The organism is Streptomyces sp. YKOK-I1 (assembly GCF_054660435.1).
Window position 1 is genome coordinate 7,051,151 of sequence record NZ_BAAGDR010000001.1, and the last position, 461,373, is coordinate 7,512,523.

General features: G+C 71.5%; 378 protein-coding genes, 6 tRNA genes, 3 rRNA genes, 6 pseudogenes and 1 riboswitch (2 of these 394 only partly in view). Of the genes and pseudogenes, 270 read left to right on the forward strand and 123 right to left on the reverse strand.

The genetic code is table 11. The features are described from left to right. The 3 genes and pseudogenes from ACYQ8Q_RS31540 to ACYQ8Q_RS31550 all read left to right on the forward strand — a co-directional run. Positions 1-768: pseudogene (locus ACYQ8Q_RS31540) on the forward strand (ABC transporter ATP-binding protein); its annotated part reaches 400 nt to the left of the window's first position; the annotation flags it as partial. A gap of 850 nt (positions 769-1,618) precedes the next feature. Next, entirely contained in the window at positions 1,619-3,010 is a 1,392-nt protein-coding gene (locus ACYQ8Q_RS31545) for a M1 family metallopeptidase (protein WP_460069695.1), read from the forward strand. Positions 3,011-3,066: 56 nt separating this feature from the next. Continuing rightward, positions 3,067-3,723 carry a trimeric intracellular cation channel family protein gene (locus ACYQ8Q_RS31550; protein WP_460069697.1) on the forward strand — a complete coding sequence of 219 codons (657 nt, stop codon included), beginning with the start codon at positions 3,067-3,069 and terminating at the stop codon, positions 3,721-3,723. Here ACYQ8Q_RS31550 and ACYQ8Q_RS31555 read toward each other — a convergent pair. Beyond that, positions 3,632-4,870, reverse strand: coding sequence for an alpha/beta hydrolase (locus tag ACYQ8Q_RS31555; protein ID WP_460069699.1), 1,239 nt, complete (start codon positions 4,868-4,870; stop codon positions 3,632-3,634). The genes ACYQ8Q_RS31550 and ACYQ8Q_RS31555 overlap by 92 nt on opposite strands. Before the next feature lie 125 nt (positions 4,871-4,995). Here ACYQ8Q_RS31555 and ACYQ8Q_RS31560 point away from each other — a divergent pair, with 125 nt between their 5' ends. Then, on the forward strand, positions 4,996-5,835 hold the full coding sequence (locus ACYQ8Q_RS31560) for a thioesterase family protein (RefSeq protein ID WP_460069701.1): 840 nt from the start codon (positions 4,996-4,998) through the stop codon (positions 5,833-5,835). 152 nt (positions 5,836-5,987) lie between these two features. Here ACYQ8Q_RS31560 and ACYQ8Q_RS31565 read toward each other — a convergent pair whose 3' ends face one another. Beyond that, complete coding sequence (locus tag ACYQ8Q_RS31565; RefSeq protein WP_460069702.1) at positions 5,988-6,365, reverse strand: DUF6281 family protein; 378 nt, start codon at positions 6,363-6,365, stop codon at positions 5,988-5,990. An 86-nt stretch (positions 6,366-6,451) separates the two neighbouring features. Beyond that, positions 6,452-7,039, reverse strand: coding sequence for a TIGR03086 family metal-binding protein (locus ACYQ8Q_RS31570; protein ID WP_460069704.1), 588 nt, complete (start codon positions 7,037-7,039; stop codon positions 6,452-6,454). Between the two features lie 59 nt (positions 7,040-7,098). Between ACYQ8Q_RS31570 and ACYQ8Q_RS31575 the strand changes: the two genes are divergently transcribed. Together ACYQ8Q_RS31575 and ACYQ8Q_RS31580 are read left to right on the forward strand one after the other, a co-directional pair. Further along, complete coding sequence (locus ACYQ8Q_RS31575) at positions 7,099-8,106, forward strand: helix-turn-helix transcriptional regulator (RefSeq protein WP_460069706.1); 1,008 nt, start codon at positions 7,099-7,101, stop codon at positions 8,104-8,106. A 116-nt stretch (positions 8,107-8,222) separates the two neighbouring features. After that, positions 8,223-8,591, forward strand: a complete 369-nt coding sequence (locus tag ACYQ8Q_RS31580) for a hypothetical protein (protein WP_460069708.1) — start codon at positions 8,223-8,225, stop codon at positions 8,589-8,591. A gap of 60 nt (positions 8,592-8,651) precedes the next feature. On the opposite strand, the gene ACYQ8Q_RS31585 is transcribed toward ACYQ8Q_RS31580, so the two are convergent. Next, a complete protein-coding gene (locus ACYQ8Q_RS31585; protein ID WP_460069710.1) occupies positions 8,652-9,278 on the reverse strand; it encodes a TetR family transcriptional regulator in 627 nt (208 codons plus the stop codon). Between the two features lie 157 nt (positions 9,279-9,435). Between ACYQ8Q_RS31585 and ACYQ8Q_RS31590 the strand changes: the two genes are divergently transcribed. From ACYQ8Q_RS31590 to ACYQ8Q_RS31605, 4 genes are all read left to right on the forward strand, one after another. After that, a complete protein-coding gene (locus ACYQ8Q_RS31590; RefSeq protein WP_460069712.1) occupies positions 9,436-9,600 on the forward strand; it encodes a hypothetical protein in 165 nt (54 codons plus the stop codon). Positions 9,601-9,630: 30 nt separating this feature from the next. Then, positions 9,631-9,909: a DUF4190 domain-containing protein gene (locus ACYQ8Q_RS31595; RefSeq protein ID WP_460069714.1), complete on the forward strand. Its 279-nt coding sequence runs from the start codon at positions 9,631-9,633 to the stop codon at positions 9,907-9,909. Positions 9,910-9,978: 69 nt separating this feature from the next. Continuing rightward, positions 9,979-11,148 (forward strand): cysteine desulfurase family protein, encoded by a 1,170-nt coding sequence (locus ACYQ8Q_RS31600; protein ID WP_460069716.1) that lies wholly within the window; start codon positions 9,979-9,981, stop codon positions 11,146-11,148. A gap of 184 nt (positions 11,149-11,332) precedes the next feature. Next, positions 11,333-12,511 (forward strand): FG-GAP repeat domain-containing protein, encoded by a 1,179-nt coding sequence (locus ACYQ8Q_RS31605; RefSeq protein ID WP_460069718.1) that lies wholly within the window; start codon positions 11,333-11,335, stop codon positions 12,509-12,511. A 103-nt stretch (positions 12,512-12,614) separates the two neighbouring features. Here ACYQ8Q_RS31605 and ACYQ8Q_RS31610 read toward each other — a convergent pair whose 3' ends face one another. Together ACYQ8Q_RS31610 and ACYQ8Q_RS31615 are read right to left on the reverse strand one after the other, a co-directional pair. Further along, complete coding sequence (locus ACYQ8Q_RS31610) at positions 12,615-14,195, reverse strand: multicopper oxidase family protein (protein WP_460069721.1); 1,581 nt, start codon at positions 14,193-14,195, stop codon at positions 12,615-12,617. Between the two features lie 225 nt (positions 14,196-14,420). Continuing rightward, positions 14,421-15,080, reverse strand: a complete 660-nt coding sequence (locus ACYQ8Q_RS31615; RefSeq protein WP_460069723.1) for an N-acetylmuramoyl-L-alanine amidase — start codon at positions 15,078-15,080, stop codon at positions 14,421-14,423. An 82-nt stretch (positions 15,081-15,162) separates the two neighbouring features. Between ACYQ8Q_RS31615 and mnmA the strand changes: the two genes are divergently transcribed. Beyond that, positions 15,163-16,293 (forward strand): tRNA 2-thiouridine(34) synthase MnmA, encoded by a 1,131-nt coding sequence (gene mnmA, locus ACYQ8Q_RS31620; protein WP_460069726.1) that lies wholly within the window; start codon positions 15,163-15,165, stop codon positions 16,291-16,293. 18 nt (positions 16,294-16,311) lie between these two features. Here mnmA and ACYQ8Q_RS31625 read toward each other — a convergent pair whose 3' ends face one another. Together ACYQ8Q_RS31625 and ACYQ8Q_RS31630 are read right to left on the reverse strand one after the other, a co-directional pair. Continuing rightward, entirely contained in the window at positions 16,312-17,091 is a 780-nt protein-coding gene (locus tag ACYQ8Q_RS31625; protein WP_460069729.1) for an alpha/beta fold hydrolase, read from the reverse strand. Positions 17,092-17,129: 38 nt separating this feature from the next. Further along, entirely contained in the window at positions 17,130-17,453 is a 324-nt protein-coding gene (locus ACYQ8Q_RS31630; RefSeq protein WP_460069732.1) for a DUF427 domain-containing protein, read from the reverse strand. Between the two features lie 50 nt (positions 17,454-17,503). On the opposite strand from ACYQ8Q_RS31630, the gene ACYQ8Q_RS31635 reads away from it, so the two are divergent. From ACYQ8Q_RS31635 to ACYQ8Q_RS31705, 15 genes are all read left to right on the forward strand, one after another. After that, the gene (locus ACYQ8Q_RS31635) at positions 17,504-18,043 is read left to right on the forward strand and encodes an LOG family protein (RefSeq protein ID WP_460069734.1); all 540 of its coding nucleotides are present in this window, start codon (positions 17,504-17,506) and stop codon (positions 18,041-18,043) included. Positions 18,044-18,060: 17 nt separating this feature from the next. Then, positions 18,061-18,759: an SDR family oxidoreductase gene (locus ACYQ8Q_RS31640; protein ID WP_460069737.1), complete on the forward strand. Its 699-nt coding sequence runs from the start codon at positions 18,061-18,063 to the stop codon at positions 18,757-18,759. 20 nt (positions 18,760-18,779) lie between these two features. Beyond that, positions 18,780-19,781, forward strand: a complete 1,002-nt coding sequence (locus ACYQ8Q_RS31645) for a methionine synthase (RefSeq protein ID WP_460069740.1) — start codon at positions 18,780-18,782, stop codon at positions 19,779-19,781. A gap of 15 nt (positions 19,782-19,796) precedes the next feature. Next, positions 19,797-22,001, forward strand: coding sequence for an NAD-dependent DNA ligase LigA (ligA, locus tag ACYQ8Q_RS31650; RefSeq protein ID WP_460069742.1), 2,205 nt, complete (start codon positions 19,797-19,799; stop codon positions 21,999-22,001). A 1,035-nt stretch (positions 22,002-23,036) separates the two neighbouring features. Beyond that, a complete protein-coding gene (locus tag ACYQ8Q_RS31655) occupies positions 23,037-25,133 on the forward strand; it encodes a putative bifunctional diguanylate cyclase/phosphodiesterase (protein ID WP_460073574.1) in 2,097 nt (698 codons plus the stop codon). Positions 25,134-25,230: 97 nt separating this feature from the next. Continuing rightward, positions 25,231-25,527 carry an Asp-tRNA(Asn)/Glu-tRNA(Gln) amidotransferase subunit GatC gene (gatC, locus tag ACYQ8Q_RS31660; RefSeq protein ID WP_018531282.1) on the forward strand — a complete coding sequence of 99 codons (297 nt, stop codon included), beginning with the start codon at positions 25,231-25,233 and terminating at the stop codon, positions 25,525-25,527. Positions 25,528-25,532: 5 nt separating this feature from the next. Beyond that, the gene (gene gatA / locus ACYQ8Q_RS31665) at positions 25,533-27,035 is read left to right on the forward strand and encodes an Asp-tRNA(Asn)/Glu-tRNA(Gln) amidotransferase subunit GatA (protein ID WP_460069745.1); all 1,503 of its coding nucleotides are present in this window, start codon (positions 25,533-25,535) and stop codon (positions 27,033-27,035) included. After that, a complete protein-coding gene (locus tag ACYQ8Q_RS31670) occupies positions 27,032-27,271 on the forward strand; it encodes a hypothetical protein (RefSeq protein ID WP_067008367.1) in 240 nt (79 codons plus the stop codon). The genes gatA and ACYQ8Q_RS31670 overlap by 4 nt, the downstream gene beginning before the upstream one ends. A gap of 15 nt (positions 27,272-27,286) precedes the next feature. Continuing rightward, a complete protein-coding gene (gene gatB / locus ACYQ8Q_RS31675) occupies positions 27,287-28,801 on the forward strand; it encodes an Asp-tRNA(Asn)/Glu-tRNA(Gln) amidotransferase subunit GatB (RefSeq protein ID WP_460069747.1) in 1,515 nt (504 codons plus the stop codon). A gap of 85 nt (positions 28,802-28,886) precedes the next feature. Continuing rightward, positions 28,887-29,528 carry a hypothetical protein gene (locus ACYQ8Q_RS31680; protein WP_460069749.1) on the forward strand — a complete coding sequence of 214 codons (642 nt, stop codon included), beginning with the start codon at positions 28,887-28,889 and terminating at the stop codon, positions 29,526-29,528. 176 nt (positions 29,529-29,704) lie between these two features. Continuing rightward, positions 29,705-31,933, forward strand: coding sequence for an MMPL family transporter (locus ACYQ8Q_RS31685; protein WP_460069750.1), 2,229 nt, complete (start codon positions 29,705-29,707; stop codon positions 31,931-31,933). Continuing rightward, on the forward strand, positions 31,911-32,486 hold the full coding sequence (locus ACYQ8Q_RS31690) for a GNAT family N-acetyltransferase (RefSeq protein ID WP_460069752.1): 576 nt from the start codon (positions 31,911-31,913) through the stop codon (positions 32,484-32,486). The genes ACYQ8Q_RS31685 and ACYQ8Q_RS31690 overlap by 23 nt, the downstream gene beginning before the upstream one ends. Positions 32,487-32,522: 36 nt before the next feature. Further along, complete coding sequence (locus ACYQ8Q_RS31695; RefSeq protein WP_460069754.1) at positions 32,523-33,113, forward strand: hypothetical protein; 591 nt, start codon at positions 32,523-32,525, stop codon at positions 33,111-33,113. Between the two features lie 199 nt (positions 33,114-33,312). Continuing rightward, entirely contained in the window at positions 33,313-33,540 is a 228-nt protein-coding gene (locus ACYQ8Q_RS31700) for a hypothetical protein (protein WP_460069756.1), read from the forward strand. Positions 33,541-33,662: 122 nt separating this feature from the next. Continuing rightward, positions 33,663-36,650 carry a helix-turn-helix transcriptional regulator gene (locus ACYQ8Q_RS31705; RefSeq protein ID WP_460073576.1) on the forward strand — a complete coding sequence of 996 codons (2,988 nt, stop codon included), beginning with the start codon at positions 33,663-33,665 and terminating at the stop codon, positions 36,648-36,650. 35 nt (positions 36,651-36,685) lie between these two features. Here ACYQ8Q_RS31705 and ACYQ8Q_RS31710 read toward each other — a convergent pair whose 3' ends face one another. Together ACYQ8Q_RS31710 and ACYQ8Q_RS31715 are read right to left on the reverse strand one after the other, a co-directional pair. Beyond that, on the reverse strand, positions 36,686-37,846 hold the full coding sequence (locus ACYQ8Q_RS31710; protein WP_460069757.1) for a PQQ-dependent sugar dehydrogenase: 1,161 nt from the start codon (positions 37,844-37,846) through the stop codon (positions 36,686-36,688). Positions 37,847-37,970: 124 nt separating this feature from the next. Then, positions 37,971-38,969, reverse strand: a complete 999-nt coding sequence (locus ACYQ8Q_RS31715) for an aldo/keto reductase (protein ID WP_460069759.1) — start codon at positions 38,967-38,969, stop codon at positions 37,971-37,973. A gap of 75 nt (positions 38,970-39,044) precedes the next feature. Between ACYQ8Q_RS31715 and ACYQ8Q_RS31720 the strand changes: the two genes are divergently transcribed. The 6 genes from ACYQ8Q_RS31720 to serA all read left to right on the forward strand — a co-directional run bounded on the left by ACYQ8Q_RS31720 (position 39,045) and on the right by serA (position 49,027). Next, a complete protein-coding gene (locus ACYQ8Q_RS31720) occupies positions 39,045-40,019 on the forward strand; it encodes a 2-hydroxyacid dehydrogenase (protein ID WP_460069761.1) in 975 nt (324 codons plus the stop codon). A 368-nt stretch (positions 40,020-40,387) separates the two neighbouring features. Continuing rightward, entirely contained in the window at positions 40,388-43,453 is a 3,066-nt protein-coding gene (locus ACYQ8Q_RS31725) for a putative bifunctional diguanylate cyclase/phosphodiesterase (RefSeq protein ID WP_460069763.1), read from the forward strand. Between the two features lie 232 nt (positions 43,454-43,685). Further along, positions 43,686-45,530, forward strand: a complete 1,845-nt coding sequence (locus tag ACYQ8Q_RS31730; protein ID WP_460069764.1) for an acetolactate synthase large subunit — start codon at positions 43,686-43,688, stop codon at positions 45,528-45,530. Positions 45,531-45,562: 32 nt separating this feature from the next. Beyond that, positions 45,563-46,087, forward strand: a complete 525-nt coding sequence (gene ilvN, locus ACYQ8Q_RS31735) for an acetolactate synthase small subunit (RefSeq protein ID WP_055635625.1) — start codon at positions 45,563-45,565, stop codon at positions 46,085-46,087. 118 nt (positions 46,088-46,205) lie between these two features. Next, complete coding sequence (gene ilvC / locus ACYQ8Q_RS31740; RefSeq protein ID WP_460069766.1) at positions 46,206-47,204, forward strand: ketol-acid reductoisomerase; 999 nt, start codon at positions 46,206-46,208, stop codon at positions 47,202-47,204. A 233-nt stretch (positions 47,205-47,437) separates the two neighbouring features. Then, positions 47,438-49,027: a phosphoglycerate dehydrogenase gene (gene serA, locus ACYQ8Q_RS31745; RefSeq protein ID WP_460069768.1), complete on the forward strand. Its 1,590-nt coding sequence runs from the start codon at positions 47,438-47,440 to the stop codon at positions 49,025-49,027. Positions 49,028-49,093: 66 nt separating this feature from the next. On the opposite strand, the gene ACYQ8Q_RS31750 is transcribed toward serA, so the two are convergent. Further along, complete coding sequence (locus tag ACYQ8Q_RS31750) at positions 49,094-50,602, reverse strand: MFS transporter (protein ID WP_460069770.1); 1,509 nt, start codon at positions 50,600-50,602, stop codon at positions 49,094-49,096. A 102-nt stretch (positions 50,603-50,704) separates the two neighbouring features. Between ACYQ8Q_RS31750 and ACYQ8Q_RS31755 the strand changes: the two genes are divergently transcribed. Further along, positions 50,705-51,277: a TetR/AcrR family transcriptional regulator gene (locus tag ACYQ8Q_RS31755; RefSeq protein WP_460069772.1), complete on the forward strand. Its 573-nt coding sequence runs from the start codon at positions 50,705-50,707 to the stop codon at positions 51,275-51,277. Here ACYQ8Q_RS31755 and ACYQ8Q_RS31760 read toward each other — a convergent pair. The 5 genes from ACYQ8Q_RS31760 to ACYQ8Q_RS31780 form a co-directional block, all read right to left on the reverse strand. After that, entirely contained in the window at positions 51,231-51,935 is a 705-nt protein-coding gene (locus tag ACYQ8Q_RS31760; protein ID WP_460069774.1) for an ATP-binding cassette domain-containing protein, read from the reverse strand. The genes ACYQ8Q_RS31755 and ACYQ8Q_RS31760 overlap by 47 nt on opposite strands. Further along, positions 51,932-52,855: an ABC transporter ATP-binding protein gene (locus ACYQ8Q_RS31765; RefSeq protein WP_460069776.1), complete on the reverse strand. Its 924-nt coding sequence runs from the start codon at positions 52,853-52,855 to the stop codon at positions 51,932-51,934. The genes ACYQ8Q_RS31760 and ACYQ8Q_RS31765 overlap by 4 nt, the downstream gene beginning before the upstream one ends. Beyond that, complete coding sequence (locus ACYQ8Q_RS31770; RefSeq protein WP_460069778.1) at positions 52,845-54,587, reverse strand: ABC transporter permease subunit; 1,743 nt, start codon at positions 54,585-54,587, stop codon at positions 52,845-52,847. The genes ACYQ8Q_RS31765 and ACYQ8Q_RS31770 overlap by 11 nt, the downstream gene beginning before the upstream one ends. Further along, complete coding sequence (locus ACYQ8Q_RS31775; RefSeq protein WP_460069780.1) at positions 54,584-56,077, reverse strand: ABC transporter substrate-binding protein; 1,494 nt, start codon at positions 56,075-56,077, stop codon at positions 54,584-54,586. The genes ACYQ8Q_RS31770 and ACYQ8Q_RS31775 overlap by 4 nt, the downstream gene beginning before the upstream one ends. Before the next feature lie 109 nt (positions 56,078-56,186). Then, entirely contained in the window at positions 56,187-57,419 is a 1,233-nt protein-coding gene (locus ACYQ8Q_RS31780; protein ID WP_460069782.1) for a PucR family transcriptional regulator, read from the reverse strand. Positions 57,420-57,600: 181 nt separating this feature from the next. Between ACYQ8Q_RS31780 and ACYQ8Q_RS31785 the strand changes: the two genes are divergently transcribed. From ACYQ8Q_RS31785 to ACYQ8Q_RS31795, 3 genes are all read left to right on the forward strand, one after another. Continuing rightward, positions 57,601-58,527, forward strand: a complete 927-nt coding sequence (locus ACYQ8Q_RS31785; RefSeq protein ID WP_460069784.1) for a proline dehydrogenase family protein — start codon at positions 57,601-57,603, stop codon at positions 58,525-58,527. A 252-nt stretch (positions 58,528-58,779) separates the two neighbouring features. Further along, positions 58,780-60,411, forward strand: a complete 1,632-nt coding sequence (gene pruA, locus ACYQ8Q_RS31790) for an L-glutamate gamma-semialdehyde dehydrogenase (protein WP_460069786.1) — start codon at positions 58,780-58,782, stop codon at positions 60,409-60,411. Between the two features lie 17 nt (positions 60,412-60,428). Next, positions 60,429-61,274 (forward strand): alpha/beta fold hydrolase, encoded by an 846-nt coding sequence (locus ACYQ8Q_RS31795; RefSeq protein ID WP_460069787.1) that lies wholly within the window; start codon positions 60,429-60,431, stop codon positions 61,272-61,274. Here the strand turns inward: ACYQ8Q_RS31795 and ACYQ8Q_RS31800 are convergent. After that, on the reverse strand, positions 61,271-61,477 hold the full coding sequence (locus ACYQ8Q_RS31800; RefSeq protein WP_460069789.1) for a DUF5988 family protein: 207 nt from the start codon (positions 61,475-61,477) through the stop codon (positions 61,271-61,273). The genes ACYQ8Q_RS31795 and ACYQ8Q_RS31800 overlap by 4 nt on opposite strands. Positions 61,478-61,787: 310 nt before the next feature. Here ACYQ8Q_RS31800 and ACYQ8Q_RS31805 point away from each other — a divergent pair, with 310 nt between their 5' ends. Next, entirely contained in the window at positions 61,788-61,922 is a 135-nt protein-coding gene (locus ACYQ8Q_RS31805) for a hypothetical protein (RefSeq protein WP_099053954.1), read from the forward strand. Between the two features lie 63 nt (positions 61,923-61,985). Here ACYQ8Q_RS31805 and ACYQ8Q_RS31810 read toward each other — a convergent pair whose 3' ends face one another. Then, positions 61,986-63,554, reverse strand: coding sequence for a purple acid phosphatase family protein (locus ACYQ8Q_RS31810; protein WP_460069790.1), 1,569 nt, complete (start codon positions 63,552-63,554; stop codon positions 61,986-61,988). A gap of 143 nt (positions 63,555-63,697) precedes the next feature. Between ACYQ8Q_RS31810 and ACYQ8Q_RS31815 the strand changes: the two genes are divergently transcribed. The 7 genes from ACYQ8Q_RS31815 to cimA all read left to right on the forward strand — a co-directional run bounded on the left by ACYQ8Q_RS31815 (position 63,698) and on the right by cimA (position 72,232). Next, a complete protein-coding gene (locus ACYQ8Q_RS31815) occupies positions 63,698-64,741 on the forward strand; it encodes a 3-isopropylmalate dehydrogenase (RefSeq protein WP_460069792.1) in 1,044 nt (347 codons plus the stop codon). 248 nt (positions 64,742-64,989) lie between these two features. After that, complete coding sequence (locus ACYQ8Q_RS31820; protein ID WP_460069794.1) at positions 64,990-66,078, forward strand: branched-chain amino acid aminotransferase; 1,089 nt, start codon at positions 64,990-64,992, stop codon at positions 66,076-66,078. Positions 66,079-66,239: 161 nt separating this feature from the next. After that, on the forward strand, positions 66,240-66,971 hold the full coding sequence (gene ureA / locus ACYQ8Q_RS31825; RefSeq protein WP_460069796.1) for an urease subunit gamma: 732 nt from the start codon (positions 66,240-66,242) through the stop codon (positions 66,969-66,971). Further along, complete coding sequence (locus ACYQ8Q_RS31830) at positions 66,968-68,680, forward strand: urease subunit alpha (protein WP_460069797.1); 1,713 nt, start codon at positions 66,968-66,970, stop codon at positions 68,678-68,680. Before ureA ends, ACYQ8Q_RS31830 begins: the two co-directional genes overlap by 4 nt. 9 nt (positions 68,681-68,689) lie before the next feature. Then, the gene (locus tag ACYQ8Q_RS31835) at positions 68,690-69,739 is read left to right on the forward strand and encodes an agmatine deiminase family protein (RefSeq protein WP_460069799.1); all 1,050 of its coding nucleotides are present in this window, start codon (positions 68,690-68,692) and stop codon (positions 69,737-69,739) included. Then, a complete protein-coding gene (locus ACYQ8Q_RS31840; RefSeq protein WP_460069800.1) occupies positions 69,736-70,335 on the forward strand; it encodes a TetR/AcrR family transcriptional regulator in 600 nt (199 codons plus the stop codon). Before ACYQ8Q_RS31835 ends, ACYQ8Q_RS31840 begins: the two co-directional genes overlap by 4 nt. A gap of 283 nt (positions 70,336-70,618) precedes the next feature. Then, positions 70,619-72,232: a citramalate synthase gene (gene cimA / locus ACYQ8Q_RS31845; RefSeq protein WP_460069802.1), complete on the forward strand. Its 1,614-nt coding sequence runs from the start codon at positions 70,619-70,621 to the stop codon at positions 72,230-72,232. 15 nt (positions 72,233-72,247) lie between these two features. Here the strand turns inward: cimA and ACYQ8Q_RS31850 are convergent, their stop codons facing one another. Continuing rightward, on the reverse strand, positions 72,248-72,853 hold the full coding sequence (locus ACYQ8Q_RS31850) for a GOLPH3/VPS74 family protein (RefSeq protein ID WP_460069804.1): 606 nt from the start codon (positions 72,851-72,853) through the stop codon (positions 72,248-72,250). 171 nt (positions 72,854-73,024) lie between these two features. Between ACYQ8Q_RS31850 and ACYQ8Q_RS31855 the strand changes: the two genes are divergently transcribed. The 3 genes and pseudogenes from ACYQ8Q_RS31855 to ACYQ8Q_RS31865 all read left to right on the forward strand — a co-directional run bounded on the left by ACYQ8Q_RS31855 (position 73,025) and on the right by ACYQ8Q_RS31865 (position 75,081). After that, positions 73,025-73,255, forward strand: coding sequence for a hypothetical protein (locus ACYQ8Q_RS31855; protein ID WP_460069806.1), 231 nt, complete (start codon positions 73,025-73,027; stop codon positions 73,253-73,255). After that, positions 73,210-73,693, forward strand: a pseudogene (locus tag ACYQ8Q_RS31860) (glycosyl hydrolase); the annotation flags it as partial. The gene ACYQ8Q_RS31855 and the pseudogene ACYQ8Q_RS31860, both read left to right, overlap by 46 nt. A 32-nt stretch (positions 73,694-73,725) precedes the next feature. Continuing rightward, positions 73,726-75,081, forward strand: a complete 1,356-nt coding sequence (locus ACYQ8Q_RS31865; RefSeq protein WP_460069808.1) for a hypothetical protein — start codon at positions 73,726-73,728, stop codon at positions 75,079-75,081. A gap of 107 nt (positions 75,082-75,188) precedes the next feature. On the opposite strand, the gene ACYQ8Q_RS31870 is transcribed toward ACYQ8Q_RS31865, so the two are convergent. The 3 genes from ACYQ8Q_RS31870 to ACYQ8Q_RS31880 all read right to left on the reverse strand — a co-directional run bounded on the left by ACYQ8Q_RS31870 (position 75,189) and on the right by ACYQ8Q_RS31880 (position 77,518). Then, complete coding sequence (locus ACYQ8Q_RS31870; protein ID WP_460069810.1) at positions 75,189-75,971, reverse strand: S1 family peptidase; 783 nt, start codon at positions 75,969-75,971, stop codon at positions 75,189-75,191. A gap of 202 nt (positions 75,972-76,173) precedes the next feature. Further along, positions 76,174-76,812 carry a hypothetical protein gene (locus ACYQ8Q_RS31875; protein ID WP_460069812.1) on the reverse strand — a complete coding sequence of 213 codons (639 nt, stop codon included), beginning with the start codon at positions 76,810-76,812 and terminating at the stop codon, positions 76,174-76,176. Between the two features lie 103 nt (positions 76,813-76,915). Beyond that, positions 76,916-77,518 (reverse strand): YceI family protein, encoded by a 603-nt coding sequence (locus ACYQ8Q_RS31880; protein WP_460069813.1) that lies wholly within the window; start codon positions 77,516-77,518, stop codon positions 76,916-76,918. 326 nt (positions 77,519-77,844) lie between these two features. Here ACYQ8Q_RS31880 and ACYQ8Q_RS31885 point away from each other — a divergent pair, with 326 nt between their 5' ends. The 3 genes from ACYQ8Q_RS31885 (at position 77,845) to ACYQ8Q_RS31895 (ending at position 80,276) form a co-directional block, all read left to right on the forward strand. Continuing rightward, positions 77,845-79,449 carry an acyl-CoA carboxylase subunit beta gene (locus tag ACYQ8Q_RS31885; protein WP_460069815.1) on the forward strand — a complete coding sequence of 535 codons (1,605 nt, stop codon included), beginning with the start codon at positions 77,845-77,847 and terminating at the stop codon, positions 79,447-79,449. A gap of 57 nt (positions 79,450-79,506) precedes the next feature. After that, positions 79,507-79,701: an acyl-CoA carboxylase subunit epsilon gene (locus ACYQ8Q_RS31890; protein WP_460069817.1), complete on the forward strand. Its 195-nt coding sequence runs from the start codon at positions 79,507-79,509 to the stop codon at positions 79,699-79,701. Between the two features lie 71 nt (positions 79,702-79,772). Further along, a complete protein-coding gene (locus ACYQ8Q_RS31895; RefSeq protein WP_460069818.1) occupies positions 79,773-80,276 on the forward strand; it encodes a hypothetical protein in 504 nt (167 codons plus the stop codon). Positions 80,277-80,342: 66 nt separating this feature from the next. Here the strand turns inward: ACYQ8Q_RS31895 and ACYQ8Q_RS31900 are convergent, their stop codons facing one another. From ACYQ8Q_RS31900 to ACYQ8Q_RS31935, 8 genes are all read right to left on the reverse strand, one after another. After that, positions 80,343-80,924, reverse strand: coding sequence for a GTP-binding protein (locus ACYQ8Q_RS31900; protein ID WP_055633955.1), 582 nt, complete (start codon positions 80,922-80,924; stop codon positions 80,343-80,345). Next, positions 80,905-81,492, reverse strand: coding sequence for a DUF742 domain-containing protein (locus tag ACYQ8Q_RS31905; RefSeq protein WP_055633954.1), 588 nt, complete (start codon positions 81,490-81,492; stop codon positions 80,905-80,907). Before ACYQ8Q_RS31905 ends, ACYQ8Q_RS31900 begins: the two co-directional genes overlap by 20 nt. A 96-nt stretch (positions 81,493-81,588) precedes the next feature. After that, the gene (locus ACYQ8Q_RS31910) at positions 81,589-82,002 is read right to left on the reverse strand and encodes a roadblock/LC7 domain-containing protein (RefSeq protein WP_356035147.1); all 414 of its coding nucleotides are present in this window, start codon (positions 82,000-82,002) and stop codon (positions 81,589-81,591) included. 10 nt (positions 82,003-82,012) lie between these two features. Next, a complete protein-coding gene (locus ACYQ8Q_RS31915; protein ID WP_460069821.1) occupies positions 82,013-85,294 on the reverse strand; it encodes a sensor histidine kinase in 3,282 nt (1,093 codons plus the stop codon). Between the two features lie 375 nt (positions 85,295-85,669). After that, a complete protein-coding gene (locus ACYQ8Q_RS31920; protein WP_054239771.1) occupies positions 85,670-86,245 on the reverse strand; it encodes a GTP-binding protein in 576 nt (191 codons plus the stop codon). Next, complete coding sequence (locus ACYQ8Q_RS31925; RefSeq protein ID WP_055633953.1) at positions 86,226-86,624, reverse strand: DUF742 domain-containing protein; 399 nt, start codon at positions 86,622-86,624, stop codon at positions 86,226-86,228. Before ACYQ8Q_RS31925 ends, ACYQ8Q_RS31920 begins: the two co-directional genes overlap by 20 nt. A gap of 112 nt (positions 86,625-86,736) precedes the next feature. Next, a complete protein-coding gene (locus ACYQ8Q_RS31930) occupies positions 86,737-87,150 on the reverse strand; it encodes a roadblock/LC7 domain-containing protein (RefSeq protein ID WP_003973453.1) in 414 nt (137 codons plus the stop codon). Between the two features lie 9 nt (positions 87,151-87,159). Then, the gene (locus ACYQ8Q_RS31935; RefSeq protein ID WP_460069825.1) at positions 87,160-90,855 is read right to left on the reverse strand and encodes a nitrate- and nitrite sensing domain-containing protein; all 3,696 of its coding nucleotides are present in this window, start codon (positions 90,853-90,855) and stop codon (positions 87,160-87,162) included. A gap of 569 nt (positions 90,856-91,424) precedes the next feature. On the opposite strand from ACYQ8Q_RS31935, the gene ACYQ8Q_RS31940 reads away from it, so the two are divergent. The 3 genes from ACYQ8Q_RS31940 to gltX all read left to right on the forward strand — a co-directional run bounded on the left by ACYQ8Q_RS31940 (position 91,425) and on the right by gltX (position 94,067). Beyond that, positions 91,425-91,613 carry a hypothetical protein gene (locus ACYQ8Q_RS31940; protein ID WP_162252503.1) on the forward strand — a complete coding sequence of 63 codons (189 nt, stop codon included), beginning with the start codon at positions 91,425-91,427 and terminating at the stop codon, positions 91,611-91,613. Between the two features lie 191 nt (positions 91,614-91,804). Continuing rightward, positions 91,805-92,590 (forward strand): fumarylacetoacetate hydrolase family protein, encoded by a 786-nt coding sequence (locus tag ACYQ8Q_RS31945; protein WP_460069826.1) that lies wholly within the window; start codon positions 91,805-91,807, stop codon positions 92,588-92,590. Beyond that, positions 92,583-94,067 (forward strand): glutamate--tRNA ligase, encoded by a 1,485-nt coding sequence (gene gltX / locus ACYQ8Q_RS31950; protein ID WP_460069828.1) that lies wholly within the window; start codon positions 92,583-92,585, stop codon positions 94,065-94,067. The genes ACYQ8Q_RS31945 and gltX overlap by 8 nt, the downstream gene beginning before the upstream one ends. A gap of 64 nt (positions 94,068-94,131) precedes the next feature. On the opposite strand, the gene ACYQ8Q_RS31955 is transcribed toward gltX, so the two are convergent. Next, positions 94,132-94,416, reverse strand: coding sequence for a hypothetical protein (locus ACYQ8Q_RS31955; protein WP_460069830.1), 285 nt, complete (start codon positions 94,414-94,416; stop codon positions 94,132-94,134). A gap of 25 nt (positions 94,417-94,441) precedes the next feature. Between ACYQ8Q_RS31955 and ACYQ8Q_RS31960 the strand changes: the two genes are divergently transcribed. The 6 genes from ACYQ8Q_RS31960 (at position 94,442) to ACYQ8Q_RS31985 (ending at position 95,737) form a co-directional block, all read left to right on the forward strand. After that, the gene (locus ACYQ8Q_RS31960; protein WP_460069832.1) at positions 94,442-95,176 is read left to right on the forward strand and encodes an HAD family hydrolase; all 735 of its coding nucleotides are present in this window, start codon (positions 94,442-94,444) and stop codon (positions 95,174-95,176) included. A gap of 91 nt (positions 95,177-95,267) precedes the next feature. After that, positions 95,268-95,339, forward strand: a tRNA-Gln gene (locus ACYQ8Q_RS31965). 21 nt (positions 95,340-95,360) lie between these two features. Next, positions 95,361-95,433, forward strand: a tRNA-Glu gene (locus tag ACYQ8Q_RS31970). Positions 95,434-95,472: 39 nt separating this feature from the next. After that, positions 95,473-95,545: transfer RNA gene (locus ACYQ8Q_RS31975), tRNA-Glu, on the forward strand. A gap of 19 nt (positions 95,546-95,564) precedes the next feature. Then, positions 95,565-95,636 (forward strand) — tRNA-Gln (locus ACYQ8Q_RS31980). A 28-nt stretch (positions 95,637-95,664) separates the two neighbouring features. Beyond that, positions 95,665-95,737: transfer RNA gene (locus ACYQ8Q_RS31985), tRNA-Glu, on the forward strand. A gap of 60 nt (positions 95,738-95,797) precedes the next feature. Here ACYQ8Q_RS31985 and ACYQ8Q_RS31990 read toward each other — a convergent pair. After that, positions 95,798-96,442: a MerR family transcriptional regulator gene (locus tag ACYQ8Q_RS31990; RefSeq protein ID WP_460069833.1), complete on the reverse strand. Its 645-nt coding sequence runs from the start codon at positions 96,440-96,442 to the stop codon at positions 95,798-95,800. Between the two features lie 38 nt (positions 96,443-96,480). On the opposite strand from ACYQ8Q_RS31990, the gene ACYQ8Q_RS31995 reads away from it, so the two are divergent. Then, positions 96,481-96,975 carry a DUF4188 domain-containing protein gene (locus ACYQ8Q_RS31995; RefSeq protein ID WP_460069834.1) on the forward strand — a complete coding sequence of 165 codons (495 nt, stop codon included), beginning with the start codon at positions 96,481-96,483 and terminating at the stop codon, positions 96,973-96,975. A gap of 130 nt (positions 96,976-97,105) precedes the next feature. Here ACYQ8Q_RS31995 and ndgR read toward each other — a convergent pair whose 3' ends face one another. Further along, entirely contained in the window at positions 97,106-97,822 is a 717-nt protein-coding gene (gene ndgR, locus ACYQ8Q_RS32000) for an IclR family transcriptional regulator NdgR (protein ID WP_055634332.1), read from the reverse strand. A 190-nt stretch (positions 97,823-98,012) separates the two neighbouring features. Here ndgR and leuC point away from each other — a divergent pair, with 190 nt between their 5' ends. The 4 genes from leuC to ACYQ8Q_RS32020 all read left to right on the forward strand — a co-directional run bounded on the left by leuC (position 98,013) and on the right by ACYQ8Q_RS32020 (position 101,334). After that, the gene (gene leuC / locus ACYQ8Q_RS32005; RefSeq protein WP_460069836.1) at positions 98,013-99,440 is read left to right on the forward strand and encodes a 3-isopropylmalate dehydratase large subunit; all 1,428 of its coding nucleotides are present in this window, start codon (positions 98,013-98,015) and stop codon (positions 99,438-99,440) included. Positions 99,441-99,446: 6 nt separating this feature from the next. Beyond that, positions 99,447-100,040: a 3-isopropylmalate dehydratase small subunit gene (gene leuD / locus ACYQ8Q_RS32010; protein ID WP_460069838.1), complete on the forward strand. Its 594-nt coding sequence runs from the start codon at positions 99,447-99,449 to the stop codon at positions 100,038-100,040. 266 nt (positions 100,041-100,306) lie between these two features. Further along, entirely contained in the window at positions 100,307-100,537 is a 231-nt protein-coding gene (locus tag ACYQ8Q_RS32015) for an SCO5555 family protein (protein WP_460069839.1), read from the forward strand. Between the two features lie 137 nt (positions 100,538-100,674). Further along, on the forward strand, positions 100,675-101,334 hold the full coding sequence (locus ACYQ8Q_RS32020; protein WP_460069841.1) for an HU family DNA-binding protein: 660 nt from the start codon (positions 100,675-100,677) through the stop codon (positions 101,332-101,334). Between the two features lie 102 nt (positions 101,335-101,436). On the opposite strand, the gene ACYQ8Q_RS32025 is transcribed toward ACYQ8Q_RS32020, so the two are convergent. Next, positions 101,437-101,640, reverse strand: coding sequence for a hypothetical protein (locus ACYQ8Q_RS32025; RefSeq protein ID WP_062641780.1), 204 nt, complete (start codon positions 101,638-101,640; stop codon positions 101,437-101,439). 9 nt (positions 101,641-101,649) lie between these two features. After that, positions 101,650-102,288 (reverse strand): 2-phospho-L-lactate guanylyltransferase, encoded by a 639-nt coding sequence (gene cofC / locus ACYQ8Q_RS32030; protein WP_460069844.1) that lies wholly within the window; start codon positions 102,286-102,288, stop codon positions 101,650-101,652. 193 nt (positions 102,289-102,481) lie between these two features. Between cofC and ACYQ8Q_RS32035 the strand changes: the two genes are divergently transcribed. Genes ACYQ8Q_RS32035 through ACYQ8Q_RS32045 form a run of 3 tightly spaced genes read left to right on the forward strand, consistent with a single transcriptional unit; the run spans position 102,482 to position 105,506 of the window. Beyond that, complete coding sequence (locus tag ACYQ8Q_RS32035) at positions 102,482-103,282, forward strand: lysophospholipid acyltransferase family protein (RefSeq protein ID WP_460069846.1); 801 nt, start codon at positions 102,482-102,484, stop codon at positions 103,280-103,282. Further along, positions 103,279-104,289: an NAD(P)H-dependent glycerol-3-phosphate dehydrogenase gene (locus tag ACYQ8Q_RS32040; RefSeq protein WP_460069847.1), complete on the forward strand. Its 1,011-nt coding sequence runs from the start codon at positions 103,279-103,281 to the stop codon at positions 104,287-104,289. The genes ACYQ8Q_RS32035 and ACYQ8Q_RS32040 overlap by 4 nt, the downstream gene beginning before the upstream one ends. A 59-nt stretch (positions 104,290-104,348) precedes the next feature. Beyond that, positions 104,349-105,506: a D-alanine--D-alanine ligase family protein gene (locus tag ACYQ8Q_RS32045; protein ID WP_067257365.1), complete on the forward strand. Its 1,158-nt coding sequence runs from the start codon at positions 104,349-104,351 to the stop codon at positions 105,504-105,506. A gap of 3 nt (positions 105,507-105,509) precedes the next feature. Here the strand turns inward: ACYQ8Q_RS32045 and ACYQ8Q_RS32050 are convergent, their stop codons facing one another. Beyond that, the gene (locus ACYQ8Q_RS32050) at positions 105,510-106,010 is read right to left on the reverse strand and encodes a DUF3515 domain-containing protein (protein WP_460069849.1); all 501 of its coding nucleotides are present in this window, start codon (positions 106,008-106,010) and stop codon (positions 105,510-105,512) included. A gap of 20 nt (positions 106,011-106,030) precedes the next feature. Continuing rightward, positions 106,031-106,264, reverse strand: a complete 234-nt coding sequence (locus ACYQ8Q_RS32055) for an Lrp/AsnC family transcriptional regulator (protein ID WP_030793842.1) — start codon at positions 106,262-106,264, stop codon at positions 106,031-106,033. 242 nt (positions 106,265-106,506) lie between these two features. On the opposite strand from ACYQ8Q_RS32055, the gene ACYQ8Q_RS32060 reads away from it, so the two are divergent. Continuing rightward, positions 106,507-107,472 (forward strand): thiamine-phosphate kinase, encoded by a 966-nt coding sequence (locus ACYQ8Q_RS32060; protein ID WP_460069851.1) that lies wholly within the window; start codon positions 106,507-106,509, stop codon positions 107,470-107,472. Then, positions 107,469-108,272, forward strand: coding sequence for a bifunctional hydroxymethylpyrimidine kinase/phosphomethylpyrimidine kinase (gene thiD / locus ACYQ8Q_RS32065; RefSeq protein WP_460069852.1), 804 nt, complete (start codon positions 107,469-107,471; stop codon positions 108,270-108,272). Before ACYQ8Q_RS32060 ends, thiD begins: the two co-directional genes overlap by 4 nt. Here the strand turns inward: thiD and ACYQ8Q_RS32070 are convergent. From ACYQ8Q_RS32070 to rpmB, 3 genes are all read right to left on the reverse strand, one after another. Further along, positions 108,247-109,452, reverse strand: a complete 1,206-nt coding sequence (locus tag ACYQ8Q_RS32070; protein WP_460069855.1) for an FAD-dependent monooxygenase — start codon at positions 109,450-109,452, stop codon at positions 108,247-108,249. The two genes, thiD and ACYQ8Q_RS32070, sit on opposite strands and share 26 nt — an antisense overlap. A gap of 35 nt (positions 109,453-109,487) precedes the next feature. After that, a complete protein-coding gene (locus ACYQ8Q_RS32075; RefSeq protein WP_460069858.1) occupies positions 109,488-112,490 on the reverse strand; it encodes an ATP-binding protein in 3,003 nt (1,000 codons plus the stop codon). Positions 112,491-112,602: 112 nt separating this feature from the next. After that, on the reverse strand, positions 112,603-112,788 hold the full coding sequence (rpmB, locus tag ACYQ8Q_RS32080) for a 50S ribosomal protein L28 (RefSeq protein ID WP_003993230.1): 186 nt from the start codon (positions 112,786-112,788) through the stop codon (positions 112,603-112,605). 209 nt (positions 112,789-112,997) lie between these two features. Here rpmB and ACYQ8Q_RS32085 point away from each other — a divergent pair, with 209 nt between their 5' ends. After that, on the forward strand, positions 112,998-114,704 hold the full coding sequence (locus ACYQ8Q_RS32085) for a DAK2 domain-containing protein (RefSeq protein WP_460069860.1): 1,707 nt from the start codon (positions 112,998-113,000) through the stop codon (positions 114,702-114,704). A 3-nt stretch (positions 114,705-114,707) separates the two neighbouring features. Here ACYQ8Q_RS32085 and ACYQ8Q_RS32090 read toward each other — a convergent pair whose 3' ends face one another. Together ACYQ8Q_RS32090 and ACYQ8Q_RS32095 are read right to left on the reverse strand one after the other, a co-directional pair. Further along, the gene (locus tag ACYQ8Q_RS32090; protein WP_460069862.1) at positions 114,708-117,692 is read right to left on the reverse strand and encodes a tetratricopeptide repeat protein; all 2,985 of its coding nucleotides are present in this window, start codon (positions 117,690-117,692) and stop codon (positions 114,708-114,710) included. After that, on the reverse strand, positions 117,685-119,532 hold the full coding sequence (locus ACYQ8Q_RS32095; protein WP_460069864.1) for an HSP90 family protein: 1,848 nt from the start codon (positions 119,530-119,532) through the stop codon (positions 117,685-117,687). The genes ACYQ8Q_RS32090 and ACYQ8Q_RS32095 overlap by 8 nt, the downstream gene beginning before the upstream one ends. A 167-nt stretch (positions 119,533-119,699) precedes the next feature. Between ACYQ8Q_RS32095 and recG the strand changes: the two genes are divergently transcribed. The 8 genes from recG to mutM all read left to right on the forward strand — a co-directional run bounded on the left by recG (position 119,700) and on the right by mutM (position 126,998). Beyond that, positions 119,700-121,901 carry an ATP-dependent DNA helicase RecG gene (gene recG / locus ACYQ8Q_RS32100; protein WP_460069866.1) on the forward strand — a complete coding sequence of 734 codons (2,202 nt, stop codon included), beginning with the start codon at positions 119,700-119,702 and terminating at the stop codon, positions 121,899-121,901. Positions 121,902-122,026: 125 nt separating this feature from the next. Continuing rightward, the gene (gene rsmD, locus ACYQ8Q_RS32105) at positions 122,027-122,611 is read left to right on the forward strand and encodes a 16S rRNA (guanine(966)-N(2))-methyltransferase RsmD (RefSeq protein ID WP_460069868.1); all 585 of its coding nucleotides are present in this window, start codon (positions 122,027-122,029) and stop codon (positions 122,609-122,611) included. Positions 122,612-122,637: 26 nt separating this feature from the next. Further along, entirely contained in the window at positions 122,638-123,117 is a 480-nt protein-coding gene (gene coaD / locus ACYQ8Q_RS32110) for a pantetheine-phosphate adenylyltransferase (protein ID WP_055632099.1), read from the forward strand. A 58-nt stretch (positions 123,118-123,175) separates the two neighbouring features. Next, positions 123,176-124,249: an ATP synthase F0 subunit B gene (locus ACYQ8Q_RS32115; RefSeq protein ID WP_460069870.1), complete on the forward strand. Its 1,074-nt coding sequence runs from the start codon at positions 123,176-123,178 to the stop codon at positions 124,247-124,249. A gap of 131 nt (positions 124,250-124,380) precedes the next feature. Beyond that, positions 124,381-125,031 (forward strand): YceD family protein, encoded by a 651-nt coding sequence (locus ACYQ8Q_RS32120; protein ID WP_460069872.1) that lies wholly within the window; start codon positions 124,381-124,383, stop codon positions 125,029-125,031. A gap of 2 nt (positions 125,032-125,033) precedes the next feature. After that, positions 125,034-125,207: a 50S ribosomal protein L32 gene (gene rpmF, locus ACYQ8Q_RS32125; protein ID WP_003951102.1), complete on the forward strand. Its 174-nt coding sequence runs from the start codon at positions 125,034-125,036 to the stop codon at positions 125,205-125,207. A gap of 7 nt (positions 125,208-125,214) precedes the next feature. Next, the gene (gene rnc / locus ACYQ8Q_RS32130) at positions 125,215-126,066 is read left to right on the forward strand and encodes a ribonuclease III (protein WP_460069874.1); all 852 of its coding nucleotides are present in this window, start codon (positions 125,215-125,217) and stop codon (positions 126,064-126,066) included. 71 nt (positions 126,067-126,137) lie between these two features. Beyond that, entirely contained in the window at positions 126,138-126,998 is an 861-nt protein-coding gene (gene mutM, locus ACYQ8Q_RS32135) for a bifunctional DNA-formamidopyrimidine glycosylase/DNA-(apurinic or apyrimidinic site) lyase (protein WP_460069876.1), read from the forward strand. On the opposite strand, the gene ACYQ8Q_RS32140 is transcribed toward mutM, so the two are convergent. Beyond that, complete coding sequence (locus tag ACYQ8Q_RS32140) at positions 126,971-127,372, reverse strand: winged helix-turn-helix transcriptional regulator (RefSeq protein WP_460069878.1); 402 nt, start codon at positions 127,370-127,372, stop codon at positions 126,971-126,973. The two genes, mutM and ACYQ8Q_RS32140, sit on opposite strands and share 28 nt — an antisense overlap. 125 nt (positions 127,373-127,497) lie before the next feature. Here ACYQ8Q_RS32140 and ACYQ8Q_RS32145 point away from each other — a divergent pair, with 125 nt between their 5' ends. Beyond that, positions 127,498-128,085, forward strand: a complete 588-nt coding sequence (locus tag ACYQ8Q_RS32145) for a flavodoxin family protein (RefSeq protein WP_460073577.1) — start codon at positions 127,498-127,500, stop codon at positions 128,083-128,085. A gap of 24 nt (positions 128,086-128,109) precedes the next feature. On the opposite strand, the gene ACYQ8Q_RS32150 is transcribed toward ACYQ8Q_RS32145, so the two are convergent. Further along, positions 128,110-129,213: a CAP domain-containing protein gene (locus ACYQ8Q_RS32150; RefSeq protein ID WP_460069880.1), complete on the reverse strand. Its 1,104-nt coding sequence runs from the start codon at positions 129,211-129,213 to the stop codon at positions 128,110-128,112. 166 nt (positions 129,214-129,379) lie between these two features. Here ACYQ8Q_RS32150 and ACYQ8Q_RS32155 point away from each other — a divergent pair, with 166 nt between their 5' ends. From ACYQ8Q_RS32155 to ACYQ8Q_RS32170, 4 genes are all read left to right on the forward strand, one after another. Next, positions 129,380-129,661, forward strand: a complete 282-nt coding sequence (locus ACYQ8Q_RS32155) for an acylphosphatase (protein WP_460069882.1) — start codon at positions 129,380-129,382, stop codon at positions 129,659-129,661. 378 nt (positions 129,662-130,039) lie between these two features. Continuing rightward, the gene (locus ACYQ8Q_RS32160; RefSeq protein ID WP_460069885.1) at positions 130,040-130,243 is read left to right on the forward strand and encodes a hypothetical protein; all 204 of its coding nucleotides are present in this window, start codon (positions 130,040-130,042) and stop codon (positions 130,241-130,243) included. Positions 130,244-130,511: 268 nt separating this feature from the next. Then, positions 130,512-134,120, forward strand: a complete 3,609-nt coding sequence (gene smc / locus ACYQ8Q_RS32165) for a chromosome segregation protein SMC (protein ID WP_460069887.1) — start codon at positions 130,512-130,514, stop codon at positions 134,118-134,120. 156 nt (positions 134,121-134,276) lie between these two features. Then, positions 134,277-135,692 carry a sugar porter family MFS transporter gene (locus ACYQ8Q_RS32170; protein WP_460069888.1) on the forward strand — a complete coding sequence of 472 codons (1,416 nt, stop codon included), beginning with the start codon at positions 134,277-134,279 and terminating at the stop codon, positions 135,690-135,692. Positions 135,693-136,447: 755 nt separating this feature from the next. Here ACYQ8Q_RS32170 and ACYQ8Q_RS32175 read toward each other — a convergent pair. Further along, positions 136,448-137,419: an LLM class flavin-dependent oxidoreductase gene (locus tag ACYQ8Q_RS32175; RefSeq protein ID WP_460069890.1), complete on the reverse strand. Its 972-nt coding sequence runs from the start codon at positions 137,417-137,419 to the stop codon at positions 136,448-136,450. Between the two features lie 294 nt (positions 137,420-137,713). On the opposite strand from ACYQ8Q_RS32175, the gene ftsY reads away from it, so the two are divergent. After that, positions 137,714-138,928 (forward strand): signal recognition particle-docking protein FtsY, encoded by a 1,215-nt coding sequence (ftsY, locus tag ACYQ8Q_RS32180; RefSeq protein ID WP_460069893.1) that lies wholly within the window; start codon positions 137,714-137,716, stop codon positions 138,926-138,928. Positions 138,929-139,060: 132 nt separating this feature from the next. Here ftsY and ACYQ8Q_RS32185 read toward each other — a convergent pair whose 3' ends face one another. Beyond that, positions 139,061-139,717, reverse strand: a complete 657-nt coding sequence (locus ACYQ8Q_RS32185; RefSeq protein WP_460069894.1) for a bifunctional DNA primase/polymerase — start codon at positions 139,715-139,717, stop codon at positions 139,061-139,063. 447 nt (positions 139,718-140,164) lie between these two features. Here ACYQ8Q_RS32185 and nsdA point away from each other — a divergent pair, with 447 nt between their 5' ends. From nsdA to ftsH, 6 genes are all read left to right on the forward strand, one after another. Continuing rightward, on the forward strand, positions 140,165-141,649 hold the full coding sequence (gene nsdA / locus ACYQ8Q_RS32190; RefSeq protein ID WP_460069896.1) for a transcriptional repressor NsdA: 1,485 nt from the start codon (positions 140,165-140,167) through the stop codon (positions 141,647-141,649). Between the two features lie 334 nt (positions 141,650-141,983). After that, on the forward strand, positions 141,984-143,318 hold the full coding sequence (locus ACYQ8Q_RS32195) for an ammonium transporter (protein ID WP_460069899.1): 1,335 nt from the start codon (positions 141,984-141,986) through the stop codon (positions 143,316-143,318). Beyond that, complete coding sequence (locus ACYQ8Q_RS32200; protein WP_003997576.1) at positions 143,315-143,653, forward strand: P-II family nitrogen regulator; 339 nt, start codon at positions 143,315-143,317, stop codon at positions 143,651-143,653. Before ACYQ8Q_RS32195 ends, ACYQ8Q_RS32200 begins: the two co-directional genes overlap by 4 nt. A gap of 26 nt (positions 143,654-143,679) precedes the next feature. Beyond that, the gene (locus tag ACYQ8Q_RS32205; RefSeq protein ID WP_460069901.1) at positions 143,680-146,133 is read left to right on the forward strand and encodes a [protein-PII] uridylyltransferase; all 2,454 of its coding nucleotides are present in this window, start codon (positions 143,680-143,682) and stop codon (positions 146,131-146,133) included. Between the two features lie 112 nt (positions 146,134-146,245). Continuing rightward, entirely contained in the window at positions 146,246-147,796 is a 1,551-nt protein-coding gene (gene ffh / locus ACYQ8Q_RS32210) for a signal recognition particle protein (RefSeq protein ID WP_460069903.1), read from the forward strand. 113 nt (positions 147,797-147,909) lie between these two features. Then, entirely contained in the window at positions 147,910-149,853 is a 1,944-nt protein-coding gene (ftsH, locus tag ACYQ8Q_RS32215) for an ATP-dependent zinc metalloprotease FtsH (protein WP_460069905.1), read from the forward strand. 15 nt (positions 149,854-149,868) lie between these two features. Here the strand turns inward: ftsH and ACYQ8Q_RS32220 are convergent, their stop codons facing one another. Next, on the reverse strand, positions 149,869-150,744 hold the full coding sequence (locus tag ACYQ8Q_RS32220) for an SAM-dependent methyltransferase (protein ID WP_460069907.1): 876 nt from the start codon (positions 150,742-150,744) through the stop codon (positions 149,869-149,871). Between the two features lie 199 nt (positions 150,745-150,943). Between ACYQ8Q_RS32220 and proS the strand changes: the two genes are divergently transcribed. The 18 genes from proS to ACYQ8Q_RS32310 all read left to right on the forward strand — a co-directional run bounded on the left by proS (position 150,944) and on the right by ACYQ8Q_RS32310 (position 165,681). Continuing rightward, positions 150,944-152,359 (forward strand): proline--tRNA ligase, encoded by a 1,416-nt coding sequence (gene proS / locus ACYQ8Q_RS32225; RefSeq protein WP_460069909.1) that lies wholly within the window; start codon positions 150,944-150,946, stop codon positions 152,357-152,359. 260 nt (positions 152,360-152,619) lie between these two features. Next, entirely contained in the window at positions 152,620-153,219 is a 600-nt protein-coding gene (locus ACYQ8Q_RS32230; protein WP_067257435.1) for a hypothetical protein, read from the forward strand. A gap of 298 nt (positions 153,220-153,517) precedes the next feature. Then, positions 153,518-153,937: a 30S ribosomal protein S16 gene (gene rpsP / locus ACYQ8Q_RS32235; RefSeq protein ID WP_460069911.1), complete on the forward strand. Its 420-nt coding sequence runs from the start codon at positions 153,518-153,520 to the stop codon at positions 153,935-153,937. 2 nt (positions 153,938-153,939) lie between these two features. Further along, entirely contained in the window at positions 153,940-154,179 is a 240-nt protein-coding gene (locus ACYQ8Q_RS32240; protein WP_003973401.1) for an RNA-binding protein, read from the forward strand. Positions 154,180-154,260: 81 nt separating this feature from the next. Next, positions 154,261-154,803 (forward strand): ribosome maturation factor RimM, encoded by a 543-nt coding sequence (rimM, locus tag ACYQ8Q_RS32245; protein ID WP_460069914.1) that lies wholly within the window; start codon positions 154,261-154,263, stop codon positions 154,801-154,803. Then, positions 154,803-155,636: a tRNA (guanosine(37)-N1)-methyltransferase TrmD gene (trmD, locus tag ACYQ8Q_RS32250; protein ID WP_460069917.1), complete on the forward strand. Its 834-nt coding sequence runs from the start codon at positions 154,803-154,805 to the stop codon at positions 155,634-155,636. Before rimM ends, trmD begins: the two co-directional genes overlap by 1 nt. A gap of 133 nt (positions 155,637-155,769) precedes the next feature. Then, complete coding sequence (gene rplS / locus ACYQ8Q_RS32255; protein WP_020128707.1) at positions 155,770-156,120, forward strand: 50S ribosomal protein L19; 351 nt, start codon at positions 155,770-155,772, stop codon at positions 156,118-156,120. A gap of 79 nt (positions 156,121-156,199) precedes the next feature. Then, positions 156,200-156,931 carry a signal peptidase I gene (gene lepB / locus ACYQ8Q_RS32260; protein ID WP_460069919.1) on the forward strand — a complete coding sequence of 244 codons (732 nt, stop codon included), beginning with the start codon at positions 156,200-156,202 and terminating at the stop codon, positions 156,929-156,931. Continuing rightward, complete coding sequence (gene lepB / locus ACYQ8Q_RS32265; RefSeq protein WP_460069921.1) at positions 156,924-158,021, forward strand: signal peptidase I; 1,098 nt, start codon at positions 156,924-156,926, stop codon at positions 158,019-158,021. Before lepB (ACYQ8Q_RS32260) ends, lepB (ACYQ8Q_RS32265) begins: the two co-directional genes overlap by 8 nt. Next, positions 157,909-158,886: a signal peptidase I gene (lepB, locus tag ACYQ8Q_RS32270; protein WP_460069923.1), complete on the forward strand. Its 978-nt coding sequence runs from the start codon at positions 157,909-157,911 to the stop codon at positions 158,884-158,886. The genes lepB (ACYQ8Q_RS32265) and lepB (ACYQ8Q_RS32270) overlap by 113 nt, the downstream gene beginning before the upstream one ends. Before the next feature lie 101 nt (positions 158,887-158,987). Next, positions 158,988-159,770, forward strand: coding sequence for a signal peptidase I (gene lepB / locus ACYQ8Q_RS32275; RefSeq protein WP_460069925.1), 783 nt, complete (start codon positions 158,988-158,990; stop codon positions 159,768-159,770). After that, positions 159,760-160,284, forward strand: coding sequence for an NUDIX hydrolase (locus ACYQ8Q_RS32280; RefSeq protein WP_460069926.1), 525 nt, complete (start codon positions 159,760-159,762; stop codon positions 160,282-160,284). The genes lepB (ACYQ8Q_RS32275) and ACYQ8Q_RS32280 overlap by 11 nt, the downstream gene beginning before the upstream one ends. 56 nt (positions 160,285-160,340) lie before the next feature. Beyond that, on the forward strand, positions 160,341-160,649 hold the full coding sequence (locus ACYQ8Q_RS32285) for a DUF2469 domain-containing protein (protein WP_005311352.1): 309 nt from the start codon (positions 160,341-160,343) through the stop codon (positions 160,647-160,649). 76 nt (positions 160,650-160,725) lie between these two features. Further along, entirely contained in the window at positions 160,726-161,118 is a 393-nt protein-coding gene (locus tag ACYQ8Q_RS32290; RefSeq protein WP_460069929.1) for a YraN family protein, read from the forward strand. 1 nt (position 161,119) lies between these two features. After that, positions 161,120-162,745: a YifB family Mg chelatase-like AAA ATPase gene (locus ACYQ8Q_RS32295; RefSeq protein WP_460069931.1), complete on the forward strand. Its 1,626-nt coding sequence runs from the start codon at positions 161,120-161,122 to the stop codon at positions 162,743-162,745. Further along, positions 162,742-163,902: a DNA-processing protein DprA gene (gene dprA, locus ACYQ8Q_RS32300; protein WP_460069932.1), complete on the forward strand. Its 1,161-nt coding sequence runs from the start codon at positions 162,742-162,744 to the stop codon at positions 163,900-163,902. The genes ACYQ8Q_RS32295 and dprA overlap by 4 nt, the downstream gene beginning before the upstream one ends. A gap of 284 nt (positions 163,903-164,186) precedes the next feature. Then, positions 164,187-165,029: an RNA polymerase sigma factor WhiG gene (gene whiG, locus ACYQ8Q_RS32305; RefSeq protein ID WP_460069933.1), complete on the forward strand. Its 843-nt coding sequence runs from the start codon at positions 164,187-164,189 to the stop codon at positions 165,027-165,029. 94 nt (positions 165,030-165,123) lie between these two features. Then, positions 165,124-165,681, forward strand: a complete 558-nt coding sequence (locus ACYQ8Q_RS32310; protein WP_460073579.1) for a TetR/AcrR family transcriptional regulator — start codon at positions 165,124-165,126, stop codon at positions 165,679-165,681. On the opposite strand, the pseudogene ACYQ8Q_RS32315 reads toward ACYQ8Q_RS32310, so the two are convergent. Continuing rightward, positions 165,675-166,223, reverse strand: a pseudogene (locus tag ACYQ8Q_RS32315) (M23 family metallopeptidase); the annotation flags it as partial. The gene ACYQ8Q_RS32310 and the pseudogene ACYQ8Q_RS32315 sit on opposite strands and share 7 nt — an antisense overlap. A 281-nt stretch (positions 166,224-166,504) precedes the next feature. Between ACYQ8Q_RS32315 and rpsB the strand changes: the two are divergent. From rpsB to ACYQ8Q_RS32345, 6 genes are all read left to right on the forward strand, one after another. After that, positions 166,505-167,410, forward strand: a complete 906-nt coding sequence (rpsB, locus tag ACYQ8Q_RS32320) for a 30S ribosomal protein S2 (RefSeq protein ID WP_460069935.1) — start codon at positions 166,505-166,507, stop codon at positions 167,408-167,410. A gap of 167 nt (positions 167,411-167,577) precedes the next feature. Beyond that, positions 167,578-168,414, forward strand: coding sequence for a translation elongation factor Ts (gene tsf / locus ACYQ8Q_RS32325; protein ID WP_460069937.1), 837 nt, complete (start codon positions 167,578-167,580; stop codon positions 168,412-168,414). Between the two features lie 192 nt (positions 168,415-168,606). After that, on the forward strand, positions 168,607-169,365 hold the full coding sequence (gene pyrH / locus ACYQ8Q_RS32330) for a UMP kinase (protein ID WP_460069940.1): 759 nt from the start codon (positions 168,607-168,609) through the stop codon (positions 169,363-169,365). 175 nt (positions 169,366-169,540) lie between these two features. Continuing rightward, positions 169,541-170,098, forward strand: a complete 558-nt coding sequence (gene frr, locus ACYQ8Q_RS32335) for a ribosome recycling factor (RefSeq protein ID WP_055633754.1) — start codon at positions 169,541-169,543, stop codon at positions 170,096-170,098. Next, positions 170,098-171,306 carry a phosphatidate cytidylyltransferase gene (locus ACYQ8Q_RS32340; RefSeq protein ID WP_460069943.1) on the forward strand — a complete coding sequence of 403 codons (1,209 nt, stop codon included), beginning with the start codon at positions 170,098-170,100 and terminating at the stop codon, positions 171,304-171,306. Before frr ends, ACYQ8Q_RS32340 begins: the two co-directional genes overlap by 1 nt. A 173-nt stretch (positions 171,307-171,479) precedes the next feature. Next, a complete protein-coding gene (locus tag ACYQ8Q_RS32345; protein WP_460069945.1) occupies positions 171,480-171,929 on the forward strand; it encodes an SRPBCC family protein in 450 nt (149 codons plus the stop codon). Positions 171,930-172,047: 118 nt separating this feature from the next. Here the strand turns inward: ACYQ8Q_RS32345 and ACYQ8Q_RS32350 are convergent, their stop codons facing one another. Beyond that, complete coding sequence (locus ACYQ8Q_RS32350) at positions 172,048-172,257, reverse strand: hypothetical protein (protein WP_460069947.1); 210 nt, start codon at positions 172,255-172,257, stop codon at positions 172,048-172,050. Between the two features lie 342 nt (positions 172,258-172,599). On the opposite strand from ACYQ8Q_RS32350, the gene rlmN reads away from it, so the two are divergent. The 4 genes from rlmN to ACYQ8Q_RS32370 all read left to right on the forward strand — a co-directional run bounded on the left by rlmN (position 172,600) and on the right by ACYQ8Q_RS32370 (position 177,684). Then, on the forward strand, positions 172,600-173,706 hold the full coding sequence (gene rlmN / locus ACYQ8Q_RS32355; protein WP_460069950.1) for a dual-specificity RNA methyltransferase RlmN: 1,107 nt from the start codon (positions 172,600-172,602) through the stop codon (positions 173,704-173,706). Positions 173,707-173,933: 227 nt separating this feature from the next. Beyond that, on the forward strand, positions 173,934-175,013 hold the full coding sequence (locus ACYQ8Q_RS32360) for a thiamine ABC transporter substrate-binding protein (protein ID WP_460069953.1): 1,080 nt from the start codon (positions 173,934-173,936) through the stop codon (positions 175,011-175,013). A 44-nt stretch (positions 175,014-175,057) separates the two neighbouring features. Further along, a complete protein-coding gene (locus tag ACYQ8Q_RS32365) occupies positions 175,058-176,659 on the forward strand; it encodes an ABC transporter permease (protein ID WP_460073581.1) in 1,602 nt (533 codons plus the stop codon). Next, the gene (locus ACYQ8Q_RS32370) at positions 176,659-177,684 is read left to right on the forward strand and encodes an ABC transporter ATP-binding protein (protein ID WP_460069955.1); all 1,026 of its coding nucleotides are present in this window, start codon (positions 176,659-176,661) and stop codon (positions 177,682-177,684) included. The genes ACYQ8Q_RS32365 and ACYQ8Q_RS32370 overlap by 1 nt, the downstream gene beginning before the upstream one ends. A 77-nt stretch (positions 177,685-177,761) precedes the next feature. Here the strand turns inward: ACYQ8Q_RS32370 and ACYQ8Q_RS32375 are convergent, their stop codons facing one another. From ACYQ8Q_RS32375 to ACYQ8Q_RS32405, 7 genes and pseudogenes are all read right to left on the reverse strand, one after another. After that, the gene (locus ACYQ8Q_RS32375; protein WP_460069957.1) at positions 177,762-178,472 is read right to left on the reverse strand and encodes an LAETG motif-containing sortase-dependent surface protein; all 711 of its coding nucleotides are present in this window, start codon (positions 178,470-178,472) and stop codon (positions 177,762-177,764) included. Positions 178,473-178,635: 163 nt separating this feature from the next. Next, positions 178,636-179,763, reverse strand: coding sequence for an LOG family protein (locus tag ACYQ8Q_RS32380; protein ID WP_460069959.1), 1,128 nt, complete (start codon positions 179,761-179,763; stop codon positions 178,636-178,638). A 35-nt stretch (positions 179,764-179,798) separates the two neighbouring features. After that, positions 179,799-180,218, reverse strand: a complete 420-nt coding sequence (locus tag ACYQ8Q_RS32385; protein ID WP_460069960.1) for a VOC family protein — start codon at positions 180,216-180,218, stop codon at positions 179,799-179,801. 127 nt (positions 180,219-180,345) lie between these two features. Then, complete coding sequence (locus ACYQ8Q_RS32390) at positions 180,346-181,614, reverse strand: hypothetical protein (protein WP_460069961.1); 1,269 nt, start codon at positions 181,612-181,614, stop codon at positions 180,346-180,348. A 239-nt stretch (positions 181,615-181,853) separates the two neighbouring features. Then, positions 181,854-182,561: pseudogene (locus tag ACYQ8Q_RS32395) on the reverse strand (ABC transporter ATP-binding protein); the annotation flags it as partial. 203 nt (positions 182,562-182,764) lie between these two features. After that, positions 182,765-184,147, reverse strand: coding sequence for an aspartate aminotransferase family protein (locus tag ACYQ8Q_RS32400; RefSeq protein WP_460069963.1), 1,383 nt, complete (start codon positions 184,145-184,147; stop codon positions 182,765-182,767). After that, positions 184,132-184,656 (reverse strand): Lrp/AsnC family transcriptional regulator, encoded by a 525-nt coding sequence (locus ACYQ8Q_RS32405; protein ID WP_460069965.1) that lies wholly within the window; start codon positions 184,654-184,656, stop codon positions 184,132-184,134. Before ACYQ8Q_RS32405 ends, ACYQ8Q_RS32400 begins: the two co-directional genes overlap by 16 nt. A 166-nt stretch (positions 184,657-184,822) precedes the next feature. On the opposite strand from ACYQ8Q_RS32405, the gene ACYQ8Q_RS32410 reads away from it, so the two are divergent. Together ACYQ8Q_RS32410 and ACYQ8Q_RS32415 are read left to right on the forward strand one after the other, a co-directional pair. Further along, entirely contained in the window at positions 184,823-186,262 is a 1,440-nt protein-coding gene (locus ACYQ8Q_RS32410; RefSeq protein ID WP_460069967.1) for a gamma-aminobutyraldehyde dehydrogenase, read from the forward strand. Between the two features lie 111 nt (positions 186,263-186,373). Then, positions 186,374-187,555, forward strand: a complete 1,182-nt coding sequence (locus tag ACYQ8Q_RS32415; protein WP_460069968.1) for a polyamine ABC transporter substrate-binding protein — start codon at positions 186,374-186,376, stop codon at positions 187,553-187,555. Positions 187,556-187,848: 293 nt separating this feature from the next. Here ACYQ8Q_RS32415 and ACYQ8Q_RS32420 read toward each other — a convergent pair whose 3' ends face one another. Beyond that, on the reverse strand, positions 187,849-188,613 hold the full coding sequence (locus ACYQ8Q_RS32420; RefSeq protein ID WP_460069970.1) for an IclR family transcriptional regulator: 765 nt from the start codon (positions 188,611-188,613) through the stop codon (positions 187,849-187,851). A gap of 126 nt (positions 188,614-188,739) precedes the next feature. On the opposite strand from ACYQ8Q_RS32420, the gene ACYQ8Q_RS32425 reads away from it, so the two are divergent. The 5 genes from ACYQ8Q_RS32425 (at position 188,740) to ACYQ8Q_RS32445 (ending at position 192,920) form a co-directional block, all read left to right on the forward strand. Beyond that, positions 188,740-189,225, forward strand: a complete 486-nt coding sequence (locus ACYQ8Q_RS32425) for a hypothetical protein (protein ID WP_460069972.1) — start codon at positions 188,740-188,742, stop codon at positions 189,223-189,225. 247 nt (positions 189,226-189,472) lie between these two features. Beyond that, positions 189,473-190,924: an amino acid permease gene (locus ACYQ8Q_RS32430; protein ID WP_460069974.1), complete on the forward strand. Its 1,452-nt coding sequence runs from the start codon at positions 189,473-189,475 to the stop codon at positions 190,922-190,924. After that, positions 190,921-191,598, forward strand: coding sequence for an HAD hydrolase-like protein (locus ACYQ8Q_RS32435; RefSeq protein WP_460069976.1), 678 nt, complete (start codon positions 190,921-190,923; stop codon positions 191,596-191,598). The genes ACYQ8Q_RS32430 and ACYQ8Q_RS32435 overlap by 4 nt, the downstream gene beginning before the upstream one ends. Continuing rightward, positions 191,595-192,389: a cyclase family protein gene (locus tag ACYQ8Q_RS32440; RefSeq protein ID WP_460069978.1), complete on the forward strand. Its 795-nt coding sequence runs from the start codon at positions 191,595-191,597 to the stop codon at positions 192,387-192,389. Before ACYQ8Q_RS32435 ends, ACYQ8Q_RS32440 begins: the two co-directional genes overlap by 4 nt. A 90-nt stretch (positions 192,390-192,479) precedes the next feature. Further along, positions 192,480-192,920, forward strand: a complete 441-nt coding sequence (locus ACYQ8Q_RS32445) for an Lrp/AsnC family transcriptional regulator (protein WP_460069980.1) — start codon at positions 192,480-192,482, stop codon at positions 192,918-192,920. Here ACYQ8Q_RS32445 and ACYQ8Q_RS32450 read toward each other — a convergent pair. Genes ACYQ8Q_RS32450 through ACYQ8Q_RS32460 form a run of 3 tightly spaced genes read right to left on the reverse strand, consistent with a single transcriptional unit; the run spans position 192,901 to position 196,773 of the window. After that, positions 192,901-194,280, reverse strand: a complete 1,380-nt coding sequence (locus tag ACYQ8Q_RS32450; protein ID WP_460069981.1) for an aspartate ammonia-lyase — start codon at positions 194,278-194,280, stop codon at positions 192,901-192,903. The two genes, ACYQ8Q_RS32445 and ACYQ8Q_RS32450, sit on opposite strands and share 20 nt — an antisense overlap. Beyond that, positions 194,277-195,701, reverse strand: coding sequence for an aldehyde dehydrogenase family protein (locus ACYQ8Q_RS32455; RefSeq protein ID WP_460069983.1), 1,425 nt, complete (start codon positions 195,699-195,701; stop codon positions 194,277-194,279). Before ACYQ8Q_RS32455 ends, ACYQ8Q_RS32450 begins: the two co-directional genes overlap by 4 nt. Beyond that, complete coding sequence (locus ACYQ8Q_RS32460; protein ID WP_460069984.1) at positions 195,694-196,773, reverse strand: homoserine dehydrogenase; 1,080 nt, start codon at positions 196,771-196,773, stop codon at positions 195,694-195,696. The genes ACYQ8Q_RS32455 and ACYQ8Q_RS32460 overlap by 8 nt, the downstream gene beginning before the upstream one ends. A gap of 260 nt (positions 196,774-197,033) precedes the next feature. Here ACYQ8Q_RS32460 and ACYQ8Q_RS32465 point away from each other — a divergent pair, with 260 nt between their 5' ends. Further along, positions 197,034-197,771 (forward strand): IclR family transcriptional regulator domain-containing protein, encoded by a 738-nt coding sequence (locus ACYQ8Q_RS32465; RefSeq protein ID WP_460069986.1) that lies wholly within the window; start codon positions 197,034-197,036, stop codon positions 197,769-197,771. Positions 197,772-197,822: 51 nt separating this feature from the next. On the opposite strand, the gene ACYQ8Q_RS32470 is transcribed toward ACYQ8Q_RS32465, so the two are convergent. Both ACYQ8Q_RS32470 and ACYQ8Q_RS32475 read right to left on the reverse strand, forming a co-directional pair. Then, positions 197,823-198,383: a YceI family protein gene (locus tag ACYQ8Q_RS32470; RefSeq protein ID WP_460069987.1), complete on the reverse strand. Its 561-nt coding sequence runs from the start codon at positions 198,381-198,383 to the stop codon at positions 197,823-197,825. 11 nt (positions 198,384-198,394) lie between these two features. Beyond that, entirely contained in the window at positions 198,395-199,474 is a 1,080-nt protein-coding gene (locus ACYQ8Q_RS32475; RefSeq protein ID WP_460069989.1) for a substrate-binding domain-containing protein, read from the reverse strand. A 135-nt stretch (positions 199,475-199,609) separates the two neighbouring features. On the opposite strand from ACYQ8Q_RS32475, the gene ACYQ8Q_RS32480 reads away from it, so the two are divergent. The 7 genes from ACYQ8Q_RS32480 to ACYQ8Q_RS32510 all read left to right on the forward strand — a co-directional run bounded on the left by ACYQ8Q_RS32480 (position 199,610) and on the right by ACYQ8Q_RS32510 (position 204,220). Beyond that, positions 199,610-199,981 (forward strand): sortase-dependent protein, encoded by a 372-nt coding sequence (locus tag ACYQ8Q_RS32480; protein WP_460069991.1) that lies wholly within the window; start codon positions 199,610-199,612, stop codon positions 199,979-199,981. Continuing rightward, positions 199,978-200,622 (forward strand): class F sortase, encoded by a 645-nt coding sequence (locus tag ACYQ8Q_RS32485; RefSeq protein ID WP_460069993.1) that lies wholly within the window; start codon positions 199,978-199,980, stop codon positions 200,620-200,622. The genes ACYQ8Q_RS32480 and ACYQ8Q_RS32485 overlap by 4 nt, the downstream gene beginning before the upstream one ends. Next, positions 200,619-201,125, forward strand: a complete 507-nt coding sequence (locus ACYQ8Q_RS32490) for an RNA polymerase sigma factor (RefSeq protein WP_460069996.1) — start codon at positions 200,619-200,621, stop codon at positions 201,123-201,125. Before ACYQ8Q_RS32485 ends, ACYQ8Q_RS32490 begins: the two co-directional genes overlap by 4 nt. Continuing rightward, entirely contained in the window at positions 201,109-201,618 is a 510-nt protein-coding gene (locus ACYQ8Q_RS32495) for a hypothetical protein (RefSeq protein ID WP_460069999.1), read from the forward strand. Before ACYQ8Q_RS32490 ends, ACYQ8Q_RS32495 begins: the two co-directional genes overlap by 17 nt. Positions 201,619-201,695: 77 nt before the next feature. Further along, the gene (locus ACYQ8Q_RS32500) at positions 201,696-202,655 is read left to right on the forward strand and encodes a hypothetical protein (protein ID WP_460070001.1); all 960 of its coding nucleotides are present in this window, start codon (positions 201,696-201,698) and stop codon (positions 202,653-202,655) included. Between the two features lie 31 nt (positions 202,656-202,686). Continuing rightward, the gene (locus ACYQ8Q_RS32505; protein WP_460070003.1) at positions 202,687-203,349 is read left to right on the forward strand and encodes a hypothetical protein; all 663 of its coding nucleotides are present in this window, start codon (positions 202,687-202,689) and stop codon (positions 203,347-203,349) included. Beyond that, positions 203,321-204,220 carry an inositol monophosphatase family protein gene (locus ACYQ8Q_RS32510; protein WP_460070005.1) on the forward strand — a complete coding sequence of 300 codons (900 nt, stop codon included), beginning with the start codon at positions 203,321-203,323 and terminating at the stop codon, positions 204,218-204,220. The genes ACYQ8Q_RS32505 and ACYQ8Q_RS32510 overlap by 29 nt, the downstream gene beginning before the upstream one ends. 287 nt (positions 204,221-204,507) lie before the next feature. Here the strand turns inward: ACYQ8Q_RS32510 and ACYQ8Q_RS32515 are convergent, their stop codons facing one another. Further along, a complete protein-coding gene (locus tag ACYQ8Q_RS32515; RefSeq protein WP_460070007.1) occupies positions 204,508-205,758 on the reverse strand; it encodes an ArsB/NhaD family transporter in 1,251 nt (416 codons plus the stop codon). A 92-nt stretch (positions 205,759-205,850) separates the two neighbouring features. Between ACYQ8Q_RS32515 and ACYQ8Q_RS32520 the strand changes: the two genes are divergently transcribed. Both ACYQ8Q_RS32520 and ACYQ8Q_RS32525 read left to right on the forward strand, forming a co-directional pair. Beyond that, positions 205,851-211,655, forward strand: a complete 5,805-nt coding sequence (locus ACYQ8Q_RS32520) for a WD40 domain-containing protein (protein WP_460070009.1) — start codon at positions 205,851-205,853, stop codon at positions 211,653-211,655. A gap of 196 nt (positions 211,656-211,851) precedes the next feature. After that, on the forward strand, positions 211,852-213,579 hold the full coding sequence (locus ACYQ8Q_RS32525; protein ID WP_460070011.1) for an RNA polymerase sigma factor: 1,728 nt from the start codon (positions 211,852-211,854) through the stop codon (positions 213,577-213,579). Here the strand turns inward: ACYQ8Q_RS32525 and ACYQ8Q_RS32530 are convergent. Then, positions 213,562-214,278, reverse strand: a complete 717-nt coding sequence (locus ACYQ8Q_RS32530; RefSeq protein WP_460070012.1) for a glycerophosphodiester phosphodiesterase — start codon at positions 214,276-214,278, stop codon at positions 213,562-213,564. The genes ACYQ8Q_RS32525 and ACYQ8Q_RS32530 overlap by 18 nt on opposite strands. 33 nt (positions 214,279-214,311) lie before the next feature. After that, positions 214,312-215,470 (reverse strand): annotated as a pseudogene (locus tag ACYQ8Q_RS32535) (adenosine deaminase). 612 nt (positions 215,471-216,082) lie between these two features. Between ACYQ8Q_RS32535 and ACYQ8Q_RS32540 the strand changes: the two are divergent. Then, positions 216,083-216,925, forward strand: a complete 843-nt coding sequence (locus ACYQ8Q_RS32540; protein WP_460070014.1) for a DUF4190 domain-containing protein — start codon at positions 216,083-216,085, stop codon at positions 216,923-216,925. A 231-nt stretch (positions 216,926-217,156) separates the two neighbouring features. Here the strand turns inward: ACYQ8Q_RS32540 and ACYQ8Q_RS32545 are convergent, their stop codons facing one another. Then, entirely contained in the window at positions 217,157-217,714 is a 558-nt protein-coding gene (locus tag ACYQ8Q_RS32545) for an NADAR family protein (RefSeq protein WP_460070015.1), read from the reverse strand. 211 nt (positions 217,715-217,925) lie between these two features. On the opposite strand from ACYQ8Q_RS32545, the gene ACYQ8Q_RS32550 reads away from it, so the two are divergent. The 7 genes from ACYQ8Q_RS32550 (at position 217,926) to ACYQ8Q_RS32580 (ending at position 225,659) form a co-directional block, all read left to right on the forward strand. After that, positions 217,926-219,479 carry a gamma-aminobutyraldehyde dehydrogenase gene (locus ACYQ8Q_RS32550; protein WP_460070018.1) on the forward strand — a complete coding sequence of 518 codons (1,554 nt, stop codon included), beginning with the start codon at positions 217,926-217,928 and terminating at the stop codon, positions 219,477-219,479. Positions 219,480-219,531: 52 nt separating this feature from the next. Continuing rightward, complete coding sequence (locus ACYQ8Q_RS32555) at positions 219,532-220,767, forward strand: ABC transporter substrate-binding protein (RefSeq protein WP_460070020.1); 1,236 nt, start codon at positions 219,532-219,534, stop codon at positions 220,765-220,767. 5 nt (positions 220,768-220,772) lie between these two features. Beyond that, positions 220,773-221,918: an ABC transporter ATP-binding protein gene (locus ACYQ8Q_RS32560; RefSeq protein WP_460070022.1), complete on the forward strand. Its 1,146-nt coding sequence runs from the start codon at positions 220,773-220,775 to the stop codon at positions 221,916-221,918. Between the two features lies 1 nt (position 221,919). Next, on the forward strand, positions 221,920-222,867 hold the full coding sequence (locus ACYQ8Q_RS32565; RefSeq protein WP_460070024.1) for an ABC transporter permease: 948 nt from the start codon (positions 221,920-221,922) through the stop codon (positions 222,865-222,867). Beyond that, the gene (locus tag ACYQ8Q_RS32570; protein WP_460070026.1) at positions 222,868-223,668 is read left to right on the forward strand and encodes an ABC transporter permease; all 801 of its coding nucleotides are present in this window, start codon (positions 222,868-222,870) and stop codon (positions 223,666-223,668) included. A gap of 12 nt (positions 223,669-223,680) precedes the next feature. Continuing rightward, complete coding sequence (locus ACYQ8Q_RS32575) at positions 223,681-225,099, forward strand: NAD(P)/FAD-dependent oxidoreductase (protein ID WP_460070028.1); 1,419 nt, start codon at positions 223,681-223,683, stop codon at positions 225,097-225,099. Positions 225,100-225,221: 122 nt separating this feature from the next. Further along, positions 225,222-225,659: a bifunctional DNA primase/polymerase gene (locus ACYQ8Q_RS32580; RefSeq protein WP_460070031.1), complete on the forward strand. Its 438-nt coding sequence runs from the start codon at positions 225,222-225,224 to the stop codon at positions 225,657-225,659. 98 nt (positions 225,660-225,757) lie between these two features. Here the strand turns inward: ACYQ8Q_RS32580 and ACYQ8Q_RS32585 are convergent, their stop codons facing one another. Together ACYQ8Q_RS32585 and ACYQ8Q_RS32590 are read right to left on the reverse strand one after the other, a co-directional pair. After that, positions 225,758-227,374 carry a PucR family transcriptional regulator gene (locus tag ACYQ8Q_RS32585; RefSeq protein WP_460070032.1) on the reverse strand — a complete coding sequence of 539 codons (1,617 nt, stop codon included), beginning with the start codon at positions 227,372-227,374 and terminating at the stop codon, positions 225,758-225,760. Between the two features lie 93 nt (positions 227,375-227,467). Continuing rightward, on the reverse strand, positions 227,468-229,807 hold the full coding sequence (locus ACYQ8Q_RS32590; protein ID WP_460070034.1) for a type IV secretory system conjugative DNA transfer family protein: 2,340 nt from the start codon (positions 229,805-229,807) through the stop codon (positions 227,468-227,470). A 240-nt stretch (positions 229,808-230,047) separates the two neighbouring features. Here ACYQ8Q_RS32590 and gabT point away from each other — a divergent pair, with 240 nt between their 5' ends. From gabT to ACYQ8Q_RS32605, 3 genes are all read left to right on the forward strand, one after another. Continuing rightward, on the forward strand, positions 230,048-231,382 hold the full coding sequence (gene gabT, locus ACYQ8Q_RS32595; RefSeq protein WP_460070036.1) for a 4-aminobutyrate--2-oxoglutarate transaminase: 1,335 nt from the start codon (positions 230,048-230,050) through the stop codon (positions 231,380-231,382). Between the two features lie 396 nt (positions 231,383-231,778). Next, positions 231,779-232,495, forward strand: a complete 717-nt coding sequence (locus ACYQ8Q_RS32600) for a phosphatase PAP2 family protein (RefSeq protein ID WP_460070038.1) — start codon at positions 231,779-231,781, stop codon at positions 232,493-232,495. A gap of 127 nt (positions 232,496-232,622) precedes the next feature. Beyond that, the gene (locus tag ACYQ8Q_RS32605; protein ID WP_460070040.1) at positions 232,623-234,068 is read left to right on the forward strand and encodes an aldehyde dehydrogenase family protein; all 1,446 of its coding nucleotides are present in this window, start codon (positions 232,623-232,625) and stop codon (positions 234,066-234,068) included. Positions 234,069-234,150: 82 nt separating this feature from the next. Here the strand turns inward: ACYQ8Q_RS32605 and ACYQ8Q_RS32610 are convergent, their stop codons facing one another. Further along, positions 234,151-237,006 carry a glycoside hydrolase family 3 C-terminal domain-containing protein gene (locus ACYQ8Q_RS32610; protein WP_460070041.1) on the reverse strand — a complete coding sequence of 952 codons (2,856 nt, stop codon included), beginning with the start codon at positions 237,004-237,006 and terminating at the stop codon, positions 234,151-234,153. Positions 237,007-237,333: 327 nt separating this feature from the next. Here ACYQ8Q_RS32610 and ACYQ8Q_RS32615 point away from each other — a divergent pair, with 327 nt between their 5' ends. The 7 genes from ACYQ8Q_RS32615 to ACYQ8Q_RS32645 all read left to right on the forward strand — a co-directional run bounded on the left by ACYQ8Q_RS32615 (position 237,334) and on the right by ACYQ8Q_RS32645 (position 248,285). Next, a complete protein-coding gene (locus ACYQ8Q_RS32615) occupies positions 237,334-239,028 on the forward strand; it encodes an extracellular solute-binding protein (protein WP_460070043.1) in 1,695 nt (564 codons plus the stop codon). Positions 239,029-239,055: 27 nt separating this feature from the next. Next, a complete protein-coding gene (locus ACYQ8Q_RS32620) occupies positions 239,056-240,105 on the forward strand; it encodes an ABC transporter permease (protein ID WP_460070045.1) in 1,050 nt (349 codons plus the stop codon). Beyond that, positions 240,102-241,025: a carbohydrate ABC transporter permease gene (locus ACYQ8Q_RS32625; RefSeq protein WP_460070047.1), complete on the forward strand. Its 924-nt coding sequence runs from the start codon at positions 240,102-240,104 to the stop codon at positions 241,023-241,025. The genes ACYQ8Q_RS32620 and ACYQ8Q_RS32625 overlap by 4 nt, the downstream gene beginning before the upstream one ends. Positions 241,026-241,187: 162 nt before the next feature. Then, positions 241,188-243,371, forward strand: coding sequence for a 1,4-beta-glucanase (locus tag ACYQ8Q_RS32630; protein WP_460070049.1), 2,184 nt, complete (start codon positions 241,188-241,190; stop codon positions 243,369-243,371). Beyond that, on the forward strand, positions 243,371-245,350 hold the full coding sequence (locus ACYQ8Q_RS32635; RefSeq protein WP_460070051.1) for a beta-galactosidase: 1,980 nt from the start codon (positions 243,371-243,373) through the stop codon (positions 245,348-245,350). The genes ACYQ8Q_RS32630 and ACYQ8Q_RS32635 overlap by 1 nt, the downstream gene beginning before the upstream one ends. Then, entirely contained in the window at positions 245,347-247,536 is a 2,190-nt protein-coding gene (locus ACYQ8Q_RS32640; RefSeq protein ID WP_460070053.1) for a glycosyl hydrolase family 95 catalytic domain-containing protein, read from the forward strand. Before ACYQ8Q_RS32635 ends, ACYQ8Q_RS32640 begins: the two co-directional genes overlap by 4 nt. Positions 247,537-247,571: 35 nt before the next feature. Continuing rightward, positions 247,572-248,285: a glycoside hydrolase family 12 protein gene (locus tag ACYQ8Q_RS32645; RefSeq protein WP_460070055.1), complete on the forward strand. Its 714-nt coding sequence runs from the start codon at positions 247,572-247,574 to the stop codon at positions 248,283-248,285. Between the two features lie 34 nt (positions 248,286-248,319). Here ACYQ8Q_RS32645 and ACYQ8Q_RS32650 read toward each other — a convergent pair whose 3' ends face one another. From ACYQ8Q_RS32650 to ACYQ8Q_RS32660, 3 genes are all read right to left on the reverse strand, one after another. Then, entirely contained in the window at positions 248,320-249,501 is a 1,182-nt protein-coding gene (locus ACYQ8Q_RS32650; RefSeq protein WP_460070057.1) for a sulfotransferase family protein, read from the reverse strand. A gap of 123 nt (positions 249,502-249,624) precedes the next feature. After that, entirely contained in the window at positions 249,625-251,673 is a 2,049-nt protein-coding gene (locus ACYQ8Q_RS32655; RefSeq protein WP_460070059.1) for a glycoside hydrolase family 31 protein, read from the reverse strand. A gap of 92 nt (positions 251,674-251,765) precedes the next feature. Further along, positions 251,766-252,779, reverse strand: a complete 1,014-nt coding sequence (locus ACYQ8Q_RS32660; RefSeq protein WP_460070061.1) for a LacI family DNA-binding transcriptional regulator — start codon at positions 252,777-252,779, stop codon at positions 251,766-251,768. A 221-nt stretch (positions 252,780-253,000) separates the two neighbouring features. On the opposite strand from ACYQ8Q_RS32660, the gene ACYQ8Q_RS32665 reads away from it, so the two are divergent. The 8 genes from ACYQ8Q_RS32665 (at position 253,001) to ACYQ8Q_RS32700 (ending at position 263,473) form a co-directional block, all read left to right on the forward strand. Continuing rightward, a complete protein-coding gene (locus ACYQ8Q_RS32665; RefSeq protein ID WP_460070063.1) occupies positions 253,001-253,810 on the forward strand; it encodes a GH12 family glycosyl hydrolase domain-containing protein in 810 nt (269 codons plus the stop codon). A 122-nt stretch (positions 253,811-253,932) separates the two neighbouring features. Continuing rightward, on the forward strand, positions 253,933-255,870 hold the full coding sequence (locus ACYQ8Q_RS32670) for an acyl-CoA dehydrogenase family protein (RefSeq protein ID WP_460070065.1): 1,938 nt from the start codon (positions 253,933-253,935) through the stop codon (positions 255,868-255,870). A gap of 331 nt (positions 255,871-256,201) precedes the next feature. Continuing rightward, positions 256,202-257,455 carry a 1-deoxy-D-xylulose-5-phosphate reductoisomerase gene (dxr, locus tag ACYQ8Q_RS32675; RefSeq protein ID WP_460070067.1) on the forward strand — a complete coding sequence of 418 codons (1,254 nt, stop codon included), beginning with the start codon at positions 256,202-256,204 and terminating at the stop codon, positions 257,453-257,455. Beyond that, positions 257,452-258,756, forward strand: coding sequence for a M50 family metallopeptidase (locus ACYQ8Q_RS32680; protein ID WP_460070070.1), 1,305 nt, complete (start codon positions 257,452-257,454; stop codon positions 258,754-258,756). Before dxr ends, ACYQ8Q_RS32680 begins: the two co-directional genes overlap by 4 nt. Positions 258,757-258,926: 170 nt before the next feature. Then, complete coding sequence (gene ispG / locus ACYQ8Q_RS32685) at positions 258,927-260,084, forward strand: flavodoxin-dependent (E)-4-hydroxy-3-methylbut-2-enyl-diphosphate synthase (RefSeq protein ID WP_330348219.1); 1,158 nt, start codon at positions 258,927-258,929, stop codon at positions 260,082-260,084. 208 nt (positions 260,085-260,292) lie between these two features. Then, a complete protein-coding gene (locus tag ACYQ8Q_RS32690; RefSeq protein ID WP_460070072.1) occupies positions 260,293-261,141 on the forward strand; it encodes a GNAT family N-acetyltransferase in 849 nt (282 codons plus the stop codon). A 21-nt stretch (positions 261,142-261,162) separates the two neighbouring features. Then, entirely contained in the window at positions 261,163-261,696 is a 534-nt protein-coding gene (locus tag ACYQ8Q_RS32695; protein ID WP_460070074.1) for a GNAT family N-acetyltransferase, read from the forward strand. Positions 261,697-261,769: 73 nt separating this feature from the next. After that, the gene (locus ACYQ8Q_RS32700) at positions 261,770-263,473 is read left to right on the forward strand and encodes a proline--tRNA ligase (RefSeq protein ID WP_460070076.1); all 1,704 of its coding nucleotides are present in this window, start codon (positions 261,770-261,772) and stop codon (positions 263,471-263,473) included. 40 nt (positions 263,474-263,513) lie between these two features. On the opposite strand, the gene ACYQ8Q_RS32705 is transcribed toward ACYQ8Q_RS32700, so the two are convergent. Beyond that, a complete protein-coding gene (locus ACYQ8Q_RS32705) occupies positions 263,514-263,924 on the reverse strand; it encodes a hypothetical protein (RefSeq protein WP_460070078.1) in 411 nt (136 codons plus the stop codon). A 45-nt stretch (positions 263,925-263,969) separates the two neighbouring features. Here ACYQ8Q_RS32705 and ACYQ8Q_RS32710 point away from each other — a divergent pair, with 45 nt between their 5' ends. Genes ACYQ8Q_RS32710 through ACYQ8Q_RS32725 form a run of 4 tightly spaced genes read left to right on the forward strand, consistent with a single transcriptional unit; the run spans position 263,970 to position 267,049 of the window. Continuing rightward, a complete protein-coding gene (locus tag ACYQ8Q_RS32710; RefSeq protein WP_460070080.1) occupies positions 263,970-264,986 on the forward strand; it encodes an FAD:protein FMN transferase in 1,017 nt (338 codons plus the stop codon). Next, the gene (locus ACYQ8Q_RS32715) at positions 264,983-265,564 is read left to right on the forward strand and encodes a ferric reductase-like transmembrane domain-containing protein (RefSeq protein ID WP_460070082.1); all 582 of its coding nucleotides are present in this window, start codon (positions 264,983-264,985) and stop codon (positions 265,562-265,564) included. The genes ACYQ8Q_RS32710 and ACYQ8Q_RS32715 overlap by 4 nt, the downstream gene beginning before the upstream one ends. Next, positions 265,561-266,778: an NADH-ubiquinone oxidoreductase-F iron-sulfur binding region domain-containing protein gene (locus ACYQ8Q_RS32720; protein WP_460070084.1), complete on the forward strand. Its 1,218-nt coding sequence runs from the start codon at positions 265,561-265,563 to the stop codon at positions 266,776-266,778. Before ACYQ8Q_RS32715 ends, ACYQ8Q_RS32720 begins: the two co-directional genes overlap by 4 nt. Position 266,779: 1 nt before the next feature. Continuing rightward, the gene (locus ACYQ8Q_RS32725; RefSeq protein ID WP_460070086.1) at positions 266,780-267,049 is read left to right on the forward strand and encodes a ferredoxin; all 270 of its coding nucleotides are present in this window, start codon (positions 266,780-266,782) and stop codon (positions 267,047-267,049) included. 7 nt (positions 267,050-267,056) lie between these two features. Here the strand turns inward: ACYQ8Q_RS32725 and ACYQ8Q_RS32730 are convergent, their stop codons facing one another. Continuing rightward, the gene (locus ACYQ8Q_RS32730) at positions 267,057-267,287 is read right to left on the reverse strand and encodes a hypothetical protein (RefSeq protein ID WP_460070087.1); all 231 of its coding nucleotides are present in this window, start codon (positions 267,285-267,287) and stop codon (positions 267,057-267,059) included. A gap of 149 nt (positions 267,288-267,436) precedes the next feature. Next, the gene (locus ACYQ8Q_RS32735; RefSeq protein WP_460070089.1) at positions 267,437-267,859 is read right to left on the reverse strand and encodes a helix-turn-helix domain-containing protein; all 423 of its coding nucleotides are present in this window, start codon (positions 267,857-267,859) and stop codon (positions 267,437-267,439) included. Between the two features lie 281 nt (positions 267,860-268,140). Between ACYQ8Q_RS32735 and ACYQ8Q_RS32740 the strand changes: the two genes are divergently transcribed. From ACYQ8Q_RS32740 to ACYQ8Q_RS32750, 3 genes are all read left to right on the forward strand, one after another. Continuing rightward, complete coding sequence (locus ACYQ8Q_RS32740; RefSeq protein ID WP_460070090.1) at positions 268,141-268,731, forward strand: RNA polymerase sigma factor; 591 nt, start codon at positions 268,141-268,143, stop codon at positions 268,729-268,731. An 896-nt stretch (positions 268,732-269,627) separates the two neighbouring features. Continuing rightward, positions 269,628-270,266, forward strand: coding sequence for a BN159_2729 family protein (locus tag ACYQ8Q_RS32745; RefSeq protein WP_460070092.1), 639 nt, complete (start codon positions 269,628-269,630; stop codon positions 270,264-270,266). Further along, complete coding sequence (locus ACYQ8Q_RS32750) at positions 270,267-270,731, forward strand: hypothetical protein (protein WP_460070093.1); 465 nt, start codon at positions 270,267-270,269, stop codon at positions 270,729-270,731. It abuts the gene before it with no gap. 140 nt (positions 270,732-270,871) lie between these two features. Here ACYQ8Q_RS32750 and ACYQ8Q_RS32755 read toward each other — a convergent pair whose 3' ends face one another. From ACYQ8Q_RS32755 to ACYQ8Q_RS32765, 3 genes are read right to left on the reverse strand one after another with little or no spacing between them, the layout of a single operon-like run. Further along, positions 270,872-271,777, reverse strand: coding sequence for an aminoglycoside phosphotransferase family protein (locus tag ACYQ8Q_RS32755; protein WP_460070095.1), 906 nt, complete (start codon positions 271,775-271,777; stop codon positions 270,872-270,874). A 29-nt stretch (positions 271,778-271,806) separates the two neighbouring features. Continuing rightward, complete coding sequence (locus ACYQ8Q_RS32760; RefSeq protein ID WP_460070097.1) at positions 271,807-272,289, reverse strand: ferritin-like domain-containing protein; 483 nt, start codon at positions 272,287-272,289, stop codon at positions 271,807-271,809. Next, a complete protein-coding gene (locus ACYQ8Q_RS32765; RefSeq protein WP_460070099.1) occupies positions 272,286-272,894 on the reverse strand; it encodes a hypothetical protein in 609 nt (202 codons plus the stop codon). The genes ACYQ8Q_RS32760 and ACYQ8Q_RS32765 overlap by 4 nt, the downstream gene beginning before the upstream one ends. A 214-nt stretch (positions 272,895-273,108) precedes the next feature. Here ACYQ8Q_RS32765 and rimP point away from each other — a divergent pair, with 214 nt between their 5' ends. From rimP to ACYQ8Q_RS32810, 9 genes are all read left to right on the forward strand, one after another. Next, a complete protein-coding gene (gene rimP / locus ACYQ8Q_RS32770) occupies positions 273,109-273,621 on the forward strand; it encodes a ribosome maturation factor RimP (RefSeq protein WP_460070101.1) in 513 nt (170 codons plus the stop codon). A 2-nt stretch (positions 273,622-273,623) separates the two neighbouring features. Then, entirely contained in the window at positions 273,624-274,610 is a 987-nt protein-coding gene (gene nusA / locus ACYQ8Q_RS32775) for a transcription termination factor NusA (RefSeq protein WP_460070103.1), read from the forward strand. Between the two features lie 146 nt (positions 274,611-274,756). Continuing rightward, entirely contained in the window at positions 274,757-275,053 is a 297-nt protein-coding gene (locus tag ACYQ8Q_RS32780; protein WP_460070105.1) for a YlxR family protein, read from the forward strand. A 149-nt stretch (positions 275,054-275,202) separates the two neighbouring features. Further along, positions 275,203-278,286 carry a translation initiation factor IF-2 gene (gene infB, locus ACYQ8Q_RS32785; RefSeq protein WP_460070107.1) on the forward strand — a complete coding sequence of 1,028 codons (3,084 nt, stop codon included), beginning with the start codon at positions 275,203-275,205 and terminating at the stop codon, positions 278,284-278,286. A 219-nt stretch (positions 278,287-278,505) separates the two neighbouring features. Then, positions 278,506-278,802: a DUF503 domain-containing protein gene (locus tag ACYQ8Q_RS32790; RefSeq protein ID WP_460073583.1), complete on the forward strand. Its 297-nt coding sequence runs from the start codon at positions 278,506-278,508 to the stop codon at positions 278,800-278,802. A 59-nt stretch (positions 278,803-278,861) separates the two neighbouring features. Beyond that, positions 278,862-279,311, forward strand: coding sequence for a 30S ribosome-binding factor RbfA (gene rbfA / locus ACYQ8Q_RS32795; RefSeq protein ID WP_059203119.1), 450 nt, complete (start codon positions 278,862-278,864; stop codon positions 279,309-279,311). After that, a complete protein-coding gene (gene truB / locus ACYQ8Q_RS32800; RefSeq protein ID WP_460070110.1) occupies positions 279,308-280,213 on the forward strand; it encodes a tRNA pseudouridine(55) synthase TruB in 906 nt (301 codons plus the stop codon). Before rbfA ends, truB begins: the two co-directional genes overlap by 4 nt. 260 nt (positions 280,214-280,473) lie before the next feature. Then, complete coding sequence (locus tag ACYQ8Q_RS32805; RefSeq protein WP_460070112.1) at positions 280,474-284,604, forward strand: trypsin-like peptidase domain-containing protein; 4,131 nt, start codon at positions 280,474-280,476, stop codon at positions 284,602-284,604. Between the two features lie 131 nt (positions 284,605-284,735). After that, positions 284,736-285,680: a bifunctional riboflavin kinase/FAD synthetase gene (locus tag ACYQ8Q_RS32810; RefSeq protein ID WP_460070114.1), complete on the forward strand. Its 945-nt coding sequence runs from the start codon at positions 284,736-284,738 to the stop codon at positions 285,678-285,680. 66 nt (positions 285,681-285,746) lie between these two features. Here ACYQ8Q_RS32810 and ACYQ8Q_RS32815 read toward each other — a convergent pair whose 3' ends face one another. The 3 genes from ACYQ8Q_RS32815 to eccE all read right to left on the reverse strand — a co-directional run bounded on the left by ACYQ8Q_RS32815 (position 285,747) and on the right by eccE (position 291,281). Next, positions 285,747-289,028: an SCO5717 family growth-regulating ATPase gene (locus ACYQ8Q_RS32815; RefSeq protein ID WP_460070116.1), complete on the reverse strand. Its 3,282-nt coding sequence runs from the start codon at positions 289,026-289,028 to the stop codon at positions 285,747-285,749. Positions 289,029-289,329: 301 nt separating this feature from the next. Then, the gene (locus tag ACYQ8Q_RS32820) at positions 289,330-290,106 is read right to left on the reverse strand and encodes a hypothetical protein (protein WP_460070118.1); all 777 of its coding nucleotides are present in this window, start codon (positions 290,104-290,106) and stop codon (positions 289,330-289,332) included. Positions 290,107-290,108: 2 nt separating this feature from the next. Then, positions 290,109-291,281, reverse strand: a complete 1,173-nt coding sequence (gene eccE / locus ACYQ8Q_RS32825; protein WP_460070120.1) for a type VII secretion protein EccE — start codon at positions 291,279-291,281, stop codon at positions 290,109-290,111. A 379-nt stretch (positions 291,282-291,660) separates the two neighbouring features. Here eccE and eccB point away from each other — a divergent pair, with 379 nt between their 5' ends. Together eccB and mycP are read left to right on the forward strand one after the other, a co-directional pair. Continuing rightward, positions 291,661-293,184, forward strand: a complete 1,524-nt coding sequence (eccB, locus tag ACYQ8Q_RS32830; RefSeq protein ID WP_460070122.1) for a type VII secretion protein EccB — start codon at positions 291,661-291,663, stop codon at positions 293,182-293,184. Positions 293,185-293,209: 25 nt separating this feature from the next. Beyond that, positions 293,210-294,493 (forward strand): type VII secretion-associated serine protease mycosin, encoded by a 1,284-nt coding sequence (mycP, locus tag ACYQ8Q_RS32835; RefSeq protein WP_460070124.1) that lies wholly within the window; start codon positions 293,210-293,212, stop codon positions 294,491-294,493. A 6-nt stretch (positions 294,494-294,499) separates the two neighbouring features. Here the strand turns inward: mycP and ACYQ8Q_RS32840 are convergent, their stop codons facing one another. The 4 genes from ACYQ8Q_RS32840 to ACYQ8Q_RS32855 all read right to left on the reverse strand — a co-directional run bounded on the left by ACYQ8Q_RS32840 (position 294,500) and on the right by ACYQ8Q_RS32855 (position 298,531). Continuing rightward, complete coding sequence (locus tag ACYQ8Q_RS32840; RefSeq protein ID WP_460070125.1) at positions 294,500-295,012, reverse strand: hypothetical protein; 513 nt, start codon at positions 295,010-295,012, stop codon at positions 294,500-294,502. Positions 295,013-295,084: 72 nt separating this feature from the next. Beyond that, on the reverse strand, positions 295,085-295,768 hold the full coding sequence (locus tag ACYQ8Q_RS32845) for a hypothetical protein (RefSeq protein ID WP_460070127.1): 684 nt from the start codon (positions 295,766-295,768) through the stop codon (positions 295,085-295,087). Positions 295,769-295,771: 3 nt separating this feature from the next. Further along, positions 295,772-298,075: a hypothetical protein gene (locus ACYQ8Q_RS32850; RefSeq protein WP_460070129.1), complete on the reverse strand. Its 2,304-nt coding sequence runs from the start codon at positions 298,073-298,075 to the stop codon at positions 295,772-295,774. A 3-nt stretch (positions 298,076-298,078) separates the two neighbouring features. Next, positions 298,079-298,531, reverse strand: coding sequence for a hypothetical protein (locus ACYQ8Q_RS32855; protein WP_460070131.1), 453 nt, complete (start codon positions 298,529-298,531; stop codon positions 298,079-298,081). Positions 298,532-298,883: 352 nt separating this feature from the next. Here ACYQ8Q_RS32855 and ACYQ8Q_RS32860 point away from each other — a divergent pair, with 352 nt between their 5' ends. The 5 genes from ACYQ8Q_RS32860 to ACYQ8Q_RS32880 all read left to right on the forward strand — a co-directional run bounded on the left by ACYQ8Q_RS32860 (position 298,884) and on the right by ACYQ8Q_RS32880 (position 303,158). Beyond that, positions 298,884-299,333 (forward strand): hypothetical protein, encoded by a 450-nt coding sequence (locus ACYQ8Q_RS32860; RefSeq protein WP_460070133.1) that lies wholly within the window; start codon positions 298,884-298,886, stop codon positions 299,331-299,333. A gap of 2 nt (positions 299,334-299,335) precedes the next feature. Beyond that, the gene (locus ACYQ8Q_RS32865; protein ID WP_460070135.1) at positions 299,336-301,084 is read left to right on the forward strand and encodes a hypothetical protein; all 1,749 of its coding nucleotides are present in this window, start codon (positions 299,336-299,338) and stop codon (positions 301,082-301,084) included. Positions 301,085-301,174: 90 nt separating this feature from the next. Further along, positions 301,175-302,389: a S8 family serine peptidase gene (locus ACYQ8Q_RS32870; protein WP_460073585.1), complete on the forward strand. Its 1,215-nt coding sequence runs from the start codon at positions 301,175-301,177 to the stop codon at positions 302,387-302,389. A gap of 47 nt (positions 302,390-302,436) precedes the next feature. Beyond that, positions 302,437-302,784, forward strand: coding sequence for a WXG100 family type VII secretion target (locus ACYQ8Q_RS32875; protein ID WP_399102432.1), 348 nt, complete (start codon positions 302,437-302,439; stop codon positions 302,782-302,784). Positions 302,785-302,858: 74 nt separating this feature from the next. After that, positions 302,859-303,158, forward strand: a complete 300-nt coding sequence (locus tag ACYQ8Q_RS32880; RefSeq protein ID WP_460070137.1) for a WXG100 family type VII secretion target — start codon at positions 302,859-302,861, stop codon at positions 303,156-303,158. Positions 303,159-303,281: 123 nt separating this feature from the next. On the opposite strand, the gene eccCa is transcribed toward ACYQ8Q_RS32880, so the two are convergent. Then, the gene (gene eccCa, locus ACYQ8Q_RS32885) at positions 303,282-307,253 is read right to left on the reverse strand and encodes a type VII secretion protein EccCa (RefSeq protein WP_460070139.1); all 3,972 of its coding nucleotides are present in this window, start codon (positions 307,251-307,253) and stop codon (positions 303,282-303,284) included. A 384-nt stretch (positions 307,254-307,637) separates the two neighbouring features. Between eccCa and eccD the strand changes: the two genes are divergently transcribed. Then, positions 307,638-309,080 carry a type VII secretion integral membrane protein EccD gene (eccD, locus tag ACYQ8Q_RS32890; protein WP_460073587.1) on the forward strand — a complete coding sequence of 481 codons (1,443 nt, stop codon included), beginning with the start codon at positions 307,638-307,640 and terminating at the stop codon, positions 309,078-309,080. Between the two features lie 73 nt (positions 309,081-309,153). Here the strand turns inward: eccD and ACYQ8Q_RS32895 are convergent, their stop codons facing one another. Then, a complete protein-coding gene (locus ACYQ8Q_RS32895; RefSeq protein WP_460070141.1) occupies positions 309,154-309,447 on the reverse strand; it encodes a DUF397 domain-containing protein in 294 nt (97 codons plus the stop codon). 284 nt (positions 309,448-309,731) lie between these two features. On the opposite strand from ACYQ8Q_RS32895, the gene rpsO reads away from it, so the two are divergent. From rpsO to ACYQ8Q_RS32920, 5 genes are all read left to right on the forward strand, one after another. Further along, a complete protein-coding gene (rpsO, locus tag ACYQ8Q_RS32900; protein WP_016432306.1) occupies positions 309,732-310,019 on the forward strand; it encodes a 30S ribosomal protein S15 in 288 nt (95 codons plus the stop codon). Between the two features lie 352 nt (positions 310,020-310,371). Further along, positions 310,372-312,594, forward strand: a complete 2,223-nt coding sequence (locus ACYQ8Q_RS32905; protein WP_460070143.1) for a polyribonucleotide nucleotidyltransferase — start codon at positions 310,372-310,374, stop codon at positions 312,592-312,594. Then, complete coding sequence (locus tag ACYQ8Q_RS32910; RefSeq protein ID WP_460070145.1) at positions 312,591-313,970, forward strand: M16 family metallopeptidase; 1,380 nt, start codon at positions 312,591-312,593, stop codon at positions 313,968-313,970. Before ACYQ8Q_RS32905 ends, ACYQ8Q_RS32910 begins: the two co-directional genes overlap by 4 nt. A gap of 26 nt (positions 313,971-313,996) precedes the next feature. Next, positions 313,997-314,749 carry a 4-hydroxy-tetrahydrodipicolinate reductase gene (dapB, locus tag ACYQ8Q_RS32915; protein WP_460070147.1) on the forward strand — a complete coding sequence of 251 codons (753 nt, stop codon included), beginning with the start codon at positions 313,997-313,999 and terminating at the stop codon, positions 314,747-314,749. Positions 314,750-314,763: 14 nt separating this feature from the next. Beyond that, on the forward strand, positions 314,764-315,219 hold the full coding sequence (locus ACYQ8Q_RS32920; RefSeq protein WP_460070149.1) for a hypothetical protein: 456 nt from the start codon (positions 314,764-314,766) through the stop codon (positions 315,217-315,219). Between the two features lie 83 nt (positions 315,220-315,302). Here the strand turns inward: ACYQ8Q_RS32920 and ACYQ8Q_RS32925 are convergent, their stop codons facing one another. Beyond that, complete coding sequence (locus ACYQ8Q_RS32925; RefSeq protein ID WP_460070151.1) at positions 315,303-315,857, reverse strand: hypothetical protein; 555 nt, start codon at positions 315,855-315,857, stop codon at positions 315,303-315,305. Positions 315,858-316,133: 276 nt separating this feature from the next. Between ACYQ8Q_RS32925 and thyX the strand changes: the two genes are divergently transcribed. The 8 genes from thyX (at position 316,134) to ACYQ8Q_RS32965 (ending at position 326,376) form a co-directional block, all read left to right on the forward strand. Continuing rightward, positions 316,134-316,874, forward strand: a complete 741-nt coding sequence (gene thyX, locus ACYQ8Q_RS32930) for an FAD-dependent thymidylate synthase (RefSeq protein ID WP_460070152.1) — start codon at positions 316,134-316,136, stop codon at positions 316,872-316,874. Positions 316,875-317,086: 212 nt separating this feature from the next. Then, a complete protein-coding gene (gene dapA, locus ACYQ8Q_RS32935; protein ID WP_460070154.1) occupies positions 317,087-317,986 on the forward strand; it encodes a 4-hydroxy-tetrahydrodipicolinate synthase in 900 nt (299 codons plus the stop codon). A gap of 128 nt (positions 317,987-318,114) precedes the next feature. Next, entirely contained in the window at positions 318,115-319,800 is a 1,686-nt protein-coding gene (locus tag ACYQ8Q_RS32940) for a ribonuclease J (protein ID WP_460070156.1), read from the forward strand. Between the two features lie 529 nt (positions 319,801-320,329). After that, positions 320,330-321,855: ribosomal RNA gene (locus tag ACYQ8Q_RS32945) — 16S ribosomal RNA — on the forward strand. A gap of 270 nt (positions 321,856-322,125) precedes the next feature. After that, a 23S ribosomal RNA gene (locus ACYQ8Q_RS32950) occupies positions 322,126-325,247 on the forward strand. A gap of 88 nt (positions 325,248-325,335) precedes the next feature. Further along, positions 325,336-325,452 (forward strand): 5S ribosomal RNA (gene rrf / locus ACYQ8Q_RS32955). The 16S, 23S and 5S rRNA genes sit together here, the layout of an rRNA operon. 114 nt (positions 325,453-325,566) lie before the next feature. Then, positions 325,567-326,229 carry a DegT/DnrJ/EryC1/StrS family aminotransferase gene (locus ACYQ8Q_RS32960; RefSeq protein ID WP_460073589.1) on the forward strand — a complete coding sequence of 221 codons (663 nt, stop codon included), beginning with the start codon at positions 325,567-325,569 and terminating at the stop codon, positions 326,227-326,229. A 74-nt stretch (positions 326,230-326,303) separates the two neighbouring features. Then, positions 326,304-326,376: transfer RNA gene (locus tag ACYQ8Q_RS32965), tRNA-Thr, on the forward strand. 37 nt (positions 326,377-326,413) lie between these two features. Here ACYQ8Q_RS32965 and ACYQ8Q_RS32970 read toward each other — a convergent pair. Next, on the reverse strand, positions 326,414-329,152 hold the full coding sequence (locus ACYQ8Q_RS32970) for a SpoIIE family protein phosphatase (RefSeq protein WP_460070158.1): 2,739 nt from the start codon (positions 329,150-329,152) through the stop codon (positions 326,414-326,416). Between the two features lie 387 nt (positions 329,153-329,539). Between ACYQ8Q_RS32970 and ACYQ8Q_RS32975 the strand changes: the two genes are divergently transcribed. From ACYQ8Q_RS32975 to ACYQ8Q_RS33020, 10 genes are all read left to right on the forward strand, one after another. Next, positions 329,540-334,984, forward strand: coding sequence for a HAMP domain-containing protein (locus tag ACYQ8Q_RS32975; RefSeq protein WP_460070160.1), 5,445 nt, complete (start codon positions 329,540-329,542; stop codon positions 334,982-334,984). A gap of 262 nt (positions 334,985-335,246) precedes the next feature. Continuing rightward, a complete protein-coding gene (locus tag ACYQ8Q_RS32980; RefSeq protein ID WP_358989883.1) occupies positions 335,247-335,930 on the forward strand; it encodes a response regulator in 684 nt (227 codons plus the stop codon). A gap of 203 nt (positions 335,931-336,133) precedes the next feature. Continuing rightward, entirely contained in the window at positions 336,134-338,848 is a 2,715-nt protein-coding gene (locus ACYQ8Q_RS32985) for a DNA translocase FtsK (RefSeq protein ID WP_460070163.1), read from the forward strand. A gap of 256 nt (positions 338,849-339,104) precedes the next feature. Continuing rightward, a complete protein-coding gene (locus ACYQ8Q_RS32990; RefSeq protein ID WP_460070165.1) occupies positions 339,105-339,944 on the forward strand; it encodes a helix-turn-helix domain-containing protein in 840 nt (279 codons plus the stop codon). 92 nt (positions 339,945-340,036) lie between these two features. Continuing rightward, complete coding sequence (rimO, locus tag ACYQ8Q_RS32995; RefSeq protein ID WP_460070167.1) at positions 340,037-341,533, forward strand: 30S ribosomal protein S12 methylthiotransferase RimO; 1,497 nt, start codon at positions 340,037-340,039, stop codon at positions 341,531-341,533. After that, complete coding sequence (pgsA, locus tag ACYQ8Q_RS33000) at positions 341,530-342,360, forward strand: CDP-diacylglycerol--glycerol-3-phosphate 3-phosphatidyltransferase (protein ID WP_460070169.1); 831 nt, start codon at positions 341,530-341,532, stop codon at positions 342,358-342,360. The genes rimO and pgsA overlap by 4 nt, the downstream gene beginning before the upstream one ends. Beyond that, positions 342,357-342,902, forward strand: coding sequence for a CinA family protein (locus ACYQ8Q_RS33005; RefSeq protein WP_460070171.1), 546 nt, complete (start codon positions 342,357-342,359; stop codon positions 342,900-342,902). The genes pgsA and ACYQ8Q_RS33005 overlap by 4 nt, the downstream gene beginning before the upstream one ends. A 109-nt stretch (positions 342,903-343,011) precedes the next feature. Beyond that, complete coding sequence (locus ACYQ8Q_RS33010) at positions 343,012-343,392, forward strand: helix-turn-helix domain-containing protein (protein ID WP_015657463.1); 381 nt, start codon at positions 343,012-343,014, stop codon at positions 343,390-343,392. 176 nt (positions 343,393-343,568) lie between these two features. Next, positions 343,569-344,039: a Dps family protein gene (locus tag ACYQ8Q_RS33015; protein ID WP_460073591.1), complete on the forward strand. Its 471-nt coding sequence runs from the start codon at positions 343,569-343,571 to the stop codon at positions 344,037-344,039. A 17-nt stretch (positions 344,040-344,056) separates the two neighbouring features. Further along, on the forward strand, positions 344,057-344,332 hold the full coding sequence (locus ACYQ8Q_RS33020; RefSeq protein WP_460070174.1) for a hypothetical protein: 276 nt from the start codon (positions 344,057-344,059) through the stop codon (positions 344,330-344,332). An 11-nt stretch (positions 344,333-344,343) separates the two neighbouring features. On the opposite strand, the gene ACYQ8Q_RS33025 is transcribed toward ACYQ8Q_RS33020, so the two are convergent. The 3 genes from ACYQ8Q_RS33025 to ACYQ8Q_RS33035 all read right to left on the reverse strand — a co-directional run bounded on the left by ACYQ8Q_RS33025 (position 344,344) and on the right by ACYQ8Q_RS33035 (position 351,031). Continuing rightward, positions 344,344-345,108 carry an SDR family NAD(P)-dependent oxidoreductase gene (locus tag ACYQ8Q_RS33025; protein ID WP_460070176.1) on the reverse strand — a complete coding sequence of 255 codons (765 nt, stop codon included), beginning with the start codon at positions 345,106-345,108 and terminating at the stop codon, positions 344,344-344,346. A gap of 88 nt (positions 345,109-345,196) precedes the next feature. Next, positions 345,197-346,042 (reverse strand): DNA-formamidopyrimidine glycosylase family protein, encoded by an 846-nt coding sequence (locus tag ACYQ8Q_RS33030; protein ID WP_460070178.1) that lies wholly within the window; start codon positions 346,040-346,042, stop codon positions 345,197-345,199. Positions 346,043-346,081: 39 nt separating this feature from the next. Further along, a complete protein-coding gene (locus ACYQ8Q_RS33035; protein ID WP_460070180.1) occupies positions 346,082-351,031 on the reverse strand; it encodes an ATP-dependent helicase in 4,950 nt (1,649 codons plus the stop codon). A gap of 92 nt (positions 351,032-351,123) precedes the next feature. Between ACYQ8Q_RS33035 and ACYQ8Q_RS33040 the strand changes: the two genes are divergently transcribed. From ACYQ8Q_RS33040 to ACYQ8Q_RS33050, 3 genes are read left to right on the forward strand one after another with little or no spacing between them, the layout of a single operon-like run. Next, positions 351,124-352,098, forward strand: a complete 975-nt coding sequence (locus tag ACYQ8Q_RS33040; protein WP_460070182.1) for an AraC family transcriptional regulator — start codon at positions 351,124-351,126, stop codon at positions 352,096-352,098. Then, positions 351,987-352,724 carry an AzlC family ABC transporter permease gene (locus ACYQ8Q_RS33045; protein WP_460070184.1) on the forward strand — a complete coding sequence of 246 codons (738 nt, stop codon included), beginning with the start codon at positions 351,987-351,989 and terminating at the stop codon, positions 352,722-352,724. The genes ACYQ8Q_RS33040 and ACYQ8Q_RS33045 overlap by 112 nt, the downstream gene beginning before the upstream one ends. Next, positions 352,724-353,032 carry an AzlD domain-containing protein gene (locus ACYQ8Q_RS33050; RefSeq protein WP_460070186.1) on the forward strand — a complete coding sequence of 103 codons (309 nt, stop codon included), beginning with the start codon at positions 352,724-352,726 and terminating at the stop codon, positions 353,030-353,032. Before ACYQ8Q_RS33045 ends, ACYQ8Q_RS33050 begins: the two co-directional genes overlap by 1 nt. A gap of 17 nt (positions 353,033-353,049) precedes the next feature. Here ACYQ8Q_RS33050 and ACYQ8Q_RS33055 read toward each other — a convergent pair whose 3' ends face one another. Then, positions 353,050-353,994, reverse strand: a complete 945-nt coding sequence (locus ACYQ8Q_RS33055) for a hypothetical protein (RefSeq protein WP_460070187.1) — start codon at positions 353,992-353,994, stop codon at positions 353,050-353,052. Positions 353,995-354,073: 79 nt separating this feature from the next. Here ACYQ8Q_RS33055 and ACYQ8Q_RS33060 point away from each other — a divergent pair, with 79 nt between their 5' ends. The 6 genes from ACYQ8Q_RS33060 to ACYQ8Q_RS33085 all read left to right on the forward strand — a co-directional run bounded on the left by ACYQ8Q_RS33060 (position 354,074) and on the right by ACYQ8Q_RS33085 (position 360,732). Beyond that, entirely contained in the window at positions 354,074-354,268 is a 195-nt protein-coding gene (locus ACYQ8Q_RS33060; protein ID WP_460070189.1) for a DUF3046 domain-containing protein, read from the forward strand. Positions 354,269-354,328: 60 nt separating this feature from the next. Next, on the forward strand, positions 354,329-355,585 hold the full coding sequence (locus tag ACYQ8Q_RS33065; RefSeq protein ID WP_460070191.1) for an AI-2E family transporter: 1,257 nt from the start codon (positions 354,329-354,331) through the stop codon (positions 355,583-355,585). A gap of 249 nt (positions 355,586-355,834) precedes the next feature. After that, complete coding sequence (gene recA, locus ACYQ8Q_RS33070; protein WP_460070193.1) at positions 355,835-356,962, forward strand: recombinase RecA; 1,128 nt, start codon at positions 355,835-355,837, stop codon at positions 356,960-356,962. A 3-nt stretch (positions 356,963-356,965) separates the two neighbouring features. Then, entirely contained in the window at positions 356,966-357,766 is an 801-nt protein-coding gene (recX, locus tag ACYQ8Q_RS33075; RefSeq protein WP_460070195.1) for a recombination regulator RecX, read from the forward strand. A 96-nt stretch (positions 357,767-357,862) separates the two neighbouring features. Beyond that, a complete protein-coding gene (locus ACYQ8Q_RS33080) occupies positions 357,863-358,201 on the forward strand; it encodes a hypothetical protein (protein WP_460070196.1) in 339 nt (112 codons plus the stop codon). Next, positions 358,198-360,732 carry an FtsX-like permease family protein gene (locus ACYQ8Q_RS33085; protein WP_460070198.1) on the forward strand — a complete coding sequence of 845 codons (2,535 nt, stop codon included), beginning with the start codon at positions 358,198-358,200 and terminating at the stop codon, positions 360,730-360,732. Before ACYQ8Q_RS33080 ends, ACYQ8Q_RS33085 begins: the two co-directional genes overlap by 4 nt. A 52-nt stretch (positions 360,733-360,784) precedes the next feature. On the opposite strand, the gene ACYQ8Q_RS33090 is transcribed toward ACYQ8Q_RS33085, so the two are convergent. The 8 genes from ACYQ8Q_RS33090 to ACYQ8Q_RS33125 all read right to left on the reverse strand — a co-directional run bounded on the left by ACYQ8Q_RS33090 (position 360,785) and on the right by ACYQ8Q_RS33125 (position 367,158). Beyond that, positions 360,785-361,180, reverse strand: a complete 396-nt coding sequence (locus tag ACYQ8Q_RS33090; protein ID WP_460070200.1) for a rhodanese-like domain-containing protein — start codon at positions 361,178-361,180, stop codon at positions 360,785-360,787. Further along, on the reverse strand, positions 361,177-361,728 hold the full coding sequence (locus tag ACYQ8Q_RS33095) for a cupin domain-containing protein (RefSeq protein WP_460070202.1): 552 nt from the start codon (positions 361,726-361,728) through the stop codon (positions 361,177-361,179). Before ACYQ8Q_RS33095 ends, ACYQ8Q_RS33090 begins: the two co-directional genes overlap by 4 nt. 95 nt (positions 361,729-361,823) lie before the next feature. Then, positions 361,824-361,910 carry a putative leader peptide gene (locus ACYQ8Q_RS33100; protein WP_460073592.1) on the reverse strand — a complete coding sequence of 29 codons (87 nt, stop codon included), beginning with the start codon at positions 361,908-361,910 and terminating at the stop codon, positions 361,824-361,826. Between the two features lie 90 nt (positions 361,911-362,000). Next, entirely contained in the window at positions 362,001-363,614 is a 1,614-nt protein-coding gene (locus tag ACYQ8Q_RS33105; RefSeq protein WP_460073594.1) for an FAD-dependent monooxygenase, read from the reverse strand. Between the two features lie 176 nt (positions 363,615-363,790). Further along, on the reverse strand, positions 363,791-364,702 hold the full coding sequence (locus tag ACYQ8Q_RS33110; protein ID WP_460070204.1) for an amino acid ABC transporter permease: 912 nt from the start codon (positions 364,700-364,702) through the stop codon (positions 363,791-363,793). Further along, positions 364,699-365,364 carry an amino acid ABC transporter permease gene (locus ACYQ8Q_RS33115; RefSeq protein ID WP_460070205.1) on the reverse strand — a complete coding sequence of 222 codons (666 nt, stop codon included), beginning with the start codon at positions 365,362-365,364 and terminating at the stop codon, positions 364,699-364,701. The genes ACYQ8Q_RS33110 and ACYQ8Q_RS33115 overlap by 4 nt, the downstream gene beginning before the upstream one ends. Before the next feature lie 105 nt (positions 365,365-365,469). Beyond that, the gene (locus tag ACYQ8Q_RS33120; RefSeq protein WP_460070207.1) at positions 365,470-366,324 is read right to left on the reverse strand and encodes a glutamate ABC transporter substrate-binding protein; all 855 of its coding nucleotides are present in this window, start codon (positions 366,322-366,324) and stop codon (positions 365,470-365,472) included. A gap of 54 nt (positions 366,325-366,378) precedes the next feature. Beyond that, on the reverse strand, positions 366,379-367,158 hold the full coding sequence (locus tag ACYQ8Q_RS33125; protein WP_460070209.1) for an amino acid ABC transporter ATP-binding protein: 780 nt from the start codon (positions 367,156-367,158) through the stop codon (positions 366,379-366,381). A gap of 287 nt (positions 367,159-367,445) precedes the next feature. On the opposite strand from ACYQ8Q_RS33125, the gene ACYQ8Q_RS33130 reads away from it, so the two are divergent. Continuing rightward, on the forward strand, positions 367,446-368,132 hold the full coding sequence (locus ACYQ8Q_RS33130) for a response regulator transcription factor (protein WP_460073596.1): 687 nt from the start codon (positions 367,446-367,448) through the stop codon (positions 368,130-368,132). 9 nt (positions 368,133-368,141) lie between these two features. Beyond that, entirely contained in the window at positions 368,142-369,554 is a 1,413-nt protein-coding gene (locus tag ACYQ8Q_RS33135) for a sensor histidine kinase (protein WP_460070211.1), read from the forward strand. Between the two features lie 30 nt (positions 369,555-369,584). Here ACYQ8Q_RS33135 and ACYQ8Q_RS33140 read toward each other — a convergent pair whose 3' ends face one another. Beyond that, on the reverse strand, positions 369,585-370,583 hold the full coding sequence (locus ACYQ8Q_RS33140) for a TAXI family TRAP transporter solute-binding subunit (protein WP_460070213.1): 999 nt from the start codon (positions 370,581-370,583) through the stop codon (positions 369,585-369,587). 120 nt (positions 370,584-370,703) lie between these two features. Here ACYQ8Q_RS33140 and ACYQ8Q_RS33145 point away from each other — a divergent pair, with 120 nt between their 5' ends. Beyond that, on the forward strand, positions 370,704-371,114 hold the full coding sequence (locus ACYQ8Q_RS33145; protein ID WP_460070215.1) for a pyrophosphohydrolase domain-containing protein: 411 nt from the start codon (positions 370,704-370,706) through the stop codon (positions 371,112-371,114). A 22-nt stretch (positions 371,115-371,136) separates the two neighbouring features. Here ACYQ8Q_RS33145 and ACYQ8Q_RS33150 read toward each other — a convergent pair whose 3' ends face one another. The 3 genes from ACYQ8Q_RS33150 to ACYQ8Q_RS33160 all read right to left on the reverse strand — a co-directional run bounded on the left by ACYQ8Q_RS33150 (position 371,137) and on the right by ACYQ8Q_RS33160 (position 374,492). After that, complete coding sequence (locus ACYQ8Q_RS33150) at positions 371,137-372,534, reverse strand: hypothetical protein (RefSeq protein ID WP_460070216.1); 1,398 nt, start codon at positions 372,532-372,534, stop codon at positions 371,137-371,139. A 241-nt stretch (positions 372,535-372,775) separates the two neighbouring features. After that, the gene (locus tag ACYQ8Q_RS33155; protein ID WP_460070218.1) at positions 372,776-374,002 is read right to left on the reverse strand and encodes a cation:proton antiporter; all 1,227 of its coding nucleotides are present in this window, start codon (positions 374,000-374,002) and stop codon (positions 372,776-372,778) included. Between the two features lie 4 nt (positions 374,003-374,006). Continuing rightward, complete coding sequence (locus ACYQ8Q_RS33160) at positions 374,007-374,492, reverse strand: cation:proton antiporter regulatory subunit (protein WP_460070219.1); 486 nt, start codon at positions 374,490-374,492, stop codon at positions 374,007-374,009. Positions 374,493-374,675: 183 nt separating this feature from the next. Between ACYQ8Q_RS33160 and ACYQ8Q_RS33165 the strand changes: the two genes are divergently transcribed. Both ACYQ8Q_RS33165 and ACYQ8Q_RS33170 read left to right on the forward strand, forming a co-directional pair. Beyond that, entirely contained in the window at positions 374,676-375,845 is a 1,170-nt protein-coding gene (locus tag ACYQ8Q_RS33165) for a sensor histidine kinase (protein WP_460070221.1), read from the forward strand. Next, entirely contained in the window at positions 375,842-376,561 is a 720-nt protein-coding gene (locus ACYQ8Q_RS33170) for a response regulator (protein ID WP_460070223.1), read from the forward strand. Before ACYQ8Q_RS33165 ends, ACYQ8Q_RS33170 begins: the two co-directional genes overlap by 4 nt. A gap of 15 nt (positions 376,562-376,576) precedes the next feature. Here ACYQ8Q_RS33170 and ACYQ8Q_RS33175 read toward each other — a convergent pair whose 3' ends face one another. After that, positions 376,577-379,498 carry a SpoIIE family protein phosphatase gene (locus ACYQ8Q_RS33175; protein WP_460070224.1) on the reverse strand — a complete coding sequence of 974 codons (2,922 nt, stop codon included), beginning with the start codon at positions 379,496-379,498 and terminating at the stop codon, positions 376,577-376,579. Positions 379,499-379,761: 263 nt separating this feature from the next. Between ACYQ8Q_RS33175 and ACYQ8Q_RS33180 the strand changes: the two genes are divergently transcribed. The 5 genes from ACYQ8Q_RS33180 (at position 379,762) to ACYQ8Q_RS33200 (ending at position 383,946) form a co-directional block, all read left to right on the forward strand. Further along, positions 379,762-380,544, forward strand: coding sequence for a PP2C family protein-serine/threonine phosphatase (locus ACYQ8Q_RS33180; protein ID WP_460070225.1), 783 nt, complete (start codon positions 379,762-379,764; stop codon positions 380,542-380,544). A gap of 30 nt (positions 380,545-380,574) precedes the next feature. Then, complete coding sequence (locus tag ACYQ8Q_RS33185) at positions 380,575-380,955, forward strand: VOC family protein (RefSeq protein WP_460070227.1); 381 nt, start codon at positions 380,575-380,577, stop codon at positions 380,953-380,955. Further along, a complete protein-coding gene (locus tag ACYQ8Q_RS33190) occupies positions 380,952-381,212 on the forward strand; it encodes a hypothetical protein (RefSeq protein WP_460070229.1) in 261 nt (86 codons plus the stop codon). Before ACYQ8Q_RS33185 ends, ACYQ8Q_RS33190 begins: the two co-directional genes overlap by 4 nt. A 54-nt stretch (positions 381,213-381,266) precedes the next feature. Then, complete coding sequence (miaB, locus tag ACYQ8Q_RS33195) at positions 381,267-382,796, forward strand: tRNA (N6-isopentenyl adenosine(37)-C2)-methylthiotransferase MiaB (RefSeq protein ID WP_460070231.1); 1,530 nt, start codon at positions 381,267-381,269, stop codon at positions 382,794-382,796. 433 nt (positions 382,797-383,229) lie between these two features. Continuing rightward, the gene (locus ACYQ8Q_RS33200) at positions 383,230-383,946 is read left to right on the forward strand and encodes a class III extradiol dioxygenase subunit B-like domain-containing protein (RefSeq protein WP_460070233.1); all 717 of its coding nucleotides are present in this window, start codon (positions 383,230-383,232) and stop codon (positions 383,944-383,946) included. A gap of 10 nt (positions 383,947-383,956) precedes the next feature. On the opposite strand, the gene ACYQ8Q_RS33205 is transcribed toward ACYQ8Q_RS33200, so the two are convergent. Continuing rightward, on the reverse strand, positions 383,957-384,229 hold the full coding sequence (locus ACYQ8Q_RS33205) for an antitoxin (RefSeq protein ID WP_460070235.1): 273 nt from the start codon (positions 384,227-384,229) through the stop codon (positions 383,957-383,959). Between the two features lie 151 nt (positions 384,230-384,380). Here ACYQ8Q_RS33205 and miaA point away from each other — a divergent pair, with 151 nt between their 5' ends. From miaA to hflX, 6 genes are all read left to right on the forward strand, one after another. Then, positions 384,381-385,319: a tRNA (adenosine(37)-N6)-dimethylallyltransferase MiaA gene (gene miaA / locus ACYQ8Q_RS33210; RefSeq protein ID WP_460070237.1), complete on the forward strand. Its 939-nt coding sequence runs from the start codon at positions 384,381-384,383 to the stop codon at positions 385,317-385,319. Between the two features lie 108 nt (positions 385,320-385,427). Beyond that, positions 385,428-385,949: a hypothetical protein gene (locus ACYQ8Q_RS33215; protein WP_460073598.1), complete on the forward strand. Its 522-nt coding sequence runs from the start codon at positions 385,428-385,430 to the stop codon at positions 385,947-385,949. Between the two features lie 53 nt (positions 385,950-386,002). Further along, on the forward strand, positions 386,003-386,872 hold the full coding sequence (gene dapF, locus ACYQ8Q_RS33220) for a diaminopimelate epimerase (protein WP_460070239.1): 870 nt from the start codon (positions 386,003-386,005) through the stop codon (positions 386,870-386,872). A 298-nt stretch (positions 386,873-387,170) separates the two neighbouring features. Next, positions 387,171-389,354 (forward strand): RelA/SpoT family protein, encoded by a 2,184-nt coding sequence (locus tag ACYQ8Q_RS33225; RefSeq protein WP_460070241.1) that lies wholly within the window; start codon positions 387,171-387,173, stop codon positions 389,352-389,354. A gap of 135 nt (positions 389,355-389,489) precedes the next feature. Next, positions 389,490-391,070 (forward strand): M1 family metallopeptidase, encoded by a 1,581-nt coding sequence (locus ACYQ8Q_RS33230; RefSeq protein WP_460070243.1) that lies wholly within the window; start codon positions 389,490-389,492, stop codon positions 391,068-391,070. Positions 391,071-391,252: 182 nt separating this feature from the next. Continuing rightward, a complete protein-coding gene (gene hflX / locus ACYQ8Q_RS33235) occupies positions 391,253-392,746 on the forward strand; it encodes a GTPase HflX (RefSeq protein ID WP_460070244.1) in 1,494 nt (497 codons plus the stop codon). A gap of 92 nt (positions 392,747-392,838) precedes the next feature. Here hflX and ACYQ8Q_RS33240 read toward each other — a convergent pair whose 3' ends face one another. Beyond that, on the reverse strand, positions 392,839-394,059 hold the full coding sequence (locus tag ACYQ8Q_RS33240; RefSeq protein WP_460070246.1) for a trypsin-like serine peptidase: 1,221 nt from the start codon (positions 394,057-394,059) through the stop codon (positions 392,839-392,841). 404 nt (positions 394,060-394,463) lie between these two features. Between ACYQ8Q_RS33240 and ACYQ8Q_RS33245 the strand changes: the two genes are divergently transcribed. The 4 genes and pseudogenes from ACYQ8Q_RS33245 (at position 394,464) to ACYQ8Q_RS33260 (ending at position 401,216) form a co-directional block, all read left to right on the forward strand. After that, the gene (locus ACYQ8Q_RS33245) at positions 394,464-396,023 is read left to right on the forward strand and encodes a diaminobutyrate--2-oxoglutarate transaminase family protein (RefSeq protein WP_460073600.1); all 1,560 of its coding nucleotides are present in this window, start codon (positions 394,464-394,466) and stop codon (positions 396,021-396,023) included. Positions 396,024-396,385: 362 nt separating this feature from the next. Then, entirely contained in the window at positions 396,386-398,305 is a 1,920-nt protein-coding gene (locus tag ACYQ8Q_RS33250) for an IucA/IucC family protein (RefSeq protein ID WP_460070248.1), read from the forward strand. A 126-nt stretch (positions 398,306-398,431) separates the two neighbouring features. Then, a pseudogene (locus ACYQ8Q_RS33255) lies at positions 398,432-398,995 on the forward strand (GNAT family N-acetyltransferase); the annotation flags it as partial. 238 nt (positions 398,996-399,233) lie between these two features. Then, entirely contained in the window at positions 399,234-401,216 is a 1,983-nt protein-coding gene (locus tag ACYQ8Q_RS33260; RefSeq protein ID WP_460070250.1) for an ATP-dependent DNA helicase, read from the forward strand. Between the two features lie 84 nt (positions 401,217-401,300). Here the strand turns inward: ACYQ8Q_RS33260 and lexA are convergent, their stop codons facing one another. Further along, the gene (gene lexA, locus ACYQ8Q_RS33265; RefSeq protein WP_055635752.1) at positions 401,301-402,080 is read right to left on the reverse strand and encodes a transcriptional repressor LexA; all 780 of its coding nucleotides are present in this window, start codon (positions 402,078-402,080) and stop codon (positions 401,301-401,303) included. Positions 402,081-402,665: 585 nt separating this feature from the next. Between lexA and nrdR the strand changes: the two genes are divergently transcribed. Both nrdR and ACYQ8Q_RS33275 read left to right on the forward strand, forming a co-directional pair. Then, positions 402,666-403,235, forward strand: coding sequence for a transcriptional regulator NrdR (gene nrdR, locus ACYQ8Q_RS33270; RefSeq protein WP_460070252.1), 570 nt, complete (start codon positions 402,666-402,668; stop codon positions 403,233-403,235). A 164-nt stretch (positions 403,236-403,399) separates the two neighbouring features. Beyond that, positions 403,400-406,303 carry a vitamin B12-dependent ribonucleotide reductase gene (locus tag ACYQ8Q_RS33275; RefSeq protein ID WP_460070254.1) on the forward strand — a complete coding sequence of 968 codons (2,904 nt, stop codon included), beginning with the start codon at positions 403,400-403,402 and terminating at the stop codon, positions 406,301-406,303. A gap of 89 nt (positions 406,304-406,392) precedes the next feature. On the opposite strand, the gene ACYQ8Q_RS33280 is transcribed toward ACYQ8Q_RS33275, so the two are convergent. After that, positions 406,393-406,923 carry a TerD family protein gene (locus ACYQ8Q_RS33280; RefSeq protein ID WP_460070257.1) on the reverse strand — a complete coding sequence of 177 codons (531 nt, stop codon included), beginning with the start codon at positions 406,921-406,923 and terminating at the stop codon, positions 406,393-406,395. Between the two features lie 153 nt (positions 406,924-407,076). Between ACYQ8Q_RS33280 and ACYQ8Q_RS33285 the strand changes: the two genes are divergently transcribed. From ACYQ8Q_RS33285 to ACYQ8Q_RS33295, 3 genes are all read left to right on the forward strand, one after another. Then, positions 407,077-407,682: a YdbC family protein gene (locus ACYQ8Q_RS33285; protein WP_059202291.1), complete on the forward strand. Its 606-nt coding sequence runs from the start codon at positions 407,077-407,079 to the stop codon at positions 407,680-407,682. Positions 407,683-407,812: 130 nt separating this feature from the next. Then, on the forward strand, positions 407,813-408,472 hold the full coding sequence (locus ACYQ8Q_RS33290) for a histidine phosphatase family protein (RefSeq protein WP_460070259.1): 660 nt from the start codon (positions 407,813-407,815) through the stop codon (positions 408,470-408,472). Between the two features lie 12 nt (positions 408,473-408,484). After that, positions 408,485-409,390: an ADP-ribosylglycohydrolase family protein gene (locus tag ACYQ8Q_RS33295; RefSeq protein WP_460070261.1), complete on the forward strand. Its 906-nt coding sequence runs from the start codon at positions 408,485-408,487 to the stop codon at positions 409,388-409,390. A 303-nt stretch (positions 409,391-409,693) separates the two neighbouring features. Here ACYQ8Q_RS33295 and ACYQ8Q_RS33300 read toward each other — a convergent pair whose 3' ends face one another. Then, positions 409,694-411,241, reverse strand: a complete 1,548-nt coding sequence (locus ACYQ8Q_RS33300; protein ID WP_460070263.1) for an MFS transporter — start codon at positions 411,239-411,241, stop codon at positions 409,694-409,696. A gap of 189 nt (positions 411,242-411,430) precedes the next feature. Between ACYQ8Q_RS33300 and ACYQ8Q_RS33305 the strand changes: the two genes are divergently transcribed. The 3 genes from ACYQ8Q_RS33305 (at position 411,431) to ACYQ8Q_RS33315 (ending at position 413,544) form a co-directional block, all read left to right on the forward strand. Continuing rightward, positions 411,431-412,054: a TetR/AcrR family transcriptional regulator gene (locus ACYQ8Q_RS33305; protein WP_460070264.1), complete on the forward strand. Its 624-nt coding sequence runs from the start codon at positions 411,431-411,433 to the stop codon at positions 412,052-412,054. 93 nt (positions 412,055-412,147) lie between these two features. Further along, positions 412,148-412,849 (forward strand): ribonuclease HII, encoded by a 702-nt coding sequence (locus ACYQ8Q_RS33310; protein ID WP_460070265.1) that lies wholly within the window; start codon positions 412,148-412,150, stop codon positions 412,847-412,849. Positions 412,850-412,917: 68 nt separating this feature from the next. Further along, a complete protein-coding gene (locus ACYQ8Q_RS33315) occupies positions 412,918-413,544 on the forward strand; it encodes a hypothetical protein (protein WP_460070267.1) in 627 nt (208 codons plus the stop codon). 500 nt (positions 413,545-414,044) lie between these two features. Here the strand turns inward: ACYQ8Q_RS33315 and ACYQ8Q_RS33320 are convergent, their stop codons facing one another. Beyond that, a complete protein-coding gene (locus tag ACYQ8Q_RS33320; RefSeq protein WP_460070269.1) occupies positions 414,045-414,665 on the reverse strand; it encodes a hypothetical protein in 621 nt (206 codons plus the stop codon). A gap of 257 nt (positions 414,666-414,922) precedes the next feature. Further along, on the reverse strand, positions 414,923-417,088 hold the full coding sequence (locus tag ACYQ8Q_RS33325; RefSeq protein WP_460070271.1) for a RecQ family ATP-dependent DNA helicase: 2,166 nt from the start codon (positions 417,086-417,088) through the stop codon (positions 414,923-414,925). 131 nt (positions 417,089-417,219) lie between these two features. Between ACYQ8Q_RS33325 and ACYQ8Q_RS33330 the strand changes: the two genes are divergently transcribed. The 7 genes from ACYQ8Q_RS33330 to ACYQ8Q_RS33360 all read left to right on the forward strand — a co-directional run bounded on the left by ACYQ8Q_RS33330 (position 417,220) and on the right by ACYQ8Q_RS33360 (position 428,358). Beyond that, complete coding sequence (locus tag ACYQ8Q_RS33330; protein WP_460070273.1) at positions 417,220-418,857, forward strand: DUF4192 domain-containing protein; 1,638 nt, start codon at positions 417,220-417,222, stop codon at positions 418,855-418,857. A gap of 405 nt (positions 418,858-419,262) precedes the next feature. Further along, the gene (locus ACYQ8Q_RS33335; RefSeq protein WP_460073601.1) at positions 419,263-421,188 is read left to right on the forward strand and encodes a glycogen debranching N-terminal domain-containing protein; all 1,926 of its coding nucleotides are present in this window, start codon (positions 419,263-419,265) and stop codon (positions 421,186-421,188) included. 131 nt (positions 421,189-421,319) lie between these two features. Next, on the forward strand, positions 421,320-422,078 hold the full coding sequence (locus ACYQ8Q_RS33340; protein ID WP_460070276.1) for an NUDIX hydrolase: 759 nt from the start codon (positions 421,320-421,322) through the stop codon (positions 422,076-422,078). A 143-nt stretch (positions 422,079-422,221) separates the two neighbouring features. Beyond that, the gene (locus ACYQ8Q_RS33345) at positions 422,222-424,264 is read left to right on the forward strand and encodes an ABC transporter ATP-binding protein (RefSeq protein ID WP_460070278.1); all 2,043 of its coding nucleotides are present in this window, start codon (positions 422,222-422,224) and stop codon (positions 424,262-424,264) included. A 163-nt stretch (positions 424,265-424,427) separates the two neighbouring features. After that, positions 424,428-425,315 carry a FadR/GntR family transcriptional regulator gene (locus tag ACYQ8Q_RS33350; protein ID WP_460070280.1) on the forward strand — a complete coding sequence of 296 codons (888 nt, stop codon included), beginning with the start codon at positions 424,428-424,430 and terminating at the stop codon, positions 425,313-425,315. A gap of 435 nt (positions 425,316-425,750) precedes the next feature. After that, entirely contained in the window at positions 425,751-427,301 is a 1,551-nt protein-coding gene (locus tag ACYQ8Q_RS33355) for an RNA polymerase sigma factor (RefSeq protein ID WP_460070282.1), read from the forward strand. Between the two features lie 175 nt (positions 427,302-427,476). After that, positions 427,477-428,358 (forward strand): serine protease, encoded by an 882-nt coding sequence (locus ACYQ8Q_RS33360; protein ID WP_460070284.1) that lies wholly within the window; start codon positions 427,477-427,479, stop codon positions 428,356-428,358. A 164-nt stretch (positions 428,359-428,522) separates the two neighbouring features. Here ACYQ8Q_RS33360 and ACYQ8Q_RS33365 read toward each other — a convergent pair whose 3' ends face one another. Next, positions 428,523-428,753: a DUF7455 domain-containing protein gene (locus tag ACYQ8Q_RS33365; protein ID WP_067247462.1), complete on the reverse strand. Its 231-nt coding sequence runs from the start codon at positions 428,751-428,753 to the stop codon at positions 428,523-428,525. Between the two features lie 445 nt (positions 428,754-429,198). On the opposite strand from ACYQ8Q_RS33365, the gene ACYQ8Q_RS33370 reads away from it, so the two are divergent. The 6 genes from ACYQ8Q_RS33370 to ACYQ8Q_RS33395 all read left to right on the forward strand — a co-directional run bounded on the left by ACYQ8Q_RS33370 (position 429,199) and on the right by ACYQ8Q_RS33395 (position 436,184). Then, positions 429,199-431,322, forward strand: a complete 2,124-nt coding sequence (locus tag ACYQ8Q_RS33370; RefSeq protein WP_460070286.1) for a DNA gyrase/topoisomerase IV subunit B — start codon at positions 429,199-429,201, stop codon at positions 431,320-431,322. Between the two features lie 268 nt (positions 431,323-431,590). After that, on the forward strand, positions 431,591-432,115 hold the full coding sequence (locus ACYQ8Q_RS33375; RefSeq protein ID WP_460070288.1) for a DUF1453 domain-containing protein: 525 nt from the start codon (positions 431,591-431,593) through the stop codon (positions 432,113-432,115). Beyond that, positions 432,112-433,263, forward strand: coding sequence for a sensor histidine kinase (locus ACYQ8Q_RS33380; RefSeq protein ID WP_460070290.1), 1,152 nt, complete (start codon positions 432,112-432,114; stop codon positions 433,261-433,263). The genes ACYQ8Q_RS33375 and ACYQ8Q_RS33380 overlap by 4 nt, the downstream gene beginning before the upstream one ends. Beyond that, positions 433,260-433,952, forward strand: coding sequence for a response regulator transcription factor (locus ACYQ8Q_RS33385; RefSeq protein WP_460070292.1), 693 nt, complete (start codon positions 433,260-433,262; stop codon positions 433,950-433,952). Before ACYQ8Q_RS33380 ends, ACYQ8Q_RS33385 begins: the two co-directional genes overlap by 4 nt. A gap of 79 nt (positions 433,953-434,031) precedes the next feature. Beyond that, positions 434,032-434,595, forward strand: coding sequence for a DUF485 domain-containing protein (locus ACYQ8Q_RS33390; RefSeq protein WP_460070294.1), 564 nt, complete (start codon positions 434,032-434,034; stop codon positions 434,593-434,595). After that, entirely contained in the window at positions 434,592-436,184 is a 1,593-nt protein-coding gene (locus ACYQ8Q_RS33395) for a solute symporter family protein (RefSeq protein WP_460070295.1), read from the forward strand. Before ACYQ8Q_RS33390 ends, ACYQ8Q_RS33395 begins: the two co-directional genes overlap by 4 nt. Before the next feature lie 96 nt (positions 436,185-436,280). On the opposite strand, the gene ACYQ8Q_RS33400 is transcribed toward ACYQ8Q_RS33395, so the two are convergent. After that, complete coding sequence (locus ACYQ8Q_RS33400) at positions 436,281-436,973, reverse strand: response regulator (protein WP_460070297.1); 693 nt, start codon at positions 436,971-436,973, stop codon at positions 436,281-436,283. A gap of 161 nt (positions 436,974-437,134) precedes the next feature. On the opposite strand from ACYQ8Q_RS33400, the gene ACYQ8Q_RS33405 reads away from it, so the two are divergent. The 3 genes from ACYQ8Q_RS33405 to ACYQ8Q_RS33415 all read left to right on the forward strand — a co-directional run bounded on the left by ACYQ8Q_RS33405 (position 437,135) and on the right by ACYQ8Q_RS33415 (position 439,937). After that, the gene (locus tag ACYQ8Q_RS33405; protein WP_460070299.1) at positions 437,135-437,950 is read left to right on the forward strand and encodes an ABC transporter ATP-binding protein; all 816 of its coding nucleotides are present in this window, start codon (positions 437,135-437,137) and stop codon (positions 437,948-437,950) included. Beyond that, positions 437,940-438,803, forward strand: a complete 864-nt coding sequence (locus tag ACYQ8Q_RS33410; RefSeq protein ID WP_460070301.1) for an ABC transporter permease — start codon at positions 437,940-437,942, stop codon at positions 438,801-438,803. Before ACYQ8Q_RS33405 ends, ACYQ8Q_RS33410 begins: the two co-directional genes overlap by 11 nt. 78 nt (positions 438,804-438,881) lie before the next feature. Continuing rightward, positions 438,882-439,937, forward strand: coding sequence for an ABC transporter substrate-binding protein (locus ACYQ8Q_RS33415; RefSeq protein ID WP_460070303.1), 1,056 nt, complete (start codon positions 438,882-438,884; stop codon positions 439,935-439,937). Positions 439,938-439,959: 22 nt separating this feature from the next. Here ACYQ8Q_RS33415 and ACYQ8Q_RS33420 read toward each other — a convergent pair whose 3' ends face one another. The 4 genes from ACYQ8Q_RS33420 to ACYQ8Q_RS33435 all read right to left on the reverse strand — a co-directional run bounded on the left by ACYQ8Q_RS33420 (position 439,960) and on the right by ACYQ8Q_RS33435 (position 444,796). After that, positions 439,960-440,640 carry a response regulator gene (locus ACYQ8Q_RS33420; protein WP_460070304.1) on the reverse strand — a complete coding sequence of 227 codons (681 nt, stop codon included), beginning with the start codon at positions 440,638-440,640 and terminating at the stop codon, positions 439,960-439,962. Next, a complete protein-coding gene (locus ACYQ8Q_RS33425; RefSeq protein WP_460070306.1) occupies positions 440,637-442,307 on the reverse strand; it encodes a sensor histidine kinase in 1,671 nt (556 codons plus the stop codon). The genes ACYQ8Q_RS33420 and ACYQ8Q_RS33425 overlap by 4 nt, the downstream gene beginning before the upstream one ends. A gap of 140 nt (positions 442,308-442,447) precedes the next feature. Further along, positions 442,448-443,389: a sucrase ferredoxin gene (locus ACYQ8Q_RS33430; RefSeq protein WP_460070309.1), complete on the reverse strand. Its 942-nt coding sequence runs from the start codon at positions 443,387-443,389 to the stop codon at positions 442,448-442,450. 153 nt (positions 443,390-443,542) lie between these two features. Beyond that, entirely contained in the window at positions 443,543-444,796 is a 1,254-nt protein-coding gene (locus ACYQ8Q_RS33435) for a citrate/2-methylcitrate synthase (RefSeq protein WP_460070312.1), read from the reverse strand. A gap of 100 nt (positions 444,797-444,896) precedes the next feature. On the opposite strand from ACYQ8Q_RS33435, the gene ACYQ8Q_RS33440 reads away from it, so the two are divergent. Continuing rightward, positions 444,897-446,060: a citrate synthase/methylcitrate synthase gene (locus tag ACYQ8Q_RS33440; protein ID WP_460070314.1), complete on the forward strand. Its 1,164-nt coding sequence runs from the start codon at positions 444,897-444,899 to the stop codon at positions 446,058-446,060. 184 nt (positions 446,061-446,244) lie between these two features. On the opposite strand, the gene ACYQ8Q_RS33445 is transcribed toward ACYQ8Q_RS33440, so the two are convergent. Together ACYQ8Q_RS33445 and ACYQ8Q_RS33450 are read right to left on the reverse strand one after the other, a co-directional pair. Then, positions 446,245-446,484, reverse strand: a complete 240-nt coding sequence (locus ACYQ8Q_RS33445; RefSeq protein ID WP_358989726.1) for a hypothetical protein — start codon at positions 446,482-446,484, stop codon at positions 446,245-446,247. A gap of 212 nt (positions 446,485-446,696) precedes the next feature. Next, on the reverse strand, positions 446,697-447,254 hold the full coding sequence (locus ACYQ8Q_RS33450; RefSeq protein WP_460070318.1) for a DUF6082 family protein: 558 nt from the start codon (positions 447,252-447,254) through the stop codon (positions 446,697-446,699). Positions 447,255-447,575: 321 nt separating this feature from the next. Between ACYQ8Q_RS33450 and ACYQ8Q_RS33455 the strand changes: the two genes are divergently transcribed. Next, positions 447,576-448,640, forward strand: coding sequence for a CobW family GTP-binding protein (locus ACYQ8Q_RS33455; protein WP_460070321.1), 1,065 nt, complete (start codon positions 447,576-447,578; stop codon positions 448,638-448,640). Here ACYQ8Q_RS33455 and ACYQ8Q_RS33460 read toward each other — a convergent pair. Then, positions 448,637-451,093: a DNA gyrase/topoisomerase IV subunit A gene (locus ACYQ8Q_RS33460; protein WP_460070323.1), complete on the reverse strand. Its 2,457-nt coding sequence runs from the start codon at positions 451,091-451,093 to the stop codon at positions 448,637-448,639. The two genes, ACYQ8Q_RS33455 and ACYQ8Q_RS33460, sit on opposite strands and share 4 nt — an antisense overlap. A 268-nt stretch (positions 451,094-451,361) precedes the next feature. Here ACYQ8Q_RS33460 and ACYQ8Q_RS33465 point away from each other — a divergent pair, with 268 nt between their 5' ends. From ACYQ8Q_RS33465 to ACYQ8Q_RS33480, 4 genes are all read left to right on the forward strand, one after another. After that, entirely contained in the window at positions 451,362-452,711 is a 1,350-nt protein-coding gene (locus ACYQ8Q_RS33465) for a M16 family metallopeptidase (RefSeq protein ID WP_460070325.1), read from the forward strand. Further along, positions 452,708-454,096: a M16 family metallopeptidase gene (locus ACYQ8Q_RS33470; RefSeq protein ID WP_460070327.1), complete on the forward strand. Its 1,389-nt coding sequence runs from the start codon at positions 452,708-452,710 to the stop codon at positions 454,094-454,096. Before ACYQ8Q_RS33465 ends, ACYQ8Q_RS33470 begins: the two co-directional genes overlap by 4 nt. Positions 454,097-454,322: 226 nt before the next feature. Further along, positions 454,323-454,485: riboswitch (cyclic di-AMP (ydaO/yuaA leader) on the forward strand. A gap of 14 nt (positions 454,486-454,499) precedes the next feature. Beyond that, positions 454,500-455,243, forward strand: coding sequence for a M23 family metallopeptidase (locus ACYQ8Q_RS33475; protein ID WP_460070329.1), 744 nt, complete (start codon positions 454,500-454,502; stop codon positions 455,241-455,243). Positions 455,244-455,443: 200 nt separating this feature from the next. Then, entirely contained in the window at positions 455,444-456,139 is a 696-nt protein-coding gene (locus ACYQ8Q_RS33480) for a GntR family transcriptional regulator (protein WP_460070331.1), read from the forward strand. Between the two features lie 248 nt (positions 456,140-456,387). Here ACYQ8Q_RS33480 and ACYQ8Q_RS33485 read toward each other — a convergent pair whose 3' ends face one another. Next, complete coding sequence (locus tag ACYQ8Q_RS33485; protein ID WP_460070333.1) at positions 456,388-456,669, reverse strand: HPr family phosphocarrier protein; 282 nt, start codon at positions 456,667-456,669, stop codon at positions 456,388-456,390. A 193-nt stretch (positions 456,670-456,862) separates the two neighbouring features. Here ACYQ8Q_RS33485 and ACYQ8Q_RS33490 point away from each other — a divergent pair, with 193 nt between their 5' ends. The 3 genes from ACYQ8Q_RS33490 to ACYQ8Q_RS33500 form a co-directional block, all read left to right on the forward strand. Continuing rightward, positions 456,863-459,709, forward strand: coding sequence for a bifunctional acetate--CoA ligase family protein/GNAT family N-acetyltransferase (locus ACYQ8Q_RS33490; protein ID WP_460070335.1), 2,847 nt, complete (start codon positions 456,863-456,865; stop codon positions 459,707-459,709). 223 nt (positions 459,710-459,932) lie between these two features. Next, positions 459,933-460,529, forward strand: a complete 597-nt coding sequence (locus ACYQ8Q_RS33495; protein WP_460070337.1) for a DUF5998 family protein — start codon at positions 459,933-459,935, stop codon at positions 460,527-460,529. After that, a protein-coding gene (locus ACYQ8Q_RS33500) for an alkaline phosphatase family protein (RefSeq protein WP_460070339.1) crosses the window boundary here: on the forward strand, positions 460,529-461,373 show its 5' portion. 346 nt of this gene lie beyond the right edge of the window; 845 of the gene's 1,191 nt are visible here — the first part of the coding sequence; its start codon is at positions 460,529-460,531; its stop codon lies off the right edge, out of view. The genes ACYQ8Q_RS33495 and ACYQ8Q_RS33500 overlap by 1 nt, the downstream gene beginning before the upstream one ends.

The following is a 461,373-nucleotide window of genomic DNA, read 5'->3' on the forward strand; positions in this document are numbered from 1 at the left end:
TCATCGGCGCGCCCTTCAAGCTGCAGGGCGTCACGCCCGAGGGCGGCATCAAGAAGGAGGTCCAGCGGCTGCTGTCGGTGGTCGGTCTCAACCCCGAGCACTACAACCGCTACCCGCACGAGTTCTCCGGCGGTCAGCGCCAGCGCATCGGCATCGCGCGGGCGCTCGCGCTGAACCCGAAGCTGGTCGTCGCCGACGAGCCGGTGTCCGCGCTGGACGTCTCGATCCAGGCGCAGGTGGTGAACCTGCTGGACGACCTCCAGCAGGAGCTGGGCCTGACGTACGTGATCATCGCGCACGACCTCTCGGTCGTCCGGCACGTCTCGGACCGGATCGCGGTGATGTACCTCGGCAAGATCGTGGAGCTGGCCGACCGTGACCTGCTCTACAAGACGCCGATGCACCCGTACACCAAGGCGCTGATGTCGGCGGTGCCGATCCCGGACCCGAGGCGCAAGAACGCCAAGAGCGAGCGGATCCTGCTCAAGGGCGATGTGCCCTCGCCGATCTCGCCGCCGAGCGGCTGCCGCTTCCACACCCGGTGCTGGAAGGCGACGCAGATCTGCAAGACCACCGAGCCGCCGCTGCTGGAGCTGCGTCCCGGTCAGCAGGTCGCCTGCCACCACCCGGAGAACTTCGCCGACCAGGCACCGCAGGACACGGTCCTGCTGACGGTCGCGAAGGAGGCGGCGGAGCTGGTGGCCGACGAGGTACTCGCCGAGTCGGCGGAGACGTCGGCGGCGGTGGCGGCGGAGGTGGCGGCAGAGGCGGCCACGGAGGAGCCCACGTCGCCGAAGGAGACCTCCAAGGCCACCGAGGCTCCCGAAGCTGCTGAGATCGCCACGGGCACCACGGCCCCCGGAACTCCCGAGGTTGCTGAGCCCGCCGAGGCTGCCGAGCTCTCCAAGGCCACCGAGGTCCCGGGGGCCCCTGAGGTTGGCGAGGCCCCCGAGCTCTCCACGGCCACCAAGGCCCCTGAGATCCCCCGGATCCCCGAGGGCATCGAGCCCGCCGAGACGGCTGAGAGCGCTGAGACCGTCGTGACCGCAGAGACGGCAGAGACCGTCGAGACGGCAGAGACCGTCGAGACGGCTGAGACCGTCGAGACGGCTGAGACGGCTGAGATCTCCGAGGCGGCAGAAGCGGCAGAGACCGCCGAGGCGGCTGAGACTACCGAGACGGCAGAGACCGCTGAGGCGGCTGAGACTACCGAGACGGCAGAGATCGCTGAGGCCGCTGAGACGGCAGAGACCGTCGAGGTGGCTGAGGCCGACCAGGCCGGTGAAGGTAGCGAGGACGTCGAGACTCAGGAGACCTCCGAGGTCCCTGCGGCTTCCGAGGCCCCTGAGGCTCCTGCGGCCCCGGACGCCTCCGTGGCCGGCGAGACTCCGGAGGCATCCGCGGCCGGCGAGACTCCGGAGGCATCCGCGGCCGGCGAGACCCCGGAGGCTTCCGCGCCTTCTGCGGGACCCGCTGCGCCGCAGGTTTCCAAGTCCAAGGGCCAGGAGTCAACCGGCAAGTAGCGCATGACGAGTTGGCAAAGTCATGTACATGCCTGAACGGGAGAGGTCAGAGTCGTCCGTGTCCGACTTATCGGCACACGCTCGAAGGGACGACCATGGCACTCTCCCGTTCGGCACGTTTAGGGGCCCTCGCGACCGCGGCGGCCTCTTTTCTCGTCATCGCGGCCTCCGCCGCCCCCACCCCGGGCGCCGACGGCATCGGCGACAGCTACTTCCCGCAGCTCGGCAACGGCGGTTTCGACGCCCGCCACTACGACCTCTCCCTCGCCTACGACCCCGACACCGACCGCCTCGACGGCCGTACGACGATCACCGCCCGCGCCACGCAGAACCTCTCCTCCTTCGACCTGGATCTCCAGCAGCTGGAGGTCACCCGGGTCGAGGTGAACGGCAGACGGGCCCAGTTCACCCGCGACGGCGACGAGATCCGCGTCACCCCGCGCGGCCCGCTCCGCAAGGGCGGCACCTTCGAGGTCACCGTCACCTACGGCGGCGTCCCCGAACCCCTCGGCGGGCCCATCGTGTTCGGCTCGGACTACGGCTGGATGAAGACCGACGACGGTGTGTTCGTCGCCTGTGAGCCCAACGCCGCCTCCACCTGGTTCCCGTCCAGCGACCACCCCTCCGACAAGGCCACCTACGACATCCGGATCAAGGCGCCCAAGGGCCTGACCGCCGTCTCCAACGGCCGGCTGGTCTCGACGTACGACAAGGGCGCCTCGACGTACACCCACTGGCGCGAGACCCGGCCGATGGCGACCTATCTCGCGACCGCCACGATCGGGAAGTTCGACGTGAAGACCGGGACCACCCCCGGCGGCACGCCGATCTACGTCGCCATCGACCCGGTGCTGGCCAACAGCAACAACGTCGACGTGTACGCCGTGACGGCCGCCGCCACCGACTACTGGTCGCAGGTCTTCGGGCCGTACCCGTTCGAGGAGACCGGCGCGATCGTGGACGACATGCCGCAGGCCGGGTTCTCCCTGGAGGTGCAGTCCAAGCCGGTGTACTCGGCGGTGCGCAGTGAGTCGACGATCGTGCACGAGCTGGCCCACCAGTGGTTCGGCGACTCGGTGTCGGTCGCGCACTGGAAGGACATCTGGCTGAACGAGGGCTTCGCCACCTACGCCCAGTGGCTGTGGGCCGAGCACCAGGGCACCCGCTCGGCGCACGACTCCTTCCTCGCCGGCTACAACGCCCGCCCCGCCGAGTCCGCCTTCTGGCAGATCACCGTCGGCGACCCGCAGCGCGACACGATGTTCGCCTCCGCCGTCTACCAGCGCGGCGCGATGACCCTCCAGGTCCTGCGCGAGCGGATCGGCGACACCGCGTTCTTCGAGCTGCTCCCGGCCTGGACGAAGCTGCACCGGTACGGCAACGCGGACACCGGCGATTTCGTCCGCCTCGCCGAGAAGATCTCCGGGCAGCAGGTGGACGACCTCTTCCAGACCTGGTTGTTCAGCACAGGGAAACCGACCCTGTGACGCCGTATTGCCTGGCTTTGTAAGGTGCACCCCGACTTACAGGTGACAATGTAAGGGTGTTCCAGCAAATCTTCAGCCCCTCCGTCCAGCACACGCTCGATCTGGTCGGCATCTTCGTGTTCGCCATCTCGGGCGCGCTGCTGGCCGTACGCAAGAACTTCGACGTGTTCGGCATCGCCGTGCTCGCCGAGGCCACCGCGCTGGGCGGAGGGCTGATCCGGGACGTGATCATCGGCGCGCTGCCCCCGGCCGCCTTCACCGACCTGGGGTACTTCCTCACCCCGCTGTTCGCCGCCCTGCTGGTGATCTTCCTCCACCCGCAGGTGGAGCGGATCCAGTCGGCCGTGAACGTCTTCGACGCGGCGGGCCTCGGCCTGTTCTGCGTCACCGGCACGACGAAGGCGTACGACTACGGCCTCGGCCTGACCGCGTCCGCCGCCCTCGGCCTCACCACGGCCGTCGGCGGCGGTGTGCTGCGGGACGTGCTGGCCAACGAGGTGCCGTCGCTGCTGCGCTGGGACCGCGACCTGTACGCGGTCCCGGCGATGGTCGGCGCCACCCTGGTGGTGATCTGCATCCGCTACGACACCCTCACCCCGCTGGCCAGCGGTTTCGCGTCGGCTACCGCTTTCGTCCTGAGGCTGCTCGCGATGCGGTTCCACTGGCGAGCGCCTCGCGCGTGGAACCGCCGGTCGACGGTACGGGAGGAGTAGTCGCCGTGTCCCCGGTGCCCCGCTCGGACTGCCGGGCGGTGATCCGGTGCTGGTCGAGCTGCGTGCTCAGCCAGCGGAACGCCGGCACCACCTGCGGCCGCCACAGCGCCATGGTGTGCCCGCCCGCGCTCTTCGGGATGTAGACCACGTGCACGGCCGTCGGGGCCTTCGCCTCCTTCTGGAGCGCGAGCGCGGCCTCGTAGCCGTCGCCCGGCTGGCCGGAGAGGTAGAGCGCCACGGCCGGCGGGGCGGCCGCGCGGGCGAGCATCAGATAGGGGTTGGTGGCCCGGCGCAGGGCCGGGTCCTGGGCGGCCAGGGAGTCCCGCTCACCGATCGGGTCGTTGTAGCCGGACAGGCTCACCGCCGCCCGGTAGCGGTCGGGGTGGGCGACGGCCAGTTTGATCGCGCAGTGCGCCCCGGCCGAGTACCCGGCGACCGCCCAGCCCTTGGGCGCGGGCTGGGCCCGGAAGTTGTCCATGACCATCCGCGGCACGTCGATGCTCAGCCAGGTGTCGGCGTTCACCGTGCCGGGCACGTTGGCGCAGCCGGTGTCCACGCCGGGCAGCAGGGTGGTGCGCGGCGCCACCAGAATGAACGGCGCGACCTTGCCCCGGCGCATCAGCGGTTCCAGCTGGGCGGTGGCGCGCAGTGAGCCGAACCAGGACTTCGGCGAGCCGGGATAGCCCGGCAACAGCTCGACCACCGGGAACCGGCGGTGGGCGTAGGCGGCCTCGTGGTACTGCGGGGGCAGCCAGACGTAGACCTCGGCGTCGACCCCGGAGACCCGGCCCCGGAGCTGGGTGACCCGGACCCCGCCGCCCGTCTGCTCGAAGTGCTGACGGACTCTCGGCAGCCGGCTCAGCGTCACGCCACCGGTGCCGTCGGCGCCGAGATCGGCGGCCTGCTGGACGTGGTCGCTCGTGCCGAGGAGGTCGCCCCAGCTGTCGTAGAGGTTGTTGGCGTTGTTGACCAGGACGAAGACCAGCGCCACGGCCGTCCCCTGGGCGAACATCAGCATCAGCACCCGGGCCGCGCCCCGCAGGACCCTCGGACCCCTGAGCCGCGACCACAGGGCGAGCGGCAGGGCGACAGCGACGACCGACAGCGCGACGAGGGTGCAGAGGAACGTACTTCCGGTGAGGCTCATGTCTCCCTAGAGGGAGAGCCGGGCGGTGGGGTTGACGGAGGAGTGCGGACACTTACCGAGAAATTGCCCATGTCTCACCCAAGGCAAAGCTACTGCTTAGTAATCAACTGTTGTAGCGTTCAGCCATGCCAGAAGCAGCCAACGCGACCCTGAGCGAGTTCGACCGCGACACCGCGCTCACCCGGCGCGCCCCGGGCGTCTACGACATCGACCTCTCCGCCGGCTGGACGATCATCAACGCCGTCAACGGCGGCTATCTGCTCGCCGTCCTCGGCCGTGCCCTCGCGGACGCCCTGCCGCACCGCGACCCGTTCACCATCTCGGCCCACTATCTGACCGCCTCCCAGCCGGGCCCGGCGGTCGTCCGCACGGAGGTGGTCCGCACCGGCCGCACCCTGTCGACCGGCCAGGCCTCGCTCCTGCAGTACGACGAGAACGGCGCCGAGATCGAGCGGATCCGCGTCCTCGCCTCCTACGGCGACCTGGACGCGCTGCCGGACGACGTCCGTACGACGGCGACGCCCCCCGTGTTCCCGCCGCTCGACCAGTGCTTCGGCCCCGAGGACGGACCGGCCCCCGTGGACGGCAGCTCCGCGATCACCGAGCGTCTGATGCTCAAGCTCGACCCCTCCACCCTGGGGTGGGCCCTCGGCGCGCCCTCCGGCAAGGGCGAGATGCGGGCCTGGTTCGGCCTCAAGGACGGCCGCGACCCGGACCCGCTCTCCCTCCTCCTCGCCGTCGACGCCCTCCCGCCGACCGCCTTCGAGATCGGTCTGAGCGGCTGGGTCCCCACGGTCGAACTCACCGTCCACGTCCGCAGCCGCCCCGCCCCCGGCCCCCTGCGCGTCTCCATCACCACCCGCAACCTCGCGGGCGGTTTCCTGGAGGAGGACGCGGAGGTCTGGGACAGCGCCGACCGCCTGGTGGCCCAGTCCCGCCAACTGGCCCGCGCCAGACTGACCTGACACCCGGCCCGCATCGACCTGACGGCCGGCCCGTATCGACCGACGGCCGGACTTGCCGGACGGCTGTGCGGGCCGTACGGGCCTGGTGACCGGTCAAGCGCTGCGGTCCGGCCGGTGGTGTGGGGGAGGGGCGGTGTGCGTGGCTGACGGACTCAGTCGGCGGTGATCAGCTCGCGTACCTCGGCGGGCAGCTCGCCGGCCGGGCGGACGGCGACGAGTCGTGTCTCCTGCGGGGTGTTCCCGACCGCGACGGCCAGCTCGGGGGAGACTCCGGCCACCTGGTACGCCGTCACCTCCTCCGCCGGCGGGGTCCCGTCCGCGCCGCCGGTGTCGTCGCACGCCGGGAGGGTGGCGGGGCCGAGTTCTCGGCCGATCGTGAACCTCGCGTGCGCGACATCCCCGTACGTCCGGCCCTCGTAGCGGATCCGGTAGGCGCAGGACGCCTCCGCCTCGCCGCCGCCACTCCCCGCGCACGCCACAGCCGCCACGACCGTCGCCGCCACCAGCACCGGCCACCCCGTCCACCTCATCGACGCCCCCTCCCGGCACTGACCCGTACAGGACTACGACGCCGCATCCGTCGGGTTCGTTCGAGCGGTTCCGCGGCGCCGGAACCCTAGGCGAGCGGCTTGCGGCCCAGCCAGGCCGCCAGGCGGGTGTAGGCGTCCGCTCCCTCGGGGGCCGGGTGGGCCGAGCTGAAGGGGGTGCGGCTGTCGCGTTCGGGGTCGGGCAGGTTGCGGTGACCGGCGGCGAGGGCGAACTCGGCGAGGTCCGGGTCGAGGGCGACGGGGTGACCGAGGGACTCGCCCAGGTCCCAGGTGTGGGTCACGATCTCCATCACGTATCCGGAGAGGGCCGCATCCCCGGGGACCTCGCCCCACGGCACCCGCACCGGCGCCGCCATCCGTTCCTCGCTCTCCCAGGCCTTGACGGCCCGGGTCCTGACCTCGTCGTAGGCCTCCGCCCAGCCGTCGTCCGCGACGCCCTCGACGAAGGCCGGTTCGGCGAGCCCGTCGCCGCCCTCGCCGACGATCGCGATCCGCCGGGTGCCGCCGACGATGTGGCTCAGCAGCGTTCGTACGTCGAACTCGGCACAGGGGGTCGGACCGGCGAGCTGTTCGGGGCGCACGGTCCGGATGAGCGCGGCGGCCTGCTCGGTCGCACGGGTGTAGACGGGACGGGGATCGGTGGTGTTCGTGTTCATGCGGCAGATGCTGGACCCATAACCTGACAGTTTCCGTCAACATTTGAGATCCTGGTGCGGTGAAGTCCGACCGTCTCCTGTCGATCCTGCTGCTCCTGCAGACCCGCGGCCGGGTCCCCGCCCCCGAACTCGCCGAACGCCTCGAAGTGTCCGTGCGCACGATCTACCGGGACATCGAGGCCCTGTCCGCCTCCGGCGTCCCCGTCTACGCCGAACGCGGGCGGCACGGCGGCATCGAACTGCTCCCCGGCTTCCGTACGGACGTCACCGGTCTGACCGCCGACGAGTCCCGGGCCCTGTTCATCCTGGCCGCGCAGGGCGCGCACGCCGCCCTCGGCCTGGACGCGGCCCTCGGCTCCGCGCTGCGCAAGGTGATGGCCGCGCTGCCCGCCCCGCACCGCCCCGCCGCCGAGGTGACCAGCCGCCGGATCCTGGTCGACGCCACCCGCTGGAAGGGCGGCCCCCAGCCGGCCGTCGACCTCGGCACCCTTCAGGACGCCGTCTTCACCGACCGGCGGCTGCGGCTGCGCTACCGCCACAGCGGCGACCCCGGGCCCACCACCCACACCGTCGACCCCTACGGCCTCGTCGCCAAGGCGGGCGTCTGGTACCTCGTCGCCGACCGGCGCGGAAAGCCGCAGCTGTTCCGTGCCGACCGGGTGCGTTCGGCGACCGTGCTGGACGACCCCGTACGACGGCGGCCGGGCGTCGAACTCGCCGACGCCTGGGAGGTGCTGCGCCGCCAGGTGGAGGAGCGCCCCGCCGGAGTCGACGTCACCGTCCGGGTCCGGCGCGACCGGCTCGACATGTTCCTGCGGATGAACGCCCCGGCAGTCGTCGAACTCCCCGAGGAAGAGAGCCACGGGGGAGACCGGGTGACCGTGCGGCTGTCGTACCCCTCCGTCCCCGCGGCCCGCCAACTCCTCGCGTTCTCCGACCGGGTGGAGGTCCTCACCCCGCGGGAGGTACGCGAGGAACTGCGTGCGGCGGCGGCTTCTGTCACGGAGCTGTACCAGCCCACTGATGGGTCACCGCAGGCGAACTCGCAGGTCAGCGCGATTTCTTGAGGCACGCTTTACCTCGTTGACAGGCAGCGGACAGAGCGGGCCCAAGGAAGCCTCAGCCGCCGTTGGTTGAGTGCCCGCATCTCAGGACTCCCTCATCGTGCTTGGAGCTGTCTCTCATGAAGCGTGTGCGTCTCGTTCCGGCGGTGGCCCTGTTGGCGCTCTCGCCCCTCGTCCTGGTCGCCTGCGGTTCCGGCGACTCCTCGTCCTCCAGCGGCAGTTCCGGCCAGAGCCAGAACTGCCAGGCCCCGTCCGGCATGCCGACCGGGGCCGCTCCGAGCGGCGCTCCCTCCGGCGCTCCCTCCGGCGCCCCGTCCGGCGCCGCCTCCGGGCAGCCGACGGGCACGCCCACCGGTGTCCCCTCCGGCATGCCGAGCGGCGCGCCCGGCGGCGGCCAGGGCGGCCCCGGCGGTGGTCAGGGCGGCGGCTGCGGCGGCCCCGGCGGCCAGCAGGGCGGCCAGGGGCAGCAGGCACAGCAGCAGGGCTGACGTACGACAGCGGCGGCGCACCCGGGACGGGGGTGCGCCGCTTTCGTCTGTCCGCGGCGCTCAGTCGTGCCAGTGGTGGCGGCCGATGCTGATGAGCCGCATCTGACGGGTCGCCCGCGCCGCGACCCGCTCCCGTTCCTCCGGCGCCGTCTCCAGCGCCTCCAGGAACAGCGAGGCCGTGATGAGCATCTGGTCGACGTACAGGTGCGACAGCATCAGCAGGTCGTCGTCGTTCCAGCCCTCCGCCTCGGGGTCCTTGGCCAGCTCGTCCCGCACCTCCTCGGCGAACCGGCCCAGTTGCTCCCGGATCGCCTCGCGCACCGGCTGGACCCCGCCGTGCCGCTCCCGGGCGAGGAAGCGGACATGCGCGGAGTGCGCGGTCACATACCCCTCTATCAGCTCCACGGCGCGGGTGATGCGCTCGTCGCTCGTCTCGGCGGCGGTCACCGTGGTCCGGATCATCGGGTGCAGGCTGCCCAGGGCCTCCTCGACCAGGGCGACGCCGAGATCGGCGGTGGAGCGGAAGTGCCGGTAGAACGCGGTCGGGGCGACCCCGACGGCGCGGGTCACCTCGCGCAGACCCAGGCTGCTCAGGCTCTGCTCCTCCAGCAGGGCGAGCGCGGCGTCCAGGAGCGCCTGCCGGGTCTTCTGCTTCTGGGCCTGCCGGATGCCGAGGGTGTGACTCATGTCATCCAGTTAACAACTGTTCTCCGGAATTGAAAAGCCGTACGGCACGCTAGACTCAAAAGTCAGTGAACAACTGTAACCACAACTGTTCACCGAAAAGTTCACCGAACTCTTCACCGAACTCTTCACCCGGACTTCACGGAGGGGATCCGATCCCATGCTGTTCCTCGTGGCCGCCCTGCTGCTGCTCGGTGTCGTCATGGGCACCGTGGCCCACGCGCCGCTCGACTTCTCGCTCGCCCTCGCCGCCGTGATCGCGGTCTGGCTCGGTGTGTTCGCACTGCGCGAGCGGCACGCCCGCCGTCGCACCCCGACCCACTGACCGGCACCGTCCGACAGGAGCTGAACCGACATGCATCTCACCGCACCGGCCACCGGCCGCACCACCCGTGGCACCGGCGTCCGTGACGCCGACGGCATGGCCGTGGCGTCCTTCATCCTCGGTCTGCTGGGCCTGCTGGTCCTGAACCTCTTCCTCGGCCCCCTCGCCGTCGTCCTCGCCTCGGTGGCCTTGATCCGCGGCACCGGCCGCCCCGGCCGGGCCTGGCTGGGCCTCGCGCTCGGCGTCGCCGACCTGCTGGTCCTGCTCGCGTTCATGCAGGCGGACGCGTCGGTGTCCTGGGGCTTCTAGCGCCGGCCGCACCCGCGGCCGACCTGGACACGAGGTCCGTCCACGGCGCCCCGTAGAATCGTGGCCACCATGGCATACCTCGACCACGCCGCGACCACCCCGATGCTCCCGGAGGCGGTCGAGGCACTCAGCGTGCACCTGAGCATCACCGGCAATGCCTCCTCCCTCCACGCATCCGGCCGTCGGGCGAGACGGACGGTCGAGGAGGCCCGCGAGACCCTCGCGGAGGCGCTCGGCGCCCGCCCCAGCGAGGTCGTGTTCACCTCCGGCGGCACCGAGGCCGACAACCTCGCCGTCAAGGGCCTGTACTGGTCCCGCCGCGACGCCGACCCGGCCCGCACCCGGGTGCTGGCCAGCCCCGTCGAGCACCACGCGGTCCTCGACGCCGTGCACTGGCTCGGCGAACACGAGGGCGCCCGGATCGAGTACCTCCCCGTCGACGCGTACGGCCGGGTCCACCCCGACGCCCTGCGCGAGGCGATCGCCCGCGACCCCGACGACGTCGCCCTCGCCACCGTCATGTGGGCGAACAACGAGATCGGTACGGTCATGCCGGTCCGTGAACTCGCCGATGTGGCAGCGGAGTTCGGTGTGCCGCTGCACGCCGACGCCGTCCAGGCCTTCGGCCAGGTCCCGGTCGACTTCGCCGCCTCCGGGCTCGCCGCGATGACCGTCTCCGGCCACAAGATCGGCGGCCCGTACGGCATCGGCGCCCTGCTCCTCGGCCGTGAGTACACCCCCGTCCCCGTCCTGCACGGCGGCGGCCAGGAGCGGCATGTGCGCTCCGGCACGCTCGACGTCCCGGCCGTCGCCTCCTTCGCCGTCGCCGGCCGTCTCGCCGCCGAACAGCGGGAGTGGTTCGCCCGGGAGATCGGCGCCCTGCGCGACTCCCTGGTCGCCGCGGTCCGTACGGCCGTCCCGGACGCGATCCTCGGCGGCGACCCGGCGCCGGACGGCCGGCTGCCGGCCAACGCGCACTTCACCTTCCCGGGCTGCGAGGGCGACTCCCTGCTCCTGCTGCTCGACGCCCAGGGCATCGAGTGCTCCACCGGCTCCGCCTGCACGGCCGGTGTCGCCCAGCCCAGCCATGTCCTGCTCGCCACCGGCACCGACCCCGATCTGGCCCGCGGCACCCTGCGGTTCTCCCTCGGGCACACCAGCACCGAGGCCGACGTGGAGGCGCTCGTCAAGGTCATCGGGCCGGTGGTGGAGCGGGCCCGGGCGGCGGGGCTGACGTAACCCGTCCCGCGCGACCTGACCCGCACGACCCGTCCCGTACGCGTTTAGTGTCGACACTCGGCGTGAATCTGGGCAGGGGCTAGCGGTCACCTGTCAATATCGTGACTAGGTGTCGACAGTGGGCGACTATTCGGCTACCTTCCGGTGCAGGTTCCCCCCGCTGCTGTCGACAGAAGGCCGTCCCATGACCGTCGCGTCATCGCACGAACGCCGCGTCTCCCCACGCAGAGCCCCGCTCGCCGTGGCCGCACTGCTCCTGGTGGCCGCCCTGCCCGTGGCCCCGGCGGCCGCCGCCGTCGGCACGGGAAGCGTGACGTCCGCCTGCGCGGGCGCTCTCTCGTACGCGCCGCTCGACACCGCCGGCACGGCCGCCGCGCAGACCCGGCACGTCGTCACCGCCGACCTGGACGGCGACGGCGTCCAGGACGTGGTCGGCACCAACCTCGACGCCGACTCGGTGACGGTGCTGCTCGGCGCCGGTGACGGGTCCTTCGCCGAGAGCACCACCTACCCCGTCGGCACCCGCCCCTACCAGACCGTGGTCGCCGACTTCGACGGCGACGGCCACCCCGACCTCGCGACCACCGACTTCGGCGGCGCCCAGGTCAGCGTGGCGCTCAACGCCGGTGACGGGACCTTCGGCACCGCCGCGGCGATCGACGTCGGCACCTCCCCGCGGGCCCTGGCCACCGGGGACCTCGACGGCGACGGCCGGCCCGATCTCGTGGTCGCCGAACAGGGGCCGAGCACGGTGCGCGTGCTGCTCGGCCGGGGCGACGGAACCTTCGAGGACCTGGGGCAGACCGCCACGGGCAGCCAGCCGCACGGGGTGGTCGTCGGCGACTTCGACGGCGACGGCGCGCCGGACGTGGCCACCGCGAGCGTGGGGAGCGCCGGGGTGAGCGTGCTGCTCGGCACCGGCACGGGGACGCTCGGCGCCGCGACCTCGTACGCCGCCACCTCCCGTCTCTACTCCCTGGCCGAGGGCGACTTCGACGGGAACGGCACCCTCGACCTGGCCACCGTGAGCAACGGGGCGAACGCGCTGGACGTGCTCTCGGGCAACGGTGACGGCACCTTCGGTACGGCCACCACCTACACCACCTCCGGACTGCCGGTCGCGGTCGGCGCCGCCGATCTGGACGGCGACGGCCGCACGGACGTCATGGTCTCCTCCCTGAAGGGCAACTCCGTCGCCCTCTTCCAGGGCGGGGCGAACGGCTCGCTCACGGCGCTCGCCGATCTGTCCGCCCCCGGCGCCTACGACGCCGCGGCGGCCGACCTGGACGGCGACGGCGTCCGCGACCTCGTGGTCGCGAACAGCAGCGCCGGACAGGTGGATGTGTTCAAAGGGACCTGCTAGCCACCGCCACCACCATGAACCTGGCCCAGGTGCGCTGGGTCAGGGGCTGCCGCCGGCACTTCCACTGCCGGCGGCAGCCTGCTTGAGGGGCAGGGCCGAGTGCCTAGCTCTCCGTGACCATGAGGGCCGCCATCATGCCCTCGTCCTCGTGCTGGAGCAGATGGCAATGGAGCATGTACATGTACGTGTCGTCGGTGAAGTCGGTGAACTTCATCGCGATCTTGATGGAGCCGCCGCCGACCACCTCGTAGGTGTCGAACCAGCCGAGATCGACTCCCGTGGGCTCCTCGCCGTTGATCTCGATCAGCTGGAACGGCACGTCGTGCAGATGGAAGGAGTGCTCCAGCTGCGTGCTGTTCTTGATCGTCCAGATCTCCTCGGCGTCCAGCGTGGTGCTGATCATCGCCATCGAGGACATGCTGGTGCCCGCCGAGCCGTTGATCAGCATGGTCGCGCCGCTCTGGCCGAGGGTGATCGTCCGCGCGGTGAAGTCGCTGGTGTCGTACCGGGTGATCGTGTTGAGCGTGCTCGGCAGGTCGTCGGGCGTGTCCGAGGCCTCCGGGGTCACCGTGAGGAAGTCGTACGTGCCGCTTCCGCCGCGGATCCAGCCGGTCGTGACCACGGCCTGGAGCGTGACGGCGTCCTCCAGGTCGAGCACGAACTCGGCGCGGGCGCCGGCCACCAGCCGGATCGTGGTCACCTCGGTGGCCTCGGTGAGGTAGCCCTGGTCGGTGGCGATCTGGGTGAGCGTCCCGCCGTCGCTGCGCTGGACGGTCATGATGTCGGCGGGGGAGGCGTTCAGGACCCGGAAACGCGTTCGGGTCTTGGTGGCCGTGAAACCGAGGGTGGTCGAGTCGACGTTGGTGCCGTTGCACAGCACCGGATAGCTGAGGTTGGAGGCCAGATAGCCGGTGAGGTTGTACTTGATGTCGCCGCTGGTGTCGACGGCCAGACACTGCAGGATGATCGGGATGTCGTCGACGCCGTACTCGCTCGGCAGCGCGGCCGAGACGTCCGAGTCGTCCTCGACGATGATCATCCCGGCCAGTCCGTGGACGACCTGCTCGGCCGTGGTGCCCAGGGCGTGCGGGTGGTACCAGAGGGTCTTGGCCTCGTCGAGGACCTCGAAGGTGGGCGACCAGGTCTCGCCGTCGGCGAAGGCGTTCTGCGGGCCGCCGTCCATCTTGGGCGGGATGTGGGCGCCGTGGAAGTGGACGGTGGTGTCGTCGCCCAGGCTGTTGGTGATGTTCAGCAGGACGGTGTCGCCCTTGGTCCACTTCATGGTGGGGCCGAGGTACGACCCGTTGTAGCCGGCCGTGGTGCTGGTGACGCCGCTGATCACCTCGCTGGTGCCGGTCTTCGCGGTCAGCGTGTAGGTCGTGGCGCCGTCGGTGGTGGTGGTCTCCAGCAGGTCCGGGATGTTCAGCGTGCCGGTGGCCTCCGTGGCCGCGGAAGCCTTGTTGCTGTTGCCGCCGGTCAGCAGCGAGAAGCCGATCCCCGCCGCGCCGACCGCGCCGAAGCCGACGCCCGCCATCCCGCTGAGGAACTTCCGCCGGTGCAGGCCCTTGCCGCCCCGGCCCTTCGTCTCCTTCGTGTGCTCGCCCTTGGCGGCCCGGCCGCTCCTCGCGTGGGCACCCGTGCTCTGCTCGCCCGCTCCGGAAGCGGGGTCTGTGGTGTGGGTCATGGCCGTGGAGCTTTGGGCTAAGGCCTATGTGAAGACTGAGCCCAAGTTAGGAGTCAGCCCTGATCCCTGTGCAGCCTTAACAATCCGATTGGATCTTCAACTCACCTGAAAAAAAGCCAAGTTGGCGTGCCGCAGGTCAGGATCGCGGTGCGGGACACAACGGGCGGTCCGCCCTCACGAATCGCTCACGATTCTGGAAACTTGTGAGCTGCGTCACGCCGGAGGTCAGCTGGCAGCGGTTCGCGCCGTTTTGACGAGCTTCAGGTACCGGTCCCAGTCCCAGTGCTCACCGGGGTCGGTGTGGTCCGTCCCCGGGACCTCCACATGCCCGATGATGTGCTCCCGGTCGACGGGGATGCCGTACCGCGCGCAGATCCGGGCGGTCAGCTGCGCGGACGCCTCGTACATCGCGTCGGTGAAGTCCTCCGGCCGGTCCACGAACCCTTCGTGCTCGATGCCGACACTGCGCTCGTTGTACGCGCGGTTGCCCGCGTGGTACGCCACGTCCAGCTCGCGGATCATCTGGGTGACGCTGCCGTCCTGGCCGACGATGTAGTGCGCCGCCGCCCGGTGCCCCGGGTCCTCGAACGCCTGCACCGCGCTGGCCAGATCACCCTGCGTGACATGAACGACCACCATGTCGACGCCGTAGTCGTCCGGCCGGTCCGCCCAGCGGAAGTTCGCCTCCGAGGCCGCCACCCAGCGCGCGCCCCCGAAATCCACCGCGCCCTCCACCCGCGGCTTGTGCACCCCCGGCAGCCGCCAGTACAGCTCCGTCAGCTCCTCACGCGCCAGCACCGCCGACCCCACGGCGGCCACCGCACCGCCGATCAGCAGCGCCCGCCGCCCGATCCGCCGGTCGCTGTCGCTCCCTCTCGCCCCCATCGCCCGCCCTTTCTCGCCCTTCGTGATCGTCAACGGATATGCGCGAGCTGTGGTTCCCCGCTCCCCGTACCCTGGAGGGGTTATGACTGAGACCTCGCAGCGCCCCCGCCCCCTCCGCGTACTCGCCGCCATGTCCGGCGGGGTCGACTCCGCCGTCGCCGCCGCCCGCGCCGCGGAAGCCGGCCACGACGTCACCGGCGTCCATCTCGCGCTCTCGGCGAACCCGCAGTCCTTCCGCACGGGCGCGCGCGGCTGCTGCACCATCGAGGACTCCCGCGACGCCCGCCGCGCCGCCGACGTCATCGGCATCCCCTTCTACGTCTGGGACCTCGCCGACCGCTTCCGCGAGGACGTCGTCGAGGACTTCGTCGCCGAGTACGAGGCCGGCCGCACCCCCAACCCCTGTCTGCGCTGCAACGAGAAGATCAAGTTCGCCGCCCTGCTCGACAAGGCGCTCGCGCTCGGCTTCGACGCGGTCTGCACCGGCCACTACGCGCAGATCGTCACGCGGCCCGACGGCTCCCGCGAACTGCACCGCGCCTCCGACATGGCGAAGGACCAGTCGTACGTCCTCGGCGTCCTGGACGAGAAGCAGCTCGCCCACGCGCTGTTCCCGCTCGGCGACACCCTCACCACCAAGGACGAGATCCGCGCCGAGGCCGAGCGCCGGGGCCTCGCGGTCGCCAAGAAGCCCGACTCCCACGACATCTGCTTCATCGCCGACGGCGACACCCAGGGCTTCCTCGCGAACCGCCTCGGCCGGGCCGAGGGCGACATCGTCGACGAGTCGGGCGCGAAGATCGGCACCCACGAGGGCGCGTACGGCTTCACCATCGGCCAGCGCAAGGGACTGCGCATCGGCACCCCGGCCCCCGACGGCAAGCCCCGCTACGTCCTCGACATCTCCCCGGTGAACAACACCGTGACGGTCGGCCCGGCCGCCGCCCTGGACGTCACCGCGCTGACGGCGATCAAGCCCCGCTGGTGCGGGGCCGCCCCCACCGGCCCCGGCACCTACACCGCCCAGCTGCGCGCCCACGGCGGCGAGACCGAGGTGACGGCGGAGTCCGTGGACGGCGAGCTGCGGGTGACGTTCGCCGAGCCGGTCCGCGGGGTGGCCCCCGGCCAGGCGATCGTCCTGTACGACGGCACGCGCGTGGTGGGCTCGGCGACGATCGCGACGACGGTGCGGGCGACGGCCGGGGTGGTCTGACCGGCCCAGCGCGCGCCCCTACGCGCCGAAGAACTCCTCCAGCACGGGCGCGAGGACGTTCGGATCGACCATGTGGGTCTGGTCCTCCAGCAGGCGGTACGTCCCCTGCGGCGCCGCCTGCGCCACCGCGCGCGTGGCCTCACGCATCCACGCGGGGCTGTCCCCGCCCGCCACCGCGAGCACCGGTACGCCGAGGGCGGCCAGCCGTTCCCGGGGGACCCGGCCGCCGCCCATGACCGCGTCGTCGTAGGCGAGGGTCGGCGCGATCGCCTCCATGCCGGCCCACATCGGCGACTGGCGGGCCCGCTGGATCATCTCCTCGGCCAGCCCCGTCAGCCGCAGGAACAGCTCCACGGCGTCCCCGCGCCGCCCCCGCGCCAGCGCCTCGGTGAGCCGCGCGGTGTACTCGGCGCGTCCGCGCAGCGCCTCCTCGTCGACCGCGTACGGCGTCTCGTAGACGGCCACCCGTCGCACCGGCAGCCCGCTCGCCGCCGCCCGGAGCACCAGCGCCCCGCCCGAGGAGATGCCGTACAGCGAGGCCTCCCCACCCGCCACGTCGATCAGCGCGGCCAGGTCCTCCACCTCGCGTTCCACCGCGAACGGCGCCGTGTCGCCGCTGTCGCCACGGCCCCGCCGGTCGTACGTCAGGACCGTGCAGCGGCGCGCCAGCAGCCCGCCCAGGGGCGCCACGGTGCCGCCCGTGGACATCGCCCCGCTCACCAGGATGACCGCGGGACCCTGTCCGGCCCGGGCGTACGCGAGTTCGGTGCCGTCGCGCGAAATGGTCTTCTTGTCCATGTCAGAGCAGACTGCCGCACGACGGGGCGGTCATCGGCCTACGACACCTCCACTTCGTAGAAGCACAGGTGGTTCCTGATCTCGGCGACGTCGGGCTTCGGGTCGGGGTACGCCCACACGAGGTCGGGCGCGCCGGGCAGCGACCAGTACGACGCCGTGCCCTTGAAGGGGCAGTAGGTGTGGGTCTCGGACGGCGTCAGCAGGTCCATGCGCACATCGGCGTCGGGGATGTAGAACCGCACCGGACAGCCCGTCTCGCGCAGGGCGAGGGCCCGGTCGGTCTCGGCGAGCACCCGGCCGTCGTGGACGACCCTGATGTGCCGGGTGTCCTGTTCGATCGTGATCGTGTGTCCTCGGGTCATGCCGGAAAAGCGCTCGCGGGCCCCCGGTTCTTCCCGCGTACGGTGACCCCATGCGTATCTGTGTCTTCCTCTCCGCCGCCGATCTCGACGACCGTTACACCCGACCCGCGCGCGAGTTCGCGGAACTGCTGGGCAAGGGCGGGCACACGCTCGTGTGGGGCGGGTCCGACTCGGGCCTGATGAAGGTCGTCGCCGACGGGGTGCAGGAGAGCGGCGGACGGCTGTGCGGGGTGTCGGTGACCTTCCTCGCCGCCAAGGCCCGGCCGGGCGCCGACGAGATGGTGATCGCGAAGGACCTCGCCGAGCGCAAGAGGCTGCTGCTGGAGAAGGCCGACGCGGTCGTGGTGCTGGTCGGCGGCACGGGCACCCTGGACGAGGCCACCGAGATCCTGGAGCTGAAGAAGCACGGCCACACCGACAAGCCGGTGGTGCTGCTGAACACCGCGGGCTTCTACGACGGGCTCGAGCAGCAGTTCCGGCGGATGGAGGACGAGGGCTTCCTGCCGCGTCCGCTCGCCGACCTGGTGTTCTTCGCGCAGGAGCCGACCGGGGCGCTCGCCTACCTGGAGGAGAGGGAGGGCAACTCCTGACGACGCGTGATGCGAGCATGGCGGGCATGGCTACTCATGTGATCACCGGAGCGGGCTCCGGCATCGGCGCGGCCGTCGCCCGCCGGCTGCACGCGCGCGGGGACGACCTCGTGCTCCACGCGCGCGACGCGGGCCGCGCCAAGGAACTCGCCGCGCGGTTCCCCGGCGCCCGGACCCTCGTCGGTGACCTCGCCGACCCCGACAGGCTGAGCTGGGCCTTCTCCCACCAGTCGCTCCCGGACCGGGTCGACTCGCTGCTGCACATCGCCGGCGTCGTCGACCTGGGCCCGGTCGGCGAGCTGACCCCCAAGGCCTGGCGCCACCAGCTCGACGTCAACCTGATCGCCCCCGCCGAGCTGACCCGCCACTTCCTGCCCCAACTGCGCGCCGCACGCGGGCACGTGCTGTTCGTGAACTCCGGCGCCGGCCTCAGGGCGAGCGCCGAATGGTCCGCGTACGCCGCCTCCAAGCACGGCCTGAAGGCCCTCGCCGACTCGCTGCGGGGCGAGGAGCACGGCAACGGCGTCCGCGTCACCTCCGTCTACCCCGGGCGCACCGCCAGCCCCATGCAGGCCAAGGTCCACCAGCAGGAGGGCAAGGAGTACGACCCCGCCGAGTGGATCGACCCCGAGTCGGTGGCCACGACGATCCTGATGGCGCTCGACCTGCCGAGGGACGCCGAGGTCAACGACCTGACGGTACGGCCGGGCCGCTGACCTTCCGTAGGCTTCCCCACGTGAACGCAACTTCGCCCTACGGCCCCGCCACCGGCGTCGGCTCGCTCCCCGGCGGCGACGCCCGGGAGGCGGCCAGGACCGCCACCGGCTCCTTCGAGGACTTCCCCTTCCTGCCCGAACTCCCGGCCCGCGGTCCCGGCGCCGACATGATCGGCCGGACGGCGGGGATGCTCGTCGAGCTGTACGCGCGCGTGGAACCCAGCGGCTGGCGGCTCGGCGACCATCCGGGCCGCGACACCAAGCGGGCCCGCTCCTGGCTCGGCGAGGACCTCGACGCCCTCGAGGAGTTCACCCAGGACTACGAGGGCCCGCTGAAGGTGCAGGCCGTGGGCCCCTGGACGCTCGCCGCCGCGCTGGAGCTGAGGAACGGCGAGGCCGCCCTCTCCGACCCGGGCGCCTGCCGCGACCTGGCCGCCTCCCTGGCGGAGGGGCTGCGGCTGCACCTCGCCGAACTGCGGCGGCGCATCCCCGGCGCCCGCCTCGTCCTCCAGCTCGACGAACCGTCCCTCACCTCCGTCCTGACCGGCCGGGTGCGCACCGCCAGCGGCTACCGCACCCACCGCGCCGTCGACCGCCAGCTCGTGGAGGCCACCCTCCGGGACGTGGCCGGGGTGCACGGGGACGGCCCCGTCGTGGTCCACTCCTGCGCCCCGGACGTGCCCTTCGCCCTGCTGCGCCGGGCCGGGGTCGCCGGGATCTCCTTCGACTTCTCGCTGCTCACCGAGCGTGACGAGGAGGCGATCGGGGAGGCGGTGGAGGGCGGCACCCGGCTCTTCGCCGGTGTCGTGCCCGGCACGGACGCCGCATTGTCAGACCCGGCTAGTAGCGTCATGGGTGTACGGACGCTGTGGCGCAGGCTGGGGCTGCAACCGGGGCTTCTCACGGAGGCGGTCACGCTCACACCGGCCTGCGGACTCGCGGGGGCCTCTCCCGCGTACGCCCGCCGGGCCCTCGCCCACTGCGTCCGGGCGGCGAGATCCCTCGCGGACAACCCAGAGTAACGGGAGGACCACACGGTGGCCGGCGACAAGCAAGCGGAGACGACGGTGCCCGCCGAGGCACGGGAGCAGCACGCGCAGCTCGCTGAGCAGATCGAGGAGCACCGCTTCCGGTACTACGTGAAGGACGCTCCCGTCATCAGCGACGCGGAGTTCGACCGCCTGCTGCGCGCGCTGGAGGCGCTGGAGCAGGAGTACGCCGAGCTGCGCACGCCCGACTCGCCGACCCAGAAGGTCGCGGGGGCGTACGAGACGGACTTCACCGCCGTCCAGCACCGGGAGCGCATGCTCTCCCTGGACAACGCCTTCGACGACCTGGAGCTGGCCGCCTGGGCCGAGCGCGTCCACAAGGACGTCGGAGCCTCCGCGTACCACTTCCTGTGCGAGCTCAAGGTCGACGGCCTCGCCGTCAACCTCACGTATGAGAACGGCCGCCTCACGCGCGCGGCGACCCGCGGCGACGGCCGCACCGGCGAGGACATCACGCCCAACGTGCGCACCATCGCGGAGATCCCCGACCGGCTGGCGGGCGACGGCGTGCCCACGCTCGTGGAGATCCGAGGCGAGGTCTACTTCCCGATGGAGGGCTTCGAGGAGCTCAACACCCGGCTGGTCGCGGCCGGGGACAAGCCCTTCGCCAACCCGCGCAACGCGGCGGCCGGTTCACTGCGCCAGAAGGACCCGCGCGTCACCGCCACCCGCCCGCTGCACATGGTGGTCCACGGCATCGGCGCCCTGGAGGGCTACGAGGGCATGGACCGCCTCTCCGAGGCCTACGACCTCCTCAAGGGCTGGGGCCTGCCCACCTCCACCCACAACCGGGTCGTCGGCGACCTGGACGGCGTACGGCAGTTCATCGCGTACTACGGCGAGAACCGCCACTCCGTGGAGCACGAGATCGACGGGGTCGTCGTCAAGCTCGACGAGATCCGGCTCCAGGGCAGGCTCGGCTCCACGGCCCGCGCCCCGCGCTGGGCCATCGCGTACAAGTACGCGCCGGAGGAGGTCAACACCAAGCTGGTCAACATCCGCGTGGGCGTGGGCCGTACGGGCCGGGTGACGCCGTACGCGCAGGTCGAGCCGGTGACGGTGGCGGGCTCCGAGGTCGAGTTCGCGACCCTGCACAACCAGGAGGTCGTCAAGGCCAAGGGCGTCCTCATCGGTGACACCGTGGTGCTGCGCAAGGCCGGTGACGTCATCCCCGAGATCCTCGGCCCCGTCGCCGACCTGCGGGACGGCACCGAGCGGGAGTTCGTGATGCCGGCCGAGTGCCCGGAGTGCGGTACGCCGCTCAGGCCGATGAAGGAGGGCGACATCGACCTGCGCTGCCCCAACGCCCGCACCTGCCCGGCCCAGTTGCGCGAGCGGCTGTTCTACCTCGCGGGACGCAAGGCGCTCGACATCGAGCAGTTCGGGTACGTGGCGGCGGCCGCCCTCACCAAGCCGCTGGAGCCCGCCGACCCGCCGCTGCTCGACGAGGGCGACCTCTTCGACCTCACCATCGAGCAGCTGCTGCCCATCAAGGCGTACGTCCTCGACCAGGACAGCGGGCTGCCCAAGCGCGACCCGAAGACCGGCGAGGAGAAGATCGCCACCGTCTTCGCCAACCAGCTGGGCGAGGCCCGGAAGAACGCGTTGTCGATGCTGGAGAACATCGCCGCCGCCAAGGACCGCCCGCTCGCCCGCGTCCTCACCGGACTGTCGATCCGTCATGTGGGCCCGGTCGCGGCCGAGGCGCTCGCGCGCGAGTTCCGCTCCATCGACCGCATCGAGCAGGCCAGCGAGGAGGAGCTGGCGGCCACCGACGGCGTGGGCGCGATCATCGCGGCCTCGCTCAAGGAGTGGTTCGCCGAGGACTGGCACCAGGAGATCATCCGCAAGTGGAAGGCCGCCGGGGTCCGCATGGAGGAGGAGGGCTCCGGCGAGGACGAGGGACCCCGCCCCCTCGAAGGCCTCACCGTCGTCGTCACCGGCACGCTCGAACACTTCACCCGCGACGGCGCCAAGGACGCGCTGCAGAGCCGGGGCGCGAAGGTCACCGGTTCGGTCTCCAAGAAGACCTCGTTCGTCGTCGTGGGCGACAACCCCGGGTCCAAGTACGACAAGGCGATGCAGCTGAAGGTGCCCGTGCTGGACGAGGACGGCTTCACCGTCCTGCTCGGACAGGGCCCGGACGCGGCCGCCGAAGTCGCCCTCGCGGCTCCGGAGTCGGCCGAGGAGTAGCCCGAACCGGCGGTTGAAGGCCACCCGATCGGCGCATACCAGATGCATACGGGTGGCCGGGGCGCATTCGGGCAACCGTCGAAGACCGCTGCCCGTGGACGCCTTCCGCGGCCTACTGTTGAGATGTGCGCCTGCCGTGCCCAGCTGCGGTCGGGGCATCTCCTCGCTCCTGAAGGGCGGGGGGACGGGTTTTCCAACGCGGCGCCGCCCATGGGCTGTCGGGCAGCGGGCCGCGTGGCGTGGGCACCGCCGGTTGTGAGAGGGACGGGAATGGAACCGACCGAGAGCGCCGCCCCGGACTCCCGGCTGCGCCGGCTCCGGGGCGTCGGCGTCAGGTGGGGGAGCCGCTGGGCGGGGCGCTCCGGGCGGCATCCGGGCGCTCAGGCACAGCCCCCGCGCACCGCTCCCGACCTTCGCGCCCCCACGGGACCTCCCGCCGAGCCCTCCTCCGCCCTGCCGTCGACGCCACCGCCCGGACCCGCGGCCAGCCCGCCACCACCCACCGCGCCCCCCGGACCCGCCCCCGCGCCCGGTCCTGCCGCCGCGCCTGGCCTGTCCGCCGAGCCGCCCGGTTCTGCTGCCGTGCCTGGCCTGTCCGCCGGGCTGCCTGGTTCTGCTGCCGTGCCTGGACATTCCGCCGTGCAGTCCGGACCCGTCGCCGCGCCCGGACTCTCCGCCGGGCCGCCGGGACTCGCCGCCGCGCCCGGTTCTGCCGCCGTGCCTGGACATTTCGCCGGGCCGTCGGGATCCGCGGCTGTGCCTGGACATTTCGCCGGGTCGCCGGGATCCCTGGCCGTGCCTGGACATTCCGCTGGGCCGTCGGGATCCGCGGCCGTGCCTGGACTCTCCGCCGGGCCGCCCGGTTCTGCCGCCGCGCCCGGACCCGCCGGGCCGACCGGACCCGCCGGGCGGCTCCGGCGCTCGGCGTTGCCCGGATCCGCCCTCCCGACCCGGCCCTCGGTGCCGCCCGGCGCGGCCCGCCTGATCGGGTCCCCGGGTCCGGCCGGGGCCTCCGTCTTCTCCGGGACGTCCGCCCTGCCCGGCACCTCGGCGCTGTCCGCGAGCTCGGGACTGCCCGGTGCCGAACCCGACCGGCAGCTGTCCTGGCCCGCGCTGCCCGCCGCCGTCGTCGGCGCGGCCGCCTTCGCCCTCGGCGCCGGCTTCTACCGTGCCTTCACCGGCAACCACGCCCTCTTCCCGTCCGGTACGGCCGGCTGGGCGCTGGCCCTGCTGACCGGCGTCATCGTCGGCCACCTCGTCATGCTCGGGCGGGCCCGCTGGTGGGGCGGCACCGGCTCCGGCGCCGCCCTCACCCTCGCCGTGCTGCTGCTGTACGGCTGGGTCCCCGCCGGTCTGGTCAGCCTCACCGTCGTCGTCCTGGTCGGCATAGCCAGGCGCCACCGCTGGCGGCAGGGCGTCCTGCACGGCGCGGTGGACATCCTCGGCATAGGCGCGGGCGCCCTGCTGCTGGCCGCCTGCGGACGGGTGCCGTCCGTGGAACACCCCTGGTACCCGGACGGCTGGACCGTCTACACCGGCCCCCAGGTGGCCCTGGTGGCCGTCGCCTATCTCTCCGTCACCCGCGTCCTGCTCTGGTACCTGCACGCCCCCCGCTCCGGCGGACTGCCCACGGTCGCCCGCACCGCCCTCGTCAGACAGAGCCTGGTCGCAGTGGCGCTGCTCGGCATCGCGCCCCTGGTCTGCGTGGTCGCCATTGCCAAACCGATCCTGCTGCCCCTGTTCGCGATCCCGCTCGTCGCCCTCGACTCCACGCTCTGGATGGCCCGGGCCCGCGCCGAGGAGCAGTTGCGCGACCCGCTGACCGGACTGCCCAACCGGCAGTGGCTGCTGGAACGCATCTGGACCGCCCTGGACGACGCCGAACGCATCGGCGCCCGGTCCGCCCTGATGCTGATCGACCTCGACCGCTTCCGTTCGGTCAACGACACCCTCGGGCATCTCGCCGGTGACCGGCTCCTCCTCCAGACGGCCGACCGGCTTCGGGTGGCCCTTCCGCGCGGGGCGGAGGTGGCACGGCTCGGCGGGGACGAGTTCGCCGTCCTGCTCCCGGTCGCCGACTCCACGACCTCCGCCTCCCGGGTCGCCCGCGCGCTGGTCGCCGCCCTCAGCTCGCCGCTCGACCTCGACGGGCTCACCCTCGTCCTGGAGGCCAGCGCGGGCGTCGCCGTCTTCCCCGACCACGCCCTCGACGCGGAGGGCATGCTGCGCCGGGCCGACGTGGCGATGTACCAGGCCAAGCGGGACCGTACGGGCGTCGAGGTGTACGAGTCCAAGCGGGACTCCAACACCCCCGACCGGCTCGGGCTGCTGGGCGATCTGCGGCGGGCGCTGGACGCGCACGAGGTGCAGCTGCACTACCAGCCGAAGGTCCGCTTCGACGGGCAGGTGGCCGGTCTTGAGGCGCTGGTGCGGTGGGTGCATCCGGAGCGGGGGAAGGTGCCGCCGGACGAGTTCATAGCGATCGCCGAGTCCTCCGGGCTGATGCCGCACCTCACGGAGTACGTGCTGGAGACGGCGCTCGGTCAGGTCGCCCGGTGGCGGGCGCAGGGGCTGTTCGTGCCGGTCGCGGTGAACGTCTCGCCGCGTGACGTCCACACGCCCGGGTTCGCCGGGTCCGTCGCCGCGCGGCTGGCCCGGCACGGAGTGCCCGCGGGAGCGCTCCAACTGGAGATAACGGAGCACGTCCTGCTGGAGGACCCGCAGCGGGCGGCGGACACGCTGAACGGGCTGACCGGGCACGGCGTGAAGATGTCCCTGGACGACTTCGGGACCGGGTACTCCTCGCTGGTGCATCTACGGCGGCTGCCGGTCAGCGAGCTGAAGATCGACCGCTCCTTCGTGGCGCGGCTGGCGGTGGACGCCGAGGACGCGGAGATCGTGCGCTGCACGGTCGACCTCGCGCATTCCCTGGGGCTGCTGGTGGTCGCGGAGGGCGTCGAGGACGACGAGACCTGGGAACGGCTGCGGGATCTGGGCTGTGACGCGGTGCAGGGGTGGCTGGTGGCCGCGGCGATGCCTCCCGAGGAGACGACGGCGTGGCTGCGGGCGCGGGGGTCCCGTGGGTGGCAGCGACCGGCGGCGGCGCTCCCGGCGGCCGCCACCGACGACTAGCCCACCCGCCGCGTAGGCAAACCGTTTCACGGCCACGGGCCGCCGCCCCCTAGGATTGGCCCCACATCACATTTCACTCACCCCAGAGGAACGCTGCATGCCTGGCATCACGCGCGAGGAGGTCGCCCACCTCGCCCGGCTGGCGCGTCTGGAGCTGAAGCCCGAAGAGCTCGACCACTTCGCGGGACAGCTGGACGACATCATCGGCGCGGTCGCCCGCGTCAGCGAGGTCGCCGACCAAGACGTACCGCCGACCTCGCACCCGCTCCCGCTGACCAACGTCATGCGGGCGGACGAGGTCCGTCCGTCGCTCACCCCCGAGCAGGCGCTCTCCGGCGCCCCGGCCCAGGAGCAGCAGCGTTTCAAGGTGCCGCAGATCCTGGGGGAGGACTAATCGCCATGACGGACAACGTCACCATCATCAAGCTCACCGCCGCCGAGACGGCCGCGAAGATCGCCTCCGGCGAGCTCACCGCCGTCCAGGTCGCCGAGGCCCACCTGGCCCGCATCGAGGCCGTCGACGAGAAGGTCCACGCCTTCCTGTACGTCGACCGCGAGGGCGCCCTCGCCCAGGCCCGTGCCGTGGACGAGAAGCGGGAGCGCGGGGAGAAGCTCGGCCCGCTGGCCGGCGTCCCGCTCGCGCTCAAGGACATCTTCACCACCGAGGGCGTCCCCACGACCGTGGGTTCGAAGATCCTCGAGGGGTGGATCCCGCCGTACGACGCGACCCTCACCAAGAAGCTGAAGGCCGCCGACGTCGTCATCCTCGGCAAGACCAACATGGACGAGTTCGCCATGGGGTCCTCCACCGAGAACAGCGCCTACGGGCCGACCGGCAACCCCTGGGACCTCACCAGGATCCCCGGTGGCTCCGGCGGCGGCTCCTCCGCCGCGCTCGCCTCCTTCCAGGCGCCCCTCGCCATCGGCACCGACACCGGCGGCTCCATCCGCCAGCCGGCCGCCGTCACCGGCACGGTCGGCGTGAAGCCGACGTACGGAGCCGTCTCGCGCTACGGCATGGTGGCCTTCTCCTCCTCCCTCGACCAGGGCGGGCCCTGCGCCCGTACGGTCCTGGACGCGGCGCTGCTGCACGAGGTGATCGCCGGGCACGACCCGCTCGACTCCACCTCGATCGACACCCCGGTCCCGCCGGTCGTCGAGGCCGCCCGCAACGGCAGCGTCGAGGGCATGCGCGTCGGCGTCGTCAAGCAGTTCCGCGGCGAGGGCTACCAGGCCGGGGTCATCCAGCGGTTCGACGAGTCCGTCGCGCTGCTGAAGGACCTGGGCGCCGAGATCGTCGAGCTGGACTGCCCGTCCTTCGACCTCGCCCTGTCGGCGTACTACCTCATCGCGCCGTCCGAGTGCTCCAGCAACCTCGCCCGCTTCGACGGGCTGCGCTACGGGCTCCGTACGGGCGACGACGGCACCCACTCGGCCGAGGAGGTCACCTCCCTCACCCGGGCGGAGGGCTTCGGGCCCGAGGTCAAGCGCCGGATCATGCTCGGCACGTACGCGCTCAGCTCCGGCTACTACGACGCGTACTACGGCTCCGCCCAGAAGGTCCGCACGCTCATCACGCGCGACTTCGAGAAGGCCTTCGAGCAGGTCGACGTGATCGTCTCGCCGACCACGCCCACCACCGCCTTCCCGATCGGCGAGCGCGCCGACGACCCGATGGCGATGTACCTGGCCGACCTGTGCACCATCCCGACCAACCTCGCGGGCAACGCGGCCATGTCGCTGCCGTGCGGTCTCGCCCCGGAGGACAACCTCCCGGTCGGTCTCCAGATCATCGCCCCGGCGCTGAAGGACGACCGGCTGTACAAGGTCGGCGCCGCCGTCGAGGCCGCCTTCGTGGAAAAGTGGGGTCACCCGCTCCTCGAGGAGGCTCCGTCGCTGTGAGTGCACTGAACAAGGCCAAGGGCTTCAAGAAGTCCAAGTCCGGTACGTACCTGTCGATGGCCGGCACGGCCTTCGGCGCGATCGGCGTGGCCAAGCAGATCAAGAAGGCCCGCGCCGAGCACGACACGCTGCGGCTCATCGACGCGACCGTCTCCGCGGTCGCGATCGTCACCGGTCTCGCCATCCTGTACCGCGAGCTGAAGCGGCTGGGCGACGACGACGTCCTGCTGGGCTGAGAGGGAAGTTTCACCGTGACCACCACGACCGACCTGGTGTCGTACGAGGACGCGCTGGCGTCGTACGACCCCGTCATGGGCCTCGAGGTCCATGTCGAACTCGGCACCAAGACCAAGATGTTCTGCGGCTGCTCGACCGAGCTCGGTCAGGACGCCAACACGCAGACCTGCCCCATCTGCCTCGGCCTGCCCGGCTCGCTCCCGGTCGTCAACGCGACCGGCGTCGAGTCCGCGATCAGGATCGGTCTCGCGCTGAACTGCGAGATCGCCGAGTGGTGCCGCTTCGCCCGGAAGAACTACTTCTATCCGGACATGCCGAAGAACTTCCAGACCTCCCAGTACGACGAGCCGATCGCCTTCAACGGCTACCTCGACGTCCAGCTGGAGGACGGCGAGGTCTTCCGCGTGGAGATCGAGCGCGCCCACATGGAGGAGGACACCGGCAAGTCGACCCACGTGGGCGGCGCGACCGGCCGGATCCACGGCGCCTCGCACTCGCTGCTCGACTACAACCGCGCCGGCATCCCGCTGATCGAGATCGTCACCAAGCCGATCGTCGGCGCCGGCGAGCGTGCCCCCGAGGTGGCCCGGGCCTACGTCCGTGAGCTGCGCGAGGTCATCAAGGCGCTCGGCGTGTCGGAAGCCCGCATGGAGATGGGGCAGATGCGCTGTGACGTGAACCTCTCGCTGATGCCCAAGGGCAGCGAGAAGTTCGGCACGCGCTCCGAGACGAAGAACGTGAACTCGCTGCGGTCCGTGGAGCGCGCGGCCCGCTTCGAGATCCGGCGGCACGCGGCCGTCCTCGACGGCGGCGGGACGATCATCCAGGAGACCCGCCACTTCCACGAGGACACCGGGTCGACGACCTCGGGCCGGGTGAAGGAGGAGGCCGAGGACTACCGGTACTTCCCCGAGCCGGACCTGGTGCCGGTGGCCCCCTCGCGCGAGTGGGTCGAGGAGATCCGGGCGGCCCTCCCCGAACTGCCGCTGGTCCGCCGTACCCGGCTGCTCGCCGAGTGGGGCATCTCCGCCACCGACATGCAGGCGATCCTCAACGCCGGCGCCCTGGACAAGATCGTCGCCACGATCGACGCCGGTGCCGACGCGGCCTCCGCCCGCAAGTGGTGGATGGGCGAGCTGGCGCGCAGCGCCAACGAGTCGGGCACGTCCCTGGACGAGCTGGCCATCACGCCGGAGCAGGTCGCCCGGGTCACCGAGCTGGTCTCCAAGGGCGACCTGAACGACAAGCTGGCCCGGCAGGTCATCGAGGGCGTCCTCGCGGGCGAGGGCACCCCGGACGAGGTCGTCGACCAGCGCGGGCTGAAGGTCGTCTCCGACGAGGGCGCGCTGACCACCGCCGTCGAGGAGGCCATCGCCGGCAACCCGGGCATCGCCGACAAGATCCGCGGTGGCAAGGTGGCCGCGGCCGGTGCCCTGGTCGGCGCCGTGATGAAGGCCACGCGCGGGCAGGCCGACGCGGCCCGCGTCAAGGAGCTGATCCTGGAGAAGCTGGGGGTCAGCGAGGGCTGACCTCGGGTAACCGGGAGAGGGGGTGCGTCCGCTCAGGGCGCACCCCCTCTCCCGCTCTCAGCCTGAAGCGCTACGCTCGCGCGCCATGAGTGCACGAACCGACTCAGAGCCACAGGGCGACATAGACGCCGCCGATGCCAAGGACGACGCGGGTGACGCGGACGTCACGGGTGACATGGACAAGACGACCGGCTCCGACGATCCCGATCAGGCGACCGACGCCGACGCCGACGCCGACGCCGACGATCCCGATCAGGCGACCGACGCCGACGCCGACGCCGACGCCGACGATCCCGATCAGGCGACCGACGCCGACGCCGACGCCGACGCCGACGATCCCGATCAGGCGACCGACGCCGACGCCGACGATTCCGATCAGGCGACCGACGCCGGTGCAGACGCCCTCGACGCCGACTCCGACGACCTCGGCGCCGACGACACCGACGAGGACGACTCCGACGAGGACTACGACTACGACTACGAGGACGCCCGGCGGGCCCGCTGGACGGCGACCGCGACCGGGGCCCTGCTCACCCTCGCCGGCCTCGCCGCGTCCCTGATGCGCCTCGGCGGCACCGCCCCGGCCTTCGTCCCGGCCGCCTACGCCCTGGGCGCGGTCGTCTGCGCCGTCGCGGGCCTCCTGGGCGCCCGGGGCCGTACGCGGCGCGCCCTGTGGCTGCTGATCGCCGGGGTGATCATGATGGCGTTCGGCGACCAGGCCGACTGACGTGCCCTGACACCGCCGTCGTTATTGTCCTGTGATCTGCCTCCCACTCTTGTGAAAAGACACACGAACGCATCAAAGGATCTTCACCGCCTGCAAGAGTGGCCTCGCATTGCTCATACGTTCTTTGCGGGCTGTTTCCCGGTCAAAGATCCACAATTCACCCCGGGAGCACGTCAGTGGCAGCCCTCGCACGTTGGTGTGTACGCAACCGCCTCGTCACGGTGGTGCTCTGGCTTCTCGCTCTCGTCGGCACGGCCACCGCCGCCGTCGCCACCGGCTCCGCCTACTCCAACGACTACGAGGTCCCCGGCACCGAGTCCGGCCGCGCCACGCAACTGCTCGCCGAGGGGTTCCCCACCCTGGGCGGCGACAGCGACACCGTCGTCTGGCACACCTCCTCGGGCACCGTCCGCGCCGCCGACGTCGAACAGACCATGACCCGCGCGCTGGACAGGATCGCCGACCTGCCCGGGGTCGCCTCCGTGGCCGGACCCTACGGCGAGCAGGGCGCCGCGCAGATCAGCAAGGACGGGCACACGGCGTACGCCACCGTCACCTTCGCCGACCGCGCCGAGGACATCGGCGCGTCCGAGGCACAGGCCGTCGTCAAGGCCGCCAAGGCCGCCGAGAGCGACGGACTCCAGGTCGAGCTGGGCGGCAGTGCGATCGCCCTCACCGAGTCCTCCGGCGGACACCTCGCCGAGATCGTCGGCGTCGCCGTGGCCGCCGTCGTGCTGTTCCTCGCCTTCGGCTCGCTCGCCGCCTCCCTGCTGCCCATAGCCACCGCCCTGGTCGGCGTCGGCACCGCCTACGCCGGCATCCAGCTCCTCGGGCACGCCATGACCGTCGCCGACTTCGCACCGATGCTCGGCATGCTGGTCGGCCTCGGCGTCGGCATCGACTACGCGCTGTTCATCGTGACCCGCCACCGGCGCGGCCTGAAACGGGGCCTCACGGTCGGCGAGGCCGCCACCAACGCCGTCGCGACGACCGGACGTGCGGTCGTCTTCGCGGGCGCCACGGTCTGCATAGCCCTGCTGGGGATGCTGATCCTGCGCCTGAACTTCCTCAACGGCGTCGCGATAGCCGCCTCCCTGACCGTCGTCCTCACGGTCGCCGCCTCCGTGACCCTGCTGCCCGCCCTGCTGGCCTGGATCGGCCCGCGGGCCCTCAGCCGCCGCGAACGCCGCCGGCTCGCCGAACACGGACCCGAGCCGGAGCTGCCCACCGGGTTCGCCGCCCGCTGGTCGGCGTTCGTCGAGCGCCACCCCAAGCTCCTCGGCTCGCTCGCGGTCGTCGTCATCGCCGTCCTCGCCCTGCCGACCTTCTCCCTGCGCCTCGGCACCTCCGACCAGGGCAACGGCCCCAAGACCTCCACCACCCGCCAGGCCTACGACCTCCTCGCCGACGGTTTCGGCGCCGGGGTGAACGGCCCGCTGACCCTGGTGACCCGCGTCGACGGCGCCGAGGACAGACTCGCCCTCGACAACCTCGACACCGCCCTGCGCGCCACCGAAGGCGTGGCCTCGGTGACCCCGGTGACGTTCGACTCCGGCGGACACCTCGCGTATCTCACCGTCGTACCGGAGTCCTCCCCGCAGTCCAGGAACACCAGCGAGCTGGTCGACCGGCTGCGCGAGGAGGTGCTGCCCCGGGGCGAGGCCGGGACCTCCCTCGACGTCCAGGTGGGCGGGGTCACGGCGGGCTACGACGACTTCGCCGGGGTCATCGTCGGCAAACTGCCGCTCTTCGTCGGCGTCGTGATCAGCCTCGGCTGTCTGCTGCTCCTGCTCGCCTTCCGGTCCGTCGGCATCCCGCTCAAGGCCGCCGTGATGAACGTCGCCGCCGTCGCCGCCGCCTTCGGGGTGGTCGTCGCGATCTTCCAGTGGGGCTGGGGCAGCGAGCTGCTCGGCCTCGGCCGGGCCGGGCCGATCGAGCCCTTCCTCCCGGTCATCATGGTGTCGGTCCTCTTCGGCCTCTCCATGGACTACCAGGTGTTCCTGGTCAGCCGGATGTACGAGGAGTGGCTGGAGACCGGCGACAACCGGCGGGCCGTACGGGTCGGCCTCGCCGAGACCAGCCGCGTGATCAACTCGGCGGCGGTCATCATGATCTCGGTGTTCCTCGCGTTCGTCCTCAGCGGCGACCGGGTGATCGCCATGTTCGGCATCGCGCTCGCCGCCGCCGTCGCCCTGGACGCCTTCGTCCTGCGCACCCTGCTGGTGCCCGCGCTGATGCATCTGCTCGGCGGCGCCAACTGGTGGCTGCCGCGCCGGCTCGACCGCTGCCTGCCCCGCATCAGCATCGAACCGCCCGAGTGCCGGGCCGCCCATGAGAGGCTCACCGAGGTGGTCGAGGCGCTGGAGAGGGAGCGGGAGCCGGATGTACGCGATATCGCTGGGTGACGACGGAGCCGAACTGCGGCCGCTGGAACCCTGGCACGCCGAGGAGTTCCTCGCGCACCTGGAGCGCGGCCGCGCGTTCATCAACGAGTACGTCCCCTTCGGCTCGCAGGCCACCGACGCCGCCGGTGCGCGCGAGGTGCTCCAGCGGTACGCCGACCTGCGCGCCGCCGACACCGGATCCCTGCACGGACTCTGGCTGGAGGGGAAGCTCGTCGGCGGGGTGCTGTTCCTGAACTTCGACGCGGAGAGCGGGAACTGCGAGGTCGGCTGCTGGCTGGAGCCCGCAGGCACCGGGCGCGGCCTGGTCACCCGGGCCATGCGGACACTGATCGACTTCGCCGTCGGGCGGCGCGGGATCCAGCGCGTCGAGTGGGTCGCCTCGGCCGGCAACACCAAGAGCCTGGACGTGGCCCGGCGGCTCGGGTTCACCCGCGACGGAGTCCGCCGTGAGGCCTACCCCTATCGTGGGGTGCGGCACGACCTCGAAGTGTGGTCCGTGCTGGCCCGGGAGTGGCGCGCGGCACATGCGCCCGCCGCTCACAACGATCATTAAGGGACCTCTCAGAGAGCGTCCGTACGGTGCGAGGTTATGGGAACCAAGACTGTTGACGAGGCCGCCGACGAGCAGACGGCGGACCTCACCAAGACCGACACGTCCGACGACGTGACCGAGACCGGCACGGACGGCACGGACGACAACGAGGTCCTCGAGGACGGCCTCGACGCCGACCCGGACGCCGACCTGGACGCCGACCTGGACCTGGACGACGCCGTCGCCAAGGAGAGCGCCCCCGGCGTCGGCCAGGGCGCGGGCGCCGTCGTCGCCGCCGTGCTCGGCTTCGTGTCGCTCAGCGGCAGCTGGATCGGCACGATCGCGGGCGCCCGCCAGACTCTGGTCGGCCAGCTCCAGACCTCGTCGAGCGCGACCGTCGCCAAGCAGATCCAGGCCGTCTACGGCGACGCCTGGCAGACCACCGCCCTGTGGGCCGGTCTGTTCGCGCTGACCGCCCTGGTCGTCGGTGTCGTCGTGCTGGCGCGCCCCGCGTTCGGCAACGCCGGCCCGCAGGCCCCCTGGATCAAGTCGGTCTCCTGGGCCGGCGTGGTGCTCGGTGTGGTCGGCCTCCTGCTGGCCGTCCTCAAGTACACCGACGCCCTCCTCGGCCTGCCGTCCGCGAGCTGAGTCCCGCGCACGTCACGAGGGGCCTCAGGGCCGCCGTAAGCACCTTACGGCGGCCCTGAGGCCCCTCACGCATGTCTAAGGCCCCCGCCCACGGCCGAAGATGCGGCACTCTCCCGATGTGACGGACCCCCCTCGGCGACGAGGGTTGAGGCAGCGCGGCAGGCACTGCGCCGGCCCGCCGTCCCGAGGGGGAACCACCATGTTCGAGTACGAGATCCAGCAGGCCCGTGCCGCCGAGCTGCTGCGCCGGGCCGCGCACGAGCGGCTGGCCCGCGAGGCCGTCCGCGGCCGTCGCGCCGCCCGCCGCGCGGCCGCCGAGCGCACCGGGCGTGCGGCCCGTGCCGCCCGGGACGGCCGCAAGGGCGAAGCCGACGGCGGCTCCCCTGCCGACCGGCCCCGCGTACCCCGGTCCGCCCGCCCGGCATGACCGCCGGGGCCCGGCCGGAGGGCGGCCGCACAGGGGTCGGCCGCCCTCCGGCACCGGGGAGCACACCGGCGACGACAGGCCCCGTGCCGATAACGAGTGGGCCGGTGTCGTACCCGCGTGCGATGCTCGCCCCCGTGGAGACCAGGTCCGTCAGTCCCGTCTTCGTCGGCCGCCGCGACGAGCTAGACCTCCTGAACGACGCGCTGACCCGCGCCGCCGCGGGAGAGCCGCAGGCGTTCCTGATCGGCGGCGAGGCCGGAGTCGGCAAGACCCGCCTCGTCGAGGAGTACACGGCCGTGGCCGCCCGCCGGGGCGCCGTCGTCGCGCTCGGCGGCTGTGTGGAGATCGGCGCCGACGGACTGCCCTTCGCCCCCTTCTCCACCGCCCTGCGCGCCCTGCGCCGCGAGCTGCCGGACGAACTGACCGCCGCGGCGGCCGGGCAGGAGACGGAACTCGCCCGGCTGCTGCCCGAGATGGGGGAGACCCGGCCGGGCCGGCACGACGAGGAGGGCATGGCCCGCCTGTTCGAGCTCACGGCCCGCCTCCTGGAACGCGTCACCGCCGACCGCACGGTCGTCCTCGCCCTGGAGGACCTGCACTGGGCCGACGCCTCCACCCGCCACCTGCTCTCCTACCTGCTGCGCACCCTGCGCACCGGCCGCCTCGTCGTCCTCGCCACCTACCGCGCCGACGACATCCACCGCCGCCACCCGCTGCGCCCCCTGCTCGCCGAACTCGACCGGCTGCGCACCCTCCGCCGCCTCGAACTCGGCCGTCTCACCCGGGAGGAGACGGGCCGTCAGATCGCCGGCATCCTCGCCCAGGAACCCGACCCGGCCCAGGTCGACGACATCTTCGAACGCTCCGACGGCAACGCCTTCTTCGTCGAGGAACTCGCCGTCGCCGCCCACGAGGGCTGCTGCACCGGCCTCACCGACTCCCTGCGCGATCTGCTCCTGGTCCGGGTCGAGGCGCTGCCCGAGACCGCCCAGCTCGTCACCCGGATCGTCGCCGAGGGCGGCTCCACCGTCGAGTACCGGCTGCTGGAGGCCGTCGCCCGGCTCGGTGAGGACGAGCTGATCACGGCGCTGCGGGCCGTCGTGGACGCCAACCTCCTGCTCGCCACCCCCGACGGCGACGGCTACCGCTTCCGCCACTCCCTCGTCCGCGAGGCCGTCGGCGACGATCTGCTCCCCGGCGAGCGCTCCCGCCTCAACCGCCGCTACGCCGAGGCCCTCGAAGCCCGTCCGGAGCTCGTCCCCGCCGAAGAGCGCGTGATGCGACTGGCCAGCTACTGGTACCACGCCCATGAACCGGCCAAGGCCCTGCCCGCCGTCCTGGCCGCCTCCGTCGAGGCCCGCTCCCGCAGCGCCTACAGCGAGCAACTGCGGCTCCTGGAAAGGGCGATGGAGCTGTGGGACACCGCCCCCGAGGACGTACGGTCCCGGCTGCGCCCCGTGGACTACACCGAGGCCTACCCTCCCTGCGGCTGCGACCCCGCCACCACCCCGCTGCGCTACCTCGACCTCATGGCCGAGGCCGCCGTCGCCGGCCGCTTCTGCGGGGAGCGCGAACGCGCCTTCAAGATCACCAAGCGGGCGCTGCGGCTCCTCGCCGACGACAGCGACCCGTTGCGCTCGGCCTGGTTCTGGGTCCAGCGCTCTCGGCTGGTGCGCTCCCTGGGCCGGGGCAGCGGCCGCGAGGAACTGGCCCACGCCCAGGACCTGGTCCGCGGACTGCCGCCCAGCGAGGTGCACGCCCAGGTCCTCACCCGCGCCGCCAACTGGTCCATGATCCACTCGCCCGGCCCGGAGGCGTACGACGACGCCGAGCGCGCGGTCGCGTACGCCAGGATGGTCGGCGCCCGCGAGACCGAGCTCGACGCCCGCCAGGTCCTCGGCACCCTCATGGTCGGCGCCGGTGACATCGAGGCCGGGCTGGCCGAGATGTACGAGGTGAAGGAGCGGGCCCTGGCCGAGGACATCACGTCCGTCGCGCTCAGCGTCTACATCAACCTCCCCTCCGAGCTGGAGGCGGTCGGCCGCTCCCGGGACGCCGTGACGCTGCTGGAGGAGGGCGTCGCCTTCGCCGGACGGCACGGGCTCAACGACACCAAGGCCTGGGTGTGCGGAAACCTCGCCGAGTCCCTGTTCTCCCTGGGCCGTTGGGAGGAGTCGGAGGCCGCCTCCGCCGCGGTCGCCGACCGGGCCGGGCAGGGCGTGGCCGCGCAGGGCATCCATGCCACCCGCCACGCGGAACTCTCCCTGGCCCGAGGTGACTTCGCCGAGGCCCAACGCCAACTCGCCGCCGCCCAAGGTTTCTTCGGCGCCCATGAGCGCGCCGCCCAGCACCACCTCCCGCTCACCCGGATCGCCGTCGCCCTGGCCGTCGCCGAAGGCCGCCCCGCCGACGCCCGCGCCCACCTCGAACGCGCGCTGGAGCCCGGCTTCCCGCCCGGCGCCCAGCGCTATGTCTGGCCCCTGCTGATCACCGCCGCCGAGGCCGGCCCCGACCTCCTGGACACCCTCCGCAAGGCCGCCAGGTCGGTCGCGACGCCCGCCCCGGTCTGGCAGGCGCACGCGAGCTGGCTCCGCGCCGAACTGCGGCGCACCGAGGGCCGCACCGACCCGGACGACTGGTCCGAGGTGGTCACCGCCTTCGAGCGGCTGGAACGCCCCTACGACCTCGCCCGCACCCGGCACCGCCTCGCCGAGGCGCTGCTGACGGCGGGCGACGAGGACCGCGACCGTGCGACCGAGCTCCTGCGCCTCGCCCACGCCGTCGCCGGCCACCTCGGCGCCCGCCCGCTCACCGACACCGTGACGTCCCTGGCCCAGCGGGCCCGCATCCCCGTCACCCCGCACACCTCCACCGACCCGGCCGACGCCCTCGGCCTCACCAGCCGTGAACGCGACGTCCTGCGTCTGGTCTGCGCCGGCCGCACCAACCGCCAGATCGCCGCCGAGCTCTTCATCTCCCCGAAGACGGCCAGCGTCCACGTCTCCAACATCCTCGCCAAGCTGGGCGTCTCGGGCCGCGGAGAGGCGGCCGCCCTGGCTCACCGGCTGGGGGTGTTCCCACCGGAGCCGGGAGAGCGCGCGCTCGCCTGAGGCCGAGGCCCGGCGGGCCGCCCCCCGGCTCACCGTCAGCTCACTTTCAGCTCCAGGATCCGGTCGTCGCCCTTCTTCGGGTCGCCACGGCCGTCCGTGTTGCTGGTGGTGACCCAGAGCTTGTCGCCGCCCGCCGAGACCACCGTGCGCAGCCGGCCGTACTCGCCCTGGAGGAAGGACTGGGGGGCGGCCGAGGCCTCGGTGCCCCTGAGGGGGATGCGCCACAGGCGCTGCCCCTTGAGACCGGCCATCCAGATCGAGCCCTCGGCGTAGGCGATGCCGCTCGGGGAGGCGTCGTCGGTGTGCCACTCGGCTATCGGGTTCACGTACGCGCTGTCGTCCGACTCGCCCTCGGCCGCCGGCCAGCCGTAGTCGCCGCCCGGCTTGATCGCGTTCAGCTCGTCCCAGGTGTCCTGGCCGAACTCCGAGGCGAACAGCCGCTGTGCGGAGTCCCAGGCCAGCCCCTGCACGTTCCGGTGGCCGTACGAGTACACCGCGGAGTCGGGGAAGGGGTTGCCGGGAGCGGGTTCGCCCTCGGGGGTCAGCCGCAGGATCTTGCCGCCCAGGGACTTCTTGTCCTGGGACAGCCCCCGGTCGCCGCTCTCGCCCGTGCCGGCGTACAGCATCCCGTCGGGACCGAAGGCGATCCGGCCGCCGTTGTGGATCATGCCCTTCGGGATGCCCTTGAACACCGTGTCCGGCGCGCCCAGCTGGTCACCGGCGGGCCGCTCCGGGTCGTAGATCATGCGGACGATCCGGTTGTCCGAGACGGAGGTCAGGTACGCGTAGACCATGTGGTCCGAGGCGTAGTCGGGGGAGAGGGCGAGGCCGAGCAGTCCGCCCTCGCCGGCCGCGGAGACCCCCGGGACCTCGCCGACCTCGGTCTTCCGGCCGCTCGACTCGTCCACGTGGGTGATCGTGCCCTCGTCGCGCGAGGCCACCAGGAGTCCGCCCTCGGGGAGCGGGGCCAGGCCCCACGGCGAGTTCAGGCCCTCGGCGACCGTGCGCACCACCTCGACCGTGCCCTTCGCGGGCGGGGTCGCCCCGGCGCTCGGGGAGGACGAGCCCCGGACCGCCGTACGGCTCGCGGACGCGCTCGGTCCGGCCCCGGACGACCCTCCGTCGCCCGAGGAGCAGCCGGCCGCGAACAGCAGCGCCCCCGCGGCCAGCCCGGCCGTCACCCCTCGACGTCGCACGATCGCGCTCCCTTCGACACGGCGGTCCCGCGGCAGCCTCCACCTGTCCTACGCGGGAACCGCCCCACAGGTTCCCCATCCCCGCCGGCCCCACCCGAAAGCGGCACCGGAAACCGCGCGGCACTCACTCCCACGATCCCTGGGCGGCGGGCAGCTCCGCCACCTCGGCCAGGTCCCCGGGCGTCAGCCGCAGTCCGGCCGCACCGGCGTTCTCCACCACCCACCGCTCCTGCTTGGCCCCCGGCACCGGCACCACGTGCCGCCCCTGCGCCAGCACCCACGCCAGCGCCACCTGCGCCGCCGTCACCCCCTCCCCGTGCCGCGCGGCCACCCGGCGCAGACCGGCGACCACGGACTGGTTGGCGGCCATCATCTCGGCGGTGAACCGAGGGTGGCGGGCCCGCATGTCGTCCGGTTCGAAGCCCTCGCCCGGGGTCAGCGTGCCGGTGAGGAAACCATTCCCCAGAGGCATCGCCGCCAGAAAACCCACCCCGCGCTCCGCGCACCACGGCAGCAGCGCGTCCAGGGCCTCCGGCGACCACACCGACAGCTCCGCCTCCACCGCGCTCACCGGGAACACCTGCTGCAGCCGCCGCAGTTGCCCGATCGTCGCGTCATGCAGCCGCCCGCCGGAGCGCCGGCCGCCCCGCGCTCCCACCGCGCACAGCCCCAACGCCCGCACCTTGCCCGCCCCGACGAGCTCCGCCATCGCGCCCCAGGTCTCCTCGACCGGGACCTCGGGGTCGGCGCGGTGGAGCTGGTAGAGGTCGATGACCTCCGTCTGGAGCCGCCGCAGCGACGCGTCGCAGGCCCGTCTCACGTACGCGGGACGGCCGTTGGCCACGATGTGCTGCTCGCCCACGAGCAGACCGACCTTCGTCGACACGAACGCGTCCTCGCGTCGCTCCTTCAACACCCGCCCCAGCAAAAGCTCGTTGGTGAACGGGCCGTACATGTCGGCCGTGTCCAGCAGCGTCGAGCCCAGGTCCAGCGCCCGGTGCACCGCCCTCACCGACTCCTCGCCCCGCCGCCGGGACCCGCTGTATCCCCAGCTCATCGGCATGCACCCGAGTCCGACGGCCCCCACCGAGAGCGCCCCCGCACCGATCGTCCTGCGCTCCACCTGCCCGCGACCCTCCCTCTCCCGACCCCCCAACCTAACCTCTGCACGCGCGCGTACCTGAATTAGCCTCCTGGCATGAGCATCGACCCACCCCGTGACGTATGGCTTCCCATCCCCCCGGAGGAGATCGAGGGTCTCCCCGAAGGGTTCGACTACCTCTTCTGGGACGGGGGAGAGGACGGCGATCAGCCGTATCCCGGGGACCCCGCCGACTGCGTGGTGTACGTCGTGCCGTACATGAAGGCGCAGCGGGTGCGGGTGGCGCCGCTGGCCGAGATGCGGCGGGTGCGGGTCGTGCAGACGCTCACCGCGGGGGTGGACGACATCACCGCACGGCTGGCGGACCTGCCGTCCGGTGTACGGCTCTGCAACGCGCGCGGGGTGCACGAGGCCAGCACCGCCGAACTGGCGCTCGCACTGACGCTCGCCGCGCTGCGGGGGATCCCGCAGTTCGTGCGGGCCCAGGAGCGGGGGCACTGGGAGGGCGGCTTCCATCCGGCGCTCGCCGACAAGAACGTGCTGGTCGTCGGGTACGGGGCCATCGGCGCCGCCATCGAGGACCGGCTCGTTCCGTTCGAGGTGGCGCGCGTGGCGCGCGTCGCGCGCTCCCAGCGCGCGACGGCGCGCGGTCCTGTGCACCCCTTCACCGAACTGCCCGCCCTTCTGCCCGACGCGGACGTGGTCATCCTCTCCACCCCGCTCACCGAGACCACCCGCGGCCTGGTCGACACCGGGTTCCTGGCCCGGATGAAGGACGGCGCGCTGCTGGTCAACGTGGCCCGCGGCCCGGTCGTCGACACCGAGGCGCTGCTCGCCGAACTGGAGACCGGACGCCTCACCGCGGCCCTGGACGTCACCGACCCCGAACCCCTGCCCCCCGCGCACCCCTTGTGGCGCGCGCCCGGTGTGCTGATCAGCCCCCACGTCGGCGGCCCCACCTCCGCCTTCCTGCCCCGCGCCAGGCGGCTGCTGGTGGACCAGTTGGGACGGTTCGTGAACCAGGAGCCCTTGCGCCACGTGATCCTGACGACGGGTGCGGCATCCGTGTAGTCCGGTTCCGGCACCCTCCGCAGTCCCCCGGGCGCGGTCCGTACGCATATGCCGATGATCGTCACGGAGCGTAGAGAACCTATGTCCCTGAGTGACGAGACTGGTGTATCGTCCCGACTGGGGCTGCGCCGCGACCTTTCGGCGCCTGGGACGGACATTTCAGACTTGTGAGGGGGGCGACGGGCGATGCACGGCCTATGGACGAACGATCCGACGCGGCGAAGCCGCCGGCGGCGGCCCTGGCGCACGGCCGCGAGCAGACACGGTCACGACACTCACCCCGGCCATCACCACCACCGGCACGGCGGCCGCAGGAAGCAGGCGCACCGGGACCCGAGGGACCCGGCGCCGCGGACGTGGGGGACCCGGTGAGCACCCCGACGACCTCCACGACCCTCCTCGACGGAGTCGACCCGGCCCCGCGCGACCGGTCCCCGGCCAAGCGGCCGCCGACCGGGCGCCCGTCCTTCGGCGCCGGCCCGAACCTGGTGCACCAACTGGTGCTGGCCCTCGTCTGCGCGGGATACGCCGTCGGTTCCGCGCTCGGCTGGGGCTCCGACGAACTCGCCCTGATCATGGGCGACTTCGGACTGACCGCCGCGGCGGGCACCGCCGCCGTCTCCTGCTTCCTCTACGCGCGCATCCGCCGCGTCCGCTTTCGACCCGCCTGGCTGCTCTTCGCCCTCTCCTCGGCCATGGCCGCCCTCGGCAATCTCGTCTGGGGGTGGTACGAGGTCGTCCTCGGACGTCCGGTGCCCAGCCCCAGCTACGCCGACCTGTTCTTCCTGTGCTTCGCGCCCCCCGCGATCGTGGGGCTGCTGGTCCTGGCGGCCCGGCCCGTCACCAAGGCCGGCTGGGTCTGCCTGGTGCTCGACGCCTGGCTGATCGCCGGCTCGCTGCTCACGCTCTCCTGGAGCCTCGCCCTCGCGCAGGCCGCGAAGTTCGACGGACCGAGCGTGGCGCACGCGGCGCTGTCGCTGGCGTACCCGCTGCTCGACATCGCCCTGGTGAGCATGGTCCTCGTCCTGCACTTCAGAAGGGCCTACGTGAACCGCACGGCGGTCAACACGGCCGTCGGCGCGCTCGCGCTGACCGTGATGTGCGACGCCCTGTTCACCTCGCCGCTCATGCACAACAACTACCACTCGGGCCAGCTGCTCGACGCGGGCTGGTTCGCGGGCTCCCTGCTCCTGGCGTACGCCCCCTGGGCCGCCTCCCGGCAGCAGGGGGCCGCCGACGAGGGACACACACGCGTGGTCCACGAGCACGTACCGGGACACCGCCCCGGCGGGCACCCGCACGCGGCCCCGCACCCCTCCGCCCCCACCCCGCCGCAGGCGCCTCCGCAGACGCCCTCGCAGGCACCCCCGCAGGGCGGCGACCACGGCCGCTACCCGGCCACCCGGCCCATCACGGGCTCCCTCGCCGCCCTCACCCCGTACCTCGCCGCCGCCGTCTGCACCCTGGGGATCCTCTACAACGTCCTCAACGGCCGCAGCGTCGACCGCGTGGTGCTGCTGACCGGCGGTGCGGTCGTGCTCGCCCTCGTGGTGCGCCAGGGGATCATGCTGCTGGACAACATCACCCTCACCCAGGAACTGGCGCAGAAGGAGAACCACTTCCGCTCCCTGGTGCAGGGCTCCAGCGACGTCATCATGATCGCCGCCCCCAGCGGCATCCTGCGGTACGTCTCCCCGGCCGCCGCCGGGGTCTACGGACGGCCCGCCGAAGCCCTGGTGGGCACCGAGCTGGCCGACCTCATCCACCCCGAGGACCTGGGCTGCGTGGTGCACGAGGTGCGCCGCTTCCTCGCCGCCAGTCCCCAGGACGAGCCCACCACCCGCATCGAGTGCCGCTTCCGCTCCGGCGACGGCGGAGGCTGGCTCAACGTCGAGTCCACGGTCAACCGCCACCACGGCGGCCTGATCTTCAACAGCCGGGACGTCACCGAACGGGTGCGCCTGCAGGCCCAGCTCCAGCACAACGCCGAGCACGACCCGCTCACCGACCTGCCCAACCGCGCCCTGTTCACCCGGCGCGTCCAGCAGGCCCTGTCCGGCCGCCGCAGCTCCGACCGGGGCGCCGCCCTGCGCAACACCGCCGTCCTCTTCATCGACCTCGACGGCTTCAAGGCGGTCAACGACACCATCGGGCACCAGGCCGGGGACGCGCTCCTCGTCCAGGCCGCCCGCCGGCTCCAGGACGCCGTCCGCAAGGGCGACACCGCGTCCCGGCTGGGCGGCGACGAGTTCGCCGCGCTGATCGTCGGCGACACCACCCGCGACCGGGCCGCACGGGAGCGGCACATCCTGGAGCTCGCCGACCGCCTCAGGATCACCCTCTCCCAGCCCTATCTGATCGATGGCAACGACGTCAGGGTCGCCGCCTCCATCGGCGTCGCCTTCGCCGAACCGGGCCTCGGCGCGGGCGAGATCCTGCGCAACGCCGACCTCGCGATGTACCGCGCCAAGGCGGGCGGCAAGGGCCGGGTCGAGCTGTACAAGCCGCAGATGCAGCAGGACGTCGTACGCAAGGCGGAACTCGCCACGCGCCTGCGGGCCGCACTGCACGACGGCGAGTTCGCCCTGCTGCACCAGCCCGTGGTCCGGCTGGACGACGGCCGGATCTCGTCCGTCGCCGCCCAGGCGCGCTGGCGTTCCTCCCAAGGGGTGCTGTTCACCCCCGCCGAGTTCCTGCGGGTCGCGGAGGACAGCGACCGGACCGCCGAACTGGGCCGCTGGATCCTGGAGGAGGCCGTCGAACAGGCCGCCGACCGGACCGCGAGCGGCCTCACCGTCCCGGTGGGCGTCCGCATGAGCGCCCGCCGGCTGCTGGACCGGTCGATGCCGCTGGGCTCCGTGGAGGCCCTGCTCACCCGGCACGGACTGCCCTCCGGCTCCCTGCTGATCGAACTGGCGGACCTGGACCCCAAGGTGTCCCTGGACGAGCTGGAGCGCCGCCTGGGGGCGCTGCGCCGCCTCGGCGTCCGGATCGCCCTCGACGGCTTCGGCGGCGGCTACGGCGCCCTCACCGCGCTGCGCCGGCTCCCCGTCGACGTGCTCAAGCTCGACCGCTCGCTGGTCGAGGGGGTCGTCGAGTCCGCGCGACTGCACAAGATCACCAGCGGGCTGCTGCGGATCGCCTGCGACCTGGGGCTGCAGTCCGTGGCCGACGGTGTGGACCTGCCCGAGCAGGTCGTGGCCCTGCGCGCGATGGGCTGCACCCACGGCCAGGGCATGGCGTTCTCCGGGCCGCTCGACGAGTACCGGCTGCGCCGGGCGCTCGCCGGCGGCCGCTACTCGGTGCCGCACGGTCCCGTGGAACCCGCGTTCGCGGGCGGCGCCCCAGGGGTGTACACCAGTGGGGTAACCGCCGTCCTGGGGAGCGGAAGTGGACTGCGCTCACATACTGAGACTCCTGTCCCACCCACTTGACAGTCGGTGCGCGCCAGGGGGAGGGTCAATGCCATGCGCACCCGAATTCTCGTACTTGGAAAGCGCGTCGGCTGAAGCTGGTGACGCCCGGAAAACCCCGGACTCCCAGCGACCCACACCCGGCGCGCTCCCCTCGCTTGCCTTACGGCACGAGGGGTTTTTTGTTGCACAAAACACGCAGTGAACCCGTAGAACCCGCAGTAAAACCCTCAGCATCGAGAAGAGAATGCCGATGACCGAGCAGGCCCCCGGGGCTCATCCGCAGCCCCGGCCCCGATCCGGAGGACACTCCGCCACCGTCGAGCACGTCACGGGCGCGCAGTCCCTCATCCGCTCCCTCGAGGAGGTCGGCGCCGAGACGGTATTCGGCATTCCCGGCGGTGCGATCCTTCCCGCCTACGACCCGATGATGGACTCCACCCGGGTCCGCCACGTCCTGGTCCGCCACGAGCAGGGCGCCGGCCACGCGGCCACCGGTTACGCGCAGGCCACCGGCAAGGTCGGCGTCTGCATGGCCACCTCCGGCCCCGGCGCGACCAACCTGGTCACCCCGATCGCCGACGCGCACATGGACTCGGTGCCGCTCGTGGCGATCACCGGGCAGGTCGCGTCGAAGGCGATCGGCACGGACGCCTTCCAGGAGGCGGACATCGTCGGCATCACCATGCCGATCACCAAGCACAACTTCCTGGTCACCAAGGCCGAGGACATCCCGCGGGTGATCGCGCAGGCCTTCCACATCGCCTCCACCGGCCGCCCCGGCCCGGTCCTGGTCGACATCGCCAAGGACGCCCTGCAGGCGAAGACCACCTTCTCCTGGCCGCCCACCATGGACCTGCCCGGCTACCGCCCGGTGACCAAGCCGCACGCCAAGCAGATCCGTGAGGCCGCCAAGCTGATCACCGCCGCCAAGCGGCCGATCCTGTACGTCGGCGGCGGTGTGATCAAGGCCGGCGCCACCGCCGAGCTGAAGGTCCTCGCCGAGCTGACCGGCGTGCCCGTCACCACCACGCTGATGGCGCTGGGCGCGTTCCCCGACAGCCACCCGCAGCACCTGGGCATGCCCGGCATGCACGGCTCCGTCGCCGCGGTCACCGGTCTGCAGAAGGCCGACCTGATCGTCGCCCTCGGCGCCCGCTTCGACGACCGCGTCACCGGCAAGCTCGACAGCTTCGCGCCGTACGCCAAGATCGTCCACGCGGACATCGACCCGGCCGAGATCGGCAAGAACCGCGCCGCCGACGTCCCGATCGTGGGCGACGCCCGCGAGGTCATCGCCGATCTGATCCAGGCGGTGCAGAAGGAGCACTCCGAGGGTCAGCAGGGCGACTACACCGCGTGGTGGAAGGACCTCAGCCGCTGGCGCGAGACCTACCCGCTCGGCTACGACCAGCCCGCCGACGGCTCGCTCTCCCCGCAGCAGGTCATCGAGCGCATCGGCCGGCTCGCCCCCGAGGGCACGATCTTCGCCGCGGGCGTCGGCCAGCACCAGATGTGGGCCGCCCACTTCATCCAGTACGACAAGCCCGCCACCTGGCTGAACTCCGGCGGTGCGGGAACCATGGGCTACGCGGTCCCGGCCGCGATGGGCGCCAAGGCCGGAGCGCCGGCGAAGACCGTCTGGGCGATCGACGGCGACGGCTGCTTCCAGATGACCAACCAGGAACTCACCACCTGCGCCCTGAACAACATCCCGATCAAGGTCGCCATCATCAACAACGGCGCCCTCGGGATGGTCCGCCAGTGGCAGACCCTGTTCTACAACCAGCGGTACTCCAACACCGTGCTGCACTCCGGCCCGAACGACGTCAACCCGGACGCCCGCGGCACCCGGGTCCCCGACTTCGTGAAGCTGTCGGAGGCCATGGGCTGCCACGCGATCCGCTGCGAGTCGCCGGACGAGCTGGACAAGGTCATCGAGGAGGCGAACTCGATCAACGACCGCCCGGTCGTCATCGACTTCATCGTCCACGAGGACGCGATGGTCTGGCCGATGGTCGCCGCCGGCACCTCCAACGACGAGATCATGGCCGCCCGGGACGTCCGCCCCGACTTCGGCGACAACGAAGACGACTGAGCAGCTAAGACGCAGAGAGAGACGCAACGAACATGTCCAAGCACACGCTCTCCGTCCTCGTGGAGAACAAGCCGGGCATCCTGGCCCGGATCGCCGCCCTGTTCTCCCGCCGAGGCTTCAACATCGACTCGCTCGCCGTCGGTGTCACCGAGCACGCCGACATCTCCCGCATCACCATCGTGGTGAGCGTCGAGGCACTGCCGCTGGAACAGGTCACCAAGCAGCTCAACAAGCTCGTCGAGGTGCTGAAGATCGTCGAGCTGGAGCCGGCCCAGGCCGTCCACCGCGAACTCGTTCTGGTGAAGGTCCGCGCCGACAACGAGACGCGCTCCCAGATCGTCGAGATCGTCCAGCTGTTCCGCGCCAAGACCGTGGACGTCTCCCCGGAGGCCGTGACCATCGAGGCCACCGGCAGCAGCGACAAGCTGTCCGCCATGCTCAAGATGCTGGAGCCGTACGGCATCAAGGAACTGGTCCAGTCCGGCACGATCGCGATCGGCCGCGGCGCCCGTTCCATCACGGACCGCTCGCTGCGCGCTCTCGACCGATCCGCGTAAGGCTGGATTCGGGCGGTCGGGTGACCCCGGCCGCCCGTATACCGAGACCCCGAGACTTCCCTTCCGCCCGCCGTCATACGGTGGGACGCAACACCTGCACCCAAGGAGAGAACCCAAAGTGGCCGAGCTGTTCTACGACGCCGACGCCGACCTGTCCATCATCCAGGGCCGCAAGGTCGCGGTCATCGGGTACGGCAGCCAGGGCCACGCCCACGCGCTGTCGCTCCGTGACTCGGGTGTCGACGTCCGCGTCGGTCTGCACGAGGGCTCCAAGTCCAAGGCCAAGGCCGAGGAGCAGGGCCTGCGCGTGGTGACCCCCGCCGAGGCCGCCGCCGAGGCCGACGTCATCATGATCCTCATCCCGGACCCGATCCAGGCCCAGGTCTACGAGGAGTCCATCGCCCCGAACCTGAACGACGGCGACGCGCTGTTCTTCGCGCACGGCTTCAACGTCCGCTTCGGCTTCATCAAGGCCCCGGCCGGCGTCGACGTCGCCCTGGTCGCCCCGAAGGGCCCGGGCCACCTGGTCCGCCGCCAGTACGAGGAGGGTCGCGGCGTCCCCGCGATCGCCGCTGTCGAGCAGGACGCCACGGGTGGCGCCTTCGCGCTCGCCCTGTCGTACGCCAAGGCCATCGGGGGCACCCGCGCCGGTGTCATCAAGACCACCTTCACCGAGGAGACCGAGACCGACCTGTTCGGTGAGCAGGCCGTCCTCTGCGGTGGCACCGCGGCCCTGGTCAAGGCGGGCTTCGAGACCCTGGTCGAGGCCGGCTACCAGCCGGAGATCGCCTACTTCGAGTGCCTGCACGAGCTGAAGCTGATCGTGGACCTCATGTACGAGGGCGGCCTGGAGAAGATGCGCTGGAGCGTCTCCGAGACCGCCGAGTGGGGCGACTACATCACCGGCCCGCGCATCATCACCGACGCCACCAAGGCCGAGATGAAGCAGGTCCTCGCCGAGATCCAGGACGGCACCTTCGCCCAGAACTGGATGGACGAGTACCACGGCGGTCTGAAGAAGTACAACGAGTACAAGACGGCCGACTCCGAGCACCTGCTGGAGACGACCGGCAAGCAGCTCCGCAAGCTGATGAGCTGGGTGAACGAGGAGGCGTAAGCCTCACGCGAGAGGGCCGGGGCACTCCGCTCCGGCCCTCTTGGCCATCCCGTCCAACCCCGGACGGGTGATCCTTCCGCGGAGGCGTGAGGCGACCTCCGTCGCAGCACTACACTGCTGCCTATATACGCGTTCAGGCCCACAGCGTCGTGCGTCTTCCACGCGGCTAGCCCCTCCTCCGCCTGCGGCCGTCGGGACGGCCGTCCGCATGCTTTGGACTTGTGAGGACTCACGTGAGCTCGAAACCCGTCGTACTCATCGCTGAAGAGCTGTCGCCCGCGACCGTGGACGCACTTGGCCCGGACTTCGAGATCCGGCACTGCAACGGAGCGGACCGAGCCGAGCTGCTCCCCGCCATCGCCGACGTCGACGCGATCCTGATCCGCTCGGCCACCAAGGTCGACGCCGAGGCGATCGCCGCCGCCGGCAAGCTGAAGGTCGTCGCCCGCGCCGGTGTCGGCCTGGACAACGTCGACGTCTCCGCCGCCACCAAGGCCGGCGTGATGGTCGTCAACGCCCCCACCTCCAACATCGTGACCGCCGCCGAACTGGCCTGCGGTCTCCTCCTCGCCACCGCCCGCCACATCCCGCAGGCCAACGCCGCGCTGAAGAACGGCGAGTGGAAGCGCAGCAAGTACACCGGCGTGGAGCTGGCCGAGAAGACCCTCGGCGTGGTCGGCCTCGGCCGGATCGGCGCGCTCGTCGCCCAGCGGATGTCCGCCTTCGGCATGAAGGTCGTCGCGTACGACCCCTACATCCAGCCCGCCCGCGCCGCCCAGATGGGCGTGAAGGTGCTGTCGCTGGACGAGCTGCTGGAGGTCTCCGACTTCATCACCGTCCACCTGCCGAAGACCCCCGAGACGGTCGGTCTGATCGGCGACGAGGCGCTGCGCAAGGTCAGGCCGACCGTGCGGATCGTCAACGCCGCGCGCGGTGGGATCGTCGACGAGCAGGCGCTGTACTCCGCCCTCAAGGAGGGCCGGGTCGCCGGTGCCGGTCTCGACGTGTACGCGAAGGAGCCCTGCACGGACTCCCCGCTGTTCGAGTTCGACCAGGTCGTCTCCACCCCGCACCTCGGCGCCTCCACCGACGAGGCCCAGGAGAAGGCCGGTATCGCCGTCGCCCGCTCGGTGCGTCTCGCCCTCGCCGGTGAGCTCGTGCCGGACGCGGTGAACGTCCAGGGCGGGGTCATCGCCGAGGACGTCAAGCCGGGTCTGCCGCTCGCCGAGCGCCTCGGCCGGATCTTCACCGCGCTCGCCGGTGAGGTCGCGGCCCGCCTCGACGTCGAGGTCTACGGCGAGATCACCCAGCACGATGTGAAGGTGCTGGAGCTGTCCGCCCTCAAGGGTGTCTTCGAGGACGTCGTCGACGAGACGGTCTCCTATGTCAACGCCCCGCTGTTCGCCCAGGAGCGCGGTGTCGAGGTGCGCCTCACCACCAGCTCCGAGTCGGCCGACCACCGCAACGTGGTGACGGTGCGCGGCACGCTCGCGGACGGCGACGAGGTGTCGGTCTCCGGCACGCTGGCCGGCCCGAAGCACCTCCAGAAGATCGTCGCGGTCGGCGACTACGACGTCGACCTGGCCCTCGCCGACCACATGGTCGTCCTCAAGTACGAGGACCGTCCCGGTGTCGTCGGCACCGTCGGCCGGATCTTCGGCGAGGCGGGCATCAACATCGCCGGTATGCAGGTCGCCCGTGCGGCGGCGGGCGGCGAGGCGCTGGCCGTTCTGACGGTCGACGACACGGTGCCCGCCGGGGTGCTGACCGAGGTCGCCACGGAGATCGGTGCGACGTCGGCTCGTGCGGTGAACCTGGCCTGACCTTTTTGTCCTCGAACGCCGGACGGGCTGAAGATGCCCGTCCGGCGTTCGCATGTGCCCGTTGCCTCACTTCACGCGGATCCTCCGCAGGCTCACCGTCGCCGCCACCGCCGCCCCCGCCAGCAGCACCGCCCCGGCGATCGCCGCGCCCTGCATCCCGCTGGTGAACGCCTCCCGCGCCGCCGCGGCCAGTCCGGGGACCCGGTCGGCGACCGCCAGCGCACCGCCCAGGGTCTCCCGGGCCGGGGCGGGCGCCGAGGACGGGATCTCGTGGCGGTAGATCGCCGTGCCGATGGAGCCGAGGACCGCCATACCGAGGGCGCCGCCGAACTCGGCGCCCGTCTCCAGCAGGGAGGAGGCGGAGCCGGCCCGCTCGGCCGGGGCCGCGCCCATCGCCAGATCCGTCATCTGGGAGATGACCATGACGATCCCGGAGGCGAGGACCCCGCAGGCGGTCAGCACGAGCCACATCGAGTCGGTCCCGGCGAGGGCGAGCAGGGCGTAGCCGGCCGCGGCGACCGCGAAGCCCGCCGTGACGACGTAGGCCCGGTTGACGCCCTGCTGGACCAGGGCGGTCGCCAGCGGGGCGGCCATCCCGATCGGCACCGACGGCAGCAGCGCCCACAGGGCCGCCTCCAGCGCGCTCTTGCCGAGTACCGACTGCAGGTACTGCGTGGTGAAGAAGGCCGAGCCCATCATCCCGAACGAGGAGACGAGGTTCAGGACCACCGCGGGGCCGAAGCCGGGGCCGCGGAACAGGGCGGGGGAGATCATCGGGTCGGCGGTGGTGCGCTGGCGGTGGACGAAGAGGGCGGCGAAGAGCAGGCCGACGGTGATCGCGACGACGTACGGCGCGTGCCAGCCCTCGGAGGGGATCTCCTTCAGGCCGTAGACGACGGGGAGCACGGCGGCCATCGACAGCGGGACGCTCGGCCAGTCGAAGCGGCCGGGGCGCGGGTCCTTCGACTCGGGCAGCAGGGCCGGGCCGAGGAGCAGCAGCAGGGCCATCGCGGGCAGGTTGACCAGGAAGACCGAGCCCCACCAGAAGTACTCGACGAGGATCCCGCTCATCACCGAGCCGAGCGCCACACCGGCCGTCATGACCCCCGACCACAGGCCGATCGCCTTCGCGCGCTGCGCCGGATCGGTGAACATCGTGCGGATCAGGGCCATCGTCGACGGCATCAGAGTCGCTCCGCCGACGCCGAGGAGCGCACGGGCGGCGATCAGGGTCTCGGCGCTGTCGGCGTAGGCCGCGAGCAGGGAGGCCGCGCCGAAGGCGGTGGCGCCGGCGAGCAGGAGCCTGCGGCGGCCGATGCGGTCGCCGAGCGAGCCCATCGTCATCAGCAGGCCGGCCAGGACGAACGCGTAGATGTCGAAGATCCACAGCTGCTGGGTGCCGCTCGGCTCCAGGTCCGCGTTGATCGCCGGGATCGCGAAGTACAGGACCGAGACGTCCATCGAGACCAGCAGCAGCGGAAGCATCAGCACGCCGAGCGCGGTCCATTCACGGCGGCCGGCGCGCCGGCCGGCCGGGCTCACGGTGGTGCACGTCGAGTTCGCGGGGTTCGTCATGCCCAGAACTATACGAGCGTCTTAAACGCTTGTCTAGAACGAGCGTATGGGACGGCCGTATGGAACGGTCGTTTAGGACGGCTGTGTAATACGCTGGCCCGCATGGGACACCGTGAGGATCTGCTCGAAGGCGCCAAGCGCTGCCTGCTGGCGAAGGGGTTCGCGCGCACCACCGCGCGGGACATCGTGAAGGAGTCGGGGACCAACCTCGCCTCGATCGGCTACCACTACGGCTCCAAGGACGCGCTGCTCGCGCAGGCCTACATCGCCCTGGTGGACGAGATGTCCTTCGACGGCGGCGGGGGGCTCGTCGGTGCGCCCGGCTCGCTGGAGCGGTTCCGCGAGGTGTGGTCGCACATCGTCGACAGCATGCGCGAGTCCGGCGCGATGTGGCGGCTCGGCGTGGAGATCATGGCGATGGGCGACCAACTGCCGGAGGTCCGCGACCAGTTGTCCCGCGCCCAGCGCGAGGGCGGCCGAGGCCTGGTCTCGCTGATGACGGGCGTGCCGGAGGAGGAGGTGTCCGACGAGAGGGCGGACACCCTCGGTCGTTTCTATATGACCCTGATGTCGGGCCTGATCTCGCAGTGGACCTTCGACCCGAGGACCGCGCCCGACGGCGACGTGCTCACCGAGGGGCTGCGGCAGATCGTCGAGGGCGCCACTCGGACGTGACCCGCCCCTCCCGCAGCTCCACCACCCGGTCCGCGAAGTGCCGTACGACGTCCCGGTCGTGGCAGATGAAGAGGTAGCCGAGTCCCAGCTCGTCCCGGAGGTCGGCCAGCAGGTTCAGCACGCCCGCCCGGACCGACGGGTCGAGCGCCGACACCGGTTCGTCCAGCACCAGCAGGCGCGGCTCACCCGCCAACGCCCGGGCGATGCCGACGCGTTGGCACTGGCCGCCGGAGAGTTCGTGCGGCCGGCGGTCGCCGTACGACGGGTCCAGGCCGACCCGCTCGAGAAGCGCGGCCACCTGCCCGGACGTCGGCCGTAGGCCCCGCAGGCGCAGCGGTTCCGCCACCGCGTCCCGGATCCGGTGCCGGGGGCTGAGGGAACCGTACGGGTCCTGGAAGACCGGCTGCATCCGTGGCCGCAGCGGACGCAGTTCGCGCGCGGTCAGGGTCGTCAACTCGCGTCCCTCGAAACGGACTTCGCCCCCGTCCGGGCGGCGCAGTTGCAGTACCGCGAGCGCGGTCGAGGACTTGCCGCAGCCCGAGGGGCCGTTCAGCGCGAGGATCTCGCCCGGCGCGAGGGCGAAGGAGACACGGTCGACGGCGGTGCACGCGCCGTAGCGGACGACGAGGTCACGGACCTCCAGCAGCGGCTCGCTCATCTCGACTCCCTGGCCGGATCGGGGTGGTGGCAGGCGACCGGGCGGCCGTCCAGCTCCCGTTCGGGCGGCTCCTCGCGACGGCACACCTCGGCGGCCAGGGGGCAGCGCGGCGCGAACGCGCAGCCCGGTGGCAGCGCGCCCGGTACGGGAGGCGCCCCGGGCAGCGCGAACAGCCGACGGGGGCCGTCCGGCCGGGGCAGGGACGCCAGCAGGCCCGCCGTGTACGGCGACCGGGGCCGCGTCGGCACCTCCCGCGCCGGGCCCGCCTCCACCACGCGGCCCGCGTACATCACCAGCATCCGGTGCGCGTGCCGCCGTACCGCGTCCATGTCGTGGGTGACCAGCACCAGTGCGGTGCCCCGTGACTCCCGCTGCGCGGTGAGGAGGGCGAGCACCCGCTCGCGGCGGTCGGCGTCCAGGGCGGTGGTCGGTTCGTCGGCGACCAGGACATCGGGCTCGTTGACGGTGGCCATCGCGATCACCGCCCGCTGCCGCATCCCGCCGGAGAGTTCGTGCGGGTAGGAACGGACCGTGCCGGGGATGCCGACGCGGTCCAGCGCCGCTGCCGCGAGGCCCCGGGCCTCCCGCCGGCCCACGCGCCGCACCGACCGTACGGCGGCGACGAGTTGGTCGCCCACCCGGTGGACGGGGGACAGCGCGGAGAGCGCGTCCTGGGGGACCAGCGCGATCCGGCGGCCCCGTGCGCCGGAGAGGTCCGGGCGGACCGTGCCGGACACCGTCGCCTCCCTCGGCAGCATGCCGAGCAGCGCCCGCGCGGTCAGGCTCTTGCCCGCGCCCGACTCGCCCACCAGCGCGCACACTTCGCCCGCCCGCACCTCGAAGGACACCCCTCGCACCACCTCCGCCCCGGCGAAGGCGACCCGCAGATCCCGCACCGACAGCACCACCTCAGGCCCCAACTCCGCTCACCGTCCCTGTCCTTGTACTTGTCCTTGTTTTTGTCCGCGTCCTCGGCCGTTGCGCGTACGACGCACCCGACACCGCCAGCCCGGCCAGCAGGGCGAGGGCGGTCGCCGGGGCCAGGGCCGCCCACGGGGCGCGTTCCACATAGGCGCGGGACTCGTCCAGGAGCAGCCCCCACTCCGGCGCCGGGGGCCGGGCGCCGAGACCGAGGAAGCCCAGCGAGGCCAGCGCCAGCGCGATGCCGGGCAGCCGGAGCAGCGCGTGCCGGGCCACCGGGGCCGCGACCGAGGGCAGGACGTGCCGGGTCAGGATCCACCACGGGGGTGCGCCGATGGCCCGCTGGGCGGTCAGGTACGCCGACGCCCGCACCTCCTGCACCAGCGCGGCCGCGTGTGCGGCGAGCGGGGGCCAGGAGACCAGGGCGACCGCGAGCGCGGCACCGCCCGTGCCGGGGCCGGCCGCCGCCGCGACCAGGATGCCGACGATCACCGGGGGCAGCGCGTTGGCGATGTCCGCCGCGCCCGCCGCGACCGCGGGCAGGAAGCCCAGCGCCAGCGACACGGCCAGGCTGAGCAGACACACGGCCGCCGCCGTGCCGACGGTGGCCGCGGCGCCGTGTCCGAGGCGGGCCAGCACGTCCCGGCCGAGACCGTCGGTGCCGAGGGGGTGCGCCCAGGACGGCGGGGCCAGCCGGGCGGCGGTGCGCACGGTGTACGGGTCGCGCGACAGCCCCCAGCCGATCGCCGTCAGCAGCACGGCCGCGAGGACGCCCGGGACCGCCGGGTGGGTGCGCACCGGCCGGGGCGCGGGGAGCGCGAGGGACGCGTCCCGCAGCGCCGGGCCCAGCAGCCGACGCCGGACCAGCGCCGCCGCCGCGCCCGTGACCAGGCCGAGCAGCAGCAGGGCCAGCACCGCGCCCTGGAGCAGGGGCAGGTCCTGCGACTTCGCCGCGCCCAGGGCCGTACGCCCGATCCCGGGCACGGCGAACACGGTCTCCACGGCGACCGCGCCCCCGGTGAGTCCCACGGCGACCATCCCGAACTGCGGTACCAGCGGAGGCAGTACGCGCCGGAGCGCGGCGGCACGGATGCGCGCGCGGCTCACCCCCGCGCCCCGCCACAGCTCCACCCACCGCTCGTCCAGTACGGCGGGCAGCGCGTCCGCGACCAGTCGGCCGAGCAGCCCGCCGGCCGGGACGCCCAGCGCGACGGCGGGCAGCACCAGATGTTCCGGCCCGGCCCACCCGGACGTCGGCAGCCACCGCAGCCACACCCCGCACACCAGCAGCCCCGCCGTGGCCAGCAGGAATTCCGGTACGGCGGCCAGTACGGCGGCGCCCGCCCCGGCCGAGGCCCGCCCCCGCACCAGCACGGGCGTGACGAGGGCGACGGTCAGCAGCAGCGCGACGGCGAGGGCCGCGCCCATCAGCGCGAGCGACACCCGGAGCCCGGCGAGCACGGCGGGCAGCACCTCGGTGCCCGACACCCAGGAGGCGCCGAGGTCGCCCCGCCCGAGGCCGACGGCCCACCTCCCCAGGAGGGCGAGGGGTCCCGCGTCGAGGCCGAGGTCGCGGCGGACGGCGTCCAGGGCCTCCCGGGTCGGTTCCTGCTCGGCGGAGCGGGCGCGCAGCACGGTCAGCGCGGGGTCGCGGCCGGAGAGCCAGGGCAGCAGGCCCACGGCGGCGAGGACCGCGAGGAGACCGGCCGAGCGGGTCGCGGCGGCCCTCACTCGACGTGGGTGGCGGCCGTGACCAGTTCCCGCTCGCGCGGGTCGTGCGCGGCGCCGACCACCCCGGGCGCGTCGCCCTGGATCACCCGCTCGTGCAGCAGCGGTACGGCGGCGTCGGCGGCGAGGACGGCGGCCTCGGCGGCGATCACGGCCCGGCGGCGGGCGTCGCCGGTGGGCGTCGTGCCCGCCTTCCGCAGGGCCGCGTCCACGGAACGGTCGCTGAACCGGGAGAGGTTGAAGGAGCCGTCCGAGGCGAAGTCGCTGTAGAGATAGGCGGCCGGGTCGCCGGAGTCCAGCACGGTGGCCCGGGAGAGCAGGAACGCGTCGAAGGCGCCGGACAGCGCGTCCGCCTCGATGGCTGCGTACTCGCGCACCTCCAGCCTGACCGTGAACCCGGCCTTCTGGAGCTGCTGTTGGAGGGCCGCGGCGACCTCCGGGAGTTCGGCGCGGTCGGTGAAGGTGCCGAGGGTGATCGAGCGGCCGGCCGGGTTCGCGGCCTTCGCGCGGGTCACGGGCTCGCGCAGATCGGCAGCCCAGGGCAGCGCGGGCCCGAGCAGCCCCTCGGCGAGGTCCGCGCGCCCCTCGTACACCCCCTTCACGATCGACGCGGCGTCCACGGCCTCCCGGGCGGCGGCGCGCAGGCCGGGGTCGGCGAAGGCGCCCTTCGCGGTGTTCAGGTACAGGGTGTTGGTGCGGGGCATCGGCACCTCGGTGACGAGGTCCGCGTCGAGCAGGGCGGCCTGCGAGACGGGGACCGCCTCGACGATGTCGGCCTCGCCGCTGCGCAGTGCCGCCGCGCGGGCGGTGCCGTCCGGCACGAACCTGACGTCGATCCCGGGGGCCTCGGCCCGGTCGCCCCAGTAGGCGTCGTAGCGGTCGAGGGTGGCGGAGGAGGTGCCGTTCACCTCGGTCAGTTCGAAGGGGCCGGTGCCGGCGCCGACCGGGTTCACCGTCTTCCCGTCGTACGCCCGCGCCGCGAGGATCGACAGCTGCGGCGAGCTGAGCCGCTGCGGGACCAGGGGGTCCTCGGCGGCGGTGGTGACGGTGACCGTGCGGGCGTCCTCGGCCTTCGCCGTGAGGTCGACGCCGTCCAGGATGCGGGGCTTGGGGGCGGCGGTCGCGGCCCGGGTGAGCGAGCGGACCACGGCGTCGGCGTCCAGCGCGGTCCCGTCGTGGAAGGTCACGCCGTCGCGTATCGCGAAGGTCCAGGTGCGGCCGTCCTGCCGCCAGGAGGTGGCGAGCGCGGGCTCGGCGTCACCCTCGGCGTCCAGTTTCACGAGGGTCTCGGCGGTGGACCAGCGCGAGAGCTTGAAGGCGTCGTCGGACAGCGGCGACAGCCCGGAACGCGGTGGCTGCATCATCGCGACCCGTACGCGGCTGCCGTCGGCGCCCGCCGACGCGGTGCCGTCGCCGGTGAAACAGCCGGTGAGCAGGGTGGAGGCGGCGGTGAGAGCGGTGAGGGGGAGCAGACGGCGGGCGGGCAGGCGCACGGGGCCCTCCGGGTAAAGGGGTGGTCAAGGACGAGTGCGCCGACCTTAGCATGATGATAATCGTTTTCAATAGCTGGTTCGCCGCGCTGGTTCGCCGCGCTGGTTCGCCTCAGGGCAGCCGAGTCGCCTTCAGGGTCATGTGCAGCAGCAGCCGGTCCTCCCCGTCGGCCAGGTCCAGGCCGGTCAGCTGTTCCACGCGGGACAGCCGGTAGTACAGGGTCTGGCGGTGGATGCCGAGCCGGGCCGCGGTGCGGCCCGCCTGGCCCGCGCAGTCGAGGAAGACCTCGGCGGTGCGGGCGAGTTCCTGGTGGGCGGGGGTGAGCAGGGGGCGTACGGCGGGATCGTGGGCGGTGTCCCCGGGCAGCGAGGTCAGCAACCGGTACGGCCCGATCGCCGCCCACCGCGCCACCGGCCCGAGCCGTGCCTCGCCCAGCGCGGCCCGCGCGGCCCCCACCGCCTCCCCCCACGCCCCGCCCAGCTCCCCGAGCCCCACCCGCCCCACCGCGACCCCCGCCACCACCCTGCCGCCGGAGTCTCCGCCGTCTCCGCCGTCTTTGCCGGTCCCGCCGCCCCGGCCCCCCTTGTCCCCCGCCCGTTCCAGCAGACGGGTCGCCACCGTCATGGCCGGGGTCAGCACGTCCGGGGTGCGCAGGCGTACCAGGACTGCCAGCGCGTGGGCCGTCGGGCCCCAGGGGGCCGTACAGAGGGCGGTGGCGCCCGGGAGGGTGCGCAGGGACGGGGCGTCGTCGGGGGAGGCGGCCGGCCAGGGGGCCACGCAGACCAGGGTGTGCGGGACGTCCGCGCGGGGGCCGAGCGCGGTGCGGAGTTCCGCCAGCGCCGCGTCGCGCGGCCAGCCGGGTTCCGCCGTCAGGACCGCCCGCAGCTCGCGGCTGAGGTCGGCGCCGTGCTGGGCCTCGTCCGCGAGCAGCGCCCCGATCCGCACGGTCACCTCCATCGCCGCCGCCAGCTGCCCCTGCGAGGGCCCGGGATCGTCGGCGAGGAGCCAGACGTAACCGAGGGCGACCCCCCGGTGCCGTACGGGAAGACAGATCCGGCCCCGGTGCACGCCCGCCTCCGGGGTCGGCGGGATCCGGACCGGGCCGGTGGCGCGGGTGATGCCGAAGCCCTCGAACCAGGTGCGCACGGCCGCCGTCGACCGCCGGGTCAGGATCGAGCGGGCCCGCACCGGGTCCAGCGCGGACGCGTCGAGCTCGTCCTCGCTGTCGTACGCGCCGAACGCGATCAGCTCGAAGTCCCGGTTCTCCAGGGTCGCGGGGACGCCCAGCAGCTCCGAGATCTCATCGACCAGGTCCTGGTAGTCACCTTGGTATTCGGCGGTCACCTGGGCATTCTCCCTCAGTCCCGCAGGCCTTCATCCATCTGTCTGAGATCCGCGGCACGGATGCGTGACAGCTGTCGATGGCCCACGATCGGAGGGATCCTTAACTTTCACGGTGGTTCTCCGTGCCGTTCCCGGATCGTCGGGTATCGGCCTCGTATGGGTTGGTATGTGGAGGTGCCCCGTGCTGGGTCCCGTGATTCTCGCCGCGTCGCGCAGCGACCGGATGCGACGCCTGATCTCGGCGGCCCCGGTGACCAGGCAGGTCGTCGACCGCTTCATTCCGGGGGAGACCGTCGACGACATCGTGCCGGTCGTCGAGGAGCTCACCGCCCAGGGTCTGGAGCTGACGATGGACGTCGTCGGCGAGGACATCACCACGCCCGAACAGGCCGCCGCCGCCCGTGACGCCTACCTCGCCCTGGTCGACCGCCTCCACGCGCTCGACCTCGGCGAGCGGGTCGAGATGTCGGTGAAGCTGTCGATGTTCGGCCAGGCACTGCCCGGTGGACATGAGCTGGCGCTCGCCAACGTCCGCCCGGTCGTCGAGGCCGCCGCCGCCCTCGGCACCACCGTCACCCTCGACGCCGAGGACCACACCACCCTCGACTCGATGTTCGCGATCCACGACGAGCTGCGGAAGGACTTCCCGCAGACCGGCTGTGTGATCCAGGCGTACCTGTTCCGCACCGAGGCCGACGCCCGCCGCCTCGCCGCGAACGGCAGCCGGGTGCGGCTGGTCAAGGGCGCCTACAAGGAGCCCGCCGAGGTCGCGTACCAGCAGAAGCACGAGATCGACAAGGCGTACGTCCGGATCCTGCGGACGCTGATGGACGGGGCGGGCTACCCGATGGTCGGGTCCCACGACCCGCGGCTGATCTCCATCGCGCAGGAGCTGGCCCGCAAGGCCGGCCGCAAGCCCGACGAGTACGAGTTCCAGATGCTGTACGGCATCCGCGGCGACGAGCACCTGCGGCTCTCCGCCGAGGGCCACCGCATGCGCGTCTACACCGCCTACGGCACCGACTGGTACGGCTACTTCATGCGCCGCCTCGCGGAGAAGCCCGCGAACCTGCGCTTTTTCGTCCGCTCGATGATCAGCAAGGGGTGATGCGCTGGATGAGCCACGGCTGTCGGTCCCCGAGGCCCTTCGGAGGGCAACAGCCGCAGCCCTGTGGCCGGCTGAGCCGGACCCAGATCCGTGGAAAGGAGTTACGGATCCCGTGACTCCGCCCCCGAAGGGGCTTCTCACGGCTCGCTACAGCGAGTCCGTGACGGTCAAGCCCTGACCGCTGCTCACCATACGCAACCGCCTCAGCTCCCTCGGGCTGAAGCCAGGGAATCACTCGGAAGAGGTAACCCCATGGACGCTGTGACCCAGGTCCCCGCCCCCGTCAACGAGCCGGTGCGCGGCTACGCCCCCGGTTCGCCCGAGCGGGCCCGGCTGGAGGCCAGGCTCAAGGAACTGGCCGACAACCCCCTCGACCTCACCTGCACCATCGGCGGCGAGCGGCGGATGGGTGGCGGTGACGCGTTCGACGTGGTCCAGCCGCACAACCACCGGGCCGTGATCGGCACCTACCGCAACGCCACGCAGGCGGACGCGCGGGACGCCGTCGACGCGGCCCTCGCCGCCGCGCCCGCCTGGCGCGCGATGTCCTTCGACGACCGCGCCGCGATCATCCTGCGCGCCGCCGAACTGCTCGCCGGCCCCTGGCGCGAGACCATCGCCGCCTCCACCATGCTCGGCCAGTCCAAGACCGTGCAGCAGGCCGAGATCGACACCCCCTGCGAGCTGGTCGACTTCTGGCGCTTCAACGTCCACTACGCCCGTCAGATCCTCGCCGAGCAGCCCCCGGCCAACTCCCCGGGCGTGTGGAACCGTCTCGACCACCGCCCGCTGGAGGGCTTCGTCTACGCGATCACGCCGTTCAACTTCAGCGCGATCGCGGGCAACCTGCCCACCGCCCCCGCCCTCATGGGCAACGTCGTCGTCTGGAAGCCCTCGCCCACCCAGACCCACGCCGCCGTGCTGCTCATGCGGCTGCTGGAGGAGGCCGGTCTGCCCAAGGGCGTCATCAACCTCGTCACCGGCGACGGCATCGCCGTCTCCGAGGTCGCCCTCGCCCACCGCGACCTGGCCGGCATCCACTTCACCGGCTCGACGAAGACCTTCCAGTACCTGTGGAAGACGGTCGGCGCCAACATCGAGAAGTACCGCTCCTACCCGCGTCTGGTCGGCGAGACCGGCGGCAAGGACTTCGTCGTCGCCCACCCGAGCGCCGACCGCGCGGTCCTCAAGACCGCCCTCACCCGGGGCGCCTTCGAGTACCAGGGCCAGAAGTGCTCCGCGACCTCCCGCGCCTACCTCCCGGCCTCGATCTGGAACTCCGGCTTCAAGGAGGAGTTCGCCGCCGAGGTCGACCAGCTCACCATGGGTGACGTCACCGACCTGTCGCACTTCCTCGGCGCCGTCATCGACGAGCGCGCCTTCGCCAAGAACAAGGCCGCCATCGACCGCGCCCAGGCCGACCCGACCTGCACGGTCGTCGCCGGCGGCAGCTACGACGACTCGGTCGGGTACTTCGTCCGCCCGACCGTCGTCGAGTGCACCGACCCCGAGAACGAGGTGTTCACCACCGAGTACTTCGGCCCGTTCCTCGCCGTGCACGTCTACGAGGACGACCGGTACGACGAGATGCTCACCCAGATGGAGTCGGTGTCCGACTACGCCCTGACCGGCTCGGTGATCTCCGGCGACCGCGCGGCGACCGCGTACACCATGGAGAAGCTGCGCTACGCGGCCGGCAACTTCTACGTCAACGACAAGTCGACCGGCGCTGTCGTCGGCCAGCAGCCCTTCGGCGGGGGCCGGGCCTCCGGCACCGACGACAAGGCCGGCGCCCCGCAGAACCTCACCCGCTGGACGCTGACCCGCGCCATCAAGGAGACCTTGGTCGCCCCGACCGACTACACCTACCCGCACATGGGCTGACCCCGCACAATGCGGGGATGGCCCTGTACACCGACGACGGAGTACGACTGTGGGCGAGCGCGTCCGGCCGGGGCGCGCCGCTCGTTCTGTGTCACGGCGGACCCGGGCTGTGGGACATGTTCGAGGACGTGGCCGCGCTGCTCGACGACACCGCCACGGTGATCCGCTGGGACCAGCGCGGCTGCGGCCGCTCGCAGCGGTGCGACGGACCGTGGACCACCTCCCGGTTCGTCGCCGACCTGGACGCCGTACGGCGTCACTTCGGTCTCGGCCGCACCGCCCTGCTCGGCCACTCCTGGGGTGCCCAGCTCGCCCTGGCCTACACGCTCGCCCACCCGGAACGGGTGAGCGCGCTGGTGTACGTCAGCGGTACGGGTATCGGCCCCGACGCCGACTGGCACCCGGCCTACCGCGAGAACCTCCTCGCCCGTCTCGGCGAGACGCCCGGACGCCTCGCCCGCTGGCGGGAACTGACGGACCGTACGGCGCTCACGGCGGCCGAGGCGCGGGAGCGTGCCGTTCTGCTGTGGTCCGCCGAGTTCGAGGACCGCGACCGCGCCCGGCACCTTGCCGACCGCATGGCCGACCCGTGGTTCGGGGTCAACGGCGACTGCAACCAGGCCCTCAACCAGGAGCGGCGCCTGACCTGGGGCACCCCGGCCCTGCGCGCCGCCTGCGCGGCCCTCGACGTGCCGGTGCTGATCGTCGACGGCGCCGGGGACATCCGGCCCCGGTCGGCGGTGGACTCCCTGGAGCGGGCGCTGCCGCGGGTGCGGCGGGTGACCCTCCCGGACGCGGGCCACCAGCCGTGGACCGAGGACCCGCAGGGCTTTCGGACGGCCGTGGTGTCGGCGCTGCCCTAGCCCGGCATCTCCGTCCGCTCCCACCACTCGTAGACGGGCAGTGTGCCCTCCGGTGTGTCCGCCCGGCGGGCGGTGGGCCGGAAGTGTTCGTAGCCGTTGCGGAGCTCGATCTTCAGGTCCGCTCCGGGGGTCGTGACCGGGACGATCCGTTCGGGCAGATCGTCCGGACCGCCCTGGAGAACTGCCTTGGCCGTGTCGCTCATGACCTCACCGTTCCCGCTGTCCCGACCCGCTCTCGCGCCCCCGCCCAGGATCAGCCGTCTGGGCGATCACCGCAGGTCAGACAGGTGTGACCCGATCCGCCGTCTCAGATAGTAGGAAGTCCGAGTAATTGTGCAGACAGCCGCGCGCTCCTCGCTTAACTTTGTAGGAGCCGAACGTCTCGCTCGATCAAGCGAAGGGCGGTCGCGAGCCGGGCCCCGCGCAGGCAACCCCTGTGGCCCGTGGCTCCCCGCCTCGGCGTCTCGTACCCCCTTCCGCACTCCCTGGGTCCTTCGAAGGAGTCGATTCCCCATGGCCGAGACGACCGTCCGCCGCCGAGTCCGCCACACCTCGCGTACGAGCGAGTCCGACCGCAAGCAGGCCGCCGCCGCCCTCCAGCGCGCCCTCGACCGCCGCGACAACGGCGGCGAGACCGGCCACCTGTAGGCCCGGCGGCACAGTCCGGGAGCCGCACCCGCACGGGGCGCGGCGCGGGTCCTGAACGGGACTTCAGGCCCCGCGCCGCACCTCGAACCGGTCGATGCGCCGGCCGTCCTCCGCCAGCGCCGACACCGTCAGCCGCGCCGAGGGCCCACCCGTCGCCTCCACCGACAGGAACGAGAAGCCCCGGTAACGCACCCGCGACCACTCCACGGTCTCCGCCGCGTTCTCGCGCGAGCGCGTCCAGTGGAAGGTGTCCACCGCGTCGCGGTCGCGGACATGCCCTTCGTAGCTCTCCGGCGCGTCCGCCGGGAAGCCGTACAGATCACGGCCGCCGCCGCCCGCCGTGACGTACACCGTCCCGTCCCGCGTCGGGTCCGTGGACCCGCCGACCGGGACCGTACGGCCCACCCGTCCGCCCTTCAGGGCGTCCGTCCGCTCGTAGACGTGGTTGTGCCCGTTGACCACCAGATCCACCTGGTAGCGGTCGAACAGCGGCAGCCACTCCGCGCGCACCCCGCCGTCCGAGGCGTGCGCCGAGGTCGAGTAGGCGCAGTGGTGGAAGAAGACGACGACGAAGTCGACGGCCGACGACGTCCGCAGGGCGGCCAGCGTCCGCTTCAGCCAGGCCGTCTGCCGGCCCTGGGTGTACCCCTGGTTCGCGGGGATCTCGTACGACACGTCGTTCGCGTCCAGCGCCACCACGCCCACGTTGCCGTACGTGAACGTGTAGACGCCCGGGGCGGTGCGCGGGTCGAAGCCGGTGTCCGGGAGGGAGAAACGGGCGAGCTGGCCGCCGTAGCCGTCGGGGGAGTACCAGGCCTCCATGTCGTGGTTGCCGGTCGTCACCATCCACGGCACCGACCGCGCCACCGGCTCGCTCTGCCTCAGGAACGCGTCCCAGGCCGTCGGGTCGTAGCCGTCCGTCTTCTCGCCCCGGCCGGTCCCGTCGGCGTAGCAGACGTCGCCCGCGTGCAGATGGAAGGCGGGGGCCGCCTTCAGCAGCAGCCGGTCGATCGCGGCCGCCGAGCGGCCCACGCCCTGGTCGCCGAACGCGGTGAACACGAACCGCCCGGCGCCCGCCGGTGCCGTACGGAACGAGGCGACCGTGGCGCGGTGCTCCGCGCCGGCCGGGTCGAAGCCGTCGTGGCCGACGCCGTAGTAGTACGTCGTCCCGGGCAGCAGATCGTCCACCGAGGCGTGCACGTAGTACTGGTCGAGCGCCCTGCGCACGCCCTCCACGCCCGGCGTGTGCAGCGCGCGCACCTCGGCCCGGACCTTGCCGCCGAGGTCGTCGGGGCGGGTGCCGATCCGGACGTACGGCTCGCGCACGGCGGCCGGGACCTGCCAGGAGATCCGCATCCCGGTGCGCGGGTCCGCGCCGAAGGACAGGTGGCGGCCGAACGGGACGGCCGAGGAGCGCCCCGTGGAGCCCGGCGCGGAGGGGGTGGGGGCCGCCGACGCCTTCGGGCCGGGGGAGTCGCCCCCGCAGCCGGTCAGCAGCCCGCCCGCCGCCACCGCGCCCGCCGACACCAGGGTGCGGCGCCGGGTGAGCTTCGTACGCAGATACTCGTACTGCTCCGCCATACTCATCCCGCGGGCGAGCCGGGGCGGAATGCCGACGTCCGGTGTCTCCATGCCGGAGAGGTTTCCCGGTCGGTCCGACGGGCGTCCTGCGTACGGGTGAACGCCGGTCGACCGGAGCACGCCGTCCTCCTCTTGAGTGTCCGTATGGCGGACCGAGGCGTGTCATTCCATGGGACAAGGAGTACGGTGCCGACATGTCTCGCAGCATCAATCTCGCAGTGATTCCCGGTGACGGCATCGGCCAGGAGGTCGTGGCCGAAGGTCTGAAGGTCCTCTCCGCCGTCCTTCCGCAGGATGTGAAGCTGGAGACCAAGGAGTACGACTTCGGCGCCAAGCGCTACCACGACACCGGTGAGACCCTCACCGACGCCGACCTCGACGCGCTCAAGCAGCACGACGCGATCCTGCTCGGCGCGATCGGCGACCCGTCGGTCCCCTCCGGCGTCCTGGAGCGCGGCTTCCTGCTCAAGCTCCGCTTCGCCTTCGACCACCACGTCAACCTGCGGCCCTCGAAGCTGCTGCCCGGCGTCGACACCCCCCTCAAGGGCGAGCCGGCCATCGACTTCGTCGTGGTCCGCGAGGGCACCGAAGGTCCGTACACCGGCAACGGCGGCACCATCCGCAAGGGCACCGAGCACGAGGTCGCCACCGAGGTCTCGGTGAACACCGCCTTCGGCGTCGAGCGTGTCGTGCGCGACGCCTTCGCCCGCGCCCAGGCCCGCCCGCGCAAGAAGCTCACCCTCGTCCACAAGAACAACGTGCTGACCTTCGCCGGTCACCTGTGGACGAACATCTTCACCAAGGTCGCCGCGGAGTTCCCCGAGGTCAGCACCGACTACATCCACGTCGACGCGGCCACGATCTACCTGGTCACCGACCCGGGCCGGTTCGACGTCATCGTCACCGACAACCTCTTCGGCGACATCATCACCGACCTCGCCGCGGCCGTCTCCGGCGGCATCGGCGTCGCGGCCTCCGGCAACATCAACCCCGCGGGCACGTTCCCGTCGATGTTCGAGCCCGTCCACGGCTCGGCCCCCGACATCGCCGGCCAGGGCAAGGCCGACCCCACCGCCACGGTCCTGTCCGTCGCCCTCCTGCTGCGCCACCTCGGCTACGAGACCGAGGCCGCGCGCATCGAGGAGGCCGTCTCCGCCGACCTCGCGGAGCGCACCGGCAAGCCCGCCCGCAGCACGTCCGAGATCGGCGACGCGCTGTCCGTACGAGTAGCCGGCTGACCCCGCCGCCACTCGAGATCTTTCGAAGCCGCCGGGTCGCATCCGCACCCGGCGGCTTCCGCCTGTCCCCGCCGGGTGAAACCATCAGCCCCGGGTCGCATTCACGCCGTTTTCTTCCCGCCGCCCCGCTTGCGATAATCGAACGCGGAGCCGCGGAATGAGGCAATGCTCGGACGTCCTACTACTGGCCACCGGCCGTACGGACGTGAGCGCGGCCCGTCACTACAACCGGTGAAGGACAACCACTCATGACGACGCCCACGATCGAGCTCAAGCCCTCCGCCAGCCCCACCGCCGCCGCCGAGCGTGAGGCGGTCCTGGCGAACCCCGGGTTCGGCCGCCACTTCACCGACCACATGGTGACGATCAAGTGGACCGAGGGCCGCGGCTGGCACGACGGCCAGCTCGTCCCGTACGCGCCGATCCCGCTCGACCCGGCGACCAACGTCCTGCACTACGCCCAGGAGATCTTCGAGGGCCTCAAGGCCTACCGCCGCCCCGACGGCTCCGTCGCCACCTTCCGCCCGGACCAGAACGCCAGGCGTTTCCAGCGCTCCGCCCGCCGCCTCGCCATGCCCGAGCTGCCGGTCGAGACCTTCATCGAGGCCTGTGACGTCCTGGTCGCCCAGGACAAGGACTGGGTGCCCGCGCACGGCGGCGAGGAGTCCCTCTACCTGCGCCCCTTCATGATCGCGACCGAGGTCGGACTGGGGGTGAAGCCGGCCAACGAGTACCTGTTCCTGGTCATCGCCTCCCCGGCCGGCGCCTACTTCCCGGGCGGCGTGAAGCCCGTCTCCATCTGGGTCTCCGAGGACCACGTCCGCGCCGTCCCCGGCGGCATGGGCGACGCCAAGACCGGCGGCAACTACGCCGCCTCCCTGCTCGCCCAGGCCGAGGCCGCCGCACAGGGCTGCGCCCAGGTCTGCTACCTCGACGCGGTCGAGCGCAAGTGGGTCGAGGAGCTCGGCGGCATGAACCTCTACTTCGTCTACGGCAACAAGATCATCACGCCGTCGCTGACCGGGTCCATCCTGGAGGGCGTCACCCGTGACTCCCTGCTCACCGTCGCCCGCGACCTCGGCTACGAGGCCGAGGAGGGCCGGGTCTCCGTCGAGCAGTGGCAGCGCGACTCGGAGAACGGCACCCTGACCGAGGTCTTCGCCTGCGGCACCGCCGCCGTGATCACCCCGGTCGGCACGGTCAAGCGCACCGGCGCCGAGTGGCAGCAGTCGGGCGGCGAGCCCGGCGAGGTCACCGTGAAGCTCCGCCAGGCCCTGCTGGACATCCAGCGCGGCACGGCCGAGGACCGGCACGGCTGGATGCACCCGCTGGGCTGAGCCACCGCCCCCTTCCCAGGGCCGCTCCCGATTCCGGGGGCGGCCCTGCCGCGTCTTTGGGGATCCCCTCGTATTGAGCATCACTCAAACAAGTCGCACCACGGTCTTACGATCTTCATGGCAGTCCACTTAGAGTGGCGCTCGAACCATCGGAGGTCAACGTGAGACTCACCCCCACGGAACGCGACCGCCTGCTGCTCTTCGGCGCCGCCGAACTGGCCCGCGCCCGCCGCGCCCGGGGCCTCAGGCTGAACGTCCCCGAGGCCACCGCGCTCGTCGCGGACACCGTCTGCGAGGCGGCCCGGGACGGGCTGCGGCTGGCCGAGGCGATCGAGCGCGCCCGCTCGGTGCTCGGCCCGGACGATGTGCTGCCGGGCGTGGCGGACATCGTCACCGAGGTGCACGTCGAGGCCGTCTTCGACGACGGCTCACGCCTCGCCGTGGTCTCCGACCCGATCGGCTCGAGCGGCCCGATCGGCCCGCTCGGCGGCGGCCTCGGCGAGAGCGCCCCCGGCGCCCTGCTGCCGGGCCCCGGGCACGACGAGCCCGAGGCGGCGGTCCGGCTGACGGTGACCAACACCGCCACCGTGCCCGTCTCCGTCACCTCCCACTTCCACTTCTTCGAGGCCAACCCGCGGCTCGACTTCGACCGGCCGGCCGCCTACGGCATGCGCCTGGCCGTGCCCGCGGGCTCGTCGGTGCGGTTCGGGCCGGGGGACTCGCTGGAGGTCGGCCTCCTGCCGATCGGCGGCGCCCGCGTCGCCATCGGCTTCGCCGGTCTCGTCGACGGACCCCTGGACGCGCCCGGCGCCCGCGAGGAGGCGCTGCGCCGCGCCGCCGCCTGCGGCTACCTCGGCGCACCGGCCGCCTCCGACGAGGGGGACGCGCGATGAGCCGCCCCGGAGGCCACCCCGCCGAGGCCCGCCGGCTCACCCCGTACGAGTACGCCGCCACCCACGGCCCCCGCGCAGGCGACCGGGTCCGCCTGGGCGACTCGGGACTCGTCGTCCGGGTGGAGTCCGACTCCCAGCGCCCCGGCGACGAGTTCCTGGCCGGCTTCGGCAAGACCGCCCGTGACGGACTGCATCTGAAGGCCGCCGCCGTCCGCGACACCTGTGACGTCGTGATCAGCAACGTCGTGGTGATCGACGCCGTCCTCGGCGTCCGCAAGGTGTCCATCGGCATCCGGGAGGGCCGGATCCACGCCATCGGGCGGGCCGGGAACCCCGACACCCTCGACGGGGTCGACGTCGTCGTCGGCACCGGGACCTCCCTCGTCTCCGGCGAGGGGCTGATCGCCACCGCCGGGGCCGTCGACACCCATGTCCATCTGCTGTCGCCGCGGATCATGGAGGCCTCGCTGGCCTCCGGCGTGACCACCGTCATCGGGCAGGAGTTCGGGCCGGTGTGGGGCGTCGGCGTCAACTCGCCCTGGGCGCTGCGGCACGCGTTCGCCGCGTTCGACGCCTGGCCGGTCAACATCGGCTTCCTGGGCCGGGGTTCGTCCTCCCACCCGGCGCCCCTGGTGGAGGCGCTGGCCGAGGGCGGCGCGTCCGGCTTCAAGGTGCACGAGGACATGGGCGCCCACACCAGGGCGCTGGACACGGCCCTGCGGGTGGCCGAGGAGCACGACGTCCAGGTCGCCCTGCACAGCGACGGCCTGAACGAGTGCCTCTCCGTCGAGGACACCCTCAGCGTGCTGGAGGGCCGGACCGTCCACGCCTTCCACATCGAGGGCTGCGGCGGCGGACACGTCCCCAACGTGCTGAAGATGGCGGGCGTCCCGAACGTCATCGGCTCCTCGACCAATCCCACGCTGCCCTTCGGCCGGGACGCCGTCGCCGAGCACTACGGCATGATCGTCTCCGTCCACGACCTCAAGACCGACCTGCCCGGCGACGCGGCCATGGCCCGCGACCGCATCCGCGCCGGGACCATGGGCGCCGAGGACGTCCTGCACGACCTGGGCGCGATCGGCATCACCTCCTCCGACGCCCAGGGCATGGGCCGGGCGGGGGAGACGGTCCGCCGGACCTTCGCCATGGCCGGGAAGATGAAGGCCGAGTCCGGCGCCCCGGACGACGGGCACGACAACGAGCGCGTCCTGCGCTACCTCGCCAAGCTGACCATCAACCCGGCCCTCGCCCACGGTCTCGCGCACGAGGTCGGCTCGATCGAGGTCGGCAAGCTCGCCGACATCGTGCTGTGGCGCCCCGAGTACTTCGGCGCCAAGCCGCAGCTCGTCCTCAAGGCCGGCTTCCCGGCGTACGGCGTGACGGGCGACCCGAACGCGGCCACCGACGACTGCGAACCCCTCGTCCTCGGACCGCAGTTCGGAGCGTACGGCGCCACGCCCGCCGACCTCTCCGTGGCCTTCGTCGCGCAGGCCGCCCTGGACCAGGGCCACGACCGGATGCCGACCCGCCGCCGCAGGGTCGCCGTCCGCGGCACCCGCGGGATCGGCCCGGCCGACCTGCGCCTCAACTCCCGTACCGGAGTGGTGGACGTCGATCAGCGCACCGGGCTGGTCACGCTCGACGGAGAGCCGATCCACTCGGAGCCCGCCGACTCCGTGTCCCTCAACCGCCTCTACTTCCTCTGAGGACCACCGATGACCACGCCCGCCGCCGACGGCTTCCGCATGCCCGCCGAGTGGACCCCGCACGAACGCACCTGGATGGCCTGGCCGGGCCCCAACGACACCTTCGCCGACGACGGGGAACTCGCCGCCGCCCGCGCCACCTGGGCACGGGTCGCCCGCACCGTCCGCCGCTTCGAACCGGTCACGGTGGTGTGCGGACCGGGACAGTCGGCCGAGGCCGCCGCGCTCCTCGGCCCCGAGGTGGACCTCGTCGAACGCGACCTCGACGACGCCTGGATGCGCGACATCGGCCCCACCTTCCTCATCGACGGGCGCGGCGGACTCGCCGCCGTCGACTGGACGTTCAACGGCTGGGGCGCCCAGCACTGGGCCCGCTGGGAGCACGACGCGAAGATCGCCGCGCACGTCGCCGACCTCGCGGGGGCGCGGACGTACGCCTCGCGGCTGGTCAACGAGGGCGGCGCGATCCATGTCGACGGTGAGGGAACGGTCCTGCTGACGGAGACCGTCCAGCTCGGCCCGGAACGCAACCCCGGCTGGAGTCGCGAGGAGGTCGAGGCCGAGGTCCACGCCCTGCTCGGCACCCGCAAGGCGATCTGGCTGCCGCGCGGGCTGACCGGCGACTACCCCCCGCACGGCTACGGCACCCTCGGCCACGTCGACATCGTCGCCGCCTTCGCGGCGCCCGGCGTGGTCGTGGCGCACCGCCAGCCCGACCCGGCCCACCCCGACCACGAGGTCACCGAGGAGGTCATCGGCATCCTCCGCGCCGCGACCGACGCCCGGGGCCGCCGACTGGAGGTGGTCGACGTCCCCGCCCCCACCGTCCTGGAGGCCGACGGCCACTGGGCCGACTACTCCTACATCAACCACTACCTCTGCAACGGCGGAGTCGTCCTCTGCGCCTTCGACGACCCCCGCGACGCCCTCGCCGCCGACATCTTCCGCCGCCTCTTCCCCGACCGCGCGGTCACCCTGGTCGACGCCCGTACGATCTTCGCGGGCGGTGGGGGCATCCACTGCATCACCCAGCAACAGCCGAAGGCAGCCGACGTATGAGCGCATCCCGCCGTACCCCCGCGCCGCCGCGGGAGGGGATCCTCGCCGCGGCCATGGCGATGATCGCCGACCTCGGCCTGGAGAGGCTCACCATGGCCGGGCTCGGGCGGGAGGTGGGGATGAGCAGCGGTCATCTGCTCTACTACTTCCACTCCAAGGACGAGTTGCTGCTGCGGACGCTGGAGTGGAGCGAGGGGCGGCTCGGGGCCGAGCGGGCGCGGCTGCTGACCGCCGACGCGAGCGTCCGGGAGCGGCTCGACGCCTATGTCGACCTCTACGTCCCCGACGGGCACCGCGATCCGCACTGGACGCTCTGGCTGGAGGTCTGGAACCGCTCGCAGAACGCCGACGACACCGCCCGCGACCGGCAGGCCGCCATCGAGGGCGCCTGGCACCGCGACCTGGTGGCCCTGCTCGCGGAAGGGGTGTCGCGCGGCGAGTTCCGCCCCGTCGACCCCGACCGGTACGCGGCCCGGCTGCGGGCGCTGCTGGACGGCTTCTCCATCCATGTGGCGATCGGACTGCGCGGCACCGACCGGGACCAGGTGCTTGGGCACGTCCAGGAGTTCCTCGATACGTCCCTGCTCGCATCCTGAGACACCCGGCTCACGCCGGGGCGGCTTGTGCCACACTGCCCCCGTGCTCTCGTTCGCCACGATTATTGGCAGCAGGCGCGCCGGTCCGCAGTGACCGCCACGTACGACCAGGTACGGGCGGCCACCGTCGTCCTCGACCCGCGCGCAGACCTCTCGCACCCGCGAGAGGTTTTTCGCTTTTCTGGCCCACCCACAGCCGGGAGCGAGCGCACGAGGGACCATGGGGACGGTGGAGCCGGTCATTCCGGTAAGACCGAAGATCCACAACAGGAGCCTTGAGACCATGACCGAGACGGCAACCAGCGAGCTCGACGACTCGTTCCACGTCTTCGACACCACCCTGCGCGACGGCGCCCAGCGGGAGGGCATCAACCTCACCGTCGCCGACAAGCTCGCGATCGCACGGCACCTGGACGACTTCGGCGTCGGCTTCATCGAGGGCGGCTGGCCCGGCGCCAACCCCCGTGACACCGAGTTCTTCGCCCGCGCCCAGCAGGAGATCGACTTCAAGCACGCCCAGCTGGTCGCCTTCGGCGCGACCCGCCGCGCGGGCGCCAAGGCCGCCGAGGACCCGCAGGTCAAGGCACTCCTGGACGCCGGGGCCCCGGTCGTCACCCTCGTCGCCAAGTCCCACGACCGGCACGTCGAGCTGGCCCTGCGCACCACCCTGGACGAGAACCTGGAGATGGTCCGCGACACCGTCTCCTTCCTCAAGGGCCAGGGCCGCCGCGTCTTCGTCGACTGCGAACACTTCTTCGACGGCTACCGCGCCAACCCCGAGTACGCCAAGGCCGTCGTCCGCGCCGCCTCCGAGGCCGGCGCCGACGTCGTCATCCTCTGCGACACCAACGGCGGCATGCTCCCCGCCCAGGTCCAGGCGGTCGTCTCGACGGTCCTCGCCGACACCGGCGCCCGCCTCGGCATCCACGCCCAGGACGACACCGGCTGCGCGGTCGCCAACACCCTCGCCGCCGTGGACGCCGGCGCCACCCACGTCCAGTGCACGGCGAACGGCTACGGCGAGCGCGTCGGCAACGCCAACCTCTTCCCGGTCGTCGCCGCGCTGGAGCTGAAGTACGGCAAGAAGGTCCTCCCCGAGGGCCGGCTGCGCGAGATGACCCGGATCTCGCACGCCATCGCCGAGGTCGTCAACCTCACCCCCTCCACCCACCAGCCCTACGTGGGTGTCTCCGCCTTCGCCCACAAGGCCGGACTGCACGCCTCCGCCATCAAGGTCGACCCGGACCTCTACCAGCACATCGACCCCGAGCTGGTCGGCAACACCATGCGCATGCTGGTCTCCGACATGGCCGGCCGCGCCTCGGTCGAGCTCAAGGGCAAGGAACTCGGCGTCGACCTCGGCGGCGACCGCGAGCTGGTCGGCCGGGTCGTCGAGCGGGTCAAGGAGCGCGAGCTCAGGGGCTACACGTACGAGGCCGCCGACGCCTCCTTCGAGCTGCTGCTGCGCACCGAGGTCCAGGGCGGCAAGCCGCTGCGCTACTTCGAGGTGGAGTCCTGGCGGGCGATCGTCGAGGACCGCCCCGACGGCACCCACGCCAACGAGGCCACCGTCAAGCTGTGGGCCAAGGGCGAGCGGATCGTCGCCACCGCCGAGGGCAACGGCCCGGTGAACGCCCTCGACCGGGCCCTGCGGGTCGCGCTGGAGAAGATCTACCCCCAGCTCGCCAAGCTGGACCTGGTCGACTACAAGGTCCGCATCCTCGAAGGCGTCCACGGCACGGAGTCCACCACCCGTGTCCTGATCTCCACGACCGACGGGACGGGCGAGTGGTCCACGGTGGGCGTCGCGGAGAACGTCATCGCGGCCTCCTGGCAGGCCCTGGAGGACGCCTACACGTACGGCCTGCTGAAGGCGGGAGTCCAGCCGGCCGAGTGACGGGCGTGACCGGCGTCAGAACCCCCGCCACACGTTGTCGAAGGCCGCGTCCTCGACGCGCCGCCGCTGCCGTACGGCCTCCAGCTCCGTCAGCGCGCCGTTGACCGCCGCGAGCACGGTCACCAGCGCCTCGTCGGCCGGGACCGGCGGCTCGTCCGCCGCTCCCTCCGGGATGCCCAGGGCGGCGGCGAGCGAGGCGAGGACGGGCTCGTGCGAGGTCCAGCGCTCCCTCGCGCGGGTCCGGTCCGGCGCCTGGGCGGCGACCTCGCGGCCGTTCCTCGCCGCCAGCAGCCGGTACCGGGGCCGGCCGGCCAGCTCCTCGGTCTCCAGCTCGTTGGCGTAGGTCTGGGCGAGCCCGTCCCCCCGGCGCCACAGCCAGTCCTCGACGGACTCGTGCGGCGGCTGCCGGACGAGGGCCGCACCGGCCTCGGCCAGCAGCCGGTCGTCCGTGGCCGGCGGCAGCCCGGGCACGATGCGGTCGTCGTCCAGCGTGACCGCCTCGGCGGCGAGCAGGTCGGCCAGCTCGGCCCCCGCGAGGGCCAGGGAGAGGTCGCCCCGCTCGACGGGCCGGGCGGACGGGACGTCGAGGGAGACGATCAACAGATCGCGCGCAGTGGTCATGGCGGACTCCAGGTCGGTTGCCCCCATGATCCCCCCGTCCCTGTCCCGGGGCGAGAAGTCCTCTTGACGTGCCTGCGGCCGTTAGTTAACTCACGGCATGATCTAAGTGCTGAGTGAAGCGTCCCGAGTGAACCGAAGAGCCGAGTGAACCGAAGAGCCGAGGGAAGGTCCATGCCGAGAACCGCCCTGCTCGTCTCCACCGCGCTGTTCGCCGGGCTGCTGTCCCCGACCGCCGTCCGCGCCGCCGCCGATCCCGCCCCGACCCCCGTCGACCGCTTCGAGGGCGAGGTCCCCTTCGCGTCCCAGCCCGCCGAGGGCATCTTCACCTGGGGCAGCGACGCCGACGACCCGCCCGCGCGGGTGCCTCGCTCACCTACTCCAAGGACGCCTCCGCACCCCTGACCGGCTACGACGTAGATGTGGTCGTCGTCGGCGAGACCCCCTACGCCGAGGGCGTGGCCGACGTCCTCTACGGTCGCCGTCCCTTCACCGGCTGGCTCCCGGTGACCTGGCCCCGCTCGCAGGCCCAGCTCCCGATCAACGTCGGTGACGGTGTACGACCCGCAGTACCCGTACGGCTGGGGTCTGACGACCCTGACGAAGACCCCCGGGGGCGGACTGGCCGCCCTGAACCGGCTCGCGGACACGGCGGGGCGGGCGCACACCGCACGGGCGGGCCGCGACGCCGTCGACCAGGCCCGCCGGATCGTCCCGTCGCGCATCGCCGACCGGATCACGGCCGCTTCCGCGAAACCCTTCGCCGAGGCCGACCATCTGCTGCTGACCGGACGGTACGCGCAGGCGGTGCGCAAGCTGATCGAGGCCTATCGCGCCGGGTGACCTGTTTGGGATGCTTCGGGTAGTTTCGAGATATGAAGGGTGTCGTACGGCCCCGAAGCCTTCCCGTGCTGCTGGCGGCGCTGGCCCTGGCGCTCCTGACCGTGCTCGCACCGCGCGCGGCGGCGGAGACCAGCGTGTCGCGGATCGCCGACGCCCTGCGCGAGAACCCCGTCTACGTCGACCCGGCCGCGTCCGCCCAGCTCTCCGCGGCGGACGCGGCCGCCCTGCGGCGGCAGATCGAGGACGCGGACAAACCCCTGTTCGTCACCGTCCTCCCGGCCGGCTACCCGACCGCCCGGCTCTTCACCGACCTGCGCACGGCCACCGGCGTCACCGGCCTGTACGCGATCCGCCTCGGCGACCGCTTCGACGCCCGCGCCGACTCGGCCGTCCTGTCCCGCACGGCCGTGGGGAACCTGGTGAGCAGCGTCCAGGACGAGCCCGACGCGGCCACCCAGCTCGGCGACTTCACCGACCGGGCCCTGCCGGCCATGCGCGGCTCGGCGCCCGCGAGCTGGGGCTCCTCCGGCGGCGGGGGCGGGATCTCCACGGCCGGGCTGGTCACCGCCGGGGTGGTCCTCGTCGCGGGCGGCGCGGGCGCCTACACCCTGGTCCGGCGCAACCGCCGCCGGCACGAGGAGGAGCGACGGGCGGCGCTGGAGAGGCTGCGGGTGGTGGTCGACGAGGACATCACCGCCTTCGGCGAGGAACTGGACCGCCTGGACTTCCACCCGGCCGAGCCGGGTGCCGACGACGCGATGCGCGCCGACTACGAACGCGCGCTGGACGCCTACGACCGGGCGAAGTCGGCGATGGCCGCGGCGAACAGACCGGAGGACGTGCGCCCTGTCACCCAGGCCCTGGAGGACGGCCGCTTCTGCCTCGCCCAGCTCGCGGCCCGGCGGGAGCGTCGGCCCCTGCCGGAGCGCCGCCCGCCCTGCTTCTTCGACCCCCGCCACGGTCCCTCCACCACGGACGCGGCCTGGACGCCGCCGGGCGGGGCCCCACGCGAGGTCCCGGTCTGCGCGGCGGACGCCACCCGGCTGGCCGACGGCCGCGATCCGGTGATCCGCGAGGTGGACAGCGACTACGGACGCCGCCCCTACTGGGAGGCCGGTCCCGCCTACGGCCCCTGGGCCGGCGGTTACTTCGGCGGCGGCCTGCTGCCCGGCCTCCTCGTCGGCACCTTGCTCGGCGGTCTGATGGCCACCCCGTCGTACGCGAACGACTACGGCTCGGGCTACGGCGACTTCGGCGGGGGCTACGACGGCGGCGACGTCTCCGGCGCCGACTTCGACCCGGGCGACTTCGGCGGCGGCTTCGGAGGCGGGGACTTCGGCGGGGGCGGCGACTTCGGGGGAGGCGGCGACTTCGGCGGAGGTTTCTGAGAAGGGGGAGGGGGCGCGGCCGAAGGCAGCGCCCCCAGGGGCGCGGGGAACTGCGCGACCAGCCCCCACGCACCCGCACCCGAACCACGGCTCCCTGAGCGGAAGCGTCAGAGCGAGGCCGCCGCCGAGGCGATGGCCGAGGCGAACGTGGACACCTCGGAGTAGACGCCGGGGGCGTTGGGCTGGGCGCAGCCGATGCCCCAGCTCACGATGCCGACCTGGATCCACTCGTTCGCGGAGTCCCGGCGGAACATGGGACCGCCGGAGTCACCCTGACAGGTGTCGACACCGCCGGAGGCATAGCCGGCACAGATCTCGTCGCTCGCCACCAGCCCGCTGTAGCCGCTGTACGTCCGGCAGGTCGCGTCGCTGATGAACGGCACCGTGGCCTTGAGCAGGTAGCGCTGCTGGGCCCCGCCCTGGACGGCGGCGCCCCAGCCGGCGACGGTGAAGGTGCCGGTGTTGTACTGCGTGGTCGTGGCGATCTTCAGCGTCGGCAGGTTGATGGGCTGCGCGAGCTTGATCAGCGCCCAGTCCTTGCCGTTGCCGTTGTAGCCGGGGGCCCGGTAGACGTACGTCGACCGCACCTGGACCCGGCCGGTGGTGGACTGGAGGTCCACGACGCCGGCGGTGGCGGTGATGCTCGTGTTGGCGCCGGTGCCGCTGACGCAGTGGGCGGCGGTCAGCACGATCTGCTGGGTGTAGAGCGCGCCGCCGCAGCCCATCGAGAGCCGGACCATGAACGGGAACTCGCCCTGTGCGGCACGGGTTCCGCCGATGACGGGGGAGGGGGCGGCCTGCGCGGCCGACACGGGCTGCAGGCTCGCGACGGCGAGCGCGGTGGCGCCGACGGCCGCGAGTCTCTTGAGTGCGGTGAGGAGCTTCTTCATGGTGCTGCCTCCGTGGGGGGTCGATTTATGACGTGGTCATGTCATGCGACAAGGCAAAGAAACGCCCATGCGCTGGCATGGTCAGGTCAAATCCATCCCGAGGATTATGTGAATCCGCTGTGCCCCCGCACAAGGGCTGCGATTCGGCCACGGTCCCGCACCGCGGCCGCCGGTGCGATGCGGGATCTGGTCGGTCCTGGGCTCAGTCCTGGGCCGCCGACTTGGCGTAGTCCAGGAGCTGTTCGAAGTCGATCGCTCCCGGGTCGCCGTGGGTGTTCTCCGGGACGTGCATGTGCCCGCACACCCCCTGGAACGCGTTCCAGCGCCGGAAGCTCATCCGCTGGCCGCCCCCGTTCCCGGAGGACCTCGGGTACGGCGGCCACAGGGACGGGCCGCGCAGCGGTACGTCGTGGTGGATGTGCATCCACGCCAGGTACCGGGCCACGCCGCGCAGCGCCCACTCGGGGGCCTGGGGCCAGTAGATGTGCCCCGGTTCGCCCGTCCCCCACTTGGTGTGGCGCTCGGGGTCGCAGGTGCCGACGAGTTCCACCTGGCAGACGTTCAGGGTGTTCGTCTCCACCCCGCCGCGCAGATTGACCAGCGCGCGCGAGGAGATGTCGATGTCGAAGTGCTGGTACCACCGCAGCCGCTTGGCGCCGAAGTCCGGCACGGCGGTGAGGTTCGGCGCGCTCGCGCCGCCCTGGTAGTCGGGCAGCGAACGGCCCTCGGTGGTGTGCAGAACGACGGCGTTGACCTCCATCCGGTCACCGCCGAACTCGCTCTGGTACCAGTGGTCGCGGTGGGCGCCCGGGTAGTGCTGGGGTCCGGTCCTGGTGCTCATGACCGCGACTGTGGCACGGCTCACAGGTGGCGGCCGGGAGCATTCCGCTTCCGGCCGCCATCTGCTGCTTTCTGAGGTTTTCTGTCCTGCCCCGGCTCTCGGATCAGGCGTTCTTGATCGCCGAGATGTCGAAGTTCAGCTTGATCCTGTCCGAGACCAGAACGCCCCCGGTCTCCAGCGCGGCGTTCCAGGTCAGGCCCCACTCGGAGCGCAGGATCTCCGCCTTGCCCTCGAAGCCGACGCGCTCGTTGCCGAACGGGTCCTTGGCGGAGCCGTTGAACTCCAGGTCTATGGTGATCGGCTTGGTCACGCCGAGGATGCTCAGATCGCCGGTGATCCGGTAGTCGTCGCCGCCCAGCGCCTCGGCGGAGGTGGAGCGGAAGGTCATGGCCGGGAACTCGTCGGTCTTGAAGAAGTCCGCGCTCTTCAGGTGGCCGTCACGGTCGGCGGAGCCGGTGTCGATGCTCTCCATCTTCACGTCGATGGAGGCGGAGGACTGCGACGGGTCGGCGCCGTCCAGGTGCAGGGACCCGGTGAAGTCGTTGAACTTGCCCTTGACGTTCGTGACCATCGCGTGCCGGGCGACGAAGCCGATCGTGGAGTGTGCCGGGTCGATCGAGTAGTCGCCGGTGAGCGCGGCGAGGTCCGGCGTCACCGTGGCGTCGGCGGTGGTCTCGCCGGTGTCCTTGCGGCCGAAGATGCCCATGACGTGCCTCCTGTGGGGACGAGAAGATCGTTTCTGTTGAATCTTCAACGACGTTAACGCGGGCAACCGTAGACCTATTCCGGCGCGCACCCCGTCAGGCTCGCCGCGTCACTCCGACGGCGGATGCCCCACGGCGTGCCGCACGCCCGGATGTGAACGGTGTCTCATCCGCGGCCTTTGTGTGACCTCTACAAGCCACAAGCCTCCTGAGCAGTCAGAACGCCTGCACGCCCCCATGGTTCTGTTCAGTGCTACCAGGAAAACGCTCCGAGGACTGTACGGAGTCGACGTCTCGCTTTCCTTGGCGGGCTTCGTAAGGTCGCTACATGACCGTATTGGAAGAGACGACGGGCGAACCGGACGCGGTGCCCTCGGAGCCCACCGACGCTCGCGGGCGGGTGGCCGAGCTGCACGGGATCCGTGCGCAGGCCCTGGCCGGTCCGAGCGAGAAGGCGACCCAGGCGCAGCACGCCAAGGGCAAGCTGACCGCGCGGGAGCGGATCGAGCTGCTCGTGGACCCGGGTTCCTTCCAGGAGGTCGAGCAGCTGCGCCGGCACCGGGCGAGCGGTTTCGGTCTGGAGACGAAGAAGCCGTACACGGACGGTGTGATCACCGGCTGGGGCACGGTGGAGGGCCGTACGGTCTTCGTCTACGCCCATGACTTCCGTATCTTCGGCGGCGCCCTGGGCGAGGCCCACGCCATGAAGATCCACAAGATCATGGACATGGCCATCGCGGCCGGTGCGCCGCTGGTGTCGCTCAACGACGGCGCCGGCGCCCGGATCCAGGAGGGCGTCTCCGCGCTCGCCGGCTACGGCGGCATCTTCCAGCGCAACACCAAAGCGTCGGGTGTCATCCCGCAGATCTCGGTGATGCTCGGTCCCTGCGCGGGCGGCGCGGCCTACAGCCCCGCCCTGACCGACTTCGTGTTCATGGTCCGCGAGACCTCGCAGATGTTCATCACCGGCCCGGACGTCGTCAAGGCGGTCACCGGCGAGGAGATCACCCAGAACGGCCTCGGCGGCGCGGACGTGCACGCCGAGACCTCCGGCGTATGCCACTTCGCCTACGACGACGAGGAGACCTGCATCGCGGAGGTCCGCTACCTCCTGTCGCTGCTGCCGCAGAACAACCGCGAGAACCCCCCGCGCGTCGCCACCGGCGACCCGGCGGACCGACGCGGCGACGCACTGCTCGACCTGGTCCCGGCCGACGGCAACCGGCCCTACGACATGACCAAGGTCATCGAGGAGATCGTCGACGACGGCGAGTACCTCGAGGTCCACGAGCGCTGGGCCCGCAACATCATCTGCGCCCTGGCCCGCCTCGACGGCCAGGTCGTCGGCATCGTCGCCAACCAGCCCCAGTCCCTGGCCGGCGTGCTGGACATCGAGGCCTCCGAGAAGGCCGCCCGCTTCGTGCAGATGTGCGACGCGTTCAACATCCCGATCCTCACCCTTCTGGACGTCCCCGGCTTCCTCCCGGGCGTCGACCAGGAGCACGGTGGAATCATCCGCCACGGCGCGAAGCTGCTGTACGCCTACTGCAACGCGACCGTGCCCCGGATCTCGCTCATCCTGCGCAAGGCCTACGGCGGGGCGTACATCGTCATGGACAGCCAGTCCATCGGCGCCGACCTCACCTACGCCTGGCCGACCAACGAGATCGCCGTGATGGGCGCCGAGGGCGCCGCCAACGTCATCTTCCGGCGTCAGATCGCGGAGGCCGAGGACCCCGAGGCCATGCGGGCCCGCATGGTCAAGGAGTACAAGTCCGAGCTGATGCACCCCTACTACGCGGCCGAGCGCGGCCTGGTCGACGACGTCATCGACCCCGCCGAGACCCGCGAGATCCTCATCAAGTCGCTCGCGATGCTCCAGTCCAAGCACGCCGACCTGCCGTCGCGCAAGCACGGCAACCCCCCGCAGTAACCCGGCGGACTCTCGCCGATACCCCTGCGGAAACCTCTCTCACGGAGACTGACACCCATGAACACTCCCGACATCCGCGTCGAGAAGGGCCATGCCGAGCCCGAGGAGGTCGCCGCCATCACGGCGATCCTGCTGGCCCGTGCCGCCGCCCGCACCTCCGAGCCCGCCCAGGCCCACCGCCCCCGCCGCAAGGCCGGCTGGCGCCGTCTGGAGCGCGAGAACGGCTTCCGCGCCCCGCACAGCTGGCGCTGAGTCCCCGGACACAGCAAGAAGGGCCCCTCTCCCAGAGAGGGGCCCTTCGGCATACCGGAAAGGGGAGACGGATGGGATTGCCGACGGCACTCGTGGACGAGGTGGCGCGGATCGACGCCCTGCTGGAGCCGATCGCGAACCGGCCGGTGGACACCACCGACCCCGGCTGGGAGAGGCGGATGCGTGAGGGCCCACGACCGCTGGACGAGGTGGGCGTCCGCGCGGAGGCCGAGGCCGCGCTGCGCGAGCTGCTCGCCCGTTACGAGCACGGCGACGACGAGGACCGCGCCGCCGTACGTGCCCTGCTGGAGAGCCGCTCCTCGTTCCGCTGGGCCACGCACCTGCCGTACGCGCACACGGCCGAGGGGTTCCGGCAGGAACTGCTGCATCTGTCCGCCCGGGACCAGGGCCACGACACCCGCGACGAACTGCTCACCCTGCACGACCTGTGCGCCCAGGCCCGGCAGGCCGGCGTCGACATCCGCCCGCTGCTGCTGGAGGTCGCCGCGCTCTCCAGCACCGAGGACAAGTACGGCATGGGCTCCCTGCGGACACTCCTCGGAGCCGCCGGCTGATGCGACGAAACGGCCCCTGTGCCCTCGCGAGGAGGGCACAGGGGCCGTTTCGTGTCGGAGATCTACCTACCGCAGGCGGGCCATCAGCGCGTGCTCCACGAGCGTGATGAGCGCCGACTTGGCGTCCGAGCGGTGGCGGGCGTCCGTCGTGATGATCGGGGCGTCCGGACCGATCTGGAGCGCCTCGCGCACCTCTTCGGGGTTGTACGGCTGGTTGCCGTCGAAGCCGTTGAGGGCGATCACGAACGGCAGGCCGCTGTTCTCGAAGTAGTCGACGGCGGGGAAGCAGTCGGCGAGGCGGCGGGTGTCCACGAGGACGATGGCGCCGATGGCGCCGCGGACCAGGTCGTCCCACATGAACCAGAAGCGGTCCTGGCCGGGGGTGCCGAACAGGTAGAGGATCAGGTCCTGGTCCAGGGTGATGCGTCCGAAGTCCATGGCCACCGTGGTGGTGGTCTTGTCCCCGGTGTGGGTGAGGTCGTCGATGCCCGCCGACGCGGACGTCATGACGGCCTCGGTACGCAGCGGGTTGATCTCCGAGACGGCCCCGACGAACGTGGTCTTGCCCACGCCGAAGCCACCCGCCACCACGATCTTCGCCGAGGTGGTGGAGCGGGAAGGACCGCCGCTAGAGCTTGCGAAGTCCACTGAGCACCCTTTCGAGCAGTGTCACGTCTGGCTGGCCGCCGGCGCTCTCGTCGCCGCCGGGCTGATGGATGGCGACCAGTCCCGCCTCCGCCAAGTCGGCGACGAGGATCCTGGCCACGCCGAGAGGGATGGTCAGGAGGGCCGAGATCTCGGCCACCGACTTGATCTCACGGCACAGATTGCAGATCCGCTGATGCTCGGGCAGCTGGCCCTGCATCTGGTGCGGCTGCGCAGTGGTGTGCACCAGCGCCTCGATGGCGAGCTGGTACCGCGGGCGCGTCCGGCCGCCGGTCATGGCGTACGGACGCACCAGGGGGTTGTTCGACGCCCCGGCGGGCGCCGGCTCGGGGGTGCGGCGCTGCGGCTGCACGGGCTGGATGCGCGGGGCCTGCGGCTGGTCGTACGGCGACGGCCCGGGGCCCTGCGGGCTCTGGGGTGCGTACGGCCGTTGCTGGCTCGGTGCGGAGGGGAAGTTGTAACGGTTCGGGTTGTGGGAACCGTCGCCCGGGCCCTGGGGAGGACCGTACGACCAATTACCCGTATTCGAACCGCCTGGGGGTGTTGCCACTTTCTCTCCTCCTCCGACTGTGCCGGGCACCCATCACTATGGAGCCGCGTCCCGAAACCCTACGGCCTCGGGACGCCAAAACGCACCGTCCTACTGTTAGTTGAGCAGGCTGCCTTGGAGCTCCGCACGAAGATCGGGCGTCAGAACCGTGCCGGCACGGTCCACCAGAAGAGCCATTTCGTACCCGATGAGGCCGATGTCCGCCTCCGGGTGCGCGAGGACCGCGAGCGAGGAACCGTCGGAAATGGACATGAGGAAGAGGAATCCCCGTTCCATCTCCACAACCGTCTGGTTCACGCTGCCGCCCTCGAAGATCCGGGAGGCGCCTGCCGTCAGGGACGTCAGACCGGAGGCGACGGCCGCGAGCTGGTCGGCACGGTCGCGGGGGAAGCCTTCGGACATCGCCAGAAGGAGTCCGTCGGCGGAGACCACCACCGTGTGGGACACCCCCGGGGTGTTGTCCACGAAGTTGGTGATCACCCAGTTCAGGTTCTGTGCCGCCTGGCTCATCGGGCTCACACTAACGCTCCTGGTTGTAGGTGCTGTCAGGACCGAAGCCCTGGCCGTTCGTTTCACTGCCTGCGTTGCGTCCGCGCTGGACGCCCCGACGCAGGTTGCTCAACCTGCCTCGGACGTCCTCCGGGGCGCGGGAGACCTGTGGGCCTCCCTGAGGGGTGCTCTCGGCGGTGCCCTCGACCAGGTTGGCCTTGGGTACCCGCCGCGGCAGACCGGACGAGGTGACCCCGCCTGCCTTGGGCTTCCGGAGCTGTGAGGCCTGCTGCCAGCGCGCGTCGTTCGCCGAACGCCAGGCGCTGTCGCCGTTGCTCTCCGAAGTGGGGGCCGGCGCTTCCGCGGTCACGGGCCGTGCGGCGCCGTTCGAACCGTTCGCCGCGGTGGATCCGCGGCGGGGAAGTCCGGCGTCGGTCAGCTCGTGGACGGCGGAGGGGGCCGGTCCCGGACGGTCGAAGCCTACGCGGTCCTGCTCACCCGCGTCAGCGGCCTGCGTGGATTCCGCTTCCGGAGCGTACTGGTCCGGGTAGCCGTTCTGGTAACCGGACTGCTGCGGCCAGTCGTCCTGGTAGGACTTCTCCTCGTACGCCGGCTGGGCCGGTTCCGCATACGCGGGGTCCGGGTAACCGCCGTTGGGCGAGAAGCCGTTGCTCTGCGGCACACCGTTCGGGGCCGAGAAGGACTCGCCCTGCGGCATCCCGTCGTTCGGCGCGAAGTACTGCTCGTCGTACGCAGGCCGCTGCTGCTCCTCGTACGGCGCCTGCTGCGGCTCCTCGTACGCCGTACGGCCGCTCTGGCCGTTCGCGCCCTCGTACGCCCCCTGCTGGTCCACGAACGCCGTCTGGCTGCTGTCGTAGCCCGTCGGGGCCGCGTCGAAGCCGTTGTCGTACGCGGGCTGCTGCGGCGTGCCGTCGAAGCCCTCCGCGAAGGCGGGGATCTCCTGGGTCTGCTGCGGGTGACCGGCCTGGGACTCCAGGGCCGCCTTGCGCTCCTCGCGCATCAGCGAACGGCCCACCGGGTCCAGGTCGCGCAGGTCGTCGGGGACCTCGTAGCGGCTGTCGTCGAAGCCGAGCTCGGCGGCCGTGCGCATCGGCAGGCCGGTGTTGAAGTCCTCGCCCGGGAGCTGCGGCTGGTGGTGCTGCTCCGGGATGATCTGCGAGACGGTGAACTCGTCGCGCTCGGGCTGCTCGCCGCCGCCACCGTGGGTGATGGCGTCCGGGAGCATGACCAGCGAGGTGGTGCCGGCCTGCTCGCCCGAGGGGCGCAGCTGGACCCGGATGCCGTGCCGGTCGGACAGCCGGCCGACCACGAAGAGGCCCATGCGCTGGGAGATCGCGGCGTCCACGGTCGGCGGGTTGGCCAGCTTGTGGTTGATGTCCGCGAAGTCCTCGGCGGTCAGGCCGATGCCCTTGTCGTGGATCTCGATCATCACGCGGCCGTCGGGGAGACGGGTCGCGGTCACGCGGACCTTGGTCTGCGGGGAGGAGAACGTCGTCGCGTTCTCCAGGAGCTCGGCGAGCAGGTGCACGAGGTCGGTCACGGCACGGCCGTGGATCTCGGCCTCCGGGACGCCGGAGAGCTCGATGCGCTCGTACTGCTCCACCTCGGAGGAGGCGGCGCGCAGCACGTCGACCAGCGGGACCGGCTGGTCCCAGCGGCGGCCGGGCTCCTCGCCGGCGAGGACCAGGAGGTTCTCGCCGTTGCGGCGCATACGGGTCGCGAGGTGGTCCAGGCGGAAGAGGTTCTCCAGCTGGTCCGGGTCGGCCTCGTTGTTCTCCAGGTCGGTGATCAGGGTCAGCTGGCCCTCGATCAGCGACTGGTTGCGGCGCGAGAGGTTGGTGAAGATCGCGTTGATGTTGCCCCGCAGCAGGGCCTGCTCGGCGGCGAGCCGGACGGCCTCGCGGTGGACCTGGTCGAAGGCGCGGGCGACTTCGCCGATCTCGTCGCGGGTGTTGATCGGGATGGGCTGGACGCGGGTGTCGACCCGGCCGGGGTCGGTGCGCGAGAGCTGGTCGACCAGCATCGGCAGCCGCTGCTCGGCGATGCCGAAGGCGGCGTTGCGCAGCTGGCGCATCGAGGTGCTCATCTGCCGGGCCATGAGCGAGGCGATGATGAACGCGGCCAGCAGGGCGATGATGACGATCGAGGCGTTGATGATCGCGTCGCGCTGGGCGTCGGAGGCGATCTGGCCGGCCTCGTCCACCGCGCGGTTGATCATCTCGGTCTCGAGCTGGTCGTACCCCTCGAACTTCAGGGTCGCGGCGGCCATCCAGGACTTGGCGGTGACGCCCTGGGCGGCGAGCTGGGCGGTGGTCAGCTGACCGCTGCCGATCAGCTTGATCATGTCGGTCATCGACGGCGGCGCGGTGAAGGTCTGGCCCGCGGCCTCCGCCTTCGCCTTGGCGTCGGCAGCCGCCTTCTCGCCCTCGGACTGCTTCTCCTTCATGACCTCCTGGAGCCGTACGGAGTCCTGGGGGGTACCGCCGGAGACGAACTCCTGCATGGCGATGCCCTCGAGGTAGGCGTACGAGGTGAAGGCGGTGAGCTGCTGCCGGTAGACCTTCTCGTCGGGGCTGGGCCGGACCAGGAGGTGCATGCCGATCGCGCGCTGCAGGGATTCGGCACCCTTGCCGAGGGCGAGGGCGTACACCGAACGGCCGTACGCCGTGATGTTGCCGGTGCCGAGGCCGAGTTCGTTGGAGAACTCCACGAGCAGGTGCTCGACGGCGACGTAGCCCTCTTCGGTCTGAACCGGGTCCATCTTCTTGGTGAAGGCGGCCGCGCGGATCTTCGTCAGCGTCGGCTCGGCCTCCTCCACCAGGTTCAGCCGGCGCTTGAGGCCCTCCTTGTCGGGCATCCCGACGGTCTCCTGGTGGAAGGCAGCCGCCTTCGCGTCTGTGACCGCGCGGGCCTGCTTGACGACGGCGGAGTCCGTCTTGTTCTCCAGCAGGGGCTCGGCGGAGACGTCGCGCTCGTTGAGGAGGGCCTGGGCGTACTGGCCGGCGGCGGCCACGATCTTCGCCACCTTCTCCGCGTCCCGCGCCTCCTGCCAGGTGTCGATCGAGCCCTTCACCTGGAAGCCGCCCATGACCAGGCCGACCAGCACGGGTATGAGCAGGATCGCGTTCAGCCTCGTCGGCACCCGCCAGTTGCGCGGGGACAGACGACCACCGCTCTTCGGGGGGGCGGCCGTCGGCTCCGAGCCGGGCACAGGGGCGGGCGCCGCTCCGCGCGGCGGCGGCGTGAAGTTGCCCCGGGCCGCAGGCTCGGGACTTTTCTTGCTTCGCCTCACTCGACCAACAACCTCTCGGCGGTCGGCACCTTCCGTGCCGCAGTGTCTCAGAGCCCGGTCAGCCATCGACCATCAGTACGTCATTGACTATTGGGCAGTTCAGGCATTCCAGCACGACGTCCTGCGCGATTCCAAACATGGGGAAGCGCCGGTTCGAAGTGATGTAAGCCCCACGTAAAACGGTCAAAAAGAGCGAGCCCCGTCAAAAGACGGGGCCTTCGTGCGCACAGCGAGACCAAGTGACCGCGACGCGTGTCGATACCACCCGATTCCTCTGCCGAAACGTTATGAACACCGGAGCCGGCCGTGTCAAAGGCCACAGCCGGCTCCGAAGCGTCTACGACAAGTGCCGTAGAGGCACTGGGAACTTGAAAGTTACCGCAGACGCGCCATGAGCGCGTGCTCGACCAGCGTGATGAGCGCCGACTTGGCGTCCGAGCGGTGGCGGGCGTCCGTCGTGATGATCGGGGTGTCCGGGCCGATCTGGAGCGCCTCGCGCACCTCTTCGGGCTGGTAGGGCTGGCTCCCGTCGAAGCCGTTGAGGGCGACGACGAAGGGCAGGCCGCTGTTCTCGAAGTAGTCGACGGCGGGGAAGCAGTCGGCGAGGCGGCGGGTGTCCACGAGGACGATGGCGCCGATGGCGCCGCGGACCAGGTCGTCCCACATGAACCAGAAGCGGTCCTGGCCGGGGGTGCCGAACAGGTAGAGGATCAGGTCCTGGTCCAGGGTGATGCGTCCGAAGTCCATGGCCACCGTGGTGGTGGTCTTGTCCCCGGTGTGGGTGAGGTCGTCGATGCCCGCCGACGCGGACGTCATGACGGCCTCGGTACGCAGCGGGTTGATCTCGGAGACCGCTCCCACGAACGTGGTCTTGCCCACGCCGAAGCCACCCGCCACCACGATCTTCGCGGAAGTGGTGGCCCGGCCCCCGTCAGAGCTTGCGAAGTCCACTGAGCACCCTTTCGAGCAGCGTCACGTCCGGAGCGCCGCCGTTGTTCTCGTCGCCGCCCGGCTGGTGGATGGCCACCAGACCGGCCTCGGCGAGGTCCGCCACCAGGATCCGCGCCACGCCGAGCGGCATGGCCAGCAGCGCCGAGACCTCGGCGACCGACTTCACCTCACGGCAGAGGTGGCAGATGCGCTGGTGCTCCGGAAGCAGCCCCATGAGCGCTGCCGGGTCGGCCGTGGTGCTGATCAGCGCCTCGATGGCGAGCTGGTAGCGCGGCCGGGTCCGGCCACCGGTCATCGCATAAGGACGCACCAGCGGCTGGTCGCCCTCATCCCCGTACGGCTCCGCGTACGGATCATGATGGGCGGGGGGCGGGGTCATGGATCCTCCGGGCGGGACAGCATTCTCGGTCAGTCGTGCCGTCCGTCGAGGCCGGTGGGGGGATTGTGTCGGCCGGACGGTGATTTCGTGAGGTGGGTGGTGCCGGGGCAGGTCAGTGGAGCAGACTGCCCTGGAGCTCGGCGCGCAGGTCTGGGGTGAGGACCGCGCCCGCGCGGTCGACCAGCAGCGCCATCTCGTAGCCGACGAGGCCGATGTCGCACTCGGGGTGGGCGAGCACGGCCAGGGACGAGCCGTCCGAGACGGACATGAGGAAGAGGAATCCCCGCTCCATCTCGACGACCGTCTGGGCCACGTTGCCGCCCTCGAAGATCCGGGAGGCGCCGGCCGTGAGCGAGGTGAGCCCCGACGCGACCGCCGCCAGCTGGTCGGCACGGTCGCGCGGGAAGCCCTCGGACATCGCGAGCAGGAGCCCGTCGGCGGACACCACGACGGTGTGGGACACCCCGGGGGTGTTGTCCACGAAGTTGGTGATCAACCAGTTCAGATTCTGTGCCGCCTGGCTCATCTGACTCAACTAGCGCTCCTGCGGGTGAGTGGGGCTCGGGAAACTGCCGGTCTGACCGTTGCCGGCCTGACGACCCTGCGCGATGCCCCGGCGAAGATTGGTCAGCCGTCCGCGTACGTCGTCAGGCGCACGCGAGACCTGCGGACCGGTTTGGTGCTGTTGCTGCTGTGCGGTGCCCGGGACCAGGTTGGCCCGGGGCACCCGGCGCGGCAGACCGGAGGTGGTGACCCCGCCCGCGGCGGGCTGCCGGACGCGCTCGGCCTGCCGGACGAGTTCGTCGTTCGGCGAGGTGCGCCACGAGGAGGTCGAGGGGCCGCCGGCCGCGGGCCGCTGGGGTGCGGCCGGCGCCTGCGGCTGCTGCTGAGGTGCCTGCGGCGCGGGAGCCTGACCCTGACCGCCCCCCTGCGGACCGCCGTGGAACCAGTTGGTCTCCAGCGTGTCGTACAGCGGGGTGCGTCCGTCGCCCGGACCCGGGGCCGGCGGCAGCGCCTCCGGCTCGGGACGGTGGGCGGGACGCGGCGGAACCTGCGGCCGCGGCGCGCCGTAGCCGTTGGTTCCGTTGATCTGGGGGCGTTCGAACTGTCCCGTGGACGTCATGTCCTGGCGGCCGGGCAGCGCGTGCTGGCCCGTGCTGGAGCTGTCGTAGCCCGGTGCGGCGAACTGGCCGGTGGAGCCGTTGTCGTACGCCTGCGGAGCGAACTGGTTCGGGTTCACCGGGGCGTTCTGCCCGCCCGGTGCGCCGAAGACGTCGGAGCGGGTGAACCCGTTCTCGTCGCGGTCGGCGGTGCCCGGGCGCTGGAACTGGCCCGTGTCCTGGGGACCGGCGGGGCCGACGGCGGGGAACTGGCTCGTGCTCTGCAGACCGCCCGCACCGCGGCCGAAGTCGGCCGGGCCCTGGCGGTCGTCGATGCGCGGCATGCGCGAGGTCTGCGCGACGTCCGGCTCCTCGTGGCCGCGCGGGGCGTCCAGCGGGGTGCGCGGCACCGGCGGCTGGGCGTTCTCGTCGCCCCAGCTGGTCACGCGCGGCTGCGGGTTGCCGCCGGGCAGTTCGGCGCGCGGGCCGCCGCGCGGCGGGAGCTGCGGCTGACGGCCGCGCGGCTCGGGGTTGTTCTTGCGCTGCGGGGGACGCCCGCCGCCGAAGAAGTCCTGGTTCTGGCCGTTCGCACCGGAGTTCTGCAGACCCTGCGGCGCACCCGGCGCCTGACCGCCGAAGCCGGCGCCCGCACCGGCCGGGGCCGGACGGTCCTGCTGGGGCGGGACGGGGGACTGCGGTCCGCGCGGGGGCTGGCCGCCGGGACGGCCACCGCCGTCACGGCCGGGCAGCGCGGCCCGGGGACCCTGGCCGGCGGCGAGGCGGCCGCCCCCGCCGGGAGCGGAGCCGGGACCGGCGCCGAGGGCGCCGCCCCCGCCCGGGGCGCCGGCGCCGAGCGGACCACCCTGCGGGCCGCCGTTCTGGCGACGCGCGGCGGCCGCGCCCGCGGCGGCCTGCGCGGCGGCGGGACCGCCGGCGGCGCCGCCCTGGCCGGGCTTGGGCTGGGGCTTCTTGCCGCCCTGGGCGACGTCCACGGGCAGCATGACCAGCGCGGTCGTACCACCGGAGTCGGACGGGCGCAGCTGGATGCGGATGCCGTGCCGCTGGGACAGACGACCGACCACGAAGAGGCCCATGCGGCGGGAGACGGAGACGTCCACGGTGGGCGGCGAGGCGAGCCGCTCGTTGATCGCGGCGAGGTCCTCGGGGGACAGACCGATGCCGGTGTCGTGGATCTCGATCAGGACGCGGCCGTCGGGCAGCGCGTGACCGGTGACCTTGACCTTGGTCTGGGGCGAGGAGAACGAGGTGGCGTTCTCGAGCAGCTCGGCGAGGAGGTGCACGAGGTCGTTGACGACCCGGCCGGCCACTTCGGTGGACGGCACGGAGGCCAGTTCGATGCGCTCGTACTGCTCCACCTCGGAGGCGGCGGCGCGCAGGACGTCGACCAGCGGGACCGGGCGGGTCCAGCGGCGGCCGGGCTCTTCACCCGCGAGGACCAGGAGGTTCTCACCGTTACGGCGCATGCGGGTGGCGAGGTGGTCGAGCTTGAAGAGCGAGGAGAGCTGGTCCGGGTCGGCCTCGCGGGACTCCAGTTCGGAGATGAGCGAGAGCTGACGCTGGATGAGGCCCTGGGAGCGGCGCGAGAGGTTGGTGAACATCGCGTTGACGTTGCCCCGCAGAAGGGCCTGCTCGGCGGCGAGGCGGACCGCCTCGCGGTGCACGTCGTCGAAGGCCGCGGCCACCTGGCCGATCTCGTCCCGGGAGTGCACACCGACCGACTCCACGGACGTGTCGACGTCCTGCGGGTCGGACTCGGAGAGCTGCTTGACCAGCTCGGGCAGCCGGTCCTGGGCGACCTTGGTGGCGGTCTCCTGGAGGCGGCGCAGCGAGCGGATCATGGACCGGGCGACGACGAAGGCGCCGACCAGCGACACACCGAGGACGAGGAGGATCAGGGCACCGTTGATGATGGCGTCGCGCTCGGACTCGGCGCGCAGCTCACGGGCCTTCTGTTCCATGTCCTCGAGCAGGGTGTGCTCGATGTTGTTCATCTGGCGGACCTTGGTCGACGCGTCGTCGATCCAGTCCTGGTACGACCGCTGGTCCTGCGAGGTCAGACCGGAGGAGGAGGCGAACGCACGCGAGGCGTAGGTGTCGGACTCCTCGATGACCGGGTTGCCCTGCTCGATCGGCTTCAGCAGCTCCTCGGCGCCGTCGTCGCCGTAGATGCTGCGGAAACTCGCGAGTTCGGAGGCCTCGTTGTCGAAGGCGGCGCTGGCGTACTGCCGCTCGTTGTTGGAGAGCTGGCCGTACGTCGTGTTGTTCGCCGGCAGCGCGGCCGCGAGGACGGCGCGCTGGACCGAGGCGTACTCCTTGGCGTTGGAGAAGGCGGCCAGCGCACGGGTGCGCTGGATCATCTCCGGGTTGCTGGTGGCCTGGGCCATGTCCTGCGAGAGGTCGAGCAGGCTCGTGATGAGCTGGTGGTAGGCGTCGACCGTCTGGGAGGCGTTGCCCTTCTCCGCGTACGCCGTGGAGCGGATCTTCTGGATGTTCGCCAGGTCGGAGAGCAGACCGATGAGGCTGTCGCGGACGCCCTGGAGGTTGCCGTCCTTGGAGGCGGTGTTGATCTCCTCGGAGGCGTCCTGGAAGGCGGTCACGGCCCGGTCCGTCTTGGTCCGGTAGCCCTTGATGCCGAAGTCGGTCGCCTTGGTGCCGTGCGACATCGGGCCGGCCGAGCGGTCGCGCTCCTCCTGGAGGGCGACGGCGAGCTCGGTCGCCTGCTTGGTCATGTCCGTCAGCAGCCGCATGTTGTCGAGCTGCTGGATGTCGTCCATGGACTGGTTGATACGCAGCGCGCCCAGTGTGGTGGCCGCGACCACCGGGAGGGTCAGCAGCGCCACGAGTCGCGTGGAGATGCGCCAGTTGCGCAGGGCCACGCGGGAGCCGGGCCCGGTGGGGCCGGTCGGCTGCTTGATCGTCGGAGTCGGTGGAAGGGGGCTCGGCGACGCGGACGCGCCGGGGCGCCCGGAGCGCTCACCACCGTCGCCGGACGGGTTCGGGCCCGGGTTCTGGGCGTGCTGGAGCGAGGAGCTGCCATTACTGGGGGCAGTCCCGCCGTGCGGCTCCGGCTCGGCCGAAGCACTGCCATCCCTCTTGAAACGTCCCTGCACTAGCGTCGCAACCTCTGGACCAGGCGCCCTTCCGGATGAACGGAAGGACGGTGTCGGCGTATTGAAGGACGCCCTGAATTACGTCCCTCGAATGGTCGTGAGTGACCGGCGCTGGCTCCCCCTTCCAACCGCCACTACGGCGCTGTCGCGCCCCGGTGCGCCGGTTCGATCCAGCGGCGGTCCGTGAGATTCCAGCACAGTGCCGGATCTCCAACAAGGTGTGTTGGCCGGGCTGTGACATGCGTGACAACACGTGAGGGGAACGTTACGGGACGTAGAAAAGGTTCCCGTATAAAGCGGGCATAAGGGCCCGAAACATAAAGGTGGGGTGGGTGTCCCAGTCGCCATGATCAGGAGCGGAATGAGTGCTTCAGGGGGTCAATGTCCGTTTCCGAGCGATCGATTGGCGGCGCGGTTTGACCGCTTTGATCATCGATTCGTGAGCAAACTCACATGGTGATCATGCTGCCTTCACGAGTTCCCCGGGAATCGCGTGTTTAGCCTGACGCTTTACAGGGATGGCATGTCCGACAACCCGGCACCACGAGCAGACAGGGTCACGTACAACAGTGAAGACGACGACGATGTTCCACAAGATCGCCAACCCGCGACGCACGACGCTGGCGCACCTCGCGGGCGCCGACGAACTGCAGCTCCCGGTCCAGCCGGAGCACGCCGTCGACCTGCCGGCCCAGACTGCCAACCCCAAGCGCACCATCCTCATGGAGGCCCCGGTCGCGGCCTCCGTCGCGGAGTAGATCTGCCGTAGAGATCCACGAGATCTTCACGATCTCCGCGGAGTGATACGCGCACCGGCCGCCGAATGCTCAAGGCGGCCGCACACGGATGTCAAGGGCGTCCCCGGCCGGGGGCGCCCTTCCGCGTTAGCCTGGAGCGTCACACTCCAGCCAGCTCAGTCTCCGTCTTCAGGCAAGGGGCCAACCAACCCGTGCGCATCGCCAGGTTCTCCATCGACGGCAACGTCGCCTTCGGCGCGGTCGAGGGCGACAAGCCGGACGAGCTCGTCCTCGACATCATCAAGGGCATCCCGTTCACGGAATTCGAGCTCTCCGGCACCAAGGTGCCGCTGAGCAAGGTCCGGTTGCTCCCGCCCGTCCTGCCCAACAAGGTGGTGGCCTTCGGCCGCAACTACGCCGAGCACGCGCGCGAACTGGGCAACGAGGTGCCGGACGTCCCGTTCGCCTTCTTCAAGCCGTCCACCTCGGTGATCGGCCCCGGCGACGACATCCAGTACCCGCCGTTCTCCGAGGAACTGCACCACGAGGCCGAGCTCGCGGTCGTCATCGGCCGCATGTGCCGCGAGGTCCCGCGCGAGCGCGTGGCGGACGTGATCTTCGGCTACACCTGCGCCAACGACGTCACCGCACGGGACGTCCAGCGGCGCGAGAAGCAGTGGGCGCGGGCCAAGGGCTTCGACACCTCCTGCCCGCTCGGCCCCTGGGTGGAGACGGGCCTGGACCTCGCCACCGCGTCCGACCTCACGATCCAGCTCACGGTCGACGGGCAGCAGCGCCAGCTCGGCCGCACCAGCGAGATGATCCACTCCATCGAGGATCTGATCGTCAACATCACCGAGGCCATGACGCTGCTCCCCGGCGACGTGATCCTCACGGGCACCCCGGCAGGGGTCGGCCCCCTGGCTGTCGGCGACGAGGTCGCCGTCACCATCGAAGGCATCGGCACTCTCACCAACAAGGTTGTCAAGCGTGGCTAGCGCACCCGGCTCACCCGTCCGCGTACGTTTCTGTCCTTCCCCCACCGGTAACCCCCATGTGGGCCTGGTCCGCACCGCCCTGTTCAACTGGGCGTTCGCCAAGCACCACCAGGGCACGCTGGTCTTCCGCATCGAGGACACCGACGCGGCCCGCGACTCCGAGGAGTCCTACGACCAGCTGCTTGACTCGCTGCGCTGGCTGGGCTTCGACTGGGACGAGGGCCCCGAGATCGGCGGCCCGCACGCGCCGTACCGCCAGTCGCAGCGCATGGACCTCTACGCCGACGTCGCCCGCAAGCTGCTGGACGCCGGCCACGCCTACCGCTGCTACTGCTCCCAGGAGGAGCTGGACACCCGCCGCGAGGCCGCCCGCGCCGCCGGGAAGCCCTCCGGCTACGACGGCCACTGCCGCGACCTCACCGAGGCGCAGGTCGCGGAGTACGAGGCCCAGGGCCGCGCCCCGATCGTCCGCTTCCGGATGCCCGACGAGACGATCACCTTCACGGACCTGGTCCGCGGCGAGCTGACCTTCACCGCGGAGAACGTGCCCGACTACGGCATCGTCCGCGCGAACGGCGCCCCGCTCTACACGCTCGTCAACCCGGTCGACGACGCCCTGATGGAGATCACCCACGTCCTGCGCGGCGAGGACCTGCTCTCCTCCACCCCGCGCCAGATCGCCCTGTACAAGGCGCTGATCGAGCTGGGCATCGCCAAGGAGACCCCCTCCTTCGGCCACCTCCCCTATGTCATGGGCGAGGGCAACAAGAAGCTCTCCAAGCGCGACCCCGAGTCGTCCCTCAACCTCTACCGGGAGCGCGGCTTCCTCCCCGAGGGCCTGCTCAACTACCTCTCGCTGCTCGGCTGGTCCCTCTCGGCCGACCAGGACATCTTCACGCTGGACGAGATGATCGCGGCCTTCGAGATCGCGGACGTCAACCCCAACCCGGCGCGCTTCGACCTCAGGAAGTGCGAGGCGATCAACGCCGACCACATCCGCATGCTCGACGTGAAGGACTTCACGGAGCGCTGCGCCCCCTGGCTGACGGCGCCGTTCGCGCCCTGGGCCCCGGAGGACTTCGACGAGGCGAAGTGGGCGGCGATCGCCCCGCACGCCCAGACCCGCCTCAAGGTCCTGTCGGAGATCACCGACAACGTCGACTTCCTGTTCCTGTCCGAGCCGGTCACCGACGAGGTCTCGTGGACGAAGGCGATGAAGGAGGGCGCGGACGCCCTCCTGCTCACCGCCCGCGAGAAGCTGGAGTCGGCCGACTGGACCTCGGCGGAGTCGCTGAAGGAGGCCGTCCTGGCCGCCGGCGAGGCCCACGGCCTCAAGCTCGGCAAGGCCCAGGCCCCGGTCCGCGTGGCCGTCACCGGCCGCACGGTCGGCCTCCCCCTCTTCGAGTCCCTGGAGATCCTGGGCAAGGAGAAGACGCTGGCCCGGATCGACGCGGCGCTGGCCAAGCTGGCGGCGTAACCCATAGGCGCACCTGAGGGGCGGTACCCGGAGATCTCCGGGCACCGCCCCTCAGGCATTCATGTCAGACGGCGTCTTCCTCGTCGACCAGGTACGCGAACTCGTCGTCGGCCTCCAGCGCGACGATGACCACCGAGGCCCCCGCGATCAGGTACGTCAGCATGATCCCGGAGGCCGCGTACGTCCTGCGCAGACGCTCGCGGGGGCCGAGCCGGGCGGTCGCGTGCTCGCGGAAGGGATCGCGCGCCAGTATCCGCACGGTCCTGTCCAGCCGGCCCCGACGGTCGCCGGGCAGGGTGTCGTACGCCGCGCGGGCCTCGACGGTGAACTGGACGCGGTACTCGGTCATGCGCTCAGTGTGTACCGTCGGGGACATGAGCATTCGCGCCGTGGTCTGGGACGTGGACGACACGCTTTTCGATTACACGACCGCGGACCGGGAGGGCATGCGGGGGCATCTGGTGGCCGAAGGGCTGCTGGAGGGGTACGGGACGGCGGAGCAGGCCCTCGACCGGTGGCGGGAGGTCACCGATCGGCAGTGGGCGCGGTTCTCGGCGGGGGAGACCAGCTTCGAGGGGCAGCGCCGGGACCGGGTGCGGGTCTTCCTGGACCGGCCGGAGCTGACCGACGCCGAGGCCGACGACTGGTTCCGGCGCTACCTCGCGCACTACGAGGCGGCCTGGTCCCTGTTCCCCGACGTCCTGCCCGTGCTGGACGCGCTCGCCGCCAGCCACCGCCACGCGGTGCTCTCCAACTCCAGCCTCCGGGTCCAGGACCACAAGCTGCGCGTCCTCGGGGTGCACGACCGCTTCGAGACCATCCTGTGCGCCGCCGAGCTGGGCGTGTCCAAGCCGGAGGCCGCCGCCTTCCTGGCCGCCTGCGACGCCCTGGAACTGGCCCCGCACCAAGTGGCGTACGTCGGCGACCATCCGGAGATCGACGGACGGGGCGCCGCCGACGCCGGCCTGCTGTCGGTGTGGATCGATCGGTACGGCGGTACGGCGACCGTCGAGGTGCCACCCGGCCGGCACCGGATCGCCACCCTCGCCGAACTCCCCGCGATCCTCGGCGCGGATACCCGTTTTGGAGCCCCGTCCACCTTCGGGTAATGTTCTTCCTGCGCCGAGGGGAGCGGGCCGGAAGGCCGGAAACCCGAAGCGCGAAACTAGAACAAGATCCCCTCAGGGGCTTGCGTTCCAGTGGCCTATGGTGTAATTGGCAGCACGACTGATTCTGGTTCAGTTAGTCTTGGTTCGAGTCCAGGTAGGCCAGCTCGCAGAGCTCATCTGCAACGCCCCCGTTGTGTAGCGGCCTAGCACGCTGCCCTCTCAAGGCAGTAGCGCCGGTTCGAATCCGGTCGGGGGTACTGGTTCCGATCGCGCAGGATCACTTCGGAACTGCTAGGGCCCCCGTTGTGTAGCGGCCTAGCACGCCGCCCTCTCAAGGCGGTAGCGCCGGTTCGAATCCGGTCGGGGGTACGACTGGTCTAAACCACATTGGTCTATGGTGTAATTGGCAGCACGACTGATTCTGGTTCAGTTAGTCTTGGTTCGAGTCCAGGTAGACCAGCTCGGACCTGCGGAAACGCAGTGTCCATGCCCCCGTTGTGTAGCGGCCTAGCACGCCGCCCTCTCAAGGCGGTAGCGCCGGTTCGAATCCGGTCGGGGGTACATCACCGGAAGGCCCCTCGCTCAGGCGAGGGGCCTTACCTCTGTCCGGCCCCACCGGCCTCACTCGAAGCCGTACCGCCGCGCCGACTCCTCCTCCTGGGCCAGCCGGTGCAGCGCCTGGAGCATCGGCTCGACCAGGACCGCGCCCAGCACCGCCGTCTCGATCCGCTCCGCCTCCGACTCCCGCGTCTCCACGAAGTCCAGGTCCAGCACCGCCGCCCGGTGCATCAACTCCGCGTAGGACCTGAGCAGTTCGGCGTCCCAGTCGTAACCGAGGCGGCGCAGCGCGGCCACCGACACCACCAACGAGCGGTAGGCCGGGGAGATCGTGGTCAGCAGCCGGGCGTTGGTCCAGCCCAGCGTGCGCAGCAGCGCGTCCGCCTCCTGCCGGGCGGCCCGTACGTGCTCGTCCTCCGCGTCCGGCTCCGGAACCTGGGGAAGCGCCCACAGGGCCGCGCCGAGCCGGATCGTGCGGCCGAGGGAGTCGTCGTCGACGTGCCCGAGGACCTCCCGGACCGTGGCCACCGGGATCCGGCCCACCTGGATCATCGCCCGCACCAGCCGCAGCCGGCGCAGATGCTCCTCGTCGTACTCGGCGGTCGTCGCGTTGATCTGGCGGCCGGGCGGCAACAGGCCCTCACGCAGGTAGTACTTGATCGTCGCCGTCGAGACCCCGCTCTGTCTGCTCAGCTCGGCCAGTCTCATCCCTTGCGCGCCTCCTTGGTCAGCGCCACTATCCAAGCATGTCTGGAGCCAGCCGAACCACCGCGGACGCGCAGGGTGACGTGGTCGTCCTGCTCATCGGGATGCGTGTCAACCACTTCTGGGCCGTGCACCAGTGGGTGCCGGTCATGTCGGCCATGTTCAGGATGCTCGCGGAGCTGAAGCGGGAGCCGGAGCGCGGGTTGCTCTGGCGGGTGCTGCTGACGGCCTCGCCGCGGACGTACTACGTCGTCCAGTACTGGGAGTCCAAGGAGAAGCTGTACGCCTACGCGAGCGCGACCGACGCGTTCCACCACACGGCGTGGGCGAAGATCAACCGCCTGGAGAAGGGCGGGAAGGTGCGGGGGCACGTCGGGATCTGGCACGAGGCGTATGTCGTGCCGCAGGGGGCGTACGAGGCCGTTTATGGGGACATGCCGGCGTTCGGGCTGGCTGCGGCGCACGGGCAGGTGCCGTTGGCTGCGCGCGGGCGGTATGCGAAGGATCGGTTCGCCTGGCGCGCCCCGGCTTCGTAGGGCTGGTGGCGTACGGCGGGTGCGGGTGTGTGGGGGCTGGTCGCGCAGTTCCCCGCGCCCCTTCAGGTTGGCGTACGTGCCGTCGGGAAAGGGCTGCCGCGGCGTTGAGGCCGCCCTTTTCCTCTTGGCCTCAGCCCGTGCGGCGCAGTGCCTCCGACAGGCGGGCCGCCGCGTCGATGATCGCCTGGGCGTGCATCCGGCCGGGGTGGCGGGTCAGGCGCTCGATCGGGCCGGAGACCGAGACGGCGGCCACGACCCGGTTGGAGGGGCCGCGGACGGGGGCGGAGACGGACGCGACGCCCGGCTCGCGCTCGCCGATGGACTGGGCCCAGCCGCGCCGGCGGACGCCCGAGAGGGCCGTCGCGGTGAAGCGGGCGCCCTGCAGACCGCGGTGGAGGCGCTCCGGCTCCTCCCAGGCCATCAGGATCTGCGCCGACGAACCCGCCTTCATCGTGAGCGTGGAGCCGACCGGGACCGTGTCCCGCAGGCCGGACAGGCGCTCCGCCGCGGCGACGCAGATGCGCATGTCGCCCTGGCGGCGGTAGAGCTGGGCGCTCTCGCCGGTCACGTCGCGCAGGTGGGTGAGCACCGGGCCCGCGGTCGCGAGGAGGCGGTCCTCGCCGGCCGCCGCGGCGAGCTCCGCGAGACGCGGACCGAGAATGAAACGGCCCTGCATGTCGCGCGCCACCATACGGTGGTGTTCCAATGCCACGGCCAGCCGGTGGGCCGTGGGTCGTGCGAGTCCGGTGGCCGCGACCAGTCCCGCGAGGGTGGCCGGACCGGACTCCAGGGCGCTCAGGACAAGGGCTGCCTTGTCCAGAACGCCCACGCCGCTACTGTTGTCCATGAAACGATATTCCCGTCTCACTCTGTGAAACGCAAGTTCATTTTTCCGTGAGACGCGCAACCCTTGGATGCATGGCGGCCCGAAGACCGACGGGCCTGGCGGCGGGTGCCCGGGAACAGGGGCCCGAGGGCGTCGCCTCCACAAGATCTCTAGTTGGGCCGGTGCGTCATTGCCGGCCGGAGGGAAAGCGATGGGTAGGACACTCGCGGAGAAGGTCTGGGACGACCATGTCGTCCGGCGCGCCGAGGGCGAGCCCGACCTCCTCTTCATCGATCTGCACCTGCTGCACGAGGTGACCAGCCCCCAGGCCTTCGACGGACTGCGGAAGAGCGGTCGCCAGGTGCGCCGTCTCGACCTCACCATCGCGACCGAGGACCACAACACCCCGACCCTCGACATCGACAAGCCGATCGCCGACCCGGTCTCCCGGGTCCAGCTGGAGACGCTGCGCAAGAACGCCGCCGAGTTCGGCGTGCGCCTGCACCCGCTCGGCGACGTCGAGCAGGGCGTCGTCCACGTGGTGGGCCCCCAGCTGGGTCTGACCCAGCCGGGCATGACCGTCGTCTGCGGCGACTCCCACACCTCCACGCACGGCGCCTTCGGAGGCCTGGCGTTCGGCATCGGCACCTCGCAGGTCGAGCATGTGCTGGCCACCCAGACGCTGCCGCTGGTCCGCCCCAGGACCATGGCGATCACGGTCGACGGCGAGCTGCCCGACGGCGTCACCGCCAAGGACCTGATCCTGGCGATCATCGCGAAGATCGGCACCGGCGGCGGCCAGGGCTATGTCCTGGAGTACCGCGGTTCCGCCATCGAGAAGCTCTCGATGGAGGCCCGGATGACCATCTGCAACATGTCGATCGAGGCCGGCGCCCGCGCGGGCATGATCGCCCCCGACCAGACCACCTTCGACTACCTCGAGGGCCGTCCGCACGCCCCGAAGGGCGAGGACTGGGACGCGGCCGTCGCGTACTGGAAGACGCTGAAGACGGACGAGGACGCGGTCTTCGACGCCGAGGTCGTCATCGACGCCGCCTCCCTCTCGCCGTTCGTCACCTGGGGCACCAACCCGGGCCAGGGCGCCCCGCTTTCGGCGGACGTCCCCGACCCGGCTTCGTACGAAGACGCCTCGGAGCGCCTCGCCGCCGAAAAGGCCCTGGAGTACATGGGGTTGGAGGCCGGGCAGCCGCTGCGCTCCATCAAGGTGGACACCGTCTTCGTAGGTTCCTGCACCAACGGCCGCATCGAGGACCTGCGTGCCGCCGCCGAGCTCGTGAAGGGCCGCAAAGTCGCCGACGGCGTACGCATGCTGGTCGTCCCCGGCTCCGCCCGGGTCGGTCTGCAGGCCGTCTCCGAGGGCCTGGACGTGGTCTTCAAGGAGGCCGGCGCCGAATGGCGGCACGCGGGCTGCTCGATGTGCCTCGGCATGAACCCCGACCAGCTGGCCCCCGGTGAGCGCTCCGCCTCCACCTCCAACCGCAACTTCGAGGGCCGGCAGGGCAAGGGCGGTCGTACGCACCTGGTGTCGCCGCAGGTCGCGGCCGCCACGGCCGTCCTGGGCCACCTGGCCTCCCCGGCCGACCTGTCCGCCGACACCCCCGCGCCCGCTGGAGTCTGATCAGCCATGGAAGCATTCACCACGCACACCGGCCGGGCCGTCCCGCTGCGCCGCTCCAACGTCGACACCGACCAGATCATCCCTGCTCACTGGCTCAAGAAGGTCACGCGGGACGGGTTCGAGGACGGGCTGTTCGAGGCCTGGCGCAAGGACGGGTCCTTCATCCTCAACCAGCCCGAGCGGCAGGGCGCGACCGTGCTGGTCGCCGGCCCCGACTTCGGCACCGGCTCCTCCCGCGAGCACGCCGTCTGGGCGCTCCAGAACTACGGCTTCAAGGCCGTGATCTCCTCCCGCTTCGCCGACATCTTCCGCGGCAACTCGCTGAAGAACGGCCTGCTCACGGTGGTCCTGGACCAGAAGATCGTGGAGGCGCTCCAGGAGCTCTCCGAGAACGACCCGCAGGCCGAGATCACCGTCGACCTCGAGACCCGTGAGGTGCGCGCCGAGGGCATCACCGCCTCCTTCGAGCTGGACGAGAACTCCCGCTGGCGGCTGCTGAACGGCCTGGACGACATCTCCATCACCCTCCAGAGCGAGCAGGACATCGCCGCGTACGAGGCCAAGCGCCCGTCCTACAAGCCGCGGACGCTCCAGGTCTGATCCGGAGCCCCCGGGGCAAGTCGAGTTTCGGCCAGCCCAACACCCTTCCTGTACCCCCGATCGGTCCGATCGGGGGTACAGCCGTGTCTGGGCCCGGAACCGCCCCCGAACCTTCGCTTTTCCTGCCAACTTCCCACGTTAGAGCGGTGGTTGCCGGGGTACGCGCCCTCTGTGGGCGTGGCTTCCGGCGGTGCCGAGAGGGCCGTTCGAGGGGGCAGTTGCCCCCTGGGCGGGCGACAACTCGCCCCAGATGGCACAATCTGTGCATGGAACACGACGGCCAACTCGAGCTCTATACGGCGGTCGCGAGCCAGCTCAAGGAAGCGCACACAAGAGTGCGCGCACTGCAAGTCCCGGAGGGCGTACGGATGGCGCTGACCCGGAAGCTGCTGGTCATTACGGCCGCGGCCAAGCACGATCTCGCCGATGCGACAAGGCGTCTGGAGCGGTTCATGGCGGACCTCGACGAGGGGCGAATGCCCGAAGAGGAGCGTTGATCGCCTCCGGAACAGCCGACTTCGTTGCGGCACAAGGGTGATTAGCCCGTTTCGTGTTTGATTTGCGGTATATATCTGCCTAACGTGCGAAAAAGCTTGAACACTTTCGTTCTGGCGAGGTCTCCGAAGGGGAAGACGTGAACAAGGCGCAGCTCGTAGAAGCGATTGCCGACAAGCTGGGCGGCCGCCAGCAGGCCGCCGACGCGGTCGACGCGGTCCTGGACGCCATCGTCCGCGCGACCGTCGCGGGGGACCGGGTCTCGGTCACCGGCTTCGGTTCGTTCGAGAAGGTCGACCGGCCGGCCCGCTACGCTCGCAACCCCCAGACGGGCGAGCGGGTTCGGGTCAAGAAGACGTCGGTCCCGCGCTTCCGCGCAGGCCAGGGCTTCAAGGACCTGGTGAGCGGCTCCAAGAAGCTGCCGCGCGGCGGCGAGGTCGCCGTCAAGAAGGCCCCCAAGGGCAGCCTCACCGGCGGCGCCTCCGCCACGGTCAAGAAGGCCGCGGCGAAGAAGGCCACCACCAAGGCCGCCGCCGCGAAGAAGACCACCGCCGCGGCGAAGAAGACGACGGCCGCCGCGAAGAAGACCACGGCCGCCGCCAAGAAGACCACCGCGAAGAAGACGACCGCCGCGGCGAAGAAGACGACGGCCGCCGCGAAGAAGACCACCACCGCCAAGTCGGCCGCCGCGAAGAAGACCACCCCGGCGAAGAAGGCCACCGCCAAGAAGGCCCCGGCCAAGAAGTCGACCGCGCGCAAGACCACCACCGCCAAGAAGGCCACCGCCCGCCAGTCGTAGTCACCGACAGCAAGGGCACTCACGCGCCGGGCCGGACTCCCTCACGGAGCCCGGCCCGCGGCGTGTTCACGCGGCGTGTTCAAGGGGGGCGTTCAGGAGGTCCTAGAAGGTCTGCAGCGTCACCAGGGTGATCCGCGGGCTGTCCTTCGGCCCCTCCACCTCGATCCGCACCCGCTGGCCCGGCCGCAGCAGCCGCAGCCCGCCCGCGTCGAACGCCGGCGCGTCGAAGGGCACCGGGGTGCCGTCGTCCAGCAGCACCTGCCCGCTGCGGGTGTCGGGGTCGTACGTGTATGCGGTCGCCTGCATGGGTCGAGCCTACTGCCCGATACCGAGCAGCCGCGCCGCGGCGGCCGCCGTCCGGGGGCCCACCCCGAGCGCCAGCGCCGCGCGCAGATCCTCGCCGGTGTCCACGTCCTGGCGTACCGAATCGACCGAGGCGAGCCGGAGTTCCTCGGCGCCCGACGTGCGATGGCGGGCGCGGGAATCCATTCCGAATGCCGGGAGCAATTCCCGGTCCGCCGAGACGGCCAGCAGAGTGGTACCGATTCCCGCCGCATCGGCGAGAAATGCGCGCGGGAATTCCGCCGCCGCATTCAGAACACGGGACAATTCCGCCGGGCGTAGTGCGGGGAGATCCGCGTTCAGCGCCGCGAGAGGTGTTTCGGGACGCAGCCGGCGGACGGCGGCGGCACCGTGCGCGAGCGCCGCGTTCAGGCCGGTGCGGGGCTCGTCGGGCACGATCCGGGCCCCCAGGGCGGCCAGCGCGCGCCCCGCCGGCTGATCGTCCGTGACGACCGCCACATCCCGTACGGCCGCGCAGGCCAGCGCCGCCGCCACCGTGTCCTCGGCGAAGGCGAGGGCCAGCCCCGGGCGCAGCTCGTCCCCGGCCGTGTCCGCGAGCCTGCTCTTGGCCAGCGCCAAGGGCTTCAGGGGTATGACCAAGGTCCACTGCACCGGCGTACCGTCCCCTCTCCTGTCGCGGCCATTGTCACCCGGCCCATCGGCACGCCGACGCGTCGGGCGTACGGTGTTCTCGACAGACCGGCGGCCTGGGGCGACACTTGTGCGGCTCACAGGTTCCGAGGAGAAGCCCAGAGCGACGTACCGAGAGAAGTACCGGGAGATGTCCCAGAGGGAAGGTGTCCGCGTGCCCCGCCGCAGAATCGGCTTCTGGTACCGCTTCGCAGCGGTCCTCTGCAAACCCTGGCTGGTGGTTCTGATCAAGCGGGACTGGCGCGGAATGGAGCACATTCCGGCCGACGGTGGATTCATCACCGCCGTGAACCACAATTCCCACGTCGACCCCTTCGCCTACGCGCACTACCAGTACAACACCGGACGGGTGCCGCGATTCCTGGCGAAGAGCGGGCTCTTCAGGAAGGGGTTCGTCGGCGCCGCGATGCGCGGCACGGGGCAGATCCCGGTCTACCGCGAGTCCACGGACGCGCTCAGCGCCTTCCGGGCCGCGATCGACGCTGTGGAGCGCGGCGAGTGCGTCGCCTTCTACCCCGAGGGCACCATCACCCGCGACCCGGACCTGTGGCCCATGACGGCCAAGACCGGCGCCGCGCGGGTCGCCCTGCAGACCAAGTGCCCCGTGATCCCGGTCGCCCAGTGGGGCGCCAACGAGCTGCTGCCGCCGTACAGCGGCAAGCCGCACCTCTTCCCGCGCAAGACCCACCACGTGCTCGCGGGCCCGCCCGTGGACCTCTCGCGTTTCTACGGCCAGGAGATGAGCGCGGAGATCCTCAAGGAGGCCACCGAGGTCATCATGGCCGCCATCACCCGCCAGCTGGAGGAGATCCGCGGCGAGAAGGCGCCCGAGACACCCTACGATCCGCGTCAGGAGCGGATCGAGCAGCGGCGCCGCACCGAGGCGGAGACCGGCGTGCAGACCGGTGCCCAGGCCGGTGCGCAGCCCAGTCACGAGGGGGAGAACAGCAAGTGAGCAAGTCCGTCAAGGCGGCCGTCTTCGGTACCGGATCCTGGGGGACCGCCTTCGGCACGGTCCTCGCCGACGCGGGCTGCGAGGTGACGCTGTGGTCGCGCCGCCCCGAGCTCGCCGAGGCGGTCAACTCCACCCGGACCAACCCGGACTACCTGCCCGGCGTCGAGCTCCCCGAGAACCTCCGCGCCACCGCCGACGCGGCCGAGGCCGCCCGCGGCGCCGACTTCACCGTCCTCGCGATCCCCTCGCAGACCCTGCGCGCCAACCTCGCCGAGTGGACCCCGCTGCTCGCCCCGCACACCGTCCTCGTCTCCCTGATGAAGGGCGTCGAACTCGGGACGACCATGCGGATGAGCGAGGTCATCGAGGACGTCGCCAAGGTCGGCCGGGACCGCGTCGCCGTGGTCACCGGGCCCAACCTGGCCCGTGAGATCGCCTCCCGGATGCCGGCCGCGTCCGTGGTCGCCTGCACCGACGAAACCGTCGCCCAGAAGCTCCAGACCGCCTGCCACACGCCGTACTTCCGCCCGTACACCAACACCGACGTGGTCGGCTGCGAGCTGGGCGGCGCGGTCAAGAACGTCATCGGCCTGGCCGTCGGCATCGCGGACGGCATGGGTCTCGGCGACAACGCCAAGGGCTCCCTCATCACCCGCGGGCTCGCCGAGACCACCCGCCTCGGCCTGGCGATGGGCGCCGACCCGCTCACCTTCTCCGGACTCGCGGGCCTCGGCGACCTGGTGGCGACCTGCTCCTCGCCGCTGTCCCGCAACCACACCTTCGGCACCAACCTGGGCAAGGGCATGACCCTGCAGGAGACCATCGCGGTCACCAAGCAGACCGCCGAGGGCGTCAAGTCCTGCGAGTCGGTGGCCGATCTGGCCCGCCGGCACGGTGTCGACATGCCCATCACCGAGACGGTGGTGGACATCGTCCACGAGGGCAAGCCGCCGGTCGTCGCGCTCAAGGAGCTGATGTCGCGCAGCGCGAAGCCCGAACGACGCTGAGCGAACCCGGCGGGTGGACGCTGACTCCCGGCCCTACCACCGGGTACTCTCATGCCGATATGAGCACCGAGAACCTCCCCCAGAACCCCGAGCAGCCCCCGCGCAAGCCGCGGGTGGCCGTCGTGTCCGGTGGCCGCAGCTCCGAACACGGGATCTCCGTGGTCACCGCCGGCGCCGTCCTGAAGGCCATCGACCGGACCAAGTACGAGGTCCTGCCGATCGGCATCACCCGGGACGGGCGCTGGGCCCTCATCGCCGACGACCCCGAGCGCATGGCGATCACCGACCGCCGCACGCCCGACATCGAGGCGCTCGCCGAGTCGCAGGAGGGCGGCGTGGTGCTCCCCGTCGACCCCGCCAACCGTGAAGTCGTCTACAGCGAGCCGGGATCGGTGCCCAAGGCGCTCGGCGAGGTCGACGTCGTCTTCCCCGTCCTGCACGGCCCCTACGGCGAGGACGGCACCCTGCAGGGCCTGCTGGAGCTCTCCGGTGTCCCGTACGTCGGCTCGGGTGTGCTCGCCTCGGCCGTCGGCCAGGACAAGGAGTACATGAAGCGGGTGTTCACCTCCTTCGGGCTCAAGGTCGGCCCGTACGTGGTGATCCGGCCGCGCGAGTGGGAGCGGGACGAGTCCGCCGCCCGCAAGAAGATCGTGGACTTCGCCGGCGAGCACGGCTGGCCGCTGTTCGTGAAGCCCGCGCGCGCGGGTTCGTCGATCGGCATCACCAAGGTCGACGACCTGTCCGGCCTGGACGAGGCGATCGCCGAGGCCCAGCGCCACGACCCGAAGATCCTGGTGGAGGCGGCCGTACGGGGCCGTGAGATCGAGTGCGGGGTGCTGGAGTTCGAGGACGGCCCGCGGGCCTCGGTCCCGGCGGAGATCCCGCCGCCGGACGCGCACGCGTACTACGACTTCGAGGCGAAGTACATCGACTCCACGCCCGGGATCGTGCCCGCGCCCCTCACCCCCGAGGAGACGGCCGAGGTCCGCCGGCTCGCCGTGGACGCCTTCGAGGCCGCTTCCTGCGAGGGCCTGGTCCGCGCGGACTTCTTCCTCACGGAGGAGGGCGACTTCGTGATCAACGAGATCAACACCATGCCGGGCTTCACCCCGATCTCGATGTACCCGGCGATGTGGCAGGCCACGGGCATCGGCTACGAGGAACTCGTGGACCGCCTGATCCAGGCGGCGCTTCGCAGGTCCACGGGACTGCGGTAGTTCTCAGTCGGCGATCCCCTCGGGGATCGCCTTCTTGACGGCCGACGCCAAGTCGATCAACACCCCGGAACTGTCCGTGCCCTCCGGCACCGTCACCTCGACATAGGCAAGACGACTGGCCGTGGTGAACCGGTACCCCCCGCCGTCCCGCTTCTCCATCAGCCAGTCCACCCCGTTCACGCCCCCGGCCACCGCGTCCGCGTCCTGGCCCTGGGCCACCTTCGGGTCCACCATCTTCGGCGGCCGTTCCACACCGCAGCGCAGTATGATCGCCGGGTCCCCCCAGCCCGCGGTCAGCGCGGAGGCGGGCTCGGGATCCCGGCGGCTTCGGCCGTCCACCTTCGACGGCAGTGCCTCGTCCAGGTTCCGGCACAGCTTCACGGTCTTCGCCGTCGGACGGGGAACCGCCGCCGACGCGCTGTCGTCTGCCGAGGAGCAGCCCACGGCGGCACACAGCAGAGCGAGGGCGGGCAGACCACTGAGCCGGTGACGGAAAAGGTTCACCGGCCAAGGGTAGACGGGGGCTACAGATGCACGACCGGACAGGTCAGGGTGCGGGTGATCCCGTCCACCTGCTGGACCTTGGCGACCACCAATCGGCCGAGGTCGTCCACCGTGTCGGCCTGGGCCCGCACGATCACGTCGTACGGACCCGTCACGTCCTCGGCCTGGACGACCCCAGGAATCTTGCTGATCTCCTCGGCGACGGTCGACGCTTTGCCGACCTCCGTCTGGATCAGGATGTACGCCTGTACCACGGAACCTCCAGGGCGGCCACGAGGATCATGTGGGGAAAAGGAACGCCACGGTATCGCGTTGCCGCGCGCCACGGGGAGACCCGAGGGACGCGCGGCCCCCGTGCCGGGGTGCAGGGATGGCAGAGGTTGACGGTCACGTCGGCCGTACCGGTCGGGCGGGCCGTGCCGGCCCCCTCGACCGTATCGAGGACACTGGTGCTGCGCGACCGGGCACGGACAGGGATAGAAGGGGCGAAAGGGTAATGAAGGGCACTGTTGGTGAGCTCGGGGAGTTCGGGCTCATCAGGGAGCTCACCTCCCGTCTCACCACCACCTCGGCGGTGCGCGTCGGCCCCGGCGACGACGCCGCGGTGGTGGCCGCGCCCGATCGCCGGGTCGTGGCCAGCACCGACATCCTGCTGGAGGGCCGGCACTTCCGCCGTGACTGGTCCACGGCCTACGACGTCGGCCGCAAGGCCGCCGCCCAGAACCTGGCCGACATCGCCGCCATGGGCGCGGTGCCGACCGCGCTGCTCCTCGGCCTCGTCGTGCCCGCCGAACTGCCGGTGACCTGGCCGAGCGAGCTGATGGACGGCATCCGCGACGAGTGCCAGGTGGCCGGGGCCTCCGTGGTCGGCGGCGATGTCGTACGGGGCGACACGATCATGGTGTCGATCACCGCGCTCGGCGATCTGCGCAACCAGGAGCCGGTCACCCGGGCGGGCGCCCAGCCCGGCGACCTGGTCGCGGTGACCGGCTGGCTCGGCTGGTCCGCCGCCGGGTACGCGGTCCTCTCCCGCGGCTTCCGCTCCCCCCGTGCCTTCGTCGAGGCCCACCGCCGTCCCGAGCCGCCGTACCACGCGGGTCCGGCCGCGGCGGCCCTCGGCGCGACCGCGATGTGCGACGTCAGCGACGGACTGATCGCCGACCTCGGGCACATCGCCGAGGCCAGCAAGGTCCGCATCGACATCCGCTCCGGCGCCATCGACATCCCCACCCAGATGAACGACATCGGGTCGGCCGTCGGCGTGGACCCCATCCAGTGGGTGCTGACCGGGGGAGAGGACCACGCGATCGTGGCGACCTTCCCGCCGGACGTGAAGCTGCCCGCCCGCTGGAAGGTCATCGGCGAGGTCCTCAACCCCTCCGCGCTGCCCCAGGTGACCGTCGACGGGGCGCCCTGGACCCGGCAGGGCGGCTGGGACCACTTCGGGGACATAGAGTCATGAGCCTCCCGAGGGTGCTCACGGTCGCCGGTTCCGACTCCGGCGGCGGCGCGGGCATCCAGGCCGACCTGAAGACGATGCTCGCGCTCGGGGTGCACGGGATGAGCGTCCTCACCGCCGTCACCGCGCAGAACTCCCTCGGTGTGCAGGGAGCTTGGGAGCTGCCCGCCGAGGCGGTGCGCGCCCAGTACCGCAGCGTCGTGGACGACATCGGCGTCCAGGCCGTGAAGACCGGCATGCTCGCCTCCGCCGAACTCGTCGACACCGTGGCCGCCTTGATCGCCGGCACCGACGCCCCGGCCGTCGTGGACCCGGTGGGCGTCTCCAAGCACGGGGATCCCCTGCTGGCCGCCTCCGCCCTGGACTCCGTACGGACTCGGCTCCTCCCGGTGGCGACCGTGGCCACGCCCAACCTCGACGAGGTCGCCCAACTCACCGGCGTACGGGTGGAGTCGGAGGAGCAGCTGCGGGAGGCCGCGGCGGCCGTCCTGGCGTACGGACCGCGCTGGGTGCTGATCAAGGGCGGCCATCTCCCCGGTGACGCCGTGGACCTGCTGACGGACGGCACCGAGGAGCACTGGCTGCGCGCGCCGCGCCACGACAACCGGCACACGCACGGCACGGGCTGCACCCTCGCGTCCGCGATCGCGTCGCAGCTCGCCAAGGGGCAGCGCGTGCCGGAGGCCGTGCGGGCGGCCAAGGAGTACGTCACCGGGGCGATCGCCGCCGGCTTCGCGCTCGGCGGCGGGATCGGACCCGTGGACCACGGCTGGGCGCTCACACGGGGTACTCCGGGAGCTTGATGTTCGTCGCCGACTTCTCGGTGATGCGTTGGAAGAAGGCCGTCATCGGGCGGGAGGCGAGCAGTCGGTACATCCGGTCCCGGCCGCGGATCCGCCGCTCGGTGGCCGGGGCGAAGAACGGGCCCGCGTTGCCCGAGGTCTTCTGGCAGCCCTTCGCGAAGTCCCGGATCCGGGAGTCGTAGGCGGCGAACGCCGTACGGTGGTCGCCGCCCGCCAGGGCGAGTTCACCGGCCAGGACGTACGCGCCGACGACCGCCACACCGGTGCCCATGCCGCCCATCGTCGCCCCGTACCCGGCGTCCCCGAGCAGCGCCACCCGCCCGTGGGTGAGCCGGTCGACGTGGATCTGCGCGATCGCGTCGAAGTAGAGCTCGTCGGCCCCCTCCAGTGCCGCGAGCACGGTCGGCCCCTGCCAGCCCATGCCCGCGAACCGCTCGGCGAGGATCCGCTTCTGCGCGGCGAGGTCCCGGCGGTCGTACGACAGCCGCTCGGACCGGAACACCAGCAGCGCGCCCGCGCGGTCGGGGTCGCCGTCGTAGTTGCCGATCATGACGGCCCGGCCCGGCTCGCTGTAGAGACGGCCGGTGCGGATCAGACCCAGCTCGTTGGGGACCTCGACGGCGGCCACGTAGTGGTCGAAGAAGCGCAGGTAGCGGGACTCGTCGCCGAAGACCAGCGAGCGGGTGTGCGAGTGCAGGCCGTCCGCGCCGATCACCAGGTCGAAGCGGCGGGGCGGGGCGTTCTCGAAGGTGACGTCGACTCCGCCGGGGGTGTCGGTGAGCGTGGCGATCGAGTCGCCGAACACGTACTCGACGCGGTCGCGGGTGCGCTCGTACATGATGTCCGCCAGCTCGCCGCGGAAGATCTCCACGTCCCCGCTCATCATCTCCGACGGCAGGTCCACCTTCGGGGTGCCGTCCGCGGCGACGACGATCTGCCGGCCCATGTGGGTCTGGCGGGCGTGGATCTCGTCCCAGATGCCCATCTCGGTGAGCACCCTGCGGTGGACGTGCCCCCGGAAGTCGACGGCGAAGCCGCCCCGGCGCACATCGGGCGCCTTCTCGACGACGGTGACGCGCGCGCCGTGGCGCACGAGGTTGAGCGCGAGCGCCGGACCGGCGACGCTGGCGCCGGAGATCAGGACGGTCAGATGGCCGAGGTCGTACGTCTTCTTCGTCATGTACGGCAGCCTCGGCGGGGCCGCTGACCGTCCGCCTACCGTTCGCTGACCGCCGCCGACCGCAGACTCCGGCCCCGCGCGAAGGCCTGCTCGTACGCTCCCCGCCCCAGCTTCCCCCGGACCTCCTCGGCCACGCGCCGCACATCGGGGTCGCCCCGGGACTCCGCGCCCCGCAGACCCGCCGCCGCGCCCAGCAGCTCGGCGGCCCGCCCGGGGTCGACGGCGAGCGCGGCCAGCGCCTCGGCGACGGCGGCGAGCGTGTCGGCGCCGGGCGGCCCGTCGGCCAGCTCGCGGGCCTGGCCGAGCCACTCACCGGCGAGACCCGGGTCCCCCTCCGCCAGGGCCGTCCGGCCCAGCCCGACCAGGATGAGCACGGTCTCGCCGAGGCTGAACCAGTTCGCGGCACAGGTCTCCAGGGCGTTCTCGTAGTGCACGCGCGCGTGGGCGGTGTCCCCGGACAGCCGGGCCGCGTCGCCGAGCCCGCGCAGCGCGGCCGCCGCCTTGTCACCCGCGCCGGCCGTGCGCGCGAGGGCCGCGGAGCGGGTGAAGTGCGCGGCGGCCTCCTCGGCGTCGCCCCGGTGCAGCAGCGCGAACCCGCGCGAGCGCAGCAGGTCCGCGGTCTCCTCCGGCGCCCGCAGCTCCCGTACGTACACCAGGCCCTCGTCGAACAGCTCCAGCGCGCGTGAGTGCTCCCCGCGACGGCTCGCGAACCCGCCCAGCGGATCGAGGCAGTTCGCCATGGCCCAGCGGTCGCCGGTCTCCCGGAAACCGGCGAGCGCCCGGCCGAAGGACGCCTCGGAGGCGGTCGCGTCCCCCGCGAACTGCTGCTGGTAGGCGGTGCCGAGGTCGAGCAGCGCCTGCCGCCACACGCCCGTGCCGAGCTGACCGCGCGCATGCTCGTTCAGGGCCGTGACCAGGGGGCCGCCGGTCAGGGACCACAGCACCATGGTGAACGGCAGCCGCAGCGGACCCGGCAGCGACTTCATCAGGGCCGCCACGCGCGCGACCCGGTCCGCCTCGGCGGGGTCGTCGCCGCGCCCGGTGACGGTGTTCATCAGACACAGGGCGTACTCCTCGACCAGCCCGGGGGGCGGCTCCTCGCCGACGGCCGCGAGCAGCGCGCGGGCCTGGGGGACCTGCCGGCCGTGCGGTCCGCGCAGCCGCCGGAACCAGGTCAGCGCCGCCATCAGCCGCAGCGCGCCCGGGGGATCGGCGGCGGTCAGCCGGTCCACGGCCGCGTCCAGGTTGTCGTCCTCGGCCTCCAGCCGCGCCAGCCAGACCAGTTGCTCCCGGCCGCGCAGGAACGGTTCCGCCCGCTCGGCCAGGCCGAGGAAGTAACCGGCGTGCGCGGCCTCCAGCGCGCCGGGGGAGGCCGAGTCCCCCGCCGCGAACGCCCGGATCGTCTCCAGCATCCGGTAGCGGCCCTCGGACACCTCCACGAAGGACTTCTCGACCAGCGAGGCCAGCACGTCCTCCGGGTACGGCAGCCCGCACACCGCCTCGACCGCCTCCAGCGTGGCACCGCCGGCGAACACCGTCAGCCGCCGCGCCAGCTCCCGTTCCTCCTCGTCCAGCAGGTCCCAGCTCCACTCCACCACCGCCCGCAGGGTGCGGTGCCGGGGCGCCTTGGAACGGTCGCCCCGGGACAGCAGCCGGAACCGGTCGCCGAGCCGGTCGGCCAGCTCGTCCGGCGTGAGGGTGCGCAGCCGGGCCGCCGCCAGCTCGATGGCGAGCGGCAGCCCGTCGAGTCCCGCGCAGATCTCCGGCACGCGCGGGTGGTCCTCGAAACCGGGGCGCACGGCCCGGGCCCGGTCCAGGAAGAGCCGCAGCGCGGGCTCCGGCGGGAGGGGCGGCACCGGCACCAGGACCTCGCCGGTGATACCGAGGGACTCCCGGCCGGTGGCGAGGATCCGCACCCCGGGACAGGCCGCGAGCAGCCGCGCCGCCAACCGCGCGGCCTCCTCGACCAGATGTTCGCAGTTGTCCAGCACGAGCAGCAGCTCACGCTCCTCCAGCACGGCCAGCAGCCGGTCCGTGCCGTCGGAGGCGGCCGTGCGGAAGCCCTCGCGCACCCCGAGCGCGCCCAGTACGGCGTACGGGATCCGGCCGCCGTCGGTGAGGGGCGCCAGCTCGACGAAGCAGACCTCCGCCCACCGGGCCGCGGCCTCGATCGCCAGCCGGGTCTTGCCCGCCCCGCCGGGGCCGGTGAGGGTGACCAGCCGGGTGTCCGCCAGGAGCGCGGCGATCCGGGCGAGGTCGTTCTCCCGGCCGACGAACCGGGTGAGCTGGACCGGCAGCCGGGGCCGCTCGGGCCTGGCGCCCCGCAGCAGCTCCAGGTGCAGCGCGGACAGTGCGGGGGAGGGGTCGGCGCCGAGTTCCTCCGCGAGCGTGCGCCGGGCCTCCTCGTAGACCGCGAGGGCCTCCGCGGGCCGTCCGTCCGCGTGCAGCGCCCGCATCAGCAGACCGTACAGCCGCTCGCTCAGCGGCTGTGCCGCCAGCAGCGCCCGCACCTCCGCCACCAGTTCCGGCCCGCCGCCGAGCGCCAGATCCGCCTCGACGCGGTCCTGTACGGCGGCCAGCCGCAGCTCCTCGACCCGGGCCCGCTCGGCGTGCGCGTCCGGGAGGTCGGGCAGCGCCGGGCCGCGCCACAGGGAGAGCGCCTCCCGCAGCAGGGCGGCGGCCCCGGTGTGGTCCCCGGCGGTGAGCCGGGTACGGCCCTCCCGCGCGAGCCGCTCGAAGCGGTGGAGGTCGACGGCGTCCGGCGCGGCGGTGAGCCGGTAAACGGTGGCGGTGGCCTCGATCCCGGTGTGCGGGGCCAGCCGGCGGCGCAGCCGGGAGACCTGGGACTGCAACGCGTTCGCGGCTCCGGCGGGCGGCTCGGCGCCGTACAGGCCCTCGGCCAGCCGCTCCAGGGAGACACCGCGGTCCGCGTCGAGCAGCAGGAGGGTGAGCAGGGCGCGGGGGCGGGGGCCGCCGGGGTCGAGCGGGGTGCCGTCGTCGGTGCGGAGCTCCAGGGGGCCCAGAATGCCGAAGCGCATGGGCGGGAGTCTGTCAGCTCACGGCGTTGTCAGGTACAGCAAAAAGCCGGCCCACACGAGGTGGACCGGCTCGTTGCAGCGAACCAGCAGTGGCCGCGCACTCAGCAGTGCGTCAGCGCGAGACCTTGCCGGCCTTGATGCACGAGGTGCAAGCGTTCACGCGCTTCGGCGTCCCGCCGACCACGGTACGCACACGCTGGATGTTCGGGTTCCAGCGGCGAGACGTACGGCGGTGCGAGTGCGAGATGTTGTTGCCGAAGCCCGGCCCCTTGCCGCAGACGTCGCAGTTGGCAGCCACGGGTCACTCCAAAGACTTCAGATGCACTTACGGTTGGATCCCGGCATGCCGGGATCGAGATCGCAGGATCAGAGATCTGAGTGGCGTAGCCAGGGGAATGGCCCGATCGGATCGGGCAACCGGAGCAGCATACAACGACTGCGCCAGTAGAACGAAACTACCACGGCTGCTCTACGCTGCGTGCAGTCCAGCAGCTCAGGGAGGCGCAGGTGGCGCAGGTGCCGCAGACATTCTTCGATGCTCTCGCGGTGCGCACCTGGTGCTCGCTCGCGCTCACGGCGCTGGGCCGCGCGCGCGAGGAGATCGACGCGATCAACGTCTACCCCGTCGCGGACGGCGACACCGGCACCAACCTCTACCTGACCGTCGAGTCCGCCACGACCGCCGTGGAGGCCGTGTTCGCGGGGTACGAGACCGCTCCGGCGGCCGCGCGCAGCCCCTCCCTCGCCGACGCCGCGCGCGCGATGGCGCACGGCGCGCTCATAGGGGCGCGCGGGAACTCGGGGACGATCCTCGCCCAGCTCCTGCGCGGCATGGCCCAGGTCCTCGCCGACGAGGGTGAGGCCTCTCACACCGACGGGGACGGACTGCGGACCGCCCTGCGGCACGCCGCCGACTCCGCCCGCCAGGCCGTCGCCCACCCCGTCGAGGGCACGGTCCTGTCCGTCGCCTCGGCCGCCGCCGACGCGGCCGCGGGCACGGGAGGCGACTGCGGGACCGTCGCCCGCGCCGCCTACCGGGGGGCGTGCGTGGCCCTGGCCGCGACCCCGGCCCAGCTCACCGTCCTGGAACACGCCGGGGTGGTCGACGCCGGCGGACGGGGGCTGGTCGCCGTCCTCGCGGCACTGGTGGAGACGTTCACGGGAGAGGCACCGGTGTACTCCGGGCACTCCGCGGGCTTCGGGCTCTCCGGCGGCGCGGTGCACGCGCGCGTGGAGGCCGGTCCGGAACCGGGCACCGCGGACTGCGCCGACACCCCGGGCGGCGCGGACGGGCCCGCCTTCGAGGTGATCTACCTGCTGGAGGCCGAGGACCCGGCCGTCGCCCGGCTGCGGCAGCGGCTGGACGCCCTCGGGGACTCCCTCGTCGTGGTCGGCGGCGACGGCCTGTGGAACGTCCACGTCCACGTGGACGACGCGGGCGCCGCCGTCGAGGCGGGCGTCGAGGCCGGACGGCCGTACCGGATCCGCATCACCCACTTCGGCGCCGGTGACGCCCACGCGCGCGTCGGCGAACGCCCTCTCCGCGAGCGCGTCCAGCGGGCCGTCGTCGCCGTCGTGCCCGGCGAGGGGCTGGCCGGCCTGTACACCGAGGCCGGCGCGACCACCGTCCTCGCCCGCCCCGGGGAACCGCCCGTCAGCGGGGAACTCGTGGAGGCCGTACGACGGGCCCACGCGCGCGAGGTCGTCCTGCTGCCCAACGACGCCGATCTGCGCCACACCGCCGCCGCGGCCGCCGAGCAGGCCCGCTCGGAAGGCATCCGGGTGGCCCTGATCCCCACCCGCTCCGCCGTCCAGGGCATCGCCGCGCTCGCCGTCCACGAGGCCGACCGCCGCTTCGACGAGGACGTCGTCTCCATGACCTCCGCGGCCGGCGCCACCCGCTACGCCGAGGTCGCCGTCGCCGAGCGCCAGTCGTGGACCATGGCCGGCATCTGCCAGGCCGGCGACATCCTCGGGCTCATCGACGGCGACGTCGCCGTCATCGGCGCCGACGTCACCGCCACCGCCGAGTCCACCCTGGACCGGATGCTCTCGGCGGGCGGTGAGCTGGTCACCCTGGTGCTCGGCGACGACGCCCCCGAGGGCATCGCCGAACACCTGGAGACACGGGTGCGCGAGGCCTACCTCGCCGTCGACACCGTCGTGTACCGCGGCGGACGGCAGGGCGCGCTCCTCCTGATCGGCGTCGAGTAGCCGCTACGCGCCGGGCTCGTCGGGCTGCTCCAGCGCCACCTGCAGCAACTGCTCCGCCTCGGCACGCCGGGCCGCGACCGTCCCTGCCTCGTCGCCCTCGCCCTCGCCCTCGCCTTCGGGCTCGTCGTCGTACGCCTCCGCGTAGGCCCGCAGCACCGCACGCGCGCGTGCCGCCGCCTGAGCCGGCCGCCCCAGGTCCGTCTCCAGCCAGCCCGCGGCCAGCTCCGCGCCGGTCCGCGCGTGCAGCGCGTCACCGTCCAGCGCGACGAACACCGCGACCGCCTCCGCCATCTGCGACAACGCCTCCTCCAGCGCGCCCCGGATCGAGTCGTCGTCGGCGTCCTCCGCCGCCGAACGGGCCAGCAGGTCCCCGAACTGGCGATGGGTGTGCCCGAGTTCGGCGACCAGCCGCAGCCGCGCCTCCTCGTCGTCCTCCGCCACGGCGAGCGCGTCCACGCACTCCTCCACCGCGCCGGCCATCAGCGCCCGCGCCCCCTCCGTCCCGTCCTCGGTCCGCAGCGCCAGCCACGCGCGGGCGCGCAGCGAACGCACCAGCCCGTGCACATTGCCCAGAGCCCGCCACAGCTCGCCCGCGCGCGCGTACGCCCGGTCCGCCTCCTCGTGCAGCCCCGCGTGGCCCAGGGACTCGGCGGCCAGATGCGCGAGCGTCGCGTGGTCGTGCTGCTCGGGCCAGTGCCGGGCGATCTCGGCGGCCTGGAGCCGGCGCTCGGCTGCGTCCCGGTGCTCACCCAGCTCGCTCAGACAGTCGCCCAGCCACCACTGCGTCTGGACGACCGCCCCGTCACCGTGCGTCTCCTCCCGCAGATCGGCCAGCGCCGACTCCAGCACCTCCGCGGCCTCCGCCCAGCGCCCCAGCCGGACCAGATACCCGCCGAGCTGATGCCGCGCCCACGCACCGAACGTCGGGCCCTCGCCCGCCTCGTCGGCCCAGTGCGCCGCCTCCAGGGCGTGCTCCGCGGCCTCCGCCGCCTGCCCCCGCTCCCCGACGACCTCGGCCAGCTGAAGATGCAGCTGGGCCCGCCCGACCGGCTCCAGCACGGGCCCGCCGTGCTCCAGGGCCGCCCGCAGCGCCCGCTCCGCCTCCGCCATGTCGCCCAGATGGTGCGCGAGACCCGCCAGCCGGGCCTCGTACTCACAGGCGAACCACGGCAGCCCCGCCCCGGTGAACTCCGCGGCGGCCCGCGCGAACAACCGCGCACCCGCCTCGACGTCCCCGGAGTGCGTGGCGAGCTCCCCGAGCATCGCGTGCCCCTCGGCGAGCCGCGCGGTCAGCCGTACGTCGTCCCCGGTCCGCCCCTCGACCAGCGCGAGCAGCTCCCGTACGGCCGCCTCCGCCTCGCCCAGGACCGTCTCCGCCATCGGCCCGTCGGCCTCGTGGACCCGCCGCATCAGGATCCGCGCCCGCGCCATGAGCACCCCCGCCGCCTGCCGCACCTGGGTGCCGCCCTCGGCGTACAGCGCGAGCACGTCGTCGTAGGGCCCGGCCACCGCCGCGAGCGCCTTGCCGACGTCCTCACCGGCGAGCGCACGGACGTACGCCCCTCGCGCGCGTGCCGCCAGCGACTCCCCGGGGTCCTCCGCCTCCGCGTACAGCTCCGCGGCCCGCTCGAACGTTTCCGCACCCTGCGGACCCAGCGCGATCGCCTCGTGCTCGGCGATCTCCGCGCGGTCGCGCGCGTCCAGCGCGACCCCCTCCGTGCCCTCGGCCGCCCGCGCCACCGCCGCCCACGCCTCCACGGCCTGCGGCCGCAGCGTGTCCGACAGCCGCCGGGCCTCCGCGAGCAGGTCCGGCAGATCGGACCCCACCGGCTCCGCCGCCGCGGCCGGCACCGGCGCGCTCACCGCGGCCGGCCGCACCGCCCGCACCCCCAGCGGCAGCCGCTGCACCAGCGGACGCCCCGCCATCCGCGCGCGGGCCCGCTCACTGACGTACTCCGTGCCGTTGCGCTCGTCGAACCGCGCCGCCAGCGCCAGCGCCTCCACGCGCGCGTGGGCGGCCAGGTCACCGGCCGTCCACTCCCGCCCGGCCGGACCCGGCACCCGCTGCCCGCCCAGACCGAGCGCCGACAGCCGCTCCGTCAGCAGCACCACGACACTCAGGAACTCCAGCTTGCTGCGCGGATGCCCGTCGTCCGTGAAGTACGCCGGCCGCTCCGCGAGCAGCTCCAGACCCCGCGCCTCGTTCCCGGTCAGCGCACAGAACTCGACGTGGTCGGCGTACGCGCCCCGCATGCTCTCCATCGGCCGCACCAGCCGGAAACCCCGCAGATGGTGGGCGCGCGCCTCCTCCAGCCGCCCCAGCCGCAGCAGCGGCACCAGGGACGAGGCCAGCACCGTGTGCGGCTCGTGCGCACAGGCGTACTCGCCCTCCAGGACCGGCGCCCACACCCGCAGCGCCTCCTCGTCCCGGCCCCGCTCCGCCTGCCACCAGCCCTGGCCGTGCAGCTCGCACGCGTGACAGTCCGCCATCGCGTCCCGGTCCGCGGCCAGCCACGCGGCGAACGCCCGCTCCGCGCGCGGGACGTCCCCCACATGCGCGGCCACACTGAACTCGGCACTGCGCACCGCACGCTCCGAGTGCCCGGCCAGCCGGTAGCGGTGCTCCATCTCGCCCAGCCACTTCTCCACCGACGCCAGCGGCACATGCGGCTGGTCGAGCATCCCGGCCGACATCCACTTGAAGACCCAGTGCAGCGAATGCGTCTCGTAGTCGTCGAAGTCCCCGGGCCGCTCGTCCCACAGGCGCAGCAGCCGCGCGAACGGGACGAACATCTTGTCCTTCTCGGAGCTGTAGTTGTAGACCTTCAGCTGGTGCCCGAGCGCCTCGATCACCGCCAGCGGGATGTTCAGCTTCTCGGCCTCCGCCAGCAACCGCTCCGCGCGCGCGTTGCGCGCCGGACCCTCCGGCTGCTCGCCGTTCTCCGCCATCGCCCGGCGCAGCGCGTCGAAGTCCCTGATCTCACTCATCGGTGGCCGTCCTCCCGTGTGCGGACTCCCCGTGCGTGGCCCACTCCAGAAGGCCGATGAACGCCCGGTTCAGCAGGGCCGAGTCGGCGGGCCGAAGCGGCCGCTGCGCCATCAGCAGCGCCTGCCCGTACAGGGACTCCGTGGCGGTGCCGATCAGTTCCGCCTCCCGCAGCGAACTGATCCTCCGGATCAGCGGGTTGAGATGGTTCAGCACCAGCCGCGCCCGCGGGGCGCCGCCGCGCAGCGAGCCCAGGATGCCCGCCCACAGATCGTCGGCCTGCGCCTCGGCCTCCGCCCGCGCCTGCTCGTGCCGCGCCGCCCGGTCGTCCAGGTGCAGCGCGGGCACCGACAGCGGATGGAACGCCCGCAGCACGACATCACAGCCGAGCGGGTCCAGCTTCGCCCGCGCGGCCGCCAGGAACCCCGCCAGCGCCAGCTCCTCCGCCGGGTCCACCGCGTCCAGATGCGCCGTCACGGTGTCCGCGTCCAGCTCGGCGACCACCGTCCCCGGCCGCACCGACGGCAGTGCCTCGACCAGCTCGCTGTCGTACGTGTAACCGCCGTTGACCACCCCGACGCCCTGCGCGGCCGCGATCGGCGCCACCTGCCGGTACTCCTCCACCGTCCGCGTGAAGTGCACCACCGGGTGCCGCTGCGCGAACTCCTCCAGCGACAGCTGCCCGTCGCTCGTCTCGAACGGCAGCCACGGCAGCATGGTCCGCAGCATCTCCGGGTCGTGCCGCGCCAGCGACTTCACCCCCAGGTGGTGCACGGCCAGGAAGGCCGAGAGCCGCTCCGGATCACCCGCCGCGAGCCCCGTCAGCCAGGACCGGATCCGCTCCCCGAGCGCCTCGCGCACGGCGGCCAGCGTCTCGTCCTCGTACAGCGCCTCGCGCGAGGCCGTCGGCCGCAGACTGTCCGTGTCCAGGACACAGCGCACGAAGAACGCCCAGTCGGGCAGCAGTTGTTCGGCCCGTTCGGTCAGCAGCATGCCCTTCAGGTGCACCCGGTGCGTGGCCCGCTGGGCCGGACTCACGGCCGCCGGCAGCACGTACGCCACCCCGCGGATCCCCGCCAGCGGCACGTCCAGCTCGATCGTGTCCAACGGCGTGAACCCGAACAGCCGGTGACAGTGCCGGGCCAGCGCCACCCGCCGGTTCGCGGGGGAGGGGTACGGCCGGTCCCAGGGCGCCGGCAGATCGGTGACCGCCTCCTCGCCCACCCGGACGTCGTAGGGCAGCAGCGAGCCGAAGTCCCGCGCCAGCTTCAGCACGCGCTCCTCGGTGAGCCACTCCCCGGCCCCGGCGCGCGCCACCAGCTGCACCGTGGTGCCCGGCTCGGGCCGTTCGTCGTGCGGCAGCGTCCGCACGGTGTACGAACCGTCGTCGCGCGCCGTCCACTCCACCGGCGGCGCGGCGGGCGTACGGGCACTGCGGCTGACGACCCGGATCCGCTCGGCGACCACGAAACAGGCCAGCAGCCCGATGCCGAACTGCCCGAGGAAGTCGGACCGCGCCTCCTGCAGGCCCTCCGCCCGCTTGGAGCTGCGCCCGATGGTCGCCAGCAGGTCGTGCACATCGGCCTCGGTGAGCCCGACGCCGGAGTCCTCCACCCGCAGCGTCCCGCCCGAGGCGTACAGCCTGACCCGCGCCGGGGCACCGGGCTCCTCGGCCCGCCGGGCGGTGATGGCGTCCACGGCGTTCTGCAGCAGTTCCCGCAGGTAGACCTTGGGGCTGGAGTAGAGGTGATGGGACAGCAGGTCCACCAGACCGCGCAGGTCGACCTGGAACGTGTGAGGTGACGGTGATGCCTGGGATGACTGTGAGGTCTGGGAGTCCATCGCTGCAGCGCCGCGAAGTGGGGACGAGCACGGCGCGGGGTCGGGCGGTCCCGGTGGGGCGGTGACCGCGGATGATGGCCGGAGGCGCGTCATCCTAGAGCCCGGACGAGCCGTCTGACCAGGTGTTTCAGGACACGTATCGAGCAATGTCAGTGGGGTGGTGTGCAATGGATCTCGTGCCCGCACTCGAAGAACCACTGAAGAAGGTGCTCGGCCCACCGACCGCGAAGGTGATGGCCGAACACCTGGGTCTGCACACCGTCGGCGACCTCCTGCACCACTATCCCCGCAGATACGAGGAGCGCGGCCAGCTCACCCACCTGGCCGACCTCCCCATGGACGAGCACGTCACGGTGGTCGCCATGGTCGCCGACGCCCGGCTGCTCTCCTACGCCTCGGCCAAGGCCCCCCGCGGCAAGGGACAGCGGCTGGAAGTCACCATCACCGACGGCAGTGGCCGAGTCCAGCTGGTCTTCTTCGGCAACGGCGTCCACAAACCCCACAAGGACCTCCTGCCGGGCACCCGCGCGATGTTCGCCGGCAAGGTCTCGGCCTTCAACCGCCGCATCCAACTGATGCATCCGGCGTACGAATTGCTGCGCGCCGACAGCGACGAGACGGTGGAGACCTGGGCGGGCGCCCTGATTCCCCTCTACCCGGCGACGGCCAAACTGGAGTCCTGGAAGATCGGCAAGGCGATCCAGACCGTCCTGCCCAGCGCCCAGGAGGCCGTCGACCCCCTGCCGCCCGCCCTGCGCGAGGGCCGCGGCCTGGTCCCCCTCCCCGAGGCCCTCCTCAAGATCCACCGCCCCCACACCAAGGCCGACATCGCCGACGCGCGCGCCCGCCTCAAGTGGGACGAGGCCTTCGTCCTCCAGGTCGCCCTGGCCCGCCGCCGGCACGCCGACGCCCAACTCCCCGCCGTCCCGCGCCGACCGTCCCCCGACGGCCTCCTCACCGCCTTCGACGACCGCCTCCCCTTCACCCTCACGGAGGGCCAGCGGAAGGTCTCCAAGGAGATCTTCGACGACCTCGCCACCGCCCACCCGATGCACCGCCTGCTCCAGGGCGAGGTCGGCTCGGGCAAGACCCTGGTGGCCCTGCGCGCCATGCTCGCCGTCGTCGACGCCGGAGGGCAGGCCGCCATGCTGGCCCCCACCGAGGTGCTCGCCCAGCAGCACCACCGCTCCATCGTGGAGATGATGGGCGAGCTGGCCGAGGGCGGCATGCTGGGCGGCGCCGAGCAGGCGACCAAGGTCGTGCTGCTGACCGGTTCCATGGGCGCGGCCGGCCGCCGCCAGGCCCTGCTCGACCTGGTCACCGGCGAGGCCGGCATCGTCATCGGCACCCACGCGCTGATCGAGGACAAGGTCCAGTTCCACGACCTGGGCCTGGTCGTGGTCGACGAACAGCACCGCTTCGGCGTCGAGCAGCGCGACGCCCTGCGCGGCAAGGGCAAGCAGCCCCCGCACCTCCTCGTCATGACGGCCACCCCCATCCCGCGCACGGTCGCGATGACCGTCTTCGGCGATCTGGAGACCTCCGTCCTCGACCAGCTCCCGGCCGGCCGCTCACCCATCGCCAGCCATGTGGTCCCCGCCGCCGACAAACCCCACTTCCTGGCCCGCGCCTGGGAACGGGTCCGCGAGGAGGTGCAGAACGGCCATCAGGCGTACGTCGTCTGCCCCCGCATCGGGGACGAGGAGGACGACCCGAAGAAGGCCCGGAAGTCCGCGGCGGACGAGGCCGAGAAGCGCCCCCCGCTGGCCGTCCTGGAGGTGGCCGACCAGCTCTCCAAGGGCCCGCTGCACGGCCTGAGCGTCGAGGTCCTCCACGGCCGTATGCCCCCCGACGACAAGGACGCGGTCATGCGCCGCTTCGCCGCCGGGGACATCCATGTCCTGGTCGCCACGACCGTCATCGAGGTCGGCGTCAACGTCCCGAACGCCACCGCCATGGTGATCATGGACGCCGACCGCTTCGGCGTCTCCCAGCTTCACCAGCTCCGCGGCCGCGTCGGCCGGGGCTCCGCCGCCGGTCTCTGCCTCCTGGTCACCGAGATGCCCGAGGCCGGCGCCGCCCGCCAGCGGCTGAACGCCGTCGCCTCCACCCTCGACGGCTTCGAACTCTCCCGCCTCGACCTCGAACAGCGCCGCGAGGGCGATGTCCTCGGCCAGGCCCAGTCCGGCGCCCGCACCTCCCTGCGGGTCCTCGCCGTGATCGAGGACGAGGAGGTCATCGCGGAGGCGAGGGAGGAGGCGGTGGCGGTGGTCGCGGCGGATCCGGAGCTGACGGGACTCCCCGGCCTGCGGACCGCCCTGGACGCCCTCCTGGACGAGGAGAGGGAGCAGTACCTGGAAAAGGGCTGACGGGCAGTTCCGGTCAGGGGCCCGGGGCTGTACCAAATATGCGGCTACCGCCGCGCGAGCGCGAGCAACCACGACGAACCTGCTGCCAGACTGAATCCGACACCACCCCGGACCAAGGACCAAAGATGACCCGCGTGATCGCCGGCGCAGCCGGCGGACGTCGCCTCGCCGTACCCCCAGGCACCGGAACCCGCCCCACCTCGGACCGTGCGCGCGAGGGCCTCTTCTCCACCTGGCAGTCCCTCCTCGGCGGCCCCCTCGACGGCGAACGAGTCCTCGACCTCTACGCCGGATCAGGGGCGGTGGGCCTGGAGGCCCTCTCCCGGGGCGCGAGCCACACCCTGCTCGTGGAGGCCGACGCGAGGGCGGCCCGGGTCATCCGCGAGAACGTCAGAAGCCTTGCCCTCCCCGGCGCCGAGGTAAGGGCCGGCAAGGCCCAGCAGGTGATCCAGACGGCGCCCACGGGGCCGTACGACCTCGTCTTCCTGGACCCGCCCTACGCCGTCACGGACGACGATCTTCGCGAGATTCTCCTCACACTCCGTTCGGGGGGCTGGCTCGCGCCCGAGGCGCTCGTCACCGTGGAGCGCAGCACCAGAGGCGGGGAGTTCGGCTGGCCGGACGGTTTCGAAGCGCTCCGGGCCCGTCGTTACGGCGAGGGAACGTTTTGGTACGGTCGCGCCGCCTCTACGTGCGAAGACGCACGATGACCGGACCGGAGAGCGAGGGATCACAAGTGCGCCGCGCCGTCTGTCCCGGGTCGTTCGACCCGATCACCAACGGACACCTCGACATCATTTCCCGGGCCTCCCGTCTCTACGACGAGGTCTATGTCGCGGTCATGATCAACAAGTCGAAGAAGGGCCTCTTCGAGGTCGACGAGCGACTCGACCTGATCCGTCAGGTCACCGCCGAGTACGGCAACGTACGGGTCGAGGCCTTCCACGGCCTGCTCGTCGACTTCTGCAAGCAGCGCGACATCCCCGCCATCGTCAAGGGCCTGCGCGCGGTCAGCGACTTCGACTACGAACTGCAGATGGCCCAGATGAACAACGGGCTGTCCGGGGTCGAGACGCTCTTCGTACCGACCAACCCCACCTACAGCTTCCTGTCCTCCTCCCTGGTCAAGGAGGTGGCGACCTGGGGCGGCGACGTCTCCCACCTGGTCCCGCCGCTCGTCCTCGAGGCCCTCAACGAGCGCCTGCGCAAGGACTGATGGGGCTACAGTCGTCCCGTCCGTCTCCAACACAGCTGTAGAGAGTGGCGAGCACCCGGTGGACGTACAGAAGAAGCTCGACGAGATCGTCACGGCGGTCTCCAGTGCCCGGTCGATGCCCATGTCGGCCTCGTGCGTGGTCAACCGCGCCGAGCTGCTCGCCCTGCTGGAAGAGGTGCGCGCGGCCCTGCCCGACTCGCTCGCCCAGGCCCAGGAGCTGATCGGCGACCGCGACCAGATGGTCGAGCAGGCCCGCCAGGAGGCCGACCGGATCATCTCCACCGCGCATGTCGAGCGTGGCTCGCTGATCTCCGACACCGAGATCGCCCGCCGCTCCCAGGCCGAGGCCGACCGGATCCTCGCCGAGGCCCGCCGGGAGGCCGAGGAGGTCCGCGCGGAGGCCGACGACTACGTCGACTCCAAGCTCGCCAACTTCGAGGTCGTCCTCACCAAGACCATCGGCTCGGTCGGCCGGGGCCGCGAGAAGCTCCTGGGCACCGGTCCGGGGCTGGACCAGCAGGGGTACGTGGACCCGGAGGAGGACGACGCCCCCGAGCGCAGCCACGACCCCGAGACCCTGCGCCGGGACGCCGACACCTACGTCGACACCAAGCTGGGCGCCTTCGAGGCGGTGCTCACCAAGACCCTGGAGGCCGTCGGCAAGGGGCGGCAGAAGCTGCACGGGCGGATCGCCAGCGACGACCTCGGCGCCCTCGCCGACGACAACACGACCTTCCAGCACTCCTCCGACGCCGACTACCTCGCCGACCTCGCGGCCCTCGCCGAGCGGGACAACGCGGCCCCGGCCGCCGTCGGTTCGGGGACGCCGCAGCCGTCGTACGAGGAACAGCCGGCCGCCTACGCCTACCCGCAGCAGGACCAGTACGGCTACGACCAGACGTACGCCCAGCAGGACCCGTACGGCTACCAGCAGGCGGACCCCTACGCGGTGGCGTCCTACCAGGGCTACGACGCCCAGCAGACCGGCTACGACCCGCACCAGCAGTCCCACCAGGCCCAGCAGCCCCAGCAGCCTCAGCAGTCCTACGCTCTTGACGAGACCAGCCTCTTCGACACGGGCATGATCACTCCGGAGCAGCTGCGCGCCTACGAACAGGGCCGAGGGCTTTAGAGCCACCCGGATTGGGCTGTGGGCGAAAGCTCCAGTATCCTGGCTCTTCGGTCGCGAGTACGCCCGCGATCACCGCTGCCCGCACCACCGAAGGGCGGCGGCCCTCAGAGTTCGAAAGATCGAAAGCAGGAATGGCCCCCAACGCTCGCCTCGACCACCGCAACCCCCTCGTGTTCGACACGCACGAGCTGGGCCGGCGTCCCGGCGCGCTGCAGCGGCTGGCCCGCTCGGTCGACGCTCCCAAGGACCTGGGTATCCAGGGAGTCATCGGAGTGCCGGAAGGCGCCCCGGTGGAACTCGAACTCCGCCTCGAGTCGGTCATGGAAGGGGTGCTCGTCACAGGCACCGCCCGTGCACAGGCCGAGGGGGAGTGCGTAAGGTGTCTGGAGCCGCTCGGGCTGGAGCTCGAAGCGGACTTCCAGGAGATGTTCTCGTACCCCGACGCCGACGACCGTGGCCGCGTGAAGCCGGAACCGGTCGACGACGCTGAGGACGACGAGGACACGCTCTTCCTCGAGGACGGCATGTTCGACCTCGAACCCGTGCTGCGCGATGCGGTGGTGCTCGCACTGCCGATGCAGCCGGTGTGCCAGGACGACTGTCCCGGTCTGTGCTCCGAGTGCGGAGCCCGGCTGGCGGACGACCCGGACCACCACCACGACGCCACCGACATCCGTTGGGCGGCACTGCAGGGACTCGCCGGTTCACTCGGAGACGGCGAGAAGGACGAGATGAGCGGCGCCGAAGCGGAAGCGGGCGTCGACGAGAAGCAGGAGAAGTAGCCGTGGCTGTTCCGAAGCGGAAGATGTCGCGCAGCAACACGCGCCACCGCCGGTCGCAGTGGAAGGCTGCGGTCCCCACCCTGGTTGCGTGCGAGCGCTGCCACGAGCCCAAGCAGCAGCACATCGCGTGCCCGTCTTGCGGCACCTACAACAAGCGCCAGGTCCTCGAGGTCTGAGCGGCTGGTGACAGGCTCCGTGTCTAGCCCCAAGAAGGCGGAAGACGCCAAGGCGGATTCCACCGCCAAGAAAAAGGCGGACAGCACGGCCTCGTCCCACACGCTTCTGGAAGGGCGGCTCGGCTATCAGCTCGAGTCCGCCCTTCTGGTGCGTGCGCTGACCCACCGTTCCTACGCGTACGAGAACGGCGGTCTGCCGACGAACGAGCGGCTGGAGTTCCTCGGGGACTCCGTGCTCGGCCTCGTCGTCACGGACACGCTGTACCGCACCCACCCCGATCTGCCCGAGGGCCAGCTGGCCAAGCTCCGGGCCGCGGTGGTCAACTCGCGTGCGCTGGCGGAGGTCGGTCGTGGCCTCGACCTGGGCTCCTTCATCCGGCTCGGCCGGGGTGAAGAGGGCACGGGCGGCCGGGACAAGGCGTCCATCCTCGCCGACACCCTCGAAGCGGTGATCGGCGCGGTCTATCTCGATCAGGGCCTCGACGCGGCCTCCGAACTGGTGCACCGCCTGTTCGACCCGCTCATCGAGAAGTCCTCGAACCTCGGTGCCGGCCTGGACTGGAAGACGTCTCTCCAGGAGCTCACCGCGACCGAAGGGCTCGGCGTGCCCGAGTACCTGGTCACGGAGACCGGCCCCGACCACGAGAAGACCTTCACTGCTGCCGCCCGCGTCGGAGGCGTCTCGTACGGCACCGGCACCGGCCGCAGCAAGAAGGAGGCGGAGCAGCAGGCTGCCGAGTCCGCCTGGCGGTCCATCCGGGCCGCGGCGGACGAGCGCGCCAAGGCGGCGAAGGCGGCCCAGGCCGCGGCAGCCGTCGAGGCCGACACCGGCGCGGATCCCGAGTCCGCCTCCGCCTGATAGGAACACGACAGTACGGCGCCCGTCCCTCACCACCCGAGGGGCGGGCGCCGCACATCCGGGGGATCGCCATGCCCGAGTTGCCCGAGGTCGAGGTCGTCCGGCGCGGACTGGAGCGCTGGGTCGCCCAGCGCACGGTCGCCGACGCCGAGGTGCTGCACCCGCGAGCCGTACGCCGTCATCTCGCCGGCGCCGACGACTTCACGCACCGGCTCGAAGGCCATCGCATCGGCACCCCGAGCCGCCGCGGGAAGTACCTCTGGCTGCCGCTGGAGGACACCGGCCAGGCGATCCTCGCCCACCTCGGGATGAGCGGCCAGCTCCTGGTCCAGCCGCAGGGCTCACCCGACGAGAAGCATCTGCGCATCCGCGTCCGCTTCGCCGACACGCTCGCCACCGAACTCCGCTTCGTCGACCAGCGCACCTTCGGCGGCCTCTCGCTGCACGACACCACCCCCGACGGGCTGCCCGACGTCATCGGGCACATCGCCCGCGACCCCCTCGACCCCCTGTTCGACGACGAGGCCTTCCACCAGGCGCTGCGCCGCAAGCGCACCACCATCAAGCGGGCCCTGCTCGACCAGTCGCTGATCAGCGGCGTCGGCAACATCTACGCGGACGAGGCTCTGTGGCGCTCGCGGCTGCACTACGACCGCCCGACGAGCGGCTTCACCCGGCCCCGCACCCTGGAACTCCTCGGACACGTCCGGGACGTGATGAACGCGGCCCTCGCGGTCGGCGGCACCAGCTTCGACAGCCTGTACGTCAACGTCAACGGCGAGTCGGGCTACTTCGACCGCTCCCTGGACGCGTACGGACGTGAGGGTCTGCCGTGCAAGCGGTGCGGCACACCGATGCGCCGGCGCCCGTGGATGAACCGGTCCAGCTACTTCTGCCCGACGTGTCAGAAGGCGCCGCGCGTCCCGTCGTAGCGCTCCCGGGCCGCCAGTACGTCGTCCATCCGGCCCTCCACACAGTGGATGAGGGCCAGCAGCCGCTCGGCGACCTCGCGGCCGAGCGGGGTCAGTTCGTAGTCCACACGCGGCGGGTTGGTCGGCTGGGCGTCGCGGTGCACCAGTCCGTCGCGCTCCAGCGCGTGCAGCGTCTGGGAGAGCATCTTCTCGCTCACGCCGTCGATCCGGCGGCGCAGCTCGTTGAAGCGCAGCGATCCCTCGTACAGCGCTCCGAGCGTCAGCCCGCCCCAGCGGCCCGTGACGTGCTCCAGCGTGCCGCGCGAGGGGCAGGCCTTGGCGAACACGTTGTACGGGAGGTCCAGGTCCTCCGCGCGCTCCTGGGTGCTGGTCATGACATCAAGCGTACGCGACAGCAGCGCTAACCAACAGGTTGCACTAACCAAAAGTTAGTGCTTTCCTGTGGTCACTGTCTCCGAGCTGCCCTTTCGAGGAGTTCTCCATGTCGCTCGCGTCGCTCGTGCCCAAGCCCGTGGTTTCCGTCGCCTACCACTCCGGTTACGGCCACACCGTCGTCCTCGCCGAAGCGGTTCGCGCCGGTGCCGTCGAGGCGGGTGCCGAGGTGCATCTGATCAAGGTCGACGAGATCACCGAGGAGCAGTGGACCCTGCTCGACGCCTCGGACGCGATCGTGTTCGGCTCACCGACCTACATGGGCACCGCGTCCGGCGCCTTCCACGTCTTCGCGGAGGCCACCTCCGCGCGCTGGGCCACCCAGGCCTGGAAGGACAAGCTCGCCGCCGGCTTCACCAACTCCGGTTCCAAGAGCGGCGACAAGCTGCACACGCTCCAGTTCTTCCAGATCCTGGCCGCGCAGCTCGGCATGCACTGGGTCAACCTCGGTCTGCTGCCCGGCTGGAACAGCAGCACCTCCTCCGAGCACGACCTCAACCGCCTGGGCGTGTTCCTCGGCGCGGCCGCGCAGACCAACGTCGACGAGGGCGCGGAGGCCGTCCACAAGGCCGATGCGGCGACGGCGGAGCACCTGGGCCGACGGGTCGCCGAGACCGCGACGGTCTTCCTGGCCGGCCGGGCCCAGGCTGCATGATCGTTTCTGCGTAACTCCGGAGGCCTAGTAGCCGAAGTCCTGGGTCCACCAGGGCCCGCCGGACCCGAAGTGAACACCGACGCCCAGCGTCTTGAAGTCGCAGTTCAGTATGTTCGCCTTGTGGCCGGGGCTGTTCATCCAGGCCTCCATGACGGCGGCCGCGTCGGCCTGGCCCCGGGCTATGTTCTCGCCGCCGAGGCTGGATATGCCGGCCGCCTCGGCCCGGTCCCACGGGGTCTTCCCATCGGGGTCGGTGTGGTCGAAGAAGCCCCGCGCCGCCATGTCGTCGCTGAACTTCTCGGCCAGCTCCGACAGCGCGCTGTTCGCGGAGAGGGCGCTGCAGCCGACCTTGGACCGCTCCTCGTTGACCAGCTTGAGCACCTCGGCCGCGGCCTGCGCCTCGGCCGAGACCGTCACCGCGGACTCGGACTTCTGGGGCGCCTTGGTGGCCGTCTTCGACTTCGAGGCGGTGGTCTCCGGCTCCTCCGAGGGGGTGACCTCGGGCTTCTTCTCGGCCGTCTTGCTCGGTGAGGCCGAGGCGGAGGACTTCGAGGCCGACGGAGTGGGCGAGGTGGAGGCCGAGGCGGAGCGGCCCGTGTCCCGGCCGGTCGAGGCGGAGGAGCGGCCGGTCTCGGCGGAGCCGGAGGCGCCACCCTGTTCGGCGTTGGAGTTGCCGGGGGTGTCGGCGGCCTGCACGTTGTCGCCGGGACCGCTGCCGCCGCCGAGCCGGTAGCTCTCCAGGCCGGGCACCACACCCGTGGCCACCGCGACGGTGCCGAGGGCGACCGCGGCGGAGACGCCGAGCAGCCCCGCCTTGACCGGGGTGGCCGTCTTCTTCTTGCGGCGGCGGCCCGCCCCGCCCCGTCCGCCGCCGTCCGGCGTGAAGCCGTCGGCCGCGAACCCGGTGCCGTACGCGTCCTCCGTCGCGTACAGGTACTCCCTGCTTCTCGCGACGGTGTCGGCGTACGCCTCCGGGTTCAGGTACGGCGCGATGCCGAGCGTGTCGGGGCCGTCCGCGTACGAGTACTGCGGGTCATAGCCGTCCGTGTACGAGCCGTGCGTCTCCGTGACCCCCGTGGCGCGGCCCGTGGCGGCGCGGCCGGCGGCGGAGCGTCGGTGGCGTCCCATGCCCTTGCCTTCCTCGTCCATCGGTCAACCCGTCTCATACGATCCTGGGCGAACCCATCTCACCCGATCGAGTGAGTTTCATATGAGAATCATTGGGTGGGGACGGTACCGCATGGCGCCCGGGGAGGAAGTGCCCCGAGGGACATTGCCCGGTTAGGTTGCACCCATGAGTGAGGATGTGCGACTGGTCGCCTGGGTACGCGGTCACGTCCAGGGCGTGGGTTTCCGCTGGTTCACACGGGCCAAGGCGCTGGAGATCGGCGGGCTGAGTGGCTTTGCTCTCAATTTGGCCGACGGCCGGGTCCAGGTGGTCGCCGAAGGGGCCAAAGAGGGCTGTGAAGGCCTGCTGAACTGGCTGACGGGTGACGACACGCCCGGACGCGTGGACGGAGTCACCGAGATATGGGACACACCGCGCGGCGGCTACGACGGCTTCGCGATCCGCTGACCGCCCCGCGCCGGGCAGCCGCCGGGAAGCGGAGGGATGTGCCACCGGCATGTGCCCCTGGGGGAAAGGAGCAGGTGGTTGCCAAGAATCGCTTGTGCTGGCATGCTCCGCAGGCAAGGATGATCGCCACGTCTCAAGGGCCCCGCGTCCGTCGCAGCGCCGCCGCTCAGGCCGCGCTCCGGAGGGTTGCCCGCCAATACGGGGCGTGATCGTGTTGACCGTCAAACTTTTTGGTGAGACGCTGAAAGCACCCCGCGCACCTAGCTGTTTGGCATGGATGAACGGCAGCACGAACAAGATCTAGCCAAGACCGCGGGTGCGAATCCCTCACGACCCACACCGCTTCGGTCGGTCACTCAGTGTGGAGGACCATCCATCATGGCAAAGGCGCTTCTCGGTTACGTCGGCGGCTCCGACCCGCGACTCCTCGCCGAGATGCGACGGCTCCAGCAGCGCGTCCAGGACCTGGAATCCGAGCTCGGACGAATCCAGGCCGAGAACGACGCGCTCACGGCTGCCGCTTCTCACGACAGTTTCATGGAGAGCATCGACGCACACCAGGCGGAGCCTGCGCTCACCTGATCGCTGCACCGCTCCACGACAGCACCACGCAGTGGTCGGGCGACACATCTCAACCGCGTCGGACCGCTAAGTTGTCAGAAGTTGCAAGGGACGCCTCGGCGTCCCTTCTTTCTTTCCCCCGCGCCGTGTGTGTCCGTCCCCGTCCGTCCAGCGCCCCGCCCCCTCAGTCTTCTTAACGTGTGGTGTGCCCTGTGCGTTCATGGGTGAAACCGCGGGGTCGCCGGGCGTTCATGGAGTGAGACACCCCCGGAAGGTAGAGTCCAGCGCCGTGCACCTCAAGGCCCTGACCCTCCGAGGGTTCAAGTCGTTCGCCTCGGCGACCACGCTCCGGTTCGAACCGGGGATCACGTGCGTCGTCGGGCCCAACGGCTCGGGCAAGTCCAACGTCGTCGACGCGCTCACCTGGGTCATGGGCGAGCACAGCGCCAAGTCGCTGCGTGGCGGCAAGATGGAGGACGTCATCTTCGCCGGCACCACCGGCCGCCCCCCGCTGGGCCGCGCCGAGGTGTCCCTGACCATCGACAACTCCGACGGCGCCCTGCCCATCGAGTACGCCGAGGTCACCATCACGCGGATCATGTTCCGCAACGGCGGCAGCGAGTACCAGATCAACGGCGACACCTGCCGCCTCCTCGACATCCAGGACCTCCTCTCCGACTCCGGCATCGGCCGTGAGATGCACGTCATCGTCGGCCAGGGCCAGCTCGACTCCGTCCTGCACGCCGACCCCATGGGCCGCCGCGCCTTCATCGAGGAGGCGGCGGGCGTCCTCAAGCACCGCAAGCGCAAGGAGAAGGCGCTCCGCAAACTCGACGCGATGCAGGCCAACCTCGCGCGCGTGCAGGATCTGACCGACGAACTGCGCCGCCAGCTCAAGCCGCTGGGCCGCCAGGCGGCGGTCGCCCGCCGGGCCGCCGTGATCCAGGCGGACCTCCGCGACGCCCGCCTGCGTCTCCTCGCCGACGATCTCGTACGGATGCGGGACGCGCTCCGGGCGGAGGTGGCCGACGAGGCCGCCCTCAAGGAACGCAAGGAGGCCGCCGAGCAGGACCTGCGCAAGGCCCTCCAGCGCGAGGCGCTCCTGGAGGACGAGGTCCGCAGGCTCTCCCCGCGCCTCCAGCGCGCCCAGCAGACCTGGTACGAGCTCTCCCAGCTCGCCGAGCGCGTCCGCGGCACGGTCTCCCTCGCCGACGCCCGGGTGAAGAGCGCCACCTCCACGCCCCCCGAGGAGCGGCGCGGCCGCGACCCCGAGGACATGGAACGCGAGGCGGCCCGCATCCGCGAACAGGAGGCCGAACTGGAGGCCGCCCTCGAAGCGGCCCAGCACGCCCTGGACGACACCGTCGCCCACCGCGCCGACCTGGAACGCGAACTGGCCGTCGAGGAACGCCGGCTGAAGGACGTCGCCCGCGCCATCGCCGACCGCCGCGAGGGCCTGGCCCGGCTGAACGGCCAGGTCAACGCCGCCCGTTCGCGCGCCGCCTCGGCCCAGGCCGAGATCGACCGCCTGGCGGCGGCCAGGGACGAGGCCCAGGAGCGGGCGTTCGCGGCACAGGAGGAGTACGAGACCCTCCAGGCCGAGGTCGACGGCCTCGACGCGGGCGACGCCGAACTCGCCGAGCAGCACGAGGCGGCGAAACGGCGGCTCGGCGAGGCCGAGGCCGCCCTCACCGCGGCCCGTGACGCGGCCACCACGGCGGAACGCGAACGCGCGGCGACCAAGGCCCGCCACGAGGCGCTGGCGCTGGGCCTGCGCCGGAAGGACGGTACGGGCGCCCTGCTCGGCGCGCAGGACCGCCTCACCGGACTGCTGGGCCCGGCCGCCGAACTGCTGACGGTGACACCGGGGTACGAGGTCCAGCTGGCGGCGGCTTTCGGAGCGGCGGCGGACGCCCTCGCGGTCACCTCACCGTCGGCCGCTGCCGACGCGATCCGCATGCTGCGCAAGCAGGACGCCGGCCGGGCGTCGCTGCTGCTGGCCGGGGCGCCGGAGGCGGCCCCGAGGGGCGCGGGGCTGTACTCGTCTACGGCTCCGCCGCGGGGCGCGACCAGCCACGACGAACCCGCAGCCGCCCAACACCCCCGCGCAGCCGATTTCGTCCGCGCCCCCTCCGACCTCCTCCCCGCCGTACGCCGTCTCCTCCACGACATCGTCGTGGTCGACACCCTCGAAGCCGCCGAGGACCTCGTATACCGGCACCCGGAACTGACCGCGGTCACCGCCGAAGGCGACCTCCTCGGCGCCCACTTCGCCCACGGCGGTTCCGCCGGCGCCCCGAGCCTGCTGGAGGTACAGGCCTCCGTGGACGAGGCGGCCGCACAGCTCGAAGAGCTGGCCGTGCGCTGCGCGGAGCTCACCGAGGCCCAGCAGCAGGCCGGCGCACAGCGCAAGCAGTGCGCCGCGCTCGTCGAGGAGCTGGGGGAGCGGCGCCGGGCCGCGGACCGGGAGAAGTCGGCCGTGGCCCAGCAACTGGGCCGGCTGGCCGGGCAGGCGCGGGGCGCGGCGGGCGAGGCCGAGCGGTCCACGGCGGCAGCCGCCCGCGCACAGGACGCGCTCGACCGTGCGCTGGAGGAGGCCGGGGAACTCGCCGAACGGCTGGCCGTGGCCGAGGAGATGCCCGTCGAGGAGGAGCCCGACACCTCGGTGCGCGACCGGCTCGCCGCCGACGGCGCCAACGCCCGCCAGACCGAGATGGAGGCGCGGCTCCAGGTCCGTACGCACGAGGAGCGGGTGAAGGGACTGGCCGGGCGGGCCGACTCGCTCGACCGGGCCGCCCGCGCGGAACGCGAGGCACGCGCGCGTGCCGAACAGCGGAGGGCGCGGCTGCGCCACGAGGCCGCCGTCGCCGAGGCCGTCGCCTCGGCCACCCGCCAGCTGCTCGCGCACGTCGAGGTGTCCCTCAACCGGGCGCAGGCGGAGCGGGCCGCCGCCGAGGCCGCCAAGGCGCGCCGGGAGCAGGAGCTGGCCGCCGCCCGCACCGCCGGGCGCGACCTCAAGGCCGAGCTGGACAAGCTGACCGACTCGGTCCACCGCGGTGAGGTGCTCGGCGCCGAGAAGCGGATGCGGATCGAGCAGCTGGAGACCAAGGCGTTGGAGGAGCTGGGCGTGGAGCCCGAGGGGCTCGTCTCCGAGTACGGTCCCCATCAGCTCGTACCGCCGTCGCCGCCCGCCGAGGGCGAGGTGCTGCCCGAGGACCCGGAGCACCCCCGTAACCAGCCGGTGCCGTTCCGCCGTGCCGAGCAGGAGAAGCGGCTGAAGGCGGCCGAGCGGGCGTACCAGCAGCTCGGCAAGGTCAACCCGCTGGCGCTGGAGGAGTTCGCCGCGCTGGAGGAGCGCCACAAGTTCCTCAGCGAGCAGCTGGAGGACCTGAAGAAGACGCGCGCCGATCTGCTGCAGGTGGTGAAGGAGGTCGACGAGCGGGTCGAGCTGGTCTTCACCGAGGCGTTCCGGGACACGGCCCGGGAGTTCGAGGGTGTCTTCAGCCGGCTCTTCCCGGGCGGGGAGGGGCGGCTGATCCTGACCGACCCGGACAACATGCTGACCACGGGTGTGGACGTGGAGGCCCGGCCGCCGGGCAAGAAGGTCAAGCGGCTCAGCCTGCTCTCCGGCGGGGAGCGGTCGCTGACGGCCGTCGCCATGCTGGTGTCGATCTTCAAGGCCCGGCCCAGCCCGTTCTACGTCATGGACGAGGTCGAGGCCGCCCTCGACGACACCAACCTGCAGCGGCTGATCCGCATCATGCAGGAGCTCCAGGAGTCCTCGCAGCTCATCGTGATCACCCACCAGAAGCGCACCATGGAGGTCGCCGACGCGCTGTACGGCGTGTCCATGCAGGGCGATGGTGTTTCGAAGGTGATCAGCCAGCGGCTGCGCTGAGGTCTTTGGCTTCAAGAGGTGAACGCATGTGGCTCTTCTATGTCTTTGATCTCACAATTCCCCTCGTTTGATTTTGAGACTTGAAGGCATAGTCTCTGCAGCGTCGGATTTACCTTTAGGTACCACCTATCTGGGGGCCCACGAGGGAGTGGAACGTTGACCACAGCGCAGGCACGGAAGTCGGGAGCCTTGACGGCTCCCGCCGATCATCTCGGGCACGTCATCTTCATCGCGGCGGCAGCGGCGATGGGCGGATTCCTCTTCGGCTACGACAGCTCCGTGATCAACGGCGCCGTCGAGGCCATCCGGGACCGCTACGACATCGGCTCCGCCGCCCTCGCCCAGGTCATCGCCATCGCCCTGATCGGCTGTGCCGTCGGCGCCGCGACCGCCGGCCGGATCGCCGACCGCATCGGCCGTATCCGGGTCATGCAGATCGCCGCCGCGCTGTTCACCGTGAGTGCCGTCGGCTCGGCGCTGCCCTTCTCCCTGTGGGACTTCGCCCTGTGGCGGGTCGTCGGCGGCTTCGCCATCGGCATGGCCTCCGTCATCGGCCCCGCCTACATCGCCGAGGTCGCACCGCCCGCCTACCGCGGGCGCCTCGGCTCCTTCCAGCAGGCCGCGATCGTCATCGGTATCGCCGTGTCGCAGCTGGTCAACTGGGGGCTGCTCAACGCCGCAGGCGGCGACCAGCGCGGCAGGCTCATGGGCCTGGAGGCCTGGCAGGTCATGCTCGGCGTGATGGTCGTCCCGGCCGTCCTCTACGGCATGCTCTCCTTCGCCATCCCCGAGTCCCCGCGCTTCCTGATCTCCGTCGGCAAGCGGGAGCGGGCCCGGGAGATCCTCGCCGAGGTCGAGGGCGAGAGCGGTGATCTCGACGCGCGGGTGGCCGAGATCGAGCACGCCATGAACAGTGAGCACCGCTCCACCTTCAAGGACCTGCTCGGTGGCGGCTTCTTCTTCAAGCCGATCGTCTGGATCGGCATCGGCCTCTCCGTCTTCCAACAGTTCGTCGGCATCAACGTCGCCTTCTACTACTCCTCCACGCTGTGGCAGTCGGTCGGCGTCGACCCGGCGGAGTCGTTCTTCTACTCCTTCACCACCTCGATCATCAACATCGTCGGCACCGTCATCGCGATGATCTTCGTGGACCGTGTCGGCCGCCGCCCGCTCGCGATCATCGGCTCGGTCGGCATGGTGATCGGCCTCGCGCTGGAGGCCTGGGCCTTCTCCTCCGACCTCGTCGACGGCAGGCTGCCGGCCGCCCAGGGCTGGACCGCGCTGGTGGCCGCCCATGTCTTCGTCCTCTTCTTCGCCCTGTCCTGGGGTGTGGTCGTCTGGGTCATGCTCGGCGAGATGTTCCCCAACAGGATCCGCGCCGCCGCCCTGGGCGTGGCCGCCTCCGCGCAGTGGATCGCCAACTGGGCCATCACCGCGAGCTTCCCGTCCCTCGCCGACTGGAACCTCTCCCTCACCTACGTCGTCTACGCGGCCTTCGCGGCCCTCTCGGTCCCCTTCGTCCTCAGGTACGTCAAGGAGACAAAGGGAAAGGCCCTGGAGGAAATGGGCTGACCCCCTTTCCGGCCCCGACCCGCAGCCCTGGGGTCCGGCCCGCCCCCTCGGGTCCAGCCCGCCTCCAGGAGTTCGGCGCCCCGCATCGGTTCGGCCCGCCCCCATGGTCAGGCCGGCCTCCAGGAGTTCGGCGCCCCTCATGGGTCCGGGCTGCCCCGATGGTCCAGCCCGCCTTCAGGAGTTCGGCGCCCCGCATGGGTCCGGGCTGCCCCCATGGTCAGGACCGCCTCCTGGAGTCCGGCGCACACCCATGGGTCAGGCCCCACCCATGGGTCAGGCCCCACCCATGGGTCAGGCCCGCGCCCAGGGGTCAGGCCCGCGCCCAGGGGGCCGGCCGGTACCCGCAGGGCCGGCCCCCCGCCGCGGGCCCGGCCCTCCACAAACCCGGGGGGAGGGGCTCAAACCCCGCTGTCCCTCTCCCCGAACCCGACCGCCGCCCCCGTTCCGGCCACCCCGGACCGGGGGCGGCGGCCTGTCGTCTGACGAAGCACCTGGGGCCGGCCCGCCTGGTCGACCGTCCGGCGAGGGTCGGTACGGCCGACGTGGCCCTCCGGCGCGAGATACCGCGGCCCAACGGTCGCCCAGTGCGCGTCGCCTCGGCCCTCCGGCGCCGAGGTACCGCGGCCCAGCGGTCGGCCGGCCAGTGCGGGGCGCTGCGCCCCGGCGGTCGGCCGTCCGGCGCCAGGCAGCGCAGCCCGGCGGTCGGTCCGCCGTCCTCGAGTCCGGGCCGCCCCCACGGCGTGGGTGGTGTCCGCTCAGGGCTCCAAGGCTGGAAGCACCCGTTCCGTGAACAGCCGCAGGCTTCGCCATCCCTCCTCCAGCGGCATCCCGCCCGCCAGCGGATGCAGGACGAGGTTGTCGAGGCCCTGTGCCACGCACTCGTCCGGGGTGAGGATCCGGTAGACGCCCTCCGCGCGCAGCTCCTCGACCGTCGCCGCTCCCGAACGCACCGCCGAGCGGATCTCGCCGGACTGCCAGGAGGCGTAGGTCCGGGCCTCGTGGAGGAAGTGGCTGCCGTACTCGGCCCAGGCGCGGTCCGGGTCCTCGGCGATGTGCAGCAGCGGAGTCTCGGCGCCCGGCATCATCGTCCAGCCCTGCGTCCCGTACTCCACCAGCCGCTCCTTGTAGTACGTCTCCAGCTCCGGCAGGTGCGCGCTCGGGAAGAACGGCAGGCCGAGCCGGGCGGCCCGGCGGGCGGCGGCCTTCGAGGAACCGCCGACCAGCAGCAGGGGGTGCGGATCGGACGCCGGGCGCGGGGTGACCCGTACCGTACGGCCCCGGTACGCGAACTCCTCGCCGGTCCACGCCTTCAGCACGGTCTCCAGCAGCTCGTCCTGGAGCCGGCCGCGCCGCGTCCAGTCGACGCCCGCGCGGTCGTACTCCTCGCGCCGGTAGCCGATCCCGGCGACCGTGAGCAGCCGGCCGCCGCTGAGCAGGTCCAGGACCGCGATGTCCTCGGCCAGCCGCAGCGGGTCGTGCAGCGGGCCGATCACCGCCGACACCGTGACCGCCAGCCGCCGGGTCGCCCCCAGCACCGCGCCCGCGAAGACGAACGGCGAGGGCAGCCAGTTGTTCTCGACGCCGTGGTGCTCCTCCGTCTGCACGGTGGTCACCCCGTGCTCGTCGGCGTACGCGGCCATCTCCAGCGCGGCCCGGTAGCGGGCGCCCAGCTCGGCGGGGGAGGCGCCGGGCGCGACGAGGTTGAAACGGACGACGGTGACAGGCATGGGGACCCCCTTCGCATGCGGAGGGAGGACGGTAGCTGACGGATGGTCAGGTAGCCAGGGGTGTCATCCTGCGACTTCGCGAGGGTGTGTCGCGGCCCGCGGTATGGACCGTGACACGCCCTGGGTGCGCTCATTGCGGACCCCACCCGTCGGATACTGGACGGGTGGTGACTCCGCCCTTACGGGCTTCCCGTCGGCGTTCGGCCAGACGGCGGGCCAGCCCGGCCCGAGGGCTGTACAGCCCCGATCGGTAAACGACTGATCGCGACGGAGGTCACGCATACTGGGGCTGTTATGGAAACCGTCATCCTTGCTGTAGTCATCGCCGTGGTCGTGCTCGCGGTGCTCGGCGGGCTCGTCGTCGGCAGCCGGCGCAAGAAGCCGCTGCCCCCGCCGCCCCCCGCAGCGCCCGACATCACCGCGCCTCCGGCCGAGCCGCACGTCGGCGACGAGGCCGAGACGCCGCGCGACGAACCGCGCCGCACGATCGAGGAGGTGGACCTTCCCGACGGCGGCCCGACCGGAGTCGTCGTCGAGGAGCCGCCCGCCGACCTCACTGCCGAGGCTCCGGAGATCGAGATCCCGGAGCCCACCGCGGGGCGTCTCGTACGTCTGCGCGCCCGTCTCTCCCGCTCCCAGAACGCCCTGGGCAAGGGGCTGCTCACGCTGCTCTCGCGCGAGCACCTCGACGACGACACCTGGGAGGAGATCGAGGACACCCTGCTCACCGCCGATGTCGGCGTGCTGCCCACCCAGGAGCTGGTGGACCGGCTGCGCGAGCGGGTGAAGGTGCTCGGCACCCGCACCCCCGACGAGCTGCGCGGCCTGCTGCGCGAGGAGCTGCTCAAGCTGGTCGGCACCGATGTCGACCGCACGGTGCGGACCGAGCCCGAGGACCGCAAGCCCGGCATCGTGATGGTCGTCGGCGTCAACGGCACCGGCAAGACCACCACCACCGGCAAGCTCGCCCGGGTGCTGGTCGCCGACGGCCGTACGGTCGTCCTCGGCGCCGCCGACACCTTCCGCGCCGCCGCCGCCGATCAGCTCCAGACCTGGGGCGAGCGGGTCGGCGCCCACACCGTGCGCGGGCCCGAGGCCGGTGACCCCGCCTCCGTCGCGTTCGACGCGGTGAAGGAGGGCAAGGAGATGGGGGTGGACGTCGTCCTCATCGACACCGCCGGGCGGCTGCACACCAAGACCGGGCTCATGGACGAGCTCGGCAAGGTCAAGCGGGTCGTCGAGAAGCACGCCCCGCTGGACGAGGTGCTGCTCGTCCTCGACGCCACCACCGGGCAGAACGGCCTGGTCCAGGCCCGGGTGTTCGCCGAGGTCGTCGACATCACCGGCATCGTGCTGACCAAGCTCGACGGCACCGCCAAGGGCGGCATCGTCGTCGCCGTCCAGCGCGAGCTGGGCGTCCCGGTCAAGCTCATCGGCCTCGGCGAGGGCGCGGACGACCTCGCGCCGTTCGAGCCGGAGGCGTTCGTTGACGCCCTCATCGGAGAATGAGCCGCTGAACGACCCGCTCTTGGCGAAGAGCCCCGTGGCCCCGGATCCGGGACCAGCGAGAAGCGCCCGCCCCCAGGTGCAGTGGGAGCGGGCGCTTCGCTGTGTACGGCGGGAGAAGGGCGCTGGAGGGCGCTAGGCGCGGGACCGGTGTGCCACGTATGCCAGGGTCCCCAGCAGCAGCCGGGCCTCCGGGGGGTGGGTGGCCGAGTCCAGGGCCGGGGGGCGCAGCCAGTGGACCGGGCCGAGCCCGCCGCGGTCGGAGGGCGGGGCCGTGACGTACGTACCGGGGCCGAGGCCGCGCAGGTCGAGGGCGGCCGGGTCGTCCCAGCCCATGCGGTAGAGGAGGCCGGTCAGCCCGGCGGCGGCGCCGGGGGCGACGAAGAACTGGGTGCGGCCCTCCGGGGTGGCGGTGACCGGCCCGAGCGGCAGGCCCATGCGCTCCAGTCTGACCAGGGCGCGGCGCCCGGCGGGCCCGGCCACCTCGATCACGTCGAAGGCGCGTCCGACCGGCAGCATCACCGCGGCGCCCGGGAACTCCGCCCAGGCCCGCGTCACGTCGTCGAGGGTGGCGCCGGCCGGAACCCGGGCCGCGAACTCCAGGGGGTGGGCGCCGGGCGCGCGGCAGCCGGGGCGGCCGCAGGAGCAGACGCCGGCCGCGGCCCGGGCGCCCGGCACGACGTCCCAGCCCCACAGTCCTGTGAACTCGGCGACGGCGGTGCACTCGGACGAGCGACCGCGCCTGCGCGTGCCGGAGCGGATCTCGCGGATGCCGCCGATCGTGAAGCCCATGCCCCCTCCAACGGGTGTGCGGCGCCGGTGGTTACGTAACGGTCGCATGTCGTGACTCTGCGTGTTCTCGCTGCCCGTCGGCCGCCCGTCGCAGACGGCGTCCGGAAGCGCATCGGGTGGTGGGGTCGGCGACGCGCGCCCCTGAGTGCTTCCCTCCGCTCACCCCCACCCGTCCTGTGTCAAGTGAATCGCCTACGGGGCATCGGTAGTTCATTCGAAGGGGTGGCGAATGGTGGCGTTTCCGGGATCCTCGTGGCTGGGTCCGTGATCGTAGGATTACTTTGAGTGTGCGGGTCCTGGAGGCACATGCGTTTGCGGGTATGCCGGAGGCAAGTCGACTTTCCGTTCGAAGGGTGACAACTACCGGACGAGGGGCCGTATTTACCGGCATTCTGATAAGGCTTGGCGCACTCAGTGACAAGTGGTCTCAGGGATGGGGGCGTTCCAGTGAGCGGCAACGATGGAAGCGGGAGTAACGCTTCGCATGCGGACAAGCGCCCGAACGAGCTGCTCACCTCCTGGTTCGTGCGGAGCGGCTGGTCGAAGGGCGAACTGGCCCGGCAGGTCAACCGTCGTGCACGCCAGTTGGGCGCCAACCACATCTCCACGGACACCTCGCGCGTGCGCCGCTGGCTGGACGGCGAGAACCCCCGCGAGCCCATCCCCAGGATCCTCTCCGAGCTGTTCTCCGAGCGGTTCGGCTGTGTCGTCTCGGTCGAGGACCTCGGTCTGCGCGTCACCCGCCAGGCACCCTCCGCGACCGGTGTCGACCTGCCCTGGACGGGCCCGCAGGCGGTGGCCCTGCTCAGCGAGTTCTCGCGCAGCGACCTGATGCTGGCGCGGCGCGGCTTCCTCGGAACGTCGCTGGCGCTGTCCGCGGGCCCGTCCCTGATCGAGCCGATGCAGCGCTGGCTCGTCCCCACCCCGCCCGCCCCGCTCACCGAGCCGGAGGCCGTGCCCACCAGCCGGGCCCGCGGCCGGCTCTCCAAGCCCGAGCTGGACCTGCTGGAGTCCACCACGGTGATGTTCCGCCAGTGGGACGCCCAGTGCGGCGGCGGACTGCGCCGCAAGGCCGTCGTCGGCCAGCTCCACGAGGTGACCGACCTCCTCCAGGAACCCCAGCCCGAGGCGACCTCCCGCAAGCTGTTCAAGGTCGCCGCCGAGCTGGCCGAACTCGCCGGCTGGATGAGCTACGACGTGGGGCTCCAGCCGACCGCCCAGAAGTACTTCGTGCTCGCCCTGCACGCCGCCAAGGAGGCCGGCGACCGGCCGCTCGGTTCGTACGTCCTCTCCAGCATGAGCCGCCAGATGATCCACCTGGGACGGCCCGAGGACGCGCTGGAACTGATCCACCTCGCGCAGTACGGCAGCCGGGACTGCGCGAGCCCGCGCACCCAGTCCATGCTGTATGCGATGGAGGCCCGCGCCTACGCCAACATGGGGCAGCCGGGCCGCTGCAAACGGGCCGTGCGGATGGCCGAGGACACCTTCGCCGACGCCGACGAGTGGGACGAGCCGGACCCCGACTGGATCCGCTTCTTCTCCGAGGCCGAGCTGTACGGCGAGAACAGCCACTCCTTCCGCGACCTCGCCTATGTCGCCGGCCGCAGCCCCGCCTACGCCTCCCTCGCCGAACCCCTGATGCAGAAGGCCGTACGGCTGTTCGCGGACGACGCCGACCACAAGCGGTCGTACGTGCTGAACCTCATCGGCATGGCCACCGTGCATCTGCTGCGCCAGGAGCCCGAGCAGAGCGCCACCCTGGCCGCCCAGGCCATGCAGGAGGCCAAGAAGGTCCGCTCCGAGCGGGTCAACACTCGTATCCGAAAGACCGTCGACAGCGCCGTGCGGGAGTTCGGCGACCTGACCGAGGTCGTGGACCTCACCGAGCGGCTCGCCATGGAGCTGCCGGAGACGGCCGAGGCCGTCTGACACCCCCGAACCACACCGCGAAACCCAAGAACCCCGGCCGCGGCCGGCCTTCCCGAAGTGCCCGACTCGGCTCCCCCATGCCAGGTCATCGGAAGGCCGTCCGCGGCCGGTTTCCTTCCCCGAGGGAAGGTTGCGCCACGATAACGATCCGCTCGGCGAACATCAGCCAGTTCATCGACGCGTAACGCACCAGGCGCCTTCGTCACGCCGGCGAAACAACGAGGGGCTTCGACCGAAACCGCGCTGCGTCAATCTCATGGCGCATAACCGGCCCACCCCTCTTTTCCGCTTTGGCTTCGCCCGCACGGGGCCGTACTACGACGAGGAGACGCCGATGGCACCAGCCATCACGCTTGCCGCAGACAAGCTGTCTGTGGCCAACACAGGTTTCATGCTCATCTGTTCCGCCCTGGTGCTGATCATGACCCCGGGTCTGGCCTTCTTCTACGGAGGCATGGTCCGGGTCAAGAGCACCCTCAACATGCTGATGATGAGTTTCATCAGCATGGGCATCGTCACGATCCTGTGGGTGCTGTACGGCTTCTCCATGGCGTTCGGTACGGACCACGGCTCGCTCATCGGCTGGGAGTCCGACTTCGTCGGATGGGCCGGTATCGACAAGGCGGACATCTGGTCCGGGTACACGATCCCGGTCTTCGCCTTCGCCGTCTTCCAGATGATGTTCGCCATCATCACCCCCGCCCTGATCAGCGGCGCCATCGCCGACCGCGTGAAGTTCTCCGCCTGGTCGATCTTCGTCGTCCTGTGGGCCACGGTCGTGTACTTCCCGGTCGCCCACTGGGTCTGGGGCACCGGCGGCTGGGCCTTCGACCTCGGCGTGATCGACTTCGCCGGTGGTACCGCAGTCCACATCAACGCGGGCGCCGCGGCGCTCGGCGTGATCCTGGTCATCGGCAAGCGCGTCGGCTTCAAGAAGGACCCGATGCGCCCGCACAGCCTCCCGCTGGTCATGCTCGGCGCCGGTCTGCTGTGGTTCGGCTGGTTCGGCTTCAACGCCGGCTCGTGGCTCGGCAACGACGACGGCGTCGGCTCCCTGATGTTCGTCAACACCCAGATCGCCACCGCCGCGGCCATGCTCGCCTGGCTCGCCTACGAGAAGATCGCCCACGGCGCGTTCACCACGCTGGGCGCCGCCTCCGGCGCGGTCGCCGGTCTGGTCGCCATCACCCCGTCCGGCGGCGCGGTCACCCCGATCGGCGCCATCGCCGTCGGCGCCATCGCCGGTGTCGCCTGCGCCGCGGCCGTCGGCCTGAAGTACAAGTTCGGCTACGACGACTCCCTCGACGTCGTCGGCGTCCACATGGTCGGCGGTGTCATCGGCTCCCTGCTGATCGGCTTCTTCGCCAGCGGCAAGGGCCAGTCCGACGTCAAGGGCCTCTTCTACGGCGGCGGCATGGACCAGTTCTGGAAGCAGTGCGCCGGTGTCTTCGCCGTCCTCGCCTACTCCCTGATCGCCTCCGCGGTGCTCGCCTTCCTCCTCGACAAGACCATCGGTATGCGGGTCGACGAGGACGAGGAGATCTCCGGCATCGACCAGGCCGAGCACGCCGAGACCGCCTACGACTTCAGCGGTGCCGGTGGCGGCGCCTCCCGGACCGCAGCGCCGGCCGCCGTCGGTGCCGCGAGCAGCAAGAAGGTGGACGCATGAAGCTCATCACCGCCGTCGTCAAGCCCCACCGGCTCGACGAGATCAAGGAAGCCCTCCAGGCCTTCGGTGTGCACGGCCTGACGGTCACCGAGGCGAGCGGTTACGGTCGTCAGCGGGGACACACCGAGGTCTACCGCGGTGCCGAGTACACGGTCGACCTGGTCCCCAAGATCCGCATCGAGGTGCTGGCCGAGGACGACGACGCCGAGCAGCTGATCGACGTCATCGTCAAGGCGGCCCGCACCGGCAAGATCGGCGACGGCAAGGTCTGGTCCCTCCCGGTCGAGACGGCCGTCAGGGTCCGTACCGGCGAGCGCGGCCCGGACGCGCTCTGACCGCAGAACAGAACAGGAGTCGCTGGGTGACGGGCACGGATGTGCGAAACGAAGCAGAGGACTCGGGACCCAGCGGCTATGCGGCGGCCCGACTGCGCCTCCTCACCGAGGAGGCGCGGTCCGGGCCGCCGCGCCGTGCCGCCCTCTCCACGCTCACGGACGACTGGCTGGCCGGACTGTTCACCGCGGCGGCCGAAGGGCTGCGCGGTGTCTCCCTGGTCGCCGTCGGCGGCTACGGCCGCGGCGAGCTCTCCCCCCGCAGCGACCTCGACCTGCTGCTCCTGCACGACGGGAGCGACCCCAAGGCCGTCGCCTCCCTCGCCGACCGCCTCTGGTACCCGGTCTGGGACCTCGGCCTCGCCCTCGACCACTCGGTGCGCACCCCCGCCGAGGCCCGCAAGACCGCCGGGGAGGACCTGAAGGTCCAGCTCGGCCTCCTCGACGCCCGCCACCTCGCCGGCGACCTGGCCCTGACCTCCGGACTGCGGACCACCGTCCTCGCCGACTGGCGCAACCAGGCCCCCAGACGCCTGCCCGAGCTCCAGGAACTCTGCGCCGAGCGCGCCGAACGCCAGGGCGAGCTCCAGTACCTCCTGGAACCCGACCTCAAGGAGGCCCGCGGCGGCCTCCGGGACGCCACCGCCCTGCGCGCCGTCGCCGCCTCCTGGCTCGCCGACGCACCCCGCGAGGGCCTCGACGACGCCCGCCGCCGTCTCCTCGACGTCCGCGACGCCCTCCACCTCGCCACCGGCCGCGCCACCGACCGCCTCGCCCTCCAGGAGCAGGACCAGGTGGCCGCCGGACTGGGCCTCCTCGACGCCGACACCCTCCTGCGGCAGGTCTACGAGGCCGCCCGCGTCATCTCGTACGCCAGCGACGTCACCTGGCGCGAGGTGGCCCGCGTGCTGCGCTCACGCGCCGTACGGCCGCGGCTGCGCGCCATGCTCGGCGGCGGGAAGCCCGTCCCCGAGCGGTCCCCGCTCGCCGAGGGCGTCGTGGAGCAGGACGGCGAGGTGGTGCTCGCCCGCGCCGCCCGCCCCGAACGCGACCCCGTGCTGCCGCTGCGCGCCGCGGCCGCCGCCGCCCAGGCCGGCCTCCCGCTCTCGCTGCACGCCGTACGGCGGCTCGCCGCGACCGTGCGCGCCCTGCCGACCCCCTGGCCGGCCGAGGCCCGCGAACAGCTGGTCACCCTGCTCGGCTCCGGCCGGCCCACCGTCGAGGTCTGGGAGGCGCTGGAGGCCGAGGGCCTGATCACCCGGCTGCTGCCCGACTGGGAGCGGGTACGCTGCCGGCCGCAGCGCAACGCCGTGCACATCTGGACCGTCGACCGGCACCTCATCGAGACCGCCGTCCGCGCCTCCGAGTTCACCCGCCGCGTCAGCCGCCCCGACCTCCTCCTGGTCTCCGCGCTGCTGCACGACATCGGCAAGGGCTGGCCGGGCGACCACTCGGTCGCGGGCGAGATCATCGTCAAGGACGTCGCCGCCCGCATCGGCTTCGACCGCGCGGACGTGGCGGTGCTCTCCTCCCTCGTACGGCATCACCTGCTGCTCGTGGAGACGGCGACCCGGCGCGACCTGGAGGACCCGGCCACCGTCCGCTCGGTCGCCGACGCCGTCGGCTCGCAGGGCACGCTCGAACTGCTGCACGCGCTCACCGAGGCGGACGCGCTGGCCACCGGGCCCGCCGCCTGGTCCTCCTGGCGAGGTTCGCTCGTGGCGGACCTGGTCAAGCGGGTCGGGGCGGTCCTCGCCGGGGACGAGCCCGAGGAGCCGGACACCGCGGCCCCCACCGCCGAGCAGGAGCGGCTCGCCATCGAGGCGGTCGCCACCGGCAGCCCCGTGCTGGCCCTGCGCGCCCAGACCGAGCCGCCGGCCGACGCGGGGGAGCAGCCGGCCGGCGACCCCGAGCCGCTCGGCGTGGAGCTGCTCATCGCCGTACCGGACCAGGAGGGCGTGCTGCCCGCGGTGGCCGGGGTGCTCGCCGTGCACCGGCTGACCGTGCGCACCGCCGAGCTGCGCGCCCTGGACCTGCCGGACGGCGTCGAGGGCTCCGTGCTGCTGCTGAACTGGCGGGTCGCCGCCGAGTACGGCTCGCTGCCCCAGGCGGCCCGGCTGCGCGCCGACCTCGTGCGCGCCCTCGACGGCTCCCTGGACATCGCCGGACGGCTCGCCGAGCGCGACGCGGCCTACCCCCGGCGCCGGGGCGTGGTCGCGCCCCCGCCGCGGGTGACGGTCGCCCCGGCCGCCTCCCGGCACGCCACCGTCATCGAGGTCCGCGCCCAGGACGCCCCGGGGCTGCTGTTCCGGATCGGCTCGGCCCTGGAGGACGCGGCGGTACGGGTGCGCAGCATGCACGTCAGCACCCTGGGCGCCAACGCCGTGGACGCCTTCTACGTCACCGGCGCGCAGGGGGCCCCGCTGCCGGGCGACGAGGCGGCGGCCGTCTCCCGCAAACTGGAGGAGACCCTGCGGGGCTGACCCCGGCACACCCGCCGGACCGGGTCGCGGCACGACCGTGACCCGGTCTTGCCCGTCCGGGATACCCTTGAAGACGCTCCTACCGCCCCCGACCCCGAGGACCGACGCCGCCGTGTTCGATACTCTCTCCGATCGCCTCTCAGCGACTTTCAAGAACCTGCGCGGCAAGGGACGGCTCTCCGAGGCGGACATCGACGCCACCGCGCGCGAGATCCGCATCGCCCTCCTCGAGGCCGACGTGGCCCTCCCGGTCGTCCGCACCTTCATCAAGAACGTGAAGGAGCGCGCTCTCGATGTCTCGGCCTCGCGGGCGCTGAACCCCGCCCAGCAGGTCCTGAAGATCGTCAACGAGGAACTCGTCACGATCCTCGGCGGGGAGACCCGGCGGCTGCGCTTCGCCAAGCAGCCGCCCACCGTGATCATGCTGGCCGGTCTCCAGGGCGCCGGTAAGACCACCCTCGCGGGCAAGCTCGGCCGCTGGCTGAAGGAGCAGGGCCACTCGCCGCTGCTCGTCGCCTGCGACCTCCAGCGCCCCAACGCCGTCAACCAGCTCAGCGTGGTCGCCGAGCGCGCGGGCGTCGCGGTCTACGCGCCCCAGCCGGGCAACGGCGTGGGCGACCCGGTCCAGGTCGCCAAGGACTCCATCGAGTTCGCGAAGGCCAAGGTCCACGACATCGTGATCGTGGACACCGCCGGCCGCCTCGGTATCGACCAGGAGCTGATGCAGCAGGCCGCGGACATCCGCGACGCCGTCTCGCCCGACGAGATCCTCTTCGTCGTCGACGCGATGATCGGTCAGGACGCGGTCAACACCGCGGAGGCCTTCCGCGACGGCGTCGGCTTCGACGGCGTGGTGCTCTCCAAGCTCGACGGCGACGCCCGCGGCGGTGCGGCCCTGTCGATCCGCCAGGTCACCGGCAAGCCGATCATGTTCGCCTCGAACGGCGAGAAGCTCGACGACTTCGACGCCTTCCACCCGGACCGGATGGCCTCCCGCATCCTCGACATGGGTGACCTGCTCACCCTGATCGAGCAGGCGGAGAAGACGTTCAGCCAGGAAGAGGCCGAGAAGATGGCCTCCAAGCTGGCGTCGAAGAAGGGCCAGGACTTCACCCTGGACGACTTCCTGTCCCAGATGGAGCAGGTCAGGAAGATGGGCAGCATCAGCAAGCTGCTCGGCATGCTGCCCGGCATGGGGCAGATCAAGGACCAGATCAACAACCTCGACGAGCGGGACGTCGACCGCACCGCCGCGATCATCAAGTCGATGACCCCGGCCGAGCGCCAGGACCCCACGATCATCAACGGCTCGCGCCGCGCCCGTATCGCCAAGGGCTCCGGTGTCGAGGTCAGCGCGGTCAAGGGTCTGGTCGAGCGGTTCTTCGAGGCCCGCAAGATGATGTCCCGCATGGCCCAGGGCGGCGGTATGCCCGGCATGCCGGGGATCCCGGGCATGGGCGGCGGCCCCGGCCGGCAGAAGAAGCAGCCGAAGCAGGCCAAGGGCAAGCAGCGCTCCGGCAACCCGATGAAGCGCCGGCAGCAGGAGCTGGAGGCGGCCCAGCGCCGCGAGGCCCAGGCCCAGGGCGGCAACGCGTTCGGGGTGCCGCAGCAGGGCGCCCAGGACTTCGAGCTGCCCGACGAGTTCAAGAAGTTCATGGGCTGACGCGGGCATCGCCCGCGCCGACGCCGTCCGGGATACGTCACCGAGGGCGCCCTCCGCCGAGGAGGGCGCCCTCAGCGCATGCCGAGGTCCGGTGTCTGCCGTAACGTCCAGATATGAGCAATGCCGCTCCGCCGCGCAGGGCCCCCGACCAGCCATGGCGCTCCGAGGGCACCCCGGACGAGGGAACACCGCCCCCCGGCGGCCCCGGTGGCAGACGCCCCCGGGGCCGCTGGTGGGGCCTCGCCGTCACCGCGGTGATCGTCTTCCTGATCGTCTACGTCGGACTGAACTACCTCGGCCAGGGCAACGAGCCGACCATCTCGTACACCGAGTTCAGCAAACAGGTCGACGAGGGCAACGTCGCGAAGATCTACTCCAAGGGCGACGCGATCCAGGGCGAGCTGAGGAAGGCCCGGGACAACCCCGACGACGACGGCACCTACACCCGGTTCAAGACCCAGCGCCCCGCCTTCGCGGACGACGACCTCTGGCAGAACCTGAGCAGCCACGACGTCACGGTCACCGCCCGGCCGGTCGTGCAGCAGCGCAGTCTGCTCTCCAACCTGCTGATCTCGCTGATCCCGATCGTGCTGCTGGTCGCGGTGTGGGTCTTCTTCGCCCGCAGGTTCGCCGGGGGCCTCGGCGGGGCCGGCGGCATGCTCGGCCGCAAGGCGCCGCCCAAACCCGTCGAGCTACGGCCCGGCACCCAGCGCACCACCTTCGCCGACGTGGCCGGGATCGACGAGGTCAAGGGCGAGCTGGACGACGTCGTCGACTTCCTGGAACACCCGGACGCCTACCGAAGGATGGGCGCCAAGATGCCCCGCGGGGTGCTGCTCGCGGGCTCGCCCGGCACCGGCAAGACCCTGCTGGCCCGCGCGGTGGCCGGCGAGGCCGGGGTGCCGTTCTTCTCGGCCTCCGCGTCCGAGTTCATCGAGATGATCGTGGGCGTCGGCGCCTCCCGGGTCCGGGAACTGTTCGCCGAGGCCCGCAAGGTGGCGCCGTCGATCATCTTCATCGACGAGATCGACACCATCGGCCGGGTCCGCAGCGGGGGCGCGTCGGTGAGCGGTCACGACGAGCGCGAGCAGACGCTGAACCAGATCCTCACCGAGATGGACGGCTTCTCCGGCTCCGAGGGTGTGATCGTCATCGCGGCCACCAACCGCGCCGACATCCTGGACCCGGCGCTCACCCGGCCCGGCCGCTTCGACCGGGTGGTCAACGTCTCCCCGCCGGACCGCGGCGGACGCGAGGCGATCCTGCGCATCCACACCCGCGGGATCCCGCTCGCCCCCGACGTGGACCTGACCCAGGTGGCCCGCACCACCCCCGGTATGACAGGGGCGGATCTGGCCAATCTCGCCAACGAGGCCGCCCTGCTCGCCGTCAAGCGCAAACAGAGCCAGGTCACCCCGGCGCACCTGTCGGAAGCGCTGGAGAAGGTGCAGCTCGGAGCCGAACGCACCCTCGTGATGCCCGAGGAGGACCGCCGTCGCACCGCCTACCACGAGAGCGGCCACGCCCTCCTCGGCATGCTCCAGCCGGGCGCCGACCCCGTCCGCAAGGTCACCATCGTGCCGCGCGGCCGCGCCCTCGGCGTGACCATGTCGACCCCGGAGGTCGAGCGGTACGCGCACTCCGAGCAGTATCTGCGCGGCCGCATCATCGGCGCCCTGGGCGGGATGGCGGCCGAGGAGGTGATCTACGGGGTCGTCACCACCGGCGCCGAGAACGACCTCGAACAGGTCACCAACATCGCGCGCGGGATGGTCGCCCGCTGGGGCATGAGCGACCGGGTCGGCCGGCTCTCCGCCCTGCCCAGCGACGCCCAGCAGGCCTACGGCCTCGCCGCGGCCCCGGCCACCCTCGACGTCATCGACGACGAGATGCGCCGGATCGTCGACGAGTGCTACGAGGAGGCGCTCACCAAACTCCGCGACCACCGCGGCCAGCTGGACGCCCTCGCCGAGGCGCTCCTGGAGCACGAGACCCTGGAGGAGGCCGACGCCTACCGCATCGCGGGGATCACCCGGCTCCGCAAGGACGAGGACTGATTCCCGGTCCGGCGGTCAGGGTGTACGGGCGATCAGGTACCGGAACACGTTCGGCATCCACACCGTGCCGTCCCGTCGGCGGTAGGGGTGCAGCGCCTCCGCCAGCTCCTTGCCGACCTGGTCCTGGTCGCTCGCCGCGACCGCCGTGTCGAACAGCCCCGTCGACAGCAGGCCCCGGACGGCGCTGTCCACCCCGGCGTACCCGAACGGGCAGGCCACCCGGCCGGAACCGTCGAGCCTCAGCCCCGCCCGCTGCGCGGCCTCCTCCAGGTCGTCGCGCAGGGCGTGCCGCAGTCGGCCCGGGCCGCCGTCGGCCGCGTCGCCGCGGGTCAGGGCGTCCGGTCCGGCCACCGTGCGCAGCACGTCCCAGGTGGCGCAGCGCTCCGGCGGTCCCCAGCCGACGAGCACCACCGGCGCCCCCCGCTCGGCGAGCGGGACCGCCGCCGCGAGCAGCCCGGCCAGTGCCTCCGTGTCGCCCGCGAGCGCGCCGATCGGCTCGAAGGCGGTCACCAGGGTGTACGCGGGCGTCTCCGCGCCGGCCGCGTCCCCCGGTGACCGGCCGGTCAGCCGGATGCCTCCCCGCGCGTCTCCCTCCCCGGCCGAGGGCAGCAGCCGCTCGCGCGCGAGGGCCAGCCGTTCGGGGGAGCCGGGTTCGGCCCCGGTGAGGGACGCGCCCCGGGAGGCGGCCATCAGCAGGGCGAGCCCGGAGCCGCAGCCGAGGCCGAGCAGCCGGGTGCCGGGGCCCACTTCCAGCCGCTCGTAGACGGCCTCGTAGAGCGGGACCAGCATCCGTTCCTGGATCTCGGACCAGTCACGCGCGCGTGCACCCAGGTCCGTGCGGGGCACCGGCCCCGCGGTGGGAAGGTGCTGCCGCACGAGCACAGGTGTCATGAATAAGCGCCCCATTCCGCCGAGAATTTGCCGCAGTACCGATCAGGTGACCCCCGTGCAGTGCCTGCGCACCGCCCCCGTATGCCAGGTAACTCCCCCTCTGCGGCCGCGTCCAGGGGTCTCGGGGCCCCGCTTGTGGACGCGCGGGAGGAGTGGCGAGAATTCACATTCCGGCAACGTGGGCCCGTAGCATCGCGTCATGGCCAAGGCACCCGTTCTCACCCCGCGGGCGGACGACTTCCCCCGGTGGTACCAGGATCTGATCAACAAGGCCGAACTGGCCGACAACGGTCCGGTGCGCGGCACCATGGTCATCCGGCCGTACGGGTACGGGCTGTGGGAGCGGATGCAGGCCGAGATGGACGCCCGTATCAAGGAGACGGGCACCCAGAACGCGTACTTCCCGCTGCTGATCCCGCAGTCGTACCTCACCCGCGAGGCCGATCATGTCGAGGGTTTCGCCCCGGAGCTGGCGGTGGTCACGCACGGCGGCGGCAAGGAGCTGGAGGAGCCGGCGGTGGTCCGCCCCACCTCCGAGATGATCATCAACGAGTACTTCGCGAAGTGGGTGCAGAGCTACCGCGACCTGCCCCTGCTCATCAACCAGTGGGCCAACGTCGTCCGTTGGGAGCTGCGCCCGCGGCTGTTCCTGCGGACGACCGAGTTCCTCTGGCAGGAGGGGCACACCGCGCACGCGACCTACGAGGACGCCCGCGACTTCGCCGCGCACATCCACCGGCGGGTCTACGAGGACTTCATGGTGAACGTCCTCGCGATGGACGTGGTGGCCGGCCGCAAGACCACCCGGGAGCGGTTCGCCGGAGCCGTCAACACCCTCACCCTCGAAGGGATGATGGGCGACGGCAAGGCCCTCCAGATGGCCACCAGCCATGAACTCGGCCAGAACTTCGCCAAGGCGTTCCAGACCACGTACCTGTCCAAGGACGGCACCCGGGAACTGGTCTGGCAGACGTCCTGGGGTTCGACGACCCGCATGATCGGCGCCCTGGTGATGATGCACGGCGACGACGACGGGCTGCGGGTGCCGCCCCGGCTGGCGCAGATCCAGGCCGTGGTCCTCGCGATCAAGGGCGACGAGGCGGTTCTGGCCAAGGTCCGCGAGCTGGGCGACCGGCTGCGGGTGGCCGGGATCCGGACGCACGTCGACGACCGCACCGACGTGCCCTTCGGGCGGCGTGCCGTCGACTGGGAGCTGAAGGGCGTGCCCGTCCGCGTCGAGATCGGGCCGCGCGACCTGGAGAACGGCACGGCGATGCTGGCCCGCCGCATCCCGGGAGGCAAGGAGCCGGTGGCCGTCGACAGCCTCGTACAGCTGCTGCCGTCCGTGCTGGAGGAGGACCAGGCGCTGCTGCTGACGCAGTCCCTCCAGCGGCGCGAGGCGCGGACGGTGGAGGTGGCCACGCCCGGGGAGGCCGTCGAGGCGGCCACGTCCGGCCGCTGGGCGCGCATCCCCTGGGCGGTGCTCGGCGCGCAGGGCGAGGCCGCCCTCGCCGAGCACGCCGTGACCGTACGGTGTCTGGTCGCCGAGGACGGGTCGGTGCCGGACACCGAGGACGCGCCCGGTAACGTCGCGGTCGTCGCGCGCGCCTACTGAGACGGCGCGCTCCGGCGGGCAGAGCGACCGAAACGCCTCTTGCGCCCCGCCGTACACCTGTTCCCCGGCGCGCGGACAACGGCTACGCGCCGGGGCGTACGGCGAACTACGCACCACCTTGGGGTGAGCTGTGAGGCTTCTCCGCAGATCAGCGCACCCGCCCTCGTCTCCACGCATCAGCGGCAACTGACGGGTACGTGCAAATTATTTGGGATGCCCCGGAATAGGAACACAGCGGCACCCCCGCTCGTTGTCATTACGTGAGCACGACACAGACACCACCTGTTCTCGCCGCAGAGCTGGCACAGGCGTGGGCCGACATTCAGCGGTACCACCCCGAGCTGCCGGACCTTGCCGCGCCAGAGTCCCTGATCGGGGAGTCGTCGTCCGCCTGCGGTCACGAGCTCTCCTTCGAGCGACTGCTCCATGAGGCAGTCCATGGCATCGCCGCCGCCCGCGGCGTTCGCGACACCTCCCGCGCCGGCCGCTACCACAACCGCAGATTCCTCGCCATCGCCGAGGAGCTGGGCCTGGACCACCCCGAGGAACCGCACCCGAGCAGCGGTTTCTCGTTGGTCACGCTCAACCCCGAGGCCAAGCGCCGCTACCGTCCCACGATCGAGCGCCTCCAGCGGGCCCTCAAGGCCCACACGGCGGCCACCTCCGCCGACAGCACCACCCGCACCTTCCGCGGTCCCGCCGCCCGCCATGGCTCCTCCGGCGGCGGCGTCCGCGTCAAGGCCGTCTGCGACTGCGGTCGCAACGTCCGGGTGGTGCCGTCGGTCCTGGCCCAGGCCCCGATCGTGTGCGGCGGCTGCGGCAAGCCGTTCCGCATCCCCGAGATCGCGGGCGCCGCGTAAGCCGTACGCCAGTACGGCGGTCATGCACCGGCATCTCGTGGCTGCCGGTTCAGCGTGGTGCGGGGAGCCGTGGTTCCAAGGGCTCCCCGCCGAGCGCCGGGCGCTGCCGAGGCATGCCCGCGCACACCCTCGGCACGAGGCGACCCGCCGGGTGTGGCACAATGGCTAGCTGTACTCGACAGCCGCACAGGACCCCTCTCTCCTCCGGCTGACGCGTCCATCGGGCACTCGGGTACCGCAACCCCACGCGGCTCTCTCGCCGTGCCCAACCACGTCAAAACCAGGAGAGTCCACTCCCGTGGCAGTCAAGATCAAGCTGAAGCGTCTGGGCAAGATCCGTTCGCCTCACTACCGCATCGTCGTCGCCGACTCCCGCACCCGCCGTGACGGCCGTGCGATCGAGGAGATCGGCAAGTACCAGCCGACGTACCACCCGTCGATCATCGAGGTCGACGCGGACCGCGTCGCGTACTGGCTGGGTGTCGGCGCGCAGCCGACCGAGCCCGTGCTCGCCATCCTGAAGAAGACCGGCGACTGGCAGAAGTTCAAGGGCGAGCCCGCCCCGGCTCCGCTGCTCGTGGCCGCGCCCAAGAAGGCGCGCCCCTCGTTCGAGGCCCTGGGTGGCGACGACGAGGGCAAGGGTGAGGCGATCACCCAGAAGAAGAAGGCCGAGAAGAAGGACGAGGCCGCCGCTGAGTCCGAGTCGACCGAGGCCTGAGCATGCTCGAGGAGGCTCTCGAGCACCTCGTGAAGGGCATCGTCGACAACCCTGACGATGTGCAGGTCGCCTCGCGCAACCTGCGCCGCGGGCGCGTTCTCGAGGTCCGGGTCCACCCCGACGACCTCGGCAAGGTGATCGGCCGCAACGGCCGCACCGCACGCGCTCTGCGCACCGTCGTGGGCGCTATCGGCGGTCGCGGAGTCCGCGTCGACCTCGTCGACGTGGACCACGTCCGCTGACGTATCGCAGCACCGGCTCGGGCCGGGGAAGGCCATGGGCCGTCCCCGGCCCGTAGTCGTACTACAGGGAGAACAAGCACAGTGCAGCTGGTAGTCGCTCGCGTCGGCCGCGCCCACGGCATCAAGGGCGAGGTCACCGTCGAGGTCCGTACCGACGAGCCGGAACTCAGGCTCGCGCCGGGAGCCGTCCTGGCCACCGACCCGGCCTCGACCGGCCCGCTGACCATCGAGACCGGCCGGGTCCACAGCGGCCGGCTCCTCCTGCGTTTCGAGGGCGTCGGCGACCGCAACGCCGCCGAGGCCCTGCGCAACACCCTCCTGATCGCCGAGGTCGACCCGGAGGAGCTGCCGGAGGAGGAGGACGAGTACTACGACCACCAGCTGATCGACCTGGACGTGGTCACCAAGGACGGCGCGGAGGTCGGCCGGATCACCGAGATCTCGCACCTCCCCTCCCAGGACCTCTTCATCGTCGAGCGGCCGGACGGGAGCGAGGTGATGATCCCCTTCGTCGAGGAGATCGTCACCGAGATCGATCTGAAGGAACAGCGGGCGGTCATCGACCCGCCGCCGGGACTCATCGACGACCGCGCCGTGATCGACTCCACCCGGGACGAGTCCTGATGCGCCTCGACGTCGTCACGATCTTCCCCGAGTACCTCGACCCGCTGAACGTCTCCCTCGTCGGCAAGGCACGCGCGCGTGGACAGCTCGACGTACGCGTGCACGACCTGCGGGAGTGGACCCACGACCGGCACAACACGGTCGACGACACCCCGTACGGCGGCGGGCCCGGCATGGTCATGAAGACCGAGCCCTGGGGCGAAGCCCTCGACACGATCCTCGCCGACGGCTACGAGACCGGCTCGACGCTCCCCGCGATCGTCGTCCCCACCCCCAGCGGCCGCCCCTTCACCCAGGAACTCGCCCTCGAACTCTCCGAGCGGCCCTGGCTGGTCTTCACCCCGGCCCGCTACGAGGGCATCGACCGGCGGGTCGTCGACGAGTACGCCACCCGCGTCCCCGTGTACGAGGTCTCCATCGGCGACTACGTCCTCGCCGGCGGCGAGGCGGCCGTCCTCGTGATCACCGAGGCCGTGGCCCGGCTGCTGCCCGGGGTGCTCGGCAACGCCGAGTCCCACCGCGACGACTCCTTCGCCCCCGGCGCCATGGCCGGCCTCCTGGAGGGCCCCGTCTACACCAAGCCGCCCGTCTGGCGCGACCGGGAGATCCCGGACGTGCTGCTCAGCGGCCATCACGGGAAGATCGCCCGCTGGCGCCGCGACGAGGCCCTGCGCCGTACGACGGCCCACCGGCCCGACCTGATCGAGCGCTGCGAGCCGAGGGCCTTCGACAAGAAGGACCGCGAGATGCTCTCGATCCTGGGCTGGGCCCCCGACCCCGAGGGTGAGCCGTACGGCCGATTTTGGCGCAGGCCCGAGGCCATGGAACAATAGACCGCTGTTGTGCGCCGTCCGGTGTGCGCCCCTGCCACAGGGGGACACGACGCCCGCCCTGACGCCGCCGGCAGACCTCTTGGAAACTAGCTCCCGCTGATGACCTGTGGCATCGGCGAAGAAAGCAGACGAAATGTCTCACCTGCTCGACTCCGTCGACGCCGCGTCGCTGCGCAGCGACGTCCCGGCCTTCCGCCCGGGCGACACCGTCAACGTCCACGTCCGCGTCATCGAGGGCAACCGCTCTCGTGTGCAGCAGTTCAAGGGCGTCGTCATCCGCCGCCAGGGCGCCGGTGTCCGCGAGACCTTCACGGTCCGCAAGGTCTCGTTCTCCGTCGGCGTCGAGCGCACCTTCCCGGTGCACACCCCGATCGTCGAGAAGATCGAGCTCGTCACCCGCGGTGACGTCCGTCGCGCCAAGCTGTACTACCTCCGTGAGCTGCGCGGCAAGGCCGCGAAGATCAAGGAGAAGCGCGACAACTGAGCCCGCACAGTGGATCCATTGGTGATCCACTGAGCGCACCCGGGTGATCCACAGAGGGGCCGGTTAGCATCTGACCCCGATGGACACCGAAGCTCAGCCGACGACGGAGCGCGACCGCTCCTCCCGCCCCGCTCAGGGGGCCGTGGAGGGACGGTCGCGTTTCTCGTTGACGGCCCGGATCGCCGAGCGGCTGCCGGGTGGCCGCATCAGCCTCACCCTGCTGATCTGCCTGGTGTTTTTGCTGCTCCTCAACGCTTTCGTGGTCCAACCATTCCAGATTCCCAGCGGATCCATGGAAAACGGATTGAGGATCGGCGACCGCGTTCTCGTAAATAAGTTGGCGTACCGTTTCGGTGCCGGGCCGCGGCGCGGCGACGTCGTCGTGTTCGACGGCACCGAGTACTTCGGGAACTCCGACTACGTCAAACGCGTCGTGGGGGTAGGCGGAGACCACGTGGTCTGCTGCGACAAGGAGGGGAGGATCCGGGTGAACGGCCGGTCGGTCGACGAGTCGTCGTTCCTGTATCCAGGCGACAGCCCGTCCACGGTGGACTTCGACGTCAAGGTTCCCGCGGGCACCCTGTTCGTCCTCGGCGACCACCGCGGCGCCTCCAGCGACTCCCGCGACCACCTGGGCTCACCGGGCGGCGGCATGATCCCCGTGGACCGGGTGGTCGGCCGCGCCGACTGGATCGTCTGGCCGTACGGCCATCTCACCCGGCTGTCCCGCCCGAGCGCCTACGCGCGCGTGCCGGCCGCGAGCGCCCAGGGGGCGAACGGCACACGGACGGCGGCGGGTGCCCATGGGTAACCGAGGCAAACCCCGCGGCATCCCCACCTCGCCCGTGGACCAGCTCCTGCCCACCGGCGCCCGGCGCGCCTCCAGCCCGTCCGGTGGCCGCACCCGCGCGGAACGGCGCAAACTCCAGCGCAAGGTCAAGCGCAAGCGCAGGCGGTCCGCCGTCCGCGAGGTGCCGCTGCTGGTCGGCGTGGCGGTGCTGATAGCGCTGGTCCTGAAGACGTTCCTGGTGCAGGCGTTCGTCATCCCCTCGGGGTCGATGGAGCAGACGATCCGCATCGGCGACCGCGTCCTGGTGGACAAGTTCACCCCCTGGTTCGGCTCCAAGCCGCAGCGCGGGGACGTGGTGGTGTTCAAGGACCCCGGCGGCTGGCTCAACGACGAGACGACCACGACGAAGAAGGAGGACCCCGTCGTCGTCAAGCAGGTCAAGGAAGGGCTCACCTTCATCGGTCTGCTGCCGTCCGACAACGAGAAGGACCTCATCAAGCGCGTCGTCGGCGTGGGCGGCGACCACGTCAAGTGCTGTGACACGGAAGGGCGAGTCACGGTCAACGGCGTTCCCCTGGAAGAGGGAAGCTACCTCTATCCCGGGAACAACCCCTCCGACGCCGCGTTCGACATCACCGTGCCCCAGGGCCGGCTGTGGGTGATGGGCGACCACCGGGCCAACTCCGCAGACTCCCGCTCCCACCAGAACACGGACTACGGCGGCACGGTCGCCGAGGACGAGGTGGTCGGCCGGGCCATGGTGATCGCCTGGCCGTTCGGACACTGGGTCCGTCTCAAGGAACCGCAAACTTTCTCTTCCGTCACCGGCTCGGCCGCCACGACGGCTTCCGCCGACCGGCTGTCGCATAGGGTTGCCCAGGACGATCCGAACGGAACGATCCAACAGCTCCCGACCCCTGCGGAACTCCCGCTCGTTATGGGAGTGGTGGGCCTGCGCCGAGCATGGGGCAGGCGGCGGCACGGAGTGAGGAGTTGGCGTGGGGGATGTGGCGGTTGGCGCACGGTCCGGGCACGAAGGCGAGGAACACCGCGGACGTCCCGTGGACACCGCCGACCCGGCTGGGGACGGCGCCGTGACCTCCGGGAATGACCCGGCGGCGGGTGGCGAGGGCCCGCCGGCGGACGAGCCCCCCCGGGGCGGCGGCGACGGTCCGGGCGACCCGACCCCGAACGCGAAGAAGCCGCGCTCCTTCTGGAAGGAGCTGCCGATCCTGATCCTGATCGCGCTGGTCCTCGCGCTGATCATCAAGACCTTCCTCGTGCAGGCGTTCTCGATCCCGTCCGCGTCGATGGAGAACACCCTGAGGATCGGCGACCGGGTGCTCGTCGACAAGCTGACCCCGTGGTTCGGCTCCGAGCCCGAGCGCGGCGAGGTCGTGGTCTTCCACGACCCGGACAACTGGCTGGCCGGCGAGGCGACGACCGAGCCGAACGCCGTGCAGACCTTCCTCAGCTGGATCGGCCTGATGCCCTCCGCGGAGGAGAAGGACCTGATCAAGCGGGTCATCGGCGTCGGCGGCGACACCGTCTCCTGCAAGGGCACGGGCCCGCTGAAGGTCAACGGCAAGGCCCTGGACGAGCCGTACGTCTACCCGGGGAACACCCCGTGCAGCCAGGACGACCAGGGTGGCCAGTTCACGGTGAAGGTCCCCAAGGGCTCCGTCTGGGTCATGGGCGACCACCGGCAGAACTCGCGGGACTCCCGCTACAACCAGTCGGACAAGAACCACGGCATGGTGCCCGTCGACCAGGTCGTCGGCCGTGCCATCGTCAAGGCCTGGCCGATCACCCGCTGGGGCACGCTGCCGGTGCCGGACACCTTCGACCAGTCCGGTCTGAGCGACCAGTCGGCGGCCTCCGCGGCCCTGACGGTCGCCCCGGAGGGCCTCGCGCTCGTCGGCGCGGTCCCGGTGGTCCTGTGGCGCCGCCGCCGCGCGACGTCCGAGAACGGCTGATCTTCGCGGCGCCCCGTCCGTAAACCCTTTCCCAAGCTTGTGACCATGGCTGGGGAGGAAGGGCTGACCCGGTTCGGTACCGCCGGGTAGGGTGCGGACCCATGGGCGGCGAGAGCACGACACGTACGGCCCCGCGCAGCGGCGGTGGCACCAGCAGTGGCCCGGTGGGCAGCCGGACCGGACAGCGTCTGTCCGGCCTGGTCGTCGCGCTGGGCCTCGCGCTGTTCCTGGGCGGTTTCGGCTGGGCGGCCCTCGTCTACCGGCCCTACACCGTGCCCACCAGCTCCATGAGCCCCACGATCGAGGCCGGCTCGCGTGTGCTGGCCCAGAAGGTGGACGGCGACGAGGTGCGCCGCGGGGACGTGGTCGTGTTCAGCGACAAGGAGTGGGTCAGCAACGCGCTCGTGGTCAAGCGCGTGGTCGCGGTCGGCGGTGACACCGTCGCCTGCTGCACCGAGGGCAAGCTGACCGTCAACGGCAAGCAGATCGAGGAACCGTATCTGCCCGAGGGCAGCCTGGCCGAGATCCAGGACTTCCCGACCGTGAAGGTCCCCGAGGGCCGGCTGTTCCTGCTCGGCGACGAGCGGCGGGGCTCCCTGGACTCCACCGCCCACCTCACGGACGCGGCCCAGGGCACGGTGGCGCGCAGCGCGGTCAGGGCGCGGGTGGACGCCGTCGTCTTCCCCTGGAAGGGCATGCTCAAGAGCCCCACGGGCTTCGAGGCGCTCGGCACCCTCTCCCAGCCCGGTCCGCTGCGGATGATCCTGTGGACGATCGTCGGCGGGACCGTGCTGATCTTCGGCGGCGCGGCGTACGGCCCGATCGCCAAACGGGCCTCGGCCCGCCGTGTGCGCCCCCTGCCGGAGCCGGCCGGTGCCCGCTGAGACGACGGAGGGGGCGCAGGACGCCTCCGGGACCGGGCTGCGCAAGGTCGCCCGGGTCGTGCTCCTCGACCCCCGGGACCGCATTCTGCTCCTGCACGGGCACGAGCCGGACGACCCCTCCGACGACTGGTGGTTCACACCCGGCGGCGGGGTGGAGGGCGACGAGACCCGTGAGCAGGCCGCACTGCGGGAACTCGTGGAGGAGACCGGCATCACCGAGGTCGAACTCGGCCCGGTGCTGTGGCGCCGGACCTGCTCCTTCCCGTTCGCCGGCCGCCGCTGGGACCAGGACGAGTGGTACTACCTGGCCCGTACGACGGTGACGACGACCCGGGCCACGGCCCTGACCGAGCTGGAGCGGCGCAGTGTCGCCGGAGCGCGCTGGTGGACGTGTCAGGAACTGGGCCGGGCGCATGAGACGGTGTATCCGACCAGACTCGCCGAACTGCTGGGCAGGCTGCTAGACGAAGGTCCCCCGGCCAGACCCGTAACCCTCGACACGGAAATCGTCTAGGGGCCCGCGGGACTGGCGCACAATGGGGGGATCGCACGGCTGAAGGGGAACATGCCATGAGCGCCGAGGACCTCGAGAAGTACGAGACCGAGATGGAGCTGAAGCTCTACCGGGAGTACCGCGATGTCGTCGGTCTGTTCAAATACGTGATCGAGACTGAGCGGCGCTTCTACCTGACCAACGACTACGAGATGCAGGTGCACTCGGTCCAGGGCGAGGTGTTCTTCGAGGTCTCGATGGCCGACGCCTGGGTGTGGGACATGTACCGGCCGGCGCGGTTCGTGAAGCAGGTGCGGGTGCTCACGTTCAAGGACGTGAACATTGAGGAGCTGAACAAGAGCGACCTGGAGCTGCCGGGCAGCTGAGGTGTCCCTTGTGGGTGACGGAGTTATCCACAAGAGACGACTCATCCACCAAGATCCACTTCTGTGGTTCGGGTGCGTGAATGTGGGCGCCGGAGGTGGTGCCTGTATGAACGCACGACGTGCGATGGGCCAGTACGGCGAGGACGTGGCCGCGCGGCGGCTGTCCGAGGCCGGTATGACGATCGTGGAGCGCAACTGGCGTTGCGGCAGGACGGGCGAGATCGACATCGTCGCCCACGACGGGGACGTCCTCGTCGTCTGCGAGGTGAAGACCCGCAAGAGCGGCTCCTACGAGCACCCGATGGCCGCGGTGACCCCGCGCAAGGCCCGGCGGCTGAGGGACCTCGCGGAGCGCTGGATCCAGACCCATGGCGGCGCCCCGCCCGGCGGCGTCCGCATCGACCTGGTCGGAGTCCTGCTCCCGGACCGCGGAGCCCCCGTCGTCGAGCATGTGCGGGGGGTGGCCTGAGATGGGGTTCGCGCGTACGTGTTCGGTGGCGCTGGTGGGTGTCGAGGGCGTCGTCGTCGAGGTCCAGGCGGACCTGGAGCCCGGGGTGGCGGCGTTCACCCTCGTGGGCCTGCCGGACAAGAGCCTGACGGAGAGCAGGGACCGGGTACGGGCGGCGGTGGTGAACTCGGGCGCCGAGTGGCCGCAGAAGAAACTCACCGTCGGACTCAGCCCGGCGTCGGTGCCGAAGGCCGGAAGCGGCTTCGACCTGGCCGTCGCCTGCGCGGTACTGGGCGCGTCGGAACGGATCGACCCCCGGGTCCTCGCCGACATCGTGATGATCGGGGAGCTCGGGCTGGACGGCCGGGTCCGCCCGGTCCGGGGCATCCTGCCCGCCGTGCTGGCCGCGGCGGAAGCGGGCTACGAACAGGTCGTCGTCCCCGAGTGCGCGGCGGCCGAGGCCTCGCTGGTGCCGGGCGTCTCCGTCCTCGGGGTGCGCAGCCTGCGCCAGCTGATCGCGGTCCTCGCGGACGAACCCGTGCCGCAGGAGGATCCGGACGACCTGGGCCGCCCGGATCCCCTCCTCGCCGGCCTGCGTATGCCCGGCACGGGCGCGGCCACGGGCATGCACAGCCTCGGCGCCGCCCAGCACGACCTGGGGCACGACCTCGCCGACGTGGTGGGCCAGCGCTCGGCACGGACCGCGGTGGAAGTCGCCGCGGCCGGCGGTCACCACCTCTTCCTCGAGGGGCCGCCGGGAGCGGGCAAGACCATGCTCGCCGAGCGGCTGCCGGCCGTCCTGCCCGTGCTGACCAGGGAGGATTCCCTGGAGGTCACGGCGGTCCACTCGATCGCCGGGCTCCTGCCGCCCGGCAAACCGCTGATCGACGTGGCCCCGTACTGCGCCCCGCACCACTCGGCCACGATGCAGTCGCTGGTCGGCGGCGGGCCGGGGATCGCCCGTCCCGGCGCTGTCTCACTCGCCCATCGCGGCGTGCTCTTCCTGGACGAGGCCCCGGAATTCAGCACACAGACCCTCGACGCGCTGCGCCAGCCCCTGGAGGCGGGCCATGTCGTGATCGCCCGCAGTGCGGGCGTGGTGCGCTTCCCGGCGCGGTTCCTGATGGTGCTCGCCGCCAACCCCTGCCCCTGCGGCCGCTTCTCGCAGCGCGACTCCCTGTGCGAGTGCCCGCCCTCGGCGATCCGCCGCTACCAGGCCCGGCTCTCCGGACCGCTCCTCGACCGGGTCGACCTGCGGGTCGAGGTGGACCCCGTCGGCCGGCACGAGCTCGCTCACCGCGGTCCCGGTGGCGAGTCCACGGCGACGGTCGCCGACCGGGTCCGAGCCGCGCGTGAGAGGGCGGCGGCCCGGCTCGTCGACACCCCGTGGCGGACCAACAGCGAGGTGCCGGGACGCGAGCTGCGCAGCCGCTGGCACGCGCGGTCCGGTGCGATGGACGAGGCCGAGCGGAACCTGGAGCGGGGTGTGCTCACCGCCCGCGGGCTCGATCGCGTCCTGCGCGTCGCCTGGACCGTCGCGGACCTCGTCGGCCACGACCGGCCCGACGCCACCGACGTCGCCCTCGCCCTGCAACTGCGGACCGGGGTCCCGCGCGGTGTGCCCATGGCTCTCGGGGCCCTGACGTGAACCACACCGGCGAGCCGGACTCCGGCCGGCTCGCCCGGGTCTTTCTCTCTCGGGTGTTCGAGCCCGGGGACGAGACCGGGGGGCGGTGGGCGCGGGAGTGGGGGTGTGCGGAGGTGGCGCGGCGGTTGCGGGAGGACCGGGAGCCGCCCCCTGGGGTGAGTGAGCGGCGGTGGGAGGGGCTCAGGGCGCGGGCCGCGGTGGCCCGGCCGGACCGGGATCTCGCGGTGGCCGAGGCCGCCGGGGTGCGGTTCCTGTGTCCCGGCGACACGGAGTGGCCCGGCACCCTGGACGACCTCGGGGACGCCCGGCCGCTCGGGCTGTGGGTGCGGGGCCGGCCCAGCCTGCGGATATGGGGCCTGCGCTCGGTCGCCGTCGTCGGCGCCCGCGCCTGCACCGAGTACGGCGCCCACATGGCCACCACGCTGGCGGCAGGCCTCGCCGAGCGGGGGTGGGTGGTCGTCTCCGGCGGGGCGTACGGCGTGGACGGCGCCGCCCACCGCGGCGCCCTCGGGGCCGGCGGCGCCACCGTCGCCGTCCTGGCCTGCGGGGTCGACCGGCCCTACCCGCGCGGCCACACCGAGCTGATCAACCGGATCGCCGAGCAGGGACTGGTCGTGGGGGAGCTCCCGCCGGGGGACCATCCCACGCCCAGCAGGTTCGTCCTGCGCAACAGGGTGATCGCCGCGCTCACCCGGGGCACCGTGGTCGTCGAGGCCGCCCACCGCAGCGGTTCCCTCGTCACCGCACGGGCGGCCCAGCGGCTCGGCCGGCACACCATGGGCGTCCCCGGGCCCGCCACCAGCGGACTCTCCGCCGGAGTGCACGAACTGCTGCGCGGCGAGGCCGAACTCGTCACCGACGCCGCGGAAGTCGTCGAACTCGTCGGCGACATGGGCGAACTCGCCCCGCCCCGGCGCGGCCCGGTCCTCCCGCGCGACCTGCTGGAACCCGGCGCCCGCCGCATCCTGGCGGCCCTCCCCGCCGACCGCCCCGCCCGCGCCGAGGAGATCGCCCGCGGCGCCGGGACCACCCCGGACGACGCGATCGCGAGACTGTACGAACTCAGAGCACTCGGTTACGTCGAACGACACGGCGACGGCTGGAAGTTGACACGCCAGGCGATCGTCTCCGTTCGAGGGGCTCCCGGGGCGTGCTGACCGAGCGTGTTCGGCCGTCCGGGGGAACGCCGAAGACCTTGGGATTTCCCGTAGTTGACACCCCGCGGCGGTCACCCGGCGCGACCGCCGCGACCCGGTGGGGCGGTCGGCGGAACGTATCTGCGCACCAGGGCGGACACGCTCTTCGCGCACCGCGACACCCCAGTCACGCTACGCTCACGAGGATTCCGGTACAGAACGGCAGCAGAGCGACTTCAGACCAGCAGGACACCCAGGTACCCCCGACTCCACGTACTTCACGGCAGAACGGCACAAGGCGACGAATGCCCCAGCACACCTCCGGGTCCGACCGGGCGGCGGTCCCCCCAGCCGCCCGCGACGGTGGCGGCGTGCGGCCGCCCGCTCCCTCGACACTCGACGAGCTGTGGCGGTCGTACAAGGCGACGGGGGACGAGCGGCTGCGGGAGCAGCTGATCCTGCACTACTCGCCGCTCGTGAAGTACGTGGCCGGCCGGGTGAGCGTCGGTCTGCCGCCCAATGTGGAACAGGCCGACTTCGTCTCCTCGGGGATCTTCGGGCTGATCGACGCGATCGAGAAGTTCGACCTCGACCGTGAGATCAAGTTCGAGACGTACGCGATCACCCGTATCCGGGGAGCCATGATCGACGAACTGCGGGCGCTCGACTGGATCCCCCGGTCGGTGCGCCAGAAGGCGCGCAACGTCGAGCGGGCGTACGCGACGCTGGAGGCGCGGCTGCGGCGGACCCCGACGGAGGGCGAGGTGGCCGCCGAGATGGGCGTCGGCGTCGACGAGCTCCACGCGGTCTTCAGCCAGCTCTCGCTCGCCAACGTGGTCGCCCTGGAGGAACTGCTGCACGTCGGCGACGAGGGCGGCGACGGGCTCAGCTTCATGGACACCCTGGAGGACACCGCCGCGGACAACCCCGTGGAGGTGGCCGAGGACCGCGAGCTGCGACGGTTCCTGGCCCGGGCGATCAACACCCTGCCCGACCGGGAGAAGACCGTCGTCACGCTCTACTACTACGAGGGCCTCACCCTCGCGGAGATCGGGAACGTGCTCGGGGTGACCGAGAGCCGGGTCAGCCAGATCCACACCAAGTCGGTGCTCCAGCTGCGCGCGAAACTGGCGAGCTTCGGTCGCTGACCGGGTCCGGCAGCGGCGGAGCGGGCGCAGTCACTCCCGTACGGCGGGGAGCGTCCGTAAAGTGGTCGGCGTGCCAAGGATTCGAGCGGCCTCCGTGGCCGAGCACCGGTCGATGCAGCGTGCCGCCCTGCTGGACGCGGCACGCTCCCTGCTGTCCGAGGGCGGGACGGAGGCGCTGACCTTCCCCGCCCTCGCCGAGCGGACGGGACTCGCGCGCTCCTCCGTCTACGAGTACTTCCGCTCACGGGCGGCCGTGGTCGAGGAGCTGTGCGAGGTCGACTTCCCCGTGTGGGCGGCGGAGGTCGAGGCGGCGATGGCCGCCGCCGACGGGCCCCGGGCCCAGGTCGAGGCGTATGTGCGGAGCCAGCTGGCGCTGGTCGGGGACCGGCGGCACCGGGCCGTGGTGGCGATCTCGGCCAGTGAACTGGACGCCGGCGCCCGGGAGAAGATCCGGGCCGCCCACGGCGGGCTGGTGGCGATGATCGTGGAGGCGCTGGCGGAGATGGGACACGCGGAGCCCCGGCTGGCGGCGATGCTGGTGCAGGGCGTCGTGGACTCGGCCGTGCGCAGGATCGAGCTGGGGGCCGCCGAGGAGCCGGAGGCGATCACCGGGGCCGCGGTGCGGATGGTCCTGCGGGGCGTCTGCGGCTGAGCCGCGAGCGGGAGCAGCCGTGACGGGCCCCTCCGCAGAAGCCGGGCCGGCAGCAGGTCCAGCGGGTTCAGGTAGGTCCTGCCTCGCCTCAGTCCCCAGTGCAGACAGGCCGACGCGCAGGGGGACCCCGTGGGTTCCAGCTCGGCGATCACCTCGCCCGGGGCGACCTCGGCGCCCTTGCGCACCAGCGGCCGTACCGGCTCGTAGGTCGTTCTGAGGTCCGTGCCCGTCAGCTCCACGGACACCACACCCCGTCCCGCCACCCGGCCCGCGTACGCCACCCGGCCCGCCGCCACCGCGCGGACCGGTGCGCCGGGGGCGGCCGCGAGGTCGACTCCGCGATGGCCGCGGGCGTAGGGCGTCGGCGGTGGCTCCCAGGCGCGGAGCACCGGCGGGCGGGTGCCCACCGGCCAGTTCCGGGCGATCGCCGGGGGCGGTGGCGGTCGGTCCGGTGGCCCGGGCGGGGCATCCGCCCGGGCCGGCATCGACGTCACGGTGATCAGCAGGAGCAGCAGCAGACAGGTGCGGCGCAGCGCGTTCATGACGGAACGGTCCCGCGACCGCGCCGATCACGGGCGGGGCTGTGGACAAACCGCCGGTTGTGGAGAGCGGCGTCACCCGGTGCCCCGTCGGTCCCGTACACTTCTTCTGGCGATCCGGGTCACCGGGTCGACTTCGCACGCCCCGGTATCGGGAGCCCGGCCCAGGTCGGTCCTCCGGTATCCGCGCCCCTCGGTCCTTCGTGGCTCGGCGCACCGCGGGCGTCAGGCGCGGGAGCCGTCCGGCCCCTGCGGCACAACCGAGAAACCCAAGGAGAACGGCCATGGCCGTCGTCACGATGCGGGAGCTGCTGGAGAGCGGCGTCCACTTCGGTCACCAGACCCGTCGCTGGAACCCGAAGATGAAGCGCTTCATCTTCACCGAGCGCAACGGCATCTACATCATCGACCTGCTCCAGTCGCTGTCGTACATCGACCGCGCCTTCGAGTTCGTCAAGGAGACCGTCGCCCACGGCGGCACGGTCATGTTCGTCGGCACGAAGAAGCAGGCGCAGGAGGCCATCGCCGAGCAGGCCACCCGCGTCGGCATGCCCTACGTCAACCAGCGCTGGCTGGGCGGCATGCTCACCAACTTCTCGACCGTCTACAAGCGTCTGCAGCGCCTCAAGGAGCTCGAGCAGATCGACTTCGAGGACGTCGCCGCGTCCGGTCTGACCAAGAAGGAGCTTCTCGTGCTCTCGCGCGAGAAGGCCAAGCTGGAGAAGACCCTCGGTGGTATCCGTGAGATGTCCAAGGTTCCCAGCGCCGTCTGGATCGTGGACACCAAGAAGGAGCACATCGCGGTCGGCGAGGCCCGGAAGCTGAACATCCCGGTCGTCGCCATCCTCGACACGAACTGCGACCCCGACGAGGTCGACTACAAGATCCCGGGCAACGACGACGCGATCCGCTCCGTCACCCTGCTCACCCGCGTGATCGCCGACGCCGTCGCCGAGGGCCTCATCGCCCGCTCCGGCGTCGCCACCGGCGACAAGGGCGAGAAGGCCGCGGGCGAGCCGCTGGCCGAGTGGGAGCGCGACCTGCTCGAGGGCGAGAAGAAGGCCGACGAGGCTCCGGCCGCCGAGGCCCCCGCTGCTGAGGCCCCCGCTGCCGAAGCTCCGGCCGCCGAGGCCGCTGAGGCCGCTGAGGCCCCCGCCGAGGCTCCGGCCGCGGACGCCGAGCAGGCCTGACCGTCCAGCGTCACGGTTGACGGCGGGGGCGGCGACATCAAGTCCGCCCCCGCCGTTCACCCGTAGGTCGGCACAGAGTCGGAGAGCTACCGCCCACTGGAGCTCCCAGACCGTGCAGATCTTCGAGATCGTCGATCTTCCAGACTTCGAGAAAGATTCACAGACTCATGGCGAACTACACCGCCGCCGACGTCAAGAAGCTCCGTGAGCTCACCGGCGCCGGCATGATGGACTGCAAGAAGGCGCTGGACGAGGCCGAGGGCAACGTCGAGAAGGCCGTCGAGGCGCTCCGTATCAAGGGCCAGAAGGGCGTCGCCAAGCGCGAGGGCCGCTCCGCCGAGAACGGCGCCGTCGTCGCGATCATCGCCGACGACAACGCCTCCGGCGTCCTGGTCGAGCTGAAGTGCGAGACGGACTTCGTCGCCAAGGGCGAGAAGTTCCAGAGCGTCGCCAAGGCCATCGCCGAGCACGTCGCCGCGACCTCCCCGGCCGACCTCGCCGCGCTCCTCGCCTCCGAGATCGAGGCCGGCAAGACCGTCCAGGCGTACGTGGACGAGGCCAACGCCAACCTCGGCGAGAAGATCGTCCTGGACCGCTTCGCGCAGTTCAACGACGGTTTCGTCACCGCGTACCTGCACCGCACGATGCCCGACCTGCCCCCGCAGATCGGTGTCCTCGTCGAGCTGGACAAGCCGAACGCCGAGGTCGCCCGCGGCGTCGCCCAGCACATCGCCGCCTTCGCGCCGAAGTACCTGGCCAAGGAGGACGTGCCGGCCGAGGTCGTCGAGTCCGAGCGCCGCATCGCCGAGGAGACCACCCGCGCCGAGGGCAAGCCCGAGGCCGCGATCGCCAAGATCGTCGAAGGTCGTCTCAACGGCTTCTTCAAGGACGCGACGCTGCTCGGTCAGCCGTACGCGCTCGACAACAAGAAGTCCGTCCAGAAGGTCCTGGACGAGGCCGGTGTCACCCTGAAGCGCTTCTCGCGCATCAAGGTCGGCATCTGAGTCCGTACCGCGACGGACGCCTGCTCCCTATAGGGTCGTAGGCAATCGTCCCGGTACGCCGTCACGCGCGCGTGCGTGACGGACGACAGCAGATCTGAGAAGGAGGCCATTGCCGCGCACGGGTTGCGAACGACACCCCACCGGCAATGGCCTTCTTCGTATGTGCACCACGTGAAAGAGGCGGGATCTCCCATGACCACCAAGGCCCAGAAGAACGACGACGGCACGGTACACGGCCGGTTTCTGCTGAAGCTGTCCGGTGAGGCATTCTCCGGCGGTGGGGGCCTGGGCGTGGACCCCGACGTGGTGCACAAGATCGCCCGTGAGATCGCGGCCGTGGTGCGCGACGGCGCCGAGATCGCCGTCGTCATCGGCGGCGGCAACTTCTTCCGCGGCGCCGAGCTCCAGCAGCGCGGCATGGACCGGGCCCGCTCGGACTACATGGGCATGCTCGGCACGGTCATGAACTGCCTCGCCCTCCAGGACTTCCTGGAGAAGGAGGGCATCGACAGCCGCGTACAGACCGCCATCACCATGGGGCAGGTGGCCGAGCCGTACATCCCGCTGCGGGCCGTGCGCCACCTGGAGAAGGGCCGCGTGGTCATCTTCGGCGCCGGTATGGGCATGCCGTACTTCTCCACCGACACCACCGCCGCCCAGCGCGCCCTGGAGATCGACGCCCAGGCGCTGCTCATGGGCAAGAACGGGGTGGACGGCGTCTACGACTCCGACCCCAAGACCAACCCCGCGGCCGTCAAGTTCGACGCCCTCGGCTACGGCGAGGTCATCACGCGCGACCTCAAGGTCGCCGACGCCACCGCCATCACGCTGTGCCGCGACAACAAGCTCCCCATCCTCGTCTTCGAGCTTCTGGCGGAGGGCAATATCGCCCGCGCCGTCAAGGGTGAGAAGATCGGCACGCTGGTGGGTGAGCAGGGCAGCCGGGGCTGACCGGGAAATCCCCGGGTTCGTACGACAACACCTGACCGGGGGACGGACCCCGGTCGGAGGATGGACAATGTCCTGCCGGACGGTAACCGTGCAGGAAGAAGACGCGACGCAGCCGGCCGCCGCCACCGACAGTGAACCGCAGCCGGGCCTTACTCAAGACACGCAGGAGCAAGTGGTGATCGAAGAGACCCTCCTCGAGGCCGAGGAGAAGATGGAGAAGGCCGTCGTGGTCGCCAAGGAGGACTTCGCCGCGATCCGCACCGGCCGTGCGCACCCGGCGATGTTCAACAAGATCGTGGCCGACTACTACGGCGCGCTGACGCCGATCAACCAGCTGGCCTCGTTCTCCGTGCCGGAGCCGCGCATGGCGGTCGTGACCCCGTTCGACAAGACGGCGCTGCGCAACATCGAGCAGGCCATCCGCGACTCCGACCTGGGGGTCAACCCCAGCAACGACGGCAACATCATCCGGGTGGTGTTCCCCGAGCTCACCGAGGAGCGCCGCCGGGACTACATCAAGGTCGCCAAGGGCAAGGCCGAGGACTCCCGGGTGTCCATCCGTTCCGTGCGCCGCAAGGCCAAGGACGCGATCGACAAGCTCGTCAAGGACGGCGAGGTCGGCGAGGACGAGGGCCGCCGTGCGGAGAAGGAGCTCGACGACACCACCGCGAAGTACGTCGCTCAGGTGGACGAGCTCCTCAAGCACAAGGAAGCGGAGCTGCTCGAGGTCTGATGAACGACTCTTCCTGGGGCTCTCCGCCACCAGCCGGGACACAGGCCGGGTACTGGGGGCCCACCGACCAGGGGGCCTACCAGGGGCCTGTCCAGGGGGCCGCCCCGGCGGGTCCCACGTACGATGCGCCTGAGGCGCAGCAGACTCGCCCCATGCCCATCGTCCCCGACGTACCCGCGCACGGCGGAAACCAGGATGACGACCCGGGGGCCGCCCGGCTGGGCGGCCCCTCGTTCCGCGACGAGGCGTACCGCCCCATGGCGCCCGACCAGGCGCCCTTCGGTGCGGAGACGTTCCGCCACGAGACCCCGTCGGCACCGCCCCATGCGGCGGTGCCGCAGAATCCGGAGCCCATGCCCGCAGCCCCACAGCCCGCGCCCGCACCGCAGAAGAAGAGTGCGGGCCGAGACCTGGGCGCGGCCATAGGAGTCGCGGTCGGGCTCGGTGTGGTGATCGTCGCGTCGCTGTTCATCGTCAAGGCCGTGTTCGTCGGCGTGATAGCGGTCGCCGTCGTCGTCGGGCTGTGGGAGCTGACCAGCAGGCTGCAGGAGCGCAAGCAGATCAAGGCGCCGCTCGTGCCGCTCGCGATCGGGGGCGCCGCGATGGTCGTCGCCGGATACGTCCGGGGACCCGAGGGCGCCTGGGTCGCCATGGCGCTGACCGCGCTGGCGGTCCTGGTCTGGCGGATGACGGAACCGCCCGAGGGCTACCTCAGGGACGTCACGGCGGGTGTCTTCGCCGCCTTCTACGTCCCCTTCCTGGCCACGTTCGTCGCCCTGATGCTCACCGCGGACGACGGCGCGCAGCGCGTCCTGGCGTTCTTCCTCCTCACGGTCGTCAGCGACACCGGTGCGTACGCCGTCGGCTGGCGCTTCGGCAAGCACAAGCTCGCCCCGCGCATCAGCCCCGGCAAGACCCGTGAGGGCCTGCTGGGCGCGGTGTCGTTCGCGATGGTCGTGGGCGCGCTGTGCATGCAGTTCCTGATCGACGACGGCCAGTGGTGGCAGGGGCTGCTGCTGGGTCTCGCGGTCGCCGCCAGCGCCACGCTCGGCGACCTCGGCGAGTCCATGATCAAGCGGGACCTGGGCATCAAGGACATGGGCACGCTGCTCCCGGGGCACGGCGGCATCATGGACCGTCTGGACTCGCTGCTGCCGACGGCTCCGGTCGTCTGGCTGCTGCTCGTGCTGTTCGTCGGCTCGGGCTGACCGGCGCCGGCACGTCCACCTTGCCCGCGGGCCCCCGTCCTGATCCCCAGGACGGGGGCCCGCGGCCTTTACCCGACCTCCCACAGAGTGGGACGATTCTCCCTGTAGGCCCCTTTCATCAGGCCCCTTTCATTGCCTTTTGTGGTCAATCATCCGGAAAGGGGGCAGGCGTCATGTCCGGCTTCCGTGAATCGATCGACGTGGACCGCAGCCCCGACGACGTGTGGGCGTACCTCATCGACCCGTCCCATCTGCCCGAATGGCAGGCGAGCGCGGTCTCGGCCGAGCAGCTCGACCCCGGCCCGATCCAGGTCGGCTCCCGGCTGCGCATCACCCGGCACGTCGGCCGTCGGGAGATCCCGATGACCATGGAGTACACCGAGTACGACCCCCCGCACGTCTGGGGTCTGCAGGGCGTCGACGGTCCCGTCCGCGGCCATGTCCACGGCGAGATCACCCCCCTCGACGACGGCCGCCGCTCCCGCGTGACCATGGAACTCGACTTCGAGGGCAAGGGCATGGGCAAGGTCCTCCTCCCGCTGGTCGTCCGCCCCCAGGTCCGCAAGGAACTGCCACTGAACGAACGGCTTCTGAAGGAAAAGCTGGAGCACGGGACGGCGTAGACGCTGTCCTGGGCATGCCCTGTCGCTCACGCGGCAATGACATTCCCGTGTCGGCACCACGTGGTGCCGACACGGGAATGTCGCGAAGGGGGCTCCCGCTGCGGGCGGGTGGCCTTACCTATTTCTGAGTGTCCTCCTCGGCCGCATTCCGCAGCTGCTGCTCCCTGCGGATTCCGTGCAGCACTCCCAGATGGTAGGCCGCGCTCAGATGCTCGCGTCCCTTGCGGCGGACAGGGAACAGGACGGCCAGGCTGAGCACGATCACCACGCTCGCCCCGGTGAGGCGTACCTCCTGCGTGAGCAGCGAGAGCGCCTCGTGTGCGAGCACGAGAAGAGCCAACAGCAAGAAGGCCAGACTCGCGTACCAAAAACGCCTGTACTTGCCATCCAGCTCATTGGGTGGATTCTGCGACATACACGTTCCGATCTGTGGTGCAGGGCCGATAACGCGCTGTGTGCACTGTTGGTCGATGATTCTCACACCAGAGTTGTTTCATGCAAAATGAAAATAGACTGCCAAATTTCATCATGATGCAACCGGTGTAGCTCATATTTGATCGATTTACATCAATTTTCAGATTTCCGTGACGGCTCTCCTCCAGCGAGACTCGGAGCCGCCCAGGCCCCTGGGAGCCGGCCACCCGAGTGGATCTGCGACACTGGTACGGCCATGCCTAAGCCCGGAGAACTTACTTTTGTCGCGCCGCGCGGAGCCAAGAAGCCGCCGCGGCATCTTGCCGATCTTTCGCCTGCGGAGCGGAAGGACGCCGTCGCGGAGATCGGTGAGAGGCCGTTCCGTGCCAAGCAGCTGTCGCAGCACTACTTCGCGCGGTACGCGCACGACCCGGCGGAGTGGACCGACATCCCCGCCGGTGCGCGGGAGAAGCTGCGGGAGGCGCTGCTGCCCGAGCTGATGACCGTCGTACGGCATCTGTCGACCGACGAGGGCACCACCCGCAAGACGCTGTGGCGGCTGTTCGACGGGACGCTCGTCGAGTCGGTGCTGATGCGGTACCCGGACCGGGTGACGATGTGCATCAGCTCGCAGGCGGGGTGTGGCATGAACTGCCCCTTCTGTGCCACCGGGCAGGCCGGGCTCGACCGGAATCTGTCCAGCGCCGAGATCGTGCACCAGATCGTGGACGGGATGCGGGCGCTCAGGGACGGGGAGGTCCCGGGCGGGCCGGCGCGGCTGTCCAACATCGTCTTCATGGGGATGGGCGAGCCGCTCGCCAACTACAAGCGGGTCGTCACCGCGATCCGGGCGCTCACCGATCCCGCTCCGGACGGGCTCGGGCTGTCGCAGCGCGGGATCACCGTCTCGACGGTCGGGCTCGTGCCCGCCATCCACCGGTTCGCCGACGAGGGCTTCAAGTGCCGGCTCGCGATCTCGCTGCACGCGCCGGACGACGAGCTGCGCGACACCCTCGTCCCCGTGAACACGCGGTGGAAGGTGCGGGAGGTGCTCGATGCCGGATTCGACTACGTGGAGAAGTCGGGGCGGCGGCTGTCCATCGAGTACGCCCTCATCCGTGACATCAACGACCAGGCCTGGCGCGGGGACCGGCTCGGGCGGCTGCTCCGCGGCAAGCCCGTGCACGTCAACCTCATCCCGCTGAACCCGACCCCGGGTTCGAAGTGGACGGCCTCGCGGCCCGAGGACGAGAAGGCGTTCGTCGAGGCCATCGCGGCGCACGGGGTGCCCGTCACCGTCCGGGACACCCGTGGCCAGGAGATCGACGGAGCCTGTGGTCAGCTGGCGGCCACCGAGCGGTAAAATCTGGCCACGTCCTATCGTCACACCCGCATAGCGTCATCCACATCTTCATATTCCGACAGGGGAGCGCCACAGCGCTGAGAGTGCGGCAATCGGGCCGCAGACCCTCTGAACCTCGCCCAGGTCATTCTGGGTAGGAAGTTCGGTCATCGCTCAAGCTGTTGTGCCCTGCCCGGCGTCCCCGGGCGGGGCCGCGTTCTTCCTGGCCAACCCCAGGAGGACATCCAGTGCACATCAAGACCCTCGTGGCGGCGACGGTCGGCCTCGGCCTCGTCACGCTGTCCGCATGCGGTGCGGACTCGTCCGGCGCCAAGAGCGCCTCGGACACCAAGACCGTCACCCTCGTCAGCCATGACTCATGGGCCGTCTCCAAGAACGTGCTCGCCGACTTCGAGAAGCAGTCCGGCTACCAGGTCAAGGTCCTCACGGACGGCGACGCGGGCCAGGCCGTCAACAAGGCCGTCCTGACCAAGGACAACCCGCAGGGGGACGTCTTCTTCGGTGTCGACAACACCCTGCTGTCGCGTGCGCTCGACAACGGTCTGTTCCAGTCGTACCAGGCCAAGGGGCTCGACCAGGTCGGCAGCGCGTATCAGCTGGACGCGGGCAGGCACCGGGTCACGCCGATCGACTACGGCGACATCTGCGTCAACTACGACAAGGAGTACTTCGCCGACCACAAGCTGGCCCCGCCGACGTCGTACGACGATCTGATCAAGCCTGCCTACAAGAACCTCCTCGTCACCGAGAACGCCTCCACCTCCTCCCCGGGCCTCGGCTTCCTCCTCGGCTCGGCGGCGAAGTACGGCGACGACGGCTGGGAGGGCTACTGGAAGAAGCTCAAGGCCAACGGGGTGAAGGTGGTCGACGGCTGGGAGCAGGCCTACAACGAGGAGTTCAGCGGATCCGCCGGCGGCAAGAAGGCGAAGGCCGACCGGCCGCTCGTCGTGTCGTACGCCTCCTCCCCGCCCGCCGAGGTGATCTACGGCGACCCCAGGCCCAGCACCGCCCCGACCGGCGTCGCGACCGGGACCTGCTTCCGGCAGATCGAGTTCGCGGGGCTGCTGAGCAACGCGAAGAACAGCGCGGGCGGGAAGGCGCTCATCGACTTCCTGATCTCCAAGGAGTTCCAGGAGGACATGCCGCTCAACATGTTCGTCTATCCGGTGGTGGAGGGCGCGAGCGTGCCCGCCGAGTTCACGAAGTACGGGCCCGCCGCCAAGGACCCCGAGACCATGGACCCGGCGAAGATCGCCCAGAACCGCGACCAGTGGATCAAGTCGTGGACCTCGCTCGTCCTGAGGTGACCAGGGCCCACCGGCCTTCCGGGAGCGCGGCGCGGCTCGGGCTGATGGCCCTGCCCGTCGCGTTCTTCGGGCTGTTCTTCGCCTATCCCGTCGCCGCGATCGTCGCCCGCGGGCTGAAGGCCGACGGGAGGTGGCGGTTCGGGCGGGTGGCCGACGTCCTGGGCCAGTCCGACATCCGGCACGTCCTGTGGTTCACCACCTGGCAGGCGGTCGCCTCCACCGCGCTCACTTTGGTGGTGGCGCTGCCGGGCGCGTATGTCTTCGCCCGCCTGGACTTCCCGGGCAAGCAGGTGCTGAGGGCCGTGGTGACGGTGCCGTTCGTGCTGCCGACGGTGGTCGTCGGCAGCGCGTTCCTCGCGCTCGTCGGGCGCGGCGGTCTGCTGGACGAGCTGTGGGGCGTACGGCTGGACACCACCGTGTGGGCGATCCTGCTGGCGCACGTCTTCTTCAACTACGCCGTCGTCGTACGGACCGTCGGCGGGCTGTGGGCGCAGCTCGACCCCCGGCAGGAGGAGGCCGCACGGATGCTGGGCGCGTCCCGGCTGCGGGCCTGGCGCACGGTGACCCTGCCCGCCCTCGGGCCGGCCGTGGCCGCCGCCGCGCTGATGGTCTTCCTGTTCACCTTCACCTCCTTCGGGGTGGTCCAGATCCTCGGCGGGCCCACCTTCTCCACCCTGGAGGTGGAGATCTACCGCCAGACCTCGGAGATCTTCGATCTCTCCACCGCGGCCGTCCTGACGATCGTGCAGTTCGGGGCCGTGGGCGCGATTCTCGCCGTACACGCGTGGACCGTGCGGCGGCGGGAGACCGCGCTGCGGCTGGTGGACGCGAACCTCACCGCGCGGCGGCCGCGCGGGACCGGGCAGTGGGCGCTGCTGGGCGGGGTGCTCACGAGCATCGCGCTGCTGCTCGTGCTGCCGCTCGGCGTGCTGGTGCAACGGTCCCTGGACGCACCGGACTTCGCCTACTACCGGGCGCTGACCAGCGAGGAGGGCAATGTCTTCCTGGTGCCGCCGATCGAGGCGATCGGCAACTCGCTGGAGTACGCCGCCGCCGCGACCGCGATCGCGGTGCTGATCGGCGGGCTGGCCGCCGCGGCGCTCGCCCGACGCGACGCGGGGGGGCTGGTACGGGGCTTCGACGCGCTGCTGATGCTGCCGCTGGGCGTGTCGGCGGTGACCGTCGGCTTCGGGTTCCTGATCACCCTGGACGAGCCCCCGCTGGATCTGCGCGCCAGCTGGATCCTCGTCCCGCTCGCCCAGGCGCTGGTCGGGGTCCCCTTCGTCGTACGGACCATGCTGCCCGTGCTGCGGGCGGTGGACCACCGGCTGCGGGAGGCGGCGGCGGTGCTGGGGGCGTCGCCGTGGCGGGTGTGGCGGGAGGTGGACCTGCCGATGGTGCGGCGGGCGCTGCTGGTCGCGGCCGGGTTCGCCTTCGCGGTGTCGCTGGGGGAGTTCGGCGCCACCGTGTTCATCGCGCGGCCGGACCGTCCGACGCTGCCGGTGGCGGTGGCACGGCTGCTGGGCCGGGCCGGTGAGCTCAACTACGGGCAGGCGATGGCCCTGTCGACGATTCTGATGCTGGTGTGCGCGGTGGCCCTGCTGGTGCTGGAGCGGCTGCGGATCGACCGGACGGGGGAGTTCTGATGCTGCTGGGACTCGAGGCGGCCACCGTGCGGTTCGGCGGGCGGGCGGTGCTCGACGGCGTGGATCTGGAGGTCGGCGAGCACGAGGTGGTGTGTGTGCTGGGGCCGAGCGGGAGCGGCAAGTCGACGCTGCTGCGGGCGGTCGCCGGTCTGCAGCCCCTCGACTCCGGCCGGGTGTTGCTCGACGGGCGCGACCAGACGGGGGTGCCCGCGCACAGGCGGGAGCTGGGTCTGATGTTCCAGGACCATCAGCTGTTCCCGCAGCGGGACGTCGGCGGCAACGTGGCGTTCGGGCTGCGTATGCACGGCGCGTCACGGAAGGAACAGCAGGAGCGGGTGAGGGAGTTGCTCGACCTCGTCGGTCTCCCGGGCGCCGACCGCCGGGCGGTCGCCGCGCTCTCCGGCGGTGAGCAGCAGCGCGTCGCGCTCGCCCGGGCCCTCGCGCCCCGCCCCCGGCTGCTGATGCTGGACGAGCCGCTCGGCCAGCTGGACCGCTCGCTGCGGGAGCGGCTGGTGGTGGAACTCCGGGAACTCTTCGGCCGCTTGGGCACCACCGTCCTCGCGGTCACCCACGACCAGGGCGAGGCGTTCGCGCTCGCCGACCGGGTGGTGGTGATGCGGGACGGGCGGATCGCCCAGTCCGGTACGCCTGTTGACGTGTGGCAGCGGCCGGCGGACGCGTTCGTCGCGCGGTTCCTCGGCTTCGAGAACGTCGTGGAGGCGAACGTCAGCGGCGAGGCCGCGGTCACGCCCTGGGGCAAGGTGCCGGTCCCGGAGGGCTCTCCGCAGGGCCCGTGCACGCTCCTCGTCCGTCCCGCCGGAGTCCGTCTCGTCCCCGCCGACGAGGGCCTGCGCTGCACGGTCGCCGCCCGTACCTTCAAGGGCACCCATGTCGCCGTACACCTCCAGCCGGAGGGCGCGCCGCGCCTGGAGGCGGCGTGCGCGCTGCGGGAGGCGCCGGCGACCGGAGACACGGTCGGAGTGACCTTCGACGCCACGGAGACGGCGGTGCTGGCCCGAGCCTGAGGGGCCCGGGGGCCGAGAGAGCGCGTGGCCCGCCCTCCGGGTGGGAGAGCGGGCCACAGGGGTGGTGCGGGGGTGCGTCAGCGGTTGCCGGAGCCCCGGCGGCGCATGCCGAAGAACACCGCGCCGCCGCCGATGACGACGAGCAGACCGGCGATGCCCGCGATCAGGCCGGTGTTGGAGGCACCGGTCTCGGCGAGGTTGGACTCCTGGGCCGCGGGCGAGGGGGCGTTGTCCGAGGAGGGCACCGTGCTGTCGTCCGACGACGATTCCGAGGGGCTCGGGGTGGCCGTGTCGGCCGGGGTGGACGGGGTGCTTGACGGCGTCCCGGACTCCGACTCGGAGGCGCTCGGCGACGGCGAGGCGGTGTCGTCGTCCGGCGCGCAGGCCTCGGCCGGGGTGGTCAGGTTGCCCGCGATGTCCTCGTCGACGAGGACCTTCTCCTTCTTGACGGCCTTGACGTGGATCCGGTACACCGCGTTGGGCGCCCAGTCCTCGGCGAAGGTGATGACGGCGCCCTTCTTGGAGCCCTCGACCGTCTGCTCGCCGACCTGGCGGAGGTCGGCGCCGTTGTTCTCCAGGAAGACGGTGACGACGGCGGGCACGCCCGAGGCGTCCTTGTCGGTGACCGTGATGACGCCCTTGGTGCCGTCGCATCCGGCAGCCGCGGAGAAGTCACCTATCTCGCAGGCCAGCGCGCTGCCCGCGGCGCTGAGCGCGAGGGCGGCGGAGGCGGCGGTGACACCGAGGAAACGCACCGAACGAGCGGCGGTACGGCGGGAAAGGGACACGTTTGTCCTTAGGGGGAAGCGCAACTGCGGGGGGTGGAGGGGGAGATGGCGCCCCCGGTGATGCCGAGTGCGTCACCATCCCCAGCAGACTCACAGGTCTATAAGCGTTCCATAAGAAGTGTCAATGCGGGGACCGCTCCCAGGGATCGGCTTTGCCCGCTTATTAACCGGCGAGACGTTTCAATGCCGCCGGAGCCTCCTCGATCCGGTCAACGAGGGCGATACGGGACTCCATCGACCGCTCCCGGGCGAGTGAGCACAACAACGGCCAGGCCGGCAGCCGTTCGGTCCAGTGCTCCCGGTCCACCAGCACCATCGGCGTCGGCTCGCCGCGCGACGCGTAGTAGTTGGGCGTCGCGTTGTCGAAGATCTCCTGTACGGTCCCGGCGGCGCCCGGCAGGAAGACCACACCGGCGTTGCAGCGGGCCAGCAGGCCGTCCTCGCGGGTGGCGTTGGAGAAGTACTTGGCGAGGTGCGCGGCGAACGGGTTCGGCGGCTCGTGGCCGTAGAACCAGGTCGGTATGCCCACCGAGGGGCCGCCGCCCGGCCAGGTGGCGCGGACCTCGAAGGCGGCCCGGGCCCAGTCGGTGACCGAGGGCGTGAACGTGGGCGCCTTGGCGAGCAGCCGCAGGGCGTCGGCGAGCATCGCGGCGTCGAACGGGGCCGCGTACGCGCCGAGGTTGGCCGCCTCCATCGCGCCGGGGCCGCCGCCGGTGGCCACCATGAGCCCCTCGCGGGCGAGTTCCCGGCCGAGGCGGGCCGCACCGGCGTAGGCGTCCGTGCCGCGCGCCATGGCGTGGCCCCCCATCACCCCCACCACCCGCGCGCCGACGAGGAGTTCGTCGAGCGCGTCGGACACGGCGTCGTCGTGGAGCGAGCGGAGCATCGAGCCGAAGATGTCGCCGTCGGACTTCGTCCGCTGGAACCAGGCGTAGGTACGGGCGTCGGGTGTCGCCTCGTAGCCCTCGTCGAGGGAGTCGAACAGCTCGTCGGGGGTGTAGACGAAGCCGCGGTACGGGTCGAAGGACAGGTCCGGTACGGGCGGGAAGACCAGGGCGCCCGAGGCGCGGGCCTTGGCCGCCGCGTCCGGCGCCATCGGGCAGCCCAGGAACAGGGCGGCCGAGGTGTCGAGCGCGAGCAGGACGTCCGTACGGTCCGTCAGGTCGACGGCCTGGACGCGGAAGTGGTGGAGGGTGCCGAAGTCGCGGACCACCTCGTCGAATTCGGCGAGGGACTCGATCTCACGATCGTGGGAACCGTCGAACGGCTGGGCGGGTGTCGTCGGATGCACCCGCCCATGCTAGGCACCGCCGTACGGACGGGGGATCAGCCCTCGACGGCCGCCGGGTCCATCCAGACGATCTCCCAGGTGTGCCCGTCGAGGTCGTCGAAGGAACGGCCGTACATGAAGCCCATGTCCTGCGTCTCGCCGCTGGGGGTGGCGCCGAGGGCGAGCGCGCGGTCGACCAGCTCGTCGACCTTCTCGCGGCTCTCGGAGCTCAGCGCGACGAGGACCTCGCTGGTCGTCGTGGCGTCCGCGATCTCCTTCTTGGTGAAGGTCGCGTAGAACGGCTTGGTGAGCAGCATCGCGACGATTGTGTCGCTGATGACCACCGAGGCCGCGTTGTCGTCGCTGAACCGGGGGTTGATCGAGTAGCCCAGCCCGGTGAAGAACGTCTTCGAGGCGTCGAGGTCGGTCACGGGCAGGTTGACGAAAATCATCTGCTGGTAGGCGGGGGCGGTCATCGGTCTCTCCCGTCGAGGGTGGGTGGGTGCGGTATGCGGTGGGGTAGACCGCGGGGTCGCGCGGAACTCATCGCCGGGCGCGCTCCTTTTTTCTCACTGGGCCGGTTTTCTCACTGGGCCGGTTTTCTCACTGGGCCAGGGGGAGGGAGGCCAGTTCCGCCACCATCAGGGTCAGGGGGACGAAGAGGCTCAGGAGCGCGGCGGCGCGCAGGGCGGCGGCGGCGCGCAGGGTCTTGCCGGGGGCGCCGAGGCGGAGCAGGGCGGCGGTGGTGTCGGCGCGGGCCTGCCTCGCCTCCACGGCCGCCGTGAGGAGCGTGGCGACCGTGCAGCACGCCACGACCGCGGCGCCGAGGGTGGTGAGGGGGCCGGAGGAGGGGTCGGCGGGGTCGTACAGGGCGGCCGCCGCGTACGCGCCCGAGGCCACCGCGCAGACCACGCCCAGGGGGCGGCCGATACGGGCGGCCTCCTGCATCAGGCCGCGGCCCGCGAGGAGGCGGAGGGCGCCGGGGCGGGCGGTCTGCAGGAGACGGCCGCAGAGATGGGTGAGGCCGGGGCCGGCGAGGGCCAGACCGATCGCCGTGAGGGTCCAGCCGAGGAGGACCGCGGTGGGGGCGGTGGGCAGGCCGGTGGGGAGGGGGAGGGCGGAGGCGGTGGAGGTACGGCTGGCGTAGCCCTCCACGGCGAGGCCGGTGGCCAGGAGCGCGGCGCCCCAGGGGAGGGCGGTGGGGTCGGGGAAGGTGTCGGGGGCGTCCGCGGTGCCGTCCGCCGGGGTCGGGGGGTGGGGTGCGTCGCCCGCCTGTGCTTCGCCGGTGGCTCGATGGCCCGCGGGCTTGCGGGGCGGGCGAGCGGCGAAGGCTCCGGAGGCCGATCGGACCGCCACGAGCGTGTCCCTGGGGCAGAGCATCAGGGCCACCGAGACGGAGGCCGTGACCGGGACCAGGGAGAGCAGGGTGAGGGCCGCCGGCAGGGGCAGGGGGTGGTCCGCGGCCAGGAAGTCGGTCGCCGCTCCGTCGAAGGGCATACCGGTGAGGTCGCCGCGGAGGTGCAGGAAGAGGAGGAGGGCCAGCATCGAGCCGAGCAGGGTCGCCAGGGCCGTCGTGGTCGCCGAGACGGCCATCAGCCGGGCCGGGCCCAGGCCGATGGCCGCGAGACCGGGGCGGGGGCGGGTGCCGGGGTCGGTGCGGGCGACCGCGAGGGCGAGGTGGACGGTGGCGGCCAGGGGGACCGTGCACCAGGCGAGGCGGAGCAGGGAGCCGGGGGAGGCCTCGGGGTGGGTCAGGGCGTGGCCGAGGGTGGAGAGGAGGAGGAAACCGGTGGCCGCCGAGGCCGCCGCGACCAGGAGGCGGCGGGCCTGTACGGCGGGATGCGCGCTGCGGGTCAGACGGAGAGCGAGCACGCGGCCCCCCGCCCTTCCGCCTCACCCCGACCACCCGACACCCCATGCCCACCCGCCGCCCGCCCCGGACCACCCGGGCCGTCCTGGGCCCCCTGTGCAGCGGCCTGAGGTTCTGGATCATCCGGCCCCTGCCGTGCCGACCTGGGGTCGTCCGACTGCGTACCGGGTTCCGGCCCACCGGGATCCGCTGCCTCGCGCCGGCCCGTCGTCACCCGGGGTTCGGGGGCTTCGGGGGTGGGGGTGTCCGGGGACGGGGGGAGGTGGAGGGTGGTGACCTGGCGGCCGTCCAGGAGGGTGACGCGGCGGTCGGCCAGGGAGGCGGTCTCCGGGTCGTGGGTGGCGAGGACGACCGTGATGCCGTGGGAGCGGGCCGCGGTGGTGAGGGTGCGCAGGACGTGCGCGCGGTCGGAGCGGTGCAGCGGGGCCGTCGGCTCGTCCGCGAAGAGGATGGAGGGGGCGGGGGCGAGCGCGCGGGTGATGCAGACGCGCTGGCGTTCCGCCTGGGTCAGTTCGTGCGGCCGGCTGCGCGCCTTGGAGCCGACGTCGAGGCGCTCCAGCCACTCCAGCGCGACGGCCTTGGCCCGGCGGCGGCTGGTGCCGCGCAGCATCAGGGGGAGGGCCGCGTTCTCCCACACGTTCAGCTCGGGGACGAGCACCGGGGCCGGGTCGATCCAGCCGAAGCGGTCGCGGCGCAGCCGCTCGCGGGCCATCGGGCCCATGGTGTGCACGGGGACGCTGTTGAACCAGACCTCGCCGCGCTGGGCGGGCACCAGGCCGGACAGACAGTGCAGCAGGGTCGTCTTGCCGCTCCCGCGCGGCCCGCTGACGGCGAGGATCTCGCCCTCCCGGACCCCCAGCGAGACTCCGCCGAGCGCCGGTGATCCGTCGCGGTGCGTGAAGTGCAGCGAGCGTGCCCAGAGCACGTCGTTGTCCGGCGGGGCCTCCATGGGCGTACACCTCGGTTCAGATCCGTGAGTTCCCTGGGGTATCCCCCGTCCGGGGGAACGAAGGGGGAACGAAGGCAGGGCCGATCGGTCACGAGCACGCTAAGGAGGTCGCGGCGGGCTTGGGGACAGCACACGGCCCCGGTGCGCCGTTTCTCACTCGCACGGCGGACACCGGGGCCGGTGTTGATCACAGGGTCAGTTGATCACAGCTTCGTCCAGGCCTCCGTCAGCGTGGCGCGCAGGATCTGCTCGATCTCGTCGAAGGTCTCCTGGTTGGAGATCAGCGGCGGGGCGAGCTGGACGACCGGGTCGCCGCGGTCGTCCGCCCGGCAGTACAGGCCGTTCTCGAAGAGGGCCTTGGAGAGGAAGCCGTACAGGACGCGCTCGGTCTCGTCGGCGTCGAAGGACTGCTTGGTCGCCTTGTCCTTGACCAGCTCGATGCCGTAGAAGAAGCCGTTGCCGCGGACGTCGCCGACGATCGGCAGGTCGTGCAGCTTCTCCAGGGTGGCGCGGAACGCGGACTCGTTGTCGAGGACGTGCTGGTTCAGCCCCTCGCGCTCGAACAGGTCGAGGTTGGCGAGGCCGACCGCCGCCGACACCGGGTGGCCGCCGAAGGTGTAGCCGTGCAGGAAGGTGTTGTCGCCCTTGTAGAACGGCTCGGCGAGCCGGTCGGAGATGATGCACGCGCCGATGGGGGAGTACCCGGAGGTCATGCCCTTGGCGCAGGTGATCATGTCCGGTACGTAGCCGAACTTGTCGCAGGCGAACATCGTGCCGAGCCGGCCGAAGGCGCAGATGACCTCGTCGGAGACGAGCAGCACGTCGTACTGGTCGCAGATCTCGCGGACCCGCTGGAAGTAGCCGGGCGGGGGCGGGAAGCAGCCGCCCGCGTTCTGGACCGGCTCCAGGAAGACCGCGGCGACGGTGTCCGGGCCCTCGAAGAGGATCTGCTGCTCGATCTGGTCGGCGGCCCAGCGGCCGAAGGCCTCGGGGTCGTCGCCGAAGATCGGGGCGCGGTAGATGTTGGTGTTGGGCACCTTGTGGGCGCCGGGCACGAGCGGCTCGAAGGGCGCCTTCAGGGCCGGCAGGCCGGTGATGGACAGGGCCCCCTGCGGGGTGCCGTGGTAGGCGACCGCGCGGGAGATGACCTTGTGCTTGGTCGGCTTGCCCGTGAGCTTGAAGTACTGCTTGGCCAGCTTCCACGCGGTCTCGACGGCCTCGCCGCCGCCCGTGGTGAAGAAGACCTTGTTCAGGTCGCCCGGCGCGTGGTGGGCGAGGCGCTCCGCCAGCTCGACGGCCTTCGGGTGGGCGTAGGACCAGACCGGGAAGAACGCCAGTTCCTGCGCCTGCTTGAAGGCGGTCTCGGCCAGCTCCGTGCGGCCGTGGCCGGCCTGGACCACGAACAGGCCGGCGAGCCCGTCCAGGTAGCGCTTGCCCTTGTCGTCGTAGATGTGGGTGCCCTCGCCCCGGACGATGGTCGGGACGGGCGAGTTCTCGTACGAGGACATGCGGGTGAAGTGCATCCACAAGTGGTCGTACGCGGTGCGGCTGAGGTCCTTCTCGGTCACGGTTATCGGGTTCCCCACATGTAGGTCTGCTTCTTCAGCTTCAGGTAGACGAAGCTCTCGGTGGAGCGCACGCCGGGCAGGGCACGGATGCGTTTGTTGATGACGTCCAGCAGGTGGTCGTCGTCCTCGCAGACGATCTCGGCGAGGATGTCGAACGAGCCCGCGGTCATCACCACGTACTCGACCTCGGCCATGTCGGTGAGTGCCTCGGCTATGGACTCCACATCGCCCTCGACGTGCAGCCCGACCATCGCCTGCCGGCGGAAGCCCACGGTGAGCGGGTCCGTGACGGCGACGATCTGCATCACGCCCTGGTCGAGCAGCTTCTGCACGCGCTGACGCACGGCGGCCTCGGACAGGCCGACGGCCTTGCCGATCGCGGCGTACGGCCGGCGGCCGTCCTCCTGGAGCTGCTCGATGATGCCGAGGCTGACGGCATCCAGGTGAGGGGTGCCGTTCCTGGACTCGCGGGAGCTCCCGCCGTCCCTGTGCTCTGCGCTTCGACTGGCCACGGCCTCACTGTGCACGACGTCTCGACAGTTCCGCAAGGCCATGGCGATGAAATTCGTTGTTTACGCTACCGAGATCTGCGGATTCCGCAGTCATTGCACGATCGGGGGTGTTGAAAACGTGGGCGCGCGGATTACTGTGGGTGTCTCAGTCAATGGACACCCGAACCTGGAGGGCCGGTCAGTGAGCACCGAGCTGCGTCGCCTGCGCAACTACATCGACGGTGAGTTCCGGGACGCCGCCGACGGACGGACCACCGAGGTCGTCAACCCGGCGACGGGCGAGGCGTACGCGACCGCGCCGCTGTCCGGTGCCGCGGACGTGGACGCCGCGATGGCCGCCGCGGCCGCTGCCTTCCCGGGCTGGCGGGACACCACCCCGTCCGAGCGGCAGAAGGCCCTGCTGAAGATCGCGGACGCCTTCGAGGAGCGCGCCGAGGAACTGATCGCGGCCGAGGTGGAGAACACGGGCAAGCCCATCGGGCTGACCCGCTCCGAGGAGATCCCGCCGATGGTCGACCAGATCCGCTTCTTCGCGGGCGCGGCCCGGATGCTGGAGGGCCGCAGCGCGGGCGAGTACATGGACGGCATGACCTCCATCGTCCGCCGTGAGCCGGTCGGCGTCTGCGCGCAGGTCGCGCCGTGGAACTACCCGATGATGATGGCCGTGTGGAAGTTCGCCCCGGCGATCGCGGCCGGCAACACGGTCGTCCTGAAGCCCTCGGACACCACGCCCGCCTCCACCGTCCTGATCGCCGAGATCCTCGGCTCGATCCTGCCCAAGGGCGTCTTCAACGTCGTCACCGGCGACCGTGACACCGGCCGGCTGATGGTCGAGCACCCCACCCCGGCGATGGCCTCCATCACCGGCTCGGTGCGCGCCGGCATGTCGGTCGCCGAGTCCGCGGCCAAGGACGTCAAGCGCGTCCACCTGGAGCTGGGCGGCAAGGCGCCCGTCGTCGTCTTCGAGGACACCGACATCCCGAAGGCCGTCGAGGACATCTCCGTGGCGGGCTTCTTCAACGCCGGCCAGGACTGTACGGCGGCCACCCGCGTCCTCGTCCAGGAGTCGATCCACGACGAGTTCGTCGCCGCGCTCGCCAAGGCCGCGGCCGAGACGAAGACCGGGCAGCCGGACGACGAGGACGTGCTGTTCGGCCCCCTGAACAACCCCAACCAGCTCCAGCAGGTCTCCGGGTTCATCGAGCGGCTGCCCGCGCACGCCAAGGTCGAGGCCGGCGGCCACCAGGTCGGCGACACGGGCTACTTCTACGCGCCGACCGTGGTCTCGGGGCTGAAGCAGGACGACGAGATCATCCAGAAGGAGGTCTTCGGCCCGGTCATCACCGTCCAGTCCTTCTCGGACGAGGAGCAGGCGGTGACGTGGGCCAACGGCGTCGAGTACGCCCTCGCCTCCTCGGTGTGGACCAAGGACCACGGCCGGGCGATGCGCATGTCCAAGAAGCTCGACTTCGGCTGCGTGTGGATCAACACCCACATCCCGCTGGTCGCGGAGATGCCGCACGGCGGCTTCAAGAAGTCCGGCTACGGCAAGGACCTCTCGGGATACGGCTTCGACGACTACACGCGCATCAAGCACGTGATGACGTCGCTGGAGGCGTAGCGCTCCGCGGGTTGGCCGGTTTTCGTCTGCGGGCCGGTTGTGGCTGGTCGCGCAGTTCCCCGCGCCCCTTTGGGGCGCGGGGTGTGCGGCGTGCTGCTTCAGGAGGCCCGATTGACCACGCCCTCGTCCCTCTCCCGTCGCTCTCTTCTGCGTGCTGCCGGCTCCACGGCTGGCCTCGGTGCTCTCGCGGGGTGTGGGGTACGGGCCGCGTACGTGGCGCCCGGTGAGCGGGCCGCCGTCGATGTCTCCGCCAGTGACCGGCAACTGACGTGGGCGAACTGGCCGTTGTACATCGACACGGACGACGACGACCCGACGGACCGGCCGACCCTGGACGCCTTCACGCGGCGCACCGGGATATCCGTCGACTACGTCGAGGAGATCAACGACAACGACGAGTTCTTCGGCAAGATCAGCCCCTCGCTGATGAACCATCAGCAGACCGGCCGGGACCTGATCGTCATCAGCGACTGGATGTGCGCCCGGTTCGTACGGCTGGGCTGGGTCCAGGAGATGGACCGCGACCGTCAGCCGAACGTGGCCGAGTACCTGGACCCGCTGCTGCGTTCCCCCGCCTTCGACCCGGGGCGCACGTACACCGTGCCCTATCAGTCGGGCATCACCGGCATCGCCTACGACCGGCGCAGGGTGGGCCGTGACATCCGGGCCGTCTCCGACCTGTGGGCGAGCGACCTCAGGGGCCGGGTCACCCTGCTCTCCGGGCTGGACGAGGCCTTCGCGCTGCTGATGCAGGGCAACGGCGTCGACATCACCCGGTGGACGGCCGACGACTTCCGCACCGTGTGCGAGCAGGTGGAGAAGCAGGTCGGGAACGGGCAGATCCGCCGCTTCACCGGCAACGACTACACCAAGGACCTGGTCAGCGGTGACGTCCTGGCCTGCCAGGCGTACTCCGGCGATGTCATCCAGCTCCAGGCGGACAACCCCGACATCCGCTTCGTCGTCCCCGAGGAGGGCGGCGAGCTGTGGTCGGACTCCCTGATGATCCCCGACCTCGCCCGCCACAAGGCCAATGCCGAGCGGCTCGTCGACTACTACTACGAGCCCGAGGTCGCCGCCGAGCTCGCGGCCTGGGTCAACTACGTCTGCCCCGTCCCCGCCGCCCAGGCGGTCCTCGCCGACTCCGACGACGAGGACACCGCCGCCCTCGCCGGCAACCCGCTGATCTTCCCCGACAAGGAGATGCGCGCCCGCCTCGCCATCGCCCGCGACATCACCTCCACGGAACGGCTGGAGTTCACCCGGCGCTGGAACGCGATCGTGGGGCTGTGACCGTGGCACTGTGACCCCGGGACTGTGACAACAGGCCGCGGGGTCGGGAGCCGTCTGTTCCCGGGCGAGGCAGCCGACCATGAGGGGCGGCCGGCTCGCGGGCCCCGCCGACGATTCCGCTCACCAGGTGCAGCACGATCGCCTCGTACAGCGAGTCCTTGGTCGGGAAGCGCCGACCTGACCGCCCCCGACGGCCAGGTCGGCACCGAGGGTGTGGGCGGCGGCCTCGACGACGTAGGTGAGGAAGCCGGTGAACTCGTCCATTCCGGCGTCGGGTCCGCGCCGGGTGGCGCTCAGGCGCCGCGCAGCGCCGCTTCCAGTCGGCTGCCCCAGCGCAGGGCGGCCGTCACGCACTCCTCCGTCCTGGGTTCCAGGCGGTGGCGCGGTCCGACGACCTGTACGGCGGCGACGATCTCGTCGGTGAAGTCGCGGACCGGTACGGCGACCGAGTACAGGCCCGGTTCGGCCTCCTCGTCGACGATCGAGTAGCCGCGTTCCCGGGTCACGGCCAGCCTGCGCAGGAAGTCGTCCAGGCCGGTGGGGGTCCTCGGGCCGTGGGGGGCGAACTCGGTGCGGGCGAAGACCGCGGCGACCTCGTCGTCGTCGGCGTCGCTCAGCAGTGCCTGTCCGCAGTCGCTGCAGTAGGCCGGATAGGGGCGGCCGATCCACGAGCCGAGCTGCCGGCTGCCCGGGGGCACCCGTTCGGCGACGGTCACGGTGGTGTCGCCCACCAGGACGCCCAGGTAGCAGCTCTCGCCGGTCTCGGTGGCCATGCCCTCCAGCGCGGTGAGGCCGTCGGTGCGCAACCGGTGCGCGGTGAGGTCGCGGGCCGCCGCGTAGAGCCGCCAGTGCGGGGTGGCGCCCCCCGAGACGTCGTCACGGGTGACGAACTCCTCGGCGGTCATCGCGGTGACGGTGCGGGAGAGCTGGCTGCGGTCGCGGCCCATCCGGCGGGCCAGTTCCGCGACGGAGGCGGCGGAGCCGTGTCGCAGGCCCTCGGCCGTTCCCCGGGCGAGCGCCGAGAGTGCCTCCAGGCCCTTCACCACGGTCGAGTCCACGTGCGCACTGTACCGCCACCACCCCTTGAGATCATGAATCGTGCAGCATCTGCATCTTGCCGTGCATTTAATGCACGCTTAGCATCCTTGCATCAGCCGCCGCCGAACACCGAGGGACGCATACGCATGGCTACGACGACGATCACTCCGGAAGCCGCCGGACCGGACCGGGGGTCCGCCGGGGGCGAGGCCCGCGGGGGCGTACGGCGTCGGACGGTCCGGACGGTCAAGGTCTACTGGCCGGTCGGAGCGGCGACGCTGGCCGCGTGTGCGCGGGGTGACCTCGACGTCCTGCGCTCGGACGAGTCCTTCGCCTCGCTGCTGCGGGTCCTCGAGACCTCGCCCGAACTGGGGGACTTCGGGGTCTACGGCGATGTCTTCGAGGTCGCCCTGGGCGCGGAGGGCTTCACCGTCCGGCCCGGCGCCCGGCCCGCCCTCGGCTCGGTCGGCGGACGCTTCCTCTCCTCGACCCTCGCCGTGACGACGTACGTCGACGCCGCGACGGACGACGACGCGCTGTCCCGGATCCTCGCCCGCCTCGTCGACGCCCACCCCTGGGAGATCCCGGTCATCGAACTGTCCGCCCCCCTGGACCTGGTCACCCCGGCCTGACCGACCCCGCAGGCCCCAACCCACCGCATCCCGGCCCGACCGCACGCGCCCACCCCGCCCGCACCCGGCGGCCGCTCCCACCCCGTGCGCACCCGCTCACCACACACCCACCCGCCACCCGCCCACCCCGCGAACCGTGGCCGTGGCCTTCCCCCGTCGAAAGTGGCCCCACCCCCCAGCCATGACCTGCCGATCACCCCCCACACCCACCCCGCATCCCCGTCCCCGCTCCCCAGAGGAGACCGTCATGTCCGTCTCAGCCGTACCGGAGAACCCTCCGGCCGCCGCCGCCGACTCCGCTCCCCAGCCGCCCGACGAGGGGCTGCGTCGTACGATGCGCTCCCGGCATCTCGTGATGATCGCGATGGGTGGCGTCATCGGCTCCGGGCTCTTCCTCAGCTCCGGGTTCACCGTCTCCCAGGCCGGCCCGCTCGGCGCCGTCCTCGCCTATCTGGTGGGTGCCTTCGTCGTCTGGCTGGTGATGGCCTGCCTCGGTGAACTCGCCGTCGTCTACCCCGTCTCGGGCGCCTTCCACATCTACGCCTCCCGCTCGATCGGCCCCGCCACCGGCTTCACCACCGCCTGGCTCTACTGGCTGACCTGGGCCGTCGCCCTCGGCTCCGAGTTCACCGCGTGCGGGCTGCTGATGCAGCGCTGGTTCCCCTCCGTCGGCGTCTGGGTGTGGTGCCTGGTCTTCGCCGCCGTCGTCTTCGCGGTGAACGCCTTCTCGGCCCGGGTCTTCGGCGAGACCGAGTACTGGTTCTCCCTGGTGAAGGTGGTCGCCGTGGTCGCGCTCATCGTGCTCGGCGGCGCGGCCCTGTTCGGTTTCCACCCGATGGCCTCGGGCGGTGGCTCCCACCCCTTCCTGCTGGAGAACTTCCACACCCCCGACGGCCTGTTCCCGAACGGCTTCTCCGGCGTCCTCGTCACCGTGCTGGCCGCCTTCTACGCCTTCTCCGGCTCCGAGCTGATCGGCGTCGCCGCCGGGGAGACCGAGGACCCGGCCACCGCCGTCCCCAAGGCGCTGCGGGTCACGGTCGTCCGGCTGCTGGTCTTCTTCGTCGGCGCGATCACGGTGATCGCCGCCACCATCCCGTACGACAAGGTCGGACTGGACGAGAGCCCCTTCGTCACCGTCTTCTCCTCCGTCGGCATCCCCTACGCCGCCGACGTCATGAACTTCGTGATCATCACGGCGCTGCTCTCGGCCGGCAACAGCGGTCTGTACTCCTGCGCCCGCATGCTGTTCTCCCTCGCGGAGGAGAAGCAGGCCCCGCAGGCCCTGCGCAGGCTCAGCCGCCGCGGCATCCCGCTGACCGCCCTCTCGCTCAGCATGCTCGGCGGCCTGGCCTCCCTGGTGAGCAGTGTGACCGCGCCCGAGACGGTCTACCTCGTCCTGGTGTCGATCGCCGGCTTCGCCGCGGTCGGCGTGTGGATGTCCATCGCCGCCTCCCAGCTGATGCACCGCCGGGCCTTTCTCCGCGGCGGCGGTGACCTGCGGACCCTCGCCTACCGCACCCCGTTCCACCCGGTCGTCCCGCTCCTCGCCCTCACCCTGTGCCTGGCCTCGCTCATCGGCATCGCGCTGGACCCGGCCCAGGCCACGGCGCTCTACTTCGGCGTCCCGTTCGTGGCGGGCTGCTACCTGTACCACTGGCTGCGGTTCGGCCGGCACCGTACCCCGGAGGCCATCGCGTGAAGCCGCCCACCTGCGTGCTCCTCGACCTCGACGGCACCCTGCTGGACTCCGCCCCCGGCGTGATCGCGAGCGCGGCCCACGCGCTGCGGTCCGTCGGGGCCCCGGTCCCCGACGCGGGCGCCCTGCGCGCGCTCGTCGGCCCGCCGATGTACGACAGCTTCCGGAGCGTGGTCGGCCTCGACGAGCCCACGGCACGCGCTGCCCTCACGGCCTACCGCGCCGAGTACGCCCGTAACGGAGCGTCGGCCGCCACGCCGTACGCCGGGATCCCCGACCTGCTCGACGCGCTCGCCCGGCGCGGACTCCCGATGGGCGTCGCGACCTCCAAGGTGGAGGACCAGGCCGAGCTGATGACCCGCCGGTTCGGCCTCGCGCCCCGGCTCCAGGCCGTCTGCGGGGTCTCCGAGGCGGCCGGCCGTACGACGAAACGGCGGGTCATCCGCGAGTGCGTGGCCCGGCTGCGGGCGCGCGGCGCGGACGTCCGCCGGCCGCTCATGGTCGGTGACCGCGCCTACGACATCGAGAGCGCCGCCGCCGAGGGGATCCCCGCCGTGCACGTGCGGTGGGGGTACGGCGGCCCGGCGGAGTCGGCCGGCGCGGTCGCCTCCGTCACCGCCCCGGCCCATCTGATCGACCTGCTGGACAGCGCCGAGAGAGAAGACGAGCAGCCATGACCTTCACCACGACCACCCCGACCGCCACCCCGACCGCCACCACCGAGCCCCCGCTGTGGGCGCTGCACCGGGACCTGATCGCCAGGACGGTCAGGACGGACCTCACCCACGCCTTCCACCCGGGCCAGCCGCACTTCCCCGCCTTCCCGGACGAGAAGCGCGAGATGCCCTTCGACATGTCCCGCGGTGACGGCTTCAACGTGCACCTGTACACGATCGTCGGCCAGTGGGGCACCCACGTCGACCCGCCCGTGCACTTCGTGGCCGGGGCCCGCCCGCTCGACGAGATACCCGTCGACGAGATGATCCTGCCCCTGGTCGTCCTCGACATCACCGAGCGCGTCGCCGCCGACCCGGACGCCGTACCGACCCTGGAGGACGTCGCGGCCTGGGAGGCACGCAACGGGCGTGTCCCGGAAGGGGCGTTCGTGGCGCTGCGCACCGGCTGGGGCCGGCGCTGGCCCGACCCGGCCGCGATGGCCAACAAGGACGAGCAGGGCGTCAGCCACTACCCCGGCTGGTCGGCCGAGGTCCTGCGGTACCTCTTCGAGGAGGCCGGGGTCACCGCGATCGGCCATGAGCAGACCGACACCGACCCGGGCCTCGCCACCTCCGCCGGTGACTTCAGCCTGGAGAGCTATGTCCTGGAGCGGGACCGCTGGCAGATCGAGCTGATGGCGCACCTCGACCGGGTGCCCGAGGCCGGCGCGCTGATCGTGGCCACCTGGCCCAAGCCGCAGGGCGGTTCGGGCTTCCCGGCCCGTGTCTTCGCCCTGCACCCCGCGGACTGAGACTCCTCCCCACACCAGCTCCGGCGGCCGTCGTGATCCGGCCGCCGGAGCTTTCGCCCGTCAGGAGACATCCCGTCAGGAGACAGCGCCATGGACACCATCGACGAGCAGATCATCAGCGAACTCACCCGCAACGCCCGTATCTCCCACGCGGAACTGGGCCAGCGGGTGAGCCTCTCCCGCAACGCCGTGCGCCAGCGCGTCGAGCGGCTGGAACGGCAGGGGCACATCTGCGGCTACACGATCGTCCGCCCGGCGGACGGCCCGGACCGCGGCACGGTGACCGCGCACGTCCTGGTCTACCGCCAGGACCGGATGCGCGGCGGAGACGTCCTCGCCGCGCTCCGGCGCATCCCCGAGGTGGTCTCCTGCGACGTCCTCAGCGGCCAGTTCGACCTGCTGGTCAGCGTGGAGGCCGCGTCCCTGGAACGCGTACAGGGCATCTGGGAGCAGATCGCCCAGATGCCCGGTGTACGGGACACGGTGACAGCGCTGGCGCTGTCCCGGGTGGTCAGCCGGCGGCGGCCATGAGCGCCCGCGCGGTCTCGTGGTCGAGCAGCCCGCGCCGGGTGACGACCTCCAGCACGCCGACCCCGGTCGCCAGCGCCTCCCGCGCCACCGCCGAGGCGGCCTCGTGCCCGATGCGCGGGGCCAGCGCGGTCACCGCGCCGACCGCCGCGTCCGCCGTGCGCGCGAGCCGGTCCTCGTTGGCGGTGACGCCCTCCACGCACAGGGTGCGCAGCGCCGCGCAGCCGCGGGTCAGCCAGGCGATGTGCTGGAGCAGCAGATGCCCGATCAGCGGCTCGAAGGCGTTGAGCTGGAGCTGACCGTTGTCGGCGGCCATGGTGATCGCGACGTCCGCGCCGGCCGTGGCGAACGCGATCTGGTTGACCATCTCCGGGATCACCGGGTTCACCTTGCCCGGCATGACCGACGAACCGGCCTGCCGCGCGGGCAGGTTGATCTCCGCGAGCCCCGCACGCGGTCCGCTGGCGAGCAGCCGCAGATCGCTGCACACCTTCGACAGCTTCACCGCCGTACGCTTCAGCACCCCCGACACCAGCAGGAACACCCCGGTGTCCGAGGTGGCCTCCACCAGGTCGGCGGCGGGCGTGAGCGGCAGACCGGTCAGCGCCCGCAGATGCCGTACGACGGCCTGCGCGTAGCCCGGTTCGGCGGCGATGCCGGTGCCGATCGCGGTCGCGCCGAGGCTGGTCTCGGCCAGCAGCGGCAGCGTCTCGCCGATCCGCTCGACGTCCTCGGCGACGGTCACGCCGAACGCGGCGAACTCCCGGCCCAGGGTCATCGGCACCGCGTCCTGCAACTGGGTGCGCCCGACCTTGACGACGGTCGCGAACTCCTCGCCCTTCGCGGCGAACGCCCGCGACAGCAGGGTGAGTTCGGCGCGCAGTTCGTCCAGAGAGGCGGCGACCGCGATCCGCAGGGCCGTGGGGTAGGTGTCGTTGGTGGACTGGCAGCGGTTGACGTCGTCGAGCGGATCCAGGTGCTCGTACTGCCCGCGCTGCCGGCCGAGGTGCTCCAGTGCGAGGTTCGCGATCACCTCGTTGGCGTTCATGTTGGTGCTGGTGCCCGCGCCGCCCTGGACGACGTCCACCGGGAACTGCTCGTGATGGCGGCCCTCCGCGATCGCCCGGCAGGCCGCGGAGACGGCCTCCACCTTGGGCGGCGCGAGGACGCCGAGCTCGCCGTTGGCCAGGGCCGCCGCGTGCTTCACCTGGGCCAGGGCGCGGACGAGGTGGGGGTGGGCGGCGACGGGCACCCCGCTGACCCGGAAGTTCTCCAGGGCGCGGGCGGTGTGCGCGCCCCAGTACGCCTCGGCCGGCACGCGCACCTCCCCGAGCGTGTCACGCTCGACGCGGAACCCGCTCACGTCCCGGCCCCGTTGAGGCAGACGACCTTCGGCTGGGTCATCTCCTCGTAGGCGAAGCGCACGCCCTCGCGGCCCATGCTGCCGTACTTGAAGCCGCCGAACGGCATCGCGTCGAAGCGGTAGTCGGAGGAGTCGTTGACCATCACGCCCCCCGCCTGAAGTCGGCGCGCCGCCGCCATGGCCCGGTCCAGGGACGCGGTGAAGATCCCCGCGTGCAGGCTGAAGTCGATCTCGTTGGCCCGCTCGATCGCCTCCTCGAAGGAGTCGACGGCCTGGAGCACGACGACGGGCGCGAACGCCTCGTCCCGCCAGACGGCCGCCGTGCCCGGCACGTCCTCCAGCACGGTCGGCGGGTACAGGGCGCCGTCCCGCTCGTGCCCGCACAGCAGCCGCGCCCCGCCGGCCAGCGCCGCGTCGACCGTGGCCTCGGCGGCGGCCGCCGCCCCCTCGCTGATCAGGGGGCCGACGTCGGTGCGCTCGTCCGCCGGGTCACCGGTGCGCAGCTGCCGGGTCCGGGCGACGAACGCGTCCCGGAAGGCCTCGTACACGCCCCGCTCGATGAGGATCCGCTGGGTGCCGATGCAGTTCTGCCCGGCCGCCCAGAACGCCCCGGACACACAGGCCTCCACGGCCGCGTCCAGGTCGGCGTCGGCCAGCACGACGACCGGCGCGTTGCCGCCCAGGTCCATGGCGAGCTTCTTCAGCCCGGCCGAGCGCGCGATGGCCTCACCGGTGCGGAAGCCGCCGGTGAACGACACCATGCGCACGTCCGGCGCGGCGACCAGGGCCGCCCCCAGCTCGGCGCCGCCGTTGACGACGGTCACCACCTCCTCCGGCAGCCCGGCCTCCACCAGCGTGTCGACCAGCCGCAGCGCGGACAGGGGGGTGAGCAGGGACGGTTTCAGCACCACCGCGTTGCCGCCCGCGATCGCCGGTCCCAGCTTGTGCGCGACCAGGTTCAGCGGGTCGTTGTACGGCGTGACGGCCGCGATGATCCCGAGCGGCTCCCGGGTGAACCAGCCCGAGCGGCCCTCCGACCCGGCGTACGCGTCGAACGGCACGACCTCGCCGGCGTTGCGCCGCGCCTCGGCCGCCGACAGCCGCAGGGTGTTGACGGCGCGTCCGGTCTCCTTGCGGGCCTGGACGATCGTCTTGCCGGCCTCGGAGACGATCAGCCGGGCGAAGGACTCCGCGCGCTCCTCGATCAGCCGGGCCGCGCCGTCGAGTACGGCGGCCCGGGCGGCGCGGGACAGCGCGCGGGCCGTCGTGCGGCCCGTCCGGGCCCGCCGCAGGACCTCGTCCACGGCGTCGGCCGCGGTGAGGCAGACCGAGCCGATGGTCTCTCCGTCGTAGGGGCTGCGCACGGGGGACATGCCCTCGCCGACCGGCAGCGGGACCGTGCGCACGGTGGTCTCAGCCACGGTGGGCCTCCTGAAGGATCCCGGTGCCGGAGACGGCCCGGTCGTGGATGCCGATGACGTCCGAGAGCAGGGCGTACGCCGTCTCGGTGCGGCCGGCGCCGGGGCCGCCGACCGTGACGGTGCCGAGCAGGTCGGTGTGGAAGGCGAGGGCGTTGGTGGGGCCCGAGACCCCGGCCAGCGGGTGCCCGTCGGGCAGCGCGACCGGCGCGACCCGGGCGGCGACCGTGCCGTCGGCGCGCCGCTCGGCGGAACCGATCAGCTTCCAGCGCAGCCCCTCGGCGGCGGCCCGGCGGACGTCCTCGGCGGTCAGGGCGGAGATCCCGGTACAGGGCACGTCCGCGCGGGTCAGGTCGGCGCCGAGGACCTCGTTCGCGAGGATCATGACCTTCAGCTGGACGTCGTACCCCTCGACGTCGGCCGTCGGGTCGGCCTCGGCGTACCCCAGGGTCTGGGCCTCGGCGACGGCGTCCGCGAAGGACAGTCCGGACTCCAGCCGGCCGAGGACGTAGTTGGAGGTGCCGTTCATGATGCCCTCGAAGCCGTGCACGGCCAGGCCGCCGAACATCCGGCGCGCGGTGCGCAGGACCGGCGTCCCCGACATCACCGTCCCCTCGAACTCGAAGGACACCCCGGCCTGCCGCGCCAGCTCCTTCAGGGCCGGACCGTGCAGCGCGACGGGCCCCTTGTTGGTGGTGCACACGTGTTTGCCGGCCTCGATCGCCCAGCGCACATGGGACAGCGCGGGCTCGCCGTCCGTGGGGTTGGTGAAGGTGGCCTCGGCGACGATGTCGGCGGGCACCTCGCGGATCACCCACTCGTTGCGCGGCTCCGCGCTGCCCCCGGGCATGCCGGAGAAGTCCAGCCCGCCCGGGGCGACCGCGAGCAGCGGGGCCAGCGCGATGCCCTCGCCGTCGGTCCGCACCAGTGAGCCGGCCCGCAGGTCGGTGATGGCCACCACCCGCAGGGCGAAGCCGAGTTCGGCCTCCAGGGCGTCTCCGCGTGCGGCGATCAGCTCGGCGAGCGCGCGGTTCACCCCGCCGAATCCGATGAGCGCGATGTCGTAGCGGGCCATCGGGACCTCACCTTCCTCTCCCTCTCGGTCCGCCGGCGTCGGTCCGCCGGCGGGAACACGCTCAGCCTCGGGCCGCGGCGGGTCAGTGCGGCCCTGCCGATCCGCCCCGGAGGACTGTCGATGTGCTCAGGGCGCCGGGCGTTCGTCCTGCCGCCTCGTCCGGCCGGGGTGCCGCGGCGGCTGGCTATAGTGCCGAGGTGACGACGAACGGCCCCGCGCCCGGTCGGCCCCCGGGCCCGACCACGGCCTCCTCTTTGCGTATGGCCCTGCGGATGGTGAGCGCGGTGCTGGACCGGGAGACGTCCGGCCGGAGCGGCTTCAACGTCAGCCGGCTCGCCGACGAGGTCGGGGTCGAGCGCAGCAAGGCCTCCCGCACCACCCAGGACCTCGTCGACAAGGGCTTCCTCGAACGCCGTGAGGACGCGACGCTGCGGGCCGGCGAGTCGTTCTTCGCGGTGGCCGCGTCCCTGCACCCGGGGCTGTTGCGCCGCAGCCGTCCCGTCCTGCGCCGGATCGCGGTCGCGTACGGGGCCGGCGCGCGGCTCTCGGTCCGCGACGGAGTGCAGGTACGGCTGCTGCGGTCGGAGTCCGCCGCGGGCACCGCCCCGGACTGGCTCGGCCGCGCGAGCCTGGTCACCCCGTGCTGGTGCACCGGGGCGGGCCGCGCGCTCCTCCTCGACCACACCGCCGAGGAACTCACCGCGCTCCTCGACGACTACGAGCTGATCGGCGTCGGCGGCCCCAACGCCGCCCGCTCGGTCGCCGAGCTCGTCGCCGCGGGCGACCGCGACCGGCTGCGGGGGGTCGTGGCGGCCCACGGCGAGTTCGAGCACGGCGTCACCGAGTACGCCGTGCCCGTGCGGGACGCGGGCGGACACATCCGGGCCGCGGTGTCCGTGGTCGGCAGACAGCAGGACCTGCTGCCGCACGAGCGCGCGATCCGCGCGGAGCTCACGGCGGCGGCCGAAGCGCTGGCCCGGTCGGTCGACGGGTCCTGAACGGCCTGAGCGGCCTGAGCGCCCCGGCTCCGGTGACGTCCTCCCTGTCCCTCAGTCGCCGGGGATCGTGCGGAGGGCGGCGATGTCGAACTGGAGCCGCACCTTCTGGCTCACCATCGCGCCGCCCTCGGCCAGCCGCTGGTTGTACGTCAGTCCCCACTCGGACCGGTTGATGGTGGTCGTGCCGTCGAAGCCGACCCGCTCGTCCCCGAAGGCGTCGACGACATGGCCCAGATAGGTCAGCTCCAGCTCGACGGGGCCGGTCGTGCCCTTGATGGTGAGGTCGCCGGTCATGCGGTAGACGTCGGCACCGGTCAGCCGCACGGCCGTACTGACGAAGCGCATCCGAGGATGGGCCGTGGCGTCCAGGAAGTCACGCCCGGTCAGATGCGCGTCGCGCTGCTCCACACCGGTCTGGACGGACGCCGTGGACAGCACGATCTCCGCGCGGGAGCGGGCCGGGTCGATCATCCACTCGCCGGTCAGCGCGGCCAGCCGGGGGTCGGGCCCCGGTCCGCCGTCCGGGCTGAACGACGCTGTCCGATAAGGGAGTTGGGGGGAGGTGGGGGGTGCCGGGCGGCGCCGGGACGCAGCACGGTTGAACAGGTTCATGATGCACGTGCTTACGGCACGGGGTTCGGTCCTCTGCCGATCAGCTGGTCGATCCGGGCCTGCGGGAGGGCGTCGACGGGGTAGGTGTCGTCGGGGGCGCCCGGCTCGGCGTACCCGGCGAGGTTGTCGTCGGTGATCTCGGGGAGCGGGACGTCGATGGCCGCGGGCACCTTGACCCCCTCGCGCTGGGCGACGGCGGCCTCCAGGGCGATCACCGAGAGGTAGGCGGGCTGGGCCGTGGCCAGGGCGGAGAATCCTTCCGCCCGCTTGCTCTGCCACAGCTTCAGAAAGCCGTTGTAGTTCTCACCGACGACTGGGACGAGCCTGCCGTCCCCCTCGGCCAGCGTCCGCAGCGCGGCCGCCGACAGCGTCCCGCCCGTGGTGAAGACGCCCCGGATGTCCGGGTGTTCGGCGTACGCCGAGGCGAACGCCCGCGCGGCGGGTGCCACGGAGTTCGGGCTGTGCACGGTCTCGACGACCCTGATCCCGGGGTGGCGCGCGAAGACGGCGGAGGCCCCCGCCCACCGCTGGTCGCCGTCCGCGGCTCCGGCGGGGCCGGTCATGGCGATGATGTCGCCCCGGCCGCCGAGCGCGTCCACCAGCCAGTCGGCCAGCATCGAGCCCCAGGCCCATGGGTCGGTGCCGACCTTGAGGACCACGGGGCTGGTCGGCAGCGAGTCGAAGGCGACCACGGTGATCCCGGAGGCGACGGCCTCCTCCAGCACCGGGTCGAGCGCGGTCGGCGAACCGGCGTCGACCAGGATCACGTCGTACGCCTGCCGGATCATGGCGCGGATCTGCGCGATCTGGCGCGTGGTGTCGTCGCCCGCGTCGAAGGCCTGGAACGCGCCCACCTTGCCCGCCGATCGCAGCCGGTCGACGTCCCCCTGGAGCGTCGTCAGCGTCTGGCGCATCCACGCGGTCGTCAGCGAGGTCGTCGACCAGCCGACCTTCAGGTTCCTCGCCTGCGCGGGCGCGCCGCTCACGTCCTGGGCGCCGGTGTCGGGCCGGACGGTGCACGCGGAGAGCGCGACCAGCGCGCACAGGGAGGCGGCGACCGCCACCGCACCGCGTACCGAACGAGCGTTCATCGAACTTCCCTCTCATCCCTCGGAAGGGGACAGCATTTCTCGCTTTGCCAGTTCTTTACAACCTGGGTCCGGGCCGCCTCGTCTCTCCGCTCGATCCGTCAACACACCGACGAAAGAGAGCGACAGATGCGACTCATGTCCCGAACGGGCGTCGCCGCCCTGGCCCTCGGCACCGCCCTCCTGGCGGGCACCGCCCCGGCCTTCGCCGACGCGGCGCCGTCCGCCGTGCCCAGCAGCACCGCGGTGACCAAGGCCAGCGCCGTCCCCTCGGCGACCGAGGACACCGCTGACACCGCTGACACCGGTGACGCCCGGGAAGCTACCAAGGCCCCCTCCGCCGTGCCCAGTCAGGTCGGCGTCGTGCCGAGGGGCGCCGCCGACACCGGCGTCGGGGAGGACTCCGAGGGCCATGGCACGCTGATCGGCGGCGGTGCGGCCGCCGCCGCGTTCGCCGCGGCGGGCGCGGGCCTCCTCGTCGTACGGCGCCGGAGGGCGACCGGCGCATGAGCCCGCTCTCCAGGCGCGCCCTGGCCGCCGCGGCCCTCACCGTCCTGCTGACGGGCTGCGGCGGCCCGGCCGGCCGCACCACCGACGCGGCCGGCGCCTCCGCCGCCCCCGGCACGCCCTCGGCCTCCCCGACCCGCACCGCACAGGCCGCGCGCCCCCTCGCGCGCTCGGTGCCGGTCGCGCTGCGCATCCCGGCCATCGGGGTCGACACCCCGCTGACGCGGCTGGGACTGCGGGCCGACGGCACCGTGGAGGTGCCGCCGGTCGAGGCGCACGACCGGGCGGGCTGGTACGGGCACTCGCCGACGCCGGGTCAGACCGGACCGTCGGTGATCCTCGGCCATGTCACCGTCGGCGAGTACGGCGACGGTGTCTTCCGGCACCTCGACCGGCTGCACCGGGGCGACCGGATCGCGGCGCGCCTGGGGAACGGCACGACGGCCGAGTTCGCCGTCACCGAGGTACGGACCGTCGACAAGGCGCGGTTCCCGACCGAGGACGTCTACGGGAACGTGGACCGGCCCGAGTTGCGTCTCATCACGTGCGGCGGTCCCCGCAGCGGGGACGGCTACCGGGACAACGTGATCGTCTTCGCCGCGCTGATCCCGGACTCCACCCACACCTCCGCGGGAGAACGTTGAAACGGCCTGCCCGCTCCCGGGAGCGCGAGAGGGCGGCGTCCGACCTGTTCGCCGCCCTCTACCCCCGCCTCGCCGGCTGGTGCCGCCGGCTCGTCGACGACGACGGGACCGCCCACGAGATCGCCTCGGAGGCCTTCACCCGGCTCTGGGCCCGCTGGACGTCCGTCGCGGAACCCCAGGGCTTCCTCTACGTCACCGCCGCCAACCTGGTCCGCGACCACTGGCGCAAGCTGGAGCGCGAACGCCGGGCCGTGCGCCGGGCGGTCGCCGAGGCTGCGGTGAGCCCGCCCGCCGAGCCCGACGACCCCTCCGTCCGGCTGCTCGTGCAGTCGCTGCCGGACCGGCTGCGCGTGCCGATCATGCTGCACTACTACGCTGACATGCCGATCCGGGAGGTGTCCGTGCTGACCGGGCGCAAGGAAGGAACCGTCAAGGCCGACCTGCACGCGGCCCGCGAACTGCTCCGCGCCCACTTGAGGAGAAGCCTTGATCACACCCGCTGACGACTTCGACGACGGCCCGGACCTCGACCGCCCCGACCCCGACGACCCGCTCACCGTCATCCTGCGTCCGGCCGCCGGCCGTCTCGCCCCGCCGCCCGGCCGCTACGAGGAGATCCGCCGGGGCGCGTCCCGCCGACGGCTGCTGCGCACCGCCGCCGGGGTCGGCGCCACCTGCGCCGTCGCCGCGCTCGCCGTCCTGCTGCCGCTGCGGCTGACCGCGCACGACGCCCCCGCCCGCCCCACCGTCCCGCTCGCCCCGCCCCCGGCGAGCAGCCCCTCGACCGGACCGGATCCATCGCCCAGCGCCGTCCCCTCGGTCGTCCCCGAGACATCGGCGGCCGAGCAGCGGGGCACCCCCACCCCGTCCAAGGCGACCCGCGCCTCCGAGGACACCCGGGTCAGTGAGGCCCCCACCTCCGCCCCGGACGCCGAGCGCTCCACCACCGCCGAGGCGCCGTCCAGCGCACCCTCGGCGTCGAGTACGCGCCGTTGAGGCCGATTCACACGCGGTAGCCGTGGACCGGCCACTTCTCCTACCCTGGAAGTCGCCGTCGGGGGAGGGTGGGGGACGTGTCGCGCAGCCAACCGCATCCGCCGGGACGCCGGCTGGAGGACTCGATCGCCTGGGCCGTCCGCAACGCGGACGGGGTCGTCGCCATCGGCGTCGCCCTGACCGTCGGTCTGCTGGACATCACCGGCCAGGCCTTCGACCGCGACAACAACGTCGTCACCGGATCCATCCTGCTCGTGCTGGCCGCCCTGGTGTTCGGCTCGCTGACCGAGCGGCGCCGGCGGATGGCCGACATCCGGGCCGCCACCGCCGCGACCGGCCGGGCCATCGAGGACCTGGCCATGGTGCGCTCCCTGGCCGGACCCGAGGTGACCCTCGCCCTCGAACAGGCCCGCCGCTCCACCGCCCGCTGGGTGTTCAAGGGCGGCACCGGCACCTATCTGCGGGCCGTCACCCTGCCCCAGTGCGTCCTGGAGGCCCAGCGGCAGCGCCGCGCCCTCAGCATGAAGATCGACATCGTCAACCCGGCCGACGACCGGGTCTGCGAGGCCTACGCCCGCTTCCGCCGCACCTTCGGCCACGACGACGCCGGCGGCTGGACCACCGAACGCACCCGCAAGGAGTCGTACGCCACCGTCCTGGCCGCCGTCTGGCACCGGCAGCGGCTGGACACCCTGGAGATCGACGTGCATCTGAGCTCGGTGGCCCCGGCCCTGCGCTTCGACCTCTCCGACACCTGCCTGATCATCACCCAGGACGACCCGCGCCGCGTCAGCCTCTGCGTGGACCGCGACCGGCCGCTGTACGACTACTACGTCACCGAGTTGCACCAGAGCCGTGAGCAGGGCGTCAAGCTCGACCTGCGGGAGGCCTCCGAGCTGAGCGACGAGCCCACCGTCGACGAGGTCCGACGCCTGATGGACCGGCTCGGGGTGCCCCTGCCGACCCGCTTCACCGACCGCGACGTCGGCGAGATCGTCGACAAGGCACTGCACGCCGAGGACCCCTACCGCAGCTGAGCGCGTCCGACTCCGGCCCTGGGGGGCGACCATGGACTACCCGGCCCTGGAACGGGCCGCCCGGCGGGGTGAGTCCGCCGAGCTGGTGCGGCACGCCGCATCGGAACTGCGACAGGTCGTGACCGGCCGCCGCGTGCTGCGCGCGGTGCGCCATCCACTGGGGTTCGTCTGCCTGCCCGTCCTGCGGGACGGATCCGACGGCGTCTGCGTCCATGTCTTCGGACCGACGGACCCGATCCTGACCGATCACCAGGTGCACTCGCACAGCTGGGACCTGATCAGCACCGTGCTGTACGGCCGGCTGGACAACCGGCGGATGGGGGTGGCCGAGGAGACCGCGGAGCCCACCCACCGGGTCTTCGAGGTGCTCAGCCGCCCCACCGGCGTGGACGAACTGCGGCCCACCAGACGGCTGGTGCGCTGTGTGCCGGGCCCCGGCCAGACCAGCTCCCGGGGCCAGACCTACGCCCTTCCGGCGGGGGAGTTCCACACCACCGTGGTCCCGGACGGCCGTCCGACCGCCACCCTGGTGCTGGGACGGACACTGCCCGGCCGGGCGGACCTCTCCCTGGGCCCGCTGCGGGCCCCGGGGCACCGGGTGGTCCGCAGGATGTGCGACGCGGCCCAGACCGCCCGGATCGCCCAGGCCGCGCTCAGGAGGATCCATGAGCCCGAACCACCGCCCGCCGGCTGACCTCGGCCCCGAGTGCCGTACGGCGGTGGCGGCCGCCGAGGCCGCGGGCGCCCTGCTGCGCTCGCGCTTCCCGGACGGCTTCACGGCCCGGCCCAAGGGCGTGGGCGGCGATGTCGTCACCGACCTGGACCTGCTGGCCGAACAGCTGGTGGTGGACCGGATCCGCGAGGCCTTCCCGCACGACCGGATCCTCGCGGAGGAGACCGGGGAGACGGCGGCCGGGGACGGCGGCGGACGGACCTGGCTCGTGGACCCCCTCGACGGCAGCAACAACGTCGTGATCGGGCTGCCCGTCTATGTCGTCGGCATCGCGCTGTGCGTCGACGCGCTGCCGGTGGTCGGGGTGGTGCACGAGCCGCTCACCGGCCGGACCTGGTCGGCCGTGCACGGCGTCGGCACCCACGGCCCCGACGGCAGGCTCACCCCCGTCCGCCGCCCGGCCGCCCCCGCCGGACCGCTCCTCGCCTGGACCCAGGGGCACGCGGTCCGCCGCGACGACCCCACCGCCCGCGCCCTGCGCCACACCCTGGAACTGCGCTCCCGCCGGCTGCTCCAGCTCTGGGCGCCGCTGGCCGCCTGGGCCATGCTCGCCCGCGGCGACATCGACGGCTTCGTCGGCTACCGCGCCGAGGCGATCGACCTCCCGGCCGGCGCCCTGCTCGCCCGCGAGGCCGGGGTGACCCTGCGCCACCTGGACGGCCGCGACTTCCCGGCGTCCTTCACCGGCCCCGACACCGACCGCTCCTTCGTCGCGGCCCGCCCGGAGACCCTGCCCGCGCTGCTGGAACTGGCGGCGCATGCGTTCACCCCCGGTGCGCGGCGCCGGCCGGAGCGAGCCCAGCCGTACGGGCCGCCGTGCTCCGCGCCGTGACCCCGACGCTGCGCCTGTTGCCCGGCCGCCCTGAGCTGGGCCTTGATGGTTCCGTCCGGGGGCACCTCGGAGGCGGTACCGGACCGTACACGGTCGTACAGGCTCCTCGCGGGTCATGGGCCCGTGCCGGACCACCCGGTAGGCCAGGTCCGCCGCGGCGACGAGCAGCTTCAACGCGCTTTCGTACTCCGGCTTCCAGGCGTCCCGCCGCGCGCGAACGCCCAAAACTGTTGCCGGTTCTCGGCGGCCACCTGCCGATGAAGGACGAGCGGGAGCCGGGCGAGGCCCTACCGGGTCAGCGCCAGTGCCGTCACCGACGCCGTCACCGTGCCGACCGCGAGGACCGCGCCCGTGCCCAGCAGGCGGGCCACCGGGACCCGTACGCCGTACGCGAGGCAGCGCTCGTACCAGAGCAGGGTCGCCAGGGAGGCCCACGGGGTGACGACCGGGCCCGCGTTGGTGCCGATCAGCAGGGCGAGGAGCTGGTCGTGGTTGGCGGCGGGGACCGCGGCCTCGCCGGCCAGGTAGACGGGAAGGTTGTTGAGGGCGTTCGAGAGACCGGCGCCCACCGCCGCGGCGCGGAACTGGCCCAGCGTGCCGCCGTCCTCGCCGATCGCGGCGGCCAGCAGATCGTGCAGACCGTGCGCGGTCACCGTTTCCACGACCAGGAACATGCCGGGCACCATCGCCAGCAGCCGCCAGGGCACGAGGGACCAGCGCAGCGCCTTGCGGTCGCGCACCGCGAACACCGCCACGGCCAGCGCCGCCGCCGTCGCGGAAGCCATCCACAGCTCCACGTCGGCGACCAGGGTGGCGAACAGGAATCCGGCGCAGGCCACCGCGCAGACCCGGAACAGGACGGGGTCGGCGGGGCGGTGCGCCGCGGGCGGCTCGTAGCGGTCGGCTCTGTCGCGCAGTACGTCGGCCGCCACCAGCACCGCACCGGGACCGCCCGCCGACTCCGCCGTACGCCGCTGCCGTCGCCAGTAGAAGCCCCACAGGCATGCCGTCGTCACCACGATCGCCGCCAGTTGCGGAGCCCACATACGCGCCGCCAGGCCCAGGGAGGACAGGGCCACCCGGTCGGCCGCCAGGAGGTTGGTGAGGTTGGAGACGGGGAGCAGCAGGCTCGCGGTGTTCGCCAGCCAGACCGTCGTCATCGCCAGGGGGACCACCGCGATGCCGACCCGGCCCGCCATCGCCAGCATCACGGGCGTCAGCAGCACCGCCGTGGTGTCCAGGTTCAGCGTGATCGTCGTGACCGAGGCGAAGGCCACGCAGAGGAGGAAGAGAAGGGGGTAGCTGCCCCGACCCGCCCGCGCCACCCGCGCCGCCACCACGTCGAACACCTCGGCCCGGCTGGTCAGTTCGGCCAGCACGATCACCGTGCCCAGGAACGCCAGCAGCGGGGCGATCCGGCGCATCGCGTCGCCCGCGTCGGCGGCCGGCAGCAGCCCCGAGGCCACGCACAGCAGTCCGGTCGTGAGCAGGGCGATCGCCACCCGGTCCAGTACATGCAGACGCCGTAAGACAGACACGGGGGAAGGGTCGCACAGCTGTGCTTCCGCGTGACCGGGGGGTTGGCGTGAAATCAGTCCAAAACGACGCTCGTCCATTGCATCATGAATACATGGGGGACCGTCAGATCACCGGGGACATCGCGCCGTTGGACTTCTTCGTCAGCTACTCGCCCGCCGACGAGCGCTGGGCGTCCTGGATCGCCTGGACACTGGAGGCGGCCGGCTACCGGACCGTCCTGCAGGCCTGGGACTTCGTGCCGGGCACCAACTTCGTCGACTTCATGGACCGGGGGGTGAGCGAGTCCGCGGCCGTCATCGCCGTACTGTCCCGCAACTACGAGCGGTCGCGGTACGGCCGGATGGAGTGGCAGGCGGCCCTGCGCGCCGACCCGGACGTGCCCGAGCGGCGGCTGATCACCGTGCGGGTCGAGGACATCCCCGTGGAGGGGCTCCTCGCCACCCTCACCTATGTCGATCTGGTCCCGGTGACCGATCCGGCCGCCGCCCGAGACCTGCTGCTCACCCGGGTCCGGCAGGCCCTCGACGGACGGGCCCGCCCCAGTCTGCGGCCCGGCTACCCCGGCGAGGGACAGCCCGTGCCGCCCGCGCCCGCCGTACCGGTCGCACCCCCGCCGGGCCGCCCGCCCGGCGGCCTCGGCTGGGCCGGCCGGCGCCGGCCCCCGGCCCCGCCCGCCTACCCCCGCACCGGTGCCGACCCGGCCGTCCGCGAGGCGGTCACCGTGCTGCACCTGGCCGGACCCGTCTTCGGACGCGGCCAGGACCCGGCCGAACTCCAGGCGGCGATCTGGGGCGACCTCGTCGAGCTCACCGACTCCGGGGCCCCCTCCCCGGACCTGCTGGTCGTCACCGGCGACCTCACCGCCTCCGGCAGCCCCCGCGAGTTCGACCAGGCGCTCGCCTTCCTCACCGGACTGCGCGCCCTGCTCGGCCTCGAACCGCACCGCGTCGCCGTCGTCCCCGGCGGCCACGACGTCAACCAGGCCGCCTGCCGCGCCTACTTCAGCACCTGCGAGGCCGACGAGATGCCGCCCCGGCCGCCCTACTGGCCCAAGTGGCGCCACTTCGCGCGCGTCTTCCAGGAGCTCTACCAGGGGCTCGACGTCGTCTTCGACAGCGACCAGCCCTGGACCCTCTTCCCGGTGCCCGAACTGCACACCGTCGTCGCCGGCCTCAACTCCTCCATGGCGTACAGCCACCGGCTCGACGACCAGTACGGCCTGGTCGGCCGCGAGCAGGCCGCCTGGTTCGCCCAGGCCCTGCGGCCGTACGAGCAGGAGGGCTGGCTGCGGATCGGCGCCCTGCGCCACGCCCCCGGCACCACCCCGCAGGGCGTCCTGCGCACCGCCGCCCAGAACGGCTCCGGCCCGCTGCGCGACACCGACGTCCTCGCCCGCCTCACCGCACCCCGCCTCCATCTGCTGCTGCACGGCCCGGCCGGACCCGGCGCCCGCCCGCTGCTGACCACCGCCACCGGCGAACTGCCCCTGCTCGGCACCGCCGGACCCGCCCGGCACCGGCTGCTGCGCATCGGCCGCGACGGACTCGCGACCTGGCCCGGCCCCGGCGAACCACGGCAGGACCGGGTCGAATGGCGCCGCGCCCACCGCGCCTTCGGCCCCGCCGACCCCACCGCCCCCGACCCGGCGGCGGCCGGCGCCCCCGACCCCGAGCCCCGCGCCGTGCAGTCCCCGGCCGAGGTGCTGCTCGCCCGGGTCGCCGAGGTCTGCCGCACCCGCCACGAAGGCGCCCAGATCCGGCCGGTCGAGGGACCCGTGCCCCAGCTCCTCGTCACCTGGACCCAGTCGGGCTTCGTCCGCCAGCAGCGCGTCGCCGTCCACACCGGCACCCCCACCGCCCAGGACGTCGACCGGGTCGTCGCCCTGGTGCACGCCGCCGACTCCGAGACCGAGGCCGAACTCGTCCACGACGGCCCCCCGCCCGCCCGCGAACTCAGGGACCTGGCCCGCCGCAGAGGCGTCCGGGTGCGCAGCTTCACCGAGTTCCAGGGCCTGCTCGACCTGCGCGCCTACGTCGGCGCCCAGAGCGAACGCCTGCGCACCGACCCCCGCTACCCCCCGGGCATGTACCTCCCGCAGCGGTACCGCGAGATCGAGCGGCTCGACGCCGAGGACCGCGACGGACTGGTCGACGCCATGCTCCGCCTCCTCGACTCCGACCAGGGCCGCTTCCTGCTGCTGCTCGGCGACTTCGGCCACGGCAAGACGTTCGCGCTGCGCGAGCTGGCCCGCCGTGTCCCCGCCGAGCTGCCGCATCTCGTCCCGCTGCTGGTGGAGCTGAGCGCCCTCGACCGGGCCTACTCCTTCGAGGGCCTGGTCGCCGCCCACCTCGCCGCGCACGGCGTCGACAACATCGACCTGCGGGCCTTCCGGTACATGCTCCAGCAGGGCCGGATCGTGCTGCTCTTCGACGGCTTCGACGAACTCGTCACCCGCGTCACCTACGACCGGGCCGCCGAGCGCCTCCAGGTGCTGCTGGACTCCGCCGTGGACAGCGCCAAGATCGTCGTCAGCAGCCGCACCCAGCACTTCCGCTCCCAGGGCCAGGTCCTCACCGCCCTCGGCGAACGCGTCGGCATGCTCCCGCACCGCCGTGTCCTCGCCGTGCAGGAGTTCACCCCGCAGCAGATCCGCGCCTACCTGGTCAACCGGTACGACGGCGACGAACGCGCAGCCGACCGCCGGGTCCGGCTGCTCGACGCCATCCCCGATCTGCTCGCCCTGTGCCGCAACCCCCGTCTCCTCGGCTTCGTCGCCGACCTCGACGACGACCAGCTGCGCGCGGTCGCCGGAGCCGGCCGCGCGCTCAGCCCCGCCGGGCTCTACCAGGAGGTCCTCACCGCCTGGCTGACCTTCGAGGAGCAGCGCGCCACGGGCGGCCCGGGGCGCGCGCCCGGACTCGGCATCGACCAGCTGTGGACCGCGGTCACCGCGCTCGCCCTGAGACTGTGGCAGACCGGCCAGGAGTCGCTGCGGCTCGACGAGCTGACCGATGTGGCCGAGACCCTCACCGGGCTCGCCGCGAGCCGGCTCTCCCCGGGGCAGGCCGCACACGCCGTCGGCTCCGGCAGTCTGCTGGTGCGCAGCGAGGACGGGGTGTTCCGGTTCATCCACGGCTCGGTGGTGGAGTGGCTCATCGCGCGTGAGTGCGCGAACCGGCTGGTCGGCGGGGACAGCGCGCTGCTCGCCCGGCGCCGGCTGAGCCAGCTCGCCGTGGAGTTCCTGTGCGACCTCGCCGACCACCGCGCCTGCCAGGAGTGGGCCGAGCGCGCCCTCGACGGCGACGAGGACGAGGTGGCCCGCGCCAACGCCGTGAAGATCCTCTCCCGGCTGCGGGTGCCCGCCCACACCGATCTGCGCGGGGCCGCGCTCGCCGGGGAGGACCTCTCCTACCGCGACTTCTCCGGGGTGGACCTCACCCGCGCCGACCTCTCCGACGCCCGGCTGGTCGGCGCCAACCTGGCCGGCGCGGTCCTGCGCGACGCCCGGCTGACCGGCGCCCGGCTCGACGGCGCCGACCTCTCCGACGCCGATCTGCGCGGCGCCGACCTGCGCCGGGCCCGGCTGATCCGCACCGACCTGACCGGCGCCCGGGTCGAGGGCGGCCGCTGGCAGCGCGCCGCCCTGGTCGCCGCCACCGTCGACCCGCGGCTGCTGCGGGCGCCCGAGCTGGCCGCCGCCGCGCTGGCCCCCGGCATGGCCGTCGACTCCGGCTTCCGGCCCTCCGCGGTGGGTGTGCCGTACGGCTTCGACATGCGCACCAGCCGACTGCCCGAACCGATCTCCTACAGCCCGGACGGCGAACTCCTCGCCGTCGGCGCCGAGGACGGCGGGGTGCTGGTCTGCGACGCCGCGACCGGCACCGCCCTGCGCACCCTGGAGGGCCACACCGACCGCGTCTACGCCGTCAAGTTCCGCGAACGGGTTCTCGCCACCGGCAGCGCCGACGGGACCGTACGCCTGTGGGACCCGGTCTCCGGGCGCTGTCTGCGGCTGCTGGACATCCATCCGCGCGGGGTGTGGCCCGTCGCCCTGGACGCCGGCGGCTCGCTGCTGGCCACCGGGGACGCCGAGGGCGTGGTCACCGTCTGGGACACCGCCTCGGGCACCCCGCTGCACCGGCTGCCCGGTCACTCCGCGCCGGTCTACACCGTGGCCTTCGACCCGGGCGGCGCCACCCTGGTGACCGGGGACGCCTCCACCTCCGTACGGCTGTGGGACCTCGCGACCGGGCGGTGGACCGGTGAACTGCCCGGCCACCAGAGCGCGGTGTACCGGGCGCGGTTCAGCCCGGACGGCACCCTGCTGGCCACCGCCGACCGCGGGGACGAGCGGCAGGGCGGCACGGTGCGGATCTGGAACGCGGCCGACCGCAGCCTGCGGCACGAGTTCACCGGGCACACCGGCCGGGTCTACACCCTCGACTTCCACCCCGGCGGCCGCTACCTGGTGAGCGGCGACACCGAGGGAGAGGTGCGGCTGTGGGACCTGGCCGAGGGGACCGGCGCCGGACTGCTCGGCGGCTGCCGGGGCGCCGTCTACCAGGTGCTCTTCGCCCCGGACGGCACCCTGCTCGCCGCCGGGGACAGCCAGGGCGTGGTCCGGCTCTGGCGGGTGGAGCCGGGCGCCGACCCGGTGGCGGTGCCGCTCACCCGGCAGCCCGCCGAGCACCGCGGCTCGGTCTGGGTCTGCAAGTTCCGCCCACACGGTGACGCCGCCACCCCCGCCCCGGACACCGGCGCCCTCCTCGTGACCGGCGGCAACGACGGGGTCGTACGGCTGCACGACCCCGCCACCAGCCAGGGCCGGCGCATCCTGCGCGGCCACGGGCGGCGGATCGGCACCCTCTCCTTCAGCTCCGACGGCTCGATACTGGCGGCGGGCGGCAACGACGGCGTGATCCGGCTGTGGGACTCCGGCACCGGACAGCGGCTGCGGGAGCTGACCGGCCAGAGCGACCGGCTGGTCTCGGCCGTGTTCAGTCCGGGCGGCAGCCTCCTCGCCACCGCGAGCAGCGACGGCGACATGTATCTGTGGAACGCCTCGACGGGCGAGTACCAGCGCGAGATGGACGTGGAGACCGACCATGTCTGGGCCGAGGCGTTCAGCCCCGACGGCGAGCTCCTCGCCACCGCCAACGACGACGACACCGTCCGCCTCTGGTACCGGGCCACCGGCGCCCATGTCGTCACCATCGGCGAGCACTTCGGCCGGGTCCGCTCCCTCGCCTTCCGGCCCGACGGGCAGGTCCTCGCCACCGGCTGCGACGACCGCCGGGTGCGCCTGTGGCATCTGGACGAGCGCCGGATCACCGCCGTCCTGGACGGCCACACCGACCGGGTGTACGCGGTGGCGTTCGCCGCCGACGGCTCCTGGCTCGCCAGCGCCTCCTGGGACGGGGACGCGGTGATCTGGCGGGACGGGGTGGCCGTGCACCGGCTGTCCGCCCACACCGGCAAGCTGTGGACGGCCGCCGCGCATCCGGTGCGCCCGCTGCTGGCGACGGCCGGGGACGACCGCACGGTCCGGCTGTGGGACGCCCACACCGGCCGGGAGACGGCGGTGCTGAGCGGGCACACCGGTCGGGTCCTGGCGGTCGCCTTCAGCCCCGACGGCTCCCTGCTGGCCGGCGGCGGCGAGGACGGCACGGTCCGGCTGTGGGAGGTCCCGGCCGACGGCCCGGCGGCCCTGCGCGCCACCCTGGTCGGGCTGCCCGGCGGCTGGGCCGCGCTGGCGCCCTCCGGCGGCTACAAGTACGAAGGGGACGTCACCGGCGAGTTCTGGCACGCGGTCGGCATGTGCCGCTTCGAGCCGGGGGAGCTGGACGGACATCTGCCGGGGGTACGGAACGTGGCGCCGGACGATCCGCTGAGGTGAGGCCCAGGGGGTGTCCGCGCGCACGGTGAAGGAGACGTCCGGGCCCGAGGTACGGCCCGCCGTCGCCTCGTTCGTCACCTCGTCACCTCGTCACCTTCACGGTGAAAAACTGTTATCCCGCGGCCGGTGCGGCCGTCCCCTCGGGTGTGATCTCCGACATTGCCAACAGCGGGGTCCCGGCTGAGAGGGTGCGGGCATGAGGACGTACGCCGACGCCGGTGCCGAGGCCGGGCGGCACTGGCGGGCCACCATCGCCGCCGCGCAGGCCGGTGACCGGCAGGCGCTGGACGAACTGGTCGCGGGCTGGCTGCCGCTGGTCTACAACGTCGTCGGCCGGGCCCTGAACGGCCACGCCGACGTCGACGACGTCGTCCAGGAGACCATGCTGCGCGCCGTCGGCAACCTCGGCTCCCTGCGCGAGCCCGACAGCTTCCGCTCCTGGCTGGTGGCCATCGCCATGCGCCAGATCCGCGACCGGGCGCGCCGCAGGACCAGGGCGGGTGGGACCGCCACCCGCCTCGACGAGAGCACGGCCCCCGAGGGCGCCGCCGACTTCGCCGAACTCACCGTGCTCAGGCTCCAGTTGGAGGGTCAGCGGCGCGAGGTCGCGGAGGCGGTGCGCTGGCTGGACGACGAGGACCGGCAGTTGCTGTCCCTGTGGTGGCTGGAGGTCGCCGGTGAACTCACCCGCCGTGAACTCGCCGCCGCCGTCGGCATCAGCCGGCAGCACGCCGCCGTGCGCGTCCAGCGGGTGAAGGAACGCCTGGAGGTCTCCCGGGGCATCGTGCGCGCCCTCGACGGCGCCTGCCCCGACCTGCGCGAGGCGACCGCCCGGTGGAACGGCCGACCCGACTCCGTGTGGCGCAAACGGCTCGCCCGGCACATCCGCGGCTGCGGCTACTGCGGGGACACCCGCGAGAGCGTCGTACCGGCGGAACGGCTGCTCGTCGGCATCGCGCTGGTCCCCCTCCCGGTCGGCTTCACGCTCTCCCTCGGCCTCGGCGGCAAGACCGCGGTGGCCGCGGCGGGCTCCGCCTCCGTCGGCTGGTCCGCGAAGGTGCTGGGCGCGCTGACCAAGCCCGCCGTCGCGATGACGGCCGGCGCCACCCTCGCGGCGGGCGGCGCCTACGTCGCCGTACAGACACCCGACGACCCGCCCCCGCACACCGCCACCGCCCCCACGGCGGCGAGCACCGCCGCCGGACCACCGCCCGCCCGGTCCGCCTCGCCGTCGGCGTCCCCCTCGCCCTCCCCGTCCCCCTCCGCCACGAAGAAGGCGACGAAGAAGACGGTGTACGGCAGTGTCGTCGACGCCGTGGACACCGCGCCGGACCCCGACACCCCGCCCGGCGCCCTGCCGCACCGGCCCGCGTCCGGTGTCACCAGCACCGGCGGCGCCCACGCCGTCATGAACCACCGCGGGGACGCGGTCACCCTCACCGGCCAGGGCTATGTCCTGGTGCGCTGGCAGATCTCGCCGCAGTACCGGGCGGGCAGCCTGGTCCCGCCCGCCTGGACCGGCCTGAAGGGCAGGCTGTTCCACGTGGCCTCGGGCGGCGGCCGCCGCATGGACGACCCGACGAGCGCCACCGACCCCACCGCCACCGGCATGGGCAGCGCCGCCACCGGCTACGCCGTCCTGCCCGCCGGCACCCAGCAGATGTGGCAGAACGAGTACTTCTACGTCGACGGCAGCGTCACCCTCACGGTGAACGAACGCGGCGCCGACTACGGCGTGAGCGTCTTCCCCAGCACCTGGGACGCCGTGGAGAAGGACATCGTCACCGGCCCGCCCGGGGGAGCGGGGCGCTACGGACTGGTCCGCGACACCGGGGGCGACGACACCCCGGTCCCGCAGTACGTCACCCGGGACACCCCGGCCGACCCGGCGACGGTCCCTCAGGCCTCACGCGTCGCGGTGTAGCGGTCGTGCGCGACCTGGGGTGTCCCGGAGGGCGGTCAGGACGTCGATGCGATTGGTGGTGATCGAGTCGACGCCCAGGGCGATCAGCCGGCGCATCGAGCGGCGGGTGTCCGGCGTCCACACGGACAGCAGGTGGCCGCCCCGGTGGACCCGGTCGGCCAGGGCCCGGTCGACCAGGGAGAAACGGTAGTTCAGCCAGCGCGGCTTGACCGCGTCGAGCAGGACCGGGCGGGTGGGCGCCAGGCTGGTGCGGGTCAGGGCGATCTCGGCGGACGGGTCGGCCGCCCGGACGGCGAGCATCTCCTCGGCGCCCGCGCAGTAGTAGGCGCGGTCGGCCGCCCCGGCCTCGCGCACGGCGTCCACGACCCGCCGCGCCTGCCGTACGTCCCGGGCCCCCGGCAGATCGATCATCACCCGGCCGTCCCCGGTGGCCGCGAGCGCCTCCGCGAGGGTGGGCACCCCGCCGTCCGTCAGCCCGCGCACCTCGGCCGCCGACATCGACCGCAGCGGACGGTCCGCCCCCCACAGCCGCTTCAGCGTCTCGTCGTGCAACAGCACGGGCACACCGTCCCTGGTGAGGCGGACGTCGAACTCGACGGCGTCCGCGCCCAGGGCGAGCGCGGAACGCAGTGAGTCGAGCGTGTTCTCACGGAAGCGGTAGGGGGCGCCGCGATGGGCCACGGCAGTCAGCGTCTGCATGGGCCCATTGTGTCCGGGCCGGATGCCGCCGCTTCAGGCGGACAGCCACGCGGCGGTGTACGTGTCGATCTCGGCGTCGATCCGCGCCTTGCCGGGCGCGTCCAGGAAGGACGCCCCGACCGCGTTCTTCGCCAGGTCCGCCACGCCCCGCTCGTCGAGGCCGAGAAGCCGGGCGGCGACCGCGTACTCGTTGTTGAGGTCGGTGCCGAACATCGGCGGGTCGTCGGAGTTGATCGTGACCAGCACCCCCGCCCGCACGAACTCCTTGATCGGGTGCTCGTCGAGGGTGCGGACCGCGCGCGTGGCGATGTTGGAGGTGGGGCACACCTCCAGCGCGATGCGGTGCTCGGCGAGATGCGCGAGGAGCTTCTCGTCGCGGGCCGAGCTGGTGCCGTGTCCGATGCGCTCGGCGCGCAGATGGGTGAGCGCGTCCCACACGGTCTCCGGACCGGTCGTCTCACCGGCGTGCGGCACGGACTTCAGGCCCGCGGCGATCGCCCGGTCGAAGTAGGGCTTGAACTGCGGGCGCGGTACGCCGATCTCGGGCCCGCCGAGACCGAAGGAGATCAGCCCCTCCGGCCGCAGCCGGTCGTCGGTGGCCAGCCGCGCGGTCACTTCGGCGGACTCGAGCCCCGCCTCACCGGGAATGTCGAAGCACCACCGCAGCACGGTCCCGAACTCCGCCTCGGCGGCCTTGCGGGCGTCCTCGATCGCGTCCATGAAGGCCCGCTCGTCGATACCGCGCCGGGTCGAGGAGTACGGCGTGATGGTCAGCTCGGCGTACCGCACCTGCTGGCGGGCCAGCTCCCGGGCCACCTCGTAGGTCAGCAGCCGGACGTCCTCCGGGGTGCGGATGAGGTCCACGACGGACAGGTACACGTCGATGAAGTGCGCGAAGTCCGTGAAGGTGAAGAAGTCGGCCAGGGCCTCGGGGTCGGTGGGCACCTTGGAGTCGGGGTGCCGGGCGGCCAGCTCGGCGACGATCCGGGGGGAGGCGGAGCCGACGTGGTGGACGTGCAGTTCGGCCTTGGGCAGCCCGGCGATGAACGCGTGCAGATCGCGGGACCCGGCGTGCGCGGCGGGGCCGGCGGGCGTGCCGGACGCGGCGGAGGCGTCGAGGCGGTCGGTCAAGGGGTCCTCCCCTGGGACGGCGTCCCCGGCCGAAAGAGGGGCCGGACGGGACGCGGGTGATCGGCTGATCGGTGAGTCAGGGCCATCGTAGGCGGCCGGGGCGGCGGAGGTGGCCGGGTGGCGGGGGCGGCCGAGGTGGCCGGGTCGCCGGGGTGGTCGCGGTGGCCGGGGCGGCCGAGGAGGGAGAGGAGGGGGAGGTCGAGGAGGGGGAGGCCGGTGGAGGGAGGGCGGCCGGGGGTCGGGAGGTGGCCGGGGGCGGCCGGGGCCGGGAGGACAGCTGAGGACGGGCGGCCCAGGGCGGGAGGGGCGGGGCACGCAGGCCGAGGAGGGGGAGGCCGGTGGAGGGAGGGTGGCCGGGGGGCGGCCGGGGACGGGAGGACAGCTGAGGACGGGCGGCCGTGGAGGGGAGGGAGCCGGGCACGCAGGCCGAGGAGGGGAGGGACGGGGGACGGTGGCGGAGGGCCGGAGGGACGGGGTACGCAGGCCGAGGGCGGGAGACGCAGGCCGGGGAGGGGAAGGCCGGCGGGGGGACGGTGGCCGGGGGTGGGGCGGCGGGGGAGAGGGACGGTCGTGGGTGTGTCTGGACTGTGGTCTGTCGGCTTTTCGGCCGGGCCCTCGGGGCTCTGGCTTGGGCCGTAGCATGACGGAACGTTCGACAGAGGGGATCCCGTGCATGTCCGACGACGCGCCGACTCCGGCCGGTGACGCCGGTCGCGACACCTGGCCCGCACCCGCCTCCGCCGAGCCGGCCGGTCCCGGGGACGCGACTCCCGGGGTGCCGCTGGACAAGGCGGCGGAGGGGATACGGCCGGAGGCGACGCCCTCGGACGACGTGCCCCTGGCGGAGGGCTCCGCCCCCGATCCCGCGCCCCGGTCCCCTCTCCCCACCGACGACGCCCAGGCGGGCCCCGGCCACCCGACCGTGCCGCACGAGCCGCCGACGGCCGCGACGATGCCCGAGGTGACGTCCGCGGCGACATCTGCGGCGGCGCCCCCGGTCCCGCAGAGCCCGTTCACCCCGTCCTGGGCCGCCCCCGGCGCTCCGCAGCCGTACGGTGCCTTCGCCTCCTTCCCGCCGCCGGATCCGGCGACGCTCGCGGCCGGTCTCCCGCCCCACCCCTTCGCGCCGCCCCTCGCGCCCACCGGCGCGGTGCCCCCGCCGCCGATCTCCCCGGACGGCCCCGGCCAGGTGCCGTACGGCCACCCCGGGGCCTACGGCTACCCCGCACCGGCCCAGGTCGGCTACCTCTGGCCCGGTGTGCCGCCCGTCGAGAGCAACGGGATCGGTGTCGCCGGGATGGTGCTGGGCATCGCCTCGGCCGTGTTCTTCTGCCTGTGGCCGGCGGCGATCGTGATCGGCGTCCTGGGCGTGGTCTTCGGCGCGATCGGCCGTCGGAAGGCGAGCCGGGGCGAGGCCACCAACCCGGGCCAGGCCCTGGCCGGCGTCATCCTGGGCATCGCCGGCATCATCCTCGGAGCGGGCCTGGGCACCCTGGCCTTCATGATCCCGGTCTAGGGCGTGTTGCGAAAGTCCCGCCTGCCGCCCGACGCCCGGCACGCACTCTCGCCGCACCGGGCGAAAACCCAAGTACATCCAGTACGAGGGCTTCCGCCCGGCACGCCGAGAGCACGCACCGGACGCCGGTCGGCCCGCCCTCCGGGCGGACGACGGGACTTTCGCAACACGCCCTAGGTCCAGGCCCTGGCGTCCAGTCCGTGGGCCCGTCCGCCGCAGGCCCCCGGCTGCTCACTCCCCCCGCAACCGCTCCCGTGCCGCCATCAGCGCGAAGCCCAGCAGGTTCGGGCCCCGCCAGCGCTCCGGATCGGCCGCCGCCTCGTCGTCGGCCGCCAGGCCGATGCCCCAGACCCGGTCCACGGGGCTCGCCTCGACGAGGACGCGGTCGCCGGTCCCGAGGAGGAAGCCGGTCAGCTCGGGGGCGGAGCCGAACTTGTGCACGCTGCCCTCGACGACGATCCGGAACCGCTCCCGCTGCCAGGTCTCCTCGTCGAAGCCGCGCACCAGCCGGCCCGCCTTCTTCGCCTGGGAGGGGTGCGCGGCGGCCAGTGCCCGGCGCTCCGCCTCCGCGTCACCGAACAGACGGGCCTTCTCCGCCATCATCCAGTGCTCGGCCGTCGCGTAGGTGAACCCGTCCACCACGAACGGTGACGGCCACCACTGGCTCAGACAGCTCGAACCCAGCCGGCCGTCCGGCCGCGGCCGGTGTCCCCAGAAGTGCAGGTACGTGATCCTCGCCCCCGCCCGGACCTCCCTGACCAGGGTGTCCAGACCATCGATCGTCTCCATGCACGCCAGCATGGCAGGCACCACTGACACTGCGTCCTGCCTTTTCCGTCCCGACTCGACACCTGGTCGACAGATTCCGTCGCGTAACCAAAAGGCAACAACGGAATCACTTGTTGGAGTGTCATTGCTCTGTCAGGATCGGCACTCAAATCAGGCTGGAGCTACGCCACCGGCCCTCGCACAAGGCGGGGCGAAGGCGGAGGAGAGCGACATGCAGAACCCGGGCACCGCCACCCCGGACACCACCGACCGGTTCCCCGCGCGGGAACGCTTCGCGGACGGCGCTCAGTACATCGCGGGCCGCCTCACCCGGGGCACCTCGGGCCGCACCCACGCCGTGGTCGACCCGGCCACCGGCGAGGAGGTGTACACGTACGAGCTGGCGTCCGCCGCCGACGTGGACGCGGCCGTCGCCGCCGCCCGCGCGGCCTTCCCCGGCTGGTCGGGCGCCACGCCGGGAGAGCGCTCCGACGCCCTGCACCGCCTCGCCGCCGTCCTCGCCGACCGCGCCGAGGAGTTCGCCCGTGCCGAGTCGCTCCAGTGCGGCAAGCCGCTGAAGCTGACGCGTGAGTTCGACGTGCCGGGGACGATCGACAACACGGCCTTCTTCGCGGGCGCCGCCCGTCATCTCCAGGGCCAGGCCGCCGGGGAGTACTCCGGCGACCACACCTCGTACGTCCGCCGGGAGCCCATCGGCGTGGTCGGCTCCATCGCCCCCTGGAACTACCCCCTCCAGATGGCCGCCTGGAAGATCCTCCCGGCGATCGCCGCGGGCAACACGATCGTCCTCAAGCCCGCCGAGCTGACCCCGCTGACCTCGCTGCTGTTCGCGCAGGCGGCGACCGACGCCGGGATCCCCGACGGGGTGATCAACATCGTCACGGGGACGGGCAAGGAGGCCGGCGAGCACCTCGTGGGCCACCCCGACGTGGCCATGACCTCCTTCACCGGCTCCACCGCCGTCGGCAGGCGCGTCGCCGAGATCGCCACGGCCACCGTCAAGCGCCTCCACCTGGAGCTCGGCGGCAAGGCCCCCTTCGTGGTCTTCGACGACGCAGATCTGGAAGCCGCCGTCCACGGAGCCGTGGCGGGCGCGCTCATCAACACCGGGCAGGACTGCACGGCCGCCACGCGCGCGTACGTGCAGCGGCCCCTCTACGCGGCCTTCGTCGAGGCGACCTCCGCCCTCATGGCGGACGTCCGGGTCGGCGACCCGTTCGCGGCCGGCACGGACATCGGCCCCCTCGTCTCCCATGTCCAGCGCGACCGCGTCGCCGCGATCGTGGAGCGGGCGCGTGCCTACGCGCGCGTGGTGACCGGCGGCGAGGCCCCGCAGGGCGACCAGGGGGAGCTCAAGGACGGCGCGTACTACCGTCCCACGCTCGTCGCGGACGCCGCCCAGGACAGCGAGGTCGTCCAGTCCGAGATCTTCGGCCCGGTGCTGGTCGTCCTGCCGTTCGACACCGACGACGAGGGCGTCCGGCTGGCCAACGACACCCCGTACGGGCTGGCCGCCTCCGCGTGGACCCGGGACGTCTTCCGGGCGAACCGCGCGACCCGCGAGATCCAGGCCGGGTGCGTGTGGATCAACGACCACATCCCGATCATCAGCGAGATGCCGCACGGCGGCTACAAGGCCTCCGGCTTCGGCAAGGACATGTCAGCGTATTCGTTCGACGAGTACACACAGATCAAGCACGTTATGTTCGATAACACGGCGGTTGCCCGAAAGGCCTGGCACCGCACGATCTTCGGGGACCGATAGTCACAGCCCCGGCCGCCCACCGCGGCCGGCTTCCCGAAAGGGCATCAAGCGCATGAGGCAGTACGAGCCCGACCGCCCGACCCCGGTCGAACTGGCCGCCGTGCGGCGCAGTCTCCGCAGTGGCCGGGCCGCCATGACCCGCCGGTCGCTGATGGGCGGCGCGCTCGCGTTGGGCGGCGTCGGAGCGCTGAGCGCCTGCGGCATCCCCGCGGCCGGCAAGAGCCAGGGCGGCGTGTCCGCCGACGACCACTCCGAGCAGGAGAAGGTCGTCAACTTCTCCAACTGGCCCGAGTACATCGACGTCGACGACAGCGGGAAGAACCATCCGACGCTGGACGCGTTCCGCAAACGGACCGGCATCTCCGTCAAGTACACCGAGGACATCAACGACAACGACGAGTTCTTCGGCAAGATCCAGCCGCAGCTCGCCGCCGGTCAGGACACCGGACGCGACCTCATCGTCCTCACCGACTGGCTGGCCGCCCGCATGATCCGGCTCGGGTACGTCCAGAAACTCGACGCGTCCAACCTGCCGCACGCCTTCGCCAACCTCTCGGAGCAGTTCAGGAGCCCCGACTGGGACCCGGGCCGCGCCTACTCCTACCCCTGGCAGGGCATCTCCACGGTCGTCGCCTTCAACAAGAAGGCGCTCGACGGCGTCGAGGTGAAGTCGGTCTCCGACCTGCTCGACAACGCGGCGCTCAAGGGCCGGGTCGGCCTGCTGACCGAGATGCGCGACACCGTCGGCATGACCATGCTCGACATGGGCCTGGACCCGGCGAAGTTCACCGACGACGACTACGACGCGGTCATGGCCCGGCTCCAGAAGGCCGTCGACAAGGGCCAGATCCGCCGCTTCACCGGCAACGACTACACGTCCGACCTCAGCAAGGGCGACCTGGCGGCCTGTGTCGCCTGGGCCGGCGACATCGTGCAGCTCCAGGCCGACAACCCGGACGTCTCCTATGTCATCCCCGACAGCGGCTACATGACGTCGACCGACAACATGCTGATCCCCAACAAGGCGCGCCACAAGACGAACGCCGAGCGGCTCATCGACTACTACTACGAGCCCGGCCCGGCCGCCGAACTCGCCGCCTACATCAACTACGTGAGTCCGGTCGCGGACCTGAAACCGTACCTCGCCAAGATCGACGAGTCGGCGGCGGACAACCCGCTGATCCTTCCCGACAAGGCCATGCAGGCCAGGTCCCACGCCTTCCGCTCCCTGAGCTCGAAGGAAGAGACGGCCTACCAGCAGAAGTTCGCGAAGCTCACAGGGGCGTGACGATCATGACCAAGGACAGCAGCGGCGACGTCCGCCTCTCCGGCATCGGCAAGACCTACGGCGCCTTCACCGCCGTGCACCCGCTCGACCTGACCGTCCCGCAGGGCTCGTTCTTCGCCCTGCTCGGCGCCTCCGGCTGCGGCAAGACCACCACCCTGCGCATGATCGCCGGCCTGGAGGAGCCCACCAGCGGCACCGTCCACCTCGGCGACCAGGACGTCACCGCCCTGCCGCCGTACAAGCGCCCGGTGAACACCGTCTTCCAGTCCTACGCCCTCTTCCCGCACCTCGACATCTTCGAGAACGTCGCCTTCGGTCTGCGCCGGCGCGGCATCAAGTCCGTGAAGAAGCAGGTCGAGGACATGCTGGAACTGGTCCAGCTCGGCGAGCAGGCCCGCAAGAAACCGCATCAGCTCTCCGGCGGCCAGCAGCAGCGCGTCGCCGTCGCCCGCGCCCTCATCAACCACCCCAAGGTGCTCCTCCTCGACGAGCCCCTCGGCGCCCTCGACCTCAAGCTGCGCCGTCAGATGCAGCTGGAGCTCAAGCGCATCCAGACCGAGGTCGGCATCACCTTCGTGCACGTCACGCACGACCAGGAGGAGGCCATGACGATGGCCGACACGGTCGCCGTGATGAACGCCGGCCGTGTCGAGCAGCTCGGCTCGCCCACCGACCTCTACGAGAACCCGCAGACCACGTTCGTCGCCAACTTCCTCGGCACCTCCAACCTCATCGAGGCCGAGGTCGACACCAAGAGCGGCGACGACATCGTGCTGCGGGCGGGCGGCGGCAAGCTCGTCCTGCCCGAGGCGCGATGTTCGGCGCCCACCACGGCGGGCGGCAAGGTCCTGGTCGGCGTCCGCCCGGAGAAGATCTCCCTCACCCACGCCGACGACGCGGGCGAGATCCCCGAGGGCCGCAACCGCATCACCGGGAAGATCGCCCACTCCTCCTTCATCGGCGTCTCCACGCAGTACGTCATCGACAGCCAGGTCTGCCCCGAGTTCGAGGTCTACGCCCAGAACATCGACCGCGACGCCCGTCTGGCCCCCGGCGCCGACGTCGTCCTGCACTGGAGCCCCGGCCACACCTTCGGACTGGACGCCGCCCAGGACATCGACGCCGGCATCGACGAACAGGCGGCGGTCTGAGATGGCCACACTGACCGAGGCACCCCCGCCGCCCCCGCCCGCCTCGCCGACGGCCCCGTCGGCACCCCGGAAGAAGCCGCCGCGCAAGCGGGGCCGGCTGACGCCGTACTGGCTGCTGCTGCCCGGCCTGCTCTGGCTGGTCGTGTTCTTCGCGCTGCCGATGATCTACCAGGCCTCCACGTCCGTGCAGACGGGCTCCCTGGAGGAGGGCTACAAGGTCACCTGGCACCTGGCGACCTACTGGGACGCCCTGAGCGAGTACTGGCCGCAGTTCCTCCGCTCGGTCCTCTACGCGACCGCCGCGACGATCCTGTGCCTGATCCTCGGCTACCCGCTGGCGTACCTGATCGCCTTCCGCGCCGGCCGCTGGCGGAACCTGATCATGATCCTGGTGATCGCGCCGTTCTTCACCAGCTTCCTGATCCGCACCCTCGCCTGGAAGACGATCCTCGCGGACAGCGGCCCGGTCGTGTCGTTCCTCAACACCGTGCACGTCCTGGACGTCACCGACTGGCTCGGCTGGACCTCCGGCGACAGAGTCCTCGCCACCCCGCTCGCGGTGGTGTGCGGACTGACGTACAACTTCCTGCCGTTCATGATCCTGCCGCTCTACACCTCGCTGGAGCGCATCGACGTACGGCTGCACGAGGCGGCCGGCGACCTGTACGCCACCCCGCTCACCACCTTCCGCAAGGTGACCTTCCCGCTGTCGATGCCCGGAGTCGTCTCCGGCACGCTGCTCACCTTCATCCCGGCGGCCGGTGACTACGTCAACGCCGAACTCCTCGGCTCCACCGACACCCGCATGATCGGCAACGTGATCCAGACGCAGTTCCTGCGCGTGCTGGACTATCCGACGGCGGCGGCCCTCTCCTTCATCCTGATGGCCGCGATCCTCCTCATGGTCACCCTCTACATCCGCCGGGCCGGAACGGAGGATCTCGTCTAAATGCCTGTCCTCAACTGGCTCAAGCGCCATCTCGTCGTCATCGCGGGCCTGCTGACCCTCGGCTATCTCCTGCTGCCCAACGTCGTCGTCACGGTGTTCTCCTTCAACAAACCGAAGGGACGCTTCAACTACGAGTGGCAGCAGTTCTCCCTCGACGCCTGGAAGGACCCCTGCGGCGTCGCCGGAATGTGCAACTCGCTGTCGATCAGCCTCCAGATCGCGATCTGGGCGACCATCGGCGCCACCCTGCTCGGCACGATGATCGCCTTCGCCCTGGTCCGCTACCGCTTCCGCGCGCGCGGCGCCGTCAACTCGCTGATCTTCCTGCCGATGGCGATGCCCGAGGTCGTCATGGCCGCCTCGCTGCTCACCCTCTTCCTCAACCTGGGCGGACAGCTGGGCTTCTACACGATCCTGATCGCGCACATCATGTTCTGCCTCAGCTTCGTCGTGGTCGCCGTCAAGGCCCGTGTGCTGTCCATGGACCCGCGCCTCGAACAGGCCGCCCAGGACCTCTACGCAGGGCCGGTCCAGACCTTCCTGCGGGTCACCCTGCCCATCGCGGCCCCCGGCATCGCCGCCGGCGCGATGCTCGCCTTCGCGCTCTCCTTCGACGACTTCATCATCACCAACTTCAACGCGGGCTCGACCGTCACCTTCCCCATGTTCGTCTGGGGTTCGGCACAGCGCGGCACACCCGTCCAGATCAACGTCATCGGTACGGCCATGTTCCTGATCGCCGTACTCCTCGTCCTGACCTCGATGGTCATCGGCAACCGCCGCAACCGACAAAAAGCGTAGGGAGTTGGAATCATGGCCCCAAGCGCCATGAACCGGTGGATCACTTCTCTTTCCGACGCCCAGCCGTCGCCGTACTGGCTGGAAGACCCCGGCAAGCCCCACCCCGAACCCGCGCTCACCGGCGCCGACAGCTGCGACCTGCTGGTCGTCGGCGGCGGCTACAGCGGACTGTGGACCGCGCTCGTCGCCAAGGAGCGCGATCCACGCCGGGACGTGGTGCTGCTGGAGGGCCGCGAGGTGGGCTGGGCCGCCTCGGGCCGCAACGGAGGTTTCTGCGCGGCCTCTCTCACCCACGGGCTGCCCAACGGGCTCGCCCGCTGGCCCGACGAGATCCGGACCCTCCAGGAGCTGGGCGCGCGCAACCTCGACGAGATCGAGGCGGCGATCGCCCGGCACGGCATCGACTGCGACTTCGAGCGCACCGGCGAGATCGACGTCGCCACCGAGACCTACCAGGCGTGGGAACTGCGCGACTGGTACGAGGAACTCGAACGCAAGGGCCTCGCCGAGGGCCTGGAGTTCCTCGACGCCGAGCAGGTCCGCGAACAGGTCGCCTCACCCACCTTCCAGGCAGGCCTGTACGACCGGCGGGGCGTGGCCATGCTCCACCCCGCCAAGCTGGCCTGGGGCCTGAAGCAGGCGTGCGTCCGGCTCGGGGTCCGCGTCCACGAGCACACCCCCGCGCTGGACCTGAAGCCGTACGGCGCCGGGATGACCGTCCGCACACCGTACGGCCGGATCCGCGCCCGGCAGGTCGCCCTCGGCACCAACATCTTCCCGAGCCTGGTCAAGCGGGTGCGGGCGTACACCGTCCCGGTCTACGACTACGCCCTGATGACCGAGCCGCTCACCCCCGAGCAGCTCGGCGCGATCGGCTGGAAGAACCGGCAGGGCCTCGGCGACTCCGCCAACCAGTTCCACTACTTCCGGCTGTCCGCCGACAACCGGATCCTGTGGGGCGGGTACGACGCGATCTACCCGTACGGCGGCCGGGTGCGCGCCGAGTACGACGACCGGCCGGAGACGTATGCCAAGCTCGCCGGACACTTCTTCACCTGCTTCCCGCAGCTGGAGGGCGTCCGCTTCACCCACGCCTGGGGCGGCGCCATCGACACCTGCTCCCGGTTCTCCGCGTTCTTCGGCACGGCCCACCACGGGAAGGTCGCCTACGCCGCCGGGTACACGGGCCTGGGCGTCGGCGCCACCCGCTTCGGCGCCGAGGTGATGCTGGACCTGCTGGCCGGCGAGGACACCGAGCGGACCCGGCTGGAGATGGTCCGCAGGAAGCCGCTGCCCTTCCCGCCCGAACCGTTCGCCTGGACCGGCATCGCCCTCACCAAGTGGTCGCTGGCCCGGGCCGACGCGCACGGCGGGCGGCGCAACCTGTGGCTGCGGACCATGGACCGGCTGGGCCTCGGCTTCGACAGCTGACCCCGCCCCGGCGGCTGTGACCTGCTTCACTCCAACGGGTGGCGAGAACCCGCGTAATGCCAGGCCGGGACCTCCCTCTCCCTCGTGACGCGACCGCGTCGACGACAGAGGGAGGTCTTCTCATGACTGGGGCGAAGTCGGCGGCGGAGTGGCTGGCATCCGTCGCACCGGATCCCGAGGCCTGCCGCTGGGAGTGGGAGCGCGGCCCCCTGGGGGTCGCGCTGCTGCCGGCGGGCAGGGCCTGGGACGTGCTCATCCTGCCGGGCGCACTCGGCTACCCCACGCTCGATGTGCTCACCCGCATCCTCGACCAGCCCGGACCGGTCCTGGTCGACTTCGGGGACGACCGCATGGGCTTCTTCGTACCGCCCGGCACGGCCGCCAACTGGCTCGGCACCGGCATCCGCACGGCGGGCGCCGGCACCTGGATCGTCGTCCCCCACCCGAGCCACTCCACCGGGACCGTCCGCTGGCTGATCCCACCCGACGGCTCCGGCACCCTGACGGATCCGGCCCTGCTGGAACTGGCCATGCACGAGGCGGCGGCGGGTGGCTTTTAGGCTTTGAGTCTTTTAAGGGGCGCGGGGCTGTATCGATATGCGGCTCCGCCGCGTGGGCGCGACAAGCCACGACGGCGCCGCACCCGAACACGAACCGCTCACTCCCCGGACGTGGCCTTCAACGCCAGCCACAACTCCATCCGCACATCCGGATCGTCAAGAGAGCGCCCGAGGATCTCCTCGACCCGCCGCATCCGGTAGCGCAGCGTATGCCGGTGCACCCCCAGGTCCGCCGCCGCCGCGTCCCACTGCCCGTGCCGGGACAGCCAGGCCCGCAGGGAGGCCACGAGATCGCCGCGGCCGGTCGCGTCGTGCTCGCGCAGCGCCCGCAGCAGACCGTCCGCGAACGCCTTCACCGCGTCGTCCGCGAGCAGCGGCAGCACCGAGCCCGCCGCCAGCTGCTCGTGCTCGACGAGGACCCGGCCCCGGCGCCGGGCCACCGACAGCGCCTGCTCGGCCTGCCGGTACGCCGCTGCCGCCGCGATCGGACCGGCGGGCGCCGACAGGCCGACGACCAGGTCCTCGTCCGCGCGTTCCCCGCCGTCGGCGCGGGCCGACTCCAGGGCCGCCGCGCACCGGGCGACCGCCGCGACCGCGCCGCCGCCGTCCGCCGCCAGCACCACCAGCCGCTCGCCCTCGGGCACCACCAGCACGGCCTCGCCGGACCGCGCGGCGGCGGACTCGACCGCTTCGGTGAGGCCGCCGAGGGCGTCCCCGTCCGCCCCGGCCGCGGCGGACCCGGCCGGCCCGGGTTCCGCCACGATCACCCGGAACGGGGCGTCCAGCAGCGCGCCGTACAGATCGCCGGCGACCGCCCGGGCGTGGTCCGGCTCGCCCGCCAGGAGCATCCGCAGCACCGCCGTGCCGATGCGCTGCTCGGCCGCCTGGAGGGAGCGGGAGCGTTCCGTCGTGAGGGTGAGCAGGGCGATCGCCGAGTGGACCGCGTACCGCTCCGCCGTGCCGAGGGCGGCCGCCGTGCCGACGGCGAGCGCGGCCCGCGGGCGGCGGCCGGTGCCCAGGGTGTGCAGCTCGACCCGGTCGGTGTTCTCGGCGCTCTCGCCGCCCTCGGCCGGACCGGCTCCGCCGACCACCGCCGAGGCGGGCGCCGGGCGCTCGCGCAGCCGCTCCACGTCCGCCGTGAGCCGCGCGGCCCGCCGGCCCGCCCACTCCGGGGCGGCGGCGACGACGGCGCCCGAGGCGTCGTAGAGCGCCGCCCAGCCGTCGACCTGCGCGGCGAGCGCGGTCAGCAGCCCCTCCGGGCCGTCCGTCAGCGCCTGTTTCGTCAGCTCCCGCTGGGCGGCGAACCCCGCCGTCACCGCCCGGTACTGATCGGCCGCGATGGCCGCCGAGACCGCCTTGCTGATCGCGAGGAACGGGGTCCGCCGCGGCACCTCCAGCAGCGGCAGGCCCTCCTGCTCGGCCGCGTCGACGAGCGCCTTCGGCACCTCGTCGTAGTTGACGCCGACCGCGAAGCCGAGCCCCACCACCCCGGCCCCGGTCAGCCGCTTCACATAGCGCCGCATGGCCTCGGGGTCCTCCGCGTCCAGCTTCAGCGCGGTGATCAGCAGCAGCTCCCCGCCCTCCATGTACGGCACGGGGTCCGCGAGCTCGCTGACATGCGCCCAGCGCACCGGCACGTCCAGCCGGTCCCCGCCCGCCCGCACGGTCAGCTTCAGCGCGGAATGGTGGACGAGCGAGGCGAGCGTGGGAGGCATGGGGCCTTCAGTCGGGGAGGATGATCCTTTGGCCGCATCGTATGAACGGCCTGTGCCGATTCTGCCTCACCGGCGAGGTCCCCGTACGCCCCTTCAGCCCCTCAGGTCCACCAGCAGCGGAGGTGTGTGCTCGCCGCCGACGCTCGTCAGGGACAGCACCGCGTGGCCCGGCGGCACCTCGTGCGCCAGCTGGGACGCCGACCAGCGCTCCCGCTCGACCTGGCGCACGGTCACCGCGTCCGTGGTCACCGCCTTGCCGGTCACCAGCTTGCGCAGCGCGTGGATGGCCCGGGTCATCGGCTGGTCGGCGAAGACGGTGTGCTTGGCGACCTCCGTGGTCTCGACCCACTCGGTGCCCCAGGTCTGCGCGAACCGGCCGCCGTCCCAGGTGGTGATCCCGGAGAACGCCATCCGGCAGCCCACCGCCCCGTACAGCGGCCCGTGCAGCGCCTCCGGCACGTCCGCCACCGAGCGCAGGGCGAGGACCACCCCCGCGTGCTGGGAGCGCAGCCGCTGGATCCGGCGCACCGCGTCGGCGGTCACCGTGCCGGTCGCGTCGTCCAGGACCAGACAAGCGAAGTGCGCCCGCCGCCCCTCCCGTACGACGGCCTGGAACTGGGCGAGGACCAGCCGGGTGATCAGCCGGCCCGCCTCCTCGTGGCCCCGCTCGGGCAGGTCGACACGGACCCGCAGCGGATGGTGGGCGACGGCGCGCAGGGAGAAGGCCCGGTGGGCGTCGTCGCCTCCGCCGAGGAACCCGTCGAACACCGGCCGGTTCAGCAGCGCGAGCCGGTCGGCGAGGGCGCGCCCCGGGTCGCCGGGCGCCCCCGTCTGCCGTACCCGCGCCTCCAGCTCCCGGCGCATCACGTCGTTGCCGGCCACGGCGGCCCGCAGCGCGCCCAGCGCCCCCGGCTCGCCCTCCAGGAGTTCGCGCAGGTCGGCCAGGGCCGGGAAGCGGCCGTGCGCGGCCCGGTAGGGGCCCAGCAGCTGGGCCAGCGCGGTCGCCGCGCTCTGGCCACCCACCGTGTCCAGGTCGCCGACCAGCGCCTCGGCGAGGATCCCGGCCGCCTCGTCGGGGTCGTCGGACCCGGCGTACGGGTCCAGGTCGTGCACCGAGGACGGGTCCCCGATCCGGACGATCACGTCGTAGGAGGAGTCCGCGCCGAGCGGGCCACCCCCGGGGGAGGAGACCGCGACGACCGCGCAGCCGCCGGTCAGCGCCTGGAGTGCCAGGGCCTCCGTCAGCGGCTCGACCAGGGTGCGGGTCTTGCCGGAGCCGGACGGGCCGACGGCGAGCAGCGAGGTGCCCAGCACGTCCGGGCCGAGGGCGGCGCCCGCGTCGTGGTAGGCGGCCGGGGCGCGCTCGGCGGCCACCCAGCGGCCGATGCGCACCTGGCCGGCCAGCAGATCGTGGCGGGCGGCGCGGCGCGGCAGGTCACGGGCGCCGGAGGGGTGGACCCAGGCGGCCCCGCCCTGCCGCAGCACGGTCTCCCGGAACTCCGGCAGCCCCACCGTCCACGCCCGCCGCACCCGCGCGCAGTCCACGTCGTTCATCCGCCCGGCGGCCACCTCACCGGTCAGCAGCTCGGCGGCCTCGACCTGCCCGGCGTCCCGCAGCTCGGGCCACTGGGCGGGGGGCCGCGCGACGGCGGGCGCGGCGGTCTTCGGGTTCCCCCGGGCGGCGAGTCGTTCCCTCAGATACGGCCACCAGCCACCGGCCTGGGCGAACGGCCACACCACCAGCAGCGTGACGACCGCGTACAGGGTGTCCGTGAACAGGACGGAGGCGAACAGCTCGTAGCCCCCGCTGACCAGGACGATCAGCGAGAACAGCGGGTCGACGACCGGCAGCGCGTCCCAGCCGACCCCGAAGGCGCCGGGGAACACGAAGCTCAGGGCGGCCAGCGCGCAGAGCAGGGCGAGCAGGGCACGGACGGGCTGCGGACGGCGGCCCACGAAGTGCCGCAGCGCCTGCGGCCAGCCGCCCAGCCGGCCCATGGAGAGCAGCAGGACCGCGAAGAACACGCCGTCGTAGACCACCCGGGCCTCGGCGCCCTCGTTGGTCTTCGGTGAGGCGATTGTGCCGCCCCACCACCAGTCGCCCGGCGTGAACAGCCGCAGCAGCGTGAACTGGTACGGCAGGCTGCCGCGCCGCCACAGCGACCACAGCACCAGCGCCACCACGAGCGGCACCAGCATCCCGATCACCGTCACGGGCGCCAGCCGCTCCACCGCCCGGTCACCCTTGGGCGGCCGGTACCCGAACCGCCAGATGCCGGGCTTCGCGGCCGGCCGGGGCTCGTCCAGCCAGCTCCCCACGGCCGACGCGGGCGGCGGGGCCGCGGGTCGTGGCGGCACCGCCGGAGGCCCCGCCGGGCGCGGCACAGGATTCGCATGCGTGCCGCGCGCGTCCCGCATCCCGTCGCTGTCCATCGCCCTTGCCCCCTGACCAGCCGCTCCGTCCACCATCAGCGGTCAATCTAACGCCCCCGCAAGGGGAGTTCACCGCATACGGGGCCGGGCCGCACGGATCGCCGCCCGGCCGTCACTGTCCACGGCGGACAACCGGCCCCGCCGACAACGCCCACATGGAGCATGCCGACCCCCCGTTCCCCGTCCTAGCCTGCGAGAAAGGAAACGAAGGAAACAGAAGAAAACCCACAGGAGCCCCTCATGACCGCCCTTCCGCAGGAGCGCCGGATCGTCACCGCCATCCCCGGCCCGAAGTCGCAGGAGCTGCAGTCCCGCCGCCTCGCCGCGGTCGCTCAGGGCGTCGGCTCCGTGCTGCCGGTCTTCACGGCGCGCGCGGGCGGCGGCATCATCGAGGACGTCGACGGCAACCGGCTGATCGACTTCGGCTCCGGCATCGCCGTGACCAGCGTCGGCGCCTCCGCCGAGGCCGTCGTACGCCGCGCGTCCGCGCAGCTCGCCGACTTCACCCACACCTGTTTCATGGTGACCCCGTACGAGGGCTATGTGGAGGTCGCCGAGGCGCTGGCCGAGCTGACCCCCGGCGACCACGCCAAGAAGTCGGCCCTCTTCAACAGCGGCGCCGAGGCGGTCGAGAACGCCGTCAAGATCGCCCGTGCCCACACCAAGCGCCAGGCGGTCGTCGTCTTCGACCACGGCTACCACGGCCGCACCAACCTCACCATGGCGCTGACGGCGAAGAACATGCCGTACAAGCACGGCTTCGGCCCCTTCGCGCCCGAGGTCTACCGCGTCCCCGTGGCCTACGGCTACCGCTGGCCGACCGGCCCGGAGAACGCCGGCCCCGAGGCCGCCGCGCAGGCCATCGACCAGATCACCAAGCAGGTCGGCCCGGACAACGTGGCCGCGATCATCATCGAGCCGGTCCTCGGCGAGGGCGGCTTCATCGAGCCGGCGAAGGGCTTCCTGCCGGCGATCCGGCAGTTCGCCGCCGACAACGGCATCGTCTTCGTCGCCGACGAGATCCAGTCCGGCTTCTGCCGCACCGGCCAGTGGTTCGCCTGCGAGGACGAGGGCATCGTCCCGGACCTGATCACCACCGCCAAGGGCATCGCGGGCGGTCTGCCGCTCGCCGCCGTCACCGGTCGCGCCGAGATCATGGACGCCGCGCACGCGGGCGGCCTGGGCGGCACCTACGGCGGCAACCCGGTCGCCTGCGCGGGCGCGCTCGGCTCCATCGAGACGATGAAGGAGCTCGACCTCAACGCCAGGGCGAAGGCGATCGAGGCGACGATGAAGGCCCGGCTGTCGGCCATGGCCGAGAAGTACGAGGTCATCGGTGACATCCGCGGTCGCGGCGCGATGATCGCCATCGAGCTGGTCAAGGACCGGACCACGAAGGAGCCGAACCCCGAGGCCACGGGCGCCCTCGCCAAGGCCTGCCACCAGGAGGGCCTGCTGGTCCTGACCTGTGGCACCTACGGCAACGTGCTGCGCTTCCTGCCGCCGCTGGTCATCGGCGAGGACCTGCTGAACGAGGGCCTCGACATCATCGAGCAGGGCCTGGCCGGCCTCTGACGCACAGCCGTCCCCCAGGGACGGCAGGCCGTGTGAAGAAGGTGTGCGGGGAGCATGGCGGGTCTCGCATCCGGCTGTCGTACCGCCCGTCACTGCCGTACGTTCTACCCAGATGAGAGATACACCCGCCCGCAGGTGACTGCGGGCGAACCCCAGGCCGGGGCCTCCCCAGCTTCGACCTGGTCGTGCCCTCGCGCACACAACAGGAGCCTCCGGCTCCGCATCTCCTCACCGATCGGACGGTCGTCCGCCCCAAACCCCCCGGGGCGGCCGGCATTCCGATCCGGACGGCCACCTCGGAACCATCCCCCCTGTTCCGAGGTGGCCGACCTCCTTTTTGCTGGTCGCCGCAGCGTTTCGCAGCCCGCAGCAGTTCGTGCTGAGAGGCTGTACCCCATGCCCACCAGCCCCCACCAGCAGACCGAGGACCGTACCCCCGCGGCACCCGCCCCCACCCCGAAACGGGTCCCCGGCCGGCAGGTCTCCCTCCTCGCCCTCCCCGCCCTGCTGTTCGCCCTGATCACCTGGCAGGTGATCGCCGACGGCCCCCTCCTCGCCCTCGACGCCCGGCTCAGCGAGGCCCTGCGCCACCCGGACCGCTTCTCCGAGCTGCTGTCCGACCTGGGGAACGTGCAGGTGGCGGTGCCCGTCCTGGTGCTGGTGGCGGTGTACGTGGCCCTGCACGGCCAGTGGGAGGGCCGGCCCCGCTGGTGGCTGCCGCCCGTCGCCGCCCTCGTCCTGCTGACCCTGGTGCCGCTGGTCGTCGTCCCCCTGAAGGAGTGGACCGCGCGCCCCGGCACGCCCGCCGTGCCGCCCGCCACCGGCTACTACCCGTCCGGGCACACGGCCACGGCCGCCGTCGCCTACGGCGGCGCGGCGATGATCCTCCTGCCGTGGCTGCTGACGGCCCTGGCCCGGCGGCTGGCGGTCGCCACCGCCGCCCTGCTCGTCCTCGCCGTCTCCTACGGGCTGGTCCGGCACGGCTACCACTGGCCGCTGGACGTGCTGGCGAGCTGGTGCCTGTGCACGGTGCTGCTCGGCGCGCTCGGGCTCTTCCTGCGCGGGGCGACCCGCCCCGACCGCCCCGACTGCCCCGACCGCGCCAAACCGTAGTACGCCGACCGTCCACCCGTACGACTCGGACAAACGCTCCCGCGCCGCGTCCCGCCTACCGTGGACCACGCACACGCACACCACAGCACACAGCACACCCCCATGCGGAAGGGCCGGTAACGCCACTATGACTTCCACCCACGCCTTCTGGCTCGCCGGCCGCCAGGCCCTCGGCGAGGACAGCTTCGACGTCACCTCCCCGTGGGACGGACGGCTCGTCGCCAAGGTCGGCGTGCCGACGGACGCCCAGGTCGAGGAGGCCGTGGCCGCCGCGTACGCGGTGCGCGAGGAGTACGCCGCCACCCCCGCCCATGTCCGAGCCGCCGCCCTCGACCACGTCAGCAAGCGGCTCGCCGAGCGCACCGAGGAGATCGCTCAGCTGATCTCCGCCGAGAACGGCAAGCCGATCAAGTGGGCCCGGGGCGAGGTCGGCCGGGCCGTCTCCGTGTTCCGGTTCGCGGCCGAGGAGGCCCGGCGCTTCAACAGCGGCGAGGCCCAGCGGCTCGACACCGACCTCGGCGGCCAGGGCCGGCTCGCGCTCACCCGCCGCTTCCCGAAGGGCGTCGTGCTCGGCATCGCGCCGTTCAACTTCCCGCTGAACCTGTGCGCCCACAAGGTCGCCCCGGCGATCGCGGCCGGTGCGCCGATCATCCTCAAGCCGGCCCCCGCGACCCCGCTGTCCGGCCTGATCATCGGTGATCTGCTGGCCGAGACGGACCTTCCGGCCGGCTCCTGGTCGATCCTGCCGGTCTCCAACGACCGCATGCCCGCCCTGGTCCAGGACGAGCGGCTGCCGGTCATCTCCTTCACCGGCTCCGAGACCGTCGGTTACGCGATCATGGACTCGGTTCCGCGCAAGCACTGCACCCTGGAGCTGGGCGGCAACGGCGCCGCGGTCGTCCTCGGCGACTACGCGTCCGACGCCGACCTGGACTGGGCCGCGACCCGGATCGCCACCTTCTCCAACTACCAGGGCGGCCAGTCCTGCATCTCGGTGCAGCGGGTCATCGCCGACGCCTCCGTCTACGACCGTCTCCTCCCGCGGATCGTCGCGGCCGTGGAGGCCCAGGTCACCGGCGACCCCTCCGACCCCACGACCGACGTCGGCCCGCTGGTGAGCGAGGACGCGGCCAAGCGGGTGGAGACCTGGGTGGACGAGGCCGTCGCCGCGGGCGCCTCCCTGCTCGCCGGCGGCAAGCGCGACGGCGCCTCCTACGCGCCGACCGTCCTCACCGACGTACCCGCCGACACCAGGATCGCCTGCGAGGAGGTCTTCGGACCGGTCCTCACCGTGCAGAAGGCGGACGGCGAGGCCGAGGCCTTCGCGGCGGTCAACTCCTCCAAGTACGGCCTCCAGGCGGGCGTGTTCACCCACGACCTCCAGGCCGCCTTCCGCGCCCACCGCGCGCTCGAGGTCGGCGGCGTCGTCATCGGCGACGTCCCCTCCTACCGCGCCGACCAGATGCCGTACGGCGGCGCCAAGCAGTCCGGCGTCGGCCGCGAGGGCGTGAAGTTCGCGATGGACGACTACACCTACGAGCGCGTCCTGGTCCTGACGGGCCTCGCGCTGTAGCGGGCCCCCACGCCCCGAAGGGGTCCGGCACCGATGCCTTCCGGTGCCGGACCCCTTCCTGCCGTCGGCCTGGTCCGGGCCCTCAACCGGAGAAGCCGACGTGCGCGAGCCGCAGCGGGCCGCGCAGTCTGAGGTGCAGATCGTGCACGCCGTCGGCGGCGAAGGGCGCCTCGACGGTGACGTAGTCGTACGGCCCCGGCGTGGGCGTCCCGAGCGTCAGCACCGCGGTGGACCCCGCGCCGCCCAGCGACAGCTCGACCGTGCCCCGACCGGCCACCGTCACCGTCACCCCCGTCGTCCCGGTCCCGAAGTCGCAGGCCCGGTAGACCAGTTCGCCCGACCCCCCGCCGACCGGCGTCACCGCGTCGCCCGCCACCTTGGTCAGATCGACGATCTCGGTACCGCTCTGCTCGTCGAAGTCGGCGGCCGGGACTCCGCTCCGGAGGGCCGGACGGGCCGCGGCCGCCTCGCCGTCGAGCACGATCGTCCCGCGCAGCCGCACGTCCTCGCTGGAGCCGCCGACCAGCAGGTCGTACGGCCCCGGCTCCACCCGCGGGCCACGCCGGGCCACGTCCCAGAACGCGAACGCGGACAGCGGGACGTCGAAGGACACGGCCGCCGTCGCGCCCGGCGCGAGCGTGATCCGGCGATGGCCGAGCAGCTCGCGGCGCGGCCGGGTGACCGACGGGTCCACGGCGCGCGTGTACAGCTGGGGGACCTCGTCGGCCGTCATGTCCCCGGTGTTGGTGACCGTGAACGCGATCCGCGCCCGGCCGTCCCCGACCTCCACCGCCAGGTCGGCGTAGGAGAAGGAGGCGTACGACAGCCCGTGCCCGAACGGGAAGAGCGGCCTGCCCTCGAAGTACAGATAGGTCTGCCGGGAGCCGATCACGTCGTAGTCCAGCAGATCCGGGAGATCGGCGTCGTCGGCGTACCAGGTCTGGGGGAGACGGCCGGCGGGGGATACGTCACCGGCCAGCACCCGGGCCAGCGCGGTGCCGCCGGCCTGTCCGCCGTGCGCCGTCCACAGCACCGCGCCCAGCCGGCCCGGCTCCACCGCGTACGGGTACGCCGACACCAGCGCCAGGACCGTACGCACGCCCGAGGCCCGGGCGGCCGCCAGGATCCGCTCCTGGTGGGCGGGCAGGGCCAGGGTCGTACGGTCCTCGGTCTCGCGGCCGTTCAGGTGCGGGTCGTTGCCCGCCACCACCACGACGACGTCCGCCCGGCCCGCGACCCGGGCCACCGCGTCCTCGCCGCGCTCGACGACGACCACCTCGAAGACCTCGGCCTCCGCGTCGGTGCCGGTGCCGTCCCCGGCAACCCGGACGCCGTCGGCGGCGACCCACACGGGGCGACCTGTTCCCAGGTGCCGGAGGAGGTGACCGTTCGCGTGGGGTTCCAGCCGGAACGTCTCCTGCACGATCCAGCCGCCCGGCTGGTCGGCGGAGGCGCGCAGGAAGCCGTCCTCGGCGACCGAGAGATACCGGCCGTCGGGAGCGCGCAGGGTCAGCACCCCCTCGCCCCAGTCCACGAGCGCGAGTTCCGTGCCGGTGCCGTCCACGGTCAGCGGCGGCAGGTCGGTACGGCCCGCGAGCAGCGCCGGGTCCAGGGCGCCCTCGGCGCCGCGCACCTCGTCGGCGGCCTCGGGCGCGGCGGGGACCTTCAGGAACGTTCCCGCGGAGGTCCTCAGCAGGACCCGGTCCACGCCCTCCGCGAACTCCACGCGCTCCGCGCCGAACCGCTCGTACAGCCCTTCCAGCGGGGTGGAACGGTGGATCAGGGTGCCGCTGTACCAGTCGAGCTTGCACTCGTCGGCGAGCAGGCCCACGACCGCGATCCGGGTGTCGGCCGCCAGCGGCAGCACCCCGTCGTTGCGCAGCAGGACGATCGCCTGCTCGGCGGCCTCCCGGGCGAGCTCGCGATGGGCCGGGGTGTCGAACTCCCCGGCGCCCGCGTGCGGGTCGTGCCCCGGGTCGAACTCGCCCAGCCGGAAACGTACCGAGAGCTGACGGCGGATCGCGGTGTCGAGGTCCGCCTCCGACAGCAGGCCCCGCTCCAGCGCCCCCCGGATCCGGGCGACGATCTTCGAGCTGTCGGTGCCGTGGTCGGTGAAGCTGTCCACGCCCGCCTGCAGCGCGGCCGCCGTCGCCTCCTCATGCGTGTCGAAGTAGTGCTCGGAGTCGACCAGGTTGGAGGGCGCGCCCGCGTCCGAGCAGACCAGCAGCTCCTCGTCCGTCCAGGTGCGCAGGTGCTCGCGCAGATACGGGGAGACATGGTTGGGGCGGCCGTTGACCAGGTTGTACGCCGGCATCACCCCGGCCACCGCGCCCGCCTCGACGGTCTCCTTGAAGGCGCGCAGATCGTATTCGTGCAGCACCCGCGGGCGGACCGAGGAGGAGGTGACGTCCCGGCTCGACTCGTTGTTGTGGGCCAGCCAGTGCTTGAGGACCGGGGCCGTGCGCCAGTACGTCGGATGGTCGCCGCGCAGACCGCGCGTGTACGCGGTGGCGATCGCCGAGGTCAGCCCGGGGTCCTCGGAGTAGCCCTCCTCGTTACGGCCCCACAGCGGATGGCGCAGCAGGTTCACCGTGGGGGACCAGACGTTCAGGCCCACGCGGTCGTCGCGGGCGCGCATCGCCCGGGCCTCCTTGGACACCGCCTCGCCGACCCGCCGTACGAGATCCGTGTTCCAGGTCGCGCCCAGTCCGACGGCCTGCGGGAACACCGTCGCCGGTCCCATCCACGCCACGCCGTGCAGGGCCTCCTGGCCGGTGCGGAACGCGGCGACGCCGAGCCGCTCCACGGCGGGCCCGAACTGGTGCAGGAAGGCGATCTTCTCGTCCGGGGTGAGGCGCGCCAGCAGATCGTCGATGCGCTTCGCGAACGGCAGGTGCGGATCGCGGAAAGGCGGCGTGGGCGGCGTGGGTGCGGTCACGTGGGGATCCCTTTGCGATGGAGCGGGGAGACGCTTTCGAAGCGCTTCGATGCTCATTCGACGCACCGCCGGGTGTCAAGGGGACCTCACGCTTATTTCAAGCAGGGCATAAGAACAGGTCACCTCCGATACCTCGGAGGAATGTTGGGAGCGACCCTTGTGCACCCCCCGGTGTTCACTTAACCTCGCAGCAACATCGAAGCGCTTCGACTGGAAATCTACGTGACAGGGGTCGGAGGATCCGCTTCAGCTCAGCCAGTTCCACTCGAGACACCGCAGCCGACGGCCACCGCCGGGTGTCCTGGTGCGCCATGAAGGGTTGACGCAATGACGCCGAACGCCGCTTCCGCCTCCTCCGGCCCGAGCCGGAGAAGCTTCCTCGCCTCCACGGCGGTCGCCACCGCAGTGGTGGCGGGAGGGATGCCGCTGCTCTCCGCCTGCGGCGGCTCGGACAGCGGCTCGCGCGACGGCACCACCTCCGGCAAGGACGCCAAGAAGATCCTGCCGACCTACGTCGCCGGCAACGTGGTGACGCCGGACATCCCGGCCAAGAACGGCTCCTCGATCGGCTTCACGAGCAAGCTCGACATGGCCGGCCTGAAGACCTCGGTACCGAAGAAGCTCGGCAAGGGCGGCAAGGTCACCATCATGTCGCCGTTCTGGGGCTCCCCGCCGAAGGCCGACAACGCCTACTACACGGGCATGAACGACCTCATCGGTGTCGACGTCGTCTGGCAGAACCAGGACGGCAACACCTACGAGCAGAAGCTCGGCGCGGTCCTCGCCTCCAGCGACGTGCCGGACGTGGTCGTCGTCCCCGGCTGGAACATGAACGGCCGGATACCCAGCGCGATCATCAGCAAGTTCGCCGACCTCGGGCCCTACCTCTCCGGCGACGCCGTCAAGGACTACCCGAACCTCGCCGCGATCCCCACGGACGCCTGGCAGCGCTCCATCTTCGGCGGCAAACTGCGCGGACTGCCGATGCCCTCGGCGTACGTCTCCAACATCGTCCCCCTCTACCGCAAGGACATCTTCGACGAGGAGGGGTACGAAGTCCCCACCACCGCCGACGAGTTCCACGCCCTGGCCAAGGAGATCACCAACGCCAAGGCCAAGCGGTGGGCCTGTCTGGACATGAAGTGGACGGCCTGGAACATCTTCGGCGTGCTGCCCGGCGACGAGAAGGGCCTCATGTGGAACCTCGTCGACGGCAAGCTGATCAACCGCATGGAGACCCAGGAGTACCTGGAGGCGATCGAGTGGACGCGCAAGCTGTTCGCCGACGAACTCGTGCACCCCGACGCCAAGCTCGGCAAGAGCAGCGCCACCGACCCGGGCCCGAAGTTCGCGGCCGGCGAGTTCCTCATCTACAACAACGACATCTCGCAGTGGTACAGCCGCACCGCCGAACAGGCCACCCAGAACCCCGACTTCAAGGTGTGGGGCATGGACCTCTTCGCCCATGACGGCGGCACCCCCACCTTCTGGGCCAAGAACCCGGCGGGAATCTTCGCCTTCGTCAACAAGAAGGCGTCCAAGTCGGTCATCCAGGACGTGCTCGCCGTCGCCAACGTCACCGCGGCGCCGTACGGCACCAAGGAGTTCATGATGACCAACTACGGCGTGGAGGGCACCCACTACACCCTCAAGGACGGCGTCCCGGTCAAGACCGACCAGGGCAACCTCGACGTCCTCAACGCGTACGTGATGATCGCCAGCCCCGCCTCCACCCTCGCCCACCCCGACTTCCCCGAGGTCGCCCGGGGACAGGTCGAGTGGCAGCAGAAGGTCGGCGCCCACACCAAGAAGTCCTCCTTCTACGGCATGCAGATCACCGAGCCCTCCCGCTGGGCCAACCTCTCCAGCGACTTCGAGCAGCTCGAGGACGACATCATCCGCGGCCGCAAGAAGATCAGTGACATGCAGCAGGCCGTCTCCGACTGGAAGAGCAAGGGCGGCGACCAGCTCCGCGACTGGTACCAGAAGATTCTCGACGAGAACGGCTCGGCGGCGAGCTGACCCGGCATCGAGGCAAGGAGAACGGCCGTGTCCCACAGCACGGTGCCTCGCCGCGGGGCCGAGGCAGCAGACGAGCCGGACCGGACCCCGGTGGCGTCCGGCGACGCCACCGGCCCCGCCGCAGGTGAGCCGGACAGGCCCCCTTCGGGGAAACTGGGCCTGCGCCTCAGATTCAGACGCGACCGCGTGCTGCTCCTGATGACCCTGCCGGCAGTAGCGCTGGTGCTGCTCTTCAACTACGTGCCGATCCTGGGCAACATCGTCGCCTTCCAGGACTACGACCCGTACATCAGCGACAACGGCATCGTCTCCATGCTGCACAGCCCCTGGGTGGGCCTGGAGAACTTCCAGCGCATCTTCGAGGACTCGGCGTTCTGGGACGCGGTCACGAACACCCTCGTGCTGTTCTTCCTCCAGCTGGTGCTCTACTTCCCGATCCCCATCCTGCTCGCGCTGCTCATCAACAGCGTGGTCAGACCGCGGGTACGGGCGGTCTCGCAGGCGATCCTGTACCTGCCGCACTTCTTCTCGTGGGTGCTGGTCATCGCGGTCTTCCAGCAGCTCTTCGGCGGCGCGGGCATCCTCTCCCAACTGCTGCGCCAGCACGGCTACGACGGCCTCGACATCATGACCGACCCCGAGACCTTCAAGTACCTGATCACCGCGCAGAGCGTGTGGAAGGACGCCGGCTGGGGGATCATCGTCTTCCTCGCCGCGCTGTCCTCCGTCCCGACCGACCTGTACGAGGCCGCAGCGATGGACGGCGCCGGCCGCTGGCGCCGGATGTGGCACGTGACGCTTCCGGCGCTGCGCCCGGTGATCGCGCTGCTGCTCGTGCTGCGCGTCGGCGACGCGCTCACCGTGGGCTTCGAACAGATCCTGCTCCAGCGCGACTCCGTCGGACCGGGCGCCTCGGAGGTCCTCGACACCTTCGTCTGGTGGAACGGCGTCCGCAACCAGGACTTCGGCTACGCGGCCGCCGCCGGACTCGTCAAGGGCGTCGTCAGCCTCGGGCTGGTCCTCGCCGCGAACAAGGTGGCCCATCTGATGGGCGAGCAGGGGGTGTACAAGAAATGAGCACGGTGCTCGAGAAGACCCGTCCGTGGTCCGCACCTCCGCGGCCGGCCTGGGAGGAGGAACCCAGCAGGGCGGGGGTGGCGGGCAAGGGGCTGGTCCTCGCGCTGGCCTGCCTCGGGATCCTCTTCCCGATCTGGATCGTCGTCGTCACCAGCCTCTCCTCGCGCCGGACCATCGACCAGGCGGGCGGGCTGGTGATGATCCCCCAGGACATCACGTTCGTCGCCTACCGGGAGCTGCTGAGCGGCGGTCAGGTGACACGGGCGGCGCTGATCAGCGTCCTCATCACCCTGGTCGGCACGCTGTTCTCGATGACGGTGTCCGTCCTGTGCGCGTACGGCCTCTCGCGCTCGGGCTCACTGGGGCACCGCTGGCTGCTGCTGGTCCTGCTGGCCACGATGTTCTTCAGCGCCGGTCTGATCCCGACGTACCTGCTGGTGCAGTCGCTCGGCCTGACCGACACCTACCTCGCGCTGATCCTGCCCAGCGCGGTCAGCGTCTTCAACATCCTCGTCCTGCGGGGCTTCTTCATGGGCATCTCGCAGGAGCTGATCGACAGCGCGCGGATCGACGGGGCCGGGGACTTCCGGATCCTCTGGCAGATCGTCATGCCGCTGTCGCGGGCGGTGCTGGCGGTCATCACGCTGTTCTACGCGGTGGGGTACTGGAGCGCCTGGTTCAACGCGTCGCTGTACCTCAACGACCAGGACATGATGCCGCTGCAGAACGTCATGATCCAGCTGGTGCAGAAGCAGGAGGCGCCGGTGGGGCTGGGGCAGGCCATCAAGACCGGTGAGCTGTCGGGGCTGGCCGTGCAGATGGCGGTGATGGTGATGGCGCTGCTGCCGGTGGCCGTGTTGTCTCCCTTCGTCCAGAAGCACTTCAAGAAGGGGATGCTGACGGGGGCGGTCAAGGGCTGAGTCCCGGATGCGGGTGCGTGGGGGCTGGACCCTACGGAGCTGCGGGCAGTCGTGCCGCTGTGGCGGCACGGGTGGGCGCGGCGGCACCCCGCCAGCGCGGGCAAGCGAACCCCCCCCACAGCACCCCAGGTCCACCTCTCCGACCCCCTGCGAGGTACCCCCATGCCCATCACCCGCCGCACCGTCCTCGCCGGCACCGCCGCCGTCGCGGCCCTCGCAGGTCTTCCCGTCGGGCAGGCAGGCGCAGCCAACGGCAGTGGCCCCGCCTACCGCTGGCGCAACGCCGTCATCGGCGGCACCGGATTCGTCACCGGAGTCTTCTTCCACCCTGCCGTCCGCGGCCTCGCCTACGCCCGCACCGACATCGGCGGCGCCTACCGATGGGACGACCGCGCCGCCCGCTGGACGCCCCTCACCGACCACCTCGGCTGGGACGACTGGAACCTCCTCGGGGTGGAGGCCCTCGCCGTGGACCCCGTCCACCCGGACCGCCTCTACCTGGCCCTCGGCACCTATGCCCAGTCCTGGGCCGGCAACGGCGCGATCCTGCGTTCCGAGGACCGCGGTGCCACCTGGACCCGTACCGACCTCACCGTGAAGCTCGGCGCCAACGAGGACGGCCGGGGCGCGGGGGAGCGGCTGCTGGTGGATCCGCGGGACAGCGACACGCTGTGGCTGGGCACCCGGCACGACGGACTTCTCAAGTCGACCGACCGAGGCGTCAGCTGGGCGGCCGTGGCCGGCTTCCCGGGCACCCCCACCGCCACCGGCCAGGGCGTCACCCTGCTCGTAGCCGCCGGCCGTACCCTCTACGCGGGCTGGGGCGACTCCGACGGCACCGCCGGGTCCGCGAACCTCTACCGGACGACCGGCGGCAGCACCTGGGAGGCCGTCCCGGGGCAGCCGGCCGGCGCCTCCGCCAAGGTCCCGGTGCGCGCCGCGTACGACTGCCACAGCCGTGAGCTGTACCTGACGTACGCGGACGCGCCCGGGCCCAACGGCCAGTCCGACGGCAGCGTGCACAAGCTGGCGACGACGACCGGCGCCTGGACCGAGGTCACCCCCGTCCGGCCCGGCGGCGGTGACACCTTCGGCTACGGGGGCGTCGCCGTGGACGCCCGTCGCCCCGGCACCCTCGTCGTCTCCACCAACAACCGTTGGGCGGCGGTCGACACCCTGTACCGCACCACCGACGGCGGCCGCACCTGGACGTCCCTCAAGGACGCCGCCGTGTTCGACGTGTCCGAGACTCCTTTCCTGAAGTGGGGCGAGGAACAGCCGAAGTTCGGCTGGTGGATCCAGGCCGTGGCGGTCGACCCGTACGACTCGAAGCACGTCGTGTACGGCACGGGGGCCACCCTCTACGGCACCCGCGACCTCAGGCACTGGGCGCCGCGGATCCGCGGTCTGGAGGAGACGTCCGTGGTCCAGCTGGTGTCGCCCCCGGTCGGGGAGGCACACCTGCTGAGCGGCTCCCGGGACATCGGCGTGATGTACCACGAGCGGCTCACCGCGTCTCCGTCGCGCGGCATGGCGACGAACCCCGTGTCCGGGTCGGCGACGGGACTCGCGCAGGCCGCGGCCAGACCGTCGTACGTGGTCCGCAGTGGGTGGGGCGACCACGGCAACGGCGCGTTCTCGAACGACGGCGGGCGGACCTGGGCGCCCTTCGGGGGACAGCCCGCCCTCGCCAAGGACGCTCCGGGGCCGATCGCCGCCAACGCCGACGGCAGTGTGCTGCTGTGGTCCTTCGTGCACTGGGACGGCACGAAGTACGCCGCTCACCGCTCCACGGACAACGGCACGACCTGGTCCGAGATCTCCTCCTTCCCGAAGGGCGCCACGCCGGTCGCCGACCCGGCCGACCCGACGCTCTTCTACGCGTACGACTCCGACACCGGAAACGTACTCGCCAGCACTGACAGTGGCCGCTCCTTCACGGTCCGTGCGACCGGGCTGCCGGCCGGCGACAGCCAGTTCAAGCTGGTCGCGGCCCCGGGCCGGTCCGGTGACCTGTGGCTCTGCACCAAGTGGAACGGGCTCTACCGGTCCACCGACGGCGGCGCCACGTTCGCCAAGGTGGCCAGCTGCTGGGCCTCGTACACACTCGGCTTCGGCAAGGCCGCCCCCGGCGCCGACTACCCGGCGATCTACCAGGTCGGCTCGACGGAGGCGATCACCGCCGTCCACCGCTCCGACGACTGCGCGAAGAGCTGGGTGCGCATCAACGACGACCACCACCAGTGGGGCTGGACCGGCGAGATCATCGCCGGTGATCCGCGGGTGTACGGCCGGGTCTACCTCGCCACCAACGGGCGCGGCATCCAGTACGGGGAGCCCGTCTGATGGCGGCCACCGGCAAGCCGGCTCTCGCCGACGCCACCCGGGGCCGCATCCTCTTCGGCGGTGACTACAACCCCGAGCAGTGGCCCGAGGAGACCTGGCCGGAGGACGCCCGGCTGATGCGCGCGGCCGGCGTCAATTCCGTGACCGTCGGCGTCTTCTCCTGGGCGAAGCTCGAACCCGAGCCGGGGGCCCGTGAGTTCGGCTGGCTGGACCGGCTCATGGACCTCCTGCACGAGCACGGAGTCGGGGTCGTCCTCGCCACCCCCACCTCCTCCCCGCCGCCCTGGCTCGGCCGGCTCCATCCGGACTCCCTGCCCGTCACCGAGGACGGCCGGACCGAGTGGTGGGGCGGCCGGCAGCACTTCTCCCACTCCAGCGCCGCCTACCGCAGCCACGCCGCCGCCATCACCGAGGCCCTCGCCGCCCGCTACGCCGCCCATCCCGCCCTGACCATGTGGCACATCAACAACGAGTACTGCACGGCCGACTTCGGCGACGAGGCCGCCGCCCGCTTCCGCCGCTGGCTGCGCACGAGGTACGGCGACCTCGACGCGCTCAACACCGCCTGGGGCACCGCCTTCTGGAGCCAGGGCCACCACAGCTGGGACACCGTCCTGCCGCCCCGCACCCCGCACTATCTGAAGAACCCGGCCCAGGTGCTGGACTTCCGGCGCTTCACCTCCGACATGCTCCTGGAGTGTTACACCGCCGAGCGGGACATCGTCGCCCGGCACACCCCGCACCTCCCGGTCACCACCAACTTCATGCCGCTGTTCCCCGGCCAGGACGGCTGGCGCTGGGCCGAGGAGGAGGACGTCGTCTCCGTCGACCTCTACCCCGACCCCAGGGACCCGCTCGGCGCGCAGCACGGCGCCCTCGTCCAGGACCTCACCCGCTCCCAGGCGCGCGGCCCCTGGATGCTGATGGAACAGGCGGCCGGCCCCGTCAACTGGCGTGGGGTGAACCACCCCAAGCTGCGCGGCCTCAACCGCCTGTGGTCCTTCCAGGCCGTCGCCCGGGGCGCGGACGCCGTCTGCTACTTCCAGTGGCGCCAGTCCCGCCAGGGCGCCGAGAAGTTCCACTCCGGCATGCTCGGCCACGCGGGGGAGCGGGGCCGCACCTTCCAGGAGGTCAAGCGGCTCGGCGCCGAACTCGCCGCGATCGGCCCCGCGGTGACCGGCAGCCGCCTGCACGCCGACATCGCGATCCTCCACGACTGGCACGCCTGGTGGGCCTCCGCCCAGGACGGCCGCCCCTCGGTCCACGTCGACCATGCGGCCGTCCTGCACGCCTGGCACCGCGCCCTGTGGGAGGCCGGGTACGCCACCGACTTCGCCCACCCCGCGCACGACCTCACCCGCTACCGGCTGGTGGTCGTGCCCCAGCTGTACGCGCTGAACGACGCGGCCGTCGACAACCTCCTCGCCTTCGTCCGGGGCGGCGGCACCCTGGTCTCGGGCTTCCTCACCGGTGTCGCCGACGAGGACGACCGGATCCGCCCCGGCGGCATGGACCCCCGGCTGCGCGAGCTGTTCGGCATCCGCGTCCTGCACGAGTGGTGGCCGCTGGAGCCGGGGGAGACCGTCGCGTGCGAGGGCTTCCGGGGAACGCTGTGGTCGGAGGAGCTGGAGACCGAGGACGAGGTCATGGACACCGTCTACCAGGGCGGCGAACTCGACGGGCTGCCCGCGGTCCTCCACCGCGACCGCGCCTGGTACGTCTCCACCCTCCCCGAGCCCGGCGCCCTGCGCGCGCTGACGGCCCGCATCGCCGCCGGGGCCGGGGTCCGCCCGGTCCTCGACGGGCTCCCGGACCGGGTCGAGGCCGTACGCCGCGGTGAGCTGCTGTTCCTCCTCAACCACGGCCGCGAGCCGGTCGCCGTCGACGTCCCCGGCACCCACACCGACCTGCTCACCGGAGACAAGATCACCGGTCGGGCCCATCTGGACCGCCACGGCGTGATGGTGTTGCGCTCATGACGATCACGCACGGCTCCTGGGAGCCGACCCCCGCCGCCCGCTGGGAGGACGCCTTCCTCAGCGGCAACGGCCACCACGGCACCCTCACGTTCGGCGATCCGAACGACGACCGGGTCATCGTCACCCATCACACCCTGGTCCGCCCCAACGGCGCCGAACACGCCCGCCCGCCCGAGCTGGCCGCCGAACTCCCCTCCCTCCAGGACCGGTTGCTCGCCGGCGACCTCACGGCCGCCGAATCGTTCACCGACCACCGCCCCCTCCAGTGGGTCCAGCCCTTCCACCCCGCCTTCCAGATCCGGCTGCGCCGGGCCACCCCGTCCGAAGCGCACCGCTACCGCCGCACGGTCGACTTCACCACCGGCGAGACCACCGCCCTCTGCGGGGACTGGACCAGCAAGGTCTTCGTCTCCCGCGCCGACGACGTGATCGTCCACCACATCACCACCCCTGACCTGGACATCTCCCTCGACCACCGGCTCCCCGGCGCCCCCACCGACCTCGCCGTCGGCCATGGCGAGGCCCTCACCCCGCACGGCGCCCTGCTCACCCTGCGCGCCCGCTACCCCGGCAGCGACCGCGCGTACACCGGGGTGACCCTCGTCGCCGTCACCGGCGGCAGCGCCTCCCTCACCCTGCCCGGGGTGCGGATCACCGGCGCCACGTCCGTCCTGCTCCTCACCCGGGTGCGCCGCCACACCGGCGACCTCGACGTCACCGCGGAACAGCGCGCCCTGGCCGCCCTCCCCGGTTCCTACGAGGACCTCCTCGACCGCCATCTCGCCCTGCACCGCACCGCCTACGAACGGGTCGCCCTCGATCTGCGCGCCGACCCCGACGAACGCGCCCTCCCCGGCTCCGAGCTGCTGAAACGCCCCCGCAGCACGGCTCTCCTGGAGCGCCTCTTCGCCGCCGGCCGCTACCACCTGCTGTCCTCCTCCGGCCTCAACCCACCGCGGCTGACCGGCCTGTGGACCGGCGACTGGGACACCGCGTGGTCCGGCGCCTTCACCAACGACGCCAACCTCAACCTCCAGACCGCCTCCGCCGCGGCCGCCGCCCTCCCCGAAGTCACCGCAGCCCTGGCCTCCCTGATTTACCGTCAGCTCGACGACTGGCGGGAGAACGCCCGCGCGGTCTTCGGCGCCCGGGGCGCGGTCGCGCCCGCCCACACCGACGGCGAGTCCGGGCTGTCGTACCACTTCAGCCGCGAGTACCCACTGCACCTGTGGACGGCTGGCGCCGACTGGCTGCTCAAGCCGCTCGTCGACCACGACGAGACCCGGGGCGTCCACGACCCGCGCACCACCGCCGCCCTCGCCGAGGTCGCCCGCTTCTACGAGGACTTCCTCACCCGCACCGACCCGGACGACCCCGACGGGCCCCTCGTCGTCGTCCCCTCCTACTCCCCGGAGAACCGGCCCGCGGGCGCGAGCTGGGGCGCGATCGACGCGGCCATGGACCTCTCGGCGGCCCGGCACGCGCTGCTCACCGCGGCCGACCGCCACCCGGCCGAGGCCGACCGCTGGCGCGCCCTGGCCGACCGCCTTCCGGCGCATCGCGTCAACGCCGACGGCGCCCTCGCCGAATGGGCCAGGCCGGGCCTCGACGACACCTACGACCACCGCCACCTCAGCCACCTCTACGGCGTCTGGCCACTCGACGAGATCACCCCGTACGACACCCCGGAGCTCGCGGCCGCCGCCCACCGCGCGCTCGCACTGCGCGGCGCCGAGAACGACTCCGCGCACGGCCACCTCCACCACGCCCTGATCGCGGCCCGGCTGCGTGACGGACACCGTGTCGCCCACGCCCTCGACCGGGTCCTGGACGGCGACTTCTTCCACACCTCGCTGATGAGCGCCCACTACCCCCACCGCGACGTCTACAACGCGGACGCCGCGCACACCCTGCCCGCCGTGCTGATCGAGGCCCTCGTGCACTCCACCCCCGACCGGCTGGTGCTCTTCCCCGCCCGGCCGCCCGCGCTTCCGGCGGGCGAACTGCGCGGCCTGCGCACCCGGTTCGGCGCCGGGCTCGACCTCTCCTGGGGGCCCGAGGGCGCCACGGCGGTCCTCAGGCCCACCCGCACCCACCGCATCGACGTCCGGACTTCCGCCGGTGACACCGAGCCGCTCGACCTCGTCGCCGGCGAAGAACACGTCCTCACCACGGGGACGTGGTAACTCCCCGCACTCCCCCCACCCATGGAAGGGACACCATGGCAACACGCACGCTCGGCAGGGTCGCCAAGGCCCTGATCGCCCCCACCCTGGCCCTCGGCGCGACCGTCGGTCTCGCCTCCGCGCCCGCCTCGGCCGCCGTCTGGAGCTCCTGCGACCAGTGGGGCAACACCACCCTGAACGGCTACACGCTCTACAACAACATCTGGGGCTCCGGCGCCGGCAGCCAGTGCGTCTGGGCCAACTCCGGCACCAACTGGGGCGTCTGGGCCAACCACCCGAACACCGGCGGCATCAAGTCCTACCCCAACGCCAAGAAGGTGATCAACAAGTCGATCACCTCGCTCGGCTCGCTCTCCAGCAGCTACAACGTCACGGTCCCCTCGTCCGGCGCGTACAACACGTCGTACGACATCTGGGACACGGACTACGACTACGAGATCATGCTCTGGGTCAACTACAACGGCGCCGTCGGCCCCCTCGGCACCTCCCAGGGCAATGTCACCCTCGGCGGCCACACCTGGACCGTGTACAAGGGCACCAACGGCGCGAACGAGGTGTTCTCGTTCCTGCGCACCTCGGACTCGTCGTCCGGCACCGTGAACATCCTGCCGATCCTGAAGTGGATCAAGGACACCAAGGGCTGGTTCGGCAACGAGACCATCGGTGACGTGCAGTTCGGGTACGAGATCACCTCGTCCTCCGGCGGCCTCGACTTCGTCACCAACAACCTGACCGTCAGCAGCAGCTGACGTCACCGGCGGGCCGGGGCCGGCGCCGGGGCGCTCACGCCCGGTCGACCTCGGCCCGCAGCGCGTTGTATCCGGCGAACGCGGCGTCGACGTCGTCCCGGGTCAGACCGTAGCGGGCCAGGTCGTAGCGGTGCGGCCGGGTGCCCTTCGGGCGGGCCGCGACCCCGGGCAGCCGGGCCGCGTCGGCGTCGGTCCAGCGGGCGCCGATCGCTTCGTAGAGCTTGGGGGCACCCGCCGCCGGATCGGCGCCCAGCCAGGAGTAGGGCACGTCGATCAGCGCCTCGCGCGGGATCACGGAGCGGGCGGCGAGCCCCCGGGTCATCGAGCGGCTCAGCAGCTCCAGCCAGGTCCTGCCGAGGGCGTGCAGGTCCAGCGGGCGCAGGGTGATCGCCATGCCGTGCTCGATCAGACTGCAGAACGAGGGCACCACGGCGGCCGGATCACGATGGGTCCACACGATCGTCGCGTCGGGGAACACCGACAGCAGCGCGTCGAGGTTCTCGGTGTGCAGCGGCGACTTCAGCACCCAGCGGCGGCGCGGACGGCCGTACTGGAGCACCTGGTAGATCTGCTTGAGGTAGGCGTAGTCGGGCCGGAAGTCCCGCTCGTAGTGCCGGTCCTTGTACGCGGGGATACGGGCCTGGGACAGCGGCATGATCGTGTGCGGGAGGGCGAAGGTGCACTCCTCGGGACCCTCGGCGGCCATCGGATGGATGTCGCGGTAGCGCGGGGAGAACAGGTTGATCGCGCCGACCATGCCGCTCGCCGCCGCCACCGCCCGCTTGCGCTGCCGCTCGGTCCCCTCCAGGTCCGGGGTGAGCAGTTCCCAGAGGCGGGGACATCGGTGCTGCTCGGAGAGGGACAGCACCCCGTGGGTGAGGGTGGTCGCGGTGCGCGGCAGCCCGACCACGAACACGGGCCGCTCGACCGGTTCCCGGACGATCTGCGGATGGTCGGCGATCAGCCGCCGGACCCGGGCGCGGTTGGCGAGATGCCGGCGCACATGGCCCTGGGCCGACCACCAGCCGACCGGGGTGAGGTGCTTGTCCCGGGCCCAGTTGCGCAGCAGGAACCGGAACTCGGCGGAGAACACGGCGTCCACCGGCCCGGCCGAGGCGGCCAGCCGGTCGAAGACCCGGTCGGGGCTGCGGCGGGAGGCGAACCCCGGCCGCAGCAGCTGGTTGGCGAGGGAGAGGGCGAGGGGAGGCGCGGACATGGGGCAACACCCTTTCGTGGCGCTGGTGGGGCAGCGGAAAGCGGGCCGGACGCCAGCTGGACGCCAGCTGGATGCCAGCCCTCTACCCCACCAACTTCCTTTTGCCACAAGGGTGTTCAGGCGTTACGACGGTGATTCGGCCACCGGCAGCCGGGCCCCGTCCCGCAGGAACAGCGGGATCCGGTCCAGCGGCGCGTCGACCGTCACGGACCTGCCGCCCTCGTACGCCTCACCCGTCCACGCGTCCGTCCAGCGCGCCCCCGCCGGAAGGTACGCCGTGCGCTCCCTGGCCCCCGCCTCCAGCACCGGGACGACCAGCAGGTCCCGGCCGAACAGATAGGAGTCGTCGACCGACCAGGCCGCTGGGTCGTCGGGGAACTCCAGGAACAGCGGCCGCATCGGCGGCAGCCCCTCCTCGTGGGCCTCCCGCATGACGTCGAGGACGTACGGCTTGAGGCGCTCGCGCAGCCGCAGGTACTTCTCCAGGACCGCGCCCGCCTCCTCGCCGTACGACCACACCTCGTTCGGTCCGCCGGTCATGTCCGGGCCGAGCGGCATGCCCGGGTCGCGGAAGCCGTGCAGCCGCATCAGCGGGGACAGCGCGCCGAACTGGAACCAGCGGACCATCACCTCGCGGTACGCCGGGTCGTCCGGGTCGCCGCCGTGGAAGCCGCCGATGTCCGTGTTCCACCACGGGATGCCCGACAGCGCGGTGTTGAGGCCGGCCGCGATCTGGCGGCGCAGGGTCGGGAAGTCGGTGCCGATGTCACCCGACCACAGGGCGGCGCCCCAGCGCTGACTGCCCGCCCACGCCGACCGGTTCAGGGTGACGACCTCCTCGCCCTCGGCGCGCAGGCCCTCGTAGAAGGTGCGGGCGTTCTCCGCCGGGTAGAGGTTGCCGACCTCCAGACCCGGACCCGCCCAGTAGCGCAGGTTCTCCTGGAAGCCCGGCTTCAGCTCCGGCTCGCAGGCGTCCAGCCAGAACGCCGTGATTCCGTACGGGGCAAGGTAGTTGTCCCGGACGCGCGACCACACGAACTCCCGGGCCTCGGGGTTCGTCGCGTCGTAGAACGCCACCTGGACCGTGGCGGCGACCTCCTTGTCCGGCCAGTCGGCGTGGGCCAGGGGGCCGTACTGGGTGCCGATGAAGTGGCCGCGCTGCTCCATCAGCGAGTGGTTCTCGCTCAGCGGCGACACCGACGGCCACACGCTCACCACCAGCTTGATGCCGAGCTCCGCCAACTCCCGTACCAGCGCGCCCGGGTCGGGCCACTCCGTCAGGTCGAACTTCCAGTCCCCGAGGTGCGTCCAGTGGAAGAAGTCGCAGACGATCGCCGAGATCGGCAGGCCCCGGCGCCTGTACTCGCGGGCCACGGCGAGGAGTTCGTCCTGGGTGCGGTAGCGCAGCTTGCACTGCCAGAAACCCGCCGCCCACTCCGGCAGCATCGGTGTGCGGCCCGTCACCGCGCTGTAGCGGCGCTGCCCGTCGGCCGGGCTGCCCGCCGTGATCCAGTAGTCGATCTGCCGGGCGGAGTCGGCCACCCAGCGGGTGCCGTTCCCGGCCAGCTCCACCCGGCCGATCGCCGGGTTGTTCCACAGCAGGGTGTAGCCGCGGCTGGAGGTCAGCACCGGGATGCCGACCTCGGCGTTGCGCTGGACCAGGTCCAGGACCAGGCCCTTCTGGTCGAACCGCCCGTGCTGGTGCTGGCCGAGCCCGTACAGCTTCTCGTCCTCGTACGCGGCGAACCGCTGCTCCAGCCGGTGGTGGCCGCTCCCGACAGCCGTGTAGAGCCGCGAGCCGGGCCACCAGAAGTGGGCGCGCTCCTCGGCCAGCACCTCACCGCCGTCGTCGGTGCGCAGAAAGCGGATCAGGCCCTCCGCGTCGACCTCGACGGTGAGCCCGCCGACGGTCAGCACCCCCCGCCCGTCCTCGGTCTTGATCGTGTACGGCGTCGGCGGCGCCGCGTCCAGCAGCGCGCCCGGCAGTCCGTCGAGCACGGGACCGCCGAGCCGGGCGCGGACCCGGACCGCGTCCGGCCCCCACGGCTCGATCCGGAGGGTCTCCTGACGGCCGCTCCACTCCAGCGCGCCGTCCCGCTCGCGGAAGATGCCGACGGTGGGGGAGGACTGCGCGAGGCTCACCTGAGGCTGGTTTTCGGCAGGCTGATTCACGGTGGGTGCTCCTGTGCTCCTGGAGGAGTGCGGACATGGGGGTGCCCTGGCATGGCACAACAGCGAGAGAGGAAGCGGGGGTGCGGGGTGGGTCAGGAGGCGGCCGGGGCCGGGCCCGTGCTCGCCCGGACCGTCAACCCGGGTTCGATCAGCACGACTTCGTCCGTCCCCCGGCCGTCGAGCTTGGCCACGAGACGTTCCACGGCGTGCCGGCCCATCTCCTGGGCGGGGATGGCGACCGAGGTCAGCCGCACCGAGGCCTGGACGGCGACCTGTTCGGGGCAGATCGCGACCACGGAGACGTCCTCGGGGACGGCCCGGCCCTGCTGGCGCAGCAGCGCGAGCAGGGGTTCGACCGCCGACTCGTTCTGCACGACGAACCCGGTCGTGCCCGGGCGCTCGTCGAGGATCCGGGCGAGGGTCACGGCCATCGCGTCGTACCCGCCCTCGCAGGGGCGGTGCAGCAGCCGTACGCCCGTCTCCCGGGCGCGGGAGCGCAGCCCGTCGAGGGTGCGCTCGGCGAAGCCGGTGTGCCGCTCGTACACCGCGGGCGCCTCGCCGATGACAGCGATGTCGCGGTGGCCGAGCGTGGCGAGGTGTTCCACGCACAGCGCGCCGGTCGCCGTGAAGTCGAGATCGACGCAGGTCAGCCCGGAGGTGTCGGCGGGCAGTCCGATCAGCACCGAGGGCTGGTCCGTCTGCCGCAGCAGCGGCAGCCGTTCGTCGTCGAGCTGGACGTCCATCAGGATCATGGCGTCGGCGAGCCCGCTGCCGGTGACCCGGCGCACCGCGTCGGGGCCCTCCTCGCCGGTGAGCAGCAGCACGTCGTAGCCATGGGTACGGGCCGTGGTGGCCACCGCGATGGCGATCTCCATCATCACCGGCACATACATGTCGGTGCGCAGCGGGATCATCAGCGCGATGATGTTCGACCTGCTGCTGGCCAGCGCCCGGGCGCCCGCGTTGGGGTGGTAGCCCAGCTCGCGGATGCTCTGCTCGACCCGCTGCCGGGTGGTCGTGGAGATGGACCGCTTGCCACTGAGGACATAGCTCACCGTGCTCGCCGAGACTCCGGCGTGCTGGGCGACCTCGGCGAGGGTGACCATCCAGCTCTCCAAGCTTTGTGAAGCGCTTCGACAGTGCGCAGTGTGAACAAGAGGGAGTGAGGGTGGTTCGACAGTAGCCCCAGCGGAGGTGGGTGTCCATAGGCTGTCGAAGCGCTTCGACAGCGAGTTGCGAAGAAAACGTGAAGAGAGAGTACGGCAACTTTTTCCCGCCCCGTGGCCACTGGGGTGACGTAAGCACCACCGGCCCCGGAAGGACCCCCATGCAGCACCGCCGTCCCCGTCTGTCGAAGAGGGCGAAGGCCCTGACCGCCGCCGCCGTCGCCCTCGCGGCCGCCGCCGGCGTCACCGTCGCCCAGGCGGGTGAGTCGAGCAGGAAGTGCACGGACTTCGACACGATCACGCTCGGCAAGTACTACGTGAACAACAACGTCTGGAACCGGGAGAAGGCCACCGGCACCCAGTGCGTCTGGGACAACTCCCAGTCCGGCTCGACCATTTCGTGGGGCACCAGCTACAGCCTGGCCAACAGCGGCACGGGCAAGGACTACGACGTGAAGTCGTACGCCTCCTCCGTCCTCGGCTGGCACTGGGGCTGGAAGGTCGACAAGGCGAAGACCGGGCTGCCGATCAAGGTCGGCGACCGCAAGAAGGTCACCGCGAGCTGGGAGTTCTCCCTCCCGTCCAACCCGGGCACCATGAACGTCGCCTACGACCTGTGGCTGCACGCCAAGAACACCGCGGACTGGCAGGACCAGCCCACCGACGAGATCATGATCTGGCTCAACCGCCAGGGCGGCGCGGGCCCGCTGGGCACCAAGTACGGCAGCGTCAGCCTGAACGGCGCGATGTGGGACATCTACCAGGGCGACATCGGCTGGAAGGTCTATTCCTTCGTCCGCCGCACCAACACCACCAAGGCCACGCTCGACCTGGACGGCTTCACCCAGGCACTCGTACGGCGCAAGCTCCTCTCCAACGACAAGTACGTCTCCGGCATCGAGTCCGGCACCGAGGTCTTCAAGGGAACGGGCCGTCTGGACACCAAGTCCTACTCGGTCACCATCGGCTGATCCGGGCCCCGACGGGCACGCGAAGGGTGGCGGGGTCGTCCCGGATCGGGTACCAACGATCGAGTAGCACCCATCGGTAACCGATGTGGTCCATGATCCCGATTCGCGGCGAGGTGAGCCTCATGTCCGCACCACCCCTGAAGAAACCCACCGTCACCGAGCGTGAGGCACGCCAGGTGGCGGAGGCCGCCCGGGAACAGGACTGGCGCAAGCCCAGCTTCGCCAAGGAACTGTTCCTGGGCCGGTTCCGCCTCGATCTGATCCATCCTCATCCGCTCCCCACCGACGAGGCCGTCCGGCGCGGCGAGCAGTTCCTCACCAAGCTCCGCGCGTTCTGCGAGACGCGGATCGACGGGGCGCTGATCGAGCGCGAGGCCCGCATCCCCGACGAGGTCGTGAGCGGCCTCAAGGAACTCGGCGCCCTCGGTATGAAGATCGACCCCAAGTACGGCGGTCTCGGCCTCACCCAGGTGTACTACAACAAGGCGCTGGCCCTGGTCGGCTCGGCCAGCCCCGCCGTCGGTGTGCTGCTCTCGGCCCACCAGTCGATCGGCGTCCCGCAGCCGCTGAAGATGTTCGGCACCCCCGAACAGAAGCAGGCCTTCCTGCCACGCTGCGCCACCACGGCGATCAGCGCCTTCCTGCTCACCGAGCCGGACGTCGGCTCCGACCCGGCCCGCCTCGCCACCAGCGCCGTACCCGACGGGGACGACTACGTCCTCGACGGCGTCAAGCTGTGGACGACCAACGGCGTCGTCGCCGACCTGCTGGTGGTCATGGCCCGCGTCCCGAAGAGCGAGGGCCACCCCGGCGGCATCTCCGCCTTCGTCGTGGAGAGCGACTCCCCGGGCATCACCGTGGAGAACCGCAACGCGTTCATGGGCCTGCGCGGCATCGAGAACGGCGTCACCCGCTTCCACCAGGTCCGGGTCCCCGCCGCGAACCGCATCGGCCCCGAGGGCGCCGGCCTGAAGATCGCCCTCACCACCCTCAACACCGGCCGGCTCTCCCTGCCCGCGTCCTGCGTCGCCGCCGGCAAGTGGTCGCTGAAGATCGCCCGCGAGTGGTCGACGGCCCGCGAGCAGTGGGGCAAGCCGATCGCGAGCCACGAGGCGGTCGGCGCGAAGATCTCCTTCATCGCCGCCACCACCTTCGCCCTGGAGGCCGTACTCGACCTGTCCTCCCAGATGGCCGACGAGGACCGCAACGACATCCGTATCGAGGGCGCGCTGGCCAAGCTCTTCGCCTCCGAGATGGGCTGGCGGATGGCCGACGAACTCATCCAGATCCGCGGCGGCCGCGGCTTCGAGACGGCCGACTCGCTCAGGGCCCGCGGCGAGCGCGCGGTCCCCGCCGAACAGCTCCTGCGCGACCTGCGCATCAACCGCATCTTCGAGGGCTCCACGGAGATCATGCATCTCCTCATCGCCCGCGAGGCCGTCGACGCCCACCTCTCCGTCGCCGGCGACCTCATCGACCCCGAGAAGTCCCTCCAGGACAAGGCCAGGGCGGGCGCCAACGCCGGTGTCTTCTACGCCAAGTGGCTGCCGAAGCTGGTCGCGGGCCCGGGCCAGCTGCCGTCGTCGTACCCCGGCTTCAAGTACGGCGGCGTCGACCTCTCCGCACATCTGCGGTTCGTCGAACGCCACGCCCGCAAGCTCGCCCGCTCCACCTTCTACGCCATGTCCCGCTGGCAGGGCCGGATGGAGACCAAGCAGGGCTTCCTCGGCCGGATCGTCGACATCGGCGCGGAACTCTTCGCGATGAGCGCGGCCTGCGTCCGGGCCGAGCTGCTGCGCACCCGCGGCGAACACGGCCGTGAGGCCTACCGCCTCGCCGACGCCTTCTGCCGCCAGTCCCGGCTGCGCGTCGACGAACTCTTCACCCGCCTGTGGAGCAACACCGACGACACGGACCGCAAGGTCGTCAAGGACGTCCTCGCGGGCGCCCACACCTGGCTCGAAGAGGGCGTCGTCGACCCCTCGGGCGACGGCCCGTGGATCGCCGACACCACGCCGGGGCCCAGCGAACGGGAGAACGTCCACCGCCGCATCGAATGACGGCTGCGACGACGGATGCGGGGCACGGGCGGCCGGCTGCTCACGCAGCCGGCCGTCCGTGCTCAGCGGCGCCGGATCCGGTGCCCGCAGATGCGGCGGACAGTGCCGGAAGGACAGCACGGTGTGCGGCGAGACGCGCAGCAGCCGCGCCATCTTTGCCGTCGACCGCCCCAGTGGCACCAGCTGCACGACCTCCCGCTCCCGCGCGGTCAGGTCGTACGCCTCCAGCACCAGCGCCGCCGGACCGCCGCCCTCCGTCGGCCCGGCCGACAGCGTCCCCTCCGGCCGACCCATGGGCGTGACGGATCGCGGGCCAGGCAACAATGGGGGGATGAGCGTTCCAGCCCCCCTCGCCGACCCTCATCTCGTCTACGACCCCGTCGCGGGCGACGGCCCCAAGGACGTGGTGATCCTCGGCGCCACCGGATCGATCGGCACCCAGGCCGTCGACCTCGTGCTGCGCAACCCCGACCGGTTCCGGGTCACCGGCCTGTCCGCCAACGGCGGCCGGGTCGCCCTCCTGGCCGAGCAGGCCCGTCGGCTGCGGGTGCGGACCGTCGCCGTCGCCCGCGAGGACGTCGTACCGGCCCTGCGCGAGGCGCTCGCCGCCGAGTACGGCACCGCGGAGCCGCTCCCCGAGATCCTCGCCGGCCCCGACGCGGCCACCCACCTGGCCGCCTCCGACTGCCACACCGTCCTCAACGGCATCACGGGCTCCATCGGCCTCGCCCCCACCCTCGCCGCCCTGGAGGCGGGCCGCACCCTCGCGCTCGCCAACAAGGAGTCGCTCATCGTCGGCGGCCCGCTGGTCAAGGCGCTGGCCAAGCCCGGCCAGATCATCCCGGTGGACTCCGAGCACGCCGCCCTGTTCCAGGCCCTCGCCGCCGGCACCCGCGCCGACGTCCGCAAGCTGGTCGTCACCGCCTCCGGCGGCCCCTTCCGCGGCCGCACCAGGGCAGAGCTGGCGCACGTCACCGTCCAGGACGCCCTCGCCCACCCCACCTGGTCCATGGGCCCGGTCATCACGATCAACTCCGCGACCCTCGTCAACAAGGGGCTGGAGGTCATCGAGGCGCACCTCCTCTACGACATTCCCTTCTCCCGCATTGAGGTGGTCGTCCACCCTCAGTCGTATGTCCACTCGATGGTTGAGTTCACGGACGGATCGACACTGGCCCAGGCGACGCCCCCCGACATGCGCGGGCCCATCGCCATCGGCCTCGGCTGGCCGCAGCGCGTCCCCGACGCCGCGCCCGCCTTCGACTGGAGCACGGCGTCGACCTGGGAGTTCTTCCCGCTCGACAACGAGGCCTTCCCCTCGGTGAACCTCGCCCGGCACGTGGGCGAGCTCGCCGGGACGGCCCCGGCGGTGTTCAATGCCGCCAACGAGGAGTGCGTGGAGGCCTTCCGGGCCGGCGCACTGCCGTTCAACGGGATCATGGAGACCGTGACCAGGGTCGTCGAGGAACACGGCACCCCGGCCACGGGAACTTCACTCACCGTGTCGGACGTCCTCGAAGCGGAGACCTGGGCGCGCGCCCGGGCACAGGAACTGACGGCGCAGACGGCGGAGGCCCGTGCATGACGACCCTGATGTTCATCCTCGGGATTCTGGTCTTCTTCGTGGGCCTGCTCTTCTCGATCGCCTGGCACGAGCTGGGCCACCTGTCCACGGCGAAGATGTTCGGCATCCGGGTGCCCCAGTACATGGTCGGCTTCGGTCCGACCCTCTGGTCGCGCCGGAAGGGCGACACCGAGTACGGCATCAAGGCCATCCCGCTCGGCGGCTACATCCGCATGATCGGCATGTTCCCGCCCGGTGAGGACGGCCGGGTCACCGCCCGCTCCACCTCGCCCTGGCGCGGCATGATCGAGGACGCCCGCTCGGCCGCCTTCGAGGAGCTCCAGCCCGGCGACGAGAAGCGCATGTTCTACACGCGCAAGCCGTGGAAGCGCGTCATCGTCATGTTCGCCGGCCCCTTCATGAACCTGATCCTCGCGGTCGGCCTGTTCCTGACCGTGCTGATGGGCTTCGGCATCCAGCAGGAGACCACCAACGTCGCCTCCGTCTCGCCCTGCGTCATCGCCCAGAGCGAGAACCGCGACACCTGCAAGAGCACCGACAAGCCCTCCCCGGCCGAGGCGGCGGGGCTGAAGAAGGGCGACAGGATCGTCTCCTTCGACGGCGTCTCCACCGCCAAGTGGGACACGCTCTCCGACCTCATCCGCGACAGCGCCGGCAAGACCGTGGCGATCGTCGTCGAGCGCGGCGGCAAGGACGTCACGCTGCACGCCACCATCGCCACCAACCAGGTCGCCAAGAAGGACTCCAGCGGCGCCTACGTCCAGGGCGAGTACGTCAAGGCCGGCTTCCTCGGCTTCAGCGCCGCCACCGGCGTCGTCAAGCAGGACTTCGGCGACTCCGTGACCTGGATGACCGACCACGTCGGCGACGCGGTCGACTCCCTCGTCGCCCTGCCCGGCAAGATCCCCGCCCTGTGGGACGCCACCTTCGGCGACGCCCCCCGCGAGCCCGACTCCCCGATGGGCATCGTCGGCGCGGCCCGTGTCACCGGCGAGATCGCCACCCTGGACATCCCCGCCTCGCAGCAGCTGGCGATGGCCGTGTTCGTGGTCGCCGGCTTCAACCTCTCCCTGTTCCTGTTCAACATGCTCCCGCTGCTCCCGCTCGACGGCGGGCACATCGCGGGCGCCCTGTGGGAGTCGCTGCGCCGCAACCTCGCGCGCGTGCTGCGCCGCCCGGACCCGGGCCCGTTCGACGTGGCGAAGCTGATGCCCGTGGCGTACGTGGTGGCCGGGATCTTCGTCTGCTTCACGATCCTGGTACTGATCGCCGACGTGGTTAACCCGGTGCGCATCTCGTAGTCATCCGCGGTTCGTGACGGCCCGGGACACTTGGTCCCGGGCCGTCTTCCATTGGGTGGGTTTGAATGCCGGGATGTGCTCGCCGCTCGGGGCGTGCCGTAATCTCGAAGCCTGGAACCCGCCATCGACGGGACCTGGACCTTGATCCACGACTTGGGGTTGCACAGCAGATGACTGCGATTTCTCTCGGCATGCCGTCCGTTCCGACCAGGGTTGCCGAGCGCCGGAAGAGCCGGCAGATCCAGGTGGGCTCGGTGGCGGTGGGCGGTGACGCGCCGGTCTCGGTCCAGTCCATGACGACGACCCGTACGTCGGACATCGGCGCGACGCTCCAGCAGATCGCCGAGCTGACCGCGTCCGGCTGCCAGATCGTCCGCGTGGCCTGCCCCACCCAGGACGACGCGGACGCCCTCGCGACGATCGCCCGCAAGTCGCAGATCCCGGTGATCGCGGACATCCACTTCCAGCCGAAGTACGTGTTCGCGGCGATCGAGGCCGGCTGTGCGGCGGTCCGCGTGAACCCCGGCAACATCAAGCAGTTCGACGACAAGGTCCGGGAGATCGCGAAAGCGGCCAAGGACCACGGCACCCCGATCCGCATCGGCGTCAACGCCGGCTCGCTGGACCGCCGCCTGCTCCAGAAGTACGGCAAGGCGACCCCCGAGGCCCTCGTCGAGTCCGCCCTCTGGGAGGCCTCCCTCTTCGAGGAGCACGACTTCCGCGACATCAAGATCTCGGTCAAGCACAACGACCCGGTCGTGATGATCGAGGCGTACCGGCAGCTCGCCGCCCAGTGCGACTACCCCCTCCACCTCGGCGTCACCGAGGCGGGCCCCGCCTTCCAGGGCACCATCAAGTCGGCCGTCGCCTTCGGCGCCCTCCTCTCCCAGGGCATCGGCGACACCATCCGCGTCTCCCTCTCGGCCCCGCCGGTCGAGGAGGTCAAGGTCGGCAACCAGATCCTGGAGTCCCTGAACCTCAAGCAGCGCGGCCTGGAGATCGTCTCCTGCCCGTCCTGCGGCCGGGCCCAGGTGGACGTCTACAAGCTGGCCGAGGAGGTCACGGCAGGCCTCACCGGCATGGAGGTCCCCCTCCGGGTCGCCGTCATGGGCTGCGTCGTGAACGGCCCCGGCGAGGCCCGCGAGGCAGACCTCGGTGTCGCCTCGGGCAACGGCAAGGGCCAGATCTTCGTCAAGGGCGAGGTCATCAAGACCGTCCCGGAATCCAAGATCGTCGAAACCCTCATCGAGGAGGCCATGAAGCTGGCCGAACAGATGGAGGCCGAGGGAGTCGCCTCGGGCGAGCCTTCGGTGGCGGTCGCGGGCTGAGGGCCCTTGGTTTTCAGCGCCGGTCGGGACAACCAGCCCGTCCGGCGTGTGAGGACGAGGCCCTTTCAGGGCCGAAGCGGGGGTCTGGGGGCGGCAGCCCCCAGGCGGGACCACAGCCAACGGTCACCGTCGAACACCGGGGGCGGCACCGCTCAGCTTCCGCAGGTACAGTGCGGGGATCAGCAGCCCTGAGTGTGAGGCCCCGCAGTTGTTGACCCAGACCACCTCCCGGGTCCTCGAACCGAGCGACCTGGACGCCGCGCTCGCCGTCCTCGACCGTGAGCCGGTGACCAACGCGTTCGTCACCTCCCGCGTCCAGGTCGCCGGCCTCGACCCCTGGCGGCTGGGCGGCGAGATGTGGGGCTGGTACGAGGACGGCATGCTGACGTCCCTGTGCTACGCGGGCGCCAACCTCGTCCCCATCTGCGCCACCCCGCGCGCCGTCCGCGCCTTCGCCGACCGCGCCCGCAGGGCGGGCCGCCGCTGCTCCTCCATCGTCGGCCCCGTCGAGTCCACCACCCAGCTCTGGCGCCTCCTCGAACCCCACTGGGGCCCCGCCCGCGAGGTCCGCGCCCACCAGCCCCTCATGGTCACCGACCGCATGCCCGCCGACCTGGCCCCCGACCCCTACGTCCGTCGCATCCGCAAGGACGAGATGGAGACGATCATGCCGGCCTGCGTGGCGATGTTCACCGAGGAGGTGGGCGTCTCCCCGATGGCCGGCGACGGAGGCCTGCTCTACCAGGCCCGCGTCGCGGAACTCGTCGGCTCCGGCCGCTCCTTCGCCCGCCTCGACGAACACGGCAGGGTCGTCTTCAAGGCGGAGATCGGCGCCGCCACCCCGCAGGCCTGTCAGATCCAGGGCGTCTGGGTGGCCCCGGAGTACCGGGGGAGGGCCCTCGCCGCCCCCGCCATGGCCGCGGTCCTGCGCTACGCCCTCGCGGACGTGGCCCCGGTGGTCAGCCTCTACGTCAACGACTTCAACACGCCCGCGAGAAGGACGTACCGGAGAGTCGGCTTCCAGGAGGTCGGCGCATTCATGAGCGTGCTGTTCTGACGCACCTGTAGGCTCCCCGCCATGGATCTCGTCATCGGCCCCCTGGACCTCCCCGCCCATGTGGACGAGGCCCTCGCGGTGCAGGCCGTCGCCTTCGGCCTCGGTCCGGACGAGGTCGCGGTCCGCCGCCAGATCGTCCTGCGCCACATGACGTACCCGGGCGCCCGGGCCCTCGGCGCCAGCACCCCCGAGGGCCGCCTCGTCGGCTTCGTCTACGGCATGCCGAACGACCGCACCCACTGGTGGTCCACCGTCGTCGAGCCCTACCTCCGCGCCCAGGGCACCGACTTCTGGCTCGACGACTCCTTCGTCATCACCGAGCTCCACGTCCACCCCGTGTACCAGAACCGCGGCGCGGGCCGGGCCCTGATCACCGCGATCACCGACAGCGCGAGCCAGCCCCGCTCGATCCTCTCCGCGATCGACTTCGACAGCCCCGCCCGCGCCCTGTACCGCTCCCTCGGCTACGAGGACCTGGCCCGCCGCGTCCTGTTCCCCAGCGCCCCCCGCCCGTACGCCGTCATGGGCGCCCGGCTCCCGCTGCTCCGGAAGTAACGGATTTCCGGCGACACCGCGCTCCCGGCTAACCTCCTTGCCATCACCCTTACCCGGCAGGAGTACGAGAACCATGGCGAACGCACCGGTCCAGCGCATGTCCCAGTTGATGGCGAAGACCTTGCGCGACGACCCGGCGGACGCCGAGGTCCTCAGCCACAAGCTCCTCGTCCGTGCCGGCTACGTCCGCCGCACGGCCGCCGGCATCTGGTCCTGGCTCCCGCTCGGCAAGAAGGTGCTGGCCAACGTCGAGCGGATCGTCCGCGAGGAGATGGACGCGATCGGCGCCCAGGAGGTGCTGCTCCCGGCCCTCCTGCCCCGTGAGCCGTACGACGCCACGGGCCGCTGGGACGAGTACGGCGCGGAGCTGTTCCGGCTGAAGGACCGCAAGGGCGGCGACTACCTCCTCGGCCCCACCCACGAGGAGATCTTCACCCTGCTGGTCAAGGACCAGGCGTCCTCGTACAAGGACCTGCCGGTCATCCTGTACCAGATCCAGCACAAGTACCGCGACGAGGCCCGTCCGCGGGCCGGCATCCTGCGCGGCCGTGAGTTCCTGATGAAGGACTCCTACTCCTTCGACACGGAGGACGAGGGCCTCGCCCACTCTTACGCCCTGCACCGCGACGCCTACCAGCGGGTCTTCGAGCGCCTCGGCCTCGACTACCGCATCTGCGCCGCCACCGCCGGCGCGATGGGCGGCTCCAAGTCGGAGGAGTTCCTCGCCCCGGCAGGCGCCGGCGAGGACACCTTCGCCGACTGCCCGAACTGCGAGTTCGCGGCCAACACCGAGGCGATCTCGTACGAGCTGAAGCCGGTGGCCGCCGAGGACGTGCCCGCGCTGGAGGAGATCCCGACCCCGGACACCCCCACCATCGAGACCCTCGCCGCGCACCTCGGCGTCCAGGCCTCCGACACCCTGAAGAACCTCCTCGTGAAGGTGGACGGCGAGATCGTGGCCGTGGGCGTGCCCGGCGACCGCGAGGTCGACCTCGGCAAGGTCGAGGCGCACTTCGCCCCGGCGACGGTCGAGCTGGTCACCGCCGAGGACTTCGTCGGCCGCCCCGACCTGGTGCGCGGGTACGTCGGCCCGCAGGGCCTGGGTGAGAAGGTCACCTACATCGCCGACCCGCGCGTGGCCCCCGGCACCTCCTGGATCACGGGCGCCAACAAGGACGGCATGCACGCGAAGAACGTGGTCGCGGGCCGTGACTTCGAGGTCGACACGTACGTCGACGTCGTGGTCGTCCAGGAGGGCGACCCCTGCCCGAACTGCGGCACCGGCCTGAAGCTGGACCGCGCCATCGAGATCGGCCACATCTTCCAGCTCGGCCGCAAGTACGCCGACGCCCTCAAGCTCGACGTCCTCGGCCAGAACGGCAAGCCGGTCCGCGTCACCATGGGCTCCTACGGCATCGGCGTCTCCCGCGCGGTCGCGGCCCTCGCCGAGCAGACCGCCGACGACAAGGGCCTGTGCTGGCCGGCCGAGGTCGCCCCGGCCGACGTCCACGTGGTCGCCGCCGGAAAGGCCCTGCAGACCGAGCTGGCGCTGGAGGTCTCCGAGAAGCTGCGGGCGGCCGGCCTGCGCGTCCTGGTCGACGACCGGGCCGGGGTCTCCCCGGGCGTGAAGTTCACCGACTCCGAGCTCATCGGCGTACCGAAGATCCTGGTCGCGGGCCGTCGCTCGGGCGAGGGCGTGGTCGAGCTGAAGGACCGGAGGACCGGCGAGCGCGAGGAGCTCACGGTGGACGAGGCGATCGCCCGCCTGACCGCCTAAAGGAATTCCTCAGACACGTCTCCGAGTACCTAAAGGCGCCTCACAGGGTTCTCTCAGACCGTTCCCCGACCGTAGTGCGTGACAGAACGTCACTGCGGAGGGGAACGGTCATGGCGACCAGGGAAGAAGAACGCGGGGCAGCGGCAGCGGTCCGCAGAGGCGCACGGCGGACCGCGGCCTTCGCCGCCGCGATCACGCTGGCGGGGGCGGCCGGGGTGTTCGCCCTGATCGGCACCATGCAGGCGGACGCCACCACGGCGGCGAGCAGCGGGACCAGCTCCAGTTCGAGCAGCAGCACGGACACGTCGAGCGGTTCGACCGACTCCGGCTCGACCGACTCCTCCAGCTCGGACAGCTCGTCCTCCTCGGACAGCTCCTCCAGCTCGACGGACTCCTCCAGCTCGACCGACTCGTCCAGCTCGTCCTCCTTCGACAGCTCCGGCGGTCTCACCTCCTCCTCCGGCGGTTCCGCGGACTCCACGTCGGGGGCGTCGTGATGACCACGCTCCTGCGGACGACCGCCGCCACCGAATGGCGCGCCCTCGGCACCACCGTCCGCCTGGTCGTCACCGACCCGGCCCTGCTGGAGTCCTGCAACCTGCTCCTCGCCCGGCACCTCGCCGAGGTCGACGCGGCGTGCAGCCGCTTCCGCCCCGACTCCGAACTGACCGCCCTCGACGCCACCGCCGGCCGCCCGGTCCGGGTGAGCCCGCTGCTCGCCGAGGCCCTCGACGTGGCCCTGCGGGCCGCCGCGACGACCGACGGCGCCGTGGATCCGACGGTCGGCTCCGCGATGGACGCCATCGGCTACGACCGCGACTTCACCCTCGTCCGGGAGGACGACCGCCCGGTCCGCCTCACGCTCCGCCGCACCCCCGGCTGGCGCACCGTCACTCTCGACCGCGCCACCGGCACGGTCACCGTCCCCCGGGGCGTCCGTCTCGACCTCGGCGCCACCGCCAAGGCATGGGCCGCCGACCGGGCCGCGCGGATGCTGGCCGACACGGCCGGCTGCGGGGTCCTGGTCAGCCTGGGCGGCGACACGGCCGTCGCGGGCGAGGCCCCGGCGGGCGGCTGGCAGATCCGCGTCCAGGACGTCACCGGTCCGGTCGACGAGACGCCCGCGCAGGGCTCGTACGCCACCGTCGGCCTGCGCGGCGGCGGTCTGGCGACCTCCGGCACCGCCGCCCGGCGCTGGCAGCGAGGCGGCCACGACCTGCACCACATCGTGGACCCGCGCACCGGCCTGCCGGTCCGCTCCCCCTGGCGCACGGTCTCGGTGGCCGCGGCCACCTGCGCCGACGCGAACGCGGCGAGCACGGCGGCGCTGGTGAAGGGGACGGGCGCGGAACAGTGGCTGACCCGCCTCGGCCTTCCGGCCCGGCTGGTCACGCACAACGGCCTGGTCGTCACCACACCGGGCTGGCCGACCCACTCAGGGGCGCGGGGCTGTGCCGATCAGCGGCCCCGCCGCGGAGCGCGCTCAGCCACCCACCCGGAGGCAGCCGCATGACCAGCGAAACCCTCTGGTACGCCAACAGAGCCACCGGTGCCGTCTGCCTCGTCCTCTTCACCGTCGTCGTCCTCCTCGGCATCGCGGTCCACCTGAGGACCCGCGTCCCGGGCCTGCCCCGCTTCGGCACGATGACCCTGCACCGCACCCTCTCCCTCTCCGCCACCGCCTTCCTTGCCCTGCACATCACCACCGCCGTCGCCGACTCCTACGTGAACATCACGGTCGTCGACGCCCTGATCCCCTTCGTCTCCGACTACCAGCCCCTGTGGCTCGGCCTCGGCACGGTCGCCTTCGACCTGATGCTCGCGGTCCTCGTCACGAGCCTGCTGCGCGAGCGCCTCGGGCATCGGACGTGGCGGGCCGTCCACTGGCTGGCGTACGCCTCCTGGCCGGTCGCCCTCGTCCACGGCATCGGCATCGGCACGGACACCGGCGCCGACTGGATGACCTGGCTCACCGTCGCCTGCGTGGCCACGGTCGTCACCGCCGGAGGCACCCGCCTCGCCCACGCGGCCCGTGCCGCCCGCCGCACCCCCGCCGCCCTGCTGCGCACCGCCGATGGAGCCCGCCCGTGACCGCGACCTTCCCCGACCTGTACATGTCCCCGCGGCTGCTCGCCCCCGGCGCCGCCCCGGCCGACCTGCCCACCCACCACCAGCGCTACGGGCCCCTCTCCCACGGCGACCCCGAGGGCGTGCTGCGCACGGTGGCCGAGTCCGGTCTCACCGGGCGCGGCGGGGCCGCCTTCCCGACCTACCGCAAGCTGGTCTCGGTCGCCGAGGCGGGCCGTCGCACCGGCCGGGCCCCGGTGGTCGTCGCCAACGGCGCGGAGGGCGAGCCCGCCAGCCGCAAGGACAAGACCCTGCTGCGCCTCTCCCCGCACCTGGTCCTGGACGGTCTGCAGATCGCGGCGCACGCGGTCGGCGCGGGGGAGGCGTATCTGGGTGTGGAGGACGGTGCGACCTGGCTGGAGTCCGCCCTCGCACAGCGCTCCGGCGACCCGCTGCCCGTCACGGTCGTCCGGCTGCCCAAGTCCTTCCTCTCCGGACAGGCCTCGGCCCTCGCCCGTTTCGTCTCCGGCGGCGCCGCGCTGCCCACTCACCCGAGCCCGCCGGTCCGCGAGCGGGGCGTGCACCGGGCGCCGACGCTGGTCCAGAACGTGGAGACCCTCGCGCATCTCGCGCTCGTCGCCCGCTACGGCGCCGACTGGTATCGCAGCGCCGGTACCGCCGCCCAGCCGGGCAGCGCCCTGTGCACGGTCCATGTCGCGGGACACGAACCCCGGGTGGTGGAGGCGCCGTACGGTCTGCCCCTGACCCGGCTGCTGCCTCTGGAAGGCGCCTCGGCCGTGCTCGTCGGCGGCTACCACGGCACCTGGATCCCGGCCCGCGAGGCCGCCGAACTCACCGTGGACGCCGGCTACTTGGGGGCGGGTGTGCTGGCCGCGCTGCCCGCGGACCGCTGCGGCCTCACCGAGACCGCCCGCGTCCTGCGCTATCTGGCCCTCCAGTCGGCCGGCCAGTGCGGCCCGTGCCTCAACGGCCTGCCCCGGATCGCCACCGCCTTCCGCACCCTCGCGACCCCCGGCCCGCAGGGCACCGTGCGCACCGATCTCGCCCGCTGGTCCGGCCTGGTGGAGGGCCGGGGCGCCTGCCACCACCCGGACGGAACGGTCCGGCTGGTCCGCAGCGCGCTGACGACCTTCGCCGCCGAGGCCGACGCGCACGCCCACGGCCACTGCACGGCCACCGACCGCATCCCGCTGCTGCCCGTACCCCAGGAGGCCTGACATGGACCGGCGGACGAACCTGGACCGGCAGATGAACCTGGACCGGCGGACGAATCAGGACGGGCAGATGAACCTGGACATCGACTGGACGTCCTGCCAGGGCCACGGTCTGTGCGCGGAACTCCTCCCGGAGCACATCACGCTCGACGAGTGGGGCTACCCGCTCGTCGACGGCACGCCCGTCCCCGCGCGGACGGTGAAGCGGGCCCGCCGGGCCGCCGCCGACTGTCCCGTGCTCGCCCTGAAACTCGCCCCCGCACCGGCGGTCTGACGGATGATCAGCCGACGACGCAGGGGGAGGCGGCACAGGGGGTGAGCTCGCGTGGAAGCTCCACGCGCATGCCGCAGAAACACACGAGCAGACCGCCGCGCGACGCGGGGGCACCCAGATCGATCATCAGGATGTCCCGGACCTCCCGGAGCGCGTCGCGTACCTGGAAGCCCCTGGCCACCCGGATGCTGACCTCGTCAGGATCCCAGACCGCGATTCTCGGCAGATCGTCTGCCATGCAAATGTGGACGCACACAACTGTCTCCCCAGGGCTGCACAACAACACGCAGTGATCCGCTCCGGGAGGCCAGCGGCGCACTGATGGTACCGATGGCCGAGGGGACCGTGGGGGGTTTCGTCATATTCATCCGCAACTCGCCTGTCACCTCAGGTGATACGGCTGACCTGAAGCATCGCCTCGGCGTCCTTGAGCAGCGCGCGCTGGCGTGACTCCGGCAATTGCCGGTACAGCGTCAGGAGCCGGGCCTCCCGCTCGTCGCCGCTGGGTCCGGGCACGGGACGGCCGACGGACTCGAAGAACTCGCGCGGTGTGGTGGTGACGCCCCAGCGCCGGAACGCCTCGACCATGGCGCGCAGCTTCTCCGGGTCGATGCGGGAGGTGCCGCGGGTGCGGTTCATCCAGGCGTTCAGTGTCGGGTACGAGATGCCGGCCTCGGAGGCCAGATCCTTCTGGGTGCGTCCGGGGGCCCTGGCCAGAAGACGTTCGAGCAGAGCCGCCAGATCCTCGTCCCGGCGCGCGGGATCGTCGCCGGGTTCCGGGTCTCCTGAGTCGCTCCGCTGGTTCGTCACGACTCAGAGGATCGGTCATCGATATCTACAGGCGCAAGTAGATCGCAGATCGCCGGACAGGTCTTCTGATGCACGCCGGAGCGTTGTGGCGGAGATGGCGCTTCCGTGCGCCCCCGTGCCCCCCGGGCCGCTTCTCCCCTCGCGCTCCGTGAGCGGCTTGACACTATATGCATCTACGTGAAGACTGCCGACATCCCCGATGCACACCCGTCCCGGGTGACATCTCCCCAGGGAATCTACATCTACATGGATATTGAAGATGAGAAGATGTGGAGGTCTTCGTGTTTCCCACCGACAGCGCCACGACCGCCCCGGTCACCCCGGAACCCGAGCTGGTCGCCCGGGCCCGCACGGGCGACCGGGAGGCGTTCGCCGCCCTGTACGACGAGCACTACCGCCTCGTCTACGGCTTCCTGCTCATCCGCACCCGCAACCGACACCTGGCGGAGGACCTCACCCAGGAGGTGTTCACCCGCGCCCTGCGCCGCATCGACACGTACACCTGGCAGGGCCGGGCCTTCGCCGCCTGGCTCACCACCATCGCCAAGAACCTCTACTTCGACGAACTCGCCCGTGGCCGCACCCGGTTGGAGACCCCGGTCGCCGAGTTCCACGACCCCCAGACGCCGGGCCGGTGCCCCGAGTCGCTCGCCCTGCGCGAACTGGAGGCCGTCGAGGCCCACGAGACGGTCCGCACGGCGCTCCACTCGCTCAACGCGCACCAACGGCACTGCGTGGAACTGCGGTTCCTCGACGAGCTGACCCCGGAGGAGACCGCCCGGGAGATGGGCCGCAGCGTCGGCGCCGTCAAGACGCTGACGTATCGGGCGCTGCGGAAACTGCGCTGGACGACCGGGGCGGTGTCCGTGTGAACAGCAACCTGCCCCGGGCCGCCCGGGTGATCCACGCGGCACTGCGCTCCGTACCCCCCGACCAGGCCACGGCCGCCGCCCGCGCCCTGGACTCGGCCCGCCTCCTCACCGACCCCGAACGCTCCTTCGGCGTCCTGCTGCACCGCTCACCGGACGGCGACTGGTCCCGGACCGGGCCCCGGCAGCGCCGGGCCACCGACCCGAAACCGATCCCGGGACGTCCGAGCGCGCGACGGAAGAGACCCGCCACCGAACCGCATCCGGCACGGCCAGTCACCGAACCGGACCGGACGCGGCCGGTCGCCGAACCGGATCCGGAAGTGCGATGGTGGGGCCCGCGGCCGGTGCGGCCTGATGCCGAGCCGGATTCGGCGCGGTCGGTCATGGAGCCGGATTGGGTGCGGCCGGTCACCGAGCCGGGTCGGGCGCGGCCGGTCGCCGAGCCGGATCGGGCGCGGCCGGTCGCCGAGCTGGATTCGGTGCGGCCGGTCATCGATCCGGATCCGGAAGTGCGATGGCGGGGCCCGCGGCCGGTGGGGCCGGGTGTCGAGCCGGATTCGGCGCGGTCGGTCACCGAACCGGATTGGGCGCGGCCGGTCACCGAGCCGGGTCGGGCGCGGTCGGTCGCCGAGCTGGATTCGGTGCGGCCGGTCATCGATCCGGGTCCGGAAGTGCGATGGCGGGGCCCGCGGCCGGTGCGGCCTGATGCCGATCCGGATTCGGCGCGGTCGGTCGCCGAACCGGATTGGACGCGGCCGGTCACCGAGCCGGATCGGGCGCGGTCGGTCACCGAACCGGATCCGGTGCGGCCGGTCATCGATCCGGGTCCGGAAGTGCGATGGCGGGGCCCGCGGCCGGTGCGGCCCGGTATCGAGCCCGATTCGGCGCGGTCGGTCATGGAGCCGGATTGGGCGCGGCCGGTCATCGAGCCGGGTCGGACGCGGTCGGTCGCTGAGCCGGATCCGGTGCGGTCGGCGGGCGAACCGGTACCGTTACGGCCGGTCACCGAGCTGGAGCGGCAGGCGCTGGCCTGGGACGAGTCCTGTGCCCGCGCCCGGCAGGTCGCCCACGCCGTGGAGCGGCAGATGCACGGACACCCCGGCCCGCACGGCATCCGCGTGGACGGCGACCGGGTGCGGGTCCTGCTCCGTGTGGACGACCCCGCCCAGTGGGCCCGCTGGCGCGCGTACCTGGGTCTCACCGACGCCGGTGAGCGGTCCCGCCCCCACACGGTGACCGCCCAGGGAGAGCGCGACGGCGTCCCGGTGACGGTCGTGGCGCGCGGCAGCGGCACCGCACCGCCGAGCAGGGCCGGCGGCCCCGAGCGGCGCCCCTTCCGGCTCGACGGGACCCGTTTCGACCTCGCCCTGCCGCAGCGCGACACGAACGGGGACCTCTGGTACTTCCAGGGCTGCCGCACCCCCGACGGCATGCCCCTGATGTCCCTCGACGGCCGCCCCGAACGCTGCACGCTCGCCCAGGTGGAAGCCCAACTGGGCCCGCTGTCAGCGGTGCGGCCCTCGAGGCGTCCCTGAATGCCCCCCGCCCTGCTCCGCCTGCGGCGCCTGATGCGCACCCGCAGCACCGGATCACACCACCGCCTCGCCCGCGACCTGGACGAATGCCGACGCGACCTGGCCCGCTGGCAGCGGCACGCCGACTCCTACGAGCGGGAACTGACCCGGATCTCCCGCGAACGCGCCGAAATCCTCGCCTGGCTGGCGGCACTGCACCCGTCGAGCGCGGTCGTCACCCCGGCCACCGACACCGGTCCCGGCGGCACCCACCTGCTGCGGCTCATGGCCGGCGAACGCCTCCTGTCCTGGCGCCTGCCGCCCGTCGACCTCCCGCTGTTCGCCCACGTCCGCTACGCCGAACCCACCGTCGTACCCCCGCGGCGAGAGGGCCCCCGCATCCCCGACCAGGCCACCCACATCCGCCACCACACCCGTCTACTGGCCCTGGAGGAAGCCCTGTTCACCACACCCCCCGACCCCTGACACCCGAGACTCCGGCCGGCGGGCTCGGGAGGCAAGCCGACCGGACCGCAGCGCCCCTCTACCCCCTCACCCACCAGAGGGGCGCTGCCCTCCCAGGGGCGCGGGGAACTGCGCGACAAGCCCCCCCACCCCCGACCGCCCTAAAGCCACCCGGCGAATTCGAGCAACAGCTCCGCATCCCCCCGCCGCCCCACCCGAAGCGCCCGAACCCCCGACTCGACAGCCCGAAACAGCGTCCACCCCCGCACCCGCTCCTGATCCAGCTCCAACGAGTCCGCCAGCTTCCGCACCCGCCGCCGCGTCGTCGCCGCCCCCGACGGCGAGCCGATCAGATCCTCCACCCGGTCCCGCACCAGCCGCGCCAGATCGAACGCACACTCACCCACCACCGGATCCGGCCCCACCGCCAGCCACGGCGTCCGCTCGGCCGCCAGCACCTTGCTCTGCCGGAACGTCCCGTGCAGCAGCCGGTGTTCGGGCGGCGCCGCCAACAGCTCCGCCCGGGCCGCGAGCGCGGCGTCCACCAGGGCCACGACCTCCCCGCCGGCACTCGCCCGCATCGCCTCCGCCTGCCGCCCGGTCCGCTCGGCCACCGTCTCGAAGCCGCCCGCGCCCCCACCGCCGGCCGGCGGCTCCACCCACAGCCGCCGCAGCGTCCCCGCCGCCTCCAGCAGCGCCTTCGCCTCCGGCAGCGACCGGACCGAGACATCCGGATGCAGCCGCTCGAGCAGCAGCACCCCCTCCGTCACCGGCCCGTCCAGCAGCTGTACGGCGCCCAGCCCGCCCCAGTGCGCCAGCGCCGCCCGCTCCGCCTCCGGCCGGAACCGGGGCGGGGCCAGCTTGAGCACGGCGGGCGTCCCGTCCGCCCGCCGCACCAGCACCACCAGACTGCTCCGGCCCCCCGGCACCTGCACCCGCTCAACGGTCAACTCGCGTAGAACGACGGCCTGTCCGGCCGTCTCCGGCAGCTTCTCCAACCAGTCGTCACCGCTCGGTGCGGTCTCACCGAGCGCCCGCACCAGCCGCTGCGGCGGTTCGAAAGCCATGCGCGAGTCGTTCCCTTCCCTCTGCGGGGTCACGCCGTCGGCGTCGCCGAAACTCCGGAGGTCGCCGCATCCGTACCCGCCCGCTCGGCGAGCCCAGGGAAGGCTACGCTCCCGCCGCGCCAGCGCACCGCGCGCACCGCCGCCTCCCGCAGCGCCCCGGCCGCCTCCCGGCGCCGCTGGTCCGCGGCTGCCCGCACCAGGTCCGAGTACACCCCGGCCACCCGTTCCTCCAGCTCCGCGGCCAGCCGGACCGCCGTCGCCGGGTCCGTCACCGGGAACGGCAGCGCGTACGCGGCGCTCGCGGCGACCGGCTCGGAGCCCAGGTCGCGCACCTCGCGCACCAGCGCGTCCCGCCGCGCCCGGTGGGCGTCGTACGCGGCCCGCGCCTCGGTACGCCGGTCGGCCCCGATCCGGCCGCCGACCACGCCGTACCCGTACACGGCCGCGTGCTCGGCGGCCAGCGCCGCCTGGAGCGCCGTGAGCTCCCCGCCCTTGCCGGCCGCCTTCGTCATCGGTTCCCCTCCGTCAGCAGATACGCGTGGGCCGCGCCTGCCGCCGCCACCGAGGCCAGCAGCCGCGCCAGCTCGCCCGGGACGTCGAGCAGCGCGCTCGTCCTGCGGTCCGCCAGCTCCCGCTCGGCGGCGGCGAGCGCGGCGAGCGCGTCCTTCTCGGTCGCCGGCGCGGCCGTCGGCCCCGTGGCGGCAGGAGTGGGCGTGGAGGACGCGGCGGGCGTGGAGGACGTGGTGAGCGTGGAGGACGTGGTGGGCGCGGGGGACGCGGTCGCGGCGGAAGGGGACGCGGTCGGTGAAGCCCCGCCGCCCCCGAACGCCTCCACATGCCGGACGACCTCCGCCCGCAGCGGTGCGAGCCGCTGGGCGAGCGGGGGATGGGCGGCGAGGACGGCGTCGTACCGCGCCAGCAGCCCGCCGCTGTCCGCGGCCGCACGCGCGCGTGCCCGCTCGGTGACCGACGGGCTGCCGCTCGCGACCTCCTCGGAGCTCTCGGAGCTCTCGGAGCCGGACGAGCAGCCCGCGAGCAGCGCCGCCCCGGCGGCCGACGCGAGCAGGGTTCTTCTGCGCGGCCCGGAGCGGGCGCGCGGAACGAGCGGGAACGGCACGGCAGACGTCCTCGGGGAATACGTGCGAACGAAGGACCGGGAAGGGAACAGGTCCGTGATCACCGTACCTGCGCGCACGCCGGAGCGAGGTCTCCGCCACCCTCCGTGCACCCTCCGTGCACGGGTGGACGGCAACACTCCCCACGACCGGATACCCTTTGACCAGACACGCGACCCATCCCACAACAGCACACGCGGCCGAGGAGTCACCCGGATGAGCACCACCCAGAGCGAGAGGCTGCGAGAGCTCCTGGAACCGCTCGTCACCTCCCAGGGCCTGGATCTCGAAGAGATCGCCGTGGACTCCGTCGGTCGCAAGCGTGTGCTGCGCGTCGTCGTCGACTCCGACACCGGGGCGGACCTGGACCAGATCGCCGATGTGAGCCGCGCGCTCTCGGCGAAGCTCGACGAGACGGACGCGATGGGCGCGGGCGAGTACACCCTCGAGGTCGGTACCCCGGGGGCCGAGCGCTCCCTCACCGAGCACCGCCACTATGTGCGCGCCACCGGCCGGCTGGTGAAGTTCCAGCTGACCGGGGACGGCGAACTGGTCGCGCGGATCCTGAAGGCCGACGAAGACGGCCTCGACCTCGAAGTGCCCGGTGTGAAGGGCCGCAGGGCCACGACCCGCAGAGTCGGCTTCCCGGACATCGAGAAGGCGCGCGTGCAGGTCGAGTTCAACCGCAAGGACCAGGACGTCAAGGACGAGAAGGAAGAGGAGGCGTAGCCGTGGACATCGACATGAGTGCCCTGCGGGGCTTGGTACGGGAGAAGGAGATCTCCTTCGACCTGCTGGTCGAGGCGATCGAGTCGGCCCTCCTCATCGCCTACCACCGCACCGAGGGAAGCCGCCGACACGCGCGCGTGGAGCTCAACCGGGAGACCGGGCATGTGACCGTGTGGGCGAAGGAGGACCCCGAGGACCTCGAAGAGGGCCAGGAGCCCCGCGAGTTCGACGACACCCCGTCCGGCTTCGGCCGTATCGCCGCCACCACCGCCAAGCAGGTGATCCTGCAGCGGCTGCGCGACGCCGAGGACGACGCGACGCTCGGCGAGTACGCCGGCCGCGAGGGCGACATCGTCACCGGCGTGGTCCAGCAGGGCCGCGACCCCAAGAACGTGCTCGTGGACATCGGCAAGCTGGAGGCCATCCTCCCGGTCCAGGAACAGGTCCCCGGCGAGACGTACCCGCACGGCATGCGCCTGCGCTCGTACGTCGTTCGGGTGGCGAAGGGCGTGCGGGGTCCCTCGGTCACGCTTTCGCGTACCCACCCCAATCTGGTGAAGAAGCTGTTCGCGCTGGAGGTGCCGGAGATCGCCGACGGGTCCGTCGAGATCGCCGCCATCGCCCGCGAGGCCGGCCACCGCACCAAGATCGCCGTACGGTCCACCCGTTCGGGACTGAACGCCAAGGGCGCCTGTATCGGCCCCATGGGCGGCCGGGTGCGCAATGTGATGGGCGAGCTGAACGGCGAGAAGATCGACATCGTCGACTGGTCGGACGACCCGGCCGAGATGGTGGCGAACGCGCTGTCCCCGGCCCGGGTCTCCAAGGTCGACGTGGTGGACCTCGCGGCCCGCTCCGCGCGCGTGACCGTGCCGGACTACCAGCTGTCCCTGGCGATCGGCAAGGAGGGCCAGAACGCCCGCCTCGCCGCCCGCCTCACCGGCTGGCGGATCGACATCCGACCGGACACCGAGCAGGCGTCCGACTAGAGGTCCCACCTGTCCCACCTGGGGTTGGGCCGTTCGGGGGAATAGATCCAAGCCGGGGCCCGCTCAGATCACGTCAGATGTATCGCGGCAACCGTTCGACTCCTGCCCCGAAGGGGTGAGGTGGCCGCGGGGAGGTAGACTTAGCTGTGTCTGGCCGGACGCACACCGGAGCATGCCCTGAACGCACCTGTGTGGGGTGCCGGAAGCGAGCGGTCAAGACGGAGCTGCTGCGCATCGTGGCGATCGAGGACGCCTGCGTCCCCGATCCTCGCGGTACGCTGCCCGGCCGGGGTGCGTATGTACACCCCGCGCTGGTCTGTCTCGACCAGGCGGTGCGCCGCCGGGCGTTCACGCGGGCGTTGCGAGCCCCGGGAGCGCTCGACACAAACGCGTTGCGCCGGTACGTCGAGCAGACGACAGTTGCCGATCAGGCGACACCGTAAGAAAGCACGTCGCGCGGAACGTCCGCGCGGTCAGGTACCCCGCGAGTTGGAAGTAGGTCGAGATTGCGATGAGCACTCGATGAGCACGCGATGAGTACGCCCATGAAGTAGCGACGGTCCGGCGGCAACCCGGACCTAAAAGGAGCGAAGTGGCTAAGGTCCGGGTATACGAACTCGCCAAGGAGTTCGGCGTGGAGAGCAAGGTCGTCATGGCCAAGCTCCAAGAACTCGGTGAATTCGTCCGTTCGGCGTCTTCGACCATCGAAGCGCCCGTAGTCCGCAAACTGACTGACGCCTTCCAGGGCGGCGGCAAGCCCGCCCCGCGCAAGGCCGCCCCCAAGCCTGGTGCGCCCTCCCCGGTGCAGTCGGCCCGTCCGGCCGCCCCGCGTCCGGCCGCCCCCAGGCCCGCCGCGCCTCAGGCGCCCACAACTCCGGCCGCCCCCGCGGCCTCGTCGGCCCCCGCGCCGGCGACCCCGGGCCCGCGTCCCGTGCCCGGCCCCAAGCCCGCGCCGCGTCCGGCGCCCGCCGCCCCGGAGTTCACCGCTCCGCCGTCGGCCCCGGCCGCCCCGCAGGCTCCCCGTCCGGCCGCCGCCCAGGGCCCGCGCCCCGGCGCGCCCCGGCCCGGCGCCCGTCCGGGCGGTCCCGGCCAGGGCCAGCAGGACCGCGGCCAGCGTCCGGCCGCCGGCCAGGGCCCGCGCCCCGGTGGCGCCGGCGCACCCCGTCCGGGCGGCGCCCGTCCGTCCGGTCCGCGTCCGGGCAACAACCCCTTCACGTCCGGCGGCAACGCCGGTATGGCCCGCCCGCAGGCCCCCCGTCCGCAGGGCGCCCCGCGCCCCGGCGGCCCGGGTGGTGCCCCCGGTGGCGGCGGTCCCCGTCCGCAGGCGCCCGGCGCCCAGGGCGGCGGTCCCCGTCCGCAGGCTCCGGGCGGTTCCCGTCCGTCGCCCGCGGGCATGCCGCGTCCGCAGGGTGCGGGCCCCGGCGGTCCGCGTCCCGGCGGTCCGCGTCCCAACCCCGGCATGATGCCGCAGCGTCCCGCTGCCGGCCCGCGTCCCGGCGGCGGCCCCGGCGGCCGCGGTCCCGGCGGTGCGGGTCGTCCCGGTGGCGGCGGCGGTCGTCCCGGTGGTGGCGGCGGCTTCGCCGGCCGTCCGGCCGGTCCCGGTGGCGGCGGTGCCCGTCCGGGTGGCGGCGGCGGTTTCGCCGGTCGTCCCGGTGGCGGTGGCCCCGGCGGCGGTGGCGGCGGCTTCGGTGGCGGCGGTGGCCGTCCCGGCTTCGGTGGCCGTCCCGGCGGTCCCGGTGGCCGCGGTGGCACGCAGGGCGCCTTCGGCCGCCCCGGCGGTCCGGCCCGTCGTGGCCGCAAGTCGAAGCGTCAGCGTCGCCAGGAGTACGAGGCCATGCAGGCCCCGTCCGTCGGCGGTGTGATGCTGCCGCGCGGCGGCGGCGAGACGATCCGTCTCTCCCGCGGCGCGTCGCTCACCGACTTCGCGGAGAAGATCAACGCCAACCCGGCGTCGCTCGTCGCGGTCATGATGAACCTCGGCGAGATGGTCACCGCGACCCAGTCCGTCTCCGACGAGACCCTCCAGCTCCTCGCGGGCGAGATGAACTACCAGGTTCAGATCGTCAGCCCGGAGGAGGAGGACCGCGAGCTGCTCGAGTCCTTCGACATCGAGTTCGGCGAGGACGAGGGCGACGAGGACGACCTGGTGGTCCGTCCCCCGGTCGTCACCGTCATGGGTCACGTCGACCACGGAAAGACCCGACTGCTCGACGCCATCCGCAAGACGAACGTCATCGCGGGCGAGGCCGGCGGCATCACCCAGCACATCGGTGCCTACCAGGTCTCGACCCAGGTCAACGACGAGGACCGCGCGATCACCTTCATCGACACCCCGGGTCACGAGGCGTTCACCGCCATGCGTGCCCGTGGTGCCCGGTCGACGGACATCGCGATCCTGGTCGTCGCGGCCAACGACGGCGTCATGCCGCAGACGGTCGAGGCGCTCAACCACGCCAAGGCGGCCGACGTCCCGATCGTCGTCGCGGTCAACAAGATCGACGTCGAGGGCGCCGACCCGACCAAGGTGCGCGGTCAGCTGACCGAGTACGGCCTGGTGGCCGAGGAGTACGGCGGCGACACCATGTTCGTCGACATCTCCGCCAAGCAGGGTCTGCACATCGACAGCCTCCTGGAGGCCGTCATCCTCACGGCGGACGCCTCGCTCGACCTGCGGGCCAACCCCAGCCAGGACGCGCAGGGCATCTCGATCGAGTCCCGTCTCGACCGCGGCCGCGGTGCCGTGGCGACGGTCCTCGTCCAGCGAGGCACCCTGCGGGTCGGCGACACGATGGTCGTGGGCGACGCCTACGGTCGTGTGCGCGCCATGCTCGACGACAACGGCAACAACGTCGCCGAGGCGGGCCCGTCGACGCCGGTCCAGGTCCTGGGCCTGACCAACGTCCCGGGTGCGGGCGACAACTTCCTCGTCGTCGACGAGGACCGCACCGCCCGCCAGATCGCCGAGAAGCGTGCCGCCCGCGAGCGCAACGCCGCCTTCGCCAAGCGCACGCGCAGGTTCTCCCTGGAGAACCTGGACGCGGCGCTGAAGGCCGGCGAGGTCCAGCAGCTGAACCTGATCATCAAGGGTGACGCTTCCGGTTCGGTCGAGGCCCTCGAGTCCTCGCTGCTCCAGCTGGACGTCGGCGAAGAGGTCGACATCCGCGTCCTGCACCGCGGCGTCGGTGCGGTCACGGAGTCGGACATCGACCTGGCCATGGGCTCCGACGCGATCGTCATCGGCTTCAACGTCCGGGCAGCCGGCCGTGCGCAGCAGATGGCGGAGCGCGAAGGCGTCGACGTGCGCTACTACTCGGTCATCTACCAGGCGATCGAGGAGATCGAGGCGGCCCTGAAGGGTCTCCTCAAGCCGGAGTACGAGGAGTTCGAGCTCGGTACGGCGGAGATCCGCGAGGTCTTCAAGTCGTCCAAGCTGGGCAACATCGCCGGTGTCCTCATCCGCTCGGGCGAGGTCAAGCGCAACACCAAGGCGCGCCTCATCCGCGACGGCAAGGTGGTCGCGGAGAACCTCAACATCGAGGGCCTGCGTCGCTTCAAGGACGACGTCACCGAGATCCGCGAAGGGTACGAGGGCGGTATCAACCTCGGCAACTTCAACGACATCAAGATCGACGACGTCATCGCGACGTACGAGATGCGCGAGAAGCCGCGGGTGTAACCCCCGGTTCGTGTGCCGGTCCGTGGGGCTCGTCCCCGCGGGCCGGCACACGGCCGTGTCCTGGCCTGGGGGCCACCTCTCGTCCGGCCGAGTCGGGTGGGTGGGTGGGAAAGAAACCCCGTCGAGCCGACGGCGGGATCGGGGTACCGTTCATGATGCCCCTGTCCCACACGGCCGACAGGGCCATCGATCCCGTACCGGCGGGTGAACCGGCTGCACATGTACGTGGGGACTCTGTCCTTCGACCTGCTTCTCGGCGACGTCCACTCGCTGAAGGAGAAACGCTCCGTCGTCCGGCCCATCGTCGCCGAGCTCCAGCGCAAGTACGCGGTGAGCGCGGCCGAGGTCGACCACCAGGACCTCCACCGCAGGGCCCGTATAGGCCTCGCCGCGGTCTCCGGTGACGCGGAGCACCTGACCGACGTACTGGACCGGTGCGAACGGCTCGTCGCCGCCCGGCCGGAAGTGGAACTGCTGTCGGTCAGACGCCGTTTCCACGGCGAAGACGACGACTGACCACAGAACACAGAACTGAACACCGACACGACACGCAAGAAAGAACGGGAGACGGACCAGTGGCCGACAACGCGCGCGCCAAGAGGCTGGCGGACCTCATCCGAGAGGTGGTGGCGCAGAAGCTGCAGCGCGGGATCAAGGACCCGCGGCTCGGTTCCCACGTCACCATCACGGACACCAGGGTCACCGGTGACCTCCGGGAGGCGACCGTCTTCTACACCGTGTACGGCGACGACGAGGAGCGGGCGGCCGCGGCCGCCGGCCTGGAGAGCGCCAAGGGCATCCTGCGCTCCGAGGTCGGCCGCGCGGCCGGTGTGAAGTTCACGCCGACGCTGGCCTTCGTCGCCGACGCCCTCCCGGACAACGCCCGCACCATCGACGACCTCCTCGACAAGGCGCGCGCCGCCGACGAGAAGGTCCGCGAGGCGTCCGCGGGCGCCGGGTACGCCGGCGAGGCCGACCCGTACCGCAAGCCCGGTGACGACGAGACGGACGACACCGCCGAATGAACCGCAAGTCCACCACGCCCGACGGCCTCGTCATCGTCGACAAGCCGTCGGGCTTCACCTCCCACGACGTCGTGGCCAAGATGCGCGGCATCGCGAAGACCCGCCGCGTCGGCCACGCCGGCACGCTCGACCCGATGGCGACCGGCGTCCTCGTCCTCGGTGTGGAGAAGGCGACCAAGCTCCTCGGTCACCTCGCCCTCACCGAGAAGGAGTACCTCGGCACGATCCGCCTCGGCCAGACGACCCTGACCGACGACGCCGAGGGCGAGATCACCGCCTCCGCCGACGCCTCCCAGGTCACCCGGGACGCGATCGACGCCGGCATCGCCAAGCTCAGCGGCGCCATCATGCAGGTGCCGTCCAAGGTCAGCGCCATCAAGATCGACGGCGTGCGGTCGTACAAGAGGGCCCGCGAGGGCGAGGAGTTCGAGATCCCGGCCCGCCCGGTGACCATCTCCTCCTTCGCCGTGTACGACGTCCGCGACGCCGTCGCCGAGGACGGCACCCCCGTCCTGGACCTGGTCGTCTCGGTCGTCTGCTCCTCCGGCACCTACATCCGCGCCCTCGCCCGCGACCTGGGCGCCGACCTCGGCGTCGGCGGCCACCTCACCGCCCTGCGCCGCACCCGGGTCGGCCCCTACAAGCTGGACTCCGCGAAGACGCTCGACCAGCTCCAGAAGGAGCTGGACGTGATGCCGATCGCCGAGGCCGCCGAGGCCGCGTTCCCCCGCTGGGACGTGGACGCCAAGCGGGCCCGGCTGCTCACCAACGGGGTCCGCCTGGAGATGCCCGAGGAGTACGCGGGCGCAGGCCCCGTCGCCGTCTTCGACCCCGAGGGCCGCTTCCTGGCCCTGGTGGAGGAGCAGAAGGGCAAGGCCAAGAGCCTCGCCGTGCTGAGCTGACCCCTCCGGTCCGCGCACCGCTCTGCCCGTGGAGCGGCGGACACGGGGTGATCCACTGCCCCGCCGCTCCACGGTCCCCCCTCGGTTCCCCCACCCCTAGCCTGCGTCCGACCACCCGGGTTCATTCACCCGTCCGGGCAGGCGCTCGGAGTGAACGGAGGGAGCGCAGGGGGGCGCTTTCGCCACGGCCCCTGTTTTCTTGATCACCGCATGCCTACCGTCGAACCGAGGGCACAAGGGCGCTGCGGGGAGGTAGGGCGATGGCGGGACGGGGCCCGTGGACGGACGACGACCAGGGCGGGCACACCGCCTCACCCGGCACACCCGGGGACGCGCCACCCGGCACCCCCCACCCCGCCGCCCCCCTCGTCCTCCTCCGCGACCTCGCCGGCCGCCCGCGCGGCACCGGCTTCGTCGCCGACCACCTCGGCACGGTCGTCACCAGCCACGAGGCCGTGGCCGGTCTGCCCCGCCTCACCCTGCACGGCGCCGACGGCCGGGTCTGCGCCGTGACCGCCGAGGCGGTCACCCCGCTCCCGGAACTGGACCTCGCCCTCGTCCGCACCGAGGGCCTCGGCACGGACCCGCTCCCGGTGACCGTCCGGGAACCCGTCGGCACCGGGACGTACGTCCGGCTGGCGGCGGGCTGCTGGCGCGAGGCACGCGTGCTGGGTGCGACGGGGGCGACGTACCACCCGGCCGGGGACCGCGTCCACCGGCTCGACGAGGCCCTGGAGCTGGCCATCGGCACCACGGGCCGGGACGCGCTGCGGTCCGGCGGAGGCGCGAGCGGGGGACCGGTCCTGGACGCGGGGACGGGCGCGGTCGTCGCGGTCCTCGGCACCGCCCTGCGCTCCGGCGACCGCGAGGGCGGCTTCGCCGTCCCCCTGCGCCCCGCCGCCCCCGGCCCACTGGCCGACCTCCTCGCCCGCAACGCGGCCACCGTGCCCGCGTACGGAGCCGACCTCAATCTCGCGGGCGTCCTGGAGCTCACCGCCACCTCGGTGGCCTCGGACGGCCCGCCCGGTGCCTTCTCCGGTCACCCGGGCGGCCCCGGCGGCACCACCGTGGCCACCGTCGAACGCTCCGCGACGGCCCGGGAGTTCGCCGCCTTCGTCACCGGCCCGGCGGCCGTCCTCGGGCTCGTCGGACCACCGGGCAGCGGCCGTACGACGGAAATCGCGGCCCTCGCCGTCCGCCGCACCCGGGGCCCGGAACCCGCCCCCACCCTGTGGCTGCGCGGCGCCGACCTCAGGGCGGACGACGACTCGCTCGCCGACGCGGCCCGCAGGGCGCTGACCCGTGCCGCCCGTATCGTGGCCGCCTCCCGCGCGGGCCGCCCGACGGCACTCGCGCCGGACCCGGCATCTGCCGGGACCGACCCCGCCGACCTGGGCGACATCCGCCCCGACCGCCTGGCCCGCCTGGCCCACTCCGCCGGCCGCCCGCTGCTCCTGCTGCTCGACGGCCCCGAGGAGATGCCGCCCGTCCTCGCCCACCGGCTCGCCGACTGGACCGAGGGCACCGCGCAGTGGCTGCGGCGCACGGGCGCACGCCTGATGGTGGCCTGCCGGGCCGAGTACTGGGAGCGGGCCGGGACCCGCTTCCCGCCCGGGATGCTGTACGACGGCACGGGCCCCCGGGAGGAGACGGCCGGGGCCCTCCCGCCCTGTGTCCCGCTCGGCGACCTCACCCCCGCCGAGGCCCGCGCCGCCCTGGCCCGGTACGGCGTCCCCGGCACCGCGCTCACCGGCCCCGACGCCCGGCACCCGCTCACGATCCGGCTCCTCGCCGAGGTCCGCGCGGCCCTGGCCGACCCCCCGCCCGCCCACCCCGTCGACCGTGACGAGGTCCTCTCCGCCTACCTCGACCTGATGTGCCTGCGCGTCGCCGTCCGCCTCGCCGCGGAGAACGGCCTGCGCGGCACCGCGGTCCGCCGGCTCGCGGCGAAGGTCTCCGGCCAGGTCCACGAGGCCGCCCGGCGCAGCCTCGGGCCGGGCCAGGGCGAGCTGGACCGGGCGTCCTTCGAGGCGGTGTTCCCCTGGGGCCCGGCACCCGCCCGGCTCGGCGGAGGCACCGGCTGGGCCTCCGCCGTCCTCACCGAGGGCCTGCTGGTGCCCGCCGGCGGCGGCTACCGCTTCGCCCACGAGGAACTCGCCGACTGGATCCAGGGCGTCCACCTCGACCTCGACGAGGCCCTGCGCGCCCTCGTCCACCGCCGCCGCACCCCCGAGGGCGCCCATCCCCTCCCCGTCCCGCACCACCGCATCGGCCCGGTGGTCCAGGCCATGCTCCTCCTCGGCCGCCAACAGGGCACGCGCCAACTCCGAGCCCGCCTGGAGGAGTTGCTGCGCGCCCTGGACACCGAGGGCGCTTCCTGGTGGGCCACCCGACTCCTGGCCGAAACCCTGCTCCGCGTCCCGGACGCCACGCCGTACACCGCGATCCTCCGACAACTGGCCGACCGGATCACGACGGAGGCCGAGGGCCGACCGGGCCAGGCGCTGGCGTGGGCCAAGCAGGCGGGCTGGGCCGGGGTGGGAGACGAGCAGGTGGGCTGGGCTGGGGTGGGAGACGAACAGACGGGCCGCGCCGGGGTGGGGCGTGAGCCGGCGGGCGGGCTCGTGGCGGGGGCTGAGCACGCGGGCCGGGGCGCGGCTGGGGGAGAGAAGGGATGTGAGCAGGGAAGCCGGGGGGTTACGAGGGGCGAGCAGCCGGGCCGGGGCTTCGCCGGGGGCGAGCGGACCGGCCGGATCGTGGCGGCGGGCGCGGGGTTGTACCGAGGCGTGGTGGAGGGGGAGCAGCCGCAGTGGGGCGGTGCGGGAGGCGAGCAGCCGTACCGGGGGAGGGCGGGCGGGCAGTCGTGCCGGGGCGTCGTCGGGGACGAACAGACGGGTCGGAGCGTGGCGCGGGACGAGCAAACGGGTCGGAGCGTGGCGCGGAGCGAGCAGACGGGCCTGGTCGTGGCAGGGGGCGTGCAGCCGCAGCGGGGCCTTGCGGCAGGTGGGGAGTCGTACCGGGGTGTCGTGGAGGGCGAGCAGGCCCAGCGTGGTGTCGGTGGGGGTGAACGGGCGGGGCGGTGTGGCGAGTTCGGGCCCGGGTTCTGGACGCGGCTGGCGCTCCCGCCCGAACTGTGCCTGGACCTGCTGCGCCGCCTCGTCCTCGCCGACGCCGCCCCGGAGCGCGTCGGCGCCCCCCGGTACCTCGACGCCGTCGCCCGTCTCCTCGCCGACGACTCCACCGCCGTACAGCCATGCCTCACGCGCTGGTTCGACGACGAGCGGCCGCTGCCCGCGACCCCGCACGCCACCGTGGCCACGGCTGCGCAGGCGCTGCTGCACACGCACCGGCACCGGTCACCGGACCACCTCACCGAGACGCTCATCGGCTGCGGTCACCACCGGGCCGACGAACTGCTCGCCGTACTCGCGGAGGACGAGCCGTCCGCGCTCTGCCGGGCCGTCGACCGCTGGGCGCACGACGAGCGGCCCGCCCGCCGGGTCGCCGCGCTGACGTACGCCCGGCACACCGCCGCGCACACCACCACCGACGCCGACCGGGGCCTGCTCCGTCACGCGGCGCTCGCTCTGCTCGCCCGCCCCGACGACACCCCCCTGCACGGCGGCGCGCTCGCTCTCCTCGTCCGCGACCCCGAGACCCGCGACCGCCATCTGCCCCGGGCGCTGGAGCGCTTCGCGGCGGGCGATCCACAGCTCCCGCCGAGCGCCCTGCTCACCGCGCTCGACACCCATCCCGAGCAGGTCCTGGACGCCGTCCGGGCCCGCCTGGACACCCCCGGCGCGAGCGGTACCCTGCGGGCCCTCGCCGACGCCACCCCGCCCGCCCTCGCCCACCGGGTCGCCGCCGTCGTACGGGAGGCGGTACGGCGGCGGCCGGACACCGCCGGGGACGTCGCCGCGTACGTCGACCACCGCCTGGACCAGGGTCCGGCCGCCCGGGCCGTCCTCTTCCCCCTGGTCACCGGCCTGCTGGAGACCAGCGGCCCCGAGCAGGTGCGGGCCGCGCTGGCCGGTGTCCTGCCGGCCCCCGGCACCCCCGGCTCCCGTCCGCTGCGGCGTGAGCTGCTGGAGTTCCTGATGGCCCATGAGCACACGCCGGCTGTTCTGGACGCCGTCCTGCACGCGGCCCCCCAGCGCGACGGCGAGGAACTGCGCACCCTCGTCCACCGCACCGGCCTGCTCCTGGCCCGCACCCCGGACGGCGCGACCCGCTTCGACCGCGGCCTGGTCGAGCTGGCCCGTCACATCCCGGGCTTCGCCGCCCGGGCGACCGGCTGGTTCGCCGACGCCCCGGGGGACTGGGCGGTCCTGGTCGGCCCCGGCGCCCGGCGCACCCTGGAGGACCTGGCGGGGGTACGGGTCCCCGCCTGACCGGAGCGGCGGGCGCGCGTGGATCGAGTCACACCCCCATGCCGATGCGGGCAGGAAGCACCCGGCATGGCACCCTTAGACCTGCGTAAGAGCAACGGTTGATACGGACACGGGTTCGAGGAGCGGTCACAGTGCAGCGCTGGCGTGGCTTGGAGGACATCCCCGAGGACTGGGGACGCAGCGTCGTCACCATCGGCTCCTACGACGGGGTCCACCGCGGACACCAGCTGATCATCCGGCACGCCGTGGACCGCGCCCGCGAGCTGGGCGTCCCCTCCGTCGTCGTCACCTTCGACCCGCACCCCAGCGAGGTCGTCCGCCCCGGCAGCCACCCGCCGCTGCTCGCCCCGCACCACCGCCGCGCCGAGCTGATGGCGGAGCTCGGCGTCGACGCGCTCCTGATCCTCCCCTTCACCACCGAGTTCTCGAAGCTGTCGCCGGCCGAGTTCGTGGTGAAGGTCCTCGTCGACAAGCTGCACGCCCGGGCCGTCGTCGAGGGCCCGAACTTCCGCTTCGGCCACAAGGCCGCGGGCAACGTCGAGTTCCTCGCCGAGCAGGGCAAGGTGTACGACTTCGAGGTCGAGGTCGTCGACCTGGTGCTGTGCGGGGAGGCGGGCGGCGGCGAGCCGTTCTCCTCGACCCTGACCCGCCGCCTGGTCGGCGCGGGCGATGTCGCGGGCGCCGCGGAGATCCTCGGCCGCCCGCACCGCGTGGAGGGCGTCGTCGTGCGCGGCGCCCAGCGCGGCCGGGAGCTGGGCTTCCCCACCGCCAACGTCGAGACCCTCCCGCACACCGCGATCCCGGCCGACGGCGTCTACGCGGGCTGGCTGCACGCGGGCGGCGAGGCGATGCCGGCCGCGATCTCCGTCGGCACCAACCCGCAGTTCGACGGCACCGAGCGCACGGTGGAGGCGTACGCCATCGACCGCGTCGGCCTCGACCTGTACGGCCTGCATGTCGCCGTCGACTTCTTGGCCTTCGTGCGCGGCCAGGCGAAGTTCGACTCGCTGGAGGGCCTGCTGGAGCAGATGGCCGAGGACGTGAAGCGCTGCCGGGAGCTGGTGGCGGCGGAGTAGCTTTCCCGCTCCGTACGGCCGAAGGGCGGCCGGTGTCCTCGGACACCGGCCGCCCTTCGGCGTAGGTCACTGCTGCGGGGGCGGAGGCGGGGGAGGGGGCTGACCGCCGTTGCCGTCCGGCTGGGGGTAGCCGTAGCCCGCCGGGGGCTGGGGCGGCTGCGGGTAGCCGTAACCGGCCGGGGGCTGGGGCGGCCCCGGCTGCGGCGGGTACGGCTGACCGGGCTGCTGCTGGCCCTGCGGCGGGTACGGAGGCTGACCGGGAGGGCCCTGCGGGGGGTAGGGCTGACCCGGGTGCGGCGGCTGAGCCGTGTGGGGCGGCTGGGGCGCCTGGGCTGCCTGGGGCGGGTACGGCTGGCCCGGGAAGGGCTGGGGCGGCTGGGCCGGGTACGGCTGGCCGGGGGCCGGCTGGCCGGGATACGGCTGGCCGGGGTAGGGCTGCCCGGGTCCGGCCTGGCCGGGGAACCCTCCGGGCTGACCTGGCTGACCTGGCTGACCGGGATAGGGCTGCTGCTGGCCCGGCATCGGCGGGGCGGCGACCGGCGGCGGGTTGCCGTCGTTCGTCCATAGGCCGTGCATCTGCTGATGCCGTACGAAGTCCTCCGCGACCATCGCCGAGAGGTTGAAGTACGCCTCCCGCACCTTCGGCCGCATCATGTCGAGGTCGACCTCGGCACCGGCGGCGAGATGCTCGTCGAACGGCACGACGACCACACCGCGGCAACGCGTCTCGAAGTGCGACACGATGTCCTCGACCTTGATCATCTTGCCGGTCTCCCGCACACCCGAGATGACGGTGAGGGACCGGGAGACCAGCTCCGCGTACCCGTGCGCGGACAGCCAGTCCAGGGTCGTACTGGCGCTGCTCGCACCGTCGACCGACGGGGTCGAGACGATGATGAGCTGGTCGGCGAGGTCGAGCACCCCGCGCATCGCGCTGTAGAGCAGACCGGTGCCCGAGTCGGTGAGGATGACCGGGTACTGCTTGCCGAGCACGTCTATCGCGCGCCGGTAGTCCTCGTCGTTGAAGGTCGTGGAGACGGCCGGGTCGACGTCGTTGGCGATGATCTCCAGGCCGGAGGGGGCCTGGGAGGTGAACCGCCTGATGTCCATGTACGAGTTGAGGTACGGGATCGCCTGGACGAGGTCACGGATGGTGGCCCCGGTCTCCCGCCGCACCCGTCGGCCGAGCGTACCGGCGTCCGGGTTCGCGTCGATCGCGAGGATCTTGTCCTGGCGCTCGATGGCGAGGGTGGAGCCGAGCGCGGTGGTCGTGGTCGTCTTGCCGACACCGCCCTTGAGACTGATGACGGCGATGCGGTAGCAGGACAGCACCGGCGTACGGATCAGCTCCAGCTTGCGCTGCCGCTCCGCCTCCTCCTTCTTCCCACCGAGCTTGAAACGGGAGGACGAGGCGGTCGGACGGCCGCTCTTGGCCTTCTGCTTCTTGTTGTTGAGCAGCCGGTCGGAGGACAGCTCCACGGCCGCGGTGTAACCCAGCGGCGCGGCACCCGGGTTGACCGGCTGCCGCTGATCGTGCTGGACGGCCTGCGGCCAGGCGGCACCGATCCGGGGGTCGACGGGCTGCTGCGAGGGCTGCGGCGGGTGCCCGGGCTGCGCGGCGGCGTCGGGGGTGGGGTACGGGGCGTGCGCCGGGGGCCCGTACGGAGGCGGCCCGGGGAAGCCCTGCGGCCCGCCCGGCGCCTCGGGCGCCGGGGCCCGGCCATCGGCCTGGTGGGGGATACCGGGCTGCGGCTGCGGCTGTGGAACGGGCGGTGTCTGGGGAAAGCCGTACCCGTCCGGGGTGTTGGGCGCGGGGGGCTGCGGGAAACCGTAGCCGGGCTGCTGCTGCGGGAAACCGTAGGCGGGCTGTTGCTGGGGGAACCCGTAGGCGGGCTGCTGCTGGGGTGCCTGAGCGGCGGGCTGCGGTGCGACTGCGGGAACCTCGGGAGCCGGCGCGGCCGGTGCCGCCTCGGGCTGGGCCGGCGGCTGCGGGAACCCGTAGGCGGGCTGCTGCTGGGGCGCCTGGGCGGAGGGCTGCGGTGCGACTGCGGGAACCTCGGGAGCTGGCGCGGCCGGTGCCGCCTCGGGCTGGGCCGGCGGCTGGGGGAACCCGTAGGCGGGCTGCTGCTGGGGTGCCTGAGCGGAGGGCTGCGGTGCGACTGCGGGAACCTCGGGAGCCGGCGCGGCCGGTGCCGCCTCGGGCTGGGCCGGCGGCTGGGGCGGGGCCACGGCGGGATCGGCCTGCTGCGGCAGCGGCTGGGCAGGCCACTGGGCCGCCGGCGCAGGAGCCGCAGGCTCGTACGAGGGCGGCAACGGCGGCACCCCGCCCTGCGGAACGGGCGGCGGAGCCCAGGCGGGCGGAGCAGCGGGCCCGGCCTGCTCCTCGGCGCCGTCGGAGGCGTCGACGGCTTCAGAGTCCTCACCGCTCGCTACATCCTCGGCGGATTCATGGGAAGCCGAGGACTCCCCGTCCAAGCCGGTCGCGGCCTCGGCCGCATCGTCGCGGGACGGAGCGCTGACGGTACCGACGACGTCAGCCTCAGCCTCGGTCTCACCCTGGACCTCGATCTCACGCTGGACCTCGGTCTCGGCCTCGCCGGAATCGGCAGCGCTGGTCTCACCACCCGCCTCCGCCTCCGCGGCCGCCTCCACCTCCGCTCCGGAGGGCGAGGACTCCTCCCCGGCCTGCTCCCCGATCTGCTGTTGGAGAGCCACGGGGGAGATCCGCATGGTGGCGCCGCTCTCCAGATCCCCGCTCTCAGGACTGCTTGCCTCGGCGGTCGGCGCCTGTGCCTGGAACCCCCCGTCGACCGGAAGCCCGGGTACGGCGACGGGCGCCGGCGGCACGGGCGGCGGAGTGAAGGGCGGGGGAGGAGCGACCGGCGGAACATACGGCGCCACAGGAGCGGCGTTGGCAGGCACCCCCGGCGGCGGGGGAACCTGCCCCGGAGGCAGGAACGGCGCCGGAGGCAGGAACGGAGCCAGCCCCGGAACCGGAGGCTGGAACGGAGCCGGCGCAGGAGCAGCAGAAGCCGCCCCCGACACCACCCCCTGCCCGGAACCCTGCCCCTGCCCCGGCGCCTGCCCCGGCCGCTGACCCTGAACGGGCTCGGAGACAGGACTGGCCGACGGCCCGGGAGCGGGCGTCGGCGGCCCCGGCGGAGGAGCCGCCCCCGTGTTCCCCCCGGTCCCCGCGCCCGAACCCCCGCCCGTGTTCTGCGTGTACCAAGCGGGCGGCGCGTAGTCGATGGTGAACTCGCCCGTCATCTCGATGGCGGACTCCGCGTCGGGCTGGTCATCGCCGGGTGTGGCCCAGCCCCCGCGCGTCCCGTCCCGATCGCTGCTCACAATTCCTCCTGGTGTGGTCGAGCACCCTCATGCCGTGTCGGGGCGACCCTTGCTCGTCGTCCTTAGTCGTTCGAGGTCGTCCGATCCACCGGCCCTTCCCCTCGGACGCCGACGCCCGGTCCACGGGTTCTGGCGTCGCGCCCGCTCCCAGCCTAATCACCGAGTGCCGAACGTCGGCAGGCCCGTCCGCCCCTCATCGCCCGTACTCCACGACTCCACCGTCTCCCCCCATGCTGTGCACGGTGGAGTTGCCGGTGAGTAAAACCGCCGAAAACGGATGGAGTGTCATGCGAGGGCGGATTCAGTCCATCCTGCGTGGCGTACCCAACAATCCGATCTCGGCGTCGGTGGGTTGGGTCAGCGTGTACTGGCGGTCACGGTCTGCGCACCAAAGAGTGAAGCCGTCGGCGAGCCCGGGCAGCGAGTCGACCGCCTCCCTGGGCAGGGTCATCGCGCGGCCCAGCTCGGCGGCCTCGTCCGGAGAGATGCGCTGCACACCGACGAGCCGCGCCTGGCGTATGAGCCGGGGGGCCACCGGACTGAGGTAGGGCAGCAGCGTCAACACGGATTGCCAGGGCCCGGAGACGACGCGTCCGCGCGGCGGTCGCATACCGCAGTCACGCACCACCAGGACGGGGGTCCCGGCCGATGTGCCCTGTGGGGGCACCCGACCCACGTCGTACACGGCCAGACCGTTCTGTCCGCCGCCCATGGCGTGCACCATCTGCATCCAGGCCTGCGGCCGCCCCGTCTCCACGGCGACCCGTGCTCCGGTGGCCGCCGCCCGGAGGGCGATGACCTGCGCGGTCCACAGACCACCGATCAGGACGATGTCGTAGGGAGTCGGCCGGTTGAGGCCAAGCACCGAGGGTCGACCCTCTGCGTCCACCCCGATGACGACACCGTCGTCCCCTATGGGCAGTGCGAGTTCCGCCAACTGCTCCGGGGCGACGGAGTGGCGCGGGTGCCGCGGACCGATCAGGCCGAAGCCGCTGCGCAGCAGTTCGCGCGCCCGCTCGGGTGCGGAGGTGTGCGAATCGTCCCGACTGGCGGCCGACCGACCGGCGCGCGTGGTCATCGTCACCGGGCACCGCCGAGAGGCAGCGTGGCGAGCAGGGCGGGCCCCTGCTCGCGGTCGAGGCGGACGAGTCCTGTCCCCGTATGGCGGGCGGCCGCCTGCAAGGCGCGCCGTGCGGCGACGAGTTCGTCGTCGCCGCGCCCGGTCACCCGCAGGTGGCCGCACAGTGACACCTCGCGGCCCTCGCCGCGCGCGAGCGTGAGGCTGAAGGTGGTGGCGAGTGCGGGGACGGCGGTCACCAGGGCGATGAACTGCGGGAGGGAAGGAGCCCTCTCGCCCCCCAGGGCCGGCCACCGGCGGACCCAGTACGTCGTGTGTCTGCGGTTGTCGCAGCGCCAGCTCCGGCCGGTCTCCTCGGTCCGCCGCTCCCTCGTGTCCGACCGCCCGGCCTCCGCGGTCACCAGGGGATTGGCGCAGGTCGAGGTGGCGATGGCGGTGGTCAGTTCCTCTTCGTTCAGGAGCGTGGCACGGAACCCGGCCCCGGTCAGCCGGCTCACGAGGTGGTCGGCAGCGCGGACGACGCATTTCTGCGCCCCGACCAACCCGCCGCCGCGGGCTGCCACGGCCTCGGGGCACGATTCCGGATCGAGCTTCAGCGCGACCCACGTGATGCGGACCGCGGGTGCGCCGGTCTGTTCCTGCAGCGGCGCGTAGTTGGCGACGGCCACGGACTGCCGGGGCAGATGGATCGCGGGCGCGGGCTGGGTGTGCAGCACGATCTGCGCCGACTCCAGCCGGATCCCGTCGACTTCGAGGGTCTCGCTCACCAGGGAGAGCGGCAGAGGCTGCTGGTTCCGCTCGGGCCGCAGCGCGGTGGCGTCGGCCTCCACTTGCAGAACAGCGGTGACGAACGTCCCGTCTCCGATGATTCCCACCGGCCGCCGGTCACGGTTGCCGTACGTGTAGGTCCGCAGACTCGGATCGCATTCCACGGCGGGCGCCAGGGCGGCCTCGGTACCGGCAGGCACCTGCCTGCCCGCGGCCCTTCGCCTGCGGGCCCGCAGGGCCAGCACCGAGCCCAGCCATTCCGGCAGCGAATGCCCACGGCGGCGTACCAGGGCCAGCACCACGAGGAGCGCGGCGACGAGGGCGGCCGGTACGAGCGCGACCGGGCCGACCAGCCATCCGCACACGACGAGCGCCGCTGCCAGCTCCAGCAGCACCAGCCGCTGCACGGCGAAGGAACCTCCGTGCCCCGAGCGTGGTTTGAGCTGCGGCACGAAGGACCCGGGGGAGGAGGACGAACCGCGGGCGGCCGAGTGGGTCGTCCCGTCCGGCCGGGACTCCGACGGCGGCGCCGAGCGCGCCCTCGATTGCGATCGCGACCGGGCCCGCGCTGGGGAAGCCCTCACGAAAAACCCCCGAACTCTCCCTGGAATCCTTGCGCTCCGCTCTCCGCAAGGCCTGAGCACCCTACCCGTGGCGCGAGCACGATCGCGCAACATGCATAGTAGGGGGCGGGTCTGACAGTTGAGCTTTCAGAGGCGACCGGGGGACGGGGGACAGACCTCCACAAGTCCCTCATGGCTCCGCACGGGGAGAGAGCGGACACAGATGGCATCACGGCGGGACGAACTCAACGCCTACACCTTCGCGAAGCGCCGCATGCTCGCGTCATTCCTCCAGCCCTCCGCGACAGGCTCCGAGGAAGGGGCTCCCAAACCCTTGGCCGCCGTGGTGCCCGGTGCTGTGGTCGGTGTAGTGGTGCTGGCGGTGTTCGGAGCAATCGGCCTGTTCAGCCCCACGGCACCCAAGGGCTGGAACGATCCGGAGGAGCACGTCATCGTGGCGAGTGACTCCACCACGCGGTACGTGGTGCTCAAGACCGACGGCGAGAAGCAGCTGCACCCGGTTCTCAACATGGCCTCTGCGAAGCTCCTCCTGGATCCCGGCAAGAGCAGCGTCATCACCGTCGACGAGAAGGTCCTGGACAGCGGGAAGCTCCCGCACGGCGCCACGATCGGCATCCCGTACGCCCCCGACCGCCTGCCTCCCGCGGACGAGGCCCGGACCGGCAAACGCTGGGCGGTGTGCGAGCGTCCCGGAGAGGGAGGGCGGGCCATTCAGAAGGCCGCGTTCGTCCTCGCCGCGAAGGAGCGGGCCAGGACCGAGGGCGACAACAGGCTCTCCGGCGGTGATCTGATGTACGTCGTCGGCCCGGACGGCAGGACCCAGTACGTGGTCGACGCCACGGGTACGGGATACCGGTTGGCGGACCCGGACGACAAGGAACTCCTCAAGGCTCTCGACACACAGGGCCGTGCCCCCCAGCGGGTCTCCCAGGAATGGCTCGACACCCTGCACAAGGGCGACGAGATCTCCATCCCGACCATCCAGGGCACACCGGGCGCGGAGGCGAACGCCGGTGACCTCCTTGGGGAGTACGACAAGGTCGGCATGGTCATCAAGGCGTTGGACGGCCGGCGGATGCAGTACTACGTGGTGGAGTCCGGCGGCGTGGCCCGCATCTCCGAGTTCACCGCCACGCTGCTGCTCAACAGCGGCGCGCTCGTCGGCGTCGGGCAGGCGGGCGAAGCCCAGAAGGTCAGTCCCGGCGCGGTCGTCGACAGCACCGACTTCAAGGACGACGACAACTGGCCGACGTACAAGCCGAAGATGGTGAACAGCGGCGCCGGTGCCACCACGGGCCGCAACACGGTCTGCAACGTCCTGCGCTCGGTCGGAGCGAAGAACGCGACCACCCTCTCCACCTGGGCGGGCACTGACTTCCCTGCGGAATTGCCGACCGGTGCCTCCAGCGCCTACGTCACCGCCGGCTCCGGACTGCTCTACCGTCAGGTCCAGGGCACGGACGCCAAGTCCGGCGGCGTCTTCCTCGTCACCGACACGGGCCTGCGCTACGCCCTTCAGTCCAACAGCGACAGTGCCACCGGCGACGAGGGCATCGGCACCTCCGCCAAGCAGCGCGAGACCGAGCTGAACGAGGCCAGGATCGCCCAGATCCGCCTCGGCTACGAGAAGGTGACGCCCGCGCCCGTCCCCGCCGTGTGGTCGACGTTCCTGCCGACGGGCCCCCGCCTGTCGGAGTCGGCGGCCCGGCAGCCGCAGGGCTCGTAGACGCTGCGCGCAGAAGAAGGAACTCATGCTGAACGCAAGGAACTTGCGGAGCCGGCGGTCCACGGGGACCCGCACGGCGGCGCTGGCCACCGCGACGGCGCTGTTGGCGACCACCTCGGTGCTCGTTCTGCCCTCGACTGCGGCTCGGGCGGACGACCAGTGCACGTTCCCGTCGAAGGACTACACCGGCCGTCCCTGGGCGCTGCAACGCGTCAACCTCGACGAGCTGTGGGCGCTGTCGACGGGCAAGGACGTCGAGGTGGCCGTGATCGACACGGGCGTGGATGTGAAGAACCCGCAGCTGGCCGAGGCCGTCGACACGTCGAAGGGCATGAACAACCTTCCGGCAGTGAACTCCGACGGCGAGAAGATCGACCGCGGCAACAGCCAGGGCACCACCGACACCGTCGGCCACGGCACGCGCGTGGCCGGCATCATCGCGGCCCGCCCCGCCTCGGGCACCGGCTTCGTGGGCCTGGCCCCCGACGCCAGGATCATTCCCATCAAGCAGAACGACGCGGAGGGCGACGGAACGGCCCTGACCCTTGCCGCGGCGATCCGTCACGCCGTCGAGGTGGGCGCCGACGTCATCAACATCTCCCAGGACACGACCAACGCGGTGGAACCCGACTCACGGTTGAAGGACGCCGTCAACTACGCCCTCGGCAGGAATGTCGTGGTCGTCGCCTCAGCCGGCAACGACGGGCTGGGCGGCAACGTCAAGGTCACCTACCCGGCCTCGTACAAGGGCGTCCTCGCTGTCGCGGCCTCCGATCGCAACAACGAACGCGCGTCCTTCTCCCAGGCGGGAGATTTCGTGGGCGTCGCGGCCCCCGGCGTCGACATGATCTCCACGGTTCCCGGCGGCGGCCACTGCTCCGACAACGGGACGAGCTTCTCGGCGCCGTATGCCGCAGGCGTGGCGGCCCTGCTGAAGTCCAGGTACCCCGACTGGACGGCCCAGGAGGTCGTAGCCCAGATCGAGCAGACGGCCGAACGCTCGATCCCCGGCCACGACATCCTGGTCGGCTGGGGTGTGGTTGACCCGGTCAGGGCTCTGACGGACGTGGACCCGGCGAACCCGGTCGAGTCCCCGAAGCCGGAGGGCGGCGTGACGAAGGCCGAACCCCCCTCGGTCACCCCACTGCACCTCGGCGAGACGGCCGAGCAACGCAACACTCGCCTGGCCACCTATGTCTTGGTGGGTGGCCTTGTGACGGTCGCGGGACTCAGCGGCGCGGCCGTGGCGATGCGGGACGCGAGGCGCAGGCGCGTGAGGCTGCTGGAGGCCGGCTCGCGGATCCACTGAAAACGCTCACAGCTTGCCGATGATGACTCCGGGCCAGGTCCACCCTGCGCCAGTGACGGCGTCCCTGAGGGGGTTCTTCAGGTCGGAACTGTCGAAGCTGAACGTCTCGGTCGCTCCGAGGTTGCCATCCGAGTTCCGGCCGAGCGTCCAGGTCTTCGAGACTGTCTGCACCTGACCACGTTGGGCTTCGGCCGCGATGGCGAGCCTGGGGGTGTCGCCGGCCCACGTGACCTCGTACTGCTGATCCAGGGAGCGGACTTCGCTCTTCTCGGGGACCAGGCGCATACGGACCTGGAACACACGACTCACCTGGGTGCGGACGAAGAAGGTCCGCCATGCCGGGTCCTGGATACGCCATTCGGCCACCAGATCGGCGCCCTCCGCGCGACCGTCCCGGATGACGTACGGGACGGCCGGGTTGTTGAGACCGAGCAGAGCCGTCTGCACCTCGGTGACGGATCGCGGAGCGACACCATCGGCGGGGCGCTTGGTTCCGGTCAGCTTGTCGAAGAGTCCCATGCAGTCAACCTGTAGGTGATCGGATTGGAGGGGGAAGCGCGTGAGGCGGCCGGCCGCCTCAAGAGGACATCCTCAGCCGGTCTTGGGCTCCGGAACCTGTGAGGGCAGCGCCGCCTCCGAGGCGCAGTCCAGTTGTTTGGCCATGGCGCGCGTGATGGCGTTGAGGACGGTCAGGAGGTCACGGCCTGTGGTTTTTGTGGAGAGCTGCCCTGCAGTAGTGAGGGACGCATTGATGTACGTGTCCTGCGTGGAGCACTTGAAGTAGATCGACGCGCTGATGTTTTCGTGTGTCTTTGCATAGACGCCAATCGGGTAAATCGTGTTCTCTGATTCGTCGTTCTCGGAGACGTCATCGGCCTTGGGTGTGTAATTCATGGCGGAGAAGTCCACAGCGATCAACGGGTGACCGCTCTTGTCTCCCGCCTTGTAAACCCAGCACTGGTTCCGCTGCGAAGGATTTTCGTGAACCGTCTTCGCCGCGCGCTTGAGGGAGAACTTGTTCGGCTCCCCGGAGTCCGCTGAGCCGGTCAGCTCCTCGAATTCCTCCGTGTTCCCTATGCGTTTCAGTGCGGCGACGGCCGATGAGTCGAGTGTGGAGTCACAGACCTGGGAGGCGGTCAGGGTCGGCTCTTTCGTGTCGTTGTCGTTGCCGCTGCACGCAGAGACACTCAACATCAATACAGCGACCCCGACGGCCGCGTGCAGGGCTGTGCATCCTCTCGCCCTGTTTTGCGAAAGTTCGTTTTCCTGTCGCACAGATCAGTCCTTCGAGGGAGTCCGGCCGCGGTAGTCGTTCTCGTGGGACCCAACCCCGAGGTACGCGTTCTGGATATCGGCGTTCCAGTCATTGAGATCGGCGCTTCTGGCCGCCTCGGGGCTGTTCTTGATGTAGTCGTGGTAGGCGGAGCCCAGCTGGTTTTCGCCCTTCTTGTAGAACTCGCTACTGGTCAGCTGAGCCTGCTCCGTCGGATCCGCTTCAGCGGAGTCCACCCCCTTGTCGATCTGGTGACCGATGAAGGTGTTCACTGCCTCTCCGACGGTATCGGCGGCGACCGGGGCAAGGAGCATTCCCGCAGCCGTCGTCCCGGGCAGTGGGATGGCGGCGACGCCGACTCCGACGGTCGCTCCTACCCCCAGCTTGATCCAGTCGGAGGAGCGGCCCAGTGACTTGTTGGCCTCTTCCGCGTCGTCCTTGTAGGCTGCCTCAGCCTGCTCCACCCGGGAGTTGTCGAGGATGCCCCGCGCCAATCCCCCTGTGGTCAGCGCATCATGCGCATGCTCGATGTTCGCATTGCTGGTCGGCGGGTAAGCATCGAGGGCACTCAGCGTATAAAGATGCTGCGCTGCGGTGACGGCGCGGTGAGAGTTTTCGTCCTGACCGAGTACGCTCAGGAAATTGATGGCACCTTCTTGGGTGAAGTTCGCACGGCCTTCGTACTTCGCGGGGAAGGTGCCCGCGTCCATTTCGTACTCGCCGACGCCCGACAAGTTGTAGTCGATGTCGTCGATGTACGCACCGGCCATCTTGCCGAGACTCGCAGCCAACTCAGGCTGATCGTGCAGCATGCCCGGACCCTCTTTGCTGCCGTAGAGGAAGGCCATTTCCTCCATCACGGCCGCAGTCGCCGGTGTCCGGTGTTCCCCGCCGGACTTGATGGTCTCTGCGCTCGCGTCGTACGAGTAACCGGTCGTCGCCGCCTCGAGGGCATGTCCGAGTGCCTGTCGCCCCGCGACAAAGTCGTGGTTGCCCTCGAGGGAGCTGTCGGACACCCAGACGCGATCCTGGGTCAGGTACTTGAGGTGCTCGTTGAGTTCGGAGGCCTTGTCGACGGTGTCCCTGTCGCCGATGGTGTATTCCGTGACGTCGGGCCGGGCGAAGAACTGCTCCGAGGCACCCGGGTTGTGTCCCAGCGCCTGGAGGAATCCCGTCACGGGGTCGCGACCCCGGTCGTTCTTGTAGTCCCAATAGTTGAGATCGCTCTGGTTCGCGTTGTTCACCCAGAGGTTGATTCCCTCGCCGTTGACCTTCTTGTCGTAGTCGAGGAGCTTGTTGCCGTAGTCGTTCAGGAACTGATCGTCGTAGTCCCCGAACCGCATCAGGTTGCTCATCACGGTATAGCCGGTCGGATTGCTTGCGTCGTCGATGCCGAGCTCGTGCGGGCCGAGCTTGATCATCTGCTGTTCCCAGCCCTGCATCTTGTCGCTGTCCGAGAGTGTGGCCTGGCCGATGGTGTTCCCGAGGTTCTTCTGGAGCTGCTTGACCTGTTCGGCGCGCTTCGGGTCGTACTGGCCCTGGTAGGGGTCGGCGACGCCCGCGTAGAAGGTGAGGAGCTTCTTGGGGCCGACGGTGGTGGCGAACTCCTCCGCGAAGAGCGGGTCGTTCTTGTACTTCGCCAGATTGCCGTTGAGCGTGGCGAGTTCCGTGTTCGTCACGTCGTGCGGGTTCTTCGCGAGGATCTTCGCCATCGCGTCGGCGTCCTTGATGGCCTTCGCCGCTTCGTCCCGGTTCTCGTAATCGGCGCCGGAGAAGCCGTACTTGGCCGAGTCGACGATCAGGCGCAACGCCTTGGCGGCGGTGGTGTCGCTCTCGGTGGCCTTGTCGAGGATGCGCTGGATCTCGTCGCGTAGGTCGTTGACGTCCTTCTGGCTGGCAGCGTCCTTCCCTCCGCTCGGATCGGAGTACCAGTCGGGACGGATGCTCGCGGTGACGAAGAAGGTGCCGTCGCCGCCGTCTCCCACGGTCAGCTTCTTCGCGGCACCACGCTCGATGGCGGCGTTCAGCTGCGAGCGGTAGTCGATGAGCTCGCCACGGGTGTCGCTGAGGATCTTGGCGACGGTGTCGGCCTGGGTGTGTGCGTCCTTGAACTCCCCGGCCGTCTTGTCGATGAACTCACGGGTGACGGTCGCGTTCACGCCGGCCCAGTTCGCCTTGTCAGCCTGGCCCTTGAGGTTCTTGTCGGCGTCTTCGGCGAGGGTCTTGAGGTTCTTGGCCATTTCCTCCCAGTCGGTGACCGCCTCACCGAGCTGGTGGAAGTTGCCGTAGCGGAGAGCGTCCAGGTCCACGGCTCAGCTGCCCTTCCGCTCGTCGAAGCCCTTGTCGAGGTCGGCGATGCTGCTGACCGTGCCGGCGATGAAGACGTCGTCGCCGTTGTGCGCGTTCTTGGTGTAGTCGAGGTGGTTGGAGATGTGGGCCGTGGCGTCGAGCAGCGTCTGGACCTGGTCGACCCAGTGCTCGGCCACATGGGTCAGCGCCGAACCGATCTCGAAGCCCTCGGCCTTCAGACCGTCACCGGCCGCGATGGACTTCACCCGCGCGTGGTCACTGAAGTGCTCGAACTGCTGGTGCAGGTCGAATGCGGCGTTCCCGACCCTCGCGAGGTCGCTCTGACTGGCCTTGAGGTCACCTTGCTTGTTGACGGGGGGCCCAGGAGGGTCGACATGGTTGAGCTGCATGTGGGCGGAGCTCTGCTGGCGCTGCTGCGCCTCGCTCTTGAGCTGCTCCCATTCGTCCCATGCCATCTGCCGGACCCTTCCCCCGTATTGCCGCGTCTCCTGCTTCCGCTCCCGCTGGCCCCCTGGGGGTTCCGCGAGAGAGTCCCGGTCACGCTAGCAACTCCGATTGTGCTTGGGGACAGTTGCCATACAGCTGTGATCATCAAGACGCGGATGTTCGGTGAAGATCGCCATCGATGCGAGCGGGATGCCTGGAGCGGCCTCGTAACTACGTCAACAGACACCACGGTTGGGCTGGATGTAGCCGGTGGCTACAGTGGTAAAAGCGTTGTGAGGTACGGCTCGCTTTGCAATCGTACGGCGAGCGATCGGTCCGTCCCTGTCGACGGGCTTCACGGGGATACGGGGAGGGGGCGTCATGCTTCCGATCGACATGACGGGTGGTGCGTCGGCCACCACAGCGGCCAACCTGGAAGCCAGCAGTGAGGCGCTGTCCACCTTTCTGAAGCGGGTGGACGCCGTTCTGCGAGACCTGGAAGGTTCCGCCGGCAACCCCAAACGGGTGGGTGCCCAGACGATCAAGCCCGGCTCCCTGAACAGCGGAAGCGCAGCGGCCTTCCCCGAGGCGCACGGCCTCTACCTGCAGTACAGCAGGGTCCACGACGAGCTCACCTCGCTCTCCAGGACCTTGCACCTGCAGATCGAGGGGATCGCCATCGCGGTCCTGGGCGCGCACCGAGGCTTCGACAACCTTGAAGAAGAACAGCGACAGCGTTTCGTCGAGATCCAGACCGAGATCCGACAGATCCAGGACGCGAGGGGCGACGTACAGCGCACCAACGACGCGAAGACCGGCGGGAGCCTCTGACGATGACCGACAAGCAGCACCAGGACGATCTGGCTCGGGTCAAGCAGCAGAATTCCGTCACGGACTTCGCCCGAGGTGTGGAGGAACGCCCGGGCGGTGGCTTCTTCCACAACACCGTCCGCGCCGCGCTCGAAGCCACTCCGGTCGGGCAGGCCCTGCAGCAGCGTACGAACTTCGAGGGCCACAGGCTCAACGAGATGCTCGACCTGGTCGAGCAGACGAATCCGGAGGACCTGGAGTCGTCGGGCAACGCACTGTGGGCGGCTCGCGACGCCATCGAGGCGGCAGCCACGGAACTCGACGGTCACATCGAGAACGTCCACTGGGTGGGCGAGTCGGGTGACGCGTTCCGTAAGTGGGGCCGTTCACTTGTCACCAGCACCAAGGGTCTGAGCGACTTCGCCGGATCGGCGGGCGACCAGATCATGGCCGCCGCCACCGGGCTGGCGTCGGTACGCAAGGCCATGCCCGCACGCGACACACGCACGGACCCGAAGGCCGTCTCGGACATCCCGGAGGCCAGACGGGTCCAGAGCAACGACGAGTACACCGCCGCCGTCCAGGTGGAGAAGAACCGTCAAGAGGCGATCAACCAGATGAACCGGTTGTCGTCGTACTACACGGTGTCGGAGGAGCAGCTGGCTTCTCTCGAGGCGCCGGAGTTCACGGTCATGCCTGACGTCGGCGTGCCTTCGCCGGTACGGTCGGTAGACCCTGCTCCTGGGGAGTCGGCGTCGGGTGGCACTCGGGACGGCGCGTCGAGGACCGTCACGACTCCGCACAGCGCAGGCCATGTCGTCGGGCACGGCGACAGTGGTGGCACGGCCTCGTCGAAGGACGGCGCAGGGCGCATCGTGTACCCGGATCACCCGGTCGGTACGAACATTGACAGCGTCGGCGTGCTGCCAGAACCGTCCGTGGCACTTCCCGTGGGCAACCCACCAGCGGCCACGGGTACCGCTGGGCCGGTCAGCGGCCAGGCAGGTGCGTTCGGAGGCGGCTACCCCGCCCCGATCTCCAACGGCCTCTCAGGCAGGGGCGCGGGACCTGGCGGAGCCCGAACGCCTTTGTCCGCCCAGGGCAGGGTCGGCGCCTCCGGCATGGGTAACCCGGGTTCGGGGCCTGGGGCAGGTCGAGGGCCTACGAGTCAGACGGGCCATGCCGGGGCTCCTGGACAGACTGCTGCCAAGGGCGCCACGTCTGGATCGAAGGCGTCTCCGATGGGCCGAGGCGTCACTGGAGGTACGCCGAGGGCCACGGGGACGCCCACGTCGAGAGCGGGTGGTCCCCCAAGCACCGGGGCAGGACGAGCAAATGGCGTGGTCGGGGGGCGGCCCACGGCTTCCTCCGGCCCTTCGAATGGTGGGGCGAGAGCGCCCCGCGGCACGGTCATCGGTGCCGAGGGCGCACCGAACTCGCGGCCCACGGCCGGCGGTCCTGGACAGCGTGGCGTCTTCGGAGCGCCTGAGCCCGCTGCGAGGCCTGGCCCGGCCGCGACCTCGGTTCGTCAGAACACGGGGGCATCCGAGGCTGTCACCGGCAGGCCGGCCGCTCACAATTCCGTCGCCCGAGCCGAACGAAACGGCATGACACGTGGCGGCGCCGGACTCGTGCGAGGATCGGCCGATCAGGGAAATCCCCCCGACCGACAGAACACGCAGGGAACAAAGCGGCCCGACCATCTGGTCGAGGACGAAGAGACGCATTTGCCCACACAGCCGCGGCGCGATGTGCCGCCGGTCATCAATTGAGCGCGAGCGAGGACATACAACGCCATGGAGCCAGGGACCGGCCGGCGAGCGGAGCGGGTTGCTCTCCGCGGGACACACAGCGCGAGACGATTGCGAACAGTGGGTGCAATCGTCGGCGCCCTGGCCGTCATGACAGTCGGATTCGCGCCGGGCGCTGCCGCATACGACGCGCAGTCGAAGCAGTGGTATCTGGAACCGATGCAGGCCGAGGAGATGTGGAAGGCCGGTACGGGGAAGGGCGTCAAGGTCGCTGTCATCGACACCGGGGTGAACCCCAGTACGCCTTCGCTGAAGGGGCAGGTCCTGGCCGATGAAGTCCCCAAGTCGGTTTCGTACGGTGCGACGAATGACTATCTCGGGCACGGCACGACCATGGCCGAGCTGATCGCGGGCACGGGATCGGACGGTGGGCTGCAAGGGCTGGCGCCGGGGGCAAAGATCGTCCCATACCGTGTCGAGCTCGACGGCCTCAAGGGAGCGGAAGAGAAGAAGAAGACCCCTGCGGCCTGGGAGGCAGTCAGAGCGGCTGCCGATACCGACGTGAAGATCATCAGCATGTCCATCGGGGGCATGACGACTGATGAGGACGAAGCCGCGATCGAATATGCGGCGTCAAAAGGAAAGCTGCTTGTCGCTGCTGCCGGCAATGCCGGCGAAGGCAAGGGCCTGATAGATTACCCTGCCGCCTATCCCTACGTAATTGGCGTATCGTCAATGGACGAGTCGGGCACAGTGTCGAAGTTCTCTTCCCATGGAAACTATGTCGACCTGGCCGCACCGGGCCAGGATTTTCCAGGGTGGTGTGACGCCAACTTCCGCGCATATTGCGACAACAGCGCTGGTACGAGTCCCGCGACCGCCATCACCGCCGCGTCTGCCGCCCTGATCTGGTCCGCCCACCCGACTTGGACGGTCAACCAGGTCGTACGATCTCTGATCGACACGGCGGGCCGTGACTGGGCGAAGGACGACCCGAGCACGTACCTCGGCTATGGAGCCATTCGCCCGCGCGTCGTCCTCGAGGACCCCGACTACGACGCCGGTCCCGCGAATGTTGATCCGCTGGCCAAGGAAAACGAGGGAGGAACGACGAAGGAATCCTCGGCTTCCCCTTCCTCTTCCGCCTCCTCCTCGCGACCCACCGAAAAGAACTCCACCGGCGGCACCTCGGCGGCGGGATCCCGCGCGGAGTCGTCGGAGGACAGCAATGTGCTCTGGATCGTGCTGGGCGCCGTCGGCACGGTGATCGTGCTCGGTGGCGGCGGCGCGGCTGTGGTGCGAGCACGGCGCGACGCCGGACGATGAGCCGAGATCGTTGGATCAAGCAACAGACATAGGAGGGCGGACCGATCATGGCAGACAACCAGAAGCTTGAAGACGCAGCAGTCGTCCTGCTGCAGAAGCAGATGTACGAGAAGTACGAGGGCATCCGCAAGCGCGTGCACTCGCTTCAGGGCGTGATCGATGGCCTCGAAGGCCAGTGGGACGGTATCGGTCGCGCCGCGTTTGACAGGAAGCAGTACGAGATCAACGAGTCGCTGCAGGGCCTCGGCAACATCCTCAGCGAGGTCATCGACGCGATGACCACGGCACGCAACATCAAGGACAGCAAGGAAGACGAGGTCCGCGCGGCGGCCAACAAGATCGACCTCAATGACGGTGCTCCCACCGTCAAGGCGTCTCCTCTGACGTCGTACTGAGACTGGCAGCACTCAGGGCACGGGCGGAATTCGCCGCCCACCGGGCACACGCGACGGAAACGAGGTAAACGGGAATGGGTCGTAACACCGACGGACTGAGCGTCACTTATGACGGGCTCGACTTCGCGGCGACGAAGATCGCCAACGAGGCGAAGCAGCTGGAGCAAGATCTGCAGGAGCTCAAGCAGCTGGTACTGAACAGCAAGCAGTACTGGCAGGGCCAGGCCGCGCAGCACTTCGACGAGAAGCTGGCGCGGTGGGACAAGGAAGCCACCGACATCCACACGGCGCTGACGGGCATCGGCCACGTCGTGTTCACGGCCGGCGGTACGTACATGGAAGGCGACAAGAAGGCCGCCAGCTACTTGCAGTAGGCGAAAGCGGTGGCAGGAACACGGGGTGGGTGCGCGCGGGAGGCGCCCACCCCGTTCCTGTGTGTCACGGCAGCAGCTCCAGCCCGCCGCCCCGGGGTGCCCTGTCGCTGAGACGTCTTCCCGTCACACGTCCTCGTCCGCGACCAGTCCCACCTGGACCAGCGGCTTCCCACGCTTACGCGAGACGAACACACCCCGCCCGGCAGGCATGGGCCGAGGCCGCACCCCACCCAGCAGATCCCCCTCCGCCTGGTCACCGGCCAGGACCACGCCCTGGGCGCCGAGTTCCTTGACGCGCTGCATGAAGGGTTCGTAGCCGGCCCGGCCGGCGCCCGCCGTGGAGCGGGCGATGATGAAGCGGACACCGACGTCGCGGGCGAACGGAAGCAGTTCCGTCAGACCCGCGAGCGGGTTGCCACTGGATGTGGAGACGAGGTCGTAGTCGTCGATGACCACGTACACCGTGGGACCGCGCCACCAGCTACGGTTGCGCAACTGCTCCGCGGTGACGTCCGCGGTCGGCGTACGACGCTGCATCAGGTCGGCGAGCGCCTCCATGTGGTGCTGCATCTGGTTCGACATCGGGATGTACTCGGCCAGGTGCGAGGAAGGGGTCACGCCGAGCAGGGAACGGCGGTTGTCGACGACGAACAGCTTGCAGACGCTGCCGTCGTAGCGCTCGGTGAGGCGCTGGATGAGCAGCTTCAGCACGTTCGACTTGCCGGACTCGCTCTCGCCGAAGACGAGGAAGAACGGGTCCTGCTCGAAGTCCACGAACACTGGCTCGAGGTTGTCCTCGTCGAGGGCGAAGGAGATGCCGCGGTTCGGGAACCGGTCGCCCGGAGGCAGTTGGCTAGCCCGGAGTTGCCTCGGCAGCAGGCGCACCTCGGGCGCACCCGGCAACTGCCAGTGTCGGGAGACCTCAGTGGCGAGGGCCGCCGTTGCGTCCGCCAGATCCGTGTCGGAGGACAACCCGTCGATACGCGGAACCGCCGCCATGAAGTGCTGCTTCTGCGGGGTCTGGCCACGTCCCGGCACACCCGTGGGCACATTGGCCGCGACCTTGCGGTCGAACTCGGAGTCCATGGGGTCGCCGAGCCGCAGCTCCAGGCGGTTCATCAGGTGGTCCTTGAGGTTGGAACGGACCTCCATGGCGCGGGACGCGGTGAGGACCACGTGGATGCCGTAACCGAGCCCGCGAGCCGCGATGTCCAGCACCAGAGGCTCCAACGCCTCGTAGTCCGTACGGAAGTTCCCCCAGCCGTCGATGACCAGGAAGACATCGCCCCAGGGCTGGTCGGCCATGGAGATGTCGCCCCGCGCACGGCGCGTCCGGAACTCCGCGATCGAGGAGATCCCCGCGGATCGGAAGTACTCCTCGCGGCGGGTCAGGATGCCGTACACCTCTGCCGTTGTGCGGCGTACCTTCTCGGGGTCGAGGCGCGAGGCCACCCCGCCCACGTGCGGCAGGCCTGTCACGGCCGACAATCCGCCGCCGCCGAAGTCCAGCCCGTAGAACTGCACTTCGTGCGGCGTGTGCGTGAGCGCGAACGATGCGACGATCGAGCGCAGCAGCGTTGACTTGCCGGACTGAGGGCCGCCGAGGATCTGCATGTGGCCGGCCGCACCGCTGAAGTCGGCCCACAGCGGGTCCCGCCGCTGCTCGAACGGTTTGTCGACGATGCCGACCGGGATGACGAGCCGGCCCGCTCCTTCGTAGCCCGGCTGGGTCATGCCCCGGTCCGGCACCGGTGTGAGACCGGGCAGGAGCGCGTCGAGCGACGGCGGGCTGTCCAGTGGCGGCAACCACACCTGGTGGGCGGCGGGGCCCTGCGCCTCCAGTCGTCGCACGATCACGTCGAGGACCGTGTCGGCGAGCGCGTCGTCCGTCTCGTCGGTTCTCTCCTCGCGCTGCCGCGGCACCTGCACGTACTGGACCGGGACTTCGGCCGCCGTGAACAGCACGGGCCTGCGGTCCACGGGAAGCGGTCCGCCGAAATCCGCCGCATGCTGCGAACTAGTGCGGTACACCCCGGAGACGTACGCCGCCTTGAAGCGGACCATTTCGTCCGTACCGAACTTCAGGTAGCCGGAGCCGGGGACGTTCGGCAACTCGTAGGCGTCCGGGACGCCGATCGCGGCACGGGACTCGGCCGCCGAGAACGTACGCAGACCGATGCGGTACGACAGATAGGTCTCGAGGCCTCTGAGGCGGCCCTCCTCCAGGCGCTGCGACGCGAGCAGCAGATGCACGCCCAGCGAACGGCCGATGCGGCCGATCTGCACGAACATCTCGATGAAGTCGGGCTTGGCCGTGAGGAGTTCGCTGAACTCGTCGATGACGAGAACGAGTGAGGGGATCGGCTGTAGTGCGGCACCGGCCGCACGAGCCTTCTCGTAGTCGTGGATGTTCGCGTAGTTGCCCGCGTCGCGGAGCATTTCCTGCCGGCGGTTGAGCTCACCGCGGATCGAGTCACCCATACGGTCGACGAGGGTCAGATCATCCGCGAGGTTGGTGATGACGGCGGCCACATGCGGCATCCGGGCCATGCCCGCGAACGTCGCACCACCCTTGAAGTCGGCCAGGACGAAGTTCAGCGTTTCGGAGGAGTGGGTCACGGCGAGGCCGAGGACCAGAGTGCGCAGCAGTTCCGACTTTCCGGAACCGGTCGCACCGACACACAGACCGTGCGGCCCCATCCCCTCCTGGGCGGCCTCCTTGAGGTCGAGCATCACGGGCCTGCCGTCCTCGCCGACACCGATCGGCACGCGCAGCCGCTCGGACTGCGAGCGCGGACGCCAGGTCCGCTTCGGATCGACCGAGGCGGCGTCACCCAGGTTCAACAGATCCGTGAACTCCAGTGCGGCGAGCAAGGGTTCGTCGTCGTCTCCGCCTGATGCCATGCGCAACGGCGCCAGCTGCCGGGCCAGTGCCTCCGCGGCCTCGTACGACAGCACGTCCGGCGTGCCCTCGTAGACCATGCCGTGGGCCGACTCCAGGAGCAGCTCCTTCGGGCGAACGACGGCGGAGAGGTCGCCGCGGCCGGTGGCGAGGTCCCCGGGCACGACCTCGAGCACCGTCACACCCTGGAGACCCTCGGGGGTGGCCAGCAACGAGGCGGGCGGCAGGAAGACGCCGTCAAGTACGACCATCAGGTGGGGCTGCTCGGAAACCGGCGGCGCGGCCGGATGGAAGCGCGGCCGTCCCTCGAGGCGGGTGGCGAGAAGGTCCTCCAGCGCCGTCGGGTCCGTCGTGATCAGGCGGATGCTGCCCGCGCCGTCGGCGAGACCCGGCGCCTGCACATGCGGCAGCCACTTGGCCCACTCCCACTCCGACGCCGAATCGCGCCCGGTGGCGACGGCGATGACCAGGTCCTCGGGGGAATGGAGCGAGGCGAGCGAAGCGACGACGGCGCGCGTGGTGCCGCGCACGGTGCCCGGCTCGCCGCTGATCGTCACGTGGTAGAAGGCGCGCAGCGAGACCGCCATCGGCAGGTCGTCAAGAGTCGAGTGAGTGGCCAGGAAGCGGTGCATGGCACCCGCGGTCAGCGGCTCCAACTCGTCGACCGGCGCGGTCTGAGGCAGGACCAGGGGAGTGGCCAGGGACTGCGCGCCCAGCCCCACGCGGACCTGTCCGAAGTCCTCGTCCCCGGTGCGCCGCTCCCACACCCGGCTGCCCTCGGCGACCAGCGCCCACAGTTGCTCGGGCGAAGGATGCAGGTAGTACTGTGCGTCGCGCTGGGCCAGCGCCGTTGCCACGGTGGTGCGCCGCGTCTGTGACAGATACCGCAGATAGTCGCGGCGCATGTCTGCCAACTGTCCCTGGCTGCCGCGGCGGTAGCGGACCAGCATCGCGATTCCCATGGCGATCGTGGAAGCCACCATCACCATGCCCATGATCTTCATGAAGGGCTGGGCCTGGGGATTGAAGAAGAACACCACGGACCCACCCATGCCGAGCATCGGCAGCAGCTGCATCAGCGCACCCTCCTGCTGCCCGCGCGGAAGCTCGGGGGGAGGCTGGAGCACTACCTCGTCTGTGGGCACTTCCTTCGGCAGCACCCGTGGTGGACGCTTGACGACGACGTGGCTCACTGCACACCAATTCCCTTGCCGGACCGGGTTTTTTCGTCCGCCGCCCCGTGTCAGGCGGACGCCGGTCGCGAAGCGCGATCCTACTGACAACCGTGGACAACAGCGGGCGGTAGGGTGCCCGTGAGACGTGTGAGCAGTTGCGAATCGGTCCGGGAAAACCGGGCAATCCCTCACGTTCCAAGCAAGCGCCTCCCGTAAGTTCCGGGCGCGACGACGGGGTTGACCCACGGAGCCGCACTACCTCCACGACATGTTCACGAGCGGAAGCGTGGGCGGTGGCATTCCACTTCCACCCCCACCACCGACGAGGGGGAACAACAGGTGAGCACGACGGCCTCTGCGCCGACCGGCGGAACGGGCACCGGAGCCCCTTCGGGGGCGGGCATGGGGTTCGGCTTCTGTCGGGTCACCATCGTGGCGCCCGACAGCCGCATCGACGTGGCACTGCCCGACGACGTACCCGTGGCCGACCTGTACCCGGAGATCCTGAGGCTCTCCCAGCAGAGCCCCGCCGAGGGCGCCCCCGTCGGCTACCACCTGGTCCGCCGTGACGGGACCGTCCTCGACGGTGCCTGGTCCTTCACCGCGCAGCGCATCCTCGACGGCGAACTGCTGACCCTCCGCCCGTTCTCGGAGTCGCTTCCCCCCGCCGTCCTCGACGACGTCTCGGAAGCGGTGGCCTCCGCCGTGACCCGCGACCGGGCCCTGTGGAACGGCGAACTCACCCGCGCCGCAGGCCTTGTGGCCGGCGGCATCCTGCCCGCACTGCTCGCCTTCGTGGCGTGGAACTCGCAGATCCGCCACGACATGCACAGCTTGCAGGGCGTCCTCGCCGGCGTCATGGGTGTCCTGCTCGTCGCCATCGCGTGTGTACGAGCGCGTGTGTACGACGACCGGGGCTCCGCGATCGCCCTGGGCCTGGGAGCCGTACCGAACATCGCGGTGGCGGGCTCGGGACTGCTGTCGCTCTCCGAGGGGCAGGGCATCGGAAGGCTCCAGTTCCTGCTCGCCTGCACTGCGGTCCTCATCGGCACGGTGGTGCTCACCCTCGTGTCACCCAGTGGCGACGGCCCCTTCGTCGCCTGCGTCTTCGCCTCCGTGATCGGTCTCGTCACCACGTTCGTCGCGATCCTCACCGAGCTGGAGCCCATCGAGACGGCTGCCGTCTGTGCCCCCCTCTCGGTCGTCGCGCTTGCCTTCCTACCGGGCCTGTCCATGCGCTTCGCCAGGCTGCCCATCGGCTTCGAACCGCCCAACAGCGCCCGCGGCGGATTCGACTCGGGTGAGTCCGTCTCCCAGGAGCCCGTCGACGCCGACCGCATCGCGGCCCAGGCCCGCCGCGGACATGAACTCCTCGTCGGCCTCGTCGGGGGCTGTGCGCTCGTCTCGGTGGGCGCGTCGATCGTCCTCGGCTTCTCCGACAACGTCTGGGCACAGCTTCTCGCCCTGGCGACCGGCGTCGCGATGCTGATGCGAGCCCACCTGTTCCGTTACACGGCGCAGGTCGGCGCCACCTTGGCCGCGGGCCTCGCCGCTCTGGTCTTCCTCGGCCTGGGGCTCGCCCTGAACCCGCCGCCGGAGTACTGGCGCGATGCCCTCCTGGGCGACACCACCGGCCTCAACATGCGCAGCGTCTGGCTCGCGGCAGCAGTCGCCGCGGGCACCGCGGTGGTCACCGCGATCGGTCTGATCGCCCCACGCCGGGGCGTCACTCCCTTCTGGGGGCGCTTCCTGGAGATCGCCGAGAGCTTCGTCCTGCTCACGCTGATCCCGCTGGCCCTGGCCGTCTTCGACGTGTACTCGCAGGTACGGTCCATGACCGGCTGACGGACGACGCGCCGGCGGGCGCCGGATCGGGAAAGGGGCGGCACACACGTGTGCCGCCCCTTTCCCGTAAGGGTCACTCCGCCGAAGGCTCCGCAGGGTGCGGCGTCCGATCCAGATCGAACTCCCCATCCCGCGCCCCCAGCACAAACGCCCGCCATTCCCCCTCCGTGTACCGCAGCACCGTCTCCGGATCCAGAGAGGACCGCATCGCCACCGCGCCCCCGGGCAGGTCCGCGATCTCGACGCGTTCCTCGTGCTCCTCGGTGCCCGGTGCGCACTTCCACTCGACGCCGGAGATGTCGAGCGCGTACAGCTCGTCCCGCTCGCGCTCCTTGCGCGCCTTCATCTCCGCTTCGGTCTCCGCCATGGCGCAGCGTCCCCTTCCCCGAACCGACTTCGCTCCGTCTACGATCCGAGCGTCACCCTAGTGGCCCCACGCCCACCGCCGAGGTGGTTCGGATACCCGGGCGAAGGTGCCCGCCACCTCCTGGTACCCTGACTGTCGGCCGTTTGTGTACGCGCCCCCGGAACCCTCCGTATCGAGGGATCGGAGGCCGCGCCCAGCGGATCCCGCCTCCCGAGTTACGGAAGCCACCCCGAGAAGCAGACCGGGGGCACTCGGTGGCCACACACAGACCATGAGGAGTACGCGTGTCGCTCGACGCCGCTACGAAGAAGCAGATCATCGCCGAGTTCGGCCAGAAGGAGGGCGACACCGGCTCCCCCGAGGTCCAGGTCGCCATGCTCTCGCGTCGGATCTCCGACCTGACCGAGCACCTCAAGACCCACAAGCACGACCACCACTCCCGCCGGGGTCTGCTGATCCTGGTCGGTCAGCGTCGTCGCCTGCTGCAGTACCTGGCCAAGAAGGACATCCAGCGCTTCCGTACGCTGGTCGACCGCCTCGGCATCCGCCGTGGTGCGGCCGGCGCCAAGTAAGACGCGTGGAGGGAGCGGTTCCCGTCTTGGGGGCCGCTCCCTTTTGCTGTACATACGGAAACGTGCGGAGTGTCACCACCCCTTTGTAGTGTGGTAGCACAACGCATGACGCACGACACAGGGTGAAGACGCCCAACGCGTCACACCCGACGCATCACACCGCAACACCCACCGAACGAGGAGAAGCGCACCTAGCCGCCGCCGGTCCTCGGTAGTGGCCCCCGGGGAAAGCGAACCCCGGGTGCTTCGATCGAAGACCGGCCCGCACCGCACGGCGCGCATCTCCGCCACCGTCCCGCTGCCACACGGGCAGCACGGGACGAAAAGACGACAAGTAACGGAGAAAACGCTAGTGGAGAACGAGACCCACTACGCCGAGGCCGTCATCGACAACGGCGCCTTCGGCACCCGCACCATCCGCTTCGAGACGGGCCGCCTGGCCCGCCAGGCCGCCGGCTCGGCCGTGGCCTACCTGGACGACGACACCATGGTGCTGTCGGCCACCACCGCCTCCAAGAACCCCAAGGACCAGCTCGACTTCTTCCCCCTGACGGTGGACGTCGAGGAGCGGATGTACGCCGCCGGCAAGATCCCCGGCAGCTTCTTCCGCCGCGAGGGCCGGCCGAGCGAGGACGCGATCCTCACCTGCCGCCTGATCGACCGCCCGCTGCGCCCGTCCTTCAAGAAGGGCCTGCGCAACGAGATCCAGGTCGTCGCCACGATCATGGCCCTCAACCCCGACCACCTGTACGACGTCGTGGCGATCAACGCCGCCTCCGCGTCCACGCAGCTGGCCGGTCTGCCCTTCTCCGGCCCGATCGGCGGCGTCCGCGTCGCGCTGATCAACGGCCAGTGGGTCGCGTTCCCGACGCACACCGAGCTCGAGGACGCCGTCTTCGACATGGTCGTCGCCGGCCGTGTCCTGGAGGACGGCGACGTCGCGATCATGATGGTCGAGGCCGAGGCCACCGAGAAGACGATCCAGCTGGTCAAGGGCGGTGCCGAGGCCCCCACCGAGGAGGTCGTCGCGGCCGGTCTGGACGCCGCGAAGCCCTTCATCAAGGTGCTGTGCCGGGCCCAGGCCGACCTCGCGTCGAAGGCCGCCAAGCCGACCGGTGAGTTCCCGACCTTCCTCGACTACCAGGACGACGTCCTGGAGGCGCTGACCGCCGCCGTCAAGCCGGAGCTGGCCTCCGCGCTGACCATCGCGGGCAAGCAGGAGCGCGAGGCCGAGCTGGACCGCGTCAAGGGTCTGGCCGCCGAGAAGCTGCTCCCGGAGTTCGAGGGCCGCGAGAAGGAGATCTCCGCCGCGTACCGCTCGCTGACCAAGTCCCTGGTCCGTGAGCGCGTCATCAAGGAGAAGAAGCGCATCGACGGCCGCGGCGTCACGGACATCCGTACGCTCGCCGCCGAGGTCGAGGCCATCCCGCGGGTGCACGGCTCCGCGCTGTTCGAGCGTGGCGAGACCCAGATCCTGGGCGTCACCACCCTCAACATGCTCCGGATGGAGCAGCAGCTGGACACCCTCTCCCCGGTGACCCGCAAGCGCTACATGCACAACTACAACTTCCCGCCGTACTCCGTCGGCGAGACCGGCCGCGTGGGCTCCCCCAAGCGCCGCGAGATCGGCCACGGCGCCCTCGCCGAGCGCGCCATCGTGCCGGTGCTGCCGACGCGCGAGGAGTTCCCTTACGCGATCCGTCAGGTCTCCGAGGCCCTCGGCTCCAACGGCTCGACGTCCATGGGCTCGGTCTGCGCGTCCACCATGTCGCTGCTCAACGCCGGTGTGCCGCTGAAGGCCCCGGTCGCCGGTATCGCCATGGGCCTGATCTCCCAGGAGATCAACGGCGAGACGCACTATGTCGCCCTCACCGACATCCTCGGTGCGGAGGACGCCTTCGGCGACATGGACTTCAAGGTCGCCGGCACCAAGGAGTTCGTCACCGCCCTCCAGCTCGACACCAAGCTGGACGGCATCCCGGCCTCCGTCCTGGCCGCCGCCCTCAAGCAGGCCCGTGACGCCCGCCTCCACATCCTCGACGTGATGATGGAAGCGATCGACACGCCGGACGAGATGTCCCCCAACGCGCCGCGGATCATCACCGTGAAGATCCCGGTCGACAAGATCGGCGAGGTCATCGGCCCGAAGGGCAAGATGATCAACCAGATCCAGGAGGACACCGGCGCCGAGATCACGATCGAGGACGACGGCACCATCTACATCGGTGCCGCCGACGGCCCGGCCGCCGAGGCCGCCCGCGCCACGATCAACGGCATCGCCAACCCGACGATGCCCGAGGTCGGCGAGCGCTACCTGGGTACGGTCGTCAAGACCACCACCTTCGGCGCGTTCGTCTCCCTGCTCCCCGGCAAGGACGGTCTGCTGCACATCTCGCAGATCCGCAAGCTGGCCGGCGGCAAGCGCGTGGAGAACGTCGAGGACGTCGTCGGCGTGGGCCAGAAGGTCCAGGTCGAGATCGCCGAGATCGACTCCCGCGGCAAGCTCTCCCTCATCCCCGTGATCGAGGGCGAGGACGAGTCCGCCGAAGACAAGAAGGACGACTCCGACAAGTGACGTCGAGTAGCTCCAGGGCGACGGCCCGCACCTCCTCGGAGGCGCGGGCCGTCGCCCGTACCCAAACCCTGATCAAGGGCGAGAACGGCATCGGCACGGTCCGCAAGACCACCCTTCCGGGCGGCCTGCGCATCGTCACCGAGACCCTCCCCTCGGTCCGCTCCGCGACCTTCGGCATCTGGGCGCACGTCGGCTCCCGCGACGAGACCCCCGCGCTGAACGGCGCCACGCACTACCTGGAGCACCTGCTCTTCAAGGGCACCACCCGCAGGTCGGCGCTGGACATCTCCTCCGCGATCGACGCGGTCGGCGGCGAGATGAACGCGTTCACGGCCAAGGAGTACACGTGCTACTACGCGCGCGTGCTCGACACCGACCTGCCCCTCGCCATCGACGTCGTCTGCGACATGCTGACCGGCTCGCTCATCCTCGAGGACGACGTCAACGTCGAACGCGGCGCGATCCTCGAAGAGATCGCCATGACCGAGGACGACCCCGGCGACTGTGTGCACGACCTGTTCGCGCACACGATGTTCGGCGACAACGCCCTCGGCCGCCCGGTCCTCGGCACCGTCGACACGGTCAACGCCCTCACCGCCGACCGCATCCGCCGCTTCTACAAGAAGCACTACGACCCGACGCACCTGGTCGTGGCCGCCGCCGGCAACATCGACCACCAGAAGGTCGTACGACAGGTCCGCGCGGCCTTCGAGAAGGCGGGCGCCCTCGGGAACCAGGACGCCGACCCCATCGCCCCGCGCGACGGCCGGCGCACCATCCGCGCCTCGGGCCGCGTCGAACTCCTCGGCCGCAAGACCGAGCAGGCCCATGTCGTCCTCGGCATGCCGGGCCTCGCCCGCACCGACGACCGCCGCTGGGCGCTCGGCGTCCTCAACACCGCCCTCGGCGGCGGCATGTCCTCCCGGCTGTTCCAGGAGGTCCGCGAGAAGCGCGGCCTGGCCTACAGCGTGTACTCGTACACCTCCGGCTTCGCCGACTGCGGCCTGTTCGGCGTCTACGCCGGCTGTCGCCCCTCGCAGGTCCACGACGTGCTCAGGATCTGCCGCGACGAACTCGACCACGTCGCCCAGAACGGCCTGTCCGACGACGAGATCGTGCGCGCCATCGGCCAGCTCAGGGGCTCCACGGTGCTCGGCCTGGAGGACACCGGTGCGCTCATGAACCGCATCGGCAAGAGCGAGCTGTGCTGGGGCGAGCAGATGTCCGTCGACGAGATGCTGTCCCGGATAGCGGCCGTGACCCCGGACGAGGTCCGTTCGGTCGCCCGCGACATCCTGGGACGGCGTCCGTCGCTGTCGGTCATCGGCCCGCTCAAGGACAAGCAGGCCGCCCGGCTGCACGACGCGGTCGCCTAATCCACTCCCGTAAGGAAGCACAACAGATGAGCAAGCTGCGTGTGGCGGTCCTCGGCGCCAGGGGCCGGATCGGTTCCGAGGCGGTACGGGCCGTCGAAGCCGCCGAGGACATGGAGCTGGTGGCCGCGCTGGGCCGCGGCGACAAGCTGGAGACGCTGGCCGAGACCGGTGCCCAGGTCGCCGTGGAGCTCACCACGCCCGCCTCCGTGATGGAGAACCTCGAGTACTGCGTGGGCCACGGCATCCACGCCGTCGTCGGGACGACGGGCTGGACCGAGGAGCGCCTCGCGCAGCTGAACGGCTGGCTGGCCGCCTCGCCGGAGACCGGTGTGCTCATCGCACCGAACTTCTCCATCGGCGCGGTCCTCACCATGAAGTTCGCGCAGATTGCGGCGCCGTACTTCGAGTCCGTCGAGGTCGTCGAGCTGCACCACCCCAACAAGGTCGACGCCCCCTCCGGCACCGCCACCCGCACCGCCCAGCTCATCGCCGAGGCCCGCCGCGCGGCCGGCACCGCCCCGGCCCCGGACGCCACGGCGACGGGCCTGGACGGCGCCCGCGGCGCGGACGTGGACGGCGTCCCCGTGCACGCCGTCCGCCTGCGCGGCCTCCTCGCGCACCAGGAGATCCTGCTGGGCGGCGAGGGCGAGACCCTGACCGTCCGCCACGACTCCCTCCACCACAGCAGCTTCATGCCGGGCATCCTGCTGGGCGCCCGCCGGGTGGTGACGACTCCGGGCCTCACCTTCGGCCTGGAGCACTTCCTGGACCTGAACTAGAGATCCCTTCCGATATGCGCGCCAAGCTCTCCTACGCGGTCACGGCCGCCGTCCTGGTCTTCTACTTCGTCCTGGTCGGCAGCCGCGGCGTCATGCTCATCCAGTCCGGCACGGTCATCACCGTCACCTTCGGGATCGCGGTGCTGATCCTGCCGGTCATCGGCGTCTGGTTCCTGTGGAAGAACACCCAGTTCGTCCGCCGGGCCAACGCCCTCGCCGCCGCGCTCGACGCCGAGGGCGGCCTCCCCGTCGACGAGCTGAGGCGCACCCCGGGCGGCCGGATCGACCGTGGCTCGGCCGACGAGGTCTTCGCCCGGCGCAAGGCCGAGACCGAGGCGGCCCCCGAGGACTGGCGCACCTGGTTCCGGCTGGCCGTCGCCTACCACGACGCCCGTGACACCCCGCGCGCCCGCAAGGCGATGCAGCGCGCGATCCGCCTCCACGACGGCAAGAGCGTCGAACCGGCCTGACCACCCGGTCGCCGTACGCCGAAGGGGCCGGCCCGCACTCTCCGCGGACCGGCCCCTTCGGCGTGTCGTGTCTCGTCGTGCGCTCAGCCGCGCCCGTTCTCCGACGCCCACGCCTCGACGGCGTCGGAGGCCCGGTCGAAGGCCTCGGAGCGCCCCAGGAAGTCCGCCCCGTGCGTGGTCAGCAGCATCGCGGTCTCCTCCGCCGGCCGGTCCCGTCGTACGAGGAGCAGCGCCTGCCCCTGGACAGTGCGCGGCAGGCCCAGCCAGCGCACCGGCTGCTGCACCGTCCGGACGACCGCGACCCGGTCCCACGGCACCGTCCGCGTCAGCAGGAAGCGCACGTGCCGCAGGCCCCGCGGGCTCACCCACACACCCATGCGCAGCAGCCGCAGCGCGGCGGCGATCACCAGCAGTGAGATCCCGAGGATGACGCCGGCGTCGGAGCCCTTCCCGGTCAGCGCGATGACGACCGCCGCGAGCAGCACGTACGACGCGAGCAGCAGGGCCAGCGCGGCCGCCACGACCCGCCACGGGCCGGGCCGGTAGGGGCGCCGCCAGCGCTCACGGTCCTCGAAGGGCAGCGCGACATCGTCCGCTGTCTCGAACGGGCGCTCGGCCGTCAGAAAGGGCAGGGGCACGGCTGGTCCTCACTCGTTCGTGCGTGGGCTGTGCCCGGTGAGGCTATCGCGTCAGTGCTCCTGAGACGCCTGCGGCTGCTGTGACGGCTGTGACTGTTGTGTCGGGGAGGAGTGGTCCACTGTCAGCGCCGGCCTCCCGATGACCACCGACCCCACGAGCGCGACCACGATCGTGAGCCCCGGCAGCCAGCGAAGAAAACGTCATCACCGGGCACAGTCCGGGGCCCCGTAGAGTGGGCGCCGCCCGCAGAAGTGATGGAAGGGACCTTCCGACCCGTGACCGACACCCCCGCCGCCGCCCCCACCCCCAGCTTCCGGAGCGACGTCACCGTCGAGCTGGTCAAGCACAGCGCGTCCGACTCCGACGTGCTGTGGGCCGCCCGTGTCTCCACGGCCGGCGAGCAGTCCCTGGACGAGCTGAAGAAGGACCCCGAGCGCTCCAAGGGCCTGATCAACTACCTGATGCGGGACCGGCACGGCAGCCCGTTCGAGCACAACTCGATGACCTTCTTCATCAGCGCCCCGATCTTCGTGTTCCGCGAGTTCATGCGGCACCGCGTCGGCTGGTCGTACAACGAGGAATCGGGCCGCTACCGGGAGCTGGAGCCCGTCTTCTACGTTCCGGGCACCTCGCGCAAGCTCGTGCAGCAGGGCCGCCCCGGCAAGTACGTGTTCGTCGAGGGCACCCCCGAGCAGCACGAGTTCGTCGGCAAGGCCATGGAGGACTCCTACCGCCAGGCGTACGAGGCCTACCAGGAGATGCTCACGCAGGGCGTCGCCCGTGAGGTCGCCCGCGCGGTCCTGCCCGTCGGGCTCTTCTCCTCGATGTACGCCACCTGCAACGCCCGCTCGCTGATGCACTTCCTCGGCCTGCGCACCCAGCACGAACTCGCGAAGGTGCCGTCGTTCCCGCAGCGGGAGATCGAGATGGTGGGCGAGAAGATGGAGGCCGAGTGGGCGAAGCTCATGCCCCTCACGTACGCGGCCTTCAACGCCAACGGTCGTGTCGCGCCGTAACGAAGGCGTGTTCTCCTGCCCGGCACACATGTACGGGTCATCCGCGCGAAGTGTCCGTATTGCGGCATTTAGAGAAGTTCATCTAGCCTGATCAAACGGACCCGGTACTGCTTGAACCCCCGAGCAGGCAGTACCGGGCTCCGCATTTGTCGTGACTTTTCGTAACCCCCCGAGGGCAGACCACACGGGGAGCAACGAGTAGCGTGTTACCCATGGCTCCGACCTCCACTCCGCAGACCCCCTTCGGGCGGGTCCTCACCGCCATGGTCACGCCGTTCACGGCGGACGGCGCACTCGACCTCGACGGCGCCCAGCGGCTCGCCACCCACCTGGTGGACGCAGGCAACGACGGCCTGATCATCAACGGCACCACCGGTGAGTCCCCCACCACCACCGACGCGGAGAAATCGGACCTCGTACGAGTCGTCCTGGAGGCCGTCGGCGACCGGGCCCACATCGTCGCCGGTGTCGGCACCAACGACACCCACCACAGCGTCGAACTGGCCAAGGCCGCCGAGAAGACCGGCGCGCACGGCCTGCTGGTCGTCACCCCGTACTACAACAAGCCCCCGCAGGAGGGCCTGTACCGGCACTTCACGGCCGTCGCCGACGCCGCCGAGCTGCCGGTCATGCTCTACGACATCCCCGGCCGCAGCGGCGTCCCGATCAGCACCGAGACGCTCGTCCGCCTCGCCGAGCACCCCCGGATCGTCGCCAACAAGGACGCCAAGGGCGACCTCGGCCGCGCGAGCTGGGCCATCGCGCGCACCGGCCTCGCCTGGTACTCCGGCGACGACATGCTGAACCTCCCGCTGCTCTCCGTGGGCGCGGTCGGCTTCGTCTCGGTCGTCGGCCATGTCGTCACGCCCGACCTGCGCGCCCTCGTGGACGCGTTCGTCGCCGGTGACGTCCAGAAGGCCACCGAGATCCACCAGAAGCTGCTCCCGGTCTACACGGGCATGTTCCGCACCCAGGGCGTCATGACCACCAAGGCCGCGCTCGCCCTGCAGGGTCTGCCCGCCGGTCCGCTGCGCTCTCCCATGGTCGAATGCTCGCCGGAAGAGATCGGGCAGCTCAAGATCGATCTTGCCGCGGGCGGGGTACAGCTCTGACAACGGACTTCACAACTGAATAGGCAGGACACCGGTGCCTGCACCCACAACGACAACTGCTTCTGCACGAACGTCACGCGCGCCACGTGCCCTACCGGTACGTGGCGCGCGTGTTTGAGGAGAGTCTTTTGAGTCATCCGCATCCGGAACTGAGCCCGCCGCCGCCGCTCCCCAAGGGCGGCCTGCGGGTCACCCCACTCGGCGGCCTCGGCGAGATCGGCCGCAACATGACGGTCTTCGAGTTCGGCGGCCGTCTGCTGATCGTCGATTGCGGAGTGCTCTTCCCCGAGGAGGAGCAGCCCGGGATCGACCTGATCCTGCCCGACTTCTCGTCCATCCGTGACCGGCTGGACGACATCGAGGGCATCGTCCTCACCCACGGTCACGAGGACCACATCGGGGCCGTCCCCTATCTCCTGCGCGAGAAGCCGGACATCCCGCTGATCGGCTCCAAGCTGACCCTCGCGCTCATCGAGGCCAAGCTCCAGGAGCACCGGATCCGTCCGTACACCCTCGAGGTGGCGGAGGGGAACCGCGAGCGCATCGGCCCCTTCGACTGCGAGTTCATCGCCGTCAACCACTCCATCCCGGACGCCCTCGCCGTCGCGATCCGCACCCCCGCCGGCATGGTGGTCCACACGGGCGACTTCAAGATGGACCAGCTGCCGCTGGACGGGCGTCTCACGGATCTGCACGCGTTCGCCCGCCTGAGCGAGGAGGGCATCGACCTTCTCCTCTCCGACTCGACGAACGCCGAGGTCCCCGGTTTCGTGCCGCCCGAGCGGGACATCTCCAACGTCCTGCGCACGGTCTTCGCGAACGCCCGCAAGCGGATCATCGTGGCCAGCTTCGCCAGCCATGTCCACCGCATCCAGCAGATCCTGGACACCGCCCACGAGTACGGCCGCCGGGTCGCCTTCGTCGGCCGTTCGATGGTCCGCAACATGGGCATCGCCCGGGACCTCGGCTATCTGAAGGTCCCGCCGGGCCTGGTGGTCGACGTCAAGACGCTCGACGACCTCCCCGACCACGAGGTGGTCCTGGTCTGCACGGGCTCCCAGGGCGAACCGATGGCCGCGCTGTCCCGGATGGCCAACCGCGACCACCAGATCCGTATCGTCCCCGGCGACACGGTCATCCTGGCGTCGTCCCTGATCCCGGGCAACGAGAACGCGGTCTACCGCGTGATCAACGGCCTGACCCGCTGGGGCGCGAACGTCGTCCACAAGGGCAACGCCAAGGTCCATGTCTCCGGCCACGCCTCGGCGGGCGAGCTGCTGTACTTCTACAACATCTGCCGCCCGAAGAACCTGATGCCGGTCCACGGCGAGTGGCGCCATCTGCGGGCCAACGCCGAGCTGGGCGCCCTGACGGGCGTCCCGCACGACCGCATCGTCATCGCCGAGGACGGCATCGCCGTCGACCTCGTCGAGGGCAAGGCCAAGATCTCCGGCAAGGTCCAGGCGGGGTACGTCTACGTCGACGGGCTCTCCGTCGGCGACGTCGGCGAGCCGGCGCTGAAGGACCGGAAGATCCTCGGCGACGAGGGCATCATCTCGGTCTTCGTGGTCGTGGACTCCTCCACCGGCAAGATCACCGGCGGCCCGCACATCCAGGCCCGCGGCTCCGGCATCGAGGACTCGGCCTTCGGAGACGTCGTCCCGAAGATCAACGAGGTCCTGGAGCGCTCGGCCCAGGACGGTGTGGTCGAACCCCACCAACTGCAGCAGCTCATCCGCCGCACCCTGGGCAAGTGGGTCTCCGACAACTATCGCCGCAGGCCGATGATCCTCCCGGTCGTGGTGGAGGTCTGAGCGACGCACGACACGTGTACGACGGCTCGTACGTGTGAACCTGGAGCGGGGCGCCTCGATTTGCATCGGGGCGCCCCGCTCCAGTACGTTTACGGCTCCGCCTGAACGGGAAGCGGTCCGCGCCACGCGCCGGACCTGCCCACCGGGAGGGGCCGGGAAAACCGACTCAGAACTTCTGATAAAGTCGGAACCGCCGGAAAGGAAACCGCGAAACAAAAGCGGGAACCTGGAAAGCACCGAGGAAATCGGATCGAGAAAAGATCTGATAGAGTCGGAAACGCAAGACCGAAGGGAAGCCCGGAGGAAAACCTGAGAGAGTCTCTCAGGCAAGTACAAAGGAAGCTTTCGTTCCTTGAGAACTCAACAGCGTGCCAAAAATCAACGCCAGATTAGTTGATACCCCGTCCCCGGCAGTGATAGCCGAGGATGAGGTTCCTTTGAAAAAACACAGCGAGGACGCTGTGAACGGTCGGATCATTCCTCCGACTGTTCCGCTCTCGTGATGTGTGCACCGGATGACCGGTAAACATTCACGGAGAGTTTGATCCTGGCTCAGGACGAACGCTGGCGGCGTGCTTAACACATGCAAGTCGAACGATGAAGCCCTTCGGGGTGGATTAGTGGCGAACGGGTGAGTAACACGTGGGCAATCTGCCCTTCACTCTGGGACAAGCCCTGGAAACGGGGTCTAATACCGGATATCACTCTCGCAGGCATCTGTGAGGGTCGAAAGCTCCGGCGGTGAAGGATGAGCCCGCGGCCTATCAGCTTGTTGGTGAGGTAATGGCTCACCAAGGCGACGACGGGTAGCCGGCCTGAGAGGGCGACCGGCCACACTGGGACTGAGACACGGCCCAGACTCCTACGGGAGGCAGCAGTGGGGAATATTGCACAATGGGCGAAAGCCTGATGCAGCGACGCCGCGTGAGGGATGACGGCCTTCGGGTTGTAAACCTCTTTCAGCAGGGAAGAAGCGAAAGTGACGGTACCTGCAGAAGAAGCGCCGGCTAACTACGTGCCAGCAGCCGCGGTAATACGTAGGGCGCAAGCGTTGTCCGGAATTATTGGGCGTAAAGAGCTCGTAGGCGGCTTGTCACGTCGGGTGTGAAAGCCCGGGGCTTAACCCCGGGTCTGCATTCGATACGGGCTAGCTAGAGTGTGGTAGGGGAGATCGGAATTCCTGGTGTAGCGGTGAAATGCGCAGATATCAGGAGGAACACCGGTGGCGAAGGCGGATCTCTGGGCCATTACTGACGCTGAGGAGCGAAAGCGTGGGGAGCGAACAGGATTAGATACCCTGGTAGTCCACGCCGTAAACGGTGGGAACTAGGTGTTGGCGACATTCCACGTCGTCGGTGCCGCAGCTAACGCATTAAGTTCCCCGCCTGGGGAGTACGGCCGCAAGGCTAAAACTCAAAGGAATTGACGGGGGCCCGCACAAGCAGCGGAGCATGTGGCTTAATTCGACGCAACGCGAAGAACCTTACCAAGGCTTGACATACACCGGAAACGGCCAGAGATGGTCGCCCCCTTGTGGTCGGTGTACAGGTGGTGCATGGCTGTCGTCAGCTCGTGTCGTGAGATGTTGGGTTAAGTCCCGCAACGAGCGCAACCCTTGTCCTGTGTTGCCAGCATGCCCTTCGGGGTGATGGGGACTCACAGGAGACCGCCGGGGTCAACTCGGAGGAAGGTGGGGACGACGTCAAGTCATCATGCCCCTTATGTCTTGGGCTGCACACGTGCTACAATGGCAGGTACAAAGAGCTGCGAAACCGTGAGGTGGAGCGAATCTCAAAAAGCCTGTCTCAGTTCGGATTGGGGTCTGCAACTCGACCCCATGAAGTCGGAGTTGCTAGTAATCGCAGATCAGCATTGCTGCGGTGAATACGTTCCCGGGCCTTGTACACACCGCCCGTCACGTCACGAAAGTCGGTAACACCCGAAGCCGGTGGCCCAACCCCTTGTGGGAGGGAGCTGTCGAAGGTGGGACTGGCGATTGGGACGAAGTCGTAACAAGGTAGCCGTACCGGAAGGTGCGGCTGGATCACCTCCTTTCTAAGGAGCACATAGCCAGCTTCGAGCGAATGTCTCGGAGTGGTTGCTCATGGGTGGAACGTTGATTATTCGGCACTCTTGACCTGCTCTGGTCGCTAGTACTGCTTCGGTGTGGAACGCGAGTTGGAGGGGCGAGGGTGTCGGGCACGCTGTTGGGTGTCTGAGGGAATGAACCCTCGGATGCCGGCCCCAGTGAACTCCAGCCTCTGGTTGGGGGTGATGGGTGGCTGGTCGTTGTTTGAGAACTGCACAGTGGACGCGAGCATCTGTGGCCAAGTTTTTAAGGGCGCACGGTGGATGCCTTGGCACCAGGAACCGATGAAGGACGTGGGAGGCCACGATAGTCCCCGGGGAGTCGTCAACCAGGCTTTGATCCGGGGGTTTCCGAATGGGGAAACCCGGCAGTCGTCATGGGCTGTCACCCGCTGCTGAACACATAGGCAGTGTGGAGGGAACGCGGGGAAGTGAAACATCTCAGTACCCGCAGGAAGAGAAAACAACCGTGATTCCGGGAGTAGTGGCGAGCGAAACCGGATGAGGCCAAACCGTATGCGTGTGAGACCCGGCAGGGGTTGCGCATACGGGGTTGTGGGATTTCTCTTGATCAGTCTGCCGGCTGGTCGGCGAGTCAGAAACCGTATGGATAGGCGAAGGACATGCGAAAGGTCCGGCGTAGAGGGTAAGACCCCCGTAGTCGAAATCTGTACGGCTCGTTTGAGAAACACCCAAGTAGCACGGGGCCCGAGAAATCCCGTGTGAATCTGGCGGGACCACCCGCTAAGCCTAAATATTCCCTGGTGACCGATAGCGGATAGTACCGTGAGGGAATGGTGAAAAGTACCGCGGGAGCGGAGTGAAATAGTACCTGAAACCGTGTGCCTACAAGCCGTGGGAGCGTCGGACATCAGCTTGCTGGTGTCTCGTGACTGCGTGCCTTTTGAAGAATGAGCCTGCGAGTTTGCGGTGTGTTGCGAGGTTAACCCGGGTGGGGTAGCCGTAGCGAAAGCGAGTCCGAACAGGGCGTTTCAGTAGCACGCTCAAGACCCGAAGCGGAGTGATCTAGCCATGGGCAGGTTGAAGCGGAGGTAAGACTTCGTGGAGGACCGAACCCACCAGGGTTGAAAACCTGGGGGATGACCTGTGGTTAGGGGTGAAAGGCCAATCAAACTCCGTGATAGCTGGTTCTCCCCGAAATGCATTTAGGTGCAGCGTCGTGTGTTTCTTGCCGGAGGTAGAGCACTGGATAGGCGATGGGCCCTACCGGGTTACTGACCTTAGCCAAACTCCGAATGCCGGTAAGTGAGAGCGCGGCAGTGAGACTGTGGGGGATAAGCTCCATGGTCGAGAGGGAAACAGCCCAGAGCATCGACTAAGGCCCCTAAGCGTACGCTAAGTGGGAAAGGATGTGGAGTCGCAGAGACAACCAGGAGGTTGGCTTAGAAGCAGCCACCCTTGAAAGAGTGCGTAATAGCTCACTGGTCTAGTGATTCCGCGCCGACAATGTAGCGGGGCTCAAGCGTACCGCCGAAGTCGTGTCATTGCAGCGATAAGCCCCAACGGGTGCTGTGATGGGTAGGGGAGCGTCGTGTGCCGGGTGAAGCAGCACCGGAAGGTAGTTGTGGACGGTTCACGAGTGAGAATGCAGGCATGAGTAGCGATTCACACGTGAGAAACGTGTGCGCCGATTGACTAAGGGTTCCTGGGTCAAGCTGATCTGCCCAGGGTAAGTCGGGACCTAAGGCGAGGCCGACAGGCGTAGTCGATGGATAACCGGTTGATATTCCGGTACCCGCTGTGAAGCGTCAAACATCGAACCCATTAATGCTAAGGCCGTGAAGCCGCCCCGGAGCCTTCGGGCAAAGGGGAGTGGTGGAGCCGCTGATCCAAGGTGGTAGTAGGTGAGTGATGGGGTGACGCAGGAAGGTAGTCCAGCCCGGGCGGTGGTTGTCCCGGGGTAAGGGTGTAGGGCGAACGGTAGGCAAATCCGCCGTTCATACAGCCTGAGACCTGATGCCGAGCCGATTGTGGCGAAGTGGATGATCCTATGCTGTCGAGAAAAGCCTCTAGCGAGTTTCATGGCGGCCCGTACCCTAAACCGACTCAGGTGGTCAGGTAGAGAATACCGAGGCGTTCGGGTGAACTATGGTTAAGGAACTCGGCAAAATGCCCCCGTAACTTCGGGAGAAGGGGGGCCACGCCTGGTGAGGGGACTTGCTCTCCGAGCTGGGGGTGGCCGCAGAGACCAGCGAGAAGCGACTGTTTACTAAAAACACAGGTCCGTGCGAAGCCGTAAGGCGATGTATACGGACTGACGCCTGCCCGGTGCTGGAACGTTAAGGGGACCGGTTAGTCACATTTCGGTGTGGCGAAGCTGAGAACTTAAGCGCCAGTAAACGGCGGTGGTAACTATAACCATCCTAAGGTAGCGAAATTCCTTGTCGGGTAAGTTCCGACCTGCACGAATGGCGTAACGACTTCTCGACTGTCTCAACCATAGGCCCGGTGAAATTGCACTACGAGTAAAGATGCTCGTTTCGCGCAGCAGGACGGAAAGACCCCGGGACCTTTACTACAGTTTGATATTGGTGTTCGGTTCGGCTTGTGTAGGATAGGTGGGAGACTTTGAAGCGGCCACGCCAGTGGTTGTGGAGTCGTCGTTGAAATACCACTCTGGTCGTGCTGGATGTCTAACCTGGGTCCGTGATCCGGATCAGGGACAGTGTCTGATGGGTAGTTTAACTGGGGCGGTTGCCTCCTAAAGAGTAACGGAGGCGCCCAAAGGTTCCCTCAGCCTGGTTGGCAATCAGGTGTTGAGTGTAAGTGCACAAGGGAGCTTGACTGTGAGACCGACGGGTCGAGCAGGGACGAAAGTCGGGACTAGTGATCCGGCGGTGGCTTGTGGAAGCGCCGTCGCTCAACGGATAAAAGGTACCCCGGGGATAACAGGCTGATCTTCCCCAAGAGTCCATATCGACGGGATGGTTTGGCACCTCGATGTCGGCTCGTCGCATCCTGGGGCTGGAGTCGGTCCCAAGGGTTGGGCTGTTCGCCCATTAAAGCGGTACGCGAGCTGGGTTTAGAACGTCGTGAGACAGTTCGGTCCCTATCCGCTGCGCGCGCAGGAATATTGAGAAGGGCTGTCCCTAGTACGAGAGGACCGGGACGGACGAACCTCTGGTGTGCCAGTTGTTCTGCCAAGGGCATGGCTGGTTGGCTACGTTCGGGAGGGATAACCGCTGAAAGCATCTAAGCGGGAAGCCTGCTTCGAGATGAGTATTCCCACCCACTTGATGGGGTAAGGCTCCCAGTAGACGACTGGGTTGATAGGCCGGATCTGGAAGCACAGTAATGTGTGGAGGTGACCGGTACTAATAGGCCGAGGGCTTGTCCTCAGTTGCTCGCGTCCACTGTGTTGGTTCTGAAACCACGAACGGCCCCACGTTGCCACAGCGTGGTGCGGCTGAAACAGTTTCATAGTGTTTCGGTGGTCATAGCGTGAGGGAAACGCCCGGTTACATTCCGAACCCGGAAGCTAAGCCTCACAGCGCCGATGGTACTGCAGGGGGGACCCTGTGGGAGAGTAGGACACCGCCGAACAATCATTCAAAGGGTTGGGTTCTGAACTTCGGTTCAGGGCCCAACCCTTTTTTGTTTGCCTTCACTTGAAGTTCAACTTGCGCCCGCAGCATCCACAGCATGGGTACTGCTGCAATGCTCAGGGCCGCAGGGGTCGGAGTCGGTGACGAGGTCATCGTGCCGGCCTTCGGGAACGCCGAGGTCGCCGGGGCCGTCGCCCTCGCGGGTGCGCTGCCCGTGTTCGCCGACGTGGATCCGGTGACCTACTGCCTGGACGCGGCCGCTGTCGAAGCGGTCGTAACTCCGCGCACGGCGGCCGTCGTTGTCGTACACCGCTTCGGGCGGCCGGCCGATGTGCCGCGGTTGCTCGGGGTCGGGCAGCGGCACGGGCTGCTGGTGCTGGAGCAGGCGGAGTCCGAGGCCCCGTACGACGAGATCGCGCGGCGGCGGGAGCGGGCGGCCTACCTCGATGCCCGGCTGCGCGGCGTGCGGACGCCCGACAGCGGGGACGGGCACTCGTACCAGCAGTACGTCGTGCGGGTCCCCGGGAACGGCCGGCCCGACCGGGACGCCTTCGCCCGGGCTTTGCGGGGCAGGGGAGTTGAATGCCGGGTGCCGGTGAAGACCCCGTTGCACCGGCTGCCCGAGTTCCGGCGCTGTGTGTCGCTGCCGGAGACCGAGCTGGCCGCGGACGAGACGCTGGCCCTGCCGGTGGACGCCTCGCTGACGAAGCGGGACATGCAGCGGATCGTGGCTGCCTGCAATGCGCTCGGCGGGCTGCTGCAACCGGCCTTCTGAACGAGTTTGGGAACACGGGCTCGTTCGGGGTACGATCTGTTTCGTTGCCACGGGGGAAACCCCGAGAGCAACCGGCCCCCTTAGCTCAGTCGGCAGAGCGTCTCCATGGTAAGGAGAAGGTCAACGGTTCGATTCCGTTAGGGGGCTCAAGAAAAAACCCTCGCCCTTTCGGGCGGGGGTTTTCTCATGCCACCCGCATGGCCAGGATCGCCATGTCGTCGGACGGGGCGTCCGAGGCGAAGCGTTCGACCGCGCGCATGATGCGGGCCGCGACCGCGCCGGCCGTGAGCCCCGTACAGGTCGACAGGACGTCGGTCAGACCGTCGTCGCCCAGCATGCGCGTGCCCTCACGGCGCTCGGTGACACCGTCCGTGACACACAACAGGACGTCGCCCGGATCGAGGGTGACCGTCTGCTCGTACAGCTCCAGGTCCTCGATGACACCGAGGAGCGGCTGTGGCTCGGCGGCGGGCTCGACCGTGCCGTCCTGGCGCAGCCGCAGCGGGAGGGGGTGACCGGCGCAGACCACCTTCAGCTCCGCGCTGCCGTCGGGCCGCGGGCGCATCTCGCCGTAGAGGAGGGTCAGGAAGCGGCTGCGGGCGCCCTCGTCGAGGATGGCCGAGTTGAGGCGCTCCAGGACCGCCGGGCCGCTGAGGCCCTCGCGGGCCAGCAGGCGCAGGGCGTGGCGGGCCAGGCCGGTCACGGCGGCCGCGTGCGGGCCCGTGCCGCAGACGTCGCCGATGGCGAAGCCGTAGGCGCCGTCGCTGATCGGGAAGACGTCGTAGAAGTCGCCTCCGACCTCGTTGCCCTCGCCGGCCGCGCGGTAGATGACGTCGACCTCGACGCCGTCGATGTCGGGGAGGCCCGGGGGCAGCAGGCTGCGCTGGAGGGACTGGCTGATGGCCGTCCGCTCGGAGTAGAGACGGGCGTTGTCGAGGGCGAGGGCGGCCCGGCGGCTCAAGTCCTCGGCCAGTTCCAGGATCTCCTGGCGGAAGTGTTCGTCGGTGGGCTTGCCGAGGGTCAGCATGCCGATGACACGGTTGCGGGCGACCAGGGGAAGGACGACCGTCTCGCCGCCGACCGCGGAGGCCGTGGCGAGGGTGGGCCCGATACCGGAGGACACCTGGTGGGTGGGGCCGCCGGTCAGGCCCAGGCTGCGCATCGAGCTGCGCAGGGCCGCCTCGTGCGCGGCCTCGCCGGGGGCCGCCCAGACGCGGGCGCCCGGGGTGGGGACCGGGTCGGGCGGGGCGATCTTGGAGAGCAACGACTTGATGCCGTCGATGAGTTCCTCGTCCTCGTGCAGGACGTAGGACAGGTACGGGTCGGAGGCCTGGTCGGCGATCGTGTAGACCGCGCACCAGGTCGCCAGGGTGGGGACGGTCATCTGGGCCATCAGGGCCAGGGTCTGGTCGCGGTCGAGGGTGCCGGCGAGGAGGTCGGAGGCCTCGACGAGGAAGCTGAGGGAGCCCCGGCGCAGCCGCTCCAGTTCGCCGAGGCGGGCCGACTCCACGGCGAGGGCGATGCGGTCGGCCGCGAACTGCAGGCGCAGGGCCTCCTCGTTGGAGTAGCGGCCGGGTCCCTCCGCCGCGACGCCGAGGGAACCGGTGAGGCGGCCCTCCACCTTCAGGGGGACCGTGACGACCGAGCGCATTCCGGTGCCGTTCAGCAGGGGGACGGCGCCGGGGACGGCCAGCAGGTCCTCGTGGACGGCCGGCATACGGGCCGAGCCGTAGCGGCCGGGGCCCGCCTCGACGGGCACGCGGGCGAAGCGCTGGCGGGCCGAGGGCAGACCGGTGGAGGCGCGGACCTCCAGCTCGGTCTCGTCGTCGGTGGCGAGGAGCAGGAAGGCGGAGTCGCCGTCGAGCATGTCGCGGGCGCGTTCCACGGTGCGCTGGAGGAGGCCGTCGAGGTCGTCCGGGGCGGGGGAGCCGATGAAGACCTCGAAGGGATCGGCGCTCTGGCCGTCCGCGGGGGCGGTGTCGGAGGCGGGCAGGCGCGACGGGGTCTGCAGGACGGCGCGTTCGTGGTCGCGGACCAGGAGGCAGACCGTGGAGGGTTCGCCGTCGGTGTCGCGGACGCGGAGGTGGGAGGCGTACACCGGGGTGACCCGGCCCGAGGCGCCGCGGATGCCGTAACTGCCCTCCCAGCGGGAGAGCTGGAGGGCCTCGGCGATGCCGGTGCCGGTGCCGGGGGTGTGCGGCCAGGCGGCGAGGTCGGTGAGGGGCTTGCCGGTGACCTGGTCGGCGGCGTAGCCGAAGAGTTCCTCCGCGTCCTCGTTCCACGCGGAGACGGCGCCGGCGCGGTCGATCTGGACGACCGCGACGCGGACGCGGCTGTCGGCGAGCGGAAGGAGGTCGGCCGGGAGGGACGGGCCGGCGGTGCGCGTGCCCACCGGGCGGTCGGGGAGGTCGAGTTGGAACCAGACCTGTTTGTGGGTGGGGGTGTACTCGACGCCCCAGCGGGTGGCGATGGCCGCGCAGAGCTGGAGGCCGCGGCCGCCTTCGCGGTCGGGGCTGCCCATGGTGGCGGGGGAGCCCTGGAGGGGGATCTCGCGTTCCGGGTAGCGGTCGCCCACCTCGATGCGTACGCCGTCCTCGGAGCGCAGGCACAGGACGTCGGCGTGCGTGCCCGCGTGCACGACCGCGTTCGTCACCAGTTCGCTCGTGAGGACGACGGCGTCGTCGACGATGTCGGCGAAACCCCACCCCTGGAGGGTGTCGCGGACGAACGAACGGGCGGTCGCGACGGATCGCCCGACGGGCTCGAAGCTGGCAGCCGCGCGCGCGGTGATCACGGAACTCCTCGGCCGGTCGTCGACGTGGGGGGATCCCTGGCCGCCCTGGTCACGCCGCTGCTGCGGCGGGCGCAGGCCGGAAGGCCGGGGGTCCGGGGGCTGTCCCCCCGGGATCAGTCCGGTGGTCATGTTGCGGCCGCCCCTCCGATGCCCGCTCGTGCCTCGTGCCACCGCCCAGGCCGGACGGACCGGCGCGGCTGGACAGCCGCATGCAAGGTTACTTACCTTCCCCGCCCGTTCGGATGCCGGTCACTGGTGTTTCCGTCTCAAGAGGGCCTGTGGGTGTGCGGACGATGTGCGAAGCTGCCGAACTGTTATGGCCGGGTTCGGAGAGGGTGAAACACTGGGCAAGCTTCTTGTGAAGGTCCGGGCAGACTGGGTGTCTTCTGAGTACAGGGGGCAGCAGCCCCCGGGGTCCGCCTGGTTGGATCAGGCGGAAAACCCTGCGGTAACTGGCAACTTCAAGTAGCAAGACCTCAGCACAGCGTAACGGTCGAATCCCTGCGGGAGGGACAAGTGGAGTCTGGCGCAGCGACGCGGAGCACTAAGGCGCGCGCGAAAGGCGGACCGTCCCTGAGCAGGCGCGCGCCGCGCGGTGGCACCACCACGGTGGACACGGCGGCCCTGGAGCGGCTGCTGGCGGCCCTGGTGTCGATGCGGGACGGGAACTTCCGCAAACGGCTCACGGTGTCCGGCGACGGTGTGATGTCGGAGATCGCGGCCGTGTTCAACGAGGTGGCGGACCGTAATCTCCACCTCACGGGTGAGCTTTCGCGCGTACGTCGCATGGTGGGCCGTGAGGGCAAGCTCACCGAGCGGCTGGAGACGGGTGCCTGTGAGGGCTCGTGGGCGGCGGCGATCGATCACTCGAACGCGCTGGTCGACGATCTCGTGCGGCCGGTGTCCGAGGTGGGGCGGGTGCTGTCGGCGGTGGCCGAGGGTGATCTGTCGCCGCGGATGGAGCTGCGGACGCAGACGCCCGAGGGGGCGGCGGGGCAGCCGTTGCGCGGGGAGTTCCTGAAGGTCGGGCGGACCGTCAACAACCTGGTCGACCAGCTGTCGACGTTCACCGACGAGGTCACCCGGGTGGCCAGCGAGGTGGGCACCGAGGGCAAGCTGGGCGGCCAGGCGCAGGTGCGGGGCATGTCCGGGTCGTGGAAGGACCTGACGGAGTCCGTCAACACGATGGCGGAGCGGCTGACGGCCCAGGTGCGGGACATCGCGCTGGTGACGACGGCGGTGGCCAAGGGTGATCTGTCGCGGAAGGTGACGGTTCACGTCGAGGGCGAGATGCTCGAGCTGAAGAACACCGTCAACACGATGGTGGACCAGCTCTCCGCGTTCTCGTCGGAGGTGACCCGGGTCGCGCGCGAGGTGGGCACCGACGGCATCCTCGGCGGCCAGGCGCGGGTGTCGGGGGTCGACGGTGTGTGGAAGGAACTCACCGATTCGGTGAACACCATGGCCGGCAACCTGACGGCCCAGGTGCGCGGGGTGTCCGAGGTGATGACGGCGGTCGCCAACGGTGACCTGTCGCGGAAGGTGACCGTTCCGGCGCGCGGTGAGGTCGCGCAGCTGGCCGAGACGATCAACCAGATGACCGAGACGCTGCGGATCTTCGCGGACGAGGTCACGCGGGTGGCCAACGAGGTGGGGGCCGCGGGGCAGTTGGGCGGCCAGGCGAACGTGCCCGGTGCGGCGGGGACGTGGAAGGACCTGACGGACTCCGTCAACACGGTGTTCCGCAATCTCACCACGCAGGTGCGGGACATCGCGGCCGTGACGACGGCCGTGGCGAGCGGTGATCTGTCGCAGAAGGTCACCGTGGATGTGGCCGGCGAGATGCTGGAGCTGAAGAACACCGTCAACGGGATGGTGGACCAGCTGTCGGCGTTCGGTTCCGAAGTGACGCGTGTGGCGCGCGAGATCGGTGTCGAGGGTGAACTGGGCGGCCAGGCGCAGGTGTCGGGTGCGGCGGGGACGTGGAAGGACCTGACGGACTCCGTCAACACGGCGTTCAGGAACCTCACCGGGCAGGTGAGGAACATCGCCCAGGTGACGACGGCCGTGGCCAACGGCGATCTGTCGCAGAAGGTGACCGTCGACGTCTCCGGCGAGATGCTCCAGCTGAAGAACACCGTGAACACGATGGTGGACCAGCTGTCGTCGTTCGCCGACCAGGTGACGCGGATGGCCCGGGACGTGGGCACCGAGGGCCGCCTCGGCGGTCAGGCGCGGGTGGACGGGGTGTCGGGCACCTGGCGGGAGCTGACGGACTCCGTCAACTTCATGGCCGGCAACCTCACCTCCCAGGTGCGGCAGATCGCCCAGGTGACGACGGCGGTGGCGCGCGGTGACCTGTCGCAGAAGATCGACGTGGACGCGCGCGGGGAGATCCTGGAGCTGAAGAACACCATCAACACGATGGTCGACCAGCTCTCCGCGTTCGCCGACCAGGTGACCCGGGTGTCGCGGGACGTGGGTACGGAGGGCCGGCTCGGCGGTCAGGCGCAGGTGCCGGGTGTGGCCGGTGTGTGGCGGGACCTGACCGACTCGGTGAACGGCATGGCCGGCAACCTCACCGCCCAGGTGCGCAACATCGCGCAGGTCGCCACGGCGGTGGCCCGGGGTGACCTGTCCCAGAAGATCACCGTGGACGCGCGCGGGGAGATCCTGGAGCTGAAGAACACCCTGAACACGATGGTCGACCAGCTGTCGTCCTTCGCCCAGGAGGTCACCAGGGTCGCCCGTGAGGTCGGTACGGAGGGGCAGCTCGGCGGTCAGGCCGAGGTGCAGGGGGTCTCCGGTACCTGGAAGGACCTCACCCAGTCGGTGAACTTCATGGCGAACAACCTGACCATCCAGGTGCGTCAGATCGCCGAGGTCACGACGGCGGTCGCCAAGGGCGATCTGTCGAAGAAGATCACGGTCGACGCGAAGGGCGAGATCCTCGAGCTGGTGACCACCGTGAACACGATGGTGGACCAGCTGTCGTCCTTCGCCGAGCAGGTGACCCGGGTGGCCCGTGAGGTGGGCACCGAGGGCATCCTGGGCGGTCAGGCGCATGTCCCGGGGATCACGGGCATCTGGAAGGACCTCAGCGGCAATGTGAACCTGATGGCCAAGAACCTGACCATGCAGGTGCGCAACATCTCGCAGGTCGCGGCGGCGGTGGCCAACGGGGATCTGACGCGGACGGTGACGATCGAGGCGCGCGGCGAGGTCCAGCAGCTCGCCGACACCATCAACACGATGGTGAAGACGCTGAGCTCGTTCGCCGAGCAGGTCACCAAGGTGGCCCGTGAGGTGGGTACGGACGGCATCCTGGGCGGTCAGGCGCACGTACCGGGTGTGGCGGGGACGTGGAAGGACCTCACCGACTCCGTGAACGGCATGGCGTCGAACCTGACCGGCCAGGTGCGCAACATCGCCATGGTGACGACGGCCATCGCCAAGGGTGATCTGACGAAGAAGATCGACATCGACGCGCGTGGCGAGATCCTGGAGCTGAAGACGACCATCAACACGATGGTCGACCAGCTGTCGTCGTTCGCCGAGGAGGTCACCCGGGTCGCCCGTGAGGTGGGTACGGAGGGGCAGCTCGGCGGTCAGGCACGCGTGCGTGACGTGGACGGGACCTGGCGGGACCTGACGGAGTCCGTGAACGAGATGGCCGGGAACCTGACCCGGCAGGTGCGGGCCATCGCGCGTGCGGCGACCGCGGTGACCCGGGGTGACCTGAACCTGAAGCTGGACGTGGACGCGGCCGGTGAGATCCAGGAGCTCCAGGACTACATCAACAAGATGATCGCCAATCTGCGCGACACCACGATCGCCAACAAGGAGCAGGACTGGCTCAAGGGCAACCTCGCGCGCGTGTCGGCGCTCATGCAGGGGCGGCGCGACCTGGAGGACGTGGCCTCGCTGATCATGAGTGAGCTGCCGCCGCTGGTGGCCGCGCAGCACGGCGCGTTCTTCCTGGCGATGCCCTCGCCGGAGGGCACGGACGACCCGTACGAGCTGCGGATGCTGGGGTCGTACGGCTATTCGATGGGGTCGATGCCGACCTCGTTCCGGCCGGGTGAGGCGCTGGTGGGGACGGCCGCCGAGGAGAAGCGCACGATCCTGGTGGAGAACGCGCCGAGCGGCTATCTGAAGATCTCCTCCGGGCTCGGTGAGGCGCCGCCCGCGCAGGTGATCGTGCTGCCGGTGCTGTTCGAGGGCCAGGTGCTCGGGGTGATCGAGCTGGCGTCCTTCGCGCCGTTCACACAGATCCAGAAGGATTTCCTCAACCAGCTCGCCGAGATGATCGCGACCAGCGTCAACACGATCTCCGTCAACACCAAGACGGAGCTGCTGCTGAAGCAGTCGCAGGAGCTGACCGAGCAACTCCGTGAGCGGTCGGTGGAGTTGGAGCAGCGGCAGAAGGCCCTCCAGGCGTCCAACGCGGAGCTGGAGGAGAAGGCCGAGCTGCTGGCCCAGCAGAACCGGGACATCGAGGTGAAGAACACCGAGATCGAGGAGGCGCGGCAGGTCCTGGAGGAGCGTGCCGAGCAGCTCGCGGTGTCGATGCGCTACAAGAGCGAGTTCCTCGCGAACATGTCGCACGAGCTGCGGACGCCGCTGAACTCGCTGCTGATCCTGGCGAAGCTGCTCGCGGACAACGCAGAGGGCAACCTCTCGCCCAAGCAGGTCGAGTTCGCCGAGACGATCCACGGGGCGGGTTCCGATCTGCTTCAGCTGATCAACGACATCCTGGACCTGTCGAAGGTCGAGGCGGGCAAGATGGACGTCTCGCCGACGCGGATCGCGCTGGTGCAGCTCGTGGACTACGTGGAGGCGACCTTCCGGCCGCTGACCGCGGAGAAGGGCCTGGATCTGTCCGTGCGGGTGTCGCCGGAGCTGCCGGCCACGCTGCACACGGATGAGCAGCGGCTGTTGCAGGTGCTGCGCAATCTGCTGTCCAACGCGGTGAAGTTCACCGACTCCGGGTCGGTGGAGCTGGTGATCCGGCCGGCCGGCGCGGATGTGCCGGTGGCGATCCGGGAGCAGTTGCTGGAGGCCGGTTCGCTGACGGATCCGGACGCGCCGATGATCGCGTTCTCGGTGACCGACACGGGCATCGGGATCGCGGCGAGCAAGATGCGGGTGATCTTCGAGGCGTTCAAGCAGGCGGACGGCACGACCAGCCGCAAGTACGGGGGTACGGGCCTGGGACTGTCGATCTCGCGGGAGATCGCGCAGCTGCTCGGCGGGGAGATCCACGCGCAGAGCGAGCCGGGGCGCGGGTCGACGTTCACGCTGTATCTGCCGCTGCACCCCAGCGAGCTTCCGCCGCAGGGCTACCAGCAGATCGTGCCCGCGCTGGAGGCCGGTGACCTGGTGGCCTCGGAGAACGGGGCGATCGAGCTGTCGGAGCTGGGCGAGGCGGAGATCGTGACGCCGGCCGAGGTGAAGTCGTACCAGGAGACCCAGAACGGCGCGGCCGCGCTGTTCCGGCGTCGGCGGCGTTCGGTGAACGGCGGCGAGCAGGTGGGTGAGGCGGCGCACTGGCCGGCGCCGCAGGGGCCGCGGGCCATCCGCTTCGGCGGTGAGAAGGTGCTGATCGTCGACGACGACATCCGCAATGTGTTCGCGCTGACCAGCGTTCTGGAGCAGCACGGTCTGTCCGTGCTGTACGCGGAGAACGGCCGCGAGGGCATCGAGGTCCTGGAGCAGCACGACGACGTGACGGTCGTCCTGATGGACATCATGATGCCCGAGATGGACGGCTACGCGACGACGACGGCGATCCGCCGGATGCCGCAGTTCTCGGGCCTGCCGATCATCGCGCTGACGGCGAAGGCGATGAAGGGCGACCGGGAGAAGGCGATCGAGTCGGGTGCTTCCGACTACGTCACGAAGCCGGTCGATCCTGATCATCTGCTGTCGGTGATGGAGCAGTGGATGCGCGGAGTGTGACCGGATGGGCGTATGTGACGGAATGCGGCGGAAGACGTGAGAAGTTGCCGACCAAGGGCGTGCCGGGGTGCATGGCGGGGCGCGGATCGGGGAACCTTCTGGTCTCCTGCCGCGTTCCTGCTACGTGCACAGTGACATCACGGTGACAGGGTGTGGCGACGGTCGGGGTGCGGCTACCATGACCGGCACAAGGAAGGGCGGCGCAAAGGAGTCGTCCCCAGGGGCGGCGCCCGGTGCACTGCCGGGGCGAGGAGGGCGGGCCATGGTGCAGAAGGCCAAGATCCTCCTGGTCGATGACCGGCCGGAGAATCTGCTGGCGCTGGAGGCGATCCTCTCGGCGCTCGATCAGACGCTGGTGCGGGCATCGTCCGGGGAAGAGGCGCTCAAAGCACTGCTGACGGACGACTTCGCGGTCATTCTGCTGGACGTCCAGATGCCGGGAATGGACGGTTTCGAAACGGCCGCGCACATCAAGCGGCGAGAACGCACCAGGGACATCCCGATCATCTTCCTCACGGCGATCAACCACGGCCCGCATCACACCTTCCGGGGGTATGCGGCCGGAGCGGTGGACTACATCTCCAAGCCGTTCGACCCGTGGGTGCTGCGCGCGAAGGTCTCGGTGTTCGTCGAGCTGTACATGAAGAACTGCCAGCTGAGGGAGCAGGCGGCGCTGCTGCGGCTCCAGTTGGAGGGTGGCGGCAAGGCCGCGGCGGGCGGCGCCAAGGAGCCGGCCGGGCTGCTGGCCGAGCTGTCCGCTCGGCTCGCGGCCGTCGAGGAGCAGGCGGAGGCGCTGTCCAAGCAGCTCGACGACGAGTCGGCGGACGCGGCCGCGGTGGCCACGGCGGCGCATCTGGAGCGCAAACTCACCGGTCTGCGCCGGGCGCTGGACGCGCTGGAGCCGGGCACGGGCAACGGCGCCGCCTCGGTGCCGTCGCAGAACTGAGCAGGCGTCGCCGAACTGAGTCGAGGGGCGGAAGCAGTTGGGCGTGAGCCGCGGTCAGGTCCCCGCCGTCAGGGGGCGGATGCGCCGGCTCACCACCCCCGCCCCTCGGACGCGTCAGTTCCACGCCTGCGCAAGGCCGACACGAACGGGTGAAGCAGTGGGCACACGTGTCCGCTGTCGTCTCCCCCGGTAACCTCACACCCATGGCCTCACGTCCCTCCGCAGCGAAGAAGCAGCCCGCCAAGAAGGCCGCTGCTCCCGCGAAGGCCCCGGCGAAGAAGGCCGCCGCGAAAAAGGCCCCGGCCAAGAAGGCGCCCGCCAAGAAGGCCGCGGCCAGGAAGGCGGCACCGGCGCCCAAGCCGGCGCCGAGCCCCACCGGGGGCATCTACCGGCTCGTGCGCGCCCTCTGGCTGGGCCTGGCGCACGCCGTCGGCGCGGTGTTCCGGGGGATAGGGAACGGCGCGAAGAACCTCGACCCCGCCCACCGCAAGGACGGCGTCGCCCTGCTGCTGCTCGGCATGGCGCTGATCGTCGCGGCGGGCACCTGGGCCGACCTGAAGGGCCCCGTCGGCGATCTGGTCGAGATCCTCGTCACCGGCTCCTTCGGCCGGCTCGATCTGCTCGTGCCGATCCTGCTCGCCGTCATCGCCGTGCGCTTCATCCGCCACCCCGAGCAGCCCGACGCCAACGGCCGCATCGTGATCGGCCTGTCGGCGCTCGTCATCGGCGTCCTCGGCCAGGTCCACATCGCCTGCGGCGCACCCGCCCGCAGCGACGGCATGCAGGCGATAAGGGACGCCGGCGGCCTCATCGGCTGGGGCGCGGCGACCCCGCTGACGTACACCATGGGCGAGGTGCTCGCCGTACCGCTGCTCGTGCTGCTCACGGTCTTCGGGCTGCTGGTGGTCACGGCCACCCCGGTCAACGCGATCCCCCAGCGGCTGCGGCAGCTCGGGGTGCGCCTCGGCGTGCTGGACGACCCGCACGCGGACGGCGAACTCTCCGACGACGACGCGCGCTACGACGAGCAGTGGCGCGAGGGACTGCCCGGGCGCCCCCGTCGGCGCTCCGGCGCACCCCGGGCGTACGACCCCGACGGCGCCGAGCAGGAGGCGCTCTCCGAGCGCCGCGGCCGGCCCCGGCGCTCGGCCGTGCCGCAGCCCGCGCAGGACCGGGAGCTGGACGCCGTGGACATCGCCGCGGCCGCCGCGGCCGATCTCGACGGGGTCGTGATGCACGGCCTGCCGCCGTCCCCGCTCGTCGCCGACCTCACCCAGGGCGTGCGCAGCGGCGACCGCGAGGCGACCGCACCGACACCGGTCCCGGCCGCGCGGCCGAAGCAGGAGATGCTCAAGGGCGCGCCCGTCCCCGATCTGACCAAGGCGCCGCCGGAGGAGATCCGCGACCTGCCGCCGCGCGCCGAGCAGCTCCAGCTCTCCGGCGACATCACCTACGCGCTGCCCTCGCTGGACCTCCTGGAGCGCGGCGGCCCCGGCAAGGCGCGCAGCGCCGCCAACGACGCCGTCGTCGCCTCGCTGACGAACGTCTTCACCGAGTTCAAGGTCGACGCCGCCGTCACCGGCTTCACCCGCGGCCCGACGGTCACCCGCTACGAGGTCGAGCTCGGCCCCGCCGTGAAGGTCGAGCGGATCACCGCCCTCACCAAGAACATCGCGTACGCCGTCGCCAGCCCGGACGTGCGGATCATCAGCCCGATCCCCGGCAAGTCGGCGGTCGGCATCGAGATCCCCAACACCGACCGCGAGATGGTCAACCTCGGGGACGTGCTGCGGCTCGCCGACGCGGCCGAGGACGACCATCCGATGCTCGTGGCGCTCGGCAAGGACGTCGAGGGCGGCTATGTGATGGCCAACCTGGCGAAGATGCCGCACATCCTCGTCGCCGGAGCCACCGGTTCCGGCAAGTCGTCGTGCATCAACTGTCTGATCACCTCGGTCATGGTCCGCGCGACGCCCGAGGACGTGCGGATGGTCCTCGTCGACCCCAAGCGCGTCGAGCTGACCGCGTACGAGGGCATCCCGCACCTGATCACGCCGATCATCACCAACCCGAAGCGGGCCGCCGAGGCGCTGCAGTGGGTCGTGCGCGAGATGGACCTGCGCTACGACGACCTCGCCGCGTACGGCTTCCGGCACATCGACGACTTCAACGAGGCCATAAGGAACGGCAAGGTCAAGCCGCCCGAGGGCAGCGGACGCGAGCTCCAGCCGTACCCGTATCTGCTGGTGATCGTGGACGAGCTGGCCGACCTGATGATGGTCGCCCCGCGGGACGTCGAGGACGCGATCGTGCGGATCACCCAGCTCGCACGCGCGGCCGGCATCCATCTGGTGCTCGCCACCCAGCGGCCCTCGGTCGACGTCGTCACCGGTCTGATCAAGGCGAACGTGCCCTCCCGGCTCGCCTTCGCCACCTCCTCGCTCGCCGACTCCCGGGTCATCCTCGACCAGCCGGGCGCCGAGAAGCTGATCGGCAAGGGCGACGGACTCTTCCTGCCGATGGGCGCCAACAAGCCGACCCGTATGCAGGGCGCCTTCGTGACCGAGGCCGAGGTCGCGGCCGTCGTCCAGCACTGCAAGGACCAGATGGCGCCCGTCTTCCGGGACGACGTCACCGTCGGCGGCAAGCAGAAGAAGGAGATCGACGAGGACATCGGCGACGACCTCGACCTGCTGTGCCAGGCGGCCGAGCTGGTCGTCTCCACCCAGTTCGGCTCGACCTCGATGCTCCAGCGCAAGCTGCGCGTCGGCTTCGCCAAGGCGGGCCGGCTGATGGACCTCATGGAGTCGCGGAACATCGTCGGGCCGAGCGAGGGTTCGAAGGCCCGTGACGTTCTCGTGAAGCCCGACGAACTGGACGGCGTGCTCGCGGTGATTCGGGGAGAGTCTGCGGGGTAGGCGTTGCGTCAGGGCGCCGGGGGTCCGTGACTCACCCGTTAGAAACCGCAGGGCAACCGTTTCCCTTTGGCGTACGTCCAGTTGAGCGAGAGGACAGGTACGACTTTCAACCGAGGGTCGTGCCTGGCCGCCGTCATCGGCGTGACCGGCCATTCCGATGGCGTACAAAGTCGTACTGTCCGGTTGCCCCTCCCTTTGGCACCCCCCCTAGACTGAACTTCCAGCACAGGTGGCTACACGCTCGAAAGGCGCCCCCGTGTCCATCGGCAACTCCCCTGAAGACGAGCGTCCGTTCGAAGACCCGTCCGAGGAAGCCCCCTTCTCCATCGGTCGTGCCCTGCGCCAGGCGCGGATCAGCGCCGGGCTGACCGTTGACGACGTCAGTACCGCCACCCGAGTCCGCATCGCCATCATCCGTGCCATCGAGTCGGACGACTTCGCCCCCTGCGGCGGTGACGTCTACGCGCGCGGGCACATCCGGACGCTGGCCCGGATCGTCCGGCTCGACCCCGCCCCGCTGATCGAACGGTACGACGCGACCCACGGCGGCCGTCCCGCGCCGACCCCGGCCGCCCCGCTGTTCGAGGCGGAACGCATCCGTCCCGAACGCCGCGGACCGAACTGGACGGCGGCCATGGTCGCCGCGATCGTCGCCGTGGTCGGCTTCGTCGGCTTCACCGCGTTCAAGGGCGGCGACGAGGACGGCTCCAAGACCTCCGTCGCCGAGGGCAGCACGGCCACGGCCGGAGCCACCGCCTCGCCCACCCCGAAGACCGAGAAATCCGTCGACGAGACGCCCGAGCCCTCCGACAGCGCCATCGCCGCGGCTCCCCAGGACAAGGTGACCGTCCAGGTCAGCGCCACCGACGGCCGCAGCTGGATCTCCGCCAAGGACCACAACGGCCGGCTGCTGTTTGACGGACTCCTCAAGCAGGGCGACTCCAAGACCTTCCAGGACAGCGAGAAGATCAACCTCGTCCTCGGCGACGCCGGGGCGATCGATCTGTTCGTCAACGGCAAGAAGATCGACGACAACTTCCAGCCCGGTGCCGTGGAGCGCCTGACGTACACCAAGGGCGACCCGCAGGCTGGGTGAGACATAGGAGATTCGTGTGCGTCGACGGGGTCGGCCAAGATCGCCAACCCCGTCGACGTTCGCTGTCGGTGGGACAAAGTAGTCTTGAGCCCATGCCTGAACGCCGTACCGTCGCACTCGTCACCCTTGGCTGCGCCCGTAACGAGGTGGACTCGGAGGAGCTCGCAGGCCGTTTGGAGGCGGACGGCTGGCAGCTCGTCGAGGACGCCGAGGACGCGGACGTCGCCGTCGTCAACACCTGTGGCTTCGTCGAGGCCGCCAAGAAGGACTCCGTCGACGCCCTCCTGGAGGCCAACGACCTCAAGGGCCACGGCAGAACCCAGGCCGTCGTGGCGGTGGGCTGCATGGCCGAGCGGTACGGCAAGGAGCTCGCCGAGGCCCTCCCCGAAGCCGACGGCGTGCTCGGCTTCGACGACTACGCGGACATCTCCGACCGCCTCCAGACCATCCTGAGCGGCGGCGTCCACGCCTCCCACACCCCGCGCGACCGGCGCAAGCTGCTGCCGATCAGCCCGGCCGAGCGGCAGTCGGCGACCGATGTGGCGCTGCCCGGGCACGGCGCTCCGGTGGACCTGCCCGGGCAGGGTGCCCCGGTGGACCTGCCGGAGGGCGTCGCCCCGCAGTCCGGCCCGCGCGCGCCCCTGCGCCGCCGTCTCGACGGCGCCCCCGTCGCCTCGGTGAAGCTCGCCTCCGGCTGCGACCGGCGCTGCTCCTTCTGCGCCATCCCGTCCTTCCGGGGCTCCTTCATCTCGCGCCGGCCGAGCGATGTGCTGAACGAGTCGCGGTGGCTGGCCGAGCAGGGCGTCAAGGAGATCATGCTGGTCTCCGAGAACAACACCTCCTACGGCAAGGACCTCGGCGACATCCGGCTGCTGGAGTCGCTGCTGCCCGAGCTCGCGGACATCGACGGCCTGGAGCGGGTCCGGGTCAGCTACCTCCAGCCCGCCGAGATGCGGCCCGGTCTCATCGACGTCCTGACGTCCACGCCGAGGATCGCGCCCTACTTCGACCTGTCCTTCCAGCACTCCGCGCCCGGGGTGCTGCGCGCGATGCGCCGCTTCGGCGACACCGACCGGTTCCTGGAACTGCTCGACACCATCCGCTCCAAGGCGCCCCAGGCGGGCGTGCGCTCCAACTTCATCGTCGGCTTCCCCGGCGAGTCCGAGGCCGACCTGGCCGAGCTGGAGCGGTTCCTGAACGGCGCGCGGCTGGACGCCATCGGTGTCTTCGGCTACTCCGACGAGGAGGGCACCGAGGCCGCCACCTACGAGAACAAGCTCGATCCGGACCTCGTCGCCGAGCGGCTCGCCCGGGTCTCCCGGCTCGCCGAGGAACTCGTCTCGCAGCGGGCCGAGGAGCGCGTCGGCGAGACCGTCCACGTGCTCGTGGAGTCCCTGGACGAGGACGGCGTGCACGGCCGCGGGGCGCACCAGGCGCCGGAGACCGACGGACAGGTGATGCTCACGTCGGGCGAAGGTCTGGCCGTCGGCCGTATGGTCGAGGCGAAGGTGGTCGGCACCGAGGGCGTCGACCTCGTGGCCGAACCCCTGCAGGGCTCTTTCGGGTGTAGTGAGGAGGCGGGCAGATGACGGGTGTCCCGGCATCGGCCGCGGAGGGCTCCTCGCCGGCGAAGCAGGCGAATCCGGCGAACCTGAAGAAAGCGGCGAAAGGGGCCTCCGCGGCGGACGTGTCCGCCGTCGAGACGCCCGGCGCCGTCGAACCGACAGCCGTAGCGGGGACCGGTGCCGCCGGGCCCGATGCGGGACCGGCCGCCGCTGCCGACGGCCGGGCGCCGCGCGGCGGCAAGCTGGCCGCCGCCGCCGTCAACCAGGCGAGCGTCTGGAACATCGCCAATCTGCTGACGATGCTCCGGCTGATCCTCGTGCCCGGCTTCGTCGCGCTGATGCTGGCCGACGGCGGCTACGACCCGGCGTGGCGTGCCTTCGCCTGGGCGGCCTTCGCCATCGCCATGATCACCGACCTGTTCGACGGTCACATCGCGCGGACGTACGACCTCGTCACCGACTTCGGGAAGATCGCCGACCCCATCGCCGACAAGGCGATCATGGGAGCGGCGCTGATCTGCCTCTCCGCGCTCGGCGACCTGCCGTGGTGGGTGACGATCGTGATCCTCGGCCGGGAACTCGGGATCACCCTGCTGCGTTTCATCGTCATCCGGTACGGAGTCATCCCGGCGAGCCGGGGCGGCAAGCTCAAGACGCTCACCCAGGGCGTGGCCGTCGGGATGTACGTCCTGCCGCTGACGGGATGGCTGGCCACTCTGAGGTGGTGGGTGATGGCCGCCGCGGTCGTCCTGACCGTGGTGACGGGCCTCGACTACGTAAGACAGGCCATTGTGCTGCGCCGGCAGGGAATCGCCGCGCGCCAGGCGGCCTCGGAGGAGACGGAAGCGTGAATTCCACGGCCACCGACCTGGTGCGACTACTCACGGTGAAGGGTGGCACGCTCGCTGTCGCCGAGTCGCTGACCGGTGGCCTGGTCGCGGCCGAGATCACCTCGGTGCCCGGGGCGTCCAAGGTCTTCCGCGGCTCGGTCACGGCCTACGCGACCGAGCTGAAGCGGGACCTGCTCGGTGTGGACGGCGGTCTGCTGGCCGCCCGGGGCGCGGTGGATCCGCAGGTCGCGGCCCAGATGGCGGCCGGGGTGCGCAAGGCGCTGGGCGCCGACTGGGGCATCGCGACCACCGGAGTCGCCGGCCCCGAACCGCAGGACGGCCGGCCCGTCGGGACGGTCTTCGTGGCCGTCGACGGACCCTCCCGGCCGGGATTTGGTTCCGCCTCTGGCGGAAAAGTGGAGGCCCTGCGGTTGAACGGCGACCGCGAGGAAATTCGTAGAGAGAGTGTACGGAGCGTGCTCGTACTGCTTCTGACAGAACTTGCGGGCGAACACGCCGGGAATGAGCGGGCACAGGATACGGAACAGAACGGGGGGTTTTGATGTTTGCAGCCCTGAGTGAACACGACATCGCTCCCCGCACGGCCGCAGCGCAAGGCGGTACGGTGGGGCGTGAAGGATGCGGCTACGCGGTCCGAGGAGGGAGCCACCGATGATTCTGCTCCGTCGCCTGCTGGGTGACGTGCTGCGTCGGCAGCGCCAGCGCCAGGGCCGTACTCTGCGCGAAGTCTCCTCGTCCGCCCGAGTCTCACTCGGCTATCTCTCCGAGGTGGAGCGGGGGCAGAAGGAGGCTTCCTCCGAGCTGCTCTCCGCCATCTGCGACGCGCTGGACGTACGGATGTCCGAGCTCATGCGGGAAGTGAGCGACGAGCTCGCCCTCGCCGAGCTGGCCCAGTCTGCTGCGGCCACCCCCAGCGAGCCTGTGCCCACGTCGGTCCGTCCGATGCTGGGTTCCGTGTCGGTGACCGGTGTGCCACCGGAGCGGGTGACCATCAAGGCACCCGCCGAGGCGGTGGACGTGGTCGCCGCATAGGTTCATCCGCGTGGGCGTGTGAGCGTCGACGTGCGCGAGGCCCCGGCCGGGGCTTCTCCGGGCAGGCCCGGAGGAGCGCGGACGGGGCCTTCCGCGTTTTCCGCGTCGGTTTGCCCATCCGGGGTACTGCGGTCATGGTGAAGAGGCACGACGGCCGCCACACACCGGAGGTAGGGATGTACGTCGTGAAGAGCCCCCTGTCCGACGCCGACCTGAAGACCGTCGGTGAGGCGCTCCAGGGCGCACTCGTCGACCTGGTCGATCTCTCGCTGCTCGCCAAGCAGGTCCACTGGAACGTCGTCGGGTCCCGGTTCCGGTCCATCCACCTCCAGCTCGACGAGGTCGTGGCCGTCGCCCGGGTCCACTCCGACACCGTGGCGGAGCGGGCGTCCGCGCTCGGTGTCCCGCCGGACGGCCGGGCGGCGACGGTCGCGGGCGGCAGCGGACTCGGCTCGGTGCCGGAGGGCTGGATCAAGGACGCCGACGCGGTCGGTGCGCTGGTGTCGGCGCTGGGCGCGGCCATCACCCGGATGCGGGAGCGCGTCGCGGCCACCGGACACCCGGACCCGGTCAGCCAGGACATCTTCATCGGGATCACGGCCGATCTCGAGAAGCACCACTGGATGTTCCAGGCGGAGAACGTCTGATCCCGGGCGGGAGGGCCGTGGCGGACCGCATGGTGCGCCGGGGGGTGATGCTCGGGCTCGGCGCCGTGTGGTGGTGGGCCGTGGTCAGGCTCGCCGTGGCGCCGGGCGCCGGGGTGCTGGAGGGGGCGGTCGCCGCCGGCGGCTGGGGGCTGAGCCTGCTGCCGGTGCACTGTGTGGCCAAGGGCCGGGCCGTGGGGGCGGTCGCCGCGGGGCGCTGGCGGGCCGCCTGGCGCGGAACCGGGGCGACGGTCCGGGAGGCGTCCCGTGCCGGGACCACCGACGCGTCCGGGTGAGCGCCACAGCGCTACCAGGGCATGGCCACGCCGCCGTTCGGGCGGAGGATCTGGCCCGTGGTGAAGGCGGACGCGTCCGAGGCCAGATGGAGGACCGCGTGGGCGATGTCCTCCGGCGCGCCGACGCGTCCCAGGGGTGACATACGGGCCATGAGCGCCTCGGTGTGCGCCTGTGCGCCGGGGTCGTGGCGATCGGTCATGGGGGTGCGGATCCAGCCGGGGGCCACGGCGTTGACACGGATGCCGTGCCGGCCGACCTCGGTCGCCAGGGTCTTCGTCAGCTGGACGACGGCCGCCTTGGCGGCGCCGTAGCAGAGCAGTCCCGGTCCGCCGGTGTCCACGGCGCCCGAGGCCATCGTGACGATGCTGCCGCCCCCGCCCTGCGCGAGCATCAGCCGGGCGGCCTCCTGGCAGGCGTACAGCACACCCTTGAAGTTGACGTCCAGGACCCGGTCGAGGTCCTCGTCACGGGTCTCCAGGACGGGGCTGCTGTGCATGATCCCGGCGACCGCGGCCATCACGTCCAGGCGCTCGCAGGACTGCACGGCGCGGCGGACCTGGGCGCGGTCGGTGACGTCCAGCCGGTGCGTACGGGCGGTGCCGCCCCGGTCCTCGATCAGCGTCGCGGTCTCGCGCAGGCCCTGCGCGTCACGGTCCGCGCCGTGCACGAGAGCCCCCGCCTCGGCGAGCAGCACGGCACAGGCCCGGCCGATCCCGCTCGCGGCGCCGGTGACGAACGCGGTGCGTCCGGTGAGGTCGTACGCCTTCACGCCCATGAGGGGACGGTACGAGCGTTTCTGACGGGTCGTCAATTGGTCGTGCGGCGATCAGTGCCTGTGCGGTGATCAGTCGGACGTACGGCGATCAGTCGGACGTACGGCGATAGCGCTCCCGCCGGCGCTGCGGGGAGCCCGGTGCCGGTGCGGGACCCCGTTGGCAGGTCGGGCACCAGTAGGTGGGGCGCTCCCGCGAGCCGTCGCCCTGGTCGGCGACCCGGATCGAGGTGCGGCAGCGCAGACAGGGGCGGGGCGCGCGACCGTAGACGAAGAGGTCCTGGTGGGGCAGGCCGGTGGTACGGCGGACCACACGGTCGCGGTTCACCTCCAGCAGCCGCCGGGCGAGGCCGGGCAGGTGCGCGGCGCGGTCGGCGGGGAGCGCGCCGACGGGAAGCCAGGGGGTGATGCCGAGCAGGAAGCAGAGCTCGCTCTTGTAGACGTTGCCGATGCCGGCGAGATTGCGCTGGTCCAGCAGTGCCTCGCCCAGCGGGCGCGCGGGGTCGGAGCGGAGGTTCGTGAGCGCGAGGTCGGCGTTCCAGTCGGGGCCGAGGAGATCGGGGCCGAGGTGGCCGACCACGCGTTCCTCCTCGGTGGTGCGCAGCAGTTCCATGACCTGGAGCCGGTAGCCGACCGCCGTGCGGTCGTCGGTGCCGAGGACCACCCGGATCTGGTGGGCCGGGCCGCCCTTCCAGCGCTCACCTTCGCCGAAGACCCTCCAGGCGCCCTCCATGCGCAGATGGGTGTGCAGGGTCAGTCCGCCCTCCACCCGGGTGAGCAGGTGCTTGCCGCGCGGCACCGTGTTCAGCACCTGCCGGCCGCTCAGGTCGACTGTGGCGTACTTCGGTACCCGGAAGTCGCTCGCGGTCAGCACCTTGCCCGCGAGAGCGTCGTGCAGTCGCTTCGACGTCTGCCAGACCGTGTCACCTTCGGGCATGGGTCAAGGGTGGCACGGGGCGGTCGTTCGGCGGAGTGGTCATGCGCGCAGCCGCAGCCCACGCGGGGTCGCGATGAAGCCCGCGCCTTCCAGGAGGACCCCTAGGGGGGAGGTCAGGGCCGAGACGCCGTTGATCCGCTCCACCGTGACCGTGCCGAGGGAGCCTGCGCGAGCGGCCTGGGCGAGGGCCTCCGCCGCGGCCCGCATGCGGGGGTCGTCGAGGGGGCTGCCGTCGGCGTCCGGGACGGAGGGCCAGGCCAGCACGGTCTTGCCGCCGCGCTCCATGTAGAGCGTCAGCTCACCCTCGACGAGCACCACCAGGGAGCCCGCCTTGCGGCCCGGTTTGTGCCCCGCGCCCGTCGGCGGCTCCGGCCAGCCCAGGGCGGCACCGTACGCGTTCGCCGGGTCGGCGGCGGCGAGGACGACCGCGCGCGAGGCGGGGTCGTCGGCGCGGGGTGCCGTACGGCGGTGCTGCCGGGCGGCGCCGCCCGGGCCGGGGGAGGCGAAGTCGTGTGCGGCGGTGTACCTGCCGGGGGCCGAGGGGATCGAGGGGGCCCACCGGGTGTCCTCGTCGCCGGACGCGAAGTCGTCGGGGAAGCCGTCGGAGGGCGCGTCGGCGGATGCACCGGGGAACGGGTCGGTGAAGGTGTCGCTGAAGGTGTCGCTGAAGGTGTCGGTGAACGGGCCGGGGAAGGCGCCCCCGGTGGTCGTCGGCCGGGTGTCGGCCGGGGCCTGCACCGCCTCGCCCCGGTCGCGGGCGTTGGACACCGCGCGCAGCCGGTCCACGGCGCCGTCCATCGCGAACTGGGCCGCGCCGAGGCCCTCCACGACGTATCCGCGCCGGGCCTGGCCGCTCTCCTCGAACGCGGACAGGATGCGGTACGTCGCCGAGAAGCCGCCCTCGACGCCCTCGGCCGCGACCGCACCCCGGGTCACCACCCCGTGCCGGTCGAGGAGCGTACGGGCGAGGGCGTGGGCCCGGACGGTGGGGTCGGGCTCCTGGGCCGGGACCAGGGACCAGCGGCCGGCGACGGTGGGCGGGCCGCTGCGGGAGGCGGGGCGGGCGGCGGCCGTCAGGGAGCCGTAGCGGCCCCGGGGGACCGCGCGCCTGGCGCGGTGGGCGGTGGAGCCGGCCGTGCGGCCCGAGCCCAGCAGCGAGCGCATCGGCGCCAGCGTGTCGTTGGTGAGCCGGCCGGACCAGGCCAGGTCCCAGACGGCGTCGGCGAGTTGGGGGTCCGTGGCGTCGGGATGGGTGGTGGCGCGCACCTGGTCGGCGATCTGGCGGAAGAACAGACCGTAGCCCCCGGACAGGGAGTCGAGGACGGACTGGTGCAGGGCCGTCGGCTCCAGCGGATGGGGCGGGGGCAGCAGCAGCGGGGCGGCGTCCGCCAGGTACAGGGAGACCCAGCCGTCCTTGCCGGGGAGCGCGCCCGCTCCCGCCCAGACGACCTCTCCGGCGGCGGTGAGTTCGTCGAGCAGGGCGGGGGTGTAGTCCCTCACCCGGGAGGGCAGGACGAGCTTCTCCAGGGCCGAGGCCGGCACGGAGGCGCCCTGGAGCTGCTCCACCGCGCGCACCAGTCCGTCGGCCCCGCGCAGGGAGTGCCCCTTGCCGATGTGCTGCCACTGGGGCAGGAATTGGGCCAGCGCCGGTGGAGCGACCGGTTCCAGTTCATGCCGCAGGGCGGCCAGCGAGCGGCGGCGCAGTCTGCGCAGAACGGTCGCGTCGCACCACTCCTGGCCGATGCCCGCCGGATGGAACTCGCCCTGGACGACACGTCCGCTCGCCGCGAGCCGCTGCAGGGCGCCCTCGGTGACTGCCACCCCGAGGCCGAAACGAGCGGCGGCGGTGGCCGAGGTGAACGGGCCGTGGGTGCGGGCGTGGCGGGCGAGGAGATCCCCCAGGGGGTCCTTCACCGGTTCGGTGAAGGCCTCTGGGACGCCGACCGGGAGCGCCGTCCCGAGTGCGTCGCGCAGCCGGCCCGCGTCCTCGACGGCCGCCCAGTGATCGGTGCCGGCGACACGGACGCGGATGGCGCGGCGCGCCGCGGACAGCTCCCGCGCCCACTGCGGTTCGGCGCCGCGCCGGGCCAGCTCGGCGTCGGTGAGCGGACCGAGGAGCCGGAGCAGGTCGGCGACGCCCTCGGGGTCCTTGGCTCGGCGGTCCTCGGTGAGCCACTGGAGTTCCTGTTCGAGCTCGGCGAGGACCTCGGCGTCGAGGAGCTCGCGCAGCTCCGCCTGGCCGAGCAGCTCGGCCAGCAGCCGTGAGTCCAGGGAGAGGGCGGCGGCGCGGCGCTCGGCGAGCGGCGAGTCCCCCTCGTACAGGAACTGGGCGACGTACCCGAACAGCAGGGAGCGGGCGAACGGCGACGGCTCGGGGGTGGTGACCTCGACCAGGCGGACCCTGCGGGACTCCAGATCGCCCATCAGCTCGGCCAGGCCGGGCACGTCGAAGACGTCCTGGAGGCACTCGCGGACCGCCTCCAGGACGATCGGGAACGAGCCGAACTCGCTCGCTACCTGGAGCAGCTGTGCGGCGCGCTGGCGCTGCTGCCACAGCGGGGTGCGCTTGCCGGGGTTGCGGCGGGGCAGCAGCAGCGCGCGGGCGGCGCACTCGCGGAACCGGGACGCGAACAGGGCGGAGCCGCCGACCTGGTCGGTGACGATCTGGTCGACCTCGCCCTTGTCGAAGACGACGTCCGCCGCGCCGACCGGTGCCTGCTCCGCGTCGTACTCCGTCCCGGCCTTCCTCGGTTCCTGGTCGAGCAGGTCCAGGCCCATGAGGTCGGCGTCGGGCAGGCGCAGCACGATGCCGTCGTCGGCGTGCATGACCTGGGCGTCCATGCCGTACCGCTCGGAGAGCTTCGCACCGAGCGCCAGCGCCCAGGGCGCGTGGACCTGCGCGCCGAACGGGGAGTGGACGACGACCCGCCAGTCGCCGAGCTCGTCGCGGAAGCGCTCCACGACGATCGTGCGGTCGTCGGGGACATGGCCGCAGGCCTCGCGCTGTTCGTCCAGGTAGGTGAGGACGTTGTCGGCGGCCCAGGCGTCCAGGCCGGCGGTGAGCAGCCGCAGCCGGGCGTCGTCCTTGGGCAGGGAGCCGACCTCACGCAGGAACGCGCCCACCGCGCGGCCCAGCTCCAGTGGGCGGCCGAGCTGGTCGCCCTTCCAGAACGGGAGCCGGCCCGGGACACCGGGGGCCGGGGAGACCAGGACCCGGTCGCGGGTGATGTCCTCGATGCGCCAGGAACTGGTGCCGAGGGTGAAGACATCGCCCACGCGGGATTCGTAGACCATCTCCTCGTCGAGCTCGCCGACCCGGCCGCCGCCCTTCTTGGGGTCGGCGCCCGCGAGGAAGACGCCGAACAGGCCGCGGTCGGGGATCGTGCCGCCGGAGGTGACGGCGAGGCGCTGGGCGCCCGGGCGGCCGGTGACCGTGCCGGCGACGCGGTCCCACACCACGCGCGGGCGCAGCTCGGCGAACGCGTCGGAGGGGTAGCGGCCCGCGAGCATGTCCAGGGTGGCCGTGAAGGCGGACTCCGGGAGGGAGGCGAAGGGGGCGGCCCGGCGGACCGTCGCGAGCAGGTCGTCCACCTGCCAGGTGTCCAGCGCGGTCATGGCCACGAGCTGCTGGGCCAGGACGTCCAGGGGGTTCGCGGGGACCTTCAGGGACTCGATCGAGCCGGTGCGCATGCGTTCGGTGACCACGGCCGCCTGGACCAGGTCGCCTCGGTACTTGGGGAACACCACACCCGTGGAGACCGCGCCGACCTGGTGTCCCGCGCGGCCCACGCGCTGGAGGCCGGAGGCCACCGAGGGCGGGGACTCGACCTGGACCACCAGGTCCACCGCGCCCATGTCGATGCCCAGCTCCAGGCTGGAGGTGGCGACCACCGCGGGGAGCCGGCCCGCCTTGAGGTCCTCCTCGACCAGGGCGCGCTGTTCCTTGGACACCGAGCCGTGGTGCGCGCGTGCGATGACCGGCGGTGCGCCCTGGGCCGCTCCCGAGCCGCCCATCAGCTCGGCGGGGGCGTGGTGCTCGTCCAGCGGCCGGCCGGTGGCGCGCTCGTACGCGATCTCGTTCAGCCGGTTGCACAGGCGCTCGGCCAGGCGGCGGGAGTTCGCGAAGACGATCGTGGAGTGGTGGGCCTGGATCAGATCCGTGATCCGCTCCTCCACATGCGGCCAGATCGAGGGGCGCTCGGCCCCCTCGGAGCCGTCGGCGACCGGTGATCCGCCCAGCTCGCCCAGGTCCTCCACGGGGACCACGACCGAGAGGTCGAACTCCTTGCCGGACTTCGGCTGGACGATCTCCACCTTGCGGCGCGGGGAGAGATAGCGGGCGACCTCGTCCACCGGGCGGACGGTCGCGGAGAGGCCGATGCGGCGGGCCGGCCGGGGCAGGAGTTCGTCCAGGCGCTCCAGGGAGAGGGCGAGATGGGCGCCGCGCTTGGTGCCCGCGACCGCGTGGACCTCGTCGAGGATGACGGTGTCGATGCCCGTCAGCGCGTCGCGCGTGGCCGAGGTCAGCATCAGGAACAGGGACTCGGGGGTGGTGATCAGGATGTCCGGCGGGCGGGTGGTGAGGGCGCGGCGCTCGGCGGGCGGGGTGTCGCCGGAGCGGATGCCCACCTTGACCTCGGGTTCGGGCAGGCCCAGGCGGACGGACTCCTGGCGGATGCCGGTCAGGGGGCTGCGCAGGTTGCGCTCGACGTCCACCGCCAGGGCCTTGAGGGGCGAGACGTAGAGGACACGGCAGCGCTTCTTCGGGTCGGCCGGCGGGGGCGTCGAGGTGAGCCGGTCGAGCGCCGCGAGGAAGGCCGCGAGGGTCTTGCCGGAGCCGGTCGGGGCCACCACCAGGACGTCCGAGCCCGCGGCGATGGCCTGCCACGCGCCCGACTGGGCCGCGGTGGGCGCGGAGAACGCCCCCGTGAACCAGCCGCGGGTCGCGGGCGAGAAGCCGTCGAGGGCTCGGTGTGCGGAGCTGACCATGCGTCCATCCTGCACCCGGGCACTGACAATCGCTCCGACCTGCGGCGATGGCCGCGGCGACGCGGGCTTGGGCGGGGGCGGAGAATGGGGACATGGCGGGTTCTCGTGAGTCGGCTCGGCACTGGCGGTACGCGGAACTGCCCGGTGTCGATCTGCTGCGCGCCTCGTACGTCCGCAAGACGTTCCTGCGGCACACCCATGAGCACTTCGTGATCGCCGCCGTCGCCGAAGGGGCGGAGGTCTTCCGGCATCACGGGTCCGATGTGTACGTGGGGGCCGGTGCCCTGGCGCTGGTCAACCCCGACACCCCGCACACCGGGCGGGCTGGGGTTCCGGAGGGGTGGCGGTACGGCGCCGTCTACCCGCTGCCCGAGCTGGTGGCGGAGATCGCGGCCGAGACGACGAGCCTGCGGGGCACGCCCGGCTTCGTGAGCCCCGTGCTCGACGACGCGCGTGCCGCCGCACTGGTGCACCAGGTGCTCCGGGCCGTCGACGAGGGCAACGCGCTCGCCGCCGACACGATGCTGCGGGTCGCCGTGACGCGGTTGCTGCGGCTCAACGGCGGTGCGCTGCCGCAGCGGGAGGTGCGCACGGCCGGGGCGCGGATCGCGGCACGCGCGCGTGGGGTGCTGGAGGAACGGATGGCCGATCCGCCGACGCTGGAGCGGCTGGCACGGGAGCTCGGGACCAGTTCCTTCGCGCTCCTGCGCGCCTTCCGCGACACGTTCGGGATGCCGCCGCACGCGTGGCTCACCGATGCCCGGGTGCGGCGGGCCCGCCGGCTCCTGGACGGCGGCACCACTCCCGCCGAGGCCGCGGTCACCGTGGGGTTCACCGATCAGCCGCACCTCAACCGCCACTTCGCCCGGATCGTGGGCGTGCCGCCGGGGGCGTACCAGCGCGAGCGCAAGAACGTACAAGACGCGCGCGGCCGGCTCCTCCTACCGTCGGACACGTGGCAGAACAGACAGCTCTCTCAGACACCAGCGCAGACCTACGCGCCGGCCGGGCCGGGAAACCGGACTCCGCCGTCGTCCGGGACGGACTGGGCGTCGGCGTCGCCGTAGGCCTGTCCGGGTTCGCCTTCGGGGTGACCTCGGCGGGCAGCGGGCTCACCGTGTGGCAGAGCTGTGCGCTGAGCCTCCTGGTGTTCACCGGCGCGTCCCAGTTCGCGCTCGTCGGCGCGCTGGCGGCGGGCGGCAACCCGCTCACGGCGGCCGCGGGCGCGTTCTTCCTGGGGGTGCGCAACGCGTTCTACGGTCTACGGCTGTCCCAGGTGCTCGCCCTCCCACGCGCGGTGCGCCCGCTGGCGGCTCAGTGGGTGATCGACGAGACGGCGGCCGTGTCGCTGGCGCAGCCAGGGCGGCGCGCGGCCCGGATCGGCTTCACCGTCACCGGGGTGAGCCTGTACGTGCTGTGGAACCTCACGACCCTGCTGGGCGCCCTGGGGGCCGAGGCGATCGGGGACACGGACGCGTGGGGGCTCGACGCGGCCGGACCCGCCGTCTTCCTGGCGCTGCTCGCGCCCATGCTGCGGACCGGCACCGAGCGGATCGTGGCCGGGCTCGCCGTCGTGCTGGGGCTCGGGCTGCTGCCGGTGGTGCCGGCCGGGGTGCCGGTGCTGGTGGCCGCGCTCGCCGCACCCGCCGTGCTGTACCTGAAGGGGCGGCGACAGGACGAGGGGAGTGCGTGATGGGTGTCTGGGTCGCGATCCTCGCCACCGCCGCGGGGTGCTACGCCGTCAAGCTCGCCGGGCTGCTCGTGCCCGACGGGGCTCTGGAACGGCCGGTCGTACGGCGGCTCGCCGCCCTGCTGCCGGTGGCTCTGCTGGCCGCTCTCACGGCCCAGCAGACCTTCGCCGACGGGCACGCGCTCGTGCTCGACGCCCGGGCCGCCGGGCTTGCGGCGGCCGCCGTGGCGCTGGTGCTGCGGGCGCCCTTCCTGATCGTCGTCGCGGCGGCCGTGGTGGTCACGGCCGGGGTGCGGGCCCTGGGCGGATGACGCCGGGGCCCGGGTGATCAGCCGATCGGGCGGCCGTGGGCCCGCAGGGTGCGCAGGGCCTCGATCGTCACCATGGGGCGTGCCTCCAGGGCCGGGGCGGGCGCCCAGTGGCGCCAGCGGACCGGCCAGCCGCCGTCCTCCTGCTGCTCGCCCGCGAGGAGGTCCAGGGAGCGCGCCATCTCGTCGTCTGTGAACCACGCGCGCGCGAGGGAGCGCGGCGTGCGCGCGAAGTCGTGCGGGAAGTGGTGCTCGCCGGGGGCGTATCCAGGCGCCACCGGGAACGCGTCCAGGTGGTCGGGGTCCAGCGCCGCCAGGCGCTGGCCGCGCACCAGACGGCCCAGGCGGTCGGCGGCCGCCTCCGCGCGCGGGCGGTCGGGAGCGGAGTCCAGGAAGGCGACGGCGGCCTCGATCTCGTACGGGTGGGACCGCTCCAGGGAGTCCACGGCCTGCCAGCAGAAGTCCGTGGCCCGGAACAGCCAGGCGTGCCACACGTCGTTGCGGTGCAGCAGGCCCACCACCGGGCCCGTGGCCAGCAGGTCGCTGGGCGGGTCGTCCACGATCGGGACGAAGGGGGCGGCGGGGTAGCCGCGCTGGCCGGGATCGATCGCGGGCAGGGCGCCGTCGGCGGTGGAGACGGCGGTGAGGTAGCGGCACACCCGCTCGATCCGCCGCCCGCCGAGCAGGCCGACGAGGTCCAGGACCCGCAGCGCGTGCGCGGTGTGCAGGGGCTGGCTCACCGGACCCCGCAGATCGGGTTCGAGCGCGTGGCCGTAACCGCCGTCCTCGTTGCGGTAGGCGTCCAGCGCCGCCTCGACGGGGTCGGCGCCGCCGTGCAGGAACTCGTACGCGAAGAGGCGCTGTTCCAGCACGCGCGCGGTGAGCCAGACGAAGGGCTCGGCGCGGAAGAGCGGGGAACGCGCCGGGGGCGTCGGGGGGAGTGGGGATGCTCCGGTTTCGGCCATGGTCAGACCGTAGGGGGGAAAGCGGTCTCCGCAGGCGGTCCCGGCGGGGGCCACCCCCCGGGGGCGGGATACTGGGGGCATGCGGTTGACGGTCTTCTGGCAGCGGATGGACGAGCACTTCGGCACGGGTACCGCCGAGACGTTCGCGCGTGATCACGTGATGACGGAACTCGGCGGGCGGACCGTGCACGAGGCGCTGGCCGCCGGCTGGGAGGCCAAGGACGTGTGGCGCGTGGTCTGCGCGGTGATGAACGTTCCCGCGGAGCTGCGCTGATCCACAGGGAAGATCACCCGGGGGTGCCGGAGTGTCGGTGCCGTGGGCGAGACTTGTGCCGTGGCACCCACTGACGAGACCGGGCAGGCGGCCCGGCACGCATCCCCGTCCGGTACGACGCCGCCGACCCGGCCCCCGGCCGACGGCGCCGCCGTCGCCGCGGGCGAGCGCATGCCGCGCTGGCTCCCGCGCGCGATGGTCCTCGCGCTCGCCCTCATCGGAGTGTTCCAGCTGGGCACCTGGGCCTTCCACCAGGTCATCGGCCTGCTGCTCAACATCCTCATCGCGTTCTTCCTGGCCCTCGCGGTGGAACCGGCCGTGAGCCGGATGGCGGCCCGGGGGATGCGCAGGGGATTCGCCACCTTCCTGGTCTTCTTCGGCCTGCTGATCATGGTCGCCGGGTTCTTCACGCTGCTCGGCTCGATGCTCGCGGGGCAGATCATCAAGATGATCGAGGGCTTCCCGGACTACCTCGACTCCGTGATCAACTGGGTCAACACCACGTTCCGCACGGATCTTCGCCGGGTGGACATCCAGGAGGGGCTCCTCCACTCGGACTGGCTGCGGAAGTACGCCCAGAACAGCGCCGCCGGCGTCCTGGACGTCTCCACCCAGGTCCTGGGCGGCCTCTTCAGGCTGCTGACCATCGCCCTGTTCTCGTTCTACTTCGCCGCCGACGGACCGCGCCTGCGCCGCGCGCTGTGCTCCGTCCTGCCGCCCGCCAAGCAGACCGAGGTGCTGCGCGCGTGGGAGATCGCCGTCGCCAAGACCGGCGGGTACCTGTACTCCCGCGGGCTGATGGCGCTGATCTCGGGGGTCGCGCACTACGTACTGCTGGAGGCGCTGGGCATCCCGTACGCGCCCGTGCTCGCCGTGTGGGTGGGCGTGGTCTCGCAGTTCATCCCCACCATCGGCACCTATCTCGCGGGCGCCCTGCCCATGCTGATCGCCTTCACGGTCTCGCCGCTGTACGCGCTGTGGGTGCTGATCTTCGTCGTGGTCTACCAGCAGTTCGAGAACTACATGCTCCAGCCGAAGCTGACGTCCAGGACCGTCGACATCCATCCCGCGGTCGCCTTCGGTTCGGTCATCGCCGGCACCGCCCTCCTCGGTGCCGTGGGCGCCCTGATAGCCATCCCGGCCGTCGCCACGCTCCAGGCGTTCCTGGGCGCGTACGTGAAGCGCTACGACGTCACCGACGACCCCCGCGTCCACGGTCACCGGGGCCGCGTCGACGGCACGGGTCCGCTCGACCGCGCCCGGAGCCTGTGGGCGGGAGCGCGGGAGCGGCGCGGAGGCCGCTCGACCGGGAGCTGAGGTCCTGCCCGACCGAACGGCACGAGCCGGGAACAGCTCGCCGCCGTCGTGTGGCGCGCTTGACACAAAAATCGAACATACATTCTTATGGAGGCTCCGGCGAAGCTCGCGCCGGGGTTTACGTCCCGTTTTAGACAGGGAAGTCCCTGAGTTATCCACAGGCTGGACCGGCGTCGGGGCGCATTGTCAGTGGCAGGCGTTAGCGTCTTTGACGTGAAGCGATCGACTCAAGCAAACCGGGTGGAACCCATGGCAGGAACCGACCGCGAGAAGGCCCTGGATGCCGCACTCGCACAGATTGAACGGCAATTCGGCAAGGGCGCGGTCATGCGCATGGGCGAGCGGTCGAGGGAGCCCATCGAGGTCATCCCGACCGGGTCGACCGCGCTCGACGTGGCGCTCGGCGTCGGCGGCCTCCCGCGCGGCCGTGTCGTCGAGGTCTACGGTCCGGAGTCGTCCGGCAAGACGACCCTGACCCTGCACGCGGTGGCCAACGCCCAGAAGGCCGGCGGCCAGGTCGCCTTCGTGGACGCGGAGCACGCCCTCGACCCCGAGTACGCGAAGAAGCTCGGCGTCGACATCGACAACCTGATCCTCTCCCAGCCGGACAACGGCGAGCAGGCCCTGGAGATCGTGGACATGCTGGTCCGCTCCGGCGCCCTCGACCTCATCGTCATCGACTCCGTCGCCGCGCTCGTCCCGCGCGCGGAGATCGAGGGCGAGATGGGTGACAGCCACGTCGGTCTCCAGGCCCGTCTCATGAGCCAGGCGCTGCGGAAGATCACCAGCGCGCTCAACCAGTCCAAGACCACCGCGATCTTCATCAACCAGCTCCGCGAGAAGATCGGCGTGATGTTCGGCTCCCCGGAGACCACGACCGGTGGCCGCGCGCTGAAGTTCTACGCCTCGGTGCGTCTCGACATCCGGCGCATCGAGACCCTCAAGGACGGCACGGACGCGGTCGGCAACCGCACCCGCGTCAAGGTCGTCAAGAACAAGGTCGCGCCGCCCTTCAAGCAGGCCGAGTTCGACATCCTCTACGGCCAGGGCATCAGCCGCGAAGGCGGTCTGATCGACATGGGCGTGGAGCACGGCTTCGTCCGCAAGGCCGGCGCCTGGTACACGTACGAGGGCGACCAGCTCGGCCAGGGCAAGGAGAACGCCCGCAACTTCCTGAAGGACAACCCCGATCTCGCCAACGAGATCGAGAAGAAGATCAAGGAGAAGCTGGGCGTCGGCGTCCGCCCGGAGGAGCCCGCCGCCGAGCCGGGCACGGACGCCGCGGCCACCCCGGGCGCGCCCGCGGGCGACGTCACGACGGTACCGGCAGCCGCCGCCAAGACCGCCAAGACCAAGGCCACGACCGCCAAGAGCTGATCCGTGACACGACGAACGGACTGGGCCGAGTACGACGCCCACCCCGGCACCCCCTGGGAGCCGGGTGGCGGGGACCACGGCGGTCCCGCGCGGGGCGACGACGACCGGCCGGGTGACCTGCCGTACGGCGACGACGGCGCGCAGGGTGACGGCCCGCGCCGTGGTGGCCGCGCGGCCGGACGCGGCGGTGGCGAGGGCGGCCCGCGCGGCGGGCGCGGACGTCGTCGCCGCGGCTTCGGGGAACCGTCCGCCGAGGACGGAGGCTCTTCTCCCTCGTCGAGGGCCGAGCGGGAAGAGTCCTCGGGGGACCCGGCCGAGCGGGCGCGGGCGATCTGTCTGCGCCTGCTCACCGGGACCCCGCGCACCCGAAAGCAACTCGCCGACGCCCTGCACAAGCGGGAGATCCCGGACGAGGTCGCCGAGGAGGTGCTCTCGCGGTTCGAGGAGGTCGGGCTGATCAACGACAGTGCCTTCGCGGACGCCTGGGTGGAGTCCCGGCACCATGGCCGGGGACTGGCCCGGAGGGCGCTCGCGCGGGAGCTGCGGACCAAGGGGGTCGACCCGACGCTGATCGACGAGGCCGTCGGCCGGCTCGACTTCGAGCGGGAGGAGGAGACCGCGCGCGACCTCGTCGCCCGCAAGCTCCGCTCCACCCGAGGCCTCGACCGCGACCGAAGGATCCGCCGCCTCGCCGGCATGCTCGCCCGCAAGGGCTACTCCGAGGGCATGGCCCTGCGGGTGGTCCGGCAGGCGTTGGAGGAGGAGGGGGAGGACACGGAGTTCCTCATGGAGGACGGCGACTGAGCCGGCGGGGTGAGGGTGGGGGTGGGGACAACCCCCCGCCGAGGACACCGGGCCACCGCACTGCACAGACCCGTGTGCACAGACGACTGTGTACGCATGCCCCCAGCGCTTCCCGCGTCCGTCAAGATCGGTGATCCCGCCGCGCTCAAGGCACATGCCCGGGCGCTCGGCCCCAACACCGGATCCACCAGCTGCCACCTGCGCGAACCGGCCAGATACGGCTTCGCCGGCGAGGCCGGCGCGGAGCCGCCCGAGGCACGGGGCGCGACACCGTCCGCGCAGCGGGAGCGCTGGTGGCAGGCGGTGCCCGGCGATCGCCGTTTCCCGCCGCGCCGGCGACGACATCGCTCCACCGTCCTCACCCGCCTGGTCGCCCGCCCCGCGCCCGACCAGCACGACCAGGCACACAACAGAAGAGAGACCGGTCCGTCATGATGCTGCGCTACGCACTGAAGACCGTCCGCGCCCGCAAGGCAGGCTTCCTCGGCGCCTTCCTCGCCCTCATGTGCGCGGCCGCCCTGATCACCGCGTGCGGCACCCTGCTGGAGACGGGACTGCGCGGCACCATCCGCACCGAGCGGTACGCGGCCGCGCCGATCGTGGTCTCCGCCGACCAGAACGTCCACCGGACCACCGTCACCCACAAGCACGGCAAGACCAAGGTCAAACACAAGGACAAACCCGTCGCCGAGCGCGCCTGGCTCCCCTCCGGCCTCGGGAAGACCATCGCCGCCCTGCCCGGCACCGCCCGTGTCGTCCCCGAACTCACCTTCCTCGCCCAGCCCCTGACGCCCACGGGCACCGCGGACGAGGGCAGGCCCGCCTACGGGCACGCCTGGGACTCCGCCGCGCTGACGCCGTACCGCCTCACCGCGGGCGCCGCCCCCACACAGCCGGCCGATGTCGTCGTCGACCGCGACCTCGCACGGCGCGCCCACCTCGCACCCGGCGACCGCCTCACCGTCCAGTCGACGCAGGCCCCGCGCACCTACCGCGTCTCCGGAATCGCCGCACCCGCCACGGCCGTACGCCACCAGACGTCCCTCTTCTTCTCCGCCGAGGAGGCCCGGCGCCTCGCCGCGCACCCCGGCCAGGTCACCGCGTTCGGGGTGCTGCCGAAGACGGGCACCGACCCGGAGCGGCTGCGGCAGGCCGTGGCCACGGCGCTGCACGGCACCGGAGCGCAGATCAGCACCGGTGACGCCCGCGGCCCGGTCGAGTTCCTGGACGCCGCCACGGCCCGCACCAGGCTGGTCAGCATGGGCGGTGCGATGGGCGGCACCTCCCTGCTGGTGGCGGTCCTCGTGGTCGTCGGGACCTTCGCCCTCTCCGTCCAGCAGCGCCACCGCGAACTCGCCCTGCTCCGGGCCGTCGCCGCCACCTCGGGACAGATCCGCAGGCTCCTCGGCCGCGAGGCCCTGATCGCCGGAGCGGCGGCCGGCACGGTCGGGGCAGGCCTCGGACTGGTGCTGGGCGGCCGGCTGTACGACAGGTTCGTCGCCCTGGGCGCCATGCCCGCCACACTCCAGCACACCGCCGGTGTCCTCCCGCCGTTCGCCGCCGTCGCGGCGACCCTGTTCGGGGCCTGGGCCGCCGCCCGTATCGCCTCCCGCCGGGTGGCCCGGATCCGCCCCGCCGAGGCGCTCGCCGAGGCCCGCACCGAACGCACCCGACCCGCCTGGGGCCGGCTCCTCGCCGGTCTGCTGCTGCTCGCCGGCGGCGCCGTGCTCGTCGCCGTGCTCAGCGCCCTGCGGACCGAACCCGCGTCGACCCCCGTCACCTTCCTCGCCGTGGTCGTCCTGTCCACCTCCGTCGCCCTGCTCGGGCCCCTCCTGGTCAGAGCGGCCGCGCTGTTCCTGTCCGGCCCGCTGCGGCTGACCGGCCACGGCGGCAGGCTCGCCACCGCCAACCTCCGTGGCAACGCCGCCCGGATGGCCTCCGTCGTCACCCCCCTCACCCTGCTCATCGGCATGACCTGCACCGTGCTGTTCGTGCAGCCCACCCTCGGCGACGCGGCCCGCGCCCAGGCCCGTGCGGGCGTCCGCGCCGACTGGGTGGTCGCCTCCCGGGGCCCCGGCGTCCCCGCAGAGGCGGCACGACAGCTCCGCACGGGCGACGACGCCGTCACCGAGGTCGTCCGGACCACCGTCCGCGTCGGCCTCGACAAGTACACGGCACAGGGCGTCACCCCGGCCGGGCTCACCCGCACCTGGGACCCCGACGTCACCGCCGGCTCCCTGTCCGGGCTCACCGAGAACACCGTCGCCGTCAGTGAACTGGCCGCGGACCAGCTCCACTTGGCGCCCGGCAGCACCCTGGGACTCACGCTCGGCGACGGCACGCCCGCCACCCTCACCGTCGCCGCCGTCTACGCCAGGGGCCTCGGCTTCGGAGACCTCACCTTCGCGCACGACCTCCTCGCCCGCCATGTCGACAACCCGCTCTCCTCCTCCCTCCTCGTCGGCACGGACCGCACACAGACACAACTCGCGACCACGCTCCGTAAGTTCCCGGGACTCACGGTGATGGCCCCGGCCGTCGCCGACTCGCTCCAGGCCGAGCGGCAGCAGGCCAACGCGGAGGTCAATCTGCTCGCGATGGGGCTCGTCCTCGCCTTCACGGCGATCGCCGTGGTCAACACCCTGGCGATGTCGGTCTCCGAACGGGTCCGGGAGTTCGCGCTGCTGCGCCTCGCGGGCGCGACCCGCCGTCAGGTGCTGCGCATGCTGCGCACCGAGGCCCTGTCGGTGCTCCTGCTGGCCGCGACCCTGGGCAGCGCCATCGCCCTGGCGGTCCTCACCGCGTTCAGCCTCGGGATGACCGGCCGCGCGGCACCGGCGGTCACCCCGCTCGTGTACGCGGTGGTGGTCGCCGTGGCAGGTCTGCTCGCCCTCGTCGCCACTGCCCTGCCCGGCCGGATGGCCCTGCGGGTGCGCGCGGTGACAGTGGCCACCGCCAAGGAATGAGACCGGGCGGCGGCCGGGGCGCGGCGACCGAGGACCGACGGGTGCGCCGGGGCTACGGCGTCACCGGCAGTCCCGCGGCCTTCCAGGCCTGGAAGCCGCCGATCAGATCCGTCGCCCGGTGCAGCCCGAGCTGGTGCAGCGAGGCGGCCGCCAGACTCGACGCGTATCCCTCGTTGCAGATCACGACGACCCGGAGGGCGTGGCCCGTGGCCTCGGGGAGACGGTGGCTGCCCTGCGGGTCGAGCCGCCACTCCAGTTCATTGCGCTCGACGACCACGGCCCCGGGGATCAGACCGTCCCGCTCGCGCAGGGCCGCGTACCGGATGTCGACGAGCAGCGCCTCCCCGGCACGGGCGGCCTCGTACGCCTCGTGGGCCTCCACGCGCGCGTACCCCGCACGCACCCGGTCGAGCAGCTCGTCTATGCCGAGCGGGCCGTCGTCGCTCACTGCCAGTCCTCCGGCTGCTCGACCTGCTCCAGGCGGAGGACCTGCCCCGTGCGGCTGAAGCGGCGGATGCGCGGCAGCGGCGGGTAGTAGGCGTGGACCGAGACGGCGTGCTCCTCGCCCGACTCGTTGAGCACCTCGTGGACGTGGTGGCGGCCGAAGGAGCGGCCCCGGCCCGCGGGCAGGGTGCGTTCCCGGTCCACGCCCTCGGTCAGCTCCAGGGTCTTCCAGCCGTCGGTGGGCAGCCGCGCGGCGAGCGAGTACTCCTTGAGCTCGCCCCGGGCGGTGACGAAGGCGCCCACCGAGTCGGCGTGGTCGTGCCAGCCGGTGCCGGTGCCGGGAGGCCAGCCGATCAGCCAGGCCTCACTGCCGCCGGGCCCCTCCAGGCGCACCCAGGTGCGGCCCTCGGGGTCGAGCGGGAGAGAGGCGACCAGCTCGGTGTCGGCGGCCGTCCGCCGGACGAAGTCGAGGAGGTCCGCCTGGGTGGGCGCGGCCTGCGCGGGGGCCGCAGCGGAGGCCGCACCAGGGGACACGACGGGGGAGACAGACACGGACACCGTCCTGGGAACGTTCGCTGGAGCGTGCGACGGCACGTCGGCGCACAGGCGCCACGGCGGCGCACGCCGGGGGAGACAGGGAGGCGAGTTCAGCAGGAGGGGCAACACACGCAGCCCGCATAGCGGACGAGGTCCATATGGACCCTCCGCCACAGGCGCACATCGGTGTCGGTCACGATGCGGAGTACACCACGCCGGTGGAGGCCGGTCAACTCACTGTCACCATGCGGACAGCACAGTGACGGTGAGTGCGGTCATCCGTCCGGCTACTGCGCCGCCGACCCCGCCGCCGACCCCGCCTTCGCCTCCTCCGCCGCCGTTCCGCCCATCGCCGCCTCCGCCGCCGCGTACAGGTCGGCCGGGCGCACCCCGTTCAGCGCGGTGACCAGGTGACCGTCGGGCCGTACCAGCAGCACGGTGTGGGCGGCGGCGCCCGGGTAGCTCTCGGCCACGAGCAGCTCGGCGGGGGTCGGCAGGGCCGTCACGGCCGCGGCCAGCCGGGGCATCAGCCCGGCGCCCACCCAGTGGCGGCGCTCCCACACACCCGTACCCGGCGCGATCAGCAGGACGAGCAGCCGGCCCCGGCCGAGCCGGTCGCGCAGCTGGACGAAGGAGCCGTCCTCGGCGGTCACCCGGACGTCCTCGACCGCCGAGCCGAGGGGCGTGTCCACCGGTACCTCCGCCTCCAGATGCTGCGGCGCGAGTGGCGAGCCGGCGTAGGTGCCCGCCGCGCCGAGCTGGCCGCGCCCCAGATGGCCGTCGGAGAGCAGTACGTCGTGGCCGCGGGCCGCGCCGGGGACGTACGACCTTATGCCGCCGCTTCCGCGCAGCAGCGGCAGCACCTGGTCGGCCGCGCGCAGCCGGGCGGCGACCACGGCGCGGCGCTCGCTCTGGTAGCTGTCGAGCAGTGCCTCGTGCGGGCCGTGGTGCCAGGCCAGGCCCAGCTTCCAGGCGAGGTTGTCGGCGTCGTGCAGTCCCTCGTCGAGCCCCTGGGTGCCGAGTGCGCCCAGCAGGTGCGCGGCGTCCCCGGCGAGCAGGATCCGGCCCACGCGCCAGCGGCGGGCGAGCCGGTGGTGCACCGTGTGCACCCCGGTGTCCAGCAGTTCGTACTCCGGCGTCGGGCCCTCGCTCCAGCCCGCGAGGGTCTCGCGGACGCGGGCCACCAGCAGCTCGGGGGTGACCAGGTCCTTTCCGGGCGGGAGCAGCCAGTCCAGGCGCCAGACGCCGTCCGGCAGCGGACGTCCGGTGATCTCCCCGGCGGAGGGACCGGACGAGCGCCACGGCGGTGTCCTATGGAGCAACGCCTCGCCGTCCCACGGAAGTTCCACGCGCAGCGCGGCCACGGCATGTCGCTCCACCGCCGTACGCCCGGGGAAGCGGATGTCGAGGAGTTTGCGGACCGTGGAGCGGGGGCCGTCGCAGCCGATCAGAAAGCTGCCGCGCCACCAGGTGCCGCGGGGGCCGCGAGTGTGGGCGGTGACACCGGAAGGTTCCTGCTCGACCGAGTCCAGCCGGCTGTCCACGCTGATCCTGACCAGCCGCTCGCGCGCGAGGGCGGTGCGCAGGGCGCCGGTCAGCACATGCTGGGCGATATGGAGCGGGGCGGGTTCGCCCTCGCCGAACACGACCTCGTTCGTCACCTGCCGACGCCGCATCGACCGCCATCCCGACCAGCGCATCCCCACCTGGTCCAGGGGCACCCCGGTGAGCCGCTCCACGAGGGCGGCGGTGTCCTCGCGCAGCACGACGGTGCGCGCGAGCCGAGGTTCGTCCTTGCCCGTGCCCTCGTCGAGCACGACCGACGGCACCTCCTGGCGGGCCAGGGCCAGGGCGAGCGTGAGGCCGACCGGCCCCGCTCCGACGATGATCACCGGGTCCACGGCGTGGCGCTCCCTGCCTTCGACGGTGTCCTCGGGGACGAGAGTGAACAACAGGTTGGAGCAGGGTGCACGATCACAGAACGTATGCAACCCATTGTCGTTGTTTGCGTCAAGCGACGAAAGGCAGTGGCGCGCACGCCACTGCCCTCGTACAGGTCAAGCTCCTTGAGTATGCGTCAGAAGCTCGCCCCACCCGCGCCGGTGCCGTAGCTGCCGCCGACCTCGGCCGCGTTCAGGTCGTCGACCTTGTCGGTGCCGAGCACCGCGCCCGTGCCGCGCTTGCTGCGCCGCAGACGGCCCTCCAGCCAGCTCGCGAAGCTGGTCAGGATGAAGTTGAGCACGATGAACATGACGGCGACCACGATGAAGCTCGGGATCACATTGGCGTAGTTGGCGGCGAGGGTGCCGCGCGAGTTGAGCAGCTCGGTGAAGCCGATCATCACACCGCCGAGCGCGGTGTCCTTCACGATGACCACCAACTGGCTGACGATCGCCGGGAGCATCGCGGTGACCGCCTGCGGCAGCAGGATGCTGCCCATGGTCTGCCCCTTGCGCAGACCGATGGCGTACGCCGCCTCCGTCTGGCCCTTCGGCAGGGCCAGGATGCCGGCCCGTACGACCTCGGCGAGCACCGCCGCGTTGTAGAGGACCAGGCCGGTGACGACGGCGTAGAGGGGCCGGTCCTCGCTGGTGACGTTGGTGGAGCGGGCGTAGAACTCATTGGCGAACAGCATGAGCAGCAGCACCGGGATGGCGCGGAAGAACTCCACCACCGTGCCGGCCACGCCCCGCACCCACCGGTGGTCGGACAGCCGCGCGATACCGAAGACCGCGCCCAGCGGAAGGGCGATCACCATGGCCAGCGCCGCGGCCTTCAGCGTGTTGACGAGGCCGGGCAGCAGATAGGTCGTCCACGCCTGCGACTCGGTGAACGGTTTCCACTGCGCGGAGGTGAGCAGGTCCTTCTCGTCCATCTTCAGCCACACCCACCACAGGAGCAGCACGAGGAGGGCGGTGAAGACCACCGACAGCAGGAGGTTGCGCCGCTTGGCGCGGGGGCCGGGAGTGTCGTAGAGGACCGAGCTCATCGCTTCACCGCCAGTCGCTTGCCCAGCCAGCCCATGAAGAGGCCGGTCGGCAGGGTCAGTACCACGAACCCGAACGCGAAGAACGCTCCGATGAGCAGTGTCTGCGCCTCGTTCTCGATCATCGTCTTCATCAGGTAGGCGGCCTCGGCGACGCCGATGGCGGCCGCCACCGTGGTGTTCTTGGTCAGGGCGATCAGGACGTTGGCCAGCGGGGCGATGACCGCGCGGAAGGCCTGCGGCAGGATGACGAGCCGCAGGGTCTGGCTGAAGCTCAGGCCGATGGCGCGGGCCGCCTCCGCCTGTCCGAGCGGCACCGTGTTGATGCCGGAGCGCAGCGCCTCGCAGACGAAGGCCGCGGTGTAGGCGACCAGACCGAGGACGGCCAGCCGGAAGCCCTGGATCTTGAAGTTCCCGCCTCCCAGGGTCACGTGGAACACGTCGGCGAGGCCGGCCGAACAGAAGAGGATGATGACCGTCAGGGGGATGTTCCGGACGATGTTGACGTAGGCGGTGCCGAAGGTGCGCATCAGCGGGACCGGGCTGACCCGCATCGAAGCGAGCAGTGTGCCCCAGACCAGGGAGCCCACGGCGGAGAGGGCGGTGAGCTTCACCGTCATCCAGAACGCCCCGAGGACGTCGTAACCTTCAAGAAAGTCGAACACGATCTCCCGCGCTTCCGGGTGGGTGGCGTATGAGGAGGGCGGGGCGCGCCGCCGCCGTGATCGCGACGGACGGCGGCACACCGCAGAAATCCCGCTGGGCGGTGGCTACGAGGCGTTCGGGACGATCACGCCGATCTTCGGGGCCGCCTCGTTCTTGTAGTCCGCCGGGCCGAAGTTGGCGTCGACCGCCTTCTGCCAGGAGCCGTCGCTGACCATCTTCTCCAGCGCCTTGTTGATCTTGTCGACGGTCGCGGAGTCGTCCTTCTTGACGCCGATGCCGTAGTTCTCGTTGCTGAGCTTGAGGCCCGCCAGCTTGAACTTGCCCTTGTACTGGTCCTGGGAGGCGAAGCCGGCGAGGATCGAGTCGTCCGTGGTCACCGCGTCCACGGCGCCGTTCTGCAGCGCGGCGACGCACTCGGAGTAGGTGCCGTACTCCTTGAGGTCCGCCTTCGGCGCGATCGACTTCTGGACGTTCTGCGCCGAGGTCGAACCGGTCACGGAACACAGCTTCTTGCCGTTGAGGTCCGTGCCCTTGGTGATGGTCGAGTCGGTCTTGATCAGCAGGTCCTGGTGGGCCAGCAGGTACGGGCCGGCGAAGTCGACCTTCTGCTTGCGCTCGTCGTTGATCGAGTAGGTCGCGGCGATGAACTTGACGTCCCCGCGCGCGAGGGCGTTCTCGCGGTCGGCGCTCTTGGTCTCGACGAACTCGATCTTGTCCGCGTCGTAGCCGAGCTCCTTGGCGACGTACGTGGCGACGTCCACGTCGAAGCCGGCGAAGGTGCCGTCGGGCTTCTTCAGGCCGAGGCCGGGCTGGTCGTACTTGATGCCGATCTTGATCGTGCCGCCGCCCCCGCTGGAGCTGCCGCTGCCCTCGTCCTTGCTGTCGCCGCCGCACGCGGTGGCGGACAGCGCGAGGGAGAGCACGACGGCCGAGGCGGCGGTGACCTTGCGAAGCTTCATGGCTACTTCCTTAAGGAGTGAAGAAGGGCTGAGCGCGTTGCGGGTGCCGGCGGTTCAGTGGTGCAGGATCTTCGACAGGAAGTCCTTGGCACGGTCACTGCGCGGGTTGCTGAAGAACTGCTCGGGTGCGGCTTCCTCGACGATGCGGCCGTCGGCCATGAAGACCACACGGTTCGCGGCCGATCGCGCGAAGCCCATCTCGTGGGTGACGACGATCATGGTCATGCCCTCCCGGGCGAGCTGCTGCATGACCTCCAGGACCTCGTTGATCATCTCCGGGTCGAGAGCCGAGGTCGGCTCGTCGAAGAGCATCACCTTGGGGTCCATGGCCAGCGCCCGGGCGATGGCGACGCGCTGCTGCTGCCCGCCCGAGAGCTGGGCCGGGTACTTGTCCGCCTGCGTCCCCACGCCGACGCGGTCCAGCAGGGCGCGGGCCTTGTCCTCGGCCTGCTTCCTGTCGGTCTTGCGGACCTTGATCTGACCGAGCATCACGTTCTCGAGCACGGTCTTGTGCGCGAACAGGTTGAACGACTGGAAGACCATGCCGACGTCGGCGCGCAGCCGCGCCAGCGCCTTGCCCTCCTGGGGCAGCGGCTTCCCGTCGATCGTGATCGTGCCGTCGTCGATCGTCTCGAGACGGTTGACGGTGCGGCACAGGGTCGACTTCCCGGACCCGGAGGGTCCGATGACCACGACGACCTCACCGCGGGTGATCGTCAGATCGATGTCCTGGAGCACGTGCAACGCGCCGAAGTGCTTGTTGACGCTCTTCAGGACGACGAGATCGCCGCCGGGCGGGACCGCGTCTTGCTTGGTCACCGATACTTCGGTCATCGCTCTCAGGCTCCGTCCACCTCGGTTTCGGAGGACAGTAGTAACCGGCCGCGACCAGCGTCATTACATCTGAGGGGAATCTGAGCATCACGATCCGATAGCAATCGGACACGTGTCGTAGCACTTGTGACCTGCGTGCGTATCGGGCGGGTAACGGAAGTCGCGCGCAACCGGAACCCACTTGACGGCGTCGTCGTCCATCAGCGTGACTGCATGGTGCGCATGCGTGTGTGCCCGCGTTTTGTACACAAACAGACCAAATGGCCGATGAATCGGAGGGGGCCGCGATGAGGCTGCTCCTCGTCGAGGACGACAACCATGTCGCCGCCGCACTGTCCGCGGTCCTCAAGCGGCACGGTTTCGACGTCACGCACGCCCGCAACGGCGAGGAGGCGCTCCAGGCGCTCGTTCCCGAAGGCCCCGGCTTCGGAGTCGTCCTGCTCGACCTCGGCCTGCCCGACCAGGACGGCTACGAGGTCTGCGGCAAGATCCGCAAGCGCACCGCCACCCCGGTGATCATGGTGACGGCCCGTTCCGACGTGCGCTCGCGCATCCACGGCCTCAACCTGGGCGCCGACGACTACGTCGTGAAGCCCTACGACACCGGGGAGTTGCTCGCCCGGATCCACGCCGTCAGCCGGCGCACCGTCCACGAGGAGGCGGGCACGCCCGCCGAGGACGCGCTGCGGCTCGGACCCGTGCAGATCGAACTGCCCACCCGGCGCGTCACCGTGGACGGCACGGTCGTCCAGCTCACCCGCAAGGAGTTCGACCTGCTCGCGCTGCTCGCCCAGCGGCCCGGTGTCGTCTTCCGCCGGGAGCAGATCATCAGCGAGGTGTGGCGCACCAGCTGGGAGGGGACCGGGCGCACCCTGGAGGTGCACGTCGCCTCCCTGCGCGCCAAGCTGCGCATGCCCGCCCTGATCGAGACCGTACGCGGCGTCGGGTACCGGCTCGTCGCCCCGGCCGGGTAGCGGGGACCGTTGCGTACACGTCTGCTGCCGCTGCTCATCGTCCTGATGGCGGCCGTTCTGCTCGCCCTCGGGATGCCGCTGGCCGTCAGCGTGGCCGGGGCGCAGCAGCAGCGGGTGGTCGTCGACCGGATCGACGACACCGCGCGCTTCGCCGCGCTCGCCCAGAACGTCACCGTGCCCTCGGGAACCGACGCGACCGCGTCGGCGTCCATGGAGGAGCGGCTGCTGACGCTCGCACGCGAACTCGACAGCTACTACGAGGTCTACGACATCCGTGCCGCTGTCTTCTCCACCACCGGTACCCCGTTGGCCCGGGCACCCAAGGATTTCACCCTCCCTCGAATGAGTGAGGTGCAGGCGGCGTACGCCGAGGCCCTGCTCAGCCGTCGCAGCCATGACCCCCAGCAGGTATGGCCCTGGCAGCGCAGCCGGCTCGTGGTGGCGTCGCCGGTCATCCGGGACGGTGACGTGGTCGCGGTCGTCGTCACCGACTCGCCCACCGGGCCGATGCGGTCACGGATCCTGCACGGCTGGCTGGTCATCGGCGCGGGCGAGGTCGCCGCCATGCTGCTGGCCATCGGTGCCGCGCTGCGGCTGACCGGATGGGTCCTCAAACCCGTGCGGGTGCTGGACATCACCACGCACGCGATCGCCAGCGGCCGGCTGAAGTCCCGGGTGGCGGTGGCGAGCGGACCGCCGGAACTCAGGCGGCTGGCCGGGTCGTTCAACGAGATGGCCGACAACGTCGAGGACGTGCTGGAGCAGCAGCGCGCCTTCGTCGCCGACGCCTCGCACCAGTTGCGCAACCCGCTCGCGGCGCTGCTGCTGCGCATCGAACTGCTCGCCTACGAACTCCCGGAGGACAACGAGGAGATCGCCTCCGTCCAGAGCGAGGGCAAACGCCTGGCCCAGGTCCTGGACGACCTGCTCGACCTCGCCCTGGCCGAGCACACCGAGGCCGATCTCCGGGTCACCGACATCGGCGCGCTGACCGCCGAGCGCGTCGCCGCCTGGGCGCCCACGGCCGAGGCCAAGGGGGTCCGGCTGGTCGGCGACTGCCCGGCCACCACGGCCTGGGCCGACCCTGTCACCCTGTCCAGCGCGCTGGACGCGGTGATCGACAACGCGGTGAAGTTCACGCCGGAGGGCGAGCGCGTCGAGGTGAGGGTCGCAGCCGACGGCGAGACCTCCACCGTCGTCGTCACCGACCACGGCCCCGGCCTCACCGACGAGGAACTCACGCGCGTGGGCGACCGCTTCTGGCGCAGCGGCCGCCACCAGAACATCAAGGGCTCGGGCCTCGGCCTGTCCATCACCCGCACCCTGCTCGCGGCGGGCGGCGGCTCGCTCTCGTACGACCGTCACGAGCCGACCGGGCTGAAGGTCACGGTGTCGGTGCCGAGGTCGCGGCCCACGGCTTGACCGCGGCGCCGCCCACGGCTTGGACGCGGCCTACGGCTTGACCGAGCGGTAGTAGTGCCGGGCGCCGTCGTGCAGGGTGAGCGGATTGGTGTCGATCGCGGTGCGCAGGTCGACCAGCTGCGCGGAGTGGACGCGCGAGCCGATGTCGTCACGGCTCTTGATGACGATCCGGGTCATCCACTCGGTGAGCCGTGGATCCACGTCCGTACGGGTGATCAACACGTTGGACACGGCGATCGTCGGGACCGTCTCGTCGCTCTGGAGGCTCCCGTACACCGACGCGGACATGTTCGTGGCCCGGTAGTAGCTCGTGGAGCTGTCCTGGCCGTGCATCTTGGCGACGAGGACGGCGTCGATCGGCACGAACCGGAAGGAGAAGGTCTTGGCCAGGTCCGCCAGACCGCCCGTGGGGATGCCGCCGGACCAGAAGAACGCGTCGATGTCCCCCTTCTTCAGGGCCTGCGGGCCGTCGTTGATGCCCTTCTCCACGGCCTTGACGTCCTTGTCCGGGTCCAGTCCCGCCGCCTGGAGCACCCGGTTGGCTATCAGACGCACACCCGAGCCGGGCAGGCCCGTGGCCACCGTCCTGCCCTTCAGATCGGCGACGGAGCGGACGTCGGAGTCGTGCGGCACCACCAGTTGGACGTAGTCGTCGTAGAGCCGTGCCACCCCGCGCAGCCGGTTCGCCGAGTCCGGGTGCCGTGACTCGTACAGCTGGACGGCGTCCGCCGCCGCGATGGTGAAGTCGGCGCCACCCGTCGCCACCCGCTCGACGTTGTCCTGCGAGCCGTTGCTGGACTTCAGGATCACGGTCAGGCCCGGCATGTCCTTGGCGAGCGCGTCGCGCAGCTGGGAGCCGTACGACTGGTAGACGCCGCGGGGCGTGCCCGTGCTGAAGGTGATCGTCCCGCTCGGCGGATCCTCGCCCAGCGGCAGCAGCCACCACAGCAGCAGCCCGAGCACGACGACACCGGCCGCCGCCCCCTGCCGGGCCTGGCGCCTGCCGATACGGGAGAAGACCTTGGACATGCGCCGATCCTGCCAGCCGGTGCGTGGGGCTGGCCAGGGCGGGGCTCACAGAGACGGGCGGGGACGGTGCGGACGGGCGTTCCGGGGTCGCTGTCAGTGGGGCTCGTTACAGTCGGGTGCATGAGCAATTCCTCGCCCGCGGACCTGGTCCGTGACTTCCACCGTGCCTTCGGGCTCGACGCGCGCAGCACGCCCACGGAGGTGCCGCCGGGCCTCGCCGCGCACCGCGGTGAGCTGCTCGCCGAGGAGGCGGCGGAGGTCGCCGAGGTGGCGGTGAGCGGCCCGCTGGACCGGCTGGCGCACGAACTGGCCGATGTCGTCTACGTCGCGTACGGCACCGCGCTGGTGCACGGGATCGACCTCGACGCGGTGATCGCCGAGATCCACCGCTCGAACATGACCAAGCTCGGCCCCGACGGCCAGGTCGCCCGCAGGGCCGACGGCAAGGTGCTCAAGGGGGAGCACTACGAGGCGCCGGACGTCTCGGCGGTGCTGCGCCGCCAGGGATGGATACCCGGCGGCGCGGCTTGAACGGCCGGACGAGCCCGGGGTCCTAGGGCGAGCTGCCCGCCAGCTTCCACTCGCGGTGGAGCGTGCCCAGGGGGATGTCCTTGCCGAACACGGGGGTGCCGAAGATGGTCAGCTGGAGCCGCAGGGTGCCGGTGAGGTCGACCCCGCCGTAGAGCGCCCAGGTGCCGTCGGCCTCGAACACCTCGTCGGTGCCGGTGACCGTGGCGGTGCCCTCGCCGCGGACGTACGGCGCGAGGTCGGCGACGACGCCGACACTGCCGTAGAGGCCGACACTCGCCTCGGCTCCGAGGGCCGCCTTCACGCTTCCGGCGGTGGTGACGGAGGTGCGCACCGGCGTGCTGGTCATGTCGGAGGAGCTGACCGGGGTCCACCCCTGGGCGAGGCCGAAGGTGCCGCCGGCCTTGAAGTCGCCCTTCAGGCTCTGTTCCACGTCCACGGTGATCTTTCCGTCGCCGCTGATCTCGACGTAACAGGTCAGATCGAGGTTGACCACGACGGGGACGGGACCGACCTGGAGGACGGGGTCGGCGTGCAGCTTGGCGAAGGGGATCCGTGCCGCGGTCGCGGACGCCTTGGCCCGGCCCTTCAGCGCCCAGCCCGAGGTCCAGTCCCCGGACACGCCCAGATAGGCGGAGGCGGGTGCGGTGTCGGTGCCCTCGCCGCCGTACCGGAAGTCCACCTGGGGGGCGACCTGGACGAAGCCCTCGACGGAGGCGTCCGCGGAGGCGGAACCCCGGGCCACGGTGGGCAGTTCGGCGCGCACGTCGAGCCGCAGGCTGCCGAGCGGGACCGTCGCGCCCTCCGGCCCGACGTGGACGTCGCCCGTGCCGGACCAGGAGAGGTCGACGTCGGGCAGCAGCTTGTCGACGTCGAAGGCGGCCGGGTCGACGGGCACGCTGCCCTTGGCGGTGTCGTCCCCGAGCAGGGCGTTGAGCCGGGCCGGTTCGGTCTGGACCTCCGTGCCCTGCTCGGTCTCGCCGATCACCTTCGTGACCTTGGCCAGAAGCCCCTGCGGGGCGCCCGGCGCGGGAGCGCTGGCGATGACGTCGCCGACGGCGGTGCGCTGCCGCGGAGCCGCCGAGGCGCTCGGGGAGGCGGAGCCCGAGGGGGAGGAACCCGGCGAGGGCGGTGAACTCGCCCGGCCCGGACCGTCGTTCGAGGAGATGACGGCCCGTCGGGTCCTGCTGTGGTACGAGGCGACGCTGAGCTCGGTCCGGTGGGCCCTGCCGTCGGACCTGGCCGGATGGGCCGAGGCGGTCGCGGTGCCGGCCGGAGCGGCCGCCACGGCCAGCGAGCGGCCGGTGGCGGAGCCCGCGGTGCCGGACTCCCGGACGGTCGTGGTGGAGGGGGAGGCTGCCTGTGACGGGGCCGAGGAGCAGCCCGTGGCGAGGAGGAGGGCGGATGCGGCTAAGGCGGGCATGAGGGCACGGGTGTGCCTCAGGCGTCTGCGCAAGGTCAGTCCTGGGGATGGGGGGTGAGAGGGGGGACCGGCCGGGCATGGTGGGACACCGGATACCTACTTGCCGGTAACAAGGCATGAGCATGCCATGGCCCTCCCGCTGCCGGTCCGGGATTCCGTCACCGTGGGGTGTGACGTGTGCCACGGAGTGCGGAAGGGGGCCGCGCTCGGGAAGAACGCGGCCCCGCCTCGGCGCCGTGCCTCAGTCGCCCACCGGCGTCTGCGGCCGTGCCACGGACTCGGTCCGCTGTTCCGGCAGGTTCGCGCGGGGCGTCCGGCGGCTCGTCCACCACCGGGCGAGCGGTTCCGTGTAGCGCGCGGTGAGCGGGCCCAGGACCACCAGGAGCAGCACGTACGCCGTCGCCAGCGGGCCGAGGGACGGCTCGATCCCGGCGGTGACCGCGAGACCGGCGATCACGATCGAGAACTCGCCGCGGGCGACGAGCGCGCCGCCCGCCCGCCAGCGGCCCTTGACGGAGATACCCGCGCGCCGGGCCGCCCAGTAGCCGGTCGCGATCTTCGTCGCGGCGGTGACGACGGCCAGCGCCAGCGCGGGCAGGATGACCGGAGGGATGCTCGCCGGGTCGGTGTGCAGCCCGAAGAAGACGAAGAAGATCGCCGCGAACAGGTCCCGCAGCGGGCTCAGCAGCGTGTGCGCGCCCTCCGCGGCCTCCCCGGACAGCGCGATGCCGACGAGGAACGCGCCCACCGCCGCCGACACCTGCAACTGCTGCGCCACACCGGCGACCAGGATCGTCAGGCCCAGGACCACGAGCAGCAGCTTCTCCGGGTCGTCGCTGGAGACGAACCGGGAGATGACCCGGCCGTAGCGCACCGCCGCGAACAGCACGAGCCCCGCGACGCCCAGCGCGACGGCCAGGGTGAGGCTCCCCGCAGCCAGCCCCACCCCGGCCACCAGCGCCGTGACGATGGGCAGATAGACCGCCATCGCCAGGTCTTCGAGGACCAGCACGCTGAGGATGACCGGCGTCTCGCGGTTGCCGACCCGGCCCAGGTCGTTCAGCACCTTCGCGATCACCCCGGACGACGAGATCCAGGTGACGCCCGCCAGCACCACCGCCGCCACCGGGCCCCAGCCCAGCAGCAGCGCCATGGCCGCGCCCGGCAGCGCGTTGAGGGCGCAGTCGACCAGGCCCGACGGGTAGTGCGACTTGAGGTTGGAGACCAGATCGCTCGCCGTGTACTCGAGGCCGAGCATCAGCAGCAGCAGGATGACGCCGATCTCGGCGCCGGTGGCGACGAACTCCTCGCTCGCGCCCAGCGGCAGCAGCCCGCCCTCGCCGAAGGCCAGCCCGGCCAGCAGGTACAGGGGGATCGGCGAGAACGAGAAACGGGCGGCGAACCGGCCGAGCAGCCCGAGCGCCAGGATGATGGAACCGAACTCGATCAGCAGAACTGCGGAGTGCACTCGATCACTCCCGCCCGAGGATCGCCGCGGCCGCGTCCACGCCCTCGCGGGTGCCGATCACGATGAGGGTGTCGCCGCCCGCCAGCCGGAAGTCCGGCGCCGGGGACGGGATGGCCTCGGCACGCCGCAGCACCGCCACGATCGACGCGCCCGTCTCGGTGCGCATCCGGGTGTCGCCCAGCAGGCGGCCGTTGAAGCGGGAGGCGCCCGCTATCTCGATGCGCTCGGCCACCAGGCCCAGGTCGCTGGTGTACAGCAGGCTCGGACTGTGGTGGGACGGCATCAGCGCATCGATCAGCGAAGCGGCCTCCGCGCCGGTCAGGCGCAGCGACTGGGCGCAGGAGTCCGGATCGTCGGCCCGGTACACGCCGACGGTGCGGGAGCCGTCACGATGGGCCACCACGGACAGATGGCGCTGCTCTCGTGTCACCAGGTCGTACTGGACGCCGATGCCTGGCAGCGGTGTCGTGCGGAGGCGTGGAGCAGACACGTTTCTTCCCCTTGCTGGTCGGTCACGGATGGCCATGGGCCGATCGCCGGTCGTGGTCATGCTGCCATCCGGTCGTACGGTGACGACATGGGTGTTGTGACGGATGGACAGGGGCGATGGAGCCCGGAGAGGCTGGTCAGGGCCGTGCCGTGGGTGCGTGGCGGGAAGGGAGGGGCCAGGAGCGTGTCGTTGTTCGTACGGATCTTCACGCTCAACGCCGTCGGTCTGACCGTGGCCGCCGCGCTGCTTCTGGGCCCGGTCACCGTCTCCACCCCGGTGCTGCCGGGCGAGGCGCTCGTCGTCCTCGGCGGGCTCGCCGTACTCCTGGCCGTCAACGTCCTGGTGCTGCGGGTGGGTCTGGCCCCGCTCGGGCGGCTGGGCCGGGCGATGGCCGGTGCCGACCTGCTGCGGCCTGGGGTCCGTGCCGTGGTCTCCGGGCCGGTCGAGACGGCGGAGCTGATCACCACGTACAACGCGATGCTCGACCGGCTGGAGGCCGAGCGCGCCGCCAGCGCGGCCCGGGCGCTGTCCGCCCAGGAGGGCGAACGCCATCGCATCGCGCGCGAACTCCACGACGAGGTCGGCCAGACCCTGACCGCCGTCCTCCTCCAGCTCAAGCGGGTCGCCGACCGCGCGCCGGAGGACCTGCGCGAGGAGCTGGTGCAGGCCCAGGAGGCCACCCGCGCCGGGCTGGAGGAGATCCGGCACATCGCGCGCCGGCTGCGCCCCGGCGTCCTCGACGAACTCGGCCTGCTCAGCGCGTTGCGCTCGCTCGCGGCCGAGTTCACCACCCATGGGCTGACGGTGCGCCACGACGTGCACGCCGGTCTGCCCCCGCTGACCGAGGAGACGGAACTCGTGCTCTACCGGGTCGCCCAGGAAGCCCTCACCAACACCGCGCGGCACGCCGGCGCCGACCGCGCCGAACTCCGGCTGCGGCCCCTCGACGGCGGCGTCGAACTCCTCGTACGGGACAACGGCAGAGGCCTCGGTGCGACGGCGGGGGAAGGCGCCGGCATCACGGGCATGCGGGAACGGGCGCTGCTGGTAGGGGCGACGCTGGCCGTGGTGTCACCGAGCGGTGGAGGGAGTGCCGGGGCGGGCGGTTCGGAGAAACGTTCTTCCGGTGCGGGTCGGCCCATGGACGGCGGCGCGGGTACGGACGTACGGCTGCGGGTGACGGCGAAGTCGGCCACAGCGGCCGGGCCCGTCACGGGTGACGGCCAGGACACCCCGCCGTCGCCCTCGTCTGTCACGGGTGACGGCCAGGACACCCCGCCGTCGCCCTCGTCCGTCACGGGTGACGCCGAGGACACCCCGCCGTCCGTACCCCCGTCCGGAGCGGACCGATGACCCCGGACGGCCCGGTGCGGCCGGTCGCACCGCGGGCGGCCGCACCGGGCCCCGGCCGCCGGCCCATCCGTGTGCTCCTCGCCGACGACCACACCCTCGTCCGTCGCGGCGTCCGGCTCATCCTCGACGGGGAGCCCGATCTGGAGGTCGTGGCCGAGGCCGGGGACGGGGCCGAGGCGGTCGAGCGGGCCCGGGCCGGGGACATCGACCTGGCCGTCCTGGACGTGGCGATGCCCCGGATGACCGGGCTCCAGGCGGCCCGTGAGCTGTCCCGCCGGCTGCCCTCCCTGCGCATCCTCGTCCTGACCATGTACGACAACGAGCAGTACTTCTTCGAGGCCCTCAAGGCAGGCGCGGGCGGTTACGTCCTGAAGTCCGTCGCCGACCGCGACCTGGTCGAGGCCTGCCGGGCCGTGGTGCGCGACGAACCGTTCATCTACCCCGGCGCCGAGCGGGCCCTGGTCCGCTCCTACCTGGACCGGCTGCACCGCGGGCACGGTGTCGAAGGGCTGCCCGAGCGGCCGATCACCGAGCGCGAGGAGGAGATCCTCAAACTGGTCGCCGAGGGCCACACCTCACGCGAGATCGGCACCCTGCTCCACATCAGCGCCAAGACCGTGGAACGGCACCGCGCCAACCTCCTCCAGAAACTCGGCATGCGCGACCGCCTGGAGCTGACCCGCTACGCCATCCGGGCCGGCCTCATCGACCCCTGAGCCGGCCCGCGGCCGTCACAGCAGCGTGCTCCAGTCCTCGTCCGGGTCCGAGCGGGACGCCTTCAGGAACACCAGCTCGGGGCCGCCGTCCGGCTCCTCCGGCGCGCCGTCCGGGCCGGGCAGCGGCTGCTCGGTCCAGATGCACTTGCCGTGCGCCGTGTAGCGCGCCCCCCACCGCGCGGACAGTGCCGTGATCAGCTGCAGCCCCCGGCCGCCCTCGTCGGTCTCCGTGGCCCGGCGGATGCGGGGCATGGCCTGGCTGCCGTCGTAGACCTCGCAGATCAGCTCGGCGCCGTACAGCAGCCGCAGCCGCACCGGGCCCCGGGCATGGCGGACGACATTGCCCACGAGTTCGCTGACCAGCAGCTCCGCGGTGGGAGCGAGCCGGCCCAGGTCCCACAGAGCGAGCTGTTCACGGACGTGCCGACGGGCGTGCCCGGCCGCTCGCGGGTCGTCGGGCAGCGGCCAGGACGCCAGCCGGTCGGTGGGCAGCGCGTGCAGACGCGCGACGAGTAACGCCGCGTCGTCGGCGGCCTGCTGCTCGGCGGGCAGCAGCGCGGCCGTCAGCGTGTCGCACAGGCGCTCCAGCTCCGGGGCGGTGTCGAGCGCACCGCGCGCATGGGCGGTGCTCAGCAACCGGGCCAGCTCCGCCGTCCCCTCGTCGATGTCCCGCTTCGCCGACTCCACCAGACCGTCGGTGTACAGCACGAGCAGACTGCCCTCGGGCACCTCCAGCTCGACCGTCTCGAACGGCGGCTCGGCCGCGCCCAGCGGCGGGTCGGCGTCCCGCTCCGGGAAGTACACGCTCCCGTCGGGACCCACCAGCGCCGGCGGCGGATGCCCGGCGCGGACCAGGGAACAGAGCCGGGTGGTCGAGTCGTAGAGCGCGTAGAGACAGGTGGCGTACGACCCCTCGCCCATGGCGCCGACGATGTCGTTGAGGTGGCCCATGATCTCGCCGGGCGGAAGTTCCAGGTCGGCCAGGGTGTGGACGGCGGTGCGCAGCCGCCCCATGGTCGCCGCCTCGGGCAGTCCGTGTCCCATCACGTCACCGGCGACGAGCGCGACCCGCCCCCCGGACAGCGGGATGATGTCGTACCAGTCGCCGCCCACGTCCGCGCCCGGCCCGGCCGGGAGATAGCGGGCGGCCGCCGTGCACGCGGCCAGGTCGGGCAGCGCCTGGGGGAGCAGACTGCGCTGGAGTTCACGGGACCGGGTGTACTCGGCGTCGTACAGCCGGGCCCGTTCCAGCGACTGCGCCACGAGGGCGCTGATCGTGGTCAGCAGGGCGCGCTCCTCGGCGGTGAGCAGGCGCAGCCGGTCGAAGGCCACGACACACACCCCGAACGTGTGTCCGGACGCGGTGAGCGGCAGGAACGCCCACGCCTGCTTGCCCGCGCGCTCCGGCAGTCCGGTCAGCCGGCGGGAGTACGCGGTCAGCTCCTGCGGCGAGGAGAAGAACAGGGGCGTACCGGAACCGATCGCGTCCCAGGAGGGATCGCCGGACAGCCGGCGGCGGCCGTCGACGAGCTCCAGGAAGTCCTCCGGGTAGCCGACGGCCCCGACGGAGTGCAGCCGCTCCTCCTCGGTCACCTGGACCAGGACCCCGGCGGCGGCGAACGGCGGCAGCACCCGGCGGGCCACCGCGTCCACCACGTCCTGCGAGGTGGTGGCCTTCGCGAGCTCCGCGGCGAGCTCCGCGATCCGCGCCGACCGCTCGGCCGCGGCCCGCTCGTCCGACTGCCGCGACTCGGCGAGCCGCCGGTTCTCGGTGACGTCGGTGAAGTAGAGGGTGCGTCCGTCGGGTCCCGGCACCAGCCGCAGGTGGTAGCGGCACCCGCAGGACGGTACCCGCACATCGAAGCCGGCCGGCTTCTCCTCGGCCGCCGCGGCCAGGCACCGGGCCTGGAGCTCGGGCACCTGCCGGGCGGCGGGCAGGTCCCAGAGCAGCCGCCCGAACAGCTCCTCCTCCGAGAAGCCGAGGAACCGCTCCGCCTCCAGGTTGGCGAACGTGATCCGCCACTCGTCGTCCACCGCGATGAAGCCGTCGCTCATGTGCCGCAGGGCCCGGCCGAGCGTGTCACGGGCGCTCCGCGACTCGTCGCTCTCCCAGCCCACCCCGATCATCCGCAGCGCCTCGCCCCGTGCGTCGTACGTGGCCCGGCCGCGCGCGTGCGTCCAGCCGTACGTGCCGTCCGCGCGCCGTACCCGGTACGCGGCCTCGTAGACGGACCGGTCGAGGATCGCCCGCTGCGTCGCCGCCAGCGTGGGTGCCAGGTCGTCGGGGTGGACGATCCGCATCCAGCTGTCGATCTTCCCGGTGAAGTCGGCCGGCCGGGTGCCGTACAGCTCCAGCGCCGCCTCGTCCCAGATCAGCTCGCCGCTGCGGATGTCCCAGTCCCACGAGCCGACCCGGACCTCCTTGAGGGCCTGTCGCAGCCGCTCCCCGCTCCGCTGCTGCCGCACCGGCCCGGAGGGGCGCGGCGCCCGGGCCATGCGGTCCTCGGTCCAGGCGACCAGGGAGCGCAGGAACTCCCAGTGCTCCGGCGTGGGTTCACCGCGCTCGCCGGCCACCACGGTCAGCGCGCCGACGCTGCGAGGTCCGCTGAACACGGGGACGGCGGCGAGTCCGGTGCCGGGCCAGACGGGCCCCGGGACCGGCCGGGCGGGCCTCGGGACCCACACGCCCTTGCTCCCCCGCAGCGCACGGGCCGGGGCCGCCGGCCCCTCCTGGTCGACGATCTCCCAGGAGCGGGTCAGAACGGGAGGAAGTCCCGCGGCCGACACCAGCCGCAGGGCCGACATCGGACCCCGCAGATGCATCGCCGCGCCGAGCGCGCCCAGTTCGGCCGTCGCGTGCTGCAACGCAAGCCGGAACACCTCGCTCTCCGTGACACCGGGGGCCACAGTGCTGAGCAGAGCGAGCCGTGCGTTCATGCTGGGAACCTATCGTTCCCGTTCTCGTACGAAACCCCTTTCACACATTCTCACCGGCGGTTTCCTGCCAGTTTCACGGTTCAACGACCTAAAGAACGAGCCAAGTTGATCACATGCGGTTCAGGGGTGTCGCGGTGGTCGCGCGGAAGACGCGGAAGACGCGGTGCACGGCCCCGACCGGTGGAAACCTCCCGCAGGCCGCCTACGCTGGAGACATGACCGGCAAGACCGGCAGTGGCGACCGGGGCAGACGGTGACGCCCCGTGCCGTACGTCGCCGTCAGCGCGCTCAGCCATCCCGGGCTGCTCCGTGAACGCAACGAGGACAGCCTCGTCGTGGGCCCGTGGACCCTGTGCGCCACCGTCACCGAGAACCCGCAGACCCTGGTGTTCCCGCTCGGCACCCCCCTCGTCGCCGCCGTCACCGACGGGCTCGGCGGGCATCCGGGCGGCGACGTGGCCAGCGCCCTCGTCGCCCGCCGGATCGCGGCCGTCGGCGCGCTCCTCACCGGCGAGGACGCCGTACGCGACACCCTGAGCGCCTGCAACCGCGCCGTGTACGAGGCCGCCGGCGACCCGGAGAACGAGCTGGCCGGCATGGGGACCACGGTCGCCGGAGTCGTCGTGCGCCCCGGCTCGGCGCTGGTGTTCAACGTGGGCGACAGCCGGGTCTACGCGGCCTCCCCGGACGGACTGCGCCGGGTCAGCGTGGACGACAGCCCGCCGCTCGGGCCCGGCCGGCGCATCACCTCCCTCGTCACCCAGTGCCTGGGCGGTTCCCTCACCCACCGCCCCGTGCATCCGCACGTGTCGACCGTGCCCCTGACCCCCGGTGAGCGCTACCTCATCTGCACCGACGGCCTCAGCGACCCCGTGCCGGACGAGACGCTCGACGAGGTGATGCGGGAGTACGACGACGTCCGCGCCGCCTTCGAACTGTGGAAGTCCGCCATCGCCGCGGGCGGCCCCGACAACATCACGCTCGCGGTCGTACGGGTCGCCGAGGACGGGGCGGACGGTGACGTCCCGGACGGCTTCGGGGTCTGAACGACCGGCAACCACGCCTGGGAGGCGATCATGTTCGGTACGACGAAGGCGTTCAGCGGCTTCTCGGTGGACGACCTCGACGTGGCCAGGACGTTCTACGCCGAGACGCTCGGCCTGCGGGTGTCCGAGGGGAACGGGCTGCTGACCCTGCACATCGCGGGTGACCGGGACATCCTGGTCTACCCCAAGCCCGACCACACCCCGGCGACCTACACGGTCCTCAACTTCCCCGTCGACGACATCGAGGAGGCGGTGGACGAGCTGACCGGCCGGGGGGTGCGCTTCGAGCGCTACGACCATATCCAGGCCGACGACAAGGGCATTTTCCGCGGTGGCGGTCCGCTGATCGCGTGGTTCACCGACCCGGCGGGCAATGTGCTCTCCGTCATCGAGGAACCGGTACGGACATGAGCGAGATCGTCGTCTACGAAGTAGAGAACCCGGTGGCCGCACCCGGGGGCACGGAGTCCCACGTCCGCAGGGTGCACGCGGCCCCCGCCGCCCCCGGCACCCCCGGTACGACCGGCCCGCGCACCCTGTGCGGCAAGGACACCTTCGCCATGGTGCGGGCCCGCCGGCAGCCCTCGGAGCACGAGGGAGCACGCTGGTACCCGCCGGAACACGAGTCCGTGGTCTGCCCCGACTGCGACGCCGTGATCGAGACCTGAGGGGCGGTGCACGGGCCGGGGCGGGGCTCACGCGCGAGCACCTACCCTTGAGGCATGACCAGCAGCAGCGACCGGAGCCTCGCAGTGGACGTTCCCGCACCCAAGAGCTATGAAATCCGCACCTATGGGTGCCAGATGAACGTCCACGACTCCGAGCGGTTGTCCGGGCTGCTGGAGGAGGCCGGCTACGTCCGCGCCCCCGAGGGATCCGACGGGGACGCGGACGTCGTCGTCTTCAACACCTGCGCGGTCCGGGAGAACGCCGACAACCGGCTGTACGGCAACCTCGGCCGCCTCGCGCCGAAGAAGGCCTCCCGGCCCGGCATGCAGATCGCGGTCGGCGGCTGCCTCGCGCAGAAGGACCAGGACACCATCGTGAAGAAGGCGCCCTGGGTGGACGTCGTCTTCGGCACGCACAACATCGGCAAGCTGCCGATCCTGCTGGAACGCGCGCGTGTGCAGGAAGAGGCGCAGGTCGAGATCGCCGAGTCCCTGGAGGCCTTCCCCTCCACGCTGCCGACGCGCCGCGAGAGCGCGTACGCGGCCTGGGTGTCGATCTCCGTCGGCTGCAACAACACCTGCACCTTCTGCATCGTCCCGGCCCTGCGCGGCAAGGAGAAGGACCGCCGCACCGGCGACATCCTCGCCGAGATCGAGGCCCTGGTCGGCGAGGGCGTCTCCGAGATCACCCTGCTCGGCCAGAACGTCAACGCCTACGGCTCCGACATCGGCGACCGGGAGGCCTTCAGCAAGCTGCTGCGCGCGTGCGGGCGGATCGAGGGCCTGGAGCGCGTCCGGTTCACCTCCCCCCACCCGCGCGACTTCACCGACGACGTCATCGCGGCCATGGCGGAGACCCCGAACGTCATGCCGCAGCTCCACATGCCGCTGCAGTCCGGCTCCGACCCGGTCCTGAAGGCCATGCGCCGCTCCTACCGGCAGGACCGCTACCTCGGGATCATCGAGAAGGTGCGGGCCGCGATCCCGCACGCGGCGATCACCACCGACATCATCGTGGGCTTCCCCGGCGAGACCGAGGAGGACTTCGAGCAGACCCTGCACGTCGTCCGTGAGGCGCGCTTCTCGCAGGCCTTCACCTTCCAGTACTCCAAGCGCCCCGGCACCCCGGCCGCGACCATGGAGAACCAGATCCCCAAGGAGGTCGTCCAGGCGCGCTACGAGCGTCTCGTCGCCCTTCAGGAGGAGATCTCCTGGGAGGAGAACAAGAAGCAGGTCGGCCGCACCCTGGAGCTGATGGTCGCCGAGGGCGAGGGCCGCAAGGACGGCGCCACCCACCGGCTCTCCGGCCGCGCCCCCGACAACCGCCTGGTCCACTTCACCAAGCCCGACCAGGAGGTCCGCCCCGGCGACGTCGTCACGGTCGAGATCACCTACGCCGCCCCGCACCACCTCCTCGCCGAGGGCGCCGTCCTCGACGTGCGCCGCACGCGCGCGGGCGACGCCTGGGAGAAGCGCAACGCCGAGAAGACCGCCAAGCAGGCCGGCGTCATGCTGGGCCTCCCCAAGATCGGCGCCCCGGCCCCCGAGCCGGTCCCGACGGGCAGCGGCTGCGGCTGCGACTGACCCCGGGCCCGGGTGTCCGCCCCCGACCGGTCGGGCGGTGGAGACTGGGCACGACGGGGCCGGGGCGGGGTGATGTCGGCCGGGCGCGCACCCCTCGCGCGATGGTGCAGCTGATTTCCGAAGGCGGCGGGCCGGGCCGCTGATGTCGTTCGGGACTCCGGGGTCCGGGCGCGGTGGGGCCGCGAGGCGTTGACTTCGGTCGGGCCGGTTGGATCTGAGCACGGCGGGGGCGGTGGGGCGCCGGCGTTCCCCGTGTCGGCCGGCCCTGGCCGTCCTGGGGTCGGCTCGCTCAGGGACCGGCCGGCCCAGGCGTCCGTGCGGTCGGCGGGGTACGCGCTCTCCGCCCGTGCGCGGGCTTGACGCCGACAGGTGGCGCCGACGCGTCGGACACGTGCCGGGTCGTGCCGCGTGCCGCGGGGTTACCCTGCCGACCATGCTTGTCGCCGCCGCCGTCTGTCCCTGTCCGCCGCTGCTCGTGCCCGAGGTGGCCGCGGGTGCCGCGCCCGAGCTGGACGCGGCGCGTGCCGCCTGCTCCGACGCGCTGGCCGTGCTCGCGGCCGCCCGGCCCGACCGGCTCTTCGTCGTCGGCCCCGCGGAGAAGGCGGGACGCGGCCCGCACCCGGAGGGCGCACACGGCTCGTTCGGCGGCTTCGGCGTGGACGTGACGGTGCGGCTCGGCCGCGCGGAGGCGGACGCCCCCTCCGCGCGCGAGCTGCCGACCTCGCTCGCCGTCGCCGCCTGGCTGCTGGAACGGACCGGCTGGGCCGCCGCACCCGTCGAGGGACTCGGGGTCGGGGAACCGCTCGCGGCCGACCGGTGCCTCGAGGCCGGCAGGGAACTCGCCGCCCGGGCGGGACGCGTCGCGCTGCTCGTCATGGGCGACGCGAGCGCGTGCCGGACCCTGAAGGCGCCCGGCTACCTCGACGAGCGCGCCGCCCCCTTCGACGCGGAGGTCGCCCGCGCACTCGGCACCGCGGACGTGGCCGCGCTCACGGCACTCGACGCCGGGCTGGCGCACGAGCTGCAGGCCGCCGGCCGTGCCTCCTGGCAGGTCCTCGCGGGCGCCGCCGAGAACGCCGGGCTCAGCGGCGCGCTGCTGTACGAGGACGCGCCGTACGGAGTGGGGTACGTGGTCGCGACCTGGTCCTAGCGAGGCGGAGTCAGGAAGCCGGCGGAGGGGTGCGCGGCGGGGTGAACGTGTCGCCGCCGCCCGCAGGCGGTTCGTCCTTGTGCGCGAGCCGGTCCATGGCGCCCTTGGCCTTGTCGGTGCCCGTGTGGATCCGGTCGCTGTACTTGCCCTTGGTCTTCTCGTCGACGACCTTCGCCGCCCTGTCGAGACCATGCGTGACCTTGTGCCCGTGCTCATGGGCGAGGTGCGAGACCTTGCCCTTGGCCGGGGCGAGCCTGGCCTTCAGATTGTGCAAGAGACCCATGGGCCACCTTCCCTCGCGGGTACCGAAACGCCCATACCAGTCCATACGGTACTCGCGCGGGGTGTATCCCGCCCTGCCCGCGGCAACGCCTTCCGCCGGCCGGCGGGTAACTCGTTCGAGGGCGGGCCCGGCGGTTTGGGAGACTGGTGCGGTGAGCAGCGCAGCCCCCACCCCCCGCGTCATCGCCGTCGTCGGACCGACCGCGGCCGGAAAGTCCGATCTGGGCGTCTTCCTGGCCCAGCGCCTCGGCGGCGAGGTCGTCAACGCCGACTCCATGCAGCTGTACCGAGGGATGGACATCGGCACCGCCAAGCTGACCCCGGGGGAACGCGCCGGGGTCCCGCACCACCTCCTCGACATCTGGGACGTCACCGTCACCGCCTCCGTCGCCGAGTACCAGCGGCTGGCCCGCGCCCGGATCGACGCCCTGCTCGCCGAGGGCCGCTGGCCGATCCTCGTCGGGGGCTCCGGGCTGTACGTCCGTGGCGCCGTCGACAACCTGGAGTTCCCCGGCACCGACCCCGCGGTCCGCGCCCGCCTGGAGGAGGAGCTGACCCTGCGCGGCTCCGGCGCGCTGCACGCCCGGCTGGCCGCCGCCGACCCGGAGGCCGCCCACGCGATCCTGCCCAGCAACGGCCGCCGTATCGTCCGCGCCCTGGAGGTCATCGAGATCACCGGCCGGCCCTTCACCGCCAACCTGCCGGGCCATGACTCGGTCTACGACACCGTCCAGATCGGGGTCGACGTGGCGCGCCCCGAACTCGACGAGCGCATCACCCGCCGGGTCGACCGCATGTGGGACGCCGGGCTCGTGGACGAGGTCCGCGCACTGGAGGCGCAGGGCCTGCGCGGGGGGCGTACGGCGTCGCGCGCGCTCGGCTACCAGCAGGTCCTCGCCGCGCTCGCCGGGGAGTGCACGGACGCCGAGGCGCGTGCCGAGACCGTCCGTGCCACCAAGCGCTTCGCGCGCCGTCAGGATTCATGGTTCAGGCGCGATCCCCGGGTGCACTGGTTGAGTGGGGCTGCGGCAGATCTCACAGAACTTCCGGAGCTCGCGCTGGCGTTGGTGGAACGACCGGTTACAGCCTGATCACGTCATGGCATCGGGACGCCCAGGCCGCCATCCGTGCCTCCGGTGCCGTGCCATCATCGAGCTTCGATCGACCAAGTGGAGTCCGAGTTGGGAGGGCGCGTGGCGATGGAGGCCGGCCCTCGTGACACCGCACAAGGCACCGAGGGCCTCACCCCCGAGCGTGGGGAACCGGAGCCCCGGGACGGGCGCGCCCTTCCCGACGTGGTGGACCCCGACATGGTGGACGACACCCAGGGCGGCGGGGTGACCGACGACGGTCCCGAGCCCGAGGAGATGTTCGCGAGCGGGCCCGAGGTCGAGGTCGAGCTGCGCCCGCAGCGCCGGCTGCGGATCTGGCAGCTCGCGCCCATCGTCGCCCTGTCCGCGACCGGCTCCCTGATGTTCGCGTTCCCCCTCGCCTTCGACTTCGGCGACAGCGGGGCCGTGATCGCCATGCTGGGTCTGCTGATCTGCTCCTGCGCGGCCGGCTGGGGCATGATGGCCGCCCGTCGCGTTGGTTACACGTGGCCCGGCCTCCCCGCGCGCGGCTCCGGCCGCCGCCCGGACTGGCGGGTCGTCCTGACGTACGTCGTCCTGGTCGCCGTGGTGGCGGTCCTCGCCGTCTGGCGCGTGGCCCGCCTGCGCTGAGCGGCGCGTACGCACGTGCGCGGGGTGTCGTACCCACGCCGTACGATCGAGGAATGAGCACGCGGATCGCCTTCCTCAAGGGGCACGGGACCGAGAACGACTTCGTGATCGTCCCGGACCCGGAGAACGTCATCGACCTCTCCCCGGCCGCCGTCGCCGCCCTGTGCGACCGGCGCGCGGGCATCGGCGGCGACGGGCTGCTGCACGTCGTGCGGTCCGCCGCGCACCCCGAGGCGAAGGACATGGCGGCCGAGGCCGAGTGGTTCATGGACTACCGCAACGGCGACGGCTCGATCGCGGAGATGTGCGGCAACGGCGTGCGCGTGTTCGCGCGCTACCTCCAGCACGCGGGACTCGTCCCCGAGGGGGACATCTCCGTCGCCACGCGCGCGGGCGTCAAGGGCGCGCACATCGCCAAGGACGGGGACGTCACCGTCGGCATGGGCCGGGCGCGTCTGCCCGAGGGCGAGGTCACCGTGAGCGTCGGCGAGCGCAGCTGGCCCGCGCGGAACGTGAACATGGGCAACCCGCACGCCGTCGCCTTCGTCGAGGACCTCGCGCACGCCGGCGACCTGTACAGCCCGCCGCCCTTCAGCCCGGCCTCCGCCTACCCGGACGGGGTCAACGTCGAGTTCGTCGTCGACCGCGGCCCCGGGCACGTCGCCCTGCGTGTGCACGAGCGCGGCTCCGGCGAGACCCGCTCCTGCGGCACGGGCGCGTGCGCCGTCGCCGTGGCCGCCGCCCGCCGGGACGGCGCGGACCCGGCCGTCACCGGGACCCCCTCGACGTACACCGTGGACGTCCCCGGCGGACGTCTGGTGATCACCGAGCGCCCCGACGGCGAGATCGAGATGACCGGACCCGCAGTGATCGTCGCCACAGGCGAGATCGATCCCGAGTGGCTTGAAAGCGCCACTCGTTGACGCGATGAAGACTTCGTATCGCAGGCCCGTGCGGGCACAGGACAAGTGACCGCACACCTGAGGCAGGGTCAGAGGTTCGAAATCGCGGCCAGGCCTGCTTCTTCTGGCGCAAAACCGTAAACCCCCGATCCATCGCTCGAATGGGTGATCCGTTTCACGCTCGGCGAGAGGCGGTCGGTCGCACGTGATGGGCTCGGTAGCATCAAGCACCGGCCCGGACGGGGGACCTTTGCCAGTCCCCTGAGCCGTGTCCGCCCTGGGACACCCCGTCCGCCGGTCCACGCAGCCGGAGGTGCCCATGAGTGCGGAGGCCACGAACCCTGCGACGCCGGGCCCGGTAGCGCCCGTCACGAGCCGCAGGCGCAGCCTGCCCCGGATCGACCTGCGCCGTCTGGGACGGGCCGCCCTGCTGGGCAGCCCCGCCCGCGGCCGGCTGCCCGACGCGATCGGCCATGTCGTCGAGGCCCACCGCGCCCATCACCCCGACGCCGACCTCGAACCCCTGCGCCGCGCCTATGTGCTGGCGGAGTCCTCGCACCGCGGCCAGATGCGCAAGAGCGGCGAGCCGTACATCACGCACCCGCTCGCCGTGACCCTGATCCTCGCCGAACTCGGCGCCGAGACCACGACCTTGACGGCCTCTCTGCTGCACGACACCGTCGAGGACACCGATGTGACGCTCGATCAGGTGCGCGAGCAGTTCGGCGAGGAGGTGCGCTATCTCGTCGACGGCGTCACCAAGCTGGAGAAGGTCGACTACGGCGCCGCCGCCGAGCCCGAGACCTTCCGCAAGATGCTCGTCGCCACCGGCAGCGACGTCCGCGTGATGTCGATCAAGCTCGCCGACCGGCTGCACAACATGCGCACCCTCGGCGTGATGCGCCCCGAGAAACAGGAGCGCATCGCCAAGATCACCCGGGACTTCCTCATCCCGCTCGCCGAACGCCTCGGCGTCCAGGCCCTCAAGACCGAGCTGGAAGACCTCGTCTTCGCGATCCTGCGCCCCGAGGAGTACGAGCACACCCGCGAGCTGATCGTCGACAACGCCTCCCGCGCGGACGACCCCCTCGCCGAGTTCGCCGACGCGATGCGCGCGGTCCTGCGCGAGGCCGGCATCCAGGCCGAGGTCCTCATCCGGCCCCGGCACTTCGTCTCCGTCCACCGCGTCTCGCGCAAGCGCGGCGAGCTGCGCGGCTGCGACTTCGGCCGGCTGCTGGTGCTCGTCGGGGAGGACGCGGACTGCTACGCCGTCCTCGGCGAGCTGCACACCTGCATGACGCCCGTCGTCTCGGAGTTCAAGGACTTCATCGCCGTCCCCAAGTTCAACCTGTACCAGTCGCTGCACACCGCCGTCGCCCGCGCGGACGGCCAGGTCGCCGAAGTCCTCATCCGCACCCACCAGATGCACAAGGTCGCCGAGGCCGGGGTCGTCGCCCTCGGCAATCCCTACGCCGGCCCGCAGGAGGAGCAGACCCGCGAGGGGGCGACGGCGGACGGGGACCGGCCCGACGGTGGGCGGACCGATGGGGAGCGGCTCGACGGGGAGCGGGTCGACCCGACCCGGCCCGGCTGGCTCTCCCGCCTCCTCGCCTGGCAGGAGGCCGCGCCGGACACCGACACCTTCTGGTCCACCCTGCGCGAGGACCTCGCCCAAGACCGCGAGATCACCGTCTTCCGCCCCGACGGCGGCACCCTCGGCCTCCCGGACGGCGCCACCTGCGTCGACGCCGCCTACGCGCAGTACGGCGAGGACGCGCACGCCTGTATCGGCGCCCGGGTGAACGGTCGGCTGGCGACCCTGAGCACCGTCCTGAAGGACGGCGACACCGTCCAGCTCCTCATGGGCCAGGACCCCGCGTCCGAGCCCTCCAGGGAGTGGCTGGAGCACGCCCACACCCCCGCCGCCCGGATCGCCATCCAGCGCTGGCTGGCGACCCACCCGGCCCCGGCCGAGCCCGAGGAGAGCGTCGACGCGGCGCGGACGGTGACGGACATCCCGGCCGCCGACGCCCCCCTGTCCCGCCCCGACACCGCGATCACCGTCGTCGGCCGCCCCGACGCGGGCGTACGCCTCGCCGGCTGCTGCACCCCCGTCCCCGCCGACGAGGTCACCGGCTTCGCCGTGCGCGGGGGCGTGGTGACCGTGCACCGCGTGGAGTGCGCCGCGGTGACGCGGATGGCGGACGCGGGGCGCGCGGCCGTCGACGTGAACTGGGGCGACACCACCGAATGCCGGGTCACGCTGATCGCCGAATCGTTCGGCCGTCCCCATCTGCTCGCCGACCTCACGGAGGCCATGGCGCTGGAGGGCGCCGAGATCGTCTCCGCGACCGTCGAACCCCCGAGCCAGCAGCGCGTACGCCACACGTACACCCTCCAGCTCCCCGACGCGGCCCACCTGCCCACCCTCATGCGCGCCATGCGGAACGTCCCCGGGGTCTACGACGTGAGCAGGGCCCAGCACCACGCCTCGGCCTCCTGAGCACCGCACCGACGCGACCCGGTCGTACACCCCCGGTCCGCCCGGCGTACCGGCACGCGCGCGTGCGCAACCCGATCGGGTGGGAAGGGCGCGCGTCGCCGCCGTACGGCAGGTGCGCGCTGGTAGCGGTGGTGCATGCTGCTCACCCCCCGCTCCTCGGCCCTGCGCTCCTCGGCCCCGCGCCCCCGGCCCGCCCGCCCCCGTACCGCCGCCGCCCGCCGGCTGAAGTCCGCGCTGCTCGCCTCGGCCGTGTCCGTCTGCCTCGTCGCCGCGAGCGCCCCTGCGGCACCGCTCGGCGTCGGCGACCGCCTCTTCCCGTACCTCGGCAACCCGGGCTACGACGTGGCGTCGTACGACCTCTCCTTCACCTACTCCGGTTCCAACGGCAAGCCGCTCCAGGCGGTCACCACCATCGACGCCTGGACCACCGCGGGCCTGGACCGGATCAACCTCGACTTCGCGCACGGCGACGTCGAGTCGGTCGAGGTCGACGGCCGGCCCGCGACCTTCGAGAGCGCCGGCGACGATCTGGTGGTCACCCCCGAGGACGCGCTGCTGCCGGGCAGCTGGACCCGCATCACCGTGCGGCACACCAGCGACCCGGTGGGCGCCGACGGGCGGGACGGCGGCTGGGTGCGCACCGCCGACGGCCTCGCCATGGCCAACCAGGCAGACGTCGCCCACCTGGTGTTCCCGTGCAACGACCATCCCTCCGACAAGGCGATGTTCACCATCCGGATCACCGCCCCCGACGACTACACGGCCGTCGCCAACGGGCTGCCGACCGGCGCGGACCGGTCCGGCGGGACGACCACCTGGACCTACCGCACCCAGCACCCGATGGCCACCGAGCTCGCCCAGGTGTCCATCGGCCGCTCCACCGTCCTGCACCGCGACGGACCGCACGGGCTGCCCGTCCGCGACGTCGTGCCCACGAAGGACCGCGAGGCCCTCGAACCGTGGCTGAAGAAGACCCCCGACCAGATCACCTGGATGGAGAAGAAGGTCGGGCCCTACCCCTTCGAGACCTACGGCGTGCTCATGGCCCAGGCCGACACCGGCTTCGAGCTGGAGACCCAGACCCTGTCCCTGTTCGAGAAGGACCTCTTCACCGAGCCCGGCTACCCCAAGTGGTACATCGAGTCGATCATGGTGCACGAGCTGTCCCACCAGTGGTTCGGCGACAGCGTCAGCCCGCGCACCTGGTCCGACCTCTGGCTCAACGAGGGCCACGCCACCTGGTACGAGACCCTCTACGCCCAGGAGAAGGGCGGCTACACCCTCCAGGAGCGCATGAAGGCGGCGTACGGCGCGTCCGACCGCTGGCGCGCCGCCGGCGGCCCCCCTGCGCTCCCCAAGGCGCCCGACCCCGGCGAGAAGATCAGCATCTTCCGTCCGAACGTGTACGACGGGGCCGCCCTCGTCCTGTACGCCCTGCGCCAGGAGATCGGCCAGAAGGCGTTCGAGCAGGTCGAGCGGGACTGGGTGCGCGACCACAAGGACTCCACCGCGGGCACGGCGGACTTCCGCCGGCTCGCCGAGGAGGTCTCCGGACGCGACCTCGGCGCCTTCTTCCAGGCCTGGCTGTACGGGGAGAAGACCCCGCCGATGCCCGGTCACCCGGACTGGAAGCCGACGGCGGCGGGGGAGGAGGGCGCCCGGACCTCTCCGGCCCCGCAGGCCGGCCCGGCCCGCAGGGCGACCAGGACTCCCTAGGTGCCCTTGGGCCCCCTGGACCCCGGAATAAGGCCGTGACGAGACGGGGCGTACCGTGCGACCATCGTCAGGTCGGCGCGGCACGGGGCACGAGGCGCGGGAATCTCCCGGGGTGCTCGTGCGTTGTGCACCATGGACGGTGAACCCCGCCGACATCGGTATCCCCACGACGTAAGGACCCAATGACCTCCTCTTCTTCCCCTTCCCAGGACACGAAGCGCTTCGCGCACGCCTACCCCGAAGGTCTTCGGGCCGATGCCCTGATGGAAGAGGACGTCGCCTGGAGCCACGAGATCGACGGAGAGCGGGACGGCGACCAGTTCGACCGCTCCGAGCGTGCGGCCCTGCGCCGCGTCGCGGGCCTCTCCACCGAACTCGAGGACGTCACCGAGGTCGAGTACCGACAGCTCCGTCTGGAGCGGGTCGTCCTCGTCGGCGTCTGGACCTCGGGGACCGCGCAGGACGCGGACAACTCCCTCGCGGAGCTCGCCGCCCTCGCGGAGACCGCGGGCGCGCTGGTGCTCGACGGCGTGATCCAGCGCCGTGACAAGCCCGACGCGGCCACCTTCATCGGTTCCGGCAAGGCCATGGAGCTGCGCGACATCGTCGTCGAGTCCGGCGCCGACACCGTCATCTGCGACGGTGAGCTCAGCCCGGGCCAGCTCATCGCCCTGGAAGACGTCGTCAAGGTCAAGGTCATCGACCGTACGGCCCTGATCCTCGACATCTTCGCCCAGCACGCCAAGTCCCGAGAGGGCAAGGCACAGGTCGCGCTGGCGCAGATGCAGTACATGCTGCCGCGACTGCGCGGCTGGGGTCAGTCGCTGTCCCGTCAGATGGGCGGCGGCAAGGGCGGCGGCCTCGCCACCCGTGGTCCCGGTGAGACCAAGATCGAGACGGACCGGCGGCGGATCCGCGAGAAGATGGCGAAGATGCGCCGGGAGATCGCGGAGATGAAGACCGGCCGCGAGATCAAGCGCCAGGAGCGCAAGCGCCACAAGGTGCCCTCGGTCGCCATCGCGGGCTACACCAACGCCGGCAAGTCCTCCCTGCTCAACCGCCTCACCGGCGCGGGCGTCCTCGTCGAGAACGCGCTGTTCGCCACCCTCGACCCGACCGTGCGCCGGGCCGAGACCCCGAGCGGCCGCCTGTACACGCTGGCCGACACGGTCGGTTTTGTACGGCATCTGCCGCACCACCTGGTCGAGGCCTTCCGCTCCACCATGGAGGAGGTCGGCGAGTCCGACCTGATCCTGCACGTGGTCGACGGCTCGCACCCCAACCCGGAGGAGCAGCTGGCCGCCGTGCGCGAGGTGGTCCACGATGTCGGCGCCACCCAGGTGCCCGAGATCGTCGTGATCAACAAGGCGGACGCGGCCGACCCGCTGACCCTTCAGCGGCTGATGCGGATCGAGAAGCGCTCCATCGCCGTCTCGGCCCGCACCGGCCAGGGCATCGAGGAACTGCTCGCGCTCATCGACAACGAGCTGCCGCGGCCCTCGGTCGAGATCGAGGCGCTGGTGCCGTACACCCACGGCAAGCTCGTCGCCCGCGCCCACACCGAGGGCGAGGTGATCTCCGCGGAACACACGGCGGACGGCACGCTCCTCAAGGCGCGGGTGCACGAGGAACTGGCCGCGGACCTCGCACCCTACGTCCCGGCCCCCCTCGCCTGACCCACGCACGAAGGCCCGCCCCCTTGTCCCAGGGGGCGGGCCTTCGTGCGTGGCCTGGTCCGCGGTGCGCCCCTACCCGGCGCACTCGCCGTTCACTTGGCGAACTTGTCGCTCACCGAGTCGTACACACCCTTGGCCACCTCACCCAGTCGCGGCCCCGCGAGCCAGCCCGAACTCACCGGGCCGACCGAGGTGTTGGACACCAGCGCCGGCTTGCCGTCCGACCCCGTCGCCACCCAGCCGCCGCCGGACGAACCACCGGTCATCGTGCAGCCGATCCGGTACATCGTCGGGTCCGACTCGCTGAACGACAGCCGCCCCGGCTTGTCCTGGCACTGGTAGAGCTTCTGCCCGTCGAACGGCGCCGCGGCCGGATAGCCCGTCGCGGTGATGCTGTCCACCTTCGGCACCGCAGGAGCGTCGAAGTCCACCGGCAGCGCCGAACCGACCGTCTCCTCCAGCGACTTGCCGGAACCGCCCGCCTCCGGCGTCACATGGATCACGGCGAAGTCGTACGGCGCGCCGTCACCGCCCGTCTCCCCGCCCTGCGCGATCCACTGGTCCGAGGTCTTCACCCAGTCACCCCACCAGACACCGTAGGGAGCGGCCTGCTCCTTGGTGGCCGTCTGGAGCTGCTCCGCGGACAGACCCTTGTCGTTGTACGACGGCACGAACGCGATGTTGCGGTACCAGCCGCCCTTCTTGCCCGCGTGCACACAGTGGCCCGCCGTCCACACCAGGTTGGACTTGCCCGGGTGGGCCGGGTCCTTCACGACCGTCGCCGAGCAGACCATCGTGCCCTCGGGGGAGTCGAAGAACACCTTGCCCGCCTCCGGGGCGTTGGCGTGGTACGCCGTCGGCACGGCCTTCGCGTCCACCGGCTCGGGCGTCGGGTCGGTCACCCCCTGGTCGCCGGAGAGGTCGTTGTCGTCGACACCTCGGTCCGGGTCCTCGGCCTCCCGCATCCGGTCCGGGTCCCACAGGCCCTTGATGATCGGGTTGATGTAGTCCTGGGCCTCACGCAGCCAGTCGTCCCGGTCCCAGTTCTTCCATGCGCCGTTCTTCCACTTGTCCAGATCGATCCCGTGCTCCTTGAGCCGGTCCTTGATGTCGTCCGGAATCGTGATCTTTCCGTCGCCGCCCGCCGTGGCCGACGCGGTGGCCTTGCCGTCGGCGTTGGTGTCGCCCGAGCCGCAGGCGGTCGCGGTGAGCGCGAGCACCGAGGCGAGGGCGACGGCACCGAGCACGGGGGAGGTTCTGCGGCGCGCGGTCCTCCCCCGACGCGCGGTGAACGACGGCCGTATCGATCGCATGGTCTGACTCCCCCTGCTGTCAACGAACTTGAAGCTGTGGCCGCTCCCGCCGGGCGGAACTCAGCGTGTTCCCACACGGAGTTCAGCCGGGTCTCACGGCCCTGTGCAATGCCCCCACACGATATGCGTTCGCTGTGGGGGACTCCCGACAGGAGGGCAACGGTTCCGTCACGGCAAGGATCTTGAGGCAACCCGTAACCAGGACAGCCGACCGGGGTTGGTAGCGGTGGGGGGTCCGCTGCCCACGCGCGGCCCGCCGGACCGCGGGAGGACAGGGAGCCGTGATCGAGCCAGTGCCCGAGGAGGTCCCTCCGGGACGATCCACCGGAACATCGCCCACCGGAACATCGCCCGCCGGAACGTCCCCCGTCGGCCAGGCCGGCCGGCGACCCGCGCACGAAGGGATCCTGCGGCGTCAGTCGGCCCGCGAGTCCGCGGCGCGCACCTATGCGCGCGCCCTGCCCATCGTGCCGGTACGCGCCCGGGGAATGACCATCGAGGGCGCCGACGGCCGCCGCTACCTCGACTGCCTCTCCGGCGCCGGCACCCTCGCGCTCGGCCACAACCATCCCGTCGTCCTGGAGGCCATCCGCAAGGTCCTCGACTCCGGCGCGCCCCTGCATGTCCTCGACCTCGCCACCCCGGTCAAGGACGCCTTCATCACCGAGCTCTTCCGCACCCTGCCGCCCGGTCTCGCCGACCGCGCCCGCGTGCAGTTCTGCGGGCCGGCCGGCACGGACGCCGTGGAGGCCGCGCTCACCCTGGTCCGCGCCGCCACCGGCCGCACGGGCGTCCTCGCCTTCACCGGCGCCTACCACGGCATGACCACCGGATCCCTCGAAGCCTCCGGCGGCGCCTTCGACGTCCGCGTGGCCCGCCTGCCCTATCCGCAGGACTACCGCTGCCCGTTCGGCGTCGGCGGCGATCGCGGCGCCGAACTCGCCGCGCACTGGACCGAGTCCGTCCTCGACGACCCCAAGTCCGGGGTCCGGCGCCCCGCCGGGATGATCCTCGAACCCGTCCAGGGCGAGGGCGGTGTGATTCCCGCGCCGGACACCTGGATGCGGCGCATGCGGCAGATCACCGCCGACCGCTCCATTCCCCTCATCGCCGACGAGGTCCAGACGGGCGTCGGCCGCACCGGCGCCTTCTGGGCGGTGGAACACAGCGGGATCACCCCCGATGTGATGGTCCTCTCCAAGGCCATCGGCGGCAGCCTGCCCCTGGCCGTCGTCGTCTACCGCGACGACCTCGACGTCTGGGAACCGGGCGCCCACGCGGGCACCTTCCGCGGCAACCAGCTCGCCATGGCCGCCGGTACGGCCACCCTCGCCCACGTCCGCGAGAACCGCCTCGCCGAACGCGCGGCCACCCTCGGAGCCCACCTGCTGGGCCGACTCCGGTCCCTCGCCGCGGACTTCCCGTGCATCGGCGACGTACGCGGGCGCGGACTGATGATCGGGGTCGAACTCGTCGACCCGGAGGGCAAGGAGGGCAAGGAGGGAGACAGGGAGGAGGAAGACAGGGAGGAACGAGAGAGGGAGAACGGGCAAGGGCCGGGACGGTGCGCGTGGGGTCGGGAGGCGTCGGGTCCGGAGACGTCGAGGCGAGGGAGCGGAGCCGCGGTGGACACCGGCCGCGGTGCCCCGGACGCCAGCCCCGTTCGGGGGCCCCACCCCGCCGCCCCCGAACTGGCCGTCGCCGTACGGCGCGAGTGCCTGCGCCGCGGCTTGATCATCGAACTGGGCGGCCGCCACGCAAGCGTCGTACGTCTGCTTCCGCCCCTGACGATCACCGACGAACAGGCCACGGCCGTACTCGACCGGCTGGCCGACGCGATCGAGGCGGCGGCCCACGGCCACGCCCACCGCAAGCACCAGCGCGACGAGCACCAGCCCAACGAGCCGAGTCGGCAGCCCAGCCAGGATCCGGAGCCCTACGGCCGTGCCGGCCGCACGAGGTGACCCGGGCTCGGCGGGCCGTGTGTAGAGGCCGCCGCGGCGGCGCCGGGCGCCGCCCGGCCCCTCTCCCGTCCTGCCCAGGAGACGGACACCGACGGGCCACTCCACGCCGCCGCGTCCCCACCCCCGTTCCGGTCCGTCATGCCGCCGACCGCACCGGCCCCACCCGATGAGGAACACCCTTGAACGACTCCCCTGAGCCCTCCCGCCCTTCCGGTCCCGCCTCCGCCGTTTCCACCTCACCGGCGTCCACCTCACCGGCGTCCACCTCCTTCGTTCCGTCGCCGCACGTCACCCCGACCGGGTCCGTCCCTCCCCAGCAGCGCCAGGCCACTCCCGCTCGGGGGCCCCACCCGTCCGACCCCTTGGATCACCCCGACCCGCACACCGCCGCCCAGGCGGCAGCCGTGGAGAGCCTGCTGCGCTGCTGGGTGCGCGAGGCAGGTCTGCCCGCCCCCGTCGACGGCACCCTCCGAGTGCCGCTCCCCGCCAGCGGGACCGCCCTCCTCACCCCCGTCCACCACTGGTCCCCGACCGGCTGGCACCGCTTCGGCCTCCCACGGCTGGCGGACGCCCCCGAACAGGCCCCAGCCGTGGACGCCGTCACACTCGCCGCGCTGCTCTCCCGCGAGACGCCTGAGACTGCTGAGAGGCCTGAGCCTGCTGAGAGGCCTGAGACGCCGTCACGAGCCGAGGCACCCGATGTTCCCGAGCCGATCGGACCGCCCGGGACACCCGCTCTGCCCCGGCCGACCGAGGCGCCCGCCGCACCCGGGCCGGCCGACCACGCCCTCGACCAAGTCGCCCTGGTGGCCCGCGTCGCCGACTCCGTCCGCCGTACGACGGACTTCATCCGCGAGCGACGGAAGCACCCCGTCGACGGTCCCGACCTGTTCCTCGCCGCCGAACAGGCCCTGCTCCTCGGACACCCCCTGCACCCCACTCCGAAGAGCCGCGAAGGCCTCTCCGAGGCGGAGGCACGGCTGTACTCACCCGAGTTGCGCGGCTCCTTCCCTCTCCACTGGCTGTCTGTCGCTCCCTCCGCGCTGGCCGCCGACTCCGCCTGGACGGAGAGCGGCCGTACCGTCCCCGCGGACCGGCTGACGTCCCGACTCGCCGACGCCGGACTGCCATTGCCCGTCCGCCGCACGCTGCCCGACGGCCATGTCCTCCTGCCGATGCACCCCTGGCAACGGCACACGGTCGGCCACCGCCCCGATGTCGCCGCCCTGTTCGCAACCGGGCTGCTCCGGGACCTCGGCCCGCTCGGCGTCTCCTGGCATCCCACCTCCTCCGTACGCACCGTCCACCGGTCCGGCGCCCCGGCGATGCTCAAACTGTCGCTCGGTCTGCACATCACCAACTCCCGTCGGGAGAACCTGCGCAAGGAACTCCACCGCGGTGTCGAAGTCCACCGCCTGCTGCGAGCCGGCCTGTCCCGGCAGTGGCAGGCGGCCCACCCGGGTTTCGACATCGTCCGCGACCCGGCCTGGCTCGCCGTCGACGGGACGGACGGCCATCCGGTGCCGGGGCTCGACGTGGTGATCCGCCACAACCCCTTCACCGCTACGGACGACGTCTCCTGTGTCGCGGGCCTGGTCTCGCCCAGGCCGTACCCGCGCGCCGCCGGGAGCACGGCCCCGGTCACGGACACGAATCCCGTGCAGAGCTCCCGGCTGGCCGAGGTCGTCACCCGTCTCGCCGCACGAACCGGGCGCCCGCTCGCCGCCGTCGCCGTCGAGTGGTTCCTGCGCTATCTGGAGCACGTCGTGCGCCCGGTGCTCTGGCTCGACGGGGAAGCGGGCATCGCCCTGGAGGCCCACCAGCAGAACACGCTCCTCCTGCTGGACCCCGACGGCTGGCCCACGGGCGGCCGGTACCGCGACAACCAGGGCTACTACTTCCGAGACTCCCGCCGCGCGGAACTCGAAGCCCGGCTGCCCGGTATCGGCGAGCACAGCGACACCTTCGTCCCCGACGCCGTCACCGACGAGCGCTTCGCCTACTACCTGGGTATCAACAACGTCCTCGGGCTCGTCGGAGCCTTCGGCTCACAGCGTCTCGCCGGCGAACATCTGCTGCTCGCCGCCTTCCGCCGCTTCCTCACCACCGCGGCCTGCGGCCCCGACCGGTCGCGCAGCTCGCTGCCGGCCCGTCTCCTCGACTCACCCGTGCTGCGCTGCAAGGCCAATCTGCTGACCCGGCTGCACGGCATGGACGAACTCATCGGGCCCGTGGACACCCAGTCCGTGTACGTCACCATCGCCAACCCCCTGCACTCCTGAACCGTCCGCATACGCGAAGCCGACCCCCTTCGTCCCTGAGGAACCCGTCCCGACTCACCTGGTGAGAGGAGCCCCGCCTTGCCCACCGTCGGCCCCCACACCGTCTCCGGCACCGCACCCACAGCTCTGCTCGACCGCCCGGCCGGCTGGGGCCCCACCCCCACACCCGCGGGCGCCTTCCGCCTGGACCCCGTACAGGTCGACCGGGACCTGCCCCGCATCGGCCGGTGGATGAACGAGCCCGCGGTCGCGGCCTTCTGGGAGCTGGCGGGACCCCGGACCGTGACCGAACGGCACCTTCGCCGCCAACTCGCCGACGGCCACAGCGTCCCGTGCCTCGGCCTGCTGGAGGGCACACCCATGAGCTACTGGGAGATCTACCGGGCCGATCTCGACCCGCTGGCCCGCCACTACCCGGCCCGACCTCACGACACCGGCATCCATCTCCTCATCGGAGGCCCGGACGCCCGCGGGCGAGGACTCGGCGGACTGCTGCTGAGGGCCGTCGTCGATCTCGTACTCGACAGCAGGCCTGCCTGCTCACGCGTCGTCGCTGAACCCGATCTTCGCAACACCCCCTCCATCGCCGCCTTCCTTCGTGCCGGTTTCCGCTTCTGCGCCGAGGTCGAGCTGCCCGCGAAGCGGGCCGGCCTCATGGTCAGGGACAGGCACCTCCGAGAGGTTCTGTGACTGTCCGTAATCGATCCGTCACCCGTGCAACGGTTCGGGATTCCAGCCGGTTCCCGCCCGTCCCGAGAATCTCCGAGAATTTTTTCTCCCGCCCGTCGATGTCCGCAGGCCCTTCCCCCGGCCCCGAATCCGAGAAGCCCCACACCTTGAACCCCTCACCGACTCCCTCACCGCCGTCACCGTCGGCCACCTGCGCGATCACCCGTTTGTCAGTGCCGAGCCGTAGGGTGGTCGCGCTATGACGAAGCCCTCACTCCCCGAACTCCTCCATGCCGCTGTCGCCGCAGTCGGCGGTACGGAGCGCCCCGGCCAGGTGACCATGGCCGAAGCCGTCGCGGAGGCGATCGACGACGGATCCCACCTGCTGGTCCAGGCCGGCACCGGCACCGGCAAGTCGCTGGGCTACCTGGTGCCCGCGCTCGCGCACGGGGAGCGGGTCGTGGTCGCGACCGCCACCCTGGCCCTGCAGCGCCAGCTGGTGGAGCGTGACCTGCCGCGCACGGTCGACGCGCTGCACCCGCTGCTGCGCAGGCGCCCCGAGTTCGCGATGCTGAAGGGCCGCTCCAACTACCTGTGCCTGCACCGGCTGCACGAGGGGGTCCCGCAGGACGAGGAGGAGGGACTCTTCGACCAGTTCGAGGCGGCCGCGCCCAGCAGCAAGCTGGGTCAGGACCTGCTGCGGCTGCGGGACTGGTCGGACGAGACCGAGTCCGGCGACCGGGACGACCTCACCCCCGGTGTGTCCGACCGGGCCTGGGCCCAGGTGTCGGTGTCCTCAAGGGAATGCCTCGGCGCGACCAAGTGCGCGTACGGCGCCGAGTGCTTCGCGGAGATGGCCCGCGAGCGCGCCAAGCTGGCCGAGGTCGTCGTCACCAACCACGCGCTGCTGGCCATCGACGCCATCGAAGGCGCCCCGGTCCTGCCGCAGCACGAGGTGCTGATCGTCGACGAGGCGCACGAGCTGGTGTCGAGGGTCACCGGCGTCGCCACCGGCGAACTCACCCCGGGCCAGGTCAACCGGGCCGTGCGCCGGGCGGCGAAGCTGGTCAACGAGAAGGCGGCCGATCAGCTCCAGACCGCCGCCGAGGGCTTCGAGCGCCTGATGGAGCTGGCCCTGCCGGGCCGCCTGGAGGAGATCCCGGAGGACCTCACCTACGCCCTCATGGCCCTGCGGGACGCCGCGCGCACCGTCATCTCCGCCATCGGCGCCACCCGTGACAAGTCCGTCCAGGACGAGGACGCGGTCCGCAAGCAGGCACTCGCCTCCGTGGAGAGCGTGCACGACGTGGCGGAGCGGATCGTGGGCGGCTCCGAGTACGACGTCGTCTGGTACGAACGGCACGACCGCTTCGGCGCCTCCCTGCGGGTCGCCCCGATGTCCGTGTCGGGCCTGCTGCGGGAGAAGCTCTTCGCCGACCGCTCCGTGACCCTGGCCTCGGCGACGCTGAAGCTCGGCGGGGACTTCAACGGCGTGGGCGCCTCCCTGGGGCTGGCCCCGGAGGGCACCGAGGGAGACGACCTTCCCCCGTGGAAGGGGATCGACGTGGGGTCCCCCTTCGACTACCGCAAGCAGGGCATCCTGTACGTCGCCAAGCATCTGTCGCGCCCCGCTCGCGACGGCGACCGCGCGGACATGCTGGACGAGCTGACCGAACTGATCCAGGCGGCCGGCGGGCGGACGCTCGGCCTCTTCTCCTCCATGCGCGCCGCGCAGCTCGCGGCCGAGGAACTGCGCGGCCGGATCCCGGAGTTCCCGATCCTGCTCCAGGGCGAGGAGACCCTGGGCGAGCTGATCAAGAACTTCTCGGCGGATCCGAGGACATGTCTCTTCGGGACGCTGTCGCTCTGGCAGGGCGTCGATGTGCCCGGGGCGAGCTGTCAGCTCGTGGTCATGGACAAGATCCCGTTCCCGCGTCCGGACGACCCGCTGATGAGCGCCCGCCAGAAGGCGGTGGAGGACGCCGGAGGCAACGGCTTCATGGCCGTGGCCGCCACGCACGCGGCGCTGCTGATGGCCCAGGGCGCCGGCCGTCTGGTCCGCGCGTCGGGGGACCGGGGCGTGGTCGCCGTACTGGATCAGCGACTGGCGACGGCCCGCTACGGGAGCTACCTCAAGGCCTCCCTGCCGGACTTCTGGTACACCACGGACCGCAACCAGGTGCGGAAGTCGCTCGCGGCGATCGACGCGACGGCACGGCAGACCGAGACCCGCCAGGCGTAGGGGCACAGCACAGGGCCCCGGAACCGGCGCAGGGATCCCGGGGCCCAGTCGAGGGGGCGGAGGAGGTGAGGCCGCCCGCCGTGCTCAGACGCGGCGGAGGACCGCCACCACCTTGCCGAGGATGGTCGCGTCGTCGCCGGGGATCGGCTCGTACGCGGCGTTGTGCGGGAGCAGCCACACATGGCCGTCCTCGCGCTTGAAGCGCTTCACGGTGGCCTCACCGTCGAGCATGGCTGCCACGATGTCGCCGTTCTCGGCGACGGGCTGACGCCGGACGGTGACCCAGTCGCCGTCGCAGATCGCGGCTTCGATCATGGAGTCGCCGACGACCTTCAGCACGAACAGCTCACCGTCGCCGACGAGCTGCCGCGGAAGCGGGAACACGTCCTCGACGGACTCCTCGGCGAGGATCGGGCCACCGGCGGCGATCCGGCCCACCAGGGGGACGTACGACGCGGCGGGCTTGCCTGCGGTGTCCGTGGGCTGCACCGAGACGGCCTGGTCGGAGCCGCGAACCTCGTACGCGCGTGGGCGGTGCGGGTCGCGGCGCAGGAAGCCCTTGCGCTCCAGTGCCATCAGCTGGTGGGCCACCGAGGACGTGCTGGACAGGCCGACGGCCTGGCCGATCTCCCGCATGGACGGCGGGTAGCCGCGCCGCTGTACGGAGTCACGGATGACCTCGATCACCCGGCGCTGCCGGTCGGTCAGACCCGAGCTGTCCGCCCGGATGCCTGGAGGTCGGCCCGGCAGGGAGCGCTTGTGCCCCTCCGGGTTCACGGCTTCGTTCATCGCATGCACCGGCTCGAGTCGGCCCTGGGAGCGGTCCTGGGCGGTGATGGTGGCGCTGTCTGCGGTGGTGGTCACGTCGTCGGCCCCTCTCGATTGTCTCCCTGCTGCACAACGGTAGTAGCTTTCGAAAGGTTGCGCCAAACACACGTTCGAGTGAAAAAGCGTGGATAGCCTGACTTGATCATGTGTCTGGGTGTATAGCCAACGTGATGACCGGCGGACGGAAGGGTCCGTTGTTGTACTCTTCACCGCCGGGGGCGCCCCCTGGGTGGTGCGGCCCCAGTCTGCCATCGGGTTTCCGGCAGTCGGCGCGCCGCTCCCGCTGATGCGCGAGAGCCCCACGGGTCCTCCGTGCGGCGCCCACGATATCGCCGTACCGGCCGCGCGGACATGGTTGTACACGCGCGCGTAGGGGCCGTTTTCGGGTGCTCGCCGTGACGGCGGGAACGCGCGGGGTGAGCGCTTCGATCGCGACACGCGATACGGCCTGGGTGAATGGGCCAAGCCCCATATCTAGTGCTTGGATGTCATCAACGGCCCACAAGTTGTGGTGCCCCTGGTCTTCGCATCCGCATGGATCGCCTATGCTTGGGGCTGCTTCGAGGGGCCCATGAGGCCCGGCGAGGCTATTGAGTCTGCTGTGAGGAGGGTTGGGACTTCATGCACTGCCCCTTCTGCAGGCACCCCGACAGCCGTGTCGTCGACAGCCGTACGACGGACGACGGCACGTCCATCCGCAGGCGCCGCCAGTGTCCTGACTGCTCCCGTCGTTTCACGACCGTGGAGACGTGCTCGCTCATGGTGGTGAAGCGGTCGGGAGTCACCGAGCCGTTCAGCCGCACCAAGGTCATCAACGGCGTGCGCAAGGCATGTCAGGGACGGCCCGTCACCGAGGACGCGCTCGCCCAGCTCGGCCAGCGGGTCGAGGAGGCGGTGCGGGCCACCGGAAGCGCCGAGCTGACCACCCACGACGTGGGACTGGCCATACTCGGCCCGTTGCAGGAACTCGACCTTGTCGCCTACCTGCGGTTCGCCTCCGTCTACCGGGCCTTCGACTCGCTCGAGGACTTCGAGGCCGCGATCGCGGAACTCAGGGACCAGACGGGGCGCCCGGGCGCGGACGAAGACGACCGCGAAGACGACCCGGACGCTGTCATGGGGGGCCAGGAGGACCACGGCGGGCACGGAGGGACCACGCGGGTCCCCGAGCCCGCCCACGCCGCCGACTGACCCGGCGGACCGGAACCGGGCGGAGACCCCGGATCCGGTCGGGCGGCGGCGGACCAAGACTTGCTGCGGACCAGGCGCATCGACGTCCGCAGCACCAGACACCACACCGTGCCACGGGAACATCGTGGCATTTCAGGGCGTTTTTGCCTGTACAGGGAGGCGGCATGACAGAGACGGCGAGCGGTCCGGCACGAGGGTCCCGCGCGAAGGGCGCGAAGACCACCAAGGGCCTGCGTATCGAGCGCATCCACACCACCCCCGGCGTGCACCCGTACGACGAGGTGGTCTGGGAGCGTCGTGACGTCGTCATGACCAACTGGCGCGACGGCTCGGTCAACTTCGAGCAGCGTGGCGTCGAGTTCCCCGACTTCTGGTCGGTGAACGCGGTCAACATCGTCACCAGCAAGTACTTCCGCGGTGCCGTCGGCACCCCGCAGCGCGAGGTCAGCCTCAAGCAGCTGATCGACCGCATCGTGAAGACGTACTCGAAGGCCGGCGAGGACCACAGGTACTTCGCCTCGGCCGCCGACGTCGAGATCTTCGAGCACGAGCTGGCCTACGCCCTGCTGCACCAGATCTTCAGCTTCAACAGCCCCGTCTGGTTCAACGTCGGCACCCCGCAGCCCCAGCAGGTCTCCGCCTGCTTCATCCTGGCCGTCGACGACTCCATGGAGTCGATCCTCGACTGGTACAAGGAAGAGGGCATGATCTTCAAGGGCGGCTCCGGCGCCGGCCTGAACCTCTCCCGCATCCGCTCCTCCAAGGAGCTGCTGTCCTCCGGCGGCAACGCCTCCGGCCCGGTCTCCTTCATGCGCGGCGCCGACGCCTCCGCCGGCACCATCAAGTCCGGCGGCGCCACCCGCCGCGCCGCCAAGATGGTCGTCCTCGACGTGGACCACCCGGACATCGAGGACTTCATCGAGACCAAGGTCAAGGAAGAGGAGAAGATCCGCGTCCTGCGCGACGCGGGCTTCGACATGGACCTGGGCGGCGACGACATCACGTCCGTCCAGTACCAGAACGCCAACAACTCGGTCCGGGTGAACGACGAGTTCATGCAGGCCGTCGAGCAGGGCGGCAAGTTCGGCCTGCGCGCCCGGATGACCGGCGAGGTCATCGAGGAGGTCGACGCCAAGGCGCTCTTCCGCAGGATCGCCGAGGCCGCCTGGGCCTGCGCCGACCCCGGCATCCAGTACGACGGTGTCATCAACAACTGGCACACCTGCCCCGAGTCCGGCCGGATCACCGCGTCGAACCCGTGCAGCGAGTACATGCACCTGGACAACACGTCCTGCAACCTCGCCTCGCTGAACCTGATGAAGTTCCTCAAGGACGACGGCAAGGGCACCCAGTCCTTCGAGGCCGAGCGCTTCCAGAAGGTCGTCGAGCTCGTCATCACCGCGATGGACATCTCCATCTGCTTCGCCGACTTCCCCACCCAGAAGATCGGCGAGAACACGCGCGCGTTCCGCCAGCTCGGCATCGGCTACGCCAACCTCGGCGCCCTGCTGATGGCCACCGGCCACGCGTACGACTCCGACGGCGGCCGCGCCCTCGCCGGTGCCATCACCTCCCTGATGACCGGCACGGCCTACCGCCGCTCCGCCGAACTGGCCTCGGTCGTCGGCCCGTACGACGGCTACGCCCGCAACGCCGACGCCCACAACCGCGTCATGAAGCAGCACGCCGACGCCAACGGCACGTCCGTCCGCATGGACGACCTCGACACCCCCGTCTGGGCCGCCGCCACGGAGGCCTGGCAGGACGTCCTGCGTCTCGGCGAGAAGAACGGTTTCCGTAACTCCCAGGCGTCCGTGCTCGCCCCGACCGGCACCATCGGCCTCGCGATGTCCTGCGACACCACCGGTGTCGAGCCCGACCTCGCCCTGGTCAAGTTCAAGAAGCTGGTCGGCGGCGGCTCGATGCAGATCGTCAACGGCACCGTCCCGCAGGCCCTGCGCCGCCTGGGCTACCAGGAGGAGCAGATCGAGGCGATCGTCGCCCACATCGCCGAGAACGGCAATGTGATCGACGCCCCCGGTCTCAAGCAGGAGCACTACGAGGTGTTCGACTGCGCCATGGGCGAGCGCGCCATCTCCCCGATGGGCCACGTCCGGATGATGGCCGCGATCCAGCCCTGGATCTCCGGCGCCATCTCCAAGACGGTCAACATGCCGGAGACGGCGACCGTCGAGGAGGTCGAGGAGATCTACTTCGAGGCCTGGAAGCTCGGCGTCAAGGCGCTCGCGATCTACCGCGACAACTGCAAGGTCGGCCAGCCCCTCTCCGCGAAGACGAAGGACACCAAGGAGCAGGAGACGGCCGAGATCACCGAGAAGGCCGAGGACGCGATCCGTACCGCGGTCGAGAAGGTCGTCGAGTACCGCCCGGTCCGCAAGCGGCTCCCCAAGGGCCGTCCCGGCATCACCACCTCCTTCACGGTCGGTGGCGCCGAGGGCTACATGACGGCCAACTCCTACCCCGACGACGGCCTTGGTGAGGTCTTCCTGAAGATGTCCAAGCAGGGTTCGACCCTCGCCGGCATGATGGACGCCTTCTCCATCGCCGTCTCGGTGGGCCTGCAGTACGGCGTGCCGCTCGAGACCTACGTCTCGAAGTTCACCAACATGCGCTTCGAGCCGGCCGGTATGACGGACGACCCGGACGTGCGGATGGCGCAGTCGATCGTCGACTACATCTTCCGCCGCCTGGCGCTCGACTTCCTGCCCTTCGAGACGCGCTCCGCGCTCGGCATCCACTCCGCCGAGGAGCGCCAGCGTCACCTGGAGACCGGTTCGTACGAGCCGGCCGAGGAGGACGTCGACGTCGAGGGTCTGGCCCAGTCGGCCCCGCGTCAGACGGACCTGAAGGCCGTCGCCGCCCCGAAGGCGGCCGCCGAGGTGGTCAAGCCCGCCCCGAAGCAGGCCCACACCAGCGCCGAACTGGTGGAGATGCAGCTGGGCATCCAGGCCGACGCCCCGCTCTGCTTCTCCTGCGGTACGAAGATGCAGCGGGCCGGTTCCTGCTACATCTGCGAGGGCTGCGGCTCGACCAGCGGCTGCAGCTGATCCCCGCCGTGCCGCCAGGTCTCCGTGATCTGGCAAGGGCGGTGGAGCCGGTCCTCGGCTCCACCGCCCTCGGTGTTCTCGTGACGGGATCAGGAGTGTCGTATCTGGCCCATGACCCTGGTGAACGTCGCCGGGTCGTCCTCGAATCCCTGGACGCCCCGGTGGAACGTCCAGCCGCCGGGCTCGCGCACGAACTCCCCGACCGTCGCCGCCGTCGCGCCGAGCACGTCACCGAACTCGTCCTCGTCCAGGACCGTGTAGCCCTCCCGTATGCGGAAGGCGGGATTGAGGACGCTGACGAAGGTGCGGTGCGCATGATGCTGCTGGATGACGACGCCGACCACCACGCGCGTGTACCGCGCGTCCAGCCGCTCGAGCTCCAGCGTCATGACCTCGTCCCAGCCGAAACCCTTGCCGTCCTTGCTGTCCCGGTTGAGATAGATCGTGCCGTCCGGAGAGCGGCTGTCGAAGTGCACCACATAGGCGGGCGCCCCGGACGGATCGCTCGCGAGGTACGTCGCCGCGACGATGTCCAGATCGGTGGCCGCCTGCCCCGCCGGACTCGGGTCCCACTTCAGCGCCATCTCGATCTTGCGGATCCCCTTGTTGATGCCGCTCACGGACTTCCCTCCCCGTTCACCGTCTGACCTCACCCCGAACTGCCCGATCACCAGGGCCGGTTGTCCATCCTGCCACGCGCACGTGGCCCACGGCATGGCTGCTCTGCGCCAGAGAGTGACCGACGCCACGCCCTGTGGCCTTACCATGGCGCGGTGCTGGTCAAGTGGATTCGCTGCACCGTGGTGGACCGCCGCGGTTTCGAACGGGGGCAGCGAAAGTGGGCGGGGCTTCTGGGGGAGCCGGGATTTCGGGGACAGGGCGGGGGCTGGAGCAGGAGCCGGCCCTCCGTCGCGCATGTCTTCGCCTTCTGGGAGAGCCGTGCCTTCTACGACTCCTTCATGGCGCGTTCCCACGACCGGCTGGCCGCGGCCCAGGCCGGCACGTTCAAGGACGCCCAGGTGCGGCTGTTCGACCACCGCTTCGACGTGAAGACCGGCTTCGAGCCCCGCTTCACCGACTCCGACCTGCTGCGCGTGGCCCTGTGCAGGGTCCACGAGGAGCGTGCCGAACACTTCACCCTCATGCAGGAGAAGGTGTGGAACCCGGCCATGGCCGGCTCGCCCGGCATGATCCGCGGGCTGTTCGCCGAGGCGCCCGGCCATGAGTTCATGGTCCTGTCGATGTGGCGTTCCGAAGCCGAGCACGGGAAGTACCGCACCGAACGCGTGGAGCGGCTCGCGCTGCGCGCCCAGACGGAGGCGGACATCGCCGCCCTCACCGGTGACATCATCGAACTGGAGACGACCTGGACCGTATGAGCGCTGGTCCTGACCGCTTGTGGTGGAAGGTGTGCGCTCCTGTGGCTCATGGTGCTCGATCCATGTGACCTACGCCGTATGGGCGCCGTACGAGTATTCGATCTGGCGCATCCCGATCTAGGGTTTTGGCATGGCACGACCACGGCGCATCGTCCTTGTCCGGCACGGGGAATCAACGGGCAATGTTGATGACACCGTCTACGAGCGTGAACCCGACCACGCGCTGGCCCTCACGGAACGGGGCCGGCGACAGGCGGAGGAGACCGGCAAAAGGCTCCGGGAGGTGCTCGGCGACGAGCCGGTCAGCGTGTACGTCTCCCCCTACCGCCGTACCCACGAGACCCTCCAGGCCTTCCATCTCGATCCCGACCGGATCCGGGTTCGGGAGGAGCCCCGGCTGCGCGAGCAGGACTGGGGGAACTGGCAGGACCGTGACGACGTACGGCTCCAGAAGGCCTACCGGGACGCCTACGGGCACTTCTTCTACCGTTTCGCGCAGGGCGAGAGCGGAGCCGATGTGTACGACCGGGTCGGCGGCTTCCTGGAGAGCCTGTTCCGCAGTTTCGAGGCCCCGGACCATCCGCCGAACGTGCTCATCGTGACCCACGGCCTCGCCATGCGGCTGTTCTGCATGCGCTGGTTCCACTGGACGGTCGCCGAATTCGAGTCGCTGGCCAATCCGGGGAACGCCGAGATGCGCATGCTCGTCCTCGGGGACGACGGCAAGTACACCCTTGACCGGCCCTTCGACCGGTGGCGAGATCCTGAGCCCTACGGGGTCACCGGATAGAGTGGCAGGGCGATGACCGCTGACTCCTCTCCCGACGGGCGCCTGGAGCGCGCCCTCGCCAGTCTGCGCGGACTCGCGGTGGGTGATGCACTCGGGTCACAGTTCTTCGTGCCCGCGAACTACCCGCTGCTGAAGGACCGAGCCCTGCCGCCCGGCCCCTGGCAATGGACCGACGACACCGAGATGGCCTGTTCGGTGGTGGCCGTCCTGGCCTCCCACCACCGGATCGACCAGGACGCCCTGGCCCGCTCCTTCGCAGAGCACCACGACTTCGACCGAGGCTACGGCCCCGCGGTCAACCGCCTGCTGCGGCTGGTCCGTGAGGGCGCCGACTGGCGCGAACTGTCGGCGGCCCTGTTCCAGGGGCAGGGCTCCTGGGGCAACGGCGCCGCGATGCGGATCGCCCCGCTGGGCGCCTGGTACGCGGACGACCCCGAGCAGGCCACCCATCAGGCCGAGATCTCCTCCTATCCCACGCATCAGCACCGGGAGGCCGTGGTCGGCGCCATGGCCGTCGCCGCGGCCGCCGCGCTGGTCGGCGCGCCCGGTGGTCCGCCCCGCCCCGGGGCGCTGCTGGACGGTGTCATCGCCCTGGTGCCCAAGAGCGCAGTCGGCGCCGGTCTGCGGCGCGCCAGGGACATGCTCGACTACGGCGACGCGGGTACGGTCGCGGCCGTGCTGGGCTGCGGACGGCGTACGTCCGCCCATGACACCGTTCCCTTCGCCCTCTGGTCGGCCGCGCGCGCCCTCGGTGACTACGAAACGGCGTTCTGGACGACCGCGCAGGTCGGCGGGGACGTCGACACCACCTGCGCCATCGTGGGCGGTGTGCTGGCCGCCGGGAAGACCGGCACACCTCCGGCCGCCTGGGCGGAACAGGTGGAGGCGCTGCCGGGGTGGGTCGCCACGCCCGTCTGACGGGTCGTCCCGGATTCTCCGGTCCGGTTCTCCGGTTCTCCGGTTCTCCGGTTGGGAGCGAAACTCTGCGTGTCCGTCGGGAACTCTGCGTGACCGGCCGGTCGTTGTCCGGTCATCCGCCGTGCGATGTGTGAAGGCGTCGGCGGGTGACGGGGAGCGGTCGTTCAGGGGGTGGTGGTCATGTGGTTCGTCGTGTTCGCACTGGTGGCGGGTGCGGTGTCGCGGGCCGTCGGTGCGTTGCGGATCGCCGTGGCGCCGCCCCTGCGGGTCGCGCTCGGGGCGGCTCCGCGCCGTCCGCGCACTTCACCCCGCCATGGGCCCCGCCGTCCCGGACAGGGCGTCCAGATCGCTCTTGCGGACCTTGATCACGAACCAGGCCGTGATCAGGGCCAAGGAGGCTATCGCGGCGGCCGGGACGAAGGCGGTGGAGATGCCGTGGGCGAGGACCTCGTGTCCCCAGGGAGCGGGCAGCTGATGCGTCTTGGCGAACTCGGCCTTCTGCTCGGCCGTTCCGTCGGCGAGGAAGCCCGGCAGCTGCTTCTCCGCCTCGTCCTTGCTGGCCGAGCCGAAGACCGTGGTGAGGATGGCCAGCCCGAGCGAACCTCCCACCTGCTGGGTGGCATTGAGCAGTCCGGACGCGGCGCCGGCTTCGTGCGGGGCGACGCCGGAGACCGCGGTGACCGTCGCGGTCACGAAGTTCAGGCCCATACCGAAGCCGAACACCAGCATGGGGCCGAGCACTCCGCTCACGTAGGAGCTGTCGGGGCTGATGAACGTCAGCCAGGAGAGCCCGGTCACGACCAGCGTGGCCCCGGCCAGCATGAACGGCTTGGGACCCAGGGTGGGCAGGAAGCGCTGGGACAGACCCGCTCCGACCGCGATCGCGGCTGTGATGGGCAGGAAGGCGAGTCCGGCGCTGATCGGGCTGTAGCCGAGCACGTTCTGCACGAAGAGGACGATGTAGAAGAACATGCCGAACATCGCCGCGGCCAGGCTCAGCATGATCAGGTAGGTGCCGGACCGGTTGCGGTCGGCGAACATCTTCAGCGGAGTGATCGGCTCCTTGGCCCGCATCTCGGTGAGCACGAAGGCCAGCAGCAGGACCAGCGCGGCACCGAAGGCCGCGAGCGTCAGACCGTCCCGCCAGCCCTCCCCGGCGGCCCGGATGAACGCGTAGACCAGGGAGGCCATACCGGCCGTCGAGGTCACGGCGCCCGCGATGTCGAAGCGCCCCGGGTGCCGCTCCGACTCGTTGATGTAGAGCGGCGCGAGGGAGGCGATCAGCACGCCGATGGGCACGTTGACGAAGAGCACCCAGCGCCAGTCCAGCCACTCGGTGAGCATGCCGCCCGCGAGCAGGCCCATGGCTCCGCCGCCCGCGGAGACGGCGGCGAAGACACCGAAGGCCCGGTTGCGTTCCGGGCCTTCGGGAAACGTGGTGGTGATGAGCGCCAGCGCGGTGGGCGAGGCTATGGCGCCTCCCATCCCCTGGAGGGCTCGCGCCGCCAGCAACTGCCAGGGTTCCTGCGCCAGCCCGCCGAGCAGCGAGGCGAAGGTGAAGAGCAGGATCCCGGTCATGAAGACCCGGCGTCGGCCGAGGATGTCTCCTGCTCGGGCGCCGAGCAGGAGCAGACCGCCGAAGGTGAGTGTGTAGGCGCTGACGACCCAGGTGAGGTCGGTGGTGCTGAACTTGAGCGCGTCTTGAATGTGCGGGAGTGCGATGTTCACAATCGTCGCGTCGAGTACCACCATGAGTTGGCAGGCCGCGATGACGGTGAGCGCGATGCCGGGGTGCCCCTCCCGGCGGGCCGCACCCGGTTTCTGGTCCTGAATCAACTGAGAGGTTGTCACTATGGGTCCCCCACAACTGCCTTAGTGAACGCTGGCGTTCACTCTCGAGTCCACGGTAGTGAGTCCCCACTAGTGAACGCAAGCGTTCACTTTCGGGGTGCCCGTCGGCACGTCCCCCGTTGTCGCCGCGGCCGCACCCCGCACCGCTTTCGAACTCCCCGCCCCCTCTGCTCGCCTGGAGACACTCGGATGGTTACTTCGCGCTGGACGGCCGCACCCGCCCGTACGGCTTCCCCTCGCCGGCGTGGCGCCGTGCTCGAACGCGCGATTCTCGATGCCGCGCTGGAGCAACTCGGCACCGTCGGCTGGAACGGCCTCACGATGGAGGGGGTCGCCGCCGGGGCCCAGACCGGAAAGGCGGCCGTCTACCGTCGCTGGCCGTCCAAGGAGGACCTCGTCGCGGACGCGCTGAGCGCCGAGCTGCCCCGGCTGGATGCGGCGCCCGACCTCGGGAGTGTGCGCGAGGACCTGGTGGCGCTGTGCCGGACGGCACGGGACGCGATGTTCTCGCGACCGGGATTCGCGCTGCGTGCGATCATTCACGAATGCGATCCGGTGCAGTCGGAACGGTTTCGCGGACTGATTCTCCAAGGGGTCGTGGAGCCGGCCGTCGGGATGCTGCACGAGGTCATCACCCGGGGGATCGAGCGGGGTGAGGTGGGGGCGGAGGCTGCGAACGGCTATGTCTTCGATGCCATTCCGGCCATGATGATGTACCGATCCAAGGTGTGCGGAAGTGAATGGAGCGATCAGGAACTCGAAGAGATGATCGACCGGCTCATGCTTCCGCTGCTGCGTCCGGACGCCTCCTGAGCGCGGTGTGGACGGGTCTGTCGAGGGCGGGCGGGCGGTCGTGGTGAACCGGGGTGTCGCGAGAGGATCTCGGCGGCGTACGCTAAGGGCGCCATGCCGTACGAACCACCCACCCACACCGTCGAGCGCTCCCTCCGCGCAACGACCGGAGCGAAGGTCATTGCCGGTGTCGACGAGGTGGGCCGCGGAGCCTGGGCCGGCCCCGTCACCGTCTGCGCGGCGGTCACCGGACTGCGTCGCCCGCCCGCTGGTCTCACCGACTCCAAGCTGCTCACCCTCAAACGGCGCACCGAGCTGGCCGAGGTGCTGCGGACCTGGGTGACCTCCTACGCCCTGGGGCACGCCTCCCCGGAGGAGATCGACGACCTGGGGATGACGGCGGCGCTGCGGCTCGCGGCCGGGCGGGCGCTGGAGGAGCTGCCGGTCCGGCCCGACGCGGTGATCCTCGACGGCAAGCACGACTACCTCGGAGCCCCGTGGCGGGTCCGCACGGTCATCAAGGGCGACCGTTCGTGCGTGGCGGTCGCGGCGGCCTCGGTGATCGCCAAGGTTCAGCGCGACAAAATGATGGCCGAACTGGGTGTCGAGCATGCACACTTCGGTTTTGCGGACAATGCCGGGTATCCGTCGCCCGTGCACAAGGCCGCACTGGAGGAGCGGGGCCCCACCCCGTACCACCGGTTGTCGTGGGCGTATCTTGATGCGCTGCCCCAGTGGCGGCACCTCAAGAAGGCCCGCAGCTGGGCGGACGGAAGCGTTCCGGAGATCGAGGGTCAGCTCGGCTTCGACTTCTGACGATTCCGCTCGCACTGATGTGCCACCCACTGGCGCGAGCCGCACCAACGTTTGATAAAAATCAGCCCATGCCTCTCATTCCCGAGGAGCCTCAGATTCACGAGAGTGCCCAGGGTCCCCGCGCCACTCCGGCCAGTGGCCGTACCGCGCCGACCCCTCGACCCGTACCCGGCCCCCGTCCCGCGGCTCCGTCGCGTCCCGGTCGTCCCGGCCCCCTCCGGCCCGCGCCGCCGGTGCAGCGCACCCCGCGTGACGCCGCCCCCAAGCCCGGGCCCTCGGCCCCGGCCACTCCCACGCCCGTTTCGGCGACTCCGCAGATCCAGTTGATCCCGGCCTCGGCCCAGGGTGCGCTGGACGCCGCCGAGGAGGCCGTGGACCTGCTCCTGGACTCGGGGCGCGCCCCAGGTGACGTACTGGTGATCACCACCGGTGAACAGCACCCCTGGGCCGTCCATGAACTGTCCTTCGGCGAGGCGTCTTATTGGGCGCAGCACGACGCCGGGGACGACGTCTTCTACGCCGACGGCGCCGCCGCGGGCCGTGCGGGCGTGCGGCCCGTCGTCGTGGTGGCCGTCAACGGTGGCACGGAGTCCGCTGCGGCGGCTCTGCCGACGGCTCGCACCCGGGCCGGATCGCTGCTGATCGTCTGCGGAGACCCGCAGCAGATCAACGCGGTGCTCGGCGCCGGAGTCTGAGCCGAACCGGGTGGACCAGGAGGCGCCGGGGCCGGGCAGGCCTCGCTGCCGCGGCACCTCCACGGTGTGCTTTCGCGTGCGCGGACGACGTGAGTCTCGGCGCGCGCTTCGGCATGCCCGGATCCAGCCGCCGTACGACCGCAGCCCGGCGGTGGCCACGGTGGACGCCGGGGCCTGGGTCCTGTCGGCGCACAGGGCTCTGACCCGAGTACGTCCAGTGCGCGAGTCAGGGCCCGGCACGCCGAGAGCGCGCACCTGACACTGCGGGGCCGCCCTTCGGGTGACGGCGGGAAGGTGACCACAGAGCCCAGGTCGGCAGACGCCTCGCCCCGCGGGCTTGGGGTCCGCCAGGCCCAGCGGGTCACCCGGTGGCAGGGGGCGCGCTGGGGCGGGCTGCTCAGCGGCCGGATGCCGTCACGCCCGGGACCGAGCAGCGCCCCGTGCGAAGCCCGCCGAGATGAGTCCGGACGCCGTCCGGGGCGTCGTACCCCCTGATCCGCTCAGCGGGCGGCCGCGCGGCGCAGAACCTCCGACATGGCGCCACCGGTGCGCGGCAGCGGAGGCGGTGCCTCGGAGAGGCCGAAGGGCTCCGGGGCGGAGTCCGTGTTGGGGCGGCGGCCGCCCCGCCCTTCCCCGAGCACCTGCCAGCCGTCCCGGGTCAGCGTGATGTACGCCCCGCAGCGCAGCCCGTGCAGGGTGCAGGCGTCACGCAGGCCCCACATCCACGCCCCGTCCTCTTCCGTCCACCGCGCGTCGCCTTCGCGGCAGTACAGCAGCACCGCGGTCCGCACCGGCGTACGCCGTCGCAGGTCGTGCGGGATGACCCGGCGCAGCTGGGCCAGCAGCGCGTTACGGAACATCCAGCCGTCGGCAGGCGCCTGACGCCGGGTGAACGACGCGCTGGCGCACACCCGTTCGTCGGGATCGAGCACGGCCACGATCGCGGTGGCCAGCCCGGGCCGGTGCCGCGAGTGCAGCCCGCTGACCACTTCGCGCGGGTTGCGCAGCAAAGGGATGCCGGCCGCGGACCACTCCGCGGGCTCGAGCAAACGATGGGCGGAAGCGGCGGACGTGGACGACGACAACGATGCTGCCGAGGACGGAGCGAATCCGAGGGTCACGATCCTCCCTTCGGCTACGGCCCACACTGCGGGCGGGTCGGATTGGGGGGAGCGCACGCCGCAGCAGAGCCCTACCGGACTACGGGCCAGCCGTGCGGGGAGCGGACCTCAATTCTTCCTGTCGAACTTGGATGCGGCAACGAGCAATTGGGGCCACAGACCGTTATAGGGCAGTGTGTGTCTTATATCCCTACCCAGTGATTCATGGCCGGACGCGTGGGACGGCTGCACATGCCCCTTCCGCACCCGGTGCGTGATCAACCTTGTACAGCCAGCACCAGAGGCAGCACTTCCTGAGCGCCCGAGCGCCGCACCATGCGTGCCGCGACCGCCAGGGTCCACCCGGTCTCGGTGAAGTCGTCCACCAGCAGGACCGGTCCCGGGGTCTCGGCCAGCGCCGAAGCGAGTGCGGGCGGGACCTCCAGCAGACCGTGGAGTGCCTTGAGGCGTTGGGCGCTGTTGCTGCGCGGGACCGGTGCCGCGTCGGCCGCGTACTCCACCGATCCCAGCAGGGGCAGCCGCCCCACCTCGGCGATCCGCGCCCCCAGCGACTGGATCAGCCGCGGCCGGGTGCGGGAGGCGACGGTGACCACGCCGACCGGACGCGCAACGGCGTCGGAGGCTCCCGAAGCCCAACCGCCGGGCCCTTTCGCCCAGTCGGCCAGTACGCCCACGACGGCCTTGGCCACGTCGTCCGGTACCGGACCGTCAGATGCCTGCGGGGCCAGCAGCGGACGGAGCCGGTTGCCCCAGCCGATGTCCGAGAGCCGCCCCAGAGCGCGTCCTGACTGCGCCTGTTCTCCGGCCGGAATGCGCCCCTTGAGATCCATGCCGATCGACGGAAGGCCGGTCGGCCACATCCGGCGCGGCTCGACCTCGACCCCCGCACGCCCCAGATCCACGCGCGCGGCGTCCAGTGCGGCCGTGGACGTCTCCGCGGCGTAGCGAGCCCCCGCGCAGTTGTCGCACCGTCCGCACGGCTTGGCGCCCTCGTCGTCGAGCTGACGCTGGAGGAACTCCATCCGGCAGTCGGCCGTCGACGCGTAACCGCGCATCGCCTCCTGCTCCGCCTTGCGCTGGCGCGCGACCCACGCGTACCGCTCGGTCTCGTACGTCCACGGCCGGCCGGTCGCGCTCCAGCCGCCCTTGACCCGCTTCACCGCGCCGTCCACGTCCAGCACCTTGAGCATGGTCTCCAGCCGGGAGCGGCGCAGCTCGACGAGCGGCTCCAGCGCGGGCAGCGACAGCGGCCGCTCCGCGCGCGCGAGGACGTCCAGTGTGCGGCGCACCAGTTCCTCGGACGGGAAGGCCAGCGACGCGAAGTACTCCCAGATCGCCTCGTCCTCCTTGCCCGGCAGCAGGAGCACCTCGGCGTGCTCGACGCCACGGCCGGCGCGGCCCACCTGCTGGTAGTACGCGATGGGGGAGGAGGGCGAGCCGAGGTGCACGACGAAGCCCAGGTCGGGCTTGTCGAAGCCCATGCCGAGCGCGGACGTGGCGACCAGCGCCTTGACCTTGTTGGCCAGTAGGTCCTCCTCGGCCTGCTGCCGGTCGGCGTTCTCCGTCCGGCCCGTGTACGAGGCGACGACGTGCCCGCGCTGCCGCAGGAAGGCGGTGACCTCCTCGGCGGCGGCAACGGTGAGCGTGTAGATGATTCCCGAGCCCGGCAGTTCGTCGAGATGGTCGGCGAGCCAGGCCATCCGGTGGGCGGCGTCGGGGAGCCGCAGCACGCTCAGGCTGAGGCTCTCCCGGTCCAGCGGGCCGCGCAGCACCAGGGCGTCCGACGAGCCGCCCGTTCCCAGCTGTTCGGCGACGTCGGCCGTCACGCGCGCGTTGGCCGTCGCGGTCGTCGCGAGCACCGGCACCCCGGGCGGGAGATCGCCGAGCATCGTCCGCAGCCGGCGGTAGTCCGGCCGGAAGTCGTGCCCCCAGTCGGAGATGCAGTGCGCCTCGTCCACCACGAGCAGGCCGGTCGCGGCCGCCAGCGCGGGCAGCACCTGGTCGCGGAAGTCCGGGTTGTTGAGCCGCTCCGGGCTGACCAGCAGGACGTCGACCTCGCCCGAGGCGATCTCGGCCTGGACGGTGTCCCACTCCTCCGTGTTCGAGGAGTTGATGGTCCGAGCGTGGATACCCGCCCTGGCCGCGGCCTCGACCTGGTTGCGCATCAGGGCGAGCAGCGGCGAGACGATCACGGTGGGACCGGAGCCGCGGGCGCGCAGCAGGGAGGTCGCCACGAAGTAGACCGCGGACTTGCCCCATCCCGTCCGCTGTACGACCAGGGCCCGCCGTCGGTCGGCGACCAGCGCCTCGATGGCTCGCCACTGGTCCTCGCGCAGCCTGGCCGTGCCCGTGGCGCCGCCGACGAGGCGGGCGAGAACGGCGTCGGCGTCGGCCCGGAGATCCGCGTTGCTCGTGTGCTCCATGCCTCCCATACAACAGGACGGCTCTGACAGACCGGGTCCGAGCGGCGCCCGGAACTCCCGATTGATGTGTCCCTGATAGGAGTTATCCACAGGTCGAAGCGGAGGATCGCAATCCGCGAGATCGTCGGCGCATGACGAACCACAGCGAAACGACCGGCTCCTTCGAGAACGGTGACATTTCCGGACGCGACGGGCTCGACGGGCTGGTGTCCCACGACGGTCGAACCACGCACGGCGCGACTTCTTCCCCCGGCGACGCCCCAGGCCGCGGCGACACGGCTGCGTACGGTGGCGCGTCCGCCGACGGGGGCGAGCAGCCGTACGACGACGGTGAGCCCCCGTACAACGGCCCCCTGGCGTACATCAGCCACACCCCCTACGACGCGAGCGCTCCCTACACCGGTGAGTCCGCCGCCCATCACGTCACCCTGCGCACCCCGGGCGAACTCGCCGACGCCCTGCCCTACCTGCTCGGATACCGTCCGGAAGACAGCATCGTGCTGGTTGCCCTCGGCGACCGGGCCGGCCGGGGCCGGTTCGGCGGCCGGGCCAGGCTCGGCATCCCCGCCCACCCGGGCGACTGGCCCGCCGCCGCCCGGCAACTTGCGGAGGGCCTGGTGAAGGGAGGCGAACGGCGTGGCGCCCGCCCGGCGCAGATGGTCGCCTACCTCTGCCAGGACCCGGCGAAGGGCGAGACGGGCCGCGAGGTCATGAAGCGGCTGGACCCCCTGGCCGACGCCCTGCGGGTCGCGTGCGGGAAGCTCGACGCCCCGGTCATCGAGGCGCTCTGCATCTCCGACGGCCGGTTCTGGTCCTACTGCTGCCCCCATGAGGGCTGCTGTCCCGTCGAGGGGACCTCCATGGGCCTGCCCGGCACCTCCGTGCTGGCCGCGGCCGCGACGTACGCCGGAATCCAGGTCCGGGGCACCCTGCGCGAGCTGCGCGCCCGGCTGCAGCCCCTGGAGACGGGCGTCGCGCTGGAACAGGAGGTTGCCCTGGACACGGCGAACATCGCGCTGGTCACGAGGATGCTCGACGACACGAACCGCGCGGTGGTCGCCGGAGAGACGATCGAACGGGCCGGACAGCTCATCAGGCGCTTCGCCGCGGCACCCGTCGTCCTGGGCAACGCCGAAGCGGACCGCAGGGACGACGAACTGCTCGGCTGCGACGAGGCCGCCGCGCTGATTCTCGGCCTCCAGGACCGGGTGACACGCGACCGCGCGGCGGAATGGATGGAGGGTGACGAGGCGCCGCCCGCCCTTCGCCTGTGGCGGGCACTGGCCCGCCGCTGCGTCGGTCCCTTCGGCGAACACGCCGCGGCACCGCTCACCCTCGCCGGCTGGGTCGCCTGGTCCGGCGGCGACGAGCTCGAGGCCCGCGAGGCCCTCGCCATGGCCCTGGGCGCGGACCCCGACTACCTCTTCGCCCGTCTGCTCCACCAGGCCTGCAACGAGGGACTCGACCCGGAATCCGTACGCCGCTGTCTGCGCTCGGAGCGCGAGGGGCGTCAGACCCGTGCATCGCGAGCACGCGAGGCGGACGGCCCGGCCGCAGCCGGGGGCGAGAAGGGCGTCGCGGAGACCGCGCGGACACGGCGCGGGCCGGGCGCGAACGCCGGCCGTCCCCGTACGCCCTCGGCGCGTCCTGCCCCCGCCGGCAGGGGTGGCTCCCGCCCCCGCGCCACCGGGAAGCCTTCCGCTCGGCGCCGAGGAGCCTGCCCCGAAGGCGCGCGGGCCGACGGGGACGACACCAGGGGCGAGGGGTGAAGGGGTGTGGCGGCGTTGACGGCGGTGGCCCCTCCGGTCCTCCCGCCGGTGCGCCCGAGCTCACCGCCGGTCGGTGGGGTCGGCTCGCCAAGGCCGTGACCTGGGAGAGTTCCGCCCCGTTCACCTGAGTGGCGGTAGACCCCGCACCAGCAGGCACCGCCATCGCGCACCCGCATCGCCGGAGTTCCTCTCCGGCCACGCCCCTGTCCGAGGCGCTCAGAGAGCAGAGGAAGCCACCTCATGCACCAGCCGACTCCGCCCTCCACCGCTCGACACGCCTCGCCTGATCCTCGGGCGGAGGACACCGCGGGCGCCTTCACCGGCCAGAGCCAGAACACCCCTGGGAGGTCCACCGGAATGCCGGCCGTCCCGCCCGTCGGAGAGCTGCCGTCCACCCACGCCGCGATGATCTGCGTCGCCCTGCCTGGCCTCGCCGTCTCCCCCGAACAGGGTCAGCTGACCGGTCGCGGACTGGAGGGCTTCTACCGGGCCGGCAGACGCGTCCTGTCGCGCTGCCAGGTCCGGGTGGCGGGCCGCGAACCGCTCGGGGTGCAGGCGCGGATGACCTCGGCCGACCGGGCGCACTTCACGGCCACGGTGCGCGTCGCACCGCACGGCGGTCCCGATCCGGACGTCGTCGTCGAGCGGAGCCGCTGCGCGGACGGCACGGAACTGATCACACTGCGCAGCGCCGCCACACGGCCCCTGCGCCTGCCGGTCGAGGTGGCGCTGGGCACGGACCTCGCCGACATCGGGGCGATCGCGGCCGGCGCCGTGGGCCCGGAACTCCCCGCTCATGTCCGCGACTCCGGGTTGTGCTGGTCGTCCCCGGCAGGCACCTCGAGCGTCACCGCCGACCCGCCACCGGCCGACGCGATCGCCGCCGCGGGACTGCTCCGCTGGGAATTCGACCTGCCGCCCGGCGGCAGCGTCCGCGTGGTGCTGAAAGTCCGCCCGGAAGCCGCGGGCCCGGTCCGGGCCGTCGGCCGTGCGGTCACGAGCCCCCTGTCACCCGCCCGTGCGACAGGGGACGACCCACGCCTCGCGGCGCTCATGGCCACGAGCGTCGAGGATCTCCAGGCCCTGCTGGTGCGCGACCCCGCCCACCCCGCGGACACGCATCTCGCGGCGGGGGCGCCATGGCGCTGCGGTCTGGCCCCGGCCGAGGCGCTCGCCGCAGCCCGTATGACCCTGCCGCTCGGGACCCGCCTCGCCGCAGGCACGCTGCGTACCCTCGCCCGCACCCAGATCGCACAGCAGGGGCCACGCCACGGCATGATCCCCGGTCCGCGCCGGGACGCGGGCGCTCATCTGCCGCCGAGCTGCACCGGCATCGAGGCCACCCTGCTCTTCCCGGTGCTCCTCGCCGAGGCCCGTCGCTGGGGGCTGCCCGAACAGGAGACGGAGGAACTGCTGCCGACCGCCGAGCGCTGCCTGACCTGGCTGCGCACCGCGGTGGGGGAGGGGACGTATCTGCGCGACCCCCAGCCCGGCGGGCCCGTCCGCTGCGAGACCCAGGCGCATGCCCATCGGGCGGCCCTGCTCGGTGCCGACCTGCTCGACGGCTGCGGCAGGGCGAGCGCCGAGGCCGGCCGGCTACGGGAGTGGGCGCGCAGACTGCGGGCCGTCTTCCGGCGGGACTTCTGGCTCGACGACCGGGCCGGCGGCAGACCCCCGGCGGCGCTCACCCCGGACGGGCGACCGGTGCCCCGGCTGGGTGCCACGGCGGTCCACCTCCTCGACACCGGTCTGCTCGGAGGCGGTGTCATGGCACCCGGACTGCTCGACAAGGTGCAGACCGAAAGCCTGGCCCGGCTGTTCGGCAGCCCCGCGCTGGACTCGGGCTGGGGGCTGCGGGGCATGAGCGCGAAAGAAGCGGGCCACAACCCGTTCGGCCACCGCAGCGGTGCCGTACGGGTCCACGAGACGGCGATCGCCGTGGCCGGGCTGGCCGCCGCCGGCTACGAGAAGGAGGCCGGCGGGCTGCTGGGCGGGGTACTGGCGGCGGCCGAGGCCTTCGGGTACCGCCTCCCGGAGATGTATGCCGGAGAGCAGCGCACCGAAGGGAGCCTCCCCGTGCCCCACCCGGCCGCGTGCCGCCCGGCCGCCGTTTCGGCCGCCGCCGGGATCCTGTTGCTGACCGCCGTGGTGGGCATCCGGCCCGACGCGCCAGCCGGGACGATCACCTTGCGCCCTCAGCGCGGCGCGCCCCTGGGCGAGATCGGCCTGACCGGCCTGCGGGTCGCGGGCGCACCCTTCTCCGTACGGGTCAGCCGGCTCGGTCTCGCCATGGTCGAGGAAGCGGCTGGAGGACTGCGATTGGGAGCGTGACCTCGGATGACGAGGAACGGGACAGGACCTGGGAGCGGCCGGTGACCGTGACGCCGTACCGAAGTGGATCAGTCATCGAAGCGTCCGGCGAAGGGTGTGTTTATCGTCAGGAAGACGACTATGATCGCCGCATGCCCTACGACCCGTCAGCCTTTCCGCCCTTTGCCGTCACAGTGGACCTGGTCGTACTGACCGTGCGCCGCCATGCCCTGTGCGCACTGGCGGTGCGCCGCGGAGAGGCGCCGTTCCAGGGCAGATGGGCGCTCCCGGGCGGCTTCGTGCGGGCCGACGAGGACCTCACCCAGGCGGCGGCGCGGGAGCTGGCGGAGGAGACCGGGCTACTGGCCCACGACCCCGACGTCCCGGCCCAGGACAACGGCGCCCACCTGGAACAGCTCGCCACCTACGGCGACCCCGAGCGGGACCCCAGGATGCGTGTCGTCAGCGTCGCCCACCTCGCGCTCGCCCCCGACCTGCCCGCCCCGCGGGCCGGCGGTGACGCGAGCAACGCGCGCTGGGCACCGGTCGAGGAACTGCTGCAGCAGGGTGGTTACGGCCGTGACGGCGAACCCGTCGCGCCCCTCGCCTTCGACCACGCCCGGATCCTCGCGGACGGAGTGGAGCGCGCCCGCTCCAAGATCGAGTACTCCTCGCTGGCGACTGCGTTCTGCCCCACCGAGTTCACGGTCGGCGAGCTGCGCCGGGTCTACGAAGCGGTCTGGGGTGTGGCCCTCGATCCACGCAACTTCCACCGCAAGGTCACCGGCACCCCCGGCTTCCTGGTCCCCACCGGCGGCACCACCACACGCCAGGGCGGCCGCCCCGCCCAGCTCTTCCGCGCCGGGGGCGCGACGCTGCTCAACCCGCCGATGCTCCGCCCCGAAGTGTGACGCCGGGCCGCCGTAACTGCTCACTCGCCCACGGGAGTCGGTGCCAGGGCTGAGGAGAGGCGGACCGGACGCGTCCACACGCCCCGCCCCGTCGGCCATGCTGTGTCCGGAAAAACCGTATATGGCGCGCTATCTTCCTAAAGGTGATCCAGGCCTTCGGATTGACCAGTGACTCCCGCAAGGAGCTTCCAGCCGCCGTCGACGACGTCTCCTTCGAGGCAGGTGCGGGCCGCGTCACCGTGCTGCTCGGAGCGCCGGGCGCGGGCAAAAGCACGGCGCTCAGACTCATGCTCGAACTCCAACAGGGGCGGGGTCTCACCTACTTCAGAGGCCGCCCCCTGCACCGCATCGCCCACCCCTCCCGCGAGGTCGGAGTGCTGCTCGGCGATGTGCCGGGGCACCCCGCGCGTACCGTCCGCGGTCATCTGCGGATGCTCTGCGCGGCCGCCGGGGTTCCCGTCCGCCGCGCCGACGAAGTACTGGAGGTGGTCGGCCTGATCAGCCTGCGGGACGAGCGCCTCGGCACCCTGTCCCGCGGCATGGACCGGCGGCTGGGGCTCGCCTGCGCCCTCCTCGCGGACCCGCACACCCTCGTGCTCGACGAACCGGCCGAGGGGCTTTCCGGTCGCGAAGACCGTTGGCTGCACGGCATGGTGCGTGCGCACGCGGCGCACGGCGGCACGGTGCTGATGACCACGGCCGACCCCAAGGAGGCCGTTCGCACGGCCGACCGGGTCGTCACCCTCGAACAGGGCAGACTCGTCGCCGACCAGGACGTCGCCGACTTCGCCCGCACCCGACTGCGCCCCCGAGTGGCCGTCCGCAGCCCGCACGCCGCCCGTCTGGCCGCCCTGCTCACCAAGGAGGCGCGCACCGGGCATCGCTCCGTCGAGGTCGTCCAGGAGGACGGCAACCGGCTCTGTGTGTACGGCAGTACCTGCGCCGAGGTCGGTGAGGCGGCCTTCCGGCACGGCATCCTCGTCCATCAACTCGCCGACGAGACAGGGGACATGGGTCCGGGCGCCGTTCCCGAGCCGCGCCCCTCTGGCTCGGAGGACGGCGACCCGGAGGGTGCCCCGCTTTCCGGGCTTTCCGGTGACGTGGACGACGTATCGGAGTCCGAGGTGAAGCGCGCGCCCGCCGACCCGGCCTCAGTCTCGGGCGACGTCACGGCTCCCGAACTCGCCGCCAGGCCCGAGCTGCTGCCTCTGCCGCTGGCGGTCGCCGAGCAACTGGCCTTCCCCGAGCCGACCGCCGACCGCGACGGAGACGGATCCCGGTCGCCGAAGAAGTCCGGCCGCACCCTGCGAGGCAGACGCCAGGCCCGCTCCGGCTCCCGGACGTCACGCTTCGCCACCATGCCGGGGAATCCCGACTCCGTGTCGGCCCTGCCGCCCCCGATCTCCGTCCGCTCCGCCCCCAGCCCCCTGCGCCCCCTGCGCTACGAACTCCGCCGTGCCGCCGGGATCGGCACCGGCTTCCTGACCGGCGCCGCCGTACTCCTCTCCTCCGCCCTCATCGCCGTACTCCTGGCGCGTGCGGGACACACGTCGCAGGCGCGGCTGCTCGCCGCGTGGCCCGTGGAACTGCCGCTGCCGCCGGCGGCGCTCGGCGCGGGGCTGCTCGGTGCGCTCGCCTTCGGGGACGAGTTCCGCCACCCCGCCCTGGCCGCCGATCGCGGCACGGTGCCCCGCAGGCTCGGGCTGCTCAGCGCCAAGCTCCTCGTCGCTGGGCTCACCGCGCTGATGCTGGCCTTCCTCACCGTGGGCTGCGACGCCGAGATGCTCTATCTCTTCTACGGCCGGGAGCTCGCGAAGGTTCCGGCGGAGTGGGCTTCGCTGAGCGCGAGTTGGCTCGCCCTCGTGGTCGGCTGTGCCTGGGCCGGCGTCCTCGCGGCCGGTGTCTTCCGCTCGACGACGGCCGGACTCGCCGCGGTGCTGGCCGTACCGGTCGCCGTGGTGCCCGTCGCACAGAGGGCCGCCGAGCACGCATCCGTGCGGACCGCGGCCGGCTTCTCCCTGCGGTTGCGCGAGGTGCTGCTCGTCCAGTGGCCGTTCGGCGGAGAGCGCTATCTGTTCGCCGCGCTGCGCGTGATCGCCCAACCCGTCGGCGGGGCAATGGCGTTGTCGCTGGGCGCACTGCTGGGCGCGTATGTGCTGGTGAACCTGCGGAGCAGGGTCCGATGACGACTGTTGTGCACTCATCCTGTCCTGGCGTGTGCACAACTACCCGGAGAACGCCCGTTTCTTTCCGATAAGGCGTCAATTACGACGGGGTGAGCGATCACCCTTTCGTGTGCTTTTCACCAAAGACCTCAAGGGAGTTGGAGGCGACGCCGACAAAGGATGCGTGAGTACCCTTGCGCACACCATGATGACCGCCGCCCGCTCCGCCGACTCCGGTCTGGCCGGCCCGGGCGAACTCGACCGCTACCCCTACGCCGACGCTCCTGTGGCCGACCGCGTGGGAACCCCCGTCTGGGAGGGCGCGGACCCCGAGCTGGGCCGCGTGGGCCGGCGCACCGCGGGCAGCCGCGGACGCGGGCTGCACGGCCAACTCGTCCAGCAGCTCGGCCAGATGATCGTCTCGGGTGACCTCGGCGCCGACCGTCCGCTGGTGCCCGAGGAGATCGGCCAGCGCTTCGAGGTGTCCCGTACCGTCGTCCGTGAGTCGCTGCGCGTGCTGGAGGCCAAGGGCCTGGTCAGCGCCCGGCCGAACGTCGGTACGCGCGTGCGTCCCGTCAGCGACTGGAACCTGCTCGACCCGGACATCATCGAGTGGCGGGCCTTCGGACCGCAGCGTGACGACCAGCGGCGCGAGCTGAGCGAGCTGCGCTGGACGATCGAGCCGCTCGCCGCCCGTCTCGCCGCGGGACACGGGCGGGACGACGTCCAGCAGCGCCTGGGTGACATGGTCGAGATCATGGGACACGCGATGGGCCAGGGTGACGCGCTCACGTACTCCCGGGCCGACACCGAGTTCCACACGTTGCTGATCCAGGTCGCCGGCAACCGCATGCTGGAGCATCTCTCGGGGATCGTCTCGGCCGCCCTGCAGGTGTCCGGAGGTCCGGTCACGGGCTGTGACCGGCCGACCGAGGCGTCCCTGGCGCACCACGCCAGGATCGTCGACGCCCTCGCCGCGGCCGACGGCGGTGCGGCCGAGGCGGCCATGCGCCAGCTGCTCACCGTGCACCCCGAGGTGGAGCGCGTCGTGCCGGCGCCGCGCGAGCACTGACGGCCCGCCGCGGGAAGCGCGACCGGGGATGTCGTCCCCCCCTTTCCGCCCTCCTCGACCGGGCTCCCCGCCCTCGGTGTCGGACCCCGCAGAACCCCGCTCAGGGGCCGCGGGGTCCGACGGTGTGACACGGACCGGGGTGGATCGCGGCAACCTGGGTACGTACTACGGGTGACCACCTCTGCCCGTGTCTGGCCGTTTTTGAGCGCTTACGCGGTGTGACTCGGGCCACGAAGATTGGGCGTAACGCTTGTGGAAACAACGCGATGACCTAAGAGGTGACAGCCGAGGAGGGAATACGGACGCCGTTCAAGGCGCTGTGCATCTTCCCGGCCCCCCGCCCGCACCGTCGGTCCACCCCCAAGGCCGGTGGTCGGCTCCTGTCCGCCGTGGACGGGGCCGGAAGCCGTTTTCCAACGTTCCGAGAGGTTGTTCGTGTCGGCCAGCACATCCCGTACGCTCCCGCCGGAGATCGCCGAGTCCGTCTCTGTCATGGCGCTCATTGAGCGGGGAAAGGCTGAGGGGCAGATCGCCGGCGACGATGTGCGTCGGGCCTTCGAAGCTGACCAGATTCCGGCCACTCAGTGGAAGAACGTACTGCGCAGCCTCAACCAGATCCTCGAGGAAGAGGGTGTGACGCTGATGGTCAGTGCCGCGGAGCCCAAGCGCACACGAAAGAGCGTCGCAGCGAAGAGTCCGGCCAAGCGCACCGCCACCAAGACGGTCGCGGCGAAGACGGTGACCACGAGGAAGGCCACCGCCACCACCACGGCTGCCCCGGCCGCACCCGCTGTGGACGACCCCGCAGAGGAAGCCGCCCCCGCCAGGAAGGCGGCTGCCAAGAAGGCCGCACCCGCCAAGAAGGCGGTGGCCGCCAAGAAGACCGTGGCCACCAAGAAGACGGCGGCCGCGAAGAAGACCACCGCCAAGAAGGACGACGCCGAGCTGATCGAGGACGAGGTCCTCGAGGACGCCCCCAAGGCCGGCGACGAGCCCGAGGGCGCCGAGAGCGCCGGCTTCGTGCTCTCCGACGAGGACGAGGACGACGCGCCCGCCCAGCAGGTCGCGGCCGCCGGTGCCACCGCCGACCCGGTCAAGGACTACCTCAAGCAGATCGGCAAGGTCCCGCTGCTCAACGCCGAGCAGGAGGTCGAGCTCGCCAAGCGCATCGAGGCCGGTCTGTTCGCCGAGGACAAGCTGGCCAACGCCGACAAGCTCGCCCCCAAGCTCAAGCGCGAGCTGGAGATCATCGCCGAGGACGGCCGCCGCGCCAAGAACCACCTCCTGGAGGCCAACCTCCGCCTCGTGGTCTCGCTGGCCAAGCGTTACACCGGCCGCGGCATGCTCTTCCTGGACCTGATCCAGGAGGGCAACCTCGGTCTGATCCGCGCGGTCGAGAAGTTCGACTACACCAAGGGCTACAAGTTCTCCACGTACGCCACCTGGTGGATCCGTCAGGCGATCACCCGCGCCATGGCCGACCAGGCCCGCACCATCCGTATCCCGGTGCACATGGTCGAGGTCATCAACAAGCTCGCGCGCGTGCAGCGCCAGATGCTCCAGGACCTGGGTCGCGAGCCCACCCCGGAGGAGCTGGCCAAGGAACTCGACATGACCCCGGAGAAGGTCATCGAGGTCCAGAAGTACGGCCGTGAGCCCATCTCGCTGCACACCCCGCTCGGTGAGGACGGTGACAGCGAGTTCGGTGACCTCATCGAGGACTCCGAGGCCGTCGTCCCGGCCGACGCCGTCAGCTTCACGCTCCTCCAGGAGCAGCTGCACTCGGTCCTCGACACCCTGTCCGAGCGCGAGGCGGGCGTCGTCTCGATGCGCTTCGGTCTCACCGACGGTCAGCCGAAGACCCTCGACGAGATCGGCAAGGTGTACGGCGTGACGCGCGAGCGCATCCGTCAGATCGAGTCCAAGACCATGTCGAAGCTGCGCCACCCGTCGCGTTCGCAGGTTCTGCGCGACTACCTCGACTAGGCCGGATCGGTCGCACGGCCCAAGTCGTGTCCGTTCGTCGCCGGAGGCCCGGCTCCCCTCGGGGAGCCGGGCCTTCCGTCTGGGCGGGGGCCTTCGGGGCGGGCGCGCGGTCGCGGGGTGTCGCGTGCTGGATCACTCTGGGTGTTCATCGATCACTTCGGAGTGAGGAGTGTGCATGCGTCGTCGCTTTGTCCGGGCGCTGGCCCGGCCATTGGCACTGGCGGCCACCGCGGTGGCCATACCGTTGCTGTCCGCCGCCCCCGCGGCCTCCGACGTCGTCCTCGGCGGATATCCCGTCGAAGCCGCCCAGAGCCCGTGGACGGTCGCGCTGTCCAGCCGTGACCGGTTCGGACGTATGCGGTCGGGACAGTTCTGCGGAGGTGTCGTGATGGACCCCACGACGGTGCTCACCGCGGCCCACTGCATGACCGAGGACGTCCTGGGGGCGCCGCCGGACCGGGCCCGCGATCTGAAGGTCATCACGGGTCGTACGGATCTCTACACGGACGAGGGGCGGGAGATCGCCGTCCGGGAGACCTGGGTGAACCCGGCCTACGACAGCGGCAGCAACGCCGGCGACTTCGCCGTGCTCACCCTCGCCGAGCCCCTGCCCAGGACGTCGGCCATCGGTCTGGCGGGACCGGGCGACGCGGCGTACCGGCCCGGGACGGAGGCCGTGATCACCGGCTGGGGCGACACCACGGGGTTCGGGGCCTATCCGCGCCGGCTGCGGGCCACGCACGTCCATGTGCTGGCCGACGCGGTCTGTGAGCGGGCGTACCCGGGCTCGGCCGACGGCAAGTACCTCTCGGCGAGCATGGTGTGCGCCGGGGACGAGCGGGGCGGGCGGGACGCCTGCCAGGGGGACAGCGGCGGGCCGCTGGTCGCACAGGGCCGGCTGATCGGGCTCGTGTCGTGGGGCAGCGGCTGTGGGAGGCCGGAAAGTCCGGGGGTCTACACCCGCGTCTCCGAGATCGTCCGGGCGCTGGGCCGGGGCAGGGCCCCACACGGGGCTGGGGCGGCCAAGGCCCCCCGAGGGGCCGGAAAGGCCCCCTGACGACGCCTGAGCGGTTCTCCTCGCCGCTGTGGGCGACGCCGCGCCGCCCGGGAAGCGCGGGGCGGACCCAGGAAGCCACGAGAGCGGGCGGCGGCCCCTGTTGCCAGGGGCCGCCGCCCGTGTACCGGCCTGTGCCGATGGTGGCTCGTCGTGGACGCGTCGGATCAGCGCTCTTCGTCGGAGGCGGATGCGGGAACGGTCGTCAGCCGCTCCGTCTCGTCCTGTATTTCAGCGGCGATCTTCTTGAGTTCCGGCTCGAACTTGCGGCCGTGGTGGGCGCAGAAGAGCAGTTCTCCGCCGCTGAGCAGGACCACGCGCACGTACGCCTGGGCGCCGCAGCGGTCGCAGCGGTCAGCGGCCGTCAGCGGGCTCGCGGGGGTCAGAACAGTAGTCACGTCGCCTCTTCTCTAGCTCGACGAGCTGTCGTACCAGGGTCAACATCCAACCAGCCCCAAAACGTTCCCGCTCGTGGCTTCTCCTCGAAAAAAATCTTCGAGGCGGCCGTCTGCTGCCGGTTTGGCGGCGAATGTGCCGTATTGCGTCTCGGTGGTGCTTACGGTTTCGCGCTGTCGGTCATGGTCTCGATCCTCCCCGGCTGGATTGCCGGTTTGTTCATGAGGACGTGCCCGGAGCCTAAATGGTTCATGCCTCGAAGGGAACGTGATATGTACTTCACTCCAACGAGGGATCGAACACGCATGCGACCCTGGACTAGTCTGAGTTCAGACTGAGGGTGGCGTGACAACGGCTCTACCAGGCCTCGGTACCCTCTTGGCGGCGAACGAAGCCGCGCCCTTACCCAGAAGGGCCCCACCTGAAATTCAGCGAGGAGCGAACCGCGTGACCGCCGAAACGTCCGTGCCGTCCACTGCGCTGCTGGCAGGAGCAGACCGGGACGGTTCCAACTACACCGCGCGGCACCTGCTCGTCCTCGAGGGCCTCGAGGCCGTGCGGAAGCGCCCGGGCATGTACATCGGGTCCACCGACAGCCGTGGTCTGATGCACTGCCTGTGGGAGATCATCGACAACTCCGTGGACGAGGCCCTCGGGGGCTACTGCGACCACATCGAGGTGATCCTCCACGACGACGCCTCGGTCGAGGTGCGCGACAACGGCCGGGGCATCCCCGTCGACGTCGAGCCCAAGACCGGCCTCTCCGGCGTCGAGGTCGTCATGACCAAGCTGCACGCCGGCGGCAAGTTCGGCGGCGGCTCCTACGCCGCCTCCGGCGGTCTGCACGGCGTCGGCGCCTCCGTCGTCAACGCCCTCTCGGCCCGACTCGACGTGGAGGTGGACCGCGGCGGGCACACGCACGCGATCAGCTTCCGGCGCGGTGTGCCGGGCGCCTTCGCCGCGGACGGCCCCGACGCGAAGTTCGAGGCCCAGGGCGGCCTGCGCAAGGCCAAGAAGATCGCCAGGGCCCGCACCGGCACGCGCGTGCGGTACTGGGCCGACCGCCAGATCTTCCTCAAGGACGCCAAGCTCTCGCTGGAGAACCTCCACCAGCGTGCCCGGCAGACCGCGTTCCTGGTGCCCGGCCTGACCATCGTCGTCCGCGACGAGTACGGCCTCGGCGAGGGCGGCAGCAAGGGCGAGGAGTCCTTCCGCTTCGACGGCGGCATCAGCGAGTTCTGCGAGTACCTGGCCGCGGACAAGGCCGTTTGCGACGTCCTCCGCTTGACTGGACAGGGCACGTTCAGGGAGACCGTCCCGGTCCTGGACGAGCACGGGCAGATGACCCCCACACAGGTCACCCGCGAGCTCGAGGTGGATGTCGCGATGCGGTGGGGCACGGGGTACGACACGACCCTGAAGTCCTTCGTGAACATCATCGCCACCCCCAAGGGCGGTACACATGTCGCGGGCTTCGAGACGGCCGTCACCAGCACCATGAACGAGGTCCTGCGCACCAAGAAGATGCTGCGCGTCGCCGAGGACGACATCGTCAAGGACGACGCCCTGGAGGGCCTGACCGCGGTCGTCACCGTCCGCCTCGCCGAGCCGCAGTTCGAGGGCCAGACCAAGGAGGTCCTCGGCACCTCGGCGGCCCGGCGCATCGTGAACACCGTGATCTCCAAGGAGCTCAAGGCGTTCCTGACCTCCACCAAGCGCGACGCGGCGGCCCAGGCCCGCGTCGTCATGGAGAAGGCGGTCGCCGCCGCCCGGACCCGCATCGCGGCCCGTCAGCACAAGGACGCACAGCGCCGCAAGACGGCCCTGGAATCCTCCTCGCTGCCCGCCAAGCTCGCCGACTGCCGCAGCGACGACGTCGACCGCAGCGAGCTGTTCATCGTCGAGGGAGACTCCGCACTCGGTACCGCCAAGCTGGCCCGGAACTCCGAGTTCCAGGCGCTGCTGCCGATCCGGGGCAAGATCCTCAACGTCCAGAAGTCGTCGGTGACCGACATGCTGAAGAACGCCGAGTGCGGCGCGATCATCCAGGTCATAGGGGCGGGCTCCGGGCGCACCTTCGACATCGACGCGGCCCGCTACGGCAAGATCATCATGATGACGGACGCCGATGTGGACGGCTCCCACATCCGGACCCTGCTGCTGACGCTGTTCCATCGCTACATGCGGCCCATGGTCGAGGCCGGCCGGGTGTTCGCCGCGGTGCCGCCGCTGCACCGCATCGAGCTCGTCCAGCCCAAGCGGGGCCAGGACAAGTACGTGTACACCTACTCCGACCGTGAGCTGCGCGACAAGCTCATGGAGTTCCAGAGCAAGGGCGTCCGGTACAAGGACTCCATCCAGCGCTACAAGGGTCTCGGCGAGATGGACGCCGACCAGCTGGCCGAGACGACGATGGACCCGCGCCACCGCACCCTGCGCCGCATCAACCTCTCCGACCTGGAGGCGGCCGAGCAGGTGTTCGACCTGCTCATGGGCAATGACGTCGCCCCGCGCAAGGAGTTCATCTCCAGCTCGGCGGCGACCCTCGACCGGTCACGCATCGACGCGTAGCGGCCGAGTCCGGAGGGCTGGAAGATCATCACGATGGGGGTTGGATTCCGGGAGGAATCCAACCCCCATCGGCGTCCTTCCGGTCCGGCGCCGGCTCGGCCACCCGGCTCTCGCGCCGGGCCCTCCACCCGGGGGTGGACTTCCACCGCTGACGGGATCCACCCATGATCCACCCTGGCTCCGATCCGCCGACCTGCGTGAATCCGTAGCGTCGAAGGCGTCGGCAGCGCTCGCTGCCGGCATCCCTTTCTCGCTCACGGAGGCCGTGATGTCCGGGCTGATCGACGCACTGGTGATCCTGGCGGTTGCCGCGCTGGTGATCGTGCGCCAGTTCCGCGCGAGCCGCGTCGACACGGACCGGCGGTGGTGGCTCCTCCCGGCGGTCCTGGCCGTCGTGGCCCTGCGTGAGCCCCATCTGCTGGACGCCCAGCACTTCCTCGCATCGGCCCTGATCCTGGGTGCGGAACTGCTGGTCGGCCTGGCCACGGGAGCCGGCTGGGCCTGGACCACCCGCATCTGGGTGGAATCCGGCGGCGCGGTGTGGAGCAAGAGCACCAGAGCCAGCGTGGGCGTCTGGATCCTCGGCATAGGCCTGCGCGTGAGCCTGTTCGCCCTGGGCGCGCTGTGCGGCGTCCACCAGGACAGCTCGGCCCTGATGCTGGCGCTGGCGAGCACCCTGCTGGTCCGCTCCGGGATCCTGATCTGGCGCGCGCAGCGTCTGGACCGGGGCCCTGTGCACAGCTCGGCGTACGGTGAGCAGACGGTCCGGACCGCGGGGAAGGAGCGCGTGTGACGCAGAGCGCCTGGACGCGCTGGCCCTCTCGGGAGGCGCTGAGCCGACAGGGGACCACGCCTCCCCGGCGCCTGCTCGCCTGGGTGGTGCGGCTGCTGCTTCTCGGGATCCTCCTGTGGGGCGCCTTCCACAACAGCCGTGTGCACGGCTGGGTCGCGGTGGCCGGAGCCGCGGGAGTCCTCGTGACCGGCGGGCTGGCCTGGTGTTTCTGGCGGACCACGCTCCAGCACCGGTTCTGGCCGTCGTTGGCCGTGGTCCTCCTCCTGCTGGGGCTCGCCGTCGCGGCCCAGGCCGTGGGATTCCGGGAACCCGCCCTCGTCGTCTGGTGCGGTTGCTGTATCGCCGTGCTGGAGCGGATGCCCCTGGCGGCGGCACTGCCCGTCGCCTCGGTCGCACTCGCCTCGTACGCGGCGGTCAACAACGACGTCTGGCTGACCACGGCCGCGACGGTCGGCGGGATGGCTCTCGCGGGATACACCCTGCGTCTGGACGCCGAGGCCCGCGGCAACGCGCAGCGACTGCTCGCCCAGGAGCGTGCGGCGCGGGCCGCGGAGGCGGAGTCGGCCGCACTCGGCGAGCGGGCCCGGATCGCCCGGGAGATCCATGACGTGCTGGCCCACAGCCTCTCGGCACAGCTGGTGCATCTGGAAGCCGCCCGGCTGCTGATCGAGAGAGGCGCGGACCGCGAGCAGATCCTCGAACGGGTGGTCGCGGCCCGGGGGATGGCTCGCGACGGCCTCGACGAGACCCGGCACGCGCTGTCCGCGCTGCGCGGTGATCTGACGCCGCTCGAGGACTTCCTGACCGACCTGGTCCGGGCGGCCGACGGTGCCGAGGTCACCGTTGCGGGTGATCACAGGGCACTGCCGGCCGAGGCGTCGCAGGCCGTGCGCAGAGTCGCCCAGGAGGCCCTGACGAACGTCCGGAAGCATGCTCCGGGGGCCAAGGTCAGGGTGCGGCTGGAGTACGAACCCCATGAAGTGATCCTGGACGTGCGGGACTCGGGAGGCTCGCCGGGTGAACTCGCCGCGGCCGGCGGCGGGTACGGTCTGCTGGGGATGCGTGAGCGCGCCGAGCTGCTGGGCGGGTCGCTCGAGGCCGGGCCGGACGAGGAAGGGTTCGTCGTGACGCTGAGAGTGCCGGTATGACGGAGACGGCGGAGGCGGCGGAGCGGAAGCCGGCCAGGGTGGTGGTCGCGGACGATCAGACGGTCGTCCGGGAGGGCATCGTGATGCTGCTCGGGCTGCTGCCCGGAGTCGAGGTGGTGGGGGCCGCAGGAGACGGCGACGAGGCCGTGCGGCTCGTCGCCGAACTCGCCCCGGACGTGGTGCTGATGGATCTGCGGATGCCGCGCTGCGACGGGGTGGAGGCGACCCGGCGGATCCGGGCCGAGCATCCCGGGACGCAGGTCGTTGTGCTCACGACGTACGCGGACGACGAGTCCCTGTTCCCGGCCCTGCAGGCGGGGGCGCGGGGATATCTCACCAAGGACGCCGGCGGGGACGAGATCGTGCGGGCCGTGCACAGTGTGTTGTCCGGGGACGCGGGGCTGTCGCCGAGCGTGCAGCGGCGGCTGCTGGAGAGGCTGTCGGCACCCGAGCCGGAGCCGGTCGCGCCCGCCGTCGCACCGGACGGGCTCACCACGCGGGAGACGGAGGTGCTGACACTGATCGCCGAGGGCCTCGGCAACCAGGAGATCGCCCGTCGGCTCCAGGTGTCCACGGCGACGGTGAAGACCCACATCAACAACATGTTCACCAAGACGGGGCTCAAGGACCGTGCGCAGGCGGTGCGTTACGCGTACGCAAAGGGGCTGGTCCGGCCACCGACGGCATGAGGGGACTTTCGTCACCTGATGGGGTGAAGCAGGGGGGGAAGGAGAGCCGGGGGTCTTCCCGATATGTCCATCCTTGGGCATGCAGTCAAGCGATGGCCGGGCCCGCGGCGGCGGGGACGGCCCTGAGAGATCCGGCGAGCACCATCACGGCCGGGGCCCGGAGTTCGTCGAGACGCCGGGAGAGGTGTGCTACGAGGACCCCTGGTACGACGCGCTCGCGTCGGGCTGGGGCGAGCAGGGGACGACGGCCCCGGCGGGCATCCGCGGGACCGAGGTGCCGACGGCCCGCAGGGGGCGGGAGGACGCGGCCGCGGCGCAGGTCTATCTCGAGGTGCAGCGCAGCGCCGCCTTCCAGGAAGTACGCGGCCGCTACCGGCGGTTCGTGGGGCCGGCGTGCGCGGGGTTCTTCCTCTGGTACGTGGGCTATGTCGTGACCGCGACGGCCGCGCCGGGGTTCATGGCGAGGCCGGTCGTGGGCGCGGTGAACGTGGCGCTGATCGCGGGACTCGGTCAGTTCCTGACGACGTTCCTGCTCACCTGGGCCTATGCGCGGCACGCGCGGCTGCGCCGGGACCGTGCGGCGCTCGAACTGCGCTGGGACACACAGGAACTGACGCGCGGGGCGAGGAGTGGAGCGTCGTGACCGGACACCATCAGGCGCTGGCGTTGGCGCTGTTCAGCGCCTTCGTCGCGGTCACCCTGGGGATCACGACCTGGGTGAGTCGCAACCGGCAGGGGTCGGAGGAGGAGTTCTACGCCGGCGGGCGGTTGTTCTCCCCGATGGAGAATGGTTTTGCCATCGCGGGTGACTACATGTCGGCCGCCTCCTTCCTCGGTGTCGCGGGCCTCATCGCGCTTTTCGGCTACGACGGGCTGCTCTACGTGGTCGGGTTCCTCGTGGCCTGGCTGGTGGTGTTGTTCCTGGTCGCCGAACTGGTGCGCAACTGTGGACGGTTCACGCTCGCCGATGTCGTCGCGGCCCGGATGAGCGAGCGGCCGGTGCGGATCGCGGCGGGAACCTCCTCGGTCACCGTGTCCGTGCTCTATCTGGTGGCGCAGATGGTGGGCGCGGGCAGCCTGGTCGCGCTGCTGTTGGGCAACACCGACGACGCGGCCCGGGCGTGGGCCGTCATCGGGGTCGGGGCGCTGATGGTGATCTATGTGTCGTTGGGAGGGATGCGGGCCACCACATGGATCCAGATCGTGAAGGCGGTGCTCCTGCTCTGCGGCACGATCGCGCTCACGGTGCTCGTGCTGGTGCGGTTCCACGGGGACTTCGACCGGCTGCTGCTCACAGCGGCCGAGCGCAGCGGTCACGGCGCGGCGTTCCTCGCGCCCGGGCTGAAGTACGGCGGGGACTGGACCGCCCGCCTCGACTTCATCAGCCTCGGTCTGGCACTGGTGCTGGGTACGGCGGGGCTGCCGCACATCCTGTCGCGTTTCTACACGGTGCCGACCGCGCGGGCCGCCCGGCGGTCCACGGTCTGGGCGATCGGGCTCATCGGCGGCTTCTATCTGATGACGATCGTCCTAGGGTTCGGTGCGGCGGCGATCCTCGGACCCGAGACGGTGCGCGCCTCGAACGTGGCCGGGAACACCGCGGTTCCGCTTCTCGCGCTCGACCTCGGCGGCGGAGCCGACTCGACGGGCGGCACGGTTCTGTTCGCGTTCGTGGCGGCGATCGCGTTCGCGACGATTCTCGCCGTGGTCGCCGGGATCACTCTGGCCTCCTCGGCGTCGGTGGCGCACGACCTGTACGCCTCGTTGCGCGCCGCCGGGGCGAAGGCCCGCAGCGAGGTGGCGGTGGCGCGGATCGCCGCCGTCGGCATCGGTGTGATCGCGATCGCCCTGGGGCTGCTGGCCCGAGATCTCAATGTCGCCTTCCTGGTGGGGCTGGCGTTCGCGGTCGCGGCGTCCGCGAATCTTCCGGTGCTGCTCTACTCCCTGTTCTGGCGCGGCTTCACCACGCGGGGCGCGGTGTGGGCGGTGTACGGCGGGCTGGTGCCGGCGCTGGTGCTGGTGATGCTGTCCCCGGTCGTGTCGGGCAGCCCCGAGTCGCTCTTCCCCGGCGTGGACTTCCAGTACTTCCCGCTCCAGAACCCCGGCGTGGTCTCGATCCCACTGGGCTTCCTCGCGGGGTGGCTCGGCACGGTCACCTCGGCCGAGATCGCGGACGAGGCCAAGCACGCGGAGACCGAGGTCCGGTCGCTGACGGGGGCGGGCGCCGTCTGACCCGGGGTGCGGTGGGCCTCGTAGGAGGTACGGCGGGTGCGGAGGCATCGCCCGGGGTGCCTCAGGCGTCACAGCGGACGGGGCGGTTCCGGGCCGCTAAGGCGCCACCCAGGCGTAGCGGTGTTCCGGGCGGCCGGTGTCGCCGTACTTGAGGGAGAGGCGCAGCCGGCCGGCCTGTTCCAGGTGGCGGAGGTAGCGCTGGGCGGTGGAGCGGCTCAGGCCGGTCTCGGCCGCCACCTCGTGGGCCGACAGCGGGTGGTCGGCGCGGTGCAGGACGGTGCAGATCAGGTCCGTGGTCGGCTCCGAGTGGCCGGTCGGCAGTCCGGGGGAGGACGGGACCGGGGTGGTGCGCAGGGCGCCGAAGATCCGGTCGACCTGTTCCTGGCCGGCGATGCCCCGGCCGCCGACCCGGTCCACCGTGCGGCGCAGGGCGGCGTAGGAGTCGAGACGGGTGCGCAGCGCGGCGAAGGTGAACGGTTTCACCAGGTAGTGCAGGGCACCCAGGCGCATGGCGGTCTGCACCGTCGTGACGTCGCCGGCTGCCGTGATCATGATGACATCGGTGCCATGGCCCTGTTCCCGCATCCGGTGCACCAGCTCCAGGCCGGTCCCGTCGGGGAGGTAGTGGTCGAGCAGGACCAGGTCGATGCTTCCGCGTTGCACGGAGGCCAGCGCCTGGGCGGCGCTGTGCGCGCGGGCGGCCACCCGGAAGCCGGGAACCTTTCCCACGTACTTGGCGTTTATCTCGGCGACGCGGAAGTCGTCGTCCACGACCAGGACGTCAATCATCGGGCCTCTTTCCCTCAAGGCCTGGTGGGCGTTAAGCCCATGTTTCGGCTCCGCTGTTGTAGCGCGCGCAAAAAGAGCACAACAGCCTCTTGCAAGCAAAAGAAGCGCATGCGCCCACAAGGCTGATGCGGTGTCCCGGCTCACATCTACCGTCCCCGGCCATGAGCGCACACACCAGCCCCGCCATCGAGCTGCGGGGCGCGAGCAAGGTCTTCAGGACCCCCTCGGGAGGCCTGCACACGGCCGTCCGGGACCTCGACCTCACCGTCGGGCGCGGTGAGTTCGTGGCTGTCGTCGGCCCTACCGGCTGCGGCAAGTCCACCACGTTGACGCTGGTCAGCGGCCTGGAGGAGCCGACCCGGGGCGAGGTGCTGGTCGCCGGGCAGCCGGTGCGCGGGGTCGGCGACAAGGTCGGCTTCGTCTTCCAGCAGGACGCCACCTTCCCCTGGCGCACGGTCCTGTCCAACGTCATGGCGGGTCCCCGCTTCCGCGGCGTGCCAAAGGCGGAGGCCAAGGAGAAGGCCCGCGAGTGGCTGGCCCGGGTTGGCCTCGCCGCCTTCGAGGACCGCTACCCGCACCAGCTCTCCGGCGGTCAGCGCAAGCGCGTCGCCCTCGCCGCCACCTTCGTCAACGACCCCGAGATCCTGCTCATGGACGAGCCGTTCTCGGCACTCGACGTGCAGACGAGGGCGCTGATGTCCGACGAGCTCCTGGAACTGTGGGAGGGCACGGGCGCCTCGGTCGTCTTCGTCACCCACGACCTGGAGGAGTCCATCGCGCTGGCCGACAAGGTCGTGGTCATGACCGCGGGGCCGGCCACCGTGAAGCACGTCTTCGACATCGACCTGCCGCGCCCGCGCAAGGTCGAGTCGGTGCGTCTGGAGCCGCGGTTCATCGAGATCTACCGCGAGATCTGGGAGTCCCTCGGCGAAGAGGTCCGCATCACCCGCGAAAGAGGTGCCGCCCATGTCGCCTGACGTCCTCAGTACGCCCGTCGTGGACACGGTCAAGACGCCGGATCGCGCCCACTCGCGCGCGCGGGCCGCACGCCGACGCAAGATCGTCGTCGGAGCCTCCCGGGTGCTGCTCCTGGTCCTCGTCCTCGCCCTGTGGGAGGCGCTCTCCCGGGCCAAGGCCATCGATCCGTTCAACTTCTCGATGCCCTCCAAGATCTGGGACCAGATCTGGACCTGGGTCACCCACGGGACCGCGCTCGGCTCCCTCGGCGAACAGATCTGGTACACGCTCCACGAGGCACTGCTCGGCTGGGTCATCGGCGTGATCGCCGGTGTCGTCTGCGGTATCGCGCTCGGGCGGATCACCTTCCTCGCCGATGTCCTTGGTCCATACATCAAGGTGCTCAACTCGATCCCCCGTATCGTCCTGGCACCGATCTTCGTCATCTGGTTCGGACTCGGCCCCGCCTCCAAGGTGGCCTCGGCCGTCGTCCTGGTGTTCTTCCCCGTCTTCTTCAACGCCTTCCAGGGCGCTCGCGAGGTCGACCGCAACCTGGTCGCCAACGCCCGCATCCTCGGGGCGAGCGACCGCCGGGTGACGCTTCAGGTCGTCATCCCGTCCGCCACCTCCTGGATCTTCACCAGCCTCCACGTCAGCTTCGGCTTCGCCCTCATCGGCGCGATCGTCGGCGAGTACATCGGCGCCACCAAGGGCATCGGCCTGCTCGTCGCGCAGTCCCAGGGCACGTTCAACGCGGCCGGTGTGTACGCGGCGATGGTCATCCTCGCCGTCGTGGCACTCGTCGCCGAGGGACTGCTCACCTTCGCCGAACGGCGCATCTTCCGCTGGAAGCCGTCGGGCTCCGACAGCTGACACCCGCTGAACGCTCCCCGCCGATCCCGGCCGTCCCACCCCGCACCACCACCCCTCTCACAAGGACGTGAAACCGCCATGCGCTTCTCCGCCAGACACGCCGCCCTGGCCGCCGCCGGCCTGCTCGCCCTCTCCTCCCTCACCGCCTGCGCCAACGACGCGGCGAGTACCGCCTCCACCGGCTCCGGCGGGGACGGCAAGGGGACGAAGGTCAAGATCATGGTCGGTGGCCTGGACAAGGTCATCTACCTGCCCGCGATGCTCACCCAGCGCCTCGGCTACTTCGACGCCGAGGGCCTCGACGTCGAGCTGCTGAGCGAGCCGGCCGGTGTGCAGGCCGAGACCGCGCTCGTCTCCGGCCAGGTCCAGGGCGCCGTCGGCTTCTACGACCACACGCTCGACCTCCAGGTGAAGGGCAAGGCCGTCGAGTCCGTCGTGCAGTTCTCGCAGGCGCCCGGCGAGGTGGAGATCGTCTCCACCAAGGCGGAGGGCAAGATCACCTCGCCCGAGGACTTCAAGGGCAAGAAGCTCGGTGTGACCGGCCTCGGCTCCTCGACCGACTTCCTCACCAAGTACCTCGCCGTCAAGAACGGCGTGAAGGTCAGCGAGTTCACCCCGGTCGCGGTGGGCGCCGGTCCGACGTTCATCTCGGCACTGGAGCAGGGCGCCATCGACGCGGGTATGACGACCGACCCGACCGTCGCGAACATCCTGGACAAGAAGGCCGGCAAGGTCCTCATCGACATGAGGACACCGCAGGGATCCATGGAGGCGCTGGGCGGGCCGTACCCGTCGTCAAGCCTGTACATGCAGACGGACTGGGTCAACAGCCACAAGGACACCGTCCAGAAGTTGGCCAATGCATTCGTCAAGACGCTCACGTGGATGTCCACCCACAGCGCCAGCGAGATCGCCGACAAGATGCCGGCCGACTACTCGCAGGGCAACAAGACGCTGTACGCCGTGGCCATCAAGAGCACACTGCCGATGTTCACGAAGGACGGCGTGATGCCCGAGCAGGGCCCCGAGACCGTGGAGAAGGTCCTCAAGGCGTTCAACCCCGCCATCCAGAAGGCCGACGTCGACCTGAGCAAGACCTACACCACGGAGTTCGTCGAGAAGGCGGCCGGCTGACGGCCCCGCCCCGCCGTGCCCCTCAGGCGCGGGTCGCCCACACGTAACGGTGTTCCGGGCGGCCCGCGTCGCCGTATTTCAGGGTCAGCCGGGCCCGTCCCGTGCGTTCCAGGAGCTTCAGATAGCGCTGGGCGGTCTGGCGGCTCACCCCGGTCCGGTCGGCGATCTCCTGGGCCGACAACGGCCCCTCGGCGTTCAACAGGGACTGGCGGACCAGCTCGGCGGTGGTGGGGGAGTGCCCCTTGGGCAGCCCTGGCTCCGAGGGAGCGGACAGCGCGCCGAAGATGCGGTCCACGTCGGCCTGCTCGGCCTCCCCGCCGCCGTCGAGCGTGCGGCGCAGATCGGCGTAGGCCTCCAGCTTGGCGCGCAGGCCCGCGAAGTTGAACGGCTTCACCAGGTACTGGAGCGCGCCCTGGCGCATCGCCGCCTGCACGGTCGAGACGTCCCGTGCCGCCGTCACCATGATCACATCGGTCTGATGGCCGCGCCGCCGCATCTCCTGGACGACCTCCAGGCCCGTCTCGTCGGGCAGGTAGTGGTCCAGCAGAACCAGGTCCAGGCGCGGATGCAGCTCCAGCTGGCGCAGCGCCTCGGCCGCGCTGTGGGCCTCGCCGGCGACGCGGAAGCCGGGCACCTTCTCGACGTAGGCCGCGTTGACCCGGGCGACCCTGGTGTCGTCGTCCACGACCAGGACCTCGATCATCGCGTCTCCTCCTCGACGGTGCCGTTCACCGATGCCGTCAGTGCGGGTTCCAGGTCGGGTCCGGCCAGCGCCTCGGGAAGGACGACGGTGAACTCGGCGCCGCCGCCGACCGCCTCGCCGACCGTGGCGCTGCCGCCCTGCCGTTCCGCGAGCCTGCGCACCAGCGAGAGCCCGATGCCGCGTTTGCCGTGCGCGGGCGGCTTCTTCGTGGACCAGCCCTCGGTGAACACCAGCTCGCGCTGCTCGGCCGGGATGCCGGGCCCGGTGTCCCGTATCCGCAGGACGGCGGTACGGCCCTCCGCGCGCAGTTCGACCTCCACGCGCGCGTGCGGGGTGCCGGCGACGGCGTCGAGCGCGTTGTCCACGAGGTTGCCGACCACCGTGACCAGCCCGCGCGGGTCGACGAGCCGGTCCGGCAGCCGGGTGCCGTCGGAGACCCACAGGGCGACCCCGCGCTCGGCCGCGACGGTCGCCTTGCCGACCAGCAGCGCCGCGAGCAACGGGTCCTCGATCTTCTCGGTCACCTGCTCCGAGGTGACCCGGTGGTCGCCGACCACCTCTCCGACGAAGTCCACGGCGTCGTCGTACATCTCCAGTTCGAGCAGACCGAGGAGGGTGTGCATCCGGTTGGCGTGCTCGTGGTCTTGGGCGCGCAGCGCGTCGATCAGCCCGCGCGTGGAGTCGAGTTCGCGGCCGAGCTGCTCCAGTTCGGTGCGGTCGCGCAGGGTGGCCACGGCGCCGCCGTCGTCGGTGGGCATCCGGTTGACCACCAGGACCCGCTGTCCGCGTACGGCGATCAGGTCGGTGCCGGTCACCCGGCCGGCCAGGACGTCGGCCGTGCGTCCCTCGCCGAGCGCCTCGTCGGGGGAGCGGCCCACCACCTCGTCGCCGATCCCCAGGAGCCGCTGTGCCTCGTCGTTGAGCAGCCGGACCCGTCCGCTCCGGTCCAGCGCGACGACGCCCTCGCGGATGCCGTGCAGCATCGCCTCGCGCTCCGCGAGCAGGGCCGAGATATCGGAGAAGGCCAGGTCACGGGTCTGCCGCTGGACCCTTCGGGAGATGAGCCAGGCGGCCAGCGCGCCCACGGCGAGCGCACCGCCCGCGTAGGCGAACAGGCCCGGGATCGCATGGATCAGACGGGCGCGCACGCTGTCGTACTCGATGCCGACCGAGACCGCCCCGACGATGTCGCCGGCGCTGTCGCGCAGGGGCACCTTGCCGCGGGCCGAGCGGCCCAGGGTGCCGCTGTCGATCTCCATCACGTCCTGGCCGGCCAGTGCCTTCTGCGGATCCGTCGAGACGTGGCCGCCGACCTCGTCGGGGTCCGTGTGCGACCAGCGGGTGCCGTTCAGGTCCATGACCACGACGTACTCGGCGCCGCTGGCCTTGCGGATCCGTTCCGCCTCGCGCTGCACCGGGCCGTCGACCGTGGGCGGGGTCCGCCGCAGGTCCTCGGCGATCTGGGGGACCGCCGCCGTGGTCTGGGCGATGGCCAGGGCGCGGCGCATCGCCTGGTCGTCGAGCTGGTTGCTGAGCGGGGCGAGGAAGAGACCGGTCGCGAGCACCACGACTCCCGCGGCGATCGCCAGCTGCATCAGCAGCACCTGCGAGAACACGCGCCGGGGCATGCCGAGGCGCAGGCGACGGGCGGGGGGAGAGGGGCTCATACCCAAGACGGTACGTGGGCGGGGCGGTGCAGCCGTAGGGGTGTGTGGTGTGGATCTCTTGACCGGCTCTTGATCGGCTCAAGAGGAAACGGTTCTACCGGGTCCCGCGAGACCCGGGATCAACCATGGACACAGGTGGGTCAGCCGACCCCCGCCACCGCCGGTTCGCGCACCGCCACCACGTCCAGCCGCGCGGGTGCGCCGAGGACCGACGCCCCACAACTCTCCGCGCGGGGCGGCTCGGACGCGCTCTGAGCCACCACGACCCGCCAGTGGCGTCCGTCGGTGTGCGCGACGGTCACCTCCCAGCGCGGCGCCTCGCCGGTGGTGCGGACGACGTCGAGCACCTCGGCCCGGTCCTCGCCGGTCACCCGGCGCACGGCCAGCTCCGCCGCCTGCCCGGGCCGCTCCCAGGCGGAGCGCCCACGGCAGCCGTCCACGACGACCCGGCCCTCCTGGACGCCGTGCAGGACCTCCTTGACGGTGTGGGCCTCCGCGCGGCCGTACACGTAGCCGTGCGGCAGGACGAGGACCGTCGGGGAGAAGCGATGACCGCCCAGATGAGTGACCTCCCACACACCCGGTACGCCCGAGGCGGCCAGCTCGGCGGCGAGCGGGCGGCCCAGCAGGGCGCAGCAGCGGTCGCGCTTGCCGTTGGTGCAGACGAGCGCGAGGGGATCACCGCTGTGCGGGCCGCCGTGCAGCGCGGTGTCGAAGCCGCGGTGGTCGCCCCGGCCGAGCGCGGCGAAGTCGAGGTCGAGCAGTCGCGCGGGGTCGGTGGTCGTGGCGGTGCGCAGCCAGACGTTCCCCGGCGCGGTGTGGGCCGCGTACACATGCCGTACGGGCGGCGGCAGACCGGGGTCGGCGTGCCGGCCGGGGCGGCGGATGAGCGCGATCCGCACGCCCGTGTCCTTGGCGGCCGCTTCCAGGGCTCGGCCCAGTACGGGGTCCAGGTGGCTCGAGGTGAGCGCCTTGGCACCCCACGGACCGGCCTGCTCCAGCAGGAGCCAGGTCGAGGCGGTGGCCGCGGTTCCGGGCATGGGCTCGCCGAGGTTCCGCGAGTCGGTCGCGCACGTACTCACAGAGGTGAGCCTAACCTGACTTGGCGTGCCGCACCTCCCGCAGTGCCTGTGGATCGCTGTGGAGTCCTGGGGGCGAGGCTGTGCGCGCGGCCCTCGCCCCAGGGCGGCCGGCGTCCTGGGGCGGGCCGGTGTCCCCGGACAGGTGCCGGCGGCCTAGGGGAGGTGTTGGGGCGGCTTCGGTCCCACGTACTGTCCGCTGGGGCGCATCCGCAGGGGCCGTTCGCCGTACTCCTCCAGGGCGTGGGCGATCCAGCCCGCCGTCCGGGCCACCGCGAAGATCGTCTCGCCCGCCGCGGGCTCCATGCCGAAGGAGGCGGTCAGGACGCCGAGCGCGAGGTCGACGTTGGCGTGCAACGGGGTGTGGCGGGCGGTCGTGGTGACGATGTCACGCGCCGCGGCGAGCGCGGGCGCCGCATCCGGGATCTCCTCCAGGAGGGCGAACAGGGCACGCGCGCGTGGGTCCTCGCCGGGGTAGAGGCGGTGGCCGAGGCCGGGGATGCGGCGGCCGGCCCGCAGCTCCTGGGCGATCACCGGTCCCGCGTCGCCCAGCTCGAGGACCTCCTCCAGCAGCCGGTGCGCGAGCCCGCTCGCGGCGCCGTGCAGGGGCCCCTCGATGACGCCCAGGCCGGCCGAGACGGCCGCGTAGGGGTGCGCGCGGGCCGAGGCGGCGACCCGCACCGCGAGCGTCGAGGCGGCCAGGTCGTGGTCGACGAGCAGGCCGAGCGCGGTGTCGAGGACGCGCAGCTTCGCCTCGTCCACGCGCCGCCCGGTCAGCCGTGCCCACAGGCGCCGGGCCAGTGAGCCCTCGTCGCGGTGGGTGGGCCGCGCGGGCGGGAGGGCGGCGACAAGGGTGGGGATCAGGATGCGCGCGGTGCCGAGCACGGCCTCCTCGGTGAGGTCGAACCGCAGCGGGTCGGCGACGGCCGCGGCGACGGCGGCCACCCGCAACCGGTCGGTGGGGCCGCTGTGTTCGGGCAGCGCGTCCACCGCTCGGCGGGCGGCCTCGACGGAGGCGGCGGGTGCGGTGAAGGCGGTACCGGGGTGCAGGCGGCCGGTCCACAGCCACTCGGCGACCTCTTCGTACGGGTGCCGGGCGGCCAGTTCGGTCGCGTCGACACCGCGGTAGTAGTACCGGTCCTTGTCGATGAACGTGAGCCGGGTCCGCACGGACAGCTCTCCGCCTGTGCCCGAACTCCCTTCGCTCTCCCGCCGGTTGCGCCGCGCGAGTGCCTCGACCTCCTTGGCGTCGAAGGTGCTGCCCCGGCCGCCGGGCGTGCGTCTGCTGCTGAGCTGACCACGGCTCACGTACGCGTACACGGTCTCTGGCTTCACGCCGAGCAGTTCGGCGGCCTCCTTGGTGCTCAGCCGTCGGTCCGGGTGGCCGGGGGCGGGTTCCTGATCGCGCATGGGGGTCACCGTATCCGCAGGAGGCATGTATTGATTCAATCAATATTGACAGATGTTTCGTCAATCATGGACAGTCCAATCAATGCTTAAGGAGGACGTCATGACCGTCACGCCGTCCACACCCGCACTCCTCGACGCACCGCGCGGTCTCGCCGGTGTCGTCGTCGCCGACACCGAGGTCGGTGACGTCCGGGGGCGCGAGGGCTTCTACCACTACCGCCAGTACTCGGCCGTCGACCTGGCGCATGCCCGCCCCTTCGAGGACGTGTGGCACCTCCTGATCCACGGAGAGCTGCCGGACGCGGAACGGGGTGCCGCCTTCGCCGCCGAGACCGCCGCCCTGCGACGGCTCCCCCGGGCGGTGGCGGCGGCGCTGCCCACCATCGCCGGGGCCGGTGGCGCGAACCCCCTCGCCGGGATGCGGACGGCCCTGTCGCTGCTGGGCGCGGAGAGGGACTTCCGGCCCGTGTACGACATCGACGCGGACCGGCGCCGCGCGGACACCGTCGTGGCGGCCGCGTCCGTGCCGACCCTGCTCACCGCCCTGTACCGGCTGGGGAAGGGGCTGGACCCCGTCGAGCCGCGCGAGGACCTGTCGTACGCGGCGAACTACCTCTACATGCTGACCGGGGCGGAGCCCGACGCGGAGCGGGTCCGGGCGGTCGAGCAGTACCTGATCTCCACCATTGACCACGGCTTCAATGCGTCAACGTTCACGGCCCGGGTGATCGCCTCGACCGGGGCCGACGTGGCCGCGTGCCTCGTGGGGGCGGTGGGGGCGCTGTCGGGGCCGCTGCACGGGGGTGCGCCCAGCCGGGCGCTGGACACCCTGGACGCGATCGGTACACCCGACCGCATCGACCCCTGGATCCGGGAGCGGGTCCTCGCCGGTGAGCGCATCATGGGCTTCGGTCACGCCGTGTACCGCACGGAGGACCCGCGTTCGCGGATGCTCCGGGAGGCGGCGCTGCGGTTCGGCGGGGCGCGGGTCGCGTTCGCCGTGGAGGTGGAACGTCGGGTGGAGGCGATCCTCGCCGAACTGAAGCCCGGCCGTGAGCTGCACACCAACGTGGAGTTCTACGCCGGAGTGGTCATGGAGCTGTGCGGGCTGCCCCGCGCGATGTTCACCCCCACGTTCGCGGCGGCGCGGGTGGTGGGCTGGAGCGCGAACATCCTGGAGCAGGCCGAGGACGCGAAGATCATCCGTCCCGTGGCGCGGTACGTGGGGCCGGGGGCGCCGGTGGCGGTACCGGAGGCGGCCTGAAGGAGGCACTCGCCTGTGCCGCACGACGGCAGGGGCCGCGGCAGGTCGCATCGGAGGGGGCGCGCACGGCGCACGGCAGGCGCACGCGCCGTGGGCCCGGTGCCGCGAGCGGCGTACCGGGCCCCTTGCGGGGTGCGGCGTACCGGGCCCTTGGGGGAGTTCGACGGCTCTCCCCGAAGCCTTGTCACGCGTCCGGGATGTCGGCCTTCGCGCGAATGAGGGTCTCGCGGGTGATGACGACGATGCGTTCGTAGTCGGCGCGGGAGGCGTCGGACGGGAGGTCGGGGTCCAGCGAATCCGTGGCGTCCGTGCCGATCACGGCGAAGTTCCCGTCGGCCAACTCGAAGATGTCGGGGCAGTTGCCCCCTCCCGTGCTTCCCCGCTCGGCTGGGGCCGCACCGATCCGACGGATGATCTGACTCACTGTTGCTTCCCTTGGTCCATTGGCTTGCGCACGACGACTGCTCGATGCAAGGCGGACCCTGTGGGGTGCACTCGTCATCCGGCGGCGTAGGCGACGATGGTGTGGGGTCCTCTACGCGATCAAGCGCGAGTCAACTCCCTGACGCCCCCATCAACTGCGCACTTGACCGGTTCGTTATGGGCCGTCGGCGTGAACCTCGTGGCGCGCGCCGTCTACTCGGCCGGTGGCTCGCCCACCACCCACCATTCGTCCACATCGGCCTCTTCGAGCTGACGCAGCAGCTCGTCGACCATGCGCCCCAGGTCGGCCTCGATCGAATCGGCGGGGAGCGTCGCCCGCTGGCCCTGGGTGGCGTACCAGTACTCCCGGACGACGGGGTTCTGCAGCAGACCGCGCATCCGGCCGTGGAACTCCTCGCGGGTCAGGTTGCCGATGCGGTAGTAGAACAGCAGGTTCGTGTACAGGGCGTTGGCGAAGAGGTACTGCCGTCGCTTCTGGGGTGACGCCGGCACCTCGAAGATGTCCAGCACTTCGGCCAGCTCGGGGCTGTCGATCGCCTTGCTCAGCAGTTCCCAGTGCAGCCGCTGCTGATGGGCGAGGTTGGTGTGGGCCGGGGCCGAGACCGCCTGCTCCAGGCGCTCGAGTCGGGTGCGCAGCGCGTTGAGGGTGTTCCGCTGGACGGTCAGTGCTGCGAGGGCCCCGGCCGCGATGCCGAGGCCCGCCGCAGCGACGGGAGCGAGTCCCCGCGTCCGAGACTTCCTTGTGGCCATGTCAACCCCCGAATCAGGCGGCCGTGCGCCGGTCGTCGGGGTGCGGGTGGAGTGACGGGGACCGGCGAGCGGTGGGCGGCGCTTGCCGTCTCCCAGGGTGCCGAGCCGCTCTGATCGGCGGGGGAGGCGGAGGGGAGGCGCACGGAGGGAAGCGAGGGTCGCACGCCAGGGCGCCTTGCCAGACGTCTGCCCCGCAAGTGCTGCTAACAATCGTTCACTTCGGAGGGATTCGATGGACTCGTATCCTGGGGCGCGTTCCATCGTCGTACGCGCTCCGCGGCCGTGAGCCGGAGTACGCGCAGGTGTCAGAGAGGTCGCACGGTGACGCAGAGCCGCAGTCCGCAGCAGATCCCGGTCGTCGTACTCGCCGGATTCCTCGGCTCCGGCAAGACGACCCTGCTGAACCATCTCCTGCACCGCAGCGGCGGCAGCCGCATCGGGGCGATCGTCAACGACTTCGGGGCGATCGAGATCGACGCCATGGCCGTGGCGGGCGCGCTCGGCGACTCCACCGTCTCCCTCGGCAACGGCTGTCTGTGCTGCGCCGTCGACGCCGGCGAACTCGACGTCTATCTGGAGCGGCTCGCCCACCCCGACACCGGCATCGACGTCATCGTCATCGAGGCCAGCGGTCTCGCCGAACCCGAGGAACTGGTGCGGATGGTGCTCGCCAGCGAGCACCCGGGGATCGTCTACGGCGGCCTCGTCGAGGTCGTCGACGCCGCCGAGTTCGACGACACCCGCACCAGGCATCCCGGGATCGACCGGCATCTCGCCCTCGCCGACCTGGTCGTCGTGAACAAGCTGGACCGGGCCGCGGACGGCGGGCGCGTCCTCGGACTCGTCCGCTCCCTCGTCGACCGGGCCGCCGTCGTCCCCGCCTCGTACGGCCGTGTCGACCCGGAGTTCCTCTTCGACTGCAGGCCCAGCGAGGAGCGCATCGGGCAGCTGTCCTTCGACGACCTGGACGGGCGCAGGGAGAGCGAGGCGCACGCCGAGCACCTGCACGCCGCCTACGACAGCGTCTCCTTCGTGTCCGAAGTCCCCCTCGACCCCCGCCGGCTGATGGCCTTCCTCGACAGCAGGCCCGAGGGGCTCTACCGGATCAAGGGGTACGTCGACTTCGGCGCGCACGACGTCCTGAACCGCTACGCCGTGCACGCCGTCGGCCGCTTCCTGCGCTTCTACCCGGAGGTCCGGGGCGCCGCCGAGGACCGCCTCACCCAGCTCGTCCTCATCGGCACCGGCATCGACGCCGAGGCCCTCGGCAAGGAGCTTCAGGCGTGCACGAGCGACGCCCCGCACGCCGACGAGCACGGCATGTGGGGCGTCCTGCGCTACGTACAGGACCCGGACGGCACGTCGGATCCCGGGGAACCGGCCTAGACCGGGCCCGCCACCACGCCCACCGTCTTCGGCAGGGAGACGCCCGAGCCGTCGCGGCGCGGGTCCATCTCGGGCAGTTCGGCCGGCATGCCGTTCTTCTGGGCGGCCTTCGCCGGGACCGGGCCCGCCCAGGCGAAGGACAGGCAGTCCTCGCCCTTCAGGAACCGCTGGCAGCGCACACCGCCGGTGGCACGGCCCTTGCGCGGGTACTGGTCGAACGGGGTCAGCTTGGCCGTCGTCTGGACGGAGTCGTCCAGCGTGCCGCGTGAGCCGGCGACCGTGAAGACCACCGCGTCCACCGACGGGTCCACCGCGGTGAACGAGATCACCTTCACGCCCTCGGCGAGCTTGATGCCCGCCATGCCGCCCGCGGGACGGCCCTGCGGACGCACCTGCGCGGCCTGGTAGCGCAGCAGCTGGGCGTCGTCGGTGATGAAGACCAGGTCCTCCTCACCGGTGCGCAGCTCGATCGCGCCGACGATCCGGTCGCCCTCCTTGAGGGTGATGACCTCCAGCTCCTCCTTGTTGGACGGGTAGTCGGGCACCACCCGCTTGACCACGCCCTGTTCCGTGCCGAGTGCCAGACCCGGTGAGGACTCGTCGAGCGTGATGAGGCAGACCAGCGTCTCGTCGCCCTCCAGGGAGACGAACTCCGTCAGCGGGGCGCCTCCCGCGAGGTTCGGCGCCGACGCCGTGTCCGGCAGCTGCGGCAGGTCGACGACGTTGATCCGCAGCAGCCGGCCCGCCGAGGTGACCGCGCCGATCTCCCCGCGCGCGGTGGCCGGCACCGCCGAGACGATCACGTCGTGCTTGGCGCGCCTGCCGTCGTCCTCACCGGTGAAGGGCTCGCCGCTCGCCGTACGGGCCAGCAGACCCGTGGACGACAGCAGGACCCGGCACGGGTCGTCCGCGACCTGCAGCGGTACGGCGGAGGCCGGGGCGCCGGACGACTCCAGCAGGACCGTACGCCGCTCGGTGCCGAACTTCTTGGCCACCGCGGCCAGTTCGGAGGAGACCAGCTTGCGCAGCTCCGCGTCCGAGTCCAGGATCCGGGTCAGCTCCGCGATCTCCGCGGTGAGCCGCTCCTTCTCCGCCTCCAGCTCGATCCGGTCGAACCTGGTGAGCCGGCGCAGCGGCGTGTCGAGGATGTACTGGGTCTGGATCTCCGAGAGCGAGAAACGCTCCATCAGGCGCTGCTTCGCCTCCGCGCTGTTCTCGCTGGAGCGGATCAGCCGGATGACCTCGTCGATGTCGACGAGCGCCGTCAGCAGGCCCTCCACCAGGTGCAGCCGGTCACGGCGCCTGCCGCGGCGGTACTCGCTGCGCCGGCGGACCACGTCGAAGCGGTGGTCGAGATAGACCTCCAGGAGCTCCTTGAGACCCAGCGTCAGCGGCTGGCCGTCCACCAGCGCCACGTTGTTGATGCCGAAGGACTCCTCCATCGGCGTCAGCTTGTAGAGCTGCTCCAGGACGGCCTCCGGCACGAAGCCGTTCTTGATCTCGATGACCAGACGCAGGCCGTGCTGACGGTCGGTGAGGTCCTTGACGTCGGCGATGCCCTGGATCTTCTTCGAACCGACCAGGTCCTTGATCTTGGCGATGACCTTCTCGGGGCCGACCGTGAACGGCAGCTCCGTGACGACCAGGCCCTTGCGGCGGGCCGTCACCGTCTCCACCGCGACCGTGGCGCGGATCTTGAAGGTGCCGCGGCCCGTCTCGTAGGCGTCGCGGACGCCGGACAGACCGACGATCCGGCCGCCGGTGGGCAGGTCCGGCCCCGGGACGAACTTCATCAGGGCGTCCAGATCCGCGTTGGGGTAGCGGATCAGATGCCGGGCGGCCGCGACGACCTCGCCCAGGTTGTGCGGCGGCATGTTCGTGGCCATGCCCACCGCGATCCCGGACGCGCCGTTGACCAGCAGGTTCGGGAAGGCGGCGGGCAGCGCCACCGGCTCCTGCTCCTGGCCGTCGTAGTTCGGCGCGAAATCGACCGTGTCCTCGTCGATCGACTCCGTCATCAGGCTCGTCGCCTCGGCCTGACGGCACTCCGTGTACCGCATGGCGGCCGGCGGGTCGTCGTTGCCCAGGGAACCGAAGTTGCCGTGGCCGTCGACCAGCGGCACGCGCATGGAGAACGGCTGGGCCATGCGCACCAGGGCGTCGTAGATCGACGCGTCGCCGTGCGGGTGCAGCTTGCCCATGACCTCGCCGACCACGCGCGCGCACTTCACGTAGCCGCGGTCGGGGCGCAGGCCCATCTCGTTCATCTGGTAGACGATGCGGCGGTGGACCGGCTTGAGTCCGTCGCGGGCGTCGGGCAGGGCGCGGGAGTAGATGACCGAGTACGCGTACTCGAGGAAGGAGCCCTGCATCTCGTCGACGACGTCGATGTCGAGGATCCGCTCCTCGTACGAGTCGTCGGGCGGCGGGGTCTTCGTGCTGCGGCGGGCCATCGCTGCCGGCTCCTTGCTGAGGCGTGTGACGGATTCTGACGCGGTCCATTGTGGACCGTGGCACTGACAAGACGGGCCCAGGACCCCGGCCCTCTCATGATTGCCCGCAGGGTACGTCATGTCCGTTCGGGTGCGACGTCCCGGATTCTCGCTCTCGGCGTACCGTCCCCGGGAACTTCGCCGACCCACCGCGCGCTTGCATACAGTGACAGGACCGGCAGGAAACACGCGGTTCGCACGACCGCGTCCGCGATCGGAAGGGACGTACATGCCCATGGGTCACACGGCCACAGACCAGGCAGGCACCGGGGGCCTGACAGCGACCGAGCACCGCCTGGCCAACGGCCTTCGCGTGGTGCTCTCCGAGGACCACCTGACCCCCGTCGCGGCGGTGTGTCTCTGGTACGACGTCGGCTCGCGCCACGAAGTCAAGGGCCGCACCGGTCTGGCTCACCTTTTCGAGCACCTCATGTTCCAGGGCTCCGCCCAGGTCAAGGGCAACGGCCACTTCGAGCTGGTCCAGGGCGCCGGCGGCTCGCTCAACGGCACCACCAGCTTCGAACGCACCAACTACTTCGAGACCATGCCCACCCACCAGCTGGAGCTCGCCCTCTGGCTGGAGGCCGACCGCATGGGCTCCCTGCTCGCCGCCCTGGACGACGAGTCCATGGAGAACCAGCGCGACGTCGTGAAGAACGAACGCCGTCAGCGTTACGACAACGTGCCGTACGGCACCGCCTTCGAGAAGCTGACCGCCCTCGCCTACCCGGACGGCCACCCCTACCACCACACGCCGATCGGCTCGATGGCCGACCTGGACGCGGCGACGCTGGAGGACGCGCGCGCGTTCTTCCGCACGTACTACGCGCCGAACAACGCCGTCCTGTCGGTCGTCGGCGACATCGACCCCGAGCAGACGCTCGCCTGGATCGAGAAGTACTTCGGCTCCATCGCCGCGCACGACGGCAAGCCCGAGCCGCGCGACGGCACCCTGCCCGACGTCATCGGCGAGCAGCTGCGCGAGGTCGTCGAGGAGGAGGTCCCGGCCCGCGCGCTGATGGCCGCCTACCGGCTGCCGCAGGACGGCACGCGCGCGTGCGACGCGGTGGACCTGGCGCTCACCGTCCTGGGTGGCGGCGAGTCCTCCCGCCTCTACAACCGGCTGGTGCGCCGCGACCGTACGGCTGTCGCGGCCGGCTTCGGGCTGCTGCGGCTCGCCGGGGCGCCCTCCCTGGGCTGGCTGGACGTGAAGACGTCCGGGGACGTCGAGGTGCCCGTCATCGAGACCGCCATCGACGAGGAGCTCGCCCGGTTCGCCGAGGAGGGCCCCACGGCCGAGGAGATGGAGCGCGCACAGGCCCAGTTGGAGCGCGAGTGGCTCGACCGGCTCGGCACCGTCGCCGGCCGCGCGGACGAACTGTGCCGGTTCGCCGTCCTGTTCGGCGACCCGCAGCTCGCGCTGACCGCCGTCCAGCGCGTCCTGGACATCACGCCCGAGGAGGTGCGGGAGGTCGCCCAGGCCCGCCTGCGCCCCGACAACCGCGCGGTCCTCGTCTACGAGCCGACCGCCCCCGAAGCCCCCGCCGACCAGGACGAGAACGAGGAGGCGGCCCAGTGACGGAGCTCGCCACGATGGACTTCCACCCCCAGCCCCGGGCGGGCGAGGCCCGGCCGTGGGCGTTCCCGGCGCCCGAACGCGGCACGCTGGACAACGGTCTGACCGTCCTGCACTGCCACCGCCCCGGCCAGCAGGTCGTCGCCGTCGAGGTCCTCCTCGACGCGCCCCTGGACGCCGAACCGACCGGCCTGGACGGCGTCGCCACGATCATGGCGCGCGCGTTCACCGAGGGCACCGACAAGCACTCCGCCGAGGAGTTCGCCGCCGAGCTGGAGCGCTGCGGCGCCACCCTCGACGCGCACGCCGACCACTCCGGCGTCCGGATCAGCCTGGAGGTGCCCGCCTCCCGGCTGCCCAAGGCGCTCGGCCTGCTCGCCGACGCCCTGCGCGCGCCCGCCTTCGCCGACAGCGAGGTCGAGCGTCTGGTCCACAACCGGCTGGACGAGATCCCGCACGAGCTGGCCAACCCCTCCCGCCGCGCCGCCAAGGAGCTCTCCAAGGAGCTGTTCCCGGCGACCGTGCGGATGTCGCGGCCCCGCCAGGGCACCGCGGAGACCGTCGAGAAGATCGACTCCGCCGCCGTGCGGGCCTTCTACGAGCGTCACGTCCGGCCGGCCACGTCCACCGCGGTCGTCGTCGGCGACCTCACGGGCGTCGACCTGGCCGCACTCCTGGGCGAGACCCTGGGCGCCTGGACGGGCTCCCCGGCCCAGCAGCGGCCCGTGCCGCCGGTGACCGCCGACGACACCGGCCGCGTCGTCATCGTGGACCGCCCCGGCGCGGTCCAGACGCAGCTGCTCATCGGCCGGATCGGCGCCGACCGGCACGCGCGCGTGTGGGCCGCCCAGGTCCTCGGCACGTACTGCCTCGGCGGCACCCTCACCTCCCGGCTGGACCGCGTCCTGCGCGAGGAGAAGGGCTACACGTACGGCGTGCGCGCCTTCGGGCAGGTCCTGCGCTCCGCCCCGGACGGCTCGGGCGCCGCGATGCTCGCCATCAGCGGCTCCGTCGACACGCCGAACACCGGTCCCGCCCTGGACGACCTGTGGAAGGTGCTGCGCACCCTTGCGGCCGAGGGCCTGACGGACGCCGAGCGCGATGTCGCCGTGCAGAACCTGGTGGGCGTGGCGCCGCTGAAGTACGAGACCGCGGCGGCCGTCGCGAGCACGCTGGCCGACCAGGTCGAGCAGTTCCTGCCCGACGACTACCAGGCCACGCTCTACCGGCAGCTCGCCGCGACCGGCACGGTGGAGGCCACCGCGGCGGCCGTGAGCGCCTTCCCGGTGGACCGCCTGGTGACCGTCCTCGTCGGTGACGCCGCGCAGATCAAGGAGCCCGTCGAGGCGCTCGGGATCGGCGAAGTCACCGTCGTCCCCGCCGAGTAGACGCGGGCGAGGCGGACATGCTGCGGCCCCGGGGCGACGAAGGCGTCCTCCCGGGCGTTGTCCCGGGCGTTGTCCCAGGGCCGCAAGATGTCCGAATTGATGCGGAGGTTGTGTGTCTGCGCTGTGGCGTGCGCTACAAAAACCGTGATCCGTTTGAGGATTGATAACGGTCCCGCATACCGTCGGCCCGGCTGTTCGTCAGGCACCGCGCCGCATCCGCGGCACCGGGCAGTCATCGCCGAGTCCCCGTACGGCGCGAGCCAGGGGAGCCGGGGACCCATGAAGTCCCTGGGGTGAATCGGGCGCCCGCGCGTGAGCGAGGGGGTCCGTAGGAGACCTTCCTGCTCCGAACCCGTCAGCTAACCCGGTAGGCGAGAGGGAAGGAAAGGACCGCTCGCCCTTCATGGCGTACACCTGCACCACCGGGAAGCACCGCCGGCCCAGCCGGATGCAGCGCACCACCGTCCGCGCGGCGGGTTTCGCGGCGCTGACCACCACCGGTGTCATGGCCACCGTCGCCTCCACCCCGGCCCTCGCCGCGGAGCCGACCCCCGAGCAGACCGGGCTGATCCCGGTCGTCACCGCCGGCGAGGCCGTCGCCGAACAGGTCGACGACCAGGTCGCCCTGCAGAAGAAGGCCGCCTTCGAGGAAGCCGCGCGCAAGGCCGCCGCCAAGAAGGCCGTGGAGGAGCGCGAGGCACGCGTGCGTGCCGCCCGTGAGGCCGAGCGCAAGCGTCTGAACGCCTTCGTGTTGCCGATCACCGACTCCTACGTCTCCACGGGCTACCACGCGAGCAGCTCGCTGTGGTCCTCCGGCAGCCACACCGGCATCGACTTCCACGCCGCCAGCGGCACGCCCGTGCACGCGGTCGGTCTCGGCACCGTCGTCGAGGCGGGCTGGGGAGGGTCGTACGGCAACAATGTCGTCATCAGGATGAACGACGGGACGTACACCCAGTACGGTCACCTCTCCTCCATCGGCGTCTCGGTGGGCCAGCAGGTCACCCCGGGGCAGCAGATCGGCCTGTCCGGCGCGACCGGCAACGTCACCGGCCCGCATCTGCACTTCGAGGCCCGTACCACGGCGGAGTACGGCTCCGACATCGACCCGGTCGCCTACCTCCGCCAGCACGGCGTCAACGTCTGACGCCACCCGGCGACACCGCGTTTCCGAGCCCCGGCCCCACCGGCCGGGGCTTTCGCCGTTTTCGGGACTCCGCTGTCCAAAAAATATCCCTGGATTCCGGTCCGCCGTCGGAAATTCCGGCTCATTGCAATAGAGTCACGGAACACACGTCAATCGGCGGAGCTCGGCGACGTTTCACGGGGATTAAGACGGAGGCGGTCATGCGTATTCCGGCGCACTCGGTGTGCACGGCCATCCGGGACGACATCGTCGCGGGTGTCTACGAGCGCGGCAGCCGCCTCACCGAGGACCTCCTCGCCCGCCGCTACGGCGTCTCGCGCGTCCCCGTACGGGAGGCGCTGCGCACCCTGGAGGCCGAGGGTTTCGTCGTCACCCGGCGGCACGCGGGCGCGTGCGTCGCGGAGCCGACCGAGCAGGAGGCGGCCGACCTCCTGGAGATGCGCATGCTCCTGGAGCCGCTGGGCGCCGCCCGGGCCGCCCAGCGGCGCACCGAGGCGCATCTGAAGGTGCTGCGCGGCCTCGTCCGGCTGGGCCAGGAGCGGGCCCGCAGGGGCAACAGCGAGGATCTGCGCTCGCTGGGCGGCTGGTTCCACGAGACGCTCGCCCAGGCCTCCGGGAGCCACGCCCTGACGTCGATGCTCACCCAGCTCCGCCACAAGATCGCCTGGATGTACGCGGTGGAGGCGCCCGCGGACCCCGTGGAGTCCTGGACCGAGCACGGCGCGATCGTGGACGCGGTGGCGCGCGGCGACCAGGAGCGCGCGCGGACGGTCACGGCGCTGCACACCGAGCGCGCGACGGCCGCCCACCGGCTGCGTTTCGCCGGCGGCGGGGACCGCGCCGACCGTGTGAGGACTTCGCAACCTCCCGTAAACATGACGGGTCTGCGGCATTAACACGGGGGCCGTATACAAAGAAGGGATATTTGGCGGAGCAGTATTTCCGCTGCCCTTTCCGTGCGCGCCCGGGAATTCTCGAAGGTGCGCATTCGGTGTGCCCGGACCCGGGTTTCCGGTTATGCCGCCGGTAATGTCGCGGAGTGGCCGTGGGGGCGGCGCGGGACGGGTGCGGGACAGGCGCGGGGCGGGCGGGAAAAACGGCGGAGCCGCGCCACCCTCGAAGGTGACGCGGCCCCGTGCGTGACTCAGACGGTCTCGGGGAGCTCCTCGAGCCCCTCGGCGACCAGCTTGGCCAGCCGGTCCAGCGCGACGTCCGCGCCCTCGGCGTCGGAGGCGAGGACGATCTCCTCGCCCCCCTTCGCGCCGAGGCCGAGGACGGCCAGCATGGAGGCCGCGTTGACGGGGTTGCCGTCGGTCTTGGCGATCGTCACCGGGACGCCTGCGGCCGTGGCGGCTCGGACGAAGATGGAAGCGGGGCGGGCGTGGAGGCCCTCGGCCCAGCCGACGTTGACGCGGCGCTCAGCCATGTGTTGCTGCCCTTCGGTTTTCAGGTTGTCTAGACCGGTGTTGTCTAGACCAGTGTTCCACACGTGAAGCCGGTGAGGAACGGGTCGGACGTCCCGTTCCTCTGGCGGTCGCCGGATCGCGGCCTCGATCCTGCTTCCGTCCTCCACAGACTGCCTCGCGCCGTTGTCGTACGCGAGCCGTACTCTGGGCCCCATGCAGAGCGCCTCGGACCGGCACGAGTACCCCGCCCACTGGGAAGCCGACGTGGTGCTGCGCGACGGCGGCACCGCGCGCGTCCGCCCCATCACCGTCGATGACGCCGAGCGCCTGGTCAGCTTCTACGAGCAGGTCTCGGACGAGTCGAAGTACTACCGCTTCTTCGCGCCCTACCCGCGACTGTCCGCGAAGGACGTCCACCGCTTCACGCACCACGACTTTGTGGACAGGGTGGGACTCGCGGCCACGGTCGGCGGCGAGTTCATCGCAACCGTACGCTATGACCGCATTGGTGCCGACGGCATGGCCGCCTCCGCGCCCGCCGACGAGGCCGAGGTCGCCTTCCTGGTCCAGGACGCCCACCAGGGGCGCGGTGTCGCCTCCGCCCTCCTCGAACACATCGCGGCCGTCGCGCGCGAACGGGACATCCGCCGCTTCGCCGCCGAGGTGCTGCCCGCCAACACCAAGATGATCAAGGTGTTCACGGACGCCGGCTACACCCAGCAGCGCAGCTTCGAGGACGGCGTCGTCCGCCTGGAGTTCGACCTCGAACCCACCGCACGCTCCCTGGCCGTGCAGCGCGCGCGGGAGCAGCGCGCCGAGGCCCACTCCGTACGACGGCTGCTGGCGCCCGGCTCGGTCGCCGTCGTCGGCACCGGGCGCGCCCCCGGCGGCGTCGGCCGCAGCGTCCTCGGCAACCTCCGCCAGGCCGGCTTCACCGGCCCGCTGCACGCCGTGAACCGGGCCTTCCCCGAGGACCTCAAGGACATCGAAGGGATCCCCGCCCACCGCTCCGTACGCGACATCGCCGGCCCCGTCGACCTCGCGATCGTCGCCGTCCCCGCCGAGCAGGTGCCCGAGGTCGTCACCGAGTGCGGGGAACACGGCGTCCAGGGCCTGGTCGTCCTCTCCGCCGGATACGCCGAGAGCGGCCCCGACGGCCGCGAACGCCAGCGCGCCCTCGTCCGCCACGCACGCGCGTACGGCATGCGGATCATCGGCCCCAACGCCTTCGGCGTCATCAACACCTCCCCGCAGGTCCGGCTCAACGCCTCGCTCGCCCCCGAGATGCCGCGCCCCGGCCGCATCGGACTGTTCGCCCAGTCCGGCGCCATCGGCATCGCCCTGCTGTCCCGGCTGCACCGGCGCGGCGGCGGCGTCACCGGCACCACCGGGGTGTCCACCTTCGTCTCCTCCGGCAACCGCGCCGACGTCTCCGGCAACGACGTCCTCCAGTACTGGTACGACGACCCGGACACCGACGTCGCCCTCATGTACCTGGAATCCATCGGCAACCCCCGCAAGTTCACCCGCCTCGCGCGGCGCACCGCGGCGGCCAAGCCCCTGGTGGTCGTCCAGGGCTCCGGCTCCGCCCCGCAGGGTCACGCCGTCCGCGCGACCCGGCTCCCGCACGCCACCGTGTCGGCGCTGCTGCGCCAGGCCGGTGTGATCCGCGTCGACACCATCACCGAGCTGGTCGACGCCGGCCTGCTGCTCGCCCGCCAGCCCCTGCCGACCGGACCCCGGGTCGCCATCCTCGGCAACTCCGAGTCGCTCGGCCTGCTGACCTACGACGCCTGCCTCTCCGAGGGGCTGCGCCCGCTGCCCCCGCTGGACCTGACCACCGAGGCGTCGGCGGACGACTTCCATGCCGCGCTCGCCCGGGCGCTGGCCGACGAGACCTGCGACGCGGTCGTCGTGACGGCGATCCCGGCGATCGGTGAGACCTCGCCCAGCGACGCGGCCCTCGCGGAGGCGCTGCGCTCGGCGGCCGCCGCGGCCCCCGCCAAGCCGGTGCTCGTCGTCCACGTGGAACTGGGCGGTCTCGCGGCCGCGCTGTCCGCCGCGACGAGTACCGCGCCGCGCGCCGGAGCGGGCGCACGCACGCGTGGTGCGACACCGGCACAGGCTGCCGGGGCCACCGGGACCGCCGAAGGAACCGGGACTGCCGAAGGAACCGCTGCCGAGGCCCCCGAGGGCGCCCACCTCATCCCCGCCTACCCCGCCGCCGAACGCGCCGTACGCGCCCTCGCCGAAGCGGTGAAGTACGGACAGTGGCGACGCGAGGCCGCCGACCCCGGCAAGGTGCCCGAGTACGACGACATCGACGAGAAGGGCGCCGCCCGGCTGATCGACGGGCTCCTCTCCCGCGGGCAGGGCCTCACCCTCGGCACCGAGGAGACCTGCGAGCTGCTCGGCCACTACGGCGTCCATCCCCGCCGGGCCACCCCCGCGCCGACCCCCGACGAGGCGGCCCGCGCGGCCGACACCCTCGGCTACCCCGTCGCCCTCAAGGCCACCGCCCCGCACCTGCGCCACCGCGCCGACCTGGGCGGCGTCCGCCTCGACCTCGCCGACGAGGAGCAACTGCGGCGGGCGTACGCCGAGTTGACCGAGCTGTTCGGCAGGCCGCAGGAGATCCGTCCGGTCGTCCAGGCGATGGCCCCGCGCGGGGTCGACACCGTCGTCCGCGCGGTCATCGACCCGGCGGCCGGGGCCGTGCTCTCCTTCGGGCTCGCCGGGGCCGCCTCCCAGCTGCTCGGCGACATGGCGCACCGCCTGGTGCCGGTGACCGACCGCGACGCGACCTCCCTGATCCGCTCGATCCGCACGGCCCCCCTGCTCTTCGGCTGGCGTGGCGCCGCCCCGGTCGACACCCCCGCCCTGGAGGAGCTGCTGCTGCGCGTCTCCCGCCTCGTCGACGACCACCCCGAGGTCGTCGCGGTCACCCTGGAACCGGTCGTCGTCGCCCGGCACGGCGTCAGCGTCCTGGGCGCCTCGGTCCGCCTCGCCCCGCCCCCGGCCCGCGACGATCTCGGCCCGCGGACCCTGCCGACGTACTGACGGATCCCGCCGACCCGCCGACGGGCCCGGCCGCGGCACCGACGGGCCTGGCCGACGCACCGACGGGCCCGGCCGAGGCACCGACGGGCACGGCCGAGGCACCGACGGGCACGGCCGAGGCACCGACGGATCCCGCCGACCCGCCGACGGGCCCGGCGTCCCCCCGGCGGCCCCGGGCCGAGCCCCCACGAGCGGTGCCTCGCAGTCAGTGGGTCCCCGTAGGATGGACGGCATGGCCAAGACCAGTACGACGACCCAGGGGCTGCGCGCGGCGATCGAGCGCAGCGGCTACTACCCGGCCCTCGTGGCCGAGGCGGTGGAGGCCGCCGTGGGCGGCGAGCCGATCCGGTCGTACCTGGTCCACCAGGAGACGACGTTCGACCAGAACGAGGTGCGCCGGCACGTGACCGTGCTGGTCCTCACCGGCAACCGCTTCATCGTCAGCCACACCGACGAGCAGAACGCCGACACCACCTCCCCGACGCCGTACGCCACGACGTCCACGGAGTCGGTGAAGATCGGCCGGATCTCCTCGGTCGTCCTCAGCCGCGTGGTCGCGAACCCGGAGTCGTACACCCCGGGCACCCTGCCCCGGGAGGTCGTGCTGACCATCGGCTGGGGCGCCGTCTCCCGCATCGACCTGGAACCGGCCGCCTGCGGCGACCCCAACTGCGACGCCGACCACGGCTACACGGGCAACTCCACGGCGGACGACCTCAGCCTGCGCGTCAGCGAGGCGGGCGACGGCCCGGAGACGGTGCGCCAGGCGCTCGTCTTCGCCCAGGCGCTCTCCGAGGCGACCGCGGACACCTCCCGCTGATGGCCGCCCCCGCCTCCTGGGACCACCCCGAACCCCTCGCCGTCTCCTCCGCCCCCGTCCCCGAGTACGGCACCGGCTCCCTCGCCGACCTGCTGCCCACGCTCGCCGCCGGCATGGGCGTACCCGGCGTGACCGCGGCGATCGAGGAGCTCGCCCCCGCCGATCGCAACTGCGTCTTCCTGATCGACGGCCTCGGCTGGGAGCAGATCAAGGACCACCCGGACGAGGCGCCGTATCTGCACGCGCTGCTCGGCGGCTCACGCGGCGGCACCGGACGTCCGCTGACCGCCGGCTATCCGGCGACCACCGCGACCTCCCTCGCCTCCGTCGGCACCGGCCTCCCGCCGGGCGCCCACGGTCTGCCCGGCTACACCGTGCGTGATCCGGCCACCGGCGAGCTGATGAACCAGCTGCGCTGGCAGCCCTGGACCGCGCCGCACACCTGGCAGCCGTACCCCACGGTCTTCCAGCTCGCCGACCGCGCGGGCGTGCACGCCGCGCAGGTCTCCTCGCCCGCCTTCCAGAACACCCCGCTGACCAAGGTCGCGCTCAGCGGCGGCACGTTCCACGGGCGGCTCACCGGTGAGGAGCGCATGGACCTCGCCGCCGCACAGCTCGCCGTCGGCGACCGCTCCCTGGTCTACACGTACTACGCCGAACTGGACGGCGCGGGCCACCGCTACGGCGTCGCCTCCGACACCTGGCGCGGCCAGCTCATGTACGTCGACCGGCTGGTCCAGCGCCTCGCCGAGCAACTGCCCCCGCGCAGCGCGCTCTACGTCACCGCCGACCACGGCATGGTCGACATCCCCTTCGACGAGCAGCACCGCATCGACTTCGACGA

Excerpts from the sequence above, each read along its gene's own strand:
- ACYQ8Q_RS33330 (WP_460070273.1), top strand. The coding sequence starts at position 417,220 with ATGACGAACCACAGCGAAACGACCGGCTCCTTCGAGAACGGTGACATT.
- ACYQ8Q_RS32985 (WP_460070163.1), top strand. The coding sequence starts at position 336,134 with ATGGCCTCACGTCCCTCCGCAGCGAAGAAGCAGCCCGCCAAGAAGGCC.
- dapF (WP_460070239.1), top strand. The coding sequence starts at position 386,003 with ATGAGCACGCGGATCGCCTTCCTCAAGGGGCACGGGACCGAGAACGAC.
- ACYQ8Q_RS32185 (WP_460069894.1), bottom strand. The coding sequence starts at position 139,717 with ATGGGCTTCACGATCGGCGGCATCCGCGAGATCCGCTCCGGCACGCGC.
- ACYQ8Q_RS33325 (WP_460070271.1), bottom strand. The coding sequence starts at position 417,088 with ATGGAGCACACGAGCAACGCGGATCTCCGGGCCGACGCCGACGCCGTT.
- mnmA (WP_460069726.1), top strand. The coding sequence starts at position 15,163 with ATGACTGAGACCTCGCAGCGCCCCCGCCCCCTCCGCGTACTCGCCGCC.
- ACYQ8Q_RS31870 (WP_460069810.1), bottom strand. The coding sequence starts at position 75,971 with ATGAAGAAGCTCCTCACCGCACTCAAGAGACTCGCGGCCGTCGGCGCC.
- ACYQ8Q_RS33315 (WP_460070267.1), top strand. The coding sequence starts at position 412,918 with ATGCCTCTCATTCCCGAGGAGCCTCAGATTCACGAGAGTGCCCAGGGT.
- ACYQ8Q_RS32710 (WP_460070080.1), top strand. The coding sequence starts at position 263,970 with ATGACCACGCTCCTGCGGACGACCGCCGCCACCGAATGGCGCGCCCTC.
- ACYQ8Q_RS32865 (WP_460070135.1), top strand. The coding sequence starts at position 299,336 with ATGACCGACAAGCAGCACCAGGACGATCTGGCTCGGGTCAAGCAGCAG.
- ACYQ8Q_RS33240 (WP_460070246.1), bottom strand. The coding sequence starts at position 394,059 with ATGCGATCGATACGGCCGTCGTTCACCGCGCGTCGGGGGAGGACCGCG.
- rimP (WP_460070101.1), top strand. The coding sequence starts at position 273,109 with ATGAGCACCACCCAGAGCGAGAGGCTGCGAGAGCTCCTGGAACCGCTC.
- ACYQ8Q_RS33485 (WP_460070333.1), bottom strand. The coding sequence starts at position 456,669 with ATGGCTGAGCGCCGCGTCAACGTCGGCTGGGCCGAGGGCCTCCACGCC.
- ACYQ8Q_RS31880 (WP_460069813.1), bottom strand. The coding sequence starts at position 77,518 with ATGGGCATCTTCGGCCGCAAGGACACCGGCGAGACCACCGCCGACGCC.
- leuD (WP_460069838.1), top strand. The coding sequence starts at position 99,447 with ATGGAAGCATTCACCACGCACACCGGCCGGGCCGTCCCGCTGCGCCGC.
- ACYQ8Q_RS31990 (WP_460069833.1), bottom strand. The coding sequence starts at position 96,442 with ATGAGACTGGCCGAGCTGAGCAGACAGAGCGGGGTCTCGACGGCGACG.
- ACYQ8Q_RS32750 (WP_460070093.1), top strand. The coding sequence starts at position 270,267 with ATGCCCCCCGCCCTGCTCCGCCTGCGGCGCCTGATGCGCACCCGCAGC.
- leuC (WP_460069836.1), top strand. The coding sequence starts at position 98,013 with ATGGGTAGGACACTCGCGGAGAAGGTCTGGGACGACCATGTCGTCCGG.
- ACYQ8Q_RS32695 (WP_460070074.1), top strand. The coding sequence starts at position 261,163 with ATGGATCTCGTCATCGGCCCCCTGGACCTCCCCGCCCATGTGGACGAG.
- ACYQ8Q_RS32485 (WP_460069993.1), top strand. The coding sequence starts at position 199,978 with ATGAGCCCGCTCTCCAGGCGCGCCCTGGCCGCCGCGGCCCTCACCGTC.
- ACYQ8Q_RS33050 (WP_460070186.1), top strand. The coding sequence starts at position 352,724 with ATGGGTGTCTGGGTCGCGATCCTCGCCACCGCCGCGGGGTGCTACGCC.
- ACYQ8Q_RS31635 (WP_460069734.1), top strand. The coding sequence starts at position 17,504 with ATGCGTATCTGTGTCTTCCTCTCCGCCGCCGATCTCGACGACCGTTAC.
- ACYQ8Q_RS32640 (WP_460070053.1), top strand. The coding sequence starts at position 245,347 with ATGACGATCACGCACGGCTCCTGGGAGCCGACCCCCGCCGCCCGCTGG.
- ACYQ8Q_RS31720 (WP_460069761.1), top strand. The coding sequence starts at position 39,045 with ATGAGCATCGACCCACCCCGTGACGTATGGCTTCCCATCCCCCCGGAG.
- mutM (WP_460069876.1), top strand. The coding sequence starts at position 126,138 with ATGCCCGAGTTGCCCGAGGTCGAGGTCGTCCGGCGCGGACTGGAGCGC.
- gatC (WP_018531282.1), top strand. The coding sequence starts at position 25,231 with ATGCCTGGCATCACGCGCGAGGAGGTCGCCCACCTCGCCCGGCTGGCG.
- ACYQ8Q_RS33125 (WP_460070209.1), bottom strand. The coding sequence starts at position 367,158 with ATGACCGAAGTATCGGTGACCAAGCAAGACGCGGTCCCGCCCGGCGGC.
- ACYQ8Q_RS32980 (WP_358989883.1), top strand. The coding sequence starts at position 335,247 with ATGGTGCAGAAGGCCAAGATCCTCCTGGTCGATGACCGGCCGGAGAAT.
- ACYQ8Q_RS33400 (WP_460070297.1), bottom strand. The coding sequence starts at position 436,973 with ATGATTGACGTCCTGGTCGTGGACGACGACTTCCGCGTCGCCGAGATA.
- trmD (WP_460069917.1), top strand. The coding sequence starts at position 154,803 with ATGCGCCTCGACGTCGTCACGATCTTCCCCGAGTACCTCGACCCGCTG.
- ACYQ8Q_RS33040 (WP_460070182.1), top strand. The coding sequence starts at position 351,124 with ATGGCGGGTTCTCGTGAGTCGGCTCGGCACTGGCGGTACGCGGAACTG.
- ACYQ8Q_RS32175 (WP_460069890.1), bottom strand. The coding sequence starts at position 137,419 with ATGCCTGTCACCGTCGTCCGTTTCAACCTCGTCGCGCCCGGCGCCTCC.
- ACYQ8Q_RS33200 (WP_460070233.1), top strand. The coding sequence starts at position 383,230 with ATGCTTGTCGCCGCCGCCGTCTGTCCCTGTCCGCCGCTGCTCGTGCCC.
- ACYQ8Q_RS31700 (WP_460069756.1), top strand. The coding sequence starts at position 33,313 with ATGTTCGAGTACGAGATCCAGCAGGCCCGTGCCGCCGAGCTGCTGCGC.
- ACYQ8Q_RS31885 (WP_460069815.1), top strand. The coding sequence starts at position 77,845 with ATGACCGTATTGGAAGAGACGACGGGCGAACCGGACGCGGTGCCCTCG.
- ACYQ8Q_RS31585 (WP_460069710.1), bottom strand. The coding sequence starts at position 9,278 with ATGAGTCACACCCTCGGCATCCGGCAGGCCCAGAAGCAGAAGACCCGG.
- ACYQ8Q_RS32520 (WP_460070009.1), top strand. The coding sequence starts at position 205,851 with ATGGGGGACCGTCAGATCACCGGGGACATCGCGCCGTTGGACTTCTTC.
- rlmN (WP_460069950.1), top strand. The coding sequence starts at position 172,600 with ATGCCTAAGCCCGGAGAACTTACTTTTGTCGCGCCGCGCGGAGCCAAG.
- ACYQ8Q_RS33215 (WP_460073598.1), top strand. The coding sequence starts at position 385,428 with ATGGAGGCCGGCCCTCGTGACACCGCACAAGGCACCGAGGGCCTCACC.
- ACYQ8Q_RS31570 (WP_460069704.1), bottom strand. The coding sequence starts at position 7,039 with ATGAACACGAACACCACCGATCCCCGTCCCGTCTACACCCGTGCGACC.
- ACYQ8Q_RS31890 (WP_460069817.1), top strand. The coding sequence starts at position 79,507 with ATGAACACTCCCGACATCCGCGTCGAGAAGGGCCATGCCGAGCCCGAG.
- ACYQ8Q_RS33120 (WP_460070207.1), bottom strand. The coding sequence starts at position 366,324 with ATGAAGCTTCGCAAGGTCACCGCCGCCTCGGCCGTCGTGCTCTCCCTC.
- ACYQ8Q_RS33030 (WP_460070178.1), bottom strand. The coding sequence starts at position 346,042 with ATGCCCGAAGGTGACACGGTCTGGCAGACGTCGAAGCGACTGCACGAC.
- gabT (WP_460070036.1), top strand. The coding sequence starts at position 230,048 with ATGACCGCCCTTCCGCAGGAGCGCCGGATCGTCACCGCCATCCCCGGC.
- ACYQ8Q_RS33335 (WP_460073601.1), top strand. The coding sequence starts at position 419,263 with ATGATCTGCGTCGCCCTGCCTGGCCTCGCCGTCTCCCCCGAACAGGGT.
- ACYQ8Q_RS31805 (WP_099053954.1), top strand. The coding sequence starts at position 61,788 with ATGGCCGAGACGACCGTCCGCCGCCGAGTCCGCCACACCTCGCGTACG.
- ACYQ8Q_RS31835 (WP_460069799.1), top strand. The coding sequence starts at position 68,690 with ATGACCACGCCCGCCGCCGACGGCTTCCGCATGCCCGCCGAGTGGACC.
- ACYQ8Q_RS31705 (WP_460073576.1), top strand. The coding sequence starts at position 33,663 with ATGCTCGCCCCCGTGGAGACCAGGTCCGTCAGTCCCGTCTTCGTCGGC.
- ACYQ8Q_RS31545 (WP_460069695.1), top strand. The coding sequence starts at position 1,619 with ATGGCACTCTCCCGTTCGGCACGTTTAGGGGCCCTCGCGACCGCGGCG.
- ACYQ8Q_RS32025 (WP_062641780.1), bottom strand. The coding sequence starts at position 101,640 with ATGCAGGCGACCGCATACACGTACGACCCCGACACCCGCAGCGGGCAG.
- ndgR (WP_055634332.1), bottom strand. The coding sequence starts at position 97,822 with ATGGACAACAGTAGCGGCGTGGGCGTTCTGGACAAGGCAGCCCTTGTC.
- ACYQ8Q_RS31930 (WP_003973453.1), bottom strand. The coding sequence starts at position 87,150 with ATGAGCCAGGCGGCACAGAATCTGAACTGGTTGATCACCAACTTCGTG.
- ACYQ8Q_RS33420 (WP_460070304.1), bottom strand. The coding sequence starts at position 440,640 with ATGATCGAGGTCCTGGTCGTGGACGACGACACCAGGGTCGCCCGGGTC.
- ACYQ8Q_RS32150 (WP_460069880.1), bottom strand. The coding sequence starts at position 129,213 with ATGGGACGCCACCGACGCTCCGCCGCCGGCCGCGCCGCCACGGGCCGC.
- ACYQ8Q_RS31560 (WP_460069701.1), top strand. The coding sequence starts at position 4,996 with ATGCCAGAAGCAGCCAACGCGACCCTGAGCGAGTTCGACCGCGACACC.
- ACYQ8Q_RS32345 (WP_460069945.1), top strand. The coding sequence starts at position 171,480 with ATGTCCGGCTTCCGTGAATCGATCGACGTGGACCGCAGCCCCGACGAC.
- ACYQ8Q_RS32970 (WP_460070158.1), bottom strand. The coding sequence starts at position 329,152 with ATGACCACCGGACTGATCCCGGGGGGACAGCCCCCGGACCCCCGGCCT.
- rsmD (WP_460069868.1), top strand. The coding sequence starts at position 122,027 with ATGACCCGCGTGATCGCCGGCGCAGCCGGCGGACGTCGCCTCGCCGTA.
- ACYQ8Q_RS33025 (WP_460070176.1), bottom strand. The coding sequence starts at position 345,108 with ATGGGCGTGAAGGCGTACGACCTCACCGGACGCACCGCGTTCGTCACC.
- ACYQ8Q_RS33260 (WP_460070250.1), top strand. The coding sequence starts at position 399,234 with ATGACGAAGCCCTCACTCCCCGAACTCCTCCATGCCGCTGTCGCCGCA.
- ACYQ8Q_RS32220 (WP_460069907.1), bottom strand. The coding sequence starts at position 150,744 with ATGACACCTGTGCTCGTGCGGCAGCACCTTCCCACCGCGGGGCCGGTG.
- ACYQ8Q_RS31810 (WP_460069790.1), bottom strand. The coding sequence starts at position 63,554 with ATGGAGACACCGGACGTCGGCATTCCGCCCCGGCTCGCCCGCGGGATG.
- proS (WP_460069909.1), top strand. The coding sequence starts at position 150,944 with ATGGCCAAGGCACCCGTTCTCACCCCGCGGGCGGACGACTTCCCCCGG.
- ACYQ8Q_RS32045 (WP_067257365.1), top strand. The coding sequence starts at position 104,349 with ATGAGCACCGAGAACCTCCCCCAGAACCCCGAGCAGCCCCCGCGCAAG.
- pruA (WP_460069786.1), top strand. The coding sequence starts at position 58,780 with ATGGACGCTGTGACCCAGGTCCCCGCCCCCGTCAACGAGCCGGTGCGC.
- ACYQ8Q_RS32575 (WP_460070028.1), top strand. The coding sequence starts at position 223,681 with ATGGCCCCAAGCGCCATGAACCGGTGGATCACTTCTCTTTCCGACGCC.
- ACYQ8Q_RS32605 (WP_460070040.1), top strand. The coding sequence starts at position 232,623 with ATGACTTCCACCCACGCCTTCTGGCTCGCCGGCCGCCAGGCCCTCGGC.
- ACYQ8Q_RS31640 (WP_460069737.1), top strand. The coding sequence starts at position 18,061 with ATGGCGGGCATGGCTACTCATGTGATCACCGGAGCGGGCTCCGGCATC.
- ACYQ8Q_RS33305 (WP_460070264.1), top strand. The coding sequence starts at position 411,431 with ATGGTTACTTCGCGCTGGACGGCCGCACCCGCCCGTACGGCTTCCCCT.
- ACYQ8Q_RS33080 (WP_460070196.1), top strand. The coding sequence starts at position 357,863 with ATGCCCCCAGCGCTTCCCGCGTCCGTCAAGATCGGTGATCCCGCCGCG.
- ACYQ8Q_RS32540 (WP_460070014.1), top strand. The coding sequence starts at position 216,083 with ATGTCCGACGACGCGCCGACTCCGGCCGGTGACGCCGGTCGCGACACC.
- ACYQ8Q_RS33170 (WP_460070223.1), top strand. The coding sequence starts at position 375,842 with ATGACCCCGGACGGCCCGGTGCGGCCGGTCGCACCGCGGGCGGCCGCA.
- ACYQ8Q_RS33060 (WP_460070189.1), top strand. The coding sequence starts at position 354,074 with ATGCGGTTGACGGTCTTCTGGCAGCGGATGGACGAGCACTTCGGCACG.
- ACYQ8Q_RS32920 (WP_460070149.1), top strand. The coding sequence starts at position 314,764 with ATGCGCGCCAAGCTCTCCTACGCGGTCACGGCCGCCGTCCTGGTCTTC.
- ACYQ8Q_RS32585 (WP_460070032.1), bottom strand. The coding sequence starts at position 227,374 with ATGCCTCCCACGCTCGCCTCGCTCGTCCACCATTCCGCGCTGAAGCTG.
- pgsA (WP_460070169.1), top strand. The coding sequence starts at position 341,530 with ATGACGGGTGTCCCGGCATCGGCCGCGGAGGGCTCCTCGCCGGCGAAG.
- ACYQ8Q_RS32840 (WP_460070125.1), bottom strand. The coding sequence starts at position 295,012 with ATGGGACTCTTCGACAAGCTGACCGGAACCAAGCGCCCCGCCGATGGT.
- ACYQ8Q_RS32660 (WP_460070061.1), bottom strand. The coding sequence starts at position 252,779 with ATGGTCACCCTCGCCGAGGTCGCCCAGCACGCCGGAGTCTCGGCGAGC.
- ACYQ8Q_RS33425 (WP_460070306.1), bottom strand. The coding sequence starts at position 442,307 with ATGAGCCCCTCTCCCCCCGCCCGTCGCCTGCGCCTCGGCATGCCCCGG.
- ACYQ8Q_RS32630 (WP_460070049.1), top strand. The coding sequence starts at position 241,188 with ATGCCCATCACCCGCCGCACCGTCCTCGCCGGCACCGCCGCCGTCGCG.
- ACYQ8Q_RS32160 (WP_460069885.1), top strand. The coding sequence starts at position 130,040 with ATGGCAAAGGCGCTTCTCGGTTACGTCGGCGGCTCCGACCCGCGACTC.
- ACYQ8Q_RS32425 (WP_460069972.1), top strand. The coding sequence starts at position 188,740 with ATGGCTACGACGACGATCACTCCGGAAGCCGCCGGACCGGACCGGGGG.
- miaB (WP_460070231.1), top strand. The coding sequence starts at position 381,267 with ATGACCAGCAGCAGCGACCGGAGCCTCGCAGTGGACGTTCCCGCACCC.
- ACYQ8Q_RS31690 (WP_460069752.1), top strand. The coding sequence starts at position 31,911 with ATGTACGCGATATCGCTGGGTGACGACGGAGCCGAACTGCGGCCGCTG.
- truB (WP_460070110.1), top strand. The coding sequence starts at position 279,308 with ATGAACCGCAAGTCCACCACGCCCGACGGCCTCGTCATCGTCGACAAG.
- dapA (WP_460070154.1), top strand. The coding sequence starts at position 317,087 with ATGGCTCCGACCTCCACTCCGCAGACCCCCTTCGGGCGGGTCCTCACC.
- ACYQ8Q_RS33495 (WP_460070337.1), top strand. The coding sequence starts at position 459,933 with ATGGACGGCATGGCCAAGACCAGTACGACGACCCAGGGGCTGCGCGCG.
- ACYQ8Q_RS32570 (WP_460070026.1), top strand. The coding sequence starts at position 222,868 with ATGCCTGTCCTCAACTGGCTCAAGCGCCATCTCGTCGTCATCGCGGGC.
- ACYQ8Q_RS32430 (WP_460069974.1), top strand. The coding sequence starts at position 189,473 with ATGTCCGTCTCAGCCGTACCGGAGAACCCTCCGGCCGCCGCCGCCGAC.
- thiD (WP_460069852.1), top strand. The coding sequence starts at position 107,469 with ATGAGCCTCCCGAGGGTGCTCACGGTCGCCGGTTCCGACTCCGGCGGC.
- ACYQ8Q_RS33340 (WP_460070276.1), top strand. The coding sequence starts at position 421,320 with ATGCCCTACGACCCGTCAGCCTTTCCGCCCTTTGCCGTCACAGTGGAC.
- ACYQ8Q_RS32470 (WP_460069987.1), bottom strand. The coding sequence starts at position 198,383 with ATGAACCTGTTCAACCGTGCTGCGTCCCGGCGCCGCCCGGCACCCCCC.
- ACYQ8Q_RS31820 (WP_460069794.1), top strand. The coding sequence starts at position 64,990 with ATGACGACGCCCACGATCGAGCTCAAGCCCTCCGCCAGCCCCACCGCC.
- ACYQ8Q_RS32895 (WP_460070141.1), bottom strand. The coding sequence starts at position 309,447 with ATGGCGGAGACCGAAGCGGAGATGAAGGCGCGCAAGGAGCGCGAGCGG.
- ACYQ8Q_RS31910 (WP_356035147.1), bottom strand. The coding sequence starts at position 82,002 with ATGAGCCAGGCGGCACAGAACCTGAACTGGGTGATCACCAACTTCGTG.
- ACYQ8Q_RS33055 (WP_460070187.1), bottom strand. The coding sequence starts at position 353,994 with ATGGCCGAAACCGGAGCATCCCCACTCCCCCCGACGCCCCCGGCGCGT.
- ACYQ8Q_RS32590 (WP_460070034.1), bottom strand. The coding sequence starts at position 229,807 with ATGGACAGCGACGGGATGCGGGACGCGCGCGGCACGCATGCGAATCCT.
- ACYQ8Q_RS31865 (WP_460069808.1), top strand. The coding sequence starts at position 73,726 with ATGAAGGGTGTCGTACGGCCCCGAAGCCTTCCCGTGCTGCTGGCGGCG.
- ACYQ8Q_RS31760 (WP_460069774.1), bottom strand. The coding sequence starts at position 51,935 with ATGAGCGAGCCGCTGCTGGAGGTCCGTGACCTCGTCGTCCGCTACGGC.
- ACYQ8Q_RS33435 (WP_460070312.1), bottom strand. The coding sequence starts at position 444,796 with ATGCGCGATCAGGAACCCGCCCCCGGCCACCCGGACCGACGGCTGAGC.
- ACYQ8Q_RS32525 (WP_460070011.1), top strand. The coding sequence starts at position 211,852 with ATGAGGACGTACGCCGACGCCGGTGCCGAGGCCGGGCGGCACTGGCGG.
- ACYQ8Q_RS33130 (WP_460073596.1), top strand. The coding sequence starts at position 367,446 with ATGAGGCTGCTCCTCGTCGAGGACGACAACCATGTCGCCGCCGCACTG.
- dapB (WP_460070147.1), top strand. The coding sequence starts at position 313,997 with ATGAGCAAGCTGCGTGTGGCGGTCCTCGGCGCCAGGGGCCGGATCGGT.
- ACYQ8Q_RS32120 (WP_460069872.1), top strand. The coding sequence starts at position 124,381 with ATGGCCCCCAACGCTCGCCTCGACCACCGCAACCCCCTCGTGTTCGAC.
- ACYQ8Q_RS32730 (WP_460070087.1), bottom strand. The coding sequence starts at position 267,287 with ATGGCAGACGATCTGCCGAGAATCGCGGTCTGGGATCCTGACGAGGTC.
- ACYQ8Q_RS31850 (WP_460069804.1), bottom strand. The coding sequence starts at position 72,853 with ATGACCACTGCGCGCGATCTGTTGATCGTCTCCCTCGACGTCCCGTCC.
- ACYQ8Q_RS33480 (WP_460070331.1), top strand. The coding sequence starts at position 455,444 with ATGCGTATTCCGGCGCACTCGGTGTGCACGGCCATCCGGGACGACATC.
- tsf (WP_460069937.1), top strand. The coding sequence starts at position 167,578 with ATGGCGAACTACACCGCCGCCGACGTCAAGAAGCTCCGTGAGCTCACC.
- ACYQ8Q_RS33150 (WP_460070216.1), bottom strand. The coding sequence starts at position 372,534 with ATGCCCGCCTTAGCCGCATCCGCCCTCCTCCTCGCCACGGGCTGCTCC.
- ACYQ8Q_RS32680 (WP_460070070.1), top strand. The coding sequence starts at position 257,452 with ATGACGACCCTGATGTTCATCCTCGGGATTCTGGTCTTCTTCGTGGGC.
- ACYQ8Q_RS33175 (WP_460070224.1), bottom strand. The coding sequence starts at position 379,498 with ATGAACGCACGGCTCGCTCTGCTCAGCACTGTGGCCCCCGGTGTCACG.
- eccD (WP_460073587.1), top strand. The coding sequence starts at position 307,638 with ATGGGGTTCGGCTTCTGTCGGGTCACCATCGTGGCGCCCGACAGCCGC.
- ilvN (WP_055635625.1), top strand. The coding sequence starts at position 45,563 with ATGTCCAAGCACACGCTCTCCGTCCTCGTGGAGAACAAGCCGGGCATC.
- ACYQ8Q_RS31800 (WP_460069789.1), bottom strand. The coding sequence starts at position 61,477 with ATGAGCGACACGGCCAAGGCAGTTCTCCAGGGCGGTCCGGACGATCTG.
- ACYQ8Q_RS31555 (WP_460069699.1), bottom strand. The coding sequence starts at position 4,870 with ATGAGCCTCACCGGAAGTACGTTCCTCTGCACCCTCGTCGCGCTGTCG.
- ACYQ8Q_RS33465 (WP_460070325.1), top strand. The coding sequence starts at position 451,362 with ATGCCCATGGGTCACACGGCCACAGACCAGGCAGGCACCGGGGGCCTG.
- ACYQ8Q_RS32385 (WP_460069960.1), bottom strand. The coding sequence starts at position 180,218 with ATGACCGCCCCCGCCTACCAGCAGATGATTTTCGTCAACCTGCCCGTG.
- ACYQ8Q_RS33205 (WP_460070235.1), bottom strand. The coding sequence starts at position 384,229 with ATGGGTCTCTTGCACAATCTGAAGGCCAGGCTCGCCCCGGCCAAGGGC.
- ACYQ8Q_RS31895 (WP_460069818.1), top strand. The coding sequence starts at position 79,773 with ATGGGATTGCCGACGGCACTCGTGGACGAGGTGGCGCGGATCGACGCC.
- ACYQ8Q_RS32875 (WP_399102432.1), top strand. The coding sequence starts at position 302,437 with ATGGCAGACAACCAGAAGCTTGAAGACGCAGCAGTCGTCCTGCTGCAG.
- ACYQ8Q_RS33310 (WP_460070265.1), top strand. The coding sequence starts at position 412,148 with ATGCCGTACGAACCACCCACCCACACCGTCGAGCGCTCCCTCCGCGCA.
- lepB (WP_460069921.1), top strand. The coding sequence starts at position 156,924 with ATGGGTAACCGAGGCAAACCCCGCGGCATCCCCACCTCGCCCGTGGAC.
- ACYQ8Q_RS32090 (WP_460069862.1), bottom strand. The coding sequence starts at position 117,692 with ATGAGTGAGATCAGGGACTTCGACGCGCTGCGCCGGGCGATGGCGGAG.
- ACYQ8Q_RS31875 (WP_460069812.1), bottom strand. The coding sequence starts at position 76,812 with ATGAGCACCAGGACCGGACCCCAGCACTACCCGGGCGCCCACCGCGAC.
- ACYQ8Q_RS33190 (WP_460070229.1), top strand. The coding sequence starts at position 380,952 with ATGAGCGAGATCGTCGTCTACGAAGTAGAGAACCCGGTGGCCGCACCC.
- ACYQ8Q_RS32670 (WP_460070065.1), top strand. The coding sequence starts at position 253,933 with ATGTCCGCACCACCCCTGAAGAAACCCACCGTCACCGAGCGTGAGGCA.
- ACYQ8Q_RS32615 (WP_460070043.1), top strand. The coding sequence starts at position 237,334 with ATGACGCCGAACGCCGCTTCCGCCTCCTCCGGCCCGAGCCGGAGAAGC.
- ACYQ8Q_RS32645 (WP_460070055.1), top strand. The coding sequence starts at position 247,572 with ATGGCAACACGCACGCTCGGCAGGGTCGCCAAGGCCCTGATCGCCCCC.
- eccB (WP_460070122.1), top strand. The coding sequence starts at position 291,661 with ATGGCATCACGGCGGGACGAACTCAACGCCTACACCTTCGCGAAGCGC.
- ACYQ8Q_RS31750 (WP_460069770.1), bottom strand. The coding sequence starts at position 50,602 with ATGACGAACCCCGCGAACTCGACGTGCACCACCGTGAGCCCGGCCGGC.
- ACYQ8Q_RS32555 (WP_460070020.1), top strand. The coding sequence starts at position 219,532 with ATGAGGCAGTACGAGCCCGACCGCCCGACCCCGGTCGAACTGGCCGCC.
- ftsH (WP_460069905.1), top strand. The coding sequence starts at position 147,910 with ATGAGCAATGCCGCTCCGCCGCGCAGGGCCCCCGACCAGCCATGGCGC.
- ACYQ8Q_RS31625 (WP_460069729.1), bottom strand. The coding sequence starts at position 17,091 with ATGGACAAGAAGACCATTTCGCGCGACGGCACCGAACTCGCGTACGCC.
- ACYQ8Q_RS33290 (WP_460070259.1), top strand. The coding sequence starts at position 407,813 with ATGGCACGACCACGGCGCATCGTCCTTGTCCGGCACGGGGAATCAACG.
- ACYQ8Q_RS32650 (WP_460070057.1), bottom strand. The coding sequence starts at position 249,501 with ATGTCCGCGCCTCCCCTCGCCCTCTCCCTCGCCAACCAGCTGCTGCGG.
- ACYQ8Q_RS32475 (WP_460069989.1), bottom strand. The coding sequence starts at position 199,474 with ATGAACGCTCGTTCGGTACGCGGTGCGGTGGCGGTCGCCGCCTCCCTG.
- ACYQ8Q_RS32460 (WP_460069984.1), bottom strand. The coding sequence starts at position 196,773 with ATGGCCCGCTACGACATCGCGCTCATCGGATTCGGCGGGGTGAACCGC.
- ACYQ8Q_RS32510 (WP_460070005.1), top strand. The coding sequence starts at position 203,321 with ATGAGCCCGAACCACCGCCCGCCGGCTGACCTCGGCCCCGAGTGCCGT.
- ACYQ8Q_RS33460 (WP_460070323.1), bottom strand. The coding sequence starts at position 451,093 with ATGGCCCGCCGCAGCACGAAGACCCCGCCGCCCGACGACTCGTACGAG.
- ACYQ8Q_RS32075 (WP_460069858.1), bottom strand. The coding sequence starts at position 112,490 with ATGCGCTTCGGCATTCTGGGCCCCCTGGAGCTCCGCACCGACGACGGC.
- ACYQ8Q_RS32635 (WP_460070051.1), top strand. The coding sequence starts at position 243,371 with ATGGCGGCCACCGGCAAGCCGGCTCTCGCCGACGCCACCCGGGGCCGC.
- ACYQ8Q_RS31590 (WP_460069712.1), top strand. The coding sequence starts at position 9,436 with ATGCTGTTCCTCGTGGCCGCCCTGCTGCTGCTCGGTGTCGTCATGGGC.
- ACYQ8Q_RS33295 (WP_460070261.1), top strand. The coding sequence starts at position 408,485 with ATGACCGCTGACTCCTCTCCCGACGGGCGCCTGGAGCGCGCCCTCGCC.
- ACYQ8Q_RS31730 (WP_460069764.1), top strand. The coding sequence starts at position 43,686 with ATGACCGAGCAGGCCCCCGGGGCTCATCCGCAGCCCCGGCCCCGATCC.
- ACYQ8Q_RS31815 (WP_460069792.1), top strand. The coding sequence starts at position 63,698 with ATGTCTCGCAGCATCAATCTCGCAGTGATTCCCGGTGACGGCATCGGC.
- ACYQ8Q_RS33415 (WP_460070303.1), top strand. The coding sequence starts at position 438,882 with ATGCGCTTCTCCGCCAGACACGCCGCCCTGGCCGCCGCCGGCCTGCTC.
- ACYQ8Q_RS31955 (WP_460069830.1), bottom strand. The coding sequence starts at position 94,416 with ATGACCGAGTACCGCGTCCAGTTCACCGTCGAGGCCCGCGCGGCGTAC.
- ACYQ8Q_RS32760 (WP_460070097.1), bottom strand. The coding sequence starts at position 272,289 with ATGACGAAGGCGGCCGGCAAGGGCGGGGAGCTCACGGCGCTCCAGGCG.
- ACYQ8Q_RS32155 (WP_460069882.1), top strand. The coding sequence starts at position 129,380 with ATGAGTGAGGATGTGCGACTGGTCGCCTGGGTACGCGGTCACGTCCAG.
- ACYQ8Q_RS31695 (WP_460069754.1), top strand. The coding sequence starts at position 32,523 with ATGGGAACCAAGACTGTTGACGAGGCCGCCGACGAGCAGACGGCGGAC.
- ACYQ8Q_RS32095 (WP_460069864.1), bottom strand. The coding sequence starts at position 119,532 with ATGGACTCCCAGACCTCACAGTCATCCCAGGCATCACCGTCACCTCAC.
- ACYQ8Q_RS32465 (WP_460069986.1), top strand. The coding sequence starts at position 197,034 with ATGGCCCTGCGGATGGTGAGCGCGGTGCTGGACCGGGAGACGTCCGGC.
- ACYQ8Q_RS32200 (WP_003997576.1), top strand. The coding sequence starts at position 143,315 with ATGAAGCTCATCACCGCCGTCGTCAAGCCCCACCGGCTCGACGAGATC.
- ACYQ8Q_RS31840 (WP_460069800.1), top strand. The coding sequence starts at position 69,736 with ATGAGCGCATCCCGCCGTACCCCCGCGCCGCCGCGGGAGGGGATCCTC.
- ACYQ8Q_RS32700 (WP_460070076.1), top strand. The coding sequence starts at position 261,770 with ATGGCGAACGCACCGGTCCAGCGCATGTCCCAGTTGATGGCGAAGACC.
- lepB (WP_460069925.1), top strand. The coding sequence starts at position 158,988 with ATGGGCGGCGAGAGCACGACACGTACGGCCCCGCGCAGCGGCGGTGGC.
- ACYQ8Q_RS33490 (WP_460070335.1), top strand. The coding sequence starts at position 456,863 with ATGCAGAGCGCCTCGGACCGGCACGAGTACCCCGCCCACTGGGAAGCC.
- whiG (WP_460069933.1), top strand. The coding sequence starts at position 164,187 with ATGCCCCAGCACACCTCCGGGTCCGACCGGGCGGCGGTCCCCCCAGCC.
- ACYQ8Q_RS33015 (WP_460073591.1), top strand. The coding sequence starts at position 343,569 with ATGTACGTCGTGAAGAGCCCCCTGTCCGACGCCGACCTGAAGACCGTC.
- ACYQ8Q_RS31680 (WP_460069749.1), top strand. The coding sequence starts at position 28,887 with ATGAGTGCACGAACCGACTCAGAGCCACAGGGCGACATAGACGCCGCC.
- ACYQ8Q_RS32565 (WP_460070024.1), top strand. The coding sequence starts at position 221,920 with ATGGCCACACTGACCGAGGCACCCCCGCCGCCCCCGCCCGCCTCGCCG.
- rimO (WP_460070167.1), top strand. The coding sequence starts at position 340,037 with ATGCCTGAACGCCGTACCGTCGCACTCGTCACCCTTGGCTGCGCCCGT.
- ACYQ8Q_RS31580 (WP_460069708.1), top strand. The coding sequence starts at position 8,223 with ATGAAGCGTGTGCGTCTCGTTCCGGCGGTGGCCCTGTTGGCGCTCTCG.
- ACYQ8Q_RS32370 (WP_460069955.1), top strand. The coding sequence starts at position 176,659 with ATGCTGCTGGGACTCGAGGCGGCCACCGTGCGGTTCGGCGGGCGGGCG.
- rpsB (WP_460069935.1), top strand. The coding sequence starts at position 166,505 with ATGGCCGTCGTCACGATGCGGGAGCTGCTGGAGAGCGGCGTCCACTTC.
- recG (WP_460069866.1), top strand. The coding sequence starts at position 119,700 with ATGGATCTCGTGCCCGCACTCGAAGAACCACTGAAGAAGGTGCTCGGC.
- ACYQ8Q_RS33145 (WP_460070215.1), top strand. The coding sequence starts at position 370,704 with ATGAGCAATTCCTCGCCCGCGGACCTGGTCCGTGACTTCCACCGTGCC.
- ACYQ8Q_RS33360 (WP_460070284.1), top strand. The coding sequence starts at position 427,477 with ATGCGTCGTCGCTTTGTCCGGGCGCTGGCCCGGCCATTGGCACTGGCG.
- ACYQ8Q_RS31960 (WP_460069832.1), top strand. The coding sequence starts at position 94,442 with ATGAGCATTCGCGCCGTGGTCTGGGACGTGGACGACACGCTTTTCGAT.
- ACYQ8Q_RS32060 (WP_460069851.1), top strand. The coding sequence starts at position 106,507 with ATGAAGGGCACTGTTGGTGAGCTCGGGGAGTTCGGGCTCATCAGGGAG.
- pyrH (WP_460069940.1), top strand. The coding sequence starts at position 168,607 with ATGACCACCAAGGCCCAGAAGAACGACGACGGCACGGTACACGGCCGG.
- ACYQ8Q_RS33010 (WP_015657463.1), top strand. The coding sequence starts at position 343,012 with ATGATTCTGCTCCGTCGCCTGCTGGGTGACGTGCTGCGTCGGCAGCGC.
- ACYQ8Q_RS31610 (WP_460069721.1), bottom strand. The coding sequence starts at position 14,195 with ATGACCCACACCACAGACCCCGCTTCCGGAGCGGGCGAGCAGAGCACG.
- ftsY (WP_460069893.1), top strand. The coding sequence starts at position 137,714 with ATGGAAACCGTCATCCTTGCTGTAGTCATCGCCGTGGTCGTGCTCGCG.
- ACYQ8Q_RS31565 (WP_460069702.1), bottom strand. The coding sequence starts at position 6,365 with ATGAGGTGGACGGGGTGGCCGGTGCTGGTGGCGGCGACGGTCGTGGCG.
- ACYQ8Q_RS32295 (WP_460069931.1), top strand. The coding sequence starts at position 161,120 with ATGGGGTTCGCGCGTACGTGTTCGGTGGCGCTGGTGGGTGTCGAGGGC.
- ACYQ8Q_RS31605 (WP_460069718.1), top strand. The coding sequence starts at position 11,333 with ATGACCGTCGCGTCATCGCACGAACGCCGCGTCTCCCCACGCAGAGCC.
- ACYQ8Q_RS32665 (WP_460070063.1), top strand. The coding sequence starts at position 253,001 with ATGCAGCACCGCCGTCCCCGTCTGTCGAAGAGGGCGAAGGCCCTGACC.
- ACYQ8Q_RS32560 (WP_460070022.1), top strand. The coding sequence starts at position 220,773 with ATGACCAAGGACAGCAGCGGCGACGTCCGCCTCTCCGGCATCGGCAAG.
- ACYQ8Q_RS32445 (WP_460069980.1), top strand. The coding sequence starts at position 192,480 with ATGGACACCATCGACGAGCAGATCATCAGCGAACTCACCCGCAACGCC.
- lepB (WP_460069919.1), top strand. The coding sequence starts at position 156,200 with ATGGACACCGAAGCTCAGCCGACGACGGAGCGCGACCGCTCCTCCCGC.
- ACYQ8Q_RS33405 (WP_460070299.1), top strand. The coding sequence starts at position 437,135 with ATGAGCGCACACACCAGCCCCGCCATCGAGCTGCGGGGCGCGAGCAAG.
- ACYQ8Q_RS32550 (WP_460070018.1), top strand. The coding sequence starts at position 217,926 with ATGCAGAACCCGGGCACCGCCACCCCGGACACCACCGACCGGTTCCCC.
- ACYQ8Q_RS31925 (WP_055633953.1), bottom strand. The coding sequence starts at position 86,624 with ATGACCCCGCCCCCCGCCCATCATGATCCGTACGCGGAGCCGTACGGG.
- ACYQ8Q_RS32240 (WP_003973401.1), top strand. The coding sequence starts at position 153,940 with ATGCTCGAGGAGGCTCTCGAGCACCTCGTGAAGGGCATCGTCGACAAC.
- ACYQ8Q_RS33110 (WP_460070204.1), bottom strand. The coding sequence starts at position 364,702 with ATGAGCTCGGTCCTCTACGACACTCCCGGCCCCCGCGCCAAGCGGCGC.
- ACYQ8Q_RS32545 (WP_460070015.1), bottom strand. The coding sequence starts at position 217,714 with ATGGAGACGATCGATGGTCTGGACACCCTGGTCAGGGAGGTCCGGGCG.
- ACYQ8Q_RS32530 (WP_460070012.1), bottom strand. The coding sequence starts at position 214,278 with ATGCAGACGCTGACTGCCGTGGCCCATCGCGGCGCCCCCTACCGCTTC.
- ACYQ8Q_RS32340 (WP_460069943.1), top strand. The coding sequence starts at position 170,098 with ATGAACGACTCTTCCTGGGGCTCTCCGCCACCAGCCGGGACACAGGCC.
- ACYQ8Q_RS31615 (WP_460069723.1), bottom strand. The coding sequence starts at position 15,080 with ATGGGGGCGAGAGGGAGCGACAGCGACCGGCGGATCGGGCGGCGGGCG.
- ACYQ8Q_RS32600 (WP_460070038.1), top strand. The coding sequence starts at position 231,779 with ATGCCCACCAGCCCCCACCAGCAGACCGAGGACCGTACCCCCGCGGCA.
- ACYQ8Q_RS32805 (WP_460070112.1), top strand. The coding sequence starts at position 280,474 with ATGGCGGGACGGGGCCCGTGGACGGACGACGACCAGGGCGGGCACACC.
- ACYQ8Q_RS31630 (WP_460069732.1), bottom strand. The coding sequence starts at position 17,453 with ATGACCCGAGGACACACGATCACGATCGAACAGGACACCCGGCACATC.
- ACYQ8Q_RS32625 (WP_460070047.1), top strand. The coding sequence starts at position 240,102 with ATGAGCACGGTGCTCGAGAAGACCCGTCCGTGGTCCGCACCTCCGCGG.
- ACYQ8Q_RS32140 (WP_460069878.1), bottom strand. The coding sequence starts at position 127,372 with ATGACCAGCACCCAGGAGCGCGCGGAGGACCTGGACCTCCCGTACAAC.
- ACYQ8Q_RS33275 (WP_460070254.1), top strand. The coding sequence starts at position 403,400 with ATGACAGAGACGGCGAGCGGTCCGGCACGAGGGTCCCGCGCGAAGGGC.
- dxr (WP_460070067.1), top strand. The coding sequence starts at position 256,202 with ATGAGCGTTCCAGCCCCCCTCGCCGACCCTCATCTCGTCTACGACCCC.
- ACYQ8Q_RS32365 (WP_460073581.1), top strand. The coding sequence starts at position 175,058 with ATGGCCCTGCCCGTCGCGTTCTTCGGGCTGTTCTTCGCCTATCCCGTC.
- ACYQ8Q_RS32015 (WP_460069839.1), top strand. The coding sequence starts at position 100,307 with ATGGAACACGACGGCCAACTCGAGCTCTATACGGCGGTCGCGAGCCAG.
- ACYQ8Q_RS33225 (WP_460070241.1), top strand. The coding sequence starts at position 387,171 with ATGAGTGCGGAGGCCACGAACCCTGCGACGCCGGGCCCGGTAGCGCCC.
- ACYQ8Q_RS32195 (WP_460069899.1), top strand. The coding sequence starts at position 141,984 with ATGGCACCAGCCATCACGCTTGCCGCAGACAAGCTGTCTGTGGCCAAC.
- ACYQ8Q_RS31600 (WP_460069716.1), top strand. The coding sequence starts at position 9,979 with ATGGCATACCTCGACCACGCCGCGACCACCCCGATGCTCCCGGAGGCG.
- ACYQ8Q_RS33375 (WP_460070288.1), top strand. The coding sequence starts at position 431,591 with ATGTCCGGGCTGATCGACGCACTGGTGATCCTGGCGGTTGCCGCGCTG.
- ACYQ8Q_RS33185 (WP_460070227.1), top strand. The coding sequence starts at position 380,575 with ATGTTCGGTACGACGAAGGCGTTCAGCGGCTTCTCGGTGGACGACCTC.
- ACYQ8Q_RS33385 (WP_460070292.1), top strand. The coding sequence starts at position 433,260 with ATGACGGAGACGGCGGAGGCGGCGGAGCGGAAGCCGGCCAGGGTGGTG.
- ACYQ8Q_RS33390 (WP_460070294.1), top strand. The coding sequence starts at position 434,032 with ATGCAGTCAAGCGATGGCCGGGCCCGCGGCGGCGGGGACGGCCCTGAG.
- ACYQ8Q_RS32480 (WP_460069991.1), top strand. The coding sequence starts at position 199,610 with ATGTCCCGAACGGGCGTCGCCGCCCTGGCCCTCGGCACCGCCCTCCTG.
- ACYQ8Q_RS33410 (WP_460070301.1), top strand. The coding sequence starts at position 437,940 with ATGTCGCCTGACGTCCTCAGTACGCCCGTCGTGGACACGGTCAAGACG.
- ACYQ8Q_RS32755 (WP_460070095.1), bottom strand. The coding sequence starts at position 271,777 with ATGGCTTTCGAACCGCCGCAGCGGCTGGTGCGGGCGCTCGGTGAGACC.
- ACYQ8Q_RS32715 (WP_460070082.1), top strand. The coding sequence starts at position 264,983 with ATGACCAGCGAAACCCTCTGGTACGCCAACAGAGCCACCGGTGCCGTC.
- ACYQ8Q_RS33035 (WP_460070180.1), bottom strand. The coding sequence starts at position 351,031 with ATGGTCAGCTCCGCACACCGAGCCCTCGACGGCTTCTCGCCCGCGACC.
- ACYQ8Q_RS32505 (WP_460070003.1), top strand. The coding sequence starts at position 202,687 with ATGGACTACCCGGCCCTGGAACGGGCCGCCCGGCGGGGTGAGTCCGCC.
- ACYQ8Q_RS31795 (WP_460069787.1), top strand. The coding sequence starts at position 60,429 with ATGGCCCTGTACACCGACGACGGAGTACGACTGTGGGCGAGCGCGTCC.
- mycP (WP_460070124.1), top strand. The coding sequence starts at position 293,210 with ATGCTGAACGCAAGGAACTTGCGGAGCCGGCGGTCCACGGGGACCCGC.
- ACYQ8Q_RS32960 (WP_460073589.1), top strand. The coding sequence starts at position 325,567 with ATGCTCAGGGCCGCAGGGGTCGGAGTCGGTGACGAGGTCATCGTGCCG.
- cimA (WP_460069802.1), top strand. The coding sequence starts at position 70,619 with ATGACCGAGACGGCAACCAGCGAGCTCGACGACTCGTTCCACGTCTTC.
- ACYQ8Q_RS31755 (WP_460069772.1), top strand. The coding sequence starts at position 50,705 with ATGGGACACCGTGAGGATCTGCTCGAAGGCGCCAAGCGCTGCCTGCTG.
- ACYQ8Q_RS33085 (WP_460070198.1), top strand. The coding sequence starts at position 358,198 with ATGATGCTGCGCTACGCACTGAAGACCGTCCGCGCCCGCAAGGCAGGC.
- ACYQ8Q_RS32070 (WP_460069855.1), bottom strand. The coding sequence starts at position 109,452 with ATGACGAAGAAGACGTACGACCTCGGCCATCTGACCGTCCTGATCTCC.
- ACYQ8Q_RS33140 (WP_460070213.1), bottom strand. The coding sequence starts at position 370,583 with ATGTCCAAGGTCTTCTCCCGTATCGGCAGGCGCCAGGCCCGGCAGGGG.
- gatA (WP_460069745.1), top strand. The coding sequence starts at position 25,533 with ATGACGGACAACGTCACCATCATCAAGCTCACCGCCGCCGAGACGGCC.
- ACYQ8Q_RS32725 (WP_460070086.1), top strand. The coding sequence starts at position 266,780 with ATGGACCGGCGGACGAACCTGGACCGGCAGATGAACCTGGACCGGCGG.
- ACYQ8Q_RS31830 (WP_460069797.1), top strand. The coding sequence starts at position 66,968 with ATGAGCCGCCCCGGAGGCCACCCCGCCGAGGCCCGCCGGCTCACCCCG.
- ACYQ8Q_RS32880 (WP_460070137.1), top strand. The coding sequence starts at position 302,859 with ATGGGTCGTAACACCGACGGACTGAGCGTCACTTATGACGGGCTCGAC.
- ispG (WP_330348219.1), top strand. The coding sequence starts at position 258,927 with ATGACTGCGATTTCTCTCGGCATGCCGTCCGTTCCGACCAGGGTTGCC.
- ACYQ8Q_RS32860 (WP_460070133.1), top strand. The coding sequence starts at position 298,884 with ATGCTTCCGATCGACATGACGGGTGGTGCGTCGGCCACCACAGCGGCC.
- ACYQ8Q_RS32855 (WP_460070131.1), bottom strand. The coding sequence starts at position 298,531 with ATGGCATGGGACGAATGGGAGCAGCTCAAGAGCGAGGCGCAGCAGCGC.
- rplS (WP_020128707.1), top strand. The coding sequence starts at position 155,770 with ATGTCTCACCTGCTCGACTCCGTCGACGCCGCGTCGCTGCGCAGCGAC.
- recA (WP_460070193.1), top strand. The coding sequence starts at position 355,835 with ATGGCAGGAACCGACCGCGAGAAGGCCCTGGATGCCGCACTCGCACAG.
- ACYQ8Q_RS33450 (WP_460070318.1), bottom strand. The coding sequence starts at position 447,254 with ATGGCCACAAGGAAGTCTCGGACGCGGGGACTCGCTCCCGTCGCTGCG.
- ACYQ8Q_RS31995 (WP_460069834.1), top strand. The coding sequence starts at position 96,481 with ATGTCTGGAGCCAGCCGAACCACCGCGGACGCGCAGGGTGACGTGGTC.
- ACYQ8Q_RS33230 (WP_460070243.1), top strand. The coding sequence starts at position 389,490 with ATGCTGCTCACCCCCCGCTCCTCGGCCCTGCGCTCCTCGGCCCCGCGC.
- ACYQ8Q_RS32285 (WP_005311352.1), top strand. The coding sequence starts at position 160,341 with ATGAGCGCCGAGGACCTCGAGAAGTACGAGACCGAGATGGAGCTGAAG.
- ACYQ8Q_RS31855 (WP_460069806.1), top strand. The coding sequence starts at position 73,025 with ATGCCGAGAACCGCCCTGCTCGTCTCCACCGCGCTGTTCGCCGGGCTG.
- ACYQ8Q_RS32745 (WP_460070092.1), top strand. The coding sequence starts at position 269,628 with ATGGAGCCGGATTGGGCGCGGCCGGTCATCGAGCCGGGTCGGACGCGG.
- ACYQ8Q_RS32820 (WP_460070118.1), bottom strand. The coding sequence starts at position 290,106 with ATGACCACGCGCGCCGGTCGGTCGGCCGCCAGTCGGGACGATTCGCAC.
- ACYQ8Q_RS32440 (WP_460069978.1), top strand. The coding sequence starts at position 191,595 with ATGACCTTCACCACGACCACCCCGACCGCCACCCCGACCGCCACCACC.
- ACYQ8Q_RS32790 (WP_460073583.1), top strand. The coding sequence starts at position 278,506 with ATGTACGTGGGGACTCTGTCCTTCGACCTGCTTCTCGGCGACGTCCAC.
- ACYQ8Q_RS33475 (WP_460070329.1), top strand. The coding sequence starts at position 454,500 with ATGGCGTACACCTGCACCACCGGGAAGCACCGCCGGCCCAGCCGGATG.
- nrdR (WP_460070252.1), top strand. The coding sequence starts at position 402,666 with ATGCACTGCCCCTTCTGCAGGCACCCCGACAGCCGTGTCGTCGACAGC.
- hflX (WP_460070244.1), top strand. The coding sequence starts at position 391,253 with ATGACCTCCTCTTCTTCCCCTTCCCAGGACACGAAGCGCTTCGCGCAC.
- ACYQ8Q_RS33440 (WP_460070314.1), top strand. The coding sequence starts at position 444,897 with ATGACCGTCACGCCGTCCACACCCGCACTCCTCGACGCACCGCGCGGT.
- ACYQ8Q_RS32580 (WP_460070031.1), top strand. The coding sequence starts at position 225,222 with ATGACTGGGGCGAAGTCGGCGGCGGAGTGGCTGGCATCCGTCGCACCG.
- ACYQ8Q_RS31595 (WP_460069714.1), top strand. The coding sequence starts at position 9,631 with ATGCATCTCACCGCACCGGCCACCGGCCGCACCACCCGTGGCACCGGC.